Annotated in this window: 450 protein-coding genes, 6 tRNA genes and 5 pseudogenes (2 of these 461 only partly in view); 172 read left to right on the top strand and 289 right to left on the bottom strand. The window is 63.3% G+C overall.

Going from position 1 to position 444,262, the window contains the following annotated elements; genetic code table 11:
• Positions 1-401 carry the 3' portion of a hypothetical protein gene (locus BcanWU425_RS19065; RefSeq protein ID WP_018456779.1) on the top strand. It extends 28 nt beyond the left edge of the window, so the window shows 401 of its 429 coding nt (coding positions 29-429); its start codon lies beyond the left edge, outside the window; it ends in the stop codon at positions 399-401.
• A 61-nt stretch (positions 402-462) separates the two neighbouring features.
• Here the strand turns inward: BcanWU425_RS19065 and BcanWU425_RS19060 are convergent.
• The 7 genes from BcanWU425_RS19060 to BcanWU425_RS19030 all read right to left on the bottom strand — a co-directional run bounded on the left by BcanWU425_RS19060 (position 463) and on the right by BcanWU425_RS19030 (position 5,179).
• Positions 463-540 (bottom strand) — tRNA-Pro (locus BcanWU425_RS19060).
• A 110-nt stretch (positions 541-650) separates the two neighbouring features.
• Entirely contained in the window at positions 651-1,229 is a 579-nt protein-coding gene (locus BcanWU425_RS19055; RefSeq protein ID WP_007611070.1) for a MerR family transcriptional regulator, read from the bottom strand.
• A gap of 27 nt (positions 1,230-1,256) precedes the next feature.
• A complete protein-coding gene (locus BcanWU425_RS19050) occupies positions 1,257-1,598 on the bottom strand; it encodes an integration host factor subunit alpha (protein WP_018456841.1) in 342 nt (113 codons plus the stop codon).
• 133 nt (positions 1,599-1,731) lie between these two features.
• A complete protein-coding gene (locus BcanWU425_RS19045; RefSeq protein ID WP_204511373.1) occupies positions 1,732-2,712 on the bottom strand; it encodes a beta-ketoacyl-ACP synthase III in 981 nt (326 codons plus the stop codon).
• Positions 2,709-3,770, bottom strand: a complete 1,062-nt coding sequence (plsX, locus tag BcanWU425_RS19040) for a phosphate acyltransferase PlsX (protein WP_018456843.1) — start codon at positions 3,768-3,770, stop codon at positions 2,709-2,711. The genes BcanWU425_RS19045 and plsX overlap by 4 nt, the downstream gene beginning before the upstream one ends.
• 297 nt (positions 3,771-4,067) lie before the next feature.
• Positions 4,068-4,631 (bottom strand): YceD family protein, encoded by a 564-nt coding sequence (locus BcanWU425_RS19035; RefSeq protein WP_085353405.1) that lies wholly within the window; start codon positions 4,629-4,631, stop codon positions 4,068-4,070.
• Positions 4,628-5,179 (bottom strand): ubiquinol-cytochrome C chaperone family protein, encoded by a 552-nt coding sequence (locus tag BcanWU425_RS19030; protein WP_026233251.1) that lies wholly within the window; start codon positions 5,177-5,179, stop codon positions 4,628-4,630. The genes BcanWU425_RS19035 and BcanWU425_RS19030 overlap by 4 nt, the downstream gene beginning before the upstream one ends.
• 98 nt (positions 5,180-5,277) lie before the next feature.
• Here BcanWU425_RS19030 and BcanWU425_RS19025 point away from each other — a divergent pair, with 98 nt between their 5' ends.
• Both BcanWU425_RS19025 and BcanWU425_RS19020 read left to right on the top strand, forming a co-directional pair.
• Positions 5,278-5,763: an outer membrane protein assembly factor BamE gene (locus tag BcanWU425_RS19025; RefSeq protein WP_018456846.1), complete on the top strand. Its 486-nt coding sequence runs from the start codon at positions 5,278-5,280 to the stop codon at positions 5,761-5,763.
• Positions 5,764-5,848: 85 nt separating this feature from the next.
• On the top strand, positions 5,849-6,850 hold the full coding sequence (locus tag BcanWU425_RS19020) for a Bug family tripartite tricarboxylate transporter substrate binding protein (RefSeq protein WP_026233252.1): 1,002 nt from the start codon (positions 5,849-5,851) through the stop codon (positions 6,848-6,850).
• A gap of 72 nt (positions 6,851-6,922) precedes the next feature.
• On the opposite strand, the gene BcanWU425_RS19015 is transcribed toward BcanWU425_RS19020, so the two are convergent.
• The 16 genes from BcanWU425_RS19015 to BcanWU425_RS18940 form a co-directional block, all read right to left on the bottom strand.
• Positions 6,923-7,195, bottom strand: coding sequence for an acyl carrier protein (locus BcanWU425_RS19015; protein WP_007603436.1), 273 nt, complete (start codon positions 7,193-7,195; stop codon positions 6,923-6,925).
• A complete protein-coding gene (locus BcanWU425_RS19010) occupies positions 7,192-8,670 on the bottom strand; it encodes a hypothetical protein (protein WP_204511374.1) in 1,479 nt (492 codons plus the stop codon). The genes BcanWU425_RS19015 and BcanWU425_RS19010 overlap by 4 nt, the downstream gene beginning before the upstream one ends.
• A 35-nt stretch (positions 8,671-8,705) precedes the next feature.
• Positions 8,706-10,187 (bottom strand): amino acid adenylation domain-containing protein, encoded by a 1,482-nt coding sequence (locus BcanWU425_RS19005; protein ID WP_231190848.1) that lies wholly within the window; start codon positions 10,185-10,187, stop codon positions 8,706-8,708.
• A 65-nt stretch (positions 10,188-10,252) separates the two neighbouring features.
• Entirely contained in the window at positions 10,253-11,461 is a 1,209-nt protein-coding gene (locus BcanWU425_RS19000; protein ID WP_231190846.1) for a class I SAM-dependent methyltransferase, read from the bottom strand.
• 354 nt (positions 11,462-11,815) lie between these two features.
• The gene (locus BcanWU425_RS18995; RefSeq protein WP_026233254.1) at positions 11,816-13,936 is read right to left on the bottom strand and encodes a sodium-translocating pyrophosphatase; all 2,121 of its coding nucleotides are present in this window, start codon (positions 13,934-13,936) and stop codon (positions 11,816-11,818) included.
• A gap of 235 nt (positions 13,937-14,171) precedes the next feature.
• Positions 14,172-15,170 carry a thiamine-phosphate kinase gene (thiL, locus tag BcanWU425_RS18990; RefSeq protein WP_204511376.1) on the bottom strand — a complete coding sequence of 333 codons (999 nt, stop codon included), beginning with the start codon at positions 15,168-15,170 and terminating at the stop codon, positions 14,172-14,174.
• 176 nt (positions 15,171-15,346) lie between these two features.
• Positions 15,347-15,844 (bottom strand): transcription antitermination factor NusB, encoded by a 498-nt coding sequence (nusB, locus tag BcanWU425_RS18985; RefSeq protein WP_007611091.1) that lies wholly within the window; start codon positions 15,842-15,844, stop codon positions 15,347-15,349.
• 2 nt (positions 15,845-15,846) lie between these two features.
• Positions 15,847-16,338, bottom strand: a complete 492-nt coding sequence (gene ribH / locus BcanWU425_RS18980; RefSeq protein WP_018456854.1) for a 6,7-dimethyl-8-ribityllumazine synthase — start codon at positions 16,336-16,338, stop codon at positions 15,847-15,849.
• 72 nt (positions 16,339-16,410) lie between these two features.
• Positions 16,411-17,034: a riboflavin synthase gene (locus BcanWU425_RS18975; RefSeq protein WP_018456855.1), complete on the bottom strand. Its 624-nt coding sequence runs from the start codon at positions 17,032-17,034 to the stop codon at positions 16,411-16,413.
• The gene (gene ribD / locus BcanWU425_RS18970) at positions 17,034-18,182 is read right to left on the bottom strand and encodes a bifunctional diaminohydroxyphosphoribosylaminopyrimidine deaminase/5-amino-6-(5-phosphoribosylamino)uracil reductase RibD (RefSeq protein WP_085357405.1); all 1,149 of its coding nucleotides are present in this window, start codon (positions 18,180-18,182) and stop codon (positions 17,034-17,036) included. Before ribD ends, BcanWU425_RS18975 begins: the two co-directional genes overlap by 1 nt.
• Positions 18,179-18,661, bottom strand: coding sequence for a transcriptional regulator NrdR (gene nrdR / locus BcanWU425_RS18965; protein WP_007603426.1), 483 nt, complete (start codon positions 18,659-18,661; stop codon positions 18,179-18,181). Before nrdR ends, ribD begins: the two co-directional genes overlap by 4 nt.
• 29 nt (positions 18,662-18,690) lie before the next feature.
• Positions 18,691-19,989, bottom strand: coding sequence for a serine hydroxymethyltransferase (gene glyA, locus BcanWU425_RS18960; RefSeq protein ID WP_018456858.1), 1,299 nt, complete (start codon positions 19,987-19,989; stop codon positions 18,691-18,693).
• Positions 19,990-20,236: 247 nt separating this feature from the next.
• On the bottom strand, positions 20,237-20,458 hold the full coding sequence (locus BcanWU425_RS18955; protein ID WP_018456859.1) for a hypothetical protein: 222 nt from the start codon (positions 20,456-20,458) through the stop codon (positions 20,237-20,239).
• 37 nt (positions 20,459-20,495) lie between these two features.
• Entirely contained in the window at positions 20,496-20,732 is a 237-nt protein-coding gene (locus BcanWU425_RS18950) for a hypothetical protein (RefSeq protein WP_026233256.1), read from the bottom strand.
• Between the two features lie 203 nt (positions 20,733-20,935).
• Complete coding sequence (gene ldtR / locus BcanWU425_RS18945; RefSeq protein WP_018456861.1) at positions 20,936-21,454, bottom strand: transcriptional regulator LdtR; 519 nt, start codon at positions 21,452-21,454, stop codon at positions 20,936-20,938.
• A gap of 406 nt (positions 21,455-21,860) precedes the next feature.
• Entirely contained in the window at positions 21,861-22,358 is a 498-nt protein-coding gene (locus BcanWU425_RS18940; RefSeq protein WP_007611119.1) for a DUF6163 family protein, read from the bottom strand.
• Positions 22,359-22,480: 122 nt separating this feature from the next.
• Between BcanWU425_RS18940 and hemB the strand changes: the two genes are divergently transcribed.
• From hemB to BcanWU425_RS18920, 4 genes are all read left to right on the top strand, one after another.
• Positions 22,481-23,542, top strand: coding sequence for a porphobilinogen synthase (gene hemB, locus BcanWU425_RS18935; RefSeq protein ID WP_204511377.1), 1,062 nt, complete (start codon positions 22,481-22,483; stop codon positions 23,540-23,542).
• Positions 23,543-23,754: 212 nt separating this feature from the next.
• Positions 23,755-24,771, top strand: a complete 1,017-nt coding sequence (locus tag BcanWU425_RS18930) for an IS30 family transposase (RefSeq protein WP_204511378.1) — start codon at positions 23,755-23,757, stop codon at positions 24,769-24,771.
• Between the two features lie 156 nt (positions 24,772-24,927).
• Positions 24,928-25,467, top strand: a complete 540-nt coding sequence (locus BcanWU425_RS18925) for an RDD family protein (protein WP_039800407.1) — start codon at positions 24,928-24,930, stop codon at positions 25,465-25,467.
• 163 nt (positions 25,468-25,630) lie between these two features.
• Entirely contained in the window at positions 25,631-26,407 is a 777-nt protein-coding gene (locus BcanWU425_RS18920; RefSeq protein ID WP_018458387.1) for an arginyltransferase, read from the top strand.
• Positions 26,408-26,528: 121 nt separating this feature from the next.
• Here BcanWU425_RS18920 and BcanWU425_RS18915 read toward each other — a convergent pair whose 3' ends face one another.
• Complete coding sequence (locus tag BcanWU425_RS18915) at positions 26,529-27,881, bottom strand: Nramp family divalent metal transporter (protein WP_018458388.1); 1,353 nt, start codon at positions 27,879-27,881, stop codon at positions 26,529-26,531.
• Positions 27,882-28,048: 167 nt separating this feature from the next.
• Here BcanWU425_RS18915 and BcanWU425_RS18910 point away from each other — a divergent pair, with 167 nt between their 5' ends.
• Positions 28,049-29,395: an MFS transporter gene (locus tag BcanWU425_RS18910; protein ID WP_231190844.1), complete on the top strand. Its 1,347-nt coding sequence runs from the start codon at positions 28,049-28,051 to the stop codon at positions 29,393-29,395.
• A 10-nt stretch (positions 29,396-29,405) separates the two neighbouring features.
• Here the strand turns inward: BcanWU425_RS18910 and BcanWU425_RS18905 are convergent, their stop codons facing one another.
• Positions 29,406-30,665 carry an adenylate/guanylate cyclase domain-containing protein gene (locus tag BcanWU425_RS18905; RefSeq protein ID WP_026233569.1) on the bottom strand — a complete coding sequence of 420 codons (1,260 nt, stop codon included), beginning with the start codon at positions 30,663-30,665 and terminating at the stop codon, positions 29,406-29,408.
• A 184-nt stretch (positions 30,666-30,849) separates the two neighbouring features.
• Between BcanWU425_RS18905 and BcanWU425_RS18900 the strand changes: the two genes are divergently transcribed.
• Both BcanWU425_RS18900 and BcanWU425_RS18895 read left to right on the top strand, forming a co-directional pair.
• A complete protein-coding gene (locus tag BcanWU425_RS18900) occupies positions 30,850-32,007 on the top strand; it encodes an MFS transporter (protein ID WP_204511379.1) in 1,158 nt (385 codons plus the stop codon).
• Between the two features lie 31 nt (positions 32,008-32,038).
• Entirely contained in the window at positions 32,039-32,230 is a 192-nt protein-coding gene (locus tag BcanWU425_RS18895; protein WP_085353412.1) for a hypothetical protein, read from the top strand.
• On the opposite strand, the gene BcanWU425_RS18890 is transcribed toward BcanWU425_RS18895, so the two are convergent.
• The 3 genes from BcanWU425_RS18890 to dmeF all read right to left on the bottom strand — a co-directional run bounded on the left by BcanWU425_RS18890 (position 32,227) and on the right by dmeF (position 35,062).
• A complete protein-coding gene (locus BcanWU425_RS18890; RefSeq protein WP_085353414.1) occupies positions 32,227-33,105 on the bottom strand; it encodes a DMT family transporter in 879 nt (292 codons plus the stop codon). The two genes, BcanWU425_RS18895 and BcanWU425_RS18890, sit on opposite strands and share 4 nt — an antisense overlap.
• A gap of 83 nt (positions 33,106-33,188) precedes the next feature.
• Positions 33,189-34,028, bottom strand: coding sequence for an N-acyl homoserine lactonase family protein (locus BcanWU425_RS18885; protein ID WP_085353415.1), 840 nt, complete (start codon positions 34,026-34,028; stop codon positions 33,189-33,191).
• 89 nt (positions 34,029-34,117) lie between these two features.
• On the bottom strand, positions 34,118-35,062 hold the full coding sequence (gene dmeF / locus BcanWU425_RS18880) for a CDF family Co(II)/Ni(II) efflux transporter DmeF (RefSeq protein ID WP_085357530.1): 945 nt from the start codon (positions 35,060-35,062) through the stop codon (positions 34,118-34,120).
• Positions 35,063-35,256: 194 nt separating this feature from the next.
• Between dmeF and BcanWU425_RS18875 the strand changes: the two genes are divergently transcribed.
• The 3 genes from BcanWU425_RS18875 to BcanWU425_RS18865 all read left to right on the top strand — a co-directional run bounded on the left by BcanWU425_RS18875 (position 35,257) and on the right by BcanWU425_RS18865 (position 38,434).
• Complete coding sequence (locus tag BcanWU425_RS18875) at positions 35,257-36,075, top strand: chromate resistance protein ChrB domain-containing protein (RefSeq protein WP_026233570.1); 819 nt, start codon at positions 35,257-35,259, stop codon at positions 36,073-36,075.
• Positions 36,075-37,460 (top strand): chromate efflux transporter, encoded by a 1,386-nt coding sequence (gene chrA / locus BcanWU425_RS18870; RefSeq protein WP_204511380.1) that lies wholly within the window; start codon positions 36,075-36,077, stop codon positions 37,458-37,460. The genes BcanWU425_RS18875 and chrA overlap by 1 nt, the downstream gene beginning before the upstream one ends.
• A 278-nt stretch (positions 37,461-37,738) precedes the next feature.
• A complete protein-coding gene (locus BcanWU425_RS18865) occupies positions 37,739-38,434 on the top strand; it encodes a DUF899 family protein (RefSeq protein ID WP_018458398.1) in 696 nt (231 codons plus the stop codon).
• 196 nt (positions 38,435-38,630) lie between these two features.
• On the opposite strand, the gene BcanWU425_RS18860 is transcribed toward BcanWU425_RS18865, so the two are convergent.
• Complete coding sequence (locus tag BcanWU425_RS18860) at positions 38,631-39,020, bottom strand: nuclear transport factor 2 family protein (RefSeq protein WP_039800398.1); 390 nt, start codon at positions 39,018-39,020, stop codon at positions 38,631-38,633.
• 1,393 nt (positions 39,021-40,413) lie between these two features.
• On the opposite strand from BcanWU425_RS18860, the gene BcanWU425_RS18855 reads away from it, so the two are divergent.
• Complete coding sequence (locus tag BcanWU425_RS18855) at positions 40,414-41,484, top strand: YeeE/YedE family protein (RefSeq protein WP_409363670.1); 1,071 nt, start codon at positions 40,414-40,416, stop codon at positions 41,482-41,484.
• A gap of 53 nt (positions 41,485-41,537) precedes the next feature.
• Here BcanWU425_RS18855 and BcanWU425_RS18850 read toward each other — a convergent pair whose 3' ends face one another.
• The 12 genes from BcanWU425_RS18850 to rpoZ form a co-directional block, all read right to left on the bottom strand.
• Positions 41,538-43,082 (bottom strand): GMC family oxidoreductase, encoded by a 1,545-nt coding sequence (locus BcanWU425_RS18850; protein ID WP_204511382.1) that lies wholly within the window; start codon positions 43,080-43,082, stop codon positions 41,538-41,540.
• Positions 43,083-43,166: 84 nt separating this feature from the next.
• The gene (parC, locus tag BcanWU425_RS18845) at positions 43,167-45,425 is read right to left on the bottom strand and encodes a DNA topoisomerase IV subunit A (RefSeq protein WP_018458402.1); all 2,259 of its coding nucleotides are present in this window, start codon (positions 45,423-45,425) and stop codon (positions 43,167-43,169) included.
• A gap of 60 nt (positions 45,426-45,485) precedes the next feature.
• Complete coding sequence (locus BcanWU425_RS18840; RefSeq protein WP_018458403.1) at positions 45,486-45,770, bottom strand: hypothetical protein; 285 nt, start codon at positions 45,768-45,770, stop codon at positions 45,486-45,488.
• Positions 45,771-45,870: 100 nt separating this feature from the next.
• Positions 45,871-46,623: a DNA repair protein RecO gene (gene recO / locus BcanWU425_RS18835; protein ID WP_085353424.1), complete on the bottom strand. Its 753-nt coding sequence runs from the start codon at positions 46,621-46,623 to the stop codon at positions 45,871-45,873.
• A gap of 122 nt (positions 46,624-46,745) precedes the next feature.
• Positions 46,746-47,126, bottom strand: a complete 381-nt coding sequence (locus tag BcanWU425_RS18830; protein ID WP_018458405.1) for a hypothetical protein — start codon at positions 47,124-47,126, stop codon at positions 46,746-46,748.
• Positions 47,127-47,147: 21 nt separating this feature from the next.
• Positions 47,148-48,074, bottom strand: a complete 927-nt coding sequence (era, locus tag BcanWU425_RS18825) for a GTPase Era (RefSeq protein WP_018458406.1) — start codon at positions 48,072-48,074, stop codon at positions 47,148-47,150.
• Positions 48,064-48,930, bottom strand: coding sequence for a ribonuclease III (gene rnc, locus BcanWU425_RS18820; RefSeq protein ID WP_018458407.1), 867 nt, complete (start codon positions 48,928-48,930; stop codon positions 48,064-48,066). The genes era and rnc overlap by 11 nt, the downstream gene beginning before the upstream one ends.
• Positions 48,927-49,691, bottom strand: a complete 765-nt coding sequence (lepB, locus tag BcanWU425_RS18815; protein ID WP_018458408.1) for a signal peptidase I — start codon at positions 49,689-49,691, stop codon at positions 48,927-48,929. Before lepB ends, rnc begins: the two co-directional genes overlap by 4 nt.
• A gap of 248 nt (positions 49,692-49,939) precedes the next feature.
• Positions 49,940-50,359, bottom strand: a complete 420-nt coding sequence (gene acpS / locus BcanWU425_RS18810) for a holo-ACP synthase (protein WP_007611179.1) — start codon at positions 50,357-50,359, stop codon at positions 49,940-49,942.
• A complete protein-coding gene (locus tag BcanWU425_RS18805; protein ID WP_026233571.1) occupies positions 50,356-51,108 on the bottom strand; it encodes a pyridoxine 5'-phosphate synthase in 753 nt (250 codons plus the stop codon). The genes acpS and BcanWU425_RS18805 overlap by 4 nt, the downstream gene beginning before the upstream one ends.
• A gap of 45 nt (positions 51,109-51,153) precedes the next feature.
• The gene (locus BcanWU425_RS18800) at positions 51,154-53,439 is read right to left on the bottom strand and encodes a RelA/SpoT family protein (RefSeq protein WP_026233572.1); all 2,286 of its coding nucleotides are present in this window, start codon (positions 53,437-53,439) and stop codon (positions 51,154-51,156) included.
• Positions 53,440-53,647: 208 nt separating this feature from the next.
• The gene (gene rpoZ / locus BcanWU425_RS18795; protein ID WP_007603391.1) at positions 53,648-54,040 is read right to left on the bottom strand and encodes a DNA-directed RNA polymerase subunit omega; all 393 of its coding nucleotides are present in this window, start codon (positions 54,038-54,040) and stop codon (positions 53,648-53,650) included.
• Positions 54,041-54,369: 329 nt separating this feature from the next.
• Here rpoZ and BcanWU425_RS18790 point away from each other — a divergent pair, with 329 nt between their 5' ends.
• Both BcanWU425_RS18790 and BcanWU425_RS18785 read left to right on the top strand, forming a co-directional pair.
• The gene (locus BcanWU425_RS18790; RefSeq protein ID WP_007603390.1) at positions 54,370-55,017 is read left to right on the top strand and encodes a LabA-like NYN domain-containing protein; all 648 of its coding nucleotides are present in this window, start codon (positions 54,370-54,372) and stop codon (positions 55,015-55,017) included.
• Positions 54,998-55,672, top strand: a complete 675-nt coding sequence (locus BcanWU425_RS18785; RefSeq protein ID WP_026233573.1) for a uracil-DNA glycosylase — start codon at positions 54,998-55,000, stop codon at positions 55,670-55,672. Before BcanWU425_RS18790 ends, BcanWU425_RS18785 begins: the two co-directional genes overlap by 20 nt.
• On the opposite strand, the gene BcanWU425_RS18780 is transcribed toward BcanWU425_RS18785, so the two are convergent.
• The 4 genes from BcanWU425_RS18780 to dapA are packed head-to-tail and all read right to left on the bottom strand — an operon-like array spanning position 55,669 to position 58,159.
• Positions 55,669-56,262, bottom strand: a complete 594-nt coding sequence (locus BcanWU425_RS18780) for a peroxiredoxin (RefSeq protein WP_018458412.1) — start codon at positions 56,260-56,262, stop codon at positions 55,669-55,671. The two genes, BcanWU425_RS18785 and BcanWU425_RS18780, sit on opposite strands and share 4 nt — an antisense overlap.
• Before the next feature lie 4 nt (positions 56,263-56,266).
• Positions 56,267-56,740: an SsrA-binding protein SmpB gene (smpB, locus tag BcanWU425_RS18775; RefSeq protein ID WP_007603387.1), complete on the bottom strand. Its 474-nt coding sequence runs from the start codon at positions 56,738-56,740 to the stop codon at positions 56,267-56,269.
• A gap of 59 nt (positions 56,741-56,799) precedes the next feature.
• Positions 56,800-57,216 carry a large conductance mechanosensitive channel protein MscL gene (mscL, locus tag BcanWU425_RS18770; RefSeq protein WP_162496383.1) on the bottom strand — a complete coding sequence of 139 codons (417 nt, stop codon included), beginning with the start codon at positions 57,214-57,216 and terminating at the stop codon, positions 56,800-56,802.
• A 52-nt stretch (positions 57,217-57,268) separates the two neighbouring features.
• Positions 57,269-58,159, bottom strand: a complete 891-nt coding sequence (gene dapA / locus BcanWU425_RS18765; protein ID WP_007603384.1) for a 4-hydroxy-tetrahydrodipicolinate synthase — start codon at positions 58,157-58,159, stop codon at positions 57,269-57,271.
• A 294-nt stretch (positions 58,160-58,453) separates the two neighbouring features.
• On the opposite strand from dapA, the gene BcanWU425_RS18760 reads away from it, so the two are divergent.
• Both BcanWU425_RS18760 and BcanWU425_RS18755 read left to right on the top strand, forming a co-directional pair.
• Positions 58,454-60,847, top strand: a complete 2,394-nt coding sequence (locus BcanWU425_RS18760; RefSeq protein ID WP_204513943.1) for a lytic transglycosylase domain-containing protein — start codon at positions 58,454-58,456, stop codon at positions 60,845-60,847.
• 201 nt (positions 60,848-61,048) lie between these two features.
• Positions 61,049-61,867: a YkgJ family cysteine cluster protein gene (locus BcanWU425_RS18755; RefSeq protein ID WP_026233575.1), complete on the top strand. Its 819-nt coding sequence runs from the start codon at positions 61,049-61,051 to the stop codon at positions 61,865-61,867.
• A 317-nt stretch (positions 61,868-62,184) separates the two neighbouring features.
• On the opposite strand, the gene BcanWU425_RS18750 is transcribed toward BcanWU425_RS18755, so the two are convergent.
• Positions 62,185-63,756, bottom strand: coding sequence for a porin (locus tag BcanWU425_RS18750; RefSeq protein ID WP_085357377.1), 1,572 nt, complete (start codon positions 63,754-63,756; stop codon positions 62,185-62,187).
• Positions 63,757-65,083: 1,327 nt separating this feature from the next.
• Here BcanWU425_RS18750 and BcanWU425_RS18745 point away from each other — a divergent pair.
• Positions 65,084-65,176, top strand: a tRNA-Ser gene (locus tag BcanWU425_RS18745).
• A gap of 289 nt (positions 65,177-65,465) precedes the next feature.
• Here the strand turns inward: BcanWU425_RS18745 and BcanWU425_RS18740 are convergent.
• The 8 genes from BcanWU425_RS18740 to BcanWU425_RS18705 all read right to left on the bottom strand — a co-directional run bounded on the left by BcanWU425_RS18740 (position 65,466) and on the right by BcanWU425_RS18705 (position 73,509).
• Complete coding sequence (locus BcanWU425_RS18740; RefSeq protein WP_085351418.1) at positions 65,466-65,732, bottom strand: hypothetical protein; 267 nt, start codon at positions 65,730-65,732, stop codon at positions 65,466-65,468.
• Between the two features lie 1,704 nt (positions 65,733-67,436).
• Positions 67,437-68,921 (bottom strand): Asp-tRNA(Asn)/Glu-tRNA(Gln) amidotransferase subunit GatB, encoded by a 1,485-nt coding sequence (gene gatB, locus BcanWU425_RS18735; RefSeq protein ID WP_204511383.1) that lies wholly within the window; start codon positions 68,919-68,921, stop codon positions 67,437-67,439.
• Positions 68,918-69,220, bottom strand: coding sequence for a hypothetical protein (locus tag BcanWU425_RS18730; protein WP_085383246.1), 303 nt, complete (start codon positions 69,218-69,220; stop codon positions 68,918-68,920). Before BcanWU425_RS18730 ends, gatB begins: the two co-directional genes overlap by 4 nt.
• Positions 69,211-70,686 carry an Asp-tRNA(Asn)/Glu-tRNA(Gln) amidotransferase subunit GatA gene (gene gatA, locus BcanWU425_RS18725; RefSeq protein WP_231190842.1) on the bottom strand — a complete coding sequence of 492 codons (1,476 nt, stop codon included), beginning with the start codon at positions 70,684-70,686 and terminating at the stop codon, positions 69,211-69,213. The genes BcanWU425_RS18730 and gatA overlap by 10 nt, the downstream gene beginning before the upstream one ends.
• Complete coding sequence (locus BcanWU425_RS18720) at positions 70,683-70,895, bottom strand: hypothetical protein (RefSeq protein ID WP_085351414.1); 213 nt, start codon at positions 70,893-70,895, stop codon at positions 70,683-70,685. Before BcanWU425_RS18720 ends, gatA begins: the two co-directional genes overlap by 4 nt.
• Before the next feature lie 79 nt (positions 70,896-70,974).
• Positions 70,975-71,262: an Asp-tRNA(Asn)/Glu-tRNA(Gln) amidotransferase subunit GatC gene (gatC, locus tag BcanWU425_RS18715; protein ID WP_007611211.1), complete on the bottom strand. Its 288-nt coding sequence runs from the start codon at positions 71,260-71,262 to the stop codon at positions 70,975-70,977.
• A gap of 178 nt (positions 71,263-71,440) precedes the next feature.
• On the bottom strand, positions 71,441-72,517 hold the full coding sequence (locus BcanWU425_RS18710) for an NAD(P)H-dependent flavin oxidoreductase (RefSeq protein ID WP_085351413.1): 1,077 nt from the start codon (positions 72,515-72,517) through the stop codon (positions 71,441-71,443).
• A 17-nt stretch (positions 72,518-72,534) separates the two neighbouring features.
• Positions 72,535-73,509, bottom strand: a complete 975-nt coding sequence (locus tag BcanWU425_RS18705) for an NAD(P)H-dependent flavin oxidoreductase (protein ID WP_085351412.1) — start codon at positions 73,507-73,509, stop codon at positions 72,535-72,537.
• Positions 73,510-73,604: 95 nt separating this feature from the next.
• Here BcanWU425_RS18705 and BcanWU425_RS18700 point away from each other — a divergent pair, with 95 nt between their 5' ends.
• Positions 73,605-74,495, top strand: coding sequence for a LysR family transcriptional regulator (locus BcanWU425_RS18700; RefSeq protein ID WP_085351411.1), 891 nt, complete (start codon positions 73,605-73,607; stop codon positions 74,493-74,495).
• Here BcanWU425_RS18700 and BcanWU425_RS18695 read toward each other — a convergent pair.
• Positions 74,482-74,697, bottom strand: coding sequence for a hypothetical protein (locus tag BcanWU425_RS18695; RefSeq protein ID WP_085357370.1), 216 nt, complete (start codon positions 74,695-74,697; stop codon positions 74,482-74,484). The genes BcanWU425_RS18700 and BcanWU425_RS18695 overlap by 14 nt on opposite strands.
• A gap of 46 nt (positions 74,698-74,743) precedes the next feature.
• Between BcanWU425_RS18695 and ruvX the strand changes: the two genes are divergently transcribed.
• Positions 74,744-75,235: a Holliday junction resolvase RuvX gene (ruvX, locus tag BcanWU425_RS18690; protein WP_007603328.1), complete on the top strand. Its 492-nt coding sequence runs from the start codon at positions 74,744-74,746 to the stop codon at positions 75,233-75,235.
• A gap of 3 nt (positions 75,236-75,238) precedes the next feature.
• On the top strand, positions 75,239-76,162 hold the full coding sequence (locus BcanWU425_RS18685; RefSeq protein WP_204511384.1) for an AEC family transporter: 924 nt from the start codon (positions 75,239-75,241) through the stop codon (positions 76,160-76,162).
• Here BcanWU425_RS18685 and BcanWU425_RS18680 read toward each other — a convergent pair.
• From BcanWU425_RS18680 to BcanWU425_RS18670, 3 genes are read right to left on the bottom strand one after another with little or no spacing between them, the layout of a single operon-like run.
• Positions 76,159-76,923: a CPBP family intramembrane glutamic endopeptidase gene (locus tag BcanWU425_RS18680; protein ID WP_018458318.1), complete on the bottom strand. Its 765-nt coding sequence runs from the start codon at positions 76,921-76,923 to the stop codon at positions 76,159-76,161. The two genes, BcanWU425_RS18685 and BcanWU425_RS18680, sit on opposite strands and share 4 nt — an antisense overlap.
• Positions 76,924-76,946: 23 nt before the next feature.
• On the bottom strand, positions 76,947-78,590 hold the full coding sequence (locus BcanWU425_RS18675) for an acyl-CoA dehydrogenase family protein (protein WP_204511385.1): 1,644 nt from the start codon (positions 78,588-78,590) through the stop codon (positions 76,947-76,949).
• Between the two features lie 20 nt (positions 78,591-78,610).
• Positions 78,611-79,375, bottom strand: coding sequence for a M15 family metallopeptidase (locus tag BcanWU425_RS18670; protein ID WP_409363704.1), 765 nt, complete (start codon positions 79,373-79,375; stop codon positions 78,611-78,613).
• A gap of 177 nt (positions 79,376-79,552) precedes the next feature.
• On the opposite strand from BcanWU425_RS18670, the gene BcanWU425_RS18665 reads away from it, so the two are divergent.
• The 4 genes from BcanWU425_RS18665 to BcanWU425_RS18650 all read left to right on the top strand — a co-directional run bounded on the left by BcanWU425_RS18665 (position 79,553) and on the right by BcanWU425_RS18650 (position 83,793).
• Positions 79,553-80,500, top strand: coding sequence for an aspartate carbamoyltransferase catalytic subunit (locus tag BcanWU425_RS18665; RefSeq protein ID WP_007603315.1), 948 nt, complete (start codon positions 79,553-79,555; stop codon positions 80,498-80,500).
• Positions 80,500-81,807: a dihydroorotase gene (locus BcanWU425_RS18660; RefSeq protein ID WP_018458321.1), complete on the top strand. Its 1,308-nt coding sequence runs from the start codon at positions 80,500-80,502 to the stop codon at positions 81,805-81,807. Before BcanWU425_RS18665 ends, BcanWU425_RS18660 begins: the two co-directional genes overlap by 1 nt.
• Positions 81,808-81,839: 32 nt before the next feature.
• Positions 81,840-82,436 carry a glycerol-3-phosphate 1-O-acyltransferase PlsY gene (gene plsY, locus BcanWU425_RS18655; RefSeq protein ID WP_085383365.1) on the top strand — a complete coding sequence of 199 codons (597 nt, stop codon included), beginning with the start codon at positions 81,840-81,842 and terminating at the stop codon, positions 82,434-82,436.
• A gap of 145 nt (positions 82,437-82,581) precedes the next feature.
• The gene (locus tag BcanWU425_RS18650) at positions 82,582-83,793 is read left to right on the top strand and encodes a patatin-like phospholipase family protein (RefSeq protein WP_204511387.1); all 1,212 of its coding nucleotides are present in this window, start codon (positions 82,582-82,584) and stop codon (positions 83,791-83,793) included.
• Here the strand turns inward: BcanWU425_RS18650 and BcanWU425_RS18645 are convergent.
• Entirely contained in the window at positions 83,785-85,029 is a 1,245-nt protein-coding gene (locus tag BcanWU425_RS18645; RefSeq protein ID WP_204511388.1) for an amidase, read from the bottom strand. The genes BcanWU425_RS18650 and BcanWU425_RS18645 overlap by 9 nt on opposite strands.
• A gap of 91 nt (positions 85,030-85,120) precedes the next feature.
• Here BcanWU425_RS18645 and dprA point away from each other — a divergent pair, with 91 nt between their 5' ends.
• Positions 85,121-86,263 (top strand): DNA-processing protein DprA, encoded by a 1,143-nt coding sequence (gene dprA / locus BcanWU425_RS18640; protein WP_204511389.1) that lies wholly within the window; start codon positions 85,121-85,123, stop codon positions 86,261-86,263.
• Here dprA and BcanWU425_RS18635 read toward each other — a convergent pair.
• Positions 86,260-86,670 carry a winged helix-turn-helix transcriptional regulator gene (locus BcanWU425_RS18635; protein WP_018458326.1) on the bottom strand — a complete coding sequence of 137 codons (411 nt, stop codon included), beginning with the start codon at positions 86,668-86,670 and terminating at the stop codon, positions 86,260-86,262. The two genes, dprA and BcanWU425_RS18635, sit on opposite strands and share 4 nt — an antisense overlap.
• An 83-nt stretch (positions 86,671-86,753) precedes the next feature.
• On the opposite strand from BcanWU425_RS18635, the gene BcanWU425_RS18630 reads away from it, so the two are divergent.
• On the top strand, positions 86,754-87,362 hold the full coding sequence (locus BcanWU425_RS18630; protein ID WP_018458327.1) for an FMN-dependent NADH-azoreductase: 609 nt from the start codon (positions 86,754-86,756) through the stop codon (positions 87,360-87,362).
• 70 nt (positions 87,363-87,432) lie between these two features.
• Here BcanWU425_RS18630 and BcanWU425_RS18625 read toward each other — a convergent pair whose 3' ends face one another.
• On the bottom strand, positions 87,433-87,615 hold the full coding sequence (locus BcanWU425_RS18625) for a hypothetical protein (protein ID WP_018458328.1): 183 nt from the start codon (positions 87,613-87,615) through the stop codon (positions 87,433-87,435).
• Positions 87,616-87,792: 177 nt separating this feature from the next.
• Positions 87,793-88,566: an SDR family oxidoreductase gene (locus BcanWU425_RS18620; protein ID WP_166517487.1), complete on the bottom strand. Its 774-nt coding sequence runs from the start codon at positions 88,564-88,566 to the stop codon at positions 87,793-87,795.
• A gap of 121 nt (positions 88,567-88,687) precedes the next feature.
• Here BcanWU425_RS18620 and BcanWU425_RS18615 point away from each other — a divergent pair, with 121 nt between their 5' ends.
• Together BcanWU425_RS18615 and BcanWU425_RS18610 are read left to right on the top strand one after the other, a co-directional pair.
• Positions 88,688-89,158, top strand: a complete 471-nt coding sequence (locus tag BcanWU425_RS18615; protein WP_204511390.1) for a winged helix-turn-helix transcriptional regulator — start codon at positions 88,688-88,690, stop codon at positions 89,156-89,158.
• A 212-nt stretch (positions 89,159-89,370) separates the two neighbouring features.
• Positions 89,371-89,925: a flavodoxin family protein gene (locus BcanWU425_RS18610; RefSeq protein WP_085395633.1), complete on the top strand. Its 555-nt coding sequence runs from the start codon at positions 89,371-89,373 to the stop codon at positions 89,923-89,925.
• A 33-nt stretch (positions 89,926-89,958) separates the two neighbouring features.
• Here BcanWU425_RS18610 and BcanWU425_RS18605 read toward each other — a convergent pair whose 3' ends face one another.
• Positions 89,959-90,144 (bottom strand): hypothetical protein, encoded by a 186-nt coding sequence (locus tag BcanWU425_RS18605; RefSeq protein ID WP_018458332.1) that lies wholly within the window; start codon positions 90,142-90,144, stop codon positions 89,959-89,961.
• A gap of 280 nt (positions 90,145-90,424) precedes the next feature.
• On the opposite strand from BcanWU425_RS18605, the gene topA reads away from it, so the two are divergent.
• Genes topA through BcanWU425_RS18585 form a run of 4 tightly spaced genes read left to right on the top strand, consistent with a single transcriptional unit; the run spans position 90,425 to position 96,748 of the window.
• Entirely contained in the window at positions 90,425-93,169 is a 2,745-nt protein-coding gene (topA, locus tag BcanWU425_RS18600) for a type I DNA topoisomerase (RefSeq protein ID WP_085383371.1), read from the top strand.
• Between the two features lie 7 nt (positions 93,170-93,176).
• Complete coding sequence (rnr, locus tag BcanWU425_RS18595; RefSeq protein ID WP_018458335.1) at positions 93,177-95,531, top strand: ribonuclease R; 2,355 nt, start codon at positions 93,177-93,179, stop codon at positions 95,529-95,531.
• Positions 95,525-95,965 carry a DUF983 domain-containing protein gene (locus BcanWU425_RS18590; protein WP_085395631.1) on the top strand — a complete coding sequence of 147 codons (441 nt, stop codon included), beginning with the start codon at positions 95,525-95,527 and terminating at the stop codon, positions 95,963-95,965. Before rnr ends, BcanWU425_RS18590 begins: the two co-directional genes overlap by 7 nt.
• Before the next feature lie 33 nt (positions 95,966-95,998).
• Positions 95,999-96,748 carry an NUDIX hydrolase gene (locus tag BcanWU425_RS18585; protein ID WP_085395630.1) on the top strand — a complete coding sequence of 250 codons (750 nt, stop codon included), beginning with the start codon at positions 95,999-96,001 and terminating at the stop codon, positions 96,746-96,748.
• Here BcanWU425_RS18585 and BcanWU425_RS18580 read toward each other — a convergent pair whose 3' ends face one another.
• Positions 96,749-97,309 carry a hypothetical protein gene (locus BcanWU425_RS18580; protein ID WP_085395629.1) on the bottom strand — a complete coding sequence of 187 codons (561 nt, stop codon included), beginning with the start codon at positions 97,307-97,309 and terminating at the stop codon, positions 96,749-96,751.
• Between the two features lie 215 nt (positions 97,310-97,524).
• Here BcanWU425_RS18580 and BcanWU425_RS18575 point away from each other — a divergent pair, with 215 nt between their 5' ends.
• Together BcanWU425_RS18575 and rpmG are read left to right on the top strand one after the other, a co-directional pair.
• Positions 97,525-98,850, top strand: a complete 1,326-nt coding sequence (locus tag BcanWU425_RS18575; RefSeq protein ID WP_204511392.1) for an LLM class flavin-dependent oxidoreductase — start codon at positions 97,525-97,527, stop codon at positions 98,848-98,850.
• 124 nt (positions 98,851-98,974) lie between these two features.
• Positions 98,975-99,142 carry a 50S ribosomal protein L33 gene (rpmG, locus tag BcanWU425_RS18570; protein WP_007603295.1) on the top strand — a complete coding sequence of 56 codons (168 nt, stop codon included), beginning with the start codon at positions 98,975-98,977 and terminating at the stop codon, positions 99,140-99,142.
• A gap of 1,355 nt (positions 99,143-100,497) precedes the next feature.
• Here the strand turns inward: rpmG and plsY (BcanWU425_RS18565) are convergent.
• Positions 100,498-101,181 (bottom strand): annotated as a pseudogene (gene plsY / locus BcanWU425_RS18565) (glycerol-3-phosphate 1-O-acyltransferase PlsY).
• A 211-nt stretch (positions 101,182-101,392) separates the two neighbouring features.
• Here plsY (BcanWU425_RS18565) and BcanWU425_RS18560 point away from each other — a divergent pair.
• Both BcanWU425_RS18560 and BcanWU425_RS18555 read left to right on the top strand, forming a co-directional pair.
• Positions 101,393-102,205, top strand: coding sequence for an aminoglycoside phosphotransferase family protein (locus BcanWU425_RS18560; RefSeq protein ID WP_204511393.1), 813 nt, complete (start codon positions 101,393-101,395; stop codon positions 102,203-102,205).
• A gap of 369 nt (positions 102,206-102,574) precedes the next feature.
• Entirely contained in the window at positions 102,575-103,510 is a 936-nt protein-coding gene (locus BcanWU425_RS18555; RefSeq protein ID WP_204511394.1) for an NADP-dependent oxidoreductase, read from the top strand.
• 234 nt (positions 103,511-103,744) lie between these two features.
• On the opposite strand, the gene BcanWU425_RS18550 is transcribed toward BcanWU425_RS18555, so the two are convergent.
• The 3 genes from BcanWU425_RS18550 to BcanWU425_RS18540 all read right to left on the bottom strand — a co-directional run bounded on the left by BcanWU425_RS18550 (position 103,745) and on the right by BcanWU425_RS18540 (position 104,822).
• A complete protein-coding gene (locus tag BcanWU425_RS18550; RefSeq protein WP_204513944.1) occupies positions 103,745-104,125 on the bottom strand; it encodes a hypothetical protein in 381 nt (126 codons plus the stop codon).
• A 53-nt stretch (positions 104,126-104,178) separates the two neighbouring features.
• Complete coding sequence (locus BcanWU425_RS18545) at positions 104,179-104,400, bottom strand: hypothetical protein (RefSeq protein ID WP_204511395.1); 222 nt, start codon at positions 104,398-104,400, stop codon at positions 104,179-104,181.
• Between the two features lie 203 nt (positions 104,401-104,603).
• Positions 104,604-104,822, bottom strand: a complete 219-nt coding sequence (locus BcanWU425_RS18540; protein ID WP_204511396.1) for a hypothetical protein — start codon at positions 104,820-104,822, stop codon at positions 104,604-104,606.
• A gap of 1,040 nt (positions 104,823-105,862) precedes the next feature.
• Here BcanWU425_RS18540 and BcanWU425_RS18535 point away from each other — a divergent pair.
• Entirely contained in the window at positions 105,863-106,240 is a 378-nt protein-coding gene (locus BcanWU425_RS18535) for a PRC-barrel domain-containing protein (protein ID WP_204511397.1), read from the top strand.
• Positions 106,241-106,785: 545 nt separating this feature from the next.
• On the opposite strand, the gene BcanWU425_RS18530 is transcribed toward BcanWU425_RS18535, so the two are convergent.
• Positions 106,786-108,024: an MFS transporter gene (locus BcanWU425_RS18530; protein ID WP_204511398.1), complete on the bottom strand. Its 1,239-nt coding sequence runs from the start codon at positions 108,022-108,024 to the stop codon at positions 106,786-106,788.
• Between the two features lie 129 nt (positions 108,025-108,153).
• On the opposite strand from BcanWU425_RS18530, the gene BcanWU425_RS18525 reads away from it, so the two are divergent.
• The 3 genes from BcanWU425_RS18525 to BcanWU425_RS18515 all read left to right on the top strand — a co-directional run bounded on the left by BcanWU425_RS18525 (position 108,154) and on the right by BcanWU425_RS18515 (position 110,056).
• Positions 108,154-108,762, top strand: coding sequence for a TetR/AcrR family transcriptional regulator (locus BcanWU425_RS18525; RefSeq protein WP_085395622.1), 609 nt, complete (start codon positions 108,154-108,156; stop codon positions 108,760-108,762).
• A gap of 169 nt (positions 108,763-108,931) precedes the next feature.
• Complete coding sequence (locus BcanWU425_RS18520; protein WP_204511399.1) at positions 108,932-109,525, top strand: hypothetical protein; 594 nt, start codon at positions 108,932-108,934, stop codon at positions 109,523-109,525.
• A 159-nt stretch (positions 109,526-109,684) separates the two neighbouring features.
• Positions 109,685-110,056, top strand: coding sequence for a hypothetical protein (locus tag BcanWU425_RS18515; protein WP_085395621.1), 372 nt, complete (start codon positions 109,685-109,687; stop codon positions 110,054-110,056).
• 241 nt (positions 110,057-110,297) lie between these two features.
• Here the strand turns inward: BcanWU425_RS18515 and BcanWU425_RS18510 are convergent, their stop codons facing one another.
• Complete coding sequence (locus tag BcanWU425_RS18510; RefSeq protein WP_018455158.1) at positions 110,298-111,671, bottom strand: PleD family two-component system response regulator; 1,374 nt, start codon at positions 111,669-111,671, stop codon at positions 110,298-110,300.
• Positions 111,672-111,685: 14 nt separating this feature from the next.
• On the bottom strand, positions 111,686-112,051 hold the full coding sequence (locus BcanWU425_RS18505; protein ID WP_007603272.1) for a response regulator: 366 nt from the start codon (positions 112,049-112,051) through the stop codon (positions 111,686-111,688).
• Between the two features lie 266 nt (positions 112,052-112,317).
• Between BcanWU425_RS18505 and BcanWU425_RS18500 the strand changes: the two genes are divergently transcribed.
• Genes BcanWU425_RS18500 through BcanWU425_RS18490 form a run of 3 tightly spaced genes read left to right on the top strand, consistent with a single transcriptional unit; the run spans position 112,318 to position 114,322 of the window.
• Positions 112,318-112,629 carry a DUF3572 domain-containing protein gene (locus BcanWU425_RS18500; protein WP_027518410.1) on the top strand — a complete coding sequence of 104 codons (312 nt, stop codon included), beginning with the start codon at positions 112,318-112,320 and terminating at the stop codon, positions 112,627-112,629.
• Positions 112,626-113,915, top strand: a complete 1,290-nt coding sequence (locus tag BcanWU425_RS18495; RefSeq protein WP_204511400.1) for a DNA polymerase IV — start codon at positions 112,626-112,628, stop codon at positions 113,913-113,915. Before BcanWU425_RS18500 ends, BcanWU425_RS18495 begins: the two co-directional genes overlap by 4 nt.
• The gene (locus BcanWU425_RS18490) at positions 113,915-114,322 is read left to right on the top strand and encodes an ACT domain-containing protein (protein WP_085351383.1); all 408 of its coding nucleotides are present in this window, start codon (positions 113,915-113,917) and stop codon (positions 114,320-114,322) included. Before BcanWU425_RS18495 ends, BcanWU425_RS18490 begins: the two co-directional genes overlap by 1 nt.
• A 9-nt stretch (positions 114,323-114,331) precedes the next feature.
• Here the strand turns inward: BcanWU425_RS18490 and BcanWU425_RS18485 are convergent, their stop codons facing one another.
• A complete protein-coding gene (locus BcanWU425_RS18485; RefSeq protein WP_007603265.1) occupies positions 114,332-114,733 on the bottom strand; it encodes a RidA family protein in 402 nt (133 codons plus the stop codon).
• A 65-nt stretch (positions 114,734-114,798) separates the two neighbouring features.
• Complete coding sequence (locus tag BcanWU425_RS18480) at positions 114,799-115,644, bottom strand: cell envelope integrity EipB family protein (protein WP_204511401.1); 846 nt, start codon at positions 115,642-115,644, stop codon at positions 114,799-114,801.
• A 234-nt stretch (positions 115,645-115,878) separates the two neighbouring features.
• On the opposite strand from BcanWU425_RS18480, the gene BcanWU425_RS18475 reads away from it, so the two are divergent.
• From BcanWU425_RS18475 to BcanWU425_RS18460, 4 genes are read left to right on the top strand one after another with little or no spacing between them, the layout of a single operon-like run.
• Positions 115,879-116,346, top strand: a complete 468-nt coding sequence (locus BcanWU425_RS18475) for a RidA family protein (RefSeq protein ID WP_007611287.1) — start codon at positions 115,879-115,881, stop codon at positions 116,344-116,346.
• A 5-nt stretch (positions 116,347-116,351) separates the two neighbouring features.
• On the top strand, positions 116,352-117,098 hold the full coding sequence (locus BcanWU425_RS18470; protein ID WP_018455163.1) for a glycerophosphodiester phosphodiesterase: 747 nt from the start codon (positions 116,352-116,354) through the stop codon (positions 117,096-117,098).
• Between the two features lie 54 nt (positions 117,099-117,152).
• The gene (locus tag BcanWU425_RS18465) at positions 117,153-118,397 is read left to right on the top strand and encodes a GNAT family N-acetyltransferase (RefSeq protein ID WP_204511402.1); all 1,245 of its coding nucleotides are present in this window, start codon (positions 117,153-117,155) and stop codon (positions 118,395-118,397) included.
• 52 nt (positions 118,398-118,449) lie between these two features.
• A complete protein-coding gene (locus BcanWU425_RS18460; protein WP_018455165.1) occupies positions 118,450-118,878 on the top strand; it encodes an HIT family protein in 429 nt (142 codons plus the stop codon).
• A 109-nt stretch (positions 118,879-118,987) separates the two neighbouring features.
• On the opposite strand, the gene tsaA is transcribed toward BcanWU425_RS18460, so the two are convergent.
• The 4 genes from tsaA to BcanWU425_RS18440 all read right to left on the bottom strand — a co-directional run bounded on the left by tsaA (position 118,988) and on the right by BcanWU425_RS18440 (position 121,649).
• On the bottom strand, positions 118,988-119,479 hold the full coding sequence (gene tsaA, locus BcanWU425_RS18455; protein ID WP_018455166.1) for a tRNA (N6-threonylcarbamoyladenosine(37)-N6)-methyltransferase TrmO: 492 nt from the start codon (positions 119,477-119,479) through the stop codon (positions 118,988-118,990).
• Positions 119,480-119,510: 31 nt separating this feature from the next.
• Positions 119,511-119,861, bottom strand: a complete 351-nt coding sequence (locus BcanWU425_RS18450) for an AzlD domain-containing protein (RefSeq protein ID WP_018455167.1) — start codon at positions 119,859-119,861, stop codon at positions 119,511-119,513.
• Positions 119,858-120,598 (bottom strand): AzlC family ABC transporter permease, encoded by a 741-nt coding sequence (locus tag BcanWU425_RS18445; protein WP_018455168.1) that lies wholly within the window; start codon positions 120,596-120,598, stop codon positions 119,858-119,860. Before BcanWU425_RS18445 ends, BcanWU425_RS18450 begins: the two co-directional genes overlap by 4 nt.
• 106 nt (positions 120,599-120,704) lie before the next feature.
• Positions 120,705-121,649, bottom strand: coding sequence for a lytic transglycosylase domain-containing protein (locus BcanWU425_RS18440; RefSeq protein ID WP_162496378.1), 945 nt, complete (start codon positions 121,647-121,649; stop codon positions 120,705-120,707).
• 115 nt (positions 121,650-121,764) lie between these two features.
• Between BcanWU425_RS18440 and BcanWU425_RS18435 the strand changes: the two genes are divergently transcribed.
• On the top strand, positions 121,765-122,805 hold the full coding sequence (locus BcanWU425_RS18435; RefSeq protein WP_204513945.1) for a TRAP transporter substrate-binding protein: 1,041 nt from the start codon (positions 121,765-121,767) through the stop codon (positions 122,803-122,805).
• 42 nt (positions 122,806-122,847) lie between these two features.
• Here BcanWU425_RS18435 and BcanWU425_RS18430 read toward each other — a convergent pair whose 3' ends face one another.
• Both BcanWU425_RS18430 and BcanWU425_RS18425 read right to left on the bottom strand, forming a co-directional pair.
• Positions 122,848-123,048 carry a hypothetical protein gene (locus tag BcanWU425_RS18430; RefSeq protein ID WP_018455171.1) on the bottom strand — a complete coding sequence of 67 codons (201 nt, stop codon included), beginning with the start codon at positions 123,046-123,048 and terminating at the stop codon, positions 122,848-122,850.
• Between the two features lie 76 nt (positions 123,049-123,124).
• Positions 123,125-123,421 carry a hypothetical protein gene (locus BcanWU425_RS18425; protein WP_085351377.1) on the bottom strand — a complete coding sequence of 99 codons (297 nt, stop codon included), beginning with the start codon at positions 123,419-123,421 and terminating at the stop codon, positions 123,125-123,127.
• A gap of 233 nt (positions 123,422-123,654) precedes the next feature.
• On the opposite strand from BcanWU425_RS18425, the gene BcanWU425_RS18420 reads away from it, so the two are divergent.
• The gene (locus tag BcanWU425_RS18420; RefSeq protein WP_085351376.1) at positions 123,655-124,293 is read left to right on the top strand and encodes an HAD family hydrolase; all 639 of its coding nucleotides are present in this window, start codon (positions 123,655-123,657) and stop codon (positions 124,291-124,293) included.
• 5 nt (positions 124,294-124,298) lie between these two features.
• On the opposite strand, the gene BcanWU425_RS18415 is transcribed toward BcanWU425_RS18420, so the two are convergent.
• Both BcanWU425_RS18415 and BcanWU425_RS18410 read right to left on the bottom strand, forming a co-directional pair.
• Entirely contained in the window at positions 124,299-125,339 is a 1,041-nt protein-coding gene (locus tag BcanWU425_RS18415; RefSeq protein WP_085384438.1) for a phenylacetaldoxime dehydratase family protein, read from the bottom strand.
• Positions 125,340-125,365: 26 nt separating this feature from the next.
• Entirely contained in the window at positions 125,366-126,382 is a 1,017-nt protein-coding gene (locus BcanWU425_RS18410) for a carbon-nitrogen hydrolase family protein (RefSeq protein WP_018455175.1), read from the bottom strand.
• A 197-nt stretch (positions 126,383-126,579) separates the two neighbouring features.
• On the opposite strand from BcanWU425_RS18410, the gene BcanWU425_RS18405 reads away from it, so the two are divergent.
• The 5 genes from BcanWU425_RS18405 to BcanWU425_RS18385 all read left to right on the top strand — a co-directional run bounded on the left by BcanWU425_RS18405 (position 126,580) and on the right by BcanWU425_RS18385 (position 130,829).
• The gene (locus BcanWU425_RS18405; protein WP_018455176.1) at positions 126,580-127,536 is read left to right on the top strand and encodes an AraC-like ligand-binding domain-containing protein; all 957 of its coding nucleotides are present in this window, start codon (positions 126,580-126,582) and stop codon (positions 127,534-127,536) included.
• Between the two features lie 98 nt (positions 127,537-127,634).
• A complete protein-coding gene (locus BcanWU425_RS18400; RefSeq protein WP_085384439.1) occupies positions 127,635-127,871 on the top strand; it encodes a hypothetical protein in 237 nt (78 codons plus the stop codon).
• Positions 127,872-127,987: 116 nt separating this feature from the next.
• Positions 127,988-129,013 carry an aldo/keto reductase gene (locus tag BcanWU425_RS18395; protein ID WP_085351373.1) on the top strand — a complete coding sequence of 342 codons (1,026 nt, stop codon included), beginning with the start codon at positions 127,988-127,990 and terminating at the stop codon, positions 129,011-129,013.
• Positions 129,014-129,039: 26 nt separating this feature from the next.
• Positions 129,040-129,261 carry a hypothetical protein gene (locus tag BcanWU425_RS18390; protein ID WP_162496372.1) on the top strand — a complete coding sequence of 74 codons (222 nt, stop codon included), beginning with the start codon at positions 129,040-129,042 and terminating at the stop codon, positions 129,259-129,261.
• Positions 129,262-129,407: 146 nt separating this feature from the next.
• A complete protein-coding gene (locus BcanWU425_RS18385; protein WP_051112982.1) occupies positions 129,408-130,829 on the top strand; it encodes an MFS transporter in 1,422 nt (473 codons plus the stop codon).
• Positions 130,830-130,875: 46 nt separating this feature from the next.
• On the opposite strand, the gene BcanWU425_RS18380 is transcribed toward BcanWU425_RS18385, so the two are convergent.
• The 4 genes from BcanWU425_RS18380 to BcanWU425_RS18365 form a co-directional block, all read right to left on the bottom strand.
• Positions 130,876-131,421 (bottom strand): cupin domain-containing protein, encoded by a 546-nt coding sequence (locus tag BcanWU425_RS18380; RefSeq protein WP_204511403.1) that lies wholly within the window; start codon positions 131,419-131,421, stop codon positions 130,876-130,878.
• A gap of 81 nt (positions 131,422-131,502) precedes the next feature.
• Entirely contained in the window at positions 131,503-133,908 is a 2,406-nt protein-coding gene (clpA, locus tag BcanWU425_RS18375) for an ATP-dependent Clp protease ATP-binding subunit ClpA (protein ID WP_231190837.1), read from the bottom strand.
• 290 nt (positions 133,909-134,198) lie between these two features.
• The gene (gene clpS / locus BcanWU425_RS18370) at positions 134,199-134,531 is read right to left on the bottom strand and encodes an ATP-dependent Clp protease adapter ClpS (RefSeq protein WP_018455182.1); all 333 of its coding nucleotides are present in this window, start codon (positions 134,529-134,531) and stop codon (positions 134,199-134,201) included.
• An 800-nt stretch (positions 134,532-135,331) separates the two neighbouring features.
• A complete protein-coding gene (locus BcanWU425_RS18365; RefSeq protein ID WP_007603238.1) occupies positions 135,332-135,670 on the bottom strand; it encodes a phasin family protein in 339 nt (112 codons plus the stop codon).
• 384 nt (positions 135,671-136,054) lie between these two features.
• Here BcanWU425_RS18365 and BcanWU425_RS18360 point away from each other — a divergent pair, with 384 nt between their 5' ends.
• On the top strand, positions 136,055-137,902 hold the full coding sequence (locus BcanWU425_RS18360) for a D-alanyl-D-alanine carboxypeptidase (protein ID WP_085395611.1): 1,848 nt from the start codon (positions 136,055-136,057) through the stop codon (positions 137,900-137,902).
• A 224-nt stretch (positions 137,903-138,126) separates the two neighbouring features.
• Here the strand turns inward: BcanWU425_RS18360 and BcanWU425_RS18355 are convergent, their stop codons facing one another.
• From BcanWU425_RS18355 to BcanWU425_RS18340, 4 genes are all read right to left on the bottom strand, one after another.
• Positions 138,127-138,852 (bottom strand): DnaJ domain-containing protein, encoded by a 726-nt coding sequence (locus BcanWU425_RS18355; protein WP_018455184.1) that lies wholly within the window; start codon positions 138,850-138,852, stop codon positions 138,127-138,129.
• Positions 138,853-138,905: 53 nt separating this feature from the next.
• Positions 138,906-139,655, bottom strand: a complete 750-nt coding sequence (locus BcanWU425_RS18350; protein WP_018455185.1) for a hypothetical protein — start codon at positions 139,653-139,655, stop codon at positions 138,906-138,908.
• Positions 139,656-139,776: 121 nt separating this feature from the next.
• Positions 139,777-140,637 carry an alpha/beta fold hydrolase gene (locus BcanWU425_RS18345; RefSeq protein ID WP_007603233.1) on the bottom strand — a complete coding sequence of 287 codons (861 nt, stop codon included), beginning with the start codon at positions 140,635-140,637 and terminating at the stop codon, positions 139,777-139,779.
• A 345-nt stretch (positions 140,638-140,982) separates the two neighbouring features.
• Positions 140,983-141,906 (bottom strand): division plane positioning ATPase MipZ, encoded by a 924-nt coding sequence (locus BcanWU425_RS18340; RefSeq protein ID WP_018455186.1) that lies wholly within the window; start codon positions 141,904-141,906, stop codon positions 140,983-140,985.
• A 281-nt stretch (positions 141,907-142,187) separates the two neighbouring features.
• On the opposite strand from BcanWU425_RS18340, the gene panC reads away from it, so the two are divergent.
• Entirely contained in the window at positions 142,188-143,039 is an 852-nt protein-coding gene (panC, locus tag BcanWU425_RS18335) for a pantoate--beta-alanine ligase (protein WP_204511405.1), read from the top strand.
• On the opposite strand, the gene BcanWU425_RS18330 is transcribed toward panC, so the two are convergent.
• The 4 genes from BcanWU425_RS18330 to BcanWU425_RS18315 form a co-directional block, all read right to left on the bottom strand.
• A complete protein-coding gene (locus BcanWU425_RS18330) occupies positions 143,036-143,476 on the bottom strand; it encodes a DUF1489 family protein (protein WP_085395609.1) in 441 nt (146 codons plus the stop codon). The genes panC and BcanWU425_RS18330 overlap by 4 nt on opposite strands.
• 42 nt (positions 143,477-143,518) lie before the next feature.
• Positions 143,519-144,484 carry a hypothetical protein gene (locus tag BcanWU425_RS18325; protein WP_085395608.1) on the bottom strand — a complete coding sequence of 322 codons (966 nt, stop codon included), beginning with the start codon at positions 144,482-144,484 and terminating at the stop codon, positions 143,519-143,521.
• Between the two features lie 159 nt (positions 144,485-144,643).
• Positions 144,644-144,847, bottom strand: a complete 204-nt coding sequence (locus BcanWU425_RS18320; protein WP_007611353.1) for a hypothetical protein — start codon at positions 144,845-144,847, stop codon at positions 144,644-144,646.
• A 327-nt stretch (positions 144,848-145,174) separates the two neighbouring features.
• Positions 145,175-145,837: a glutathione S-transferase family protein gene (locus tag BcanWU425_RS18315; RefSeq protein ID WP_018455191.1), complete on the bottom strand. Its 663-nt coding sequence runs from the start codon at positions 145,835-145,837 to the stop codon at positions 145,175-145,177.
• A gap of 124 nt (positions 145,838-145,961) precedes the next feature.
• Here BcanWU425_RS18315 and BcanWU425_RS18310 point away from each other — a divergent pair, with 124 nt between their 5' ends.
• The 6 genes and pseudogenes from BcanWU425_RS18310 to BcanWU425_RS18290 all read left to right on the top strand — a co-directional run bounded on the left by BcanWU425_RS18310 (position 145,962) and on the right by BcanWU425_RS18290 (position 150,471).
• On the top strand, positions 145,962-146,675 hold the full coding sequence (locus tag BcanWU425_RS18310) for a DUF599 domain-containing protein (protein WP_018455192.1): 714 nt from the start codon (positions 145,962-145,964) through the stop codon (positions 146,673-146,675).
• Positions 146,676-147,786: 1,111 nt separating this feature from the next.
• Positions 147,787-149,052 (top strand): glycosyltransferase family 2 protein, encoded by a 1,266-nt coding sequence (locus BcanWU425_RS18305; RefSeq protein WP_204511406.1) that lies wholly within the window; start codon positions 147,787-147,789, stop codon positions 149,050-149,052.
• On the top strand, positions 149,049-149,411 hold the full coding sequence (locus BcanWU425_RS18300; protein ID WP_231190835.1) for a hypothetical protein: 363 nt from the start codon (positions 149,049-149,051) through the stop codon (positions 149,409-149,411). The genes BcanWU425_RS18305 and BcanWU425_RS18300 overlap by 4 nt, the downstream gene beginning before the upstream one ends.
• Positions 149,408-149,575 (top strand): annotated as a pseudogene (locus tag BcanWU425_RS37545) (hypothetical protein); the annotation flags it as partial. The gene BcanWU425_RS18300 and the pseudogene BcanWU425_RS37545, both read left to right, overlap by 4 nt.
• A 36-nt stretch (positions 149,576-149,611) precedes the next feature.
• A complete protein-coding gene (locus BcanWU425_RS18295) occupies positions 149,612-149,824 on the top strand; it encodes a hypothetical protein (RefSeq protein WP_085395607.1) in 213 nt (70 codons plus the stop codon).
• Positions 149,825-150,306: 482 nt separating this feature from the next.
• The gene (locus tag BcanWU425_RS18290; protein ID WP_204511407.1) at positions 150,307-150,471 is read left to right on the top strand and encodes a hypothetical protein; all 165 of its coding nucleotides are present in this window, start codon (positions 150,307-150,309) and stop codon (positions 150,469-150,471) included.
• A 541-nt stretch (positions 150,472-151,012) separates the two neighbouring features.
• Here the strand turns inward: BcanWU425_RS18290 and BcanWU425_RS18285 are convergent.
• The 4 genes from BcanWU425_RS18285 to mgtE all read right to left on the bottom strand — a co-directional run bounded on the left by BcanWU425_RS18285 (position 151,013) and on the right by mgtE (position 155,011).
• Positions 151,013-151,996: a hypothetical protein gene (locus BcanWU425_RS18285; protein ID WP_085384444.1), complete on the bottom strand. Its 984-nt coding sequence runs from the start codon at positions 151,994-151,996 to the stop codon at positions 151,013-151,015.
• Positions 151,997-152,045: 49 nt separating this feature from the next.
• Positions 152,046-152,864 (bottom strand): aldo/keto reductase, encoded by an 819-nt coding sequence (locus BcanWU425_RS18280; protein WP_018455196.1) that lies wholly within the window; start codon positions 152,862-152,864, stop codon positions 152,046-152,048.
• A 185-nt stretch (positions 152,865-153,049) separates the two neighbouring features.
• Complete coding sequence (locus BcanWU425_RS18275) at positions 153,050-153,367, bottom strand: helix-turn-helix domain-containing protein (RefSeq protein WP_085351361.1); 318 nt, start codon at positions 153,365-153,367, stop codon at positions 153,050-153,052.
• 222 nt (positions 153,368-153,589) lie between these two features.
• Positions 153,590-155,011: a magnesium transporter gene (mgtE, locus tag BcanWU425_RS18270; protein WP_018455198.1), complete on the bottom strand. Its 1,422-nt coding sequence runs from the start codon at positions 155,009-155,011 to the stop codon at positions 153,590-153,592.
• Positions 155,012-155,127: 116 nt separating this feature from the next.
• Here mgtE and BcanWU425_RS18265 point away from each other — a divergent pair, with 116 nt between their 5' ends.
• Both BcanWU425_RS18265 and BcanWU425_RS18260 read left to right on the top strand, forming a co-directional pair.
• On the top strand, positions 155,128-155,901 hold the full coding sequence (locus BcanWU425_RS18265; RefSeq protein ID WP_204511408.1) for a polysaccharide deacetylase family protein: 774 nt from the start codon (positions 155,128-155,130) through the stop codon (positions 155,899-155,901).
• 190 nt (positions 155,902-156,091) lie between these two features.
• Positions 156,092-157,423, top strand: a complete 1,332-nt coding sequence (locus BcanWU425_RS18260; protein WP_204511409.1) for a polysaccharide deacetylase family protein — start codon at positions 156,092-156,094, stop codon at positions 157,421-157,423.
• Positions 157,424-157,426: 3 nt separating this feature from the next.
• Here the strand turns inward: BcanWU425_RS18260 and BcanWU425_RS18255 are convergent, their stop codons facing one another.
• The gene (locus BcanWU425_RS18255; protein WP_018455201.1) at positions 157,427-157,801 is read right to left on the bottom strand and encodes a hypothetical protein; all 375 of its coding nucleotides are present in this window, start codon (positions 157,799-157,801) and stop codon (positions 157,427-157,429) included.
• A gap of 282 nt (positions 157,802-158,083) precedes the next feature.
• Here BcanWU425_RS18255 and BcanWU425_RS18250 point away from each other — a divergent pair, with 282 nt between their 5' ends.
• Positions 158,084-158,341 carry a hypothetical protein gene (locus tag BcanWU425_RS18250; protein WP_231190834.1) on the top strand — a complete coding sequence of 86 codons (258 nt, stop codon included), beginning with the start codon at positions 158,084-158,086 and terminating at the stop codon, positions 158,339-158,341.
• Positions 158,342-158,360: 19 nt separating this feature from the next.
• Here the strand turns inward: BcanWU425_RS18250 and BcanWU425_RS18245 are convergent, their stop codons facing one another.
• The 6 genes from BcanWU425_RS18245 to BcanWU425_RS18220 form a co-directional block, all read right to left on the bottom strand.
• Complete coding sequence (locus BcanWU425_RS18245) at positions 158,361-158,549, bottom strand: hypothetical protein (protein WP_204511411.1); 189 nt, start codon at positions 158,547-158,549, stop codon at positions 158,361-158,363.
• Positions 158,550-158,709: 160 nt separating this feature from the next.
• Positions 158,710-159,654, bottom strand: a complete 945-nt coding sequence (locus BcanWU425_RS18240) for a cation diffusion facilitator family transporter (RefSeq protein ID WP_204511412.1) — start codon at positions 159,652-159,654, stop codon at positions 158,710-158,712.
• 18 nt (positions 159,655-159,672) lie between these two features.
• Positions 159,673-160,578 carry an NAD(P)/FAD-dependent oxidoreductase gene (locus tag BcanWU425_RS18235; protein WP_204511413.1) on the bottom strand — a complete coding sequence of 302 codons (906 nt, stop codon included), beginning with the start codon at positions 160,576-160,578 and terminating at the stop codon, positions 159,673-159,675.
• On the bottom strand, positions 160,575-161,651 hold the full coding sequence (locus BcanWU425_RS18230; protein WP_204511414.1) for a flavodoxin family protein: 1,077 nt from the start codon (positions 161,649-161,651) through the stop codon (positions 160,575-160,577). Before BcanWU425_RS18230 ends, BcanWU425_RS18235 begins: the two co-directional genes overlap by 4 nt.
• A gap of 80 nt (positions 161,652-161,731) precedes the next feature.
• A complete protein-coding gene (locus BcanWU425_RS18225; RefSeq protein ID WP_204511415.1) occupies positions 161,732-161,932 on the bottom strand; it encodes a hypothetical protein in 201 nt (66 codons plus the stop codon).
• Positions 161,933-161,934: 2 nt separating this feature from the next.
• Complete coding sequence (locus BcanWU425_RS18220; protein WP_018455208.1) at positions 161,935-162,141, bottom strand: hypothetical protein; 207 nt, start codon at positions 162,139-162,141, stop codon at positions 161,935-161,937.
• A gap of 310 nt (positions 162,142-162,451) precedes the next feature.
• Here BcanWU425_RS18220 and BcanWU425_RS18215 point away from each other — a divergent pair, with 310 nt between their 5' ends.
• Positions 162,452-162,736, top strand: a complete 285-nt coding sequence (locus BcanWU425_RS18215; RefSeq protein ID WP_204511416.1) for a hypothetical protein — start codon at positions 162,452-162,454, stop codon at positions 162,734-162,736.
• 46 nt (positions 162,737-162,782) lie between these two features.
• On the opposite strand, the gene BcanWU425_RS18210 is transcribed toward BcanWU425_RS18215, so the two are convergent.
• The 5 genes from BcanWU425_RS18210 to BcanWU425_RS18190 form a co-directional block, all read right to left on the bottom strand.
• A complete protein-coding gene (locus BcanWU425_RS18210; RefSeq protein ID WP_204511417.1) occupies positions 162,783-162,995 on the bottom strand; it encodes a hypothetical protein in 213 nt (70 codons plus the stop codon).
• Positions 162,996-163,133: 138 nt separating this feature from the next.
• Positions 163,134-163,880 carry a Crp/Fnr family transcriptional regulator gene (locus BcanWU425_RS18205; RefSeq protein WP_085351355.1) on the bottom strand — a complete coding sequence of 249 codons (747 nt, stop codon included), beginning with the start codon at positions 163,878-163,880 and terminating at the stop codon, positions 163,134-163,136.
• A complete protein-coding gene (locus tag BcanWU425_RS18200) occupies positions 163,880-167,047 on the bottom strand; it encodes a CheR family methyltransferase (RefSeq protein ID WP_204511418.1) in 3,168 nt (1,055 codons plus the stop codon). The genes BcanWU425_RS18205 and BcanWU425_RS18200 overlap by 1 nt, the downstream gene beginning before the upstream one ends.
• Before the next feature lie 170 nt (positions 167,048-167,217).
• Positions 167,218-167,484 carry a hypothetical protein gene (locus BcanWU425_RS18195; protein WP_018455213.1) on the bottom strand — a complete coding sequence of 89 codons (267 nt, stop codon included), beginning with the start codon at positions 167,482-167,484 and terminating at the stop codon, positions 167,218-167,220.
• Between the two features lie 8 nt (positions 167,485-167,492).
• Entirely contained in the window at positions 167,493-168,500 is a 1,008-nt protein-coding gene (locus BcanWU425_RS18190) for a chemotaxis protein CheB (protein ID WP_018455214.1), read from the bottom strand.
• An 89-nt stretch (positions 168,501-168,589) separates the two neighbouring features.
• On the opposite strand from BcanWU425_RS18190, the gene BcanWU425_RS18185 reads away from it, so the two are divergent.
• The gene (locus BcanWU425_RS18185) at positions 168,590-169,000 is read left to right on the top strand and encodes a response regulator (RefSeq protein WP_083926391.1); all 411 of its coding nucleotides are present in this window, start codon (positions 168,590-168,592) and stop codon (positions 168,998-169,000) included.
• Between the two features lie 331 nt (positions 169,001-169,331).
• On the opposite strand, the gene BcanWU425_RS18180 is transcribed toward BcanWU425_RS18185, so the two are convergent.
• Positions 169,332-170,114, bottom strand: a complete 783-nt coding sequence (locus BcanWU425_RS18180) for an SDR family NAD(P)-dependent oxidoreductase (protein ID WP_085351353.1) — start codon at positions 170,112-170,114, stop codon at positions 169,332-169,334.
• A 184-nt stretch (positions 170,115-170,298) separates the two neighbouring features.
• Here BcanWU425_RS18180 and BcanWU425_RS18175 point away from each other — a divergent pair, with 184 nt between their 5' ends.
• The 5 genes from BcanWU425_RS18175 to BcanWU425_RS18155 all read left to right on the top strand — a co-directional run bounded on the left by BcanWU425_RS18175 (position 170,299) and on the right by BcanWU425_RS18155 (position 175,141).
• The gene (locus BcanWU425_RS18175) at positions 170,299-171,474 is read left to right on the top strand and encodes a zinc-dependent alcohol dehydrogenase (RefSeq protein ID WP_018455218.1); all 1,176 of its coding nucleotides are present in this window, start codon (positions 170,299-170,301) and stop codon (positions 171,472-171,474) included.
• Between the two features lie 12 nt (positions 171,475-171,486).
• Positions 171,487-172,029: a hypothetical protein gene (locus BcanWU425_RS18170; RefSeq protein ID WP_204511419.1), complete on the top strand. Its 543-nt coding sequence runs from the start codon at positions 171,487-171,489 to the stop codon at positions 172,027-172,029.
• Between the two features lie 27 nt (positions 172,030-172,056).
• A complete protein-coding gene (locus BcanWU425_RS18165; protein WP_018455220.1) occupies positions 172,057-173,661 on the top strand; it encodes an alpha-amylase family glycosyl hydrolase in 1,605 nt (534 codons plus the stop codon).
• Positions 173,662-173,804: 143 nt separating this feature from the next.
• Entirely contained in the window at positions 173,805-173,984 is a 180-nt protein-coding gene (locus BcanWU425_RS18160) for a CsbD family protein (RefSeq protein ID WP_085351350.1), read from the top strand.
• Positions 173,981-175,141 carry a DUF305 domain-containing protein gene (locus BcanWU425_RS18155; RefSeq protein ID WP_231190833.1) on the top strand — a complete coding sequence of 387 codons (1,161 nt, stop codon included), beginning with the start codon at positions 173,981-173,983 and terminating at the stop codon, positions 175,139-175,141. Before BcanWU425_RS18160 ends, BcanWU425_RS18155 begins: the two co-directional genes overlap by 4 nt.
• A gap of 12 nt (positions 175,142-175,153) precedes the next feature.
• Here the strand turns inward: BcanWU425_RS18155 and BcanWU425_RS18150 are convergent, their stop codons facing one another.
• A complete protein-coding gene (locus BcanWU425_RS18150) occupies positions 175,154-175,762 on the bottom strand; it encodes a cysteine hydrolase family protein (RefSeq protein WP_018455224.1) in 609 nt (202 codons plus the stop codon).
• Between the two features lie 34 nt (positions 175,763-175,796).
• On the bottom strand, positions 175,797-178,118 hold the full coding sequence (locus tag BcanWU425_RS18145; protein ID WP_204511421.1) for an FdhF/YdeP family oxidoreductase: 2,322 nt from the start codon (positions 178,116-178,118) through the stop codon (positions 175,797-175,799).
• 156 nt (positions 178,119-178,274) lie between these two features.
• On the opposite strand from BcanWU425_RS18145, the gene fdhD reads away from it, so the two are divergent.
• Positions 178,275-179,108, top strand: coding sequence for a formate dehydrogenase accessory sulfurtransferase FdhD (fdhD, locus tag BcanWU425_RS18140; RefSeq protein ID WP_204511422.1), 834 nt, complete (start codon positions 178,275-178,277; stop codon positions 179,106-179,108).
• Between the two features lie 186 nt (positions 179,109-179,294).
• Here fdhD and BcanWU425_RS18135 read toward each other — a convergent pair.
• A tRNA-Leu gene (locus tag BcanWU425_RS18135) sits at positions 179,295-179,379 on the bottom strand.
• 219 nt (positions 179,380-179,598) lie between these two features.
• Positions 179,599-179,841, bottom strand: coding sequence for a FliM/FliN family flagellar motor switch protein (locus BcanWU425_RS18130; protein WP_085351347.1), 243 nt, complete (start codon positions 179,839-179,841; stop codon positions 179,599-179,601).
• Between the two features lie 79 nt (positions 179,842-179,920).
• Here BcanWU425_RS18130 and lipB point away from each other — a divergent pair, with 79 nt between their 5' ends.
• Together lipB and BcanWU425_RS18120 are read left to right on the top strand one after the other, a co-directional pair.
• The gene (gene lipB / locus BcanWU425_RS18125) at positions 179,921-180,658 is read left to right on the top strand and encodes a lipoyl(octanoyl) transferase LipB (RefSeq protein WP_026232907.1); all 738 of its coding nucleotides are present in this window, start codon (positions 179,921-179,923) and stop codon (positions 180,656-180,658) included.
• A 184-nt stretch (positions 180,659-180,842) separates the two neighbouring features.
• Positions 180,843-181,556, top strand: a complete 714-nt coding sequence (locus BcanWU425_RS18120; RefSeq protein ID WP_018455229.1) for a DNA helicase — start codon at positions 180,843-180,845, stop codon at positions 181,554-181,556.
• Between the two features lie 56 nt (positions 181,557-181,612).
• Here the strand turns inward: BcanWU425_RS18120 and BcanWU425_RS18115 are convergent, their stop codons facing one another.
• Positions 181,613-182,035 (bottom strand): tautomerase family protein, encoded by a 423-nt coding sequence (locus BcanWU425_RS18115; RefSeq protein ID WP_018455230.1) that lies wholly within the window; start codon positions 182,033-182,035, stop codon positions 181,613-181,615.
• Between the two features lie 112 nt (positions 182,036-182,147).
• Between BcanWU425_RS18115 and BcanWU425_RS18110 the strand changes: the two genes are divergently transcribed.
• Both BcanWU425_RS18110 and BcanWU425_RS18105 read left to right on the top strand, forming a co-directional pair.
• Positions 182,148-183,002 carry a LysR family transcriptional regulator gene (locus BcanWU425_RS18110; protein WP_204511423.1) on the top strand — a complete coding sequence of 285 codons (855 nt, stop codon included), beginning with the start codon at positions 182,148-182,150 and terminating at the stop codon, positions 183,000-183,002.
• A 147-nt stretch (positions 183,003-183,149) separates the two neighbouring features.
• Entirely contained in the window at positions 183,150-184,670 is a 1,521-nt protein-coding gene (locus BcanWU425_RS18105; RefSeq protein ID WP_085351344.1) for a PAS domain-containing sensor histidine kinase, read from the top strand.
• Between the two features lie 8 nt (positions 184,671-184,678).
• Here the strand turns inward: BcanWU425_RS18105 and BcanWU425_RS18100 are convergent, their stop codons facing one another.
• The 4 genes and pseudogenes from BcanWU425_RS18100 to BcanWU425_RS18085 form a co-directional block, all read right to left on the bottom strand.
• On the bottom strand, positions 184,679-184,978 hold the full coding sequence (locus BcanWU425_RS18100) for an acylphosphatase (RefSeq protein ID WP_007603158.1): 300 nt from the start codon (positions 184,976-184,978) through the stop codon (positions 184,679-184,681).
• On the bottom strand, positions 184,975-185,841 hold the full coding sequence (locus BcanWU425_RS18095; RefSeq protein ID WP_018455234.1) for an isocitrate lyase/PEP mutase family protein: 867 nt from the start codon (positions 185,839-185,841) through the stop codon (positions 184,975-184,977). Before BcanWU425_RS18095 ends, BcanWU425_RS18100 begins: the two co-directional genes overlap by 4 nt.
• A 163-nt stretch (positions 185,842-186,004) precedes the next feature.
• The gene (locus tag BcanWU425_RS18090) at positions 186,005-188,020 is read right to left on the bottom strand and encodes an acetyl-CoA carboxylase biotin carboxylase subunit (RefSeq protein ID WP_018455235.1); all 2,016 of its coding nucleotides are present in this window, start codon (positions 188,018-188,020) and stop codon (positions 186,005-186,007) included.
• A gap of 183 nt (positions 188,021-188,203) precedes the next feature.
• A pseudogene (locus tag BcanWU425_RS18085) lies at positions 188,204-189,275 on the bottom strand (zinc-binding metallopeptidase family protein).
• 215 nt (positions 189,276-189,490) lie between these two features.
• On the opposite strand from BcanWU425_RS18085, the gene BcanWU425_RS18080 reads away from it, so the two are divergent.
• Together BcanWU425_RS18080 and BcanWU425_RS18075 are read left to right on the top strand one after the other, a co-directional pair.
• Entirely contained in the window at positions 189,491-191,968 is a 2,478-nt protein-coding gene (locus tag BcanWU425_RS18080) for a PAS domain S-box protein (RefSeq protein WP_018455237.1), read from the top strand.
• 286 nt (positions 191,969-192,254) lie between these two features.
• Entirely contained in the window at positions 192,255-193,505 is a 1,251-nt protein-coding gene (locus BcanWU425_RS18075; RefSeq protein WP_231190831.1) for an arsenic transporter, read from the top strand.
• 9 nt (positions 193,506-193,514) lie between these two features.
• Here the strand turns inward: BcanWU425_RS18075 and BcanWU425_RS18070 are convergent, their stop codons facing one another.
• Together BcanWU425_RS18070 and BcanWU425_RS18065 are read right to left on the bottom strand one after the other, a co-directional pair.
• On the bottom strand, positions 193,515-194,879 hold the full coding sequence (locus tag BcanWU425_RS18070; RefSeq protein ID WP_085351341.1) for an MFS transporter: 1,365 nt from the start codon (positions 194,877-194,879) through the stop codon (positions 193,515-193,517).
• Between the two features lie 25 nt (positions 194,880-194,904).
• Positions 194,905-195,669 (bottom strand): GntR family transcriptional regulator, encoded by a 765-nt coding sequence (locus tag BcanWU425_RS18065; RefSeq protein ID WP_018455240.1) that lies wholly within the window; start codon positions 195,667-195,669, stop codon positions 194,905-194,907.
• Between the two features lie 177 nt (positions 195,670-195,846).
• Here BcanWU425_RS18065 and BcanWU425_RS18060 point away from each other — a divergent pair, with 177 nt between their 5' ends.
• From BcanWU425_RS18060 to BcanWU425_RS18050, 3 genes are read left to right on the top strand one after another with little or no spacing between them, the layout of a single operon-like run.
• The gene (locus BcanWU425_RS18060; protein WP_231190827.1) at positions 195,847-197,046 is read left to right on the top strand and encodes a mandelate racemase/muconate lactonizing enzyme family protein; all 1,200 of its coding nucleotides are present in this window, start codon (positions 195,847-195,849) and stop codon (positions 197,044-197,046) included.
• Between the two features lie 11 nt (positions 197,047-197,057).
• The gene (locus BcanWU425_RS18055) at positions 197,058-197,825 is read left to right on the top strand and encodes an SDR family oxidoreductase (protein WP_204511425.1); all 768 of its coding nucleotides are present in this window, start codon (positions 197,058-197,060) and stop codon (positions 197,823-197,825) included.
• A gap of 26 nt (positions 197,826-197,851) precedes the next feature.
• Positions 197,852-198,883 carry an L-idonate 5-dehydrogenase gene (locus BcanWU425_RS18050; RefSeq protein WP_204511426.1) on the top strand — a complete coding sequence of 344 codons (1,032 nt, stop codon included), beginning with the start codon at positions 197,852-197,854 and terminating at the stop codon, positions 198,881-198,883.
• A 13-nt stretch (positions 198,884-198,896) separates the two neighbouring features.
• Here the strand turns inward: BcanWU425_RS18050 and BcanWU425_RS18045 are convergent, their stop codons facing one another.
• Complete coding sequence (locus BcanWU425_RS18045) at positions 198,897-199,766, bottom strand: DUF3280 domain-containing protein (protein WP_204511427.1); 870 nt, start codon at positions 199,764-199,766, stop codon at positions 198,897-198,899.
• Positions 199,767-199,956: 190 nt separating this feature from the next.
• Here BcanWU425_RS18045 and BcanWU425_RS18040 point away from each other — a divergent pair, with 190 nt between their 5' ends.
• A complete protein-coding gene (locus BcanWU425_RS18040) occupies positions 199,957-201,342 on the top strand; it encodes a HAMP domain-containing sensor histidine kinase (RefSeq protein ID WP_018455245.1) in 1,386 nt (461 codons plus the stop codon).
• The gene (locus BcanWU425_RS18035; protein WP_085384464.1) at positions 201,339-202,001 is read left to right on the top strand and encodes a response regulator; all 663 of its coding nucleotides are present in this window, start codon (positions 201,339-201,341) and stop codon (positions 201,999-202,001) included. Before BcanWU425_RS18040 ends, BcanWU425_RS18035 begins: the two co-directional genes overlap by 4 nt.
• Before the next feature lie 4 nt (positions 202,002-202,005).
• On the opposite strand, the gene BcanWU425_RS18030 is transcribed toward BcanWU425_RS18035, so the two are convergent.
• Positions 202,006-202,848 carry a hypothetical protein gene (locus tag BcanWU425_RS18030; RefSeq protein WP_204511428.1) on the bottom strand — a complete coding sequence of 281 codons (843 nt, stop codon included), beginning with the start codon at positions 202,846-202,848 and terminating at the stop codon, positions 202,006-202,008.
• A gap of 209 nt (positions 202,849-203,057) precedes the next feature.
• On the opposite strand from BcanWU425_RS18030, the gene BcanWU425_RS18025 reads away from it, so the two are divergent.
• The 3 genes from BcanWU425_RS18025 to BcanWU425_RS18015 are packed head-to-tail and all read left to right on the top strand — an operon-like array spanning position 203,058 to position 206,190.
• Positions 203,058-203,936: an IclR family transcriptional regulator gene (locus tag BcanWU425_RS18025; protein WP_204511429.1), complete on the top strand. Its 879-nt coding sequence runs from the start codon at positions 203,058-203,060 to the stop codon at positions 203,934-203,936.
• 36 nt (positions 203,937-203,972) lie between these two features.
• Positions 203,973-204,947 (top strand): Bug family tripartite tricarboxylate transporter substrate binding protein, encoded by a 975-nt coding sequence (locus BcanWU425_RS18020; protein ID WP_204511430.1) that lies wholly within the window; start codon positions 203,973-203,975, stop codon positions 204,945-204,947.
• A 22-nt stretch (positions 204,948-204,969) separates the two neighbouring features.
• Positions 204,970-206,190, top strand: a complete 1,221-nt coding sequence (locus BcanWU425_RS18015) for an ABC transporter substrate-binding protein (protein WP_204511431.1) — start codon at positions 204,970-204,972, stop codon at positions 206,188-206,190.
• Between the two features lie 120 nt (positions 206,191-206,310).
• On the opposite strand, the gene BcanWU425_RS18010 is transcribed toward BcanWU425_RS18015, so the two are convergent.
• Positions 206,311-206,802: an SRPBCC family protein gene (locus BcanWU425_RS18010; RefSeq protein ID WP_204511432.1), complete on the bottom strand. Its 492-nt coding sequence runs from the start codon at positions 206,800-206,802 to the stop codon at positions 206,311-206,313.
• A 2-nt stretch (positions 206,803-206,804) separates the two neighbouring features.
• A complete protein-coding gene (locus BcanWU425_RS18005; RefSeq protein WP_204511433.1) occupies positions 206,805-207,221 on the bottom strand; it encodes an ArsR/SmtB family transcription factor in 417 nt (138 codons plus the stop codon).
• A gap of 370 nt (positions 207,222-207,591) precedes the next feature.
• Between BcanWU425_RS18005 and BcanWU425_RS18000 the strand changes: the two genes are divergently transcribed.
• Positions 207,592-208,647, top strand: a complete 1,056-nt coding sequence (locus BcanWU425_RS18000; protein WP_204511434.1) for a serine hydrolase — start codon at positions 207,592-207,594, stop codon at positions 208,645-208,647.
• A gap of 70 nt (positions 208,648-208,717) precedes the next feature.
• Here the strand turns inward: BcanWU425_RS18000 and BcanWU425_RS17995 are convergent, their stop codons facing one another.
• Together BcanWU425_RS17995 and BcanWU425_RS17990 are read right to left on the bottom strand one after the other, a co-directional pair.
• On the bottom strand, positions 208,718-209,539 hold the full coding sequence (locus BcanWU425_RS17995; protein ID WP_204511435.1) for an outer membrane protein: 822 nt from the start codon (positions 209,537-209,539) through the stop codon (positions 208,718-208,720).
• Positions 209,540-209,805: 266 nt separating this feature from the next.
• The gene (locus BcanWU425_RS17990) at positions 209,806-210,510 is read right to left on the bottom strand and encodes an SDR family oxidoreductase (protein ID WP_204513946.1); all 705 of its coding nucleotides are present in this window, start codon (positions 210,508-210,510) and stop codon (positions 209,806-209,808) included.
• Between the two features lie 120 nt (positions 210,511-210,630).
• Between BcanWU425_RS17990 and BcanWU425_RS17985 the strand changes: the two genes are divergently transcribed.
• A complete protein-coding gene (locus BcanWU425_RS17985; RefSeq protein WP_204511436.1) occupies positions 210,631-211,473 on the top strand; it encodes a GNAT family N-acetyltransferase in 843 nt (280 codons plus the stop codon).
• 1 nt (position 211,474) lies between these two features.
• Here the strand turns inward: BcanWU425_RS17985 and BcanWU425_RS17980 are convergent, their stop codons facing one another.
• On the bottom strand, positions 211,475-211,915 hold the full coding sequence (locus tag BcanWU425_RS17980) for a hypothetical protein (protein WP_026232911.1): 441 nt from the start codon (positions 211,913-211,915) through the stop codon (positions 211,475-211,477).
• 282 nt (positions 211,916-212,197) lie between these two features.
• On the opposite strand from BcanWU425_RS17980, the gene BcanWU425_RS17975 reads away from it, so the two are divergent.
• Positions 212,198-212,482 carry a hypothetical protein gene (locus tag BcanWU425_RS17975; protein ID WP_018455258.1) on the top strand — a complete coding sequence of 95 codons (285 nt, stop codon included), beginning with the start codon at positions 212,198-212,200 and terminating at the stop codon, positions 212,480-212,482.
• Positions 212,483-212,535: 53 nt separating this feature from the next.
• Here BcanWU425_RS17975 and BcanWU425_RS17970 read toward each other — a convergent pair whose 3' ends face one another.
• The 6 genes from BcanWU425_RS17970 to BcanWU425_RS17945 all read right to left on the bottom strand — a co-directional run bounded on the left by BcanWU425_RS17970 (position 212,536) and on the right by BcanWU425_RS17945 (position 215,491).
• Positions 212,536-212,826, bottom strand: coding sequence for a hypothetical protein (locus tag BcanWU425_RS17970; protein WP_204511437.1), 291 nt, complete (start codon positions 212,824-212,826; stop codon positions 212,536-212,538).
• Between the two features lie 19 nt (positions 212,827-212,845).
• Positions 212,846-213,259, bottom strand: coding sequence for a curlin (locus BcanWU425_RS17965; RefSeq protein ID WP_268738949.1), 414 nt, complete (start codon positions 213,257-213,259; stop codon positions 212,846-212,848).
• 83 nt (positions 213,260-213,342) lie between these two features.
• Positions 213,343-213,720, bottom strand: a complete 378-nt coding sequence (locus BcanWU425_RS17960; RefSeq protein WP_204513947.1) for a curlin — start codon at positions 213,718-213,720, stop codon at positions 213,343-213,345.
• A 32-nt stretch (positions 213,721-213,752) separates the two neighbouring features.
• The gene (locus tag BcanWU425_RS17955; RefSeq protein WP_204511438.1) at positions 213,753-214,145 is read right to left on the bottom strand and encodes a curlin; all 393 of its coding nucleotides are present in this window, start codon (positions 214,143-214,145) and stop codon (positions 213,753-213,755) included.
• 119 nt (positions 214,146-214,264) lie between these two features.
• Complete coding sequence (locus BcanWU425_RS17950; protein WP_018455265.1) at positions 214,265-214,666, bottom strand: hypothetical protein; 402 nt, start codon at positions 214,664-214,666, stop codon at positions 214,265-214,267.
• A 165-nt stretch (positions 214,667-214,831) separates the two neighbouring features.
• Entirely contained in the window at positions 214,832-215,491 is a 660-nt protein-coding gene (locus BcanWU425_RS17945) for a response regulator transcription factor (protein ID WP_018455266.1), read from the bottom strand.
• A gap of 643 nt (positions 215,492-216,134) precedes the next feature.
• Between BcanWU425_RS17945 and BcanWU425_RS17940 the strand changes: the two genes are divergently transcribed.
• From BcanWU425_RS17940 to BcanWU425_RS17920, 5 genes are all read left to right on the top strand, one after another.
• Positions 216,135-217,562, top strand: a complete 1,428-nt coding sequence (locus BcanWU425_RS17940; protein ID WP_085351325.1) for an efflux RND transporter periplasmic adaptor subunit — start codon at positions 216,135-216,137, stop codon at positions 217,560-217,562.
• Positions 217,559-218,284, top strand: coding sequence for an ABC transporter ATP-binding protein (locus tag BcanWU425_RS17935; protein ID WP_204511439.1), 726 nt, complete (start codon positions 217,559-217,561; stop codon positions 218,282-218,284). The genes BcanWU425_RS17940 and BcanWU425_RS17935 overlap by 4 nt, the downstream gene beginning before the upstream one ends.
• Positions 218,281-219,504 carry an ABC transporter permease gene (locus BcanWU425_RS17930; RefSeq protein ID WP_106944263.1) on the top strand — a complete coding sequence of 408 codons (1,224 nt, stop codon included), beginning with the start codon at positions 218,281-218,283 and terminating at the stop codon, positions 219,502-219,504. Before BcanWU425_RS17935 ends, BcanWU425_RS17930 begins: the two co-directional genes overlap by 4 nt.
• A 48-nt stretch (positions 219,505-219,552) precedes the next feature.
• Entirely contained in the window at positions 219,553-219,870 is a 318-nt protein-coding gene (locus BcanWU425_RS17925) for a response regulator transcription factor (protein WP_204511440.1), read from the top strand.
• 914 nt (positions 219,871-220,784) lie between these two features.
• Positions 220,785-222,650: an alkaline phosphatase family protein gene (locus BcanWU425_RS17920; RefSeq protein WP_204511441.1), complete on the top strand. Its 1,866-nt coding sequence runs from the start codon at positions 220,785-220,787 to the stop codon at positions 222,648-222,650.
• A 57-nt stretch (positions 222,651-222,707) separates the two neighbouring features.
• Here the strand turns inward: BcanWU425_RS17920 and BcanWU425_RS17915 are convergent, their stop codons facing one another.
• A complete protein-coding gene (locus BcanWU425_RS17915; protein WP_085360898.1) occupies positions 222,708-223,280 on the bottom strand; it encodes a hypothetical protein in 573 nt (190 codons plus the stop codon).
• Between the two features lie 392 nt (positions 223,281-223,672).
• Between BcanWU425_RS17915 and BcanWU425_RS17910 the strand changes: the two genes are divergently transcribed.
• Positions 223,673-224,332, top strand: coding sequence for a peroxiredoxin (locus BcanWU425_RS17910; protein ID WP_018455274.1), 660 nt, complete (start codon positions 223,673-223,675; stop codon positions 224,330-224,332).
• Positions 224,333-224,388: 56 nt separating this feature from the next.
• Here the strand turns inward: BcanWU425_RS17910 and BcanWU425_RS17905 are convergent, their stop codons facing one another.
• The gene (locus BcanWU425_RS17905) at positions 224,389-226,119 is read right to left on the bottom strand and encodes a methyl-accepting chemotaxis protein (RefSeq protein ID WP_231190823.1); all 1,731 of its coding nucleotides are present in this window, start codon (positions 226,117-226,119) and stop codon (positions 224,389-224,391) included.
• A gap of 191 nt (positions 226,120-226,310) precedes the next feature.
• Here BcanWU425_RS17905 and BcanWU425_RS17900 point away from each other — a divergent pair, with 191 nt between their 5' ends.
• Together BcanWU425_RS17900 and BcanWU425_RS17895 are read left to right on the top strand one after the other, a co-directional pair.
• Positions 226,311-227,714 carry a cryptochrome/photolyase family protein gene (locus BcanWU425_RS17900; RefSeq protein ID WP_231190889.1) on the top strand — a complete coding sequence of 468 codons (1,404 nt, stop codon included), beginning with the start codon at positions 226,311-226,313 and terminating at the stop codon, positions 227,712-227,714.
• 66 nt (positions 227,715-227,780) lie between these two features.
• On the top strand, positions 227,781-228,107 hold the full coding sequence (locus tag BcanWU425_RS17895; protein ID WP_204511443.1) for a histone: 327 nt from the start codon (positions 227,781-227,783) through the stop codon (positions 228,105-228,107).
• 62 nt (positions 228,108-228,169) lie between these two features.
• Here BcanWU425_RS17895 and BcanWU425_RS17890 read toward each other — a convergent pair whose 3' ends face one another.
• The 3 genes from BcanWU425_RS17890 to BcanWU425_RS17880 form a co-directional block, all read right to left on the bottom strand.
• The gene (locus tag BcanWU425_RS17890; RefSeq protein ID WP_085351318.1) at positions 228,170-228,910 is read right to left on the bottom strand and encodes a hypothetical protein; all 741 of its coding nucleotides are present in this window, start codon (positions 228,908-228,910) and stop codon (positions 228,170-228,172) included.
• 98 nt (positions 228,911-229,008) lie between these two features.
• Entirely contained in the window at positions 229,009-229,881 is an 873-nt protein-coding gene (locus tag BcanWU425_RS17885) for a DMT family transporter (protein ID WP_204511444.1), read from the bottom strand.
• A 102-nt stretch (positions 229,882-229,983) separates the two neighbouring features.
• Positions 229,984-230,430 (bottom strand): hypothetical protein, encoded by a 447-nt coding sequence (locus BcanWU425_RS17880; protein ID WP_007603109.1) that lies wholly within the window; start codon positions 230,428-230,430, stop codon positions 229,984-229,986.
• A 289-nt stretch (positions 230,431-230,719) separates the two neighbouring features.
• On the opposite strand from BcanWU425_RS17880, the gene BcanWU425_RS17875 reads away from it, so the two are divergent.
• Positions 230,720-230,983 carry a hypothetical protein gene (locus BcanWU425_RS17875; RefSeq protein ID WP_018455280.1) on the top strand — a complete coding sequence of 88 codons (264 nt, stop codon included), beginning with the start codon at positions 230,720-230,722 and terminating at the stop codon, positions 230,981-230,983.
• A gap of 50 nt (positions 230,984-231,033) precedes the next feature.
• Here BcanWU425_RS17875 and BcanWU425_RS17870 read toward each other — a convergent pair.
• A pseudogene (locus tag BcanWU425_RS17870) lies at positions 231,034-231,474 on the bottom strand (host attachment protein); the annotation flags it as partial.
• A 312-nt stretch (positions 231,475-231,786) separates the two neighbouring features.
• On the opposite strand from BcanWU425_RS17870, the gene BcanWU425_RS17865 reads away from it, so the two are divergent.
• The 3 genes from BcanWU425_RS17865 (at position 231,787) to BcanWU425_RS17855 (ending at position 233,772) form a co-directional block, all read left to right on the top strand.
• Positions 231,787-232,059, top strand: a complete 273-nt coding sequence (locus tag BcanWU425_RS17865) for a hypothetical protein (protein ID WP_018455281.1) — start codon at positions 231,787-231,789, stop codon at positions 232,057-232,059.
• A gap of 438 nt (positions 232,060-232,497) precedes the next feature.
• On the top strand, positions 232,498-233,463 hold the full coding sequence (locus BcanWU425_RS17860; protein WP_204511445.1) for an AraC family transcriptional regulator: 966 nt from the start codon (positions 232,498-232,500) through the stop codon (positions 233,461-233,463).
• A gap of 156 nt (positions 233,464-233,619) precedes the next feature.
• Complete coding sequence (locus BcanWU425_RS17855; protein WP_018455284.1) at positions 233,620-233,772, top strand: hypothetical protein; 153 nt, start codon at positions 233,620-233,622, stop codon at positions 233,770-233,772.
• Between the two features lie 50 nt (positions 233,773-233,822).
• On the opposite strand, the gene BcanWU425_RS17850 is transcribed toward BcanWU425_RS17855, so the two are convergent.
• Positions 233,823-233,915, bottom strand: a tRNA-Arg gene (locus BcanWU425_RS17850).
• A gap of 60 nt (positions 233,916-233,975) precedes the next feature.
• Between BcanWU425_RS17850 and BcanWU425_RS17845 the strand changes: the two genes are divergently transcribed.
• Both BcanWU425_RS17845 and BcanWU425_RS17840 read left to right on the top strand, forming a co-directional pair.
• Complete coding sequence (locus BcanWU425_RS17845) at positions 233,976-234,986, top strand: hypothetical protein (RefSeq protein WP_231190821.1); 1,011 nt, start codon at positions 233,976-233,978, stop codon at positions 234,984-234,986.
• Between the two features lie 135 nt (positions 234,987-235,121).
• Complete coding sequence (locus BcanWU425_RS17840; protein WP_231190819.1) at positions 235,122-236,456, top strand: hypothetical protein; 1,335 nt, start codon at positions 235,122-235,124, stop codon at positions 236,454-236,456.
• 7 nt (positions 236,457-236,463) lie between these two features.
• Here BcanWU425_RS17840 and BcanWU425_RS17835 read toward each other — a convergent pair whose 3' ends face one another.
• Positions 236,464-237,447: a phage tail protein gene (locus BcanWU425_RS17835; protein WP_231190818.1), complete on the bottom strand. Its 984-nt coding sequence runs from the start codon at positions 237,445-237,447 to the stop codon at positions 236,464-236,466.
• A gap of 4 nt (positions 237,448-237,451) precedes the next feature.
• Positions 237,452-238,153 (bottom strand): phage tail tip lysozyme, encoded by a 702-nt coding sequence (locus tag BcanWU425_RS17830; protein WP_231190816.1) that lies wholly within the window; start codon positions 238,151-238,153, stop codon positions 237,452-237,454.
• Between BcanWU425_RS17830 and BcanWU425_RS17825 the strand changes: the two genes are divergently transcribed.
• Positions 238,152-238,418, top strand: a complete 267-nt coding sequence (locus tag BcanWU425_RS17825) for a hypothetical protein (RefSeq protein ID WP_231190814.1) — start codon at positions 238,152-238,154, stop codon at positions 238,416-238,418. The two genes, BcanWU425_RS17830 and BcanWU425_RS17825, sit on opposite strands and share 2 nt — an antisense overlap.
• Here the strand turns inward: BcanWU425_RS17825 and BcanWU425_RS17820 are convergent.
• The 36 genes from BcanWU425_RS17820 to BcanWU425_RS17645 form a co-directional block, all read right to left on the bottom strand.
• A complete protein-coding gene (locus BcanWU425_RS17820; RefSeq protein WP_231190812.1) occupies positions 238,415-240,541 on the bottom strand; it encodes a hypothetical protein in 2,127 nt (708 codons plus the stop codon). The two genes, BcanWU425_RS17825 and BcanWU425_RS17820, sit on opposite strands and share 4 nt — an antisense overlap.
• A complete protein-coding gene (locus BcanWU425_RS17815; RefSeq protein WP_231190810.1) occupies positions 240,538-242,163 on the bottom strand; it encodes a hypothetical protein in 1,626 nt (541 codons plus the stop codon). The genes BcanWU425_RS17820 and BcanWU425_RS17815 overlap by 4 nt, the downstream gene beginning before the upstream one ends.
• Positions 242,156-243,277 (bottom strand): tail fiber domain-containing protein, encoded by a 1,122-nt coding sequence (locus BcanWU425_RS17810; RefSeq protein WP_231190808.1) that lies wholly within the window; start codon positions 243,275-243,277, stop codon positions 242,156-242,158. The genes BcanWU425_RS17815 and BcanWU425_RS17810 overlap by 8 nt, the downstream gene beginning before the upstream one ends.
• A gap of 1 nt (position 243,278) precedes the next feature.
• On the bottom strand, positions 243,279-243,677 hold the full coding sequence (locus BcanWU425_RS17805; RefSeq protein WP_231190806.1) for a hypothetical protein: 399 nt from the start codon (positions 243,675-243,677) through the stop codon (positions 243,279-243,281).
• Positions 243,661-243,975 (bottom strand): hypothetical protein, encoded by a 315-nt coding sequence (locus BcanWU425_RS17800; RefSeq protein WP_204511461.1) that lies wholly within the window; start codon positions 243,973-243,975, stop codon positions 243,661-243,663. The genes BcanWU425_RS17805 and BcanWU425_RS17800 overlap by 17 nt, the downstream gene beginning before the upstream one ends.
• The gene (locus BcanWU425_RS17795; RefSeq protein ID WP_231190804.1) at positions 243,972-245,438 is read right to left on the bottom strand and encodes a hypothetical protein; all 1,467 of its coding nucleotides are present in this window, start codon (positions 245,436-245,438) and stop codon (positions 243,972-243,974) included. The genes BcanWU425_RS17800 and BcanWU425_RS17795 overlap by 4 nt, the downstream gene beginning before the upstream one ends.
• The gene (locus BcanWU425_RS17790) at positions 245,439-246,044 is read right to left on the bottom strand and encodes a hypothetical protein (RefSeq protein WP_231190798.1); all 606 of its coding nucleotides are present in this window, start codon (positions 246,042-246,044) and stop codon (positions 245,439-245,441) included.
• Entirely contained in the window at positions 246,044-246,529 is a 486-nt protein-coding gene (locus BcanWU425_RS17785) for an XkdW family protein (RefSeq protein WP_231190797.1), read from the bottom strand. Before BcanWU425_RS17785 ends, BcanWU425_RS17790 begins: the two co-directional genes overlap by 1 nt.
• The gene (locus BcanWU425_RS17780; RefSeq protein WP_231190796.1) at positions 246,529-247,356 is read right to left on the bottom strand and encodes a hypothetical protein; all 828 of its coding nucleotides are present in this window, start codon (positions 247,354-247,356) and stop codon (positions 246,529-246,531) included. Before BcanWU425_RS17780 ends, BcanWU425_RS17785 begins: the two co-directional genes overlap by 1 nt.
• Position 247,357: 1 nt before the next feature.
• The gene (locus BcanWU425_RS17775) at positions 247,358-247,789 is read right to left on the bottom strand and encodes a hypothetical protein (RefSeq protein ID WP_204511464.1); all 432 of its coding nucleotides are present in this window, start codon (positions 247,787-247,789) and stop codon (positions 247,358-247,360) included.
• The gene (locus tag BcanWU425_RS17770) at positions 247,789-248,442 is read right to left on the bottom strand and encodes a phage adaptor protein (RefSeq protein WP_231190795.1); all 654 of its coding nucleotides are present in this window, start codon (positions 248,440-248,442) and stop codon (positions 247,789-247,791) included. Before BcanWU425_RS17770 ends, BcanWU425_RS17775 begins: the two co-directional genes overlap by 1 nt.
• Positions 248,439-248,768 (bottom strand): hypothetical protein, encoded by a 330-nt coding sequence (locus BcanWU425_RS17765; RefSeq protein ID WP_231190794.1) that lies wholly within the window; start codon positions 248,766-248,768, stop codon positions 248,439-248,441. Before BcanWU425_RS17765 ends, BcanWU425_RS17770 begins: the two co-directional genes overlap by 4 nt.
• A complete protein-coding gene (locus tag BcanWU425_RS17760) occupies positions 248,768-249,061 on the bottom strand; it encodes a hypothetical protein (RefSeq protein ID WP_231190793.1) in 294 nt (97 codons plus the stop codon). Before BcanWU425_RS17760 ends, BcanWU425_RS17765 begins: the two co-directional genes overlap by 1 nt.
• A 12-nt stretch (positions 249,062-249,073) precedes the next feature.
• Positions 249,074-249,466 carry a hypothetical protein gene (locus tag BcanWU425_RS17755; RefSeq protein ID WP_231190791.1) on the bottom strand — a complete coding sequence of 131 codons (393 nt, stop codon included), beginning with the start codon at positions 249,464-249,466 and terminating at the stop codon, positions 249,074-249,076.
• A 69-nt stretch (positions 249,467-249,535) separates the two neighbouring features.
• Entirely contained in the window at positions 249,536-250,507 is a 972-nt protein-coding gene (locus BcanWU425_RS17750) for a DUF5309 domain-containing protein (RefSeq protein WP_204511469.1), read from the bottom strand.
• A 12-nt stretch (positions 250,508-250,519) separates the two neighbouring features.
• Positions 250,520-251,635, bottom strand: a complete 1,116-nt coding sequence (locus tag BcanWU425_RS17745) for a hypothetical protein (RefSeq protein ID WP_204511470.1) — start codon at positions 251,633-251,635, stop codon at positions 250,520-250,522.
• A 3-nt stretch (positions 251,636-251,638) separates the two neighbouring features.
• The gene (locus tag BcanWU425_RS17740) at positions 251,639-251,827 is read right to left on the bottom strand and encodes a hypothetical protein (protein WP_204511471.1); all 189 of its coding nucleotides are present in this window, start codon (positions 251,825-251,827) and stop codon (positions 251,639-251,641) included.
• Positions 251,827-252,123, bottom strand: coding sequence for a hypothetical protein (locus BcanWU425_RS17735; RefSeq protein ID WP_231190789.1), 297 nt, complete (start codon positions 252,121-252,123; stop codon positions 251,827-251,829). The genes BcanWU425_RS17740 and BcanWU425_RS17735 overlap by 1 nt, the downstream gene beginning before the upstream one ends.
• Entirely contained in the window at positions 252,101-253,435 is a 1,335-nt protein-coding gene (locus BcanWU425_RS17730) for a glycosyltransferase family 9 protein (RefSeq protein ID WP_231190787.1), read from the bottom strand. The genes BcanWU425_RS17735 and BcanWU425_RS17730 overlap by 23 nt, the downstream gene beginning before the upstream one ends.
• Positions 253,432-253,611 carry a hypothetical protein gene (locus BcanWU425_RS17725; RefSeq protein ID WP_231190785.1) on the bottom strand — a complete coding sequence of 60 codons (180 nt, stop codon included), beginning with the start codon at positions 253,609-253,611 and terminating at the stop codon, positions 253,432-253,434. Before BcanWU425_RS17725 ends, BcanWU425_RS17730 begins: the two co-directional genes overlap by 4 nt.
• Complete coding sequence (locus BcanWU425_RS17720) at positions 253,608-254,396, bottom strand: FkbM family methyltransferase (RefSeq protein WP_231190783.1); 789 nt, start codon at positions 254,394-254,396, stop codon at positions 253,608-253,610. Before BcanWU425_RS17720 ends, BcanWU425_RS17725 begins: the two co-directional genes overlap by 4 nt.
• Positions 254,393-256,117, bottom strand: coding sequence for a portal protein (locus tag BcanWU425_RS17715; protein WP_231190780.1), 1,725 nt, complete (start codon positions 256,115-256,117; stop codon positions 254,393-254,395). The genes BcanWU425_RS17720 and BcanWU425_RS17715 overlap by 4 nt, the downstream gene beginning before the upstream one ends.
• Complete coding sequence (locus tag BcanWU425_RS17710; protein ID WP_231190778.1) at positions 256,117-256,761, bottom strand: portal protein; 645 nt, start codon at positions 256,759-256,761, stop codon at positions 256,117-256,119. The genes BcanWU425_RS17715 and BcanWU425_RS17710 overlap by 1 nt, the downstream gene beginning before the upstream one ends.
• Positions 256,758-256,985 carry a hypothetical protein gene (locus BcanWU425_RS17705; RefSeq protein WP_231190776.1) on the bottom strand — a complete coding sequence of 76 codons (228 nt, stop codon included), beginning with the start codon at positions 256,983-256,985 and terminating at the stop codon, positions 256,758-256,760. Before BcanWU425_RS17705 ends, BcanWU425_RS17710 begins: the two co-directional genes overlap by 4 nt.
• Before the next feature lie 58 nt (positions 256,986-257,043).
• Positions 257,044-258,351, bottom strand: coding sequence for a PBSX family phage terminase large subunit (locus tag BcanWU425_RS17700; protein WP_231190774.1), 1,308 nt, complete (start codon positions 258,349-258,351; stop codon positions 257,044-257,046).
• Positions 258,352-258,681 carry a DUF5681 domain-containing protein gene (locus tag BcanWU425_RS17695; protein ID WP_231190772.1) on the bottom strand — a complete coding sequence of 110 codons (330 nt, stop codon included), beginning with the start codon at positions 258,679-258,681 and terminating at the stop codon, positions 258,352-258,354.
• Between the two features lie 65 nt (positions 258,682-258,746).
• On the bottom strand, positions 258,747-259,097 hold the full coding sequence (locus tag BcanWU425_RS17690; RefSeq protein ID WP_231190770.1) for an SLOG family protein: 351 nt from the start codon (positions 259,095-259,097) through the stop codon (positions 258,747-258,749).
• The gene (locus tag BcanWU425_RS17685) at positions 259,094-259,789 is read right to left on the bottom strand and encodes a phosphoribosyltransferase (RefSeq protein ID WP_231190768.1); all 696 of its coding nucleotides are present in this window, start codon (positions 259,787-259,789) and stop codon (positions 259,094-259,096) included. The genes BcanWU425_RS17690 and BcanWU425_RS17685 overlap by 4 nt, the downstream gene beginning before the upstream one ends.
• A gap of 35 nt (positions 259,790-259,824) precedes the next feature.
• Complete coding sequence (locus BcanWU425_RS17680) at positions 259,825-260,163, bottom strand: hypothetical protein (RefSeq protein ID WP_231190766.1); 339 nt, start codon at positions 260,161-260,163, stop codon at positions 259,825-259,827.
• An 898-nt stretch (positions 260,164-261,061) separates the two neighbouring features.
• On the bottom strand, positions 261,062-262,360 hold the full coding sequence (locus BcanWU425_RS17675; RefSeq protein ID WP_231190765.1) for a hypothetical protein: 1,299 nt from the start codon (positions 262,358-262,360) through the stop codon (positions 261,062-261,064).
• A gap of 623 nt (positions 262,361-262,983) precedes the next feature.
• On the bottom strand, positions 262,984-263,598 hold the full coding sequence (locus tag BcanWU425_RS17670; RefSeq protein WP_231190763.1) for a DUF6362 family protein: 615 nt from the start codon (positions 263,596-263,598) through the stop codon (positions 262,984-262,986).
• Complete coding sequence (locus BcanWU425_RS17665) at positions 263,595-263,939, bottom strand: hypothetical protein (protein WP_231190761.1); 345 nt, start codon at positions 263,937-263,939, stop codon at positions 263,595-263,597. The genes BcanWU425_RS17670 and BcanWU425_RS17665 overlap by 4 nt, the downstream gene beginning before the upstream one ends.
• Positions 263,940-264,467: 528 nt before the next feature.
• Positions 264,468-264,710 (bottom strand): hypothetical protein, encoded by a 243-nt coding sequence (locus tag BcanWU425_RS17660; protein ID WP_231190760.1) that lies wholly within the window; start codon positions 264,708-264,710, stop codon positions 264,468-264,470.
• Between the two features lie 609 nt (positions 264,711-265,319).
• Positions 265,320-267,494 (bottom strand): bifunctional DNA primase/polymerase, encoded by a 2,175-nt coding sequence (locus BcanWU425_RS17655; RefSeq protein ID WP_231190759.1) that lies wholly within the window; start codon positions 267,492-267,494, stop codon positions 265,320-265,322.
• Entirely contained in the window at positions 267,491-267,826 is a 336-nt protein-coding gene (locus tag BcanWU425_RS17650; RefSeq protein ID WP_231190758.1) for a hypothetical protein, read from the bottom strand. Before BcanWU425_RS17650 ends, BcanWU425_RS17655 begins: the two co-directional genes overlap by 4 nt.
• 118 nt (positions 267,827-267,944) lie before the next feature.
• Positions 267,945-268,370 (bottom strand): hypothetical protein, encoded by a 426-nt coding sequence (locus BcanWU425_RS17645; protein ID WP_231190757.1) that lies wholly within the window; start codon positions 268,368-268,370, stop codon positions 267,945-267,947.
• Positions 268,371-269,080: 710 nt separating this feature from the next.
• On the opposite strand from BcanWU425_RS17645, the gene BcanWU425_RS17640 reads away from it, so the two are divergent.
• From BcanWU425_RS17640 to BcanWU425_RS17610, 7 genes are all read left to right on the top strand, one after another.
• The gene (locus BcanWU425_RS17640; protein ID WP_231190756.1) at positions 269,081-269,887 is read left to right on the top strand and encodes a helix-turn-helix domain-containing protein; all 807 of its coding nucleotides are present in this window, start codon (positions 269,081-269,083) and stop codon (positions 269,885-269,887) included.
• 82 nt (positions 269,888-269,969) lie between these two features.
• Positions 269,970-270,620, top strand: a complete 651-nt coding sequence (locus BcanWU425_RS17635; RefSeq protein ID WP_231190755.1) for a hypothetical protein — start codon at positions 269,970-269,972, stop codon at positions 270,618-270,620.
• A gap of 11 nt (positions 270,621-270,631) precedes the next feature.
• Complete coding sequence (locus BcanWU425_RS17630; RefSeq protein WP_231190754.1) at positions 270,632-270,955, top strand: hypothetical protein; 324 nt, start codon at positions 270,632-270,634, stop codon at positions 270,953-270,955.
• A complete protein-coding gene (locus BcanWU425_RS17625; RefSeq protein ID WP_231190753.1) occupies positions 270,955-271,410 on the top strand; it encodes a hypothetical protein in 456 nt (151 codons plus the stop codon). The genes BcanWU425_RS17630 and BcanWU425_RS17625 overlap by 1 nt, the downstream gene beginning before the upstream one ends.
• 92 nt (positions 271,411-271,502) lie before the next feature.
• Positions 271,503-271,766, top strand: a complete 264-nt coding sequence (locus tag BcanWU425_RS17620; protein ID WP_231190751.1) for a hypothetical protein — start codon at positions 271,503-271,505, stop codon at positions 271,764-271,766.
• The gene (locus BcanWU425_RS17615; protein WP_231190749.1) at positions 271,763-272,320 is read left to right on the top strand and encodes a hypothetical protein; all 558 of its coding nucleotides are present in this window, start codon (positions 271,763-271,765) and stop codon (positions 272,318-272,320) included. The genes BcanWU425_RS17620 and BcanWU425_RS17615 overlap by 4 nt, the downstream gene beginning before the upstream one ends.
• A 226-nt stretch (positions 272,321-272,546) precedes the next feature.
• Positions 272,547-273,839: a hypothetical protein gene (locus BcanWU425_RS17610; RefSeq protein ID WP_231190747.1), complete on the top strand. Its 1,293-nt coding sequence runs from the start codon at positions 272,547-272,549 to the stop codon at positions 273,837-273,839.
• Between the two features lie 16 nt (positions 273,840-273,855).
• Here BcanWU425_RS17610 and BcanWU425_RS17605 read toward each other — a convergent pair.
• The 3 genes from BcanWU425_RS17605 to BcanWU425_RS17595 all read right to left on the bottom strand — a co-directional run bounded on the left by BcanWU425_RS17605 (position 273,856) and on the right by BcanWU425_RS17595 (position 275,344).
• Positions 273,856-273,932: transfer RNA gene (locus BcanWU425_RS17605), tRNA-Arg, on the bottom strand.
• A 152-nt stretch (positions 273,933-274,084) separates the two neighbouring features.
• On the bottom strand, positions 274,085-274,615 hold the full coding sequence (locus tag BcanWU425_RS17600; RefSeq protein ID WP_085384250.1) for a hypothetical protein: 531 nt from the start codon (positions 274,613-274,615) through the stop codon (positions 274,085-274,087).
• A 159-nt stretch (positions 274,616-274,774) separates the two neighbouring features.
• A complete protein-coding gene (locus tag BcanWU425_RS17595) occupies positions 274,775-275,344 on the bottom strand; it encodes a hypothetical protein (RefSeq protein WP_018455286.1) in 570 nt (189 codons plus the stop codon).
• A 179-nt stretch (positions 275,345-275,523) separates the two neighbouring features.
• Here BcanWU425_RS17595 and BcanWU425_RS17590 point away from each other — a divergent pair, with 179 nt between their 5' ends.
• Positions 275,524-275,907 (top strand): VOC family protein, encoded by a 384-nt coding sequence (locus BcanWU425_RS17590; protein WP_204511495.1) that lies wholly within the window; start codon positions 275,524-275,526, stop codon positions 275,905-275,907.
• 45 nt (positions 275,908-275,952) lie between these two features.
• On the opposite strand, the gene BcanWU425_RS17585 is transcribed toward BcanWU425_RS17590, so the two are convergent.
• Positions 275,953-276,459 carry a hypothetical protein gene (locus BcanWU425_RS17585; RefSeq protein WP_204511496.1) on the bottom strand — a complete coding sequence of 169 codons (507 nt, stop codon included), beginning with the start codon at positions 276,457-276,459 and terminating at the stop codon, positions 275,953-275,955.
• 256 nt (positions 276,460-276,715) lie between these two features.
• Between BcanWU425_RS17585 and BcanWU425_RS17580 the strand changes: the two genes are divergently transcribed.
• A complete protein-coding gene (locus BcanWU425_RS17580) occupies positions 276,716-277,066 on the top strand; it encodes a GrlR family regulatory protein (protein WP_018455289.1) in 351 nt (116 codons plus the stop codon).
• A gap of 96 nt (positions 277,067-277,162) precedes the next feature.
• Here the strand turns inward: BcanWU425_RS17580 and BcanWU425_RS17575 are convergent, their stop codons facing one another.
• The 9 genes from BcanWU425_RS17575 to BcanWU425_RS17535 form a co-directional block, all read right to left on the bottom strand.
• Positions 277,163-279,850 carry a PAS domain S-box protein gene (locus tag BcanWU425_RS17575; RefSeq protein ID WP_231190745.1) on the bottom strand — a complete coding sequence of 896 codons (2,688 nt, stop codon included), beginning with the start codon at positions 279,848-279,850 and terminating at the stop codon, positions 277,163-277,165.
• Between the two features lie 126 nt (positions 279,851-279,976).
• A complete protein-coding gene (locus tag BcanWU425_RS17570; RefSeq protein WP_085351312.1) occupies positions 279,977-280,903 on the bottom strand; it encodes a DMT family transporter in 927 nt (308 codons plus the stop codon).
• 80 nt (positions 280,904-280,983) lie between these two features.
• The gene (locus BcanWU425_RS17565; RefSeq protein WP_204511498.1) at positions 280,984-281,799 is read right to left on the bottom strand and encodes an NUDIX hydrolase; all 816 of its coding nucleotides are present in this window, start codon (positions 281,797-281,799) and stop codon (positions 280,984-280,986) included.
• A 4-nt stretch (positions 281,800-281,803) separates the two neighbouring features.
• Positions 281,804-282,757: a dihydrodipicolinate synthase family protein gene (locus tag BcanWU425_RS17560; protein ID WP_018455293.1), complete on the bottom strand. Its 954-nt coding sequence runs from the start codon at positions 282,755-282,757 to the stop codon at positions 281,804-281,806.
• Positions 282,758-282,785: 28 nt separating this feature from the next.
• Positions 282,786-283,664, bottom strand: coding sequence for an SDR family oxidoreductase (locus BcanWU425_RS17555; protein WP_018455294.1), 879 nt, complete (start codon positions 283,662-283,664; stop codon positions 282,786-282,788).
• Positions 283,665-283,814: 150 nt separating this feature from the next.
• The gene (locus BcanWU425_RS17550) at positions 283,815-284,675 is read right to left on the bottom strand and encodes a MaoC family dehydratase (RefSeq protein WP_018456496.1); all 861 of its coding nucleotides are present in this window, start codon (positions 284,673-284,675) and stop codon (positions 283,815-283,817) included.
• A 208-nt stretch (positions 284,676-284,883) separates the two neighbouring features.
• Positions 284,884-285,273, bottom strand: a complete 390-nt coding sequence (locus BcanWU425_RS17545; RefSeq protein ID WP_085351309.1) for a Zn-ribbon domain-containing OB-fold protein — start codon at positions 285,271-285,273, stop codon at positions 284,884-284,886.
• Positions 285,273-286,430: a thiolase domain-containing protein gene (locus BcanWU425_RS17540; protein WP_085360843.1), complete on the bottom strand. Its 1,158-nt coding sequence runs from the start codon at positions 286,428-286,430 to the stop codon at positions 285,273-285,275. Before BcanWU425_RS17540 ends, BcanWU425_RS17545 begins: the two co-directional genes overlap by 1 nt.
• A gap of 403 nt (positions 286,431-286,833) precedes the next feature.
• Complete coding sequence (locus BcanWU425_RS17535; protein ID WP_204511499.1) at positions 286,834-290,325, bottom strand: indolepyruvate ferredoxin oxidoreductase family protein; 3,492 nt, start codon at positions 290,323-290,325, stop codon at positions 286,834-286,836.
• Positions 290,326-290,605: 280 nt separating this feature from the next.
• Between BcanWU425_RS17535 and BcanWU425_RS17530 the strand changes: the two genes are divergently transcribed.
• A complete protein-coding gene (locus tag BcanWU425_RS17530; protein WP_204511500.1) occupies positions 290,606-291,832 on the top strand; it encodes a c-type cytochrome in 1,227 nt (408 codons plus the stop codon).
• Between the two features lies 1 nt (position 291,833).
• On the opposite strand, the gene BcanWU425_RS17525 is transcribed toward BcanWU425_RS17530, so the two are convergent.
• Positions 291,834-292,487 (bottom strand): trimeric intracellular cation channel family protein, encoded by a 654-nt coding sequence (locus tag BcanWU425_RS17525; RefSeq protein ID WP_204511501.1) that lies wholly within the window; start codon positions 292,485-292,487, stop codon positions 291,834-291,836.
• A gap of 164 nt (positions 292,488-292,651) precedes the next feature.
• Here BcanWU425_RS17525 and BcanWU425_RS17520 point away from each other — a divergent pair, with 164 nt between their 5' ends.
• Complete coding sequence (locus BcanWU425_RS17520) at positions 292,652-293,044, top strand: hypothetical protein (protein WP_018456491.1); 393 nt, start codon at positions 292,652-292,654, stop codon at positions 293,042-293,044.
• 57 nt (positions 293,045-293,101) lie between these two features.
• Here BcanWU425_RS17520 and BcanWU425_RS17515 read toward each other — a convergent pair whose 3' ends face one another.
• From BcanWU425_RS17515 to BcanWU425_RS17505, 3 genes are read right to left on the bottom strand one after another with little or no spacing between them, the layout of a single operon-like run.
• The gene (locus BcanWU425_RS17515) at positions 293,102-293,911 is read right to left on the bottom strand and encodes an isocitrate lyase/PEP mutase family protein (protein WP_085384241.1); all 810 of its coding nucleotides are present in this window, start codon (positions 293,909-293,911) and stop codon (positions 293,102-293,104) included.
• A 51-nt stretch (positions 293,912-293,962) separates the two neighbouring features.
• On the bottom strand, positions 293,963-294,313 hold the full coding sequence (locus tag BcanWU425_RS17510; RefSeq protein ID WP_018456489.1) for an antibiotic biosynthesis monooxygenase family protein: 351 nt from the start codon (positions 294,311-294,313) through the stop codon (positions 293,963-293,965).
• A 37-nt stretch (positions 294,314-294,350) separates the two neighbouring features.
• Positions 294,351-294,659 carry an NIPSNAP family protein gene (locus BcanWU425_RS17505; protein ID WP_007603076.1) on the bottom strand — a complete coding sequence of 103 codons (309 nt, stop codon included), beginning with the start codon at positions 294,657-294,659 and terminating at the stop codon, positions 294,351-294,353.
• A gap of 165 nt (positions 294,660-294,824) precedes the next feature.
• On the opposite strand from BcanWU425_RS17505, the gene BcanWU425_RS17500 reads away from it, so the two are divergent.
• From BcanWU425_RS17500 to BcanWU425_RS17490, 3 genes are all read left to right on the top strand, one after another.
• Positions 294,825-295,523, top strand: coding sequence for a winged helix-turn-helix domain-containing protein (locus BcanWU425_RS17500; RefSeq protein ID WP_018456488.1), 699 nt, complete (start codon positions 294,825-294,827; stop codon positions 295,521-295,523).
• A gap of 197 nt (positions 295,524-295,720) precedes the next feature.
• A complete protein-coding gene (locus BcanWU425_RS17495; RefSeq protein WP_085384240.1) occupies positions 295,721-296,728 on the top strand; it encodes an alpha/beta fold hydrolase in 1,008 nt (335 codons plus the stop codon).
• A gap of 203 nt (positions 296,729-296,931) precedes the next feature.
• A complete protein-coding gene (locus BcanWU425_RS17490; RefSeq protein WP_007603074.1) occupies positions 296,932-297,183 on the top strand; it encodes a GCG_CRPN prefix-to-repeats domain-containing protein in 252 nt (83 codons plus the stop codon).
• A 146-nt stretch (positions 297,184-297,329) separates the two neighbouring features.
• Here BcanWU425_RS17490 and BcanWU425_RS17485 read toward each other — a convergent pair whose 3' ends face one another.
• The gene (locus tag BcanWU425_RS17485; RefSeq protein WP_018456486.1) at positions 297,330-297,608 is read right to left on the bottom strand and encodes a twin-arginine translocation signal domain-containing protein; all 279 of its coding nucleotides are present in this window, start codon (positions 297,606-297,608) and stop codon (positions 297,330-297,332) included.
• 128 nt (positions 297,609-297,736) lie between these two features.
• The gene (locus BcanWU425_RS17480) at positions 297,737-298,051 is read right to left on the bottom strand and encodes a hypothetical protein (protein WP_085384239.1); all 315 of its coding nucleotides are present in this window, start codon (positions 298,049-298,051) and stop codon (positions 297,737-297,739) included.
• A gap of 129 nt (positions 298,052-298,180) precedes the next feature.
• Here BcanWU425_RS17480 and BcanWU425_RS17475 point away from each other — a divergent pair, with 129 nt between their 5' ends.
• Complete coding sequence (locus tag BcanWU425_RS17475; RefSeq protein ID WP_204511502.1) at positions 298,181-298,828, top strand: glutathione S-transferase family protein; 648 nt, start codon at positions 298,181-298,183, stop codon at positions 298,826-298,828.
• Positions 298,829-298,924: 96 nt separating this feature from the next.
• Positions 298,925-299,077, top strand: a complete 153-nt coding sequence (locus BcanWU425_RS17470; RefSeq protein ID WP_018456483.1) for a hypothetical protein — start codon at positions 298,925-298,927, stop codon at positions 299,075-299,077.
• A 21-nt stretch (positions 299,078-299,098) separates the two neighbouring features.
• Here the strand turns inward: BcanWU425_RS17470 and BcanWU425_RS17465 are convergent, their stop codons facing one another.
• Together BcanWU425_RS17465 and BcanWU425_RS17460 are read right to left on the bottom strand one after the other, a co-directional pair.
• A complete protein-coding gene (locus tag BcanWU425_RS17465) occupies positions 299,099-299,446 on the bottom strand; it encodes a hypothetical protein (protein WP_085351300.1) in 348 nt (115 codons plus the stop codon).
• 120 nt (positions 299,447-299,566) lie between these two features.
• Complete coding sequence (locus BcanWU425_RS17460; protein ID WP_007603066.1) at positions 299,567-301,099, bottom strand: acyl-CoA carboxylase subunit beta; 1,533 nt, start codon at positions 301,097-301,099, stop codon at positions 299,567-299,569.
• Between the two features lie 149 nt (positions 301,100-301,248).
• Between BcanWU425_RS17460 and BcanWU425_RS17455 the strand changes: the two genes are divergently transcribed.
• The 3 genes from BcanWU425_RS17455 (at position 301,249) to BcanWU425_RS17445 (ending at position 303,462) form a co-directional block, all read left to right on the top strand.
• The gene (locus BcanWU425_RS17455; protein ID WP_085360828.1) at positions 301,249-301,653 is read left to right on the top strand and encodes a DUF4260 domain-containing protein; all 405 of its coding nucleotides are present in this window, start codon (positions 301,249-301,251) and stop codon (positions 301,651-301,653) included.
• 140 nt (positions 301,654-301,793) lie between these two features.
• The gene (locus BcanWU425_RS17450; protein ID WP_085384257.1) at positions 301,794-302,387 is read left to right on the top strand and encodes a hypothetical protein; all 594 of its coding nucleotides are present in this window, start codon (positions 301,794-301,796) and stop codon (positions 302,385-302,387) included.
• 79 nt (positions 302,388-302,466) lie between these two features.
• The gene (locus tag BcanWU425_RS17445; protein WP_085384237.1) at positions 302,467-303,462 is read left to right on the top strand and encodes a dienelactone hydrolase family protein; all 996 of its coding nucleotides are present in this window, start codon (positions 302,467-302,469) and stop codon (positions 303,460-303,462) included.
• Positions 303,463-303,569: 107 nt separating this feature from the next.
• Here BcanWU425_RS17445 and BcanWU425_RS17440 read toward each other — a convergent pair whose 3' ends face one another.
• From BcanWU425_RS17440 to BcanWU425_RS17420, 5 genes are all read right to left on the bottom strand, one after another.
• Positions 303,570-304,226: a carboxymuconolactone decarboxylase family protein gene (locus tag BcanWU425_RS17440; protein WP_204511503.1), complete on the bottom strand. Its 657-nt coding sequence runs from the start codon at positions 304,224-304,226 to the stop codon at positions 303,570-303,572.
• Between the two features lie 62 nt (positions 304,227-304,288).
• A complete protein-coding gene (locus tag BcanWU425_RS17435) occupies positions 304,289-305,107 on the bottom strand; it encodes a penicillin-binding transpeptidase domain-containing protein (RefSeq protein ID WP_085364670.1) in 819 nt (272 codons plus the stop codon).
• 69 nt (positions 305,108-305,176) lie between these two features.
• Positions 305,177-305,437 (bottom strand): EscU/YscU/HrcU family type III secretion system export apparatus switch protein, encoded by a 261-nt coding sequence (locus BcanWU425_RS17430; RefSeq protein WP_085351295.1) that lies wholly within the window; start codon positions 305,435-305,437, stop codon positions 305,177-305,179.
• Positions 305,434-307,032 (bottom strand): flagellar hook-length control protein FliK, encoded by a 1,599-nt coding sequence (gene fliK / locus BcanWU425_RS17425; RefSeq protein WP_204511504.1) that lies wholly within the window; start codon positions 307,030-307,032, stop codon positions 305,434-305,436. Before fliK ends, BcanWU425_RS17430 begins: the two co-directional genes overlap by 4 nt.
• A 57-nt stretch (positions 307,033-307,089) precedes the next feature.
• On the bottom strand, positions 307,090-307,884 hold the full coding sequence (locus tag BcanWU425_RS17420; RefSeq protein ID WP_204513951.1) for an ATP12 family chaperone protein: 795 nt from the start codon (positions 307,882-307,884) through the stop codon (positions 307,090-307,092).
• A gap of 74 nt (positions 307,885-307,958) precedes the next feature.
• Here BcanWU425_RS17420 and BcanWU425_RS17415 point away from each other — a divergent pair.
• Positions 307,959-308,404: pseudogene (locus tag BcanWU425_RS17415) on the top strand (hypothetical protein).
• A 490-nt stretch (positions 308,405-308,894) separates the two neighbouring features.
• Entirely contained in the window at positions 308,895-310,217 is a 1,323-nt protein-coding gene (locus tag BcanWU425_RS17410) for a collagen-like protein (protein WP_204511505.1), read from the top strand.
• Positions 310,218-310,313: 96 nt separating this feature from the next.
• Here BcanWU425_RS17410 and BcanWU425_RS17405 read toward each other — a convergent pair whose 3' ends face one another.
• Genes BcanWU425_RS17405 through BcanWU425_RS17395 form a run of 3 tightly spaced genes read right to left on the bottom strand, consistent with a single transcriptional unit; the run spans position 310,314 to position 314,319 of the window.
• Positions 310,314-311,528 (bottom strand): RluA family pseudouridine synthase, encoded by a 1,215-nt coding sequence (locus BcanWU425_RS17405; RefSeq protein WP_204511506.1) that lies wholly within the window; start codon positions 311,526-311,528, stop codon positions 310,314-310,316.
• 56 nt (positions 311,529-311,584) lie between these two features.
• The gene (locus tag BcanWU425_RS17400) at positions 311,585-312,916 is read right to left on the bottom strand and encodes a replication-associated recombination protein A (protein WP_204511507.1); all 1,332 of its coding nucleotides are present in this window, start codon (positions 312,914-312,916) and stop codon (positions 311,585-311,587) included.
• Positions 312,913-314,319, bottom strand: a complete 1,407-nt coding sequence (locus tag BcanWU425_RS17395; protein ID WP_204511508.1) for a DegQ family serine endoprotease — start codon at positions 314,317-314,319, stop codon at positions 312,913-312,915. Before BcanWU425_RS17395 ends, BcanWU425_RS17400 begins: the two co-directional genes overlap by 4 nt.
• Before the next feature lie 309 nt (positions 314,320-314,628).
• On the opposite strand from BcanWU425_RS17395, the gene BcanWU425_RS17390 reads away from it, so the two are divergent.
• Both BcanWU425_RS17390 and BcanWU425_RS17385 read left to right on the top strand, forming a co-directional pair.
• Positions 314,629-316,242, top strand: coding sequence for an OprO/OprP family phosphate-selective porin (locus BcanWU425_RS17390; protein WP_204511509.1), 1,614 nt, complete (start codon positions 314,629-314,631; stop codon positions 316,240-316,242).
• Positions 316,243-316,323: 81 nt separating this feature from the next.
• A complete protein-coding gene (locus BcanWU425_RS17385) occupies positions 316,324-317,337 on the top strand; it encodes a zinc-binding alcohol dehydrogenase family protein (protein ID WP_204511510.1) in 1,014 nt (337 codons plus the stop codon).
• A 31-nt stretch (positions 317,338-317,368) separates the two neighbouring features.
• On the opposite strand, the gene BcanWU425_RS17380 is transcribed toward BcanWU425_RS17385, so the two are convergent.
• The 33 genes from BcanWU425_RS17380 to rpsL all read right to left on the bottom strand — a co-directional run bounded on the left by BcanWU425_RS17380 (position 317,369) and on the right by rpsL (position 337,907).
• The gene (locus BcanWU425_RS17380; RefSeq protein WP_204511511.1) at positions 317,369-317,662 is read right to left on the bottom strand and encodes a DUF1330 domain-containing protein; all 294 of its coding nucleotides are present in this window, start codon (positions 317,660-317,662) and stop codon (positions 317,369-317,371) included.
• 9 nt (positions 317,663-317,671) lie between these two features.
• Complete coding sequence (locus tag BcanWU425_RS17375; RefSeq protein ID WP_204511512.1) at positions 317,672-318,460, bottom strand: SDR family NAD(P)-dependent oxidoreductase; 789 nt, start codon at positions 318,458-318,460, stop codon at positions 317,672-317,674.
• A gap of 159 nt (positions 318,461-318,619) precedes the next feature.
• Positions 318,620-319,036 (bottom strand): 50S ribosomal protein L17, encoded by a 417-nt coding sequence (gene rplQ, locus BcanWU425_RS17370; RefSeq protein ID WP_018456461.1) that lies wholly within the window; start codon positions 319,034-319,036, stop codon positions 318,620-318,622.
• A gap of 120 nt (positions 319,037-319,156) precedes the next feature.
• Positions 319,157-320,188 (bottom strand): DNA-directed RNA polymerase subunit alpha, encoded by a 1,032-nt coding sequence (locus BcanWU425_RS17365; protein ID WP_007603046.1) that lies wholly within the window; start codon positions 320,186-320,188, stop codon positions 319,157-319,159.
• Between the two features lie 111 nt (positions 320,189-320,299).
• Positions 320,300-320,689, bottom strand: coding sequence for a 30S ribosomal protein S11 (gene rpsK, locus BcanWU425_RS17360; protein ID WP_007603045.1), 390 nt, complete (start codon positions 320,687-320,689; stop codon positions 320,300-320,302).
• Between the two features lie 122 nt (positions 320,690-320,811).
• Positions 320,812-321,180: a 30S ribosomal protein S13 gene (gene rpsM / locus BcanWU425_RS17355; protein WP_018456460.1), complete on the bottom strand. Its 369-nt coding sequence runs from the start codon at positions 321,178-321,180 to the stop codon at positions 320,812-320,814.
• 186 nt (positions 321,181-321,366) lie between these two features.
• Positions 321,367-322,260 carry an adenylate kinase gene (locus BcanWU425_RS17350; protein ID WP_204511513.1) on the bottom strand — a complete coding sequence of 298 codons (894 nt, stop codon included), beginning with the start codon at positions 322,258-322,260 and terminating at the stop codon, positions 321,367-321,369.
• A gap of 264 nt (positions 322,261-322,524) precedes the next feature.
• Positions 322,525-323,856, bottom strand: coding sequence for a preprotein translocase subunit SecY (gene secY / locus BcanWU425_RS17345; RefSeq protein WP_007611601.1), 1,332 nt, complete (start codon positions 323,854-323,856; stop codon positions 322,525-322,527).
• A gap of 152 nt (positions 323,857-324,008) precedes the next feature.
• Complete coding sequence (gene rplO, locus BcanWU425_RS17340) at positions 324,009-324,494, bottom strand: 50S ribosomal protein L15 (RefSeq protein ID WP_027518586.1); 486 nt, start codon at positions 324,492-324,494, stop codon at positions 324,009-324,011.
• Positions 324,495-324,566: 72 nt separating this feature from the next.
• Positions 324,567-324,773 carry a 50S ribosomal protein L30 gene (gene rpmD / locus BcanWU425_RS17335; RefSeq protein ID WP_018456457.1) on the bottom strand — a complete coding sequence of 69 codons (207 nt, stop codon included), beginning with the start codon at positions 324,771-324,773 and terminating at the stop codon, positions 324,567-324,569.
• A gap of 25 nt (positions 324,774-324,798) precedes the next feature.
• Complete coding sequence (gene rpsE / locus BcanWU425_RS17330) at positions 324,799-325,386, bottom strand: 30S ribosomal protein S5 (RefSeq protein WP_007603037.1); 588 nt, start codon at positions 325,384-325,386, stop codon at positions 324,799-324,801.
• Positions 325,387-325,433: 47 nt separating this feature from the next.
• Positions 325,434-325,796, bottom strand: coding sequence for a 50S ribosomal protein L18 (gene rplR, locus BcanWU425_RS17325; protein WP_007603036.1), 363 nt, complete (start codon positions 325,794-325,796; stop codon positions 325,434-325,436).
• 11 nt (positions 325,797-325,807) lie between these two features.
• On the bottom strand, positions 325,808-326,341 hold the full coding sequence (gene rplF, locus BcanWU425_RS17320; protein ID WP_007603035.1) for a 50S ribosomal protein L6: 534 nt from the start codon (positions 326,339-326,341) through the stop codon (positions 325,808-325,810).
• A gap of 16 nt (positions 326,342-326,357) precedes the next feature.
• Positions 326,358-326,756, bottom strand: coding sequence for a 30S ribosomal protein S8 (gene rpsH, locus BcanWU425_RS17315; RefSeq protein WP_007603034.1), 399 nt, complete (start codon positions 326,754-326,756; stop codon positions 326,358-326,360).
• Positions 326,757-326,770: 14 nt separating this feature from the next.
• On the bottom strand, positions 326,771-327,076 hold the full coding sequence (gene rpsN, locus BcanWU425_RS17310; RefSeq protein ID WP_007611604.1) for a 30S ribosomal protein S14: 306 nt from the start codon (positions 327,074-327,076) through the stop codon (positions 326,771-326,773).
• A 46-nt stretch (positions 327,077-327,122) separates the two neighbouring features.
• Positions 327,123-327,680: a 50S ribosomal protein L5 gene (gene rplE / locus BcanWU425_RS17305; RefSeq protein WP_007603032.1), complete on the bottom strand. Its 558-nt coding sequence runs from the start codon at positions 327,678-327,680 to the stop codon at positions 327,123-327,125.
• Positions 327,673-327,987, bottom strand: coding sequence for a 50S ribosomal protein L24 (gene rplX, locus BcanWU425_RS17300; RefSeq protein WP_007603031.1), 315 nt, complete (start codon positions 327,985-327,987; stop codon positions 327,673-327,675). Before rplX ends, rplE begins: the two co-directional genes overlap by 8 nt.
• Positions 327,987-328,355 carry a 50S ribosomal protein L14 gene (gene rplN / locus BcanWU425_RS17295; RefSeq protein WP_007603030.1) on the bottom strand — a complete coding sequence of 123 codons (369 nt, stop codon included), beginning with the start codon at positions 328,353-328,355 and terminating at the stop codon, positions 327,987-327,989. The genes rplX and rplN overlap by 1 nt, the downstream gene beginning before the upstream one ends.
• Positions 328,356-328,438: 83 nt before the next feature.
• A complete protein-coding gene (rpsQ, locus tag BcanWU425_RS17290; RefSeq protein ID WP_007603028.1) occupies positions 328,439-328,687 on the bottom strand; it encodes a 30S ribosomal protein S17 in 249 nt (82 codons plus the stop codon).
• A gap of 13 nt (positions 328,688-328,700) precedes the next feature.
• A complete protein-coding gene (rpmC, locus tag BcanWU425_RS17285; protein ID WP_007603026.1) occupies positions 328,701-328,907 on the bottom strand; it encodes a 50S ribosomal protein L29 in 207 nt (68 codons plus the stop codon).
• A gap of 5 nt (positions 328,908-328,912) precedes the next feature.
• Positions 328,913-329,326: a 50S ribosomal protein L16 gene (gene rplP / locus BcanWU425_RS17280; protein ID WP_007603024.1), complete on the bottom strand. Its 414-nt coding sequence runs from the start codon at positions 329,324-329,326 to the stop codon at positions 328,913-328,915.
• Positions 329,327-329,358: 32 nt separating this feature from the next.
• Positions 329,359-330,084, bottom strand: a complete 726-nt coding sequence (rpsC, locus tag BcanWU425_RS17275) for a 30S ribosomal protein S3 (RefSeq protein WP_007603023.1) — start codon at positions 330,082-330,084, stop codon at positions 329,359-329,361.
• A gap of 18 nt (positions 330,085-330,102) precedes the next feature.
• Positions 330,103-330,489, bottom strand: a complete 387-nt coding sequence (gene rplV / locus BcanWU425_RS17270) for a 50S ribosomal protein L22 (protein WP_007603022.1) — start codon at positions 330,487-330,489, stop codon at positions 330,103-330,105.
• 10 nt (positions 330,490-330,499) lie between these two features.
• Positions 330,500-330,778, bottom strand: a complete 279-nt coding sequence (rpsS, locus tag BcanWU425_RS17265; RefSeq protein WP_007603021.1) for a 30S ribosomal protein S19 — start codon at positions 330,776-330,778, stop codon at positions 330,500-330,502.
• 12 nt (positions 330,779-330,790) lie between these two features.
• Positions 330,791-331,624 (bottom strand): 50S ribosomal protein L2, encoded by an 834-nt coding sequence (rplB, locus tag BcanWU425_RS17260; RefSeq protein WP_007611609.1) that lies wholly within the window; start codon positions 331,622-331,624, stop codon positions 330,791-330,793.
• 12 nt (positions 331,625-331,636) lie between these two features.
• Positions 331,637-331,939 carry a 50S ribosomal protein L23 gene (locus tag BcanWU425_RS17255; RefSeq protein ID WP_007603019.1) on the bottom strand — a complete coding sequence of 101 codons (303 nt, stop codon included), beginning with the start codon at positions 331,937-331,939 and terminating at the stop codon, positions 331,637-331,639.
• The gene (gene rplD / locus BcanWU425_RS17250; RefSeq protein WP_007603018.1) at positions 331,936-332,556 is read right to left on the bottom strand and encodes a 50S ribosomal protein L4; all 621 of its coding nucleotides are present in this window, start codon (positions 332,554-332,556) and stop codon (positions 331,936-331,938) included. The genes BcanWU425_RS17255 and rplD overlap by 4 nt, the downstream gene beginning before the upstream one ends.
• Before the next feature lies 1 nt (position 332,557).
• Positions 332,558-333,271, bottom strand: a complete 714-nt coding sequence (gene rplC, locus BcanWU425_RS17245) for a 50S ribosomal protein L3 (protein ID WP_007603016.1) — start codon at positions 333,269-333,271, stop codon at positions 332,558-332,560.
• Positions 333,272-333,324: 53 nt separating this feature from the next.
• Positions 333,325-333,633, bottom strand: coding sequence for a 30S ribosomal protein S10 (rpsJ, locus tag BcanWU425_RS17240; protein WP_002712302.1), 309 nt, complete (start codon positions 333,631-333,633; stop codon positions 333,325-333,327).
• An 82-nt stretch (positions 333,634-333,715) separates the two neighbouring features.
• Positions 333,716-334,906 carry an elongation factor Tu gene (gene tuf, locus BcanWU425_RS17235; RefSeq protein ID WP_018456453.1) on the bottom strand — a complete coding sequence of 397 codons (1,191 nt, stop codon included), beginning with the start codon at positions 334,904-334,906 and terminating at the stop codon, positions 333,716-333,718.
• Positions 334,907-334,946: 40 nt separating this feature from the next.
• Positions 334,947-337,019, bottom strand: coding sequence for an elongation factor G (gene fusA, locus BcanWU425_RS17230; protein WP_026233180.1), 2,073 nt, complete (start codon positions 337,017-337,019; stop codon positions 334,947-334,949).
• 30 nt (positions 337,020-337,049) lie between these two features.
• Positions 337,050-337,520: a 30S ribosomal protein S7 gene (rpsG, locus tag BcanWU425_RS17225; protein WP_007603009.1), complete on the bottom strand. Its 471-nt coding sequence runs from the start codon at positions 337,518-337,520 to the stop codon at positions 337,050-337,052.
• 15 nt (positions 337,521-337,535) lie between these two features.
• Positions 337,536-337,907, bottom strand: coding sequence for a 30S ribosomal protein S12 (rpsL, locus tag BcanWU425_RS17220; RefSeq protein WP_007603006.1), 372 nt, complete (start codon positions 337,905-337,907; stop codon positions 337,536-337,538).
• 640 nt (positions 337,908-338,547) lie between these two features.
• Here rpsL and BcanWU425_RS17215 point away from each other — a divergent pair.
• A complete protein-coding gene (locus BcanWU425_RS17215; RefSeq protein ID WP_085351283.1) occupies positions 338,548-339,786 on the top strand; it encodes an FAD-dependent oxidoreductase in 1,239 nt (412 codons plus the stop codon).
• Here the strand turns inward: BcanWU425_RS17215 and BcanWU425_RS17210 are convergent.
• The 13 genes from BcanWU425_RS17210 to BcanWU425_RS17150 all read right to left on the bottom strand — a co-directional run bounded on the left by BcanWU425_RS17210 (position 339,714) and on the right by BcanWU425_RS17150 (position 359,916).
• Entirely contained in the window at positions 339,714-341,735 is a 2,022-nt protein-coding gene (locus BcanWU425_RS17210; protein WP_018456450.1) for an ABC transporter ATP-binding protein, read from the bottom strand. The two genes, BcanWU425_RS17215 and BcanWU425_RS17210, sit on opposite strands and share 73 nt — an antisense overlap.
• Positions 341,736-341,865: 130 nt before the next feature.
• Complete coding sequence (locus tag BcanWU425_RS17205) at positions 341,866-343,926, bottom strand: FAD-dependent oxidoreductase (protein WP_018456449.1); 2,061 nt, start codon at positions 343,924-343,926, stop codon at positions 341,866-341,868.
• Between the two features lie 191 nt (positions 343,927-344,117).
• The gene (gene rpoC / locus BcanWU425_RS17200; RefSeq protein ID WP_026233179.1) at positions 344,118-348,314 is read right to left on the bottom strand and encodes a DNA-directed RNA polymerase subunit beta'; all 4,197 of its coding nucleotides are present in this window, start codon (positions 348,312-348,314) and stop codon (positions 344,118-344,120) included.
• A 126-nt stretch (positions 348,315-348,440) separates the two neighbouring features.
• Positions 348,441-352,556, bottom strand: a complete 4,116-nt coding sequence (gene rpoB / locus BcanWU425_RS17195) for a DNA-directed RNA polymerase subunit beta (protein ID WP_018456447.1) — start codon at positions 352,554-352,556, stop codon at positions 348,441-348,443.
• 482 nt (positions 352,557-353,038) lie between these two features.
• Positions 353,039-353,416, bottom strand: coding sequence for a 50S ribosomal protein L7/L12 (gene rplL, locus BcanWU425_RS17190; RefSeq protein WP_007602994.1), 378 nt, complete (start codon positions 353,414-353,416; stop codon positions 353,039-353,041).
• A 54-nt stretch (positions 353,417-353,470) separates the two neighbouring features.
• Positions 353,471-353,989 (bottom strand): 50S ribosomal protein L10, encoded by a 519-nt coding sequence (rplJ, locus tag BcanWU425_RS17185; RefSeq protein WP_027567495.1) that lies wholly within the window; start codon positions 353,987-353,989, stop codon positions 353,471-353,473.
• A gap of 577 nt (positions 353,990-354,566) precedes the next feature.
• Positions 354,567-355,514, bottom strand: coding sequence for a 2-hydroxyacid dehydrogenase (locus tag BcanWU425_RS17180; protein ID WP_204511515.1), 948 nt, complete (start codon positions 355,512-355,514; stop codon positions 354,567-354,569).
• A 90-nt stretch (positions 355,515-355,604) separates the two neighbouring features.
• On the bottom strand, positions 355,605-356,297 hold the full coding sequence (gene rplA / locus BcanWU425_RS17175) for a 50S ribosomal protein L1 (RefSeq protein WP_007602988.1): 693 nt from the start codon (positions 356,295-356,297) through the stop codon (positions 355,605-355,607).
• 6 nt (positions 356,298-356,303) lie between these two features.
• Positions 356,304-356,732, bottom strand: coding sequence for a 50S ribosomal protein L11 (gene rplK / locus BcanWU425_RS17170; protein ID WP_018456444.1), 429 nt, complete (start codon positions 356,730-356,732; stop codon positions 356,304-356,306).
• Positions 356,733-356,862: 130 nt separating this feature from the next.
• Entirely contained in the window at positions 356,863-357,417 is a 555-nt protein-coding gene (gene nusG, locus BcanWU425_RS17165) for a transcription termination/antitermination protein NusG (protein ID WP_007602985.1), read from the bottom strand.
• A complete protein-coding gene (secE, locus tag BcanWU425_RS17160) occupies positions 357,417-357,608 on the bottom strand; it encodes a preprotein translocase subunit SecE (protein ID WP_007602984.1) in 192 nt (63 codons plus the stop codon). The genes nusG and secE overlap by 1 nt, the downstream gene beginning before the upstream one ends.
• Before the next feature lie 376 nt (positions 357,609-357,984).
• On the bottom strand, positions 357,985-359,181 hold the full coding sequence (locus tag BcanWU425_RS17155; protein ID WP_231190743.1) for a class I SAM-dependent methyltransferase: 1,197 nt from the start codon (positions 359,179-359,181) through the stop codon (positions 357,985-357,987).
• 147 nt (positions 359,182-359,328) lie between these two features.
• Positions 359,329-359,916, bottom strand: a complete 588-nt coding sequence (locus tag BcanWU425_RS17150) for an SIS domain-containing protein (protein ID WP_231190741.1) — start codon at positions 359,914-359,916, stop codon at positions 359,329-359,331.
• A 161-nt stretch (positions 359,917-360,077) separates the two neighbouring features.
• On the opposite strand from BcanWU425_RS17150, the gene BcanWU425_RS17145 reads away from it, so the two are divergent.
• The 16 genes from BcanWU425_RS17145 to BcanWU425_RS17070 all read left to right on the top strand — a co-directional run bounded on the left by BcanWU425_RS17145 (position 360,078) and on the right by BcanWU425_RS17070 (position 375,393).
• Entirely contained in the window at positions 360,078-361,106 is a 1,029-nt protein-coding gene (locus BcanWU425_RS17145; protein WP_204511518.1) for an SDR family oxidoreductase, read from the top strand.
• Positions 361,107-361,189: 83 nt separating this feature from the next.
• A complete protein-coding gene (locus tag BcanWU425_RS17140; protein ID WP_204511519.1) occupies positions 361,190-362,761 on the top strand; it encodes a PfkB family carbohydrate kinase in 1,572 nt (523 codons plus the stop codon).
• 27 nt (positions 362,762-362,788) lie between these two features.
• Positions 362,789-363,790 (top strand): NAD-dependent epimerase/dehydratase family protein, encoded by a 1,002-nt coding sequence (locus BcanWU425_RS17135; RefSeq protein ID WP_204511520.1) that lies wholly within the window; start codon positions 362,789-362,791, stop codon positions 363,788-363,790.
• A 5-nt stretch (positions 363,791-363,795) separates the two neighbouring features.
• Positions 363,796-364,407, top strand: a complete 612-nt coding sequence (locus BcanWU425_RS17130; RefSeq protein WP_231190734.1) for a hypothetical protein — start codon at positions 363,796-363,798, stop codon at positions 364,405-364,407.
• Positions 364,404-365,432 (top strand): phosphotransferase, encoded by a 1,029-nt coding sequence (locus tag BcanWU425_RS17125; protein ID WP_204511522.1) that lies wholly within the window; start codon positions 364,404-364,406, stop codon positions 365,430-365,432. The genes BcanWU425_RS17130 and BcanWU425_RS17125 overlap by 4 nt, the downstream gene beginning before the upstream one ends.
• Positions 365,429-366,277, top strand: a complete 849-nt coding sequence (locus tag BcanWU425_RS17120; RefSeq protein ID WP_204511523.1) for a transketolase — start codon at positions 365,429-365,431, stop codon at positions 366,275-366,277. The genes BcanWU425_RS17125 and BcanWU425_RS17120 overlap by 4 nt, the downstream gene beginning before the upstream one ends.
• A gap of 10 nt (positions 366,278-366,287) precedes the next feature.
• Positions 366,288-367,247 carry a transketolase family protein gene (locus BcanWU425_RS17115; protein WP_204511524.1) on the top strand — a complete coding sequence of 320 codons (960 nt, stop codon included), beginning with the start codon at positions 366,288-366,290 and terminating at the stop codon, positions 367,245-367,247.
• Positions 367,248-367,255: 8 nt separating this feature from the next.
• A complete protein-coding gene (locus tag BcanWU425_RS17110; protein ID WP_204511525.1) occupies positions 367,256-368,362 on the top strand; it encodes a DegT/DnrJ/EryC1/StrS family aminotransferase in 1,107 nt (368 codons plus the stop codon).
• Positions 368,352-369,470, top strand: a complete 1,119-nt coding sequence (locus BcanWU425_RS17105) for a DegT/DnrJ/EryC1/StrS family aminotransferase (protein WP_204511526.1) — start codon at positions 368,352-368,354, stop codon at positions 369,468-369,470. Before BcanWU425_RS17110 ends, BcanWU425_RS17105 begins: the two co-directional genes overlap by 11 nt.
• Positions 369,467-370,273 (top strand): sporadic carbohydrate cluster 2OG-Fe(II) oxygenase, encoded by an 807-nt coding sequence (locus tag BcanWU425_RS17100; RefSeq protein ID WP_204511527.1) that lies wholly within the window; start codon positions 369,467-369,469, stop codon positions 370,271-370,273. Before BcanWU425_RS17105 ends, BcanWU425_RS17100 begins: the two co-directional genes overlap by 4 nt.
• The gene (locus tag BcanWU425_RS17095; RefSeq protein WP_204511528.1) at positions 370,266-370,658 is read left to right on the top strand and encodes an LIC12192 family sporadic carbohydrate cluster protein; all 393 of its coding nucleotides are present in this window, start codon (positions 370,266-370,268) and stop codon (positions 370,656-370,658) included. Before BcanWU425_RS17100 ends, BcanWU425_RS17095 begins: the two co-directional genes overlap by 8 nt.
• 25 nt (positions 370,659-370,683) lie before the next feature.
• Complete coding sequence (locus BcanWU425_RS17090; RefSeq protein ID WP_204511529.1) at positions 370,684-371,349, top strand: class I SAM-dependent methyltransferase; 666 nt, start codon at positions 370,684-370,686, stop codon at positions 371,347-371,349.
• Positions 371,327-371,947, top strand: a complete 621-nt coding sequence (locus BcanWU425_RS17085) for a WbuC family cupin fold metalloprotein (protein WP_204511530.1) — start codon at positions 371,327-371,329, stop codon at positions 371,945-371,947. The genes BcanWU425_RS17090 and BcanWU425_RS17085 overlap by 23 nt, the downstream gene beginning before the upstream one ends.
• Positions 371,940-373,157, top strand: a complete 1,218-nt coding sequence (locus tag BcanWU425_RS17080) for a class I SAM-dependent methyltransferase (RefSeq protein WP_204511531.1) — start codon at positions 371,940-371,942, stop codon at positions 373,155-373,157. The genes BcanWU425_RS17085 and BcanWU425_RS17080 overlap by 8 nt, the downstream gene beginning before the upstream one ends.
• A complete protein-coding gene (locus BcanWU425_RS17075; RefSeq protein WP_204511532.1) occupies positions 373,150-374,355 on the top strand; it encodes a class I SAM-dependent methyltransferase in 1,206 nt (401 codons plus the stop codon). The genes BcanWU425_RS17080 and BcanWU425_RS17075 overlap by 8 nt, the downstream gene beginning before the upstream one ends.
• A 3-nt stretch (positions 374,356-374,358) precedes the next feature.
• The gene (locus BcanWU425_RS17070) at positions 374,359-375,393 is read left to right on the top strand and encodes a Gfo/Idh/MocA family protein (protein WP_204511533.1); all 1,035 of its coding nucleotides are present in this window, start codon (positions 374,359-374,361) and stop codon (positions 375,391-375,393) included.
• Positions 375,394-375,466: 73 nt separating this feature from the next.
• Here BcanWU425_RS17070 and BcanWU425_RS17065 read toward each other — a convergent pair.
• A tRNA-Trp gene (locus BcanWU425_RS17065) sits at positions 375,467-375,542 on the bottom strand.
• 163 nt (positions 375,543-375,705) lie between these two features.
• Between BcanWU425_RS17065 and BcanWU425_RS17060 the strand changes: the two genes are divergently transcribed.
• Positions 375,706-376,959: a serine hydrolase domain-containing protein gene (locus BcanWU425_RS17060; RefSeq protein WP_204511534.1), complete on the top strand. Its 1,254-nt coding sequence runs from the start codon at positions 375,706-375,708 to the stop codon at positions 376,957-376,959.
• Positions 376,960-377,124: 165 nt separating this feature from the next.
• Here the strand turns inward: BcanWU425_RS17060 and BcanWU425_RS17055 are convergent, their stop codons facing one another.
• Positions 377,125-377,892: an SDR family NAD(P)-dependent oxidoreductase gene (locus BcanWU425_RS17055; RefSeq protein WP_204511535.1), complete on the bottom strand. Its 768-nt coding sequence runs from the start codon at positions 377,890-377,892 to the stop codon at positions 377,125-377,127.
• Between the two features lie 67 nt (positions 377,893-377,959).
• Complete coding sequence (locus tag BcanWU425_RS17050) at positions 377,960-378,658, bottom strand: histidine phosphatase family protein (protein WP_018456439.1); 699 nt, start codon at positions 378,656-378,658, stop codon at positions 377,960-377,962.
• A 134-nt stretch (positions 378,659-378,792) separates the two neighbouring features.
• On the opposite strand from BcanWU425_RS17050, the gene BcanWU425_RS17045 reads away from it, so the two are divergent.
• Entirely contained in the window at positions 378,793-379,578 is a 786-nt protein-coding gene (locus tag BcanWU425_RS17045; RefSeq protein ID WP_018456438.1) for an SDR family NAD(P)-dependent oxidoreductase, read from the top strand.
• A 1,015-nt stretch (positions 379,579-380,593) separates the two neighbouring features.
• Positions 380,594-381,766 (top strand): acetylornithine deacetylase, encoded by a 1,173-nt coding sequence (argE, locus tag BcanWU425_RS17040; RefSeq protein ID WP_231190733.1) that lies wholly within the window; start codon positions 380,594-380,596, stop codon positions 381,764-381,766.
• Between the two features lie 206 nt (positions 381,767-381,972).
• On the opposite strand, the gene BcanWU425_RS17035 is transcribed toward argE, so the two are convergent.
• The 3 genes from BcanWU425_RS17035 to BcanWU425_RS17025 form a co-directional block, all read right to left on the bottom strand.
• The gene (locus BcanWU425_RS17035; RefSeq protein WP_085384222.1) at positions 381,973-382,599 is read right to left on the bottom strand and encodes a LysE family translocator; all 627 of its coding nucleotides are present in this window, start codon (positions 382,597-382,599) and stop codon (positions 381,973-381,975) included.
• 89 nt (positions 382,600-382,688) lie between these two features.
• Positions 382,689-383,747, bottom strand: a complete 1,059-nt coding sequence (locus BcanWU425_RS17030) for a phosphotransferase family protein (RefSeq protein WP_204511538.1) — start codon at positions 383,745-383,747, stop codon at positions 382,689-382,691.
• A gap of 132 nt (positions 383,748-383,879) precedes the next feature.
• Entirely contained in the window at positions 383,880-385,115 is a 1,236-nt protein-coding gene (locus BcanWU425_RS17025) for an acyl-CoA dehydrogenase family protein (RefSeq protein ID WP_007611657.1), read from the bottom strand.
• Between the two features lie 220 nt (positions 385,116-385,335).
• On the opposite strand from BcanWU425_RS17025, the gene BcanWU425_RS17020 reads away from it, so the two are divergent.
• Positions 385,336-385,998 carry a TetR/AcrR family transcriptional regulator gene (locus BcanWU425_RS17020; RefSeq protein ID WP_085351267.1) on the top strand — a complete coding sequence of 221 codons (663 nt, stop codon included), beginning with the start codon at positions 385,336-385,338 and terminating at the stop codon, positions 385,996-385,998.
• 3 nt (positions 385,999-386,001) lie between these two features.
• Here BcanWU425_RS17020 and BcanWU425_RS17015 read toward each other — a convergent pair whose 3' ends face one another.
• The 6 genes from BcanWU425_RS17015 to BcanWU425_RS16990 form a co-directional block, all read right to left on the bottom strand.
• Positions 386,002-386,394, bottom strand: coding sequence for a RidA family protein (locus BcanWU425_RS17015; protein ID WP_162847229.1), 393 nt, complete (start codon positions 386,392-386,394; stop codon positions 386,002-386,004).
• A gap of 108 nt (positions 386,395-386,502) precedes the next feature.
• On the bottom strand, positions 386,503-386,718 hold the full coding sequence (locus tag BcanWU425_RS17010) for a hypothetical protein (RefSeq protein ID WP_018457601.1): 216 nt from the start codon (positions 386,716-386,718) through the stop codon (positions 386,503-386,505).
• A gap of 189 nt (positions 386,719-386,907) precedes the next feature.
• Positions 386,908-388,137 carry a CaiB/BaiF CoA transferase family protein gene (locus BcanWU425_RS17005; protein WP_018457602.1) on the bottom strand — a complete coding sequence of 410 codons (1,230 nt, stop codon included), beginning with the start codon at positions 388,135-388,137 and terminating at the stop codon, positions 386,908-386,910.
• 169 nt (positions 388,138-388,306) lie between these two features.
• A complete protein-coding gene (locus tag BcanWU425_RS17000; protein WP_085351264.1) occupies positions 388,307-389,512 on the bottom strand; it encodes an MFS transporter in 1,206 nt (401 codons plus the stop codon).
• A 114-nt stretch (positions 389,513-389,626) separates the two neighbouring features.
• A complete protein-coding gene (locus tag BcanWU425_RS16995; protein ID WP_204511539.1) occupies positions 389,627-390,475 on the bottom strand; it encodes a BKACE family enzyme in 849 nt (282 codons plus the stop codon).
• A 123-nt stretch (positions 390,476-390,598) separates the two neighbouring features.
• The gene (locus BcanWU425_RS16990; protein WP_085351262.1) at positions 390,599-391,990 is read right to left on the bottom strand and encodes an MFS transporter; all 1,392 of its coding nucleotides are present in this window, start codon (positions 391,988-391,990) and stop codon (positions 390,599-390,601) included.
• A 348-nt stretch (positions 391,991-392,338) separates the two neighbouring features.
• On the opposite strand from BcanWU425_RS16990, the gene BcanWU425_RS16985 reads away from it, so the two are divergent.
• Both BcanWU425_RS16985 and BcanWU425_RS16980 read left to right on the top strand, forming a co-directional pair.
• Positions 392,339-392,596, top strand: a complete 258-nt coding sequence (locus BcanWU425_RS16985; RefSeq protein ID WP_018457607.1) for a type II toxin-antitoxin system Phd/YefM family antitoxin — start codon at positions 392,339-392,341, stop codon at positions 392,594-392,596.
• A complete protein-coding gene (locus BcanWU425_RS16980; RefSeq protein WP_018457608.1) occupies positions 392,593-392,976 on the top strand; it encodes a type II toxin-antitoxin system VapC family toxin in 384 nt (127 codons plus the stop codon). Before BcanWU425_RS16985 ends, BcanWU425_RS16980 begins: the two co-directional genes overlap by 4 nt.
• Before the next feature lie 54 nt (positions 392,977-393,030).
• Here BcanWU425_RS16980 and BcanWU425_RS16975 read toward each other — a convergent pair whose 3' ends face one another.
• From BcanWU425_RS16975 to BcanWU425_RS16960, 4 genes are read right to left on the bottom strand one after another with little or no spacing between them, the layout of a single operon-like run.
• Entirely contained in the window at positions 393,031-393,201 is a 171-nt protein-coding gene (locus BcanWU425_RS16975; protein ID WP_166520788.1) for a hypothetical protein, read from the bottom strand.
• Between the two features lie 38 nt (positions 393,202-393,239).
• On the bottom strand, positions 393,240-393,443 hold the full coding sequence (locus BcanWU425_RS16970; RefSeq protein WP_007611681.1) for a hypothetical protein: 204 nt from the start codon (positions 393,441-393,443) through the stop codon (positions 393,240-393,242).
• 22 nt (positions 393,444-393,465) lie between these two features.
• Positions 393,466-394,800: a PQQ-dependent sugar dehydrogenase gene (locus BcanWU425_RS16965; protein ID WP_085351260.1), complete on the bottom strand. Its 1,335-nt coding sequence runs from the start codon at positions 394,798-394,800 to the stop codon at positions 393,466-393,468.
• Positions 394,797-395,249 carry a DUF2231 domain-containing protein gene (locus BcanWU425_RS16960; RefSeq protein WP_018457611.1) on the bottom strand — a complete coding sequence of 151 codons (453 nt, stop codon included), beginning with the start codon at positions 395,247-395,249 and terminating at the stop codon, positions 394,797-394,799. Before BcanWU425_RS16960 ends, BcanWU425_RS16965 begins: the two co-directional genes overlap by 4 nt.
• Positions 395,250-395,442: 193 nt before the next feature.
• On the opposite strand from BcanWU425_RS16960, the gene BcanWU425_RS16955 reads away from it, so the two are divergent.
• Positions 395,443-396,306 (top strand): formate/nitrite transporter family protein, encoded by an 864-nt coding sequence (locus BcanWU425_RS16955; RefSeq protein WP_204511540.1) that lies wholly within the window; start codon positions 395,443-395,445, stop codon positions 396,304-396,306.
• Between the two features lie 95 nt (positions 396,307-396,401).
• The gene (locus tag BcanWU425_RS16950) at positions 396,402-396,608 is read left to right on the top strand and encodes a hypothetical protein (protein WP_204511541.1); all 207 of its coding nucleotides are present in this window, start codon (positions 396,402-396,404) and stop codon (positions 396,606-396,608) included.
• 301 nt (positions 396,609-396,909) lie between these two features.
• On the opposite strand, the gene BcanWU425_RS16945 is transcribed toward BcanWU425_RS16950, so the two are convergent.
• Together BcanWU425_RS16945 and BcanWU425_RS16940 are read right to left on the bottom strand one after the other, a co-directional pair.
• Positions 396,910-397,869 (bottom strand): OmpA family protein, encoded by a 960-nt coding sequence (locus BcanWU425_RS16945; protein ID WP_204511542.1) that lies wholly within the window; start codon positions 397,867-397,869, stop codon positions 396,910-396,912.
• Positions 397,870-398,518: 649 nt separating this feature from the next.
• Positions 398,519-399,079 (bottom strand): hypothetical protein, encoded by a 561-nt coding sequence (locus BcanWU425_RS16940; protein ID WP_204511543.1) that lies wholly within the window; start codon positions 399,077-399,079, stop codon positions 398,519-398,521.
• Between the two features lie 705 nt (positions 399,080-399,784).
• Here BcanWU425_RS16940 and BcanWU425_RS16935 point away from each other — a divergent pair.
• Complete coding sequence (locus BcanWU425_RS16935; protein WP_026233407.1) at positions 399,785-401,629, top strand: caspase family protein; 1,845 nt, start codon at positions 399,785-399,787, stop codon at positions 401,627-401,629.
• 157 nt (positions 401,630-401,786) lie between these two features.
• Positions 401,787-402,773 (top strand): hypothetical protein, encoded by a 987-nt coding sequence (locus tag BcanWU425_RS16930; protein WP_204511544.1) that lies wholly within the window; start codon positions 401,787-401,789, stop codon positions 402,771-402,773.
• 18 nt (positions 402,774-402,791) lie between these two features.
• Here the strand turns inward: BcanWU425_RS16930 and BcanWU425_RS16925 are convergent, their stop codons facing one another.
• The 3 genes from BcanWU425_RS16925 to BcanWU425_RS16915 are packed head-to-tail and all read right to left on the bottom strand — an operon-like array spanning position 402,792 to position 407,021.
• Entirely contained in the window at positions 402,792-403,439 is a 648-nt protein-coding gene (locus BcanWU425_RS16925; protein ID WP_026233409.1) for a DUF4384 domain-containing protein, read from the bottom strand.
• Positions 403,440-403,457: 18 nt separating this feature from the next.
• A complete protein-coding gene (locus tag BcanWU425_RS16920) occupies positions 403,458-405,236 on the bottom strand; it encodes a caspase family protein (RefSeq protein WP_231190732.1) in 1,779 nt (592 codons plus the stop codon).
• A gap of 57 nt (positions 405,237-405,293) precedes the next feature.
• Positions 405,294-407,021: a hypothetical protein gene (locus BcanWU425_RS16915; RefSeq protein ID WP_204511546.1), complete on the bottom strand. Its 1,728-nt coding sequence runs from the start codon at positions 407,019-407,021 to the stop codon at positions 405,294-405,296.
• On the opposite strand from BcanWU425_RS16915, the gene BcanWU425_RS16910 reads away from it, so the two are divergent.
• Together BcanWU425_RS16910 and BcanWU425_RS16905 are read left to right on the top strand one after the other, a co-directional pair.
• Positions 406,903-407,463 carry a hypothetical protein gene (locus tag BcanWU425_RS16910; RefSeq protein WP_231191009.1) on the top strand — a complete coding sequence of 187 codons (561 nt, stop codon included), beginning with the start codon at positions 406,903-406,905 and terminating at the stop codon, positions 407,461-407,463. The genes BcanWU425_RS16915 and BcanWU425_RS16910 overlap by 119 nt on opposite strands.
• A 98-nt stretch (positions 407,464-407,561) precedes the next feature.
• Positions 407,562-408,545: a DUF4424 domain-containing protein gene (locus BcanWU425_RS16905; RefSeq protein WP_018457622.1), complete on the top strand. Its 984-nt coding sequence runs from the start codon at positions 407,562-407,564 to the stop codon at positions 408,543-408,545.
• A gap of 9 nt (positions 408,546-408,554) precedes the next feature.
• On the opposite strand, the gene BcanWU425_RS16900 is transcribed toward BcanWU425_RS16905, so the two are convergent.
• Genes BcanWU425_RS16900 through BcanWU425_RS16860 form a run of 9 tightly spaced genes read right to left on the bottom strand, consistent with a single transcriptional unit; the run spans position 408,555 to position 422,151 of the window.
• Positions 408,555-410,363 (bottom strand): serine/threonine-protein kinase, encoded by a 1,809-nt coding sequence (locus BcanWU425_RS16900; protein ID WP_204511547.1) that lies wholly within the window; start codon positions 410,361-410,363, stop codon positions 408,555-408,557.
• Positions 410,360-411,136 carry a PP2C family protein-serine/threonine phosphatase gene (locus BcanWU425_RS16895; protein WP_085348552.1) on the bottom strand — a complete coding sequence of 259 codons (777 nt, stop codon included), beginning with the start codon at positions 411,134-411,136 and terminating at the stop codon, positions 410,360-410,362. Before BcanWU425_RS16895 ends, BcanWU425_RS16900 begins: the two co-directional genes overlap by 4 nt.
• A 6-nt stretch (positions 411,137-411,142) precedes the next feature.
• Positions 411,143-411,844, bottom strand: a complete 702-nt coding sequence (gene tagF / locus BcanWU425_RS16890; RefSeq protein ID WP_018457625.1) for a type VI secretion system-associated protein TagF — start codon at positions 411,842-411,844, stop codon at positions 411,143-411,145.
• Entirely contained in the window at positions 411,841-415,377 is a 3,537-nt protein-coding gene (gene tssM, locus BcanWU425_RS16885) for a type VI secretion system membrane subunit TssM (protein ID WP_204511549.1), read from the bottom strand. The genes tagF and tssM overlap by 4 nt, the downstream gene beginning before the upstream one ends.
• 44 nt (positions 415,378-415,421) lie before the next feature.
• Positions 415,422-416,948: a type VI secretion system protein TssL, long form gene (gene tssL, locus BcanWU425_RS16880; RefSeq protein ID WP_026233411.1), complete on the bottom strand. Its 1,527-nt coding sequence runs from the start codon at positions 416,946-416,948 to the stop codon at positions 415,422-415,424.
• Positions 416,945-418,282, bottom strand: coding sequence for a type VI secretion system baseplate subunit TssK (gene tssK, locus BcanWU425_RS16875; RefSeq protein WP_018457628.1), 1,338 nt, complete (start codon positions 418,280-418,282; stop codon positions 416,945-416,947). Before tssK ends, tssL begins: the two co-directional genes overlap by 4 nt.
• A gap of 48 nt (positions 418,283-418,330) precedes the next feature.
• Positions 418,331-419,701 (bottom strand): type VI secretion system-associated FHA domain protein TagH, encoded by a 1,371-nt coding sequence (gene tagH, locus BcanWU425_RS16870; RefSeq protein WP_162496519.1) that lies wholly within the window; start codon positions 419,699-419,701, stop codon positions 418,331-418,333.
• 12 nt (positions 419,702-419,713) lie between these two features.
• Positions 419,714-420,277, bottom strand: a complete 564-nt coding sequence (locus tag BcanWU425_RS16865) for a DUF6931 family protein (RefSeq protein WP_204511550.1) — start codon at positions 420,275-420,277, stop codon at positions 419,714-419,716.
• Positions 420,278-420,282: 5 nt separating this feature from the next.
• The gene (locus tag BcanWU425_RS16860; RefSeq protein ID WP_204511551.1) at positions 420,283-422,151 is read right to left on the bottom strand and encodes a type VI secretion system Vgr family protein; all 1,869 of its coding nucleotides are present in this window, start codon (positions 422,149-422,151) and stop codon (positions 420,283-420,285) included.
• Between the two features lie 348 nt (positions 422,152-422,499).
• Here BcanWU425_RS16860 and BcanWU425_RS16855 point away from each other — a divergent pair, with 348 nt between their 5' ends.
• The 9 genes from BcanWU425_RS16855 to BcanWU425_RS16815 all read left to right on the top strand — a co-directional run bounded on the left by BcanWU425_RS16855 (position 422,500) and on the right by BcanWU425_RS16815 (position 434,576).
• Positions 422,500-423,813 (top strand): type VI secretion system protein TssA, encoded by a 1,314-nt coding sequence (locus BcanWU425_RS16855; protein WP_204513952.1) that lies wholly within the window; start codon positions 422,500-422,502, stop codon positions 423,811-423,813.
• A gap of 124 nt (positions 423,814-423,937) precedes the next feature.
• A complete protein-coding gene (gene tssB, locus BcanWU425_RS16850) occupies positions 423,938-424,465 on the top strand; it encodes a type VI secretion system contractile sheath small subunit (protein ID WP_204511552.1) in 528 nt (175 codons plus the stop codon).
• 16 nt (positions 424,466-424,481) lie between these two features.
• Positions 424,482-425,984: a type VI secretion system contractile sheath large subunit gene (gene tssC / locus BcanWU425_RS16845; protein ID WP_204511553.1), complete on the top strand. Its 1,503-nt coding sequence runs from the start codon at positions 424,482-424,484 to the stop codon at positions 425,982-425,984.
• A 49-nt stretch (positions 425,985-426,033) separates the two neighbouring features.
• Positions 426,034-426,519, top strand: coding sequence for an Hcp family type VI secretion system effector (locus BcanWU425_RS16840; protein ID WP_018457635.1), 486 nt, complete (start codon positions 426,034-426,036; stop codon positions 426,517-426,519).
• 182 nt (positions 426,520-426,701) lie between these two features.
• A complete protein-coding gene (gene tssE, locus BcanWU425_RS16835; RefSeq protein ID WP_026233415.1) occupies positions 426,702-427,250 on the top strand; it encodes a type VI secretion system baseplate subunit TssE in 549 nt (182 codons plus the stop codon).
• Between the two features lies 1 nt (position 427,251).
• Positions 427,252-429,219 carry a type VI secretion system baseplate subunit TssF gene (gene tssF / locus BcanWU425_RS16830; protein WP_018457637.1) on the top strand — a complete coding sequence of 656 codons (1,968 nt, stop codon included), beginning with the start codon at positions 427,252-427,254 and terminating at the stop codon, positions 429,217-429,219.
• Entirely contained in the window at positions 429,183-430,247 is a 1,065-nt protein-coding gene (gene tssG, locus BcanWU425_RS16825) for a type VI secretion system baseplate subunit TssG (RefSeq protein ID WP_018457638.1), read from the top strand. The genes tssF and tssG overlap by 37 nt, the downstream gene beginning before the upstream one ends.
• A 97-nt stretch (positions 430,248-430,344) precedes the next feature.
• Positions 430,345-432,984: a type VI secretion system ATPase TssH gene (gene tssH, locus BcanWU425_RS16820; protein ID WP_085348542.1), complete on the top strand. Its 2,640-nt coding sequence runs from the start codon at positions 430,345-430,347 to the stop codon at positions 432,982-432,984.
• Between the two features lie 5 nt (positions 432,985-432,989).
• A complete protein-coding gene (locus tag BcanWU425_RS16815) occupies positions 432,990-434,576 on the top strand; it encodes a class I SAM-dependent methyltransferase (protein ID WP_085383663.1) in 1,587 nt (528 codons plus the stop codon).
• A gap of 89 nt (positions 434,577-434,665) precedes the next feature.
• On the opposite strand, the gene BcanWU425_RS16810 is transcribed toward BcanWU425_RS16815, so the two are convergent.
• On the bottom strand, positions 434,666-435,274 hold the full coding sequence (locus BcanWU425_RS16810; protein ID WP_231190730.1) for a hypothetical protein: 609 nt from the start codon (positions 435,272-435,274) through the stop codon (positions 434,666-434,668).
• A 233-nt stretch (positions 435,275-435,507) separates the two neighbouring features.
• Here BcanWU425_RS16810 and BcanWU425_RS16805 point away from each other — a divergent pair, with 233 nt between their 5' ends.
• From BcanWU425_RS16805 to BcanWU425_RS16790, 4 genes are all read left to right on the top strand, one after another.
• Positions 435,508-436,386: a hypothetical protein gene (locus tag BcanWU425_RS16805; protein WP_162496436.1), complete on the top strand. Its 879-nt coding sequence runs from the start codon at positions 435,508-435,510 to the stop codon at positions 436,384-436,386.
• Between the two features lie 197 nt (positions 436,387-436,583).
• Positions 436,584-437,582 (top strand): hypothetical protein, encoded by a 999-nt coding sequence (locus tag BcanWU425_RS16800; protein ID WP_198293380.1) that lies wholly within the window; start codon positions 436,584-436,586, stop codon positions 437,580-437,582.
• A gap of 645 nt (positions 437,583-438,227) precedes the next feature.
• Positions 438,228-439,490, top strand: a complete 1,263-nt coding sequence (locus BcanWU425_RS16795) for an MASE4 domain-containing protein (RefSeq protein ID WP_231190729.1) — start codon at positions 438,228-438,230, stop codon at positions 439,488-439,490.
• A gap of 137 nt (positions 439,491-439,627) precedes the next feature.
• Positions 439,628-439,921: an ATP-binding protein gene (locus tag BcanWU425_RS16790; protein WP_231190887.1), complete on the top strand. Its 294-nt coding sequence runs from the start codon at positions 439,628-439,630 to the stop codon at positions 439,919-439,921.
• 44 nt (positions 439,922-439,965) lie between these two features.
• On the opposite strand, the gene BcanWU425_RS16785 is transcribed toward BcanWU425_RS16790, so the two are convergent.
• The 4 genes from BcanWU425_RS16785 to BcanWU425_RS16770 all read right to left on the bottom strand — a co-directional run.
• Complete coding sequence (locus BcanWU425_RS16785; protein ID WP_204511555.1) at positions 439,966-440,430, bottom strand: hypothetical protein; 465 nt, start codon at positions 440,428-440,430, stop codon at positions 439,966-439,968.
• Positions 440,414-441,331 carry a DUF2950 domain-containing protein gene (locus BcanWU425_RS16780; RefSeq protein WP_204511556.1) on the bottom strand — a complete coding sequence of 306 codons (918 nt, stop codon included), beginning with the start codon at positions 441,329-441,331 and terminating at the stop codon, positions 440,414-440,416. Before BcanWU425_RS16780 ends, BcanWU425_RS16785 begins: the two co-directional genes overlap by 17 nt.
• The gene (locus tag BcanWU425_RS16775; protein ID WP_204511557.1) at positions 441,328-442,971 is read right to left on the bottom strand and encodes a DUF3300 domain-containing protein; all 1,644 of its coding nucleotides are present in this window, start codon (positions 442,969-442,971) and stop codon (positions 441,328-441,330) included. Before BcanWU425_RS16775 ends, BcanWU425_RS16780 begins: the two co-directional genes overlap by 4 nt.
• Positions 442,972-443,075: 104 nt before the next feature.
• Positions 443,076-444,262: the 3' portion of a TAXI family TRAP transporter solute-binding subunit gene (locus BcanWU425_RS16770; RefSeq protein WP_231190886.1), read on the bottom strand. It continues 181 nt past the right edge of the window; the window shows 1,187 of its 1,368 coding nt (coding positions 182-1,368); its start codon lies beyond the right edge, outside the window; it ends in the stop codon at positions 443,076-443,078.

Below are 444,262 nucleotides of genomic sequence, written 5' to 3'. Positions count from 1 at the left end.
TACACCTTGTGGCATTCGGCTTTTTCGAACAAGTCACCGATCTTGGTGACGATCCCGTTCGGATTGAATTTGTCGATGCGAACGTGGTGGTGGTCGACATGCAGATCCTTCAGAATTCTGGACCAGTTTCCACGATAATGGAGAATGTCGGTGTAGGCTCGATCAAGCCTTGCATGAATGCAGGCCCAAAGCTTCGCCCGAAGTTCTCGACTAAGTTCCTTGCGGTCGAGCTGCGCCGGGAGAGGTGCCAAACCCTCGCTTGTTCAAAGGTCAGCGATCTACGATCCGAGGTGCCCATGTGCCTGGCTCCGGGCGAATCAACGCGCGATGGTGGTACGCCCCACGTACACGCGGGCAAGCTGTCGTTGGTTATCCGGGCTATTCACATCCCGGCGACATAAGCCCGTTACCCTATCCGTTACCCTTGAGAAAATCCGGACGCCCTGAAATCCGGCTAAGTTTTGGTCGGAGCGAGAGGATTTGAACCTCCGACCCCTAGTCTCCCAGACTAGTGCGCTAACCGGGCTGCGCCACGCTCCGAACGTCGTTCCATTAGCTAGGATCGCCGCTTTGCGCAAGGCGAGGTGACACCATTTTGCTGTCTCCGCCGAAAGGCCTCGGAACTGGCCCAAAGCCGACGGAGTCCGGCGTCAGGCGTCCTTCAATGCCTGATCCAGCATTTCGCGGCAGGCGATGAGCTCGGCGAGCACCCGTCCGAGGCGCTCCCGGTCGATGGCGCTGGGGCCTGCGGGCGCGGCGGGGGTGCCGCCCTTGCGGAAGGTGGTGAGGATTTCCTCGTCGTCGGTCTCGGAGAAGCGGAAGTCGATGCCCTCCTCCTCCTCGCCCTGGTAGTCGTCATCGTCGCTGTCGCGGGCGCCGCGGACGCCGGTCTCCTCCTCGGGCTCCATCAGGCTGGCGCCTACGGCGTCCTCGATGGCGCCGAACGAGACCGCGGCCGCGCTGTCGGCGAGGCCCTGCACCGATTTGACGCCGTGCTCTTTCAGGATCCGCTGCACCCCGCGGATGGTGTAGCCCTCCCCGTAGAGCAGACGGCGGATGCCCTTGAGCAGGTCGACGTCGTCGGGGCGGTAATAGCGGCGGCCGCCGCTGCGCTTCATCGGCTTGATCTGGGAGAATCGGGTCTCCCAGAACCGCAGCACGTGCTGCGGAATGTCGAGTTCCTGCGCTACTTCGCTGATGGTTCGGAACGCATCCGGCGCCTTGTCCAAATGCCAAATCCTTATCCAGAGGGCGGATTACGCCTCGGGTTGCGCCTTGCTGGCGTCGCCATTGGTGCGGTGCTGGGCGTTGATCCGCTGCTTCAGGATCGCCGACGGCTTGAACACCATGACCCGGCGCGGCGAGATCGGCACCTCGGTGCCGGTCTTCGGGTTGCGACCGATGCGCTGACCCTTCTTGCGGACCATGAAGGAGCCGAACGAGGACAGCTTCACCGTCTCGCCCTTCTCAAGGCAATCGGTGATCTCCTTCAGCACGAGTTCCACGAAGGCAGACGATTCCGTGCGCGACAGCCCCACCTTCTGGTAGACGGCTTCGCACAGATCGACACGCGTTACGGTTTTACTTTGATCGGTCATCGCCCTGCCCCACATCACGGCGAACAATTGTTGTCTGAAATTATGAGCTTACGATACAGCGGTCAACAGCGCTCATCAATGCAGGCGCATCGATAATCCGCGCTGATTCGGGCAAAATTTTACCGAGTGTGGCTTACCAGCGCACCAGCGCGGAGCCCCAGGTGAAGCCGCCGCCCATGGCTTCGAGCAGAACCAGGTCGCCGCGCTTGATGCGGCCGTCCTTGCGCGCCACCGACAGCGCCAGCGGGATCGAGGCCGCCGAGGTGTTGCCGTGAAGGTCCACCGTCAGCACCACCTTCTCCGGCGCGATATGGAGCTTGTGCGCGGACGCATCGATGATTCGCTTGTTGGCCTGGTGCGGCACGAACCAGTCGATGCTGTCGGCATTGAGCCCGGTCGCCTTGAAGGCGTCGACGATCACGTCGGTGATCATGCCGACCGCGTGCTTGAAGACCTCGCGGCCGTCCATGCGCAGATGGCCGACAGTCTGGGTCGAGGACGGGCCGCCGTCGACGAACAGCTTCGCCTTGTGACGGCCGTCGGAGCGCAGATGCGTGGTCACGATCCCGCGGTCGGTCGCGGCATTGCCCGGCTGCTCCTGCGCCTCCAGCACCACCGCGCCGGCACCGTCGCCGAACAGCACGCAGGTGCCGCGATCGGTCCAGTCGAGGATGCGCGAGAAGGTTTCCGCGCCGATCACCAGCGCGCGCTTGAAGGCGCCGGTGCGCAGGAAATTATCGGCGGTGGCGAGCCCGAACACGAAGCCCGAGCACACCGCCTGAAGGTCGAAGGCCGCGCCATGGTTGATGCCGAGCCCGTGCTGCACGGCGACCGCGCTTGCGGGGAAGGTGTTGTCAGGCGTCGAGGTCGCGAGCACGATCAGGTCGATCGACTGCGCGTCCACGCCAGCGTCCGCGAGCGCAGCCTGCGCCGCCTTCAGCGCCAGATGCGAGGTGAACTCGCCCTCGGCCGCGATATGCCGCTCGCGAATGCCGGTGCGTTGCACGATCCACTCATCGGACGTGTCAATGCGCGCCGCCAATTGGGCGTTGGTCACCACCTGCTCCGGCAAATAAGAGCCGCAGCCCAGCACGACCGAACGAATTTGAGTCACGAAACAGCCTCCTGCGCGGCCTGCACGGAACTGAGTGCACCACCTTCGCGATTGAGCATCTGATTGATCTTGTTGAGGAGATCGAATTTGACCATCTCATAGCCAACATCGATCGCATAGGCAAAGCCTTCGGCAGCGATTCCGCCATGGCTCTTGACCACGATCCCGTTCAACCCCAGCAACACGCCGCCGTTGGATTTGTTCGGATCCATCTTGTTGCGCAGGGCCTGGAAGGCGTTGCGCGCAAAGAGATAGCCGAGCTTTGACAGCCAGCCCCGCTTCATCTCGTCCCGGAGCAATTCCGCCATCTGCCGCGCGGTTCCCTCCGCGGCCTTCAGCGCGATGTTGCCGCTGTAGCCCTCGGTGACGATGACATCCGCCACCCCCTTGCCGATGCCGTCGCCCTCCACGAACCCGAGATAGTCGAGCTCGGGCAGGTTCCTGGCGCGCAGGATTTCGCCGGCCTCGCGAATCTCCTCATGCCCCTTGATCTCCTCGACCCCGATATTGAGCAGGCCGACCGTGGGACGCTTTTTGTTGAACAACACGCTGGCCATCGCCGCGCCCATGATGGCGAGCGACACCAGATGATGCGTATCGCCGCCGATGCTGGCGCCGAGGTCGAGGACGACGGAATCGCCGCGCCTGGTCGGCCACATGCCGGCAATGGCCGGACGGTCGATGCCCGGCAGCGTGCGCAGGTGGAAGCGCGACATCGCCATCAGCGCCCCGGTATTCCCGGCGGAGACCGCAACATCCGCCTCGCCCTTTTTCACCGCATCGATGGCAAGCCACATGGACGAGGTCCTGCGGCCGCGCCGCAGCGCCTGGCTCGGCTTTTCCTCGCCGCTGACCGCGACATCGGTGTGGATGATCTTCGAGGCCGCCTTCAGCGCGGGGTGGCGGTCGAGCTCGGGTTCGATCTTGGCGCGGTCCCCGATCAGCAGGAATTCGATCTCGCGATGCCTTTGGAGCGAGATGGCGGCGCCTGGGATGACCACCGCGGCGCCGGCGTCGCCCCCCATGGCGTCAAGCGCGATGCGAACCTTGCTTGGCATAAAAGTCCTGGAAACCTGGGTCTGGTGCGGTCTTGAACGAGCGGGGCCGCAAATGGGTTCGCCACGAACATGGCGGTCGGTCAAGCGCCACGCCGCACCCGGACCGGGGCGCGACAATAGCGTTTTGTTATCCCGAAACAACCTCTTGCCCCCAGCCTTTTGCATTCGGGAGCATCGGGCTGCGGACGGACTAATTCACAAGAAGTACATCAAAATCAAACGGATAATCGAGCTTTTCAAACCACCGCCGCAAACATCTCGCCCCGTCCCGAAGCGGTCCTCTGGAGAAGGTGGCACCTATTTGTCTTTCTTCCCGTCCTGAAGTGCCTTCAGGACCGCAAAGGGGTGGTCCTCCGGATCGGGGGCGATAACCTCGGGCTCAAACACGACCCCCGGCTTGCGCGGATAGGGATCGACCGCCAGGAACAGGGCATCGGTGGCAAGCCTCCCAAGGTCGATGATGCCATTGACGATCGCCTCCGGCGGGTCGGCGACCTGCTCCTGATCGTCGTGCCCCTCCTCCATCAGGTCGGCCAGGCGGCGGACCTCGGCCTCGGGGGCGAATATCAGGTCCACCTCCTCGTCGATGTCGCTCTCCATCGGGTCAAGCGTGACCACACAGGTCTGGCCGATCCGGGCGCGAACGTGCCCCGTGACCTGGATCCGGTTGCCGCTTTTCGGCACGACATCGAAATCGGCCTGGACCGAGATAACCTCGCGCAAGCCTGCCGTCTCAGCCATGGCCTGCCGCTCGGCGGCCGAGGCCTCGAGCTTGCGATGCAGGCCGGTATCCGGGATCTGTGCAACGATGACGGGCACCCGCCAGGGATCGGGCCCGGATGCTGGTATCGGTCGGGTCATGGCGTCACATCCTCAGGAAGCGCTGGAGGAAACTTGAAGGACGCACCCAGCAGTGCGGCCTCGCCGGTCTGGGCGAGGTTGGCCTCGGCCGCCCTGGCATAGGCTGCGAGCTGCTGCGCCTGGTCCATGCCGGCCCCATTCAAGATATTCTTGCAGATCGCGGATGCCAGCGCCTCGCCGCCGCCTTCCATGGCCTGATCGTAGGCCTGGACCCGGCCGTAAAACGCCTCGCCGAAGGCCCGCATCCGCTTCGGCACGGTCTGGTCGCCTATCCCCATCTCGCGCAGATTGTCGTCCATGTCCTCGCAGAAACGGTCGAACAGCGCCTGCGACAGCTCGGTGGCGCTCTGGACCGTGCGCAGGCGGCGCAGCAGCAGCCAGAGGTGCAGCAGCAACAGATCGAAACGCCCGTTAACGGTATCCGGCACGCCCAAGTCGCGGTAAAACATGGGTTCTCGCGCCTGCGTCACGATCATGCCATAGATGGCTTCAATGGTGCCCGGCGAGGCTAGGCGGGGTTTCCTGAAGTGATTGAACGGCCAAAGCATTGTGGTTTCCGCAAGCGGGCGCGCGCGTGTTGCATTCAGAGCCTCCGCCCGGTACTTCAGCGCCTCGCGCGACGCAAGGGGACGGAATCAGTTCCGCTATGACGATAACGAACCAGACCAGCCTGCGTGCAGACAAGCCGCGCGGCCTTCATGCACGTTGGCGCGGCTTGCGCCTGTTCGCGGCCGCGGCCCTGGTTGGCGCCGCGCTTGCGGGCTGCACCGGCGAGCAGTTCCAGAAGGGTTACATCCTGCCGCCCGGCGCACTGGAGCAGATCCCGATCGGTGCGAGCCAGGACCAGGTGCTGATCGTGATGGGCACCCCCTCCACCGTCGCAACCCTCGACGGCGAGGTGTTCTATTACATCTCCCAGCGCTCCGAGCGCATTGTCGCCTTCATGAACCAGAGGGTGGTCGATCAGCGCGTCATCGCGGTCTATTTCGACAAGAACCGGCGTGTGCGCCGGCTTGCGAATTACGGTCTCCAGGACGGCAAGATCTTCGATTTCATCAGCCGGACGACGCCGACCTCGGGCCAGGAGATGAGCTACCTCACGCCGATCTTCAAGCTGCTCAGCTTTAACTGAGCCTTCAGCCTGCGGCTTCGTGCGGCTTGCCGTTGCGCATACGCTTCCATACGCTCCTGCAAAATAAGATGCAGGGAGTGGATTCGTGCCCAATCAATTGCTGTCCCGCCGTCGCGTGCTCACTGGCGCTGCCGCTATCTCGGCCGCAGCGATCCTGCCGCGATCGAGCTTGGCGGACTGGAAGCCGACCGAAAACGTCCGCCTCGTCGTGCCGGCTGCCGCCGGCGGTTCGACCGACGTGATGGGTCGGCTTCTGGCGGCGCATCTGCAGGCCGCCTGGGGCCAATCGGCCGTGGTGGAAAACCGGTCCGGCGGCGGCGGTACGATCGGCACGGCCGAGGTGGTCCGCGCCAAGCCGGACGGCCACACCATCCTGATCGGCAATCCCGGCCCGAACGCGATCGCCTACAGCATTTTCAAGAACCTCACCTACAAGCCGGACCAGCTCCAGCCGGTCTCCAACATGATCCGGATCCCGAACATCGTCTCGGCGCATCCCAAGACCGGCATCAAGTCGATCGCCGAGCTGGTCGCCTATCTCAAGGCCAATCCGGACAAGCTCAGCTACGCCTCCTCCGGCGTCGGCCAGAGCCCTCACCTCACCGGCGCCTGGTTCCTGCAGCTCACCGGGCTGAAGATGACACACATCCCGTTCCGCGGCGCCGGTCCCGCGCTCCAGGCGGCGCTCGCCGGCGACATCCAGATCCTGTTCGACAACCTCTATCCGAGCCTGCCGCAGGTACAGAACGGCACCCTCACCGGCCTCTGCGTCACCACGACCGAGCGCAGCGACCTCGCGCCGAACCTGCCGACCATGCGCGAGAGCGCGCCGGAGCTTGCGGCTTTCGACGTCTCGTCGTGGTTCTCCGTGTTCCTGCCGAAGGGTGTGCAGCCTGCCGTTCTCGAAGCGCTCAACCTTCAAGTGAAGGCGATGCTCGAGCGCGACGACATCAAGAAGAACATCCTGGCCATGGGCGCCCGCGCCGACTACGGCACGCCCGACCAGTTTGCCGCCTTCGTGGACGCCGAGACGAAGAAGTTCGCCGGCATCATCCAGAAGGAAGGGCTGCAGATGGACGTGCAGTAGCCTTCGCATCCGCGGACCAACATGCAGCGCCGGGCCGCGCTTTCGCGTTGAGTGCGTGGCGACCCTCGGTTGCTATGCAAGCTCGGCCGACGGCTGTCCCACCAAAGCGGCAATCGCCGAAATCGAGTCCAGGCGCGTCAAATCGAAGCCGATGTCGGAGAAGTTGATCCCGTGGTCGGTCTCAATGCTCATGATCAGCTCGACCGCGTCGAGCGAATCGAGGCGGCCGCTGGTGAACAGCAGATCATCGTCACCAAGCGGCGCGCTGTCGCCCTTCATCAGCAGCCGCTGCACGATGTAGCGTCGCATCTGCGATCTGACTTCAGGGCCGGCTTTCGTGGTCATGTCGAGACTCCCAGGAGATAGAACAGGAATTCGGCGCGTTGCCCGAGCGAATGCTCGCGGTCGAGCGGCGCATCGAAGACGTGAATGAGACAAAAGAAGCTCGACACCCACAGGCAAGGCAGCAAGCGGCCACGCAGCCATCCTCGCGGCGCCAGTTGCGGGACGCGGCGCATCTGCGAGAGCCCGACACTGATGGCCAAGACAAACGTGTAGAACGCGTGCGATTGCTGACCGACCACCGCCCGCCAAAGGCCCATTTCGCCGACGAAATGAATATCGCGGATGAAGTGAAACAGCAGGTTGCCGACACAGGCCGCGGCAAAGGTGGCGAAGAACATGCGAAGCCGGCGATGGCCGCGGAGGCAGCGAACAAAGGTGGGGTAGAAGAAATGGTCGACGAGCAGTTCTTTGTAATAGAAATAGTAGCGATTCCAGAATTCCGCGAGCGTCGTTGACTCCAGAGGCCGGTAGGTGTTGCGCAGCAGGCGAAAGCCGGCAAGTCGCGCCGTGGCGATGATGACGCCGCCGAACACGGTCATGCTCAGCAAGTCCTCGACGAAGAAGCTGACGAGGCTCGCCCATCCGACGAAACGCGGCCAGGGATGGCGCGCGAGATATTGCAGCAGGTTGTCGTCGAACATTGGAAGCTGCAAACGTCCGTGGACGATCTCGACGAGACAGACTCTGACGATGGCGAGCACAAGGATCCAGACCGCAAGCTTGACGCCCTTGAGCTGCGTCACTGCAAGCTCCTCGGGTGTCTTGGCCTCGAAGCGGTCGAGATAAGACAGCCCCTTCCCGAACGGCGTCAGCGACGATCCCCAGAAGGGGTGGAAAACGCTCAGGTGCCGCCACACCGGAGATCGCTTCCTGCCCGCATCGGCCAAACCATAGGCAAGAAACCACAAATAGGGCTGGAACGTCATCAGAAACGACCACAGCAGAACACGCGGCAGGCCGGCCATCATCGTGGCCTGCGTCAGCGCGACGAGTGCCAGGAACGCCAGCAACAGGCTGAGCGTCGGGCGGCGGAAGACCACCGTCCCTGGCCCCTGCATGATCAGCAGGCCCGCGAACAGCGCAAACACGACGACCAGCATGACCGCTTCCAGCAGCGGCTGATAGATCCGGTCGCCGACGCCTTCGTCGATCGTCAGCCGTTCGAGAAAACCACGGTCGATCAGGAAGCCGCTGCGATAGAGCAGCAACAAGGTTGCGAGCAAGATCAGGACGCGCCGGTACCGGCCGGCATAGGCGCACACCAGCGCGAGTCCCGCCGCTGAAAAATCGATACCTATCTGCCGAAACAAAACCGCGAGCAGTCCGACCGCGCAGCAGAGCAGCACGCGGCCACCGATGTCCTGGACCCCCGCCACGAGCCTCGGGTCCCGATCGATCTTGGGGATCAACCGCCACGACGGCTTCGCAAGAGGACCCGATGGCGCGTAGCCGTAGGGCTGGCTTTCAACACTCATCGGACAACGCGCGCGATCACTACGAGCTGTTGCATCTACGAGGCCCTTGCAACAGCTTCGCCGAGCAGTGACGCTACCGAGCGCCGGTCCGCCTTGCCATTGGCATTGACGGGAATGTCTTCCATCCAGATGAACCGGCCCGGCACCATGTAGGCGGGAAGGTGCGCAGTGCAGTGCTGGCGCAGATCGCTTTCCGCCATTCTTGCACCCGAATACGCGGCCAGCAGCCGACTGGCGCCACTGGCGTCGTGCTGCACCACGGCGAGCGCACGGGTTATTCCCCTGCACGCCATCAGCGCGTGGTCGATCTCCTCCAGCTCGACCCGATACCCCCGAAGCTTGACCTGATTATCCGCGCGACCGCGGAAACGCAGGACGCCGGTTTCAAGGTCGGCCTCCACGAGGTCGCCGCTCCGATAGAGGATCGACCGATAGCCGTCGATCAGAGGGTCCTGACAGAAACGGCGGGCGGTCTCTTGCGGGTTGTTGATGTAGCCGAGCCCTACCCCAGGGCCTCCCAGCCACAACTCGCCGGCAGTGCCCGCAAGCGCCGGCTTCATCTCTTCGTCCAGGATCCGGTAGCTGAAATTGGGATTGAGCCGCCCCAGTGGCGCCAACCCGTCCTTGGTCTCAAAAACGGATTCGACGATCTCGAAACCGCTGCAAATGCAGCTCGTCTCGGTCGGGCCGTAGCAATTGATCAGCTTCGCCTTGCCGGCAAACGCGTCGTGGAACCGACGAAGCCGGGCCAGCGGAAACCCTTCACCGCCGAACATGAACCGGCTGACGCTCGGCAGCCAATTCGGGCTCAGAAGGTGCATGGAGTCCAGGAACATGAAGAGGGTCGGCACGGCGAAGAAGAACGTGCACTGATGCTTGGTGATCTCTGACACCAGCTCTGCAGGGGGCCGCCCCTTCTGCGCGTCCAGCGCGACGACCGCCGCTCCGTTCAGGAAGCCGGCATAGATGTCGAAGACCGAATTGTCGAAATAGATCGGGTTGACATTCGTCAGCCGGTCACCGGGTCCAATTCCAAGATCGCTCTTCGCCCAGGCGATCAGGTGAAGCACCCCTTGATGGGGGATGACCACGCCCTTCGGTTCGCCCGTCGATCCCGAGGTGAACATGACATAGGCCGGATCGGCCCCGGTGATCAGGGATGTCAGCGGCAGATTGTCGTCTTCAAGCTGCGACAGGGCATGATGCAAGGCAGCCCGGGCAATTGCATCGCCGATCAATGTCCGCGGCCCAGCTCCCTCGCGCACGCTGACGATCAGCGCGGGCCGGCATCGCTCCAGCATCAGCCGGGCACGTTCCTCGGGGGCCGCAGGATCGAGGAAGACATAGGGTGCTCCGATCTTGATGCAGGCGATCGCGAGCGCATAGGCCTCGGCGATTTTCGGCAATTCAAGGCACACCACGGCGCCCTTGTTGACGCCCCGCGATGTCAACCAACGCGCCAACCGGTTTGCCAACCGGTTGAGCTCCGAAAAGGCAAAGCTGTCGCCTTCGCACAACAGGGCGACGGCGTCCGGCGAGGACGCAACGGTCTCTTCGAAACGCAGCGCCAGATTATGGGCGGTCATACCGACGCCTCGATCAATTCATTGTCGCCGGGATTGCCCGGCGCGTTCGACGAGGCCTGCACGATCTCGGCAAAATCTCGCTGGTTGAGCGCGATCACGGCCGCGGGCAATTTCGCGTCCGGAAACTGGGCCTGCAACACGTCCCCGAGCTCCATGCCGAGATGCTGAAGGAACGCGGCGGCCATCGGATCGGTCGCCAGCGGCCTGCCCTCACTTGCCCCTTGCTTCATGTCCGGCACGAGGCTGCTGTTCTCGCTGCCAGCTGAAGCAGCTTCGCCATCGACACGCAGCACCACGTCATAGCGATAGCGGGTCAGTTCGTAGCTTGATCCGCGCTTGAGCAGGATTTCCGCACCCGATATCCGCCGGATGGATCCGGAAATGCCCTGAAAGTAGCGGGGGGCGATCACCAACTCGCGCTCCTGGGCGATCGACAGGAAGATCTTTCGCGCGAGCGCGGCATCCGTGGCTCCCGAAACTTTCGCGGATTGAGCTTCGCGATGGAAGACCGGCAGGAGCTCGAGGTTACGAACGTCGCCGACGAAGATGTGCCCCCCAGGAGCCACTAGGCCTGCGGCTTGCTCCAAGACTACGTGCAGGTATTCGATGCCGGGAAAGTATTGCACGACCGAATTTAGCACCACTGCATCGAACGAATTCAGCGGCAAGCCGCTCAAATCGGCGGCTTCCCGCTCTAGAAACTCGACATGCCGAAGCTCGGGCTTCGACTGCGCGAACGCACGCAGCCGCTGAACGGCCACCGGCGAGAGGTCGGTCCCGCAATATACGTCACAGCCGGGCGCGAGCTTTTCGACGAGCAAGCCGACGCCGCACCCGATCTCCAACAACCGCCTTGCGCCAAGAGCACGAATTTGCAGGATCGTATGATCGAGCCAATCGACCATATCGGGTTCGGGAATGGGCCTGTTGGTGAAGTTGCTGGTCCAACCGACGAATGACGGCACAACACCGTCGGCGTCATGGCGATATGCTTGATCGAAAGCGCGACGCCATTGCGCAACTCTGCGATCCGACTCGGCCTGGAGATGCTTCGCCTTGCCGGCGCTCAGATGATCGGGGTCAATTGCGACGAAAGCGACCTCGGACTGACCGCCGTGGCCAGGCTCGGCGCTGAGGAAAGCATCCGCCACGCCCGGATGCGCCATCAATGCCCGCTCAATCTCGTTCACAGGCCGTGCAGGCAACGGAACCTCCCTCTCGCGGACGGCGGGCAGCGAACCCCTGAGCATGTCGAGAGCGCGCCGCGCGCGGAGCACCACACGCGTGCTGCGGAGCTCCCTAAGATGCCGCTGACAGTCTCTCGTATTTCTAGAACTCGGCCGGTTAAGCAACCCTAAATGTGCGCACGCGTAGGGTGCACATTTTCGGGCGGCTTACGCCCTCGGCATCGATGGATCGCTCTGATGACCGGATTGTTGCGTTCCGCGTCCCGCCGGGCGGGTTTCATGTTCAGATGATGCGCCGGCCTCCGGCAGCACACACGCAAAGAAAGACCCCGCAGGCCTGCGCCGCGGGGTCTTCGTTCAGCAACGTCTACCTCAGTGCGCGAGGACTGCCAGCAGCAGCAACGCCACGATGTTGGTGATCTTGATCATCGGGTTCACCGCCGGGCCGGCCGTGTCCTTGTAGGGATCGCCGACGGTGTCGCCGGTCACGGCCGCCTTGTGGGCGTCACTGCCCTTGCCGCCGAAATGACCGTCTTCGATGTACTTCTTGGCGTTGTCCCAGGCGCCCCCGCCCGAGGTCATCGAGATCGCGACGAACAGGCCCGTCACGATCACGCCGAGCAGCATCGCGCCCACCGCCGAGAACGCCGCCGACTTGCCGGCCGCCCCGCCCCCCGCGATCGCATAGATCACGAAGTAGACGAAGATCGGTGACAGCACCGGAAGCAGCGAGGGGATGATCATTTCCTTGATCGCCGCTTTGGTCAGAAGGTCGACCGCCTTGCCGTAATCCGGCTTGTCGGTGCCTTGCATAATGCCCGGCTTCTCGCGGAATTGTCGGCGGACCTCCTCGACGATCGCGCTCGCCGCGCGGCCCACGGCGGTCATGCCCATCGCGCCGAACAGATACGGCAAGAGACCGCCGAACAACAGGCCTACCACGACGTAGGGATTGTTGAGCGAGAAGTCCGGTTTGACGCCGGCGAAGTAGGCGTGGTGCGCGGAGTCCGCAATGAAGAACTTGAGATCCTCGTTGTAGGCCGCGAACAGCACCAGGGCGCCGAGACCGGCGGAGCCGATCGCGTAGCCCTTGGTCACCGCCTTGGTGGTGTTGCCGACTGCATCGAGCGCGTCGGTCGACTTGCGAACCTCCTTCGGCAGGCCCGCCATCTCGGCAATACCGCCGGCGTTGTCGGTCACCGGACCGAACGCGTCGAGCGCGACGACCATGCCGGCGAGCGCCAGCATCGTGGCGGTCGCGATCGCGATGCCGAACAGGCCGGCGAGGCTGTGGGTGACCAGGATGCCGGCGATGATGACGATCGCGGGCAGCGCGGTCGCTTCCATCGAGATGGCGAGGCCCTGGATCACGTTGGTGCCGTGGCCGGTCACCGAGGCCTGGGCGATCGACTTCACCGGACGATAGTCGGTGCCGGTGTAGTATTCGGTGATCCAGATGATCAGCGCGGTGACGGCAAGGCCGACCACGCCGCACTCGAACAGCGCCATGCCGGTATAGTCGACGCCGGCGAGCTTGCCGAAGCCGATCAGGTAATGGATCACACCGGCGATGCCGACCAGCGAGAGGACGCCGGTTGCGATCAGACCCTTGTAAAGCGCGCCCATGATCGACTGGCTCGGCCCGAGCTTCACGAAGAAGGTGCCGATAATCGAGGTGATGATGCAGATGCCGCCGATGGCGAGCGGCAACGTCATCATGTCGGCGAGGATCGGCGTCTTGGCGAAGAAGATCGCCGCCAGGACCATGGTGGCGACCGCGGTCACCGCATAGGTTTCGAACAGGTCGGCGGCCATGCCGGCGCAGTCGCCGACATTGTCGCCCACGTTGTCGGCGATGGTGGCCGGGTTGCGCGGATCGTCCTCGGGGATGCCGGCCTCGACCTTGCCGACGAGGTCGCCGCCGACGTCCGCACCCTTGGTGAAGATGCCGCCGCCGAGACGAGCGAAGATCGAGATCAGCGAGGCGCCGAAGCCGAGCGCCACCATGGCGTCGATGACGACGCGGCTGTCAGGCGCAAGCTTCAGCGAATGGACCAGGAAGCCGAAATAGAGGGTCACGCCAAGCAGCGCGAGACCCGCCACCAGCATGCCGGTGATGGCGCCCGCCTTGAAGGCGAGCTCGAGACCACCCGCGAGCGACGTGGTCGCCGCCTGGGCGGTGCGCACATTGGCGCGGACCGAGACGTTCATGCCGATGAAGCCGGCCGCCCCCGACAGGATCGCGCCGATGGCAAAACCGATCGCGACGTAGAGTCCCAGGAAATAGGCAAGCAGCACGAAGATGACGATGCCGACCATCCCGATCGTGGTGTATTGACGCCGCAGGTAGGCCTGGGCGCCTTCGCGCACCGCTGCCGCGATTTCCTGCATGCGCGGAGACCCCGCATCCGCGCTCAACACCGAAGACGTCGCCCAGATCGCGTAGACGACGGAAAGCACTCCGCAGAGCACAATCAACCATAATGCTGTCATGTGATTTTTTGCCTCAGATCCTTGATGAACGTACCCCCGGCGCCTTTTGTTTTCCGTCGTGCGGTGCGGCGCCTTGATTTTGAAGAAGGCCGCTCCTTGCCCGAAGGCGCGGCCTTAGTCGGTCACGACCTTGCCAAAATCAAATTGAGGGTGCAACGCCAGATAAGGCCGAAAAGCCGATCTCGGCAGGTATTTAGCCTGTCTTGGCAGCCGGGACGCCGGTTTGGAGCAATTCCTAGAAGTGGCTGTAGGAGAGCCGCTTCAAGACCAGCTCCTGGCCCTGCCCGTCCAGGAAGCGCGGCCGCTCATGGCCCGCGACGATCGTGCCGATGGCCGTGACGGCAAGGCCTGCCGCACGCCCCAAGGCAATCAGCGCGTTGGCTTGCGCTGGCGGAGCGGTGCACAGCACCTCGTAATCGTCCCCTCCGGCCAGCAGCGTCTCGACGGAAACGACCTTGCCTGCGATCAGGCCGGCGGCAGCGGCCGAGAGCGGCACGCTCGTCACGTCGATCGTGGCCGAGACGCCTGATGCCGCACAGAGCTTGGTCATATCTCCAGCAAGGCCGTCGGAGACATCCATCGCAGCCGTCGCATGGTCACGCACGGACTGCGCGAGAGCATTGCGCGGCTGCGGCACGCGATAGCGCGAGATCAGCGTCTCGCGCGCGTGCGGATCGGAGGCCAGCGCATTCGCGACCGCGCCGCCCTTGAGCACGTCAAGGCCAAGCGCGGCGTCGCCGATCGTCCCCGTCACCAGGATACGGTCGCCCGGTTGGGCGCCGGTGCGGCCGACCATCCGCCCCTGCGGCACGCGGCCAAAGGCGGTAATCGAGATCATTTGCGGCCCCGGCGTCGACACCGTGTCGCCGCCGAGCAGCGGACAGACGAAGGTTTTCGCATCCTCGCCGAGCGCGTCCGCGAACGGCCTGAGCCAAGCGTCTTCCTTGCTGCGCAGCGCCAATGTCAGCACGAAGCCGGCCGGCACGGCCCCCTTGGCGGCGAGATCGGACAGGTTCACCCGCAGCGCCTTGCGCGCGATGGTATCGGGCGGATCGGTGGCAAGATAATGCACGCCCTCGACCACCGCGTCGGTGGTGACGACGATGTCGCTGCCGAGCGCCTGCAGGATGGCGGCATCGTCCACCAGCCCCAAGGCGCCGGGATCAGTCGCCAGCGGCTTGAAGTAGCGCGCGATGAGGGAGTCTTCGGCGGAGGGATTGTGCGGGTTTGTCATCAGCGTCAGCCACACACTTCGCTGTCATCGCCGGGCTTGACCGGGCGATCCAGTATTCCAGAGACGATCGTGTGACATCGATAGGCCGCGGCGTACTGGATCACCCGCCTTCGCGGGTGATGACGGCGGAATATGGGGCAGCCACATCGCATCAATTCACCGCCCTGCGCCTCAATTCACCCCCGCCCGAACTCGTCACCGCGAAACTGGCGGCCGATCTGGTCGAGCACCGCGTTGACCATGCCGGTCTCCTCGCGGTCGACGAAGGCATTGGCGACGTCGACATATTCGGACACGACGACGCGGCCCGGCACGTCCTTGCGGTGTTCCAATTCGTAGGCCCCTGCCCGCAGCACCGCGCGCAGGATCGCTTCGATGCGCTTCAATGGCCAGCCCTTCGACAGCGCCTCGTCGATCAGCGGATCGAGTTTCTTCTGGTCGCGCACGACGCCGGAGACGACGTCGCGGAAGAACGCCGCTTCAGCCGGGAGATATGTGTCGCCCTCGACCTCGTTGCCGAGCCAGTGGCTCTCGAACTCCGCAAAAATGTCGTTGATGCCGGCACCGCCGATATCCATCTGGTACAGCGCCTGTACGGCTGCGAGCCGCGCCGCACCGCGCCGGTTCGCCTTCTTCTCCGTGCCGGCCGGCGGCTTCTTGTTGTTATCGGCCATGATCAAGCCCGCGCCAGCCGGCGCTTTATGCGCAGCATCGCAATCGCGGCCCGCGCGGCATCGCCGCCCTTGTTCAGCTCGCTGGCGCGCGCCCGCGCCCAGGCCTGCGCCTCGGTGTTGACGGTGAGGATGCCGTTGCCGAGCGGCAGCTTTCGCGCCACCGCCAGGTCCATCAGCGCGCGCGAGGATTCCTGCGAGACGATCTCGAAATGGATGGTGTCGCCACGGATCACGCAGCCGAGCGCGATCGCGGCATCATAGGGCTTGCCATTGGTCGCCGCGGCGTCAACCGCGATGGCGATCGCCGCAGGAATCTCCAGTGCACCGGGAACCGTGATGACGTCGTGGGTCAGACCGGCCGCCTTCAGCTCGGCCACCGCGCCTTCGAGCATCGCGTCCTGGAGATCGTCATAGAACCGCGCCTCGACGATCAGCGCGCGTGCGCCGGAAACGTCGGTCTGGTCCTTCAGGGGTGCGCGCCGCGCGTCTGCCATCGTCAAATCCGTTCCACAGGGGTTGGCGCTATGTAGTCGCCACCAGCGGGTAAGCCAAGTTTAAAGACGCCGTCACTTCATTTCCGTCAGCCGCGCCGCGTAGCGGGCCATCAGATCGACCTCGATATTGACCTCATCTCCCGCCTTCCAGCCGCCGATCGTCGTGACCGTCAGGGTGTGCGGGATGATCAGCACCGAAAAGGTCACGTCCTTCACCGTATTAACCGTCAGCGAGACGCCGTCGAGCGTGATCGAGCCCTTGGTCGCGATGAACCGCGCCAGCTCCCGCGTCGTGGAGAGCTCGAACCGCGCCATGTCGGGCAGGTCCTCGCGGCTGACGAGGGTCGCGATGCCATCGGCATGGCCGGCGACGATATGCCCGCCAAGCTCGTCGCCGATCTTGAGCGCACGCTCGAGATTGAGCCTGGTGCCGACCCTCCAATGCTTTGCGGTCGTCAGCGCCAACGTCTCGGCCGCGGCATCGACGTCGAACCAGGTCCTTTGAGCAGAGTCCTTGCCGCCTTCGACGCCGGAAGCAACCACCGTCAGGCAGACGCCGTTGCAGGCGATCGAGGCGCCGTCCGCAATGGTGGTCTGCTCGTAGCGGCAGGCGATGCGCAGCCGGTGCAACTGGCCCTGCGCCGTCGGCGTGAAGCCGACGATCTCGCCGATATCGGTGACAATGCCGGTGAACATCACGCGCGCTCGTAGATGGTGAGAGTATCCTGATCGAAGGTCTCGCTAGCATGAACCTTGTAGGCCTGCGACTGCGTGATTTTCGACAGGGGCAATGCAGCGAGCGCATCCACCCCGTCGGCGCCCACCGCTTCCGCGCCGTGGAACAGCCAGATCTCGTCAACGAGGTCCGCGGCGATGAAGGACGCCGCGACGCGGCTGCCGCCCTCGACCATCAGCCGCGTGATGCCCTTGCCGGCCAATGCATGCAGCACGGCCGCAAGATCGAGTCCCGAGGCATTGCCGGGCGGCACGCGGATCACCTGCGCACCGGCCGCACCGAGCCGCGTGGCGGCCGCGGCCTCCGCGAGTTCAGAACCCACCACCCACAGCGGAATCTCGCGCGCGGAGCCCACGAGCCTGCTTGCGCCGGGAATACGCAGATTCTGGTCGAGCACCACCCGCACCGGCGAGCGCACCGCCATGCCCGGCAGGCGGCAGTCGAGCTGCGGATCGTCCGCCAGCACGGTGCCGATGCCGACTAGGATGGCGTCGCTTTGCGCGCGGAGGAGATGCACCCGGTTGCGCGCCGCCTCGCCGGTGATCGCGACCGGCTTGCCGCCGGCCGCGCCGATCTTGCCGTCGGGCGAGACCGCGAGCTTCAGGATCACATGCGGGCGGCGATCCCTGATGCGACGGAAATGCCCGGCGTGATCGAAGGCGGCTTCGCGCGCGCACAGACCCACATCCACCATGATGCCGGCGGCGCGCAGGCGTGCGTGGCCCTGACCGGCGACTTCCGGATTGGGATCCTCGATCGCGGCCACCACGCGTTTGATGCCGGCGGCGATCACGGCGTCCGCGCACGGTGGCGACTTGCCGAAATGCGAGCACGGCTCCAGCGTGACGTAGAGCGTGGCGCCTCGCGCGGCCTCGCCTGCGCGCCGCAGCGCTTCAGGCTCGCCATGCGGCCGTCCGCCAGGTTGGGTCCAACCGCGGCCGACGATCACGCCGTCCTTGACGATGACGGCGCCGACGGCGGGATTGGGCCAGGTACTTCCCTGCCCGCGCCGGCCGAGCGCCAGCGCAAGCTCCATGAAGCGCCGGTCGGCATCTCTGGACTCGCGCGCCTTCTGCGCGAATTGATCCTCCAGGATGCGGAAGATCATTTGCGAATCGCGGCGAGCCGCGCTTCCTCCTCGCCGGAGAGCTCGCCGAGCACGTCGGCGAAATCCTTGGCCTCGCGGAAATTGCGGTAGACCGAGGCGAAGCGGACATAGGCGACGTCGTCGAGCGTGCGCAGATGCTCCATCACGGTCTCGCCGATCACCTCCGAGGAGATTTCAGCCTCGCCCCCGGTCTCGAGCTCGCGCACGATGGTGGAGACCATCTTCTCCACCCGTTCCGGCTCGACCTGCCGCTTGCGCAAGCTGATCGACACCGAGCGCATCAGCTTGTCGCGGTCGAACGGCACGCGGCGGCCGTTGCGCTTGATCACCGTGAGCTCGCGCAGCTGCACGCGCTCGAAGGTGGTGAAGCGGAAATTGCAGGCGACGCACACGCGCCGCCTGCGTATCACGGAAGAGTCCTCGGTCGGACGCGAGTCCTTCACCTGCGTATCGAGACTGTTGCAGTTCGGGCAGCGCATCCGTTGACCTTGACCGGTTTTCTTGAGCCTTACTGATAGATCGGGAAACGGTCGGTGAGCACCTTGACCCGTTCCTTGATCGCGGCTTCCACCAGCGGCGCCTTGCCGTCGTCGGACTGCGCGATCGCGTTGAGGACTTCGGCGATCATGCCGCCGACCTGCTGGAATTCAGCGACACCAAAGCCGCGGGTGGTCGCAGCCGGCGTGCCCAGACGAATACCGGAGGTGACGAACGGTGACTCGGGATCGAACGGAATGCCGTTCTTGTTGCAAGTGATGGCGGCGCGAACCAGCGCCTTCTCCGAGGCGTTGCCCTTCAGGCCCTTCGGCCGGAGGTCAACCAGCATCAGATGATTATCGGTGCCGCCCGAGACAATGTCGAACCCGTGGCCCTTCATCGCCTCCGCCAGAGCCTTGGCGTTCTCGACGACGTTCTTGGCATAGACCTTGAAGTCCGGCCGCAGCGCCTCGGCGAAGGCGACCGCCTTGGCCGCGATGACATGCATCAGTGGGCCGCCCTGCAGGCCCGGGAAGATCGCCGAGTTGAATTTCTTGGTCAGCGCCTCATCATTCCACAGCATCAGGCCGCCACGCGGACCGCGCAGCGACTTGTGGGTCGTGGTGGTGGTGATGTGCGCGTGAGGCACGGGCGAGGCATGCACGCCGCCGGCGACGAGACCGGCGAAGTGCGCCATGTCGACCAGGAGATACGCGCCGACGCTGTCCGCGATCTCGCGGAAGCGCTTGAAGTCCCAGGCGCGCGAATAAGCCGAGCCGCCGGCCACGATCAGCTTCGGCTTGACCTCCTCGGCCTGCTTGGCGACCGCGTCCATGTCGATGATCTGGTCCTCGCGGCGCACGGTGTAGTGCGCGGCCTTGAACCACTTGCCGCTCATGTTGACCGGGGAGCCGTGGGTGAGATGGCCGCCGGCCGCGAGATCGAGGCCCATGAAGGTGTCGCCGGGCTGAAGCAGCGCCAGAAACACCGCCTGGTTCATCTGGCTGCCGGAGTTCGGCTGCACGTTGGCGAAGTTGGCGCCGAACAGCTTCTTGGCACGATCGATCGCGAGGTTCTCGGCGACGTCGACCCACTCACAACCGCCGTAGTAGCGCGCGCCCGGATAGCCTTCCGCGTATTTGTTGGTCATCACCGAACCCTGCGCTTCCAGCACGGCACGGCTGACGATGTTCTCGGAGGCGATTAGCTCGACCTCGTGGCGCTGGCGGCCGAGCTCGCCCTTGATGGCGGCTGCGATTTCCGGGTCAGCCTGCTCGAGCGAGGCGGTGAAAAACGAATCGGGCGCGGAGGCGGTTTTGGCGAAGGTCATCTTGCGAATATCTCCACCGCCGCAGCCTTTTGGCGGGCTACGGGCGGGTCTGGTGTGGCGATCGGAAGCGGCGAGCGCGATCTACCACATCGCCCGCAACAGGCCAAGGGTTTGCGGGTCGGACCTGTGATTTATGCAAGATATGGTGGGATTGGAGGATTGGGACGACGGGGTGGTATCCGGCGTCCATGTCCAGGAAAGGTCCGCTTTGGACTCGAAAGGCCGCGCGGGTGCGAGCGGCCGGCCTCTACAGCCCGGTATACCCCGCCTTCACGGGATCCACGCTACCGTCGAGCTGCCGCAGATAGGTCAGGCCGCAAACCGTCAACCTGTGGGTGTCCTTCTCGCCGGCTTCCATCAAGGTGGTGATGTAGTTCGTGACCTTTTCCCGCGCCTCCGCGCTCGCCGCGGACGTGCGGTTGGCGAGCAAATCGTAGGTATGCATGATCCGGTCGATGGCAGCTTCCATGGCACCCTCTGGTTCTTGCCGCGTTTGGGAGTTGAGATCAGGCAACCGCTTTGGCCTCGGACTGCGCCTCGAACCTGACAATGGCCTTGTTGGCCAGCCTGATCTTGTTGAATTCGCCGTGCTGGAGCAACTTGATGACGATCTCGAGCAGGCGCTCGTCGGTGACGAGGGTGTCCCGGATCGCGCCGGAGCGGCGAAGATAGTTCGCGGCGATGGCGTAGGCCTCGCTCACGAGTTCCACGTTCATCACCCCCACGCCACGCTCGACCAGCATCGTCAACCTCCGATCCGGAGGAGATAAGCATCGAACCGGGAACTCGTTCCCTGGTGTCGGGGATTTTTTCGCAACCGCGAAATGGAAAAACGCACCGGTCCGGACACACAGCCGGGCCGGCGCGCTCGGGGAAGCTCAGGCACGTTCGGGAGGCTTGCCGGTCTTGTTGCGGGCCGGCTTGGCCTTGTCCCGTCGAAAAGAACTCAGAGACGATACAGGATTTGGTCGGTCCAGAACCGCTCGAGGCGGTGCAGCGATTTGTTCAGGGTCGAGAACTCCTCGCCCGAGATGCCGCCGACCTGTTCGACCGTCTTGACGTGCTTCTGGTAGAGCGAGTCGACGATGCGGCGGATTTCCTGGCCCTGCGGCGTCAGGCGGATGCGCACCGAGCGGCGATCGACGCGCGAGCGCTGATGGTCGAGGAAGCCGAGCTCGACGAGCTTCTTCAGATTGTAGGAAACGTTGGAGCCGAGGTAATAACCGCGCGTGCGCAGTTCGCCCGCGGTCAGCTCCTTGTCGCCGATGTTGTAGAGCAGCAGCGCCTGCACCGAGTTGATGTCCGCACGGCCGCGGCGATCGAACTCGTCCTTGATGACGTCGAGCAGCCGGCGATGCAGCCGCTCCACCAGAGTCAAAGCTTCCAGATAGAGCGTCTGCACCGAACCCTGCTGGCCGGAGACGCGCTCTGCGGTATCTGCCGCAGTTGCGACGGCTTTCATCATGACACTTCCCCTGTTGTCGTTTTTATCGACACTCATTCGACGAAACTTGTGTCCCGTCTGATAGGTGCAACTTAAGGGGCTCGTTTGAAGATCGGCTTAAATAAGAGAATAAAGAGATCATGAATTTAAGACAGTGAATTGCGGATTAAGCCTGTCCCACAAGCACTTTTCGCAACAGTCTGTTGACTCTCGCAAGGTCCTGTTCACCCTCCGTCCGCCCCGATTGTCGCATTCCAGAACAGCCCCGCCCCGTTTCGAAACGGCCGCGTAAGAGCTGTGGCGGAACACGCTGGTTAGCGAAAACTTACGTCGAATTTTACGCAACCAACCTTCAACCAAGCGCGACAATCTCGTGTCCCGGACCAGCACAGCGAAGCCGAGCGCAGAGTCGGGGCAAGAGAGTTTGCTATGGCGGTCGTTCGCGTGCGGCCATCCAGGCGAGCGCGAGATAGGCCGCCAGCATGAAGGCTTCGACGCCGACCACGACCAGGCTGCCGCCGTAGATGCCCGGGAACATCAGCTCGATCACCGCCATCGACACCACGGTCGTCAGCCACACCACGGCGCCCCAAGGCGTCGCCAGCCACAGCCCGACCGCGGCAACGAGTTCGATCACGGCGAAGTAAATGGTCGAGGCCTGCCAGGCCATCGACTGGTTCTCGAAGGCCTCGTCCTCGCCGCCCACGAAGCCCGTCACCTGCGCCCAATGATAGAGGCCCTTGAGGATCGAGAGCAGCGCCATCACCCGCAGGAACAGCACGAGCCGGCGCGTCCAGACATTGTCGTCGGATTCAGCCCGCTCCGACGAGATCGCCGCCACCGACATGGCGCTGTCTCTGGCATTGTCTCGGACGGCATCCCTGGTGCTGTCGCGGGCCGCATCGCGGGTGGAGATCTCGGACATGCCCCCTTCTGGCTGCTTTGCCCCGCAAAATCAATCGGCTGCCATCTTTTGCGACAGGTCAACCCGCGGTGACGGGAACCATGCGAGCTGGTATAAGAATAATTCCAGCCGGAGGAAAAGTAATGGCGATCAAATACGGACGTCCGATCGAGTTGCGCGAGGTCTCGCGCCGGGATGGCACTGGGGCCTTCCCTGCCCTCGATCTGACCGTCCGCCCGCGCCGCAACCGCAAGGCCGAATGGGCCCGGCGCATGGTGCGCGAGAACGTGCTCACGACGGACGATCTGATCTGGCCGCTGTTTCTGATCGACGGCAACAACAAGCGCGAGCAGATCGCCTCGATGCCGGGTGTCGAGCGTCTCAGTGTCGACCAGGCCGTGCGCGACGCCGAGCGGGCGATGAAGCTCACCATCCCGTGCCTCGCGTTGTTTCCCTACACCGATCCGTCCCTGCGCGACGAGGAGGGCTCGGAAGCCACCAACCCGAACAATCTGGTCTGCCAGGCGGTGCGCGCGATCAAGAAGGAATTCCCGGAGATCGGCATTCTCTGCGACGTCGCGCTCGATCCCTTCACCAGCCACGGCCATGACGGCCTGATCTCCGACGGCAAGATCCTGAACGACGAGACGGTCGCTGTGCTCGTGCGTCAGGCCCTGGTGCAGGCCGAAGCCGGCTGCGACATCATCGCGCCCTCCGACATGATGGACGGCCGCGTTGCCGCGATCCGCGAGGGCCTGGATCGCACCGGCCTGCTCGACGTGCAGATCATGGCCTATGCCGCAAAATACGCCTCCGCCTTTTACGGCCCGTTCCGCGACGCCATCGGCTCGGCCAAGACGCTCACCGGTGACAAGCGCACTTACCAGATGGACAGCGCCAACACCGACGAGGCGCTCCGCGAGGTCGAGCTCGACATCGCCGAGGGCGCCGACATGGTGATGGTCAAGCCCGGCATGCCCTATCTCGACGTCGTCCGTCGCGTGAAGGACACGTTCGCGATGCCGACCTTCGCCTATCAGGTGTCCGGCGAATACGCGATGATCGCGGCCGCCGCCAACAACGGCTGGCTCGACGGCGACCGCGCCATGATGGAGAGCCTGCTCGCCTTCAAGCGCGCCGGCGCCGACGGTGTGCTGAGTTATTTCGCACCGAAGGCGGCGGAGAAGCTGCGGACGCAGGGGTAGGCCCCAAGGTCGTCCCGGCGAAGGCCGAGCGCCCCTGTCTCTAATCGTCGTCCTGGCGAAAGCCAGGACCCATACCGGGTGATCTAGCGAGAGCACGCGGTATCGATACCGGCGAACGTACTAACTTCCAGTTTTCGCCAAGCTTGTCCCTGGGGTAATGGGTCCCCTGAGTTCACAAACGAAGTGCAACACTTCCATCTGGAGGTGTTGCCATGGGGCGGACTTACAAACAGCTCTCCCTTGACGATCGATGCGAGATTGCCCGCCTTTCGGCCAATGGCGGCTCGGTCGGGCAAATCGCGGCAGCTTTGGATCGGCCGCCATCAACGATCTCTCGGGAGCTGAGGCGGAACCGTGGCAGGCAAGTCGGCTACAAGCCAAGCTATGCTCAGCAGCAGACCCGGGCGCGGCGCTGGAAGGGCTCTCGCCTCGAGCGGGACGCCAGCTTGCGCCGCGAGGTCTTGGCAGGCTTGAGCCGCGGTTGGTCACCCGAACAGGTCGCAGGCAGGCTGGCCCGGGAACGTGGCCGTAGGGTGATCTCCTACGAGAGCATCTACCGCTTCATCTACGCCCAGATCACACGCACGACGGACTTCACCTGGCGGCGCTATCTGCCTCGGGGCAAGAGCAAGCGAGGCCACCGCGGCAAACGAGGCGGGAGCCCCGCAAGCTTCATCGAAGGCCGTGTTTCGCTGGCAGAACGGCCTGCCGAGGTCGCCGATCGCAAAGTCCCGGGCCACTGGGAAGCCGATCTGATGATGTTCTCCAAATACCGGCAGGCCATCCTGGCCGTCCACCAGCGAACCTCGCGCCTGCTGCTCGCCGTTCCCATCGAACGCAAGTTCGCCGCCGGTATCGCTAGCCATCTCGTACGCCTGTTCAAAGCCGTACCGGAGGCACTGCGCCGTACCGTCACCTTCGACAACGGCACCGAGTTCGCCGCCCACCTTTCCTTGCAGAGCCTCTTGATGAAGACCTTCTTCTGCGACCCGCACGCGCCGTGGCAAAAGGGCGGCATCGAGAACGCCATCGGCCGCTTGCGCCGCTTCATCCCCCGAAAGACCGACCTCGAAAAGCTCCCAACCAAGCGCTTCCGTCAGTCCATTGCCGCCTACAACAACACCCCGCGCAAATGCCTTGACTTCAGAACCCCGGCCGAGGCCTTCTCCTCTCAACTGTTGTACTTCGAGTGTGAATCCACCTCCTGGCTTTCGCCAGGACGACACTGAGGGTGTGGCGCCGCGTCCTTTCCTCCCGCCTCCGCCGCCCCCGAATCGCCGGAATATTTCGGCTTGTTAATCTCGGCGCCCTTGGCACGCGGACGGCCTGTTCCCATGTCCTTCCACGGGAGTCCTGCCACGGGAGTTTCCCTCGGGAGAATGGTCATGTCGTATTCGGACTCGGGCAATGCCTGGCGCAATGACGGTGGGGCGCAGCCACATGCCTACGATCCCTATCTGCACCCGGAACTGTTCCGCGGCGTTGCGACGCGGCGGGTCTTCGCCTTCCTGATCGACATGGTTGTGATCTCGGTGCCGGTGATCCTCGGCTACCTCTTCATCGCGGTGTTCGGCGTGGTCACGCTCGGCATCGGCTGGGCGCTGTTCTGGCTGGCCTGGCCGGCCTCCGTGATCTGGGCCATCGTCTATTACGGCGCCTGCATCGGCGGTCCGTCGTCCGCGACCATCGGCATGCGCGTGATGGATCTTGAGTTGCGCACCTGGTACGGCGCGCCCGGCTATTTCGTGCTCGGGGCCACTCACGCCGTGCTGTTCTGGGTGACCGTCTCGTTCCTGTCGCCTTTCGTCGTCCTGGTCGGCCTCTTCAACGGCCGCAGGCGCTTGCTGCAGGATTTCTTGTTGGGAACGGTCGTGATCAACAATTCCGTTCGTGCGCCGGTGCCCCAGGGCGCCAGGACCTACTGATCAGCGACCTTTCGATCAAGGACCTACTGATCAACCAACCTGGATCAAGAACCTATCAACCTGGACCCGCTATGCTGTCCGATCTGACCTGCCGAGTAGACCGATTGACCGGGGGCTTTCGTAGCGCGATGCTGATGCACATTTTGGAGGCCCACGACGTCCCTTGACCCAGCACTCGCGCGACACCCCACAATTTTACCTCACGGCGCCCTCCCCCTGCCCCTATCTGCCGGGCCGGCACGAGCGCAAGGTGTTTACGCACCTCGTAGGTGAGCGCGCCGGTGACCTCAACGACCTCCTGACCCATGGCGGCTTTCGTCGCAGCCAGTCGATCGCCTACCGTCCCGCCTGCGACCAGTGTCGCGCCTGCGTCTCGGTCCGGGTGATCGCCAACGAGTTCCGCCCCTCCCGCAACTTCCGCAAAGTCATCGCGCGCAACGCCGACATCATCGGCGAGCAGCGCAGCGCGGTGCCGACCTCCGAGCAATATTCGGTGTTCCGCGCCTATCTCGATTCCCGTCACCGCCATGGCGGCATGGCCGACATGACCGTGCTCGACTACGCCATGATGGTCGAGGACAGCCACGTCGAGACCCGTATCATCGAGTACCGCAAGCGCGGTCCCGACAGCGGCATCACCGGCCGCGGCGAGGAGTTGATCGCGGTGGCGCTGACCGACGTGCTCAGCGACGGCCTGTCGATGGTCTATTCGTTCTTCGAGCCGGGCGAAGTCAGCCGCTCGATGGGCACCTTCATGATCCTCGACCACATTGCCCGCGCCCGGCGGCAGGGATTGCCTTACGTCTATCTCGGCTACTGGATCGAGGGCTCCAAGAAGATGGACTACAAGGCCCGCTTCCTGCCGCAGCAGCGCCTCGCGCCGTCAGGTTGGCTGCGCATCGACGCGCAAGGCGATGCGACGTCCGAGCCGCAGGATTAGCTCTCCGTCATGCCCCGCGAAAGCGGGGCATCCAGTACGCCGCGGCGCCTCGGCTCAGTCACTACTGTCTCTGGAATACTGGGTCGTCCGGTCAAGCCGGACGACGACAGCCGTGGTGTGGTCACCCGAACAGCGTGTCCGCGAGCAGCTTCAAGTTCAAAACCACGATGATGCCGGCGACGATCCACGCGATCGCCGCGACCCATACCGGTATGACGAACTTGCCCATCTTGCGGCGGTCGGAGACGAAGCGGACCAGCGGGATGACGGCGAAGGGCAATTGCATCGACAACACGACCTGGCTGAATACCAGCAGATCAGCCGTGCCGCGCTCGCCATAGATCGCGGTGACGACGATCACGGGAATGATCGCGATGCCGCGGGTCAGCAACCGCCGCGCCCAGCTCGGCAGGCGCAGGTCGAGAAAGCCCTCCATCACGATCTGGCCGGCGAGCGTCGCCGTCACCGTTGAATTCAGGCCCGAGGCGAGCAGCGCCACTGCGAACAGCGTCGAGGCGATGCCGAGGCCGAGCAACGGAGACAGCAGCTCGAAGGCCTGGCCGATCTCGGCGACGTCGGAATGGCCGCTCTTGTGGAAGGTTGCAGCAGCCACCACGAGGATCGCGGCATTGATGAACAGCGCCAGCATCAGGGCGATGGTCGAATCCGTCGTCGCCCATTTGATCGCCTCGCGCCGGCCTTCGTCGTTGCGCTCATAGGCGCGCGTCTGCACGATCGAGGAGTGCAGATAGAGATTATGCGGCATCACGGTGGCGCCGATGATGCCGATCGCGATGTAGAGCATTTCGGGGTTGGTGAAGATCTCGGTCTTCGGCACAAATCCCCTCAGCATCTCGGCGACCGGCGGGGCTGCCGCGGCAAGCTGGACGGTGAAGCAGACTGCGATCACGACGAGCAGCGCGATGACGAAGGCTTCGAGGAAACGGAAGCCCCGATTCATCAGGATGAGCAGCAAAAAGGCATCCAGCGCGGCGATCAGCGCGCCGCCAATCAGGGGAATGCCGAACAGCAGCTTGAGCGCGATCGCGGTGCCGATGACCTCGGCGAGATCGCAGGCGATGATCGCCGCCTCGCAGGCAAGCCAGAGTAGAAAGTTCACGGCCGGCGAATAGGTCCCGCGGCAGGCCTGCGCGAGGTCGCGGTCGGTGACGATGCCGAGCCGTGCCGCCAGCGATTGCAGCAGGATCGCCATCAAATTCGAGAGCAGGATGACGGAGAGCAGCGTGTAGCCGAACTTGGACCCGCCGGCGAGATCCGTCGCCCAATTGCCGGGGTCCATGTAGCCGACCGAGACCAGATAGCCCGGGCCGACGAAGGCGAGCAGGCGCCGCCACCACACCCCCGCGATGGGGAGGGCGACCGAGGCATTCACCTCGGCCAGGCTCTTTGTCATCGGCGCGTCATTGCGCCAGCCGGCAGCATCTCGGGTCAGATCGGGAGAGCGAGCATCCATGCGGCGAGAATACCGAAGTCGAGCCTTATTGCAACTCATTTGCAACTGCATCTAGCCGCGTCGGTCCCTCGGCGGTCGCTATGTGTCGCCCCTGTCGGGAAGCGGGTGGGTTTGGGAGCCTCCCGAGGCGGATACTGGCGCCAACCCGACTTTGCAGGAAACGAGCCATGTCAATTCCCCCGCGCCTCCCCGAGACATTCAACCGCCTCGCCTGGTCCAATTTGGCGGCGCAGTCGGCCGAACAGATCGCGCTGGCCGCGGCCCCCATCGTCGCGGTGCTGACGCTCGGCGTGGCAGAAGGCCAGACCGGCCTGCTCCAGACCGCGCTGACCCTGCCCTTCGTCCTCTTCGCCATCCCCGCCGGCCTGCTGGCCGACCGCATCTCCCGCCGTTCGCTGATGGCGGGCGCCGAGGCGCTGCGGGCCGCGGCCCTTGCAGCGATCGTGCTGCTGCTCGCGCTCGGCGCGCTCAATCTGCCGCTGCTGGCGCTGCTCGGCTTTGCCGCCGTGTGCGGCACCGTCGTCTACAGCGTGGCCGCGCCGGCGCTGGTGCCCTCGCTGGTGAGTTCGGACCTGCTACCGGCGGCCAATGCGCGGATCGAGCTCGCACGCACCATCGCCTTCGCCAGCGGCCCTGCGCTCGGCGGCGCGCTGGTCGGGTGGTGGGGCGCGAGCCCGGCCTTCGGCTTTGCGGCCGCGCTGTCCGCGATCGCCGTCGTGCTGCTCTCCGGCATCTACGAGCCCGCCCGCACGCCGGCGCCACGGCGGCATCCGTTTCAGGACATCCGCGAAGGCGCGGCCTTCGTGTTTCATCATCCGCTGCTGCGGTCGGTGTTCATCACCCAGTTCATCTTCAACACCGGATGGTTCCTGCAGATCGCGGTGTTCGTGCCCTATGCCGTACGTCACCTCGGCCTAAACGCGGTCGGCGTCGGCACCGTGCTGACGATGTACGGTGTCGGCATGGTGATCGGCGCGCTGTTCGCGACGCGGGTGATGAAGCGCATCGCGTTCGGCACGGTCGTCGGCCTCGGCCCCGTTACCGGCTTCGTCGCGGCGGTGGTGATGGCGCTGACGGTGCTGGTCCCCTCGCCCTGGCTTGCGGCCTTGAGCTTCTTTCTGCTCGGCGTCGGGCCGATCCTGTGGGTGATCTCGACCACGACGCTGCGCCAGTCGGTGACGCCGCCTCGCCTGCTCGGCCGCGTCTCCGCCATCAACATCATGAGCTATGGCGCCCGTCCGGTCGGCTCGGCGCTGGGTGCGATCGTCGGCGGCCTGTGGAGCGCCGAAGCGTGCCTCTATCTCGCCGCCGCCGTGTTCGGCGTGCAGGCGCTGGTCATTTGGCTCTCGCCCGCGGTGGCGCTGGACCGGCAGCCGGACATGGTGGGCGATGAGGCTGGCGCGGTGTTAGCTGCACCGTCATTGCGAGCGAAGCGAAGCAATCCAGAATCCGTCCGCGGAGACAGTCTGGATTGCTTGGTCGCAAGAGCTCCTCGCAATGACGGAGTATGTTGAAGCAGCCAGCCTAATTCGCCAGATACCGCTCGTAGCTGCCTGTCACCGGCTCGCTCGCGTCCACCTCCGGATCAAGCGTGTAGAGATCCTGCGCACGGCCGATGCCACGCAGCGCGTAGCGGCCTGTGGAGACGAGATAGCGGCGGCCGGCGGCGTCGAGGCCCTTGTAGAATTCTGCCGACGCCAGCAGCTCGCGATCGACCGAACGGCTCATCGAGGCGATGCGGCTGACCTCGTTCACGGTCGGACCGACCACGGTGAAGTCGAGCCGGTCCTCGCTGCCGATATTGCCGTAGAAGACCTCGCCGACATGCAGGCCGATATAGGCGGACGTGGTGGGACGGCCCTCCGCGCCCCGCCTCAGGTTCAGCGCAGCGACGTTCTTGCGGAACAGATGCTCGGCGCGCAGCGCCGCGCGCCGGGCATGCGCCATGTCTTCACCGGTGAACATCGCAAGCACGCCGTCGCCGATCAGCTTCAGCACGTCGCCGCCGGCGTCGTGGATCGCGTCGATCACGGCCTGCGCATAGTCGTTGAGGAACGGGATGATCTCGTCGGGGCCGATGCTCTCGCTGATTCCGGTCGAGCCGCGCAGATCCGAATACCACAGCACGGCGTTGATGCGCTCGGTGACGCCGCGCGAGATACGTCCGCTCAAGACCTGCTCTGACGCATCGCGGCCGAGATAGACGCGGCCGAGCGTGCGCGCGATGTCGACCTGCTGCGCCGACTTGATCGCGAGCCCCAGCACCGGCACGAGATCGCGCAGCGCGGCGAGTTCGGCGTCGGCGAAGCCGCTGTCGCGTCGCGTTGTCCAGGAGGAGTAGAGGCAGTCCATCTGCCCCAGCGCTCCGGTCTCCCCGAAGCGGTGCACAAAGGCCAGGAAATGGCGATGACCGGTTTCGGCGAGCTCGCCGATTTGCGAAAAATCGAGCGAGGGCGCGTCGGCGAGGTCGATCACCATCTCGTCGTGACCGTGCTCGAGCAAATGATAGAAAACCGACCGGCGCCAATTGTTGGCCGCGTCGCCCTCGGCCGTCGAGCCGTATTCGACGACGTCGCTCTCGTTGGTCGGTGTATCGCTCCAGCGGAAGGCGCGACCCTCGTAGATCGGGTGCAGCGTATCGATGACGACAAGGCCACGCGAGAGTTCCAGCCCCTCGGCGCGGCAGCGCTCGCAGAAGCCGCGCAGCAGTTCGGGTTCGGGCAGGCCGGTGAGCCCCTGGCCGGCCAACCAGTTCATCAGCGCAAGGCGAGAGGTCAATTGCATGCGCCATTATGGCGTGCATTCGTGACGAGCGAAAGGCGGCGCGCGGAGCTTGCGTCGCCAAAGCTCCGCTCACGGCCAAGGCTCCCGCCCGCGGCAGGTCGCATATGTCGCGGACGCTGTTGACGCGCTCCCGCCTCGGGCGGCAAATGCGAATGATGACACCGCCGATCAGAAATACGGGGATATGAGCCAGCGCCAGCTTCCGATCATCCTGGCGCTCGGTACCACGCAGACCCTGGCCTGGGCCTCGAGCTACTATCTGCCGGCGCTGCTCGCCGATCCCATGGCGCGCGATCTCGGTATCTCCTCCAACTGGGTGTTTGGCGCGTTCTCGGCCTCGCTGGTGATTTCGGCGCTGCTCGGGCCGCGCATCGGGCGACAGATCGATCTGGTCGGCGGCCGGCAGGTCCTCTCGGTGTCGAACCTGACGATCGCCGCCGGCCTCGTTCTGCTCGGCCTCTCGCAATCGGTGGCGGTGATGGCAATGGCCTGGCTCGTGCTCGGCATCGGCATGGCGATGGGTCTCTACGACGCCGCCTTCGCCGCGCTCGGGCGCATCTACGGCACCGAGGCGCGCAGGCCGATCACCGGCATCACGCTGATGGCGGGCTTTGCATCGACCGTCGGCTGGCCGCTCACCGCCTGGGGCCTGTCGCATTTTGGCTGGCGCGACACCTGCTTCGCCTGGGCCGCTGCCAATATCCTGATCGGCCTGCCGCTCAATTTCTTCCTGCTGCCGACGATCAAGGGCGCCAAGCAAGCAGCGGCGACAGCGGCGAAGCCGCATCTGCCGCTCGACCGCACCATGGTGCTGCTCGCCTTCATCTTTGCCGCGGTCTGGACCGTCACCGGCGCGATGGCCGCGCATTTCCCGCGCATCCTGGAGGCAACCGGCGCGACGCCGGTCGAGGCGATCGCGGCCGGTGCGCTGATCGGCCCCGCGCAAGTGGCCGCACGGGTTCTGGAGGCAGGCTTCCTCAGCCGCTTTCATCCGCTGTGGTCGACGCGGCTCGCCTGCCTCACTCACCCGATCGGCGCGGTGGTCGTGGCGATCTTCGGCGGCGCCGCGGCCAGTGCGTTTGCGCTATTCCACGGCTCCGGCAACGGCATCCTGACCATCGCGCGCGGCACGCTGCCGCTGTCGATCTTCGGCCCCAAGGATTTCGGCTATCGCCTCGGCATCATCGGCGCGCCGGCACGGATGGCGCAGGCCGTGGCGCCGCTGGCCTTTGGCCTGCTCATCGACGTCATGGGCGCCAAGGCGCTGATCGTCTCCTCCGCGCTCAGCCTCTCGGCGCTGGCCGCGCTGTTCATGATCCGCGCGCAACCGCGGCCGGATTGACCGGGCCGGAGCTTTCGCGCACAAGCGCAGCATGACCGAAGACACGCGCCCACCCCGCACATTCAAAGGCCTCCTGCGCTGGGCGACTACGCCGCCGCAGGCCTGGGGTGTCTATCTCCTCGCCGTCATCCTGGTCTGGCTGATCTCCTTCTACGCCGGCTCGCTGAAACCGAAGAAGGCGCCGGAAGCGAGCCCGCCGCCGGTCACGGCACCGCGCACCTAGGCCGGCTTCGTTTCGCCGGTCGCGATCCAGATGCCGGCGAACACGGCGACCAGCCCGATCAGTAGATTTGGCGTGATCGGCTCGCCGATCAGCAGCGCGGCGAGCAAGGTGGCGGCGATCGGATTGACCGTCATCGTATTGGCGACCCGGGTCGGCGTCGCGCGCGCCAGCGCCATGACCCAGAGGATGAAGGCGAGCGCACCGCCGCCGATGCCGAGATAGATGCCGGCAATCCACTGCGCCGTCGTGAACTGCCCCAGCGCTGCAAAGCTGCCCTTCACGATACCCGCAAGCACCAGCACGGCGGCGCCTGCTCCCATGCCGACCGTGAGAAAGCCGAGCGGGCTGGAGCGCTGCATCAGCGGGCGCGACAGCACGTTGTAGAACGCCATGCAGAACACGGCACCGGTCATGATCAGCTCGCCGCGCCAGGCCTCGGGCGGGCTTTGCGCCAGGCCCGCGGCCAGTGCCGCCGCCACGCCGAGCACCGCGATGCCGACGCCGGTGATCTTGCGCGCCGTCAGCCGCTCGACGCCGAGGATGGCGCCGACCACCATGGTGTGGAGCGGCAGCGTGGCCAGCGCGAGACTGGCGCGCGCGGCGGTCGTGTAGGACACCGCGATGTTGTAGAGGATGAAGAACACGCCGAAAAAGCAGATGCCGAGCAGCGCCACGGCCGGCCAGTCGGACCGCTGCGGCCAGCGCACGCCGAGCAGAAGCGCGCACGGCAGCAGGCAGAGAAAGCCGATCCCCCAGCGCAGGATCGCGAGCAGGATCGGATCGGCGCCGCCGACCAGATAGCGGGTGATCGCCGCGGCAGTGCCGCCAAGGCTGCTCGACGCCAGCGCGATCGCAACCCCGGCCCACTCACCCACAATCGTCTCCCGTTGCGGAGCTTGCTGAGGGCGCTAGCACGCCCCTGCTGCCACCGTAGTGGCAACAGGGGCGTCGCGGGAAGCTAGTCGTAAAACTCGGGCGACATCTTCTGGCTGTCGCGCTGGATCTTGTCGTGGTTGATCCAGAGTTGCGCCTTCTCCTTGCCGAGCGTGTCGGCGATCTTCTGCATCGAGGCCGCGCTCTGGTCCTTGTTGGCGTTCATGCTCGGCACACGGCGGTTGTCCCAGTTGTCTTTGAAGTGCACCGCATCGCCCGACAGCACGACGGCGCCGGTCTTCGGCAGCTTCACCAGCAGCGATTGGTGTCCCGGCGTATGGCCGGGCGTCGACAGGATGGTCACGCTGCCGTCGCCGAACACGTCCTTGTCGCCCGCAAGCAGCTCGACCGGATGCGACGGCTTGAAGCGCGGCTCGTTGTTGGCGCCGGGCCAGTCATACTCGGCCTTCTGCACATAGAGCATGGCCTGCGGGAACAGCTCGACATTGCCGGTATGGTCGGGATGGGTGTGCGAGACGGCCATCATCTTGACGTCACCGGGCTTGAGGCCGAGCTGTTCGAGCTGCGCGGCAAGCGTCTTCGGCCGGCGCCAGGTCACGGCTTTGGGATCGGCGGGCGCAAGGCCATTCGGCATCGCGGCGACTGCGTCGGCGATGCCGGTATCCCACAGGAACCAGCCCTTGGCGTGCTTCACGAGATAGCAGCTGTCGACGAAGTCCATCGTCTTGCCCTCATTGAGACCGGGCGTCCAGCGCGAGATGTCGCCGGCGGTGCCCTCGCCGCAATTGAGCACGTAGAGTTTTTCGACACCGGTCTTTTCGGACTGCGCGAGCACCGCATGACCGGACAGAACGAGTGCAGCGACAACGACGGCGAGCTTGATCTTTTTGATCTTTGGCATCATTCGTTCCTCCCTTGCAGCCAGGTCGGCTGTCTTGTCGGCTGTGACCGAGGATCAACCCTGGTCCGTTCGCAGAATTCCCGCAGACCGCTTCAGTGCGGGCAGGTCTCGACCTCGACGGTGACGTGGCTGAGCCCCTTCAGTCCGGCGAGCCGCTTCTTGTAGACCGCCGGCTGCTTCGGCTGGTCCGACACCACCGACACCAGCACGGCGCAATGGCCGGGGCCGACCTGCCAGAGATGCAAATCCGTGACGCGGTCGTCGCCGATCTCCATGCGCGCCCGGATCACACGCTCGAGCTTCTCGTCGGCGCGCACGTCAAGCAGCACCGCGCCTGATGTCTTGATCAGGCCGAACGCCCAGCTCGCGATCACGGCGCTGCCGATCAGGCCGACCGCCGGATCGGCCCAGGCCCATCCCGAATACATGGCGACGACGAGCGCGGCGATCGCCAGCACCGAGGTCGCTGCGTCCGCCATGACGTGGACATAGGCAGCACGGAGATTGTTGTCGTGGTGGTGGTGATCATGGTCATGATCATCGTGATCATCATGCGCATGGCCATGATGGTGATGACCATGGTTGTCGCGGAGCAGCCAGGCACTGGCGAGGTTGACGCACAGGCCGAGGGCAGCGACCACGATCGCCTCGCCATAGACGATCGGCACCGGATTGATCAGCCGCAGCACGCTCTCATAGGCGATCTCGACCGCGATCAGGCCGAGGATGATCGCGCTGGCGAAGGCGGCAAGATCGCCGAATTTGCCGGTGCCGAAGCTGAAATGCGAGCTCCCCAGGTGCCGCCGTGCAAAGCGATACGCGAACGCGGCAATCCCTAGCGCTGCCGCATGCGTGCCCATGTGCCAGCCGTCGGCGAGCAGTGCCATCGAGCCGAACAGCGAGCCGGCGACGATCTCGCCGACCATCATGACCAGCGTCAGGATGACGACGAGCCAGGTGCGCCGCTCGTTCTCGTCGTGCTTCTCGCCCAGGAAGGCGTGGTCATGGGTCCATTGTTCGACGGAATGGGAATGCATCGCAAAGTCTCCGAAAGGCCCGGGCCGTTAACCCCTATATAGACCTGCGAGTCTTCTGGGCAAAATCGCCGGAATGAGCCGATTGACAGGTAGGTGCCGTTTCGGTGTAATGGACGCCATGGGGATTTGAGCGATCTCCCCACGAGGCGACATGCCCAAGTATCGCGTCCCGTTGTTTTTCACGAGGGCGCATCATGTCTTCCTACACGACGATATCATCTGACAAGCTGGCACGGTTGATCGGCACGGCAAACGCCCCTGCCCTGATCGACGTGCGCACCGACGAGGATTTTGCCGCCGACCGGCGGTTGATCCCAGGTTCGATCAAGCTCAGCCACGACAATGTTCCGGAATGGGGTGCCGAATTCGCCGGCCGCACCGCCATCGTCTCCTGCCTGCGCGGCGCAAAGCTGGCGCAGGGCACGGCGGCCTGGCTTAGGCAGCTTGGGGTCCAGGCCGAGACGCTGGAAGGCGGATTCGAGGGCTGGAAGGACGCAAAGCTGCCGCTGCTCGATACCCGCAAGCTGCCGCCGCGCGACGCCAAGGGACGCACCGTCTGGGTGACGCGGGCGCGGCCCAAGGTCGACCGCATTGCCTGCCCCTGGCTGATCCGACGCTTCGTCGATCCCAATGCGGTGTTCCTGTTCGTGGCACCGTCCGAAGTGGTCGCCGTCGGCGAACGCTTCAAGGCAGCCCCGTTCGACATCGAGAACGTGTTCTGGAGCCACCGTGGCGAGCTCTGCACCTTCGACGTGATGATCGAGGAGTTCGGGATTGCTGCGCCGGCGCTGCTCCGGCTCGCAACGCTGGTGCGCGGCGCCGACACCGGGCGGCCCGACCTTGCGCCGGAGGCTCCCGGTCTGCTCGCGGCTTCGCTCGGGCTGTCGCGGATGTATGATGACGACCTCGAACAGCTCGAGGCCGGTATGCTGCTCTACGACGCGTTCTATCGCTGGTGCCGCGACGCGACGTCTGAGACCCATAACTGGCCGACCAACAAGGCAAAGGCTTGATGGATACGCGTACGATCGAAACCGGAGCTGATGCCGGTCACGGCGTCAGCTTCAGTGAAGCCTTTCGCGTCTGGCTCCGTGTCGCCTGCCTGAGTTTTGGCGGGCCCGCGGGCCAGATCGCGGTGATGCACCGCATCCTGGTCGAGGAAAAGAAGTGGATCTCGGAAGGCCGCTTCCTTCATGCGCTGAACTACTGCATGCTCTTGCCGGGCCCGGAGGCGCAGCAGCTCGCAACCTATATCGGCTGGCTGATGCATCGCACTGCCGGCGGGCTGATGGCGGGCGGACTGTTCATCCTGCCCGGCATCATCGCCATCATGGGCCTCAGCTACGTCTACGCCGCCTACGGCAATGTCAGCTTCGTCGAGGCGCTGTTCTTCGGCTTGAAAGCCGCCGTGCTCGCCATCGTCGTCGAGGCCGTGGTGCGGGTCGGCAAGCGTGCGCTGAAGAACCGCATCATGATCGCGCTCGCCGCGACTGCCTTCGTCGCGATCTTCTTCTTTGCCGTCCCCTTCCCCATCATCATCATCGCCGCAGGCATCATCGGCTATGCCGGCGCGAGAAGCGGCCGTCCGGAGTTCGCGCCGGCCGGTCATGGTCACGGCGGCAGCAGCGCCTTGATCGACAGCATGCTGGGCGACGCCGTGCCCGATCATGTCCGACCCAACACCGCCCGCACCATTCGCGTCGGCGCGCTGTGGCTTGCGCTCTGGGTGGTGCCGGTGATCGCGCTCGTGCTTGTGCTCGGGCAGGCCAATGTCTTCAGTCACATCGCGCTGTTCTTCTCGAAAATGGCGATGGTCACCTTCGGCGGCGCCTACGCAGTGCTGGCCTATGTCGCCCAGCAGGCGGTCGAGCACTATCACTGGCTCAAGCCGCACGAGATGCTCGACGGCCTCGGCATGGCCGAGACCACGCCGGGTCCGCTGATCATGGTGCTCCAGTTCGTGGGCTTCATGGCCGCCTACCGCGACGCCAGCGGCCTGTCGCCGATGCTTGCGGCCACGCTCGGCGGATTGCTCGCGACCTGGGTCACCTTCACGCCCTGCTTCCTCTGGATCTTTGTCGGTGCTCCCTACATCGAACGGCTGCGCGGCAACACCGGGCTTGCGGGCGCGCTGAGCGCTATCACCGCCGCCGTCGTCGGCGTGATCCTCAACCTCTCGATCTGGTTCGCGCTGCACACGCTGTTCCGCGACACCGTGCCGGTGCATGCGTTTCCGCTGGACTTCGACATGCCGGTGCTGACCAGCATCGACATCCCCGCGCTGCTGCTGTCGATCGCGGCGGCAACTGCGATCTTCCGGTTCAAGCTGGGGATGTTGACGGTGCTGGCCGGCAGTTGCGCGGCGGGCGTGGCGTTGCGGCTGGCGGGGGTGATCTAGGACACCGACTGATTGGTTCGTCACGTCCGGTTTGCCAATGGAAGGCATCGCTAAGCGGTCAGGGTTGCATGGCGACTATGCTCAGGGGCAAGGACCCAAGGACCGACCTTGATGAGCAGGCGTTTGGCCTAGAGGCCACGCGCGCTCGAAACACCGCAGCGACCCGCAGCAGGATCTTTTGGACCAACCGAGCGCTTTCCAAATAGTTGAGCGAAGGTGTCGGAACGAGGTGCCGCCGGACGTCTTCCCAGATATCGGCCCCAACCAGAGGTCATGCAATGGATAGTTCCATCCTGAAGCCTGCTTCGGAGCTTGCTGGTACGAACAAGGCTCATTTTCCCAACGAAAGCGTCGATTATCGCCGCGCCCGGCAAGACCTCCTGACGAAGGAGATCGAGCTGCGTCGTCAGATCGAGCGTGTCGCTGAACTGCGCCGGGCGCTTCCGCCCGGCGGCGAGGTGAAGAAAAACTACGTGTTTGAAGGCGAGAATGGCAAAGTGAATTTCGCCGATTTGTTCGACGGCAAGCAGACGCTCGCGGTCTACAGCTACATGTTCGGGCCGCAGCGGCAGACGCCCTGCCCGATGTGCACCTCATTCATGAGCACATGGGAGCACAAATTACCCGACATCGAGCAGCGTATCGGGTTCGTCTTCATCGCGCGGTCACCGATCGCCAGGTTGATCGAGGCAAAGAAGGCGCGCGGCTGGACGCGGCACAAGGTCTTCTCTGACATCTCCGGCGATTACACGCGCGACTATGTCAGCGCCGAGGATGCCGACGTGCCCGGCTACAGCGTGTTCACACAGCGCGACGGCACGATCCGACATTTTTGGTCCGGCGAGATGAGCGGCACGATGGCCGACCCCCAACAGGATCCGCGCGGCGCGCCCGACTTCGATCCGCTCTGGACCATCCTCGATACCACGCCAGAAGGCCGCGGCACCGACTGGTACCCAAAGCTCGCTTACTGAGCCTCCTGCCGTCAGTGATAGTGATAATGCGCGCGCGGCTTCGCTAGCATGTTGCAATGCCATCCGCGCGAAAGCGATGCCTGTGATCCTGACGAACCCGGACGAGGTCGAGACGTGGATGACCGCGCATGGGATGAGACCAAGGGCCTACAAATGCCAAAGCTGCGTTGTTGATCGTAGCTCGACCGGCATCCCGCTAAGCGTGACCCTCGCCGTCATTTTCGACGGAGCCGCCTTTCGGCGCTTTGTGAGGCATATCCCATCCAAAGTAGACTTCCACCCGAACGATCTTGTCTCCGCGAGCAGTGGTTACCTCGCAATTACGAAACCTGTGCCCCCCTGCGGCAGCTGCCTCATAGACGATGACTGCTCGGCTTCCATCCTCGGTCGCGATGACTTCATCGAACGAATTGGTCTTCTCGCTGTTGGGCCAGCAACGGCGCAGATAAGTCGCACGATCCAACTCATTGTCGACTGGACTTGAGAAGTGATAGTCGTCCGCAAGAAGCGCTTCGATCGCTGTCCGATCCTTATCGACGTATGCCTTTAACCTGGCACGTGCCAGATCGAGCGTGCTTTTCGTCATGCCGTTTTTCCTTTTAGAGTTCGACCGAACGTAAGGCCGACCGCGACTCTTCAACAAAGAGCTCGGGGCCTCAAGCTGGGCGAAAGCGCCTTCCCTTGCTGGCGTCATGCCACGATAGAAGCGACATCAGATAATTTGAGCCTTAACAACCTTCGGTAAAAATCGTTCCGGGCTCGCGCTGCACGCGCTTGGCCAGAATTCCATGAGGAATTTCGAGGTTTCCGTTGAATGTCCGTCCAGGGGCACAAGCCGTCGATGATGACCGCGCCGGCGGACTTACTCTCTGTCCTCAAAAGCTGCCGTCTCAACTCTTTGGGCGAAGCCGTCGTCCTCGCCTGCCCGTGCCCGTCGGGCAAAACAGCGACGACCACTTCCGCCACATCGCCCGTCAAGCCCACCTCGTAAAATATTCCACTTTACCGAAATTCGGATTTGACGTACAAGCGACATACCCTGGCCCGAGACAAGGGGCGGATCGCGATCGTCACGAACCGCGGGCTGGGCAGCGATGGACGCGACGGCGTCGGGCATAATAGGCATTGCAGGGCGGCTTCGGCTGTGAGCAATGGCTTTCGTGCCTACGACACGATGCCGAAAGCGTCTTGGCATGGCTTCGGGTGTGAGCACACGCCAGCACCCGAAGTCCCAGCGAGGACGTGCGCGGACGAACAAGTCGTGTGGTCCTGACGCCCGGGGTCTGTGCGTCAAGTCCTGCGGTGATGTGGCGGCCCAACCGGGCCGCGCGCATCAGTCATCTGCATGGCGACGGGGGCAATAGTGCATCGCTCCCCGAGGAGAGCACGAAGGACACGTTAAAACCATCGTGCACGGAAGGCCGGGCGATCCGGCGAACCTGTGGTCCACCCCGTGTGCATTTCTATCGCGCACGGACCTGCGGGTGCCAGCCGGCGCCCGGCCTTCCCTGCGCCCTTGTCTCAATGAGGGCGATGCGACGACGCAAGACTCGGGCGGAACGCGCCGCGAGATCGCGAACTCTCGTCCGCCGTTTGAAACGTGCATCGGCGCGACGACTAATCTTGCCCACTCTCGCTGTCGTCGCCCGGCTTGACCGGGCGACCCGGTAGCCCGAGACAGTCGAGATTTGAGAAGAGAGGCCGCGGCGTACTGAATGCCCCGGTCGAGCCTGGGCATGACAGGCTAGCGCTATCGCATCAGTTCCAAGGTCGAAAGATTGGAACGGGGAGAATTCGCCCCGGTTAGCTCTCACTGCCGAAGAAATCCGCTTTTGGATGAGCCATGACCGATCTATCTATCGATGCGCGGCTGCTTGCCCCTGACAATGACCGGCACGGCGCCAATCTCACGGTCGTCGCTGTCGCGGCGGCTGGCGGGCGCAGCGGCCTTGTCAGGCACGATTTCGTGGCAACAGGGATTGTTGTTTCTTCTCGGAGGCGCACTTGGCCTGACGCTGTACCATGCGCTGTTCGGGTTCACCTCGGCTTGGCGCGTCTTCATTGTCGCACGACGAGGCGCCGGCCTTCGCGCCCAAATGGTCATGCTTGTGCTGGCAACCGCCCTCTTCTTCCCGGCCCTGGCGCAAGGCACTCTGTTCGGCGTCGCCGTGCGTGGCGAGCTCGGCGCGGTGGGCGTGGGCATGCTCACCGGGGCATTCCTGTTCGGCCTTGGAATGCAGCTTGGCGGCGGCTGCGCGTCGGGAACGCTTTATACCGCCGGCGGCGGCAACACCCGCATGCTGGTGACACTGGCGGCCTTCATCGCCGGATCGACGCTCGGTGCATTGCATCTGCCGTGGTGGAGCGCACTGCCGAACATCGGCGCCGTCTCGTTGATCGAACGGCTCGGATGGCTGCCGGCGCTCGTGCTCTGCTGGGCTGTTATGGCTGCAATTTATCTCATCACCCTCAGGGCCGAGATCGGCCGCCACGGCGAACTCGAGCCGGGAGCGCGGACGAAGCTCCGCGGCGCGCGCCGCTTCATGCAGGGGCCATGGCCGCTGCTGTGGGGCGCGATCCTGCTCGCGATCGGAAATTTCGCCACGCTGTATCTTGCGGGACGTCCCTGGGGCATCACCTCCGCTTTCGCGCTCTGGGGATCGAAGATCCTGATGAGCCTCGGCGTCGACGTCGCGTCATGGCCCTATTGGCAGGGCGCTCGCGCGACCTCGCTGCACCAAAGCGTCTTCGCCGACATCACCTCCGTCATGGATTTCGGCATCATCCTGGGAGCGTTGCTGGCCGCAGGCCTCGCCGGCAAATTCCATCCGACATGGCGCATCTCCGCATCCTCGCTCCTCGCCGCCATCATCGGCGGCCTGCTTCTCGGCTATGGCGCCCGGCTCGCCTATGGCTGCAATATCGGCGCTTATTTCAGCGGGATCGCATCGGGCAGCCTGCATGGCTGGTGCTGGCTGGTGGCGGCTTTCGTCGGCAACATTCTGGGGACACATCTCCGACCGCTGTTCGGCTTGGCCGTCGAGCGGTAGGTTTTCGTCTGCGCGCGGTTTCATCAGACCGCCATGGCGGACGACGATTGAACCTAACGCATCATCATCCGCGCGATCGCCTCGCCAATCACCACGGTCGTGAAATGCGTGTTGGCCCGGCAATCCGATGGCATGATCGAGGCGTCGGCGATGCGCAGGCCGGAGATGCCCTTCACGGTGCCGTCAGGGTTGACCACGCCGTCGGCGCTCTCAAAGCCGGTCATACGACAACTGCCGGCGGCGTGCTGGATATCGCCGGTCTCACGGCGCAGCAGCGCATCCAGTTCATGCTCCGGCAAGGCCGCGGCTTGCGGCAGCGTCAGATCGGTGTCCGCGAGCCGGATCCAGTCGACGATGCCTGATAGCGCCGGCTGGGAGGTGATCACGGCGAGCCGCTTCACCGCATCCTTCATGCGCAACATGTCGCGGGGATCGGCCAGCATGTTTTCCTCGACGACAGGATCAATCGCGGGGTCGGTCGAGGCCAGCTTGAGCGAACCACGCGAATACGCGTTGAACAGCCCGGCGCCGATCGCGCCCGGCACGCCGATGCCGCGGTGATTGAAGGCGATCAGGATCATGTCGCGCTTGCCGCCGTCGGCGAGGCCCGACGAATAGGTCACGCAGCAATTGGTATGGCGGGTGTCCGGATCGGTCGGCCGCAGATTTTCGTGGAGCTGGATCGTGGCGCGAAACAGCGGATGGTCAAAGAAGTGCCGGCCGACCGGCAAGTCCCGCTCGACCGCAATCCCCATCGCCTTCAGCTCATCCGCAGGTCCGATGCCCGAGCGCAGCAGGATCGCCGGACTGTGGATGGCGCCGGCGCACAGCACGATCTGGCGCGCGCTGATGTCGCTGGTCCCCTGCCCTTCGATGTGGACGCGGAGGCCGGTTGCCCGGCCGTCGCTGATCAGCACGCGGTCGACCAGCGCATGCCCGCGAATTTCCAGATTGGCGCGGCCCCGCGCGGGCTCCAGATAACCCTCGTTGGTGGTGATGCGGCGGCTGTCGCGGCTGTTGATGGGATAGCAGGCGACGCCCTCGCCGTCAGGCCCGTTGACGTCAGCGCACCAGGGATAGCCGCTGGCCAACGCCGCATCGCGCAAGCCGCGGTCGATCGGCCCCCATTTTTCCGCCGGCGCGCGATACACCGGCAGCGGTCCACCGCGGCCGTGGCCGGCGGCGTCGCCGAAGTCCAGATCATCCTCGATCACCGAGAACAACGGCATCACGTCCGTGGCCGACCAGCCGGTGCAGCCATTGGCGGCCCACTCGTCGAACGCAGCAGCGACGCCGCGGATGGCGATCTGGCCGTTCATCATCGACGAGCCGCCGAGCCCCTTGCCGCGCCAGTAGAAGCGCGGCTCCTGGCCGGCCACACGGCGCGTCAGAAGATCCGGCCATTGCCACTTCTCCTGGTACTCGCGCTTGTGGATGATCGGGATGGGATTTGGCGTCATCACCTCCCAGGGCGCCTCGTCGGCGCGCCAGTCCAGACCCGCCTCCAGCAGCAGGACGCGCCGTGCGGGATCTTCCGAGAGCCGCGCCGCAACAGCAGCGCCGGCCGAGCCGCCGCCGACAACAATGACATCGTACATCGCGCTACTTCTCAACGTTCCAGAACACCGGGATGGCGGACGGTATCAGACCGCGCGCACCGGCGGAACCAGACTGTCGCCCGACTACCCGATCCCCCTGCCGAACTTGTTCGACTTCGGGAATCCCTTCGGCGGCAGACGGCCGGCGTCCGCGCGAGAGCCTTTCCACTCGGCGAGCTCCTTCATGGTCGCGGAGAATTCGCGGCCGGCGGAGTCCTTCCAGGTCAGGCCCGTCTTGGCGTCGAACACTGCAATGTCGGAGAGGCCGCCGTCCTTGTACTTCTGCAGACGCACACCGCGGCCACGCGCCATCTCCGGCACCTGGTCGAGCGGGAACACCAGCATCTTGCGGTTCTCGCCGATGACCGCGACGGTGTCGCCGATCACCTCGGTGACTGTGCGCGCCTCGTTCGGCATGTCGACGTTGAGGACCTGCTTGCCCTTCTTGGTGGTGCCGACGCAATCGTCCTCGCTGACGACGAACCCTTGGCCCTCGTGGCTCGCGACCAGGAATCTGCGTCCGCCCTTGTTGACGAACAGCGTGACCGGCGCGGCCTCCGGCTCGAGATCGATGAACTGGCGGATCGGCTCGCCATGACCGCGGCCGCCCGGAAGTTTTGCGACATCGAGCGAGTAGAATTTTCCGTTGGTGGCGAACAGCAGCAGCTTCGAGGTCGTTTCCGCGAAGAACGCGAATCCGAGCTTGTCGTCCTGCTTGAAGGCCAGCCCCGAGAGATCCTCGACATGGCCCTTGAGAGTGCGGATCCAGCCCTTGTCGGAGACCACCACCGTCACCGGCTCGCGCTCGACCAGTGCCTCCTCGATCGCAGCGAGATCATGCTCTGGCGCGTCGGCAAAGGTGGTGCGGCGCTTGCCGAGCGGGGTCTTCGGTCCGAACATGTCGCGAACCTTGCCGACCTGCTCGCCGACTTTCTTCCACTGCTCGGGTTCGGACGCCAGCAGTCCCTCGATGCCCTTCAGCTCCTTGCGAAGATCCTTGTCCTCGCCGCGGATCTCCATCTCCTCGAGCTTGCGCAGGCTTCGGAGCCGCATGTTGAGGATGGCTTCGGCCTGCACCTCGGTGAGCTTGAACGCCTTGATCAGCGCCGGCTTCGGCTCGTCCTCATTGCGGATGATCCTGATCACCTCGTCGATGTTCAGATAGGCAATCAGCAAGCCGCCGAGGATCTCCAGCCGGCGCTCGATCTCGGCCTTGCGATGGTTGGTGCGACGGATCAGCACGTCGCGCAGATGGTCGAGCCATTCGCGCAAGCACTCCGCGAGCCCAACGACTTTGGGAATGCGGCCCTTGATCAGCACGTTGAGGTTCAGCGGAATCTTGTTTTCGAGCTCGGTCAGCCGGAACAGCGATTCCATCATCAGCGCGGGATCGACGTTCTTCGATTTCGGCTCGATCACGATGCGAACGTCTTCGGCCGACTCGTCCCTGATATCGCCGACCAGCGGCAGCTTCTTCTGGTCCAGCAGCTCGGCGATCTTCTCGATCAGCCGGGACTTCTGCACCAGAAAGGGTATCTCGGTGACGACGACGACCCAGGTGCCGCGCGCGCCCTCTTCCTGCTCCCATCGGGAGCGGACGCGAAACGAACCGCGACCGGTGGTGTAGGCTTCAGCGATCGCCTGCTTGGAATCGACGCAGATGCCGCCGGTTGGAAAGTCCGGACCCTTGACCCATTTCAGCAAGGCCTTCGACTTCGCGTCGGGCTTCTCGATCAGATGCAGCGCGGCGTCGCAGAGCTCGGCGGCGTTGTGCGGCGGGATCGAGGTCGCCATGCCGACTGCGATACCTTGCGCGCCATTGGCGAGCAGATTCGGGAAGCCGCCGGGCAGCACGATCGGCTCTTTCGACTGGCCGTCGTAATTGGGGCGGAATTCGACGCCGTCCTCATCGATTCCGTCGAGCAGAAGCCGCGCGACGTCGGTCATGCGCGCTTCGGTGTAGCGATAGGCGGCGGGATTATCGCCGTCGATATTGCCGAAATTGCCCTGGCCGTCGACCAGCGGGTAGCGCGAGGAGAAGTCCTGCGCCAGCCGCACCATGGCGTCGTAGATCGCCTGGTCGCCATGCGGATGGAACGAGCCCATCACGTCGCCGACGATTTTGGCGGACTTCTTGAATGCCGTGCCCGGGTCGAGCCGGAGCAGCCGCATGCCATACAGGATGCGCCGGTGTACCGGCTTCAGGCCGTCGCGCGCATCCGGCAGCGCGCGGTGCATGATGGTGGAGAGCGCGTAGGCGAGATAGCGCTCTTCCAACGCCTCACGCAGCGGCACCTCGTGAATTTCGGCCGGTTCCTCCGGCGGAATCAATCGTTTTCCCATGCCGCCCGGTTAAACCGTGGAAGCGAATCGGGCAAGGATCGATTGGTTCCCTGTGGCGGCCTACTGGCCGGCCCAGCCTGCGGTGAAGGTCTGGGTGGGTGGCGCGGCTTTAGCCTGCGTGGTGGCCGGGGCATTGGTCAGGCACCGCCGCGCGGTGTCGATCTCGGCCTCCGTCGCGCCTTTGGACCGTGCCCATGCCTCTGCGGCTGCAGCGGAATATTTAGCCACATAGAATCTGACGACGGTACAGGAAGCACGGCGAAAGACGCCCGGCTGCTCACCCGCGAGGGCGTCCGGCGCCAGCGCAATCAGCGCTGCCGATATCACAAGTCCCTTGATCAGCATGAGGCTATCCCCGGTTGGAACCCAAAATGGCAAGTCCGGGGAACCGAGTTTTGTTCCAGCAAGGGCTGGTCCACTGAGGCAACGCAGAGCCGCGCCAAGCTCATGGCGCGGGAATGGCGGCCTTTGCCTGCTGTCGCGTCAGCGCGTTGATGAAGCCTGCCCGCGCATCGGAATGGCCTTGCCCGCGTGGTTCCAGCACGTGGCGCAGCAGGAACAGGCCGGTCAGTCGAAAGCCGTCCTGGAGATCCTGATCGGTGAGGTCGCCCTGCACCTCGCTTTGGCGCAGGAACGGCGGCAGCCGCAACAGGCGGTCGCGCCACGGCTCGCCCGCCCCGCGGGACACCGCGCCGCCGGATTTGGGCGAGACGTAGATCAGGTCGGTGGTCTCTCCTGTCACCGCGCAGTTTTCCAGCGCCAGCCCGAAGCCGAGTTCGGTGAGCATTGCCAGTTCGAAATGGATCACGTGCACGGCCGCGCTGCCGATGTCGTCGAAATCGTCCAGCGAATGTTCGAGCAGCGCCAGGAGGTTTTCGTGCGGATCGCGCTCCGGCAGCAACCGCGCGATCGAGGCGAGATGGGTGATGCCGTAGACGCCGTGGGATGATCCCAGCAGCGTCGCCGCCCGCAGCTTGAGGCCCTCGATGGCATAGGTGCCGAGATGCTCGTCGAGCCGCGCCCGCCATACCACGCGGAGGCTGTTGCCGGGCTGCAGCAACGGACGCATCCGAGAGCCGGCGCCGCCGCGGACGAGACCGAGATGGCGGCCGTGGGCACGGGTTAGCAACTCGACGATGGCGCTGCTCTCGCCATGCCGCCGCACCCCCAGCACGATGCCTTCGTCGGTCCATTCCATCGGTGAAGTCTAGCGGATTCCGGTCTTCAATCGTAGGGCGGATTGGCCGAAGGCCTAATCGGCCAATCGCGGGGGCACGCCTGGAAGGTGAATTGCGCGCCGCCAATCCACCCGACACGGCCTCACGCGTTGAACCAGCCCTGCGCGTCGCCGCGGAACGAGAAATACAATCCCATCGCGGTCAGCACGCAGGAGACGATCTCGATGGCGCTGTCGAGTTCCATGCCTTTCTCGCCGATGATCTGGCCGAGCGAGATCACCGACAGCACGAGCGCTGCCGCCAGCACCCAGCGCGGCCAGTTCTTGCGCCCGTGCGCGGCCAGCCGGACGAAATACACCAGCAGCAGGATCATGCCGCCGGCGAGCAGCGACGACGTCATGATCATCTGTTCGGTCATCTCGGCAGTCGGCGTGCGGTCCTGCACCGCCACCGACAAGGCATCCAGCATCAACGATGCATAGAGCAACGCTTCGAAGCGCCGTACGTTGCTGGGTACGCTCATCGTCGACCGATCTTTTCTTGGTTATTCTTTGGGAAATTCCAGGCCCATCTCGCGGTAGCGATCGGGATCGTCGCTCCAGTTCTCGCGCACCTTGACGAACAGGAACAGGTGCACCGGCACGCCCAGGATCTCGCCGATCTCCTTGCGCGAGTCCGCGCCGATCGACTTGATGGTGGCGCCACCGGCGCCGAGCACGATCTTGCGCTGGCTTTCGCGCTCGACGAAAATCGTCTGCTCGATGCGCACCGACTTGTCCTTGCGTTCTTCCCACTTGTCGGTCTCGACGGTGGACTGGTAGGGCAGTTCCTGGTGCAGTTTGCGAAAGATCTTCTCGCGCGTGATCTCGGCCGCGAGCTGCCGCATCGGCGCGTCCGACATCTGGTCTTCGGGATAGAGGAACGGCCCCGGCGGTACGATCTCGGACAGTGTACGCCTGAGGTCATCGACGCCGTCGCCGGAGATCGCCGCGATCATGAACGTCTTTGCGAAGGCCATGCGCTCGTTGGCAGCCTGCGCCAGCGCCAGCAGCTTCTCGCGCTGGACCAGGTCGACTTTGTTGATGACCAAAATCTTCTCGTGCTTGACGCTGGCGACCTTGGTGAGGATTGCCTCCGCTTCCTCGTCGATGCCGGCCTTGGCATCCAGCAGCACGCAGACGAGGTCGGCGTCATGCGCGCCGCTCCAGGCGGTCGAGACCATGGCGCGGTCGAGCCGGCGCTTGGGCAGGAAGATTCCGGGCGTATCGACCAGGATGATCTGCGCGTTGTTCTCGATCACGATGCCGCGGATCAGCGCGCGCGTGGTCTGCACCTTACGCGAGACGATCGTGACCTTGGCCCCGACCAGCGCATTGACCAGCGTGGATTTGCCGACATTCGGCGCGCCGATCAGCGCGACGAAGCCGCAGCGCGTGGCAGTGGGCGCCTCGCCGCTTGCTTCAACCGTCATTGCCGCCGCCAACGCCTTCACGTTCGATCATCACTGAAGCTGCCACTTTCTCTGCCGCGCGCTTGCTGCCGCCGATGCCTTCCGCCGGCGCCAGCCCCGGCAGGTCGACCGCGACGCGGAATTGCGGATCGTGATGCGGGCCGGTGCGCTCGACCTCGCGATAAACCGGCGTCGGCAATCCCTTGCCCTGTGCCCATTCCTGGAGAACGGTCTTGGGATCGCGCAAGGGACGTCGCGGCTTGTGCATGCGCTCGGTCCAGTTGCGCTTGACGAAATCGGCCGCTGCCGCGTAGCCGCCGTCTAGGAAGACGGCGCCGATCACGGCCTCGCAGATGTCGCCGAGCACGCTCTTGCGCAGGCGCGCGTCGGCGCTGGAGCCGACCGAGCCGAGCTTGATGTCGTCGAGCAGACCGAGCGACTTGGCGACATCGGCGCAACTCTCCTTGCGCACCAGTTCGGCAAGTCGCTTGGACAGCTCGCCTTCGTCGGCGTTCGGGAAGGCGTGATAGAGCATGTCGGACACGACGAGCCCGAGCACATGGTCGCCGAGGAATTCCAGCCGCTGATAGCTGTCGCCGCGCTTGCGCCCGGACTTCAGCGCGGAGACATGCGTGATGCCCTGCATCAAGAGGTTCGGATCGACAAAGCTGTAGCCGATGCGTGCCTCGAGCCCCGCATTCGCATCCGAGCCCCTGACCTTGCTGCTCCGCACCCGCTTCTTCTTTGCGGGCGTCTTGATCTCAGGCGTCTTGACCTCAAGGGTCTTGGTATCAAGAGTCTTGGTCGCAGCTTCGCCGTCGGGGCCCGCTTGCGCCTCGGTCGGTAGGATCGCGATGTCCTTGGCTTCGTCTTTCATCGGACGATTTTGAAGAAGCGATTCCAGCGCACCGCCCAGGGCCAGCGCCAGAACATCCAGGCATGCTCGCCTTCGGCGATCGAGAAGAAGATCATCTGGGCGCGCCCGATCAAATTCTCCTGCGGCACGTAGCCGACCTGGCCGAGGAAGCGACTGTCGGTGGAGTTGTCGCGGTTGTCGCCCATCATGAAGAAGTGGCCGGTCGGCACGGTGTAGACGTTGGTGTTGTCGACGTAGCCGTTGTCGGCGCAGTCCAGCGTCTCGTAGGACACGCCATTCGGGAGCGTTTCCTTCCAGCGCTTCACCCGGGAGACGCCGCTGCCTTCGGCGCCGCAGGGGTCCTCGCCGACAAATTCGCTCATGCGCTGCCGCTCGACCGGCGTGTCGTTGATGTAGAGCAGCCCGTCCCGCATCTGGATGCGGTCGCCGGGCAGGCCGATCACGCGCTTGATGTAGTCGGTGGAATCGTCCTTCGGCAGGCGGAATACGACGATGTCGCCGCGGTTCGGGTCCGAGCCCCAGATCCGCCCCGAGAACAGCGGCGGCGAGAACGGGATCGAGTAGTGGCTGTAGCCGTAGGAATATTTCGAGACGAACAGATAGTCGCCGACCAGCAGTGTCGCCTTCATCGAGCCGGATGGGATGTTGAACGGCTGAAACAGGAAGGTGCGGATCACCAGAGCGATCAGGAGAGCGTGGATCACGACCCGGATCGTTTCGCCGATGCCGCTCTCAGTTTTCGTTCCTGAAGTCACACTCATTGCTCTCTCAATTCCGGCGGGCGGTCACAGCGCGCCCTCCTCCCGCGAACAGCCCATCGCTCGCGGCCCAAGGAGATTGTCCTGATTCTGATAATGAGGGCCAATTCCGGCGTAAAGCCGAATTCGCCCAGCCTGATTTGCGTCCGCGGACTTTTAGACGGTTGTCGGAGGCCACGCAATCAAGGATCGCGTCAAAACTGCATAAGCGCTTGATTTTGAATGCGAATTATAAAATTATCGGAGCACCGTCAGGGTTTGGCCAGCGGCACGGCCGAAATGATGACGAAGGCCTGTGCCAGCGGCCAGTCATCGGTGATCGACAGGTCGATCTGCGCCGCGAACCCTTCGGGCGTCAGGGCCTGGAGCCGGGCCAGCGCCCCGCCCGTCAATTGCATGGTTGGCCGCCCTCCCGGCAGGTTGACCACCCCCATGTCGCGCCACCACACGCCGCGCCTGATGCCGGTGCCGAGTGCCTTGGAGCAGGCCTCCTTGGCGGCGAAGCGCTTGGCGTAGGTTGCCACCACCATCTTCTCGTTCTTGGCGCGCCGCTCCGCCTTGGCCCGCTCGGCCGCGGTGAAGATGCGGTCGAGGAAGCGCTCGCCATGGCGGTCGATCACCTTGCCGACCCGGGTGATGTCGATCAGATCGGAGCCGATGCCGATGATCATGCCCGGCTCCGGCCGCGGTCCATCGCCGCGCGCATGCTGCGAACCGTCTCGGCGAGACCGACGAACAGGGCTTCGCCGATCATGTAGTAGCCGATGTTGAGTTCCATGATGTCCGGCAAGCCGGCGATCGTCTCCGCTGTCGCGTAGTCCAGCCCGTGTCCGGCGTGAACCTCCAGCCCTGCTTCTTTCGCCAGCTTCGCCCCTGCCACGATCCGCCGCCATTCGGCCTCGGCCTTGTCGGCGTGACCCTCGACGACGGCGTCGCACCAGGCGCCGGTGTGGATCTCGATCACGGGTGCGCGCAGCCGCGCCGCCGTCTCGATCTGGGCGGGATCGGCCGCGATGAACAGCGACACCCGGATGCCGGCATCGTTCAGCCGCGCGATATAAGGCGCCAGCGCATTGTGCTGGCCGACGACGTCGAGCCCGCCTTCGGTCGTCACCTCCTGGCGCCGCTCCGGCACGAGGCACACCGCATGCGGCCTGGTGGCGAGCGAAATACGCATCATGTCCTCGGTCGCCGCCATCTCGAAATTAAGCGGCTTGGAGATCTCGGCTTTCAGCCGCGCCATGTCCTCGTCGCGGATGTGCCGGCGATCCTCGCGCAAATGAGCGGTGATGCCGTCGGCGCCGGCCTCGATCGCCAGCAGCGCCGCGCGCACCGGATCGGGATTGCGGCCGCTGCGCGCGTTACGCAGGGTCGCGACATGGTCGACATTGACGCCGAGGCGGAGCGGAGGTGCAGGCATTTCAGGACTCACGGAATCATAGGAATGGACCATGACGGAAGCCGTCTATCCATTAACACGTTCGGCGCGGGCGACGACCGCCTTCGCGCGCAGCTGGGCCAGGATCGCGCTCAAATGCTTGAGATCGTAGACTTCGAGATCGATCGTCGTCTCCGTGAAGTCCGGTGAGCGGCGCTGCATGCTGATGTTGTCGATGTTGCCGTCGTGCTCGGCGATCACGGTCGCGATCTGCGCCAGCGCGCCGGGTTCGTTGACATTCTCGACCTTGATGCGGGCCGGGAAGCGCTGCGGCGCGGAGTCCTCGATGTCCCAGCGCACGTCGAGCCAGCGCTCCGGCTCTTCTTCGAAATCCTTCAGGGCCGGCGCCTGGATTGGGTAGATGGTGATGCCCTCGCCCGGCGTGACGATGCCGACGATGCGGTCGCCGGGCACTGCGCCGCCATTCGGCGCAAACTTCACCGGCAGGTCGGAATTGATGCCGCGGATCGGAATCGCGACCGGGGTGCGCGGCGGTTCGAACGACTTCTCCTTGAGCTTGCCGGCAAGCCCCTTCTTGACGCCGTAGCGCGCGATGCGCTCCTCCTTGTAGTCGGGATACATCGCACGCGCGACGTGGGAGGCCTTGATCTCGCCGCGTCCCACAGCCGCCATGACGTCCTCGATCGAGGTTCGTGCCAGCCGCGGCAGCGCGCCCTTGAGCTTGTCGTCGGCATATTCGATCTTGGCGCGCTCGAACAGGCGCTCGACGATGCGCCGGCCGAGACCGACATATTGATCGCGCACCGCAGTCCTGGTGGCGCGGCGGATTGCGGCGCGCGCCTTGCCGGTGACCGCGAGCGTTTCCCAGGCGGACGGCGGCGCCGCTTGCGCTTCGGAGGTCAGCACCTCGACCTCGTCGCCATTCTGGAGCTCCGAGGACAGCGGCGCAAACTGGCCGTTGATCTTGCAGCCCACCGCGCTGTTGCCGACGTCGGTATGCACGGCATAGGCGAAGTCGATCACGTTGGCATGGCGCGGCAGCGCAATCAGCTTGCCCTTTGGGGTGAAGCAGAACACCTGGTCGTGGAACAGCTCGAGCTTGGTGTGCTCGAGGAATTCCTCGGGGTTGGCGCTCTCCGAGAGGATGCCGATGGTGTGGCGCAACCAGGCGAACGCATTGGACTCGCGCTTGAGGAATTCGGTCGGCGAGCCCACGCCTTCCTTGTAGAACACGTGCGCGGCGATGCCGCGCTCGGCGATCTGGTCCATCGCCTCGGTGCGGATTTGCAACTCGACGCGCTGGTTGCCGGGGCCGATCACGGTGGTGTGGATCGAGCGATAGTCGTTCTGCTTCGGCGTCGAGATGTAGTCCTTGAACCGCCCGGGCACGACCGGCCAGTTCGTGTGGACGATGCCGAGCGCGCGGTAGCAGGCCTCGATGTCGTTGACGACGACGCGGAAGCCGAAGATGTCGGACAATTGCTCGAAGCCGACCGACTTCCGCTCCATCTTGGTCCAGATCGAGAATGGCTTCTTGCGGCGGCCATAGACCCGCGCGCCCAAGCCCCGGTGGCGCAGATTGTTGGAGAGCTGGTCCTCGATTTCGCCGATCAGATTGCGGTTGCGCTCCGCCAGCGCATCGAGCCGCTGCATCACCACCGAATAGGCTTCCGGGTCGAGGGTCCGGAACGACAGGTCCTCCAGCTCCTCGCGCATTTCCTGCATGCCCATGCGCCCGGCCAGCGGCGCATAGATATCGAGCGTCTCCTCGGCAATGCGCCGTCGCGATTCCGTCGGCACGAAGTCCAGCGTGCGCATGTTGTGCAGGCGATCGGCGAGCTTCACCAGGAGCACGCGGACGTCGTCGGCAATGGCCAGCAACAATTTGCGCAGATTCTCGGCCTGTTTGGCCTCCCGCGACACCAGCTCCAGCCGCTTCAGCTTGGTCAGCCCTTCGACCAGCGCGCCGATCTCGGGCCCGAAGATCTGGTCGATCTCGGCCCGCGTCGCTTCGGTGTCCTCGATCGTGTCGTGGAGCAGCGCAGCCACGATGGTGGCGTCGTCGAGTTTCAGGTCGGTGAGAATCGCCGCCACTTCGAGCGGATGGGAGAAGTACGGGTCGCCCGAGGCGCGGGTCTGCGAGCCGTGCGCCTTCATGGCGTAGACATAGGCGCGGTTCAGCAGATCTTCGTCGGTGTTGGGATTGTAGGACCTGACGCGCTCGACGAGGTCATATTGACGCATCATGCGTGCGCGAGGCTTCGCCGGGCGCGCCACCGGCGCAGTCGGGGCCACGGCAACCGATTCGGTTGCGGCCTGCATCTGCGTTGGTGTGCGGCGTCGATATACCATGCCGTCCTGCCTTCAAACGGACCACGACAGAGCCCGTGTATACATCTTAGCTCCGATCGCGCGCGTGTCCGATCAATTCAGTGACAGGGACAGGCGCGAACCGACGACGCTATGGTAACCACGAAAACGCCAACAAAAGCAAAGGCCCGAACAACGGTTCGGGCCTTTGATCAGATCACAAAGAAGTCGATGAGCGCGACGGGACGATTTACTCGTCTTCCTCGGGTTGCTCCTCGGGCGGCGCGAGGCCTTCGAGACCCTTCAGGAGCTCTTCTTCCGTCATGCGCTCAACGGCGACTTCGGTATCGTCTGCATCCACGCTTGCACCGGCGGAACCGATCAGCGGCACAGTGTCAGGCTCGGGCTCGTCGACCTCGACGAACTTCTGCAGCGAGTGCACCAGCTCCTCGCGGAGGTCCTCCGGCGAAATGGTGGTCTCAGCAATTTCGCGCAAAGACACAACAGGGTTCTTGTCGTTATCACGGTCAACCGTTAGTTGTGAACCAGACGAAATCATGCGGGCGCGGTGGGCGGCCAGCAGGACCAGGTCAAACCGGTTGTCGACCTTGTCGATACAATCTTCTACGGTGACGCGAGCCATCGACTGTCGCTCCGTTGTGGGTGGGACGAAATATGTGGATGAATGCCGGTAGTTATAGGGACCGGGAGGGTTTCGCAAGGCCAATTTGTGATTTGGCCTCGCCAAACGGCTCTGCTACCCCCACATTGGCGCTGGGATGGGTGGTTACCCGGGCCGCCGGCGAGGGCGGCGCCGGGTATGTGCAAGTTGGCCATAACTATACCTTGATTGCCCCGACTTCTCCGGATTTGCGGTTTCGACGGGTTTCGGCGGGACTTTAGAAGCGCGCGGCTTGCTGTCGCCGCGCCAACAATAAACGATCAATCACGAACTCTACGCGAGCAAACTGAATGTCACCTTCCTCTACCGACAAGATCGCGCTCTTCATCGATGGAGCCAATCTCTACGCGACGGCAAAAACTCTGGGCTTCGACATCGATTACAAGCGCCTGCTGAAGGAGTTTCAGAGCCGCGGGACGCTACTTAGGGCGTTCTACTACACCGCGATCATCGAGGATCAGGAGTACTCCTCGATCCGGCCGCTGATCGACTGGCTCGACTACAACGGCTACACCGTCGTCACCAAGGCGACCAAGGAGTTCATCGACGCCTCCGGCCGCCGCAAGGTCAAGGGCAACATGGACATCGAGCTCGCCGTGAACGCCATGGAGCTCGCCGAGCACATCGACCAGATGGTGCTGTTCTCGGGCGACGGCGACTTCCGCTCTCTGGTCGAGGCCGTTCAGCGCCGCGGCGTGCGGGTCACCGTGATTTCCACGATCGCCAGCCAGCCGCCGATGATCGCCGACGAGCTGCGCCGGCAGGCCGACGTCTTCACCGACCTCGTCGAGCTGCAGTCCAAGCTCGGTCGCGACCCGTCCGAACGCCCCGCCCCGCGTGACCGCGGCGACCGCGAGGCGCGCCACCACGCTCCGCAGTTCCTCCAGCGCGCAACCACGATGGCGCCGGCGAGGGGCGATGACGACTTCGAGGAGTGAGGCGGCCCGGTCAAGCCGCCAGCCTCTCAGCCTCGTCCCCGACCGTGACTGTCCGCTCTGTCCGCGCCTGGTCGCCTTTCGCGAGGCGAACCGCGCGCGCGAGCCATTGTGGCACAATGCACCGGTTGCGCCTTTCGGCGACATCAAGGCGCGCCTGCTGATCGTCGGCCTTGCGCCGGGGATGCAGGGCGCCAACCGCACCGGCCGTCCCTTCACCGGCGATTATGCCGGCGACCTGCTCTACACCACGCTGCTCGAATACGGATTCGCCAAGGGCCAATATCGGGCGCGTCCCGACGACGGCCTGAAGCTGGTCGACTGCCGGATCGCCAATGCGGTGCATTGCGTGCCGCCGCAGAACAAGCCGCTGCCGGTCGAGATCAACACCTGCCGGCAGTTTCTCGCCGCGAATCTCGCAACGATGCCGAACCTGCGCGCGATCGTCGCCCTCGGGCGCATTGCGCACGACACCGTGCTCAAGCCGCTGAACCTGAAGGGATCGCAAGCCCCCTTCGGCCACGGCGCCGTGCATCAGGCCGGCGCATTCAGGCTCTACGACAGCTATCACTGCTCCCGCTACAACACGAACACCCGCGTGCTGACGCCGGACATGTTCCGCTCCGTGTTCGCGAAGGTGAAGGCCGACCTCGACTAATCCCTAGACAAGCCTTTGGCCGGATTGGCCTTCAGCCAGTCCAGCACATCGCCGGCGTTCCGGTCGGGCGGAAACACCGGATAGAACACATGCGTGATCCTGGCGTCGTCGACGATCAGCGCAAGGCGCTTGATCAGCGTCAGGCCCGCAACCTCCATGGTCGGCAAATTCAGGGCGCGCGTGAGCGCCAGCTTCTCGTCCGATAGCACCGGGAACGGCAGATGCAGCCGCGAGGCCATCTCGGTCTGGTACGCGTTGCTCTGGGTCGAGAGGCCGAACACCTGCGCGGCGCCGGCGGCCTTCAGCTCGGCGAACAGATCGCGAAACGCGCAAGTCTGCGGCGTGCAGCCGCGCGCGCCCGGGATCATGTCCCAATCGTCGACCAGCGCGATCTTGCCGGGCTCGCCGGTGCGCGGATAGGCGAACACCACGGTCCGGCCACGCAGCCCCGACAGCGCGACTGACGTGTCGTCAGTGGCGAGCAGGCTGACCGGCGGCAGCGTCATGCCTTTCAGGTGCGCGGCGCCGCCGTCATCCGCGGGGGCGGGAATCCGGGTCCAATCAACCTCGAGCAGGTTTCTCTGAGTCATCCCGCTATCCCCTCGCCCGCATCAGGCGGCCCTTCTCCCGGCTCCAGTCGCGCTTCTTCTCGGACTCGCGCTTGTCGTGCAGCTTTTTGCCTTTTGCAACCGCGAGCTGCAATTTCGCGCGACCACGCTCGTTGAAGTAAAGCTTGAGCGGGATCAGCGTCATGCCTTCGCGGTCGACCGCTCCCATCAGCTTGTTGATCTGCTTGCGATGCAGCAGCAGTTTTCGCGGCCGCTTGGGCTCGTGATTGAAGCGGTTGCCCTGAAGATATTCCGGAATGGTGGCGTTGATCAGCCAGATCTCGCCGTCCTTGGAATCGGCGTAGGATTCCGCGATCGTGCTCTTGCCGTTGCGGATCGACTTGACCTCGGTGCCGGTCAGGGCAATGCCGACCTCGATCGTATCCTCGATCGCATAGTTGAAGCGGGCCTTGCGATTTTCCGCCATGACCTTGATCGGACGTTCATTCTTGTCGGCCATGGGGGACAAACCTGATCGAGATGCGCGAGGACGCTAACAGTTTGGATGAAGCGCGCGCGTCAAGACTTCTTGAGGAGATCGCGGATCTCGGTCAGCAGCTCGACCTCGGCCGACGGCTTCGGCGGAGCGGCAGGCTCCGCCTCGTCCTTGCGCTTCAACTTGTTCATGGCACGGATCACCAGGAACAGCACGAAGGCAATGATGATGAAGTTGATCGTCAGCGTGAGGAAGTTGCCCCAAGCCAAGACGGCACCCTGCTTTTTCGCGTCCGCGAGATTTGCGGCGGTGACCTTGCTCGAAAGCGGCGTGAAGTAGTTCGAGAAGTCGAGGCCGCCGGTAACTGCGCCGATGATGGGCATGATCACGTCGCCGACCAGCGACGTCACGATGGCGCCGAAGGCCGCACCGATGATGACGCCGACCGCCAGGTCAACGACGTTGCCCTTCATGGCGAATTCGCGGAACTCCGTGAGCATCCGCGTGCCTCTTTCCTCGATCGCCATGAAAGCTCCCCGATCGGCCAGCGCGTCAGTTGATGAGGCCGGCATGAACCATTGCGCTGCGCACGGCAACGCGGGTCGGCTCGGTGACCGGCACCATCGGCAGCCGCAGCGTCTCGTCCAGCTTGCCGAGCAGCGACAGCGCGTACTTGATCGGCGCCGGATTGCTCTCGATGAAGAGATTGTTGTGCAGCGGCATCAGCTTGTCGTGCAGCTTCAGCGCGGTGGCATGATCGCCCTTCGCCCAGGCGGCCTGGAACTCCGAGCACAGCCGCGGCGCGACGTTCGAGGTCACCGAGATGCAGCCATGGCCGCCATGGGCCATGTAACCCAGGATGGTCGCATCCTCGCCCGAGAGCTGGTTGAAGTCCTCGCCCATTGCCGCGCGCTGCTGCGAGACGCGAACCATGCTGGCGGTGGCGTCCTTGACGCCGGCGATGTTCTTCAGCTCCCACAGCCGCGCCATGGTGTCGACCGACATGTCGATCACGGAACGCGGCGGGATGTTGTAGATGATGATCGGAATCCCGATCGCGTCGTTGATCGCCTTGAAGTGCTGGTACATGCCTTCCTGGGTCGGCTTGTTGTAGTAGGGCGTCACGACCAGAACCGCGTTGGCGCCCGCCTTTTCAGCGTGCTGGGCGAGCTCGATCGCCTCCTTGGTCGAGTTGGAGCCAGCGCCGGCGACGACAGGCACGCGGCCTTTCGCTTCCTCGATGCACCATTCGACGACCTTCTTGTGCTCGTCATGGCTCAGCGTCGGGCTCTCGCCGGTGGTGCCGACCGGGACCAGGCCGTTGGTGCCCTCCGAAATCTGCCAGTTGACCAGGGAGCGGAACGCCGCCTCGTCCAGCGAGCCGTTCTTGAACGGCGTGACCAAGGCGGTGAACGATCCCCGGAATTTCGTCTTGGCTGCCATGGACTTCCTCCGTACGCGGCGATCTCGAGCAAGCCGCATTCATATCGGGTCTATCCCGCCGGTAAAAGACCCGCTTCCGTGTGACGCACGGGTTTAGGCCGCGATTTTGCCGCGGTGGTGGTGCAAACCCGGCAAAGGTAAGCGGCTGTTGGTATTTTGTCCGCATATTCAATCAAATATAGCCAGATCTTGTACAGCTAGGTCTTGAGCCAATTGACTGATTCGGGGCGACGAAACGCCGTGATCTCCTTTCCGCGCGCCGCATGGCGATCCACCGGTCTGGTCGTGTGCCTGATGGCAGGGCTGTCGGCCGGCTGCGCCGCCTGGGCCAAATCCAATGAAACAACCGCGGAGACCGTGAAGGAAACCGCGAAGGAAATCGCAAAGCCAGCCGCCAAGGACACCGCGAAGGGGGCGTCCAAGGGAACCGGCAAGGACATTTCGAAGGACGCCGCCAAGGGCGCAAGCAAGGGCGCGACCAGTCCACCCGCCAAGGATGCCGCGAAGAAGCCTGCCAAGGACGCTGGCAAGGATGCTGGCAAGAACGCAGGCAAGGAACCTGCGAAGGACAAGCTGAAGCCTGCGGCTGTCGCGCCGAAACCTCAGCCGGCCGCGGGCGGCTCGGTCCCGAAGACCGCACCCGCACCGGCAGCAACGGCCATCGTCAGACCGACCGCCCCGGCCTCCGCCAAGCCCGTCGCGGCTCCTGTCCTGGCTCCGGCGACCCGCCAGCATGCCGCCCCGCGCAAGCCGGTCACACCGGCTGCGGTTGCTGCGACCTCCTCGACGCCGCAAGCCGACAAGGACACGCTGGAGACCGTGATCGAGCTCGTGCGCAAGCGCAAGGCGGGCGACGCCACCAGTGCCGCGGCCACGATCTCGGATCCGGTCGCGCGAAAACTCGCGGAATGGATCATCCTTCGCAGCGAGGACAATGGCGCGACTGTGGAGCGCTACCGCGCCTTCCTGTCCGCCAATCCGAGCTGGCCCTCGCAGACCTTCCTGCGCCGGCGCCTGGAGGCCGCGATGTGGGACGACAGGCGCGACGACCAGGTCGCGTGGTCGTGGTTCGAGAACGAATCCCCCGTGTCCGCCAAGGGCCGCTTCACGCTCGCCAAGGCGATGCTGGCGCGCGGCGACCGTGCCAACGCCGAACGTCTGGTGCGCGATGCCTGGCGCAGCGACCCGATGTCGGAAGAGACCGAAAACAACGCACTCGACCAGTTCGGCGCGCTGCTGACGCCCGGCGATCAGAAGGCGCGGATGGATACGCTGCTCTACGGCAGCGAGAACGAGGCCGCATTGCGGGCTGCAAAGCGCCTCGGGGCCGGCTATGTCGCACTCGCCAAAGCCCGCATCGCCTCCCTCAAGAAAGCGCCGAACGCTCGTGCGCTGCTCGAAGCCGTGCCGCGCGAGCTGCACGGCGATCCGGGCTTCATCTTCAGCAAGATCCAGCTGCTGCGCCGCGAGGAGAAATTTGCGGAAGCCGCCCAGCTCATGCTGTCGGCACCGAAGGATCCGGGCCGGCTCTACAATCTCGACGAATGGTGGATCGAACGGCGCCTCCTGGCGCGCAAGATGATCGACACCGAGGAATTCCGCAGCGCCTATCTGATCGCGCGCGATGCGGCCCTGCCCTCGCGCGACATCTACAAGACCGAGCAAGAGTTCACCGCCGGCTGGATCGCGCTGCGCTTCCTCAACGATCCCGCGGCCGCCACCCAGCACTTTGCCCGCATCGGGATCGGCAGCGTCAATCCGACCACGCTGGCGCGCGCCGGCTATTGGCAGGGCCGCGCCGCCGAAGCTGCAGGCCGCCAGCAGGAGGCGCGCAACGCCTACGCGCGGGCCGCCGAGCAATCCACCAGCTATTACGGCCAGCTCGCACGCGCCAAGCTCGGCCTGCCGCAGATCGAGCTCAACGTTCAGCCGCGCAGCCGCGGTGCCGAACGGCTGGAGATCGTGCGCGCCGCGCAGCTGCTCTACGAGCTCGACGAGCGCGAGATGGTGATACCGTTGCTCGCCGACATGGGCGAGAACGGCGATCCCGAAGCGCTAGCCGGCCTCGGCGAGCTCACCCAGCGCCACAGCGACGCGCGCGGCATGCTGCTGCTCGGCAAGGCCGCGCTCAATCGCGGGCTGCCGTTCGATTTCTATGCCTATCCCGTCAACGGCATTCCGCAATTCACGCCGATCGGACCCGAGGTCGAGCGCAGCATCATCTACGCCATCGCGCGGCAGGAGAGCGCCTTCAATCCCTCGGTCGTCTCGCCGGCGCAGGCCTATGGGCTGATGCAGGTGACGCCGGACGCTGCGCGCTATGTCTGCAAGCGGCACGGCGGGACCTACGATCTGGGGCGTCTGAAGAACGATTCGGCCTACAACGCCACGCTCGGCTCGGCCGAGCTCGGTGGACTGCTCGAAGACTATCGCGGCTCCTACATCATGACCTTCGCCGCTTACAATGCCGGCCGCGGCAGTGTGAAGAAGTGGATCGACCGCTACGGCGATCCGCGTGACCCCAAGGTCGACGCGGTCGACTGGGTCGAGCTGATCCCGTTCTCCGAGACGCGCAACTATGTGCAGCGGATCATGGAGAACCTTCAGGTCTACCGCGCCCGCTTCGGCGGCGGCACCCGGTTGCAGATCGAGGCTGATTTGCGCCGTGGCGCCGGCAGCGTGGAATAGCGGCGTGCCTATGAGACTCGCTTGCGGCGATCCGATAACAAGGTATCCGCGCGAGGGGGTAACGCGGTCAGCTCCCGGCGTTTGAGGCGGGGCCATCAACATGGGCCGGAGTGCTCCAGACCGTACGGTGAGAAGCTGAACGAGAAGATCGTGCAGGGCGGATCGGGCGCGCCTCAATAAGAGAAGAAAAGAACTACAAACATGGATCAGGCAATGTTGAGCGTCGCCCGTGCAGTAGAGGCAGGCGCGACGACGATGAAGGGTGTGATCGACGCCACGGGACTATCTCGTCTCAAAATCGAACGTGCGTTGAATGCGCTGGAAAAGCAGAAGCTGCTGGTCCGCGACGGGCAGGGTTTTCGCGGAACCAGCCCGACGAGGACAGCCCAGCCAGCCCGGCAATGCGGCTCGTGCAATGCCTGCTGCGATATCCTCGAAGTGGCGGCCGTCGACAAGCCGGTGAACCAGCTGTGCAGGCATTGGCAGACGGGCACTGGATGCACCATCTACGAGCGCCGTCCGCAGATGTGCCGTTCCTTCGTCTGCGCCTGGCTGCAGGGCCATCTGGATGACGACTGGTTTCCGGCGAAATCGGGCATCATCGTGCATTTCAGCCAGGACGCGGTCAACGTTACCGTCGATGACCATTGCCCCGATCGCTGGCGGGAGGAGCCCTATTTCAGCAAGCTCGCCGAATGGTCGCTGAATGGCATCAAGAGGATCGGAAACCGCGGCTACGCGACCCTCGTCGTCTCCGGTGCCGGGCGGTTCCTGCTGCTCGGGCGAACCGTCGTTCCGGAGCCGACGCTGTTCGGCACCGCGTTCCTCCCGCTCACCGCCGACACATTTCGATTCTGGCGGGCGAAATCCCCGGAGCATCTGCAGCGGCTGCACGAGCGCATCGCCGAGATCGAGCGGATCAGACAGGAATTCGGCTCCTGCACAATTCCCTCGAATGAGGACGACGATCCGCAAGCCCCCTATCGGCCGGCGCTTCTACGGCTGTCGCACCACGCCTAAACTCCGACGTCGTCGACGCGGCCTAACCCGCTCTATGCCGCTCGACTCGCGCTGGTTGCGGTCTAGACGGGCAGACCACGTTGGACGCCGTGGTGGCCATGAATCTCAAGGACCTGCCGGCGCCTCCGCCTCTTGCCACGGCGGCTGAAGTGGTCTTGATCGCGCGATCCGAACCCAGCTCTTGATCACCCAAAGCTACTCATCATTCCACACTCCACTCGTTCTTCAGAACATGTCGGAGATCCGTGGTCCGCCTGGTGCAAAAAAAGCCCCGGCGGTTTCCCGCCGGGGCTCTCTGTCAGGTCGTTAGACCGAACTTACCAGTTGCGCTGAGCGCGGAGGAGCAGAACGAGCGTGTCCTGATCCTTCAGCTCGTACACGGCGGCCGGCTTGGCCGTCGTGCCGGCACCAGCGTAAGCAACCGTACCAGCGTACTTCTGGTCCAGATGGGTCCAGGAGAGGTCGGCCGAGAACGTCAGGTTCTTGACCGGGGTCCAGCGGGTGATGACACCGACTTGGCCGATGGCGAAGTCAGGATTACAACCCGTCACGCCCGCCAGGCCGCCGAACACGCCGCCAGCACCGCCAGCGCCGCAGAGGGTGGTCTTGGCAAGAGTGCCGTACTGCGCCTGAGCGTAAGCACCGTAGATCGCGGTGTTCCAGTATGGATCCCAGTTATGGGTGTAGGCACCGCGGAAGCCCCAGGTCTTGACGGTTTCCTGACCGCTGCCGGTCACGAACACGGTGTCCGGAGCGATGGCGAAGCCGACGCTCTGGTAGGCAACGCCGGAGCTGCCGAACATCGAGTAGCTGCCGCCCGCCAGGTTCTGGAAGTTGTAGCGGGATGCGCCGTCGGTGTAGACGCCCTGGATGTTGATCACGTCACCCGCGCCAGTCGGGATGTTCTTGATCGACAAAGCGAGCTGAGCAGCCCAACCCCACTTGTCGTCGGGATGGCCAGTCGGCTCGGTGGCGCCGTAGTAGGCAACGTGGTTGTCATGCGCAGCGACCGACGCCTGGAACAGACCCCAAGCCTGGTCGACACGGACCATACCGACGAGGTTCGGCGAACGCGAACCGCCGATGGCGTTGGAGCCATACGAACCGCCGATCATGCCGGCCGCAGTCGCGCCAGTCATGTTCAGGTTGCCAGCCTGGTAATAGGCCGTCGCATCTTCAGCCGAGAACGACGCCGTCACGCCCTGACCGAAGTCAGCGGTGTAGGTGAACTGGTTGACACCAGTGACCGTGCCGGAACCGCCGACGAGGCTGTCGAAGTTGTTGCCGGGATAGTTGGTCCAGGGCGCGTCGAACTGCGACACGGCCTTACCCATGGTGAAGCCAGCGAACTGGATGAAGGCGTAGTACACGCCGAGCGAACCGCCGGAGGTCGCGCCGTCGGTGCCGTTGACGGCCGAACCAACGAGCGCCGGGGCGGCGCCGGAGGTGTTGAGCGCCAGCGTGCTGCTGTAGGCAGTGGTACCGGTCGCGCTGCCGGTGCCGGCGTAGTTGCCGGTGGTCCAGGAGAACACGCCGTCGAAGAAGGTACGGACGACGCCGTACTCGGTCGCGGTGCGCGTGTCGATGTTGAGATCTTCACGAGCGCGCATGGTGTAGTAGTTCGTCAGACGGTTGCGCGCGCCGTTGTTCGACGTGAGCTGACCGCTGAAGTCCGAGTTGGTGTTCAGCGCGACTTCAGCGCGCAGATAACCACCCAGCTTGATGCAGGTGTCGGTGCCGGGGATGTAGTAGAAACCCGCACCGTACAGGGAGCAGATCTTCACGTATTCGACCGCTTTGGCCTTCACGGGGAGATCGGCTGCCTGCGCTCCGCCAACAGCGAGCAGACCCGCCGCGGAACCGAGCAAAAGGCTCTTAACCAACTTCATGTTAAACCTCCAAGTTTGCCATAGGGAAGGTTCCGGATCCGCTGGGTGAAGACACCCTAAGGTTGGTTCCCTTGTCCCTTAAATTCACCGCTTAGTCGCTTCGCGCCTTCGGACACACCCGCTGAACGCGAGGGACTTAAGCGAACCACCTAAGACGGGACGACCTCGGGATGCCCCCCTCCGTCGCTCAGTCACAATTACCGAACCCCCTTGCACACACAACAACAGAACGCTTCAGAACCGGCCGATCGAGCGTGTTTTCCAACGGGTGTTGCACAAATAACACGCAGATGTGACCATGGCGACTTTGTAACACTTTGACTCTGCTGATCTTTTTCGACGGGTTTAATCTGCCATCAAAAGTTCCGGCACCAGCCCCTCACATTCGTGGAGACGCCTCGCTGTGGGTCTGGGGCGGCCGAATCGTGGAATCAACCAGGGACTCGCCGTGCGCCAGTCCTTCGGGAACTGGCTGGCCTAACCATCAAGCGGCTGCAAGATCGACAAAATATCGATCTGCGCATCGTCGATCGCTTGCAGGACTTCACCGTCGAGCTTGTCTCGCAATCGACAAAGCGATGAAATGACTCTTCGAGCCGCTTGCGGAGATCGCTGTTGTCGCCAGGACCGATTGAAAACGCGTACGTCTCGAAGCGATCGGGATATTGCCTATCGATATCTCGCAGTGAGCTACCCAGCTGGATGCTCTACGTCCTGACTATTATAAGATGAGATCCGTAGCGGCGGAGTCCTGACAGTTGAAGAATGAAACAGCGTGCCAGATCGTCCCTGCTTTGATTTCCAAGGGCCGTTTCCACGGAAAGAGAAATCGCCAGACAAGGCCCTCCCTGATTGCGGCGACGCCTGGCGCGACGGGGCAGATCCTCGGCCGGCGAGCGAATGATCCCACTAATAGTGAGAGCGCCCTCCCCGCAGCCTATAACACGGGACCCCGTCAGCCGATCTGAGGGGCAATCACCGCTCATAGTTTGTGGCGAATCGCGGAAAGAGACAATCAAATCAATCGCTTGCAAATGAATCACTGATGAGGCGGTCGGCGACGAAGGCAGTCGTCCCACACGCGGGCCATTCGATCCAATTTGAAAGCAAAATCAATCGTTTATATGGATGAAGGGACCCTTTGTCCGCGCCAGAACCACTCTCAATACAAGCGCCAGAACCTCCAGCTTGGCGTCCGTTATCGCGGCGTTACGTTCTCGGCCCGAGAGCAAACCGCTTGGTTTCGGAATTCGCTGGGAATATTCGAGCAAAAACACACGCTTCCAAATTGACCAGCCCAAGTAATTAGATGCATAAGGCTCGCACCGGAGAGGTGGCCGAGTGGCTGAAGGCAACGCTTTGCTAAAGCGTCATACGGTCTCAAGCTGTATCGAGGGTTCGAATCCCTCCCTCTCCGCCACTCCGCAGCTGTCCGGCCCGAACACATGGGTAACGGAACGTACCTAAGACATGGGTGACAGCCTCGTGCCGAACGGGTTGTCGAGAGGTTGCAGGGTTTTCTGCTCCGGGTCGAAGTATCCCAGATCATAGTGCAAGGGCGCGATCTAAATCCGCCGCCTCTGATCTGCGCCCAGTCATCTCGTCGGGATCGCTCACGCCGCTCCGAATCCGGATGGCGGACCACGAGGGAACCGATTAGCGAAAATCAGGTTCGCCTGCGAAAACGACCGCCGGGACGTGATTCACGCTCAGTGGGCGGAGACCCAGGCCCTCGCCTCGCGCTGGGCGGCTGAGATATCGGCATCCGACATCTGCCCGGCGACTTCCTGGCGCAGCGTCACGGCGTCCTTGCGGCCCTTGAGCGCGGCGAGGTTGAACCATTTGTGCGCGGCGACGAGATCGACGAGGCCGGCGCGTCCGCTCGCCCAATAGAGGCCGCGCTCGAACAGCACGTCCGACAGCGCGCCTGCGTCGATCGGCGTCGCGGTCTCCAGATCGAAAGTACCCTGAAACATAACGCATCCCCTTTTTTCTTATGCCGTCTCGCCCCCCGAGCGCGGCTCCCGTCCGATCAACTGTTCAACTCATCCGAGGCTTTTTGCCCGTGCCGTTTGCCGGCTTGTTGGAGGTAATGATGGCGGGCAAATTTGAATGGCAGTTTAAGTATCGCGATGAAGCAGACGTAAACGCGCCCGCGCCAGGCGCGCACGACAAATGCAAGAAATCCCTATTTTGCAGGGACTTCTGCAATTCGTCAGATTCGGTTTACCTTGGGATTTTGGGAGAACGATAACCATTGCGCACGGTGACGCGCGTCCTGTGGTGTCCCCGCCTGCTGTCGTCACCGTATTCCAGAGACAGCAATGGTCCCACGAGAAGCTGCGGGGTACTGGATCGCCCGGTCGGAGCCGGGCGATGACACCGCGAATGGAGAAGAGGTGCGCGAACTGCCTGCAATTGCGCTGCAGCCTCCCTGCTCAAGCAGGGCGCGCATATGAAGAAGTATATGGCTGGAAGCTCGACTGCGGCCATCCTTCGAGACGCCCGCCTGCGGCGGGCCCTCAGGATGAGGGATGAGGATGCGGCAGCATCAACGTAGATGGATGCAGCCGAGCCTCATCCGGAGGGGACCGCTAAGCGGTCCTCTCGAAGGACGAGGTGCTCGCTCAGGCGCCGCTGACGTCATATGCGACAACCCTGACTGCTCAAGGGCAGAACGGCCACATCGCGGTCAGATCAACAATGTCGGGATATGGGAATGCCGGCAATACCCCGGCCTCATGAGAACGAGGGCGTCGGCGAACACGTCAGGACCAGATTCCACGTTGGCCGAAGGCCGCCTGTGAAATTGCGGAGCCCCTTACGGAGAGCCGCACCGAACGAAGAAAACTTGGTTTCTTCTGCCGGACCGGGCTTAGCGAGCGAACCCGCGAAGAGAACGATCCGACCGTTGACCTGATGTCTCGCCGACACCCTCTATCGTCGACCAGAACCTTTTGAGAGGCGCTGATGACGTGCCGGCTCTCTAGGAGCCGGCAACTTCAAAAAGCGAAGTTACTTCTTCTTGGCGACCTTGCGGGTCTTCTTCGCAGTCTTCTTCACTGCGCTCTTCGCCTTCTTCGCCTTCTTTGCCTTCTTAGCTTTCTTGGCCATGTTGCCCTCCGATGTGTGAGATGGCTTAATCGCTGCATGCAGTCGGGGATCGAGTGCACACTCATCCCGAATACACCAACACAACGAAAAAAACAGCGTCTCGCTTAAAGAAGTGTTGACGGCGAAACGCGCCTGCGCTGGCGAACGCGATGCAAACGGACTGCATGAGGTGTGCTTGCGATCGCAGAGAGTGCCTGCTGCATCGACGTTTGCAACAGATGCGATTGTAGAAAAACACTATGCAGCAAGTATTTTCTTGCACGCGTGCATCGCGCACGATCGTTGCAATGATGCATCCTGCCGATCGCCCGAGCGCCTCGCGAAGGCGCTTCGCGGACTCTGAGTCGCGACTTTTGGCAACGAAAATATTTTCATGATTAACGGCGCGAGCGCTCGTCAGAGCGCGTGCAAGTCGCCGTTTTGCGCGAATCGCGTGACGGCGATTCGGTCGGCGTGTCGCGTTCGATCGGGATGAAGTTCGTCGCAGAGGATGTGCGCGAGCGTCGCATCGCGAACCGAAAGCGAGGTGACGACGCCTGTCCGTCACCTCGTTCGAACGCGCGAGGTCAGATGCCGAGCTTGGACTTGAGCAGCTCGTTGACGCTCTGCGGGTTGGCCTTGCCGCCGGATGCCTTCATCACCTGGCCGACGAACCAGCCGAGTGACTGCGGCTTGTCCTTGACCTGCGCCGCCTTGTCGGGATTGGCCGCGATGATGTCGTCGACAACCTTTTCGATCGCCGAAAGATCCGTGACCTGCTTCATGCCGCGGCTTTCGACCAGTGCGCGGGGATCGCCGCCCTCCTGCCAGACGATCTCGAACAGATCCTTGGCGATCTTGCCGGAGATCGTACCCTCGCCGATCAGGTCGATGATCCCTGAGAGCTGTGCGGCATCGACCGGAGAGTCCGTAATATCCCGGCCTTCCTTGTTGAGACGACCGAACAGCTCGTTGATCACCCAGTTCGCGGCGACCTTGCCGTCGCGCGCGCGGTTGGCGAGTTTCTCCAACACGGTCTCGTAGAACACGGCACTCTCGCGCTCGGCGACCAGCACGCTGGCGTCGTAGGCCGACAGGCCGAGATCCGCGACGAAGCGCGTCTTCTTCTGGTCCGGCAGCTCGGGCAGCTCAGCCTTCAACTCGTCGACGAAGCTTTGCGAAAACTCCAGCGGCAGCAGGTCGGGATCGGGGAAGTAGCGATAGTCGTGCGCCTCTTCCTTGGACCGCATCGACCGCGTCTCGCCCTTGTTGGGGTCGTAGAGCCGGGTCTCCTGGTCGATCGCGCCGCCGTCCTCGAGGATTTCGATCTGGCGCCGGGCCTCGTACTCGATCGCCTGGCCGATGAAATTGATCGAGTTCATGTTCTTGATCTCGCAGCGGGTGCCCAGCGGCGCGCCGGGCTTGCGCACGGAGACGTTGACGTCGGCGCGCAAGGATCCCTTCTCCATGTCGCCGTCGCAGGTGCCGAGATAGCGCAGGATCGAGCGCAGCTTGGTCACATAGGCCTTGGCCTGCTCGGCATCGCGGATGTCGGGTTTCGACACGATCTCCATCAGCGCTACGCCGCAGCGGTTGAGATCGACATAGGACATGGTCGGCGACTGATCGTGCAGCAATTTCCCGGCGTCCTGTTCCAGATGCAGCCGCTCGATGCCGATGGTGGCGGTCTTGCCGCCGTCCAGTTCGACCACGACCTCGCCTTCGCCGACGATCGGCGACTTGTACTGGCTGATCTGGTAGCCCTGCGGCGAGTCTGGATAGAAATAGTTCTTGCGGTCGAACACCGAGCGCAGATTGATCTGCGCGTTCAGCCCGAGGCCGGTCCGGACAGCTTGTCTGACGCATTCCTCATTGATCACAGGCAGCATGCCCGGCATCGCCGCGTCAACCAGCGACACATGCGAGTTCGGCTCGCCGCCGAATGCGGTGGGGGCGCCGGAGAACAGCTTCGCGTTCGACGTCACCTGAGCGTGGACCTCCAGGCCGATGACCATCTCCCAGTCACCGGTTGAGCCCTTGAGAAGTTTGTGGGGTGCGGCAGGTGCGTTCATGGCTTGCTCCCGAGCAGCGTGGCAGCGATCCGCTCCCACTCTGCCTGTAATGAATCCGTTGCCACGGGCTGGCCGGCCTGGCGGTACCAATAGCCGGCGTTGCCGAGGTCGCCCTCGACCCGGTGCAGATAGGCGTGCACCCAAGCGGCCGCGCGGCCGCTCTCGTCCTGGACGATCTTGTGCGCCTCGTCCCAGTCGCCCTTGGCGGCCCACCATAGTGCGGCAAGTGGAGCGCTGAGGTCCGGCGGCGGCGCGGCGCCGTCGAGGCTGGCGATATACGCCGCCATCTTCACCACCATTTCGCCGGCGTGAAGCGGCCGGCGGCCTGCTCGATCACCTCGCCGAGCGAGAACAGCGTCTCCTCGTCGAAGGGACGGCCGATCAGCTGCAGGCCGAGCGGCAGGCCCTGCGCATCCTTGCCGGCGGGCACAGCGATGCCCGGCAGGCCCGCCATGTTCACGGTCACCGTGAAGATGTCGTTGAGGTACATCTCGACGGGGTCCGCGCCGCCTTTCTCGCCGATGCCGAAGGCCGCCGACGGCGTCGCCGGCGTCAGGATCGCGTCGACGCCCTTGGCGAAGCAATCCTCAAAGTCCTTCTTGATCAGCGTGCGCACCTTCTGGGCGCGCAAATAATAGGCGTCGTAATAGCCGGCCGAGAGCACGTAGGTGCCGATCATGACGCGGCGCTTCACCTCAGCGCCAAAACCTTCTGCACGGGTGTTCTCGTAGAGTTCGTTGACGTTCCGGCCCTGCTCGCGCACGCCGAAGCGCACGCCGTCATAGCGCGCGAGGTTGGAGGACGCCTCCGCCGGCGCCACGATGTAATAGGCCGGCAGCGCGTATTTGGTGTGCGGCAGTGACACTTCAACGAGCTCGGCCCCGGCCGCTTTCAGCCAGGCCGCGCCCGCTTCCCAAAGCTTTTCGATCTCGGCCGGCATGCCGTCGAGACGGTATTCCTTGGGAATGCCGATCTTCATGCCCTTCACGGACTTGCCGATCGCGGCCTCGTAGTCCGGCACGGCTATGTCGACCGAGGTCGTGTCCTTGGGATCGTGGCCAGCCATCGAGCGCAGCAGCATCGCGGCATCGCGCGTGCTGCGCGCGATCGGACCAGCCTGGTCCAGCGAGGAGGCAAAGGCGACGATGCCCCAGCGCGAGCAGCGGCCATAGGTTGGCTTGATGCCGACGGTCGCGGTGAACGCCGCCGGCTGGCGGATCGAGCCGCCGGTGTCGGTCGCGGTCGCGCCCATGCAGAGCAGAGCCGCCACGGCGGAGGCCGAGCCGCCAGACGAGCCGCCCGGCACCAGCGTCGTGTTGGAGCCATCACGCCGCCAGGGATTGCCGACCGGGCCGAAGCACGAGGTCTCGTTCGACGAGCCCATCGCGAACTCGTCATTGTTGAGCTTGCCCAGCATCACCGCACCATCGCGCCACAGCTGCGAGGTGATCGTGGACTCGTAAGTCGGCACGAAGTTGCCGAGGATTTTCGAGCACGCCGTGGTGCGCACGCCCTTGGTCGCGAACAGGTCCTTGATCCCGAGCGGAATGCCGGCAAGCGGCCCCGCGTCACCCTTGGCGATCTTCTCGTCGACGGCCTTCGCCATGTCGCGCGCGCGGTCGGGCGTCTCCATGACGAAAGCATTGAGCACGCGGGCGGCTTCGATCGCGTTCAGATGCGCGTCGGTCAGCTCGAGGGACGTGAAAGTCTTTGCCGCGAGGCCCTTGCGGGCCTCCGCGAGCGTCAGCGATGTCAAATCGGTCATTTATTGATCGGGCTGCAGAAGAACGGAGACAGGGATTTGTCGTTGGCCGGGTCGTCTTTCTTGGTGGCCGCTTTCGCAGCCGCCTCGATCTCGTCGAGCACGGCATTGACGGCGACGTTGGGGTCGGCAGCCTTGCCCTGCCGCTCCATCTTGTCGAGATAGTTCATGTAAGCCTGATAGGCCTTCTCGTCGTCGCAAAGCATGCACATCGGACTTCGTCCTGAGACTCTTTTGACGCGTTTTCTTTACGCGAACCGGCTTCCACTTCGCTCGAAAACGCTACGTAAATTACTCAACAACCTTCGGCACCAGGAAGAAGTGGCCTTCGGTCGCAGGTGCGTTGGCAACGATATCGTCGGCGATCTCGCCGTCATTGACCACATCCTGCCGCTTCTTCATCTGCATCGGGGTGACCGAGGTCATGGGCTCCACGCCCTCGACATTGACCTCCGAGAGCTGCTCGACAAAGGCGAGCATGGCGTTGAGCTCGCCCTGCAGATGCGGAACCTCGCCCTCGGAAACCGCAATGCGCGCCAGATGCGCGATGCGGCGGACGGTAGCGGCGTCGACGGACATTATATAAGGCCTCTCACGGCAAAACCTATGTGCCGTATAGCAGAGGCCGCTTTTGCGCCGCAACCGGCGCCAGCGCATGATCCGGAAAAGTGTGAAGCGGTTTTCCGAAAAGATCATGCGCAAACAAGAACCTAAAGCACGATGAGGCTTCGCCCGAAGCTCATCGCGCGTTAGGGACCTATCCGCCCAACGCCTTCATCCGGGCAAGCGCCGATTTGGCGAGATCCCGGGTCAGTTCAGCTGCCGGGACCTCGCGGCCCAGGGCGATCGCCTGCCCGGCCCAGAGATTGGTGAAATCCACCCTGCCCTGCTTCTCGGCCGCAGCCTTGAGCGGTCCCAGCGCCGTTGCGGCATGGGGAAATGGCGGCGCGTCCGGCGAAATCGGGCCGGCCTCGCGCATCAGGCGGTTCTGAACGCCGCGCGCCGGCCGCCCGGTCATGACATTGGTAATGACGGTGGAATCATCCTGTCCCTCGGCGAGCGCCGCACGGGCCGCCGCACTGACCTTGGATTCCGGGCAGCGCAGATAGGCACTTCCGATCTGCACGCCGGCCGCGCCGAGCGCGAAGGCGGCTGCAATGCCGCGGCCATCCGCAACGCCGCCGGCCGCAATCACTGGGACCTTCACCGCGTCGACCACCTGCGGCACCAGCGCAAAGGTGCCGGGCTGTTCCGAGATCTTGTCGGTCAGGAACATGCCGCGATGGCCGCCGGCCTCCGCGCCTTGGGCAATGACGGCATCAGCTCCGTGCTGCTCGAGCCAGACCGCTTCGCTCACAGTGGTCGCCGACGAGATGACGAGACATCCTGCCGCCTTGACCCGCTTGAGCAGCGCGGCCTCGGGCAGACCGAAATGGAAGCTGACGATCTCCGGCTTCAGCTCCTCCACAACCTCGCAGAAGCCGGCGTCGAACGGCGCGCGGTTCGCGGCATTGATGGGTGCGGCGGGATCGAGGCCATGCTCATTGTAGTAGCCCGCGAGGCGCTGCTTCCAGCGCGCCTCCGCCTCGGCCGTGAGCTCGACCGGTGTGTGGCAGAAGAAATTCATGTTCACCGGCGCGGAGACGCGCTGCCGGATGATGTTGACCTGCTCGCGCGCTTTCTCCGGCGACAGCATCGCGCTCGGCAGCGAGCCGAGGCCCCCGCCTTGCGCAACGGCGATCACCAGCTCCGCGTCCATCACGCCGGCCATCGGCGCCAGCACGATCGGGAATTCGGTCTTGAAGAGATCGATCAATCGACGGTTCGGCCACATGGTTGTTCTCTCGCAGTTTAGGCGGACGCGCTGGAATTACGCCGGCCGGTTAGCAGTTGCTCGGCCTCGGTCGCGATCCGTTCGACGATTTCGGCGGCGGACGGAATATCATTGATCAGGCCGACGGCCTCGCCGGCAAAGACCGCGGCGACCTCGAAATTGCCAGCGGCCCTTGCCGCGGCATATTCGACGGTCACCTCGGCGGCGCGCTGCATCAGCTCGACCTCGCGGCCGGTCCAGCGCCTGATATGATCGTTGACCAGCGTTCGCGCGGTGAACGGGGCCGGCCAGAACAGGCTGCGTGACCAGTCGACGATGACGCCGCGCACCGTGTCATTGGGATCAGCGTCGCGAATGCGCTGCTTGGCTTCCTCCGCGCCATTGGCCTCCACGCTCGCATAGAAGCGCGTGCCGATCAGCACGCCGGAGGCGCCCAGCATCATCATCGCGGCGAGCCCGCGACCATCGGCAATTCCGCCGGCGGCAACCACCGGCACGCGCCCGGCCGTGAGATCGACGATCGCAGGTACGATATCGACGGTTGTGCGCGATGCGCCGTGACCGCCGGCTTCGGTACCCTGCGCGATCAGGATGTCCGCACCGGCATCCAGTGCCTGCTTCGCCATGTCCTCGCTCTGCACCTGGCAGATCAAGCGCGCCCCGCACGCCCTGATGCGCGCTGCAAATTGTGCAGGATCGCCGAATGACAGCATGATCGCTTGCGGATTGGCGTCGAGTGCGATGTCGAGAAGTCTTGGCTGTCTTGCCAGGCTCCACGTGATGAAGCCGATACCGAACGAAGCAAAGCCGCTTAGTTGCCTGGTCTCGGCCTCGAGCCGTTCCTGATCGCCGTAGCCACCACCCAGGATCCCGAAGCCGCCGGCCTCGCTGACAGCCCGTGTCAGCCGGCTGCCGGCGATCGTGTCCATTGGAGCCAGCAGGATCGGATGCTTGATCCCCAGGAGCTGGGTCAGCGGCGTGGTGATCGGCATGGCTCCTCCGCTCTCGACACGAATATTAGTCTAGAATACCATTCTCCAAAATTGATTTCTTACGAACGCTGCCATCTCAAAAGAGAAACGATATTATGGAACTCAGCGACCTCCAGACCTTCGCTGCCGTCGCCCGGACCGGGGGGATCACCCGCGCGGCGGAAGAGCTCAACACGGTGCAGTCGAACGTCACCCAGCGCGTGAAGGCACTGGAAGCCGAGATCGGCACGCCGCTGTTCGAACGGCACAGCCGCGGCATGACCTTGACCGGTGCGGGCAAGCGCCTTTTGCCCTACGCGCAACGGATGTCCGCATTAGCGCGCGAGGCCGTGCTCGCCGCCTGCGACGACGGCGAGCCCAAGGGACCGCTCGCGATCGGCTCGATGGAAACGACCGCAGCGGTGCGGCTGCCGCCGCTGTTGGCCGATTTTCATCGCCGCTTTCCCGCCGTCCGGCTGAGCCTGCGCACCGCACCCACCGCCGACCTCGTCGCCTGCGTGCTCGAAGGCACCCTCGACGGCGCCTTCGTCGCAGGTCCGATCGTGCATGCCGATCTCACCGCGACAAGCGCGTTCCGCGAAGAGCTGGTGCTGGTCAGTGCGCGGCGCTGGGCCACGCTCGCCGAGCTGCGCGCCGGCACGCCGGAGTCGGGCCCGACCGCACTGACGTTCCGCACCGGCTGCACCTACCGGCAGCGGCTGGAACAGATCTTTGTCGAGCTCGGCTGGCCGTCAGCCGCACGCTTCGAACTCGGCACGCTCGACGGCATGATCGGCTGTGTCGCCGCCGACATGGGCGTGACACTGCTGCCGCGCGCCGTGGTCGAACGCAGTGCGATCAACGGCAGCGTCTCGATCCACGCGCTGAGCCATTCGCACGCGCAGGTCGAGACGCTCTTCATCCAGCGTCGTGCCGGACATCAAACCAGTGCACTGAACGGATTTGCCGCCTGCCTGAAGCAAGACGACGACGTCATCGCGGCCTGAGATGCCAGCGCCGCAGCGCCACGACGGCCCAGATCGCCTCGACCACGCCAAACGGCCAGGCCCCTTGCAGGAAGCCGTAAGCCGAACCGAGCACGCAGGCCATTGCGAACATCAGCACGAACCAGTGGCTGCGGTCTTCCAGGGCGTAAGCGACCAGCATCGCTGTCACGGCGAACAAGCCGAATAATGTCAGCGCATCCATGTTCCGGGTTCACTCCGTAGCGCGACGCGTGATATGCGCTAACACCATGCCGGCTCTTATCCTGCCTCTCGTCGATGCTGCAACCCACTGGCCCGAACGCGGCGGGTTGGTCGGCCTTGATCTCGGCACCAAGACAATTGGCGTTGCCGTCTCCAATCCAGACCGCCGGTTAGCTACCGGCGTCGAAACGATCCAGCGCAAGGCGTTCAAGCAGGATGCCGCCCGGCTGCTCGCGATCGCCAGTGAACGCAAGGCCGTCGGCTTCGTGCTGGGCCTGCCCATCAACATGGACGGCAGCGAAGGCCCGCGCGCGCAATCGACCCGGGCGTTTGCCCGCAACCTCGCCGGTCTGACCGCGCTGCCCATCGGCCTCTGGGACGAGCGCCTGTCGACCGCCGCGGTCGAGCGCGAGCTGATCGGCATGGATGTCAGCCGCGCCAAGCGCGCCGAAGTGATCGACGAGCACGCCGCGATCTTCATCCTGCAAGGCGCGCTCGACCGCCTCGCCAATCTGCGCGCAGCCCCGGGGCCTGACTGATCCATGGCCGTCGTGATTGCGGCGCTCCTCCCCGTCTTTATCCTGATCGTGCTCGGCGTGGTGCTGAAGCGCACCCTGATGCGGCTCGATACGCAATGGAACGGGCTTGAGCGGCTGACCTATTTCGTGCTGTTTCCGATGCTGCTGATCCAGACGCTGGTGAAGGCCGACCTGTCCAAGGTCCCGGTCGCAGGCGTCGGCGGCGCGCTGCTGCTGTCAGCGCTCGCGATGTCGCTGCTCTGCCTCGCGCTCCGCCCCGCCCTGTCGCGGCTCGATATCGACGGCCCCGCCTTCACCTCGATCTTCCAGGGCGCGATCCGCTGGCAGACCTATGTGGCGCTGTCCGTCTCCGCCAATATGTTCGGCGAGGTCGGGCTGGCGCTCGCCTCCGTCGCGATGGTGGCAATCATTCCGCTGGTCAACGTCCTCAGCGTCGCGGTGCTCGCGCACTACGCAGCGCCGAAGAAGCAATCCGCGCGCACCGTTGTCATGACGGTTGTCCGCAATCCCCTGATCTGGGCCTGCGTGATCGGGCTCGTCGTCAACGTCATCCACCTGCCGTTGCCGAAGATCTGGCATGAGGTGGCGGACGCACTCGGCCGCTCCTCGCTCGCCATCGGCCTGCTCGTCACCGGCGCCGGACTGCATCTTGAAGGCCTGCTCCGTCCCAGCGCGGGCGCGGCTATCGGCGTGGTGTTCAAGCTGGTGCTGATGCCCGCGGTCGCGCAGGTGCTCGCGGTCTGGTTCGGACTATCCGGCGACAGCCTCGCGATCGTCGCGATCTGCGCCGCGGTGCCGACCTCCACCAGCGCCTATGTGCTGGCCCGCCAGATGGGCGGCGATGCCCCGCTGCTGGCGCAGATCATCACGCTGCAGACGATTTTGGCGGCGATCACGATGCCGATCGCGATCGCGCTGGTGGCCTAACTCCCCAGCCACATCGTCAGCACCACCGCCGTCAGATTGTTCAGCGCGTGCAGCACGATCGTGAGCCAGAGCGAGCTGCTGCGGTAGCGCATGTAGCCGAACCACAGGCCGATGGAGAAGACCTCGGCGAGGAAGTACAGGTCGTATTGCAGATGCACGACCGTCCACACCAGCGACGACAGGATGATGGCGCCGGGCACGCGCAGGAAGCTCGCAGACCAGCCGCGAAACAGAAAGCCGCGGGCGAGGACCTCTTCGGACATCGGCGCTGCCACGCTGAAGGCGAACAGCAGCATCAGCGCCGCGCCCTTGTCGCGACCGGATTTCAACAGGTCGGTCATGAAGCCCGGCGTCGCCTCGCGGCCCAGACTCCGCGACATCGTCTCCCAGGCGACCACGATCAGGATCAGCCCGACGGCGCCGAACAGGAGTTGCTTCCAGGACGGCCAATAGAACGCGAGATAGTCGACGAAGGAGGCCTTCTTGATGCGGATGGCCAGCCACACGGCGGCCAGCGTCGCCGGCAGGCCCATCGTGACCGAAAACGCGAGCGACGCCGGCTCGCGACCGATGTGCTGCATCGATGCGAGGTCGATTGGGTCACGGGCGACCCAGACGAGATAGACGATGGCCCCGATCTGCCCGACGAACATGGCTGCGAAGATGGCGATGCCCCACAGCGCCGTGCCCCAGAACTTCCAGACTCGCGGCGGCGCCGGCGTCTCGGTGAGCGGCGGCAGATCGGGATTGAGGGAGTCCATCAGGAGGCTTTCGTTTGGCAGGCTCACGGCAGCGCCCGCTCCAGCAGCGTGCGCACGTCGCCGCTCTCGAGCTCGACCGCGCCGTACATGCTGGCGTGGTTCTTGGCGAGGCGCGTGGCGGCGAACAGTTCTGCTTGACGCGGTGACACGCCGTTGAGCGCGGCGGCGGCCGCAAGCAGCGCCAGCTTCTCGACCGCAAGGCGCGCTACGCGCTCGCCGTCCGGGCGGCCGAAGGTCTTGCCGATGAATCCCGCCGTCTCGCCTGCCCCTGGCAGACCTTTGGTCTCGGCAGCAAGCGCTTGCAGGACCGACATCGCTGCCTCCGGCTCGCGCGAGAGCGCGCGCAGCACGTCGAGACACATGACGTTGCCCGAGCCCTCCCAGATCGCGTTGACCGGCGACTCCCGGTAGTGCCGCGCCAGAATGCCGTCCTCGACATAGCCGTTGCCGCCGAGGCATTCCATGGCTTCGTAGAGAAACGGCGGCGCGCTCTTGCAGGTCCAGTATTTGATCGCAGGCGTCAGCAGCCGCATGTAGGCGGCCTCCGCCGGATCGCGCGGCGTCCGATCGAAGGCGCGGCAGAGCCGCATCACCACAGCCGTGCTCGCCTCCACATGCAGCGCCATGTCCGAGAGTACCGCCTGCATCAGCGGCTGATCGGCGAGATGTTTCTGGAACACGCTGCGGTACCGGGTGTGATGCAGCGCGTGGGCGAGCCCCGAGCGCATCAGGCCGACCGAGGCGATCGCGCAATCCTGCCGCGTCATTTGCACCATCTGGATGATGGTACGGATGCCCTTGCCCTCATCGCCGACGGCTTCCGCATAGGCACCGACGAACTCAACCTCGGATGACGCGTTGGAGCGGTTGCCGAGCTTGTCCTTCAGCCGCTGGAACTGGATCGCGTTCACCGAACCATCCGGCGCGAAGCGCGGCATGAAGAAACAGGTCAGTCCCTGGTCCGCCTGCGCCAGCACCAGGAAGGCGTCGCACATCGGCGCCGACATGAACCATTTGTGCCCGGTGATACGGTAGGCGCCTCCGTCGCGCACCGCGCGCGTCATGTTGGCGCGCACGTCGGTACCGCCCTGCTTCTCGGTCATGCCCATGCCGAGCGTCATACCGCGCTTCTCCCACCACGACGCGAAGCTGGGATCGTAGCTTTTCGTCGACAGCACCGGCATGACCTTGGCGAGCAGATCAGGCTGCGTCGCCACCGCCGCCACGGAGGCGCGCGTCATCGTGATCGGGCAGAGATGGCCGGTCTCGACCTGCGAGGCCATGTAGAATTTTGCCGCGCGCACGACCTCCGCGGCATCGCCCGCGGGTCTTCCATCCGCAGTCCAAGTCGAATTGTGCACGCCGGCACGGGCGCTGTGAGCCATCAGCTCGTGATAGGCCGGATGAAACTCGACCTGGTCGCGCCGATTGCCCTTGGCATCGAAGGTGCGCAGCTTCGGCGTGTTCTCGTTCGCGACGCGCCCCCGATCGGCCATCGCAGCCGAGCCCCAATGCTTGCCGAACTCCGAGAGCTCCGGTTCCGCCGCTCCACCGCCATTGGCCCTGACCGCCGCGACCAGCGGCTGGTCCACGGCGAACAGATCGACGTCCTCGAACGGCGGCGACTGGTTGAAGACCTCGTGGGTCGCGAAGCTGGGCTGGGTCATCTCGTGTCCTCGGCGCGGAATCAGTTCCGCCGCGGCTGGATCGGGAAATCATAGGCCGCCCCACCCGCCCCCGGCAGGGAAAAATGCCACCACTCCTTCGAATAGTTCACAAAGCCTTGCTTCGCCATCGCAGCCACCAGGCGCTTGCGCCAGGCGCGCTGATCCGGACTGATCGTCGGTGCGGCGGTGTGCCCTTTCACGTCGGTGCAGTCATAGCCCGTGCCCATGTCGACGCTGCCCTCCGGCAATCGCGCCTCGACCGGCGCCGTGCAATCAGCGTAGGACTTTGACGGGTCGTATTTGCCTGAATTGTCGGCGTTGAGATCGACCAGCGTGAGATCGAGCGCTGCGCCCGTCGAATGCTGCGAGCGGCTTGCGATGTAGCCGAGGCGGAACAGCTCGGTCTTGGGAATTTTGGGATTGTAGCGCCGCTCGGCGGCCGTCTCGTGGCCGTTCTGCGACCACCTGACCATGTCGAGCGAGGCCCGCGCCGGCCGGTAGCAGTCGAACATTTTCAGCGAGAGATTTTGCGCCGCCAGTTCCTGCTGGACCGCCTTCAGCCGCAGCCCAACCTCCCGCTTCACCACGCACTCGCCGGCCCCGTAGCCGGCGAGCGGACGGCCGACGAAATTGTTCGAGGTGGCGTAGCGGATGTCCTGGATGATGCTGGGCTCGATGTCGTGCAAATAGAGGAAACCGCCGGGAAGCGATTGGGCGTGGGCTGACGACACTATGGTTATGGCTATGGCCGCAATTACAAGTGATCTCACAATATCCCTCCGCATCGTCATGGCCGGGCTTGTCCCGGCCATCCACGCCCTTTTTGCGCCGAGCGTGCAAGAACGTGGATGCCCGGGACAAGCCCGGGCATGACGGAGGAAGGAGCACTACCGGGGGATAACTCCCCGCCCGGGCTTTGGCCCTTGCCCCCCCGGCCATCCCCGCCTATAGCTCTCGCTTTAATGACATCGAAATCGACCTTCGTCCTCGGCCACCGGCATTTGCTGGGCATCGAGGGCCTTTCCGCGGCCGACATCACCGGCCTCCTCGACCTGTCCGAAGAATATGTCGAGCTCAACCGCCAGGTTGACAAGAAGCGCACCGTCCTGCGTGGACGGACGCAGGTGAACCTCTTCTTCGAGGCTTCCACCCGGACCCAATCGTCGTTCGAGCTCGCCGGCAAACGGCTGGGCGCCGACGTCATGAACATGTCGGTGTCCTCCTCGTCCATCAAAAAGGGCGAGACGCTGGTCGACACCGCCATGACGCTCAACGCCATGCACCCGGATATCCTGGTGGTGCGCCATCACGCCTCCGGCGCGGTGGAACTGCTGGCCCGCAAGGTCGACGGTTCCGTGATCAATGCCGGCGACGGCGCGCATGAGCATCCGACACAAGCCCTGCTCGACGCGCTGACCATCCGCCGCAACAAGGGCCGGCTTGAGGGCCTAGTCGTCGCGATCTGCGGCGACGTGCTGCATTCGCGCGTGGCCCGCTCCAACATCATCCTGCTCAACGCGATGGGCGCCCGCGTCCGCGTCGTCGGCCCCTCCACGCTGCTGCCGCCCGGCATCGAGCGGATGGGCGTCGAGGTCGCGCGCGACATGCGCGAGGGACTCAACGGCGCCGACATCGTCATGATGTTGCGGCTCCAGCGCGAGCGCATGAACGGCTCCTTCGTGCCATCGACTTCCGAGTATTTCCACTATTTCGGGCTGGACCAGAAGAAGCTCGCCTACGCCAAGCCAGACGCCCTTGTCATGCATCCCGGCCCCATGAACCGCGGCGTCGAGATCGACACCGCGGTCGCGGACGGCGCGCAGTCCCTGATCCGCGAACAGGTGGAGATGGGGGTGGCCGTGCGCATGGCGGTGCTGGAAGCGCTCGCCCGCAACCTGCCGAACGCGTGATGCTCATGTTGACCGACCGCCGACCCATCCTGCTTGCCAATGCCCGCGTCGTCGACCCCAGCAGGGATTTCGATGGCCCCGGCGATGTCCTGATTGCCGACGGCATCATCCGGGAGACCCGCCGCGGCATTGGCGCTGCCGGCGTCCCCGAGGGCACCGACGTCGTCAACTGCGCCGGCAAGATCGTCGCACCCGGCCTGATCGACATGCGCGCCTTCGTCGGCGAGCCCGGCTTCAGCCATCGCGAGACCTTTGCGTCCGCGAGCCAGGCGGCTGCGACCGGCGGCATCACCACCATCATCTGCCAGCCCGATACCTTGCCGGTGATCGACAACTCGGCGACCGTCGACTTCGTGATGCGTCGCGCCCGTGACACCGCGATCGTCAACATCCAGCCGATGGCGGCGCTGACCAAGGGAATGCACGGCGAGGAGATGACCGAGTTCGGCCTCCTCAAGGCAGCAGGCGCGATCGCCTTCAGCGACTGCGACAAGAGCGTGAGCAATGCGCAGGTGATGCGCCGCGCGTTGACCTACGCGCGCGATTTCGACGCGTTGATCGTGCACTACACCGAGGATCGCGATCTCGTCGGCGAAGGCGTGATGAACGAGGGCGAGTTCGCCTCGCGGCTCGGCCTGATGGGCATCCCGAACGCGGCGGAAGCCGTGATGCTGGAGCGCGACATGCGCCTGGTCGCGCTCACCGGCGGCCGCTATCACGCGGCGTCGCTAACCTGCATCGAGTCGCTCGACGTGCTCAAGCGCGCCCGCGACGCCGGCCTTGCCGTGACGGCCTCAGCCTCGATCAACCACCTTGCGCTGAACGAGAACGACATCGGCCCTTACCGTTCGTTCCTGAAGCTGTCGCCGCCGCTGCGCACCGAGGACGACCGCCGCGCGCTGGTCGCCGCCGTCGCCTCCGGCCTCGTCGACGTCATCATGTCCGACCACAACCCGCAGGACGTCGAGGTCAAGCGCCTGCCTTTCGCAGAAGCAGCCCCCGGCGCCATCGGGCTGGAGACCATGCTCCCGGCGGGCCTGCGCCTCGTGCACAATGACGAATTGGACCTCAAGACGCTGATCCGGGCGATGTCGACCCGGCCGGCCGAGATTTTGGGATTGCCTGGCGGAACCCTGCGCACGGGCAGCCCCGCCGACGTCATCGTGATCGACCCCGATGTGCCCTGGGTGGTCGATCCCGCCGACCTCAAATCGCCCTGCAAGAACACGCCGTTCGACGAGGCCCGCTTTACAGGCCGCGTGGTGCGCACCATTGTCGGCGGACGGACAGTGTACGAGCATGTCTGACGTGCGGAGCTGCAGCCAGGGAATTTGCAGACATGGCGCTTGAACTGTTTCTGCCGGTCGCTTTCGTCATCGGCTACCTGCTCGGCTCGATTCCGTTCGGGCTGATCCTGACCAGGCTCGGCGGCACGCAGGATCTGCGGTCGATCGGCTCCGGCAGCATCGGCGCCACGAACGTGCTGCGCACGGGGCGCAAGGGCCTTGCCGCCGCGACCCTGCTGTTCGACGCGCTCAAGGGCACCGTGGCGGTGGTGATCGCCGGCTACATCGCCGGTCCCAACGCCGCGATGCTGGCCGGGCTCGGCGCCTTCCTCGGCCATCTTTTCCCGGTCTGGCTCAAGTTCCGCGGCGGCAAGGGTGTCGCCGTCTATATCGGCATTCTGCTCGGGCTGTTCTGGCCGGCCGCGCTGGTGTTCTGCCTGCTATGGCTCGCGACCGCCTTCACCACCCGCTATTCCTCGCTCTCTGCGCTGGTGGCGTCCTTTATCACGCCGCTGTTCCTGTGGTGGTTCGGCCATCTCGCACTAGCAGCGATGGCCGCGGTGCTGACGCTGCTGCTGTTCTACGCCCATCGCGAGAACATCAAGCGGCTGCAATCGGGCAAGGAAAGCCGGATCGGCGAGAAGGCATAAGCCGGGAATCCACGGATACCGCGGCACCCCTTCTGCATTATATCGCAAATGGTGTTCGCAACTTGCAGCCGAATCACGGCTGTATGGACGAACGGGTTCCTGGCTCGGCCCTGATCATGGGCATAGCTCTACGCGGTTGCTCAGAATGAGCGAGAAGATTGTCAGCGCGCAAGACGATGGCGATTTGCGAGGTGCTGCTTGCACCGCGGCAAGCCGGCTGCTCTCGACGACGGACATCTGGTCTAGTGCGCCCTCGCCGCTTGTCGCTCCAGCGCCTGCTTCCGTCCCGCCTCCACCGCGCGAGCCCGATCCGATCGTGGAAGCGCGGACACCAGTCGAAATTGTAGCTGTCGCAGCGCCCGTCACGCACGATCGGACGCCGCGGCAATGGCCGCCGCGAAAATTGTCGCTGGCCCTCCAGGGCGGCGGCACCTTCGCCGCGTTCACCTGGGGCGTGCTGGAGCGGCTGCTGGAAGAGCCATCCATCGCGATCGACACCATCAGCGGCGCCAGCGCCGGCGCCATCAACGCGCTGCTGCTCGCCTCCGGTTTCGCCGAGGGTGGCCGCGAAGGCGCGCGCGCGCGGCTGAACCGCTTCTGGATCCGGCTGATGCACGAAGCCTCGTTCCGATCGCTGATGCTGATCGGCGGCTTCTCGCCGGCGGGAAGCTCGGTCGCGTTCGGCCCGACGCTGCGCTCCGGCCAGTTCGATCCGTTCGATCTCGATCCGCTGCGGCAGGCGCTGTCGCGCGACATCAATTTTTCCGCCTTGCGCGACCCGCGGTGCCCGAAGCTTCTGATCGCGGCGACCCGGATCCGCGACGGGCAGCAGCAGATCTTCCGCAACGACGTGATCACCGCCGACGTCGCGCTGGCCTCGACCTGTCCACCGCTGGTTCATTGCGCGGTCGAGATCGACGGCGAGGCTTATTGGGACGGCGGCCTCGGCGGCAATCCCCCCCTGCTGCGGCTCGTGCAGGACACGACGAGCACCGAAATCCTGCTCGTCCAGGTCACGCCGGCGCGCGACAGCTACGTGCCGATCACGCTCGCCGCGATCGACCGCAGGCTGGATCAGATCGCGGCCAACGCCGCCCTCAATGCCGAGATCGCCGCGATCGAATGGGCGCAATCGCAGGCCGCATCGTCGTTGCGGCTCTCCAGGATCGCCGCGGAAGATTTCGTCGACGGCCTGGCGCAGCGCTCATCGACCGATCTCGGCCGCGGCTTCATTCGCGCGCTGCACCGGAACGGCCGCGAGGCTGCCGGGCGCTGGCTCAAGCAAGGTCCAGATCACAGCGCAGCGCCGGCCGCATCCGGCCAGCGCATCGTCGCTCTCGAACCTGCGCTAGCCTGATTTCGCCAGCGCCTGCTCCAGGAACCACGCCGTCGCCAGCGCATGGGCGTCGTTGCCGAAGCGCGCGATCACCTGCACGCCGATCGGGAGGCCATTGGCTTTCAGCACGGGCACGTTGACGCAAGGGTTGCCCATCAGCGTCCAGAGCCTGTTGTAGCGGGGGTCGCCGGTGCTCGCGAGCTCCTTGGCCGGCGGCGTGCCCGGCGCCGAATAGGTCAGCAGCACGTCGAACCGCTCGAACAATTCGCCGATCTCGCGGCGTCCGCGGCGGCTGATCCGGCGCGCGTCGTCATAGTCCTTGGGTGTGAGACCGACCGTCGCATCGAGACTGGCGCGCAGCATCGGCGCGATCTCATCGTGGCGTTCGGAAAATTCCCAGGCGAGCGCGCGATGCGCCTCGAAGTCCTGGATGATCGGGTGGATGCGCCAGGCCTCCTGCACCGCCTGCGGCAGATCGATGGTCTGCACGCTGGCGCCAGCCCGCGTCGCCGCCTTGATCGCGGCCTGCAGCCCCTCCTCGGCGGCCGGCTCCACGGCGCCGGCAAACTCCTGCCTGATAACGCCGATGCGCGGCGCCTTCGCCGGGACGATGCCGGCGAATTCGGTGCGGCCGGTTATTGCCAGCAGTCCGCGCGCGAGATCTTCCGCGCGGGCGCCGAACAGACCGGCGGTGTCGAGCGCCCACGAATAGCATTTGACGCCGACCGTCGGCAGCATGCGGAACGACGGCTTAATCGCGGCGGTGCCGCAATAGGCGGCGGGCCGGATCACCGAGCCGCCGGTCTGGGTACCCAGCGCCAGCGGGATCATGCCGGCACCGACGGCCGCGGCCGAGCCCGAGGACGAGCCGCCCGGCGTATGCCCGAGGTTATGCGGATTGAGCGTCGGGGTCGGATCGCGCGAGGCGAATGCCGTGGTCGTGGTCTTGCCGATGATGGTGGCGCCCGCCCGCTTCAGCATCATCACCACAGGCGCGTCCGCGCGCGGCTGCCAGCCGCGATAGATCGATGATCCCATCTCGGTCGGGAAATCGGCGGTGTCGATGATGTCCTTGATCCCGACCGCGATACCGCGCAACGGGCCAGAAGCTTGCGCCTTCGCGGAGCTGTCGTGACGGACGAAGGCATGGACGTCCTTCTCCCGCGCCTCGATGGCTGCATGCGATTGCGCGATGGCGGCCTCGGGCGAAAGCTCGCCCGCTTCGATGCGGCGCTGGAGGTCGGCGAGTGAGATCATGGGCAATACCCTTCTTATTGGGATCGCTTTTAGCATCGGGGCAAGGTCGCGCAAGCGTACGTCACTGTTGCCCACGCCCTCAGGTTGTTCCATGCTGTCCCTGCAAGGAGCCGCCGTGGACGCCATCAATCCAAGTGTAGAGCTGACCGAAGCCGACAGGATCGACCGCCTGCGGCTGATCCGGTCCGACAATGTCGGGCCGCGCACGTTCCGGTCGCTGGTCGAGCATTTCGGCTCGGCGCGCGCGGCGCTGGAGCGGCTGCCGGATCTCGCACGCCGCGGCGGCGCGCAACGATCGGCGCGCATCTGCAGCGCCGACGAGGCGAAAGCCGAGCTCGCCGCGAGCCGCAAGTTCGGAATTGCCTGGCTCGCGCCCGGTGAGGACGGTTATCCGGCGCGGCTGGCAACGCTCGACGATGCGCCGCCGCTGCTCGCCGTACGCGGCGACAATGCAACGCTGACGCGACCGATGATCGCGATCGTCGGCTCGCGCAACGCATCCGGCGCAGGCTTGAAATTCGCCGGTCAGCTCGCCCGCGAGCTTGGCGAAGCCGGCTTTGTCGTCATCTCCGGCCTTGCCCGCGGGGTCGACCAGGCCGCGCACCGCGCCAGCCTCGAGAGCGGCACCATAGCCGTGCTCGCCGGCGGACATGACTGCATCTATCCGCCGGAGCACGGCGATCTGCTGGCCTCGATCCTCGACCGCAAGGGTGCCGCGATCTCCGAGATGCCGCTCGGCCACGAGCCGCGCGCCCGCGACTTTCCCCGCCGCAACCGGCTGATCTCGGGCGCCGCGCTCGGCGTGGTCGTGGTGGAGGCGGCGCACCGCTCGGGCTCGCTGATCACCGCGCGCATGGCCGCCGAACAGGGTCGCGAAGTGTTCGCCGTGCCGGGCTCGCCGCTCGACCCGCGCGCCGCCGGCACCAACGATCTGATCAAGCAGGGCGCGACGCTCGTCACCGAAGCGGCCGACGTCGTCAACGCGGTCGCACCGATCATGGAGCGGCCGCTGATGCGTACCGCGCGCGAGCCCGACAGCGAGCCGTTCGAGAGCGATCCTCAAGGGCACGACCGCGACCAGATCACCGGCCTGCTCGGCCCTGCCCCTGTCACGATTGACGATCTCGTGCGGATGTCCGGCGCCTCGCCGGCCATCGTGCGTACCGTGCTCTTGGAACTCGAGCTCGCCGGCCGGCTCGAACGCCACGGCGGTGGCTTGGTCTCGCTGCTTTAAGGAGTGGTCCGCTCGTCGAAGCGCGTACGCGCCGCGGCGATCTGCTGCTGATGCGTGATCGCCCATTCGCCGAGTGCCTTTACCGGCTGCTGCAGTCCCCGGCCGAGATCGGTCAGCTCGTAATCCACCCGCGGCGGAATGGTCGGGAAGATCGTGCGTGTGACCAGGCCGTCACGCTCGAGCCCGCGCAGCGTCAAGGTCAGCATCCGCTGCGAAATGCCATTGATCATGCGCTTGAGCTCGTTAAAGCGCTTGGGCCCGTCACTTAGCATCATGATGACGAACACGCTCCATTTGTCGCCGACGCGCGCGAGGATCGAGGCGACGCCGCGGCAGTCCGCATGGTTGGGATCCGGCCTTGGTGAGGCGGGCAAATCGATGTGCGCAGGTTTCAGGGATGTGCCCATGGCTCAAAAAGGTGCGTTCTTGCGGGGATTTCGATAGTCACTCATGTAGCTCTGGTTACAAACTTATACCAGGGTGATCCCGAATGAAACTCCTCCACATCGACTCCAGCGTGCTCGGCCCCCACTCCGTTTCGCGGCAAGTCTCCGCCGCCATCGTCGACCGTCTCAGGCAGGCGACGCCATCGCTCGACATCGTCTATCGCGACCTGACGCAGAGCCCGCTCGCCCATCTCTCCGGCTCGCATCTGGCGGCCGCGCAAGGCGCGCCTGCGCCGGCGGAGCTCGGCCCCGATCTCGCCGCCAGCAAGGCCGCGCTGGACGAGTTTCTTGCCGCCGACATCGTCGTGATCGGCGCGCCCATGTACAATTTCACCATTCCGAGCCAGCTCAAGGCCTGGATCGACCGGGTCCTGGTGGCGGGGAAGACGTTCAGCTATGGGGCCAACGGCCCGCAGGGCCTTGCCGGCGGCAAGCGCGTAATCTTCGCGGTTTCGCGCGGGGGCTATTACGGCGCGGGCTCGCCCGCCGCGTCGCTGGAGCACCTCGAAAGCTATCTGCGTGGCGTGTTCGGTTTCATGGGGATTCATCATCCCGAATTCATCAGCGCCGACGGAATCCAGGTCGGCCCGGAGCATCGCGAGAAGTCGCTCGCAAGCGCGCTCGAGGCGGCGACCGCCCTCCGCGCGGCCTGATAACGCGCACATCATCAGCCGCCGCAACATCGCTTGCGGCGGCTGATCGACCGGTGCGCGATCGGCGAAGCTAAAACCAGGCGCCCTGAATGCCCAGGATGACGGCGACGAGGGAAACGAACAGGCCGATGCCGGAGAAAAGAGCGACCCCGACGAACTCGGAGGTGTCGGAACGCTTGGCAGGAACGGCGGAGTTTTCGGTGTAAATACGCGGTGCTGAAATCGGGGAAATAATACGAGCTGCCTTTGGCATATCGGGCTCCCTTGAAATGAGTCTTCGTGACCCCCTGCCCGTAAAAGTGTCTTGGCAGCGCAAGCGAAGGTTCAATGCCTCCCGCAACGTTCAGAAAATACAGCTCGCGAGACGTGGGAACCGGCCGGCGCAACCGCTCGCCGCTGCGCCGACCGATTCAATTTGCACCAAGATTGATCAGCCGCGATAGATCGGCGCGCCGCTCGGAGAGGCAACCGCGCCGCCATCGACGAAGATTTCCTGGCCCTGCACATGCGCGGAATCGTCGGAGGCGAGGAACAGCACAGTCTTGGCGACGTGATCTGTTTCACCAATGCGCCCCAGCGGCGTCGTCAGCGCGATCCGCTTCTCGAACGCCTTCTCGGCTTCGGGCGTCGCGGTCGCGGGTCCCCAGATCGGCGTGCGGATCGCACCGGGCGCGACCACGTTGACGCGAATGCCCCGCGGCGAGAGCTCCGAGGCCATGATTCGCGCCATCGCCCGCACGCCGGCCTTGGCGGCGCCATAGGCCGAATAGCCGGGAATGCCGAGCACGGAGATCACCGAGCCGTTGAGGACGATGGAAGCATTGTCGTTGAGATAAGGCAGCGCGGACTGAACGGTGAAGAACACGCCGGTCAGATTGGTGCTGATGACCTTCTCGAAGACCTCCAGCGTGGCCGACCCCAGCGGCGTACCGCCGGCGATGCCGGCATTGGCGAACAGGATGTCGAACTTGCCGAACTTTTCGGCGCCCTTCTTGATCGCAGATTCGGTCGCGGCAATGTCGGTGGCGTCGGCGGCGAGCGCGAGCGCGTTCGGCCCGAGCTCCTTCGCGGCCGCCTCGAGCGTCTCCTTGTTGCGCCCGGTGATCACCACCTTGGCGCCCTCGGCCACGAACAGCTTTGCCGTTGCCAGTCCAATGCCGCTATTGCCGCCGGTGATCAGGGCCGTCTTGTTCTTCAGTCTCACGTTCGCCTCCAGTGGTTTCATCATAAAACTACGATTGCCATCTAGGCCACCTGGTTTTAAGATGCAACCACAAGAGCGCGTGAACGGTGACAGGACCGTGCGATCGCGAAAGGACCAGATCATGGTGAAACGGACGAGCTTCGAGGGGGACGCCTGCCCGATCGCGCGATCGCTGGAGGCGATCGGCGACCGGTGGTCCCTGCTGATCATCCGCGAGGCGCTGTTTGGGCTGCGCCGCTTCGGTGAGTTTCAGAGCAAGCTCGGCATGGCCAAGAACATCTTGTCGACGCGGCTGCGCGCGCTGGTCGATCACGGCATCCTGACCACGGCCCCCGCCTCCGACGGCAGCCCTTACGAGGAATATGTGCTGACGCCGAAAGGCCGCGGCGTCTTCCCGGTGTTGGTAGCGCTGCGCCAATGGGGCGAGGATTTCGACGATCGCCCGTCGGAGATCGCGACCATCCTGGTCGATCGCGAGAAAGGCCGACCGGTGAAGAAGCTCGAACTGCGCGCGGAGGACGGGCGATTGCTCAGCCTCGCGGACACCTCGCTGAAGCCGCGGCCTGCGCCGCGGCGACGGTCAGCGGGATAGCGGTGCGCTGTCTCTTCAACGTCGTCCTGGCGACCGATTCCGCTCGGTCTTCGCGGCTACGACAGCCCGCGATTGCTCCGCAGGTTGACCCACTTTCATCGAAGGCGGGTCGGCATGTACCCGAGCGTCCCAACTCGCAATATGGCGTGGCGGACTTGTACAAGCCATCGACAGCGTCAAAGATGGCGAGGTCCCACCAAACTGGCACCACCATGCCCCTGCTCGCCATCACCTATTTTTCCATCTCGGGCACCACCGAGAAGCTGGCGCATGCGGTTGCGCGCGGAGCAGATGGCAAAGCGCAGGTCACGCTGTGTCGCATCACCGGCGGCGACATCGTGTCAGGCCGCTTTCAGAATGAGAGCTTACTGGAGACGATCGATGGCGCCGACGCAGTTGCGTTTGGCAGCCCGACCTATATGGGCGGGCCAGCCGCTCAATTCAAAGCGTTTGCCGATGCTTCAAGTGATCGATGGAGCCAGCAGCGCTGGGCCAACAAGATCGCAGCCGGGTTCACCACGGGCGCCTGCGCAAGCGGCGATCAACTCCACACACTGTCCTACTTTTCCATTCTGGCCGCGCAGCACGGCATGCTCTGGTGCGGACTGGATATTCCCGGTGGCGAGGATCCGAGCGGCCGCAATCGTTTGGGCAGCCAGCTTGGTCTGGCAACACACTTGATTGACGGCTCGTTGCCGGAGAGCGACCTCGGCACGGCCGCATATCTCGGCCTGCGATTGGCCAAAATGGCAAGCCGCAACGGCTAACCGCACCGTCGTTGGAGCAGTACATCGCCCCCTTCACGACAGCCTGCGCTTGCTCCTCAGCCGCAGATGCTCGTCCGCCTCGAGCTTGGTCATTCCCAGGAGATAATGCAGCACGTCGAGCCTGTGCCGTTCGGCAAGCTTGCGCAGGGCCCCGACCTGCTCGGCGATGAAGGCGACCGCCTCCTCGACGCCGCCCTCCCCCGGTTCCTCGTGACGCAAGCCTCCCCCGCGCGCGATGCGGCGCCCGCCCGTTTCTTTCCTGGCTTAGTCACCAGCCCCCACCCGAATCCATGCCCCGCGGCAACATTACGCCGACATCGACCGCAACTCAAAGGTGGTATTTTGCAACTTTCTCGATATGAAACTTTTCCCATCGGGAGGGCTCTCAACAGCCCTCGATTTGACAGCGACGGCCTCACCACCCATGTTCGGGACGAAAGGGCCGACCCGAATCTCATCGAATTCGGCCCCAAATTTCCCCATAAGTTACTGGAACTACATGAATATCGTCATTGTGGAGTCGCCGGCGAAAGCCAAGACGATCAACAAGTATTTGGGCTCGTCCTACGAGGTTCTGGCCTCGTTTGGCCATGTCCGCGACTTGCCGGCAAAGAACGGCTCCGTCGATCCCGACGCCAATTTCAAGATGATCTGGGAGGTCGACCCCAAGGCGGCCGGCCGGCTCAACGACATTGCCAAGTCCCTCAAGAACGCCGATCGCCTGATTCTCGCCACCGACCCTGATCGCGAGGGCGAGGCCATCTCCTGGCACGTGCTGGAGGTCCTGAAAGAGAAGCGCGCGATCAAGGACCACAAGATCGAGCGCGTGGTGTTCAACGCCATCACCAAGCAGGCGGTGACGGACGCGATGAAGAATCCGCGCCAGATCGACGGTGCGCTGGTCGACGCCTATATGGCGCGCCGCGCGCTGGACTATCTGGTCGGCTTCACCCTCTCCCCCGTGCTGTGGCGCAAGCTGCCGGGCGCCCGCTCGGCGGGCCGCGTGCAGTCGGTGGCGCTGCGTCTGGTCTGCGACCGCGAGCTCGAGATCGAAAAGTTCGTTGCGCGCGAATACTGGTCGCTGATCGCGACCCTGCTGACGCCGCGCGGCGACGCCTTCGAGGCCCGTCTCGTCGGCGCCGACGGCAAGAAGATCCAGCGCCTCGACATCGGCACCGGCGCGGAAGCCGAAGACTTCAAGAAGGCGCTGGAAGCAGCCGCCTACGCGGTGACCGCGGTCGATGCCAAGCCGGCCCGCCGCAATCCGCAGGCCCCCTTCACCACCTCGACGCTGCAGCAGGAAGCCAGCCGCAAATACGGCTTTGCGCCGGCGCACACCATGCGCATCGCGCAGCGGCTCTATGAAGGCATCGACATCGGCGGCGAGACCACCGGACTCATTACTTATATGCGTACCGACGGCGTGCAGATCGACCCGTCCGCGATCACCCAGGCCCGCAAGGTGATCGGCGAGGATTACGGCAACGCCTATGTGCCGGACGCGCCGCGTCAGTACCAGGCCAAGGCCAAGAACGCCCAGGAAGCCCACGAAGCGATCCGGCCGACCGACATGTCGCGCCGTCCCGACAGCATGAGCCGCAAGCTCGAGTCCGACCAGGCGAGACTCTATGAACTGATCTGGAAGCGCACCATCGCGAGCCAGATGGAATCGGCCGAGCTGGAACGCACCACGGTCGACATCACGGCGAAGGTCGGCGGCCGCACGCTGGACCTGCGCGCCACCGGCCAGGTCGTCAAGTTCGACGGCTTCCTCGCACTTTACCAGGAAGGCCGCGACGACGAGGAGGACGAGGACTCCCGCCGCCTGCCCGCGATGAGCCCCAACGATGCGCTGAAGCGGCAGTCGCTCGCCGTCACCCAGCACTTCACCGAGCCGCCGCCGCGCTTCTCCGAGGCCTCGCTGGTCAAGCGCATGGAAGAGCTCGGCATCGGCCGGCCCTCGACCTATGCCTCGATCCTCCAGGTGCTGAAGGACCGCGGCTACGTCAAGCTCGAGAAGAAGCGCCTGCACGGCGAGGACAAGGGCCGCGTCGTAGTCGCGTTCCTCGAAAGCTTCTTTGCCCGCTACGTTGAATACGACTTCACCGCCAATCTGGAAGAGCAGCTCGACCGCATCTCCAACAACGAGATCTCCTGGCAGCAGGTGCTGAAGGATTTCTGGACCGGCTTCATCGGCGCGGTCGACGAGATCAAGGATTTGCGCGTCGCGCAGGTGCTCGACGTGCTCGACGACATGCTGGGACAGCACATCTACCCGCCCCGCACCGATGGCGGCGACATCAGGCAATGCCCCAGCTGCGGCAACGGGCGGCTCAATCTCAAGGCCGGCAAGTTCGGCGCCTTCGTCGGCTGTTCGAACTATCCGGAATGTCGCTACACCCGTCAGCTCGCCGCCGACGGCGAGGCAACGGCCGATCGTTCGCTCGGCCAGGACCCGGATACGGGCCGCGATGTCTGGGTCAAGGCCGGGCGGTTCGGCCCCTACATCCAGCTCGGCGAGCAGAAGGATTATGCGGAGGGCGAGAAGCCGAAGCGCGCAGGCATTCCGAAGGGGATGTCCCCTGGAGATGTCGAGCTCGAGCTTGCGCTCAAGCTGCTGTCGCTGCCGCGCGAGATCGGCAAGCATCCGGAAACCGGTGAGCCGATCACCGCGGGTCTCGGCCGCTTCGGGCCGTTCGTGAAGCACGAGAAGACTTATGCCAGCCTCGAGGCCGGCGATGAGGTGTTCGACATCGGCATCAACCGCGCGGTGACGCTGATCGCGGAGAAGATCGCCAAGGGCCCGAGCCGCCGCTTCGGCGCTGATCCCGGCAGGGCGATCGGCGATCATCCCACCCTCGGCACCGTCACGGTAAAGGGCGGCCGCTACGGCGCCTATGTCACCGCGGGTGGCGTCAATGCCACGATCCCGAGCGACATCGAGAAAGACGCCATCACGCTGCCGCAGGCAATCGCGCTGATCGACGAGCGTGCGGCCAAGGGCGGCGGCAAGAAGCCGAAGAAAGCGGCGAAGCCGGCCAAGGCCAAGAAGGCTGCGGCGAAGGCCGCCGACGGCGACGACGCCGCACCAAAAACCAAAAAGCCGGCCGCGAAGAAGGCGGCCAAACCCAAATCCGAATCCACCAGCAAGGCGCGCGCAGCCGTGTCGTCGACGGCCAAAACGTCACCGACCAAGGCAGCTGGCGCCAAAGCTCCGGCCAAGAAAAGTGCCGGCACCAAATAGAGGCTAAGTGAAACGCAAGAATGACCGTGGCTTTCCCGACAGGGCAGCCATCGTCGCCTTCATCAAGGCAAATCCCGGAAAGGTCGGAACCCGCGAAATTGCACGCGAGTTCGGCCTGAAGAACGCCGACCGCATCGAGCTCAAGCGCATGCTGCGCGAGCTCGCCGACGACGGGCTCGTCAAGAAAAAGCGCCATACGATTTCAGAGCCGGACAGCCTCCCGCCGACGCTGGTCGCCGACATTACCGGCCGCGACGCCGACGGCGAGCTGGTCGCCTCCCCCACTGAATGGGACGAGGTCGAAAGCGGCGAGCCGCCAAAGATCCTCATCACGATGCCGCGCCGGCCGAAGCCCGGCACCGCGGCCGGCGTTGGCGATCGCGCGCTGCTGCGGGTCGAGCGATCCGACGAGACCGAAGGCCCGGCCTATCGCGGCCACATCATCAAGGTTTTCGACAAGACCAAGAGCCGCATCCTCGGCGTCTTCCGCAGCCTGCCCGAAGGCGGCGGACGGATCATCCCGGTCGACAAGAAGTCCGCCGACCGCGAGCTGAACATCGCCCCGACTGAGACGCACGGCGCGCAGGACGGCGATCTCGTCAGCGTCGACATCATCCGCTCGCGCGGCTTTGGGCTGGCGTCAGGCCGCGTCAAGGAGAAGCTCGGCTCGGTCAAGTCGGAGAAGGCGATCAGCCTGATCGCGATCTACGCGCACGACATCCCGCTGCAATTCCGTCCCGCGGCAGAGCGCGAAGCCGAAGCGGCGGAGCCGGCCAATCTGAAGGGGCGCGAGGACTGGCGCGATGTGCCGCTGGTCACCATCGATCCGCCGGATGCCAAGGATCACGACGACGCGGTACACGCGCAGCCGGATCCTGATCTCAACAACAAGGGCGGCTTCATCGTCGATGTCGCCATCGCCGATGTGAGCTTCTACGTGCGACCGGGCACCGCGCTCGACCGCGATGCGCTCGATCGCGGCAACTCGGTCTATTTCCCCGACCGCGTCGTGCCGATGCTGCCCGAGCGCATCTCCAACGATCTCTGCTCGCTGGTGCCGGGCGAGCCGCGCGGCGCGCTCGCGGTGCGGATGATCATCGCGCCGGACGGGCGGAAACGGTCGCACAGCTTCCACCGCATCCTGATGCGCTCCGCAGCCAAGCTGAACTATGCGCAGGCGCAGGCCGCGATCGACGGAAGGCCGGACGACACCACCGGCCCCCTGCTCGATCCAATCCTGAGGCCGCTTTATGCCGCCTATGCCTGCGTCAAGCGCGCGCGCGACGAGCGCGATCCGCTCAATCTCGATCTGCCCGAGCGCAAGATCCTGCTCAAGCCCGACGGCACGGTCGACCGCGTCGTCGTGCCCGACAGGCTCGACGCGCACAAGCTGATCGAGGAGTTCATGATCCTCGCCAATGTCGCGGCAGCCGAGATGCTCGAGAAGAAGTCGCTGCCGCTGATCTACCGGGTGCATGACGAGCCGACCCTGGAAAAGGTCCACGCGCTCGCGGAATTCCTGGCGACGCTGGACGTTCCGTTCGCGAAAGGCGGCGCGCTGCGCCCCGCTCTGTTCAACCGCGTGCTGGCGCAGCTCGAAGGCCACGACCACTTTCCGCTGGTCAGCGAGGTCGTGCTGCGCGCCCAGGCACAGGCCGAATACTCCTCGGAGAATTACGGTCATTTCGGCCTGAATTTGCGCCGCTATGCGCATTTCACCTCGCCGATCCGCCGCTACGCCGACCTTGTCGTGCACCGTGCGCTGGTTCGCGCGCTCGGCCTCGGCGAAGGCGCGCTGCCCGACACCGAGACGCCGGAAACGTTGAGCGAGGTCGCAGCTCATATCTCAGTGACCGAGCGGCGCGCGATGAAAGCGGAGCGCGAGACCGTCGACCGCCTGATCGCCCATCACCTCGCCGACCGCATCGGTTCGAGCTTCCAGGGCCGCGTCTCCGGCGTCACGCGCGCCGGCCTGTTCGTCAAGCTCGCTGAGACCGGCGCCGACGGCCTGATCCCGATCCGATCCCTCGGCACGGAATATTTCAACTATGACGAGGGCCGCCACGCCCTGGTCGGCACCCGCAGCGGCACCATGCATCAGCTCGGTGATGTCGTCGACGTCCGCCTGATCGAGGCGGCTCCGATCGCAGGCGCGTTGCGCTTCGAGCTGCTGTCCTCGTCCGGCGAGACCGCACCGCGGGGCCGCAGGTCCTCCGGTCCGCAACGCCGCCCCTCGTTCAAGGCGCACCCCGGGCGCAGTCCCGACAAGAAGCGCAAGCCGGACAAGCCGAAGAAGCCCGGCAAGGGGAAAACGGCCAAGGGAAAAAGCAAGGGCAAGGGCCAGAAGGGCAAGGCATGGTGACGACGAGCACGGCGCCGAAGATCTGGACCCGCGACACCGGCCTCGTCGAGAAGCGCGACGTCTTTGCTGCGATGAGGCGCGGCTTTCGCGGCCGCTGCCCGCGCTGCGGCGAGGGAAAGCTGTTCCGCGCCTTCCTGAAGACCTCGGATAACTGCTCCGTCTGCGGCCTCGATGTCACGCCGCATCGGGCAGACGATTTGCCAGCCTATCTCGTCATCGTCATTGTCGGGCACATCGTGGTGCCGACTATTCTGTGGATCGAGACCAACTATACGACGCCGGTCTGGATCAGCTTCGCGGCCTATCTGCCCTTCACCTTCGTCGCCTCGCTGGCACTGCTGCAGCCGGTGAAGGGAGCCGTGGTCGGATTGCAATGGGCTCTGCGCATGCACGGGTTTGACGAGAACCCGACGGATGGTATTCCGCCGGTGTAAGCAAAATAAACAAGAATTGGTTTGGGTGAGGACATGACGGATACGTCGCAGGCAGCCGACAAGGCAAAGATCCACGAGGGCAAGGAAGCCGATCATTATCCCTATTTCCGCCCTAGGGATGCCGCGACACTGATCCTGGTCGACCGCAGCGGAGCCATTCCAAAAGTTCTGGTCGGCAAGCGCCACGACAAGGTGGTGTTCATGCCCGGAAAGTTCGTTTTTCCCGGCGGCCGCGTCGACAAGGACGATTATCGCGTACCATGCGCGGCGCCGATCACCGCCGAGCTGGAAGCCAATCTCGCCAAGGGCAGCCCGAAGACGCCGGCCTCGCGCGCAAAATCGCTGGCCATCGCCGCGATCCGCGAAGCCTGCGAGGAGACCGGTCTCTGCTTGGGACGCAAGGCCGAGGGCAAGGCAAAACTCGAAGGCGCCTGGAAGCCGTTCGCGGATGCGGGCCTGTTGCCGGATCCCTCCAGCCTGTTCCTGATCGCGCGCGCGATCACCCCGCCCGGCCGCGTCAAGCGGTTCGACACGCGCTTCTTCACGGCGGACGCCTCCGCGATCACCCATCGCGTCGACGGCGTGATCCATGCCGATGCAGAGCTTGTCGAACTGGTCTGGGTCGAGCTCGGCTCGAAGCCGCTCGCCGATCTGCATCCGATGACACGCAATGTGCTCAACGAGCTCGACGCGCGCCTCGCCACCGGCCCGCTCCGCCACGATGCGCCGGTGCCGTTCTTCCATTTCTACGGCGGCAAGATGCAGAAGGATATTTTGAGCTGATCAGTTCGTGACGTCCGCATTGTCCGCGTCGGGCTCGGTGCCGACATAGTCGCGCGCGGGAAGGTTCAGCACTCGCCCGAGCTCGCTGGCGAAGCGACTGGCTTCCTCGCGCTTGGTGAAGCTCATCAGCGTGATCGGCTCGGTCCCTTTGTTGCCGCAGAGATTGACATCGTATGTCGTCAGCTCCGGATCGTCCTCGTCGGTCATGCTGATGAAATGATAATCGGCGAGATCGCGATGCTTGCGAAAATTCAGCGGGCCGAACTGCCTGGTGATGACGATCTGGCGCAGCGTCTCGTTCAGCACGACGAAGGTGCGAAAGGTGAGCAGGATGATTCCGGGGATGCCGACGAGCAGCCCGAGTCCCGTGAACACCAGCACCGGCATGAGATCATCGGCGAGCCGCCCAAAACCGGAGAAATCCTGCCGCAGGCCGAGCGCGACATTCCACAGCAGATAGAAGCTCGCCGCCAGCAGCGGCAATGACAGCAGCCGCCCGACCCAGGGCATGGGCCGGTCGATGCGGACGATGCGCCCGTCCACGGTCATTGCACCTGCCATCGAAGGTCTCCTCGGGAGCGAAAGTCATGGCTTGGTCGGAGTGAGCCGTGGATCGGTTCGATGGGACTCCTCCGTCATTCCGGGCGCGGCCCGGAATGACGCGAATGTGCTCAGGGCGTCGCGAAAAACAAAATAATCTTCCTACCTCCCCCGATGGCGGAGTTCCGCGGCGTGCCTATGTCTTCGGGAACGACACCAAGAACGGACACCGGGCGATGGCACAACGGCAACTCAAGCTTGGCGCGTTCATGCGCCCGATCAGCATCCACACCGGTGCCTGGCGCTATCCCGGGGCTTGGCCGGACGCCAATTTCAACTTCGGCCACATCAAGACGCTGATCCAGAAGCTCGAGGCCGGCAAGTTCGACGCCTTCTTCATGGCCGATCACCTCGCCGTGCTGAACATGCCGGTCAATGCGCTCAAGCGCAGCCACACGGTCACCTCGTTCGAACCCTTCACGCTGTTGTCGGCGCTCTCCGCGGTCACCGAGCGGGTCGGCCTGATCGCGACGGGCTCGACCACGTTCGACGAGCCCTATCACGTCGCACGGCGCTTCGCCTCGCTCGACCATCTCAGCGGCGGCCGTGCGGGCTGGAACATCGTCACCACCTCGAACCCGGATGCGGCGCTGAATTTCGGCCTCGACGACCACATGGAGCACGCCGAGCGCTACAAGCGCGCCCGCGAGTTCTACGACGTCGTCACGGGCCTGTGGGATTCCTTTGCCGACGACGCCTTCGTGCGCGACGTCGAAAGCGGCGTGTTCGTCGATCCCGCCAAGATGCATGTGCTCGACCATCACGGCAAATATCTGAAGGTGCGCGGTCCCCTCAACATCGCCCGCCCGGTCCAGGGCTGGCCGGTGATCGTGCAGGCCGGCGCCTCCGAGGACGGCAGGCAGCTCGCCGCCGAGACCGCGGAAGCCGTCTTCACCGGCGGCGGCAGCCTTGCCGACAGCCAGAAACTCTATGCCGACATCAAGGGCCGCATGGAGAAGGTCGGCCGCGATCCTGAACACCTCAAGATCCTGCCCGGCGCCTTCGTCGTGGTCGGCGACAGCGTCGACGAGGCCAGGGAGAAACGCGCGCTGCTCGACAGCCGCGTGCATTACGACAGCGCCATCGCCTCGCTCTCGGTCGTGCTCGGCACGGATGCCTCCGGCTTCGATCCGGATGGACCGCTCCCTGAAATCCCGGAGACCAACGCCAGCAAGAGCGGTCGCCAGCGCATGGTCGACCTCGCGGCCCGCGACAAGCTCACGGTGCGCCAGCTCGCCCAACGCGTCGGCGGCTATGGCGGGCTATCCTTCGTCGGCACGGCCAAAACCATCGCCGACCAGATGGAGGAATGGCTGGTCGGGCGCGGCTCCGACGGCTTCAACATCATGTTCCCGTTCCTGCCTGCCGGCCTCGACGATTTCGTCGACAAGGTGGTCCCGGAGCTGCAGCGCCGCGGGATTTTCCGGAAAGAGTACGAAGGGCCCACTTTGAGAGAGAATCTGGGCCTGCCTCGGCCCAAAAACCGGTTCTTCGAGGCGTAATCGGCCTGATCTGGGTGCTTTTCGAGCCCTAAAATCTTGACATCAGGCGGTTTCTGGCTAGGTTGCCGGCCAACGCGGGCCATTTGGCCGGCTCCAGATTCCCTTCATTCCTGAGGTTCTGAACATGGCCAAAGCGGTCACCATCAAGGTCAAGCTCGTGTCCTCGGCCGACACTGGCTTCTACTACGTCGCCAAGAAGAATTCGCGCACCATGACCGACAAGCTGGTCAAGAAGAAGTACGACCCCGTGGCGCGCAAGCACGTCGAATTCCGCGAAGCCAAGATCAAGTAAGATCGCGGAACGTAGAAGACTTTTGCGGGGCCCTTTCGGGTCCCGTTTTATTTTGGCCCCTCTCTCGTGTCCGGATGCCCCGTGGACGTGACGCTACGCTGCGAGCTGGGCACAGCGAGTCATGGCCAGATTTTTTTCAACCCTCGGTTGCTCGCTCCCGAATGTATGTTACCGTGCACTTGCCGGGCGGAAATTTCCGTCCGGATTTGGAAGGACATGGTCATGAGATTCGCATCAAGCCTTGTCGTGCCTTCAACCATCGCTGTCTTGTCGACCCTCTTGCTGTGCGCGCCGGCAGCGTCGCAAATCCCAACCGGCTCCGCCGCCACTATTCCTCCCGTCACGGTCGACGCGCCGAAACAGGTGGCAAGGCCGCACGTGTCGGAGCGAGGAGCAAACACAATTGCGCCGCGTCGGACTGCCTCAACAGCTCAAACGTCAGTCGCGCGAACGCCTTCGTATGCGCCGGGTTCTGTGATGGGGAGGATTGCCAGCCTGGAGAAAGTCGCCAGCAGCTGCAACGGTGGCTGTGCATCAAGCTTCCCAAGCGGCAAAGATCCCTGGGTTGGATGCAGCGTGTCGGGCGGCAACATAGACTACGGACCTTTCTCGCCGACCTGCCGAGACACCATCACCCACAAATCCTACCTGGACTGCGTCGAAACCAGGACGTTCCTGGGCGACAACCGAAACAAGGCTCACTGGTTGTGCAGCAGTCTGGCCGCCGGCAACAGGTTTAAGGTCGCCGATCTCAAGCGGTCAGGACGCACGCGTTAGTCCATCCCGTCCGCCGGCTTTCTGGCGCAGTTGAACTTAGCTCTCCTGTCGTAAGTTCGCGGACGTCACGGAGCTTGAATGGGCTTTTTCTGGCCCGTCTTGGGCGCTCGCGTGTCCCGGGCGCGCTGCAACGCGCAAGCGTTGCTGCGCAGAACCGGGACCCAGAAAGCCACACAATACAACCAGCGACTGGGCCCCGGCTCTGCAACGCACCGCTAAAGAAGCGCCGCGCTGCGCCGGGGCACGAGAGCGCGAGGAAGCGTGCTTCTGGAACTGTCGCCTCCGCTATGCGCTCCCGCTTCGGCTGATCACGCGAGACGATCAGGGCGCTGCGACTGCAACCGTTTCTTCGATAATCCTCAGTTGTCCATTTTCGCTGGTCAGTATGGATGAGTAATAACCGTGAAACGGACGGTCTCCTACCTTGGCCTCCCATGTTCCAGCGTTGAGGACAAAGCTCGCTGATCTGAAGGCCATGTTCCCTCCGTTGGGTTCGCTATTGTGAATTGATATCGCTCAGCTCCGTTCGACAACTGAGCGTTGCTGCACCTCAATAAGCGCGGCAAATAAGTCGTCTGCTAAACCTGCGCTTCCGCTTTCGTACCTTGGCCATTTCGAACCAGACGCGGCTCCGCTCCCGCCAAAAGCCTTTGGATGTTGGCACGATGGCGGATGATCACGTAGAGGCCGCCTCCGATCACCAGCAACCGATACGGCAATGGGTGCTCGACCGCGCAGAGAAGAACGATTGCCGTCAACGCCGCGAGCATCGAGCTCAAGGAAACGATCCTGGTCATAGCCAGCACGAGGCCAAAGACGGCTGCAGCCCCCAATCCGACGGGGCAAGACATCGCCAGCAACACACCGAGCCCCGCGGCAGCCGACTTGCCTCCCGTGAAGTTCAGCCAGATCGATCGGCTATGTCCCAACAGCACAGCAAGTCCAGCCAGACAAACAGCCCATGCCACCCAGACCTGCAGATCAGACGCTGTCGGCGGCGGGGATATTTCCGCGTACAGCCAAGGGCAGAACGAACGCGCGACGATGATGGCACCCACGCCCTTCAGCACATCGCCGACGAGCACGAACAAGGCAGGCCCTTTGCCGAGAGTGCGCAAGACATTCGTTGCCCCGGTGGACTTGGAGCCATGCCTTCGGATGTCGATGCCCCTGAGCAGCTTCCCCGCCAGATAGCCCGTGGGGACCTAGCCAAGGAGATAGGCGATCAACAACCCAACCGCGCCCGCTGTCCAAAAAGCCATGGGTTTTGGATCCAGTTTCCTGAACGCTGTTTTATCCCCGACTTCGTCTGACCGCTATACGTCACAAGTGGCCGATCACGGCCCCGAGGCTGCGACTGCGATCGAAGGTCTCTGCAGGTTGAAACGCGATGATAATGTCCGGCTGCCCCGCGACGCGAAGGGTTCCTTTTTTCTCGCCGCCGGTGTTTCATCTGCGCGGCGGAGAACGGACATGCAGGGATCGCTGGGGGAAAAGATCGGTGAAGGCGCCTTCTCCGAGGCCTACGCCTGGGCGCCCGGTCAGGTCGTGAAGCTGTTTAAGGCCGGCGTCTCTCATCTGCTCGGCCGACACGAGGTACGCATGATCCGCGCCGTGCACGCCGCCGGCGTCCCCGTGCCGGCGGTGTTGGGAGAGGTGACGCTGGACGGGCGCTTCGGCATCGTGCTGGAGCGCCTCGACGGACCGACCCTGCGGCATCTTTCGCGGACCGGCGCGGTGACGTTCGAACAGGCGGGCGCGATCATCGCGGCTCTGGCCATATCTCTTCACAAGACGTCGCCACCGCCGGAGCTCCCCTCCATGCGCGCGTATATGGAGAGCGAGTTGCGGCACGACGGCGGCAAGGTCCCGAAGCACGTCGCCACTGACATCCTCACCCTGATTGATCGCCTGTCGACCGGCGGCGGGCTTTGCCATTGCGACCTTAGCCCCGGCAACGTGATCATGACTGCGGAAGGCCCCAAGCTCGTCGACTGGACCTTCGCGATGCGCGGGCCCGCCGCCCTCGATCTTGGGTTCTTGCATGTCATCCTGTCCGAGCTCGGCCCGGAAATAGCCGACAATCCGGAGCGGCCGCGCGCGACCAATGCGGCGGCGCAATCCGAATATGCGCGGCTGGCCGGCATGTCTCTGGCGGAGTTGACGGCGGCAATGGAGCCGTATTTGCCTATCGTCCGCACCTTCGTCGTCCTCGGAAAAGTGGTGCCTGCGCTGCGGGAGCAACTGATCCAGCGCATCGAAGCGGGGCTGCGCGCGAAAGACTGAACCGTCCGCAACCTCGATTCCTGTTCGCCGTCTCAGGGCGCTCTCGATCACCGAGCAAATCTCGGCAGCCAGTGGAGCCGTTTGGCACAATCGGGTTGTATCGGGAGGCGGCCCTCGCGCTTGGTACAGCCAAAATCGGCATTCTTGGTCCTGTTTTATAGCCGGGCGCAACGCATCTATTCGCTGACGACCGGCGACCGGAGCGATCCCGATCCATCAGGATGAGTGGGAGCCCCGGTCAATGCGGAGAGCGGAGATTGCGGACACGAAGACACGAGTTCCACACAGCCTGACATTCTGTGGATGCCGGTGCGTCCACGCTCTTTGCATTATTCGACCAAGAGACAAATGACCGAGGAGATAATTCCCATGAAGGCGATCGTTGTAACGGACCAGGCCGCAGGAAGGGCCGGGATGAAGCTCATGGACCGGCCCGAGCCGCAGGCAGCGATAAACGACGTCGTCGTTCAGGTTCATGCGTCGGGATTTGTACCGACTGAGCTGGCGTGGCCCTCGACCTGGACCGATCGCCTCGAACGTGACCGAACACCGTCGATCCCTGGGCACGAGCTGGCCGGAGTGGTCTCCGCCCTCGGATATGGCACAACGGGACTATCAGTCGGACAGCGGGTGTTCGGCCTCGCGGACTGGTATCGCGACGGCACGCTGGCCGAGTATGTGGCGATCGAGGCACGCAACCTTGCACCGCTGCCGGGCGACGTCGACTTTACGGTAGGTGCGAGTCTGCCGATCTCGGGCCTGACGGCGTGGCAAGGGCTGTTCCAACACGGCCGCCTTCAGGCGGGGCAAAGCGTCCTCGCTCACGGAGCGGCCGGCGCAGTCGGGTCGATGGTGACGCAACTCGCACGAGAGGCCGGCGCCTACGTCATCGGCTCTGGACGCGCCGCCGACCGTCAGACAGTGCTCGACTTCGGCGCGAAGGAGTTCGTCGACCTCGACAACGACACCCTGAAGGACGTGGGCAAAGTCGATCTGGTGTTCGATGTCATCGGCGGTGATATCCAGAAGCGATCCGCAGCACTGATCCGAGCCGGAGGAACATTGGTGACGATCGTGGGGCCGGCCGAGACGCGGCCCTCCGATGGCCTGGCGGTCGACTTCGTCGTCGAGTCCGATCGAGCCCAACTGAGTGAGATCGTACGGCGGGTGCGGGACGGACGACTGCGAATGAACATCGGCAACGTCTCGACCCTCGATGATGCCGTCGCCGCGTTAAATCCGACCAAGCGACGCAAGGGGAATACGATTATCCACATTCGTCCCTGGGAGACGCACGCCCATTGATGCGCGCGACCGGCCGGCGATCACCAGCAGCTCGGATGCCCGCTGGATTATCCGCCGCGATGGAGACGAAGCATGCACTTCCGCCCTGCCTAGGGCGTGTACTCATTAAGCAGCCGCCCGCCAGATGTCCGGTTTACCGCCAACATCGGCCGCAGACCTGAAGGCCTTCGAGGTCGCAGATGGGCCAATGGGAGACGTCACCGACGCCCAAACTTGACTGACGCAACACCGCGGCTAGCGAAGCGGGCGGGACCGGCTGAACAAGAAACCGCTGGGAGTGAACTTTCGGGCTACTGCGAGCGCGCTGGCCTCGCACGTTTCGAGCGCGATCTTCTGGGCCAGCATGACGTCGCCAATCGGAAGATCGCCAACGGGCAGGAAGCACAAGCCGATCTTTGGGCGACCGTTTTCGCCGATCTCGCAGACATTCGCAGCCGCTCCCGCATAGATCCTATAGCGGTTGCCCGTATCGCCGCCGACCACATCGAAATAGCCCGTTTGCGTGAATTGCCGCCGCTGGAGGGGCGAGAGGCAATGCCGCAGCAGCAGCAGCGCGCGTCCTTCGGGAGTGTTCTCGGCGCCGTGTCTAATGAACAGCGCCTTTGCAGCCCTCATCCGTGAGCGTTCACCCGGCCGGGACGGCCTGAACAGCCACACGGCTCAGCGATTCAGCCGCCGACCAGCCTGGGGAAGAAGAGAGTTTCTTCCGCAGTGGGGTCGAACGATCGGATCTGCGACACCTGATTTGAACTGGTCCGGACCGCGGCGGTGAAGCCGACGTTCCTCAGCTCGCGGAATCGCTGCTCCGCCTTGGCTACTTCTCGTGCATCGTTGGCGTCGAAAAAGTGACGGCTGTCGCCGGTACTGTCCATCACGACTTGGATCGGCATGCGGATCCCTCCTTGTTGCTTCATGACTGAATGTTGTCGAAGCTCCGAAACCGGCGCCGGAAGGCGCAACAAAATGGGCCCCAGCTCCCGGGGGGCAATGGGGGAAGAGCTGGGGCCCGACTGAATCACCCACTTGGGGATGGGCATTGGGAAAACTTGGTAACTGACGAGTCGTTCCAAACTGCCGTTCCGCCTACAAATGTTCAGCGGCCTCTGTCGTCCTTGCCGTTGGGACTACCATCGCTGCCGCCGTTACCCCAGCCATTGTTGCCGTGGTGATGGACCGCGCTCGCACCCGATTTAGCAATTGCATGGGACGTGAGGGAGGTGGAGAGCAGCAGCGTTATGGCTGGAGGTGTCACCACCGCGAACTTTCCGCAGGTCTTCAGAAATTCGCGGCGGTCATCGTCTTCGTTAGGCATGGGGTCCCTCCGGTGCTGGCGGAGAGATTAAATACCTTAAATACAATTAAATCAATTAAACCATGTTATAAGTTCGGTCACGAACTGCGACAATAAGTTGGCAATGTTGAGCAGCCTGTGTCGGAGATTTAGTTCGCACCCAGGGACGAGTGCGCGACGTTCCGTGGCTAACTGACGACTTTGAGCGATGGTTTCGTTGGCTCGCTCGAGCAGGCACGTGTCTCGGCGCTGACTTCTTCGGCCATTTTGCGCTCCTAACATGCAGGCGGGAGCGCGGAATTGTCTCTCAGCCACCGACGCCTACGGTTAGACCCTCGGCCAGCGATGCGTATCAACGTGCGAAGTCGCTTATCATTGCTGGCGCTTCCCTGGCTCTCGTCCCCTCCTTCTCAGCAGGAGTGAAGGCGAGCGCTTGGAGAGGTTTTAGGAGGAAGCCCACCATCCGTCGGGGAATGGCTCCAGCAAAGTCCGATTGACTTGGTTGTCGTTGTCAGGGGCTGATAGCGCCTGCATTCCAGCTTGGTGGCGCGCGGCGACGGAAGCGGACAGACAGGGCGCCTGGTTCACGAGTTCGAAGACGGCGCGAAGCAGGATGTGTCAAGCGTAATGGAGGCACACTGCGGGCGCTTCGCTCTGCTTCTTCGACTAGACCTCGAATATATTCCAATTCTGAGAGCTGAGAGGTGAGTTCGCTAAGTCGTTGGGCATAAAGGATTGCGCGAGAGCTTCGCATGAATGTTCTCCCCTGCGCAAAAAACTATCGGGAAAAACCAGCAAATCAATTTAACTATGTTAACGGGCTCGGTCACGAAAGTGCGCCCATAAGTTGCTCCAAGGCTATTCGAGGCTTCGCTACTCCCTCAGGGGCAGCGCGATGCGCTGGAGTCCGCTTTGGGGCCACTAGCGGTCCTCGACTGGCCGCGCTCCGTAGGTCAGCTACGGACCAATCGCGTCGATTTGGCGCTGCGGCGCTCAACGCAGAAACGTCCTCGTAGCTGCCAAGTTAAGCCGCCAAAATCACCTGTGAGGGAGACAAAGTCATGGCCCGCGCAACAGCCCACCCGGATCATCACTGCATCTCGAGCGAAGACATTCAGGGAAGCGAGGTGTATGGAGCAGATGGAAAGAATATCGGTGAGATTGATCACCTCATCATCGACAAGGTGTCAGGCCGCGTAGCTTACGCAGTCATGAGCTTCGGCGGATTTGTTGGCTTGGGTCACAGCCACTACCCCATTCCATGGAGCGCTCTGACGTATGATACGTCGATCGAGGGCTTCCGAACCAATATCACAGAGCAACAGCTCAGGGATGCGCCGGAGTTCAGCGATGACTCCTGGCAGGATCGAGATTGGGAAAGGCGAACCCACCGGTATTATGGGACACCCACTTACTGGGAAGGGCGAGGTGGCCTATAACGCCAGACGACGCGCCGGAATTTTCCAATCGTGAGTGTCAGCTGAATTGATCGGCGACCCTCGTTGGATGCTGTCGGATCGATCTTCCGACCAATACTAGCATTGAGCTTCGCTGGAAACCGTCCAGCGAAGTTCAGGCAGTTTTGATTGATGAGCCTTGCAGCGAACAACGCCTGCCGCCCCGCATCGGAGGCGGAGGATGTCGCTCATTGGTTTTGCTCAGCTTCTCTCTAGAGTCAGCAATGGGTTCAAGCGGCGCCCAGCGGGCATTACCCTGAAGGTCCGCTGCGGACAGTTACGGAAGTCCCAAATTGGGCGCGGCGCTGGGCACTGATCGGGGCAGCGGTACCACTCCGTTTGATGATGCTCGCTCCACGAAGTTCGCTGCATCCTCAGCAGTCATGTTCTGACTATAGAGTCGGCGCACTGCGGGGCTTAGCCGCTCGGCGAAGCTAACAACCATCATGTTGTCCCCGGTGACCTCCCGTTGGCCCATTTGCTCCGCGTGCGACACAGCACGTTGCTCAACCCGCTGGACGCCTCGCCTACGCCGTCCGCAACACCGGCGCCGGCGGCTGCGACGGCCGGATCAGCGCAAACGCAACCTGGATGATGCCGCCGGCCAGCCCCAGCGCGACGCCGATGCGCCAGGCCATCGTGTACGAGCCGAGCGCGTCGTAGAGCACCCCTCCCCCATACGCGCCGAGAAAGCTGCCGATCTGGTGGCTCATGAAGGCGAGGCCCTGGATCATCGCCTGCCAGCGGAGGCCGAACATTTCGGCGACGGCGCCCGCGACCAGCGGTCCCACCCCCATCCACAGGAAGCCCATGATCGCGCCGAACAGCAGGGTCGAGGCCGGCGTCGCCGGCAGCATGAAGTACCAGGCCAGCGCGAGTGAGCGGAAGATGTAGATGCCGCCGAGCAGCGCCAGCTTGTTCCAGCGCTGGCCGGCCCAGCCGAAGAACAGCGAGCCGAGCACGTTGAAGCCGCCGATCATCCCGAGCGTCTGCGCGCTCAGCATCGGATCGAGGCCGCAGATCGCGAGATAGGACGGCAGGTGCGTGGTGAGGAACACGAGCTGCATGCCGCAAACGAGATAGGCGCAGGTCATCACTACGAAGGACGCGTTGCCGAAGGCGGTCTTCGCGGCAATCAACGCTGTGGCATCGACGATCTCGTCAGTCGCGGGCTTCGGCAGCGGGACCGCGTCGACGCGCCCGGCATACCAGGCCGCAGGGATCATCAGCACCGACATCACCACGAAGCCGGCGAGCCCGATGCGCCAGCCAAAGCCCTCGTTGAGCATCTGCCCGATCGGCGCCGACAGCAATGCGCCGAGCGAGCCCGCCCCGGAGACGATGCCGAGCACGGTGGAACGCACCGTCGCGGGCACCGCGCGCGCCGCCACCGACATCGCGATCGCCGCCGCGGTGCAGGCGAGCGAGGTGCCTATCAGCACGCCGGCGCCGATCATGATGGCGACGAGACCGTTCGCGGTTGCCATCAGCACCAGGCCCGCGATGTACATGAACGAGCCTGCGATCATGATCGGACGGAACCCGTAGCGCGTGGTCATCGCGCCGGCGAGCGGCTGGAGAAAGCCCCAGGCGAGGTTCTGCACGGCCAGCGCCAGCGTGAAATCGGAGATCGACAGATGGATGTCGTGGGTCAGCGGCTGCATGAAGATGCCGAGGCTCTGCCGCAGTCCCATGCTCAGCGTAAGCATGATCGAGGCGCCGATCAGGATGGGCAATGTTGGGCGCAGGATCTGCAACAGGGGCATTTTTGTCTCCCTCGTGGGCGCGGCGCGCGCGCCGTCGTCTGCAATATCGATTGATTTTGGTTACACAGACCTGTGTACTTAGGCTATGAATAGGGTGCACTGTCAAGCGAACAGGACATTCACCGCCGCATGGCTCCCCCGCCCGCCCCACAGACGATGAAAGAGCGGATTCTCGAGACCGCCGACAAACTGTTCTATCTTCAGGGCATTCGCGCCATCGGCGTCGACACCATCGCGGCCGAGATCGGCATCTCCAAGCGCACGCTCTACAACCACTTCCCCTCCAAGGACGCGCTGATCGCCGCCTACCTGGAGCGCCGCTTCGTGCAGCCCCGCCCCTCGGACAAGCCGGCGGCCGAGCAGATCCTCGCCACCTTCGATTCGCTGGAGCGCCGCTTCGCCGCAAAAGACTTTCGCGGCTGCCCGTTCGTGAATGCGGTCGCCGAGCTTGGCCCGGCCGACCGCGCCGTGAAGAAGATCGCAATCGCCTTCAAGGAAAGCCGCCGCATCTGGTTTCGCGACCGCCTCAACGAGCTCGGCGTTGCGAACGCGGAGGCGCTCGCAACGCAGCTCGTGCTGCTGGTCGACGGCTCGATCGCGCAGGACCTCGTCCGCGACGACCCCGCAATGGCCCGCGCCGCGAAGGAAGCGGCGACGGTGCTGCTGCGGAATGCGGGGGTGACGGTGGGAGATCAGACTACGGTGAAGCGAGGCAAGCGGCCGGCCCGGCATCCCTGAAGCAGCTGCAACATCAGAACCCGCCGCTCGCCGCAAGAAGTCCGGATCGGAAAGCACGCACCGCAAGGTCCGTTTGCCGTGCTTCACCCTTCGATCTCTTGAAGCGATTGGACTGAGAGGAACCATCGTCATTTCGGCGTAGTTGACCTTCTTTACACCGGAGAAGGTCATGAATCGAAAATCGCTTCTTCTTACAGCCGCACTGTCCTTCGCTGTTGCCGCTCCCGTCTTCGCACAAGGCGGCGGCGGAGGCGGTGGCGGCGGTGCCGGCGGAGGCGCGGGTGGCGCAGCTGCGAGCGGCGGCGCGTCCGGATCATCCGCCAGCTCAGGCGCAGGCACTGGCACGTCTGGCGCCGCCAATGGAGGCCCCTCGGCGCCATCCGGCATGGGCGCAAACGGAACCTCAACCGGCGCTCACACCAACAACTCTCCAACCAACCCGAACGTTCAGCCCCAGACGCCGAACGGGAATACTGCGAGCACACCGACCACCACCGGCGCGGGCAACACCGCGTCAGGATCGACACAGGCGGGCACGCCAAACGGGACCGACAGGTCCGGTATCACGGCCACCAATGGCGCCAACAGCGACAACAAGGGCCAGATGAGCCCCGCGGAGCAGGCAAGAACGGGGATCAAGACGCTTCCACAGGACCAAACTCCAGGAGCCGTCAGTGCGCCGGGCGTTGGCGTCGGTCATGCGGCGAACGGCTTGCCGATCGGTACGCCCGGTTCGGGGACCAGCAACGTCGATCAGAAGTGACCCGGACTTTCTCCATCCCCACAGGGCCCGCTACGGCGGGCCTTTTCTGTGACGTCCTGAAGGGAGTGGACGAGGCCTAGCGCTGCGAGGGCGAGACATGGAGTAAACTTGGCATCAGGCGGCCCTGCCGATACACTGGTTTCTTTTTGAGGCGTGCCCATGATTAGATTTTCGTCGTTGCTGCCAATTTCATTTCTGATCATCTGCACCCCGGCCACGGCCGACGAGATGAAGATCCAATTCACATTTGGACCTCCGCGGCCCTGCACCACCGTCTTTCCCAATCCCGAAATCAAGATGAAGAGTGTTCCGCCCGGCACGCGCACGATCGTCGTCAAGTTTCGCAGAGAGAAGAACTACGAGATGGGCGGCCAGGAGATCCCATTTCCTTCAGACAACATCGTGAAGCCGGAGAGCTTGCGAACCTGGGGCCCCTGCAATTCCGGCCTGTACACTTATGAGGTCATCGCGAAGTCCAGCACGGGCGCGGCCCTGGCCAAGGCAGAATGGTCGGAGCCCTATCCTCCCTGACCTGAAGGGTGGACGCCCGCTTGTTCGCCGTGGCGTGCCGGATTCCTCGCTAGCGGGATGACAGCAGAGTTTGTGGATGTTGGATGCTAGCAGGATGCTCCTGTTTTGCCCGACGAGTCAAACGGCAATGCTGTGCGCATCAGCCGTTTTGCAGCCGACGTAAGCCATTGATCCGACTAGTGTCGGCTACTGTGCATGGGGTTGTTTTCGCGTTTTTTTACGCGGGCGTGTGCCAGCGGCCTCACGCCGCGTGCGACACCACGCGATTGCGGCCGTCGTGCTTGGCGCGGTACAGGGCGGTATCGGCGCGCTTGAGCACGTCGCCAACCGCCTCGCCCTTCTGCTCCAGCGTGGTCAGGCCGATCGAGATCGTGACCTCGATGCGCTTGGTGCCCTTGTGGATCGCAAAGGGCTCGCCGGCGATCGAGCGGCGCAGGCGCTCGGCGACCATGCCCGCGACGTGGAGATCGGTCTCCGGCATCACGATGACGAATTCCTCGCCGCCGTAGCGACAGGCAAGGTCGATGCCGCGGATCGACTTGCGCACCCGCACGGCGAATTCGCGCAGCACGTCGTCGCCGGCGTCGTGGCCGTAATTGTCGTTGATCGACTTGAAGTAGTCGATGTCCAGGATCATCAGCGCCAGCGGCTTGCCGCGGGTCGCGGCCTGCTCGGCCAGCGTCGCGAGATGGCTCTCCATGTAGCGGCGATTGTGCAGCCCCGTGAGCGCGTCGGTGATCGCCATCTCGATCGAATTCTGCACGTTGTCGCGCAAATGGTCGGTGTAGCGGCGACGGCGGATCTGGGTGCGGGCACGCGCCAGCAGCTCGATCTTGTCGATGGGACGCAGCAGATAGTCGTTGACGCCGATCTCGAGCCCGCGCAGCAGCCGCGTCGCGTTCTCGGGGTCGGCGATCGCCAGGATCGGCACATGCCGCGTGCGCTCCAGCGAGCGCGCCTGGCTGCACAGCCGCAGGCCGTCGAAATTGTTGAGGTCGAGCGAGACGATCAGCAGATCGTAATTGCCCTCGGCGGCGTGGAACAGCGCCTCCGTCGGGTTCGGCTCGACGTCGATGGTGTGCTCGGCGGCAAGGATCGTCGCCAGCCGTTCATAGGAGGACTGTCGGTCGTCGACCAGCAGGATACGGCCGCCCTTGCCGGTGTCGGAGATCGCACTGCGCTCGGGCGCCTGCATGCCGATCTCGAGCGAGGTGATGGCGCGCATGCGCAGCTCGTCCGTCATCATCTTCAGCCGGGTCAGCGAGCGCACGCGCGCGATCAGCACGACATCGGAGACGGGTTTTGTCAGGAAATCGTCGGCGCCGGCTTCCAGCCCGCGGTTGCGGTCGGACGGGCTGTCGAGCGCGGTGACCATCACGACGGGAATGTGATGCGTGGCCGGATCGGTCTTGAGCCGGCGACAGACCTCGAAACCGTCCATGTCCGGCATCATGACGTCGAGCAGGATGATGTCGCATTCGGCGCGGGCGCAGATCGCCAGCGCCTCGGTGCCGTTCGCGGCGGTCATCACGTCGAAATATTCGGCGGACAGGCGGGCTTCGAGCAGCTTGACGTTGGCGGGGACGTCATCGACGACGAGAATACGCGCGGACACTGTGAACTCACTTCCTATCCGATGAAACGTCGGACCGTCTCAATGAATTTGCCGACCGAGATCGGCTTGGACAAATAGGCCTCGCAGCCGCCCTCGCGGATGCGCTCTTCGTCGCCCTTCATCGCGAACGCCGTGACGGCGACGACGGGAATGCTGCGCAGCTCCGGATCGTCCTTGATCCAGCGCGTCACCTCCAGGCCCGAGACCTGCGGCAATTGGATATCCATCAGCACGAGGTCGGGCCGCATCTTGCGAACGAGGTCGAGCGCCTCGTAGCCGTTGCTGGTGCCGGTGGTCTGGTAGCCGTGCGCCTCCAACAGGTCGCGGAAGAGCTTCATGTTGAGCTCGTTGTCTTCCACGATCAGGACGGTCTTAGCCATCCCGCCCTCCTGATTGGTCCGCAGACCGATGCATGTGACGCCTCAGGCGCCGGTCGCCGGCGCTTCGAAAACTGGATTCAAACTAGCCTCGAATTCGCTTGAGTTTCGTTAAACCCGAGGGCCGACTTTCTGCGATGTGGTTTCCAGTTGCTTGTCGGGGGTCGCAAGACTTGGGTAAGAGACTGGGCAAGAGACTTGGAAACGAGACTCGGGCATGGTGGCCCCAAAGTAGACACCGAAAGTTAACGGAAAGGCAAACCGGCCACGTGAAAAAGCCTGTTCACAACCCGCGCGAAGTCGCTGAAATCGTTGCGCTTCAGGCGCTGTCTTTCGTTGCGGGCGAACCCGAGCGGCTGGGCCTGTTCCTGGCCGAGACAGGGGTCGGCCCGGAGATGCTGCGCAATGCCGCCTCGGACCCCAATTTCCTGCTGAGCGTGCTCGATTTCGTGATGCGCGACGACGCCACCGTGAAGGCTTTTGCCAGCACGGCGGAACTGCATCCGACCAACGTTGCCGCAGCGCGGCAGGTTCTCGGCGACGCGCTCGGCGACCCCAATTGGGAGCGCGACGTGCCGTGACCTCCTTGGAGACGGCCGGGCCCCGCTGCTTCTGCCGGGATTGTTCGGCCGATCTGGATATGGGCGTGCGGCGCTGTTCCGCCTGCGGTTCCCCCCGCCTCGCCCGCCACCGCGCGCTCGCAAGCCTGACCATCGCCCATATCGACTGCGACGCCTTCTACGCGACCGTCGAGAAGCGCGACAATCCCGACATCGCCGACAAGCCCGTGATCATCGGCGGGGGCAAGCACGGCGTGGTGTCGGCCGCCTGCTACATCGCCCGCACCTACGGCGTGCGGTCGGCCATGCCGATGTACAAGGCGTTGGAAGCCTGCCCGCATGCAGCCGTGATCCCGCCGAACATGGCGAAATATGTCCGGGTCGGGCGCGAGGTGCGCCAGGCCATGCAAGCGCTGACGCCGCTGGTCGAGCCGCTTTCGATCGACGAGGCGTTCCTCGATCTCTCCGGCACCGAGCGGGTGCACGGCATGATCCCGGCCAAGGTGCTGGCGCGGTTCGCACGCAACATCGAGCGCGACATCGGCATCAGCGTCTCGGTCGGCCTCTCCTGCAACAAGTTCCTGGCGAAGATCGCCTCCGACCTGGACAAGCCGCGCGGGTTTGCTGCGCTCGACCAGGAGGAAGCGCGCCTGATGCTGGCGGAGAAGCCGGTCGGTTTCATTTTCGGCGTTGGACCCGCGACGCAGGAGCGTCTGGTGCAACGCGGCTTCCGCATCATCGCGGACCTGCAGAAGGCCGACGAGATCGAGGTGATGCGGCAGTTTCCGAGTGACGGCCGCAGGCTGTGGCGACTCGCGCGCGGCATCGACGACCGCCGCGTCGAGCCCGATCGGGGCGCCAAGACGATTTCGAGCGAGACGACGTTCGAGACCGACATCCGGGACTTCGCGACGCTGGAGAAGATTTTGTGGCGGCTGTGCGAAAAGACGTCGTCTCGCCTTAAGAGCAGCGAGCTCGCCGGCCTGACCGTCACGTTGAAGCTGAAGACCGCCGATTTCCGCCAGCGCACCCGCTCGCAGTCGATCACGGCCCCGACGCAGCTTGCCGCGAAGATCTTCTCGATCTGCCGCGAGATGCTGGCGAAAGAGATCGACGGCACCGCCTTCCGCCTGATGGGCGCCGGCGTCAGCGCCCTGCGCGAGGGTTCAGTCGCCGACGACACCGACATGCTCGACCGCCGCGCCGCCCATGCCGAGCGCGCGGTGGACAGCTTGCGCAAGAAATTCGGCAGCGCCGCAGTAATCCGCGGCATCGCGTATGAGGGGCCGGAAAAGGCGCAGGAGTGATGACAGGCGAACGCGACCTCCACGCACTGCTGAGACACATGAAGCCGGAGATGCGGCCGGGCATCTTCGTGTTCTGCACGATCCCGACGAACGAGCCAGTTCCCGCAGCGCTCAGTCCACTGCTGACGTTTTGCGAGCAGGAAGGAACGACGCTGGTGCTCCTGCGCGAAGAGGCCGAAGCGGCAGGACTACGCCACGCATTTGCATCGTGCCTGATCACCCTGACGGTTCACTCCGCACTCGATGCGGTCGGCTTCCTGGCGGCGATCACGGCACGTCTCGCCGCAGCCGGCATCAGCGTGAACGCCGTGTCGGCGTTTCACCACGATCATTTGTTTGTGCCGGCAGACAGGGCCGACGACGCGATGGTTCTTCTGCGAGAGATGTCCAACGCAACACACTTGTAGCGAAAGATCTCAATCCGCGACAGCCACCGCTTCGATCTCGATCATCCATTCCGGCGCGGCGAGCGCCGAGACGCCGACCAGCGTGCTCGCCGGCGGCTCCATACCTTCGAAGAAGGCCGAGCGGGCCTTGCCGATGATCGGGCGCAGCTCCGGCTTGTAGTTCACGACGAAGGTCGTGATCTTCACGATGTTGGCGTAGCTCGCGCCGGCCGCCTTCAGCGCATGCCCGAGATTCTGCATCACCTGCGTGGTCTGCGCCGCGAGATCGCCCTCGCCGACAATCCGCCCCTCCTCGTCCACCGACACCTGGCCGGAGATGTAGATCGTCCGCGCCCCCGTGGCGGTGACAACATGCGAATAGGCGGGATTGTGATGCAGGCCGCTGGGACGGAGATGATCGAGCTTGGGCATAACGAGCCTCCCGGATGTTTGTGGTTGGGAGGAGCGTAGCCAGAGACCGCGTTGCAGGCCAGCCCTCAATTGCAGGGCTTGCTGTCCTTCGCGTCGAACTTGCCCATCGCGCCCGAAATCACAAAATCGTTGTAATCGAGCACAAGCTGGCGCGAGACGCCGTTCTCGTAGAGCTCGAACGCCATCGCATAGACCGGCGTCTGCTCGCCTTCCTTCTGCTGGGCCTCACGATCGAAATAGCTGACGGTGACGGGCCAGCGCTTGAGGGACTTCATGTGCTCGTCGGACGTCGAGGGATCGGGCGAGCCTTCGCGTTCGGCGGGGATCGGCTGGCCGATCACGGTCAGCGTGTTGTAGACCTTTTGGCCATCGTCGGAGCCGTCATAGACGGAGAGTTCGAGCAGCGACTTGCCGTCGTTGGCGGCGGCAATGATGCGCTGGATCTGTTCGGTCGGGAATACGATCTTGCCGTCGAGCGTAAAGCTCTTCGGGGCCGGCAGCTTCAGCTTGACGTTGATGTGGTCGCCGTCGCGCTCAGCCGAGCCGTCGACCCGGCCGGCATCCGCCTCGTTCATCCGCGTCTCGATCTTGAAGCGGTAGCTTTTGCCGCCGGCGTCCTCCCAGGAATTGGAGCGGAGGTCGCTGAGCGTGACCTTGCCCTCGCCGCTGTCGAGCTCGGAAACCTGGCGGAATTCGGAGGTGTAGCCCTCGCACGAACTTCCGGTGAAATTGTAGAGGATGCGGCCGCGCGCGCTGTTGATCGAATTCGAGCGCGATTTCACCAGGCTCAGATCATAGAGCGCCTGATGCGCGAGAAACGGACCGTTCGCGGCCAACGCCCCGCCTCCGGGGCCGAGAGCGGCCGCCGCGAGCGCCGTCACACCGAGCGAAGTCCGGAAAAGGTGCAGCATGTCTGGTTCCTGAGGAAAGCGCAGATTCGACATTTTAATGACCGTTCCATTGCGTCGCAACTGAGGCCGTTTCACGTAAAGTTGCGGCCTTTGCGTTGAACCTCCTGCCCTGCCTCAACAAAATGCCACCCCCGACGGTTGCTTGCATGTGGCGGCACGATGGGCGAAACAGGGCCCGCCCGGCCTGCAAGGGATGCGCCGGGGCGGATGGATTTTTGGACAACGAGGTCGGACATGGCGGGCACGGTCGAGCAGAAGCTGGCGGAACAGGGCATCAAGCTGCACGAGGCCCCCACCCCCGTGGCAAACTACGTGCCGTTCGTGCGCACCGGTAATCTGCTGTTCGTCTCCGGCCAGGTTTGCTTCGATCCCGCCGGCAAGCTGATCGCCAAGGGCAAGCTCGGCGCCGGCGTGACCATCGAAGACGGCGCCGCGGCCGCCCGCGGCTGCGCCGTCAATCTGCTGGCCCAGGTCAAGGCGGCGCTGGGCGACCTCGACAAGGTCGTGCGCGTGGTGCGCCTCGGCGGCTTCATCAACTCGGCGCCGGACTTCCTGGACGGGCCGAAGGTCCTCAACGGCGCCTCCGACCTGATGGTCGCCGCCTTCGGTGACAAGGGCCGTCATGCCCGCACCACTGTCGGCGTCGCCTCCCTGCCCGCGGATGCGGCGGTCGAGGTCGAAGGCGTGTTTGAGGTCGCCTGAGGCGAATGCGCGCTCCTGATTGGCTGACAGCCCGCCCGGTCGCCCATCGCGGCCTGCACGACATTTCCCGCGGCATCGTCGAGAACATGCCGGGCGCGGTGCAGGCTGCAATTGCGGGCAATTTCTCCATCGAGGTCGACATCCAGCTCTCCGCCGACGGCGAGGCCATGGTGCATCACGACCATGCGCTCGGCCGCCTGACCGAGGCCACCGGCCCGCTGGTCGAGAAAACCGCCACTGAACTGAAGGCGCTCACGTTCAAGGACACGGCCGAGCGGATGATGTCGCTCAGCGACCTCTGCGCCCTTGTTGGCGGCCGCGTGCCGCTGGTGATCGAGGTTAAGAGCCGTTTTGACCGCGACCGCAAGCTGGTGAAGCGGATGGCCGAAGTGCTCGCGTCCTATGATGGCCCCGCGGTCGGCATGTCGTTCGACCCGGACCAGGTGCTGGCGCTGCGCGAGCTGCTGCCATCCCGCCCCCGCGGCATCGTCGCGCAACGGAGCTATCAGGACGACTACTGGGCTCATCTGACGCAGCAGCAGCGCGACAGCATGCTGTACCTGCGCCATGGTTTTCAGACCCAGCCGCAGTTCGTCGCCTTTAGGGTCGACGACCTGCCCGCCCCCGCCCTCTGGATCGCCCGCAATGTGTTCGGCTGCGCTCTACTGGGCTGGACCGTGCGTACGACCGAGCAGCGGACGCGGGTCGCGCAATATGCGGATCAGATGATCTTCGAGGGCTTCGTACCCTAGGCTTGATGTTTCCCACTCTTGAAGTCGCTGCTGCAATGCACGATCTTGGGCACGATGGCACCATCCGAAATCACCCTTGAGGCCGTACCTTCCATTGGCGAAGTATCGCCGGACGACTGGGACGCCTGCGCCAATCCCGGCGGCAAGTCTTGTAATGGGCATGGCAAGGGAACCTCATCCGGACTTCCAGGGGATTCCCTCGGCCTCTCAAAGCCCGGCTATAACCCCTTCGTCTCCCACGCGTTTTTATCGGCCGTTGAGAAATCGGGTTCGGCCACGATCCGCACCGGCTGGGGACCGCGGCATCTCGTGGCCAAGGTCGACGGTCGCGTCGCCGGCGTCGTGCCCTGCTATCTGAAATCGCACTCGCAAGGCGAATATGTCTTCGACCGCGGCTGGGCCGATGCCTATGAGCGCGCCGGCGGGCGGTACTATCCGAAGCTGCAGGTTTCGGTTCCGTTCACGCCGGCGACGGGACCGCGGCTGCTGGTCCGCGACGGCGTTGACCGCGAGCACATCATGGAAGCGCTGGCGAGCGGGTTGGTGGCGCTGTGCGGTGTCAGCAAGGCTTCCTCGGTGCACGTCACTTTCGCCCGCGAGGCGGAGTGGAAGCTGCTCGCCGAGCACGGCTTCCTCCAGCGCACCGACCAGCAGTTCCATTGGCACAACGAAGGCTTTGCGAGTTTCGACGATTTCCTGGCGACGCTGAACTCCCGCCACCGCAAATCGATCAAGCGCGAACGGCGCGATGCGCTGGCTGCCGGGGTCACCATCCACTGCCTCACGGGCAAGGAGATCACCGAGGATGCCTGGGATGCGTTTTTCATGTTCTACATGGAGACCGGCTCGCGCAAATGGGGCCGCCCTTATCTGACGCGGGAATTCTTCTCGCTGATCGGCGAAACCATGAGCCAGGACGTGCTGCTGGTCATGGCATGCCGCAACGATCGCTGGATCGCGGGCGCGATCAACTTCATCGGCTCGGACACGCTGTTCGGCCGCAACTGGGGTGCGGTCGAGCATCATCCCTTCCTGCATTTCGAGGTCTGCTATTACCAGGCGATCGACTTCGCCATCAAACGCGGTTTGGCGAATGTCGAAGCCGGCGCGCAGGGCGAGCACAAGATCGCACGCGGCTACCTGCCGCGGACCACCCACTCCGCTCACTTCATCGCTGATCCGGGCTTGCGCCGCGCCATCGACGATTACCTCAAGCGCGAGCGCGCCTATGTTGCGGAAGCCGGACGGGAGCTGGCCGAGCTCGGCCCGTTCCGCAAAGGCGCCGACGAGGCGCCTTGACGGTTCGTTGCGGCTGGTGACAGTAAGCGCAAAATTCCAGGGAGCCGCCACCATGACCGCCTACGACCCCGACAACATCTTCGCGAAGATCCTCCGCGGTGAATTCCCCTGCCACAAGGTTTACGAGGATGAGCACGTGCTCGCCTTTCTCGACATCATGCCGCGGGTACCGGGCCACACGCTGGTGATTCCAAAAGCTCCTGCCCGCAACATCCTCGACATCAAGCCGGACGACTACGCCCACGTCGCCCGCGGCGCACACAAAATCGCTGCCGCAGCGATGACGGCGTTCAAGGCCGACGGCATCACCGTGCAGCAGTTCAACGAGGCGGCCGGCGGACAGGTGGTGTTTCATCTCCACATGCACGTGATGCCGCGCCACGACGGCGTGGCGATGCTTCCGCCCGCCAGCCGCAAGGAAGACGTCAAGGTGCTGGAAGAGAACGCGACCAAGCTGATCGCGGCGTTGAAGGCGGGCTGACGCTCTCCACTCGTCATTGCGAGCGCAGCGAAGCAATCCAGACTGCCTCCGCGGCTACAGTCTGGATTGCTTCGTCGCAAGAGCTCCTCGAAATGACGGAGGAGACACTTCACTCCGTCTGAAAATCTCCCGGCTGCGGGGCGGCCAGCGGCGTGAACTCGCAACGATCTGGTTTGATGTCGATCAGCGGCGTGTTGTCGAGGCAATCGAGCCCGCGCACCAGAATCGCGTTGCCTTCGATGCCGACCAGCTTCACGATCGACGTGCCGATCGGATTAGGGCGCACCGGCGAGCGCAGCGAAAACGTGCCGCGGGTCTTCTCGTTGTTCTTAGGGCTTTGCAGGACGATGTCGCGGCGCGACTTGTCGAGCCAGTAAAGCACTTCGAGATTGCTGTAGAAATCGACGCCCTTGATCGCCGGCACGAACGGCTCGAAGATCTCGAGCCGACATATCGGGCCGTCTGTCCGGCCCTGCCGCGGGGTCTCCATCCGCGAGCTCCAGGGCGTGCGGATGCGGCCGATGAAGACGAGTCCGGCATCTTGCGTCGGCGGCAGCTCGATGGAGACTTCACCCTCGCGGAGCTGGTTTTCGCGAACCATATGTCCAATTCCCTGCTGTTCGCCGGCGGTTTTAGCCCAACCACCACTTGCCGGCCAGCATGAAGACTTCGCCCGCGACCACGCCCGCGAAGATCGAGCGGCGGGCCAGCAGGAAGACGACGAGGCCGGCGCCGACCGCACCGTAGCGCAGGGCGTCCGGCACGCTCGCAAGCGCCCCGGGGGGCTCGACCACGATCTGGGCGATGACGCCGGCCAGGGTCGCCGTGGCGACCGCCCGTACCCAGACCAGAAGCTCGGAGCCCTCGTCGATGCCGCCGCCGAACCACAGGCCCAGCATGCGCCATATCTGGTTGGGAACAACGCCGGCGACGAACAGCACCGCCAGCGCGTGCCAGTCGCCGATGAGCTGCGCAAAGCTCATGCGCGCACCTCCCGCCACCAATGCGCGCCATAGGCAATCGTGCCCGCCACGAGCCCGCTGACGAGGATGTCGAGGCCGGAATTGATCTTCGCGGCCAGTGGATACAGCAATATGCCCAGCGCGAGGGCGACGACATCGGCGAGCTCGCGGCTGTTGCGTGCGGTCGAGAACAGGAAGGACAGAGGCGTCAGCAAAAGGATCGCCGCGCCAAGCGTCTGAGTCAGATTGGCGGCAAGGAAATAGCCGACCGCATTGGCGGTGAGACACACCGAGACAAGACCGAAGCCAAGTCCGTTGACGAAGGCGATCCGGCGTTCACGCGGTACCTGCGGCAGGAAGCGATGGCATTCGACCCACAGTGTCACCGCGGTGAGATGCGCCGCGAAAAACAGCTCGCGCCGTTTCGTCGTCGGCGTGCGCATCAACGGCAGCACCGAGACCACCATCGGAAACAGCCGGATCGCACTGACGGTGACCGCGATCGCGGACTGGACGATCGTCGCGCCGGAGCCAAGCGTGGTGATCAGGATGATCTGCGCCGGACCTGCCCAGACGAACAGCGTCGAGCAGAGCGCCCAGAGCAGGCTGAAATGTGTGTCGTGGGCGAGCGCGCCGATGCCGAGATAGGTCACGAACAGCACGAGCGTGAGGATGGTCTGCGTGATCGAGCGCAGCCCCCACGCAAAGGCGCGCCAGGGACTTTGCCATTGAGGTGAATTGAGCGGAGGAAGCGCCACGGGGAGTCTTGGCCGGATGAGGAATCGTGCCCGCATAACGGGCAATGCGGCGCCTCGCGTCAAGAAAGCGCACGGCGGGGCTGGCATGCACGCTGGGACAGATGCCCTACCCGCTCACACCGCGATTCTTCAGCACGAAGCACGCCCCGCCGGCCTTGCGGATGCGACCGCAGAGTTCATCCGCCTCGCTCCGCGTATCGGCGCCGATGCGCACCTGGTAGAAGGCGCGCGTGCCGCGGCTGCGCATCACCGAGCTGAGCAGGCTCGGATCACGTTCGCCGATCACGGCGCTCAGCCGCGTGACCGCGCGGGAGTACATCGCCAGCGCGCGGTTGCGGTCAAAGCCCGCGGCGAGCTGCACGCCCCAGACCTTTGCAGCCGCAAGCTCCACATGCTGCTCGAGCTCGGCGACGAAGGCATTCGGCGCGCGCTTCAAAAGCGCCATCAGATCGCGGCAGCTCGTCGGCGGCACGCTGGGCGGCCCCTTGCCGGTCGCGCCTGCCTTGGCCCACGCATCGACGCTCGTGCCGGTGATCGCAAGAACGTAATTGCGGGTCTGCTCGGGCATGCCGCCGGTGCCGGCGAGCCATTCCTGCACCCGGCGCGGCCCGGCATTGTAGGCGGCCGCCGCCAGCCCCAGATTGCCGAACTGGTTGCGCAGCTCGTTCAGGAATTCCGCCGACTTCGGCAGCGCCTGCACCGGATTGAAGGGATTGAGCAGCCCGCGCTCGCTCGCGGTGCCCGGCATGAATTGCGCGATCCCCTGCGCCCGCTCGCCGCTGCGCGTCACCGGCCCGACCGCATCGGTCTGGAAGCGGCTTTCCTGCCAGATCACGCGGGCGAAGAACTCCAGCGGAAGATTGGCATCGCGCGCCGCGGCCTCGATGATCAGGCAGATCGACTCCCGCGTGTCGCTCTCCCGCGCACCGGGCTTCTCCGGCTGCACAGCGAGTTCTTCGACGCTTGGGATGGCAACGTCGGTCTTGGCGGGCGAACTGTCCCATGCCGCGGCCTGGGTCGACGAGACAAGCAGCGCGGAGATGATGCACATCGCAATCTGCACCCATCGCGCGCAGGCACGGCGGTAGCGCGCCTCGGCGCGGCATGCGACAGTGTGATCAACAATGTTGTGGCATCGTGCCATGGTTCGACGGGTCGCCAATATTATGCTGCCTGACCTGCTTCTCCCAATGCGTTACCCCGCCAACCGGATCCGCGCGATCCTTGTCCTCGCCGCGCTCATCCTGAGCGTCGCGCCAGCCGCCGCGCAGGTGACGTCTCAAGTCGCGTCTCAAGTCAATTGGCGGATGACCACGGAATACCCTGAGAATAACATCTCCGGGATTGGGCTGGCGACTTTCGCCAGCCGCGTCTCCGACCGTACCCACGGCTTCGTGACCGTGACTAACGCCTTCGACAACCAGCTCAAGATCAACTCGGGCGAGATGCCGCGCGCGGCGCTGGACGGCCGGATCGCGGGCGGCGATGCCTTCGCGGGCGCGCTCTCGGGCCTCGACCCTGTGCTCGGATTGTCCACCCTGCCTTTTCTCGTGCAATCGGTGGATCTCGCCCGGGCCACCAATCTGCGGGCGCGACCGCTCTATGAGAAGGCGCTGGCTGCGCGCGGCCTCAAGCTGCTCTATGTGACGATCTGGCCGGCCACGGGCCTCTGGTCGGAGCAGTCGCTCGACGGTGCTGACGACCTGCCGAAACTGAACCTGCGAACCTACGATGCCAATTCCACCGAGGTCATGCGCGCAGCCGGCGCGAACGCGCAATTCCTGCCGATGGATGCGGCGCTCGCCGGACTGAGGGAACACCGGCTGAATGCCTTCCTCACCTCCGGCGACGGCGGCGCGGGACGCAAATTGTGGGACTTCCTGCCGCATTTCACGGCCATCAACTACGCGATGCCAATCTCGATCGCCTTCGTCCGCAGCGACGCCTTTGCCGAACTGTCCGAACCGATGCAGCGCGAGGTGCTGGCGGCGGCGGCCGAGACTGAGCAGAGCCAGCTGGCGCTATTGAGCCACCGCACCATCGAGAACTATGCGCGCATGCGCGACAATGGCGTCCATATCGCCGAGCCGGCGCCTGCGTCCCTTGTCACGGAGCTGCGGAAGGCAGCAACGGGCGCGATCACCGCCTGGGAAACCCGGGCAGGCGCGGAGGCGACCGCCATCGTCGAATGGGCGAGACAGCAATGAGGGAGCGGTAGCGGCGCTCCGCTGGTCTCGCTGCCTACCGCCTTAGTTTTTGACCGCAACCGGGATTTCGCCCCGGATGGCGCGGTCGAGGGCATCAATCAGCGCCTGGATCTCGATAAACTTGTTGCGCGCTCGCTCGGCCGTGTCGCGCACAAAGGGGGCGGCCAGCACTTTCGCATGCGCGTCCCTGTCCTCGATCATGCGCTCACGGGCCTTCTTCAGGGTTTCAAGTCGCTCGCTCATCCGGCCTCTCCTGAAAAAATCGTCTCGATCCCTCGTCCGGACTCGTTGATCGACGAGCGCGGCGAACGAGCAACCCTCAACAGCCGCGGCAGATGTTCTTCAGCTTCGCCGCGGTTCTGGCCTCTTCCGCCACGAACGGGTCCTTGTAGGCAGCACGGGACCCATCGCCTTCCGCAGCAGCGGGCTTTTTTTCCTTCGGAGGAAACGCAGCATCGTAGCAGGCGAGACGTCCGCTCGTGCTTTCGATCGCCCGGCAGTCCGGTCCTGCCGCGACAGCGCCTTGCGACAGTGTGCCAAGTATCAATGTGCCAAGCATCAATGCGACGAGAAGCGCTCTCCGGCGGATCCAGTCGACCAGACGAAATCGAGTCATGCACGCTCCTGCTCAGTCGGCGGGAGCGCTGGTGACCCTCAGTCACCGGTCGATGCCAATGGAAAGGCGGTGATGGCGCGACTCTACGCTTCCCTCCCGCGAATAGCGAGCTTTAAGGGATACGCGGTATCGGGAAGGCGATTTTCGGCGTGACAATGGTTGCGCGTTTGCCTTGGCCCCCGGCCTCGTTTAGGTCTGGCAATAGGCGGCGGTATCAACACAGGCGCGACAATATGGTGACCATTTATTTCGATCTCGACGGCACGCTGACCGACCCGAAGCCCGGGATCACGCGCTCGATCCAGTACGCCCTGGAGCGGCTCAACGTTGCGGTTCCGAGCGAGGACGAGCTGACCTGGTGCATCGGGCCGCCGCTGCATGCCAGCCTGCAAAAGCTCACGGGCAGCGCGGAACTCGCCGACCGGGCGCTGCTGCTCTATCGCGAGCGCTTCAGCGACGTCGGCCTGTTCGAGAACGAAGCCTATGCCGGTATCGTGGACACGCTGACAACGCTTGCCGCGACAACACCGCGCATGTTCGTGGCGACCAGCAAGCCCGCGGTCTACGCCACCCGTATCGTCGAGCATTTTGGCCTCAAACCGTATTTCGAGCGGGTGTTCGGCTCCGAACTCGACGGCACGCGCGTCGACAAGCGCGACCTGCTGCGCTACGCGCTCGACGAAGCCAGGGTCGATCCCGCCAGCGCGATCATGATCGGCGACCGCAGCCATGACGTGGTCGGCGCCCGCACCAACGGCATGACCGCGATCGGCGTGCTCTATGGCTACGGCAGCGAGACCGAGCTGCGGGACGCCGGCGCGCATCACATCTGCGCCGCGCATCCCGAGCTGCTCGGCCATTGCGTGATCTAACTCTATCAAGCGGCGACGGTCTCCACCGCCGCCAGCATGCCGGTCTTGGCGTGACAGTTCAGGTACTCGAAGAACTGCTCGTCGGCAGCAGCCACGGTGACCTCGTGGTAGAGCCGCAGTTTTGCCGAGGGGCCGAGCGTCGACAGGTACTTCATCGCGGCGCCGAATATCCTGACGTGGGACGGATGCGATTCCGCCCACCGCTCCAGCGCCGCCAGGCTCTTCCACCAGCTTTGACCGTAGGACTTTTCACTCGCGTCCCCGCCGGCTGCAAGCACGCGCATGTAACGGTTGGCGTAACAGCCGATGCCAAGGCCGTCATCGCGCAAGAAATCCATGCCCTCGCGCAACACCGGTTCGACGTCGTCGAGATAGAGCTTTCGTTCCGAGGTCTCGGTATCGCTCCAATCCTGGCCTGATCGGATCAGACAGAGATTGTCGTGCGCCTTCACGCGCAGCCGCGCGCCGTCGCGGATCAGCTCGGGATTGCCGCCCGGCGACATCGGGCCGGTCTGTGACAGCGGGATGCGGTCGCGCATGCCGCCCCAATAGGCGTGCTCCTGCACCTCGCCGCTCATGCCGCCGGAGATTGCGGCGACGCCCTCGGGCCGGCCGAGCGAGGAAAACAGCGTCTCGTGCCGCGCCACCGTGGGGCGCAGCACCTCGATGAACGTGCCGATGCCCTCGGGCTGCGCTCCGGTCCAGGCCTCGCGCGCCGATGCAAACCATTTGTCGAACCGCGCAATGTCGTCCCAATAGGCCACCGAGACGACGTTCTCGTAGCCTGCCTGATCAACATATTGCGCCCGGTCCCAATGCGAAGGACCGCCTTCCGCGGCAAACCGCGCCGCGATTTCGGCGAGAGCGTCCGTTGCAGCAGCTGCCGCCGTGCCGCGATACTGAAGGCCGAAATAGGCCATCACGACCCGGTTCACGGAAGGCTTATAGCGCGCCACGAAGGACGGGTATGGCGGCTGGTAATCGTCCGGCACGCGCTTGTGGCGCGTGCGCGGCGTCTCGAGATGCAGAGGAATTGCGGATTCCATGATCGTGCCTCCCTCGATTGCGGCGATCAGCTCGCCGCCGCGGCAATGTCGGTGGGCTCGACGGTGTCGACCGGCAGCGCAAACTGCTCGACGCGCTGGTATCGCTTCTTGTTGAGCAGGAGCCGGGTCACGTCGGGGCGCGAATAGTGCCCGGCTGGATCAGCGGCGTTCTTGGCGACGCCGATGGCGCCAAGATCGATCTCGGCGATCAAGAGGCCCTCCTGGTCCGGCGCGAGCTTATCGCCGATCTGGCTGCCATCGGGGCCGTAGATCGCAGCGAAGCCGCCGCCGGCATGCAGCAGCGCGTGCTTGTCCGGCCGATCACAGAGCTCGTCGATCATGGCTTGCGAGACCGTCGCGCAAGGCGCGAGCACGAAACAGGAGCCCTCGACCGCATAGACGCGCGAGGCGGCGTTGTTCACCTCGGCGCCGAGCGCCGGCGCGAAAGGATCGTAGAGCGAAAAGCTCGGCCAGGCCGCGACATGGACCTGCTCATTCTGGGCATACATGGCGTATTTCGACAGCGGCTGGAGATGCTCCCAGCAGCACAGGGCGCCGATGCGGCCGATGTCGGACCGCGCGTGCACGGCGAGATCGCTGCCGTCGCCCTCGCCATAGACCGTGCGCTCGGCATGGGTCGGCCGCAACTTGCGGCGCTTTGCGATGGTCTCGCCATCGGGCCCGATCAGCCATTGCGCCAGATAGAGACTGCCGCCGTCGCGCTCGGACAGACCGAGCACGGCAGTGAGCTTGGCCTTGCGCACGGCGTCGCGCAGCCGCTCGGCCTGCAGACTGTCATAGGACAGCGAATTGTCGAAATAGCGTTGCACGAAGCCACGACCGATCGCCCAGGCCGGCGAATCCATCCAGATGTGCCAGGGGTAGCCGGGGATGAAGGCTTCCGGAAAAGCGATCAGCTTGGCGCCCTTCTCGGCGGCGTCCCTGATCAGGGCGATTGACTTGTCGATCGAGGCGTCGAGATCGAGCCAGGCGGGCGCCGCCTGCACCACCGCGACCTTGTATTTCGGATGTTCGATGCCCATTCCCGCCTCCCTTGCCGGTTGATCGGAAGCCAGGTCCGATGCAGTCTATTTGACCAAGCCGGGCGGCGGGCGCTCGACCGCGGCGGAACAAAAACTCGACCGGACGGGATTCACCGACCCGGTACGGGATTTGCCTTCGTCAGTCGGGACCAGCGCCGACACGCGATTTTGCGGGATGTGAAAGGGAGGCTCTGCAGATGCCAATCCAGTTCACCACGGACGACAGCCCAGGCCACCGCCGGCTTGCGCTCTGGCAGGAAATCGTTTGCGACGTCTTCGTCGGGCTCGACTGCAGGTCCGATCTTGGCAGCGCCTTTCGCGGCACGGTCACCCGGGCGCCACTGGGCAAGGCGGAATGCTCCGAGGTCTGCTCCGACCGTCAACACGTGTTGCGCACGCCGTCGCGCATCGCGCGCTCGGATCAGGACTTCATCCTGATCGCGCTCGGCAATCGCGGCGCCGGCGGCGTGGTGCAGGACGGCCGCGAGGCCGTGGTCAGTCCGGGAGAGTTTGCGCTCTATGACACCACCCGTCCCTACGAGCTGAAATTCGACGGCATCTTCACGCAGACCATCTTCAAGGTGCCGCGCGAGATGCTGCAGCGCCGGCTCGGCGCGACCGAAACTCTTACTGCCACCTCTTTCGGGCCGGACTCGCCACTGCAGAGGATCGCCTACGATTTCATCTACCGGCTCTGCCAGAGCGCGGATCAGATCGATCTGCACCACGCCGCCGCTCTGTCGGAACAGGCCGTCGATGTCCTGGCGATGGCGCTGGGCGAGCGGCTGGGCAAGACGCCGCTGCCGTCCTCGACGCATCGCTCCGCCCTGCTCTACCGATTGAAGGCGCATATCCGGGCTCATCTTGCCGATCCCGACCTCTCGCTGTCCGAGACCGCAGCGGCGCTCGGCATCTCGTCCCGCTATGTCAACGATCTCCTGGCTGACGAGGACACCTCGTTCCAGCGCTACGTCCTCGGTGAGCGCCTCGCTCAATGCAGGCGCGACCTCGCCTCCCCCGTGCTCGCTCACCGCCACATCAGCGAGATCGCCTTCGCCTGGGGCTTCAACGACCTCTCGCATTTCGGCCGCGTCTTCCGCGAGCATTTCGGGATGTCACCGCGCGACTTCCGGCAGAGCCAGTCGCGGCATTGACGTCCGGGCAGCCAATGGCCCGAGCCTTCGCTTCAGGCGAAGGCCGTGCTCGTGAATTCCAGATTGTCAGGTGCTGCAGCCGGGATCAGGCTCTGCACATGAGAACCAACGCCACGATAAGCGGATCGGAAGTCTTGCTCGGCGTGATCGCGATCCGGCTCGCGGTGCTTGTTGCGGTGGGCTGGAGCCTGACGCTCCTGCCGCGGCCGGCGCGCGAGAGCGAGGCCACCTGCCTTCAATCACCAGTAACGAGGGGCGCGGCTCCGCTTCCGGCGACGACGGCCAGCCCGCGCGTGACTGACGCGGCATTCGATGACATGCGTCTGCACGACTAGGCCGTTTCCAAGCAAGGCCGGTATGTGAGCGCGAGGTAGGACACGGCGCAGCCTTGCATTACGATCCGGCACAGAGGTCGCGGGGATCAATCAGCGGCCAGCCGAGGAGCAAATCGATGGAATACCGACGCTTGGGCCGCTCGGGCCTCATGGTGCCCGCCTTGAGTCTTGGGACCGGCACCTTCGGCGGCGTGGGCCGCCTCGCTGCGTGGGGCACCACCGACGCGACCGAAGCCCGGCGCCTTCTGGATATCTGCCTCGATGCCGGCGTGTCGATGTTCGACACCGCGAACGTCTATTCGCTCGGCGAGTCCGAGCGCGTTCTCGGCGAAGCCATCAAGGGCCGCCGCGACAAGGTTTTGGTTTCGACCAAGGCGACGTTCCGCTTCGGCGACGGCCCCAACGACATCGGGTCGTCGCGGCAGCATCTGCTTACAGCCATCGACGCTTCGCTGAGCCGGCTCGGCACCGATTACATCGACCTGTTCCAGCTTCACGGCTTCGACGCCTTCACCCCGCCTGAAGAGGTGCTCGCGACTCTCGATGTGCTCGTGCGCGCCGGCAAGATCCGCTACGTGGGCGTGTCGAACTTTTCGGGCTGGCACCTGATGAAATCGCTTGGCGTTGCCGACAAGCATGGCTTCCCGCGTTACGTCGCCAACCAGACCTATTATTCACTGATCGGGCGCGACTACGAATGGGAGCTGATGCCGCTCGGCCTCGACCAGGGCCTCGGCGCGGTGGTCTGGTCGCCGCTCGGATGGGGACGCCTCACCGGAAAGATCCGCCGCGGCCAGCCAAAGCCTGACGTAAGCCGCTTGCCCAAGACGGCCGAGTTCGGCCCGCCCGTGCCGGACGAGCACGTCTATCGCGTCGTCGATGCGATCGACGAGGTCGCCAGGGAAACGGGCAAGAGCGTCTCGCAGATCGCGCTGAACTGGCTGCTGCAGCGTCCGACCGTCTCGACGCTGATCATCGGCGCGCGCAACGAGACGCAGCTGCGCGAAAATCTCGGCGCGGTCGGCTGGTCATTGACCAAGGACCAGATCGCCAAGCTCGATGCGGCGAGCAAGGTGACGCTGCCCTATCCTTACTGGCACCAGCGCACAACTTTCACCGACCGCAATCCGCCGGCGGTGTAGAGACCGGCACGCCGGCGCAGTCCGGCTTGAGCTGCATCAAGCCGGCCCGCGCCGACAGTGGCATCGTGCGCTCACGCGAGGCAGCCGATGCGCCGATTTGCCATGAAGGCCCTGTTCACCGCTCTCAATCTCAACCGCGCCGAGCGGAGCGGATCGATTGGGAGCGCACCATCCTGATCGTCTCGACCGCGGTGACGGTTGGGCTCGGCGCGCTCTATGTGTTCGGGAAGTCGACCTCCCGCTGGTGAGCCGCGAGGCCGTGCCGACCCATGCCCGCGGTGCCGGGAGACCTGCTCCCGGCGCAGGAACCGCCCGTATCCTGCCGGGTTGCGATGCATCTCGCAATTTCCTAATCCGGAGACGAACCACGGCTCGAATCAAGCACGCCGCCATCATGTTGCCAGCCTCCATGGAGCACGCCGACGGCCTGCCGCAGCCGCAGCGTGGCCAGGCGGTCCTGACCATTGCGCTCGGCATTATCATGGCAGTGGTCGACAGCGCCATCGCCAACGTCGCGCTGCCGACGATCGCGGCCGACCTCGACGCCAGCCCGGCGTTCTCGATCTGGATCGTCAACGGCTACCAGCTCGCGATCACGATCTCGCTGCTGCCGCTGGCTTCGCTCGGCGAGATCGTCGGCTATCGCCGCGTCTATCTGGTCGGCCTGGTGCTGTTCACATTTGCCTCCGCACTCTGCGCGCTGGCGCACACGCTGCCGCTCCTCACGATTGCACGCATCGTGCAGGGGTTCGGCGCGGCCGGCATCATGAGCGTCAACGCAGCGCTGGTGCGTTTCACTTACCCACGCAGCCAGCTCGGCCGCGGCATCGGGCTCAACGCTCTCGTCGTCGCCTTCTCAGCCGCGGTCGGCCCGACGCTCGCCGCCGGTATCCTGGCGTTCGGCAGCTGGCCCTGGCTGTTCGCCATCAACGTTCCGCTCGGCGTGGTGACATTGGTGCTGGGCCTGCGCAGCCTGCCGCACACCAGGCCTGCGAGCCATTCCTTCGACTGGCAGAGCGCGGGGCTGTCCGCGATCACCTTCGGCGTCGGCATCGCGGCCGTCGATAGCGTCGGTCATGGCGAAGCCGCGATCACCTGCCTCGTGCAGTTCGCCATCGCGCTCGTCGCGGGCGCGCTGCTGATCTACCGCGAGACCCACATGGCCTCGCCGCTGCTGCCGATCGACCTGTTGCGCATCCCCGTGTTCGCATTGTCGATTGCGACTTCGATCGCCTCGTTCTGCGGGCAGATGCTGGCCTTCGTCGCGATCCCCTTCTATCTCCAGAGCCGCTTCGGCTATTCGGCGGTGCATATGGGCCTCTTGATCACGCCGTGGCCGATCGCGGTGGCGTTCGCAGCCCCCCTCGCCGGCCGCCTGGTGGAGCATTATCCGGCCGGCCTGCTCGGCGGCATCGGCCTTACGCTGTTCGCCTGCGGCCTCGCTGCGCTCGCCTTGCTGCCGGCTGCGCCCACGCCGCTCGACGTGGTCTGGCGGATGGCGCTGGCCGGCGCCGGCTTCGGCCTGTTCCAGACCCCCAATAACCGCACCATGATCGCGGCCGCCCCGCGCGAGCGTGCCGGCGGCGCCAGCGGCATGCTGGGGACGGCGCGGCTGCTTGGGCAGACCACCGGCGCAGCGCTGGTGGCACTCTTCCTCGGCCGCTATCCGATCGAGGGAACCAGGATCGCGTTGCTGACCGGCGTCGGCTTCGCGCTCTGCGGCGCAGCGCTGAGCATGTTGCGGCTGTCGTCCGCGGGTGCGCGCGGCGCCGAGCATGTTCGCGTGCAGGACGACCAGCGCCTGCGCGGCGAATAGCGCGCGACCATTTGGGAAGGCCGATTTCGGCTGCGTCCGCCGCGCCTCACATCTTCACCATCTCGGTGCGATATTTCGGCAGCAGTGCTGCGATCAGCTTGCCTTTCTCGGCCATCTCTTCCGGGGTCGGCTTCGGCGGTGGCGATGTGCGGCCTTCGACGGGAAAGCCAACCGCCAGGAAGAATTCGTCCTGTCCCGCTGGCGCGCACATGCAGAGCATACGGGCCGTCTTGCCGGACACGTTCTTGAACGCGTGCGGCGCGTTGGCCGGGACGTTGACGGTCGACCCCGCACTTACGGTATGGGACTTACCGCGAAAGGTGAATTCAAGTTCGCCTTCGAGCAGCGTGAACATCTCCTCGAAGTCGTGGCGGTGCGGCGGGGGCCCGCCGCCGGCGGGCACCAGCATGTCGACCAGGCAATAGCGTCCTGCGGTCTGCGCGCCCGACACCAGAACCGTGTAGGTGCCGCCGGCCACAGAGATATGCGGCACGTCAGCGCCGTCGGGATCGGCGACCGTCAGGGCGCGGCCGGGATCGTCGGCGGGGATCGAGGAAGCTGACGACGAGTTTGCAGAAGGCGTGTTGGTCATATCGGATCTTCTTGCTTATATTTGGCTGCCAACGAGAAAGGCCGGCTTCTCAGCCGGCCTTTTCAATTCATCGCGCGCAGATCAAGCCTTGACCAGCGGGCTCTTGGTCGGCCCCTTCGAGCCGCCGGGGCCACCGGGCTTGGACTTGCCCGGCGGGCGCTTGCGGGCACCCGGGAGCTTCTCCTGCTTCGGCGTGACCGGACCCTCGACGAACTCGAAGCCGATCTTGTCCTTGGTCTCGTCGGCCTCGTCCTTGACCAGAACGACGCGGACATGGCCGCCACCCTTGAGCTTGCCGAACAGCACCTCGTCGGCCAGCGGCTTCTTGATGTGCTCCTGGATCACCCGAGCCATCGGACGTGCGCCCATCTGCTCGTCGTAACCATGCTTCACCAGCCAGGTCTTGGCGGGGTCGGACAGTTCGATGGTGACATCGCGATCGCCGAGTTGCGCTTCGAGCTGAAGCACGAACTTCTCGACCACCGTACCGATCACCTCGACGCTGAGATGGCCGAACGACACGACGGCATCGAGACGGTTGCGGAATTCCGGCGCGAACTGCCGGTTGATCGCCTCGTGGTCGTCGCCTTCGCGCTTCGAGCGCGTAAAGCCGAACGCCTGCTTGGCGAGATCGGACGCGCCCGCGTTCGTGGTCATGATCAGGATCACGTTGCGGAAGTTGACCTGCTTGCCGTTGTGGTCGGTGAGCCGGCCGTGATCCATGATCTGGAGCAGGACGTTGTAGAGATCGGGATGCGCCTTCTCGATCTCGTCGAGCAGCACCACGCAATGCGGATGCTGGTCGACACCGTCGGTGAGCAGGCCGCCCTGATCGAAACCGACATAGCCGGGAGGCGCGCCGATCAGGCGCGACACGGTGTGCCGCTCCATGTATTCGGACATGTCGAAGCGCAACAGCTCGACGCCGAGCGACGCCGCCAGCTGTTTTGCGACCTCGGTCTTGCCGACGCCGGTCGGACCCGAAAACAGGTAGCAGCCGATCGGCTTCTCCGGCTCGCGCAGGCCGGCACGCGCCAGCTTGATCGAAGCGGCGAGCGATTCGATCGCCTTGTCCTGACCGAACACCGTGCGCTTCAGGGTCTGCTCGAGATGCTTGAGCACCTCGGCATCGTCCTTTGACACGCTCTTCGGCGGGATCCGCGCCATCGAGGCGATCGTGGTCTCGATCTCCTTGATGCCGATGGTCTTCTTGCGCTTGTTCTCGGCGACCAGCATCTGCGCCGCGCCGGATTCGTCGATCACGTCGATCGCCTTATCCGGCAGCTTGCGGTCGTGGATGTAGCGCGAAGAGAGCTGTACCGCAGCCTCGATCGCCTCGTTGGTGTATTTCAGCCGGTGGTAGTCTTCGAAGTACGGCTTGAGGCCCTTGAGGATTGCGATCGCGTCCTCGACCGTCGGCTCGTTGACGTCGATCTTCTGGAAGCGCCGCACCAGCGCGCGGTCCTTCTCGAAGTGCTGCCGGTATTCCTTGTAGGTGGTCGAGCCCATGCAGCGAATGGTGCCGGAAGCGAGCGCGGGCTTGAGCAGGTTCGAGGCATCCATCGCCCCGCCCGACGTCGCGCCCGCACCGATCACGGTGTGGATCTCGTCGATGAACAGGATGGCGTTGGGATGCGCCTCGAGCTCCTTCAGCACCTGCTTCAGGCGTTCCTCGAAGTCGCCGCGATAGCGCGTACCGGCGAGCAGCGTGCCCATGTCGAGCGAGAACACGGTCGCAGCCGCCAGCACCTCCGGCACCTCGCTGTCGACGATGCGCTTGGCCAGGCCCTCCGCGATCGCGGTCTTGCCGACGCCGGCCTCGCCCACGAACAGCGGATTGTTCTTCTGCCGGCGACGCAGCACCTGAATCGCGCGGTTGATCTCGGAATTGCGTCCGATCACCGGATCGATCTTGCCGTCGCGCGCCTTCTTGTTGAGGTTGACGCAATAGGTCTCGAGCGCCTCGCCCTTCTTCTTGGCGTCCTCGCTGCCCTTGGTCTCGGTCTCCTCGTCGACACCGCGCACCGGCCGCGCCTCGGAGACGCCTGGCCGCTTGGCAATACCGTGGCTGATATAATTGACGGCGTCGTAGCGCGTCATGTCCTGCTCCTGCAGGAAATACGCGGCATGACTCTCGCGCTCGGCAAAGATCGCGATCAGCACGTTGGCGCCGGTCACCTCTTCGCGACCGGACGACTGCACGTGGATCACCGCGCGCTGGATCACGCGCTGGAAGCCTGCGGTCGGCTTGGCGTCATCGGCGCCGTCCGTCACCAGGTTCTCGAATTCGGTCTCAAGATAATTGACGAGGCTCGTACGGAGCTTGTCGAGGTCGACGCTACAGGCGCGCATGACGGCGGCTGCATCGGAGTCGTCGATCAGGGAGAGCAAAAGATGCTCGAGCGTCGCGTATTGGTGATGACGCTCGTTTGCGATCGCCAGTGCACGATGCAGGGATTGTTCAAGGCTTTGGGAAAAAGTCGGCATTCGCGTCCTCTATGGCCCCCACCATCATGATCGCCATCGCCCGGTCAGGCAACAACAACCTTTGTCACATATAGTTATACAAGATCGCGGCGAAAGACCGGTTCCGCGACTCAGGCGGCTGCACAGCTACGGTATTTTTTGATGCAAAACCCGTTCCGGTTTGGGCACGATCAGCACCGGTCCGAAATTCCGTAGTTTTGCCCTCTGCAACGAACATCGCGCGCAGACATCACGCGGCAATCACACTGCGACATGCACAAGAACCGGCTTCGAATGCGCCGTGACGTGTCTTACTTCTTTTCCATCACGCATTGCAGCGGATGCTGGTGCTTGCGAGCGAAATCCATCACCTGCGTTACCTTGGTCTCGGCGATCTCGTAGGTGAACACGCCGCACTCCCCGATCCCGTGATGATGAACGTGCAGCATGATCTTGGTTGCGGCCTCGGCGTCCTTCTGGAAGAATTTCTCCAGCACATGAACGACGAATTCCATCGGCGTGTAATCGTCGTTCAGGATCAGCACACGGTACAGGTTCGGCCGTTTGGTCTTCGGCTTGACCTTGGTGATGACGGACGTGTTTGGCGCGGAAGGACCGCCGGAACGGTTCTCGTCGTTGCTCATCAGGGCAGCGTGGGCGGCGGCGGCCGCGGAGGGATCTGGTCTGGAAGACAGTTGCGGCATGGCTCAGGCGTTCAAATTCCCCACGGAAGCGTATGACGGTTCGCCGCGCAGCCCCGGCCTTCGGAGCTTCGCACAGGCGCACCGCCTTTTTGGATCGCCGCTTCCAGCCGGTCCGGTCCAAACCGGATCGGCCTCACCGAATATGGGCCTGCCCCCGGCTCGCCGCAAGCGTGCGGCAGCTCGGCCGATGCGGCCATGGCGGTCCCGATTCCCGGTCCGGGCGATCCTCACCAAGGTTAATCAATCCGGACTGATTTGACAAAAGCTTCCGCCCCGCCGGTTTAGAAGATGTTCACCAGGAACCCGGCCAGCAACGCGGCTGCGGCGGTTTCGCGCGGGCTATCTCCGGTTATCTACGGACCAATTTACCCTCAATGGCGTGACGCGAAAACAATGGCGTGACGCGAAAACGGGCAAAGGCACAGATTTCCGGGGATCGTCACGCCTCGCAGATCGACGCGCGGCAGAAGAAGCTGTGCGATAACGCCAAGGCGGCGAACATCAGGATCCATACGGTGCAGGTGAACACCGGAGCGACCCGACCTCCCGCGTGCTGCAGTATTGCGCGAGCCGCACCGACAAGTTCTATCTGATGACGAAGGCAGATCAGACGTCTCGATGTTCAAGGAAACCGGCACGGTGTGGAAGCTGCGATGGCGCGCTGAGACCTACACTTCGAGACAAACAAAAAAAGCCCGGCTACTGCAGCCGGGCCTTTGATTCCAGGACGTCAGGAAACGTTAGCTGGCGGCCGGGGTGAACTTCGACACGATGGTCTCGACCGGCTTGAACGCCTGCTTGGCGAGGTCGCTGTAAAGGCCGGCGATCTTCTGCGATTCCGCGACGAAGGACTCGTAGGCGGAACGGGCGAATTCGGTCTGCGCTTCGACGGCCTTGTCCAGCGACTTCACGCCGGAAAGCTTCTCGACGAAGGACTTGGTGTCTTCGAACGACTTCTTGGTGTAGTCGCCATAAGCGCTGGCGATCGCCTGAAGGCCGTGCTGCATCGACGTCGCGGAGGCGACGTACTGCTCGAAGTGCTCTTTCCCGTAGCCCTGAAAGTCTTCAACCTTGAACATTCGGAATCCTTTTCCCTAGCCTGTCGGAAGCCCCGGCTCCCTGACTCTGCTCACGATTAGTGCAACGCACAAAAAAGTCAAGAATTTTGTGCGTCGCACAAAATTGCGGGCAAATTTGCCAAGATTCCCGGGGTTTCCCGCAATGGTTCCTTAAGCTTTTGGAAACCGCGGCCCCCTACCTTGATTCCCTGGACGTGTTCAACTTCCACAAGCGGCCAAAAGCCGTTGGAGAACATCACCTTAGCCAGAACAGCGGCTCAGGTCCAACGTCCCCCGCGGCGAACATCTGCGGAGGACAGCCTGAGCAGGTAATGATCCCGGGTCCCTTGGGCACAATTTCGCCTCACGAGCCGGTGATCAAGTCAGAAACGGGGACGGGGTTTCATGCTTCGTAAAAACTTGTCTTCCTCGCGCTTGGCGCGGGTTGGCGTTTTTGGGCTTCTTGCGGTCACGAGTGCAGTCATCTTCACCACCGATGCTGCCGAGGCGCGGCGCCACCGGCGTCACTACGCGCAACACCGCGTGCAGCGCGATGTGTCCGAGAGTTCCAGCCCGAAATTCGCGTCGATCATCGTCGACGGCAACTCCGGCTCCGTGCTTCAGGCCACGAGTCCCGACGGGATCCGCCATCCGGCCTCGCTGACCAAGATCATGACGCTCTATCTCCTGTTCGAGCGCCTCGAGTCCGGGAAGATGAAGCTCGACACCGAGATGCCGGTGTCGCAGCACGCCGCCGATCAGGATCCCACCAAGCTGAACCTGCGTGCCGGCCAGACGATCCGCGTCGAGGACGCGATCAAAGGTCTCGTCACCCGCTCCGCCAACGACGCAGCCGTTGTGATCGCGGAAGCGATTGGCGGCGACGAGGACGACTTCGCCCAGATGATGACGCGCAAGGCGCGTTCGCTCGGCATGTCCAGGACGGTTTACCGCAACGCCAACGGTCTTCCCAACGACGAGCAGGTCACGACCGCGCGCGACCAGGCCACGCTCGGCCGCGCCATCCAGGAGCGCTTCCCGCGCTACTATCGCTATTTCGCGACCTCGACGTTCAACTGGCGCGGACAGTCGATCCGGAACCACAATCATCTGCTCGGGAATGTCGAGGGCGTGGACGGCATCAAGACCGGCTATACTCGCGCCTCCGGCTTCAATCTCGTGACCTCGATGCGCCGTGGCAACCGCCACCTGATCGGCGTGGTGCTGGGCGGCCGCAGCGGCGGCTCGCGCGACGCCATCATGCGCAACCTGCTCGCGGAGAACCTCGATAAGGCCGCGACCACCCACACCGTCGCCGCGGTCACCGAACGCAACGGTTCCGACGCCGCTGCCGAGGTTGCGGATGCGTCGGATATCCCGGCCCGCTCCGCTCCGCAGGTTCAGGCTGCGGCTGCCCCTGCTCCCGAAGCAGCCCCGTCGCGTCTCGCCGCGCGCCTCTCGACGCTTGCGGCTGCGACTGCCGCGGTGCCGCCGGCTCAGCCCAGATCTGAAGCCAATAGGCCTGAAGTTCGGCCGACAGAATCCAAGATCGAGCCTGCGCCGCTCACCAATGGCGTGATCTCGAGCCAGCCGCTCTCGATCATCCCCGGTTCGTCCGAACCGATGAAGCCGGTCCGGGTCAAGACCGTCCAGGTCAAGGCCGGCGCGGTGAAGGTCGCCTCCGCCGCCCCGGCTCAGATCGCACCGCAGGTCACGAGCACGATCGCATCCCGCTCCGACGTCGCCGAAACCTCCGGTGCCGTCGTCGCCCGCGCAGACCTCATCAACAAGCCCGAGGCCAGCCAACCGGAAGCTCCGAGGGCCGAGATCACCCGTGCCGAGCTGCCGCGGCAGCCGGCGGGCTTCGGCACCGGCAACGGCATCCTCGGCGTCTTGCCGGCCGCCACCGCCGCCGCACCCGCCCCGGCTGCTGCGAAGCTCGCATCAGCCGACCCGGCGCTGCAGCCGATCCAGATGAGCGCCACCACGAAGCCGGTCGCTACCCACAGCGGCTGGATCGTTCAGGTCGGCGCGCTCGAGAGCGAGAACGAAGCCCAGCAGCGCATCGACGCGGCGCGCAGCTCGGCTCGCGGCCTGCTCAGCAAGGCCGACCCGTTCACCGAGCCGGTCGTCGCGAAAGATAATCGCAAGCTCTACCGCGCCCGCTTCGCCGGGCTCGACCGCGACCAGGCCGAAGCCGTCTGCCGCACCCTGAAGCGCGCCGATATCTCCTGCATGACCGTCCGCAACTGAACTTTCGCACCGCTCCAATGAAAATGCCCGCGCCTTGCGCGGGCATTTTCATTTTCGGGATGCGGTGACCGACGAGGCTGTTCCACGACAACCTCTCGTCAAGGATTTACGGTTAAAACTTTACGCAAGGGATCGACCACGCCGACAATGGCGGGCATCGGGGCGACGGCAAACAGAGCAAGCAGAGCTCACACGGGACGAGCGTTTGTAGCGTGGTGCCGGAGTTAGCCGTTATGCGTGCGAAGCAGAGTATCCTTGGCCTCGTTTACACGGGCAGCGAGATACGTCGAGCCCCCCTGGTCGGGATGCAGTTTCTTCATCAGGGACTTGTGAGCCCGGCTGATGTCGTCACGCCCCGCCCCCGGCTGCAGGCCAAGGATCTGATAGGCCTCCTCCGTCGTCATTTTACCGCTCGCCACCGTGCGGCGCTGCCCCCCTGCCGCGTCGCCCTGCGCGTTCTGACGCCAAGCGGGAAACCGGCGGTCCAGATAGCTTTCAAGTAGGGCCACGCTCTCGGCGTCGAACGCCGGGACCATTGCCAGCAGGGCCGCGAGATCAAACTCATCGAGATCGCGCCCGGCGTGAGGCCCGGCGACGATCTGGCCTCCAAGCTGGCCGGAATCGTGATCGAGCCGCATATCCAGGAATTGCGAGCGCACGCGCGAGGCCTGACCGGCCGGGCGCGTCGCGCCCCCGCCGAACAGCCCGCCGATATTGCCGAAGCCGGCGTTTGCCATCGGTGTCCAGCCCAAGAGCCCGGCGCCGAATATCCCGAGCGGGATCGCCACCACCAGTTCGCCCTTCAAGCCCGTGAACGCTGCGACAGCCAGCGCCACCACGCCGCCACCGAACCTGATCGCGCGTGCCAGCACGGCCGGATTGGCCGAACGGAACATCTGGAGCAGCAAATAAAGGGTGATAATTGCGATAGCGCCGGCGATCAGGGTCATGGCCCGAATATAGTCGGCCTACCGCCAAAAAGCATCGTGTCCTTGCGCCAGCGCTACTTCATCTGGCCGATCAGCCTGGCCGCGCCACTGGCGGTCTTCGCCAATTGCAACAGCGCCTCGCGTCCGCCGGCCGCGTAGGCGGCGGCTGCGCGCAACAGCTCGCGCAACTGCGCCGCCGCGCCCGGATCGAACCGGCACCAAGCGCCGCCGGTCAGGCGCGCGATCTCGCGAAAGGCCTTCTCGGCCACCGCGTCATGGCCTTCCTGAAAGACGAACACAGGCACTTTGAGCATGCCGAGCTCGCCTGCCTTGGCGCAGAGCTGGTCGACGTTCTCCTCCATGGCGTCGCCGACGAAGACGACGGCGCGCACGCCGGATGCGACGGCCTCGCGCCGCGCCTCGCTCAGCACCTTGCCGATCTGGGTGTCGCCGCCACGGCAATCGATCTTGCTCATCAGCGCCGCCAGCCTGGCGCTGTCGGAGATCCATCCCGTGGCGCGGCACTCGTCGAAGCCGCGATAGTAGACGAGCCGGATGTCGAGACTGCCGAGCGCGGCGGTCTCACGGAACATGTCGGCCTGAAGCGCGCAAGCCATGTCCCAGGTCGGCTGCCGGCTCATCGTCGCATCCAGCGCGAAGATCAGCCGCCCTTTTGCACCGGGCGCATGCGGTGACAGCGCGCGCGCGTTGGCGACGAAGGCGGCGATGTCCTCCGAGGTCGAGGTCCCCGCCTGCGGCACAGCGTCGCCTGGTTGCGCCGAGACGGCATCGCGGCCGCGCGGTTTGATGGGTTCGCCGGACATTTCCTTGACCCTTGCGTGAGCGGCTAATGTGGTCAGCACATGCAGCCCGGTCAATGCGCAAAGCCCCCGCAGGCGGCAGCCGGCGGAGGCTTTGAAATCGGTATCGACGACGAGGAAGGCGTCAGCTCTTGGCGGGCGCCATCAAAGCGACCGGCCCGGGCTCGAGAATCTTGGGTGGGGACGATTGCGTGTCGACCGGCGCCACTTCACTGTCGGTCGCGCTCAGGAACTTGTCGAGCATGCCCTGGATCGAGTTCTTGGCAGCATCCGGACCGGTGTCGCGCATGTCGTTGTGCTGGAATTCGGTCTTCACGACCTGGATGCCGGCCTTCTCGCATTCTTCGTCGGTCGGGATCACACCCGCATCGGCCTTGAACTGCGGATCGGTGGAGCGGAACGACAGGATCTTGAACTTCCCGGCGGTGACGAAGGGCACGCGAAGATTGTCGAGTGTGACGACCTTCTTGACCTCATCCGGATACTGCTTGGCGAAATACATCGTGATGTCGCCGCCCATGGAGTGGCCGACCATCGTCACCTTTTCGTAGTCGGCGTTGGGCTGAACCTTCTTCATCTCCTGCATGGCGAGATGGATGTTGGCGACGCCGCGCAGGATCTGCGGCAGCCGGCCGACATAGATCTCGCCCGGCTTGGTCACCATCGGTGGATCGGTCGGCAAATCATGCTGCGGGCTGACGACGAGGTAGCCGCGCGCGGCGAAAATGTTGGCGAGGAAGCCGTACTCGGTGTTCTTGACGGTGTTGCCGTGGTTGATCACGGCGACCGGCATCGTGATCATGCCGGCATTGGCCTGCATTTCCTTGTCACGACGGATCGCGATATCGACGGGCACCGCACGGTTGTCGCGCGAGGCATCGTAGAAGGTGATGGTCTCGTGCCTGATTGCCCACTTGCTCGCCGTGAAATAGGCGACGCCACAGAGGGCACTGACCGAAACCAGAACGGCAATTCCACGCTTCATTTTCGTCCTCAGCCTCAGGCTCTTGCGGCCTGAATCCCTGTTGAAAATCGTGTTCTTCCGGAGCTCTTCGGCCCCTGGTCGCCTATTCCCTAATATATGTCACAGCCGCGTGACAGGAAGGCCAAATATTGTGAACCGGCAGCCCTTTCATTGTGCGGCGCACACGTTTCTTGAGCATCTCGCTCTCACACGGCTACGTCAGGGTGCACGTCACCATCCGACGCAACCTGTCTCGATCGGGTTCCGTTTTGCAGTAAACACGGGGTGAAAACGGTTGAGCGCGGGCTCGGTTCCCCGGGGGAGACCGGCCTCTTGATCGACTGGAAGTAGCGATGTACCGCCGCCTCAAGCGCCGAGGATGTCGTGGACCTCGAGCGGCTTGTCGACCTGGTTGAACCACTCGGCGCGATTGGCCGCGCGGCGACGTCCGCGCTCGTCGAGCGGAAGCTTGAGCTGGCGGAGCAGGCTCGTCACCTCCTCCCGTGCGGTGAGATGGCCGAGATTTGGCCGCATGCCGAGCGTGGCCTCGTCGATCTCGTCCAGCGCGGTCAGACCGCGCGGGAAGAACTCGCGATAGACGACCCGTTCGGCGAAGCCGTCGACGTAGCGGAAGCCGAGCCGCAGCGACAAATCCTTCAACCCATCGGCAACGAGCTGCTTGTTGCGGGAGCCGAGCATCGACAGGCGGTTGCGCACCACGATCCAGTCGGTGGTCGCACCGTCGAGCTGGCGGCGCTTGCGCCTGACATCCCGCACCATCTCGGCGTAGTGGCTCTCGCCTGTCACCGCGTAATTGGCGGGATCGACAGTGCCGAGCACATCGAAATCGAGGAAGCTGTCATTGATCGGGGTCACCAGCGTGTCGGCCATCGAGTGCGCAAGCCGCATCAGGTAGCTGTCGGTGCCGGGCGTATCGATGACGATGAAGTCGAAGCTGCTCTCGACCGCCGAGACCGCCTCCATGAACTGAAGGAACTCCGAATTCTCGTTCTCGGCAACCTGCATCGTTTCGCCAAGCTTGATGCAGCGATGCAACGGCAGTTCGAGGTCGAGCTTGGTTCGGCGCGCCCAGGCGGAACGGTTGTTGATGTAGTGAGTAAAGCTCTGCTGACGGCAGTCGAGGTCGATGGTGGCGACGCGCTGGCCGGCTTTGAGAAGCGCGACTGCGATGTGCAGGGCGGTGGTCGACTTGCCGGAGCCGCCTTTCTCGTTGCCGAGCACGACCACATGCGCCGAGCCGGACTGGCCTTGGCTAGCTTGCACAAGCATCGCGATCCTCAACACCCCTAACGAATATCTTCGAGTTGGCCGCGTCTGCGGTCAAGTGAAATGCGTGACAGGCAAGACAAATCGCGGCGCGCTGACCTTCATCATGAATCGCGGCGCCGCTTCGCGTCTGTGATCCAGCCCACAATGCCGCGACGCTTGCGCGGCTTTGCCCGGGATGCTGTGCCGCATCCGGATGCATGGCGTCCATGGTCGCCGCTTGTTAAGGTTAGCCTGCCGGGCGCCGGAACGCGCCCGTCGATTCCCAATCCCGTCGAGTTCTGATGTCACGCAGCCCCTTGATCGCCCGCACGGTCCCCACCTTGCGACGCGCCGTCGACAATCTTCGCAAGCGAAAGGCGACGATCGCGCTGGTCCCGACCATGGGAGCGCTCCATGACGGCCATGTGTCGCTGGTGCGCCTGGCCAAGCGGCGCGCGAGCCGCGTCGTGGTGTCGATCTTCGTCAACCCGACCCAGTTCGCTCCGACCGAGGATTTTGGCGCCTATCCGCGAACCTGGAAGGCCGATCTCGCCAAGCTCGCCGCCGAGGACGTCGATATCGTCTGGCATCCCGGCGCCGAGGCCATGTACCCGGAGGGCTTTGCCACCCGCATCATGCCGGAGGGACCGGCGCTGGCTGGCCTCGAGGACCGCTTCCGCCCGCATTTCTTCGGCGGCGTCGCCACCGTCGTCGGCAAGCTGTTCACCCAGTGCCGGCCGGATGTCGCGATCTTCGGCGAGAAGGATTTTCAGCAGTTGCGGGTGGTGGCGCAGATGGCCCGCGACCTCGAGCTCGGCGTCAAGGTGATCGGCTCCCGCACCGTGCGCGAGCGCGACGGGCTCGCGATGTCCTCGCGCAACGTCTATTTGTCGCCACAGGAGCGGCAGACCGCGACCACGCTATACTGCGCCATGAAGGAGAGCGCCGGGCGCATTCGCGCCGGCGAAGCGGTCGCGCCCGCAATGGCGCGCGGTGCCGCGATGATCACGGCAGCCGGCTTTGAGCTCGACTATTTCGAAGTGCGCCATGCAGCGACCTTGGCACAGGTCAGCTCGCGCAACGACGGACCGCTGCGCATCCTGGTCGCGGCCAAGCTCGGCACCACCCGGTTGATCGACAATATCGCGGTTTAGAGCAGCCCGAGATCGCGCAGTTCGCGCCGCATCGGCTCCGGCATCGCCGCGATCGAGCCGGCGGCGGACTTGCCGAGATCGGGCGGCACCGAATCGTCGGCGAGATAGCGCCAGCCCTGGAACGGGCGCATCGGCCGCGGCGACACCGGAATCACCTTCGGCTGCATCACGATCCGGCAGCGCCCGATGCCGTCCTTGTCGCGGAACGGCTCGATGCCGATGATCTTTTCGCGCGCGGCGACCTCGCCCTTGATCACCCAATAGAGCGACCCGCCCGACAGGATCTCGGCGTCGCGCTTGGGCACCATGCGGGTGATGTGGATGTGATGTTGCGGCAGACCCTTCTTCTTGGCGGTCTGGATCCGTTCGGCGGTCCACTCCTTCAATTCCTTGACGGATTCGCAGCCGACGGCGAGCTTGATCAGATGTAGTGGCATGCCCCAGCATTAGCCGGACAGCCACGCATTTGGAATGCCGATCTACTCGTTATCCGCAGCCGGGGCAGCCGCGGCCGGCGGCGTGAGCGGAACCGGTGCTGCCGCCGGCGCCCGCGCAGCCTTCGGCGCAGGCGGCTTCTTCGCGGCGGGAGCTGCGGCCTGCGCCGAGGCCGCTGCGGGGGCGCGCGGAGCCGCCGCGTTTGCGGTGGGCGCCGCCTGACGCGTCGGCGGCTCGGGATTCATGATGCTGACCGGCGGCGTCGACGAGGCACTCGGGAACTCGGCATTGGTCGGCTTGCCCGTCGGCATCGACGGCGGCAGTCCCGCAAGTGCGGCAGTGGCCGGCAACGATTGCGCTGCTGCAGGCGCATTCCAGGTCGGGGCGTAGCGCGCGACCAGCGTGTCGTAGAGATGGGAATCCATGTTGGCGGCGACCTGCTGCTGGTCGGTCAGCGAGCGGAAGGCCGCACAGTCGAACTGCGTGCAGCCGTCGCGCACGACCAGTACCTGCGCGACCAAGCCATAGCGATCACGCTCCAGCGATTTGCGCAGCACCTTGATGTCGGGCGTCAGGCTCTTCTCGGCGGTCGCGGCATCGCCGAGCGCCGTCAGACGGTCGATCCTGGCCGCGGTCGTGGAGACGGCCGCAGCGGCCACGTCCGGCGCGCCGAACAGCGCCTTCTCGCAGCCCATGGCCACGGCATCGCCGGCGAGATCGTCGAGACAGGACAACGCCGGCAGGCTCGCGGTCATCGCCGCCTGTGCGCGCGCCTCGGTCGGCGTGGTCTGCCCCGCCGGTCCATCGACGCGCACAACAGCAGCCAGCGCGATGGCAATGGCGAGCAGCGCAAGGACGGTCAGCGCGCCGTTGGCGACCGATCGTTCGGCGCGCAGCAGCGTGACCAGGAGGATCAGCCCGAAGAAGCCGGCAGCCACCAGCATCATCCACATTGGAAAGGCCGGCGAGCGCCAAATTTGGTCGAGCGACGAGGCCCATGCCCAGTTCATGCGCGACGTCCCCTCACGCGAGCAGAGAGCGAATGGTCAAAGCGAGTACCGAGAGTCGGCAACTGCCCCCGGCCCACCTTTTGAAGGTGAAGCGGGCCTTTTGACGGCAGCAGAATACAAATTCCCGGGGACGCGCCAATGCGCGGATAGCGTCGGCCTTCAGGACAGCGCGAGCTGGCTTTCCTTGGCGACACGTTCGAAGGCTTCGGTCGAGCTCTTGATCCGGTACTGACAGTCGTCACCATCGGTCGGCAGGAGGCGGATGACCTCATACGAACCGCTGGCAGCGGGGCGTGCGACATTGCTGGCGGTGAACAATACGCGCGCGCCAATAGGGAATTTGTGCTTCAACACCCTCTCCATCACTCAAACAACGCCTGCCACGCCCATGGTCCCACTGCGTCGGCCGGCCGGAAACCCGGCCGCTGTATAGCATGCGACGAGCGTTTTTGGCCAGCAGTATGCGACATGGCAAACGTGCGAATTTTGCAGTTATTTCAGAGTGATGCCGTCAGCCGACGATACCGCTGGAACCGGTTCTTCCGGGGGTATGGGGCAAACGGCCGTCGGGGCTGGCGTGATCCACCATCTTGGGCGGTTCCTGGGCCGTGAGGTCCCTCTCCCTGCCGACCATCCTGGCATGGAGCGCCGCCGGCTTGCTCGACGTCGAGCGAGGCCGATCACCGCAGATTACACGTTCTCGAACTTTTCGATGACAAGCGTTTCGGCGAGCGCGTCCCGGGTCCATTCCTGGAACGCCGGAAGCGCCAGCATCGTGTCCATGTAGGCCTTGGTCTCCGGCGTGACCTCAATCGCGTAGGTGCGAAAGCGGTGCACGACCGGGGCATACATCGCATCCGCTGCGCCGAAGCGCCCGAACAGGAACGGTCCATTGGCGCCATACCGGGCCCGACATTCGCGCCAGATCTCCTGCACGCGCGCGATATTGGCCTCGGCGTCCGCCGACAGCGTCACGGGGCGCACCGGACGGTGCAGGTTCATGCCGCATTCGTTGCGAAGGGCCATGAAGCCGGAATGCATCTCGGCGCACACCGAACGGGCATGGGCGCGCGCGGCGGCCTCGTCCGGCCACAGCTTCACTTCCGGATAGCGCTCGGCGATGTATTCGATGATGCTGAGCGAATCCCACACCGTGATGTCGCCATCGACCAGCACCGGCACCTTGCCGGCGCGGCTGAACGAGATGATCTGCTCCTTGTCCGCGGGATTGTCGGTGTAGAGCGGGATGAGGGTCTCCACGAACGGAATGTCGTTGGCGCGGAGCGCGAGCCAGGGCCGCATCGACCATGACGAGTAATTCTTGTTGCCGATTGCGAGTTTCAGCGCAGCCATGTCATCAGTCCTTCTCGATACGCCTTGAAGCGAGCCGCTTTTAACGCCATCGCCTGCCGCCAATCAATCGTTGCTGCACCTCGCCATGCGTGGCAAGCGTTGCGATCCTCTCCGGGAGACTGACATGAGCAGGCATTGGGTCGACATCACAGCCGTCGGCTTCTTCATCATCGAATGGCTGGTCTACGCCCTGACGCTGGAGCAATCGGCCTATGGCCGCGACAGCCTGTCGGCGCGCATGAACCGCTACCGCGAGGTGTGGGTGCGCCGGCTACTCGACCGCGACGCGCGCATGGTCGACATGCAGATCATGGCCTCGTTGCAGAACGGCACCGCCTTCTTCGCCTCCACCAGCCTGATCGCGCTCGGCGGCGCGCTGGCGCTGCTGCACGCGACCAACGACGCGATCACGATCTTGAGCAAGCTGCCGATCGATCTCAGTACCTCGCCGGCGATGTGGGAGCTGAAATGCGTCGGCCTCGTCCTGATCTGCGTCTATGCCTTCTTCAAATTCGCCTGGTCGTACCGCCTGTTCAACTATGTCGCGATCCTGTTCGGCGGCATGCCGGCAGCCGCGCAGCGTGACACGCCGGAGGCCGAAGCTCATGTGATCCGCACCTCGCGCCTGTTCGAATCCGCCGGCCGCCATTTCAACCGCGGCCAGCGCGCCTTCTTCTTCGCACTCGGCTATCTCGGCTGGTTCGTCAGCCCCTGGGTGTTGTTCGTGACCACGGCAACCGTGGTGATCGTGACTTGGCGGCGGCAGTTCGCCTCGAGCGCGTGGGAAGCGATGGCGCCGGAGGTGGTGAATGGCGAGGAGACGCGGCGCGGTCCCTGACGCGCTCGTGTTGCGGCTCTGCAGTGCACCGCTGAGTAGCGGTGCGTCCACAAGAGCGAATGTGGCGCACCCTCTCTCCACATCGTCATTGCGAGCGCAGCGAAGCAATCCAGAATCCCCCCGCGGCGGCAGACTGGATTGCTTCGCTGCGCTCGCAATGACGGAGCATGAGGCGGCAGCGCCACTTTTCCAGCTCGCATCTTGAATTGCGACTATAGCTTCGCACCTTCGCGGCGCATTTTGCCCGAGTCTGGCCACTTCACCCTCTTGTCCCAAGAGGCACAGGGAAGTCTGCGGTCATAGTCCTAAGCCGGCGTCTCGATCTGCTATGTGCAGCGATTGCCGCATGGAACTCCCTAAAGTCGCTTTGATCTATCTCAATTCTCTTACAGACGCGGGCATCAACTTGAGAGAGTCGCGTCATCGCTCCGCCGCGCCGGCCGGGCGGTTGGGCGCTTCCAGGGAGCTCGATATGATCAAGTCGCTCGGAATTGCCACATTCGCCTTCTGCTTCGCAGTATCGGCTCAGGCGATGACACCTGCCCCGATTGCACAGCCCGAAAGCCTCGTTACGGAAGTTGCTGCTGCCTGCGGCGTCGGTAGGACACGTATCAACGGCGTGTGCGTAGCACGGACGACGGTCCGTCATACCCGTCGGGCGGTCCGCAGATGTGTGAGAGGAACAACGTGCTGATTGCTTGTCCTTCAGGACAATACCGCAAAGTGGTCTCGCCATGATTAAAATAGAAGAGTACCGACCCCAACGGTACATCAACGGCCCCCGGCCTCAGCCCTCCAGACTGAGGCCGTCTTGCGCCTGAAAGGTTGGCCGGACCGGTCACCTTGTCGGATTTATCGACCCGGCAACAGCATGAAACCGCAATGCTGATGCCAGCAGGCCAACAAAATCAAAACTCGAGAGCACGCTTCCATCGTCAATTGGCCAAGCCGATGCTGGAGGTGAATAGCGCAGACACACAAAGCAAATGTTTACGCAATTTACCACTCGACCATCAACGCGATGGTCTTCATTTTCCCATCTGATAATTGCCTTGCGCGCCTTGTTTGGTCGGATGCTCGGAATGGTCCTTTCGCAGCGGAGGTGGCCGGCATGTCCGAAATGGGAGAAGTGCTCGCCGGAACGAGTTTGTTTCTGCTCGCCTTCTCGCTGCTGATATTCGACATACCCCGCTACACCTTATCGCTGGTGTCTCTTGCTCTGTTCAGCTCGAAGCGGCGAAGCGCCAGTGGGACGGTTTGCGAGGCGACGGTAAGCGTGATTATCCCGACCTTCAACGGCGGCTCCGGGCTTGCTCCTTCGATCAGCTCGCTGCGCCGGCAAACCCTGCGACCTGTCGAAATCATCGTCGTCGACGACGGCTCCACCGACCAAACACGCGCGGTCGCGGAGCGGGCGAGAGCGCAGGGGCTAGTTGATATGGTCATCTGCCATGGGACCCGCTGCGGCCGCAGCGCTGCCATCAACGCTGCAGCACGGTTTGCCCGCGGCGATCTTCTTCTGACCGTAGATGCCGACACTGTCTTCGAACCGAACGCGGTTGAGCGCCTCGCGGCTGCGTTCGGCGATCCGCTCGTCGCCGGCGCAAGTTGCAACATCGCGATCAGCAATGAGCGCGATTCGATATGGACAGGACTTCAAAGCGTCGAATACCTGATGTCGATCACTGCGGGGCGGTCGATCCTCGACGTGGTGGATGCGATCGCGTGTCTGTCCGGCGCCTGTTCCATGTATCGGCGGGATATCTTCACGCAGCAGGGCGGGCTCGACGTCGGCCCTGGCGAAGATATGGAGTACACCTTACGGCTCCGCAGGCTCGGCTATGTCATTCGGTTCGTGTCCGACGCCTGGGCGGAAACAGCCGGCCCCGCAAGCGGCATCAGTCTGTTGCGCCAGCGCGCGCGCTGGGATCGCGATGCTCTGCGCATCCGTTTCATGATGTATGGCGAGCTGAGTTTTCGCCATCCGCTAGAGCGTTTACCGGACACGATCCAAAGGCTGGACTTCATCGTCTTCGATCTCGTTCCGACGCTCAGCCTGCCGTTCTACTTGGCCTACATTGTGCTGTTGTTCGGCCCGGATGCCGTGTTGTTTCTCTCGGCGATCTACCTGCTGCTGCTCTGGATCTCGGTATTCAATATGGCACTTGTGTTCGCCCTATTCCAACGATCCGTCGGAAACTTTGGCTGGAAGATGGCGCTGATCTTTCCCTTGTACCAGGGCGTCTATCTGAAGTGCGCGCGGTTTTTTTCCTACTCTTCGGAAATCATCTTTGCCTCGTCGCGGAACGATGATTTCGTGCCACCGCGCGTTCGCCGTGCACTATTCGGAGATCGGACAAAAGAGGTGGCCAAATGACGGTGGCCCTGACGCGACTCGATCCGCATATTCCCGATCCTATCGAGAGCCGTCGGCGCGCGGCCGGACGGACCGTCCGCGCCGCCTATGCGACAATCGTATTCGGCATACTCGCATTCTTTGTCGTCTATTTCGGGAGGCCAATTCTCTATCTCGGCGGCCCGGGCAGCGTGTCCTCGCCAAGATATTTGGTTTCACTGCCCTACATCGTGCAGATCAACAGCATCACCGTGGTGAGAGGTGGATCGGTCAAGGCCGGCGAAGAAATCGGAAGGGTGCGGTCTCCGCAGCACGATGAAATCGTCGCTACTTATTGTCAATGCGGTAATTCAGGCTCGCGGCCGATGAGGTTGCGATAAGTTGGACAGCTTCCTCAGCAAGCTGCAGATGTGAGCGCGCCGCGTCGAGAGATTCGCGGGCGGGCACTCCGATCGCACAAATTCTCGACCCCACCGATGTCTTCGTCGACTGGTACGTTCCCAACGAACGCCTGTCCGACCCGAAAGTCGGCAACGAAGTCTTTGTCCTGTTCGGCAACCGGCGAATTCTGGGCGAGATCGTGGAAATTCTGCCGGTGTCAGACGTGTACCCCGGAGCGGGCTCATCGGCGGCGCGCGAGCGTACCGCCTCGCAAATCGCGCGAATTCAGTTCAGCCCAGGCGCGCATCCCCCGGCGCTGAACTCGGCCGTCGACGTTCACATGCACTACACACAACTCAGCGCGCGGATCGCTTCCATGCTGGTGAAACTATTCGGGCTCGACGAGCTGTGAGAGGAAGCGAGGTGCAGCATGCAGATCGAAGGGACTCAAACGAATTGCCCGGCTTGCGGCTCATCCGCTCTGATCTTGTTTCCGGTATTCCACCACATGATCTGCGCCTATGTTGGTCCGGAGTATGACTTCGCACCAAAACACCGCGGGATATACGTGCCCGAAGTGCTGCCGCGACATTGTGTCGGCCGACCCAGCTTGCGAGATCGTGGGCACTAGCGCGCGGTGCACAAGGTGTTGGGTCGAGATGGTGGTGTCCCCAGCGTGTGCTCCGGCTGGCTTGTAAGGATTAGCGGCGATCTCGGCTTATCCGTCGCTCAAGTGCGACTGCGGCGAGCAGAGTTGGACAGAGAACAAGCAGAGGGCAGCTTCAGCGGCCAGGTAGAGCTGCCTTGGTCGGTAGCACGATGCCCGACGGTAACTACGATAGTTTCGACGGTCTCGCCTGTCTCCACAGGGCGAGTGAGGTTTGAGATAAATGGTTGCAACTCAACAGCGCATCGGTCAACAATGCCGCGCGAGTTGACGAAGGCGGAATTTTCACCACTTTTCCCAAGCGCGCCCGCGCTCCCACACACGGCGTTCTGGACCTAACGCGGGTGGCCGACATTGTGGCGATGGTCGCCGAGCAGGCACAAACTGCATAGACGCCCGGTCGTAGCGGAGGCATCATAGCACCCGGTTGGCGTGTATCGGAGGACACCATGATCAGCTTGATCCGCGTTTTCGATATCGCCGTACTCACGTTGGGCATGTTCAACGTCTTGCTGGTTGCATTGATTATCTTTGCATTTTGATGCTCCCGCCGACGCGGCAATCGCCGTGCACGCGCGGCGGCTGCGCTTCAATTTCGCCGCCCGACTCAGGCTGAGGTTGTATTCGCTGCCGGCGTCTCGTCTGTGGCGGTTTGACAGGCGGCGCCGTGACGAAGCTTTGCAGCGCCGCTCGTCGGCACGAAGCCTTGGGCTCACAGAGAGCAATCCGCCCTGCCCTTGGCCTCTCGCACCCGAACGCTGCCGCGTCCACCGCAAGCCGGCTCGCGAACATGACGACCACAAGATCGCCCCTCAAGGATGAGCCGGGATGGCCAACACATACGCCGTGTCCGAATTTCGGTAAAGTGGAATATATTTGCGAAGATGGATTGACAGCAGGGCGACAAAGCAAGGCCGTTGCCCAAGCGAGAGTTTAGCCGCCGAAATCCCGCGGGCTGAACGGCAGGTCCATCACCTTCCATTCCCCGTATTTGTCGGCCGGCAACATCTTGTAGGGCTGGCAGGCCTGAAGCGCGCTCATGGCGGACTTCACGAGCGCGACACCCTTTGCGGACGGCGGGGCTTCGATCAGGATCGGCTCGCGCGCCAGCGTGCCGTCGGTCGCGAGCACGGTGCGCAGCTTGATGTTGACGTTGTCGGTCGGCGCGACCCCAGCCGGCAGCTTGGCGCAGCTTCGCAAATGACGACGCAGCTCGGCGATGATTTCGACCGGCAGCTTCGCCGCGATTGAATCCTTGGCATCGCCGCCATCGTCTTTGGGGGCGTCTTTCGGCAGCTCCGTCGGCAATTCCGGCGGCAGGCCCAGCATGACGCCGTATTTGACAGTGACGTCGGGCTCCGGCGCCTGATAGGACGGCGGCGGCGCGGCCTCCGGGTGCTGCATCGCTTGTGGCAGTAGCTGTGGCGCCGGGGGCTGCGGCGTCGCCTGAGGCGGCGGCGACTGCGATGGCTGAGGCTGTGGCTGTGGAGGCTGCGGTTGCGGCTGCGCATTTGCCTCGCGCTGCTGCGGCGTCTGTGAAGGCTGTGGCTGCGGCTGTTTCTGCTGCGGCGGTTCAGGCGAGGCCTGCTGCTTCGAGGACTGTGCCGCAGCCTGCTGCTTCGCCTCGGGCTTCGGCGCGGCCGCCGCCTTGTCCTTATCGTTCAAATCGAACTTCGGCAGTTTCAGGTCAGGGGTCGGCTCCGGCGGCTTCGCCTTGAGTTTTTCCCCGGTCTTCTCCTCGGCTTTGGCCTCCTCCTGCTTCACCTGCTCCGGCGTCACGATGCTGACGGAAACCGATTCGGGCGGGCTGGCGTGAAACGGATGGACTTCGCTGATCACGATGATCAGCGCGACCAGCGTCAGATGGGCGATCGCCGACGCTGCAATGTCCGTCCGTATGATCTTCCGCAGTTCCATCGCCTGACTTCAGGTTGCCAAGCTGGTCCTAGCATACGGCAGGCCCCTCTCAATCCCATTTTGGCGCGAAGGCGAAATCGGTCAGGCGGCCCCTGGGACTGGCCAGCGCGGCGATCTGGGCCATCTCGTCGTCCGAAAGCTCGAAATCGAAGATCTCGATGTTTTCCGACAGGCGTTCGACGCGCGAGGTGCGCGGGATCGCAGCGACATTCTGTTGCACCAGCCAGCGCAGGCAGACCTGCGCCGGCGTCTTGTGATGCAGACGCCCGATCTCGGCGAGCGTCCGGTCGGTCTTGATCCGCCCCTTGGCGATCGGGCTGTAGGCGACCAGCGCGAGCCCGTGCTGATCGCAGGCCGCCCTCACCTTCGCCTGGTCGAGATAAGGGTGGTATTCGACCTGGTTGCAGGCCAGCGGCTCCGGCGACAACGCCACCGCCTGCTCGATCAGGGCCACGGTGAAATTGGAAACGCCGATGTGGCGGGTCAGGCCCATGCGCTTGGCATGCGACAGCGCGCCCAGCGTCTCCTCCAGCGGCACGTGCGAATTGGGCCAGTGCAGCAGCAGGAGATCGACGGAGGGAAGTCGCATGCGCGCCAGGCTCTCCTTGACCGAGCGCTCGAGATCGTGGGGCGCGAAATGATTGGTCCAGACCTTTGTCGTCAGGAAGATGTCGTCGCGGCGCACGCCGGAGGCGCGCAAGCCGTCGCCGACCTCGCGCTCATTCTCGTAGACCTGTGCGGTATCGATGTGGCGATAGCCGAGCCGCAGCGCCTGCTCGACCACACGGGTGCACATGCGCCCGCTCAGCTCCCAGGTCCCCAGCCCGATCGCCGGTATCCTTGCTCCATTGGTCTCGACGAACAGCATGAGGAATCCTCTCTGTCGCGGTCGCCCCAAATCATGATCCAGGCGTCATTATGAACCCGGCTGGCAACACTGCCAACGGGCGACACCGGCCGCCGGGTCGGATCTTGCGCGCAATGCTAACGGGAGGTTCGTGCCAGGCCTTGACGTCAGGCCTTGACGTCAGGCCTTGAGGTCAGGCCTCGAGCTCAGGCTTTGGCAAGCGCCTGGAATACGGTGTCAGGCGCATGCGCGATCACAGCGAGCAGCGCGCGGGCGGGTCCCCGCGGGGCCCGCTTGCCCTGCTCCCAATTGCGGATGGTCTCGACGGGAACGCCGAGCTTGGCCGCGAACTCCATCTGGGTCAGGCAGGCACGGCGGCGCAAATCGCGCACGGCGAGCGAGCTGGTGTCGGGCGGCGCTGCGTTAGGTACGGGCTGGATTGGAAACGGCTGGACCGGAAACTCCCGCCCATCCCGCAACTCGACAATCCGTCCGTCCGCCTTCAACCGCACACGCATGCTCATTCCCCCAAGCAAGGCGATGATGCGGCAGCTCGCTTAAGTTCGGATTAAAGATGATGGCTGCGTATACGGTCTCGTGCCCCGGACGCAGCGCAGCGCTTCTTCAGCGGTGCGCTGCAGAGCCGGGGCCCATGTCGCTGCAATACTGTGCCGCTTCTGGGTCCCGGTTGCGCAGCAACGCCAAGGGCGTTGCAGCGCGCCGGGGAGACGAGAGTGCGTGTAGCCCTACCTCAACCCGAACCACAACGTCGCGATGCCGAGGAAGGAGAAGAAGCCGACGACGTCAGTGACCGTTGTCACGAACGTGCCGGAGGCCACGGCCGGATCGGCCCTGACACGTTCGAGCGCCATCGGGATCAGGATGCCTCCGAGTGCGCCGGCGAAGAGGTTCACGATGATGGCGAGCCCGATGACCAGGCCGAGGCCCGGGATCCTGAACCAGGCCACCGCAGCGACGCCCGTGATCACGGCAAAGGCGAGACCGTTGACGAGGCCGACCAGGCCCTCGCGCACCACCACGCGCCAGGCATTGGAGGAGCCGAGCTCGCGCGTCGCCAGCGCCCGCACCGCGACCGTCATGGTCTGGGTCGCGGCATTGCCGCCCTGGCTTGCGACGATCGGCGCCAGCACGGCGAGCGCCACCATCTTCTCGAGCTGCCCCTCGAACAGGCCGAGCACGGACGACGCCAGAAAGGCGGTGGCGAGATTGACCAGCAGCCAGTTGAACCGCGCGCGTGCAATGGTGAACACGGTGTCGGACAGCTCTTCGTCGCTGTTGACGCCGCCGAGCGCCTTGAGGTCCTCGTCCGCCTCTTCCTCGATGACGTCGACGACGTCGTCGACGGTGATGACGCCGACGAGGCGGTCCTGGGTGTCGAGCACCGGGGCTGCGACGAGATTGTACTTGCCGAACATGCGCGCCACCTCCTCCTGGTCCTCCAGGACGGAGACGCGGCGGCGATCCTCGTCGGTCAGCTCGGCGAGCGCCACCGGGCGGCGGGCGCGCAGCAGCACGTCGAGCGAGACCGCGCCCTGCCAGTGCTGCTCCTTGTCGACGACGTAGATCTCGTAGAAGCGGTCTGGCAGATCCGGCGTCTCGCGCATGTAGTCGATCGCCTGCCCCACGGTGAAATCCTGCGGCACGGCGATGAACTCGGTCTGCATCCGGCGGCCGGCGGAGTTCTCCGGATAAAGCAGGCTGCGCTCGAGCACGACGCGCTCCTTGAGCGGCAGCTTCTCGAGGATCTCCTCCTGATCGGCCTGATCGAGCGTTTCCAGCAGCTCGACCGCGTCGTCGGATTCGAGCTCGCGCACACCTTCCGCGACCGTCTGCGGCGGCAGTTCCTCGAGGATCTCCTCGCGCACGCCCTCGTCGAGCTCGTTCAGCGCGGAGAAGTCGAAATCGCGCCCCGTCAGCTCAACCAGGCGGACCCGATCGTCGGGCTCGAGAGCCCCAATGAGATCGCCGAGATCGGCCTCGTGCAGCTCGGCAACGCAGGCGCGCAGCGCGGCGCTGTCGCCGGCCTCGATCGCATGGGTAATTTCCGCGACGAATTCGTGACGAATTTCGCCGTCTTCATTGCGCATCGGCACGTGGTCGAGTACCGATTCCGCGGCAGATGCGGCACCGTCCAGATGTTCATCCATGGCGCGCCTCGCCGTTCGACAGGTTGGAACGAGTGGTCTGAGCTGACGGTTCAGGCAATACCCACAAGGCAACTCTGAGCGCAATGACAAAGATGCTTCGACTGAGGTGGACCTCGATGTCGGCAGGCGCAGCCCTCGCCGCCCTCACCGGCATCGCCTCGAGTGAAGCCGCCGAGTGCCCGCGCAAGGACGCGCTCGGCACCTCCCGCATTCTGAGCGTCGACGCCAAGACCACGCCGCGCGTGGGCCTGAAGAGCTTTCCGCAGACGCTGGAGCTTGCCGATCACGAGGTCGTGCTGACCTTCGACGACGGCCCGCATCCGCCGACGACGTCGAAGGTATTGGCGGCACTGGCGCAGGAATGCGTGCGCGCGACCTTCTTCCTGATCGGCCTGCACGCCTCCGAACACCCTGACATGGTCAAGCGCATCGCGCGCGAGGGCCACAGCATCGGTCACCACACCTTCTCGCACCCGTTCATGGCGCGCATTCCGTTCGACAAAGCGAAGAGCGAAATCGACCGCGGCATCGCGGCCGTCGAGCTGGCTCTGCACGGCACCTCGACAACGACGCCCGCGACCCCGTTCTTCCGCTTCCCCTATTTCGAGGCGACGCCAGCCGAGCTCGACCTGCTCCAGTCCCGCGGCATCGTAGTGTTCGGGGCCGACCTGTGGGCCAGCGACTGGAACGAGATGACGCCGGAGCAGGAATTGAAGCTCGTCACGGAGCGGCTCGCCGCCGCCGGCAAGGGTATCATCCTGCTCCACGATCCCAAGGCGCGTACGGCTGCGATCATGCCGGCCTTCCTGCGGTATCTGAGGGAGAACCGCTATCGGGTGGTTCACGTCGTGCCGGCGGGCGCATCACAGAAGAGTGCCGACGCGCATTGATGCCGGAATGTCACGCCGGTGCAAAATGGGGTGATTTGGGCCCTATTAACAGTCTGTTCATGCTACGCCATGCAAGTATCAAGGGGACTTGTCGCGGCAGGGTTCTGGGTAACGGTTCTTGCGCCTGAACCGTTTGCTGATGTCTCCGACCTACTATGGCGGCAATCGCGTAAGAGGGCAGACGGGGTTCATGATCGGAAGTAGCGTTGTTGCTCGGACGCGATCGTGGATCGTCCTTTGCCTTGGCAGCTTCCTTGGCAGCTTCCTTGGCGGATTCCTTGGTGTCCTGGCCATCGGCTCGCCGTCCATTGCGGCCGACTGCCCCGGCCATCCGGACGCGCTCGGGACGTCCCGCACGCTCGTGGTCGATCCGCACGAGCATCCCCGCATCGGCACCATGCAGTACCGCGAGACGCTGCCGCTGAAGGACCATGAAGTCGTCCTGACCTTCGACGACGGTCCGTTGCCGAAATACTCCAATCAGGTGCTGCAGATCCTCGCCGACGAGTGCATCAAGGCGACCTTCTTCATCATCGGCGAACAGGCCAAGGCGAACCCGGAAGGCGTGCGCAAGCTGGTCGCGGCTGGCCATACCGTCGGCACCCACAGCATGACGCATCCGCTCACAATGGACCGGATGCCGCTCGACAAGGCCGAGGCGCAGATCAATGGCGGCATCGAGTGGACATCGGCCGCAATGACCGATCCGTCCAAGCTCGCGCCGTTCTTCCGCATTCCCGGCCTGATGCGCGCCGACGGCGTCGAGAACGTTCTGATCTCGCGCGGGATCCAGGTCTGGAGCGCCGATTTCCCGGCGGACGACTGGCGCCATGTGTCGCCCGATCGCGTCTATCAGCTCGCAATCCAGCGGCTTGAGGCCAAGGGCAAGGGCATCCTGCTGCTGCACGACATCCAGGCCCGCACGGTGGCGGCGCTGCCGAAGATCATCCGCGACCTCAAGGCGCGCGGCTATCGCATAGTGCACGTGGTGCCCGCGACCGCCGAGCAGCCGGCGACGCCGACAACGCCGGTGGAATGGCTGCTGCATCCGCCGACCGAGACCACACCGATCGCGCGCTGGCCGGCCGTGCCGAACTTCGTGTTCGCGCAGACCAAGACGCTTCCGGCACCCTCGCTGGCCGACCTCAACGCACAGGCCGCGCACCAACCGCTGCTGCCGCGCAAGACCATGGCGCTCGCCAATGTCGCGGCCACCCTGCCCGTGCCTAGCCGCGATCTCTTTGCGATCCCGGAAGGCTCGGTCGAGGTGCTGCTGTCGACGACCTTGTCGCGGCGCGCCGCGACGCGCCTGGCAATGGCGGCCGAGACGCCTCCTGCGGCCAAGGTCAAAGCCGGCAAGTGGCACGCTCGCCGCACCGCGCGCGCTGCTCATGGCACACCGAACCACGCAGCAGAGACCGAGGGCACTGCAGCCAAGAGCACTGCCCCCAAGAGCGCCGCGCCCAAGAGCACAGCGCCGCGCCCGACCCGTGTGGCAAGCCTGAAGAAGCGCGCGCAGTAGAGCTTACTGTCGCATGATGTTGGCGACGCAGAGCAATACGATCAGCGCCAGGAAGAACAGGTCCATATAGGACTTGACCTCGCCGTCGCGCCGCAGCCGGGCGACGTCAACCACGACCTGCTTGCGCACACTCGTTCCGCCAGTGCCGTCATTGAGCGGAGCCTGAAGGCGCTTGGTCTCGGCTTCCAGCTTCTCGATCTTCTGGTAAAAGTAGAACGCCCGCAGCGTCGAAGCTGCGCGCATGCCGGTATAGACCAGCACCAGGATCGCGATAATCGCCCGGTTCTGGTACTTCTCCATGAAATTCAGGCTGAAATAGACCATCGCCATGAATGCGAAGTTGGTCACGAAGCGATAGACGAAGCTTAAAAAGACCATGCGGGCTTAAGCCTTGAAGGGTGGCGCAACCGACCGTGTTGCAAATGCGGGGATCAGGAGCCCAGACCGGAACAGCCGGCCTGAATGCCATGCAGCCCCGTCTACGCCAACTTTGTTTCAACAAAGATACTATTGCCCCGGCAATGCCGCCTTTTAGCCACGCCCGGCCATAATGCAAGCCGGAGCACGGCCGCCGGTCCGCGGGCCTGCTGGCTGCAACGGCTCCTTGGAGATTTGGCCGAAGTCCCGATAGACTGGGACCGCCACATGTGGGGTCTGCCGATGCCGAAGAAGGGAATCACCGGCCACGACGACTGGGTACTGACCGAGGCGCTGGCGACTGCGCTGGTCGCACTGGAGCAGCTCGATACCAAGCACCAGCCGAGCGCGCATATGGACGACATCCGCAAGATCCTCTCGAACGGCAAGGAGCCGGCGGCGGTGAGCCTCCATCTCGCCCAGGCCAAATGCCGGCTGTTTCCCGACCTCGATCCGCTGGAAATCTACCGGGAATACGGCATCGGCGAGGAATATGGCTGAGGGCCGTTGACGGCCGGACTTAAGGCCCGCCGGCGACCGATCCGGCGATCACCATAACCAGCGCGGCCAAGTCGATCTTGCCGTTGACGATCAGCTCCTCCGAGGCTTTCGCGTCGTCCGCCCGTTCGAGCTTTAGCAATTGCGGCCGGTTGGCCGCCTGCCGCTTCAGCTCCTCGACGATGGCTTCCGTGAGTTTCTCTTCCAGCATGGGCTTGTCCTCAGGCCGCCATCGCGCGGCAGGATTGCGCGCAGGAGCGGCCCATGGCGACGCATTCGTCCATGCCACCGACCTGCACCGGTCAACCAGTGGGATGTTGTGATCGTTCCTGCCGTCGTGCCGATTGCGACCTCGGGGGAACTTCGCGAAGCTAGCCGTACCGCCTCGCGCGCACCGCCCGGTAGCGAGCATCGGTCTGCGGTTTGATGAACAGCGCCGCCACGCTCGGATGACGTTTGCGTATCTCGGTCTCGATCGAAACGACGCATCGCTCGATGTCGTCGGCGCGCTTGTCATCCGCAAATTCGATGCTGAGGGCCGCAACGACCTCGACCGGCGACAGCTGCACCGTCAGCAGGCCGTTGGCCCTGAGCACGCCGGGCGACCGCCTTGCGATATCGAGGACGGATCGCGCAAGCTCCGGATCGGCGGGCTCGCCGATCAGCAGGCTCTTGCTCTCGCGCGCGAGACCGATCGACACGATCGCCAGCAATATCCCGATCAGGATCGAACCGATCCCGTCCCAGACCGGCTGGCGCAGCCATACGGCCGCCGCAGTGGCCGCCGTGGCAATGGCTATGCCGACCAGCGCCGCGCTGTCCTCGAGCAGCACCATGAATGCCGGAGGATCCTTGCTGCGAACGAAAGCCTGATAATATCCAAACCGCTGGCCGTCCGGGCTGAAGCGCCGCAGGGCAACCAGCCAGGAGCCGCCTTCAAACAGGAACGACAGCCCGAGCACCACGAAGCTGACGATCGGACTTTCGATCGGCTCGGGTGCGGCGACATGCAGAATGCCCTGATACAGCGAGACACCGGCGCCCAGCGCGAAGATCAGCAGCGCAACGATGAAGCTCCAGAAATACAGTTCGCGCCCATAGCCGAGCGGATGGGATTCGTCGGGCGAACGGCTCGCGCGCCGGTAGCCATAGAGCAGCAGGATCTCATTGGTCGTATCGACGAGCGAATGCACCGCTTCGCTCGTCATGGCCGAACTTCCCGTCCACGCGGCGGCGCCGATCTTCGTGACCGCGACCAGGACATTGCCGAAGAGCGCCGCATAGACCGCGGTCTTCGAGGATGATTCTGTTGCCAATGTCCGATACCCCGTTCCTCATGCCAGCCGCCGCGGCAGGCTGTTGTGGATCGTGCAGGCGGCGAGCGCGGCGTGGCCGAACGCGACCGATATCTGGTGCAGGTCGGTGACGACGTCGCCGATGCCGTAGAGCCCGTCGACCGAGCTGCGCTGATGGTCGTCGACTTTCAGATGGCCGTCTGCGGTGTGTTCGGCCCCAAGCGTCATCGCGAGATGCGAGCGCACTTCCGCACCCATCACCGGGTAGACCATCTCGAATTGCGCCGTCCGGCCATCGGCGAAGACGGCTTCAACGCCGTCGTCTCGCCGCCTCAGGCGCAGGCCGGGCGCGACGACGATCTCGACACCGGCTTCATTGAGCTCCGCTGCCGCGGGCTTCCCGTCATCCTCGCCCGTTGCCAGCAGCGTCACGTCGCGCGAATAGCCGCGCATGAAGAGCGCCTTGCCGGCGGCGCGGTGAAGCGGACCGACGATGCCGATGCGACGGTCGATCGCCTCGAAGGCGTCGCAAACGGGACAGTAGCGCAACAGCCCGTCCGCGACGGCCGCGCGCCATTCGTCGAACGGCGGGTGGGTGTCGACGATCCCACAGGCGAGAACGACGGTGGCGGCCTCATGCGTATGGCCATTCCAGATCGCCTGAAAACCTCGCTCGTGTCGCCGCAAGGCGGTGACCTCGGCGGCCACCCGCGTGACAGCGAGCTCGCCCAGCTGCGCGGACATGCGCGCGAGCAGGTCGGTACCGGAGAGGCCGTGGACGAAGCCCGGCACATTGTGACTGCGCGGGATCAGCGCCGCCCGGCTCGCGCCTGCGTCCACGACACAGACGCGGCGCCGAAATCGCGCGAGGTAGATCGCAGCCATCAGCCCGGCCGGGCCGCCGCCGACGATCAGGCAATCATACGGCTGATCATTCGCCGTCATTTGGGGTTTGGATCCGACAGGCCCGCACCGGGCTCGCGAAGCTGTCCGCTCCGCGCCAGGCGGACCGCGTTGCCGAGTGCGCGCGCGACGTTCTGCACCTCCGTCTGGAATGCCCTGTCGTCATCGAGGTCGCGGTGCGAGGTGGCGTATGGCTCCATGTAGCCGACATAGCCATCGAGCTCGGCGAAGCGGCCCGCCGAGATCAGCTGCATGTCGGTCAGCCAATCCGACAAGGCCCGGCGCGCCCCCTCGGCACCGACCGCATCGCCGTGAACGACGAGGCCGAAATGGCGGCCGGCGAGATGGCGCGGATAGGACCAGCCCTTCAGCTCCAGCGCCTTGGCTTCGGCAGCCTTCTTGCCGTGGGTCGAGGTCGGATCGGGATTGCCGCCATCGGCGCAGACCATGCGATCCATCATCGCCTTCAATCCGGCGGGCACGTGATACCAGTTCACCGGCGTCACGATCAGGATGCCGTGGGCGGCGACCCACAGCGGATAGATATCGTTCATCCAGTCGTCGGTCTGTCCCAGCGAGTAGTTTGGATAGCAGCTGCACGGCCAGTGGCAGAGCGGCATCGCGGTTCCGACGCAGGATTTGCAGGGATGGATCGTCTTGCCGAACTCCGAGGCCAGGCGCGACAGGTCCAGGATGTCGACGGCAAACCCAAGCTCGGCAAAGACCGGCTCGGCGAGTTCGACCAGACGCCAGGTCTTGGACATCTCGCCGGGACAGGTGTGCTCGCTGCGGGCCGAGCCGTTGATGATGAGGATGCGCGGCGTCTCGTCCGCATCGTCATGGCGTCGCTGCGCCGCCAGGATCTTCGCGCGCGCATCGAGCCAGTCGATGGCGATGTCGTAATCGGGATCGGAGAATCCCGCGCCCGCCTTTCGCGTCAGCGGGGCCTTGCGTGAATTGCTGTAGGCATCCCAGGCTGCGCCGACGATGGCGTCGAGCTCGCGCTGGAGCGGTGCAAAGGCGGGATCGACGAACCGGCTCCTGTAGCGGTGCTCGAAGGCCTCGCGCGAGAGCTTGACGGGCGGCATCCCCTTGCGAATGTCGGCTTCCGTCATGCTGGCTCCTCGCGAGGTCGGTACAGTTCGACCAACCCGGGGCGCAGCGCGCGGTTCCTTCTCGCTCTCGTGTCGCTGCTCTACTGGCGGACAACTTGCGGCGGCACATCGAACTGCGCGATGCGCTGGTCCAGCCGCCACAGTTCGATGCGGTGCACCAGCACGAGCGAGGCGGCCTCGCGCTTGGCCTGCTCATCATCGTCGCAGACCAGGTTGATGCATCCAAACACATGCCCGTCCGGATCGATCTGGAACGCGCGGTAGTGCTTGATGCTCCGCATCGTCACCCTCCCCGTCTCGGGTACACGGGTTCGCTCAGCCAGTCCGTCAGGTTCGAGGTCACCTCGTTCTGCTTGGCGCGCTGAAGCAGCATGTCGCGCTCCTTGCCGGGCGGCAGGCTGCGCGCGCGCTCGCGAGCGGTTTGGGCGAATGCCGCCAACCGCTCCTGGAGCGATTGGGTCTGTTTCCTGCGGTTGCGTTTCGCGGTCATTGTACTTTCACAAAGCCCTTCAGATGGAAGGAATTGGGATGGGAGGAATTGGCCCCGGCGGGAGGTCGGCGCCGGGGCCAGAGTTTCGTGCCGGTTGGGGCGGCCCAGCCCGGCAGTGTTGGCAGCTTCGGCCGCAACCGCAGGTTCCGGCATTTCAATAAGTTAACGGTCCGTGATTTTGCTGGTGCGAAACGAGGCGGCCGAGCAGCGACGGATGCGCGCATTCCCTTCGCGCGCTGGCGCCATCTCGTCTGCGCCGGAACCGAAATGCTGATTCGCTGATTGATGAAGGACTTGAAGGAGGATCATCATGGCGAAAGCAGCATGGAAACGGCCGGGCTCACCGATCGGCCGCAAAGGCCCACGCAAGGCAAATCCCGCGTACAAGCGCCGGACGCGCGAACGGTGGACACCCGCGGACGTGAGCAAGCTGAAACAGCTCGCAAAAGGAAACACCCCCACAGGCGTCATGAGCATCAAGCTGCAGCGTCCGGTCGCGGCCATTCGCAGCAAGGCACAACGCGAAGGCATTTCGCTGAAGCCCGTCAACCGCTCGCCTTACAACAGGCGATCCAAAGCAGCGAAGCGGCGTTGATTGGGGCCCTATCCCGGCGCATGCTGCACGTTGGTGTCGTCGGCTCCTATGCCGGCGGCACGCGGTATCTGAGATCCTGCTCTTCCCGGTTGTCGCGAAGGGCCTTCAGCTCCGAGCGCAGCATCGCGCTTTCCATCACCACCCGGCGCACCTCGCGCGTGGCGTCATCAAGCTGGTCCGCGACCGCTCTGCGCTGCGCCCGGAGGGCGCGGCTTGCTTCGATCGCGCGCTCAGCGCGGGCAAGCAGGACGTCGTTCATGGAACGACAATACAGGATTCGGGACGAAACTGCCTTTACGTAAGTTACGTCAATTACTCAAAACCAGCCATCCGCTCAAAAAACATCCGCGAACACTAACCTGGATCAAGTACGACCGTTCCCGAAGCGAGCAAACGCTTAGCTCCGTCGATAGAGTTGCAGATAGCTCGGGGAGAACAGCGCCGCATCCTTGAGCGCATCGAGATCGGTGATGGTCAGCGTGCGATCGCGCAGCACGATCAGGCCGGAAGCACGCAACTCCTGAACCGTGCGATTAAGATGGACCACCGACAGGCCGGTGGCGTCCGCAAGATCCATTTGCGTCACCGGCATCACGCAGGAATTGCCCTCGACCATGCCGACAGGACGCAGCCGCTCGATGATCTCGCAGAACAGATGGGCCACGCGTTCAAAGGCCACCCGGCGGCCGAGGTTGATGGCCCATTCGCGCTGGATCGCGTTGTTGACGAGCGTCTCGCACCAGAACGCTTCCGCGAGCCCACGGTCGCCCGCCACCAGACTCTCGAACCGCGCGCGCTTGATTTCGGTGTAGACGACCGGCGTCATCGCCGCGATGGAATGATCCATCACCGAGAGCAGGAACGCGTGCGCGTCGCAACTTTCGCCGGGAAAGAGAAAATTGACGATCTGTCTCCGGCCGTCCTCCAGCGTCTTGTAGCGGCAGAGCCAGCCGGACAGCACGAGGCGCACGCTGTCGACCGGATCGCCCTCCGAGATCAGATCCTCGCCCGCTCCTGCGCGCTGGATTCCCTCGAGCATCGCGTATTCGAGCGAGGTGCGGGCCTCCGTCGACAAGGGCCTCAGCACGTTCAGCCGGCGAATGACCGGGTCCACCTGGCTGCGATCTAGCGTCGACAAGGGCATCAGCTGGCCACCGCCGGTGTATGAAACGCCCGCTTGCTGAGGGGAATGGTGATCGTGCATTCCAATCCCTTGGGACTGAATGCCAACCTGGTCTGCCCCTTGAACTCGAACGCGAGTGTGCGCTCCAGAAGCTCGGTCCCAAATCCTTTGTGCGGCGGCGGCGCAACCGGCGGCCCACCGCGCTCCCGCCACTCGAACACCAGCTCCGCCGGGTCGGTGCCCTGCTCGAGGCGCCAGGAAATCTCGATGCGACCGGTCGGCCGGCTCAGGGCGCCGTATTTGAGTGCGTTGGTCGCGAGCTCGTGAATGGCAAGGGCAAAGGTTTCCGCTGCCTTCGACTGAAAACGCACCGGGGGACCGCTGACACGTACCTGCTCGCCCTCCCTGGCATTATAGGCCAGCATCTCCTCGACGGCGAGGTATTCGAGATCGACGCCGCCCTCGGGATCGCGGGTCACCAGTGCCTGGGTACGGGCGAAAGCGTTGAGCCGGCCATCAAGATGGGAGGCAAACTCCTCGACCGTCGAGCTCGTATCGGCCGTGCGACGAGCAATCGAGCGCACCACGCCGAGCGTGTTACGGACCCGATGCTGGAGCTCGGCCAGGAGCAGGCGCTGCCGCTCCTCGGCGCGGGTCATGGCGGTGATGTCGACGAAGGTGATGACGACGCCGGCGATGAAGTTGTCGATGCTGCGATAGGGCAGGATGCGCACGATGTAGCGCGTGCCGCTGTCCGGCGCCCTCAGCTCGCGCTCGGCGATAACGAGCGTCCGCAGCACGCCGCGAATGTCGTCATAGAGGTCCTCGATCGGGATGCGCGCCTTGATGTGCGCGATGGGGCGGCCTCTGTCGGTTTCGACGAGATGCAGGACCTGCGTGATCGCCGGCGTGAAGTTCATCACGCGCAGATCGTTGTCGAGGAACACGGTCGCGATCTGCGTGCTCTCCAGGAAATTCTCGAGATCGCTGGTGGCGCGCGTCAATTCCTGGACGCGGTGAGCCAGCTCGCCGTTCACGGTGGTCAATTCCTCGTTGACCGACTGCAATTCCTCGCGCGAGGTTTCGAGCTCCTCGTTCGCGGACTGAAGCTCTTCATTGAGTGACTGGTATTCCTCGTTGGAGGATTTCAGCTCCTCGTTGGTGCTTTCGAGCTCTTCGATGGTCGCCTGAAGGCGCTCCCGCGTCGCCCGCAGCTCGCCTTCGATACGCTCGACATGCTCGGTCTGCACCAACGCATTGGGCTTGCCTGCGCCGGCATCGATGGCGCGCACCGGGCCGTCCTTGAACAGGACGACAAAATTGCGATCGCCGCTGCCGCTCTCCTGGATCGGCTCCACCGTGATGTCGACGGGAATGTGCTGGCCGTTGGCGCCGAGCTGCACCTGTTCGGCATGGGCGGGCTCGTTGGTCTCCGCCGCGCGGCTGAGCACCGCCCGCAGGTCCAGGCGGAGATCGCGGTGGACGAGTTGGAGCAGATCGAGCGTGGCGGCGCCTGCCGTCGGCTCGATGTAGCGTCCGGTGCGCCCGGAAAAGTGCAGGACCTGAAAGTTGCTGTCGGCGATGACATAGGCGGGCGCATAGCGCTCCGCGATCCGCTGCGCGCGACGCTCCAGCCCGATATCAGGGCGGAAGGAGCGCGCCGGCGCTATCTCGAGGTTTGCCCTCCCCGCGGCGGTCGTGATCGGAAATTCCGGCGGCAGCCGGGTTCCGGTCTCGAGCTTCTTGAAGATGCGGGCGCGGCGGTCGACCGGTACGAACAGTTTTGGATGCCGCGTGACGTTCTCGGAATTGCCGAGGAACAGGAACCGATCCGGCAGAAGGGCGAAGTGGAATAACGGGATCACCCGGTTCTGCAGTTCGGCATTAAGATAGATCAGCAGGTTGCGGCAGGAGACGAGATCGAGCTTGGAGAACGGTGCGTCCTTGATCACATTGTGCTGCGAGAAGATGCACATTTCGCGCAGCTCCTTGACCACGCAATAGGTATCGCCTTCGCGCACGAACCAGCGCGCCAGGCGCTCGCTGGTCATGTCCGCCTCGATCTTGGTGCGATAGCGGCCGACGCGCGCGGCCGCCAACGCCCGTCCGTCGATGTCGGTCGCGAAGATCTGAACCTGCGGCACGGAGTCCATTTTGGCCATGTGCTCGCGCAGGAGGATACCGATCGAATAGGCCTCCTCGCCGGTGGCGCAGCCGAGCACCCAGACGCGAACCTGCTGGCTCGCGTCCTTGCCTTCGAAGAGCTTCGGGACGATCTGGTTCTCCAGCACCTCGAATTCACGCTTGTCGCGGAAGAATTCGGTGACGCCGATCAAGAGGTCGTTGAAGAGGTGCTGCGCCTCGTCCTGGTCGTTGCGCAGGAAATCGACGTAAGCGGAAATGTCGCCGATCTGGACCACCTGCATCCGCCGCTGCACGCGACGCAGGAAGGTGTTCTGCTTGTAGCCGTGGAAATCATTGCCGGTCTTGCTGCGCAGGATGTCGGCGATGCGCGACAGCGAGGTCGCTGCAGCGGCCAGCACCTCATCGAACCCCTGCTTCTCCTCCAGCCGCCGCAGATGACGGGCATAGACCTGGATGTGCTCGGCGATGTCTTCGGCGGTCAGCACGTAGTCGGCGATCGCCGCCGGCGTATCGGCGTCCTTCAGATGATCCGCGTCGTCGCTCGCGCCTTTTTCGGCGATGGCAAGGCCGCCGTGGTCCTTCAGTGTCGCGGTACCCAACGTGCCATCGCCGCCGATGCCGGACAGGATCACGCCGATCGATTGCTCGGCGCGTTCTTCCGCCAGCGACACCAGGAAGCTGTCGATCGTCGCCCGCTCGCCGGGCGCCTGCTCGGCCGGGCGGACGCCGAAGCGACCGTCCTGGATCGTCGTGATCATCGCCGGCGGGCACAGATAAATCGTGCCACCCTCGATGGTCTGGCCGTTGCCGACGTCGGAAATCTTGCCACCGTGGGAATTTCGCACGATCTGGCGCAGCCGCGGCTCGTCGAGGGCCTCATGATGCTGGAATGCGAGCACGACGGCCTGGTCGGCGCTTACGGTCAGCCTGGAAAAGAACCGCTCGACGCTATCCAGAGCTGTCGGCGCGGCGCCCACCCCGATGATCAGCGGAGACCTGGTCTGGCGCTCTCTTTCGACCGACTGGTCGCCGATTTCATGCATGGTCTCGGTAGCTCTCATTCATTGACGGGAACCAGAGGACGCCCGCTCGCCGCAAATAGCAGAATTGATATTATCCCAACAGGTGCAAGGCGGAAACGTCACGCTGCGTTCCGTACAGCGAGCATTGGGCATTAGGCATTGAGCTTGGGTGGCCTGCCAACGCCCCCAGATCACTCCGGACCGACTTGCTGCCGAAGATAGGCGATCCGCTGCTCGATCAGGACGCGATGGCGCAGCCATTCCGTGAGGGTCTGCTTCAGCGCCTCGACCAACCGTTCCGCCTGGCCCGCGTCGTGGCCGCCGGCACTGAGCTCGCGGATGCGCGCCTCCTGATCGAGGATGCGCCGCGAACCCTCCTCGATATCCCGATCGGCCTTGATCAGATGGCGGCGCTCGGTATCGAGTTGCTCGGTCCATTCGGCGAGGGAAATGGCCATCGCGACCCTTAAGCCTCCCGCTTGCGAATGGGAGGATCGAGCGACTTTAGCACAACGCGCCGGATCATGTCGGCATATTCGCGATATTCGGCAGCGCGCGCCTGGTACATCTCGGCCACCGCCGGCCGGCCGTTGCGCCGTCCGTCGGCGGCCATGCGCTGCACCAGCTCGGCCCGCTCCTCGATGATGCGCAGTGCGACCCGCAGGGCTTCATCCACTTGCCCCTCCTGCTCTTTTGCGAGGACGTCGGCGGCGAAGGCGTGACCGACCTGGCAACGGAAGCGCATCGGGTGCGATTCCTTCATCTCGGACAGGACGCCCCCGCAGGCCGGACAGGTCAGCGCAACCGGATCGGCCATCGAGACGAGACGGTCACTGCCGATCCGTTCGCCGGCCGCGATCTCGACCTCGAGCCGGATCTCCGGCGGGATCGGCAGTGCGGCGCCGGCAGCCTCCCTGGCGAGATCAGACAGCACGTCGCCCATTCCGGCGCCGGGAACGCAAAGATCGATGATGGTCGCCTCGAGGGCGCTCCTTGGCATTTCATCGGCGATGGCATCCGAGGGGTCCTGAACCACCGAAATCCCGCCGCAACGCTTGATGGCGTTGAGACCGGCCGAACCGTCGGACAACAGGCCGCTGAGCAGCACACCGATCACACGCGGGCCGTAGTTGATGGCGGCCGAGCGAAACAAGGCATCGATGGCCGGCCGGACCATGTTCTCGCGCGGGCCGCGCCCGAGGAATACGCGATCCTCGGACAGCAGCAGATGGTGGTCCGGTGCGGCCAGATAAACCCGGCCTGGCTCGATCTTCATGCCGTTTTCGGCCTGCCGGACCGGGAGCGGACCGGCGCTGCTGGCCACCGTCGAGAGAATGCCGATGCCCTGCGCCGGGATGTGCAGCACGATGAACACCGCCGCGGGCAGATCCGGCGGCAGCCGGCCCAGGATCTGCTTCAGCGGCGCGGTCGCGCCGGCCGAGCCACCTATGACGATGATGTCGCGGTTGCTCATGGAACCCACTATCGGTTGTATTCGTTTGTACCAAGGCGGGTCACCGCCCTATGTTCCTATGAACTGGCAACGAAGGGGTGGAAGGCACCATGGCGATGTCGCCTCGATCGTCAGGTCCAGAGTCGGCGCTCAGCGGGCGACGCATCTTCATTGTCGAGGACGAATATTTTCTCGCCGACGACATTGGCAGAGCATGTCGCGCGCTCGGCGCAGACATCGCGGGCCCGGTGGGCGATCTCAACGACGCACTCCGTATCCTGCACGACGGCAGTGTTCTGGATGCCGCCGTGCTCGACGTGAACATCCGCAGCGAGATGATCTTTCCGGTCGCGCGCGAACTGAAGGCACGGAACGTCCCCTTCCTCTTCACGACCGGATACGACAAGGTCACGATCAGTCCGGAATTCCACGACGTGCCGATCCTGGAGAAACCGATCGATATGCCTGCGATGGCACAGAGGCTGGCGGCGCTGATCGCCGATCCGCACGGCCGAGCCTGACGGCGATCAGAACAGATGCGCGAAAGCGAGCCAGGCGGTCACCGCCAGACACAGAAGCACCGCAGCATAGGGCAACGCGATCCGCAAATCAGCAGCCCTCCCGGTCATCAACCCATCATCATCCAGACGATCGCCGCCATCATGACGAGAAAACCCGTGATTGCCGTTGCGACAAAGGCCTGTTCGACGCGATCCATCGGCATCACAGCCCCCTTTTTCCAGCCGAACCAGTCTTACGGCGCGGGGAGCTTTGCGCATTAGGCTATGTGAATCGGCGTCCTCCTTATCGGTCCGCGCCGCACCGGTTAGCTTAGATTGCGACGGTATCGTTCTACGACTTCGCCGTGCCCGGCTCCGCCATCTTGCGATGCTGCTTGGCCAGCATCTCGTTCGGCGTGACGTTGGCGATCGTGGTCTGGATCTTGTTCTTCATTCCGGTCACGATGTCGGACTCCCCGCGCAACATGGCGTCGAAGCCGGCCTTCGCGACGTCGTAGGCACTGTCCTTCGGCTCGGTGCCGACCTTGGTATCCATCATGTCGGCGCGGCGGAAGAACTCCGTTTCCGTGGCGCCAGGCATCAGGCAGGTGACGGTGACGCCGCTGTCGCGCAACTCCTCGCGGAGCGCGAATGAGAATGAATCAAGAAACGCCTTGCTGGCGTTGTAGACCGCCTGAAAACTGCCCGGCGTGAATCCCGCGATCGAGCCCGTGATCAGGATGCGCCCCGAATTGCGGCGAAGCATCGCGTTGCCGGCGCGATGGATCAGATACAGCGTGCCGGTGATGTTGGTGTCGACGAGGTGCTTGATCCTGGCAAAATCCTGGTCGAGAAAGGCCTTGCCAAGACCAACGCCGGCATTGGCCAGCAGCGCGTCGATCGGCCGGTCGCCGACCGCGGCGCAGAGCTTGTCGACGCCTTCGGTGGTGGCGAGATCGGCCTGGACCGGTTCGACGCTGCTGCCGAGCCTGCGCAGATCGACGGCCACCCTCTCGATCTCGGGCTCGTCCGCCGCAATGACAAGGTTGAAACCTGCTTGGGCACAGCATCTGGCGAGTTCCAGCCCGATGCCGGTGGAGGCGCCGGTGACGACGGCGAGTTGATTGGCGGGCATGAGCGTATCCTTCTCGTATCCTCGCGATGGCGTTGATGACGCTCCAATGGCTGCAACCGCCTCTCGTTCCTATCCAAGCCAAACCTCACGCCGGAGAATGTGCGGTGCGAAGATTTTCCACGTGCAATAGCAACCATCGTTCGTTGTTCGACTTGGATGCCTCGTAACTCGCGGGAGGACAGAGATGAAGGCGCTGGTTTGGCACGGCAAGGAAGACATACGCTGCGACACCGTCACCGATCCTGAGATTCAGGACGCGCGGGATGCCATCATCAAAGTCACGAGCTGCGCCATCTGCGGCTCGGACCTCCACCTCTTTCACAATTACATTCCGGGCATGCTGCCCGGGGACATCATGGGCCACGAGACCATGGGCGAAGTGGTCGAGGTCGGCTCGGGCGTCGACGGCAAGCTGAAGAAGGGCGACCGCATCGTCGTGCCCTTCACAATCATTTGCGGCGAATGCGACCAGTGCAAGCGTGGCAATTTCTCGGTTTGCGAAACCACCAATCGCAAGAGTCATCTCGCTGAAAAAGCGTTTGGTCATTCGGGCGCCGGCCTGTTCGGCTATACGCACCTGACCGGCGGCTATCCCGGCGGCCAGGCCGAATATTTGCGCGTGCCGTTCGCTGACGCCACGCACATCAAGGTGCCCGCGGGCATTCCCGACGAGCAGTTGCTGTTTCTCAGCGACATCTTCCCGACCGGCTGGCAGGCCGCCGTGCAATGCGACATCGAGCCGACCGACACGGTCGCGATCTGGGGCTGCGGTCCCGTGGGGCAGATGGCGATCCGCAGCGCCATCCTCCTCGGCGCCAACCAGGTGATCGCGATCGATTGCCTGCCCGAGCGGCTCAGCATGGCCGAAGCGGGCGGCGCCACCACCATCAACTTCGAAACCGAAAGCGTCCTCGAGCGACTCGAGGAGCTCACCGACGGCAGAGGCCCTGAGAAGTGTATTGATTGCGTCGGGATGGAGTCGCATGTGATGGCGTCCCTGCCCGACACGCTGCTCGACCGCGCCAAGCAGATGGTCATGGTGGAAAGCGACCGGCCGCATGTGCTGCGCGAGATGATCTATGTCTGCCGGCCCGGCGGCATCATTTCGGTGGCAGGCGTGTACAGCGGATTCTCCGACATGCTGCCGATGGGCGCCTTCATGAACAAGGGCCTGACGATGCGCACCGGCCAGACCCACGTCAACCGCTGGACCGACGACCTGCTCCATCGCATCGAGGAAGGTCAGATCGATCCGTCCTTCGTCATCACCCACACCGTCCCGCTTAGCCAAGGCCCCGAGATGTACCAGGTGTTTCGCGACAAGCGCGACTCCTGCGTCAAGGTCGTGCTGAAGCCCTGAGGAGCAAGACCCATGTTTCATTTCTCCAACATCGTTCGCACCAAGGGCGACCCGAAAATCGTCGAGGGCGGCCCGAGCCTGAAGCGGCCCGAAGACCAGCTCGCCCGTGCGCTCGGCTGGTTCAGCATCGGTCTCGGCGTCGTGGAATTCTTCGCGCCGCGGCGCGTCACGGAAACGCTGGGCATGGAGGGCCATGAGACGCTGGTCCGCACCTTCGGCCTGCGCGAGATCCTGGCCGGGGTCATGACGCTCTCGGTCGAGAAGAACGCCGGCCTGTGGGCCCGCGTCGGCGGCGACGGCCTCGATGCCGCCGCGCTGCTCTCGGGGCTGACCGCGGACAATCCCAAAAAGGGCAATATCGCGCTGGCGCTGCTGATGGTCGGCGGCATCGCGATGCTCGATTACCGCGCCGCGCAGGACACCAAGCCGCAGCGGCCGCCGCGCGACGCACGGCGCAAGCTGTATCCGAACCGCAGCGGCTTTCCCAAGGGCATCGAGAGCGCCCGAACCGCGGCCAAGCAGATCGCAGCGCACGCCGCGACGGAACGGACCTGAGAACGCGCGACGAGGTGATGCAAGACAATGAGCGAAGCGTCCCGTAACGAAGGTGCGTGGTGGGAATCCGCCGTCATCTACGAAATCGCACTGATCTCGTTCCAGGACTCGGACGGCGACGGCAAGGGTGATCTCGCCGGCCTGACATCCCGCATCGACTATCTGAAATGGCTCGGCGTCGACGCGGTGTGGCTGACGCCGGTCTACAAGAGCCCGTTTCGCGACCTCGGCTACGACATCTCCGACTACTGCTCGATCGATCCTGCGTTCGGCAGCCTCGAGGCGTTCGACCGCCTGCTCAAGGCCCTGCACGCGGCGGATATCCGCGTGATCCTCGATCTCGTGCCCAATCATACCGCGAACGATCACGCATGGTTCGTCGAGAGCAGCAGCTCACGGAACAGCGCGAAGGCCGATTGGTACATCTGGGCCGACGCAGCCGAGAACGGCGGCCCGCCCAACAACTGGCTGAGCCGCTTCGGCGGCAGCGGCTGGGAATGGTGCGAGGCGCGGCGGCAATATTACTATCACTCCTTCCTGGTCGAGCAGCCTGATCTGAACTGGCGCAACCCGCAACTGCGCGCCGCGATCGCCGACGTCATGCGCTTCTGGCTCGATCGCGGCGTCGACGGCTTTCGCGTCGATGCCAGCGCGGTCCTGATCAAGGACGCGCTGCTGCGCGACAATCCGCATAACCCGCAAGCGAAAGGCAAGCCGCCGCCGCAGCGCCAGACGCCCGTCTTTACGGACGACCGGCCGGAGACGATGGATTGCATCGAATTCATTCGCGAGGTGATCGACGGCTATCCAGGGCGGATGTTGTGCGGTGAAGTCCAAGGCAAGACCGACCGCATCGGCCACTTCTACGGCAACGACCGACCGCGCCTGCATCTGCCCCTCAATTTCGCACTGCTGGACTCGCAATGGGACGCGCTGTCCCTGCAAGCAACGATCGACGCGTATTTCAACGCCATCCCGGATCATGCATGGCCGGTCTGGGTGATCGGTGGTCACGACAAGCAACGGATCGCGAGCCAAATCGGCGAGCCGCAAATGCGCGTGCTGGCGATGCTGCTGATGACGCTGCGGGGAACGCCCTTCTTCTTCATGGGCGACGAGATCGGCCGCAAGCGCGTTCCCATTCCGCCCGACCGCGTCCACGATCCCTTCGAGAAGCTCGTGCCGGGGTATGGCCTTTGCCGCGATCCCGAACGCGCGCCGATGCGATGGGATGACAGCAGCAACGGCGGCTTTACAACCGGCGATCCATGGCTGCCGCTCGAGCCGCGCGACGGCGCGGCCAACGTGGCCGCGCAGCAGCGCGACCCACGTTCGATCCTGGCGCTGTTTCGCGCGCTGATGCGACTGCGGCGCGAGCGCGCGTGCCTGCGCCACGGCGGCTACGAGCCCCTACGCGCGCAGAACGACGTTCTTGCCTACAGGCGGACGGATGGCGGCAAGGAAATTCTGGTCGCGCTCAACATTGCCGCCGAGCCGCGGAAATTGCATTGGCAAGGTCGCGGCCGCCTGCTGATGTCGACGCATCTCGACCTGCCGTCCGAGCCGCTGCCGGACGCCTCCATCCTGCTCCGCGGCAATGAAGGCGTGATCATCGAACTCGAGCCACGGTGACGGCCGAGGAACCATCCGCGCGTCAGAGAGTCTCATCCACGCCTCCGACGTCCCCCCTGCCGGAGGCTGAATAGACGAAACCGCAGCCCCGGCGCTCACCCCCTTCAAGCGCCGGGGTGGCGGCGTGAGCCAGGAGGCGGATCATGAGCAAGACCAAGGGCCTCGGTCAGCGGATCGCCGGCAAGGCGAAACAGGCCGTCGGCGAGATCGTCGGCGATCAGAATCTCCATGAGGAAGGCAAGGAGCAAGCGGAGCGCGGCCGGGACGAACAGAGCAAGCCGAGCGAGCTCAATCCGTTGAAGAAACTCAATCAGCTGACGTGAACGCTGCCGCGCCGTCAGCCATTTCCAAGTCAATTCGCACCGGTGATGAAGGCGCCTCACGGCGACGCTCGCGCTGGGTCGCCGCTGCCGAACTCGGCCTGATCAGCAGCACCTTCTCGACCATCGTCAGCCAGCTCTTCGCCGCGCGCATCGGACGCGATGCCGCGGTCGACTGGATGACGGTCGCCGCCATTCCCGCGCGCGATTGGGCGATCAGCGCAGAGCCGTCGTGGAGCGCGATCCTTGCCGGGATCGCCTTCCACCAATGGGCGGACTTCTCCTGGGCGCTGGTGTTCTTCGGTGTGCTCGGGCGCTGGACCGCCGACCTGCGGCCGCTGACGATCCTGCTGCTCGCGCTGCCCTGGGCCGTGTTCTCGTCAAGCATGGAATGGTTCGTGCTGGTGCCCCTGTTTCCGTTTTGGCAACCGCTGTTCACGCTGCAGCAGCCCTACTGGATCGGCCTGCTCGTCCACGGCTCCTCGGCCGTGATGTACCCCCTGTTTGCCCGGCTGCGCTGGACCGGGGGAGCAGCACCCGCGCGCGATGTTCGCTTCACCAATGCCTGGATCACCGGCGCGCTGGCTTTGATCGCACTGCTCGGCGCGGCTGCCTTGTTCGGCAGCCATGGTTACGAGCCGCAGTGGGCGGGCCGCGACAGGGACGCGGACCAGACTTACATCCGTCACATGACTGCGCATCACGCCCAGGGCATCGCGCTGGCCCGGATCGCCACCGAGCGCGCGCAGGACCCGCATCTGCGAAAGCTGGCGATGCTGATGGTCGCAAGCCAGATCGGCGAGAACCGGATTTTCGAGACGTGGTGGCTGAGCTGGTTCGACACCGAGATGCCCGATTGCAGCTCGGACGAACGTGCCGCCATGCCGGGCTTCCTGACACAGGCCGAGATGCGACAGGTCAAGGCCGCGCCGGCGGACCAATTCGACACGGTGTTCGTCGAGACGATGAGCAAGCATCACGCAGGCGCGGTCAGGATGGCCGACCAGATGTGGCATAGCCGCGGCGATCTGCGCCTGCGTGTGATGGCCCACGCCATCCGCCATGAGCAACAGGGCGAGATCGCGCTGATGAACGGCGCCAGCGGCATTGCCGCCGTCGCCGCCGCCTTCCGCAACATGCTCGGCGACAATGTCAATTGAGCGGGTCGTGCCCTACTCGCGCCAGAACTCCGCCAATTCCTCGGCGGTCATCAGATCGACCTGGCCGTGAAAGCGGGTGCGATACATCGTCATCAGCGCATCATGGCCGACGTCGGACGAGCTGCACAGCGCATCCTCGACGATGACGACCCTGAAGCCGAGATCAACGGCGCTCAGGACCGTCGAGAGCACGCAGACGTCCGTCTCCGCCCCGGTGATGACGACCGTGCCGACGTTCTTGTCGATCAGCAGGCTCGCGAGGCCAGGATTGCTGAACGCGGAATAGGCCGGCTTGTCGATGACGGCAGCCGGCGGAACGAAGCGGCTCAGAGCCGGCACGAGTTCGAGGCCGGATGGCGGCAGATGTTTGCGGGTCGCTTCGCGCCAGCGACGAAAATAGCGCTGCCACTGTCCGGGACGATCTTCCGGATCTTCCGGCGTGATGAATCGCGTGAAGATCGTTCTGGCCTGATGGCGCGAAACGATCGAGGCGATCGTCGGCAACACTCGCGCCATCCATGGCGTCTCCCAAAGGCCACCCGGAGCGAAGATGTTCTGCATGTCGATGCACAAGTGAACGGCGTCGCTGATGTCGGTCACGTCCGACGCGCTGTCTCTCATCGTCCTTCACTCCTGTGGGCGTGATCCACGGCGTTCACGACGCCGAGATCGGAGCCTCTCCGGCCTCGACGATCTCTGGAAGGATGTCCTTGAACAGACGCACCGGAATGGATTTTGCCGCAGGGACCTTGCTGCCCTCCGCGTAATGCCAGAGCGGAATGAGCACGTTGCACTCCGGATAATAAGCCGCAATGCTCCTGCGCGGGATGCCATAGGGGACGATTTGGAGTTCGCTCAGGCTGCGTTCGACACCGTCGCCCGCCTCCGTCACCAGCGTGACGGTATCTCCTGCTTTCAACCCGTCTCCCTCCATGTCGGCGGGATTCATGAACACGACGTAGCGGCCGCCCTCGATGCCGCGAAAGCGATCGCCTTCGGCGTAGATCGTCGTATTGAACTGCCCGTCCGCGCGCAGTGTCATCAGCTCATAGACGCCGTCGGTCTCGCGCGGCGGCGCGAAGGCCGACTTCGGAACGGTGAAGTTGGCCTTGCCGTTCGGGGTCTTCCACTTCCGCTCGCGCGCCGCGAGCGGCCGCGCAAAACCGCCGGGTTCGAACATGCGCGCATTGAAGTCCTTGAACTGGTCGGGATAGGTGCGCTCGATGGCGTCCCGAACCCGCGAATAGTCGGCGACCCAGGCGTCCCAATCGATCTTGGGGTTGGGCTTCAACGTTGCCTTTGCCAGGGCGGCGACGATCGCCGGCTCCGACAGGAGATGGTCGGCCACCGGCTTGCGCTGGCCGCGCGATCCGTGAATGCAGGTGGTGGAATCCTCCATCGACACCGCTTGTGCGCCGCTGGCCTGCCGGTCGATCTCGATCCGGCCGAGGCACGGCAGCAGATAAGTGACCTCGCCCGGCACGAGGTGGGTCCGGTTGAGCTTGGTCGCGATCTGCACCGACAGGCGCAGGCAGGACCAGGCGGGCTCCATCAGGGACCGCTCCGGAACGGCGCGCAGGAAATTGCCGCCGAGGCCGACGAAGCCGCGAACGTCGCCTTTCAGAATACCCTGGCAGGCGTCGACGGTGGACAGTCCCTCCCATCGCGGCGGCTCGAAACCGTAAAGCTCCGCAAGCTTGTCGAGCGGCACCAGCTTGGTCTTCTCGGAGATGCCGACGGTGCGCTGGCCCTGCACGTTGGAGTGGCCCCGGATCGGCAAAATGCCCGCGCCCGGCTTGCCGATATTGCCGCGAAGCAGCAGCAGGTTGACGATCATCTTGTTCGTCTCGACGCCGTGCTTGTGCTGGGTGATGCCCATGCCGTAATTGGCGATCACAGCCTTGGCTTCCATATAGGTGTTCGCGGCTTCGCGCAGCGCACCGCGCGAAAGCCCCGAGGCCCGTTCGATCTCGTCCCAATCCTGTGTACGGCAGAATGCGGCGAACTCCTCGAAGCCGGCCGTGTGCTGCTGGATGAATTCGACATCCACCACGCGCGCAGCTTCATTCTTGCGCGCGAGGTCGTCCGCCTCGATCACCCATTTGCAAATCCCGACGATCGCCGCAGCATCACCGCCGACCCGCACCTGATAATATTGCGAGCTGATGCGCGTGCCGCCGGCGATCATCTGGACCGGATTTTGCGGATTGACGAAACGCTCCAGGCCGCGCTCGCGCAGCGGATTGAAAGATATGATCGGCACGCCGCGCTGCGCCGCCTCCTGGAGCGGATGCAGCATGCGCGGCGCATTGGTGGTCGTGTTGTGGCCGAAGAAGAAGATGCAACCGGTAGTCTCGAAATCCTCCAGCAGAACGGTCCCGACCGGAACTCCGATCACCTCCGGCAGCGCCACCGACGTGGTTTCGTGGCACATGTTCGAGCTGTCGGGGAAATTGTTGGTGCCGTACATGCGGCCGAATAATTGGTACATGTAGCTGGTTTCGAGCGAGGCACGTCCAGACGTGTACATCACGACCGAACGGGGATCGAGCCGGTTCAGCTCGGCGCCGATAGCCGCAAAGGCCTCCTCCCAGTCGACCGGCAGATATTTGTCGCTTGCCCTGTCGTAACGCATCGGCGTCGTCAGGCGCCCCTGCTCCTCCAACTGATGATCGGACCAGGTTCGTAGTTCAGCCAGCGTATGTTGCGCAAAGAACTCCGGTGTCACGGTCTTGCGCGTAATCTCCCAGGCGGTCGCCTTGGCGCCGTTTTCGCAGAACTCGAACGGACGCGGCTTGGCCGGCTTGGCCCAGGAGCAGCTCACGCACATGAATCCGTCCGGCTTGTTCTGCTTGAGCAGGATCTCGCTGCCGAGAATGGCGACCTCTTCCTGTGTCAGGATACTGGCAACGGCTTTGAGCGAGCCCCAGCCGCCTGCCGGCGCATCATAGTTCTCGACCTTTGCCTTTTGCCGCATGGCGTTTCCTTCAATCGCAAGCCCTGCACGCAAAACCCGAGATGGGATGGCAAGTTCCAAGCGTTCGGAACCTTGCTCCGGTTCGTGCGTCGATGAATCGACGTAGGACGAACACCCATGCACGGCTCTCGATCCGGCGCACACGATCGCGCATCCATGCCCACGGCATCCGTGAGAATGCCCCGGCTGACGTCGAGCGGAACGCGGGATGAGCGGATGCTGGCGGAGGAATGTCCCGTGGCACTCGTCTACGACGGAACGACCGTCGCCGTTGTGATGGCAACTCCCGCCGATCTGACCGATCTTGCTGTGGGATTCAGCCTGACCGAAGGGATCATCGGGGACATCGGCGAGATCGAGGAGCTCACGGTCGTTCCCGGTCGCGACGGCATCGAACTGCGGCTATGGCTGCGAACGAACGCCGGGCGCCGCCTGAAGGAGCGCCGGCGACATCTGGTCGGGCCGACGGGTTGCGGCCTGTGCGGCATCGACAGCTTGCGGGAAGCCGGGCGGATCGTTCAGTGCGTCGAGCAGCCAGCGAACCTCACGGCGGAGCAGATCAGCACGGCCGTCGCAACCCTCAGCGAGTCACAGATCCTCAACCACAAGACACGCGCCGCTCACGCCGCGGGTTTTTTCGAGCCAGTCGGCAAGACCATGACGGTGCGCGAGGACGTGGGGCGCCACAACGCCCTCGACAAGCTTGCCGGCGCTCTCGCGACGGAAGGAGCATCCGGCCGCGCTGGCGCCGTCATTCTCACCAGCCGGATTTCGGTCGAGATGGTGCAAAAAACCGCCGCGATCGGCGCCGGCGTCGTCGTTGCCATGTCTGCACCGACCGCGCTCGCAGTCCGAACGGCCGAAGCCAGCGGGATCACGCTTGTCGGCATAGCGCGGGGCGACGAATTCGAGATCTTCAGCCATCCGGCGAGGGTGTTTAAGCCCGCCGCCACGCAGATCGAGCCGGAGTCTCGACCGCAGGCAAACTAAGGGAACCCGGACGTGAGGGCATAGCGAACTTCGCCAGGCAACTTCATGCCCGATCGCGCCGAGGGAGCGAACCCTCGGCCGCGAGATCGAACATCGAAGACTTGGGGAGGCCCCGTTCCAGGGTCCGCAGCGCGAACAGGGCGGGCACCGAAAATCGCGAAACAATCTTTCGCGTGTCTGTTTGCTTGGTGCGCTCGGAGGGACTCGAACCCCCACGATTTTACTCACTGCCACCTCAAGGCAGCGCGTCTACCAATTCCGCCACGAGCGCTTTGGGGATGCCGGCTTGAGGCTTGAAGGCCAACCGGATCAACGGCGCCGATCTAACAAATCCGTCAGAGGGGTACAAGCCTCCAAAGGCCCTGAATTCCACAAGCTTGGCAGGAAAGTTCCGGCTCCTTGCGCCGGGATCGGCCTTTTCCGCCTGCCCGGCCGCAACTGCGTGCCCAGGCCGCGACGCGTGCCCGGGCCGCGACGCCTGCCCGCGCCTTTACCGTGTGCCCGGGACACGTGGCAGCATCTGCTTGACCTCGACCGCGATGCGGTTGCGGTCGACCAGCACGACCCCGGAGGCGACCGGCAAATTATTGGCCAGAACCTTGACCTCGTCGGCCTCGGTTGCGTCCAGCTCGATGATGGCGCCGCGGGAAAGACGTAATACCTGATGGATCGGCATGGTCGTCGTCCCGAGGACGACCATGAGGTCCACGGTGACTTTGTCGAGAGTAGGCACTTCAGCACCACCGCAACTTGGGACTAGGACTAGGGACTGGTATTTGCTCCTGGGATCATCACCCGGTTATGGTTAGCCAATGGTTAATTCGCCCCAACACCCCCGCCAAGAGCTCGATTTGACGCCGTTTTCCGCTTCCACCGGCGAGCCGGTGGAATGGCGGATTTCGGACGCGCCGGTGCCCTATCCGGAGGCGGTCGCCGAAATGGAGGCGCGCGTCGCGGCGATCGCGGCCGGTGCAGCCCCGGAGCTGGTCTGGCTGCTGGAGCACCCCCCGCTCTACACGTCCGGCACCTCGGGCAAGACCACCGACCTGCTCGATGCCCGATTCCCGACCTTTGCCACCGGGCGCGGCGGCCAGCTCACCTATCACGGGCCCGGCCAGCGCGTGGCCTATGTCATGCTTGACCTGAAGCGCCGCCGGCCGGATGTCCGAGCCTATGTCGCGAGCCTGGAGGAGCTGATTCTGCGGACGCTCGCCGCCTTCAACATCCGTGGCGAGCGGCGCGAGGACCGGGTCGGCGTCTGGGTCAAGCGGCCCGACAAGGGACCCGAGCACGAGGACAAAATCGCCGCGATCGGCGTCCGGCTGAAGCGCTGGGTCTCGTTTCACGGCATTGCCATCAATGTCGAGCCGGAGCTGTCACATTTCGCCGGCATCGTGCCCTGCGGCGTCGCCGATCCCCGCTACGGCGTCACCTCGCTGGTCGATCTCGGCCAGCTCCTGACGATGAGCGATGTCGACGTGGCGCTTCGGCAAGCCTTCGAGGAGCTGTTCGGGCCGACCCAGGCGCTGATGCCGGAAGCAGCGGCCTAACTTCGGTCTCCCTCATTCTCGGCAAACCCGGAATCAGCTACCCTCGATTCCGGTGTCGCCCACGCCTCCCCCCTCCGCCGGGAAAGCAGATGTCATGCCGGGCGAATTGATCATCGGACCGACTGTTCGAGCGCCAAGGCATAAGGAGGGGTTGCGCTTCAGCTTGCAATGGGAGGTTTTTGCGATGAGACTGTCTGCACCCATTTATCATCTGAAACGAAAAGCGAAGCGCTTGTCCCACGAGGTAGGCATCCCGCTGCACGATGCGCTCGACCGCGTCGCTGCGACGCAAGGCTTTTCCGCATGGAGCCTGCTCGCGGCGAAAGCGGCCACAGCGACGCCGGCCAACCGGCTTTTCCCGCAATTCCAACCGGGTGACCTGGTGCTGGTGGGCGCGCGTCCCGGCCAGGGCAAGACCCTGATGAGCCTCGGGCTTGCCGTAGAGGCGATGCGGTCGGGCCACCGCGCCGCGTTCTTCTCGCTCGAATACACCGAGAAAGACGTTCTGGATCGCTTTCGGGCGATCGGCGTGGATCTGGCGGAGTTCGAAAAACTCTTCGAGGTCGATTGCTCCGACGCCATCAGTGCCGACTACGTCGTCAAGCAGATGGCCGCAGCACCGCGCGGCACGGTCGTGGTGATCGACTATCTGCAGCTGCTGGACCAGCGGCGGGAAAATCCCGACCTCACCGTTCAGGTGCGCGCGTTGAAATCATTCGCGCACGACAAGGGATTGATCGTCGTCTTCATCTCGCAGATCGACCGTTCCTATGATTCCTCGCTCAAACCCTGCCCTGACCTGGACGATGTCAGGCTGCCGAACCCGCTCGACCTGAAGCTGTTCGACAAGACCTGTTTCCTGAACAAGGACGAAGTTCAGTTTCGCATAGCGAGCTGACGATCCCTGGCAACGGTTCAGGCCGCGGGTGCGGTTATTCACCCGCGGCCTCCTCCTCACGCCTTCTCCGGCGAAACCTCGAGCTTGCCGGCGATGTAGCGCCGCTCCTGGGTCAGGCCGCCAAAGCCATAGGCGTCGCCCTTGACCTCGTCGACATGCAGATAGGTCTCGTGATGCAGCGGGCCCAGGATCCCGGCCATGCGCTGGAACATCGCGGCGAGATAGGCGGCCTTCTCGTCCTTTGTGTTGGTGCCTTCGCTGACGTGAATGTCGATCCAGTAGCTCGCGAGCTTTTGCTCTGCGAGCGACTTGCCGCCAGCGAACCAGTCGCTCGCCTCCACCGACTTCACGATAATGGCCGTGACCTCAGGGTCCTTGTGCAGGATTTTTGCGGTGAGCTCGGATACGGCGCTCGCGATGTCGGCCTTCAGCGGCGGCGACTGGCGCGGGGTGGTGTAGGACACGGTGATCAGCGGCATGGTCGTTCTCCTCGGATGTCGCGCAGGTGTTGCGCGGCGTTGGTGAGAAGCTAGACCCGCCCTCGACATTTTGGTATCTTATCTCTGTTGATACCAGTGATAAGAAATCGTAATGATAGCAACGCTCGACATCGCCACCGTCCAGGCCTTCCTGCTGGTCGCCGACCTCCAGAGTTTCACGCGGACCGCCGAAGCGCTCGGCACGACCCAGGCGGCTGTCAGCCTCAAGCTGCAACGGCTGGAGACGCTGCTGGGAAAACGTCTCGTCGAGCGCTCGCCGCGCGCGGTCCGGCTCACGGCAGACGGCGCGACGTTCCTGGAGCGCGCCCGCGCGCTGATCGCGGCGCATGACCGCGCGCTATTGGGCGAGGCCTCGGTCGCGCAGTCGCTCTCGCTCGGCATCTCCGACCATGCTGCGGGGCCGGAGCTGGTACCCCTGCTCGAACGCCTGCATGCGATGTCGTCGAACCTCACGCTTGCCGTCATCATCGGCTTCTCGCGCGAGATGCAGGAGGCCTATGATGCGGGCCGACTGGATGCGGTGATCGTCCGCCAGGAAGGCAGCCGGCGCGGCGGAGAGACGCTGGCCGAGGACGAATTCGGCTGGTTCGCGTCACGACGCTTCACCGTGCTAAAGGGGCAGCCTTTGCCGCTCGCGACGCTCGCCCCGGCCTGCGGCGTCCGCGCCATCGCTGTGCGCGCGCTCGACAAGGCCGGCCTGAAATGGCGTGAGCGCTTCGTCGGCGGCGGCGTCACCGCCGTGGTTGCAGCCGCGCTCGCCGGACTTGCAATCGCGCCGCTGGCGCGACGGATCGCGCCGGTAGGCCTGGTCGACGTCGGCCCCGCCCACAAGCTGCCGAAACTCGGCAGCTCAAAGGTGATGCTCCATTCGAAGGTCAGCGATCCCGCAAAGCTGGCGGCGCTGCGTGCGGTGGCGGCGACGTTCCGTAGCGTGGCGGCGGTCTGACGCGCACGGCTTTCCGGCTCGAATGCGGGCGAGCGTCTGCTGGCTCGCGTCCTGCATACGGACGCGCAATGTTGCCTAAAAATGTTCCAACCTCCGGGAACAATCCGCCACCTACTGCGTTTGCCCCCGTTGAGGCAGGGTCCGGGAATGGTCGAGAAGTCTAGTCAGCAGAGGGATTTGTTCGAAAGCGAACGCAGTTTCCGCCTGTTAGTTGAAGGAGTTGCGGACTACGCACTCTACATGCTGGATCCCACCGGGAGAATCACCAGCTGGAACATTGGCGGCGAGCGCATCAAGGGCTATTCACCCGGGGAGATCCTCGGCCAACACTTTTCCCGGTTCTACACCGAGACCGACCGCGCCAACGGCAAGCCCGCCCGTGCGCTCGGCATCGCGCGGGAAAAGGGCCGCTACGAGGAGGAAGGCTGGCGCGTCCGCAAGGACGGCACCTTCTTCTGGGCCAGCGTCGTCATCGATCCGATCTACGAGGCCGGCGAGCTGGTCGGCTTCGCCAAGATCACGCGCGACATCACCGAGCGGCGCAATACCCAGCTCAAGCTCGAGGCGATGCAGAAGCAGCTCGCCGAATCCCAGAAATTCGACGCGCTCGGTCAGCTCACCGGCGGGGTCGCCCACGATTTCAACAACCTCCTGATGATCATCAGCGGCAGCCTCCACATGCTGAAACGAGGGGCCGACGACGAAGCCAAGCTTCAGCGCGCGATCTCGGCCATCGAAACCGCTACCAGGCGCGGCGCCGCGCTAACCAACCAGCTCCTCACCTTCGCGCGGCGGCAGAGCGTCAATCCGCAGGCGATCGACTTCGCCGACCGCATCGCGGCGATCCGCGAGGTACTCGATGCCGGCGTCGGCAGCTCCGTGCGCCTGGCTTTCGACGTCAGCGACGACGTCTGGCCGATCAGGACCGACGTTTCCGAGCTCGAGACCGCGCTGCTCAACCTTGTCATCAATGCCCGCGACGCGATGCCCGACGGAGGCACGGTGACGATCGCAGCGCGCAATCTCGTGCTCGACGAGGACCCCCTCGTGGGCGAATTCATCGCGATCGACGTCACCGATACCGGCCTCGGCATTCCCTCCGACGTTCTCGACAAGATCTTCGAGCCGTTCTTCACGACCAAGGCGATCGGAAAAGGCACTGGCCTCGGTCTCTCCCAGGTGCACGGCTTCGCCCATCAGGCCGGCGGCACGGTCCGGGTCGCGAGCGCGCTCGGCAAGGGCACGACCTTCACCATCCTGCTGCCGCGCGGAGAAGACGAGCCATCGCGTGAGGCGGCGGGAGAACCGGCGTTCCAAGGCAGCGGCACGGTGCTGCTGGTCGAGGACAATCCGGACGTCGCCGCCGTCAGCATCGGCCTTCTAGAGCAGCTCGGCTATCAGGTGCGCCGGGTCGCGGACGCCGAAGCCGCCTTGAGCGAGATCGAGAAGAACGGCGTCGACTTCGTGTTCTCGGATATCGTCATGCCCGGCAAGATGGACGGGCTCAGCCTCGCCCATCACCTCCGCCAGATCCGCCCCGGCCTGCCGATTCTGCTCGCCACCGGCTACAGCGAAGTCGCCGCAGGCGTGCGCGGCGATTTCCCGATCCTGCGCAAGCCCTACGAGATCCACGAATTGAGCGAAGCGATCGCCAAGCTGCCGCGGTGATTCTTTAGCTACACCGTCGGCAACACCGAAAACGCCTCGCCTGCTCGGCGCAAGTTCAGTTCATCGACGTCGGCCGTCTCGCTGGTGACGCTGTCGACGCGCGAGGACGGCGGGCCGTGGCGGCACAGCGCAACCATGTCCGCGACGTGCTTCGGCGGCCCCGCGAACAGCGCTTCGACGCTGCCGTCACGGCGGTTGCGGACCCAGCCTTCGAGACCGCACGTCGTCGCCTGATACTCGAGCCAGGCCCGGTAGCCTACCCCCTGCACGCGGCCGCGGATCATGACCTGGAGGATCGCCCGGCTCATTGTTTCAGTCCGAGGACATCGGCGCTCCGCGCCTTGACGTCGGCCTCCCGCGTGACGCGGCTGGTCAAGTCCGACGATGGGAGACCTTTGAGATTCTTCGGCGCAGTGCCGTCGCGTAGCGCCTTCTGCGTCTCGTAGACGGCCTGCGTTGCGGCCGCGATCGGCGCGTGGCCCTGAAGCGCGATGCGCACGCGCTGGCCAGCGAGGTATTCGAGCACGTTCAACTCCTCCGGCGCGCCGCCGAGCACGATCGGCAGGCGCGTCGCAGACACGATGGCCTCGAGCTCGGCGCGCGACTTGATGCCGGTGAAGAACAGCGCGTCGACGCCGGTAGCCTCATAAGCTCTGGCGCGGCGGATCGCATCCTCGATCGAGGTGATCGAGGCCGCACCGGTGCGGCCCATGATGACGAGCGAGGGGTCGCCGCGGCCGTCGAGTGCCGCCTTCATCTTGCCGACGCCCTCCTCGAGCGAGATCAGCTGCGTCTTCGCTTCGCCGAAGCCAGCCGGCAGCAGCGTGTCCTCGATGGTGAGGCCGGCGGCGCCCGCCGTTTCCAGCTCCTGCACCGTGCGACGCACGTTGAGCGCGTTGCCATAGCCGTGATCGGCATCGACCAACACCGGAAGCGCTGCAGCACGCGACATCCGCCGCATCTGCTCGGCAAGTTCCGTGAGCGTGATCAGCGTGATGTCGGGGTCGCCGAGCACCGCGAGCGAAGCTACCGAGCCGCCGAACATGCCGAGCGGGAAACCGAGATCCTCGGCGATGCGGATCGAGATAGCGTCGTAGACCGAGCCGGGATGGACGCACGTCCCGCCCGACAGGATTGATCGCAGTTTTTCGCGGCGGGAACGAAAGGCCATGGTGATGTCTCGGTTAGGTCACGGACGCCGCAGCATACTCCGTCATTGCGAGCGAAGCGAAGCAATCCAGAAATGCATCCGCAGAGACAGACTGGATTGCTTCGTCGCGGAGCCTGTCATCGGGCCGCGCTTCGCGCGGACCCGGTGGCTCCTCGCAATGACGTTACGCAAACTCCAAAATCAGCGCATCCACCGCGAGCGTCGCGCCGGCGCTGGCGTGGATCTTCTTCACCGTGCCGTCCTGCTCGGCGCGCAGAACGTTCTGCATCTTCATGGCTTCGACCACCGCGAGCGTCTCGCCGGCCTTGACCTCCTGCCCTTCGGTCACCGCGATCGAGACCACGAGACCGGGCATCGGACAAAGCAGCTTCTTGCCGGTGTCGGCAGCCGTGGTCACCGGCATCAGCCGCGCCGAGGCAGCTTCCGCTTCGGTCCAGACATAGACCGGCACCTCGACGCCCTGATGCGCGAGGCGGATACCGTTCGCGATCGGGCGCACCTGCACCGCGACGACATGCCCGTCGATGGTGCCCTGCCAGACAGGATCGCCCGGCTTCCACGGCGACTGCAACAGATGCGCATTGCCGGTCTTGCCGTCAGCATTGACGAAACGCACCGCGACCGCCTCGCCCTCGCGCGCGATCTCCAGCAGGATCTCCTGGCGGTCGAGCCAGACCGCACGGCGACGCTCGCGCTGCACGATGCGGCCGCCCATCTGCCCCGAGATCTGCCGCTTGCGCTCGCCGAGCACGTGATCGATGGCGGCGCCGACCGCAGCGAGCCGCCGTGCGACCTCGCCTTCAGGCACCCGCACGGCAAAGCCCTTGGGGAATTCCTCGGCGATGAAGCCGGTGGAGAGCCGGCCTTCGCGCCAGCGCGGATGATGCATCAGCGCCGACAGGAACGGGATGTTGTGGCGGATACCGTCCACATAGAACGAGTCCAGCGCAGTGGCCTGCGCCTCGATCGCGGCGGCGCGCGACGGCGCGTGGGTGACGAGCTTGGCGATCATCGGATCGTAATGGATCGAGATCTCGCCGCCCTCCTGCACGCCGGTGTCGTTGCGCACGGTGATGCCGTCCTGGCTCGCTTCCGCCGGCGGACGGTATTTCACCAGGCGCCCGATCGAGGGCAGGAAGTTGCGGAACGGGTCCTCCGCGTAGAGGCGCGACTCCACTGCCCAGCCGGTCAGCGTGACGTCCTTCTGCGCAATGGCGAGCTTCTCGCCGGCGGCGACGCGGAGCATCTGCTCGACGAGGTCGACGCCGGTGACCAGCTCGGTGACAGGATGCTCGACCTGGAGGCGCGTGTTCATCTCCAGGAAGTAGAAGCTCTTGTCCTGCCCCGCGACGAATTCGACGGTGCCGGCGGAGTCGTAATTCACCGCCTTGGCGAGTGCGACCGCCTGCTCGCCCATCTTACGGCGGGTGGCTTCGTCGAGCAGCGGCGACGGCGCTTCCTCGATGACCTTCTGGTTGCGGCGCTGGATCGAGCATTCGCGCTCGCCGAGATAGATCACGTTGCCGTGCTTGTCGCCGAGCAGCTGGATCTCGATATGGCGGGGATCGACGATGAACTTCTCGATGAAGACCCGGTCGTCACCGAACGAGGCCTTGGCCTCCGCCTTGGCGAGGTTGAACCCTTCGGCGACCTCGGAGGTCGAATGCGCGATGCGCATGCCCTTGCCGCCGCCGCCGGCGGAGGCCTTGATCATCACGGGATAGCCGATCTCGTCAGCGATCTTGACCGCGTGCGTAGCGTCCTCGATGACGCCGAGATAGCCGGGCACGGTCGAGACTTTTGCCTTCGCGGCAGCCCTTTTGGATTCGATCTTGTCGCCCATCGCCGCGATCGCGCCCGGGTTGGGGCCGATGAAGACGATGCCGGCCGCCTCCAGCGCGCGCGGAAACGCCTCGCGCTCGGACAGGAAGCCGTAACCGGGATGCACGGCCTCGGCGCCGGTCTTGCGGCAGGCCTCCACGATCTTCTCGATCACCAGATAACTCTCGGCCGCAGCCGGCGGGCCGATCAGCACGGCCTCGTCGGCCATCTCGACATGGAGAGCGTCGCGGTCGGCCTCGGAATAGACCGCGACCGTCTGAACTCCCATGCGGCGAGCGGTCTTGATGACCCGGCAGGCGATTTCGCCGCGATTGGCGATCAGAATGCGTTTGAACATGCTTTTCTTGAGTCTCGACCTTGGGCGGGACCCTTCCCTGGCCGTTGGAGCCTATGGGAGGGGCCGTGTGGCTCCCGTGGTACATCAAAATAGGCTGGAGGCAACGGTCAAAATCCGGCCCCTCTGGCGTACCAGCGCAAGACCGAAGCAAGACCGAAACGGGCCTGACAGGCCCCGGACGGCCTACGGCTTCCCGGCCTTGCCCACGTTCCGGACCAGGCCGTGAATGAAGCCGAGCTTGTCGACAACGACCGGCGAGAGGATGAACGGATAGAGATCGCGCATGCCCATGGCGCGGTTGACGCTGTTCATGGCGAAGGTGAAGGGCAGCCATGCGTTGACGATGGCCTCGACGTCCCTCGCTTCGTACGGGTTGAAGCGGATGCGCGCCGTCAACTCCCCGTCGCGGTCCACCTTGGGCCGCACCTCCATGCCGAACTCGCTAGCCATCTCCAGAGTGTCGACGATGTGAAGATAGTGCGCCCAGGTCCTCGGCGAAATCTTCCCAGGGATGCGTGGTCGCGTAGGCAGAAACGTAGTTCTGCTGCCAGTCCGGCGGGGCGCCTTCGGCATAGTGGCGCTGCAAGGCCTGACCGTAATCGGCGGAATCGTCGCCGAACACGGCGCGGCATTCGTCCAGCATGCCGCCGTCGCGCACCAGCACGTCCCAGAAATAGTGCCCGACCTCGTGGCGGAAATGCCCGAGCAGCGTCCGGTAGGGCTCGCCCATCTCCAGCCTGCGCCGCTCGCGCTCGATGTCGTCGGCCTCGGTCAGCGCGATCGTGATCAGGCCGTTGTCGTGGCCGGTCAGGACCTTCTGCCCGCTCTGCGGATCGTCGGCGAGGAAATTGAAGATCAGGCCATGTTCGGGATTGTCCTGCCGGGTCTGGAGCGGCAGCTTCCAGCGGATCAGGGAATAGAACAGCCGGTGCTTCGCCATCTCCAGCTCGCGCCAGCCGGCGAGTTGCGCCTGATCCGACAGATCCGGCACGACGCCGTTATGCCGGCAGGCGCGGCAATAGCCGGTGGTATCACCTGCATCCGTCAGCCAGTTGCAGGAATCATATTCGGCATTACGGCACGGCATGCGTCCGCTGCCCTTGTCGGCGAGCGTGGCCCAGACCTCTCCGTCGGGCTCGATCGCCGACATCGTCTCCTTCTCCGGCAGGAACGCGACCCGATGGCCGCAGCGTTCACAGGTGCGGTTCTCGAAATAGAGGACGTTGCCGCAGGCCTGGCAGACAAAAAGCTTCAAGATTTAGCCTCTTCGGAAAGGGAGCTTTTGGGAATGACAGTTGTGGCGCCTCGCGGATACGCGCGCGGCGGGCTCATCGTTCCAATGTTCGGAACAAATAGCCAGACTTGGCGTTCGCTCATGCCCACCATACTGCATCCGGCGACGCCTTTCTTTCCATATTCCCTCTGAGCAATGGCCATCGCGCTACGTCTGTGTGAATATCGGTCCGCCACGTGCGCTCTCGCATCACAACGGCCAACGCCTTGAACGATCCTTTGCCCGAGACCATCGCCGCCGAAAAGCTGCGCCAGCACCTGGAAGATGTTGCGCGCGAGCGCGACAACGCCTATCGCGCGCTCCAGGAGCGCGAAGCCGAACTTGCGCGCATCCAGCGCATCGGCAAGGTCGGCGGTCTCGAAGTCGATTTCCGCGAAGGCTTCAAGAACCGCCGTTCGCCGGAATATCTGATGCTTCACGGCCTGCCGCCGGAAGCTGCCGACGAGTCGCACGAGGACTGGATCAATCGCATTCATCCCGGCGACCGGGACGCTACGGTGAAGCACTTCATCGAAGCGCTGTCCGGCACCAGTGAGGACTATACCGCAGAATACCGCATCATCCGCCCCAGCGACGGCGAGACCCGCTGGATCCGCGTCGTCGCCAAGATCGAGCGGGACGGTGGCGGCCGCGCCCTTCGCCTCGTCGGCGCCCATATCGACGTCACCGACCAGATGCTGGTGCGTGAGACCCTGCGCGAGAGCGAAGAGCGCTTCCGGCTGATCGCCGACAGCGCCCCGGTGCCGATCTGGGTCACCAAACTCGACCGCACACGGTCCTTCGCCAACCAGGCCTATGTCGATTTCGTCGGCCTGCCCTACGACCAGGCCATTGCCTTCGACTGGCGCAAGGTGCTGCATCCGGACGACCTGCCCCACGTGCTACAGCAATCCGTTCAGGGCGAAGCATCACTCAAACCGTTCGTGCTGGAAGCCCGCTACAAGAACGCCGCCGGCGAATGGCGCTGGCTGCGTTCGGAATCGCAGCCGCGCTGGGACCCGACCGGCAGGCATATCGGCTTCATCGGCGTTGCCCATGACATCACGGTGGCCAAACAGGCCGAGATCGAGCTCCGGCAGCTCAACGAGACGCTGGAAGAACGCATCGTCCAGCGCACCGCCGAACTCGAATCCAACGAGGCGCGGCTGCGCGCCATCCTGGAGACCAGCAACCAGTATCAGGGCCTCGTCAATCTCAGTGGCGAGCTGCTTTACGCCAACACGACCGTGCTCGACGCCATCAAGGCGAGCCCTGCGGATGTGATCGGAAAGCCGTTGTGGCAGACGCCCTGGTTCAGCACGACGGAGGGCATGGGCGCACGAGTGCGCGAGGCCTTCGACACCGTGCTCAAGGGCGAAGCCGTGCGGATGGAGATGCGCCTGCGCCTTCCCATCGGGGAGCGCGATTTCGAGTTCGGCATGCGCCCGGTGCTCGACCGCCACGGCAACATCACCGGCGCGGTGCCTGAGGCTGTGGACATCACCGAGCGTCGCCGCGGCGAGGAAGCGTTGCGGCAATCGCAGAAGATGGAGGCGATCGGCCAGCTCACTGGCGGCGTCGCGCACGACTTCAACAATCTGCTCACCATCATCCGCTCGGCCACCGATTTCCTGCGCCGCCGCGAGCTGCCGGAGGAGCGCCGTCGCCGCTATGTCGATGCTATCTCGGACACCGTCGAGCGCGCCTCCAAGCTGACCGCCCAGCTGCTGGCGTTTGCGCGCCGGCAGCCGCTGAAACCGCAGATCTTCAACGTCGGCAGCCAGGTTGAAGGGGTCGCGCAGCTGGTCCGGCCGCTGGTCGGTGGCCGCATCGAAATTGCGGTGGAGGTTCACGATGGCGACTGCTTCACGGTCGCCGATATCGCGCAATTCGAGACCGCGCTGATCAACCTCGCCATCAACGCCCGCGACGCCATGGACGGCGAAGGCCGTCTCACCATTGCGGTCCGGAAAGTTCAGGGAATCCCCGACCTCCGCACGCAACCGGCGCGCGGCGGCGACTATGTCGCGATCTCCGTTGCCGACACTGGCAGCGGCATCGCGCCCGAAAACATCGAAGCCATCTTCGAGCCGTTCTTCACCACCAAGGAGGTCGGCAAGGGCACCGGCCTCGGCTTGAGCCAGGCCTTCGGCTTCGCAAAGCAGTCCGAGGGCGACATCGCCGTGACGAGCACCCATGGTGAAGGCGCGACCTTCACCATCTATCTGCCGCGGGCGCACAGCCCCGCGACAGATCAGGAAGCCGCGGCGCTGACCTATGAGGCCGCGGCCACCGGGCGCGGCTATCGCGTGCTCGTGGTGGAAGACGACGACGAGGTCGGCCGGTTCTCCACCGAGCTGCTGGAAGACCTCGGCTATGTCGTCCGCCGCGCCGCCAACGCCAATGCGGCGCTCGCCATTCTCGGCGAGAACGAGTTCGCCGTCGATCTCGTTTTCTCCGACGTCATCATGCCCGGCATGAACGGCGTCGAGCTCGCCGGCATCATCCGCGAACGCTATCCGGGCCTGCCCGTCGTGCTCACCTCTGGTTACAGCAACGTTCTCGCCGAGAACGCCGATCGCGGTTTCGAGCTGATCCAGAAGCCGTATTCGGTCGAAGCCCTGTCGCGCATCTTGCGCAAGGCAATCACGGCAAAGCCGTCGATGGCGCGATGAGTGTTATGGTCGCACGAAGCTGCCACAAACTCCGTAGTTGCGAGCGCAGCGAAACAATCCAAAATCTTTCCGCGGAAACAGTCTGGATTGCTTCGTCGCTGTGCTCCTCGCAATGACGGCGCTATCGCGCCGCTCCAACCCAACGGGCTTTTGAACAACATTGTGGACTGAAACTCGGGCCGAGACGCGGCAATCGCAGATAGCCGTCCGCGCTCGCGGGGGGAAGACATCGACATCGGCTTCCGCTATCGCTGCCGAATGAACCGACACATCTCAAGGATCGAACGTGCCGTCTAACGCCATCTGGGCCTGGAGCATCATCGTCGTCGCGACCGCAGGCGTCATCATCCGGCCCTTTCGCCTGCCGGAGGCGATCTGGGCCATCATCGGCGCCAGTGCGCTCGTGCTGTTCGGTCTGCTGCCCTGGCGGGATGCGCTCACCGGCATCGAGAAAGGCGTGGATGTCTATCTTTTCCTGATCGGCATGATGCTGATCGCCGAGCTGGCGCGGCTCGAAGGCCTGTTCGACTATCTCGCAGCGCTCGCCGTGGAACATGCCGGCGGCTCGCCGCAGCGGCTGTTCCTGCTGATCTACATTGTCGGCACGCTCGTCACCGTCCTGCTCTCGAACGACGCCACCGCGATCGTGCTGACCCCCGCCGTCTATGCCGCGACGCGTGCGGCCGGCGCCAAGCCGCTGCCTTATCTCTTCGTCTGCGCCTTCATCGCCAATGCCGCGAGCTTCGTGCTGCCGATCTCCAACCCCTCCAATCTCGTCGTGTTCGGCGCCCACATGCCTGCGCTCACCGAATGGCTGCGGCTGTTCGCCCTGCCCTCGGCGGCCTCGATCCTGCTGACTTATGTCGTGCTGCGCCTGACCCAGCACCGCGCCCTGAAGGAAGAGACGATCGCGCGCAGAGTGCCGCATCCCAAGCTCGGCCGCGGCGGCAAGCTGACGGCCATCGGCATCGTGGCGATCGGCGTCGTGCTGGTCACGGCCTCCGCGTTGGACAAGCAATTGGGCCTGCCGACCTTCGTTTGCGGCGTGGTGACAGCCGCAATCGTGCTGCTGCTCAACCGGCAATCGCCGCTCCCCGTGCTGCGCGGCGTCTCCTGGAGCGTGCTGCCGCTGGTCGGCGGATTGTTCGTGATGGTGGAAGCGCTGATCAAGACCGGCGTGATCGGGCAGCTCAGCGCGCTGCTGCATGAAGCTGTCGGACAATCCGTGACGAAGGCGGCCTGGAGCGTCGGCATCGCCACCGCGGTCGCCGACAACATCGCCAATAATCTTCCCGTCGGTCTCGTTGCCGGCTCGGTCGCCGCCAGCGATCACTTGCCCGCGCCGGTCGTGAGCGCCATCCTGATCGGCGTCGATCTCGGTCCCAATCTGTCGGTGACCGGTTCGCTCGCCACCATCCTGTGGCTGGTGGCGCTGCGGCGGGAGAAGATCGAAGTCGGCGCCTGGCCGTTCCTCAAGCTCGGACTGCTCGTGACGCCGCCGGCCCTGATCGCGGCCTTGGCGGCCGCGATCAGGTAACTTGCGAGATCAGTCGTTCTCGTAGCCGTAGACTTCCGGCAGGATGAAGATTGCGGCAAGCAATCCGATCAGCGGGAAGATCGCGACGAACAGCGTGGCATTCGCCTGCCCAATCGCCGCGAACAACGACGGGAACAGGAAGATCGCGAGGAACGACGGCAGCTTCACGAACATGTAGGCGAAGCCGCTGGCGGTGCCGCGATATTTCGGCTTGGCGACCATGGTCGGGATCGTCATGCAGTTGGAGGCATCCCAATAATGGCCCCACAGCATCGCGGCAGCCGCGAACGGCAGCAGGATCTTGTTGTCGGTGTAGAGCGCGAAGGCCGCGACCAGCAGCGAGACCAGCACGATCGAGAAGCCCGCGATCGAGATGCCGCGGTGGCCGATTTTCGGGGTCAGCAGCGGACCGACCCAGCCCGACACGGCAGCGAAGGAGAACAGCGCCATCGTCACCAGATTGATGCCGAGCACGCTCGACACGCCGACCATCACGAAGAGCACCGGCAGGTAGAACGCGAAGGTCGAGAACTCGCTGGCCTGCGCGAAGCAGGCGATCCAGCCGTAGATCGTGGCGCGCCAGCGGATCGGATCCTTCTTGAGGTCGGCGAGGAAGTCGCGGGTGGACACCTTGGGCACCTCCACGTCATGGTCCGGCAGCATGGCGAGGTCGTCGTTGAACATCTCGCGCGCGACCTGCTTGGCCTCGCGGTAGCGTCCCTTCTGCACCAGCCAGACCGCCGTCTCCGGCACGTCGTGCCGCATGATCAGGATGATCAGCGCCGGCAGCGCGCCGAGGCCGAGCGTCACCCGCCATAGCGTTTCGTGGTTGATGTCGAGCAGCAGGAAGATCACGATGACGCCGATCGTCAGGACCTCACCGACCGCGAACATGAATTGCCAGCGGTTGCCCATGACTTCGCGCTCACCCTTGGCCATGGATTCCATGATGTAGGTGTAGCCGGTCGAGATGTCCGAACCGAGCGGAACGCCGAGCAAGAAGCGGATCACGACGAGCCAGAACACATTGGGCACGAAGGCCTGCGCCAGCGCCAGCACGATGAACAGCACCATCGTCACCAGGAACATGACGCGGCGGCCGATCTTGTCGGAGAGCCAGCCGCCGAGCAGCGCACCGATCAGGGCGCCGCCTTGCGTACCGGCCGCGGCCAGGCCCAGCATCAGCGGATCGGGATTGAACTGCTCCTTGATGAAGATCAGCACGAAGGCGATCGAATAGAGATCCCAGGCTTCGACCAGGATCGAGGCCATCATCAGCCAGCCGACCTTGTTGCCCTTGGGACTGTAGTTCGTGATGAGGTAGCGGACCGCGGCTTCGCTCGCGGTCGGTTGTGGCATCGCCATCGTCGACATCTTTGGTCCTCTCTTCAAAACTTTCTTACGTGCCAAGCAGCGGCTCGATGCTGCAATCGAGCAGGCGCGGGTCGATCCCGACCTCCATGCCGGTGAACATCTCGCCCATGTAGTCGATCAGTGCATCGCTCGCCTTCACCGCGTCCTCGACGCGGCGGCCGGCGACCGCGGCGAGAATGGCGAGGTGACGATCGATCGTGCCTGACAGTTCGGCCTGTCCCGGCATGAACCGGTGGTGGATGTAGCCGATGCGCCGGTACAGCGTGTGTAACGGCCGTAGCGTGTGCACCAGAAACGGCTCGCCTGCCGCCTCCAGCACCAGCGCGTCGATGCGGCGGTCAATACTGTTGAACTCGTCGAGGGTCAGAGTGGCGCGGCGCTCGCGCAAAAGGCGCTCGATATGCAGCGCCTGATTGCGGTGCGAGAGGCTGGCGCGATCGGCCGCAAGCCGGATCACGAAGCGCTCCATGTCGCGGCGCAAGGCCAGCAGCATGCGCTCGCGTGCCAGATCGATCGGCGCAATGCGCAGACCGTGGCGCGGTCGGATGATGATCAACGTATCGGCGGAGAGACGATTGACGGCGTGATGAACCGGCGTACGGCCGAAGCCGGTGATGTGCTGCAATTCCAGCATCGTCATGAACTGGCCCGGCTTGAGCTCGCAATGGACGAGCAGCTCTTCGATCCTCTGGTAGGCGAGCTCGAAGAAGTTGAGACGGTTGCGTCGGAAGGGCTTGCCCTCGCCGTCGTCGTTCCTCACCACCTCGAGCGCGCGCTTGCGCGTTGCCATGCCGTCTCTCCCTCAGCCCGCGCCGTCGTTGCTGGATGGCGCCTTGTTGGTGATATCCCTAAAACATGTTGTGATATATTACAAGCGGGCGTAAGACTTGACGCCTGCCCGCACCATGTTGCGGTGCGCAATGACAACAAGACGGCGCTGCGCGCGCCTGCGATGGGAGGAGTTGCCGTGAAAATCACGTCGATAGAGACGCTGCGCACCGAAGAATTCTCCAACGTCATCTGGGTGCGCGTCCACACCGACACGGGCATGATCGGTCTCGGCGAAACCTTTTACGGCGCCGGCGCAGTCGAGGCGCAGATCCACGACACCTTTGCCGGCCGCCTGCTCGGCCGCAATCCGCTGCACATCGAGGCGATCCATCGCGACATGCTGAACCTGCCGATGGCGCAGTCGTCCACCGGCGTCGAATATCGCGCGGCTTCGGCAATCGACATTGCGCTGTGGGACCTGTTCGGCAAAGTCTGCAATCAGCCGGTCCACCAGATGCTCGGCGGCCTCTGCCGCGACAAGCAGCGCATCTACAACACCTGCGCCGGCACCCAATATGTCCGCTCCACCAATATCAGCCCGGTCGCGAACTGGAATCTTGGCGCTGCCAAAAGTCCCTACGAAGACCTCGACGGCTTCATGCACCGCGCCGACGCGCTTGCCGAAAACCTGCTGGAGAGCGGCATCTCCGCGATGAAGATCTGGCCGTTCGATCCGGCGGCGCAGGGGAACAAGGGTCTCTACATCTCCGCCGCGCAGATGAAGCAGGCGATCGAGCCGTTCGAGAAGATCCGAAGGGCGGTCGGCGACAAGATGGAGATCATGGTCGAGCTTCACTCGCTGTGGAACCTGCCAACCGCAAAACAGATCGCGCGCGCGCTCGAGCCCTACAAGCCGACCTGGTACGAAGACCCGATCCGTATGAACTCGCCGCAGGCGCTGGCCGAATATGCCCGCTGCACCGACGTCTGGGTCTGCGCCAGCGAGACGCTGGGGTCGCGCTTCCCCTACAAGGACATGCTCGACCGCGACGCTATGCATGTGGTGATGGCGGATCTGTGCTGGACCGGCGGCCTCACCGAGGGCCGCAAGATCGCGGCGATGGCCGAGACCTATCACCGGCCCTTCGCACCGCACGACTGCATCGGCCCGATCGGCTTCATCGCCGCCATCCACATGTCGTTCAGCCAGCCCAATACGCTGATCCAGGAATCGGTGCGCGCCTTCTACAAGGGCTGGTACAATGAGCTCGTGACCACCATGCCCACGATCAAGGATGGTTTTGTCTATCCAATGGAAGGCCCCGGCCTCGGCGTCGACCTTCTGCCTGCCGTCTTCGACCGCTCCGATCTGACCGTGCGCCGTTCCAACGTCTGAGGATTCTTGAGATGAGCACCGCCCTCTTCGACCTTTCCGGCCGCACCGCGCTCGTGACCGGCTCCTCCCGCGGTCTCGGCCGCGCCATTGCCGAGGGCATGGCCAAGGCCTGCGCCAGGATCATCGTCAACGGCGTCGATCCCAAGCGTGTCGAGCAGGCCGTCGCCGAGTTTCGCGCCGCCGGCCACCAGGCCGAAGGCGCCGCTTTCAACGTCACCGACGAGCCTGCGATCGTCGCCGCCTTCAACGACTTCGACAAGAGGGGCATCGCGGTCGACATCCTCGTCAACAATGCCGGCATCCAGCACCGCAAGCCGCTGGTGGAGTTCACCACCGACGAGTGGCGCAAGGTGATCGAGACCAACCTCACCAGCGCCTTCGTGATCGGCCGCGAGGCGGCCAAGCGCATGATCCCGCGCAAGTACGGCAAAATCATCAATATCGGCTCGCTCGGCAGCGAGCTCGCGCGTCCCACGATTGCGCCCTACACCGCTGCCAAGGGCGGCATCAAGAACCTGACTCGCTCGATGGCGGTGGAATGGGCCCAGCACGGCATCCAGGCCAACGCGATCGGCCCCGGCTATATGCTGACCGACATGAACGAGGCGCTGGTCAACAACACCGACTTCAACAACTGGCTGATGGGCCGCGTTCCCTCCAAGCGCTGGGGCCGACCGGACGAGCTGGTGGGCGCTGCGATCTTCCTGGCCTCGGATGCCTCGACCTATGTCAACGGCCAGATCATCTATGTCGATGGCGGCATGATCGCTGCGATGTGAGCCGCGAAACGCTGAGGGAGCTAACCATGCGCGCCGTCGTCATTCACGCACCGAAAGATCTGCGGATCGATAGCTACCCCGATGCAGCGCCCGGTCCGGGCGAAGTCCGCGTCAAGATCGCGAACGGCGGCATCTGCGGCTCCGATCTGCACTACTATCATCACGGCGGCTTCGGTGTCGTGCGCATCCAGCAACCGATGGCGCTGGGGCACGAGATCGCCGGCGTGGTCGCAGCCATCGGTGACGGCGTCACGACCGTGAAGCCGGGCACTCGGGTCGCGGTCAATCCGAGCAAGCCGTGCGGCCGGTGCCTGCATTGCCAGGAAGGCATGCGCAACCAGTGCCTCGACATGCGCTTCCTCGGCAGCGCGATGCGCTTTCCCCATGTGCAGGGCGGCTTTCGCGAATTCATCACGGTCGATGCGGCGCAGGCCGTTCCGATCGCCGACAAGCTATCGCTGGCGGAAGCCGCGGTCGCCGAGCCGCTCGCGGTGTGCCTGCATGCCGGCAAGCAGGCCGGGCCCCTGCTCGGCAAGCGCGTGCTGATCACCGGCTGCGGCCCGATCGGCGCGCTGATGATTTTGGTCTCGCGCTTCGGCGGCGCGGCCGAGATCGTGGTCACCGATGTCGCGGAGGCGCCGCTTGCGGTCGCCAAAAAGCTCGGCGCCACTTACGCCATCAATGTCGCGGCCGGCGCGACGGCGCTCGATCCGTGGCGCACCGGCAAGGGTGTGTTCGACACGCTGTTCGAAGCCTCGGGCAACCAGGCCGCACTCCGCACCGCGCTCGACGTGCTCAGGCCCAGGGCCACGTTGGTGCAGCTCGGCCTGGGCGGCGAAATGACGCTGCCGATCAACTCCATCGTCGCCAAGGAATTGCAGCTCCGCGGCACCTTCCGCTTCGATCCCGAATTCGAGCTGGCGGTGCGGCTGATGGGCGAAGGCCTAATCGACGTCAAGCCGCTGATCACGGCGACCATGCCGTTCGAGAACGCGGTCGCAGCGTTCGAGCTCGCCAGCGACCGCTCGCAGTCGATGAAGGTGCAATTGACGTTCTGATCGATGAGCGCTGCTATTGGTTCTCGATCAGCCGGTCGCTGACCAGCCGCACGGCGCCCCGTTTCCAGGAATAGTCCGCGCCCAGGCGCAGGCCGCTGTCGCCGCGTGCCAGCACCGCGCCGGTCCTGGCATCGCGCACCTGGAAGCCGAGCGTGTATTCGGTGCGGCTGACCCGCCGCACCACCCCGATCAGAGACTGATCCGCACCGAGCCCTTGCGCCATCGCCGCTTCGCAGCCGCCGCAGTCGCGTAAAGCGCGTGCCTTTACCGCCTCCTCGTTCGCGCTGCCGACATCGACGAGGCGGTAGCGGCCGGATTGGCCAAGGGCATCGCGCACACTGCCGGTCACTTCGGCCAGATAGAATGCATCTGCGGCCGCGAGACCGGCGGCCGGCGCCGCGGTGTTGTCCTCGAGCTCGAATTCGAACACCGCCAGCGCGATCGGCGCGGGTGCGCCGAGCGCGGCCATGATCTCGCGGGACACGAAGATCTCGGCACGCTCCCATGATTCATCATTGTCGCCGCGGAAGGTGTAGAGCTTGTCCATCACGACCTTCCTGGCGCCAACGTCGATCACGGCGACCTTGGCCCATTGCACCAGTGTGCTCGTCTTCTGGATGCCGCCGATCACCTTGAACGCCGCGCCGTCCTGGGCCGAGGGCACCAGCCGGTAGCGCCGGTCTCCGCCGATATCTTGCCGGAGCGCAGCCATGAAGGCCGCCAGCCGTCGCTCGTGGGCGGCGGTCTGGTTGGCAGGCTCCGCTGACGTATCGGTATAACTGAAATCGTCCATGGCGACGCCGACGGCAGTCTCGGCACCGAGCGCATAAGCCGGAAGGACGACAAGGAGACAGACTGAGAGGATCAACCGGCGCAGGTGCATAAATGTGCCTCGTATGACGGAGCGGCGCACAATCTGGACGGCGTAATCAGGGCTCGCAGCAGCGCCGGTCCCGGCGATGACCGGGAAAATTTCACGACGGTGCACCGCACTCACGCCTGACGGCTTTGCGCTAGGTGCGTTCTGCCGTTTAATGCGGGCGCGACAACCCGTTCGCACCAGGTGCCCGCCGATGTGGAACCGCCCGAGGTTCGATCTCAAAGTCCGTCTGACGTTGCGCGTGGCCGCGATATCGGCCGCCTGCTTCGCCGTTATCTCCGCCTATTTCCTGATTACGGCCGACCGCGCGGCGCATGCGCGCCTCGACGACATCGCCGCCATCGTCGCCAAGACGCTGGAGCTACAGCAGGGCAAGATCCAGTGGGTCGCCAGCCCGCGCTCGGACTTTCCCAACCTCGACCCCGTTTCGGCCTATGTGATGACGCCCGGCCTGTGCCTGGCATTCCGCGGCACGAGCGGCGACATCCTCCAGCGCTTCTGCAGCGGCGCGCCCGCCCCGGCAAACCCACCGCCGCAAGCCTTCACGGCCTTCTATCGCAGCCTGTTCGACCCCGGCCGCGAAGCGGCACGGCCTGTGATCGTGCGCGGAGCGAAGCTTGGCGACGCCGTGGTCTCGGTCGAGCCGGCCGTGCAGACGGCGGAGGCCTGGCACGAGGCCGGCCGCCTGATGCTGGCGCTGGCGATCGCGCTGCCGCTGCTCTGCGCCCTGGTCTACGCCGCGCTGGCACGCGCGCTGCGCCCCACCCGCATGATCCGCACCGGCCTGGAGCGGATTGCCGCCAACGACCTCACCACGCGGCTGCCGCCGTTCGACCTTGCCGAGCTCTCCGCGATCCGCGACGGCTTCAACCATCTCGCCGAAAGCCTCGAGACCGCACTTGCCGAACGCAGCGAGCTGACGCGGAAGCTGATCGCGCTCCAGGACGAGGAGCGCCGCCATCTCGCGCGCGAGCTGCATGACGAGTTCGGCCAGTCGCTCGCCGCCATCCGGGCGCTCGCCTCCTCCGCCCGCCAGACCGCCGCGCAGGACTGCCCTTCCTTGCTTGGCGAATGCGACGGCATCGCGCGGACCGCAACCGGCATGATGGAGACGTTGCGCGGCACACTGTTCCGGCTGCGGCCGCCGGATGTCGAGGAGCTCGGGCTCGTCGCCAGCCTCGAAGGCCTGGTCGCGGGCTGGAACGGGCGCAGCCGCGGCGAGACGCGCTTCTCGATCCGGTTCGACGGCGCATTCGAGACCCTGCCGGCCACGATCAGCGCCAGCCTCTACCGGATCGTGCAGGAGGCGCTCACCAATGCCGCCAAGCATGCCGTCGCCACGCGGGTCAGCCTGGAATTGACGATGGGGGCGAGCGAGATCGCGCTTGCGATCGACGATGACGGACGCGCGACCGATCCCGTCGCGAAATCCGGAATGGGCCTGCTCGGCATGCGCGAGCGCGTCGCGGCCTTGCGCGGCCAATTGAGCTTCGAGGCCAAGCCGAACGGCGGCTCCGCACTGCGCGTCGTCATTCCGCTCGCAGCCGCCGATCGGCCGCCGCTGGAGCACGCCGCATGAGCGCGGCCGGCGCGACCATTCTGCTGGTCGACGACCATTCCGTCGTCCGCGAGGGCTATCGCTCCGTGCTCCAGAAGCAGCCGGGACTTCGCGTCATCGCCGAAGCCGCCGACGGCGCCGAGGCCTATCGTCTCTACAAATCGGAGGCGCCCGACCTCGTCATCATGGATCTGAGCATGCCCGGCATCGGCGGCATCGAGGCGGTCAGGCGCATCAGGCAGTGGGACAAGGGCGCGAGGATCCTCGTGTTCACCATGCACGAGAATGCCGGCTTTGCCGTGCAGGCGATCCGCGCCGGCGCCAGGGGCTACGTCACCAAGACCAGTCCGCCGGAGACGCTGGTGCGCGCCGTGATGGACGTGCTCGCCGGCAGGATCGCAATCAGCCCCGACATCGACCATGAGCTCGCGCTGAGCCGGCTGGCCGGGGAAAGCTCTGCCGCCGACGTCCTCACGCCGCGCGAATTCGAAGTGCTGCGGCTGCTGCTCGCCGAGAATACGACAGAGGAGATCGCCGAGACGCTCCATGTCAGCCCGAAGACGGTGGCGAACCTGCATTCCCTGATCAAGGACAAGCTCGGCGTCGGATCCGACATCGAGCTGGTCCGGCTGGCGCTGCGCCAGGGCATCTTGACGGAGGTCGATCTCGGCGAGGCCTGATTGCTCAAGCCAGATAGCGCGTGAGATAGCCTTCCATCGCGTAGAGCGCACAAAGCGCAAGGCTCGACCACACGGCGGCGGTGAAATACAGGAACATCCAGGTCAGCTCGCCCTTCCAGTGCGCGATGTCGTGGGTCACGACCCAGCGCGTCGAGACGTCATGCAGGCCTTCGAGGAAGCCGAGCAACCGGTTGCCCTCTTCATACCCTGCCCGCCAGCGGCTGAGATACATCGGCACGTCGACGGTGACGAGGAAGGCCAGAAAGCAGGCGATGCCGACGATGCCGGCAATCAGCGCCCAGCGCACCGGCCCCTGGAATTCCGGCATCAGCCGGCACAGCGCGATGCCCGCGAGGAAGAATGTCACCGCCCACAGCGAGTTCTCGATCGCGTTGAAAAGGAAGTTTGTCGTCACCACCGCATACCAGGAGAAGCACTCCGCGATGATGATGATGGGCACGATCACCCACGCGATGTTCACAACCGTCTCGGCGCCCGTCATGGTCCCGAGTTGATGCAGGATGACCGCCCATTGCGCCGCGAAGCACAGTTCGGCCACGGTCGCGACCGTGCGGCCGACGAAGACGCTGGAGAGCCAGGTGTCGAACAGACAGATTCGCTGCACGTCGGCGCGCGGCAGGAACGAGCGGAAGGCGCAGCCGAAGACATAGCCGGCGCAGAGCAGGAACATCACTCCGATGTCGGAGCCGCCACTGATGCGGCCGGCGGACGTGGGATCGAACGCGCGGTACAGCATGAACCAGGCGAGAATGTTGGCAGCACTGACCAGCGTCAGGGACCCCCACCACCACGCGAGGGGATTTGTCCGCGCCTGCCACTGCAACATGAATCGCTCCGCTGTAATCGATATGACATTCAGTCGTAATAATCCTGTCACACCAACCCACGGAATCACGACTAGAATCTGTGTGCGGCGGAGCTCGTCGCGCACATTTTATCCGCACGGGCAACGCCGGCGTGTCCGGATAGTGGACACAAAATACTATTTTATGAATCTATTGGACAACCGCCCCGACCGGGTTCATTTAATCCTCGATGGCCAAAACCGCGTCCAAACCGATCCGCGCCTCCTCGTCCGCTGCCGCCGTGCTGGCGGACAGCATCGACGACGCCGCGTTCGCGACGACGCTGGCAAAGGGTCTCGTGGTGCTCGAAGCGTTCAAGGCGGGAGCGACGCAGCTCGGCAACATGGAGCTGTCGACGCTGACCGGGATTCCGCGTCCAACGGTGGCGCGGCTGACGCATACGCTCGCCGAGCTCGGCTACCTCCGCTACGATTCCGAACGCGCCAAATATCGCGTCGGCGCGCGCGCCCTTCGCATGGCGCATCCGCTGCTCGCCGACATGCAGTTCCGCCAGGTCGCGCGGCCCATGATGCAGGAGCTCGCGCAAAGCGTGCGCGGCACGGTCTCGATCGGCCTGCTCGATGCGACCTCCATGATCTATGTCGAGACCGCGCGCTCCGGCGACGTCGGCCCGCACGTCCCCGACATCGGCATGCCCATTTCCGTGGTGATGACGGCGATGGGCCGTGCCGCGGCGGCGACCTTGCCGCAGGCCGATGCCGCGCTGCTCGAAGAGCGCATTGCAAGCGAGGACACCGAGCTGTGGTCGGCCTTCCGCGAGACATACCGCGCCGGCCTCGCACAATGCATCAGCCGTGGCTTCTGCACCTGCTTCGGCGAGTACATCGCCTCGATCCATGCCGTCGCCGCGCCGCTGTTTCATGCGCGTGAGGCGAAGCAGGCCTTTTCGATCAATTGCGGCATCCCCGCATTCCGGCTCCAGCCCGGCCAGCTGGAGGGCGAGATCGGCCCGCGCATTGCCGCTCTTGCCGACAGCATCCGCACCATGATTGGGGCGGCACCGGCGACCGAAACACAAAAGCAGAACAAGAAGAGCGCCAGGCGATGAACAAGACAATCGGCGCTCCGCCATCGGGAGGCCACCATGACCATCACACGGCGAACATTTTTGGGCACCCTCGCTCTTTCGATATCCGGACTTCCATTCGCCGCACGCGCTGAGGACGCCTGGCCGTCGCGTATGGTGCGGCTGATCTCGCCTTACGGGCCCGGCGGCTCCAACGACATCTCGCTGCGGCTGCTGGCCGAAGAGTTCGGCCGCAACCTGCACCAGCAGTTCATCGTAGAGAACAAGCCGGGCGCCGGCACCCGCATCGCCAACGACACGGTCGCGCATGCGCCGGGCGACGGCTATACCCTCCTCTATGTCGCGGCGCCCTACGCGACCGCCGAAGCGCTGTTCGGCAAGCTGACCTATGAGCGCAAGGATCTGCAGCCCGTCGCGATGGCTGTGATCGCGCCGCTGTTCCTGATCATCAGCGCGGATGCGCCGTTCAAGACGCTTCCCGAATTGATCGCCTACGGCAAATCGAAGCCGGATGGCCTGACCTTCGCCTCGCCCGGCGCCGGCTCGCAGCCGCATCTTGCCGGCGAACTCCTGTTCAAGGATGCCGGCGTCAAGGGTCTCAACATTCCCTTCCGTGGCGATGCCGCGTCCTACACCGAACTGCTCGCCGGCCGCGTCGATGCCACGCTGACGGCGCTGCCGACCGCACTGCCCTACATCCAGAGCGGCAAGTTCATCGTGCTCGGCGTCGCCTCGGCCGAACGCAGCGCGCTCTATCCGCAAGCGCCGACCCTGCGCGAGCAGGGTTTTCCCAACGTGGCCGCGGCCGGCTGGTACGGTTTCATGGCGCCTTCGACGACGCCGCGGGCCATCGTCGACAAGCTGCAGGCCGAAGTCTTGCGCGCGCTGGCCGAGCCGGTGGTCATGGACAAGCTGACCGCCCAGGGCCTCGAAGTGCGCGCCGGCACCGCGGCCGAGTTCGGTCAGTTCATCGACAACGAAACAAAAAAGTGGACCGGGCTGATCCGCGAGGCCGGTCTCAAGGGCGAGTGACGGTCACGAACAGGGAATGGAAATGAAAAACGTACTTCTCAACCGTGTCCCGGCAGTCGCGATCGTTCTCGCGCTATCGATCCCGGCGGCACAGGCCCAGAAGAAATACGATCCCGGCGCATCCGACACCGAGATCAAGGTCGGCCAGACCGTCCCGCTCAGCGGGCCGGCCTCGGCCTATGCCGTCATCGGCAAGACCCAGGCCGCCTACATGAAGATGATCAACGACCAGGGCGGCGTCAACGGCCGCAAGGTCAATCTGATCCAGTATGACGATGCCTATTCGCCTCCGAAGACGGTTGAGCAGACCCGCAAGCTTGTCGAAAGCGACGAGGTGCTGCTGACCTTCCAGATCATTGGCACGGCGCCCAATGTCGCCGTGCAAAAATATCTCAACGCCAAGAAGGTCCCGCAGCTCTTCGCGGCAACGGGCGCGGCGCGTTTCACCGATCCGAAGAACTTCCCCTGGACCATGGGCTTCAATCCGTCCTACCTCGTCGAGGGCCGGATCTACGCGCAATATCTTCTGAAGAACCATCCGAACGCCAGGATCGGCGTGCTCTATCAGAACGACGATCTCGGCAAGGATTACCTCGCCGGCTTCAAGGCAGGTCTCGGTGACAAAGCGAAGATGATCGTCGCCGAGACGTCCTACGAGATCACCGAGCCGACCATCGACTCGCAGATCCTGCGGTTGAAGGATGCCGGTGCCGACGTGCTGTTCAGCGCCACCACGCCGAAACAGGCCGCGCAGGCGATCAAGAAGGTGGCCGAGATCGGCTGGAAGCCGCTGCACATCATCGACATCAACGCCTCCTCGGTCAGCGCGGTGCTGAAACCTGCCGGACTCGACAACGCCAAGGGCGTCGTCAGCGTCGGTTATGTCAAGGATTCAGCCGATCCCGAATGGAAGGACGATCCCGGCATGAAGCGATATCTCGCCTTCATGGCCAAGTACTACCCGGAGGGCGACAAGGATTCGAACCTGAACGTCTACGGCTATATCACCGCGCAGCTGCTGGTGCAGGTGCTGAAGCAATGCGGCGACGATCTCACGCGCGAGAACGTGATGCGCCAGGCCGCCAGCCTGAACAACATCGCACTCGACCTGACGCTGCCGGGGATCTCGGTGACGACGACGCCGACGGACTATCGCGTCAACAAGCAGTTCCAGATGGTGCAGTTCGACGGCCAGCGCTGGCAGAAACTCGGCGACATCGTCACGGACGACGCGAAGGAATGAAGCGCCCCTCATCCCGAGGGGCGCGCGCCTTGAAGAATGAAGGCTTCACCAATGGTCCTCGTGCTTCGAGGCGGCCGCTCCGCGGCCTCCTCCGCATGAGAGAGGAAGTGGCTGCTCGCCCTACCTCTTCATCCCACTCACATAGGCCGCGAGCTTGTCGAGTGTCTGGTAGCCGTATTCGACGGCACCGAAGTTGATCATGCCGTCGCGCTGCGCCGCGCTCGACGCCAGCTGCCGCATCATCAGAACCGTCTTGCCGTTGCTCTGCTCGGCGAAGGTGACGGTGAAACGGAACATTCCGGGATCCTCGTCCTGGTCGGTACCGTGATCCATCTCCATCAGCGACGGCCGTTCGATGCGGCGAAAGCGCATGCGGTTCGGGTAGACCGTGCCGTCCGGGCCGATCATGTTGAAGCGCCAGACGCCGCCGACCCGCACGTCGATCTCGAAGGTCTCAACCTTGAAGCCCTTCGGGCCGAACCATTGCGGCAGATGCTTCGGGTCGGACCACGCTTCGAACACCAGATCGCGCGGCGCGTCGATCACGCGCGACATCACGATCTCACGGTCGAGCGACCATTGCGACAGCGCGGGATTGGCAGAATTCGTCATCGTCAGGAACCTTTCCGTCTGGTTGTCTTGCCGGTTGTCTTGTCGATCGGCTTGTTACTTGACTTGGTCGCCCGTTTGGCAGCCGCCCGCTCTTTCTTCAGCTTCATCACATAGGTTTCGAAGCGATCGAGCCGCGCCTCCCAGATCGCACGCTGGTGCTGGAACCAGTCCTCCGCAGTGAGGAGCGCGTCAGGACTGAGGCGGCAGGTGCGCACGCGGCCGGATTTCTCCGACAGGACGAGACCGCTCGTCTCCAGCACATGGATGTGCTTCATGAAGCTCGGCAGCGCCATCGCGAAGGGATCGGCGAGTTCGCCGACCGACGCCTCGCCGGCGCAGAGCCGCATCACGATCGCCCGCCGGGTGGGATCGGCAAGGGCCGCGAAAACCTGATCGAGCCGGGATAGTTGGTTAGCCATGGGGCTAACTATAGGGCTGCCATGATCTCGCGTCAACAATTGTAAGCCAATTAGCTAAGTTAATTTTGCCGACTGGTAGCCTGGATGAAGGGAAGCGTAATCGGGGCCGCTCGCTCGGCTGCGGCACTTTCCGGGTTGCGCTTCGCTCCATCCGGGCTAACGGACCATTCGCGCGGAACCCACCACGCGCAATCGTGAATAGGGAGGATCGGCCCTTCCCACTACAAGAGACTGGGGGCGCATCGAATCTTGCGCCAGAGCCGTGTCGTCTGTTGTCACCTCATCGTATCTCACCCGACGGGCGCTCGCCCGGGCCGCGCTCGTTCCCGTTGCGCTTGCATGGCCGCGCGGGGCCGCCGCGGATTCCGACATGATCGCGCAGATGCGCGACATCGTTGCGAACGAACTGACGCCGACCGCGACGCCGGACCAGCCGGGCGGTCTCGCCGCTGCACTTTATGCCGGCAGCCATGTCGAGTACTTCAATTACGGCTTTGCCGACAGCGCCACGCGAAGGCCGGTCACGCCGGACACGCTGTTCAACCTCGGTTCCCTACGCAAGCCGTTTGAGGCGACGCTGGTTGCGCTCGGCACCCTCCGCGGCGAACTGCGGCTCGACGATCGTCTGGCGAAATATCTCCCGGAGCTCACCGGCGACTATGTTCGCCGCATCACTGTCGGCGAACTCGTCACGCACACCTCAGGCATGCTGCTGCCGACCGATCATCCGCCGTGGCCGAGCGACGCGTTTTCCCGCGCGCAGCTCATCGACATGTTCAACAGCTGGAGACCGCAAGCCGGCGAAGTGCCCGGCAAGCAGCGCGTCTACAGCCACGCCGGCTACGTGCTGCTTCAACTCGTGCTCGAGCGCTGTTACGGCGCTCCGATCGCAACCCTGTTTGAACAACACATCCTCAAGCCGATCGGCATGAATGCGACCTCCGTGCCCGAACGCGGCGAGGACAGCCGTGCCGTCATGCACGACGCCTGGATGCAGCTCGCGGTCCAGGGCTACTCGGATCAGGGCATGGCAATCGGCCCCATCGGCAACCAGCAGAGTTATTTTGATTTCCCCGGCACCGGCCAGATGTTTTCTTCGCCGCGGGATCTCGCCGCATTCGTTGCGGCCTGCGTCGATGGGCAGTCGACCGAGCCTCACTTGCGCGAGGCCCTGCGGATGACTCAGCACGAGATCTTCCGCGTCGACGACAAGTTTGGGCAGGGAATGGCCTGGGAGACGGTGCGTCTGCCGGGCGTCACCGTCGTCGACAAGCCGGGTGGGCTCAACAACGCCTCTGGCTATATCGGCCTGGTGCCGGCGCAGCGGATCGGGATCGTCCTGCTCGCCAATCGGGGCGAATATCCGCACGAGATCGCGCGCTACAGGATCCTGCCAGCATTGGCGCATCTGGCGGCATCGCACTGAATCCGCCTAGCGAAAAACAGAAAGCGCCGGCTAAGCCGGGGCTTTCCACGCCAGGTCGGAACGGGAATGCTCAGTACCTGGCAACGACGGGTCCGCCGAACTTATAGTTCACGCCGACGCGCACGATGTTCGATTTGAGATCGACCGAGTGGGTGAAGACGTTGGTCGGAAACGCGCCGCCCAACAGATTGGTGCTGGTCACGGTGCTGCGTCCGAGGTCGACGTAGAGATATTCCGCCTTGAGCGACCAGCCGCCGCCGAAGGCATATTCGGTGCCGACACCTGCGGTCCAGCCGAGGCGTGTGTCGCGGAACGCGGCCGACTCCGTCGCCGCAGCGAACGTGTCCACGAAGTTGAAATTGCCCGTCACCTCGGCGATCGCCGCACCGCCGGTGGCGTAGAGCAGCCAGGTCGGAGCAGCGAGGAAACCGATGCGGCCGCGGATGGTGGCGAGCCAGTCGGCCGAGACCGACGACGACACGGTGAAGCCGGTCGGTGCGCAGCACGGATAGAGCGCCGAACCCGTCGCACTGCCCTTGAAGCCGAAATAGTTGATATCGCCTTCCAGGCCGAGCACGGCGTTGTTGAGTTGCCAGTTATAGCCGGCGGTAAGACCGCCGGTGACGCTGGAGCTGTTGACACGCTGGGCGCCGACTGCAGCAATCGCGGTAACACTGGTGTCCGCGAAATAGCCGGCGGGATCGAACGCGGTCGAGGTGGCCGGATCGGCGCTGCCCCATTGCCCGCCGACATTGCCGCCGACGTAAAAGCCGGTCCAGTTGTAGGCCGTCGCCATCATTGGCGCCTTGGTGTAGTGCGCCGCGAGGTCGGCCGCCTGCACGGATGCGGAGCCCAAAACAACCGCGGCAACCGCCAGCAAAAACTTCTTCATTCCAGTCTCCTTGCCCCGCGCGATTGATCTCGCGTTTCGAATGCGCGGGCGGAAGTTGTCCGGCGCAGATTGGGCATAGGCTGCCGGTCCCTGGCCGTCTTGGGCTGCGGCGAAGTTCATAGGGACTGTGACGTAGTGTGAGCCGTGCGGCACGCGAACGCGTGACGGGTGTGACTGGAGGGCCACGCGTCATCCCTCCTCCGTGACGCGCGACGCACACCACTGTCGCATCGCGACAACCCGCGCGCGATCCGACGCTCCGCGTCTCAGACCGAACGCGTCAGTCCGCCGTCGACGCGGATGTTCTGTCCCGTGATATAGGCCGCGCCGTCGGACGCCAGGAACGAGATCGTCGCGGCGATCTCCTCGACCTTGCCGTAGCGCCGCATCGGCACGCTGTCGCGGCGTGCATCCAGCTGCGGCAGGCTGTCGATCCAGCCCGGCAGCACATTGTTCATCCGGATGTTGTCGGCGGCATGGGTGTCGGTGAAGATCTTCGTGAAGGCGGCGAGGCCACCGCGGAACACCGCAGAGGTCGGAAACATCGCGCTCGGCTCGAACGCCCAGGCGGTCGAGATGTTGATGATGGCTCCGCCGTTTTGCGTTTGCATGATTGGCATCACCAGCCGGGTAGGACGGATCACGTTGAGCAGATAGGTATCGAGGCCGGTGTGCCACTGCTCGTCGGTGATCTCCGTGATCGCCGCCCGGGGCCCATGGCCCGCGCTGTTGACGAGCACGTCGATGCGTCCCCATTTGGCCATCGCGCCATCGACAAGCCGCTTCAGATCGTCGTTCGATTTGTTGGAACCGGTGACCCCCAACCCGCCGAGCTCGGCTGCCAGCGCCTCGCCCTTGCCGGAGGAGGACAGGATGGCGACGCGAAAGCCGTCGGCTGCGAGCCGGCGCGCAGCCCCAGCCCCCATGCCGCTGCCGCCGGCGGTCACGAGTGCGACCTTCTCTGCTGCCATCTCTGCTGCCATGAGCGATCATCCTTTGATATCGTGGAGGCGAGCCGTGGGCCCGGCCTATCATGAGGCCTTCTACCGCCGGACCGGCCGGAAGGTCCACCGTCGAAGGCGACTTGAAAGATGAGCGATTTGGAGATCCGCAATTTGCGCCCCGAGGAGATCGCCATCGCCGTCGACTGGGCCGCGGCCGAGGGCTGGAATCCGGGCCTCTCCGACGCCGCCTGTTTCGCGATCCCGGACGCGAAGGGCTTCTTCGTCGGCGAGATCGACGGCGAGCCGGTCGCGACCGTCTCCTGCGTCAACTACGACGATCGCTTCGCGTTTCTCGGCTTCTACATCGTGCGATCGGGTTTTCGCGACAGAGGCCACGGCCTGCGCATGTGGAACGCGGCGATCGCGCATGCGGGCGCTCGCGTGATCGGCCTCGACGGCGTCGTAGCACAGCAGGACAATTACAGAAAGTCCGGCTTCCAGCTTGCTCACGCCAATGTCCGCTATGGCGGCTTCGTCGCCGCGCCATCGAGGCCGCCCGCCGATGTCGTTGCGCTCGACACGATCCCGCTCGCGCTCGTTGAAGCCGACGATGCAACGGTTTTTCCGGCTCCGCGCAGTGCCTTCCTGCGTGCCTGGATCGGCACATCAGGACATGTCGGGCGCGCGCTGCTGCGCGACGGCAAGCTCGCTGCATGGGGCGTGATCCGGCCGTGCCGGATCGGCCGCAAGATCGGCCCGCTCGTCGCCGACGACCGCGCGGCGGCGGAAGCGATCGTGCAGGCCTTGCTGGAAAGCGCAAACGGCGGCGAGATCTTCCTCGACGTCCCCGCCGTCAATCGCGAGGCGATTGCGCCTGTGGAATCACTCGGGCTGAAGCCGGTGTTCGAGACGGCGCGGATGTACACGGGGCCGATCGCGCCGCTGCGGACCGACCGCGTCTTCGGCGTGACCAGTTTCGAGCTGGGCTAGCTCAGTAGCAGCGCATGATGTTGACGGTGTGCTCGCCGCCGCCGCGGCCGGGCACAGTCACCTGCTCCGTCGGACAGCTCGGCACGTAGGGCCGGTCGGACGGCACCACGTTGGGCGGGAAGCGATGCGTCCAATCCCAGGGAACGTCGTACGTATAGGTGTAGCGCACGTCGCTGGAGACGGGTTGGGCGGTCTCGGCGAAAGGCTGGCCGTAGCCAGCATTGTCATAGTAGAACCCGCCGCCGCCCGGCCAGTAGACCCAGGGCGTGTTGCGGCCACGGAACCTGGCGCCCGGCGCAATCGGCGGACGCGCCGCCGGACCGGAAGGCGTGGCGGCATGCGCGACGGTGCCACCGGGCCTGGCAAAACCGACGCTGGGGGCAAGGAGCAGCGCGGCTGCGCTGAGCGAGGCGAGCAACGCCCCAAATGATCTCGACATCATGATACGCACCAACTCGTTTGGCTTCGCGAATAGCGGCTCCCCACCGCACGCTAGGCCGGGCTGTCGCCCACCCGCAAACGTATAATTAATTATTGGTTAAGGCACGGGATGAACAGGGAACAAGCTGCGGCAAGACGCCCGGGATTCCGGCTGATGTCGCTCGTGTTCCCGGGAAACGGACTTCATAACCAGTTGATCGGAGTTGATCGCTTCGGCCGACAACACCCGGAACGCTCCCGCACTGCGGTCGTTGGCTCCCGACACCAGCAAGGAGCATCTCCAATGCAGAACAAATCGAAACTCCTCTGCCTGATCACGGCTTCCCTCGTCGCGGGCACGACGGCCGCCTCGGCCCAGGGCTATGATTGGAACGGATCCCGCGCGGGTTGGGATCGCACCGCCCCCGCTTACCAACCGGTTCAGCCACGCGCGTACTATCCTGATGTGGCCGGACCTTACAGTGCGCTCAACGGCACCAACCATCCCGCGCCGAGCTCGACGCAGGGCGATGTCGGCCCGGAGGGCAACAACAACGGCACCCTGACCGGCGTCTATCGCAGCTGGTAACGCCCGCTCACGATGAGGCCCATCGTCCATCACGGACGATGGGCCTTCGTGCGTCAGCGGCCCTGCTGCTTGCGTAGCCAGTCCAGCATGTCCTGTGGATTTCCGGTGCCCTGCGTCACAATGGCGGTGTTGCCGCCGCTGCGACGATAGACCGTCGTGCGCCCAGGCTCCTTCTCGATCTTGACCTCAGCCTGCGCCGGATCGCCGCTCTGGGTGATGACGGACGTGCCGTTCTCGTCCTGAACCATCGTGGTGTGGCCGTCACCTGACTCGCCGGCTCCGGCCGGCCTCGCTGCCATTGCCATCATGATGCTCATTCCTGCTGCAAGTACGATGAACCTCATATTGCACCTCACCTTCTGATCACCGGCTGAACTGAAATATCGACAGCCAGTTGAAGCGCCCGAATTGTCGCACCGTTCCCGTGTTCATATCGCCGATCTGGAGCAGGAGGGCATTGGTGGAATTGCCGACCTGAGTGATATCGGCGATGTTGCTCACACCCGACTGACCGATCGCCAAATTGGTGGTGCCACCCACCTGGATCACATCGACATAATTTCGCGTGCCGTTCTGGATGATCGTCGCATCGACCGTTCCCGTGCCACCGATCTGGATGACACGCGCAATATTGATGCTGCTGTTCTCCTCGATCGTGACCGGCTGGACGTCGTTGCCGAATTGCACGATCGTTTCGATGCTCACGTTCCGGTTCGTCACGCCGCGCTGGACAGATCCGGCGGATGCCTCGAACGCGACGCTGACGGCGGCGAGCAATGCCGCCAATGCCAGGAGCAGTCTACCGCATATCATTGCCTTGCCCCCATTGCATTTCTGACGACGCTGAGGTCGCGCCCAACTCAATGGCTATTCTGGACAACAGTCGCCGAGTTGAACGCACCGAACTGGGACAGGAAACTGCTGGTCGACTGGCCGGCCTGGCCGACAAACGCGACATTGTTCACGCCCGCCTGCCCGACCGATGCCGACGTCGTCCCGCCGAATTGCAGGATTCCGGTCGCGTTGTTCGTGCCGTTTTGAGTGACGGTCGCGCTGGTGCTGCTGCCTATCATGAACACGCCGGCCATGTTGAGTTGACTGTTCTGGTTCAGCACGACCGGCGGGCCGCCGAGCGACACGTGGGTCTTGATGTCGGCGGTCTGGGCACCGGCCGATCCGGCGCCTATGCAACACAAGGTGAGAAACGCGCCGCAGGCGGCGCCGGAAAAATGTCTCATGACATGCCTCGCGACTGAAAATGGATTTGCGATCAAGGAGTCTGCTGCAAAATCGTCGAGCCGTTCAGGATTCCGAGCTGTCCGACGGCCGCCGCGTTGTTCGCGCCGATCTGGCCGATCAGGCTCGAATTGGAGCCACCGGCCTGGCCGAGTAACGCGGTGTTGGACGCCGTCGCGGTGGTGCCGCCCTGCCCGATCACTGAGGTGTTGACGGTCAGGAGCGAGCCCGTCTGCAGGGTGGTCGCAGTATTGGTGGCGCCGAATTGCATCGTGGTGGCGCTGTTGTTGGTGCCGCCACTCTGCGAGATGAAGGAGTTGTTGGTGGTGCCGAATTGCAGCACGCTGGCCGAGTTGCCGGCCTGGGCATCGACAGCGGTCAGCAAGCCGAACGCGACGATCGTGGCAACGAGATATTTTTGATGCATGACATTTCCTCCGCGAAAGTCGGCGGACAAGCTCTCACCGAGTCGTCCCGCCCGAGGCGGTGCTTTCAAGGATGGCGCGGACGCGCCGCAGATGACGCGTCCGGCCAAACGGGGCTGGCTTAGTGCGCCGTCTGCGAGACGGTGCTGCTGTTGACGCCGAACACGCTGAGCTGTCCGACGGCGGCGGCGTTGTTCTGAAGCGCGGCAGGCCCGAACGAGTTCTGGGTAATCGCGCTGCCGTTGTTGCCGAACGCCACTTGGCCGGTCGTCGCCGAGTTCTGCACGCCAACCTGGTTGACCGTGCTGCCGTTGTTGAGCGAGGCCGCGCTGGTGCCCTGCATCGTGGTCGCGCTGTTGATGATGCCGAGCTGGCTGGTCGACGAGCTGTCGTTGGTGAGGCCCTGCTGCGAGACGCTGGAACCGTTCACGACGCCCACTTGCACCGTGGTCGCAGTGTTGGCGGCCTGCGCGGCGGAGGAGAGGGCGAGCACGGCAACGGAAGCAAAAAACAATTTGCGCATGGAATATCCTTTCTGGCTAAGATCTCTGACTGGGTTCGGATGCCGTCTTGGAGGAGGCCGACATCGCAGGACCGACTTTGAACCGATCGTGCTGCGTGCGACAGACTGCAGTTCATGCTAATCGGTACGGACTAGACGTTGCGCGGCGCCTTGGTGCCTGCGGCACTAGCTGTACGGTTGTCCCGTGCCGGTTCGTGTCGTCTCTTCTTCGCGTCCCATGCTGTCGACCAACCGCACCACCTCGATCGGCGAGCGAAGCTCCAGTTTTCGCATCATCCTGGTGCGATGGACCTTGGCCGTCACTTCGCTCACCCCGAGCCTCGCCGCGATCTGCTTGGCGACGAGACCTTCGGCCATCAACAGCATGATCTCCCGCTCCCTCGCCGTCAGCGTCTCGACGCGCTGGCGCGCTTCGCGCACGCTATCTTCGCGTTCGAGCCGCCTGCGGTCGCGCTCGATGCCGTGCCTGATCGCGTCGAGGATCTCCTGTTCGCGAAAGGGTTTTGGAAGAAACTCGACTGCGCCGCGCTTCATGGCCTCGACCGAGACGCGGACGTCGGAATGGCCGCTGATGAAGACGATCGGGATAAGCACGCCCGTCTCGGCGAGCCGGCGCTGAAGCTCGAGGCCGGTCGGCGCCGTGCCGGGAAAGCGGACGTCGAGCACAAGGCATGAAGGCCCGCCGGAAATAGTCTCCCCGAGAAACTCGTCGGTCGACGCAAACAATTTCACCTGATGCCCGGTCTCCTCGCAGAGACTTCCTATCGCGGTTCGAATCTGGATCTCGTCGTCAATGACATAAACTGTGGCTTGACCTGAACTCATGGAAACGGGCTCCCCGGATTGGGGCTCGATGAACAAGCAACGAGCCATCCATTCTTCTTGCAAGCGAGATCAAGGTGCTCGGATGAATTCGCGGGGATCGAGCGAGTCGCTCCGATCCGCCGCTTCGACGTCTTAGGCCCAACACCCGTTCAAGACGAGTGAAGGTGTTCACACATCGGGTTTCGTGATTGCGGGGATGCGCCCTCGCGACCTGCGGCATCATGGCGAGGCGCGATATCGGCAATGCTGCGATTGGGAATGCGACGACCGGAAACGCGACGATCTGGCGTGGGAACTTCGGTATCGCCGAGTGCGTCATGGCGTCGCCACCCACGTGCCGACTTGAACGCCGGGCGCTGGCCGCTTCGGCCAGAGCAGACGAGACGTTCAGTCAGCTTGTCGAGTTCGATACCGCGCGCGTCATATCGATACGCTCCGTATGCATTTCGGGCAAGTCGTGAAAAATAGCACCCGCGGACTTTACTTCTGGATCATCAAGCGCACCCGACCGTCGCCCCGGCAGCGGCGACACACTGACGATCGCCCGCGTTTTTCAAGATTTACAACCATAGCGGGTTTACAACCATAGCGCGATCTCTGCCTTTGCCGCCAACGATGCCATTTCAAGAGGCGGGTTTTTGATATGCGATTTGTGCCAGTTATTGCCTTGCTCGGAACTGCATGTGGCCTCGCCGCGGTCTACGCCGCGGGGCCGGCCGTCATCACCGACGCGGCCGGGGCCGCGGCGCAGAAGGCGGCCCTTGCCTACGCATCGAGCCAACGGCTGCTCAGACCCGTGGGGCTGGAAGCACGGAGCTTCGGATCGGACGCCCCCGTATTCCGCTTTGCCTCAATCCAGCGCGGCAGCATCGAGCAGACCATCACCGTCACCGGAGCCCTGCAGCCGGTCAAGACGATCGAGGTGGGTTCCCAGCTGTCCGGGCAGCTCGCCCGGGTCTATGTCGATTTCAACGACACGGTCAGCAAGGATCAGCCGCTCGCCCTGATCGATCCGCGCAGCTTTGCGGCCAAGGTCGACGAAGCCCGGGCCTCTCTGGCCGTTGCCAATTCTCTGGTCGACGTCGCACGGGCCAAGCTCGATCGCACCAGGATCGATCTGCAAAACGCAAGGGGTAGCCGGGACGTGCTCGCCGCCAAGCTCGAGAGTGCCCAGGCAGTCAAGAGCTCGGCGCAAAAGACCTTGCAGCGGAAGCAGGCACTCCAGTCGCAAAACGTGGTGGCCACGACGACGGTCGACGACGCGCAGACGGAGTTCACCGCGCGTCTGGCCCAGGAACGCGAGGCCGAGGTTCTGATGTCCCTCAACTCCTATGCAGTGGATGGGGCGCAGGCCGACGTCCGCCGGATCGAGGCGGAATTGCAGCAGGCACGCATGGCCGTGCCGGAAAAGGCGGCCGTTCTCGCTGCGGCCCAGGCCGATCTCGACCGCACCGTGATCCGCTCGCCGATCGATGGCGTCGTCGTCGGCAGGTTCGTCAACGAGGGCCAGACGCTCGCGGTCGGACTGGAATCGCGCACCACGTTCGTGGTCGCGCATCGACTGGAGGACATGGAAATCCACGCGCAGGTCGACGAAGCCGATATCGGACGCATCGCCCCCGACCAGCGCGCGCATTTCACGGTGGATGCCTACCCGGACCGTCGCTTCGAGGCGGTGGTGCGGCAGGTGCGCAAGGCACCGCAGAACCAGCAGCACGTCGTGACCTACACCGTCGTCCTGGCCACCTCCAATCTCGACGGCGCGTTGCTGCCCGGCATGACCGCCCTGGTAAAGATCGTGATCGAGCGGCAGGACGACGTGCTGAAAGTGCCGCTTGCTGCATTGCGCTTCCAGCCCTCGGGCACGCGGCCGGACGCCGCGGCGCGCAGCGCCGTGTGGGCGCGCACCGCCAGCGGCTCACTCCGGCGTATTCCGGTGACCGTCGGCGCGGCCGGCACCGAACAGGTCGCACTCAGGAGCGGAGACCTCGTCGAGGGCAGCCAGGTCGCCGTGGGTCAGGCCATCCGGCCGGCCGGCATGGAATTTCTCGGCATAAGGTTCGGATCATGACGGCCCTCCCGCCCCTCATCAGCCTGCAGTCGGTCTCCAGGACCTATCGCGCCGACGGAGTAGCGGTGACTGCGGTGCGCAATGTCAGCTTCGACATCGAACGAGGCGAGATCGTCGCGGTGATGGGACCCTCGGGCTCCGGAAAATCGACGCTGATGAACATGATCGGGCTGCTCGACCTGCCGAGCGAGGGCGCGCTCTATCTCGAGGGAGCCGACGTCGCCGATCTCTCGGAAGACCACCGGTCGTCCCTGCGCGCCCGCAGCATCGGCTTCGTATTCCAGTCCTACAATCTGCTCGCTCGCCACAATGCGATTGAGAACGTCGCGCTGCCGCTGGTCTATTGCGGCATCAGCCGCAAGGAACGCCTGGCCCGCGCCGAGCAGAGCCTGGAGGCCGTCGGCATGGTGCACCGGGCCCACCACTTCCCGCGACAGCTCTCGGGCGGTGAGCAGCAGCGCGTCGCGATCGCGCGCGCCCTGATCGCCTCCCCGCTGATCGTGCTCGCCGACGAGCCGACCGGCGCGCTCGACAGCCGTACCGGCGCCGAGATACTGGCCCTGTTCGCCGCGCTGAACCGGTCCGGCCAGACCATCGTGATGATCACGCATGACCCCGGCATCGCGACCCAGTGCCGGCGCACGATCCGCCTGCACGACGGCGAGCTCGTCGCTGACGAAACGCTGGTCCCGATCCTGCCGAAACGGAACGCTGCGCCATGACCATGCTCCAGGGCTTTCAAATCGCTTTGCACGCGTTGCGCCTCAATCCGTTGCGCAGCATCCTCACCATGCTCGGCATCGTGATCGGCGTCGCCTCGATCGTGACGGTGTTTGCGATCGGGTCCGGCGCGCAGCTTCGCCTGCAGGAGCAGATCCGCTCGATCGGCGCCAACGTGCTGATGATCAACCCCGGTGCGGTCTACCAGGGCGGCGTGCGCCTCAAGGATGGCAGCAAGCTGACCATGACCGAGAGCGACGTGCAGGCGATCCTCGAGCAGATCCCCGAGATCCAGGCAGCGGCCGGCTCGATTGCAGGAACGGCCCAGGTCATTCACGAGAGCAAGAACTGGAACACGACGATCAACGGGACGACGACCGGGCACTTCATGGTGCGCGACTGGCAGCTTGCGACCGGGCGCTATTTTTCCGGCAGCGAGGAGGCAGGCGCCGGCAAGGTCGTGATCCTCGGCAGCACGGTGGCGCATGAGCTGTTCGCGCCCGGCGAAGACCCGATCGGCGCACAGATCAGGATCATGAAGGTGCCGCTCGAAGTGGTCGGCGTTCTCGATCGCAAGGGACCGGCGCAGGACGACGTCGCCTTCGTGCCGCTCACCACGGCCAAGCTGCGCTTCCTCGGCAGCGCAAGCAACATCAACCGGGATTCGGTCGCCTATATCATCGCCAAGGTGGCCGCGGACGGACAGATGGCGGGGGCGCGAACGGAGATCGAAAACCTGCTGCGGCAGCGCCACCGCATTCCCGCTGGCCAGGAGGACGACTTCAAGGTCCAGGATCCGGCCGCCGCCATGGAAGCGCAGCAGGGAGCGATCCGCACCGTCGCGCTCCTGCTCGTCGCCATCGCCTCGGTCTCGCTGCTCGTTGGCGGCATCAGCATCATGAACGTCATGATCGTTTCGGTCACCGAGCGCACGCGCGAGATCGGAATCCGCCGCGCGCTTGGCGGGCGGATGCGGGACATCCGTCTTCAGTTTCTCTGCGAGGCCCTCGTGCTCTGCCTGCTCGGCGGCGCGATCGGCGTCGGTGCCGGCGTCACGCTCTCGATGACGGTCGCTCGCATGGCAGGATGGATCACCTCGATCGACGGTCAGGCGATCGGCCTTGCCCTCGCCTTCTCGATCGCGACCGGCCTGATCTTCGGCTTTTATCCCGCCCACAAGGCATCCAAGCTCAGCCCGATCGAGGCACTCAAGACGGAGTGAGAATATGCTGGAGTGTTCGCATCGACCAATGGCCACGGAGGAGCAGTTATGAGTCCGGATCCGAAATATTCGATCACACCAACGCCACGCGAGCGGGACCTGATGACGCTGATCGCCCGCGGAATGCAGAACAAGAACATCGCGTACGAGCTCAAGATCTCGGAGAACACGGTGCGGGCGCATATCGGCAACATCATGCGCAAATACCGCCTTCAGAACCGGACCCAGATCGCGATCATCTTTGCCCTGCAGGCGGCGCCGCCATCGCTTCGCCGCAACCTGGCCAATGGCGGCCGCAATTCCACGACGGCCGCGCCGGCCAAGGCGGTCGCTCAGAATACGCCGGTGCCGACGGCACCGGATTGACCGCTCGGCCACAATCCCTTGCGTCATTTCTGGCGAAACACCCAAGTCCGGGGTCAACGCAACGGCGACAAAATATTTCTCTTTATTAGAATTCGGATTTTTGTTAGGAATTTCTCAACCCGGCCCAAGGAAGAGGGGCGTATCGCGATCGTCACGAACGCGGGCCGGACGGCGGTGGACGTTAGTCACATCGGCGCGAATGGCTTCGCAGGGCGGCTAACCGTGAGCGAAGGCGTCGCGCACACGACCGGTGCGATCGGCGTACGGCAAAATCGTGTGGTCCTGACGCCCGGGGTCTGTGCGTCAAGCGTTGCGGTGATGTGGGTTGCCCAACCGGGCACACGCATCAGCCATCCGCAAGGCGACGGGGGCAATAGTGCATCGCTCCCCGGGGAGAGCACGACATAAGCCGTAAAGCCACTGCGCAGGGAAGGCCGGATGTTGGGCTTCACCTGTATGCCGCTGTGCATTGTTCTTACGACAATCTCGCACAGTGGACCGCGGGTGCCAGCCGGCACCCGGTCTTCCCTGCGCCCTCTTTCATTTTGAGGGTGAGGCGACCAAGCAAAGCTCGGGCGAAATGCGCCGCGAGAGGGCGAAGGTGTGTCTGCCGCTCGGAATGCGAATCGAAGCGCGACGCTGCCAGCCACTCACTCCGTCATTGCGAGCGCAGCGAAGCAATCCAGTCTGCCGCCGGGGAAAGATTCTGGATTGCTTCGCTGCGCTCGCAATAACGATGCTGAAGCAGCGCGTGCCGACACCGCGATCTCGTGCCGCCGGACGCCGCGCAGAGCGGGGCCCCTGTCCTTCTTTACATGGCGCTCCGCTCTTGTAACAAAACCGTCATGCAGCGAAACTAAACGAAGCCGGGGGCCGCGGTTGGCGGCCAAGCCGCCTCGCAGGGAGAGATTTTGATGCGCCGTTCGCTGGTTTTGCTGTCAGCCGGACTGACAGTGTTGTCCGCAGGATTTTCGACCGGACCTGCCTCCGCAGAGAACAACACGCCCCGTAACCTGATCCTGTTCATTCCGGACGGTCTGCGGGCGCTGAAGGTCACGCCTGAGACCGCCCCCGCAATGGCCGAAATCCGCGACAAGGGCGTCAACTTCAAGAATTCGCATTCGCTGTTCCCGACCTTCACCATGGCCAACGGGTCGGCGATGTCGACCGGCCATTATCTCGGCGATACCGGCGTGTTCTCCAATACGATCTGGACCAACTACACCTCGGTACCCGCCGGCGACACCGTGGTCCCCTTCATCGAGAACGACGCCGTGCTTGGCGACATCGACGAGCATTTCAAGGGCGACTACCTCAACGAGGACACGATCCTGAAATTGGCCCGCGACAAGGGCTACAGCACCGCCGCGCTCGGCAAGCATGGTCCGACCTATCAGTTCGACCACACCGACAAGCCCGAAAAGGCCGGCCTGCATTCGGTCGTGTTCGACGATGCGACCGGCGGCAAGAACGGCGTGGCGCTGTCGGACGAGGTCAAGGCCGCTCTCACCAAGGCCGGCCTGCCCCTCGCCACGCCGCCGCGCGGCGACAACTCCAAGGCGGGCGATGCCAAGACGCCCGGCACCACGGCGGCCAACGTCGCGCAGCAGGCCTATTTCGCCGATGTCGCGGCCAAGGTCGTGCTGCCGATGTTCAAGGCGCGCAACAAGCCGTTCGTGCTGGTGTTCTGGTCGCGCGACCCCGATGGCAGTCAGCACAACACCGGCGACAGCCTCAACCAGATCATGCCCGGCATCAACGGGCCGACCTCGATGGCCGGCATCAAGAATGCCGACAACAACCTCGCCCAGCTCCGCAAGGCGCTGGACGAGCTCGGCCTTGCCGCCACCACCAACATCATGGTCCAGGCCGACCACGGCTTCTCGACCATCTCCAAGGAAAGCAAGACCAGCCCCTCGGCCAAGGTCAGTTATGACGACACGCCGAAGGACTTTTTGCCGATGGGTTTTCTGGCGCTCGATCTGGCGAAGGCGCTCGACCTGCCGCTGTTCGATCCCAACGACAAGAACGCCAAGGTCGAGGGCAACAAGCATCCCAAGGCCGGCAACGGCGTGCTCGGCAAGGATCCGGAAAAGCCCGATCTCGTCGTCGCCACCAATGGCGGCTCTGACCTGATCTATTTGCCGACCAAAGACAAGAAGCTGGCGGCCAAGACCGTCAAGCTGCTGCTTGAGCAGGATTACGTCTCCGGCCTGTTCGTCGATGACTCGCTCGGCCGCTTCCCCGGCACGCTGCCGCTGTCGAGCATCAATCTGCGCGGCAAGGCGGCGACGCCGACGCCGGCGATCGTGGTCAACTTCCGCTCCTATGCCAGCGATTGCGGCGAGGCGCCGACCAACTGCTCGGTGCAGGTCGCCGACACCGTGCTGCGCCAGGGCCAGGGCATGCATGGCAGCTTCAGCCGCGGCGACACCATGAACTTCATGGCCGCGGTCGGTCCGGACTTCAAAGCCGGCTATGTCAGCGAGATCCCGGTCAGCAATGCCGACGTCGGCATGACGGCCGCCCAGCTCCTCGGTCTGCGCGCTTCTCAGAACGGCGGTCTCGTCGGCCGCGTGATGTCGGAGGCGTTGCCCAACGGCATCGTGCCGAAGGCCTACAAGGGGGTCGAGAAGTCGAAGAAGTCCGAGAACGGCCTGCAGACCGTGCTGAACTTCCAGCGCGTCGGCAGCCAGCGCTATTTCGACACGGCCGGCTTCCCCGGCCGCACGCTCGGGCTGGAGCCGGACGCCGGCAAACAAAAAACGGCGGGGAAATAACCCCGCCGTTCAAATGCGTCCTTCGTGAAAGGCGCAGAATTTTACATGCCCAAAATCTTACATGCCGATGTCGAACACGTTCGGCAATTGGCCCGCCAGAGGCAGCGCGGTGGCGCCCAGGAAGGTCGCCACCATCGCCATCAGGCGACGGTTGTTCTGGCGCTTGCCGCGCATCTGGCCGGCGATCCACTCGAGCATTTCGCTGTTGACCTTGGAGGCATAGGACGGCGCCCAGCTCTCGATGTCGGACTCGGCCGACAGCGCCACGCTGCGCGGCGGCACCTTCAGGCCGGAGGCGCTCGCGGCATAATGAGCTACCGCCTTGGCGAGCAGGTCGTCGAACCGGCCGCCATCGGTGCGCTCGGTGGCGGCTTCGTTGATCTCGAACAGCACTTCGGCCTCAGTGCGGCTGACCGGCTGGTCGTTGACGGCCGTGGCGGTGAGGATGCGGGCGCACCAGGCGGTGTCATCGGCATCGAGCGAGCGGGAGAAGTGCACCCTTCCCTTGGTGGTCGGGCCTTCGCCCGTGATCACGCCGTCGCGCACGATGGTCAGTGCATGGGTCGAGGTATCGCGGCAGGATGGTTCGAGGGACGGTGACTCAACAGACTTATGCGCAGCGGCAGACATAGTTCACTTCCAGATTTCTTCTGATCGGCCAGCATTTTCATGCCGGCGTAAAGGGGTGGTTAATGATTCGGCACCGGGATCGCGACTCTTTGAGATAGTTGCCAATTGGTCGCTGTCAGGACCATTTTGGTTCTGGCGAGCGCCGGGCGAGCGTGATGGAAGTCATAAAAGGCTTTCTCGGGGCAATCACGCCCGTATAGCCCCGGTGGAGATGTTTCGCCGCGGGCGCGGCTGTAACAAAAAGGTGCTAGGAAATCAGGCCTTCAAAGAAGGAATTCACATTTTACTTGAAGCGGTTCAGTTAGCGTTCACTTGGGATCGCGGAGACCCTATAATGGCCGCGACGGTCAAAGATGAATTCGCAAGTAAATTCAATAACATGAGGTAGAACCATGACACTTCCGATTGGCACCACCGCCCCCGACTTCGAAGCCGAGACCACCGAAGGGAAGATCAAGTTCCACGACTGGATCGGCAATAGCTGGGCGCTGCTGTTCTCGCACCCGAAGGACTTCACACCGGTTTGCACGACCGAGCTCGGCGCGCTGGCCAAGCTGAAGCCGGAATTCGACAAGCGCGGCGTCAAGCTGATGGGCCTCTCGGTTGATCCGGTCGACCGCCATTCCAAATGGTCGGAGGACATCAAGGAGACGCAAGGCGCGGCCCCGAACTATCCGATGATCGGCGACACCGATTACAACGTCTCCAAGCTCTACGGCATGCTGCCGGCCGCGATTTCGGGCGATCCCCTCACCCGCACGGCCGCCGACAACCAGACGGTCCGCAACGTCTTCATCATCGGGCCGGACAAGAAGATCAAGCTGGTGCTGGTCTATCCGATGACGACGGGTCGGAACTTCCAGGAGATCCTCCGCGTGATCGACTCGCTCCAGCTCACCGCCAAGCACCGCGTCGCGACCCCGGCCGACTGGTCGCAGGGTGACGACGTCATCATCGCGGGCTCGGTCTCCAACGACGAGGCCAAGACGATCTACCCGCAAGGCTGGAAGGAGCCGAAGCCCTACATCCGGATCGTGCCGCAGCCGAAATAACGGAACTGTCATTCCGGGCGATGCGTCAGCGCCGCCCGGGACGACGATGTTAGCTCTTACGCCGCGCGCACGCGTTCGAGGAAGCCCTCGACCTCGGCCTTCAGATGCAGGCTCTCGCCCGACAACGCCTGAGCGGAAGCAAACATCCGGCTGGACGTCTCACCGGTCTCGTTCGCACCCTCGGCGGCCTGACGGACGTTGACGGCGACATCGGCCGTGCCCGATACCGCCGCGCGAACGCTGGCGACGATGTTTTGGGTCGCGCTCTTCTGCTGCTCGACCGCCGCCGAGATCGAGCCCGCGATGCCGCTGATGCGCTCGATGGTCTGGCTGATCGCCTTGATGGCGACAACCGATTCCTCGGTCGCAAGCTGCATGCTGGCGATCTGGTTCGAGATCTCGTCGGTTGCCTTGGCAGTCTGGCCGGCGAGCGTCTTGACCTCCTGGGCCACCACCGCAAAACCGCGGCCGGCATCGCCCGCGCGCGCGGCTTCGATGGTCGCGTTCAGCGCCAGCAGGTTGGTCTGCTCGGCGATCGAGGTGATCAGCTTGACGACATCGCCGATGCGCGCGCCCGCCTCGGAGAGCTGCGCGATGCGCTGATCGGTCGCCTCGGCCTGCCGCACGGCCTCAGCGGAAATGACGTTCGATTCCTGCACCCGCCGGGTGATTTCGGAGATCGATTGAGACAGCTCGTCCGAGGCGGACGCCGCCGAACGCACGTGCTCGGAGGCGCTTTCGGAAGCTCCGGCCGACCGCGCCGACAGATCGGCGGTGGAGCGCGCAGTGTCGGTGAGCTGCCGCGCCGTCCGCTCGAATTCGCCTGACGATGTCAGCACCTTGTCGAGAATGCCGCCGACACCGCCCCGGAACTCCTCGACGAAATTGCGCAGCTCGGATTTGCGCTGCTCGGCGGCCGCAGCCGAAGCGGCCGCCTGCTCGCTGCGCATCCGCGCCCGCTCCTGCGAATTGCTCCTGAACACCCCGACCGTGCGGGCGATCTCGCCGATCTCGTCGGCGCGATTCTCGCAATCGATCTCGACGTCGCTCTGGCCTTCGGCGAGCGCGGTCAGCGAGCGCGTCACTGAGGTGAGCGGCTTGGTGACGCGGCGGACGACCAGCAAGGTCAGAACCAGCACCAGCAGCGCCGCGAGCCCGGCGGCGATCGCCATGCTTTCGATGGTGTGGGCCAGCATGCTCTCGAATTGGGCCATCGGGATGCCGACATAGAGGATGCCGGCGACCTTGCCGCTGGCGTCGGCGATCGGGAAATAGGCGGTCATGAAGGACTTGCCGAACAGGGTGGCCGGGCCCTTGTAGGCCTCCCCACGACGCAGCAGCGCCTGCGCCGGATGATCGGCGGCAAGCTGGGTCCCGACGGCGCGGTCGCCATTTTCCTTCTTCACGTTGGTCGACCGCCGCACGAACTGCCCGCTCGCATCGTCGAACACGAACAGGGTCGCGTTGCCGCCGACATAGGACACCGCGCGATCGACGATGGCGTGATCCCTGAAGTCCGGCATCTTGGGAATCTCGGCGCGCGCCACCGCGCCATCCCGCATCGTGATCTTCGCATCGGGAACGATTTCGGCAAAGGCCAGGGCCAGCGTCCGCAGGTTAACCTCGATGTCGCGGAGCGCACGATCGTTGAAAGCGGAGCTGAGCGACCAATAGCCGGCGCCAACCACGAGCGCCGTGTTCATGGCGATCAGCAACACCGCGCACAGGAGCGCCTTGGTGCCAAGTTTGAATTGCGGCAGAAACTTCGCCGTTGCTCGTCCGTACATGAATGAAATCACCTCCGTAATTCCTGCATACTCGTGCAATCGGCTTACGGTCGCATTAATGACGGTTCCATCGCAGCACGCGACATGCTTTCCAAATCGTTAATGAGGCCACCCTGACCACGCCCAGAACTACGCTAAGCACTACGCCAAGCGCTCCGCCTATCATCGTCTGGCTTCGCGACGACCTCCGCCTGTCCGACCACCCCGCCCTCCACGCTGCCGCCAAGGCGGCTGCGAAGACCGGCGCGCCGGTGATCTGCCTCTATGTGCTGGACGATTCGGCCGGGCGAGCGCCGGGCGCCGCGGCGCGCTGGTGGCTGGCGCAGTCGCTGCGGGCGCTCGGCGCGGACATTGCCACGCGCGGCGGATCGCTGATCCTGCGCAAGGGGCCGGCAGCCAGGGTGATCGCGGAGGTGGCGCGTGAGAGCGGAGCCCGCACGGTCCACTGGAACGGGATCGCACAGGCGCCGCATCAGGCGATTGAGCGGCAGCTCGAATCCGCGCTGGCAAAGATCGGCGTGGACTCGCAATGTTTCCCCGGCGACCTGCTCGTTCCGCCCGCGGTAATCCGCAACAAGGAAGGCCGCGGCTTGCGCGTGTTCACGCCATTCTGGCGGCGCGTGCTGGCGCTCGGCGATCCGCCAAAGCCCCTGCCGGCGCCGAAGGAGCTGGGTCCTGCGCCGACGGTCGCCAGTGACACGCTGGAGACCTGGAAGCTCGAGCCTGGCAAGCCAGATTGGGCCGGCGGCCTGCGCGAGACATGGACCCCGGGCGAAGCTTCCGCCCGCGCTCGCCTGCGCGACTTCCTCAAGCACACCGCACAAGGCTATGTCGGCGATCGCGACCGCCCGGACCGCGAGGGCACCTCACATCTGTCACCGCATTTGAGATTCGGCGAGCTCAGCCCGCGCCAGGTCTGGCACGCCGCGCGGTTCGCCGCGGCGGAAAATCCCGCGATCGGACCCGGCGTCGACAAGTTCCTGAGCGAGCTCGGCTGGCGTGAGTTCTGCCGGCACCTGCTGCACGACCATCCCAACCTTGCCTCCGAAAACCTGCAAGCGAATTTCGACGGCTTCCCATGGAAGCCCGACGCCAAGGCGCTCGCCGCCTGGCAGCGCGGCCGCACCGGCTATCCCATCGTCGACGCCGGCCTGCGCGAACTCTGGCACACTGGCGTGATGCACAACCGGGTCCGAATGGTGGTCGCCTCGTTCCTGGTCAAGCACCTCCTGATCGACTGGCGCGCCGGCGAAAGCTGGTTCTGGGACACGCTGGTCGATGCGGATGCCGGCAGCAATCCCGCCAACTGGCAGTGGGTCGCGGGCTGCGGCGCCGACGCGGCGCCCTATTTCCGCGTGTTCAATCCGGTGCTCCAGGGCGAGAAGTTCGACCCGGATGGAGCCTATGTGCGACGCTGGGTGCCCGAGTTGAAGGATGTGCCACCCGAGCTGATCCATCAGCCCTGGCAGGCGACACCGATCGAGCTTGCGAGCGCCGGCGTCACGCTCGGCAAGAGCTATCCGCATCCGATCGTCGATCATGCCAAGGGACGAGAGCGCGCGCTCACCGCCTACGCAAAGATCCGCAAAGGTTGAGCGTTGCTTTGACACAATTATGAAACGCGCTATCGTCACCGCTCCATGCAAACCGTGGGGGACGATATGGACGACGACAAGCCGATCACCGAACAGGCGATGGACACGATCACCACCGCCGTGGAAGCGACCAAGGACGCCGCTGTCACTGCGGTGAAGCAGGTCAGGAAAGCCGCCAAGAAGGCTGCGAAGAAGGTAGCGCCGAAGAAGGCGTCCAAGAAGAAAGCCAAGAAGGCTCCGAAGAAAACTTCGAAGGCCACCAAGAAGACTTCGAAGAAAGCTGCAAAGAAGTCGTCGAAGAAGGCGGCCAAGAAAGCAGCAAAGAAAACAGCAAAGAAGGCCACCAAGAAAGCTGCCAAGTCGAAAAAGAAGGCCACGAAGGCCAAGCGCTGATCGCAACGCTCAAGTCTCCGGGGGCGGACGCGCCCGGAGACGGCTCCAGCGATACCCTACCCTCACCGCTTGGCTGCGCGCCGGCCCGGGTGATGCTCGCCTTGCGGATCGCGAAATTCGCTGCGATGGCCGCGCCGGTCCTCGGCGTTGAAGCGCCGGCGCTTCTCGGGCGAGCCGAACTGCTTGATCAATCTCCTGCCGTTCACCTTTTTGATGACGTAGCCGCCCTCGGTCATCGAGAACGGCTCCTTGAGCAATCCCATGTGGTCGAACTTCGTGCCGCGGGGATGCTTGAAGGGTTCGAACCAGGACGGATAAACGAAGTTCGACATCGGGAGATCGTTGACGACGAAGGCGTCCTCTTCCACTGCGTCGCAGACCTCGTAGGCGTATTGGGTGTGCCGGGTCTTGTCGGCCCACAGATTGGCCATAGGGTCGAGCACCATCTCGAACAGCTCATGCGAGGCTGCCAGACTGACCGGATCGTCCTTGGACAGCGCCTTGAGGAAGATCTTCGAGATCGGCTGTCCCCGATGCGTCAATTCATGCCGCCCGAGGAAATTCTTGTGGGTCGCATCGTCGAAATAGACCAACTGCCAGTCAGTGGGCTTCGGCTTGCGGGTAACGTCGAGATCGACGGGGTAGCCCCAGACCGGCAGGAAGTGCTCGTCATAGCATTTCTGCAGCGCGGCCGTGAGCCGCGCCATCACCTGCTCGCTCATCATCTCCTCTGCATAATTAATGCAGGCAATCCGTACTGGCTTCAGGGACCTGCCAAGCAATGCGCGTCTCGCCTTCTTCATGGAAAATCACCTGTGAAAGGGGCACTGAAATGCGCCGACCCTAGCACGGACGCGCCGCGCACGTCAGGGATGTATTCGAGCGGCTTGGCCCGCCGGCCCTAGAAGCGTCGGTTGACCACGAACACCGCGGCCGCGCACATCACCATGCCCGCGACCGCCAGCGCATCGAGCTTTTCTCCGAACAGCAGATAAGCCATCAGCGCCGTCACGGCGGGCACCAGATAGAACAGGCTTGCAACAGACGTGGCCGCGGCGTGGCGGATCAGCCAGTACAGCAGCCCGATCGACCCGATCGAGAGCGCCACGGCGAGCCAGGCCAGCGCGAGCATGAACTCGCGCGTCCAGTGCACCACGCGGTCCTCGAACAGGAACGCGCCGATCGCGAAGAAGATCGTGACGGACACGTACTGCACGAGATTGCCGGCGCGCCAGTCGATGTGGTTGCAGTAGCGGCGCTGATAGAGCGTGCCGAGCGTGATGCTGATCAGCGAGACCACCGAGGCGAGCCAGCCGAGCCCGGCTTCGCCGGTCATGGGACGGCCGTGCAGGATCAGCACCACGCCGCCGAGGCCAAGCACGAGCCCCGCCCATTGCACCGGCGTCACCTTCTCCCCGAGCCAGCGGTTGGCGATGGTCGAGGTCAGGATCGGCTGAAGGCCCGGAATGAGCGCGGAGAGCCCGGCCGGAATCGAGTGAGCGATCGCGATTGCGGTGCCGCCGAGATAGAAGCCATGGACGAGAATGCCCGCGACTGCGCTGTGCGCGATGCCGATACGATCCGGCCATTTCGGTCGCGCGATCGCGACGATGATCGCCATCAGACCGACCACGAACGCCATGCGGATCGCGAGGTAGGTCAAGGGATCGGCATTGTTGACGACGTATTTGGTGCCGATGAAGCCCGTGCTCCAGAGCAGGACGAACAGGATCGGCGCGGCGCGGGCGGCCAGGGCTTCTTGATTGTGGTTCATTGGCGCCCTCATTGCCTCACAGGGGGCCGATGCGGCAATGCGAATTTCGGCCAATTTCGTCCGGGCGATGCTGCGCTGCGACGGACCGGACGGCTCAGCGGCTCACCATTCGTCCGGACAGGGATCGATGATCTTCCAGAGCTCGACGCCGTTCTTGATCTTTTTCATGTCGGTGGTGAGCCCGCCATTGCGGCGAATCCAGTCCTTCACCGTGTCGGGGTAGTAGGCCATCAGGTCGGACGTCCCCTCCGCGCTGGTGACCTTGATGCCGAAAGTGAAGGCCTTGTCGTAGTAAGCCTGGTGGAAGCCGAGGCTGGCGCGCGGCGTCACGCAGATCTTGTTCATCGGCACTATGCCGAGCACCAGGGTGCAGGCCGAGTTGCAGATGCCGTCGATGATGACGCGTTCGCCCTTCTCGCGGACGCGCTTGTACTTGGCCTTGTACTCCTCGACATAGCCGCCGTGGTCGCGGGTAATATGCAGCTCGGCCCGCGCCGGCGTGGCGGCGACGACCGAGAGCAACAGCAGGCTCAGAAGCGTGATGCGCATGGCGAGGTGACGGCGAAAGCCTTCAGGAATGGACCGGTCTATGAACCCCGAGAAGCCGGCAACAGGAGTCTTGAGCTAATTCTCTTTGGTCATACTTGTGTGGGGAATTCGTTAAGCATCTCGAAAAGGCCAAAAATGGGCAAGTCCGGACCACAGAACCGGCAATTCTATCACACCCACCCCGGAATCTGCGGGATTGGCGTCGATTTCCGGGCTGCAGACGGGTGTTCCGGCCGCCCGAACTGGCTATAAACGGCTGACCTATTCGTGCGGGTTCCGGAGATTCGAGATGAGCAAGTTGAAGCTTGTAGCCGCGGTTGCTGTCCTGTCGGCCGCAATCCTTGCCCCTGGCCTCGCAGAGGCGCGGGGATACCACCGGTACCATCGCCACTACACGAACCCGCTGCCCTACCCGATCAGCTATCTGCACAATTACGGGCCCGGCATTACGCCCGGGACGTTCGCCTTTTACGACGGCCCGTCGACCAACCATTGCTACCAGAGCGCAGCCGCCTATGTCGGCCAGGACCGCCGTCGGCACCCCTGCTTCTGAGGGGTGCAGGCGGGTCCTCTGCGGGGGCCGCTATTTGGCGGCGCGGACAGCAGTAATTGCTTCTCGATCTCGTAGACCGGCAGTTTGACGAGGTCCTTGCCGACCTCGCCCTGGAGTGCCTTGCGCACCACATCCGAACAATCGGCGCGAATCATCCCAAGCGCACGCGGCGAGGCCACCATGGTCAAGGCCGAGGTTCTCGCCTGAGCTGACGGTGGCATCGAGCCGTCCGGCCAGGCCGCGCAGGAAGGCGCGCTCGGCCTCGTCGTGCCAATCAGTCTGCTCCACCGAGCTGCGCGTGCTACCGGCCGCGCCGTGGAGCCTGCCCGGCGCGTCGGTCCCTTGCGCACCGGTCGAGGGATTGGGCTGTTCGTGCACCTCCCTGGTGTGGAGGTTCGGAAACATCTCGTCGCCGAGGTTTTCCGAATAAGCGCCTTGCGCCCGTCGCACACGACCAGCCAGTCACCCTTGTCGATTCTCATTTGGTCCATTGCACAGCTCCAAAGCCACCTCGCTAGCCAGCTCATCGAAATGCTCGAAAGCTGGCCACGACGCCAAGCTTAGGGACGAAGCTGCACCGACGAATTGCGCGGGATCAAGGATGGCGGCGATGTCCTGCGGAGCGCAACGCAAGCGCAGCATTGGTCAAGAGCGCGAACCTGGGATAGTCTGGCGGAGCTAAAGGTCAGGCCTGCGGCGGGCTGGGCTGAAGACCTGTTCATCAGCATTACATTTCGGTCCCGCCACAATTTGATCAGAACAAACTTCGATATCCCTGTATTGCGTAAGCGGAGAAAGACATCATGAAGCTTAGAATTGGCCTCGTCGCCGCGTCCCTGTTCGGTGCGTTGGTCGCATCATCGGCGGCGTCTGCCATGCCCATCGCGCCTGCTCCTGCGACGCCGCAGGTCTCCGACGTCGAGCAGGTCCGCATGGTCTGTGACGCCTGGGGACGCTGCTTCTGGCGCCCGAACTACTATGGATACTACGCCCCGCGGCCCTATTACGGTCCCCGATATGCACCGCGCTTTTACGGTGGCCCTCGCTATTACGGACCACGCTATCGCCGCTGGTGATTCTAAAGGGGCCCTTCGGGGCCCCTTCGCTTTTGCGAGATCAAGGATGTTGGTCTGGAGTCATTCCAAAACTGATCTAGATCAAAGACGCAATCCGCCACGCCGTCATTCTCCGACGATGGTCGATTTGATCGTTTTTCGATGTCCCCAGACGGGTATGAATGTGCAGACACGTCTGGAGAAGCAACTGAGACAGGAGGCGCAGAGCTTTGCCTCCTTCGCCTGTCCCGCCTGCACGCGGCTGCATTTCATCGACCTCGCATGCGGCCAGCCGATGACTCGGGACCGTTGACGGCGACATCGATCCGCCAAGCTTCATGCCATGATGTCCGCAATACTACGGCCCGGAATCCGGTTTACTGAAGCGCGATGTTTCGCCATTGATGGCGATGTTCCGACGTTCATTTGATTGTCATATTGCAGCAGACGGTCGCACGCATGTTGTTCGACGCCCTCGCCCCATCCTCGGCGCTTCAATTGATCGGCTTTGCCGACGTCGATGCGTTTCGGCCGATCGAGTCGATGGAGGATGCGAGAAGCATTCCGCTCGACGTCCGGAATTTCGCGGCGGCTCGTGCTGTCGTCTCCCTGCCCGGCTGCCGCATCGTCATGATGCGCTCGTTCGCGCGCATCCTCGACGCCGCCTATCGGATGCCCGGGGGGATGGTGATCCTGCCCATGACGGACGACCTTCAGGCCAATTCCAAGGGCATGGATCTGGACACGCGTTTCTTCATCGCGCTCCGCGGCAGCGATGAATGCCATTTCGTCGAGCGCCGGACCAATCATCATGCGATGATCATCTTCTCACCCGGCATGAGCGACCGGGGCTGGTTCGATCAGGCGGACGACTTGCGGGCCTATGTCGCGAACCGCCCCGCTTTGCTCCACATTCGGCAGCTCCTGCTCGACATTCTGCGAACCGCGTCGGTGCAGCCGGCCCTGTTCGAAACGACCGAGGTCGCCGCCCATCTCCAGGAAGGCCTGCTGCTCGCGCTCGACGATCTGTTTCGCATTGATTCGCTCTCGGACCGGAGTGCCTCCGTCCAGGGCGAGCGGTCGATCAAACTCGTGCAGCGGATCGACGATTACGTCGCAGCACATCCGACTGCTCCGATCTATACCGCCGATCTCGCCGGCGAGTTTGGCGTCTCGATCCGGACGCTCGGCGGCGCCGTCAGCAAGGTGCGTGGCATGAGCCTGCATCAATACATTCGCCTGAAAAAATTGTGGGCGACGCGGTCTCGCCTTCTCAAAGGCGGGGGTGCCAACGTCGCCACATGCGCGCGCGCCCAAGGCTTTCACCATTTGGGGGAGTTTGCCGCAGCTTACCGCGCGACCTTCCACGAAGCGCCGTCCGACACGCTGGCACGGGGCCGGCAAGCCGGTCCGACGGCACGCTGACCAGATAGGCTCCGGCCTTCCGACGCGGCGCGCGCCTCAAGGGAACCAGTTCCTTCGAACCGCATTATCCAAGCAGTGCGCCGGCGGCGCACTGAAGCACCCCGCGCCCCACACGCGGGTTTTTTCTCGCCGTCAACCAAGTGGTTCAGGAAAAAAATGTCTATCAGCCGCAACGTATTGTTTCTGATCATCGGTGCTCTGGTCGTCACGGCGGCCGTGCTCGGCTACAATCTCTACCAGACGAAGAAGCAGCCCGATGGCCTGCAAATCAATGTCGGTCCCAACGGGCTGAAGATCCAAGGCAAATAGAGGCGGCTCACGGCCTCGCGCCAGATCCGAGAAAACTCTGGCCCTGCAAGTGGCGCGCTCGGAGAGATTCGAACTCCCGACCCTCGGAATCGAAATCCGATCAGGCAGCAAGCAATTTCAACGGGTATTCTGAACTTTCTCGCTCTGTTCTCACATTGAAAACATTGTAGAATATCGAGCGTTCAGAATGAACCGGAGAATAAATGGCTGAGCCGATCGACGTGCCGTCCGAGGCTTTCGAGCCCAAGCCGCTATTCGCAACGATGGAGGCGGCGGCTGCCGTTGTGGATGAAGTCCGGGAGTGGATCAAGGACCAACCCACCTGGACGTGGCGCGGCCATACCCACGCGAAACCGGACACCGACGAAGCCGAGGAAATCCGCTATGTGGCGGACTTCAAGCTGCCTGCCGGCATTGAATGCCCCTGCCCTTGCTGCACGCCACGACACGCCAAGTTTGGGCAAGGCTTTATCGCCTGGTTTCCCAAGACGCGCTGCATTCGCCTGATGGGGCAACACTGTTTCAAGCGGCTCAATCCAGACAGCCACGCCGCGGCTCAGGACGAATACAAGGCCCGCATGAAGCACAACGGCCTTGTGGCGTTCCTCGCCAATAACCTGGGCAACCGGGACGCCTATCGGCGCGCGATCGAGACCGCAACGCCGCTGGCCCAACACCTGGACGAGCTGCAAGAAATTCTAGGAGAGAAGCTGCACCGCACCTGGAAGGTCAACCTTTGGGATCACGTCCAGACAGGAGCGCTAGGGCTGCCGACGTTCGATAGCGACGGGAAGCCGGACAACGGGTTTCGCGTCTACGCCACCATTGCCGGCTCCAGCCTGATCGACCCGGACCGGAAAAGCTTCGCTCCCCGGCTTAAGACCGCGCTCGATCTGCTGGACTTCAAAATTCCGGAGGACATCAACGCCGCGAGCGTTGAGGAGCTGGGCAGGTGCGTGGCGCCGTTCAGCCGAAGCGAAAGGATCTGCCGCGAGACCTTCGCGGCGATGGAAGCTGCCCGGCAATTCGTCTCGCTGTTGACCACGGCCACAATCCGCGAATGGGCAAAGCAACCCGGCTCGCCGGTCCGCCTGGATATCCGCCGAACGGGCGATGAACTGTTTGTCGGCCGCTCTGAGGACAATCGGTCCCGTGTCCCGCTCCGCCCCTGCATTAACCGAGAACCCCCCGTACTTCCCCGGTTGATCCTATAACCATTGATTGTATCAACGCCCCCGCTAAACTCTGTTTTTGGGTTGGGGATTTTTTCTTTGGTTGGTTATGTTGCAACTGCTCAGCCGCTTCGGCGGCTAGGCTCCCGTGAGCTTGCTTGCGTTGCCTCCCTGGCAATGGTCGCGGGCTATTTCCTGCTTTTCCCGATCTGGCGGGCTCAGTTTCTCATTGAGCTTTGGCCCACCGAGTCTTGGAACGCCTATTGGCAGGACGCCGCGGCGGCGGGGTTGCCTATCTATCCCGACCCTCAAGGACTAACGGGCAATAATTATCCACCGCTTTCTTTTTATGCGATTGGACTGCTCGCCAAGACGCTGCACGTTGACCCGCTCTATCTCGGGCGCTGGCTGTCACTGGCCGGGCTTGCTGCGCTAGCATTCGAGATATCCGCCGCCGTGTGGCTGCTTACTGGAGCCCGCGTCTGGGGCGCTGCCGGCGCCCTTTGGTATCTCGCCATCATGGCGCGCAATTCGACAACCTATGTCGGGGCGAACGATCCGCAGATAGCAGGCCTAGCCATTATGGGCGCTGCGCTAGTGTGGTTGTTGAAGCGAACAGCGGCGGACCGCTCCCCGCTGGCGCCTCTTCTCCTGATGGTCGCTGGCGGCTTCTGGAAGCACAATAATATCGGGATTCCGATCGCATCGATTGCCTGGCTGTTTGGCTCGGGGAACAGGTTCGCGCTGAAATCGACGCTCGCGAGTGCTGCCGCCGCAGTTGCCGGGCTTGGGGCTTGCGTTGTCTCGTTCGGGCCGAACTTCTTTCCGAACATGCTGGCCGTGCGCAGCTATGGCATGGGGACGCTCTTAGCGAACGTCGGCCATCTGCAATGGTGCGCTCTGGCCTTGCTGATTTGGGCTGTGTGGGCATGGAGCGAGCGCCGAACCACGCAAGCCAAGTTTACAGCTCTGCTGATCGGCGCGGGCCTCTTCTCTTGCCTTCTGCAATGGCTCGGGCACGGCGTAGCGGGCAATGCCGAATTTGATTTGCTGTTCGCCTTGGGGATTGGAGTTGGCGTCGTCCTGGCGGGATCTGATGCGTCCCCGCTGGCCCTTCGCATCGGAGTCGATCGCTGCCGGCTGCTGATAGTCGCGGCCCTGCTTTTCCGCCTCTTGGCGTCGGACCGTCAGGAAACGGCGCTTGTGGTCGCCAGCGATGCGTTCCGCGGCACTTTCGCGGAGACCGAGCGCAATCTGATCCTCCAGGCCCGGCAAGCCTCAAGCGTACCCGGCAACGTCGCCTGCCACACGAAACTCATTTGCCGGTCGGCCGGGAAGCCGTTCCTAATCGATGAATTTAAGGTGGAGGAGCTGCTTCTAACTGGCAACGCAACTCGGCAAGAAATCGCGGCGAAGATGGAGGCAAACAATATTCAGGTGTTTGCCGAGACGCTGCCGGCGACCCCATCCCCCAGCACTTCGCTGGGGCGCTGGTTGTGGCCGACGCGTTAGCTGTCGATCAAAGAACGCGCATGATCTTGTTAAGCGCGATCGTGGGCTGCATGTTCGTGAACACCGTGCTAGTGCCGCCTTGCGCCGTACCCGTGAAGGTCGATGCCGCTTGTGATGCACTGATGCTGGCGCCGCCAGCGGCGACGCAGGGGAAGCCGCCGCCGCCCGTCGTCGTGCTGTTGGAGGCTACCTGAGCATTGTGCGAAATCGAAATCGCGCCGTTCGCGATCGAGCCGGCGGGCGTGTAAGGCGGAAGGTTGGCAGTCACAAGGCTACTAGCCTGGCCGCCGCCTGTGGCTCCCAACGTAGAACCGTCCGGGGTCATGGTTGCCGAATTGATTATGGTTGCCGTGCTGTCGATCATGGCGACGACGCGACCGCGGAGGTTCGGAAGAGTGAACGTGGTTGAGCCGTCGCCGCTGCCGTAGGTGGTTCCGATCAACGAAAACAGGTTGGCATAGGTCGTCCGCGAAATCGCCTGCCCGATCGGGATCACGAAAGACGAGCTAGGCGCCGTCGATCCGGTATAGTCGAGAAGCGTTCCAAGCGGGACGAGCGCCGGGCTGTTATAGAAGCCATGAAGATAGAACGCGCCGTCCGAATTGCTGTAGAGCGCAACATAGGGCGTCCCGGCCACAAGCACGCCGCTGGGTATTTCGACGTTCGGAGCCGAGCGCAGCGCCTTCGCGCCAAGTCCGTCAACATTGAGTGTGACGGTCGCGCCGTTGGTCGTGTGCGGCGTGAATGCGATTGTCTGGCCGCTCATGTGGGCCAGCGTATCGAACGCCTGGAAAGAACTGACCGTGTAGGCGGTTGACGTTCCAGCGGTCGCGATAGCTCCGGCCACGTCGTCGCGATATTTGGCGAGGGCTGCCATGGCGGCGCGTGCGCTGTCATTCAGGGAGCTAGGCGCCTGGCCCTCCTGATAGTTCACGGTGCTGTCCGCAGTCGCGTTCGTCGCCGAAGTCTGCGACCACTTATAGAATGTCATTCCGTCACCCTCTGTTAAAGAAAAAGCCCCGGTTTCCCGGGGCCAAAGCCGCTTGAAGTTTTGAAAGGTCTGGCGCCCGCCGCGGCGCAAAGAAGATCGGCGGAGGCTGCCCCACCTGTTGCGCCGACAACGCGCCAACGTCAGCCGAGCCCTGCGGTCGCTGAGCGAAGATCGGGGGCGTTGCCTGAGCGTTGAGCGGGGGTTGCGCTGGCGCCGGCTGAGGCGCCTCTAAGGACAACGGGGCGCCTGGTTGCGCCGGAGCGCCGCCAGCGCCATATTTGGCATAGGCTGCCGCGGCGTATCTCGCCCGTTCAGGATGGGCTCCGGGCTTATTCCAGTCCTTCGGACGCTCAAAGGCCAACATGGCTTGGCCGGCTTCCTCGGGCGTCGTCGCTGACAATAGCTGCCGATAGGCGGAGTTTTCCGACCCTTTTAGCTCCCGATGGAGGAAATCAAGTTGTATATTGAGATCGGTCCAGGGGACGCCTTGCGAAGCGGCATAGTCCCTTAGGGCCTGCGCCCTTGGCCCATTCCATTGGGCGATGCCGATGCTATCACTTCCGTCTCGGCCGTCGCCTTTGTTCGTTGCGTAAGGATTGAGATCCTGCCCGGACTCGCCTTGCAGGTTTCCGACAATGCCGGCCGCTTGGTGCGGTTCGAGCCCTTGACTGACGTAGTAGTCATAAGCGGACTGACTGTTATTCATGGATGATCCGAAGCTGATTGATCTGGAGCCGCACAAGTGGCGATCGGATAGGCCGAAGGCCCGAGAGCCCGTTTTCGGCTCCGGGTTTGCAAATCTTGCTGCGATCGGAATTGCGATCGCGGTTTTGCTGGGCTTGTCCTATTTCGTTCGCGGTCAACTCAACGCGTGGTGGCCGTCCCGCTCCGAACAGGTCGAAACAGGCAAGCCGCTGCCTCCCGGCAACTACACCTGGAGCCCTGACAAGGGATTGCAGAAATCAGATTAGCGCTGTGGCGAAACGTAGAGGCGCGGTCGAGACGCCACGACATCGGGGACCGTTGCCGCCATCCCGCCGGCTGCCGCTCTGCCGGCGTTCTGCGCAAGGGCCTGGACGAACTCGATCCGCTGAATGGTATCCGTCACCATTTTTGAAAGCTTGTCCGGCCTGACGTTCTGGCCGGTCTGCAAGAGAATGTCCGCGATCTGCCGGCGCACCTCGGGTGTGTTGCCCGAGAGGACGTTCTGGCCCGCGGCGAGCACGCTCTTAACGGCGCCGTGCCAGTTGCCGGAAAGCACCTGCCCCACGATATGCGGGTCAACCTCCATCGCAGCGTGATCGTTGAGATTGTCCACCGTGCGGGAGCCGCCCAAAGCCTGATTACGAGTCTCAAACATGGTCTGTTCGCGGCCGATTTGTCGCTGCAATTGATCGCTGCGGCCTGGGACCGTGAAGGCGTCAAACTCCTGCCGCGTCGCTTCGGACGTGAAGGGCCTGGCCTTGTTCGTGCCAAACGGCGCGTTCTGCACATAGCTGATTTGGGGGTCAGCGTAGCCGCGGCGGAAGGCGGTTTGCGCTTCCGCGTCCGGCAGCTCATTGAACGCGCGGATTGCATCCTCAGGCCGGCCGGGCTTGGCTCCAATTTCCTTGCCGCGGTCCAGAGCCTCAATCCGTCGCTGAGAAGTCCGGTAAGCGTCCCGAGCGCTAGAATAGTTGCTGGACGATCGCGCCAGAGCATCGTCCAGGGCATCGCGGACGGGGACCAGCTCTGCAACTAGCGCCCCTTGCTTGTTCTCCGTCGCCTTCGCAATCATCATATCCATATTGGTTTTTGCGCGGAACGCATGGTTGACGTTGGAGAGCGTGAGATTCGGCGCCGCGAGATAGGAGCGCGCCTCTTTGATCGCATTCCCGATCGGGTCACGAAGAGCCGACTCGGCCGTTTCGATGCCGGCGCGGGCGCGGAGGTCGGTCGGCACAGCGCCTTGAGCCCGGGCCAGATTGTCGGCCGCTGGCGAAATCGAACGGTTCGCAATCGCAACTGGCCCGCTCACGTCAATGGGCGTCGTTTCGCGTTTCACGGGCGCGTAATTATGGCCCGCCTCAAAGTTGGCGTTCTCCACCATACGGGTTCGCGTCTGATCCGCCGTCTGCGGCGCGTCAAAGGCCTCTCGGAAGGCGCCGGAGAGTCGCCGGCCCTGATCGCCCTGTCGGCTTTCCAAAGCCTGGACCACGGCTGTACGGCCTTCCCCGGGCGCCCTAGCGACCGTCGAAAGCATACGCTGGCCGGCGTTGCCCATTGCGTCCGCGAGCGTGTAGGCGCCCTGCCCCTCGTTCGCGGCCTGGACGGCATCGAGGCTGAGCTGATCGGGCGCGATCTTGCTTTCGTGAATCGCGCGGGCAACCTGGCCCTCGGCAAAACCCTTCGGATTGTATCGCGCCATGATGTTGGACACGATCGGGGAAAGAAGCCCCTTCACCGTACCGAGCACGGCAGGAGCGGCGCCGCCGACGACAAGGCCGGCTAGACCGCTCTTTATCGCGTTCTCCGCTCGCTCCCCAACGCCGTTGCCTTCCATGGCGCCAGAAAAGCCGCCAAGAATACCGGCGTCCGCCGCCGAAGCCGCCGAGCGGGCCAGCAAGCCGGACTCGGGAGATAGGAATCGAGCGGCTGTCACGCCGTTCTTAGCCAGCCCGCCGCCTGCTACGGCGCCGCCCAAGGCCTCCGCAGCGCTGCCCAATACGCCCGTGTTCTTCTGCGCCTCGCCCGTAATCAGGTCTTCCCGCGCCTTGGCGTAGTTGTAGCCTTCGCGCGGGTCGAATGTGCCGCGCTTGACCATCTCCAGCGGCGTAGTCAGCGCGGCCAAAACGGTATTGTCCGCCCCGAGCGTCGCGCCGTGCGCAAGCCGACGCGTAAAGCCGGCGTCAGAGGTCAGGCCGTTCCCATAGGAGCCCTTTGCATCCTGATCGGGGAAGAGGGCCTTGCGCTCGTCCAGCGCGGCTTGCTGGTATTTATCCGGAGCGCCCTTGCTGCCGAAATTCTGCGACATGACTTTGTTAATCGTGTCGCCGTCTGTCCCATCGGGGAAATCGACGGTTGAGCCGTTCGGAGCCGTGACGGTAATCGTCATTTAGGGGCGTATCCCTTTTCAGGAGTCCAGACATAGGCACCAGGCGCCGGGGCTGCCGGCGTTGCAGCGGCCGAATGTGAGCCGCTATCCTTTTCCTTGTAGGCTTCCGATCGCTGCCGCTGGATAGCGCGATGCATAACGCCTGCCTCCATGCGCAACTGATCGAGCGCCGCGGAGTAGGCCTCCGGCCCGTCCGCAGTGGACAGGATCTTGCGCGCATACTCGATATCGCTTTCACGCAAGGCGCCTTGCGGGTTGATCGTGCGGGCGTAGTCCTTCGCTGCCGTATCGGTCGCAATCAGGAAGCGCTTGAAAACCGGGTTTGAATGCTCCCGCTGGCCCGCCTGCACAAGTTTGTTGACGGTCATCCAGTCAGAGCGCGGCAAGGCATCAGAGGCAGCCTGAGCAAGCGGCAGGGATTCCTCCATTGCTTTTTCAGCAACTCCAAAGTGCGTGCTCTTCGTGCCGAGCGCCCGAGCGCCCGAGACAAGCTCCGCCTGCTTGGCGATGTTTCGCAAAATGCCGTCAGCGTCCATTCCCTTGGATTCGGCAATCTCAGCCGCGCGCTGTTGGATTTTGAGAATGTTCGCCGCACCCTGAGCGCCGCGGCCAAGGCCGGTAAGCGCCTTCGTGTCCCCGGCCAGCACGCGGTTAGCGAGGAGATCGGTCGTCTTGTCATCGATCGACGCGGCGTCGCTGCCCTCCTGGTTCTTGTGAACGACAACGGGCTGCCCGTCCGGACCGACCTTGTAGAGCTCGCCGCCCTTGCCGAGAACGTTGACCTTGTTCGGGTCCGTGTCCTTGGTGGCAATCCACCGCTGATAGGTGATCGGCGCTTCGCCCTCGGGCAGGTTCTTTTTGTAATATTCGTATTCTGCCGCGCTGGTTGGCGTCTTGTCGGCCGGCTCATAGGCGCGCGTAACCTTGCCGTCCTTGTAAATGTAGCCTTCGCCAAGGCTCAAGGGCTGCTTCTCCGGCTGGTAGGCGCGAACAACCCGCTGCGACTGCGGATCATAAACGTAGCCCTCGCCAAGCACCTGGAGCGACTTGTTTCCGAACGTCTGAGTAACAAGCGTCTTCATCAGCTCGGGATTGAGCGCCGCGGCCTGAGCCACTTGCGGGTCAACACCGCGCGCGACAAGCGCCCGCTGCGTCATGTTGAGCGCCTGGTTGCCCTTCGTCACCGGGTCCGTGTAGTTGCCGGTCAAGGCGCCGATGATGCTGCCGCCGTTGCCGAGGCTTTGCAGGCCGCCATTGAGCTTGTCAAAGAAGCCGGGGCCACCCTGCGGAGACTCGGGGGCGCTAGCGGTAATCACGGGCGGAGGATTGGCAGGGACAGGCGCTTGCGCCATTGCCGAACGCGTCGGAGCCCCGATAGGCCCCTGAGGCCATTGCGCGTTGTCGATCGCGTTGGGCTGGTTGGCCGGGACGATCTGCGGCTGAGCCTGAGGCGCGGCGCCGTAAGCGTTGGCCGGCGGAGATCCATACTGCGCAACGTCGCTGGGGAGCAACGGGCTACCCATGTTCTGCTGCATCGCGTTGTTGCGGAGGAAATCGAGCAACCCGCCAATGTTGCCGCCGCCAAGATTGAGGCCGTCCAGCAATCCCACCATTTCAGGCAACCCTTTTCACGGAGCGGTCAGTTGCGAGCTTGTAGTCAACCGCCTTGAATTGGCCGATCATGCCCACCGCCTCCGGCGCATACTGCTCAACTTCCTGAGCCATGAGACCAATCTGGAAGCCGGGCTGGCCCTTGTAGCGATAGCGATAGACCGCCGTGCCATCGTGCAGCCGGCCTACTTCCTCGATATCTTCCTTGGCGTCGCGATCGGAGATGAACTTAATCATGTTCGCCGCCGTTGACGCACCGCCCCCGCCGCCTCCGCCGCTGCCGAACAGGCTGCCAAGTCCGCTAGCGATGCCCTGGAACTGCTGAACGCCGCTCATTTGGTTTGTGGTGTTGCTCGTGCCGCTGCTCTGCGAGCCAAGGCCGGCAATCGGAATGCCGATCTGCGCCAGCAAGCCGAGAGCTTGGACAGGAATCCCCCGGCGCTGAGCCTCGGCTGCGAGCGTCGCATTGGCGCCAGTGTTCGCCGCATCCACGGCAGCGCCGGCCGCCGTGACACCCTGCCCCCGGTTGGCAAGATCCTGCTGCGTCATGCCCGCCTGAATGCCCGCGGTCGTGTTGCCGGCGTTGTAGAGGTTGCCTGCCGCGCCCTGCTGGTTCTGGACGTTCTGATTATATTGCGCCGTCAGAATCGGCGCCAAGCCCGCGGCGATGCCGCTGCCGAGTGCCTTCTGATTGTAACCGGAGAAGTCGCGGCCAGCCGCGGCAAACGTTCCATTGACGCTCTGACTGATGTTGTCCTTGACGGCCTGCAACTGATCGCCAATCCCCGGCGTCTGCATCGGGTCATAGTTCGTGTTGGACGCAAGCGGATTCGTCGCGTTGTAATACTGCTTATAGTAGTCGTTGACGTTGCCGGCCTGGTTGGTCGCGCCGCCGCCATTGAGGAGCGTCGTGGCATAGTTGCTCACGGCCGGCGAGTATTTGGCCGCAGCATCGTTGGCATTGGCCTGGATCGTGTTGAGCGCAGTGTTTTCGCCCGACGTGACGCCCGTGTTGCCGAGACCGCCTTGCAACTGCGTCAGAACGTTATTGAGAAACGGCTGCGCTTGCTGCCAAGGCTGTGTCTGACTCTGCTGTGAGGTCTCGCTCTTGCTCTCGCCACCCATGCTAAACGTCTTTCTCCAGTATGACGAACTGAGCGCGATATGCGTTCAGAACTCGTTCCCACCCGCGGCGCCCAATGATGCGGGTTTTAAGAGCGCCCTCGGCCTTCGCGTAGTTCTCGATATGCTCAATGAGCGGGAGCCAGCGCTTCCGGTCCTGACCTGAGCAAGCCGTGATTGTGCAAACGTCGCGGCTTAGGTGGGTTGTCGCCGCCGCCAAGATCGCGGAGCCATCCCAAGCCAGCCACAAGAGTTGTTCTCCAGAGAGAACTTGATTTTCGATGCTGGCGAACTCGCTGAGCCCCGTCCGCTCGATCGCTGCCAGAATGAGAGGACGAGCATAGCGCCAGAAATCAAAGATGCGGTCCGGGTCAACGCAAATCAGCTTAACCGTGCAAGGCATATTTGAAGGTTCTGCCCGTCGTCGCGCTGTTCGCGTGCGTGATCGTAAAGGAGCCGTTCGCCACGGCCGAAACGTAGATAGTGCCGTTGCCGACTTCCGCCGCGGCATTCGCAGTCGTCGCGGTCAAGATGGGAACGCTCCCGCTGGAGCAATTCGAGTCCGTTACCGTCGTGGTCGCTACGCTGACAGTGAGCGTCACGCTGCCGACCGAGTTGGAGCGCCCGGCTGCAAGCTGCTGAATGGCGAGATTGATCTTCTTTAGGTCAGTCTCCGAAATGCCCGGAACGGAAACCGTCATAGCGTGCTGGCCGTGCCAACGTCGGGCACGACGCCCGCAAGAAACGTCCATGTTGTCGCAGCCGGAACGCGAACCTTGAAACGCGAATATCTAGCGTCCTTCATCATGTCACAGCGCCCCGTCCGCGAGTTGACTAGAACCTCTGTTCCCGCGATCGAAGTAGCCGAAGGCGTGTCACGATAGGAAAGCGAGCCGTAAAGCGTCGTCGCATCAGTGATCGGGCGAAAGCCGCGGATTGAAAGCCGGTTCTCGTCTGTACCCTGCTCCGCGGTCTCTACGGTTGCTTCCAGATTATCCCCCCGGAAGAACCCTAGAATATGCGAGCTTGAAAATTGAGCTAGCTCGGGCTGCACCGCGGTAGCGTAGGCGTCCAGAGAGAGCGACATTGCGTCAACCGAGGACGAGATGCTGTCCAGCGCTTCCAACGTGATGCCGGACTGCGACATTCCCAAAAGGTATTCTCCCGCCATGGAGACAGGAAAAAACCGCTCTAGCAGGAAGTCGTAACCTATAACCTTGTCATAGGCCGTACCGATCGCGCCGGCTGCTGACTTATAGGCCCAATAGATCCTGGTTGACCGCGGGTCTGCTGCGCCGATGAAAAGCTGCAAGTTGCCCTTGTCCAGGTCGGCACTAAAGGTTCGGTCCACCTTCTCCCGTCCAATCGGCTCAGGAACGCCGCCCGGCTCGATCTTGTGAAATCCCTGGCCGGCGTAGAAGAAAATCTTTTCGCCTGCACGGATGATCGAATAAGGGGCATAGAGGCCCTTATCCTGCGTGATGCGATCGATCTGGAAGATATAGGGAGCGCCGGCAACGTAGGACATACGGCGAATGGCTTGGTCCTGGAAAACCACGCCGTATTCACCGCCGGCTCCACCTCGCACAACGCCGCCGTCCGGGAAATCCTGAAAGTCCGAGCTGTTCGTGCCGCTCGTCCATGTCGTCGTGGCATTCAGGCCCGACCACTGGATGCGGTAGGGATTGGACAGGAGCCCGAACAGAACAAGGAAGCGGCCAATAACCGCGATATAGGCGGCTTGCGGCGGAGATCCTGCGCAATCGGCAAAGGCCGTTGAGGACGAGAGGTCGAACACTTGCAGAACCGTGTTTGCCTGTGTCGCAAAGACGAGATTGCCGAACTGCGCAAACTGCCATTGGGCCGTGGAGCTGAGAGCCGAATAGGTCCCGGCTGCCTTGGAAACGTCCGTCCACGAATAGTTCGTGTTGTTGAGCTGGTATAGCTTTGTTGAGGTTCCCGCGAACGTGACAACGGAGCCGTCAGACTTCAGCGCGTAGAATCCACCACGACACGCGGCAGGAAGTGCCGAGGTGTAAGCGGAGAAGCTCGAAAATGGGCCGTAGCCATCGCCACGCGGGACGACGTTCAAGACATTCCGGCTTGCTGTGCCGAGATAATCAGAAACGTCCGGGCGATAGTCGCCGGCAGCGATCACGGGCATTTATTCAGTTGTCCATGTGCTAGAGGGCACCGTTGCGGGCGTCCATGTCTCGGTTTGCTTCGCGGCATTCATCCAGTTGGACGAGGCCTCTCCGGTTAGGGTCCAGGTTTCGGCTTGCACCGTCGCGCCGGTCCAATCGTCGCTATCGAATGGGCGCTGTACCCAATTTACAAAATCCCGGGAAAGCTCAGCATCTATTCCGAGGACCGCGTAAGAGCCGAACGCGGCCCCGAGCGTCGTATTCAGCGCTACGGCGAAGCCTGAGACGGCAAAGGAAGATGCCGAAGCCGCAAGGCGGCTGTTTAGGCTCGCAGCGTTGCCAGTGACAACGTAAGTCCGCACACTGCCCGGCAGCCGGACTGAGAACAGAGCGGCCACGCCAGTTTCTGAGAACGTACCAACCGCGGCTGAAAGCTTCGGCGCGAAAGCGGCGGAACTGCCGGCTACGCTAAAGCTTGCTGTTGCGGACGGTTGGAGAACAGCAAACGTTGCCGCAACCCCGTTCAGCGAGAAAGCACCGGACACCGCACCAAGAACATAGGCATTCGAGCCCGGAAGCTGCCCTAGAGCGAGCCTGCCGATTGCATCAAAGCCGAGGAGCGACATTAGAGTGCGGAGGCCGCCCGAAAGAACGCGTCAATTTGGCTGTCTGTCCAGCCATAGGCAGCGCCAATCTGAGCCGTGAGCGGGTGGTTGCGATCGTAAACCGTCGCGCCAGAAACAATCATCGTTGCTGCAAACTGCTGCTCCGCGGGCATCCCGTCGATTAGCATTTGCAACGCGGGCGGAATTTCGCCAACGCGAACGGCTGAAAGTGCTTCCTCCTTGGACACTATGCTCTCCGCAGCCAATTGCTGAAAGAATTGCCTGTCCGAAATCGTCTGAGGAACGGGACCAAGAGAAACAAGCGCGTCAGTATCGACGGCCTCAATCTCTTCCTTTGTTGGCTGCATCAGGTCCAGCCGATTCCATACCGAAATGATCGGCCCTCGCCCGTCTTGATGGTCCGCTAGCTCAAAATCGACATTGGCTTGCAGGCCCGGGTGGATGGAAAGCACCGCCAACAAAATATCTGCCGGATTGTATGCCATCAGCTAACCCGTGTGGCTAGAATGTTGCCGCTTACGCTGTAACCGCCGCCGCCAACGTAAGTGGCCTGCGCATTCAGGTAATAGGTTGTGGCAACTGAAATAGCGACGCGCGATCGTGGCGCGGAGTGAACCATTGAAATATCTGCCCCACTCGGTTGGCGGGAGTGACAAGTGAAGGCGACAACTCCACTGGATACCGTGGCGGAGGTGGTCGAAATTGCACTAACCCAATCCGACGAAGTGGTGCCACCGGGGCCTCCAAAAGTCGCAAACTGCTCAAGGTCCCAAACCCCGGGCTGCACAAGTTGCGAACAAATGTTGCCGCTAACTGCTGACCCCGCGAATGTGAGCGAGCCGCTGTTAGTTACGCGCTCGCCAATGAAGCCCGTCGCCGGCTGCGTTGAGCCCGTTGTTCCCGGAATCTGTCCTAGCGCCGCCTGTCCGATGGTGGTGACGCCAATATTGGTGCAAGCCTGTTGCTTCTGAGTGGTCGTGAAGCTGTTGGCTTCCTCCACCGAAATTAGATCTTCCTTGAGCGCCACGACTGCGACCGATGGCGCAGCGCTAAAGCTGATTTTTGAGGTCGTGCCGCTCGAATTGAAAAGAACCGTTGTTCGGGCGAGAACGCCCGTTCCCGTGTTATAGGCGCCCTCGCCAATTTCCCACTGCGTAAGATCGGCGCTTTCGGCGCGGTACTTATAGAGCCGGCCATTGACTACGCCCGCAGCGCTGGGGGATTGGTAGCCGCCAACGGCTGACGAATAGGTCCAATCTGTCGTTCCGCCCGCAGTTGGCAGGAACCGGCAAGCGTCAAGGAATGCTGCCATATCAGGTAATCGTCAAAATGCCGCCGGTCTGATCGATATCGACCGTAAAGGTATTGCCGTTCGTCAGTGTGATAGCCGTGCCGTAGTCCCACCAGCCAATTAGCGGCTTCGTTGCGGACGTGAAATTGTAGAGCACGGAATATTGGAATGGCCCGATTGAGCCGCCCGATGCGGTCCAGGCGGGATCAGTGCCGCCGATAAACTTGAACGTGCCGGAGGTCTGCGAGCCCGTGATGGTGCCAACGGTCGTTCCGCCCGCCGTGTAGCCGTTCGCGGTCGAGAGATCGGCCGGCGTGTTGTAAACCGTGTTCGTTGCGACCGGCAGCGTGTTGGTCAGGTAAACCTTGTAGACCTGAGCCGTGCCCGTCTTCATGTCATGAAGCGCGTTCGCGACATCGAGCACGAAGCAGTTGAATTTATTGAATGCGGCCATTAGACAACCTGTCCCGAAACCCGAACCGTGAGCGGCCCGGCGTTGAACTCAGAGGTTAGAGAAAGTCCGTTGAGGCTATCGATCGCGCTGGAGAACCCGGCGCCCCACACCTGAATGCGATCGTCGGCCTTGATCGCTGGAGAGGCCTCCAAGAGCGCGCCGTAAAGGTAGGCATCCGGCGCCATCGTAAGCAGCCAATTGGTGCTGTTGGTCGCTAGATCGGGAACGGTCTTGCGATAGACCATTTCCACCGTGTAGGCAGCGTCCGGCGTCGGCGCTAACTCAATCTCGTCCCCCAGGATCGTGAAGTAAGCCGGCTGTCCGGACGCGTTCGCGATGCTGGCGCGGTATTCGTCCATCTGCGTTCCTGAGCGATACTCCAGGCACGGCTTGCCCAGCACGCTAGAAAGGCGAATGCGCCGCATAGTCTGGAAGTCGCTCGGCAGTGAGATAAACTCGGGCTCCGTGCTTGCGGTATCAACCAGCGCCGTGGCGCGGTTCTCCATCTGCCGGCAAAACAGAAGCCGGTTGAACTTCGCCTCCGCCATTTGGATGAAGCTCGGGACACGGGCAACTAGCGTCGTGTCCTGTTCGCGGGCCAGATACTCGATAACGGCAGCCTGCAAGGTCGTGTAGTCGGTTATCGTGGTCATGCGCTGTCACCGATCCAGCCGCGACGCGTGGCCGGGGCGTCCGTTCGCAAGTAAGCCCAATCAGGATCTTGGAGCTTGCGTTCAATGATGCGGTCAAACTCGTCCGAATAGAGCCGGAGACCGACGTTGCCGCGGTCCAGCTCCTCATGAAGCCAGCGCTCCATGATAACGTTGGGGATGCGCGCAACGTGCTTGCCAAAATCGCTTGTGTAGGGATTAGCGCGCTGCCGCTTGTTAAGCTCCAGGATGGGTTCAACGTCCTGGACGCGAACGAACGTGAAGCTCTTCGCGCTCGCGTCCAGGTAAAGCTTGGTTTCGACGGTCACTAGTCGGCCTCGGTCACGTTGAGGACGCCGGTAGCCGAGACCTGGACCGCAGAGACGTTCTCGCCGGGATTGACGATCACATATTCCGCAGTGAGGGCCGGCAGGTAAGTGCTGGCCGAAGTGGTCGCGGTCGGATTCTTGCCAACCGTGATCCAAGCGTCGGTCGTGACGAGCACGCGAACCCGCGAGACACCCGCACCGACTGCCGCAGCGGGACTGGCCGCGGTCGTCGTATAGGTCGCGTTCTGAGCGGTCCCGAGCCGTGCGACATTGCCGTGAGTATTCTTCGTCATGAACACACCCCCTTAGCCGAGGCGGACCACGGCGTAGCAATGAACGTTGCCGCCGCCAGTGCCGGAGCCGGTAAACGCGAACTTGATAACGTCGTTCTCGTTCACCAGGTTGGCGCCGGTAATCGCCGCGTTGGCGTTGGGATCGTAAACCGAAGCGTAGTCATGGTCTCCGATCACGGTGCCGGAAAGCGCGACGACGAACGAGCCGCCCGTTACTGCGGTGCCGGCAATCGAGACCGTGCAGGTTGCGTCAGCGGTTGCGATCACGGAACCGATCATGGTGCCAACAGCAATCAGCTTGCCCTTGAAGGGCGCGCGGATCACGCCCGCAACGCCCGTGGCGACGCTGACCGCCGTGGTGCTGAGCGCTTCGTCAGTGAGAGGATGAGCAAAAGGAAGGGCCATTCAAGTCTCCAAAAAGAAAAAGGCGGCCCCGAAGAGCCGCCCGAGTTAGGTTGACGACGATGAATGACCTTACGAGCTGGTCAGATCGAAGATGCCGCCCGAGGACTTCTCGTTGCGGGCCTCAATCGTGTACTCGCAGAGGATCGTGTTCGCGTCCGAGTCGCCAGTTTTCGCCAGCGGGTAGGACAGGAAGTTACGGCCGGGGAGCGGCGCGTAAGCCCACATATCGTTCTGGAGAACGAGCACGTCACGGGTCCGCATGAAGAGGTCCGGAACGGCCTTGAGCTTGCCGAAATCGGACTCGTACACGTCCACCGCCGCCGTGATCTTCTTGTCGGCCTGGTCCTGCATCGGCGTACCGCGGCCGGTAAACAGGGAGAATGCCTGCTTCTGGAAGCTGCCCATGTAGAGATTGGTGGGCTTGCCGCCGTTGTCATAGCACTTCTTGAGGACGTTCTTCAGAAGGTTCTCGGAGAACGCGCGCTGGTTCGCGGTAGCGGCATCGACGCGGAGCGACGTACCGTCCGCGGCAGTCGGATCAGCGCCCGTGCCGCCGCCCTTGTCCGTGTTGGTCTTGATCCAGGAGAGCATGTCCGCGAGTTTACGCGCGGTCGTGGTTGCACCCGAGACCTTGGCCTGGTTCGCGCCGGTAATGGTGGCCTCGATATCGCGGCGAAGCTCCATGCCCTTGAGCATCTTCTGATAGTCCATCTCGTCGTCACGGCCGGCGTGTTTCACCGCCTGCTGAGTGCCGGTCACGCGCGGAGTCTTGCGCGAAATCTGGCAGATATTGCCGAGGCGGACGCTGGGAGTAGCAACGTCGGCGGCGTAGCCGTCGTCACCTTCGAGCTGGGCGTTCGACGTGGAGGCCGCGGCGAGCGCCTGGGTCTGCCATTCGTGGTTGACCGCGGCTGCCTTGGTCTTTTCGATACCGGAGAATACCGGGGTTTCGGTCGGATCAATGCGATAGATGCGGTTGGAAAGGTCTTCGCGATTGCCGATCGCGGCATAGGTCGTGAAAGCAGAGGTAGCGAGAGTCATGGTTCTGTCCTTTTAGCGACGGACGGCCTTGCGCTCCAACGCGTGGATTTGCGCACTCAGTTTGATGGCCTGACTTCCGGTCGCAGTTGCGAGTTGACGTTCAAGGGCTTGGATTTGCTGCACCGAACCCGCGGTTGCGGGGCGTGCAGCGCCGGGGCGCTGGACTTGCGGGACAGGCTTGCGCACGGCAGCGGTTTTCGCTCGCTCGATATCGGCTAGCTTCAAGTCGCTATGGATGAGGCGTTGCAGCCGATGGTCGTAGATGGAGATTGAAGCTCGCCCATCCGCCAACTGCTGTAGTTCATCCGGCTTGAAACCGATCTCTTGGAGACGATCTGCTGCCCGCTTAATCAGAGCGGGGCCTTTTTCAGGGTGGCGAAGATCGGGAATGTCGTTCGCGGCAAGTTCATTTTCCTTCTGGACGTGCTCCGTCCATTTGGTCGTGAACTCCCTTTCCTGACTTTCCTTGACCTCTGCCGCCTGCTTAGAAACCAACGCCAATTCTTTTTGGTGAAGGTCCCAAGCCTGGTAGCGGAGAGGATCTGTCGCCTGCATCACCTTCACGTCGTCCCAGGTTTTGATATCCGGGAACTCTCGACGCTGCTCCCTTTCGAGAGCTTGCATGTGATCCTTAACGCTGGCCTCGAACTGTTGCTTAGCCTGGTCCGCTGCCTGGAGACGGTCCGCTAGGGCCTTCTCTTTGGTAGCGACCTCGTTTTGACTCCGGCGAAATTCTGCTTCCCGCGTGGAGGCGACGCGCGCGATAGACTCTTGCGCTTCACGGGGCCACGTTTTGAAAAGCTCTTTTTCGTCCTTCGTCCAAGACCTGGGCGCCTCGATTGTGGGAAGAGCTTCCTCCTCCGGTTCGATCGCTTCGGGCTCCACTTCCTCGCTGGGTTCCTCTTCGGGAGGGGCAGCGCTATCGGCCTCTTCGGCCAATTCCGTTTCTGCGGTCGCAGGCTCTTCGCTCGCGGCGGGCCTTGCGCTCTCGGCAGGGGCAGACAATTTCTCGCGGTCCGTTCGCAGGGAACGAACGGCATCTTCAAAACTCATGGACTCGGGAGCGTCGGCAGCGAGGGGAATAGACACGGGTTCGCTGCCAGCGGGCGAGCTGGTTTCGTCAGACATAAACTATCCTTTGTTGGGGCGGCTTTCAGCCGGCTTTGAGAGCCTGTAAAGTTTTGAAACCCCATCCGACGCCAAGCGCTCAAACGTCGAATGCGTGAATCCTTCGCGCTCCATAAACCTCTTGAGCGCCAACACGTCACCGCCCGCGACCTCCAGAAAAAGCATGGAGAACACGGAGCTGATTTTTTTCATCAGATAATGCCGAACCGCTTCTTTCGCTCAGCGGCGCGAACCAACTCTTCAACCTCAGCCTTAGCCAGCTCGCCATTAGCGGCTACTTTCCCGAGGTGTTCCTTCACCTTGCCGAGTACGTTGATGGCGAGGAAAAGCTTTTCCCGCGCTGCGACGTCTTCAATGTTGGTCGATCGCCAAGCGGCAATGTAGGCCTCCTCCAGCTTGGAGAAGCTTTCGCTCAGCAATTCGTCCTTGAGCAAGCCGTCTGCATGGGAACCGCGAGACGCGGCGCTATGCAACTCGTCTTCGTTCATTCTCAACCATCCATTTGAGGCCTGCCCGCACCAAGTTTATGCAAGGCCACCATTCATCCTGCCGTTTCTGTCGAATGACGCTAGCCGAGTCGTACCAATCCGTTTTTCGGCTGCGTCGATCCCACCGCCAATCGCTTGCGTTGGTCGTCAGAATGAAAACGGGCTTGCCGAGAGCGCCGGCAAGATGCGCAACAGCCGTGTCCACCGAAACAACGGCGTCTAGGGCCTGGATCAGCCGAGCGGTATCCCGCCAGCTCTGCGCAAGCGGCTCCAGGTTCGCCACGAAACCGTCAAGCCCGAGCTGAGTAACCTCAAGGCTAGGCGCGCCGGCCTGGAGCGAGTAAAACGCCACGTCCGGCATATCGAACAGCGGGCAGAACTCAGTGAAGGCCATCGAGCGGTGAACGTCCTGCCCATAGTCAGGATTGCCGCGCCACACTAAGCCGACGTTGAGCTTACCCCTCAGCGGGATTTGCGCCGGCTCCGCCTTGAAATACGGCCTGCCGTGAACCTCGGAATAATCAACACCGCAACGCCAAGGCAGAGACATGCTGCCAATAACATAATCACAATCAAACGGGCCGGAGAGAGGAACGATTCCATCCACGGCGATATTGTCCGCGACAAGATCAAGCAGGTTAGGAACAGGCCCACAAATGTAAATGGATGCCGCACCTAGCGCCCTCAGCTTCGGAATGAACCTGCAAAACTGGATAAAATCGCCGCTACCTTCCTCATGATAAACAACGATCGTCTTGCCGTTCAAGTCTTGGCCCTGCCAATGCTGGACGCCATCGGGCAACTTCTGCTGAGAAACCAGCTTGCCGCCGTTTTTCTCGAGCTTTCGGGCCGCACACTCCCGCCGAACCTCGTAAGCCTTGAGGCCGTCATAGAGCTTGCCGGCCGCCAGCAACGCCAGCGCCCTATCCTTCAAATATTCCGGGTTCGGGTCCAGGTCATAGGCCCGCTGATAATAGTCCGCGGCCTTTTCGTTCTCGTCCAGCGCGCGATAAGCGACGCCGCAGTGATGCAGAACCTTTGGCATCCAATCCAGGTCCGCCACTTTCAGGCAGCGCAGATATAGATCCTTGGCCTTGCCGAACTCTCCGGCACGATGGAGCGCCGAAGCGTAGTTGAAAACCGGGCTCAGATCGTTAGGAGCGATCTCGTAAGCACGCCGCGCGATCGGCAGATAGTGCCGGCCATTCACCCGCGCCTCCGAAATGTTGGCGAACTGCTCAACCAGGGCCACGGGATCGCTTGGGTTGCGAACAAGCTTCGCGGCAAAGGCCCGGTAACGTTCGACGTTCACGCGTCCACGTCCTTTTCGTCCTGTTGGCGGAATGCAGTGATAATCTCGGCATCAGTTGCCACCGGGCCGACGCGGACAACGCGACCGTTCATCCGGTAAACCTGAACCTTGCCGCCTTCCTCGTAATCCATGGTTAGGCCGGGCAAGCCGGCTTCGCGCAATGTGTGAATGCTCACGCGGCCTCTTTCACGGTCTCGATATGTTGCAGCGTCTTGTCGGCCTCATGGAGGGCAAGCACGTTCATCCCGTTCGGGAACACGCGATAGCCCTCATTGCGCAGCGCGGCGCCGATCGCGTCCCCGTCAGACTTGACGGTTTCGATAAAGAGGATGGGCCGACAACGCGCGATCGTCTCGCGTGCGCCGTCTAGCGCCTCCGCCTCCATGCCTTCCACATCAAGTTTGAGAAGGTCCAGGCGATCCAGCCCGAGGCCGTCAATCATGATCTGCCGAACGGTTGTCGTCGGCTTCCCGTAATCGATCGGCTGCCCAATGTACTCAGTGCCGGCGCGGGCTTTCAGCTCAAAGCTGCCAAAGCTGCCTTGCTGCGTATAGTCCGGCTCGGGAAAGGACAATTCGCCCGGTACGTCCGCGAGCGCCGCCCACAAGGCCCGTGCGTTATGGCAATTCTGTAGGGTGATGTTTCCCGCCAGCGCGTAGAACACCCGCTCTTGGGCCTCCACAGCGAGCACAGAGCCCCAACCACGCATGAACCTGGCCCATTCGACGGAATGCACGCCAATGTTGGCGCCACCGTCCAGGGCCACTACACCGTCACCGAAATACCGCCTCCGATGGCGGAGAAGATTCTTCAAATTCGCCACGTCCAACGGATCGTAACACCCGTTTTCCATGATCTGCGCACCGACGCCGTAGAAGTCGCCGGTATGAGCATGGTTGTAGTCCATGCGATTGACGAGCATTGGCCCGTGATCGGAGGAGACCAAGCAAAAGGCGATCATTCGGCCGCTCCGTCCTGCGGCTGATCCCGTTCAACCTGCCGGGCTTCGTGATCCATGGCCCTGCCGACAAGATCTAGCTCGGCTCGGGCCGTGTCGTGTTCGTGCTTGCGTTCCTGATGCATCGCCTTTTGATGCTGCAAGAGCGCCTTCCCTTCGTTGGACTTTTCGTCAAGGCCGTACTGGAGGAGCGCAAGCCGCGCCTCAAGGTCCGCCTTCTGCTGAGCTAGCGCGATCTCGCTATCAATCTTCCGGTTCTGCACCGCGATATCGGCTTCGGCCTGCAAACGCTCAATCGCAGCGCGGGCCTGAACCTTCGCCATTTCGGCTTTGGCCTTCTCCTGGACTGCAACCAGCTTGGGATCAGGCGGCGGCTGTGCCGGCGGGTTCGCCAGTTGGCCGTCCGGCCCCTTCTCGTCCGGGTCCTTAAAGAAGCGGTCCGGATTCTTGTGGCCCATGATTTTGCTCAGCTCGGCCGCCGTGTTGTACAGCTCGCGATCACTGACCAGGTTTGTCTTGCCGCCAGCAACCAACTTCTCCTGGACGTTGGCTAGCGCCATCGTCTGAGCGAATTGCTGCGCCTTGCTGCCGGTCCCGAGACCAACATTGATCGTCATGTCATCGCGCGTTTTCCAGTTGCGCGGGTTGACCTGAATCCACTTATTGCGGAGCCTGACCGTCTGCTCTTGCTGGCCGTGCTTGCGGATCGTGCCATGCATCAGCGCGAAGATATCCCGCACACCTTCCGCCATCAGGCGGGCAATGAGCTTCACGCGCATTTGCGAGGCGCTAAAGACCTGAGCAACAGCCGTTGCCGACTGGTTTTGCAGCGCGTTGGCATCAATCCCTTGGGATTGCTTGGCAAGGCCTGTCCGGGTCTCCAGCTCAGCGTCAAGATACTGGAGCATGGGGAAGATGGAGCCGGAAACGTCCGGCGTCGTCTGCCAATTCAGGGCGCCGATCGACTTGGTACGGACCACGCCGCCCGGCCTGGAAACCAAAAGGTCGTTGATCGTGCTCGGGCCAGCCTTGTCCTCGCCAACCTCCACACGGGGGTTGTTGTGCAGATAAAGGTTATCGAGCGCCCCCCGCTTCATGGCGGTTTTTTCGCGCTGGAGCGGCATCACCAGGTCCGCGATCGAGCGGCCAATAAAGCGATGTGTGATCGGAACCGGAGTGGTTGCAGCAAACGGGATCGTGTCAAACGGCTCAATGCATTCTTTGCCGTCCTTGCGCAGGATCTCGCCTTGATCGCCTCCGGTCATGACCTGGTAGAGGCACGGACGGCCCGTCCCCTCATAGTCAACGCGGATATAGTGCTCAGTGAGCTTAACCAGGCGTGAGGCGCTGTTTAGACCGTCCCCCGCCCCGCTGTGCTCCTGGACGGTATCGCGCTCCGTCGTCTCGATATCGGTCCGGCCAGTGTACGGCTCCAGGGCCTTGATTTGATCCTCGTCATAGCCCTCCCCGATCAACTGCGCTTCGGTTTTGGTGACGATCTCATGGAAGCAGTAATTGCACGTCTTAACGTCGCGGGCGTCGCGCTCAATCCCGAACTCTTCCGGTGGCACCCCTAGCGCCTTCGCTTGGGCAAGCTTGCGCGTGGTGACGATCGTTACGTCATGAACCATCGGCGGAGCCGCCGGCACTGGCATGGTTGCGGGCGGCTGCTGAGCGGGCATAGGCGCGGGAGCCGCCATCGTCGGGGGCATCATGGCGTCCATCAGTAAGCCGCCCCTTGGTCCGCAGGGGCTCCCTGCGGCGCCTCCATGTTTGCCCTGTTCTCAATCATAGCGGCGCTGTCCAAGGGGCGGGCCGTATGCGCAACGATCTCCATTGCGCCGTTTGAGTCCGCTACGTCCTGGGCAAGCAACCCAAACTGCTCTTCGGTCATGTCGTAGTAGGTTTCCCGGGTCTCTTCCTCCCGCTCGTCCCACCACACCTTGACCACGCCGACCTTTTGCAGGAGCGCGTCCTTGACGAACGAATAGAGGATCATGAAGCCGGGGTTTTGCTGCATAAAAACGTGATTGACGTAATCCGTCTCTTGCTGCGCTCCCTCTTCGTCTTCCTTGCTGACAGGCTCAAACCGAACAACCTCGTCCGAGCCTGCGAAAATATCCATAAGCTGGGGCATTAGGCCCTCGATCGTGTCGGCAACGTCGGTCGATACCGTCTTGGACCTGCCGGGCTGTGACGGCATGTCCTTTTCCATGTCACCGAGATAGTAGGCCATGGCGTCGGCTCGTTCGGACGCGAGAGAGGACGCATTCAGGCCGGCAAGCGCGTTTGACTTCTCCGCGCTCAACATGGCCTGGAGTGTGTCCAGCTCCATGCGCTTCGGCTCGTCCTTGTCCTTGTCGGTCATATGAAGTCTGAAACTCCGTAATCGAGCGGGGCGTAAAACCGTTCCTGCTCTTCCGTGGTCTTCAGCGCTTCGCGCCGAACCTGTTTGCCGAGCACGCCGGCAATTGCTGCCGGATCGTCTCCGGGCATAAGCTTGTGGCGGAATCGCTCAGGATCGACCGGCGTTCCGTTCGCGCGGGTCAAAACAAGCGTGTCGCCTTCAATGACGTAATAGGCCGTCGTCACCTGGCCCGGATCGTCTCCGCTCGGGCGCCGCAGATGAACCGCAACCTGCTTGACTGGCTCAGACATAGCCAAAGTCCGGATAGTCGATTTTCTTATTGAAGCTCGCGGCGCGCTCCGGATCTTCATAGGCAATCGCCATCAGGCCCAGGCTGTCCGCCGCGTGCGAGGACCAATCATGGTCCGGGCCTAAGCCGATGTTGCGCGCCTCGTCCTTGCGTTCGTGATAGAAGCCCAGCGCTTCCCGGCCTGGCTCCGTCGTGCTCTCGTTGAACCACAACTGAGGCCCGAGACGCCGCAGTGCCTCAACACGCATCATTGCAGCGCCGCGGCCCTGGTTCTTAATCGGCGGCTCAACCTTGAAACCGGCTTCGCGCAAGTGATCTTCATACCGCTTGCCGGTAATATTGTTCGTGGCGACGCCATCATGAGGCAGGTAAAGGATTGCGTCCTGATACCCGTTCTTGCGCAGCCAATTCACATGAAACGCGAGAACCTGTCCGCGGCTCTCGTAATAATCCAACACCCTAATCTGCTGTCCAACCCATTGGACTATCCAGATCGTGAAGGCGTCCGCCGAAGCGCCAGCGCCGCCGATATCGATAAACGCGCGGAGCGGCAGCAAGGGATCAGCGGCGACAACGCCAATCCGGCCCTTCTCTTTCGCTTCCGCCAACAAGGTGGCGAAATAAGCTCCCTCGTAAATGGTCGCGTACTCCCCGCCCCAAATGTGCCCGTAGCGTTCCGGATAGTTCGCCAGATCGTGAAGGCGTTCCTTCTCCAGAACCTCCGGAAACCACGGGTTATCCTGCCAGTTGGCAGTGACCACCTCCGAGTCTTCCGGTTTGTGTGCAACTAAAAAATCATCGATCGCGTCTTGCCGGCGCCGTGGATTCCAGCTCGCCCAAATCTCTGAACGCTCGCGGCGGATCGTCGGTCGCAGGAGCGATAGGCTCCGGACCTTCAACGTTTGCGCTTCCTCGATCCAGGCGCGGCCGAAACCCTCAAGGCTCTTGATCGACTCTGCGGAGTAGTCCTGCATTCCCTTGAAGATGATAAGGCCATCTTTCGGGGTCTGGATAACGTCGCGATAGACCTTGAAGCCATCAGCGGCGCCAAGGCGATACTGCGCCAGTTTGTCCTCAATCAGGAGTTTGGCGCTGTCCTTAAGGTCTTTCAGCACTTCGCGGATACAAACGCTCCGCAGCCCTTCGCCAAAGTCTCCAGGCTCTCTTACGCTGTCCTCAACCAGGAGGCCGGCAAAGAAATGCGACTTGCCCGAGCCGCGCCCGCCCTTCGCTCCCTTGTAGCGGGCAGGCTTAAGCAACGGCTCGAAAACTTCGGCCGTTGGAATATGAAGCGCCGGCATTTAGCCTTGCGGTTCGCCCGTGGTTTCGCGCGATGGAGCGCGGACGATCTCGCGAACGATCTTCTCAATCTTGATCGGCGCGTCGTCCTCGTCACCGCCAACAATCGCTTGCGGCGGCTTTCCGTCGATCCGGTCCATGACCTGTTGGATAGCCCAGCTCTCGCCAGACATGGCCTCGGTTACAAGCCGGTCAGCAATGACGCGAAGTTTCGTTGTCTTGGTGCCGTCCTTGTCGATCTCTTCGGCCAAGGCGAGGTTTAGCGCGTTCGTGAACTTTTTCTCTTTCTTTCGGCCACCTGGATTGCCGCTAGTGCCGGGTTCAAAAGGCATGGTTCTTCATAGCTATCGGTTGTCACTTTTTGCGGGGTCACTCCGAAGGATTCGGAGCAAGGGCATTAGTGCAGATCAACCGGCTTGCCGGCCTTCTCCGCCCGTCTAATCGTGTCTTCTGTCCCGCCCTTGCGGTCTGGCGCAACGAATGCGGCCACCCTGTCGCAGGCGTCCACTACGCGCTGGTTTCGTTCGTAATAACGCTTGGTGTACTCAAAGCGCTGTTTGCATCCGGATAGGTCCGGTTCAAATTCCCACACTTCAAGACCGCGAGCCCGAGCGGCTTCCGCTGCCCATTCGTCGGGGCCTTCACACTTGCCCGAGACCACGATGGAGCCGGCCGGCAATGCGTCAACCAGGGCAACGATTGCGCCCTTGTCTTTCCGCTTACGGCTGCCGACTACCGCGACCTTCACTTGACCGCCCCGCTGATCCAGACGGAGCCAAACACGGGATAGCCGAAGGGCCGCAATACGTTTGCAGCTTCCTCCATGTGCCATCCGCTGGTCGCTACGTCGTCAACTAGCAATATCGGCGTTCCGATTCCGGACTGCAACTGCAACGGAGGCAGGTTGCGAAATTCTTTCGGATGCGAGACGCCAGAAACGAAACGATCGGCAAAGACCTTCACGAATGGAAGGCTGAGCCTGGCCGCTACGCCCTCAGCTAAACGCACCGCGAAACTGTCAGGGCGCCGTGAGTGGCCTACTGCCGTGCTCGATACTGTCCAGCCGCTCAGCGCCCCGAATAGGTCGCCAGCGAGCCTTGAAACGTCATCTGCGCCGCCGTCGATCGCGCGGGGATCTAGCGACGCCTTGGCGGCCTTCAACCACTCGATATCCGCTTTCTTGCTATCGCTGCGCCAAGCCCGAGCCGCGGCCCAGGTTATGCCTTTGCGCGAATACAGCGCGCGACGCGAAGTCAGAGGAAAGAATGGTTCTTCCGCGGTACTATTCTTTTCGGTCCCATCCCCGTGCTCATTGCAGAGCGCTATCCAGTTGAGCCGGTCCCAATGCAAGGACTCGTCCGGCCTGATTCGCCCGACGATGCTAGAAGCCGTCCTGGAGCCGCGCTCTGCACACCTGAGGCAGAAGCGGCGCGCTTTCAAATAGCGCTTCTCCGCGGTCCGCAGGTCCGCCAGATCTATGGCTGTCTCCCGTAGTACAGACTGCGCAGCAAAGCGTCCCGAGCTGGCGCCGGCTCACAAGCCAGTTTCGCCAGAACGTCCTTGAAGTCATCGCCCCAAAGCTTGCGGGCAATGGCATGGTCAAAAATCAACGTGTCGGCGCTAGCCACTTCGCCCGGGACCGGATGGCCCTCACGGGTAAACATGACGTGGTGGCCGGCCGCAACGAACGTCACGCCCTCATAGACTTCGCGAATGATCGCCTCGAATAGATCGGCGTTGTCCGTGTTGCGCTTGCCCTCGTAGTCGAGAGAACCGGCCTGCTCCGCGCGATATTCACCGAACAGCCGCAACATTTCCGTTTGCCGCGAATGCTCCACAGCTAGGCTGCTGCGCTTGTCTCACGCGCCTTAAGTGGCATTGTCGCCGGGATCACTGAGGCGTACCGCCTGCCAGCAAGAACCAGGCTGCCGCGCGTCACGATCTCAGCAAGATCAACCTCGCTGATCTCGAAAACCTCTTGCGCCCGGCGCCCGCTCTTCACGCTAAGAGCCAGCTTGCCCGCCGCATTAACCGTCAAGGATGCCCGTGCAATCATGTGTCCCGCACAAATCTCTAGCCGGCAAATCACTTGCCGCCATGTCGTCCAAGCCTAGCTTTCCCGGTTCTTTCCATGCCATCACGAAGTGGCGACTTCCACCTCTTCAGCATCCGGGCCTTTCCGGGTAGCGACGCTGCAAATCACCTACATTATCCACCCGGGCGCCACTCCGGCGCAACGCACAACGTAGGCGCTACAAACAGGTTTAATTCCGAAAACTAAAATTCGCATAAACCCGCCGAAGCACTCGGAACATAGGCACTATGGCGGAAAGACTCGCAACGGAAACAACCGCTATCCCCGATAAAAGGAAAAGGTTGATAGTAACAAAATATTTCTTGCGCTCTTTCGGCTCAGCCGAATCAGGCCCGCTTGATCTTCAGGCTAGGCCTCGGCTTTCGGTGTTTTTCCCGCCGCCTCTGCTTTGCCCGAGCTTCCAGTTCCGCAACCAGCGTATCTGGCATTTCGTTGATCTCCGGCCACATTGATTTGGGCGTTACCCAGATTGAGGCGAGCGAAGCAACGTCAACGCTTGCCGTATGTATCCGGCCACGAGAATCAAACCAAACGCATTCCGCGCTATAACTGTCGATCGAGCACACCTTGACCACGCGCCCGCTCACCCGCGCCATCTCGCCAGCCCTAAACATGGCCTAGCCGATATGGCTGTAGTCGTCGGAACTCAGGCGATCGACAAACGCAACATCACTGTCCTCAAAAACAGGCGCGTCTAGCGATGCGAACTTGCCCGAGGAGAACACACCCCCGCGGAAGTGCTCTGAGATGAACCACTTGGCGTTCTCGCCAATTTCGTCAATCTCGATCTCGTGAGTCAAAACCGCTGCAACAATATCCTGCTTGATATCGTCGCGGTCCGACCGATCATAATGCCGAGGAACAAAGCCGTCCGCGATGCGGTAGGCCTCTTGCTGTAGAAGCAGGAAGCCTAGTTGGCCGTCCGGTCGTGTTGCCGGCGCATTCTTGCGGCGCTTGGCAGTTAGCCCCTTAAGCTGGCGCTTGAGACGATAGCGCTCCCGCGTCTTACCGTTCAGCCGCGCCTTAAATCCCTTGTCGGAACGCGTCCGCTTGTAAATCGCATTAAGGCTGGGCCAAACACCCGGCTCACGCTCGGCAAGATACGCATTCCATCCGGCCTCCCCGATCTTGGAGATAGCCGCCTCATATGTTTCGTCACTGTATCGGAAAGTCGCCCGCTCGCTGCATTCCGCCTTGGGGCGGACGCTGTAGAGCTGCGCAGCGAACTCCGGATTCCGATCGGCCCGCTTGAAAATCGCTTGGGCGCTAGGCAGCCTCTCGGCTGTGTTCGCTTCCCGATGCCTGGAATACTTAAATAGGCTCATGGTCGAAATGAGCCTTACAGCCGTCGCGTAAGTCTCTTCCGAATATACCGGCTGACGATTGCCGCCCGGCGACTTCAGTAGCCCTCTTGCGCGCAGGATCTGCCGCAACGCGTCCTTGTGGCGCCGCATGACTGAGTGGAACGCCGGCAGCCCCGGCCAGAAAAGCTTGGTAGCGTCTTGGAGGCTCTTTGCTGTTTCGTCAGCTTTGAGCCTGGCGAGATATTCTGAATAGGCCGCGTCACTGTATCGGAGCCCGCGACCGTATTTCACCCCAGAGGCGAACGTTACCGCAGTGTCCTTGGCGCCCCTCCACCGGAGGCCGGCAGCGGCGAACGCTTCCCTCCGGCGCCGCCTGGCGTCGTCCAGCAACGCCTTTAAGCGGGCGTCCGTCGCGGTACGCTTGCAAACCGAGTGATAGCTGGGCAGGTTGCCCGGCTTCATCGTCGTGAGAGAGATATCGAGCTTGGTTGCAATAAGTTCTACCGCAGCATCCCAATCCGCATCTGTCCACTTGCGTTTGGCTGCGCTGATCTTCTCTCGCGTCGCGCTGTCGATTGCATGGCCGCGGCGGGAGCGCTTCCTTTCGGCCATGCGCTCCTCCGTCAGGTCAAAACGAAAAAGCCCCGGGCGAGAGGCCCAGGGCGTAATTCGGCATTGAATATGATGCACAGGGTTATATTCGGGTAGCGACTGCATCGCAAGACCTTTTTGTACCGATTTGCATTTAATCCTGCGACAAGTTGACTCAGGGGGCAGCGGCAGCCATGCGAGCGCGCTTCCCCGGTCGCGAACGGGTCCGGCGCCGACTGCCACGCTCTTGCGCCGGCTGACTACTCGCGTGCGTCCACCGCTCCATGAGCTGAGCATGGGCGAACGTAATCACGCCGGGATGCTGCCTTTCCGTCGCGTTGCGCACGGCCTCGGCAACTTGCGACGCCGGCAGGCTTAGCCACCCTCCCGCCGCTTGATGGCGCTCAAGGTCGTCCCGGACGTGCTCCGCTACCAGCATCGCCATGCTGCGATCTGGCAGCCAAACAACGTCCTGGACAATGAGCTGAGCCGGAGACGTGCGCCGTAGCCGCTTCACGGCGCCTAGAAGGTCCGTCGCGTAGTTGAGACGGCAGGGGTTGCCGTCAGTTGTGGTAACAACGAAAATGCACGCATACCCTTGGCTCTTAAGCGCCGCGCCCATCACCGAGCGATAGGCTTCAATATCAACGCCCATTTGCCACCATCCTTTCGCTGATCTTCTCCTGGCCGTTGCGCAGGCGCTTGCCGTTCTTCATGAAGCCGACGCCGCCAATCCACACTTTCGCGAGCGAGATTTCGCCAGCGTCGGAGGGCATGGGGCGCTCAGTCATAAAGTTGGGTGGATGCGCCCTGCCGGGGCGCTCTTGGGTCTGGTCCGGAATCTCAGAAGAGACGCCGCCGAACTCGCTCAGGATTGCCGCCACCAGCCGGTCAATGCGGTTGTGAACCGATCGCTCCGAACACCGCTCCAGGTCGGCTATCTTCCAGATCGGCATTTCCCGAGCCCAAGAGGTCAGGAGGCGAATGCACTCCCTTCCCTTCTCGCGGGCCAACCAGCTCAGCCAGTCGGCCACGGTCTCGGCTTGGGCAATCTCGCGCGCGGTCGGAATGAAGCGAACGCGCGTCTCGGTATATCCGTAAGCGTCTTCCGCCTGGTCGATCGCCTGAGCCCAGACTGGCCCCATCGAGCACGCGACGCGTAGAAAGCGCCGGTCCGGGTCCAACATCGCGTCCATGACGACAATCGAGCGTTTCACCACGGCTTTCAGTGATGCATGAAGCCTTTTGGTGCTGCTCAATTCAGCGCCTCCCCATTCCGCGCCGTGGCCTCGAACCCGGTTACTGCCGGCCTGAGCGCGCGCCTGGTTCGCTCCACCCGAGCCATATCGTTCACCGCTCCGACCAACCGGCGAATCTCACTGCGCACGAATTGAGCCACCTCGAATGCAACCACGCGGTCCTGGGTGAATTGCTCAAAGATCTTCGCGGCGAAGCCGGCCGCGCTGGCTTCAAGGTCGCAGACAAACCCCTCCGGCCATGGCAGCGGATTCTCATCCTCCGCAACTGCCATCAGCGCGGCTGCGCACATTCCGGTAACGTCCTCACGCCAATTCGGGCACTGTTGCTCAAATTCGGTCATCTGGTCCTCTATTGCTGTCAATGCGCAAAGCTCTGTCAGGCTTAGGATTTTCGAGGCCCTACGCAGGACTCTCGGGCTGTAGAGTGGCCTCCGTCGCCATGATCCGCGGAGGCTCCTCCATGTCCCGAGCCGGCTCCACGTCTGCGATATCGCGAAGGGCTTGGATTACGTCCGGCAAATGGGCGTGATCGACAATCACGAAGGTATCCGCCTCGTCATCCCACGCGCGCTCCTGTCGAATGACAGCCTGGCCCCAACGATTGACATAGACTGCGGTAGCTCTCTGCTCAGGCACGATTACGTCCTTGTTTGTTGCAACCCATTCAAACGGTTCGTTCTGCTCGCTAATCACGCTTTGGCTTCTCCAATGCGGCAAGGTCCATGCTGCCGGGCCATGTACTGGCGCACTAACTCACGCGTATCCCATGGGACCGACTCGTCATCGATCCGGATCACGGCCAAGCCGTAGTTCTGCCAATAGAAGCGCTTCACGTCCTCGGCAGGCTCCGGGCTCTTCCCTCCACTGTCTCATTGCAGCGACCATTTTCCGGAAGGGCGCTCTCGGCCGCTGAGTGCAAATCGCTTCGTCTCCCGTCCAATGTGGGACACCAAATCCGCCAGATCCTCGGCATCCATCGCGGGCGTGCAGCGAAAGAACATCGCCAGCGCGGCCTTCATCGTCTCGCCTTCGATCATGTCCATAACATCGTTGGGCCACGGGAGCGGGATAGTCGTGGTCTGGAGAAATTCCCGAACCGTCAGCTCGATCATTGCCGACGCCTGCTCACGCAAAGATTGCTGATCTCCCATCGCCCCTACTCTCGGCCGGAAGGTTGAAGCGGCGGCGACATCACCCACACGGTCGCGCTCAGCCCGGACGAATTTTTAACCCGGCCCTCGCTCCGTCGAATGTCCCCCGATCGATGCAACTCCGACACGCGGGGCCGAACCGAGAGGACCGATTTACCAAGCCTGTCCGCCACTGCATCAGCCGAGAGGCCCCTGGGGGCCTCCGCGATCTCGCGCAAAACTCTCGCGCGCAAGTTCTTCGCTGTCTCCGCAATCGACCTGGCCGCCTCTTGAGAGGGGCCGTCCGCCTTGAAGCCTGGGCTCTCGGGATATTCGCTGTTCGGTTGGCTCATTCAGATCCTTTCTTTTCCCCACCGCGATTTATGCAGTGAGGGCTCGCCAGCCCTCTCCTCACCACCACCCCACCCCCTAACAAGTTAGGTGGTGGTGGTGGTCGGTTCCGGGTTTCTTCCCCCACCGTGATTTTCAGTGAGGAAACGGTGGTGGGGAGCGCTGGCAGAGTGCAGGGAGTTGGCTTCCTCACCACCAATTCCCCACCTAATCCGGTGGTGGGGAAAGCCTTGTAAGGGCTCATTGCTGGGCCTCGGACACCTCAACGAACGGGCGGAGATTGCCCTTCTCGTCCTTGCCCTCAACGATCACGATGGAGCCGCTGGCTTTCCATGTCTTAAGGAGCGCGCCGATCTTGGCCTTGTGTCCCCTGTTGTCGAGGTCAAGGTTCATGACCTGGGCGACCGCAACGCCAACCCAATCCTTCGCTTGATGATTGTCGCGCCAGCGCCCGCTCTTGATCCGCTCAAAGACTTGATCGACCAGCGAAGCGGTTACGCCGTCCATCAGATCGGGCCACGTCCAGGCAGCGACGACGCCGACGCTATCGCCAAATTGCAGATTGCTCGGGGCGTTGCCGAGGTCCACGCTTTCGAGCTTGAACCAATCCGACTTCTCAGCCGGCGGCGCCATGCTCTCCTTATCCAGGAAGGTCCGGAAGTAGAGGCGCCGGTTCTCGACTCCGGCCCGGCCTGCCTCGTCCTCACTCATACGGTTGACGACGCGGACAACCCGGCAGCCGTCAGTCTTTGCCTTGGCGCCGCGGGCGCTCTCTACGGTGACTTCGGACTCCAGGCTGCCCATTTTGCGGGTATGGTCCACCAAGTGAGTGGCGATATTGGCCCGATCGGCAACGCGCCCCCATTCCTTGATGATCTTGTCCTGAAACGTGTTGTCGTTTTCCGGGACTTCATGCGAGGAAACGAAGGGGTCGATAACCAGAACGTCGATTTCGTTCTTGATGCACTGTTCAACCAAGGCATTGACCACTGGCTCCACAATCACGGCGCCGTTGCGGTCCATGCGGGCGGTAACTAGCGGCGTGTCTCGTCCGCTATTCATGAATAGAAAACCGTCCGTGTCCTCAGGCTTCAAGCCGTAATGCAGCGCTGCCGCCTCCACCTTGCGCTGGGTCTCCTCCTGCGGATCTTCCAGATTCCAGAGCCAGACCTTAAGCCGCCGCTTCGGAGTGACGCCGAGCAGATCGCGGCCCGATGCCATCGCCAGCGCCTCCACCGTGACCAACGACGACTTGCCGACGCCGCCCGGCGATACGGTCGCGGTTACGAACTTACGGATAAGAAGGTGCCCATAGAGCCAATCGCGGAGCGGGATCGTCTTCGGGTCTACGCGGCGGTAAGGCGTGGCGATGATCTCAGGAAGTTTCGCCGGTTCCGGCTGATCGCTCCTCAACCTCCCATTCTGAGAGTTTGAAAATGGAGTGTGCTCGCCATATCCGGGGCGGTCCTTGATCTCCCGCGGATGCTGGAGGCCGGCACGGAAGCCGCTCTTGATCGTTTCCATGCAACCCCGAGTCCCATCCTCTTGCAGCAAGCCGTTTTGAGCGCACGCCTGCATCAACTGTTCGGTGACGGTCCGCTCGTCCAGGTCGCCCGAAGCGACGAGCTGGGCCAGACTGAAAGCTGATGCGTTGAGCTGGTTGTTGCGGTTGCGCGGCGTTTCGCTGGCGAGCTTGCCGATTTCCTGATCCAGCGCGGCATCCGCGTATGCTGAACGCCTGGAGCTGTCGCCCACGCGATCAGGACGGCGCACCGTCGAAAGCGCCATGTCCGATATCTTGGGTTCGGGTCTCGCCAAGATCAGGTCATAGAGCCATTCGGGCGCGTCCGCGAAACTGAAGCAATCAAGCGGCTCTTCTATCTCGTAAGACTTCCCCGTAAAGAACTGCGACGGCGGGAAGATCAGATAGCCGCCTTCACCGCGGACATTAATTCCCTTCCGCTTCAACCCGCCTTCGCGATTTGTGATCGGTTTGTCGTTGCGCCAGCGGAACAACATATGCTTGCCGCCGTTGGGCGTTAGATGCGTATGCGTCGGCGGGAGATTCCCATTTTGCAATTGCAGGCGCGCAAGCTCTTGCCGACCGTCCGGGTCTCCTGGACCTTTCGGCGCATCGGGATCGATCGCCCAAAAGCCGGCGCGTTCGCCGGTAGCAACGCCAATCATTGCGTTAGGCCAGATCGTCCACCACTCCGTGATTTGCAGGCGATCAGTTGTGGCTTTGCGCAATCCTCCGCTGTTGGGGATCTCTTCGCCCGTCTCAGGGTCCGTATCCTTTGGAGGAAGGGGCGCCTTCGTGCGGTTGCTGCATGGGAAAACGGGATAGCCGCGCTCCGCATAGTCGAGAGCGTGACGAAGCATAAGGCCTGCATTGGCAGCTACGGGAGCGTTCATCGATCGCCCCCGATCTTCGCGAGCATTTCAACGAACTGCTCTTCAATCAGTGAGGCCTCAGGGTTGATCGACTTCGCCGCTTCAAAGATCGCGGCTGCTCTTGTTTCGCTCAAATCTGTTTCGGCGCCTTCCATTCCGATGAATCCGAGTCTGATGCGGCATTCCGGCGAAAGCGATTTCACCGCTACAAAATGCTTGAACTCACGCGGCAGCCATGTATTGTTCTTGCCATTGACGACGGCGCCGGCCTCAACCTCTGCTTTGTGTGCGAGGCGAATGCGATGGCGCCGATCAGAAAATCTCTCGAAAAATTTTTTATCGGCTTGCGACATTCGATCGTTCGCAGCCGATAGTTCTTGGAGACGTGCGGAAGCCTTGCGAGGATTCGGCATCTAGCCATCACCTCGCTTGCTCTCGCGCTCTAACGCGTCTTTCAGGTCGGGATCGTAGTCAAACGCGGCCCTTTCCCAGAAGGCTGCGCGCTTGCCCAAGCTGATCGCGCGTCGCAGAAATTTCCGGGCCAAAAAACTCTGCGTTGATGTGCTCAAGCAAGCTTTCATACTTTGCAAGGCGCGCCACAGTAGATCGAAGCTCTTCAAGCTCATTCAGGTTTGCCCCATCGTTGCGGGGCTCAACTAAGCCCCGCAACTGTTCCAGTTCCTCCCCTCGAATTGCTACGCGGGGATCGGCATACCAAATCGACTTGACCCGGGCCGGCGTCCAATTTTTTAAGCGACGCTCAAGGCGCCGAAGTATGGACTTCACCGACTCCCCTGGGCAGCCATCCCCTGCTAGCTGCCGGATCAGGTTCGACGCTTCACGCAACGCAACTTCACTAGTCATGGCTTCCGACCGCTTTTCGGAGTTTTCCGACATGGCATCTGCTTTCCTGTTGTTCAGGAGAGCGAGCGCTTAACGGCGACGCATTCGAGGACGAGCGACCCGGCAAAGTTTGGCGACCACGGCGGGTTGTGCTGTCCGACACTGAGATTTCGATTAACGATCGCGGCAGATTGAATTTGCCCCCGCGTACTGCCGCGGTCGTTGTCCAACCGAGTAACGCCCCGTCGCTCGGTTGAACTTGGCGGACGGACGCAATCCCCCGCGCGTCCGTCCGCCCGGCAGGGGCAGAAATGGAATTGGAAATGCGCCCGAAGCCGCTCACTCTTCGCCCCTCCCAACCAACGCCGGAGCGCGTCCGGGCCGTTGAGTTGTTCCGGGAGTGGGACGCCGTGATGGTGAAGCACCACGGAGAGCAGTATTACCGGAAACTAAATTACACTCTTCACTGAGGAGGCTATCGGCAGCGCGGGAAACCTCGTCCCATGTCTTGAAGGACGGGCTTGTCTTGCCGCTCTTCCAGCGAGCCCAATTGGACGTGGCTAGGCCTGCCTTTTGCAGGATCGAGCGAATAGAGACACGCCTAGCTTGGGCGCGTTGCTCGATCCGGACGATTTCAGCTCCGACGTTCATTGTTCCAATATAGGCGTATTTGCGCCTGACACAAGCCCAGATGCGAAAACTATCGCCTGTTCCCCCACCAAATTTCTGACATAGTGCCGCGAGCAAGGGGGAATTTGCTCACGATGCCGTTACCTGACTTGGAAGTCCATCCGTTGACGGAACTAAAGCCGCCAACCGATTTCAGCCCGGATGCGCTGCGCCTATGGATAAGCGAGGCCTGCGACTTCCTGAAAATCACGCCCACCGAACTGGCCCGCGCCGCGAACGTCTCGCCGTCCACGATCAACAAATTTCTGTTGGGCGCCGGCAGCGATAAGAGCCTGACAGGCCGGACCGTGGACAAGGTGCTCAAGGCCGCATTCCAGATCCAGATCGGCCGGATTGGTCAACGCCAAGTGGAGGCCTTGGCCGCACCACGGCCGGACGGATTCGCGCTCGACATCGTGCGAGTGGCGGCGTCGATAAAGAAGGACAGCTATAAGGAGAGCCACAGATGGGCCTCTGAGGAGCTGTTTTTCGTCACGATCCCTCTACCGACTGCCCTCAGGGGCAAGGGGCTGCTGGGCTTCTTGATGGAGGACACAAGCGATAATCACCCAGGGATGGAGCTGCCGTTTGGTACGATCCTGGTCGGCTCGAAATTCGACCCAGAAAACGACAAGCTAGAGCCCGGCAACTGGTTTGTGGTCACAAAGGACGACGGCACCGGCAAAACTGAGCTTAGCGTTCGCCAACTGGCAGTTAGCCCCAAAGGCGATATGTGGCTGATCGCGGAGACGGTAGGCCCAGACGCTTATCTGGGGAAAACCCGCCCGGACGGCACCGTGGCGCTTAGCAAGGACACGTCGCAATATGTCATCGAATACAAGGTGATAGTTGCAATCCGCCCCATGACGCGAGATTTTGAAGGGGTGAATTTTCGCATTTAATCGGCGCGTGCGATAATTTTCCTTGCTAGATGCGCAAAAAAGCGCATGATGGTTCCTGCCAACAACGGCGGGGACCCAAGTCATGCGAGCATCTTCACAGCAATCCCGGAAGCAAGCACCGGTCATCAACTTTGCCTGCCCTACCGCACAAAGCGGCCTGACTGCTCTGATCGCCCGCCTCAACGCCGCGGTTGCCGAAGTCGAGAAGTGGGGTTCGATCGAGGACCGGCTTTCGATTGATTACAATCGGACCAAGCCCGACCGGCCGAAGGTTTACGGAGGCCGGACCGGCCCGAGCCGGATTATCCGCGAAGGCCACGACGACGTTGTTATGGAGGCCTACGATTGGTTTTACTCCACGCGCGAAGCGATCGAGAGGGACCGCGCTACGCGTCTGGCGGAGGCCAGCACCGACGACACGCGAGCGGAAGTGGAACAGTGCTTCGCTGGCCGGCTTGCCGATTGGGATCGTCAGGAGCGCGCATGTAAGCGGGCCGTGCCGAAAGCGCTCCGCGAGGCCAAGCGCCACATGGGCCGGGCTCACAAGGCCTGGAGTGTGGCCGAGCTAGCAATTGTCAACTATCAGCCTCAGACCATGACAGAAGTCGCGGAGTGGCTGGCCTACGCCGGTCGCGGCGAAATGCGCGGCGTGTTCTTTAGCCCGGACGAGGGCGATCTAAAGCACATCATGCGAACCGCTGCCGCCGTCCTAGCTGAGCATGGCGTGAATTGAGGGCGGGCAACATGACAATCAGCAACCCCTCTCCTCTTGCCTCCCCGGACGATCGGCTGCCGACGTTCGCGGAAATCAAGTCCTTCAACCCTGCCGCTGCTTGGGACCGGCTCACGCCAGAGCAACAACGCCAGATCGGTATCCTAGCCGTTGAATTGGGCGTTATCGGCGGCGTTCTCAGTTATGACCACTCGCACCTGACCAAAGCGCAGGCTGGCGAAGTCAGCGCCATGGAGTCCGACCTGCTGACCAACTTTACGCAAGAGGTTGAGCCCCTTTGGGCTCAGCTCTACGGCTGGACGATCGATCTGCCGGAAGTGCGGAGGGCTGCGTAATGACAAACCCTCCCGTCCTTCACCTTGTCGCGCGGCGCCAAAGTCCGGCGCCGGCTGCGCCGAAAGTCGCCGCGACCGATCGAGAGGGCAAGATTATCGCCTTGTGCGTTCAGTATTGCCAACTGCTTGGTGCGATGGATGCCGGCTTTGCGGCTGATCCCACTGGCAACTGCGAATTTGCTTCGGCTACCAATCATGTACGCCGGGCCGTGCGCATTCTTCCCAAACTTGTGGCGTTGAGCCCGCATATGGTCACGGGCGCCGAGCCTTTGAGTGCGAACGAACTGAGGGCGAAGGCCGCCGTTGCCCAAGCGCTCTACGGCTTCCGCAGTGGCGAGGAACTGGAGCGGGACGAGCGGCTATTCATGACTTTCTTTGCCGGCGAAGTCGCGGGCCATCTTGAGGCGCGAGCCGTTGAAGCCGCAGAGGCCTACCATGCTGCGTTCACTGGTTGAAGAACTCGCGGCGCTGGCCGCCCTCTCCGCTTTTCTGTTCGTCGTTTTTGTTTGGTCCGCCATCGCGTGCGGGGCTTAAGGGAGCCGTCAACATGCTGCAATTGCCAACCGATACCGTTGCGACCGCCGCGCCACCAACCCTCGCCCGTCACAGCGAACGTGCCGCGGCATTCCAGGATTTGGAGGGAGCAATTTGCGATTGCGCCATGATGGCGCGGATTGCGGCGCAATACCTGATGGACACCGACGAGCGGCAATATCCGCCCGAGCTGTTTTTTGCAGTCACGCACGCCTCGGAAATGATCGACGCCCTCAAAGCCAAATACTACGCGCATTATCAGAGCGACCCTGAATGACGCACGTTTACCACTTCACCGACACAGCCCGGCTCCCCTGGATCATTGGTTCAGGGGAGCTGCGTCCGTCCAGCAACAGCCGGCGCGGATTCCCGGCTGATCTGCTTTGGGCCACGACCAACCCGGCCGGCGACAAGACGGCCTCAGCGGCCTACGCGAAGCAACTGCACAAGGACGGAGTTATTCAGGTTGTCCGCATGACGTTGGACGCGGACGCCTTCGGGCCTTGGCGCGAAGTGATTACGGGGCTGCCGGGTTGGACGGAGGCGCACCTTGCCGACCTGGAGCGCGCCGCGAAGTCGGCGGGACAGGACACCGCCGCGTGGCGATGCCGGGTTGCACCTATCCGGGATTACGATTGGCGAGACGTTGACGCCAAGCGACACAATGAAAACTGGCGCCGCATTGATGCCGCGCAAGCCTACTGCATCGGCCATGGGCTTAGGCGCGGGTTTGTCATCGCCGGTTACGCCTACCTCGCCACGCAAGAGCGGGACGGCGCCGGGAACGTCAGCTATTCCAATTTCGCCCGGGCGGGAGTGACAGAAGCTTGAGCAAGCCGTCAGCAATTCCCGCAGGATCTTGGCCCAGGCGCATGGCAGCCGAACTGGCAGCCGGCTATTGCGGCGAGCGGACGGCGGAGGACTTCCTAAAGCGGGTTGGCAAAGAGTATCCTCAGCCCCGAGTGGCGGAAGGGCGTAGACGGCTATGGTTGAGGGACGATCTGGACAGGGCGATAGCCCCAAGCCTGGCGCAAGGCGACCTCGCAGAGGAACTGTGATGGTCGATCTGCCGCGCCACGTCATCCCCAAGAAGCTCGCGAGCGGCGCGACTGCGTATTATTACAACGTCCCGACCAAATATCGGGCGATCAAATGCCCGCTCTCGAATGAGCCGCTGGGGACTGACTACGCGCGGATGCAGGCGCGGGCCAAGACTCTCAATGAGCAGTTTGACGAGTGGGACCAGGCACGCAAGGGCTTGCCGATCAGCGGCGTCATGGCTCCGAAATACGGAACGGTTGATTGGCTGTTTCGCGAATACAAGATCAGCAAGGCTTACCTGGAGAAGGTCGCGGAGCGGTCTCGCTCAGATTACGAATGGGCGATGGACGAGATTTGCAACGTCCTCACCAAGTCAGGCGATCGTGTCGGAGGCCGACTCGTCAAGACGATCAGCCCGCGAGCCGCAGACAAGCTCTATGACAAATTCATCACCGCGAAGGGGACGAAGCTCGCAGCCGGCAAGCAACGGCTGCGCACGGGCGAAAAGCTAATCGGGCTCTGTCGGAAGGCGTGGCGCGTTGTCCATCGGCTCTATCCGGAAGAGTTTCCGGCCGACGTTCCGAATCCATGGGAAGGCGTGACGGTAAAGAAGCGGGCGAAAGCCAAGAAATCCGCCGTCACTCGGGACGAGGCCTACGCCTTCGCCTGGGGGGCGATCGACGCGGGCTATCCGGAGGCAGCCGCTACCGCGGTCATCTGCTTTGAATGGCTCCAGCGCCCGGAGAACGTGGTTGCGGGCTACATCACATGGGCCGACTACCGGGCACCTTCGGCGCCGTCAATCATTCGGGTAGCCCACCATAAGACGGGCACGATTGCGCCCCACCCGTTGGAAGAGGCGGACGAAAAAGGCAACGTCACGCTGTTCTATCCTGATGCCGAGGAAGTCCTGGCGAAGCTCCCCAAGGTCGGGCTGCCCATGATCTTGCGCGACTTAGGCGACGGCGCAGCCAAGCCTTGGATTTACAGCTCTCTTAACCATGTTGTCGCGCGGCTGCGAAAGAAGATCGAGGGGGTTCCGCCCTACTTCACCTTGGACGCTTGCCGGCACGGCGGGTTGACGGAGCTGGAGGAGGCAGAGCTTACGGACGGGCAAGGCCGCGCGCTGTCCACCCACAAGACGCAACAGAGTTACGAGGGCTATGCGAAGCGGTCCGCCAAGCGGATGCTGTCGGCCACTAAAAAGCGTCATGCCCACGTCCTCGCGAACAAAATAGCGACAAGCATTCAGAATGAAGGGGCTGATAGCGTTCAGAATGAAAAACAGGAGGTTGAGAAAAGTGCTTAACCTTCAACCGTTTAAGTGGCGCGCTCGGAAGGATTCGAACCTCCGGCCCTCGGAATCGAAATCCGATGCTCTATCCAGCTGAGCTACGAGCGCCCTGGCCCAGATCTTGGACCGTAACCGAGACGCCCCAGATAGCTGCTGGCGAGCCAGCAGGCCGGGCGACGTTCGGATGGGTTCGAATTAGCAGAGAGGCCGGCCAATAAAAAGCCCTTCCGGCCTCGATTCGAGACGGGTCAGACCCGCCCTCACCAGGTGCTGTTGAAGAAGCCGAAATGCGGCTGCTGCGCCATCACCATCATCGGCCGCCCTTGCTGCGGCACCGGATGCGTTCTGGCGACCTTGCGCTTGGGCTGCTGCGCCGGGGTCTGAGGAGGCTGGGCCTGCGCCTGAACTTGCGGCTGAATTTGCGTCTTGGCCTCGGTCTTCTTGACCGCAGCGGTATCGGCCTTCGCGGCCGGCGTGAATTGGGCGAACGTCTCGCGGACCCGCGCCTTGGCTGATATCTCGGCCAAAGCGGGTGACATGCTCTCCACGGGCGGCTGGGGAGCCGCGACGGCGGCGATCTTCGCCGCAGGGGCGGCAAGCGTCGGCTGACTGGTGTCGAGTACGACACGCTCCGGCAGGTGGCGATCGGACCGGATCCGAATCAACGGCTGTTCGTTGCTTGCGGTTGCGATAGCCTGCGTCACAGGCGAAGTCGGCAGAACGTAGTTCGCCGCGAACAGCAGTGCGAGCAAGGCTCCACCGACGAAGAAGAAATACCGAAAGATGGGCATTGGCCAAGCTCCGCCCGCCGCATCCCCGCGTGGGCTCTCCGCCTTAACAGGCGATCATTTAATTAGTTCCTGGCCCAGCCGTTCGGTTCAAATGGCGACGCCAAGTTTTTCGGCCAACCCCCAGGACAGTAACTTTTCCGCTACCCCGCACTGCCGGCCTTAGGTCCGGCGTGCTGCCACAAGCGAACACTTCGCCTGATCGGCATTCACGTTGACGAAGCCGACAGGAATGCGCGCAAAAGTCTTGCGGCTCTTCATGCTGACCGGATCCGCCAGAACGCGGGTGCGGTCGGTGAGATGACTGCCATCACGCCGCGCAAAAGCGCAGACGATCTCGACATCCTTTACGGCATAGTCGTTGTCGTTGCGCAGCGTGAGCGTCACCAGCGCCTTCGATCCAAGGCCGCCGCGGCGCCAGGTCTGAGATGAAATCCTGATCCGGCCGAGTTCTGCCATTGTCGGAATCTGAGCTTCGGAGGCCGGCGACACGGCGACCGCATCGCGCGAAGGCGCCGTCTCGACGGCTGCCACGTCAGACCTCACCGGTTCGGCACTGTTGCCTCTGGAGACGGGGAGCAGCATCCAGATGCCGCAACCGACGATGATGGCCGCCAACAGCCACAGCAGGCCTCGCCCAAATGAAACGCTCGCGATCGTCACCGCCCGCGCCAGTCGTTCGCCGGTCCCGGCGAAACGCCCTAACCCGATGCGGTCAAACCCAGCGCTCATGGTTGCCTCACCGATCGCAGCGGAAGCACGTTTCGACAACGGATTCGGCCACTGCTTACTTAATCCGGAAGGCGAACTAAGGTTCCCGCGCAGCTGCCGAGTCGGCAAGAGCGGTGGCGGTCACGGGCCGAGCCCGCTAACATGCGCTGCAACATCAAGATCCGTCGGGAGAACACGAAATGCTAGTCGTCACTTGGGATCACGTCCATCTGCGCAGCCCCGATCCGGAGGCCACGGCGGCCTGGTTGCGGGACATCCTCGGTGGCGAGATCGTGCAAGCGCCCGGACGGATCGACGTGAATCTCGGCGGCGCAAGGATCTTCATTGCGCCCCTCGAGGGCGACAATGCGGTCAACCCGCCGCCGCCGCACCCGCATCAAGGCCTCGACCATTTCGGTCTCACGGTGAAGGACATCGACGCCGTCGCCGCCGAGCTCAAGGCCAAGGGCGTCACTTTCACGCGCGAACCGACCACGATCCGCCCCGGCGTGCGCATCTGCTTCATCCGCGGCCCCGAAGGCATCTCCATCGAGCTGCTCGAGCGCGACAAGAAATATACCTGACACGGCGCGCGCCGCTCACCGGGCGACGTTGCCTCCCGGCGTGCCTCAAGTCATGCTGCCGGGCATGAAGCAGCGGACGGCGACGCCGGCGACGCCCATGTAGCCATAGATCGGCCAGACCATGGTGCGCCCCACCCGGCTCGGCTCCGAGATCACGGCCTCCTCGGGCACCTCGACCCAGACGAGCTCCTGCGGTCGGCCGTCGATCACGTAGCCATAACGCGGGACGCGGACCCGATAGTGCCCGTCCTTGCTGTCCCAGTCGGTGTCCGAGAGCGCCGAGCCGTCGGCATCGGAGCAACAGGGCCCCTTGCCGCTTCGCAGTCCGTCGAACCAGGCCTTCAATTCGGCATTGGCGTTGACGAACTGGCCGCGGTCGCGCGCGTGGCCGAAGGGGGCCGCGAGTGCGATCAGGGCCAGGACGCATGCTAGGCTCGCCACGGTTCGCCAGCATGCCGCGCCGCCGATCCGCCGTTGTCGTGTTTCGCAAATCGTGGGACGCACACTGTACAGATGCGGCTTCTCGCCGCCGGAATCGATCCAGTTGCTCACGTTTGTCTTGCTCCAGCCCCCCGCGGCCAGTGCAACAATGGTTATGCATTTCGCGGGCCAACTTGATTCGCAACGACTGGCCTCGCTTCATGATCAGACCGTCATGGCGGTGTCATAGACAAGCCGGGACAATTACGGCTCACGGGCAAGCTCGCAAGGTCGCGGCCAAACTGCCGCGTTGCGTGGCCGCATGCCCTTTGGCATAAATGCCCTACCGGTTACGCCATTGGGCGATGGCGGCCAGCCTCGGGACGTTATGAAGAACGGCCTCTATTCGATTCACGTGAACCTGCTCGATGGTCGGGTCGGCAAGGGCAGCGGCGTGATTCTTTTTCGCGACGGCAAGATTCTTGGCGGCGATGCGTACCTCTACTACACCGGCAGCTACACGGTGAAGGACAACACCTTCAAGGGTGAGGTGCTGGTCCAGCGTCACACCTCGCCGCGGGGCGACGACAATCCGCTGTTCGGCGGGCCTGCCGCGGTCGGCATCGGCGTCAGCGGCACGTTCACGGAGACGCGCGGGGACATGACGGGCACCGCGCTGGTCGGCAAGGCCAGCCAGATTTTCGGCGCGACGCTGCACAAGCTTGCGGAGGTCGACTAGGACTTCGGTTCTGATTGAATCAACCAAAGCTCTCAATTGTTGATTCGACGCGTTTTCATCACGCGAACGGCATCCACTTCGCTCGAAAACCGCTAGCTATTCGGCGGCCTGCTCGAGCGGCGCCACGCGCGGCAGGATGATCTGGATACGTGTGCCGCTGCCCGGTTCGGAATCCAGATCGAGCCGTCCGCCGAGCCTGTTCGTGACGATGCTGTAGACGATGTGCAGCCCGAGGCCGGTGCCGCCCTGATCGCGCCGCGTCGTGAAGAACGGATCGAAGGCACGGCGGCGGACGTCGAGCGACATGCCGCAGCCATTGTCGGAGAAGATGATCTCGACATTGTCCTTGCCGGACTCGCGCACCTGGATGTCGATGGTGCCCGGCCGGCCGTCCGGGAAGGCGTGCGCCACCGCGTTGAGAAACAGATTGGTCAGCACCTGGCCGTAGGGTCCGGGATAGCTGTTCATGGTCAGATCAGGCTGGCACTCGACGTTGAGCGTCAGATTGTGCTTGCGAAGGCCGGGCCGCAGACTCATCACCACCTGCTCGGTGAGGTCACCGAGATCGAAGCTGCGCTGGTCCGAATAGTTGCGGTCGGCGGCGACCTGCTTGAACGACTGGATCAGCTCGGCGGCGCGATTGAGATTGGCGACGAGCTGCGAGGACGCGTCGCGGCTGGTATGGAGAAAGTCGTTGAGCGTGGAGCGGCGCAGCTCGCCGCGTTCGACTTCGGCGGTGAACATCGCGGTCTTGCGCTCCAGCGCGGAGGCGACCGTGAGGCTGATGCCGACGGGATTGTTGACCTCGTGCGCGACGCCGGCGACGAGGCGCCCGAGCGCCGCCAGCTTCTCCGCCTCGATCAGCGAGGCCTGGGTCTCGCGCAGATTGCGCAGCGCGGTCTCGGCGGATTCCTTGGCTTTCCGCATCTCCTGCTCGCCGCGCTTGCGCTCGCCGATGTCGAGCGCCACGGTGACGATCCGCTCGATCTCGCCTTCGGCATCGAGCAACGGCAGCTTGTTGACGAGCCATTGCCGCATGTGGCCGGAAGAATCAATGTACTCCTCTTCGTAGAAGCCGAGGCCCTTTCGCAGCGTCAGCACGCGCTTGTCGCTCTCGTCGGACTTGGCCGCGCCGTAGCGCGACATCAGGTCGGCCGTGGTGCGGCCGAGCGCATCGCCGGGCTCGATTCCGAAGATGCCGGCCATGTAACGGTTCATCAGCACGTAGCGCAGGTCGCGGTCCTTGACGTTGATGACCGCTGGCACGGTGTCGATGACCTGCTGGAGCAGGCGCCGTCCTTCGGCAATGGCGTCTTCCGCGCGCTTCTGGTCGGTAATGTCGCGCAGCGTGCCCTCATAGCGGACGATGTTGCCCGCCTCGTCGCGGACGCCGGTGGCACTGTCGGACAGCCACAGGATGTCGCCGCCGCGCTGGCGCACCTGGTATTCGAACTCGCGCACCATGCCGTCGCGTGCCATCAGCCGCTGATATTCGCCGCGAGCCTCGGGATTGACGTAGATGGTGTGGGCGATGTCGTTGATGCTGTCGATGAGGTCTTTGGGGCTGTCATAGCCCATCATCCGCGCCAGCGCCGGATTGGCGTTGAGGAGGTCGCCGGCCGGCGTCGTGACATAGATGCCGTCGACCGAGCCCTCGAACAGTTTCCGGTAGCTCTCTTCGGCAAGGCGTTGCTCGGTCAGTGCGCGCACCGCCGCCTCGCGTGCCGTGTCGGCTTCCTCCAGCGCACGGCGGAACACTTCGGCCGCCCGCGCGATGTCGCCGATCTCGTTGTCGAGGTCGGCGGACGGGATCGAGGTGTTCTTCTCGCCGGCTGCGAGCGCGCGGATCGACCGCGCGATCTGGGCGAGCGGACGGACCGTCCGCCGCACCACGAAGCCGGCCGCGAGAATGCCGATCAGCACACCGATGGTACCGAGCACGATGCTCTGCCAGCGCGCCTCCGTCAGCGTGCGGGCAAAGTCGCGCGACAGCACGTGACCGCGCCGGGCGCTGACCTCGCGCAGCAATTCGGTGACGCGGCCGATCAGCCGACCCTCGGTTCCCAGCACCTCGCGGTCGATGTCGGCGATCTGCCGTTCACGGACCGCGACCGCGATGATCGCCTCGGCGTACTCGTTGACCGCCGATCTGAGCTTGGGATCAGTGACGCCCATCGCCCGCATGCTCTGCGCCGCCTGCTCGGCCGCGGACGGGTTGCGCGCAAGCAACCCAAGCGCGATCCGGCTCTGCGCTTCCGACAGGTGGGACGCCAGCTCTCGGTCCGCAGTGCCGGAGACAGCTGCGTCGAACTGGTCGCGGAGCGGCGGCAGCCCGGCAAGCAGCTGGGCGCGGCGGTCGATCAAGGTCGAGATCCGCTCCAGGCCGCTGCGATAGGTCGCAAGCCGCTCGCTGACGCCGTCGATCATATCCTGCTGCTCGGGCACGAGCTCGATGCGGGTCTTCTTCAGGATGTCACTGAGCGTCGAAGCCGCCTCGCCCACCTGCTTGAACTGGATGCCGGCGCCAGGGTCGGTGACGAAGTCGCGCGCGGCGAGCCGCAGCTCGTTCATGCGGCGGTCGATGTCCTCGGCGAGGTCGCCGACGCTCTGCAGCCGCTGCAGCTCGGCGAAGGTCGTGTCGATGTGCCGGATCGCAATCACGCTCGCGGTCGAGGTGACGATGATCACCGCCAGCACCAGAAGGAAGCTGCCGAACGTGAGCTGGCCGATGGAGAGCGAGAAAGTTCGCTTTTTCTCAGGGGTCGGCGTCAATTCGGCGGACATTGGTGATGTGTGGACCGGGCCATTGGAGCTCCAATATACGACGTATTGCAGTCCCGGGGGAACATGCGTCTGGCCGTCGAATATCCTTAATGTTGAAGCCCTGCGCCGGCCTCCTTGGCCCCGGTTTTATGACGTTTTGACGTCGGCCGGCCGCCGCGCCGGGATAGTCATGGCGGCGACGCCGAGGACGACGCAGGCAAGACCGATCCAGGCGGTCCGGCTCAGGCTCTCGCCGAGGAAGGCGACGCTGATGGCAACCCCGATCGGCACGCGGAGATAGGCCTGCGCGGTGGTGCCGACCGAGCCTAGGGTCTGGATCAGGCGGAAATAGATCACGAAGGCCGCGGCCGTCGAGAAGGTCGCCAGCGCGAGCAGCGCCAGCACGGAACTCAGCGAGGGCGACAGCGTCCAGGGCTGCTCGACGATGAGCGAGGCCGGGAGCAGCGCCGCCGCCCCCGCCAGCAACGAGCCGGCCGCGGGCGCCATGGGATCGAGGCCCTTGAAGCCGCGACCGAAGATCGCGGCGCAGGCGTAGCAGATGGTGGCGGCAACGATCGCGGCCTCCGCGACGAGGCCGCTTCCAACATTATGGAAGGCATCGACGCCGACGATCAGCAGGATGCCGGCCATGCCGGCGACCACCCCGACCAGCTTTCGCGGTGTCGTCGCCTCGTGACGCGTCACGACCGCCGTGAGCAGGAAGGTGAAGATCGGGCCGGCCGAGTTGAGGATGGTCGCAAGCGCGGCATCGACGTGGCGCTCGCCCCAGGCGATCAATGTCCAGGGGATCACGCTATTGAGCACGGCCTGAAAGGCGAAGCGTTGCCAGGTCGCGGCATCCGTCGGCAGCCTGATGCCCCGCGCCCACATGATCGCGAGCAGCAGCAGGCCCGCAATCGTGGTGCGCGCCGCGATCAGCGTGATCGGAGGAATGGTGGCGACGCCGAGCTTGATGAAGGTGTAGGAGCCGCCCCAGAGCGTTGCGAGCGCCAGCAGCAGCGCCAGCTCGACGGCGATGTTGTTGTCCTGCCGATTGCCCTGTCGGTTGTCCATGTCGCGCGCTCGATCCCGTTGTCAGGGACGGAACCTAGCGCGTCTGCCCTCGCCGATACTTCGCTTTGTATCGAAGTGTCCTAGCCGATGGCCCCGACCTCGAACACCTCACCGTCATAGCCGGCCTCGCGGGGAATGCGGAGCTGACGGCCGGTTTCGGTCTTGGTCATGACAGGCATCACCGTCACGACGGACATGCCGCGGGCGTGCTCGAGCGCGGCGCTCACGCTGCCCTGCTTGGCGAGCCGGATCAGATTGCGCGTGGTCGGGAACGGCAGCTTGAAGCGTCCGCTCTCGCCGCCCTCCACCGCCTCGCGTGGCGAGACCCAGATCGAGTCGGTCGATTCCCGGCCATCATGCGCGCCGAGCTGGTCGGGCGGCGCGGCCGCAAGGAAGAACCAAGTGTCGAAACGTTTTGGCATCCCCTCGGGCGTGATCCAGTGTGCGTAAGGCACCAGCGTATCGAGCGCGAGCTGGAGGCCGTTGTCGGCCAGAATGCTCAGGAAGCTGATCTTGTGCTCGTTGAGCGCGACGCGATGCGCATCGGCGATTTCGCCGGCGCGCTTGGCATCAACAGGCGTGCCCGAGTCCTTCGAGCGCGCCAGCAGGATGCCGCTTTCCTCAAAGGTCTCGCGGATCGCGGCGATCCGAAAGCCGCGGTCCGCTTCACTCAGCCCCTCGCCGCCCGAATACAGGTCGGAGCGCTTGACGATCTCCTGATCGCCGGCATCGACGCTGCCACCAGGAAACACCAGCGCGCCCGAATTGAACTCGATCTGATGATGGCGAACCATCATGAAGACTTCGATTTCGTCGCGGCTCTTGCCGTCGACCGTCACGCCGTCGCGCAGCAGGAGGATCGTCGACGCAGGGCGTGATGCTGATGCCTCGGCCATTCGACTAACCTGCGGCGCTGGATTGCGGGCCGAGATTGGCGCGCTTGTCGACGCGGGCGACGCGCGACAGCAGGTAATCGACCTCCGCCTTCGCCATCGGGGTGATGGTGGCGCCGGGCTTGCGCTGGGCGCTGGAGGCAATGATGCCGCGCTTCTGCAGCACGTATTTGCGCACGGCAAGGCCCGCGCCGGGCTGCTGCTCGTAGCGGATCAGCGGCAGATGCGCGTCGAACAGATCATGGGCGGCGTCGCGCTTGCCTTCCTTCGAAAGCCGCACGACGTCGATCAGGAGTTCGGGGAAGGCATAGCCGGTCATGGCGCCGTCGGCGCCGCGCTCCATCTCGAAGTCCAGAAAGAGCCCGCCATTGCCGCAGAGGATCGAAAGCGGCCGCAACGAGCCGTCCTTCTGGAAATTGCGCAGCGTCGAGATCTTTTCCAGCCCCGGCCAGTCCTCGTGCTTGAGCATCACGCAGTTCGGATTGTCGGTGACGATCTTGCGGATCACGGCCGGGGTGAACACCACCGACAAGGTCAGCGGATAGTCCTGGAGCACCCAGGGCACGTCGGGGCCGATGGCCTCGGCCGCCTGCTTGTAATAGCCGACGATCTGGTCGTCGGTCCGCAACGACGGCGGCGGCGCGATCATGACGCCGGCCGCGCCCGCATCCATCGAGGCCTTCGCCAGCGAGCGCATGGTGGCAAAGCCCGGCGCGGAGACGCCGACGATCACCTGCATCTTCTTGGCGCGCTTGACGAAGCGTACCGCCACCTGTTCGGCCTCGGCGGCATCGAGCTTCGGGGCCTCACCGAGGATGCCCAGCACAGTGACGCCGTCGCAGCCGACCTCCTCGTAGAAATCGGTCAGGCGGTCGATCGAGCGCTCGTCGATCCGGCCGTCATCGTGGAACGGCGTCGGCGCGATTGCGAAGGTGCCCTTGGCGTCGGCGGTAAGTTTCATCGTTGTCCTTGTTTCTCTCTGTCGATGGCTAAAACCGCCGCGCGCCCATCTTGATCTGCTCTTCGGAGAAGAAGATCTCCTTAGCATGATCGGCGATGTCCTGGGCCTTCCAGCCCGTGTGCGGCGGCTTCCAGCCGTCCATTTCCATCATCCGCATCTCGCGCACGCCGCGGGGCCCGGACACGCCCAGCACCTTGCCGGTCTGGTCACCGGACAAGTCGCTGACCATGTATAGCACGGCCGGCGCGATGCCGTCCGGACCCAGCGCCGCGCCGGGGTTCTCCTTATAGCGGGGCAGGTCTGCGGTCATGCGGGTCAGCGCGCCCGGCGCAAGCGTCCAGATCCGGATGTTGTATTTGCGGCCCTCGATCGCCAGCACGTTGGACAGGCCCCAGATGCCGCCCTTGGCCGCGCCGTAATTGCTCTGACCGAAATTGCCGATCAGGCCCGAGGTCGAGGAGGTGTTGACGATGACGCCGCCGCCATTTTCCCGCATCCAGCGAAATACCGGCATGGTGCAACAAAAGGTGCCCTTCAGATGCACCTTGATGACCTTGTCCCAGTCGGACTCAGACGCCTTGGCGAAGGTCTGGTCGCGCAGAATGCCGGCATTGTTGACGAGGATGTCGGCGCGGCCGAAATGCTTGATGGCGTCGTCGAACACCGACTGGCCGCCTTCCATGGTGGAGATGTCGGCGCCGTTGGCGACCGCCTTGCCGCCTTCGGCCTTGATCGCATCCACCACGAGCTGCGCCATCGATGTGTCGGCGCCGGAGCCGTCACGGGGCCCACCGAGGTCGTTGACGACGACGGAGGCCCCTTCCCGCGCGAACAGCTTTGCGTAGGCCTCACCGAGCCCCCCGCCCGCGCCGGTGATCAGCGCAACCTTGCCGTCGAGTAGTCCCATGGTGGCTCTCCCTGTTTTGTTCTTTTGCTCCGTCATGGCCGGGCCTGTCCCGGCCATCCACGAACTTGATCGCCAACCGCGCGAAGAACGTGGATGCCCGGGACAAGCCCGGGCATGACGAAATAACTCAGAGCGCGTCGAGCTGCATCATCACCCCAGCACCGTCTTGCCGTTCTTGATCACAGTGACGCCGCGCGACTTTACCTTGGCTTCGAACGATATCACGCTGCCGTCCTTCCAGAGGTCCATGGTCACGGTCTCGCCGGGATAGACCGGCGAGGAGAACCGCGCGACGTGCTGGCGGAAGGCGGAAGCGTCGTAATCGGCATAGGTCTGGAGCACGCCGCGGCAGGTGATGCCGTACGTGCACATGCCGTGCAGGATCGGACGTGGGAAGCCGGCCTTCTTCGCGAACTCAGGGTCGGAGTGCAGCGGGTTGCGATCGCCGCAGAGACGATAGACCAGCGCCTGGTCGGGACGCGTCACGATGTCGATGGTCGTGTCGGGTGCGCGGGACGGGCTCTTGTGCGGATCCGGCTGGGTCAGGTTCGGCCCGCCAAAGCCGCCGTCGCCGCGGGCGAAGCGGGAGGCGACCAGAGTTGCCAGCTTCTCGCCCTTCTCGTTCTTGAGCACGGTCTGATGGCTGATGACCACGCCCTTGTCCTTGCCCTTGTCGTAGACTTCGACCACGGAGGAATCGGCGGTGATGTGCGCGGCGACCGGCAGTGGCTGGTGGAAGGTGATGTCGCGCTCGCCGTCCACCACCATCACGCGGTTGAGGTTCATCTCGCCAGGCCCCGCGCCCCACGCGGCGACGGATGCAAAAGTCGGCACCACCTTGAGCGGTCGCGGCGTCAGCGTGCCCTCGTTGACGAAGGCGAGCTCGTTCTCGTCCATCGGATCGGCGCCAAGCCCAATGCCGTAGGCATAGAGCATCACTTCGCGGTCGGTGTAGGCATATTTCTGGCCGAGGTTTTTGAGGCCTTTGAGTTCGTCGTATCTGGCGGACATTTTTGTTGTTTCCTCCCGGCAGTTTCAGCGAATGGCGGCGCCCATTGATGCGCCCTCTCCCCTTGCGGGAGAGGGCTCCAAGGTGCTCGCAACAAACTCGTTTGGGTGAGGGGTTCGCTCCGCATCGAACAATCTCTCGGTGGAGAGAGACCCCTCATCCGGCGCTTCGCGTCACCTTCTCCCGCAAGGGGAGAAGGGAAGAAAGCGACTACGCCGGCGTAAAGAACGGCAATGGCGCGCCGTCGGTCGGCTTGAACACCACCTTCACCTTCTGGCCGATCTTCAACGTCGTCAAATCGCAATCGACGAAATTGGTCTGGAGCGATGGGCCTTCCTTCAGCGTGACGTAGCCGATCGCGTAAGGGCCGGTCGGCGACTTCCGCATCAAGCTGTAGGTGTAGATCGTACCCTCGCCCGAAGACTCCTCCCACACCGTCTTGTCGGAGTAGCAGAACGGGCAGATCGCACGCGGGAAATAGTGCGCCTCGCCGCACGCGGTGCAGCGCTTGATCATGAACCTGCCCTCTTTGGTCGCATCCCAGAACGCGGCTGTCTCAGGGTTCGTCACCGGGGCCGGATATTTCTTGGCTTCGCTCATCACACGCGCTCCAGAATGGCCGTCGAGGCGGCGTGGCGAACACCCAAAAGCCCGCCGGTGCCGTGGGCGATGGCGAGATCGCAATTCTTGACCTGCACCTTCGGATGCGCCTCGCCGCGCAGTTGCCGCACGGCCTCGAGGATCTTGGTCATGCCGCCGCGATTGACGGGATGGTTGCTGCAGAGGCCACCGCCATCGGTGTTGAACGGCAGCTTGCCGACGCCCGAGATCAGATTGCCGTCGGCGACGAACTTGCCGCCCTCACCTTTCTTGCAGAAGCCGAGGTCTTCGAGCTGCATCAGGACGGTGATGGTGAAGCTGTCGTAGATCGAGGCGTATTTGATGTCCTTCGGCGTGATGCCGGCTTCCTCGAAGGCACGCGGGCCGGACCAGATGCCGGCGGAGTATGTGAGGTCGAGATCCTTGCCGCCGCGCGGGCCCTTCATCGCCTCGCCATGTCCGATCAGCTTGACCAAAGGCTTCTTCAGGCTCTTGGCGATTTCAGGCGTGGTCACGATCAGCGCGCCGCCGCCGTCGGAGACCACGCAGCAATCCATGCGATGCAAGGGATCAGAGATCATCGGCGAGTTCAGGACGTCCTCGACGGTCACGACGTCCTTGAGCATCGCATGCGGATTGTATTGCGCATGGTGCGAGGCCGCGACCTTGATCCAGGCGAGCTGCTCGCTGGTGGTGCCATAGTCGTGCATGTGGCGCATGGCACACATGCCATAGGCATTGTGCGTGGTCGCGCCGTAAGCCGTCTCGAAATCGGCCTCGGCGCCCGCCGCGCGCGGCGGCATCGCCCCGGTGCGCGGCTTGCCGGCCAGCGTGATCAGCGCGATCGAGCACTTGCCCGCGGCGATCGCTTCAGCGGCATGGCCGAGATGGATGATGTAGGAACAGCCGCCGGTCTCGGTGGAATCGACATGGCGGAGTTTTTTGGTGTTCAGCCCGAGATAATCAACCATCGGCCAGGCGCCGCCCGGGGCGTCGCCCGCGCAGAAATAGCCGTCGACATCGTCCTTGCTGAGCCCGGCATCCTCGATCGCGCCCTTGGCGACCTCGGCATGGAGTTGCGCGGTGGATTTGTCCGGCGCGTGCCGGGTCGGGTGTTCGTAGATCCCGGCAATGTAGGCCTTGCCCTTGATGGTCAAATAAGGTCTCCGCTGGCGTTTCTCACTTCCGGTTTTTTCTGAACCGCTGCCGCCCTGTTGGCAAGCGCGGAAATATTCCGTCGGGCGAGAGGGCAGCGGGCTGGCGCAAATGGCCGCCGCATCATCCGAGGTGCGGTGGAAGGCCCTGCTGCCGCAGTCGTCGTTGCGAGCGCAGCGAAGCAATCCAGGAATCTTTCCGCGGACGCACTCTGGAATTGCTTCGCTGCGCTCGCAATGATGGGAACGACGGGCAGAACCCTAAAGCTGTTTTGCCCGACGGCACAAGTGATTTCGTTTTATCGAAAAATGTTTTTTCGGGAAAACAACCCCATGCACAGTAGAACGGTGGTTGATTTCAAACAGGAATTTGCAGGGTGGATTACGAGTCCACCCCACGAAAATTCTACTCCGCCGCGATCTGCCTCGGCGCCGGCGGCGGGTTCGCGAGGTCGGCGGCGAGCTGGGCGTAGCGGGCCTTGGCGTCTGCTACGGCCTTCTCCTTCACCGGGCCGTAGCCGCGGATGCGGTCGGGCAGCGAGAGCAGCTCCACCGCGGTATCGATCGTCAGCGGCGACAGCAGGCCGAGCACGGTGGCGACGTCCTTCTCGTAGCCGGCGATCAGATCGCGCTCGAGCTTGCGGTCCGCACTGCGACCGAAGATGTCGAGCGGCGTGCCGCGCAGGAACTTGAACTTTGCCAGCACGCGGAACACCGGAAGCATCCACGGGCCGAAGGCGCGCTTCTTCGGGCGGCCGAGCGCATCGACGCCCCTGCTCAGAATGGGCGGGGCCAGGTTGAAGTTGAACTTGAAGTCGCCTTCGAACTGGTCGCGGAGCTGCTTTTCGAAGGCGCCATCGGTGTAGAGGCGCGCGACCTCGTATTCGTCCTTGTAGGCCAGCAGCTTGGCGTAGTTGACCGCAACGGCGCGGGTCAGCGCCTCGTCATAGCCGCCCTGCCTGGCGACGTCGCTGACCTGATCGACCAGCTTGCGGTAGCGTTTCGCGAGGCGGCCGTTCTGGTACGCCGTGAGATGCCTGGTGCGATGCTCGATGACCTCGTCGAGCGTCATTGCGTCCAGGGACTTGGGCGCAACGACCTCATCCGTTCCCTTCAGCATGCCTGCAAGCCGTGCGGGATCGGCGACCGCGAGGCGGCCGAGGCGGAAGGCTTCCTTGTTCATCTTGATCGAGACGCCGTTGACCTCGATCGCCTGCTCGATCGACTCCGCTGACAACGGCAAGAGGCCCTTCTGATAGGCGTAGCCCATCATCATCATGTTGGTGGCGATGCTGTCGCCGAGCAGCTGTTCGGCCGGCTTGGTGAAGTCGAAGAATACCGAGTCCTTGTGCAGCCCGGTTTCCAGCAGCCCGTTCAGCTTGCGGGTCTGGAAGTTGAAATCGCGGTTGAGGACGAAGTCGGCGGTGGGAATGACGTGGCTGTTGATGATGCCGCGGGTGCGGCTGGTGTCGCAGAGTGAGATGGTGTCCTTGGCCACCGCGACCACCTCATCGGCGGCGAGCACGACATCGGCCGTGCCCGTGACGATGCGCGAGCAGGTCACCTCTGCCGGATGATCGGACAGGCGGACGTGGCTCAGCACCGCCCCACCCTTTTGCGCCAGGCCCGACATATCGAGGATCATCGAGGCCTTGCCCTCGATATGGGCGGCCATGCCGAGCAGCGCGCCGATGGTCAGCACGCCGGTCCCGCCGACGCCGCCGACAGCGATGTTGTAGGGCTTGTCCAGGTTGGGGCGCGATGCCGGCTCGGGCAGATCGCCGATATCGCCGACGCCCGCCGGCGCGCGCTTGCGCATCTTGCCGCCATCGACGGTGACGAAGGACGGACAAAAGCCTTTGACGCAGGAATAATCCTTGTTGCAGGTCGACTGGTTGATGGCGCGCTTGCGGCCGAACTCGGTCTCGAGCGGCTCGACCGAAATGCAGTTCGATTGCACCGAGCAATCGCCGCAGCCTTCACACACCGCGGGATTGATCAGCACACGGCGCGCCGGATCCTCCATCGTGCCGCGCTTGCGGCGGCGCCGCTTCTCGGCGGCGCAAGTCTGCACGAACACGATCGCGGACGCGCCCTTGACTTTCCGCAGGGTCTTCTGGACCGCGTCGAGTTCGTCACGATGCGCGGTCTTGACGCCGGGCGCGATCTCGTTCGCCGGATAGGCGTCGGGATCTTCTGAGACCAGATAGATCTCGCGGATGCCTTCGCTGTGTAGCTGGAAGGTGATCTGCTGCGGCGACAATTCCCCGTCGACATGCTGGCCGCCGGTCATCGCGGTCGCGTCGTTGTAGAGGATCTTATAGGTGATGTTGGCGCCGGAGGCGATCGCCTGGCGGATCGCGAGGCTGCCGGAGTGGAAATACGTGCCGTCGCCGAGATTGGCGAAGACGTGCTCTTCCTTTGTGAAGGGGGCAACGCCGACCCACGGCACACCCTCGCCGCCCATGTGGGTGAAGGTCTCGGTGGAGCGATCCATCCACAGTGCCATGAAGTGGCACCCGATGCCGGCAAAGGCGCGACTGCCTTCGGGCACCTTGGTCGAGGTGTTGTGCGGGCAGCCGGAGCAGAAATACGGGGTGCGGGCGACAGGCGCGGTCGCCTGCATTTGCGACGCCTGGCGGCCGTTGAACCAATCGGCCTTGGCGCGCAGCATCGTTGCAATTTCGGGATTGAGATCAAGTCGAAGCAGCCGCTCGGTCAGCGAGCTCGCCAGCGAGGCGACGCTGAGTTCTTCGGCAAAGGGAAGGAAGCGCTTGTCGTGATCGTCCATCTTGCCGATAATGCGGGGACGGACATCGTCGCGCCAGTTGAACAGCTCCTGCTTCACTTGGTTCTCGACGATCTCGCGGCGCTCTTCGATGATGAAGATTTCCTCGAGTCCTACAGCGAATTGCCTGACGCCTTCCGGCTCCAGAGGCCACGGCATGCCGATCTTGTACAATCGAAGTCCGATCTTGGCGGCGACCTCGGGCGTGATCCCGAGCTCGCGCAGCGCCTGACGGATATCCTCGTAGCTCTTGCCGGACGCCATGATGCCGTAGCGGGCGTTGGGCGAGTCCATGGTGACGCGATTGACCTTGTTGGCGCGTGCAAAGGCGATCGCGGCAAAGCCCTTGTAGTCCTGCAGGCGGCGGTCCTGGGCGAAGCGGTCGTCGGGCCAGCGCAGATTGAGGCCGCCTTCGGGCATCTCGAAATCGGTCGGGATCACGAACGGCGTCATCTCGTCGGTGAGGTCGATCTCGGCGGTGGTCTCCACCGTCTCCGTGATCACCTTCATGCCGACCCAGCAGCCCGAGTAGCGCGACATCGCGATACCCAGAAGACCCATCTCGATCATCTCGTGTACGCTCGACGGGTAGAGATAGGGCATCAGCGCCGACATGAAGGCGTGGTCGGATTGATGCGGGACCGTCGAGGATTTTGCGCCGTGGTCGTCGCCGGCGAGACACAAGACGCCGCCGTTCTTGGCGGAGCCCGCGGCATTGCCGTGGCGGAAGACGTCGCCGCAGCGATCGACGCCGGGGCCCTTGCCGTACCAGATGCCGACCACGCCGTCATACTTGGCGCCCGGCGAGAGGTTGAGCTGCTGCGAGCCCCAGACCGCGGTCGCGGCCAGATCCTCGTTCACGCCGGGCTGGAACTTGATGTTGTACTGCTCGAGATGCTTGCGCGCGGCGAAGAGCTGCTGGTCATAGCCGCCGAGCGGCGAGCCGCGATAGCCGGAGATGAAGCCGGCGGTGTTCAATCCCGCGGCACGGTCGCGCCGGATCTGGGCCATCGGCAGCCGGACCAGGGCCTGAATGCCCGTCGTGAAAATATGTCCGGTGTCCTGGGTGTATTTCTGATCGAGACTGATCGGACCCTGGTTGATGCCCATTATGTCCTCTTCCGCCCTTTTGAGCGCTTGGCTGCTTAAGCCGTTGCCTGCCCGTTGTTTTTAGCTAGGGCGCGCCGACCATTTCCGCCACTCTATGTCGGATATTTCACGCTCCGCATCACAATTCTGGACCAAAGGGAGCGCCGGGTAAAAATCGCAATTTCGTGGCTGCATTGGCATCCGCGATTTTCATTTTGTGTCACCATACCCCCGCCGTCGCGCAACGAATTGACGCCCCGTCATCCGGGACGGCGTCGATGGGTCGCAGGAGAGGCTTTCGATGCGGACGATTCTCACTGGCCTGGCTCTCGTGGGCCTGGCGTTGTGCAGTGCGGTTGCGAGCGCGGCCGGCGCCGCCGAGCCGTCACCGGAGCTGATCGCCTACGGCAAGTCGCTGGTGGAGGCCGGCGACTGTGCCGGCTGCCACACCGCCGATCCCGCCAAACCGTTCGCGGGCGGAAAGCGCATCGACACACCATTCGGCGCGATCTATGCCCCGAACCTGACGCCGGACCGCGACACCGGCATCGGCGCCTGGACCGACACCGATTTCACTCGCGCCGTGCGCACCGGTGTCGCCCCAGACGGCTCCAACTATTACCCGGCGTTCCCCTACCCCTATTTCACGCGGATGACGAAGGACGACACGCTGGCGATCCGGGCCTATCTCGGAACGCTCGCGGCCGTCACCAGCCGCAACAAGCCGCCGGAACTACGCTGGCCGTTTGGCTATCGCGGCCTGATGCGGATCTGGAACATGGTCTATTTCAAACCCGGCCTGTTCGAACCGGACCAGAGCCAGAGCGCGGCGTGGAATCGGGGCGGCTATCTCGTCACCGGGCTCGGTCATTGCGGCGCCTGCCATACGCCGAAGAACTATTTTGGCGCGGACAAGCAGGCGCAGGCCCTCGCGGGCAACGAGGTGGGCGGCTGGTACGCGCCACGGCTCGATGGCGCCGCCCGCACCGGGCTGAAATCGTGGAGTGTCGAAGACATCACGGAATATCTTCAGAGCGGGCGCAACGCCAGGAGCCATGCCAGCGGGCTGATGGCGGAGGTGGTCGTCAATTCGACTTCGAAGATGAGCGATGCCGACGTGCGCGCGATCGCGGTTTACCTGAAGAACCTGCCGCCGGCACGGCGTGAGACGATCGTGACGCCGCCTGACGATGCCAAGATGAAGGCCGGCCAGGCCATCTACGCCAAGTTCTGCATCGCCTGCCACGAGGCCGACGGATCCGGCGCACCGCGCATCTATCCGCCGCTGCCCGCCAACGCGCTGCTGCAATCGGTCAATCCGTCCTCGACCTTGCGCATCATCCTCGACGGCGCCCACACCGTGACGACCCCGCGCGCGCCCAACACCGGGGAGATGCCGGCCTATTCCAACCAGCTGTCCGACGCAGAGATCGCGGCGGTGACGAACTACATCCGCAATTCCTGGGGCAACGCCGCGCCGCTGGTGACGCCGGCGCAGGTGGCGAGGGCGCGGAAGCAGGAGCCGTAGCTCAAGGCTCCCGCTCCTCCTCTTCCGTGAAGACGAATTTCGGCATCTCCCATTTGTAGCGCACCGCCAGCAGGCGGAAGCTGATGCCGAGGACGAATGTCAAAATGGTCCAGAGCTCGGCGTTCAGCTTAAGACCGAACGCGGTGGCATAGAACAATCCCGTCACCACCGAGACGCTGGCGTAGAGCTCGGAGCGGAACAGCAGCGGCACGTCGTTGCAGAGCACGTCGCGCAACACGCCGCCGGCGCAACCGGTCACCATGCCGGAGACGATGACGATCGGCAGCGTGGCATCCATCTGCCAGGCGATGTCGCAGCCGGTCATGGTGAAGACGACGAGGCCGATGGCATCGAGCACGACGAAGGCCAGTTTCAGCCGGTGCACCAGGCGCGCCATCAGGATGGTGAGGAAGGCGGCGCCTCCGGCCAGTGCGAGGTAGATGGGGTTCTGCACCCAGGCCAACGGATAATGCCCCAGGAAGAGATCGCGCAAGGTGCCGCCGCCGAGCGCCGTGATGCAGCCGAGGAAGCAGACGCCGAGCCAATCCATGCTGCGGCGGCCGGCAGCGAGCGCGGCGGTCATGCCTTGCGCCGCGACCGCAACCAGCGACAACAGATGCAGCACGCTATAATCGCTCGGCGGCAAGCTCCACATCGCTTTGTTCCCTTCCGTCAGCGGAGCTTACGCGTCAGGTTCCCTAGCGAACAGGTTCCCGATTCCCGCCGCGGGCGCAACATGCGACGAAAGCATTAAGGAGGGCGGAACAGAATCTCGCATCCACGGGTTGTCCCGCCGCAATGATCGAGGAGAACCAATCGATGGCTGACGACCGTTTTATCAACGATCCGTACCGCCCGAATCTCGCCGATGATGAGTATCGCAATGCGGCGCGACGGGATGCCCAGCTTCAGGTCGACCCGGAGCTTGGCGAAGGCCCCGCCTCCAGCGGCAAAGTAGCCCTGTTCGCAGTGGCAATCGCCTTGGTGCTGGGTGCCGTATTCTACGGCCTGAACAACACCGGCACCAGCAACCAGGCCAGCACCACGCCGGCGACGCAGACAGCGCAGCAGGCACCGGCCACCAATCCGGCCGCACCTCCCGGCATGCGCGACGTGACGCCGCGCACCAATACCGGGCCGGGCGTGACCACGGGCGCCGCGCCGAGCAAGGCGGCCCCGGATACGCCGGCACCCGCTGACGGCGCGAAGTAACGAATTGCAACAATATGCAACAGCGGCGGGATTCAGATCCCGCCGCTTTCGTTTGTCTTAGCTGAACATCTTGTTGAGCTCGCCGCCGGGATAGCCGCTCGCCAGCTCCGCGAAGGTCCCCTTCTCCGCCATTTCCTTCGCGGCCCGCATGAAGCCGCCCCAGGCGGCGCGAGCGAGTGAACCGCCGACGCTGATCCGGCGCACGCCAAGATCGGCAGCTTCCTGCAATGACAGCCCGGAGCCGCCGATCAACAGGTTGAACGGTTTGGGTGCAACAGCCTTCACCACCGCGGCGATGTCCTCGCGGCTCTTCAGGCCCGGCGCGTAAAGGCAATCGGCGCCAGCATCTGCGTAGGCCGTCAGCCGGTCGATGACCAACTTGAGGTCGGTCACGCCCCACAGATAGGCCTCGCAGCGGCCGACCAGCAGCACGCCGCTATCGCCGATCGCCTTGCGCGATGCCTTGATGCGCTCGACTGCGAGCGCGCGCTCGTAGATCGGCTTGTCCTTGTCGCCGGTGGAATCCTCGATCGACAGGCCGGCAACGCCGGTGCGCACACAGCGCTCGACATTCTCCGCGACCTTGTCCGGCTCGACCGCAAAGCCGCCCTCGAAATCAGCGTTCACGGGGATGTCGACCGACGTGCTCAATGCCGCCAGATGCTGACAGACGTCCTCGACGGTGACGTGGTTGTCGGCTTTGCCGATGGTCCAGGCAAAGCCCGCACTCGACGACGCGAGTGCCTTGAAACCGAGATGCTGCAACGCTTTCGCGCTGCCGACGTCGACCGGATTGGGCAGGATGAAGCAGCCGCTCTCGTGCAGCTTCCTGAAGGCCGCGCGCTTGTCAGCAGTTGTCACGTGCATGTTTCTCTCCCTTGTTGGCCGCGCAGAGATGGGGACGTGCCGCCACGAGCGCTAGTGCGCGTCGTGCACCGCGCGGCTGTCCTTCGGCGCCTGCTCGCGATCATTCATGCTGTAGTCACGGATGACGCTGGCGATACGCAAGTGATAATCGGCGAAGATTTTCGCGCGGCCCTTGGCCTGGGTGCGGCGATGCTCCATCGTGTTGCGCCAGGCTTGCACGGCCGCCTCGTCCCGCCAGAACGACACCGATAAGATCTTGCCCTTCTCGGTCAGGCTTTCGAAACGCTCGACCGAGATGAAGCCGTCGATGGTTTGCAGGATCGGCTTGAGGTCGGCCGCGAGGTCGAAATAATCCTGGCGGTGTTCCGGCTTCGGCCAGACCTCGAAGATCACGGCGATCATGGGCGTCTCTCCTGTCGTTGATGGCCTACGATAGCACTTACAAAACCACTTGGCGCAGAAACGTGCGCTCTTCCGCGAGGATGAATTTGTGCTCCTCGGCGAAGTGGAAGTTGGCCATGCCTTCCGTATCCTGACGCAGCCGGGCGCGATAGGCCTCATACGCAGCCAGACTCTCGAAGGTAATCAGCGCAAACGCGATGTTGTTGGTGCCCTCGTGCGGCATGAAATAGCCGATCAGATCGCCGCCGCATTTCGGGATGATGGTGAGCCAGCGCTTCGAATACTCCTCGAACTGCGCGCGCTTGAAGGGATCGAGCTGGTAGCGGATGAAGACGGTGACGGACATGATGGGCTCCTCTGGTTCCACACCGCCATTGCGAGCGCAGCGAAGCAATCCAGGAATCCCTCTGCGGAGGCAGCCTGGATTGCGTCGTCGCTTCGCGCCTCGCAATGACGAACAACCCCACCCTACGCGCTTGCCCGACCGCAATGCTTCGGCTACCATCGAAGCATGAAATCAGGTCCCGACATCGCCATGATCGCCTCGCTCGTCGGCGATCCCGCACGCGCCAACATGCTCACGGCGCTGATGAACGGCCGCGCGCTCACCGCGAGCGAGCTGGCGCAGGAGGCCGGCATCACGCCGCAGACCGCGAGCTCGCATCTTTCCAAGCTCGAGGCCGGTGGCCTGATCGAGCCGGAGAAGCAGGGCCGCCACCGCTACTACCGCCTCACCGACGACGATGTCGCCGGGGTGCTGGAGGGGCTTGCGGGCCTCGCCGCGCGGACCGGCCATATGCGCGTGCGCACCGGGCCGAAGGATCCGGCGCTGCGGCGTGCCCGGATCTGCTACGACCATCTCGCCGGCGATCTCGGCGTGCAGATGCTCGACACCCTCCGCGCGCAAAACCTGGTCAGGCAGAAGAAGCAAGAGATCGAGCTGACGGCCGAGGGCGAGCGCTTCCTGGCGAAGCATTTGCAGATCTCGCCCGACATGCTCGCCCATCCCCGCCGGCCGGTCTGCAAGGCCTGCCTCGACTGGAGCGAGCGGCGTCACCATCTCGCGGGCACGCTGGGCGCCGCCATGATGCAGCGTTTCGCCGAGCTGAAATGGGCTGCCCGCGACGCCACGCCCGGCAGCCGCGTGGTGAATTTTACGCGCACCGGCGAGAAGCAGTTTGCCGCGTTGTTCGGGACTGCGAAGGACTGAACACAAGCGCGTGTAAGCGTCTCTCGTCGTCATGGCCGGGCTTGACCCGGCCATCCACGTCTTTAGTGCAGTTTGCGTGGCACCACGTGGATGCCCGGGCCTTCGCCTCGCCGAAGCGGCTTCGGCCGCGCAGGCGGGCCAAGCCCGGGCATGACGGAGAATGTGTCTCCTAGCGCCAACATGACTCAGAGCCTTCAATGATCCGCCTCCTCCCGGCCGTGCTTTGCACGGCTCTTCTCGCCGCTCCTCTTACATCCCACGCCGCCGACACCGCCCCGCGCGAACCCTACGGCATCGCGCTCGAAGGCTTTGCCTATCCCTATCCCGTGCACCTGCTGCCTCTGATCAATGACAGCGAGCAGCTCAGCATGGCCTATATGGACGTGCCGCCTGCGCAGCCGAACGGCCGCACCGTCGTGCTGCTGCACGGGCGCAATTTCCCGTCGAGCTACTGGGCGCCTGTTATCAAGATGCTGAGCGAGGCCGGCTTCCGCGTTGTGGTGCCGGACCAGATCGGCTTCGGCAAATCTTCCAAGCCGATCGGCGAATTGCATTTCGACAATCTGGCGCGCAACACCATCGCGCTGCTCGATCACCTCAACATCGACAAGGCCGAGATCGTCGCCCATTCGCTCGGCGGCATGCTGGGCGTCCGCATCGCCCGCGCCTTTCCCGACCGCGTCGCCCACCTTGTTCTGACGGCCCCGATCGGGCTGGAAGATTACCGCCTCTATGTACCGCCGACGCCGACCGAGAAGATCATCGAGACCGAGGACAAGCTCACGGCCGATGGCTATCGCAAGCAGCTTCAGACCAATTATGCGATCAAGCTGCCGCCGGACGCGATCACGCCGTTCATCGACGCCCGCTTCAACATCAAGGGCAGCCCGGATTATCCGCGCTGGCTGCGTGCCTTCGTCAGTTCCGGCCAGATGATCTATCGTGAGCCGGTGGCGCACGAGATCGCACTGATCACCGAGCCGACGCTATTCATCATGGGCGCCGACGACCACAACGCTCCGGGCCGGCCGAACGCGCCGGAGGCGCTGCGCGCGAAAATGGGAGAGAACGCCGAGCTGGCGAAGGCACTCGCGGCGAAGATGCCGAATGCGCGGGCCGAGGTGATCCCGGATACCGGCCATCTCGTCTTCCTCGAGGCGCCTGAGAAGTACAGGGAGCTAGTCCTGGGCTTTCTCGGCCGCTAGCGTCATTGCTGTCGTCCGGAGCCGCGTGCGGGGAATGTTCATGCCGCATTCAGGTCATGATTGGCAGATTTGGCTGGCGTCGTGTCGGCATGTTGCGATTTTAACGTGTCGAATCGTGTCTTTTGATTCATGGTGCGCCGAAAAGCGCCAAGCCCTCCTACCTGCCCCCAAAACCTACACCCAAGGACGAGAAGGAAGATCAAATGAAATACCTGTTTGCCGCCGTGATGCTCGCCAGCGCGGTCGTTGGTTTCAGCGAGGCGGCGAGCGCCGCCGGCGGTTGCGGCCCCGGCTGGTACCGCGGCGCCTATGGCGGCTGCCGCCCGATGCGCGGTCCGGTCGTTGTCCGCCCGGGTCCGATCGTGGTTGCGCCGGCCCCTGTCGTGGTCGTGCCGCGCGCCCGCGTGTGCCCCTACGGCTTCCGCTGGTACGCCGGCCGCTGCCGCCCGTTCTGATCTCGTTTTTTTCGCATTGCGAAATGGCCGCGCGGCGAAAGCCTGCGCGGCCATTTTCTTTTTGAGCGCCTGACGTCGCACCGGGATGTTTCGAATCAGAACGGGGACCGCGATCGCGGTCCCCGTTCAAGCCTGGTGCGCGAAGCTTACCAATGGCGGCGGTGCCATCGCCGGCGATGCCAGCCCCAGTGACGGCGGCGCCAACCCCAATGGCGATGGCGGCCGTGCCAGTGCACCTGCTCCGGCTTCAACTGCGCGGCTTCTTCGCTGCTGGTGACTGCGGGATGAGCGTCGGGATTGCCTTGCGGCATGCGGGGGTCACCGAGCGGCTGCGGCGCCAGCGGCGCAGCCTTTGCGGCGGTCGTGAACGCGGCAGCTCCGGCCGCGACACCGATTGCAAATTTTAAAAAGTTCCGGCGCTCCATGACTTCTTTCCTCTTGGATGGTCGTGCCAGTGATGCAGAGGCGAGTGTCGTGGTGACGACATGAACCGAAGCTGAATCGCGCGTTCAGCTTCGCTGCGACTCCGACGGTGACAGCCCGCCGCCGGGCGCTACTTGCCAAACTCCTGCGCCAGCACCAGCAACTCGCGCGTGCGCGTCACGTCGGGCCAATCGCGGTTGAAATCGGCCACCAGTTGCGTCAGCGCTTCGCCCTTCAGCATGGCGTGCAGCGCAGCCTCGCTCGCGAACTGATACATCGCCTGATGCAGTGAGGGATCGTCGAGGCTCCAGAACCGCCAGGCCTTGCTCACGCCGAAGGCCTTCATCGCGTCGGGCAGATGTTCGGTCTCGTACCACCTGTCGAAGGCGGCGCGCTTGCCGGCATCGGCGACGACGGCGCGGACGACGAAGAAGGCTGACGGCATCGGATTTTCCTCCTGTTGTTTGGGGTGAGACTAGCCGATGACGTCGGCGACGACAAAAAAGGACGGCACCGGTGTCGGAACGCGCATCTCTCACCCGTCCTATGCCTGAACAGCAGACGGAGACACCACATGCCCGACCTCACGCTCACCACCTTCGACTGGGTTCCCCCGCCCCCGCGCGGTTTCGTGCGCGACCTTCGGGTGCGCTGGGCGCTCGAAGAGGCCGCATTGCCCTATCGCGTCGCGAGCGCGCCGTTCGACGGGCGCGGCGCCGAGCATCTTGCGCACCAGCCGTTCGGGCAGGTGCCGTGGCTGACCGACGGCGATCTCTCGATCTTCGAGAGCGGCGCGATCCTGCTGCATCTCGGCGGCCTCAGCGCGAAGCTGATTCCATCAGATCCGCGCGGCCGCAACCAAGCCACGGAATGGCTGTTCGCCGCGCTCAATTCGGTGGAGATGGCGAGCCTGCCCTGGACGATGTCGAAGTTCATGGGTCATCCGAGCGATACGGCCGCGTGGAAATTTGTCGACGACTTCCTAAAACTCCGCCTCAAGCACATGGAGGCGGTGCTGGCCAACCGCGAATGGCTGGCAGGCACGTTCTCCGTCGCCGACATCCTGATGTCAGACGTGCTGCGCATCGTCGATCAGTTCGATGGGCTCGCGGACAGTCCCGCCTGCCGCGCCTACGTCGCGCGCGCCACCGCCCGCCCGGCCTTCGCCAAGGCCCATGCCGACCAGATGGCGCATTTCGCTGCGGCGGACGCGACCCGCTGACGCGGCGCCCGCGTCAGATGTGACGTGCCTCACATAATGAATCCGGCGATGGCCGTAGGGTCACGGCCATCAAATCATCCCTGCGGAAGGTGACACATGGCCCGCATCGCATATCTCAGAGACCAGCTTGCCCGCGCTGAAAGACTGGCTAAGGCGATCCTCGACCGGCAAACCGCGGAGCAGCTTCAGGCGTTCGCAGCCGAATGCCGCGAGGAGCTGCAGGTGCTGTCGCGCAGGGCTGCGGCGTGACATTGGCCTGCGAGCGCCGCGTCACACCAGCTTCATCGGCGCATCGGCGACCACGCGAAGGTCAATGCGGCTGATCAGTTGAGACCGAAGCGCCTCCGCATCCCCGATCGCGCTCTCCGTCTGCCGCAGCGTGCTGACGTTCGAACCGAGCGAGACGATCCCGCCGAGCACCAGAGCGATCGATCCGAGCGCGGCGGTCTGGCCCATTCCGAGCAAGCCGAGGATCGTGATCAGCAACAGCGCAGCACCGCCACCGATCGCGAGCTTGGATGCCAGGATGTACTTCCGACATCGTTCGGCGATCTCGGCCAAAGCCTCGATCCGCGCTTCGATGTCTGAAATCTCGTCGGTCGGATCGTCTTCGGTCATTGGATTTGGATCGAGGATGCCAACTCAGAAACAGAATCGGTAGCCCGCATGAGCAAAGCGACATGCGGGAAGCTTGACGAAGAACCCGGATGTCGCTTCACTCATCCGGGCTACGAGGCGTCACAACGGCAAATTGTCGTGCTTCTTCGCCGGCGTTTCCACTTTCTTGTCCTTCAGCATCGACAGCGCCCGCGCGATCCGCTTGCGGGTCGAGTGCGGCATGATGACGTCGTCGATGTAGCCGCGCTCGGCGGCGATGAAGGGGGAGAGGAAACGGTCTTCGTATTCCTTGGTACGCGCGGCGATCTTGTCGGGGTCGCCGATGTCGGCGCGGAAGATGATCTCGACCGCGCCCTTGGCGCCCATCACCGCGATCTGGGCGGTCGGCCAGGCATAGTTCATGTCGGCGCCGATCTCCTTGGAAGCCATGACGTCGAAGGCGCCGCCATAGGCCTTGCGGGTGATGATGGTGACCAGCGGCACGGTGCACTGCGAATAGGCGAACAGCAGTTTCGCGCCGTGCTTGATCAGGCCGCCATATTCCTGCGCGGTGCCCGGCAGGAAGCCCGGCACGTCGACGAAGGTGACGATCGGGATGTTGAAGGCATCGCAAAAACGAACGAAGCGTGCCGCCTTGCGCGAAGCGTCGGAGTCGAGCACGCCGGCGAGCACCATCGGCTGGTTGGCGACGAAGCCGACGGTGCGGCCGGCGATGCGGCCGAAGCCGGTGACGATGTTCTTGGCAAAAGCGTCCGCGATCTCGAAGAAGTCGCCCTCGTCCACGACCTTCAGGATCAGCTCCTTCATGTCGTAGGGCTTGTTCGGATTGTCGGGGATCAGCGTATCGAGCGACATGTCGACGCGGCCGATGTCGTCGAAGCTCGGCCATTCCGGCACGCCGTCGGTGTTGTTGGACGGCAGGAAGTCGATCAGGCGCCGCATCTGCAAGAGCGTCTCGACGTCGTTCTCGAAGGCGCCGTCGGCGATCGAGGAGCGCGTGGCGTGCACCGAGGCACCGCCGAGCTCTTCCGCCGTGACGACCTCGTTGGTGACGGTCTTCACCACGTCGGGGCCGGTGACGAACATGTAGCTGGTGTTCTTCACCATGAAGATGAAGTCGGTCATCGCGGGCGAATAGACGTCGCCGCCAGCGCAGGGACCCATGATGACGGAGATCTGCGGGATCACGCCGGAGGCGAGCACGTTGCGGCGGAACACGTAGGAATAGCCGGCCAGGGCTGCGACGCCCTCCTGGATGCGGGCGCCGCCAGCGTCATACAGGCCGATGATGGGCGCACGCGCCTTCATCGCCATGTCCTGGAGCTTTGTGATTTTCAGCGCGTGCGTTTCCGACAGCGAGCCGCCGAACACCGTGAAATCCTTGGCGAAGACAAACGTCTTGCGGCCATTGACGGTGCCCCAGCCGGTGACGACGCCGTCGCCGGGCACCTTGTTCTTCTCCATGCCGAATTCGGTGGAGCGGTGCTCGACGAACATGTCGAATTCCTCGAACGATCCCTTGTCGAGCAAGAGCTCGATGCGCTCACGCGCGGTCAGCTTGCCGCGGGCGTGCTGCGCCTCGATGCGCTTCTCCCCACCGCCGAGCTTTGCGCCGGCGCGACGGTCTTCAAGGGCGTCCAGGATGTTCTTCATTTGCTCCCGCCAGTTCTTAGCCTAAATGCGATTGCCGGGGGTTCTAACACGGCATTTTGCGGGCCGGGAAGCGGCTTTCGGCCCCGCAGGGCTGCCTTGCCGCAGCGGGAAAGCGCAAGGAATTACAAAGTTTTGCCTGGGAGACGAGCATGACCGAAGGAACGGCTGAGACCGGCGCGGCGACGGGCGGCGTCAACATCCTGCTGCGGCTGGAAGGCCTGACGCTGTTTGTGGGGATGGTGATGCTCTACTGGACCTGGGACGGCTCTTGGGCAGTCTTTGCCCTGCTCTTCCTTGTCCCCGATCTGAGCTTCCTCGCCTATCTTGCCGACGCCAAACTCGGCGCGATGGTCTACAACGCCGCCCACAGCTACATGGCGCCGGTCGCGCTGCTGACGCTCGGCTTCGGCCTCGCCTCGCCACTCACCCTGTCCATCGCCTTGATCTGGCTCGCCCATATCGGCATCGATCGGGCACTGGGCTACGGCCTGAAATATTCGGCCGGGTTCGGCTTCACCCATCTCGGCCGGATCGGCTGGCAGAAGGATACGTGACGCAGTTGCAAATCTGGTCCCGCCCGGTTGACCGGGCGCGGCGATTCAGGCTTGCTCCAGGCTTGCGATCAGGCGCCGAATGTTGCGTGAGCTCAGTCGGTACGGCGGCGGTCATCATTTCCGGCTGCAAGCATCATCTCATGTCCGCGACGGTCGTTCCACTGCCGCCGAACCCATCGTCCGAAACCACCGACTTCCTGCGGCGCATGGCCAGCATGGTGTCGGGGCGGAACGGCGAGATGTTGCTGCGCGCGGCCGCGCTGATCGAGTCGCTGACGCAACGGGCGATGTCGGCGGAACGGCTCTATCACCGGGAGCACGAAGAGAACACGCGCAACAGCGACCTGCGCGAGGCCGGTGAGATGGCGTCCGACGCCATGGTCAAGCAAATCGACGCGCTGCGCAGCCAGCTTGCCGAGGTCACCGCGGCCGCGGCGGCCGAGCGCGCGGCATTCGATGCCAAGCGCGGCAGCCTGCTCGGCCTGATGCAGCACGCCGAGAGCCATATCGGCAAGCTCACAAGCGAGCTGGAGACGCTGCACGCCTCGGTCGACAGCTTCAACGAGACCGCCATCTCCGTGCCAATCGAGGTGCTGCGGCTGGCGCGCACCCAGTTCGATGTCCTCTCTGCCGGCTTTGCCCGCAAGGGCGACGTGATCTCGCAGGCGATGAGCGAGATTGGCGGTTTTGCGATCGACCAGGCGCTGACGGTGAAGAAGCCTGACACCGCCTGAGGCGAACCGCCGGCTTGCGTCAATTTGACAGCGCGCGGGCCTGTTGTTCTACTCACTGAAAATCACGGGGGAGGATCCGATGCCGACGGCATTCCGCGTCGCCATGGCGCTCTGCATTTCAACGCTGTTCGTCGGCATGGGCGCCAACGCACAATCGCTTCCCCGGGAAGTCGCCACCCGCGCCGAGATCTACCCGATCCCCTCGCTCACCCTCTCCGACCAGCAATTCCTCAGCGGCGACGCCGCGGCCGGCAAGCCGGTGACGGTCGCCGGCGAGCTGCGCGTGGCGCAAGGCAGCGGAAAACTCCCCGTCGTGGTGCTGATGCACGGCTCGAGCGGCGTCGGCGCAACGACCGAAGCCTGGGTGCACGCGTTCAACGCCATGGGCATCTCGACTTTCGTGATCGACGGCTTTACCGGCCGCGGGCTGACGGTGGTGGGGCCGAACCAGGCCCTGCTCGGTCGGCTCAACCTCGTCATCGACATCTACCGCTCGTTGGAGATCCTTGCAAAGCATCCCCGCGTCGATCCGGATCGCATCGTGCTGATGGGCTTTTCACGCGGCGGACAGGCGACGCTTTATGCGAGCCTCGAGCGCTTCCACAAGCTCTGGAACAAGTCCGGCATCCAGTTCGCCGCCTACATTCCCTTCTACCCCGACTGTTCGACGACCTATCAGAACGACACGGACATCGCCGCGCGCCCGATCCGCATCTTCCACGGCACGCCCGACGACTACAATCCCGTCAAGAGCTGCAAGGCTTTCATCGAGCGGCTCAAGACGGCCGGCCGCGACGTGGTGCTGACCGAATACCCCGACAGCGCGCATGGTTTTGACAGTGGGCTGCTCGGCGTCAATACGGTTGCCGTGTCCACGGGTGCGCAGACCGTGCGCAACTGCCAGATCCGCGAAGGCGACGGCGGCGTGCTGATGAACGCCGATACGAAAGCGCCGTTCACCTACCAGGACGCTTGCGTCGAGCTCAATCCGCATGTCGGCGGCAATCCAACGACTGCCGCCGAGTCGCGCAAGGCCGTTGAGGAGTTTTTGCAGGCGCTGTTCAAGCTGGGTTAGGCCAGCGCGACATGTTCCGTCATTGCGAGCGCAGCGAAGCAATCCAGAATCTTTCCGCCGAGGCAGTCTGGATTGCTTCGTCGCTTCGCTCCTCGCAATGACGAAGGCTACGGCTCGCCCGGCTTGAACGGCTCCTGCTTGTCCGGCGGCACGGTCTCTTCGGCCATTGCGAGCAACATCGCGACCATCACGTAATTGCCGGCGACCGCGGTGAGGTCGACGATCTGCTGGTCGTTGAAGACCTTCTTCGCGCGCGCGAAGGTTTCGTTGCCGACCTTCTTCGTCGCGGTGAGCTCGGTGACGAAGTCGTAGACGACGGCCTCGTCCTCGGCCATGTTCGCAGGCCGCTTATTGGCCTTCAGCTCCGCGACGATGTCGGGCGACAGGCCCGCTTTCGCCGCGAGCGGCGCATGGGCGTACCACTCCACCTGCGAGCGCCATTGCCGCCCGATGATCAGGATCGCGAACTCGTTGAGTTTTGTCGGGACCGAGGTCTCCCAGCGCAGATAGTGGAATAGGTCGAACAGGCGCTGGCCGAGCACCGGGCTGCGGATCATCGGATTGTAGGGACCGCCGATGCCGACGCTCGAGACCTTCATGATCTGCTCGCCGAGGGGCTTCTGCTTGGCGTCGAGCTGGTCCATGGTGAGCTGAGGAAAGCGCGGCTCCCTGCTGGTGGCGGGACCGGCAAACATCGTGGCGGCGAGCCAGCCGCCTGCGGCGGCAAGCGTGAGCGACGGCAGCCAGAGTGGCGTTGAGTTCATGTTCTCCTCCCGGTTTTTCTTGACCCGGGGGATGCTAGTCGAGCGGCGCCAGCGCGGTATCGCTAGATAGCGCCGATCTCGGCAAGGCAGGCTTGCGTCAGCGGCATGCGCTCTCCGACCAGGCGCGGCTCCTTGCAGTCCATGTTGAGCGCGAACACGGTGTGCGCTTCGCCCTTCTCGGCCCAGCCCACCATCCAGCCAAGCGATGGCTCGCCGCGCTCGGCGCCAAGCAGCCCGGACTTGGCGCGAATGACGCTATCGCCGACCTTGGTCACCGGCAGGATGTCAGCGACGAGATCCTGGCTGCGTTTCGAGATCGGCAGTGCGCGGCGGCGCAGCCGGTCGATGAAATCGACCTGCTCGACCGGATCGATGCGCAAGGCGCCGGTGAGCCAGAACTGATCGATGCCGCCGCCGATGTCGCGATTGCCATAGTCGAACAGATCGACGTACTTTTGCATGCGTTCTTGCCCGATCCGGCGCGCGATCTCCTGATAGACCGGCACCGCGCTGACGAGAATCGCGCTGCGCAGCGTGTGGTCCTTGTTCCAGGCCTCGATCGGACGCTTCACGCCGTCCCAGGGAAATACGTCCTTGTCGGGGTCAGTGACCACGCCGGTTTCGAGCGCAATCAACGAGTTCGGAATCTTGAAGGTCGAAGCCGGCAGCTTCGCCTCGCCCGAACGTTCCTTGTCGCTGGCGACGACCAGATAGTCCTCGACCTTGTAGCCGACGAACGTCCCCGCCGTGCCGAGGTCAGTGAAGCGCTTTGCGAGGCTGTCACGGATTTCATTTCGCGGTGGCGCGACGTGAGCGAATGCACGCGATGGCAGGATCGCGGTTGCGGCGAGAAGGCCGAGAGTGGAACGGCGGGTAAGCACTGGCGATGTCCGTTACGCGATGAAGATGGCCGCGACCATGCAGCCGCTAACGTGGTGAAACGATGACAGCTACCGCCTGCCCGACAGCCGCAGCACGAACACCAGCACCTCGGCGACGGCCTTGTAGAGGTCCGGCGGGATCTCCTCGCCGAGTTCGACCTTGGAGAGCGCACCGGCCAGGATCTCGTTCTCCTCGATCGGGATGTCGTTGGCCTTGGCGATCTCGACGATTTTTTCGCCGATCGTGCCCTTGCCCTTGGCGACGACGACCGGCGCGTTGCTGCCCCTCTCGTAATGCAGCGCAATCGCAAGCTTCGACGGGTCGCTCATGTAGCGCGATCCAGAAAGTGGCCGGCGCGGGCCGGTGCGGGCTGTGGCGGCGTGCCATCGCGGACCAGGATGTCGCCGGGCTTGAGCTCGGCCCTGGTCAGTGCCTGGTTGAGCTCGCCGATTCCGGCGCGAAGCTGCTGTGCGGTCGTCGGCCGCTCCGCCCACATCCGCACGAAGGTCTTGTCACCGTTGAGCGTAATCAAAGCGTGCACGGGGCCAGCCGGCTCGACATTCAGCGTGAAGCGCGCGCGCCAGGCGCGCCTGGCGGGATCGGCGGATTCATTGCCGCCGTCGCGTGAGATCTCGAACTGCGCCATTGCCGTGCCCTGCGGCGTTGCGAATGGAATCTCGAAATTCCACTGCGGCACGCTCGGATCAATCTTGTGACCGCTGGCGTCGGTGCGATCGGGGAGCGAAGCAACCTGGAGCAACGTCTGGCGCGCGAGAGCGGCATCGGTGTCATCGAGCAGGCGATGCACGGTCGCAGCGAGCGGCGTATCCGGTACGAGTGACGGCGAGGCAATGAATTGCGGCGACGGCAGCGCGCCGCGAACCGGTGGTGGCGTCGCGCGCGCGGCGGCTTCGAAAATATGTCCCTCGGGTACGGCCTTGTTCGAGCCCGGCACGTTTCCCGTCATTCGCGGCAGGCTTTGCGTGATCTCTTGCAGGAGGCTCGCGGCAAGGCCTGCGGTCATGGCCCGCGGCACCGCGGCCTGCGGAGCACCGCCAGCGATGTCCGCCAACACAGAGGCTGCGATATTGACGCTGCGCGGCATTTGCGGTGATTGGGCGATCTCGGGTTCGGTTGCGGGCAATGCGGCCTGCGTCTCCGCGGCAGTGAGCTGCGGTGTCGCCACGGTACCAGCCGGAAGCGCGGCACCTTGCGCCTGTGGCGCAATCGCCTCGAGCGTCGTCAGCGTTTGGCGCAGCACCAGCAATGCCGCCTTCAGGTCTGGCATCGTGCCGGAGGACGACGTCGCGCCCTCGGCGAGCGAGGCTTCGAGGAATAGGCCGGATTTTTGGAATGCGGATTCAATGTCGCCGCCATCGAGCCCGGTGTTGAGCGGCGTCTGCTGCGCCAGCACGCCCAGCATCGCCTGCTTCAGCCCCGCCGGAAGATCGCTGCCGGTGACGACCGCGGCCAGATTGGCGAACAGCGGCGCCTGGCTGCCCTGCTTTGTGACCGCCTCGGCCGAAGCTGCGGTAACGGCGACCTGCTCCGATGGCGTCAGCACGTTGCGTCCCGCGCTCGCCGACGGAGCAATCGGCGGGCTGTCAACCAGCGAGGCCGCAGCCGGCGTCAGCGTGACCTGATCGGCGCTCGCCTCGCCTGCCCCGCCCATGACGGCGAGCCGGATGGTGCCGCCGTTCTGCGACACCGCAAGCTGGAGATTTTGGCCTGGTGCCAGCGCCACCTCGGACATCACATCCATCGACAGGTTGGCGATCGCGATCCGCACCAGATTGCCGGCGAGCACGCTGACGACTCTTGCGTCGACGACGCTGCCGGCCTGCAGCACAAGATCGGGCGTCACCGCGTCAGCAACAGGGCTGGCGGCACTGACGGGAACGATCGAGCTTATCGGCGTCGGCATGGCGAGGGGCCTGGGGAGCGTAGGCCCTACCCTAAGGCCGCCCTCGTAAACCTCTCGTTAAGGACCTTTGGCCGCGGGCGCGTTCACAGCGGCCAAAACGGTCACGGCGGCATGAAAGTCCTTGAGGCGGGCGGCGCGGCGGCCGGCGGCTTCCTCGTCGACTCCCCATTTCTCGGCATTCCAGTCCTCATCGACATAAGCCGCCGCCCAGACCTGGCCGGCATCGCGCACGCCATGGGCCAGCGCCAGCGCCAGCAGGGCCGAGCCGGTCAGGGTGGTGATCACGTGGAGGGCGGCGACCGACCAGGCATCCCCCGGCAGCGCCGCACGCGCGGCCTGGACGGCCGCCTCCGGCTGCGTTACAGGCATGACGCCTTCGGACAGGATGAAATGCGCTCCCAGCGTCTCAGCGGCCCAGAACAACACTGGGTCCCAATGCGCGGCCTCGCGGGCGACGAGCCCCTCGGGATGGCCGGCGCGATAGAACAGCAGATCGGACTGGAGATACTTTGCGAGGTCGTCGCTGACGAGATCGACGCAGTCGACGACGCCCTCGACCACGCTATTGGCGATCCGCGTCAGCGGCATCGTCATGGGATTGATCGTCTCTTTCTGATCCGCCCACTCGGCAGCCACTGCGTCGGCTAGCACGCGCGCAGGGATGATCACCTGGCGGCCGGACGGCGTGCGGATCGCCTTGCCGTCAAGCGTGATGGCAAAGCCGCCCTCAGCCTCAGCGACCCCCACCTCCTTGTAGAAGCGCTTGCGCAGCGGCACGCGCGAGGCCTGGCGGACCAACTCCTGCGGATCAAGCGGGGATCGCCCCGCAGCTTCATCGAACAATTCGCGCATCTGGTTTTCGGCCCTGATCACTCAATGCTAGCCTTGTAAGGTAAGAGCGACGACCGATAAAGCGAGCGGCAGGTATGAGGGAACTTGCGGGCATTGCGGCTCTCCTTGCCGGGTTTTGGCCGGCCGCGGCGCAGGCCGGCTTTCGGACTCCGGAATCGGTGGTCCGCAACGTCTACGCTCATTACGGCCAGGGCGCGCCGGAGCTCTCAAAAGGCCTGCCGCAGGATGGCGCGACCGCCCGGCAATTCTTCGACCCCTCGTTGCGCAAGGTGTGGTGCCGCGGGTCGAGCCCTACGATTTCCTGGTGCAGAGCCCGAGCTGGAAGCTCGGCCCCGTCGCGATCGCGGTCGTTCGCAGGCAATACGACAAGACCTATGTCGCGGCGAGTTTCGACAATCGCGGCCGGCCGCTCCGGCTGAACTTCATCCTGGTGAACGGCCCGGAGGGCTGGCTGATCACGGATGTCGAGAGCACGCACGACAGCTTGCGGATGTTTCTCGAGCAGTTTCGACTGACGTAACCTAGCCGATCTGGCGTTCGTCGCCAGCCATGTCTTGCAGAAGGAAGCAATGACTACATGCGACTATTGCAGTGGGACTTATAGAGCCTGAGCGATAGAGGACGGACTTATCGTAAGGTGCTTTGTCACTCAAGGCGGAGAGCATTGCTCAGTTGCTTCGATGGAGCGTCTTTGAGGTGCGGCAGGTTGCGTCAGCATGTCCCGGCAGGTTACACACAGGACAGAGATTTCCTCCGCCGAAAGCCCGGGCCCAGCGCCTTCCGTTCCGTCTGCAGGAATGGCGAAAGTCACGGGACCAAGGCCGTCGATCTGGCCAAGGCAATAGACGTTGCGCGCGAGAGCCACTAAAGGTTTGGAAAAGAGCTGGTGGACAATCAATACCGGTGAGCTTCGCCGATGGCCGCCACAGCCGACGTCAGATCAGGCTAGTTTTGGTAGCTCCCACCTATCATGGGCAAGAACGAGTCAGCTTTGGATGATTTGCTAGAGGATGGACCAGGAGACATCGAGCAAATGGCTATTGCAGCCGGTAGAGGAATGGTCGGGAAATAAACAGCCCGTCACGTCCGTTCTGTTGGGCATTTTGGTGTGTTCCGGCGCCATCATGATCCTCTTGCATGGGATCGGGCTCGGATCGTGGTCAAGCGCCGCAGTGCTAATTTGCCCGCTGGTCGGTCTTGTCGCCGTGGGCCACTTCCGGAATACGATCTGGGATTCCGTCTTCCTCCTGTTCGTGCTTTGGCTTGGCATTTCTACCGTCGTCAACGGCCCAGGGCCTCTGAAGGAGGAAATCCTATTTATCCTCACCTTGGCGGCTTATCCCGCAGCTCGGTTGTCTGGAACGACCGGGCGACCATTTTTCGCGGTGCTCGGTCTGGTCGGGTTCCTTGGCCTGGTATGCATCGTCGTGGCGCTCCGAGATCAATGGAGCGATCTTCACGGGAAACCATTGGTCTTCGGCACTTTTGATGCCGCTCCGGCCCAGATTTCCGTTTGCTTTGCTCTTCTGCTGGCTGGTCTCGTCGCCTCACACCTCAATCGCTTATGGTTGGTTGTCGGCTACATATCTGCCGGCGTGGTATTTGCCATCTTGGCGGCGTCACTCCTGCGCTTTTCGTTTGTGGCGCTGCTGTGCACGTTAGCCTGCGAAGCTGCTATCTCTCGTCGCACCCGAACTAAGGCACTCGTCGCCATCTTGGTGGTTTCGACCTCCTGGGCCGCCGGGTATTACACTCGCGTCGCTACCGCCGAACGTCTCGCCGTCGCCATATCGGCTTCTCCTCCTGCTAAGGTGGGCTCTCCCGCTCAGGTGGGCCCTCCTGCTCAGGTGGGCGCTCCGGGCGAGCTCGGTCCTCGGGGCGACGTCGGTCCTCGGGGCGAGGTCAGTCCTCAGGCTGAGGTCGTTCCTCAGGCTGAGGCGGGCCCAGCGCCGTGCGGCGACCTAAAACAATATAATTCTGTCCTGACACGAAAGAAGCTCATCAGCGACGTGGCCAGCGCCATACCTCGTGCGGGGATCTTTGGTCACGGCCTTTCGAGCTTCACCCAGATGACATGCCTGGGCATGGAAACCCACCTCAGCCTAGCCCAGGTTGTCATTGAGTTCGGATGGGTGGCTGGCGTGCTGCTTGGATTTATAGCGCTTGGAGCGCTTGCCATGACCGCCCGCTTGGAACGAGCCGAGGCCAGATTTGCCTTTATGGGCTTCCTTTTCGTGGCAATGCTAAGCTTTGCTCATGGCGATTTGGCGCGAGACGGGCTGCTTTTCCTGTTCTTGGGCTACCTGGTACGAATTTCGGAGCCGCAACCGTAGCGCCGGTATTTCGTCGTCGGGATCCCGCAATGGCGTTTGACCGGTTTCGCAAGCGGTAGGAATGACGTAGCCAGCCAACCTGCGCGCCGCACTTAATTACTCTTCCGGCGCGTTCTCGATCGGATCAAACCGGCTCGCATCGAGCCCGAGCAGGTTCCATGACTGCTGCATGTGCTGCGGCAGCGGCGCGGTGGCATCAATGAAGCCGCCGCGGGGATGCGGGATGACGATGCGGCGCGCCAATAGGTGCAGCCGGTTTTGCAGGCCGCCCGGCAGTTGCCAGTTCTCGATGTTGAAATATTTGGGATCGCCGACGATGGGGTGGCCGATATGCTCCATGTGGGCGCGCAACTGGTGGGTGCGCCCCGTCACCGGCTTCAGCGACACCCAAGTCAGCTTGTTACCGGCGGTTTCGACCACCGCATAGTATGTCACCGCGTGGCTTGCGCCCTCGTCGCCATGCTGGGCGATGCGCATGATGGTGTCGTCCTCGCTCTCCTCCTTGGCAAGGAAGGTCGAGATGCGGCCCTGCTTCGGCTTCGGCAGCCCCGGCACGAGCGCCCAATAGGTTTTTCGCGCCGACCGCGAACGGAAGGCGCCGGTCAGATGCGAGGCGGCAAAGCGGGTCTTGGCGACCAGGAGGCAGCCCGACGTCTCCCTGTCGATGCGGTGCACGAGGCGCGGCTTCTGGCCCTTGGAATCGCGCATCACCTCCAGCATCTGGTCGATGTGTCGCGTCATGCCCGAGCCGCCCTGCACGGCAAGTCCGGCCGGCTTGTTCAGCACGAGAACGTCGTCGTCCTCGTAGATCGTCATCTCCTTCAGCGCGGCAAGCGTCTTTTGCGCCGCCTCCGACTGCGGGTTGGGTGCCTTCGGCGTGTCGAGCTTCAGCGGCGGAATGCGGACGCTCTGGCCCTCCTCCAGGCGGTCCTTGCTGTCGACGCGCTTGCCGTCGACGCGCAGCTCGCCTTTGCGAACGACGCGCTGGATGTGGGAGAACGACAGGCCGGGAAAGTGCGCTTCAAGGAAGCGATCGACGCGCATGTTGTTCTCGTCGGCCGTCACCTTGACGGTCTGCACCTTGGTCGGCAGCAATACCTCGACGGGCTTTGCCGGTGCAGCCTTTTCCGGTTCGGCTTTGGGCGCGCGCCGCTCGACGCGCTCGCTCGCAAAGCGCGGCGGCTTCGCACCGGGCTTGCCGCCCGGCCGCAGCCCAGCAGGCTTCGCGCTGCGCGCCTTGAACGGGCGCGCCTCCTTGCGCTCATCGCGCGAACGGGGCTTTGGATCGGTTCTTTTGATGCGGCGGCTCATGGTGCCTGCGTAGCTCAAAAGCAGCCTCGCGTCACGGCGAAATGGCGATTTTGGCTTCAGCCACCCCGCTCCTTCCGCAACTTCGCCCAATAATCCAGCCGCTTGCGGATCTCCCGCTCGAACCCCCGCTCGGGCGGGTCGTAGAAGATCTGGCGGCCCAGGGCTTCCGGGAAATAATCCTGGCCGGAGAAGGCGTCGGGCGTGTCGTGGTCGTATTCGTAAGATGCGCCGTAGCCTTCCGACTTCATCAGCTTGGTCGGCGAGTTGAGGATGTGCTTCGGCGGCAGCAGCGAGCCGGCCTGCTTTGCGACCTGCATCGCCTTGCCGAAGGCGGTGTAGACAGCGTTCGATTTTGGCGCGGTGGCGAGATAGACCACCGCCTGCGCGATCGCGAGCTCGCCCTCGGGATGACCGAGGAAGTCGAAGGCGTCCTTGGCCGCGTTGGCGATGACCAGCGCCTGCGGATCGGCAAGCCCGATATCCTCGACCGCCATGCGCACGACGCGGCGGGCCAGAAACAGCGGGTCCTCGCCGGCATCGAGCATGCGCGCGAGATAATACAGCGCGGCATCGGGATCGGAGCCGCGCACCGACTTATGCAGCGCCGAGATCAAATTGTAATGGCCGTCGGCCGACTTGTCGTAGATGGGCGCGCGACGCTGCAATATCTCCTGCAACTGAGCGGCGTCGAAAATCTCGTCCTTGCGCGCGGCGCGCCAGACTTCCTCGACGAGCGTCAGCGATGCGCGGCCGTCGCCATCGGCCATGCGCACCAGCACGGCGCGCGCTTCCTCGTCGAGCGGCAGCTTGCGGCCCTCGACCTCCTCGGCATGCGCAAACAGCTTTTCGATCGCGGCCGCGTCGAGCGAGCGAAACACCAGCACGCGCGCCCGTGACAAAAGCGCCGCGTTGAGTTCGAAGGAGGGGTTTTCGGTGGTGGCGCCGACCATCACCACCGTGCCGTCTTCCATGACCGGCAGAAACGAATCCTGCTGGGCGCGGTTGAAGCGATGCACCTCGTCGACGAACAGCAGCGTGCCCTTGCCCATCTCGCGGCGTGCACGCGCGGCCTCAAAGGCCTTCTTCAAATCGGCAACGCCGGAGAACACCGCGGAGATCTGCTCGAAATGCAGATCGGTGGCGTCCGCGAGCAGCCGCGCCACCGTGGTCTTGCCGGTGCCGGGCGGGCCCCAGAACACCAGCGAGCCCAGCGTGCGCGTCTCCAGCATGCGCGTGAGCGCGCCGTCGGGACCCAGGATGTGATCCTGGCCGACGACCTCCGAGAGCGCGCGCGGCCGCAGCCGATCCGGCAGCGGATGCGGAGCCTCGTGATCGAGCCCCGCCGCGGCGAAGAGAGTTGGCGTCTCCTGTGGTCGCTTCGGACTCATCCGCCCAGCGTGACGTTGATCTGCTGGCCGCCGCGCACCAGCGTGATGCGCCAGATGCGCTGGCGCTCGGCCGCCGCCTTTTCGAGATCGCTGGTCTTGCTGATCTTTTGGTTGTTGACCGCCAGGATGACGTCGCCCTTCTGGAAGCCGACATTCGCGGCCGCACTGTCGCCGCCGAGATCGGTGACCACCACGCCTTCGGTATCGGCGTCCAGATGCAGCTCGTCGGCGAGCGCCGGGGTGATGGTCGAGACCTTCGCGCCCTGGAGCGGCGAGCGCGCGGTGATGACGAGCTCGTTGCGGCCGGCATCGGGCGCGGCGTCCAGCGCCACCGTCAGCTTGACCGGCTTGCCGCCGCGCTGCACGTCGATCTGCGCGGTGCCGCCGAGCGGCCGTGTGGCGAAGCGATAGTCGAAAGCGTTGGGATCATCCACGGTCTGGCCGTCGATCGAGACGATCAGGTCGGAGGATTTCAGCCCGGCCTTGGCCGCCGGCCCGTTCGGGACAACGCTTGCGACCAGCGCACCGGTGGGCGAACGCAGGCCGAGACTCTCGGCGATCTCCGGCGTCACCGCCTGCAGCTTCGCCCCGAGCCACGGCCGCTTCACCGCCTTGCCGCCACCCTTGGCGGAGGCCACGACGACGCGCACCATGTTGGCGGGGATCGCGAAGCCGATGCCCTGCGAGCCGCCGGAGCGCGAATAGATCGCGGTGTTGATGCCCGCGAGCCTGCCGTTCATGTCGACCAACGCGCCGCCGGAATTGCCAGGATTGATCGCCGCGTCGGTCTGGATGAAGAACTGGTAGTCGGTGATACCGACCTGCGTGCGCGCCAAGGCCGAGATGATGCCGTGAGTCACGGTCTGGCCGACGCCGAAGGGATTGCCGATCGCCATCACGACGTCGCCTACCATCAGCTCGTCCGAATTGGTAAATTCGAGAGCCGGAAACTTCTCCTTGGTGTCCTTCAGACGCAGCACCGCGAGATCGCTGCGAGAGTCCTTCAACACGATCTCGGCCTCGAACTCACGCTTGTCCGACAGCGACACCTTGACCTGGTCGGCGCCTTCGATGACGTGGACGTTGGTGACAACGAGCCCCGACGCATCGACGATCACGCCCGAACCGAGCGAGCGCTGCACCTGCTCCTGCTGCTGGCCGGGCACGCCGAAGAAGCGGCGGAAGATGGGGTCGTCGAGCAGCGGGTTGCGGTTCTGCACCACCTTGGCGGCGTAGACGTTGACAACCGCCGGCTGCACCCGCTGCACGATCGGCGCATAGGACAGCCGCAGTTCGGCGGGCGAGGACGGCACACGGCGGTCCTGCGCGGCGGCCGGATTGAAGTTGGCCGAAAAAGCTATGCACAGTGCCGTGACGACGGCGGTCCAGGTCGATCGAAACATTCCTACCTCTTGGAAAAGACGCCGGAATATAGGCGCGTTCGCCCCCCATTAGAAGGGCGCCCGGCGGCATATTCGACCCCTTTGGCGTGTCCGGCCTGCAAGCTGTGCGTGCGAAATAGCAATTTGCCGGGGCTGTGGATTGGCATGATGTGCGTCATCTTGCATGGTGGTGCAAGGCGGATTCGGTTGCGGCGAATTTACACCGGTGGGAACCGTGCAACCGGGCGCAGCGTCGCGGGGCAGTCATCGATCACACCTAGGCTCTCCGCCAACGACTTGGGGAAGTTCGTCAAACGATGGAGTCATGACGTGAGCAGGACAAGAATTGCAGCCACGGCGATTGGTCTCGCCGCCGCACTGGCAGCCTCGCAGGCCCAGGCCCAATCGGCGAGCAGCAGCGACCAGGAGATCGCGCTCCTGAAGCAGCAGTTGAAGATGCTGGAGCAGAAGCTCGACAAGCTCCAGAGCCAGACCGCCGCGAATACCGCGGCCACGGCGAAGGCCAGGCTTGAGGCGAAGGCGGAGGCGAAGGCCGAAGCGCGTTCCGAAGCGAAGGCCGCCGTCGCCAACGCCAACGCGGCGATCCCGCTCAAGGGACCGGCGCCCGCATCCGGCGTCGTCGTGACAATGCCGAACAACCGACCGACCATCTGCACTGCCGACGGGGCAAACTGCGTCGGGATCACAGGCCGCGTGCATTGGGATGTCGGCGGCTACGACTATCGGCCCAACACGGCGGCGACCGTGCCGCAAAAGCTCGACAGCGGCGAGAACGTCCGCCGCGCCCGCATCGGTGTCGCCGGCAAGTTCTTCCACGACTGGAATTTCGCGCTGGTCTACGACTTCGGCGGCTCCTCCGACGGGTTTGGCGGCGCAGCTCCGGGTTCGCTGCCCGGCGGCGGCGTCTCCGGCATCGAGAACGCCTATCTCAGCTATACCGGCCTGAAACCGTTCGGCGGCAAGATGGCCATCGAAGGCGGCATCATGGACCTGCCCTACACCCTCGATGAGGCCACGAGCTCCAACGACATCATGTTCATGGAACGCGCCTCGGCGGGGATCGTCGCCACGAGCATCGCTGCGGGCGACTTCCGTTCGGCGGTCGGCACGCGCTGGTACAACGACGTGTTCTGGGCTGGCGCCTATGTCACCGGTCCCGCCACCGGTGCGATCCACTCAGCGTCGAGCGTTGCGCCGAACGGCACCACGGAACAATACGGCGCGGTCGCGCGTGTCGCCGGCCAAGTCGTCAGCGGCAAAGACTACTCGGTCCATCTCGGCGGCAATGCCGAATGGCTGATCCAGCCGACGCGCAATCTGGTGACGGGTGCACAGACGGTGACGCTGAACGATCGTCCGGAACTGCGCATCGATCCCACGGCGCTGGCTACGACCGGCGCAATCGCCAATGCCTCCGGCGCGCAGGTCTACAGCGTCGAAGCGGCCGCCACCTATGGACCGCTGATCCTTCAAGGCGAGTATTTCTGGTACAACATCGATCGCAGCGCCAATACCGGCCTGCCGCCGCTGGGTGCGCCAAGCCTCAAATTCCAGGGCGGCTATGCGCAAGCCGGCTACGTGCTGACGGGCGAGGGTCGCAGCTATAATGCGGCCAATGCGGCCTATGGCGGCGTCAAGCCGGCACACCCGTTCTCCCTCGAGGGCGGCGGCTGGGGCGCGTGGGAGGTCGCGGGACGCTTCTCCACGATCGACCTCAACGATCAACTCGGGACCGCAACCGGCATCGCAGGCGGCCGGCAGACCGTCTACACGGCAGCGCTGAACTGGTATGTCAACGGCAACGTCCGTTTCATGCTGGACTATCTGCATGGCACGGTATCGAGGCAGGCCACGCCGATCTCGACCGCTGATGTCGGTTCGAAGTTCGATGCGGTCGCGATGCGGACGCAGTTCGCGTTCTAGGTCTCGCTTGTCATCCCGGGGGCGCGCGAAAACGCGAACCCGGGACCCGGCATCTGCAACACTATCTGAAGGAGACAAGCCATGAAGGCCGTCGGCTACAGGAAGTCGCTTCCGATCGAGGATCAGGACGCGCTGTTCGATTTCGAGACCGCCAAGCCCGAACCCAAGGGCCGTGATATCCGCGTGGCTGTGAAGGCGATCTCGGCCAATCCGGTCGATTACAAGGTGCGCAAGCGCGCAGCCCCGCCCGAGGGCGAGACCAAGATTCTGGGCTATGACGCGGCCGGCGTTGTCGACACCGTCGGTCCCGACGTCACGCTGTTCAAGCCAGGCGACGAGGTATTTTACGCCGGCTCGATCCTGCGCCAGGGTACCAATTCTGAATTCCACCTCGTCGACGAGCGCATCGTTGGCAACAAGCCGAAGAGCCTGTCGTTCGCGCAGGCCGCCGCCCTCCCGCTCACCTCCATCACCGCCTGGGAATTGCTGTTCGATCGGCTCGGTGCGGTGCCCGGCAAGAGTGTCGATCCGCGCACGCTCTTGATCACGGGCGGCGCTGGCGGCGTTGGCTCGATCCTGATCCAGCTCGCCCGCCGCCTCACCGGGCTGACGGTGCTCGCGACCGCGACGCGGCCGGAGTCGCAAAAATGGTGCCTCGGTCTCGGCGCGCATGCGGTGATCGACCACGGCCAACCGATGAAAGAGCAGGTCGAGAAGCTCAAGCTGCCGCCCGTCGCGCTGGTGGCGAGCCTCACATTCACCGACCAGCACTACAAGAGCATCGCCGAGTTCATGGCGCCGCAGGGCAGATTCGGCCTGATCGACGATCCCCCGGAATTCACTGTGAGCGCGTTCAAGGGCAAGGCCATCTCGGTGCATTGGGAATCGATGTTCACGCGCTCCTCCTTTCAAACCGCCGACATGATCGCGCAGCATCATCTGCTCAACGACGTCGCCGACCTCATCGACAAGGGCGTCTTGCGCACGACGCTCGACCAGACCTTCGGCACCATCAACGCGGCCAACCTCAAGCGCGCGCATGCACTGCTCGAGAGTGGCAAGTCGCGCGGCAAGATCGTGCTGGAGGGGTGGTAGCGGCCACTCACTCCGTCATGCCCGGGCTTGTCTACGGTGCCACGCCCTCGACAAACAGCAGCCGACGCTCCAGCGCCGTGTGCCGCAGCTTCAGCGCCTCGGCGTACTCGGCCGAGGCATACCATTCCTGCGCCCGCGCCATCGATGGGAACTCCACGATGATGATGGTCTTGGGCGGCGGGCCGCCCTCCACCAATTCGGCGGCGCCGCCGCGCACGAGATAGCGGCCGCCATATTGCGCGATGGTTGCTGCGGCCAGCTCGCGATAGGCTTCCATCGCGGCTCTGTCGCGTACCTCAACCTCGGAGATCACATAGGCCGGCATCCGCAGGCCTCAGGCAATCGTATTGATGATGCCGCCCTCCGCACGCAACGCCGCGCCGTTGGTCGCCGAGGCTTCCTTCGAAGCCGCATACACCACCATGTTGGCGATCTCATCGACGCTGGCGAAGCGCTGGAGCAGCGAGCTTGGGCGATGTTGTTTGACGAAATTGGCCGCGGCCTCATCGACCGACTGGCCGTTCTGCTTGGCAAGATCCTTCACGAACGTCTCGACGCCCTCCGACATTGTGGGGCCCGGCAGCACGGAATTGACGGTGACGCCGGTGCCCCGTGTGAGCTGCGCCAGGCCCCGCGCGACCGAGAGCTGCGCCGTCTTGCTCATGCCGTAGTGGATCATCTCGACGGGAATGTTGAGCCCGGACTCCGAGGAGATGAAGACGATTCGGCCCCAGTTGCGCTTGAGCATGCCTTTCATATACGCACGCGAGAGACGCACGCCGCTCATCACGTTGACCTCGAAAAAGCGGCTCCAGTCCTCGTCCGGAATGTCGAAAAAGTCCCTCGGCTCGAAGATGCCGGCATTGTTGATGAGGATGTCGACGTCTGGCAGCGCCGCGGCCAGCGCCTTGCAGCCCGCCGCGGTCGAGACGTCGGCGGCGATGCCGCGGACCTTTCCGCCCGCCCCTTCCAGCTTGCGCACGGCCGCATCGACCTTGTCCTGGCCGCGTCCGTTGATCACGACGCTCGCACCCGAGCCGGCAAGGCCCTTGGCGATGGCGTGGCCGATGCCGGCAGTCGAGCCGGTGACGAGGGCGTTCTTTCCGGATAGGTCGATGTTCATGCGTGATCTCCGTTGATGCTTGCGGAGATATTGGGCGCTGCCGGCACGATAGCAATCGGCACTCACCGACGCGTGAGGAGCGGGACGTAACCAACAGGACGGCCAATAAAAAAGCGGCGCCCGAAGGCGCCGCTTTCTGAAAACTCTCTGCCGGTCGGCTTATGCCGCCTCGGCTTCCTTTTCCTGCACCGGACCGGAATCCAGGCCCTTGGCATCGACATCACGATCGACAAACTCGATCACGGCCATCGGGGCGTTGTCGCCGTAGCGGAAGCCGGCCTTGATGATGCGGGTGTAGCCACCCTGGCGATCCTTGTAGCGGGGCGCGAGCGTGTCGAACAGCTTCCTGACCTGATCCTTGTCACGCATCTCCGAGATGGCCTGACGGCGCATGGCCAGCCCGCCCTTCTTGCCGAGGGTAATCAGCTTCTCGACGATCGGACGCAATTCCTTCGCCTTCGGCAGCGTGGTGACGATCTGCTCGTGCTTGATCAGCGCGGCGCACATGTTGGCGAACATCGCGCGGCGATGCTCAGCGGTGCGGTTGAGCTTGCGATGAACCTTGCCGTGACGCATTTATCTATTCCTTGAATTTCATTCGTCGCGACGGTTCGTCGGACCAGTTGCTCAGGTGGGCTGCCTGCGTTCGCCCGCTAAGGCGCGATGAATTCGCGCCTTAGCCTGTTGTCGTTCGGATCAGTAGTGATCCTCGAAGCGCTTGGCGAGCTCGTCGATGTTCTCCGGCGGCCAGCCCGGCACTTCCATGCCGAGGTGCAGACCCATCTGGGCCAGCACTTCCTTGATCTCGTTCAGAGACTTGCGGCCGAAGTTCGGAGTGCGGAGCATTTCCGCTTCGCTCTTCTGCACGAGGTCGCCGATGTAGACGATGTTGTCGTTCTTCAAGCAATTGGCCGAGCGCACCGACAGCTCGAGCTCGTCCACCTTCTTGAGGAAGGCCGGGTTGAAGGCGAGGTCCGGGATGATCTCCTGGGCGACTTCCTTGCGCGGCTCTTCGAAGTTGACGAACACGTTGAGCTGATCCTGCAGGATGCGCGCCGCGTAGGCCACGGAATCATCCGGCGTCAGTGCGCCGTTGGTCTCGATCGTCATGGTCAGCTTGTCGTAGTCGAGGATCTGGCCCTCGCGGGTGTTCTCGACCTTGTAGGAGACCTTGCGGACCGGCGAGTACAGGCTGTCGACCGGGATCAGGCCGATCGGTGCGTCCTCGGGGCGGTTGCGCTCGGCGGGAACGTAGCCCTTGCCGGTTGCGACCGTGAACTCCATACGGATCTCGGCGCCCTCATCGAGCGTGCAGATCTGCAGGTCGGGATTGAGCACGACGACGTCGCCCACGGTCTGGATGTCGCCGGCGGTGACGACGCCCGGTCCGGACTTCTTGACGACCATGCGCTTGGGGCCTTCGCCCTGCATCTTGATCGAGATGTCCTTGATGTTGAGCACGATGTCGGTGACGTCCTCACGGACGCCCGCGATCGAGGAGAACTCGTGCAGCACGCCGTCGATGTGCACCGACTGCACTGCCGCGCCCTGGAGCGAGGACAGCAGGATGCGGCGTAGCGCGTTGCCGAGCGTCTGGCCGAAGCCGCGCTCGAGCGGTTCGGCGACGATGGTCGCGAAACGGGTCGGATCGCTGCCGGGCTGTACCTGCAGCTTGTTCGGCCGAATCAGTTCTTGCCAATTTTTCTGGATCGTCACTGTTTCACCCATACAGGCCAGTCAGACTGCTGTTGCAGGCACTGGCGTTGGAGAAAGGCCGCAGATCATTTCCACGGCTTTGCAAAAAATCATCGCGGGCGCCAATGCGCCCGCAATCTGGTATCAAACGCGCCGACGCTTACGGGGACGGCAACCGTTGTGCGGGATCGTGGTCACGTCGCGGATCGAGGTGACGGTGAAGCCCGCGGCCTGCAGCGCCCGGAGCGCCGATTCGCGGCCCGAACCGGGACCGGCGACTTCGACTTCCAGCGTGCGCATGCCGTGCTCCTGCGCCTTCTTCGACACGTCCTCGGCGGCAACCTGTGCGGCATACGGGGTCGACTTGCGCGAGCCCTTGAAGCCCATCGTGCCGGCGGAGGACCAGGCAATCGTGTTGCCCTGCGCGTCGGTGATGGTGATGGTCGTGTTGTTGAACGACGAGTTCACGTGCGCGACGCCGGAGGCGATGTTCTTGCGCTCACGACGACGAACGCGGGTGGCTTCCTTGCCCATAGACTACCTTTCCTGAAGATCTCAACGCCGCCGTAATGCCAGCGGCTACACCTGTGGAACGAAAGGCGCGTGGCGAACGGGTCATCCCCGGGTCGCCACACGCCGTGATTGGATGCGAAAACTTACTTCTTCTTGCCGGCGATGGCCTTGGCCGGACCCTTGCGCGTACGCGCGTTGGTGTGGGTACGCTGGCCACGCACCGGCAGACCGCGACGATGGCGCAGGCCGCGATAGCAGCCGAGGTCCATCAGACGCTTGATGTTGATGCCGACCTCACGACGCAAATCGCCCTCGACCATATAGTCGCGGTCGATCACTTCGCGGATCTGGAGCACTTCGGCGTCGCTGAGCTGATTGACGCGACGATCCACCGGGATCTTCACCTTCTCCAGAATCTCACCGGCGATCTTCTGACCGATGCCATGGATGTACTGGAGCGCGATCAGCACGCGCTTGTTGGTCGGGATGTTCACGCCGGCAATACGGGCCACGGCCTTCTCTCCTGTCGCCAATCCCTCGTCAGGAATCGGGCTTTAAGTGCTTGGTTTCTCGGGCAGGTGTTCACAAACGCGAACACGACGCCCACCCCTGGTCTTCCTGGGGCCCGGCATCGTTTGAAACTATCCGACTTGGATGCGGGCTTATTAGGGGATTCAGGAGGCTTTCGTCAACCGCTGCTAGCGCTTAGCTCGCCTTTTCGTGACCTTTTTTGCGGCCTTTTTGGCACCTTTCTTGACAGCCTTCCTGGCGGTCTTCTTGGCTGCCATCTTCTTTCCTGCCTTCTTGGCGGCTTTCTTGACGATTCTCTTGCCCGCCTTCGTAGCCTTCTTGGCCGCCTTCTCGGATTTGGCAGCCTTTTTGGCCGCTTTCGCAGATTTTTTGGCCGATTTCTTCGCCGCCTTGGCCTTTCTGGCCGGGGCCGCCTTTGTCGCACTCCGGGCGCGCGTCTTGCCATGTGCCTTGCCATGCGTCTTGGGCTCGACCGCCCCGAGCGCCAGGAGCTGGCGATGGATGGCGCGGGTGACCTCATCGATGGCCATCATGCCGTCGATGGTCGAGAGCTTGCGCCGCTCGGAATAGTAGTGAATCAGCGGTTCCGTCTGGCTGCGGTAGCTGGCGAGTCGCTTGGTCAGGACCTCCGGGGTGTCATCGAGCCGGACCTCTTCCCCGCGCTCGCGCATCTGGGCGACGCGAGTCTCGACGCGATTCAGGAGCGCGCTTTCGTTGACGCGGAGCTCGATCACGGCATCGAGCTTGAGGTGCTTGTGCTTGAGCAGCTCATCCAGCGCCTCGGCCTGCGGCACGGTCCGCGGGAAACCGTCAAGGATGAAACCGTTTTTGGCATCCGGCTGATCGATCCGATCGGAGATGATCCCCACCACGACATCGTCTGGCACGAGACCGCCGCTGGCCATGATCTCCTTAGCCTTGAGCCCGACCGGCGTTCCGGCCGCCACCGCTGCACGCAACATCTCGCCGGTCGAGAGCTGGACGATGCCATAGCGCTGCACCAGCAGCTGCGCCTGGGTGCCCTTGCCCGATCCCGGTGGCCCCAGAAGTATAATTCTCATCGGCGTACGCCCCCCGATTGGTGCGCGATACGTCGCGCGCCCGTGTTTTGAAGTCCAGTTACAGTGCAAATCATAATCAGCGCCGCACCGCTACCCATATCATAGGGGAGCAAATGGCCGGACGCCAAGAAGCCTTTGAGATCAATGCTTGCACGACAGGAAGAGCGACTCTGCCGAGGCGACCGAATGGCCGGCTCGCCGTCCGCGCGCATTGCACGCGCGGCGAATCGGCGGCGCAATCGCGCCGCCCGAGGGACGCCGCGCTTAACGGCGGCGGCCGCGCAGCTTCGACTTCCGGATCAGGCCTTCGTACTGATGCGCCAGGAGATAGCCCTGCACCTGCGCCACCGTGTCCATGGTGACGCTGACGACGATCAACAGCGAAGTGCCGCCAAAGTAGAACGGCACCGACGCGTAGGAGATCAGGATTTCCGGAATCAAGCAGACGATCGCCAGATACACCGCGCCGAGCACGGTAATCCGCGACAGCACGTAGTCGATATATTCCGCGGTACGCTCGCCCGGGCGGATACCCGGAATGAAGCCGCCGTGCTTCTTCAGATTGTCCGCGGTCTCGGTCGGATTGAACACGATCGCGGTGTAGAAGAAGGCGAAGAACACGATCAGCGCCAGATACATGATCAGGAACAGCGGACGGCCGTGGCCGAGCTGGGTGTTGATCCACTGGAACCATTCCGGCCCACTGCCCGCGTTGAAGTTCGCGACCGTGGTCGGCAGCAGCAGCAGCGAGGACGCGAAGATCGGCGGGATCACGCCCGAGGTGTTGAGCTTGAGCGGCAGATGCGAGGACTGCCCCTCGAACATCTTGTTGCCGACCTGGCGCTTCGGATACTGGATCAAGAGCCGGCGCTGGGCGCGCTCCACGAACACGATGAAGGCGATCACGGCCACCGCCATGATGATGACGACCAGAATCAGGCCGGTCGACATCGCACCCTGACGGCCGAGCTCGAGCATGTTGGCGAGCGCCGCGGGCAGCTCGGCGACGATGCCGGAGAGAATGATCAGGGAAATGCCGTTGCCGATGCCGCGCGACGTGATCTGCTCGCCCAGCCACATCAGGAACATGGTGCCGCCGGTCAGCGTGATCGCCGTCGACAGGCGGAAGAACATGCCGGGGTCGCTGACGACGTTGCCAGCGCCTTCGAGGCCCACCGCAATGCCGTAGGACTGGAACGCGGCCAGGATCACCGTGAGATAACGGGTGTACTGGTTCAGCAGCTTGCGGCCGGACTCGCCTTCCTTCTTCAGCGCCTCGAGCTGCGGCGAGACGGTGGTCAGGAGCTGGATGATGATGGACGCCGAGATGTACGGCATGATGTTCAGCGCAAAGATCGCCATGCGGTGAATGCCGCCGCCAGCGAACATATTGAACATGCCGAGGATGCCGCCCGCCTGGGAGCGGAACACCTGCTCCCAGATGTTGGGATCGATGCCGGGCAACGGGATGTAGGTCCCGAGCCGATAAACGAGCAGCGCGCCCAGGGTGAACCAGATGCGCTTCTTCAGTTCGTCGGCCTTGGCAAACGCACCGAAATTGAGATTGGCTGCCAGTTGTTCCGCTGCAGAGGCCATCTTGGACTTTCTCCCGCCGCTTATTGCGCCGTTATGCCCGCGGCCGGGCTACATTATACCGGACACCGGACATTATCTGGGGCTACGGCTTCGATAAGTCCATCGTCCCGCGTGCGTAAAGGCCCGCGAGCCGCGGGCCGATGACGCAGTTGTTACGCCGCCTCGCCTTCTTCCTTGGCAGGCGCGAGGATCTTCACCGAGCCGCCGGCCTTCTCGACTGCCGCGATCGCGGTCTTCGAGGCGCCGTGCACTTCGATGTTGAGCTTGGCCTTGAACTCGCCGCGGCCGAGCAGCCGCAGGCCACCCTTGGCGCGGCGCAGCACGCCGGCCTTGACCAGGGATTCGACGTTCACGACGCTGCCGGCGTCGATCTTCTTGGCATCGACCGCATCCTGGAGCCGGTCGAGATTGATCTCGGCGAACTCCACGCGGAAGATGTTGTTGAAGCCGCGCTTGGGCAGACGGCGATGCAAGGGCATCTGGCCGCCTTCGAAACCCTTGATGCGCACGCCCGAACGCGCGGTCTGGCCCTTGCCACCGCGGCCGGCCTGCTTGCCCTTGCCCGAACCAATGCCGCGGCCGACGCGCATACGCTTCTTGCGCGAGCCGGCATTGTCGGCGATATCGCTGAGCTTCATCGCCCTGCTCCTTGTTTCTTGCGCATGACCTTCACCGAAAACGGGTCCCGCTTCGGGATCGTGCGCCTTTGCTTACTTCTCGTCGACAATGCGAACGAGATGGTGAACTTTCAAGATCATGCCGCGGACCGCCGGGGTGTCCGGCAGTTCGCTGATGCGGCCGATCTTGTTGAGCTTGAGCCCGATCAGCGTCGAACGCTGCGAGTGATGGCGGCGGATCGCGCTGCCGGTCTGCTCGAGCTTGATCGTCTTTGCGGTCGTAACGGCACTCTTGGCCATAGGCGTCTACTCCGAAAAGCTTCCGTTATTCGGCAACCGCCTCGGCGTCACCACCGATACGGCGGGACTGGAGGGTGGACACCTTGATGTTGCGGCGGGCAGCGACCGAGCGCGGCGAATCCTGATGCTTCAGCGCATCGAAGGTCGCGCGAACCATGTTGTACGGGTTCGACGAGCCGATCGACTTCGCAACCACGTCCTGGACGCCGAGCGTCTCGAACACGGCGCGCATCGGACCGCCGGCGATGATGCCGGTACCGGCCGGAGCTGCGCGCAGGTAAACACGGCCCGCGCCATGACGGCCGGCGATGTCGTGATGCAGCGTGCGGCCCTCGCGCAACGACACGCGGGTCAGGTTGCGCTTGGCGGATTCGGTTGCCTTGCGGATCGCCTCGGGCACTTCGCGCGCCTTGCCGTGACCGAAGCCGGCGCGGCCCTTCTGGTCGCCGATCACGACCAGCGCTGCGAAACCGAAGCGCTTGCCGCCCTTGACGACCTTGGCGACGCGATTGATGTGGACGAGCTTGTCAACGAACTCGCTGTCGCGCTCTTCCCTGCGTTCACGTCCGCCGCCGCGTTGATCGCGTCCACCACGTTGTTCGCGTTCTGCCATGGTTTTTCCAGTCCTTCAGAGGCTTACGCCTCAATCCTCAAATTCTGTTAGAAGCTCAGCCCGCTTTCACGCGCCGCGTCGGCAAGAGCCTTGACGCGCCCGTGATAGAGATAGCTGCCGCGATCGAACACGACTTCCTTGACACCCTTCTCGGCGGCGCGCTCGGCCAGCAGCTTGCCGACCGCCTTCGCCGCATCGATGTCGGCGCCGGTCTTGCCGCCATCGCGCATCGACTTCTCGAGCGACGAGGCAGAGGCCAGCGTCTCGCCCTTCAGGTCGTCGATGACCTGGGCGTAGATGTGCTTGGACGAGCGGAACACCGACAGGCGCGGACGGCCGCCACCCGAGCGGCGCAGCTTCAGTCGTACACTGCGCTTGCGCCGGGCATTCGTAACCTTGGCTTTCGACATGACCGGCTCCGTTACTTCTTCTTGCCTTCCTTGCGGAAGATGAATTCGCCAACATACTTCACGCCCTTGCCCTTGTAGGGCTCCGGCGGACGATAGGAGCGAATCTCGGCGGCGACCTGGCCGACGCGCTGAATGTCGCTGCCGGTCACCGTGATCTCGGTCGGCTTCGGCACGGTGATCGTGATCCCCTCCGGGATCGCGTAGACCACATCGTGGCTGTAGCCGAGCGCGAGCTGCAGGTTCTTGCCCTGCAGCGCGGCGCGGTAACCGACGCCGGTGATTTCGAGCTTCTTCTCGAAACCCTTGGTGACACCCTCGACCAGATTCGCGACCTGGGCGCGAGCGGTCCCGTACAGGGCCCGCGCGCGGTTGGTCTCGACCCGCGGGTTCACCTTGACCTGGCCGTTGTCGAGCTTCACCTCGACGTCGTTATGGACGACGAACTGAAGCTGGCCCTTCGGCCCCTTCATCTTGACGGTCTGCCCGTCGACGGTCGCGGTCACACCCGACGGCACCGCTACCGGTCTTTTGCCAACACGTGACATGGATCAAAAATCCTTCTCAGAACACCGTGAAGAGAACTTCGCCGCCCACGTTCGCTTCACGCGCACTGTGGTCAGCCATGATTCCCTTCGGCGTCGACAACACCGAAATGCCGAGTCCGTTATTGACCCGCGGCAGGTTCTTCACCGAGGCGTACACGCGACGTCCGGGCTTGGAGACACGCTCGATCTCACGGATAACGGGCTCGCCGTCGAAATACTTCAGCTCGATCTCGATCTCGCTGCGGCCCGAGGAATGCTCGAGCGTCGCGTAACCGCGGATGTAGCCTTCGCTCTTCAGCACCTCGAGCACGTTCTCGCGCATCTTCGAGCCAGGCGTGGAGACCTTGTTCTTGGAACGCATCTGCGCGTTACGGATGCGGGTGATCAGATCGCTGATTGGATCGTGCGTAGACATCTAAACGACCCTCCTTACCAGCTGGACTTCACGAGGCCCGGGACCATGCCCTTGGAGCCAAGGTCCCGCATTGCGATGCGGGACAGTTTGGTCAAGCGATAGTTCGAGCGCGAACGGCCCGACAGCTCGCAACGCAGACGGATGCGGGTCGCCGACGAGTTGCGCGGCATTTCCGCCAGCTTCAGGGTCGCAGCAAACCGCTCCTCCATCGGCAACGTCTTGTCGGCGATGATCGCCTTCAACCGCTCGCGCTTCGGGGCGGCGTTCTTCGTCATCCGCTTGCGCCGGTTGTTCTTCTCGATTGAACTCTTCTTTGCCATGCTTGGCTCCTGGGTATCCGCGTTTGAGAGGCTTTAGGTCAGCGTCTCACTGCCGGAACGGGAAATTGAATGCGGTCAACAAGGCCCTCGCCTCGTCGTCGGTCTTGGCCGTGGTGCAGACGGTGATGTCCATACCGCGGGATTCCGTGACCTTGTCGAAGTCGATCTCGGGGAAGATGATGTGTTCCTTGAGGCCGAGCGAGTAGTTGCCGCGGCCATCGAAGCTCTTCGGGTTCAAGCCGCGGAAGTCGCGGACGCGGGGCAGCGCGACCGTCACCAGACGATCGATGAACTCGTACATACGGGCCTTGCGCAGCGTGACCTTGCAGCCGATCGGCTGGTTCTCACGCAACTTGAAGGTCGCGATCGCGATCCGCGAATAGGTCACGATCGCCTTCTGGCCGGCGATCTGGGTCAATTCCGCAGCGGCGTTCTCGGCCTTCTTGCGGTCGTTGACGGAATCGCCAACGCCCATGTTCAGCACGACCTTGTCCAGGCGCGGAACCTGCATGACGTTCTCATAACCGAACTTCTCGGTCATTTCCGTCCGGATCTTCGCGTCGTATTCCGCGCGCAGGCGCGGTGTGTAAGCGGCCTCAGCCATCGATCTCAGCTCCCGAGCTCTTGGCGATGCGGACCTTCTTGCCGTCCGCCAGAATCTTGAATCCGACGCGGGTCGGCTTCCCGTCCTTGCCGACATACGCGATGTTGGACAGTTGGATCGGCGACTCTTTCGAGATGATGCCGCCCTCCTGGGCCTGCGTCTGCTTCTGGTGACGCTTGACCATGTTGATGCCGCGCACCAGCGCCGTACCGGCGTCGGGACGCACTTCGAACACCTCGCCGGTGCGGCCCTTGTCGCGGCCGGTCAGCACGACGACCTTGTCGCCCTTGCGGATCTTCGCAGCCATCACAGCACCTCCGGCGCGAGCGAGATGATCTTCATGTGGTTCTTGGCGCGCAGCTCGCGCGGCACGGGCCCGAAGATACGGGTACCGACCGGCTCGGACTGATTGTTGATCAGAACGGCGGCGTTGCGGTCGAAGCGGATGACCGAACCGTCGGCGCGGCGAATGTCCTTGCGGACGCGCACCACGACGGCCTTCATCACGTCGCCCTTCTTCACCTTGCCGCGCGGAATAGCTTCCTTGATCGAGACAACGATGATGTCGCCGATCGTGGCGTAGCGGCGCTTGGAGCCCCCGAGCACCTTGATACACATGACACGGCGTGCGCCAGAATTATCGGCCACGTCGAGGTTGGTCTGCATCTGAATCATTGATGCACCTCGTCCTCTTCTCTTTGCGCCAGCCCAGCCGGCGCTCAACATTAACCTGAAGTCAGTCGGCTAAAGCCAACAGATCAGGCGCTTTTCTTGTGTTCGCCCCGGATCACGACCCAGCGCTTCAACTTCGAAATCGGCTTCGATTCCTCGATCCACACCATGTCGCCCGGCTTGAACTCGTTGCTCTCGTCGTGCGCGTGGTAGTTCTTCGAACGGCGGATCGTCTTCTTGTAGATCGGGTGCGTAAAGCGGCGATCGACGCGCACCACGATGGTCTTGGCTTGCTTGTCGCTGACGACCACGCCCTGCAAAGTACGTTTCGGCATCTTCGTAAGCCTCTTACTTCTTCTTCGCGCGCGTCTGCGCGGCGACGGTCTTGATCCGGGCGATGTCACGGCGGGCTTCGCGCAGGCGCGAGGTGTTCTCGAGCTGCCCGGTGGCGCGCTGGAAGCGCAGGTTGAAGCGCTCCTTCTTCAGGTTCAGGATGGCGTCGTCCTGCTGATCGGGGCTCAACGCGCGGATGTCTTCGATTTTCATCTGGGCCATGGCCATTACTCCGCAATGCGCTCGACGAAGCGCGTCTTGATCGGCAGCTTGGCTGCCGCCAGGGTCAGCGCTTCACGCGCCGTCTGGGTGTTGACGCCGTCGATCTCGAACAGCACCCGGCCCGGCTTGACGCGCGCGACCCACAATTCCGGCGCGCCCTTGCCGGAACCCATGCGGACTTCGGCAGGCTTCTTCGACACGGGAACGTCGGGGAATATGCGGATCCAGACGCGGCCGGCGCGCTTCATGTGGCGGGTCAGCGCGCGGCGAGCGGCTTCGATCTGGCGCGCGGTGACGCGCTCAGGCTCGGTCGCCTTCAGACCGAACTGGCCGAACGCCAACGTCGCGCCCGAAGACGCAACGCCGTGGATACGGCCCTTATGCGCCTTCCGGAACTTCGTTTTCTTAGGTTGCATCATGGCTTCAAGCCCTCAAATTCTCTGTGCTGGCGTCAGGCTGCAGCGTTGTCCCGGCGCTGCCGGCCGCCGCGATCGCCGCCGCCACCAGTCTCACCTTCGGCCATTCTCTTGTCCTGGGCCATCGGATCGTGCTCGAGGATCTCGCCCTTGAAGATCCAGACCTTGACACCGCAGGTGCCGAAGGTCGTGAACGCGGTCGCAACCCCGTAGTCGATGTCTGCGCGCAGCGTGTGCAGCGGCACGCGACCTTCGCGGTACCACTCCATGCGCGCGATTTCCGCGCCGCCCAGACGTCCCGAGCAGTTGATGCGGATGCCTTCCGCACCGAGACGCATCGCTGACTGCACGGCGCGCTTCATGGCGCGGCGGAACGCCACGCGGCGCTCCAGCTGCTGCGCGATCGACTCGGCCACCAGCGTCGCATCGAGCTCCGGCTTGCGGATTTCGACGATGTTGATGACCACGTCGGACGCCGTGATGTCCGCGACCTTCTTGCGCAGCTTGTCGATGTCGGCGCCCTTCTTGCCGATCACCACGCCCGGACGAGCCGAGTGGATGGTGACGCGGCACTTCTTGTGCGGACGCTCGATCACGATGCGGGCAACGGCTGCCTGCTTGAGCTCCTTGTGCAGGATCTCACGAATCTTGACGTCCTCGTGCAGCAGCTTGCCGTATTCCTGCTTGCCGGCGTACCAGCGGGAATCCCAGGTCCGGTTGATGCCGAGACGCAGACCGATCGGATTGATCTTTTGACCCATCGTGTTCTCCTGCGTCCCTTAAGCCGCTGCTGCGGCTTCGACCTGACGAACGATGATCGTCAGCTGTGAAAATGGTTTGTAGACACGGCCCGAACGGCCACGGCCGCGGGCGGCAAAGCGCTTCATCACGAGGCCGTTGCCGACGAAGGCCTGCGCCACGACGAGATCGTCGACGTCGAGGTCGTGGTTGTTCTCGGCGTTGGCAATAGCCGATTCCAGGCACTTCTTCACGTCAACCGCGATCCGCTTGCGCGAAAACTGCAGGTCGGCGAGCGCAGCAGCCGCCTTCCGGCCGCGAATGAGCTGGGCGACCAGGTTGAGCTTCTGCGGGCTCACCCGCAGCATCCGGGCGACCGCCTTGGCCTCGTTCTCGGCGAGGCTCCGTTCGCGCTTAGGTTTGCTCATCGTTTAATCCTCAAGCCTTCTTGGCTTTCTTGTCCCCGGAGTGGCCATGGAAGGTGCGGGTCGGCGAGAACTCGCCGAACTTGTGACCGACCATTTCCTCGTTGACGGCCACCGGCACGTGCTTCTGACCGTTGTAGACGCCGAAGGTCAGGCCGACGAATTGCGGCAGGATCGTCGAGCGACGGCTCCAGATCTTGATGACGTCGTGACGGCCGGACGAGCGCGCGGCATCTGCCTTCTTGAGCAGAGAACCCTCGACGAACGGGCCTTTCCAGACTGAACGAACCATGTCCGGCGTTCCTTACTTCTTCCGCTTGTGGCGGCTTAGGAGAATGAATTTGTTGGTCGACTTGTTGGAGCGGGTCTTCTTGCCCTTGGTCGGCTTGCCCCACGGAGTAACCGGGTGGCGGCCGCCCGAGGTACGACCTTCACCACCGCCGTGCGGATGGTCGATCGGGTTCATCGAAACGCCGCGGTTGTGCGGCTTGCGGCCCAGCCAACGGTTGCGGCCGGCCTTGCCGATCGACGTGTTCATGTGATCCGGGTTCGACACCGCGCCGATCGTGCCGCGGCAACGGCCGTGCACCAGGCGCTGTTCGCCCGAGTTCAGGCGGATGATCACGTAGTCCTGGTCGCGACCGACGAGCTGGGCATAGGTGCCCGCGGAACGGGCGAGCTGGCCGCCCTTCCCGATCTTGACCTCGATGTTGTGGATGATCGTGCCGACCGGCATGTTGCCGAGCGGCATGACATTGCCCGGCTTCACGTCGACATAGTTGCCGGCGACGACGGAATCACCGACGGCCAAACGCTGCGGCGCCAGGATATAGGCCTGGGTGCCGTCTTCGTACTTGACCAACGCGATGAATGCGGTGCGGTTCGGATCGTACTCCAGCCGCTCGACCGTCGCGGGCGCATCGACCTTGTCGCGCTTGAAATCGACGGTACGCAACGTTCGCTTATGACCACCGCCGCGGAAGCGCACCGTGATGCGACCGGTGTTGTTACGGCCGCCGGAGGAGTGCTTGCCTTCGGTGAGCGCCTTGACCGGCTTGCCCTTGTAGAGGGCCGAACGATCGACCATGACCAGCTGGCGCTGGCCCGGCGTCGTGGGATTGAATGTCTTCAGTGCCATCGTCGTACGACCTTACAGACCGGTGGTCACGTCGATCCGGTGACCCTCTTCGAGAGTCACGATCGCGCGCTTGGAGTTCGACTGCGAGCCGAGATTGCCGCGGAAGATCTTGGTCTTGCCCTTGCGGACCAGCGTGTTGACACTCTTGACCTTGACGTCGAACAGCTTCTCGATCGCTTCCTTGATCTGCGGCTTGGTCGCCTTCGCGGCCACCTTGAACAGCACCTTGTTGTGCTCCGAGGCGATCGTGGCCTTTTCGGTCACGACCGGCGACAGGATCACGTCGTAGTGGCGAGGCTCGATGTTCTTCGTCATTTGAAGCGCGCCTCCAGCGCATCGATGGCGGCCTTGGTCAGAACAAGCTTCCGACGGCGCAGGATGTCATAGACGTTGATGCCCTGGATCGGCAGCACGTCCATGTTCGGGATGTTGCGGGCCGCAGCGGCGAAGCCGTTGTTGAGCTCGGCGCCGTCGATGATCAGCGCGTTGGTCAAACCCAGACCGGAGAAATGACCGAGCAGCGCCTTGGTCTTGGCAGCTTCCAGCGCGGCCTTGTCGATCACGATGAGATCGCCGTCCTTGGCCTTGGCCGAGAGCGCATGCTTGAGGGCGAGCGCACGGACCTTCTTCGGCAGGTCGGTGGCGTGCGAACGCACCACCGGACCGAAGGCACGGCCACCTCCGCGGAACTGCGGCACCCGGGCCGAGCCGTGACGAGCACCACCGGTACCCTTCTGCTTGTACATCTTCTTGCCGGTGCGCCAGATCTCGGCGCGGCCCTTGGCCTTGTGCGTACCGGCCTGGCGCTTGTTGAGCTGCCACTGCACGCAACGTGCAATGATGTCCTGGCGCGGCTCGAGGCCGAAAATGGTGTCGGAAAGCTGGACCGAGCCGGCTTCCTTACCTTCGAGGGTCGTGACCTTCAATTCCATCTCACGCCTCCTGCGCAGCCGGAGCAGCGTCCGCTTCGCCAGCAACCTTGAACTTGCCGGGCTTCGGAGCTTCCTTAGGCAGCGGCTTCTTGACGGCGTCGCGCACGCGGATCCAGCCGCCCTTGGAACCGGGAACGGCGCCTTCGACGAGGATCAGACCGCGCTCGACATCGAGCTGAACGACCCGAAGGTTGAGCGTGGTGATGCGGTCAACGCCCATGTGACCGGGCATCTTCTTGTTCTTCCAGGTCTTGCCCGGGTCCTGACGGCCACCGGTCGAACCGATCGAACGGTGAGAGACCGACACGCCGTGGGTGGCGCGCAGACCGCCGAAGTTCCAGCGCTTCATACCGCCGGCAAAACCCTTACCGACCGAAGTACCGGTGACGTCGACGAACTGACCGACGACAAAGTGGTCGGCCAGGATCTCTGCACCGACGGGGATCATCTGATCCGCGGAGACGCGGAATTCCTCGACCTGCCGCTTCGGCTCGACCTTGGCGACCGCGAACTGGCCGCGCTCCGCCTTGGGCATGTACACGGTCTTGCGGCTGCCAGAACCAAGCTGGAGCGCGACATAACCGTTTTTCTCTTCGGTGCGGTGGCCTACGACCTGGCAATTGCCGAGCTTCAGCACGGTCACGGGGATATGTTCGCCGGCCTCTGTAAAGACCCGCGTCATCCCGACCTTTTGTGCGATCACTCCGGAGCGCATCGGCGTGCTTCCTGTTCTTTCTGTCCGCTAGTGGCGAACGTGATCCAAAAATCTTAGAGCTTGATCTCGACGTCGACACCGGCGGCCAAGTCGAGCTTCATCAAAGCATCGACGGTCTGCGGGGTCGGATCGACGATGTCGAGCAGGCGCTTGTGAGTGCGCATCTCGAACTGCTCGCGGCTCTTCTTGTCGACGTGCGGCGAACGGTTGACGGTGAACTTCTCGATGCGGGTGGGCAGCGGAATGGGTCCGCGGACCTGCGCGCCGGTGCGCTTCGCCGTGTTCACGATCTCGCGGGTCGACGTATCGAGGATACGATGGTCGAACGCCTTGAGACGGATGCGAATGTTTTGGCCGTTCATTGCCGTGGTCTTTCTTCAATGGGGTGGCGAATAGCGAATAGCGAATGTCACATTCGCTATTCGCCGATCCCTATTCTCGTAATTACTCGATGATCGAGGCGACGACGCCGGCGCCGACGGTGCGGCCACCTTCGCGGATCGCGAAGCGGAGCTTCTCTTCCATCGCGATCGGCACGATCAGGTGCACTTCCATCGCAATGTTGTCGCCCGGCATCACCATCTCGGTGCCTTCCGGCAGATGCACGACACCGGTCACGTCGGTGGTGCGGAAGTAGAACTGCGGACGGTAGTTGGTGAAGAAGGGAGTGTGGCGGCCGCCCTCTTCCTTGGTGAGGATGTAGGCCTCAGCCTTGAACTTGGTGTGCGGCTTGACCGAACCCGGCTTGCACAGCACCTGGCCGCGCTCGACGTCCTCGCGCTTGGTACCGCGAAGCAGCGCACCGATGTTGTCGCCGGCCTGGCCTTGATCGAGCAGCTTGCGGAACATTTCGACACCGGTGACCGTGGTCTTCTGCGTGGCGCGCAGACCGACGATCTCGATTTCCTCGCCGACCTTGACGATACCGCGCTCGACACGGCCGGTCACGACGGTGCCGCGGCCCGAGATCGAGAACACGTCTTCAACCGGCATCAGGAACGGCAGATCGACCGGACGCTCCGGCTGCGGAATGTAAGCGTCGACCTGCTTCATCAGCTCGAGGATGGCGTCATGGCCGAGCGTCTTATCGGAATCTTCGAGGGCGGCAAGCGCCGAGCCCTTGATGATCGGGATGGTGTCGCCCGGGAATTCGTACTTCGAGAGCAGCTCGCGGACCTCGAGCTCGACGAGCTCGAGCAGTTCCGGATCGTCGACCATGTCGCACTTGTTGAGGAACACGACGAGCGCGGGAACGCCGACCTGGCGGGCGAGCAGGATGTGCTCGCGGGTCTGCGGCATCGGACCGTCGGCGGCCGACACGACCAGGATCGCACCGTCCATCTGGGCGGCGCCGGTGATCATGTTCTTCACGTAGTCGGCGTGGCCGGGGCAGTCGACGTGCGCGTAGTGGCGGTTCTTGGTCTCGTATTCGACGTGCGCCGTCGAGATCGTGATGCCGCGCGCCTTCTCTTCCGGCGCCTTGTCGATCTGGTCGTACGCGGTGAACGTCGCGCCGCCGGCTTCGGCGAGGACCTTGGTGATCGCCGCGGTCAGCGACGTCTTGCCATGGTCGACGTGACCGATGGTGCCGATGTTGCAGTGCGGCTTGTTACGTTCAAACTTTGCTTTGGCCATTTGACTCTCCGTTCAATCGTCAGTTCGAGACCGACGACAATCAGGCAAACTTCTTCTGGACTTCTGCCGACACGTTGGCCGGCGCTTCTGCGTAGTGGTCGAACTGCATGGTGAAGGTTGCGCGACCCTGGCTCATCGAGCGCAGGTTATTCACGTAACCGAACATGTTCATGAGCGGCACCATCGCGTTGATGACGTTGGCGTTGCCGCGCATGTCCTGACCCTGGATCTGACCGCGCCGCGAATTCAGGTCGCCGATGACGGAGCCGGTGTAATCTTCCGGGGTCACCACTTCGACCTTCATGATCGGCTCGAGCAGGACGGACTTGCCCTTCTGCAAGGCTTCGCGGAATGCAGCACGCGATGCGATTTCGAAGGCGAGCGCCGACGAATCGACGTCGTGATACTTGCCGTCGACGAGCTGAACCTTGACGTCGACCACGGGGAAGCCCGCGACCACGCCGGAACTCAGCACGCTGTTGATGCCCTTCTCGACGCCGGGGATGTATTCCTTCGGCACCGCACCGCCGACGACCTTGGACTCGAACTCGTAACCCTTGCCGGGCTCGTTCGGCTCCACGATGATCGACACTTCCGCGAACTGTCCGGTACCGCCGGTCTGCTTCTTGTGGGTGTACTTGACTTCGGACCTCTTGGTGACGCGCTCACGGAACGCCACCTGCGGCGCGCCGATGTTGGCATCGACCTTGTAGGTGCGGCGGAGAATGTCGACCTTGATGTCGAGATGGAGCTCGCCCATGCCCTTGAGGATGGTCTGGCCGGACTCCTGATCGGTCGACACGCGGAAGGACGGATCCTCCGCGGCGAGCTTCGCCAGCGCCACGCCCAGCTTTTCCTGGTCGGCCTTGGACTTGGGCTCGATCGCGATCTCGATGACGGGCTCGGGGAATTCCATCTTTTCGAGGATCACCGCCTTGTCGGGATCGCACAGCGTGTCACCGGTGCGCGCTTCCTTCAGGCCAGCCAGTGCGACGATGTCGCCGGCATAGGCTTCCTTGATGTCTTCGCGGTTGTTCGCATGCATCAGCAACATGCGGCCGATGCGCTCCTTGCGGTCGCGCGTCGAATTGATCACGCCGGTGCCCGACAGCAGCGTGCCGGAATAGATGCGGCAGAAGGTGATGGTGCCGACGAACGGGTCGTCCATGATCTTGAAGGCCAACAGAGCCAGCGGCTCCTTGTCGTCCGGCAGGCGAACGACCTCGTTGCCGTCTTCATCGACGCCCTTGATGGCGGGCACGTCAACCGGCGACGGCAGATAATCCACGACGGCGTCGAGCAGAGGCTGCACGCCCTTGTTCTTGAACGCCGAGCCGCACAATACCGGGAAGAACGCGCCAGTCAGCACGGCCTTGCGGATCAAGCGCTTCAACGTCGGCTCATCGGGCTCCTTGCCGTCGAGGTAAGCGGCGAGAACTTCGTCGTCGAGCTCGACGGCGGCTTCCAACAACTTCTCGCGATATTCCTTGGCCTTCTCGACCATGTCCTCGGGAATATCGATGTCCACGAACTTGGCGTCGAGCTTCTCTTCTTCCCAGACCACGCCCTTCATGCGAACGAGGTCGACCAGGCCCTTGAAGTTGTTCTCGGAGCCGATCGGAAGCTGGATCGCGATCGGCTTTGCGCCGAGGCGGTCGACGATGTCCTGCATGCACTTGTAGAAGTCAGCGCCGGTCTTATCCATCTTGTTGGCGAAGACGATGCGCGGAACTTTGTACTTGTCGCCCTGGCGCCAGACCGTCTCGGTCTGGGGCTCGACGCCCTGGTTCGAGTCGAGCACGCACACGGCGCCGTCGAGCACGCGCAGGCTGCGCTCGACTTCGATGGTGAAGTCGACGTGGCCGGGAGTGTCGATGATGTTGAGACGCTTGCCTTCCCAGAACGCGGTGGTCGCGGCCGACGTAATCGTAATGCCGCGCTCCTGCTCCTGCTCCATCCAGTCCATCGTCGCGGCACCTTCGTGCACTTCGCCGATTTTGTGGCTCTTGCCGGTGTAATAGAGGATGCGCTCGGTGGTCGTGGTCTTGCCGGCATCGATATGCGCCATGATACCGAAGTTGCGGTAATTCTCTATGGCATGAACGCGGGGCATGGAGTGTTCCTTAGATTCCGTGTGTCGCCGTTACCAGCGATAGTGCGAGAAGGCGCGGTTGGCTTCCGCCATCCGGTGCACGTCTTCGCGCTTCTTGACGGCGTTACCCCGGTTGTTCGACGCATCCAGGAGCTCCGCAGAGAGCCGCTCGGTCATCGTCTTCTCGTTGCGATCGCGCGCAGCCGAGATCAGCCAGCGAATGCCCAGCGCCTGACGGCGCACCGAGCGAACTTCGACCGGAACCTGATAGGTCGCGCCGCCGACGCGGCGGGAGCGCACTTCAATCGTCGGCATGACGTTCTCGAGCGCCTGCTCGAACACGCCGAGCGGGTTCTGCTTTGTCTTGCTTTCGATGAGGCCGAACGCGCCGTAGACGATGCCTTCGGCGACCGACTTCTTTCCGGCGTACATTACCGAATTCATGAACTTCGTGACGATGATATTCCCGAACTTCGGATCGGGAAGGACTTCGCGCTTTTCGGCAGAATGGCGACGAGACATGGACCTGGTTCCCGCTTACTTCGGACGCTTGGCGCCGTACTTCGAACGGCGCTGCTTACGGTTCTTGACGCCCTGGGTATCCAGAACGCCGCGGAGGATGTGGTAGCGCACGCCGGGCAAGTCCTTGACGCGACCGCCGCGGATCATGACCACCGAGTGCTCCTGGAGGTTATGGCCCTCACCGGGGATGTAGCCGATCACCTCGAAGCCGTTGGTCAGGCGCACCTTGGCAACCTTACGAAGCGCCGAGTTCGGCTTCTTCGGGGTCGTGGTGTAAACGCGTGTGCAAACACCGCGCTTCTGCGGCGACTGCTGCAGCGCCGGCACCTTCTTGCGCGACTTCTGCACTTCCCGCGGTTGAGCGATCAGTTGGTTGATCGTCGGCATCCTGGCATTACCCTTTGTGTTCTGCCGCGGCCCGTCACCGGGTCCGCAAATTCTTTCGAGCTACCCGCCCGACGAGGCCGCCTTCCGCGGAACAATCCGCACAAAGCGAAATCGCGCCAACCACCCATCAACGGGCGGAAAGCGCTTCGACGCCACAGAGGACCGCAGTAGTTGAACCGGTCAGCTTGAAGCTGCGGCCCGCGCACCGAGGTCATGCATCCGAATTCGATCTCGAGAGAACATGCTCAAGAGAACTAAAATCGCACTGGCATTGCCTAGCTATGATCGACAGCGTTTGAGCGGCATTCGTCGAGGTTGGTGCCTGTCTTGGTGATCCCAGGGGATCAAACAGGTGGCCCGTTCCGACGTTGGCGATGCTCACCGCCTGTCGTTAAGTGAGGGGGTTCTATAAGTGGGAGTCGGTCAAGTCAAGGCGAAACGTCAGTCAGAAGCGCTTCCCGCACCTGCCGAAATCGCTTCTTGGGCCGCTCGCTGCGCCTTCGTGAGATGGAAACGAAGAGCGCGTCGCGCCACCTCGAAACCTATTTATACCCGGACTAAATATACTTTTATAACCATTGGCTAAGGCTTTCTTTCCTGTTGGAGCGCCAATGTGCCGCCTTGGGCAGAGATTAGCGCCATGCGGTACACCGACATTGCCATTATCGGCGGGGGATTGTCCGGCTCGACCGCCGCCGCGATGCTCGGCCGTAGCGGCATTTCGACCATCCTGATCGATCCGCATGAGAGCTATTCGGCGGACTTTCGGGTCGAAAAACTCAGCGGTCACGTGCAGGTTGGGCGATTCCTGCAGACGGGAATCGCCGAATCGGTGTTGCACCGCGCGACCTTTGTGGGTGAGAACTGGATCGCGCGCTTCGGCCGCCTTCTCGACAAGGCGCCGAGCCGGCAGTTCAACATCCTCTACGATTCCCTCGTCAACGCTGTCCGCGACGAAATTCCTGCCGGCGTCGAGCGCATCTGCGCCAAGGCTGTCTCGGTCGAGACGAGTGCGGAGCGGCAGAAGGTCACTCTCTCCAACGACGCGATGGTCTCCGCCCGGCTGGTCGTGCTCGCCAACGGACTCAATGTCGGCCTGCGCCACCAGCTGGGAATCGCCCGAAAAGTCGTCAGTGCCTGCCATTCGATTTCGATCGGGTTCGACGTGGTGCCCGCGGGACGGGACTCGTTCGACTTCCCTGCGCTGACCTATTTCTCGGAACGGCCGAGCGACCGCATCCCCTACCTCACGCTTTTTCCGATCGGGACGCGGATGCGCGCCAATCTGTTCGTCTATCGCAGCTTCGACGATCCCTGGCTGCGTGAGCTGCGCCGCGCGCCGGCCGAGACGTTGAACGCTGCGCTGCCACGGCTCAAGCACATCACCGGACCATTCGACATTCCCAGTGAGCTGAAAATCCGTCCGGTCGATCTCTATGTGAACGATGCCAGCGGCCAGCCGGGTCTCGTGCTGGTGGGCGATGCCTTCTCGACCTCCTGCCCGGCCGCCGGCACCGGGTGCGACAAGGTCTTCACCGACGTCGAGCGGCTCTGCAACGTCTATATCCCGCAGTGGCTGGCCTCCGACGGGATGGATACAAGCAAGATCGCCGCCTTCTACGCAGACCCGGTCAAGCGGGAGTGCGACGATTGGTCGGCCGCGAAGGCCTTCGATTTCCGCTCAGTCTCCATTGCGACAAGCCCTTATTGGACGGCGCAGCGCTGGGCACGCTTCATTGCCTGGTCGGTTCAGGGACTATTGCGGCCGCTTGGAGCAGCCTTCGATCTGGAGCCGAACTTCCTCGGTCACTCCTCCTCATCGTCCTCGTCGAGGTCGTCTTCATCCTCGTCGTCTTCGTCGCTGTCCTCGTCGACGTGAGCCGGCGCGCCATGCGGTTGGTGGATCTGGTCGTTCCACAGCTTGCGATAGGTGCCGTTCTTGGCGAGCAGCTCGGCATGTGAGCCGCGCTCGATCGCCCTGCCCCCTGAAATCACGATGATCTCGTCCATCTCGACCACCGAGGTCAGGCGGTGGGTTGACCAGATCATGGTGCGGCCCTTGGCGACCTTCAGCAGCGTGCGGTTGATCGCAGCTTCCGTGGTCTGGTCGAGCGCCGAAGTGGCTTCGTCGAGCAGCAGCACGGAAGGATTACGGATGACCGCGCGCGCGATCGCGATGCGCTGGCGCTGGCCGCCCGACAAGGTATCGCCGCGCTCGCCCACCGGCGTGTCGTATCGTTGCGGCAGGCTCATGATGTAACGGTGGATCTCGGCTTTCTTGGCCGCCTCCTCCACCTCCTCATCGGTCGCGCCCTCCTTGCCGAGCCGAATGTTCTCCCGGATCGACATGTTGAACAGCATATTCTCCTGGAACACCACAGCCATGCTCCGGCGCAGGGAGTCCAGCGTCACCTTGCGGACGTCGACGCCGTCGATGGTGACGCGCCCCTCGTCCGGCACATAGAGCCGCAGGATCAGATTCAGCAGCGTGCTCTTGCCGGAGCCGGACGGACCGACGATGGCAATGCGCTTGCCGACATTGAGCTTGAGGCTGAGATTGTCCAGCACTGGCGTCTGGCTGCCTTCGTACTGGAACGTCACGTGGTCGAAGGTGATGTCGTTGGTGATGCGGGGCAGATCGGGCGCGCCGGCACGATCGGCGCTGCGCGTGGGCTCGTCGAGCAACTCCTGCATATGACGGATCGCGGCTGCCGCGGAGATCGACACGGGGATGAAATGCATCACATGGGCGATGTTGTAGGACACCTCCCAGAACGCACTCTCGAAGGTGACGAAGGTGCCGATGGTAATCTGCCCCTTCGTCGCCAGATATGCGCCGATCGCGAGCACGACGAGATGCAAGAGCAGCACCGAGATGGTGACCGTCCGCTCCACCATGGTCGACAGGAACGCCGCCGAGGCCATCCTGTTTCGCGTCTCGTCGTTGCGGAATTTGAAGAAGCCGAACATCCGGCGTTGCAGGCTGAACGCCTTGATCACGGCCTGCGCCGCCACGTTCTCCTGCACCATGCCGAGCAGCGCAGATTCATTGAGCTTCTGCTCGTAATTCGCCTGGACAGCCTTCGGCGTCAGCATGCGGGGACCGATCAGCGTGATCGGGAACACCAGCAGCGCAACCGCCGCGAGCTGCCAGTTCAGGAACACCATCAGGATGATGCCCGCGATCAGCTCCAGGAACGGCAATGCCGCGCTGTTGGCGAAGGTCTTGACCGAACCCTCGAAGGCCGCGAGGTCGACTGAGAAGCGCGACAGGATCTCGCCGCGCTTGGTGCGGCCGAAATAGGCCGCCGGCAGGTCCTGGACGTGCTCGAACAGCCGTTTGCGGACGTCGGAAATGATGCACGCCGCGAGCCGCGCATCCCAGCGCTCGTACCAGACCGCGACGATCGAGGTGAATATGCCCGCGACCGCGAGCACGCCGAGGATCTTGTACAGCGCCTGAAAATCCTCCTCGCCGAGCGCGTCGTCGATCAGGTACTTCAGGCTGAGCGGCATGATGACGTTGAAGAGCGTCTCGACGAAGACGCCGAACGCCACGAAGGACAGCATCTGCTTGTAGTTGAACAGGAAGGGTTTGACGAAACCCAGGATGGTCGCGAGCGCGCCGGCGGCCTCGCGCGCGGTAAAGACGACGAGGTCCTCGTCCTCATCGTCGTCATCGAGCTCCAGCCCGCCATCCTCCTCGTCTTCATCGTCCTCGTCGTCTTCAAGGTCCGGCTTGGCGGTAGGGACAAGCTTGTCGTCGAGCTCGGCCGCCTCTTCCGCGGCGAGCTTCTGTTTGTCGGGCGGGAGGGGCTTGGACGCCATGAAACCAACCGATGCTGACGGCCGGCATGACCGCAGAGAAAGCAGGAAATAGCGCCAACCGCTACTGCATCGATTCTATGCGATCAAGATGAATTCGGCAAAACAATTGGCGAAGGCCCGCTTCAGGCGGCTAGTCGTCTTCCTCATCCTCGACCTTGTCGAAAAAGGAATAGCGCAAGGAATCGGCGTCGGCGTACCACTGGCCCGGTCCCTTGTTGGCGGCGAGCGTCGTCTCCCAGAGCGCGTCCGTGCAGTCCTTGCGGTGCATCGACAGCTCGAAGCCGTTGCCGAAGAACAGTTCGGACCATTCCCACCAGGTGCCGAGCTTCTTGACGCCGCGCAGAAGGTCGTAGCGGTCGATCAGTGCCGGCGCCATGTCCGAGGTGATCGAGCCGAACACGAGCCCGGTCTTGACCACACGGTTCAGCTCCCTGATCGCACGGACCACCTGCTTCGGGGAAACATGGCAGAGGCTGGTCTCGAACACGAAGTCGAACGCACCATCCTTGAACGGCATGTCGGTGATCGAACCGAGCTTGTTGTACTTCCTCAGCGCCTTCGGCGTTCTGGCGTGAATGGTGCGGTTGTTCTCGATACCGAAGGCATCGATGCCGCGATCACGTAGCGCGCCGACAAGCTCGCCGCTGGCCGAGCCCGCGATCAAGAGCTTCGTGCCTTTGGCCTTGCCCCAGACGATGCCGATCAGTTTTGTGAGATAGTCGGGATCCGTGAAGTGTTGCCACACCTCGCTGTAGGGGCCCTGGCCGCGATAATTGTCAAAATAGGCACGATCGATCTTGTCCGAGAGCGGCTTGTCGTCCTGCGAACGCTCGCGGCGCAAGCGCATCATCTCGGTCAAGATGATGTCGGTCGCCGCGTCCGAGGAATCGAGCAGGCCGTTCAGCGTCGAGTCGAACAGATAGTCGCCGACCACCACGATTCCGGGATGTTCCTTCGGCTCGGGCCGGTGGTTGGTCATGACGTCGCGCACGGGCAAGCCGCCCGGAATCGCGTTCACCGAGGACAGCCAGCGGTGGATCTTGCCTTCCATGAAATGCGCGCGTGCATCGCCGAGCGATGCCGGAAGCGATTTCAGCGCGGCATCGATCAGCTCCCGGTCGGAGAGATTCGCAAAGGCCAGCGCATCGGAGCCCGGAATCAGCCAGTTCAGCACGCCGTGCTTGCCCACATCATGGCGGGCGCCCTCGTTATAGACGCAGCAACCGCCAAAGGCTTCCGACATGAACCAGGCGCCGGCGATCTTGTCGCCCCAGAACGGCGTGTCGAACAGGATCGAGACACGCAAATAGTGCGCAGGACGGTCGAAGTACGCGACGTGCTTGACCATCGACTTGCGGAGCTGTTCGCCTTCCCAGCCGACGGTCCCAAGCCAGGAATGCGGCAGACAGACCAGCACAAGGTCGAAGTCGCGCGTCTCCGGCCCCTTGCCGTTCATCATCTTGAGTTGATAGCGGCCGGTCGGCGCCTTGCCGACCGTGAGGATTCGGTGATTGAGCTGGATGTCGGCATTGACCTCCGACTGGAGGCACTCGATGAGCTGCTCGTTGCCGTTCTGGATGGAATAGAGGCCGATATAGCCGTCGACATCCATCAGGTAGTTCTTGAGCGCGTTGAGCCCGTTGGTGTTGTGGCTCTCGGTCGCGAGGTCCGAGCGCGCCATCACCTTGAAGAATCGCTTTGCGGTCTCGTCCTCGACCTCCTCGTCGAGCACCTGTTCGGCGGTCTTGTAGGCCCAGGGATTCTCGTTGTCGTGCGCGCCGACACCCTCGTAGTACTCGATCGGCGTCATCGCCTCGGCGCAGCGCTTACGGAACGCCTCGATTGCGGCTGCGGTCTTGGCACCGTATTTGCGGCGCATGCCCGCGACGTCGTTGAGGAGCTCACCGCCGAACTGCACCTGCTCGGCATCCATCGGAATGGTCTGCAGGCCGAAATGCTGGATCAACTCGCGCAACGGATCCGGCCCGGTCATCGAGTAGTCGTAGATCTCGGCAACGCCGGCCTCGTACATCGCGGGCGCGGAATCGAATTTGCGCGTGACGATCTTGCCGCCGAGCCGGTCGGATGCCTCGTAGATGGTGACGCGGCAGAGGTCGCCAAGCTTGCGCTTCAGATACCAAGCGCTCATCAGCCCGCCGGGGCCGCCGCCTACGATTGCGAGATCAAGCATGAGAATTCCGTGGTCTCCGGCCCGCCCCCTTCACGGGACCACCGGTCTAAGCTCTCCTAGCAGAAGCGCTTTTGCGCCTGAAGGAAAGATGAACAAAGGTTGATCCCGCACCGCAACAGGGAAACAAAGCAGCAAAAAGGCCGGCTTTCGCCGGCCTTTTCAGTGTCCTCGGTATTCCTACGGATGAACGATCATTCCGCAGGTGGCAGCGCCATCGGCTCCACTTCCGGCGCCGGCGGCACGACGGCCGCCTGCTTCTCGCGCTCGTCGAGGATCATCTTGTCGCGCTTCACCGCGACTTCGCGGATCTTCGCCATGGAGGCGCCGGTGCCTGCCGGAATCAGCCGGCCGACGATGACGTTCTCCTTGAGGCCTTCGAGCGGATCGACCTTGCCGTTGACCGCCGCTTCCGTGAGGACGCGGGTGGTCTCCTGGAACGAGGCCGCCGAGAAGAAGGAGCGGGTCTGAAGGCTCGCCTTGGTGATGCCGAGCAGAACCGGCGTCCCCGTGGCGATCTTCTTGCCCTCTTCCTTGGCCTTCGCGTTGATCTGGTCGAACTCGATCTTGTCGATCTGCTCGCCCGAGATCATGTCCGTGTCGCCCTGGTCGGTGACTTCCACCTTCTGGAGCATCTGACGGACGATCACCTCGATGTGCTTATCGTTGATGAGCACGCCCTGGAGCCGATAGACCTCCTGGATCTCGTTGACCAGATAGGCCGCGAGTTCCTCGATGCCCTTGACCGCCAAAATGTCGTGCGGCGCCGGATTGCCTTCCACGATGAAGTCGCCCTTTTCGACGACGTCGCCATCCTGAAGGTGGATGTGCTTGCCCTTCGGGATCAGGTACTCGCGCGCCTCTTCGGTCTTGTCCATCGGCTCGATCGAGATGCGACGCTTGTTCTTATAGTCGCGCCCAAACCGGATGGTGCCCGCGATTTCGGCGATGATCGCCGCATCCTTCGGACGCCGAGCCTCGAACAGTTCCGCCACCCGCGGCAGACCGCCGGTGATGTCGCGCGTCTTGGCGCTTTCGGTCGAGACACGGGCGAGAATGTCGCCCGCCTGGACCTTGGCGCCGACATCGACCGACAGAATGGCATCGACCGACAGCATGTAGCGGGCATCGCCGCCACGGGCGAGCTTGAGCACCTTGCCGTCCTTGCCCTTGATCACGATGGCGGGACGCAGGTCCCCGCCGCCGCGCATCGAGCGCCAGTCGATGACCACGCGCTTGGCAATACCGGTGGCCTCGTCGAGCGTTTCCGAGATCGACTGTCCCTCGACCAGATCCTCGAAGCCGATAGTACCTTCGACCTCGGTGAGGAGCGGACGGGTGTAGGGATCCCATTCCACGATACGCTGGCCACGCTTGACCATGTCGCCCTCGTCGACGTGCAGGCGCGAACCGTACTGAATACGGTGCGTCGCACGCTCGGTGCCGTCGGCATCGACGATCGCGATCACCATGTTGCGAACCATCGCGACCAGGTGGCCTTCGCTATTGCGGGCGATGGCCTTGTTCCTGATCACGATCTTGCCGTCGAAGTTGGATTCAACGAAAGATTGCTCGTTCAGCTGCGCCGCACCGCCGATGTGGAAGGTGCGCATGGTGAGCTGGGTGCCCGGCTCGCCGATCGACTGGGCCGCGATGACCCCGACCGCTTCGCCGTGGTTGACCGGCGTGCCGCGAGCGAGATCGCGGCCGTAGCACTTGCCGCAGATGCCGTTGACGAGCTCGCAGGTCAGCGCCGAGCGGATCTTTACCTCTTGGACGCCGCCCTGATGGATGGCATCCAGATGGCTCTCTTCCATCAGCGTACCGCGCTTGAAGATCACCTTGCCCGTGCTGTCACGCACGTCTTCGCAGGCCGTGCGTCCGAGGATGCGCGAGCCGAGCGAAGCGACCACGGTGCCGGCATCGACGATGGCGCGCATCTTGATGCCGAGCTTGGTGCCGCAATCGTCCTGCGTGATGATGCAATCCTGCGCGACGTCGACGAGACGACGGGTCAGATAGCCGGAGTTCGCGGTCTTCAACGCGGTGTCCGCGAGGCCCTTGCGGGCGCCGTGGGTCGAGTTGAAGTACTCGAGCACCGAGAGGCCTTCCTTGAAGTTCGAGATGATCGGCGTCTCGATGATCTCGCCCGACGGCTTGGCCATCAGGCCGCGCATGCCGGCGAGCTGGCGCATCTGGGCCGGCGAACCGCGGGCACCGGAGTGAGCCATCATGTAGATCGAGTTGATGTCGGCATCCGCCCCACTCGCCGTCTTCTTGGTCGAGGAGATCTCCTTCATCATCGCCTTGGCGATTTCTTCCGTGGCCTTCGACCAGGCGTCGACGACCTTGTTGTACTTCTCGCCATGGGTAATCAGACCGTCGTTGTACTGCTGCTCGAAATCCTTCGCCAGCGTACGGGTAGCGTCGACGATCTTCCACTTGGAGTGCGGCACGACCATGTCGTCCTTGCCGAACGAGATGCCGGCCTTGAAGGCGTTGTAGAAGCCGAGCGCCATGATGCGGTCGCAGAAGATCACCGTCTCCTTCTGGCCGCAGTGGCGGTAGACCTGGTCGATGACGCCGGAGATCTCGCGCTTGGTCATCAGCTTGTTGATGATCTCGTACGGAACGCGCGGGTTCTTCGGCAGCAAATTGCCCAGCATGACGCGGCCGGCGGTGGTCTCGATCCAGCGCCTGGAGATCTTGCCGGTCTCGTCGATGCCTTCCCACCGGTACTTGATCTTGGTGTGGAGGTGGATGACCTTCGCGTGCAACGCGTGCTCGAGCTCCGCCATCTCGCCGAAGATCTTGCCCTCGCCGGGCAGGCCTTCGCGCATGATGGAGACGTAGTAGAGACCGAGCACGATGTCCTGCGACGGCACGATGATCGGCTGGCCGTTCGCCGGATGCAGGATGTTGTTGGTCGACATCATCAGGACGCGCGCTTCCAGCTGCGCTTCCAGCGACAGCGGAACGTGCACGGCCATCTGGTCGCCGTCGAAGTCGGCGTTGAACGCGGCGCAGACCAGCGGGTGGAGCTGGATCGCCTTGCCCTCGATCAGCACGGGCTCGAACGCCTGGATGCCGAGGCGATGCAGCGTCGGTGCGCGGTTGAGCAGCACGGGATGCTCGCGGATGACCTCGTCCAGGATGTCCCAGACCTCGGGCCGCTCCTTCTCGACCAGCTTCTTGGCCTGCTTCACGGTGGTTGACAGGCCCTTGGCGTCAAGCCGCGAGTAGATGAACGGCTTGAACAGTTCGAGGGCCATCTTCTTCGGCAGACCGCACTGATGCAGGCGCAGCTCGGGACCGACCACGATCACCGAACGGCCCGAATAGTCGACGCGCTTGCCGAGCAGGTTCTGACGGAACCGGCCCTGCTTGCCCTTGAGCATGTCGGCGAGCGACTTCAGCGGACGCTTGTTGGCACCGGTGATGACGCGGCCGCGGCGGCCGTTGTCGAACAGCGCGTCGACGGCCTCCTGAAGCATGCGCTTCTCGTTGCGGATGATGATGTCCGGCGCGCGCAGCTCCATCAGCCGCTTCAGGCGGTTGTTGCGGTTGATGACGCGGCGGTAGAGGTCGTTGAGGTCCGAGGTCGCGAAGCGGCCGCCGTCCAGCGGCACCAGCGGACGCAGGTCCGGCGGAATCACCGGGACCACGGTCATGATCATCCATTCCGGCTTGTTGCCGGAGTGGCGGAACGCTTCCACGATCTTCAGGCGCTTGGCGAGCTTCTTGTGCTTGATGTCGGAGTCGGTCTCCTGCATCTCCGCGCGCAAGGTCAGCTCGAGCTTCTCGAGATCCATGCCCTTGAGCAGCTCGCGGATCGCTTCCGCGCCGATCATGGCGGTGAAGGAATCCTGGCCGTATTCGTCCTGCGCCTTCAGATACTCGTCTTCCGACAAGAGCTGACGGTCCTTCAGCGCGGTGAGGCCCGGCTCGAGCACAACGTAATATTCGAAGTAGAGGATCCGCTCGAGATCCTTCAGCGTCATGTCGAGCAGGAGGCCGATGCGCGAAGGCAGCGACTTCAGGAACCAGATGTGGGCGACGGGGGCTGCGAGCTCGATATGGCCCATGCGCTCGCGCCGGACGCGCGACAGCGTGACCTCGACCGAGCACTTCTCGCAGATGATGCCCTTGTACTTCATGCGCTTGTACTTGCCGCACAAGCACTCGTAGTCCTTGATCGGCCCGAAGATGCGGGCGCAGAACAGGCCATCGCGCTCGGGCTTGAAGGTACGGTAGTTGATGGTTTCCGGCTTCTTGATCTCGCCGTACGACCAGGACAGAATCTTCTCGGGGCTCGCGATCGAGATCCGGATCTGGTCGAAGACCTGAGCCGGCGTCGTCGGATTAAAGAGATTCATAATTTCTTGGTTCATCGTCTTCTCCTCGCGTGCCGGTCGCCTCCGGCAGCAAATTCGAAAATCACTATGCGGGGCGCCCTGCCCTCGATTCGAGGACTGGGCGCCGATGCCCGGCCATTCAGGCCGGGCATGAGGGTCGTATTACTCGGCCGCTTCCGCCGTCCCCGGTCCGACCTTGGAATTGTGCAAGTCGACGTTGAGGCCGAGCGAGCGCATTTCCTTGACCAGCACGTTGAACGATTCCGGAATACCGGCCTCGAAGGTGTCGTCGCCACGCACGATCGCCTCGTACACCTTGGTACGGCCGGCGACGTCGTCCGACTTCACGGTCAGCATCTCCTGGAGCGTGTACGCCGCGCCGTAAGCCTCGAGCGCCCACACTTCCATTTCGCCGAAGCGCTGACCGCCGAACTGCGCCTTGCCGCCCAGCGGCTGCTGGGTAACGAGCGAGTACGGACCGATCGAACGCGCGTGGATCTTGTCGTCGACGAGATGGTGCAGCTTGAGCATGTAGATGTAGCCCACCGTCACCTTGCGGTCGAAGGCGTCGCCGGTGCGGCCGTCATAGACGGTCGACTGGCCCGAAGCGTCCAGACCGGCAAGCTTCAGCATCTCCTCGATGTCGGCTTCCTTGGCGCCGTCGAACACCGGCGTCGCGATCGGAACGCCGCGGCTCAGATTGTGGCCGAGCTCGATCAACTCGTTGTCGTTGAGCGACTTGATCGTCTCGTCCTCGCCGTAGACCTTCTTCAAGGTTTCCTTCAGCGGCCGGATGTCCTGCTTCGACAAATAGGCATCGACCGTCTGGCCGATACGCTTGCCGAGGCCGGCACAGGCCCAGCCGAGATGGGTCTCGAGGATCTGTCCGACGTTCATGCGCGATGGCACGCCGAGCGGATTGAGCACGATGTCGGCATGCGTACCGTCTTCGAGGAACGGCATGTCCTCGATCGGCACGATCTTCGACACCACGCCCTTGTTGCCGTGGCGGCCGGCCATCTTGTCGCCGGGCTGGATCTTGCGCTTCACCGCGACGAAGACCTTGACCATCTTCATCACGCCGGGCGGCAATTCGTCACCGCGCTGAAGCTTTTCGACCTTGTCGAGGAAGCGCTGTTCCAGCCCCTTCTTCGACTCGTCGTACTGCTTCCGCATGGCCTCGATCTCGGCCATCAGCTTGTCGTTCGGCGAAGCGAACAGCCACCACTGCGACTTCGGGTACTCCTCGAGCACCGCACGGGTGATCTTGGTGTCCTTCTTGAAGCCCTTCGGACCGGCGATGCCCTGCCGTCCTTCGAGCAGCTCGGCAAGACGGTTGTAGACGTTGCGGTCCAGGATCGCCTGCTCGTCGTCGCGGTCCTTGGCCAGACGCTCGATCTCTTCCCGCTCGATCGCCAGCGCACGCTCGTCCTTGTCGACGCCGTGCCGGTTGAACACGCGCACTTCGACGATGGTGCCCTGCACGCCCGGAGGAACGCGCAGCGAGGTGTCGCGGACGTCGGAAGCCTTCTCGCCGAAGATGGCGCGCAGGAGCTTTTCTTCCGGCGTCATCGGGCTTTCGCCCTTCGGCGTGATCTTGCCGACCAGGATGTCACCGGCGCGTACTTCCGCGCCGATGTACACGATGCCGGCTTCGTCGAGGTTCTTCAGCGCTTCTTCCGAGACGTTCGGAATGTCGCGGGTGATTTCCTCGGGTCCGAGCTTGGTGTCGCGGGCCATTACCTCGAATTCTTCGATATGAATTGAGGTAAACACGTCTTCCTTCACGATCCGCTCGGAGAGCAGGATCGAGTCTTCGAAGTTGTAGCCGTTCCACGGCATGAACGCGACGAGCACGTTCCGGCCGAGCGCGAGCTCGCCGAGATCGGTCGACGGACCGTCGGCGATGATGTCGCCCTTCTTGACAATGTCGCCGACCTTCACCAGCGGACGCTGGTTGATGCAGGTCGACTGGTTGGAGCGCTGGTACTTCATCAGCCGGTAGATATCGACGCCCGACTTGGTCGGATCGAGATCTTCCGTGGCGCGGATCACGACGCGGGTGGCGTCGATCTGGTCGATCACGCCCGAACGGCGCGCCGCGATCGCAGCACCCGAGTCACGCGCAACCACGCCTTCCATGCCGGTGCCGACGAACGGCGCTTCGGCGCGAACCAGCGGCACCGCCTGGCGCTGCATGTTCGAGCCCATCAGCGCGCGGTTGGCGTCGTCGTTCTCGAGGAACGGGATCAGCGCGGCCGCGACCGAAACGAGCTGCTTCGGCGACACGTCCATGTAGTCGACCTTGTCCGGGGTGACCGGCAAGACTTCGCCGGCGTGACGGCAGACCACGAGATCTTCGGTGAAGCGGCCCTTCGGATCGAGCGGCACGTTGGCCTGCGCGACCGTGTAGCGGCCCTCTTCCATCGCCGAGAGGTACACGACCTCGTCGGTGACGCGGCCGTCCTTGACCTTGCGGTAAGGCGTCTCGACGAAGCCGTACTTGTTCACGCGCGCGAAGGTCGCGAGCGAGTTGATCAGGCCGATGTTCGGACCTTCCGGCGTCTCGATCGGGCAGATGCGGCCGTAATGCGTCGGATGCACGTCGCGGACCTCGAAGCCGGCGCGCTCGCGGGTCAGACCGCCCGGTCCAAGTGCCGACAGGCGGCGCTTGTGGGTGATCTCCGACAGCGGGTTGGTCTGGTCCATGAACTGCGAGAGCTGCGAGGAGCCGAAGAACTCGCGCACGGCGGCGGCCGCCGGCTTGGCGTTGATCAGGTCCTGCGGCATGACCGTGTCGATGTCGACCGAAGACATGCGCTCCTTGATCGCGCGCTCCATGCGGAGCAAGCCGATGCGGTACTGGTTCTCCATGAGCTCGCCGACCGAACGCACACGGCGGTTGCCGAGATGGTCGATGTCGTCGATCTCGCCCTTGCCGTCGCGCAAATCCACCAGCGTCTTGATGACGGAGAGGATGTCTTCCTTGCGGAGCGTGCGTTGGGTGTCGGGCGCATCGAGGTCGAGGCGCATGTTCATCTTGACGCGACCGACCGCCGAGAGGTCGTAGCGCTCGGCGTCGAAGAACAGTGACTGGAACATTGCCTGCGCCGAATCTAGCGTCGGCGGCTCGCCGGGACGCATCACGCGGTAGATGTCGAACAGCGCGTCCTCGCGCGTCATGTTCTTGTCGGCCGCGAGGGTGTTGCGGATGTAGGCGCCGACATTGACGTGGTCGATGTCGAGCAGCGGCAGCTCCTTGTAGCCGTGCTCGTTGAGAACCTTGATCGACTTGTCGGTGATCTCTTCACCGGCTTCCGCGTGGATCTCGCCGGTCTTGGGATTGACGAGGTCCTCGGCGATGTAGTTGCCGACGAGCTCAGCATCCGAGAGGCGCAGCGCCTTCAGCCCCTTCTCCTGCATCTGACGCGCACCGCGCACGGTGAGCTTCTTGCCGGCTTCGAGCACGACCTTGCCGGTATCGGCGTCGATCAGGTCGTTGATGGTCGAGTAGCCGCGGAAACGATTGGCGTCGAACGGAACGCGCCAGCCTTCCTTGATCCGCTTGTACTGGATCTTCTTGTAGAAGGTGCTGAGGATCGCCTCGCCGTCGAGACCAAGCGCGAACATCAGCGACGTCACCGGAAGCTTGCGGCGACGGTCGATACGCGCATAGACGATGTCCTTGGCGTCGAACTCGATGTCGAGCCAGGAGCCGCGATATGGGATCACGCGAGCGGCGAACAGCAGCTTGCCCGACGAATGGGTCTTGCCCTTGTCGTGGTCGAAGAACACGCCCGGCGAACGGTGCATCTGCGAGACGATGACGCGCTCGGTGCCGTTGACGATGAAGGTGCCGTTCATCGTCATGAGCGGGATGTCGCCCATGTAGACGTCCTGCTCCTTGATGTCCTTGACCGACTTCGCGCCGGTTTCCTCGTCGATATCGAACACGATGAGGCGTAGCGTCACCTTGAGGGGGGCCGCGAAGGTCATGCCGCGCTGGCGGCACTCGTCGACGTCGTATTTCGGCGGCTCGAACTCGTAGCGGACGAATTCCAGCATCGAGGTGCCCGAGAAGTCGGAGATCGGGAACACCGAGCGGAACACCGCCTGCAAGCCCTCGTCCGATCGACCGCCCTGGGGCTCGTCGACCATCAGGAACTGGTCATAGGACGCCTTCTGAACCTCGATGAGGTTCGGCATCTCGGCGACTTCCTTGATGTGTCCGAAGAACTTGCGAACGCGTTTGCGACCGGTGAATGTCTGCTGCGCCATCGTGGCCTCTCATTTTCGTCGCCCGATTTGGGCGCGCCCTCCGGAACGCGGCGACCGCCGCTCCCCGGGTTGAATTTTTCGAACCCGTCTTGGGGGCCGGAGACTCAGTTTCAGGCAGGAATGTCCTGAATCTGTTCTTCAGACCTTCAAAACGCAAAACGACGCGCGGGGCGCAGGAGCGCGCCCGCCCGTCACAACCAACCTCTTCACGGACTGCAAAAGCCCGAAATAGCTTGCTCTCCCAACGGCTTACAGGGAATGCGGCATCCCTGCCCACCGCGCTTTCGTGCTGCCGACCCGATATGGGGCGACATTAGTGCAGATTCGAGGGACAAACCCTCAAATCCCCACACTTTTTCGTGTTCGGCCTGCGTCGGGTCGTTCCGTCGCACGCCTTTTGCATCTGGCCCGCCGTTTCGGAGAGCGGACCGAGATCCCGGTTGCGATGATGCTGACCGGGATCTCGTGCCAGTAAGCGCTGCTTACTTGAGCTCGACCTTCGCGCCAGCCTTCTCGAGCTGGGCCTTGAGCTTCTCGGCTTCGTCCTTGTTCACGCCTTCCTTGACAGGCTTCGGCGCGCCCTCGACGAGGTCCTTTGCTTCCTTCAGGCCCAGGCCGGTGATGGCGCGGACTTCCTTGATGACCTCGATCTTCTTGTCGCCGGCGGCGGCAAGAACGACCGTGAACTCGGTCTTCTCTTCGGCCGGAGCGGCGGCGGCGCCACCACCAGCCGGGCCAGCCACGGCGACAGCCGCGGCAGCCGAAACGCCCCACTTCTCTTCGAGGAGCTTCGCGAGTTCGGCAGCTTCGAGCACGGTGAGGCTCGAGAGGTCGTCGACGATCTTCTGCAGGTCAGCCATTGTTCAGTTTCCTTGAATGTAAGTCTGGTTCGGGTTTGAGTTTTGCGAAGGGCGTCAGGCCGCTTCGCCCTTTGAGGCATAAGCCTGGATGACGCGCGCGAGCTTGCCCGCGGGCGCGTTGGCGAGCTGAGCGATCTTGGTCGCCGGGGCCACAAGCAGGCCGACGATCTTGGCGCGCAGTTCGTCAAGCGACGGCAGCGAGGCAAGAGCCTTCACGCCGTCGACATTCAGGACGGTCGTTCCCATCGAGCCACCAATGATGACGAACTTTTCGTTCGCCTTGGCGAATTCGACGGCGACCTTTGGCGCCGCTACCGGATCGTCCGAAGTGGCGATCACGGTCGGTCCCTTCAGCATGGGGCCGATGGCAACGACGTCAGTGCCTTCAAGAGCAATTTTGGCGAGACGGTTCTTCGAGACCTTCACCGAGGCGCCAGCCTGCTTCATCTGCGAGCGCAGCTTCTGCATCTGGGCAACGGTCAGGCCGGAATATTGGGCAACGACCGCGACGCTCGTGGTCTTGAAGACCCCATTGAGCTGTTCGACCGCTTCCTTTTTTGCCGCTCGTTCCACAGCAAGCTCTTTCCGGTTGGCGGTCATCGCGAAAGCGGGACCGCCGGGTTGCACCCATCGTCCCGCCCAAACCTGAACCTCAGGGCCAAACCCATCGGACACGCCGGGCAAGACGACAATTCAAAGCCTGCCCTCCGAGAGCCCATTAGAGCCCACGGCGTGTCGAGGTCCGAACCAAACCCATTCCGCAACCGACCCTAAGGTGGCCACGAAGTGAAATCCGGTCTTCACCCGTCTATGCAGGCCATGCGATTAAGCCGTTGAGAAATCGGAATTCCCCGCGGGCGCCTGCAGTCTTGGACAGGACAAGGTCAGCCGGCGAACCGCCCGACCTCTGCCCGCACCCCACACCCGACGGTTTTCCCTCCCTTTCCAGCAAATCCTCACGGACGCCCTGAAAAGGAATGATCTCCATCGCTTGTTTTCGGAATGCGTGCACGGACGCGCCAGCCGAGGCCGGCACGTCCGGAAGCGGTTCTTTAACCGCTCGGGGCCTGCTTGCCAAGAGCAAAATTCACACCAGTTCCAATCCGTTGCCGCTCGCGCTTAACCATGGCCGAAAAGGGCCGGTTTCCGCTCATTTGACCGCGTAAGGCAACTTCTTGCCCTCGAAAAACGCGGTCAGGTTCGCCAGCACGCAGTTCTGCATGGCGACGTGCGATTCCAGGGTGTGGCCGCCAATATGGGGGGAGAACACGACGTTGGGCAGTGCCGTCAGCGCGTCAGGAGCGTGCGGTTCCTTGTCATAGACATCGAGACCGGCTCCGGCGATGGTCTTCTCGGTAAGCGCCAGCACCAGGGCTTTCTCATCGATCACCGAGCCGCGGGAGATGTTGACGACATAGCCGTCCGCCCCGAGGCGCCTGAGGATATCGGCGCTGACGGCATGCTGGGTCTCGGCTCCTGCCCGGACCGCGATCATCAGCACGCTGCACCAGTCGGTCAGCGCCTCCAAGGTCGGGAAATATTGATAGGGCAGATCGTACCTGCTGCGGCTGAAATAGCCGATCTCGCTCTCGAAGGACGCGCAGCGCGCTGCGATCTTGCGGCCGATCTCGCCCATGCCGTAGACGCCGATGCGGCGGCCCGGCATCCCGGCCTGCGGGCGCATCATCGGCGAGGGCTTTGACGCGGCCCAATCGCCGCTTCGGACGTACTGGTCGGCCACCAGGATTCGCCGCGTCGCCGCGAGCATCAGGGTCATCGCGATGTCGGCGACGGAGGCCGCATTGGCACCCGGGCTATGTCCGACCGCAATATTGCGGGCAGCAGCGGCCTTCAGGTCAACACCGTCATAGCCGGTGCCGTAGCAGACGATGGTACCGAGCTTGGGAAACAGGTCCATCGCCTCCGCGCCCAGCGGCGTGCCGCCGGCGGTGAGCACTGCACGGATATCGCCGAGCGCGTCGGCCGAAAACATCTCCCGCGCCGGCTTGCCGCCGGTGTCGAGCAGCTCGAACCGCTCGGCGAAGCGCGCCATCATCGTCTTGGGAAAGCGCGAGTAGATCAGGACCTTGTCAGTCATTGTTCTTGTTTCCGGTGAACGCCGTCACAAACGACGAGGGGCGGAATCGGTTGCCCAATTCCGCCCCTCGCCTCATGTCATTTGCAAACCTTAGCCGAGAATGGTGCCCGGCTCGACCTTCACGCCGGGGCCCATCGACGAGGACACCGCAACGCGCTGGATGTAGGTGCCCTTGGAACCGGCCGGCTTGGCCTTGGAGACAGCGTCAGCCAAGGCCTTGATGTTTTCGACCAGTTTTTCCTCGGTGAACGAGGCCTTGCCGACGCCCGCCTGCAAGATGCCGGCCTTCTCGACGCGGAACTCGACCGAGCCGCCCTTGGCGCCCTTCACGGCGCCGGTGACGTCCATGGTCACGGTGCCGATCTTCGGGTTCGGCATCAGGCCGCGCGGGCCGAGCACCTTACCAAGGCGGCCGACCAGCGGCATCATGTCGGGGGTTGCAATACAACGATCGAAATCGATCGTGCCGTTCTGCACCTTCTCGACCAGGTCCTCGGCGCCGACGACGTCGGCTCCGGCAGCCTTGGCCTCGTCGGCCTTGGCGCCGCGGGCGAACACGCCGACGCGGAGCGTACGGCCGGTGCCGTTCGGCAGGGTCACAACGCCGCGGACCATCTGGTCGGCGTGACGCGGATCGACGCCGAGATTGATCGCGACCTCGATGGTCTCGTCGAACTTCGCTTTCGCGCGTTCCTTGACCATCTTGATGGCGTCTGCGAGCGGGTAAAGCTTTTCGCGATCAATACCTTCGCGGGCTTTGTTCAAACGTTTTCCGATTGCCATGACCGCTTACCCTGCCACTTCCAGACCCATCGAGCGGGCAGAGCCCTCGACCATCTTCATGGCCGCTTCGATGGAATCGCAATTGAGATCCTTCATCTTCTTCTCGGCGATCTCGCGCACCTGCGCTTTGGTCACCGCACCCGCCTTGTCACGGCCCGGCGCCTTGGAGCCGGACTGGATCTTGGCAGCCTGCTTGAGGAAGAAGGACATCGGCGGCGTCTTCATCTCGAACGTGAAGGAACGATCGGCGTAGATCGTAATCACGACGGGAATCGGGGTGTTTTTCTCTTCCTTCTGGGTCTGGGCGTTGAACGCCTTGCAGAACTCCATGATGTTGAGACCGCGCTGACCGAGCGCGGGACCGATCGGGGGCGAAGGATTCGCCGCACCGGCCGGGACCTGAAGCTTCAGGTATCCGGTCACTTTCTTTGCCATGTATCACTCCTGTTGGGCCGGCCTGGGCCGGCGGTTTCAGGTTCGTGGTCTGGGTCGGATACGGCTGGCAACCGCCCTCTCCCTCCCACGGCCTCTTGCTGCGCGAGACCGAAGCCTCACGCCTACCCGATCAGACCTTCTCGACCTGACCGAATTCCAGTTCGACCGGCGTGGCGCGGCCGAAGATCGACACCGCGACCTTCACGCGCGAGCGCGCCTCGTCGATTTCCTCGACCACACCCGAGAACGAGGCAAACGGGCCGTCGGCCACGCGCACGTTCTCGCCGATTTCGAACGACACCGACGCCTTCGGCCGCTCCACGCCCTCTTGCACCTGGTGCAGGATGCGCATGGCCTCGGCTTCCGAGATCGGCATCGGCTTGTTTTCCGCGCCGAGGAAGCCGGTCACCTTCGGCGTGTTCTTGATCAGATGAAACGCCTCGTCGGTCAGCTTCATCTTCACCAGCACGTAGCCCGGGAAGAACTTGCGCTCGGCGTCGATCTTGCGGCCGCGGCGCACTTCCGTGACCTTCTCGGTCGGAACCAGCACCAGTTCGAACAACTCCTCAAGCCCGCGCTGCTTGGCCTGCTCGCGGATCGATTCGGCGACCTTCTTCTCGAAGTTCGAATAGGCGTGGACGATGTACCAGCGCTTGTCAGACAATTGAGCCGTTGCTGTTGCCATCAGTGAATGCCCAGAAGGAAGGTGATGAGGACGCGGATGATCTGGTCGGCGGCGAAGAAGAAGATCGAGGCCACGGCGACCATCACGAACACCATGATGGTGGTGATCGTGGTCTCGCGGCGGGTCGGCCAAGTGACCTTGGCGGTCTCCGAGCGGACTTCCTGCAAGAACTTGAACGGGCTGACTGCCATCGTTTGATGTCCAACGTCCGTCGACAGACGCGAATGAATTTCAGGGATCCGAACAGCCGCCGTTGGCCCAGCCCTCTGTCGAAGGATGAGCCGGAAATCGGGCTCGATTGTTCGGGGATTTCAAAGCCGCGCCGGAGATCCGCGTCTAACGGGCCGGCTGCGAGTGCGCGGTATCTACTGCGGATGGGACCAAAGGTCAAGATAGAGAGGGCCCGCGCGAGTAAACCGACCTCCGCGGGCGACCGATTAGAGATCAGGCCGATCAAGGGCTTATCTGCCGCCTGCAAAGCGCCGCCCCAGCACCTCAGCCGGTTCCACGGAGAACGACACCGCCGGGGGCCCCCTCACCTGCAGCCCCTTTGGCGCCCCCTCAAGGTCAGTCGGCCCGATCGATCGTCGAAATACCCGGCAGCGGCACAACGAACTTTCCGCCCTCGGCGAAATAGCCGGCATGCTTGGCCCGGATCGGATCCACATAGCGCCAGGCGAAGACGACGACGAACGCCGGCTTGCGCTCGTAAAGGGCGGCGGGCGGCAGGATCGGGATGTCGTACCCGGGGCCGGCCATCACGTTCCCCTTGTTGGGGTCGTCGTCCACCAGGAAGTCGATCTTGTTCTCCAGGCCGAACTGCGGCAGCAGCGTCGTGGTCCCGACCGAGACGCCGTAGCCGGCCACGAGCTGGCCGCGCGCATGGGCGGCGTCGGCCATCGCGACCAACTCGTCGCGAATGGCGGCGATTCTCTTCGCATAGGGCACATAGTAGGCCGGCTGATCGACGCCGAGCCGGTCTTCCTCGGCAATGAAGCGTGCCACCTCCGCGGACGGCTTCTTCGCGCCGCCGGCACGCTGCACCGTCACCCGGATCGAGCCGCCCTTGGTCTCGATGTGCTGGACGTCGATCACTTCCATGCCAAGCCGCGCGAAGAAGCGCGTCAGCGGCTTGATGTTAAAATACGACAGATGCTCGTGGTAGACGGTGTCGAGAAGGTTCTTCTCGGTGACGTCGACGCCATACTGCGTTTCGAAAACGAACAGCCCGTCCGGCGCAAGCACGTCGCGAACCCCGATCACCAGCGGATCGAGATTGTCGACATTGGCGATCATGTTGTTGGCGATCACGACGCTGGCCGCGCCGTGGCTTTGCAGGATGCGGCGACCGATGGCATCGGTGAAGAAATCGCCGATGGTTTCGATTCCCGCTTCCGTCGCACGCCGTGCGATGTCGACGGCGGGATCGACACCCAGCACCCGCATGCCGCGCTCTTTGAAGAAACCGAGCAGCGATCCGTCGTTGCTGCCGAGCTCGACGACCAGCGAGCCCGGCGCGATGGCGAATCGGCTGACGACGTCGTTGGCATAGCCCGCGAAGTGCTCCCGCAGGCCAAGCGAGAGCGAGGTGGTATAAACGTAGTTGCGGTACTGGATCTCTGGATTGCCGACGTGGAGAATCTGCAGGTGGCCGCAGTCCGCGCACAGGTGCAGCGCCATCGGCACCGCGGCCCGAAAGACGGGATCCTCGACGCTTGCATCCGGCACCTGGAAGTTCGGCGTGCCGATGGGCATGCCTGCCATCGGGACGACAAGCTCTTGCTTGTCCGAATGACAGAGGCGGCAGGTATGGCGGACGTAAAACAAGTTTTTCATCGTAGGACCGTAAAACGGAGACATGCGAGCGGGTGAGGTATCTCACCACGTGGTGATCAGATCGACGGCACCGCCTCAGGACGCCGGATATTCCGCGCGACCGATGATGAGGTCGATCGCGGCCATCATCCAGAACTGATGCGTGGTCTCGACAATATTGTAGCTGCGGCTGTCGACGTAATAATTGACGTCGCCGAGATTGCGCAGCGGATTCTCCGCGTTCATGCCCGACAGCGTGATCACATCGAGCTTCATCGTCCGCGCCTGCGCGACCGCCTTGAGAATGTTCTTCGAGCGTCCCGACGAGCTGATCGCGACTAGGCAATCGCCGGAGCGGGCGCTCAGCCTCACAGCATGCGCAAGCCAGTCCTCGAAGCCGTAATCATTGGCAAGGCACGACATCATGCTGGCATCGCTGAAGCAGAGTGCCGGCACCGATGCGTTCTTCGCCAGATCGATTGCGAGATGGGAAGCAATGCCGGCCGAACCTCCATTGCCGATGAAGATGACGCGGCCGCCCTGCTCGCGCGCACGCAACCAGGCCGTGCGGGTGTCGGAAATCCTGGCGAAAACCCCGTCGTCAATTGCCGTCGCGTGATGGAGGCGCCTCACATAGTCGTCGAGGAAAGCCTTGTGATCGGGATCGATGTGCTCCACAGGCATAGGTTGGCAGCTCGACGGCGACATGACGCCCTGATACCGGCTATCACCAGCATTTGCAAAGGTATATTACCTTCGAAGTTGACCGCAGCCGATTCGGTTTCCACCTTACACTCAACATTGGCGGGCCTGTTTCGCTGGGCATTCGCATCACGGATGTTCCTATGAAGTGCATCGTTACTGGCGGCGCCGGCTTCATCGGCAGTCACCTCGTCGACCGCCTCCTCGACGATGGCCACGAGGTCGTCGCGCTCGATAATTTTGTGATCGGACGCCCCGAAAATCTGGCCTCGCGCGTCGATTCTGATCGACTGAAGATCGTGCGGGCCGACGTCACCGAACTCGAATCGATCAAGCCGCATTTCGACGGCATCGACTGGGTATTCCATCTCGCAGCGCTGGCCGACATCGTTCGCTCAATCGAGTCCCCGATCCCGTATCACCGCGCCAATGTCGATGGCACGGTCCACGTTCTCGAGGCTGCACGGCAGGCGGGCGTCAGCCGCTTCGTTTATGCCGCGTCGTCGTCCTGCTACGGAATTCCCGACGTCTATCCGACGCCGGAGAGCGCCGAGATCCGGCCGATGTATCCCTATGCCCTCACCAAGAAGCTCGGCGAGCAGTGCGTCATGCACTGGTGCCAGGTCTACAAGCTGCCCGCGGTCGCGCTGCGCCTGTTCAACGTGTACGGGCCCCGCCACCGCACCACGGGCACCTACGGCGCCGTGTTCGGCGTGTTCATGGCGCAGAAGCTCGCCGGCAAGCCCTTCACGGTGGTCGGCGACGGCGAGCAGACCCGCGACTTCACCTTCGTCAGCGATGTCGCCGACGCTTTCGTGACCGCCGCGCGCTCCGACGTCTCGAACGAGATTTTCAACGTCGGCTCAGACAACACCTACAGCGTCAACCGGCTGGTCGAGCTTCTCGGCGGCGACAAGGTCCACATTCCCAAGCGCCCCGGCGAGCCCGATTGCACCTATGCCGACATCACCAAGATCAAGCGGATCCTGAAATGGACGCCGAAGGTAAAATTTGAGGATGGGGTCGCGACGATGCTGAAGTCGATGGATCAGTACAAGGACGCTCCCCTGTGGACGGTGGACAAGATCGCGGACGCCACGAAGGACTGGTTCAAATATCTCGGGGACAACAACGACGCGGCGTCCGGCGCGCCGCAGAAGGCAAGCCAGTGAACAGGCTCGCCGGGTATTGTTGCCGCGAATCGATCAATTCCGGGCCGCCCGGCTGAGGCCGGCTGGCGCTTTGGGTTATTCACATGGGCAATATTCCGACCGGCAATCCCGCGTTGAACGACCAACTGGCGACGCACGAAAAGATCAAGACAATCGAGGAACTGGGCGAGATCGCGCGGTCCGCGCAAGCGCGGGGCCGGAAGGTTGCACTCTGCCACGGAGTCTTCGACCTCGTGCATCTCGGCCATATCAGGCACATCCAGGCGGCGCGCAACGAGGGCGACGTCGTCATGGTGACGATCACCGCCGACCGTTACGTCAACAAGGGACCGGGTCGGCCGATCTTCCCCGAAAACATGCGGGCCGAGATGCTGGCCTCGCTCGCGAACGTCGATTGGGTCGGCATCAATCACACCTCCAGCGCCGAGCCGATCCTGGATACGGTGCGGCCGGACATCTATGTGAAGGGGTCCGACTACGAAAACCCCGAAGACGACGTAACCGGCAAGATCCGGACCGAGCGCGACGCCGTCGAGCGTCACGGCGGACGCATCGTGTTCACGCGCGACGTGACCTTCAGCTCCTCGTCGCTGGTGAACCGGTATTTCGACATCTACGATCCGCCACTCCGCGACTACCTGCAAAAGGTCCGTGAAGGTGGCGGCGCCGATCGCCTGCTGAAGCTCATCGACAAGGTGCAGGACATGCACGTCGTGCTGGTCGGCGACACCATCATCGACGAATACCAGTACGTCACGGCGCTCGGAAAGGCATCGAAGGAAAACATCGTCGCCACGCTGTTCAAGAGCGGCGAGCAATTTGCCGGCGGCGTCATCGCCGCGGCCAACCATGTCGCGAGCTTCTGTAAATCGGTGGAAGTCGTCACGACGCTGGGCGGCAACGACGACCCCGAAGAGTTCATTCGGGCGCATGTCCGCCCGAATGTCACGTTTACGCCGATCCGCCTTCCGGGCCGTCCGACGACCCGCAAATCGCGGTACGTCGAGCTGGGATATCTGCACAAGCTGTTCGAAGTCTACACCATGGACGATACGCCGCTCGACGAGGCCGATCGGAAGGAGATCGACCGTATCACGACGGAGCGCGTGCGTGGCGCGGACGTAGTCATCGCCACCGATTTCGGTCACGGCATGATCGCGTCGAGCACGATCGACACCCTGATCGCCAACTCCAAGTTCCTTGCGGTCAATGCCCAGAGCAACAGTGGCAATCACGGCTACAACCTGATCACGAGGTATCCGCGGGCGGACTACATCTGCATCGATGCGCCGGAGGCGCGTCTGGCTGCAACCGACAAGTTCAGCGACATCGCGTCCGTGATCGAGGCCGGCCTGCACGGCAAGATCGACTGCGACAACATGATCATCACGCACGGCTCCTTCGGCTGTTACCCCTTCTCGTCGAAAACCGGCGTCACGCGCGTCCCCGCGTTCACCAAGACCGTCGTGGACACTGTCGGCGCGGGCGACGCCTTCCTGACGATCACCGCGCCGCTGGTTGCCGCCGGCGGCAATATCGAGGACGTCGCCTTCATCGGCAACGCAGCCGGCGCGATCAAGGTCGGGATCGTCGGCCACCGCAGCTCGGTCGAAAAGGTGCCGCTGGTCAAGTTCGTCACTGCGCTATTGAAGTAGCGCGACGGCAGATACTGGAGAACGACAGTGATTGGTCAAAAATGGAATGTGATGGTCACCGGGGGTGCCGGCTATGTCGGTAGCGTGCTGGTTCCCCAATTGCTCGCTGCGGGCCATAAGGTCACCGTGCTCGACCTGTTCATGTACGGCGAGGACGTGTTCGATGCCGTCCGCAACAATCCCGATTTGCGCCTGATCAAGGGCGACATCCGTGACGAAGCCGCGATCAACGAGGCCCTGCGCGGCAACAACGCCGTGATCCACCTTGCCTGCATCTCCAACGATCCGTCGTTCGAGCTGGACCCGGGGCTCGGCAAATCCATCAACTACGACTGCTTCCGGCCGATGGTGCGCGCCGCCAAGAAGGCGGGCATCAAGCGCTTCATCTACGCCTCCTCGTCCAGCGTCTACGGCATCAAGGACGAGGCCGAGGTGACCGAGGACTTGTCCTGCGAGCCGCTCACGGACTACTCGAAGTTCAAGGCGATGTGCGAGACCGACCTTGCCGACGAGGCCGCGTCCGGTTTCGTCACCTGCACGGTTCGTCCCGCCACCGTCTGCGGCTACGCACCGCGGCAGCGGCTCGACGTCGTCGTCAACATCCTGACAAATCTCGCGGTCAACACCGGCCGCATTCGCGTGTTCGGTGGAACGCAGCGCCGGCCTAATTTGCACATCGAGGACATGTCAGCCGCCTATCTGTTCCTGCTCCAGCAGGATGACGCGAAGATCGACGGCAAGACCTACAATATCGGCTACGAGAACCACTCGCTGATGAAGATCGCCGACATCGTTAAGTCAGTGGTCGGCAGCAATGTCGACGTCGTCGTCGAGCCGACCGACGATCTCCGCTCCTACCACGTCTCTTCGGAGAAGATCCGCCGCGAGCTCGGCTTTGCGCCGACCCACACGATCGAGCAGGCCGTGTCCGGCCTCGTCAACGCCTTCAAGGGCGGTCGCCTGCCGAACTCGCTCAACGACCCCCGGTACTTCAACATCAAGATGATGCAGAACATCAGCCTGAAGTGAGCGGCGTGCGGATCGGCATCGATTTCGACAACACGATCATCTGCTACGACAAGGTCTTTGCCACCGTCGCACGTCAGCATGGGCTGGTGCCGGAAGGCTGGGAGGGGCTGAAGACCGACCTACGGGATCATCTCCGGTCCCGCGCGGGCGGCGAGCTCGCCTGGCAAGGACTGCAAGGCTTCGTCTACGGCAAGGGAATTGGCGGCGCCGAAATCTATCCAGGAGTGCGGGAATTCCTGGCGACGTGCAAGCAGGCCGGCTCGAAGGTCTGCATCGTCAGCCACAAGACCCGATTCGGTCATCAGGACCCCGACCGCACCGATCTGCGTGACGCCGCGCGCAGTTGGCTGCGGAGAGCCAACCTGGTCGACGCTGCGGATGCGGCGCTGGCTATCGACGATGTCTATTTCGAGGACACACTGCCCGCCAAGGTCGAGAGGCTCGTGAGCCTGAAGCTCGACGTCTTCATCGATGACCTCATCGACGTCTTCGAGCAACCGCATTTTCCGAAGGCCACGCGATCGATCCTGTTCACGCAGTCGCAGCCGCCCCACCCCGAACACTGCAAGCCAATCGCGACATGGGCCGATATCCGCCGCGAGGTGTTTGCGGCATGAGCGAGACCGACATCACCGCGCCGGATGCGATGGCGATCGGCAGCCGCCTGGCCGGTGCGCGTGTTGCGTCCGCCCAGCCGGCACGATCCGGCGGCAACAACAGGGTGTTTCGGCTGGAGATGGCGAACGGACCGCCCCTCGCCCTCAAGCATTACCCGTCCGACGGACGCGATCGCCTGGGACAGGAGTATGATGCGCTCTCGTTCCTGGCGCGCCATGGCATCACGTCGACACCGCAGCCAGTCGCGAAGGATGCACATGCGTTCTGCGCGCTGTACCAATGGTTCGACGGCGAGGCGGCGGTGCTGCGCCCTCAAGACGACGATGCCGATCAGCTCGCCGATTTCCTCATCGAGCTCCAGAAGTTGCGCGACGCCGAAGGCGCGCAGAATCTGCGCAACGCCTCAGCCAGCATCTTCTCGCCCGAGGCGGCCATCACCCAGTACGAGCAGCGCCTGGACGCACTGAGGCGGGCCTCGGATGATCATCCCGACCTGCGTGCGTTTATCGAAGGCAGCCTAGTTCCCAGCACGGCCGTCGCGATTCGGCAGCTCCGCCGGCGCTACGCGGAACTGGGCAGGGATCCAGCGGCGGACCTCGCGCCCACCCATCGCGCGCTGAGTCCGTCCGACTTCGGACTGCACAACGCACTGCGCGCCGATGACGGGCGCTTGCGATTCATCGACTTCGAATATTTCGGCTGGGACGATCCGGTGAAACTCGTGTCCGACTCCGCCATTCACCCCGGCAGCGACCTGCCGGAAGCGAGCGCGAATCGCTTGATCGAACGGCTGTCGCGCGCCTTCGAGGCGAACGAGGACGCGTTTGCGATCCGCCGTGACGTACTGTATCCTCTGTTCAAGGGAATCTGGTGCCTGATTGTCCTGAACGCCTATTTGCCGGACAGCCGCTCCCGGCGCGCAATGGCTGCGCAAGGTGGCGATGTTAGGATCCGCCTCGCCGGTCAGCTCGACAAAGCCCGCCGGCTTCATCAGACGATTCGCCCAACCGATTTACCGAAGTGACCCAGATCTCACCCCACGCTGAAGCCGCCCTCACCTGCACGCTGGATGAGCGCAGCCTTTATCTGCGCCGTCTGGTCTTGGGTTCTGTCCGCTCAGCGGGACGCGGACATGTCGGTCCGGCATTGTCGCTGATCGAGATGGTCCGCGTGCTCTACGACGACGTGCTGCGGATCGATCCGAACAACCCGCGCGATCCGGCCCGCGACCGCGCGATCCTCAGCAAGGGGCACGGGTGTCTGGCACTCTATGCGCTGTTGGGCGATCGCGGCTTCTTCCCGCTGTCGGAGCTGGACGGTTTCTGCGGCCCCGACAGCATTTTGGGCGGACATCCCGAGTACGGAATGGTACCAGGCGTCGAAGCCTCGACTGGTGCGCTCGGACACGGCCTGTCGATCGGTGTCGGCCTGGCGCTCGCCGCGCGCATGCGCGAACGCACCTACCGCACCTTTGTCCTGCTTGGCGACGGCGAGATCAACGAGGGATCGGTTTGGGAAGCTGCCATGGGCGCGGCCAAACACGGGCTCGACAATCTGGTCGCGCTGATCGACTACAACAAACTGCAGAGCTACGGGCCCACCGACTACGTCCTGCCGCTGGAGCCGCTCGCGGACAAATGGCGCAGCTTCGGCTTTGCCGTCCAGGAGCTCAACGGCCACGACGTCGGCGCCCTGCGCACCGTCCTGAAGCAGGTCCCGCCCGTCCCGGGAAAACCCACCGCGATCATCTGCCATACCGTCAAGGGCAAGGGTCTGCCGGCCGCTGAATCGAACGCCGACTGGCATCACAAGAACAAGTTGACCGACAGCGAGCTTGACGCCATCCGCGTCGCCGTTGGCGATTTTTGATCGGCTCCTCATGCGCAACACCGCGATGAACATGATCCACAAGCTCGCCACGCGCGACGAGCGTGTGCTCTACATCGGCTCCGATCCCGGCGCGGGCACCTTGCGCGCGATGAGCAAGGAGTTTCCCAAGCGGCACCTGATCGAAGGCATTTCGGAAGCGCACATCATCGGCATGTCGGCCGGTCTCGCGATGGAAGGCTTCGTGCCCTACGTCAACACCATCGCCACGTTCCTGACCCGCCGCTGCTACGAGCAAGTCGCCGTCGATCTGTGCCTGCACAATCTGCCGGTGCGGCTGATCGCCAATGGCGGCGGGCTCGTCTACGCCCCGCTCGGCCCCACCCACCAGGCGATCGAGGACATCGCTATCATGCGGGCGCTGCCGAACATGACGGTGGTCTGCCCGTGCGACGCCGACGAGGCTGCGCGCATGATGGAACAGACGTTGGACTGGAAGGGGCCGATCTACATCCGGCTCGGCAAAGGCGGCGACGCCGTGGTCTCAAAGGCCGAGCACGGCTTCGAGATCGGCAAGGCCATCCTGATGCGGCCGCCCGGCGACGTCGTCATGGTCACGACTGGCATCATGCTCCAGCGCGCACTTGCTGCGGCCGACCTGCTGGCAGCGCAAGGCATTCGCGCCGGCATCCTGCATATGCACACGGTCAAGCCGCTCGACACCGAGGCGCTGCTGCAAGCGATCCGGGGCACCAGGCTCGTGGTGACGCTGGAGGAGCACGTGCCCTCCGGCGGCCTCGGCAGCGCGGTCGCGGAGACGCTGATCGACACGCTCGGCTCTGGCCTGCCCGCGATCCTGCGGTTGTCGCTGCCGGACCGGTTCATGCACAATTACGGATCGCAGGACTCGCTGCTGAAGAAGCACGGACTTTCCGCCGACGCCATTGCGACCTCGATCGAGCGCGCGCTCACCGCCTCGCTCATCTCCTCTCCGCAACTTCATTCCACCTGACGGGCCCCATGCACGACGTTCGATATTCCTATCTGCTCGAGCAATTCTCCGACCCGGCACCGATCCTGGCCGAGATCGGCCGACTGGTGGCGACCGGTGACTTCACCCTGGGCAAGCCTGTCGCGGAATTCGAACGGCGCTTTGCCGAGTTGATCGGCGTGCGTCACGCCATCGGCGTCGGATCGGGCACCGATGCGCTCAAGTTGCCGCTCAAGGCGCTCGGCATCGGCCATGGCGACGAGGTCATCACGGCCGCCAACACCTTCATCGCCACCGTCGGCGCCATCGCGGAGACCGGCGCGAGCCCGGTGCTGGTCGATTGCGACGACTCCTTCTGCATGAACGTCGACTACGTCGAAGCCGCGATCACCGAGAAGACCAAGGCAATCATGCCGGTTCAGTTGACCGGCGAGGTCACCGACATGGGCAAGCTGATGGCGATCGCCCAGCGTCACAACATCCCCGTCGTCGAGGATTCCTGCCAGGGCATCCTGTCGGAGTTCGCGGGAAAACGGTCGGGCACCCACGGTATCGCGGCCGGCTTCTCGCTGCATCCGCTCAAGAACCTCAACGTCTGGGGCGATGCCGGCGTCGTCGTCACCAACGACGACGGGATGAACGAGCGACTTCGCCTGATCCGCAACCACGGCATGAAGAATCGCGACGAGATCGCGATTCTCGGCTGCAATTCGCGGCTCGATTCCCTCCAGGCGGTCGTCGGCAACTGGCTGATTGGCCAGACCAGCGAGATTACGCGACGTCGGATCGAGAACGCGGCTTATTATGATTCGGGCCTTGCCGGCCTGCCCGGCCTGCGCATTCCGCCGCGCCGGCCCAACGTGAAGCACGTCTACCATCTCTACATGGTGTTCGCCGAGCGTCGCGACGAGCTCTACAAATACTGTCTGGACAACGGCATTGAAGCGAAGATCCACTATCCCATCCCGTTGTACCAGCAGGAAGGTCTCAAGCATCTCGGCTACGCGCCGGGCACCTTCCCGGTCACCGACCGCCATGCCCGGGAAGTCATCAGCTTCCCCGTCGACCAGCATCTGACACGGGCGCAGCAGGACCGCGTCATCGAGATCGTTCGGAAGTTCTGCAATGGACGCTGACACCGGCCGCCGACGCATCGGTTACGTCAATCTTCCCGCGCAATTTGAGGAAGAGCGCGTTGAGATCATGCAGGCAGTCGAGGCCGTGTTCCGGCGCGGCGACTTCATCGGCGGCGCGGCCGTTGCGAAGCTCGAAGAGGAGCTCGCCACCTATCTCGGCGCGCCGCATGTGGTGACGCTGAATTCCGGCACCGATGCGCTGATCCTGTCCTTGAGGGCGCTCAACATCGGTCCCGGGGACGAGGTGATCACTCCGCCGAATTCGTTCGTGGCATCGACCGCGGCCATCATCGCCGTCGGCGCCACACCTGTGTTTGCGGACGTGCTGCCGGATCAGAATATCGATCCCGCCGCAGTCGAGGCCGCCGTCACTTCGCGCACCAGGGCGATCATGCCGGTGCACCTGACCGGGCGCATGGCGGACATGAACCCGCTGATGGCGATCGCGGCCAAGCACGCTCTCGCCTTGATCGAGGACAGCGCGCAGGCCGTCGGCTCGACCTATGACGGGCGGATGAGCGGAACCATCGGAACGTTCGGCTGCTTCTCCGCCCACCCGCTGAAGAACCTCAATGCCGCGGGCGACGCCGGCTTCGTCGTCACCGCCGACGCCGAGCTTGCCGCGAGAATTCGCCGCCTGCGCAATCACGGTCTGATCAATCGCAGCGACGTTCAGGAATGGGGCATCGTGTCACGCCTCGACACGGTCCAGGCCGAGGTGCTTCGCATTCGCTTGCGTCACCTGCCCTCTGTCATCGAACGCCGGCGCCGCAACGCCGCGCAATACCGCGCCGAGCTCGCCGGCCTTCCCCTGTTCATCCCGGTTTGCCGCAACATCGAGTTCAACACGTTCCACACCTTCGTCGTGCAGACCGACCGTCGCGACGTCTTGCAGAAATATCTTGCCGACAAGGGCATCGAGACCGCGATCCACTATCCGGTACCAATCCACCTCCAGGAGGCGGCGGCGCATCTGGGTCACGGTCGCGGCGCGTTCCCGGTGACCGAGCGGCAGGCGGATGAGATCCTCACGCTCCCCATCAACCAATTCCTCTCGGCCTCGGATATCAGCTATGTTTGCGCGATTGCCCGGGAGTATTTTGCATGACGGACACGGCTTTCCTCGAGGCCGATGAGCAGGCGCTGGCGCAACGCTTCATCGACGACGGCTTCGTCACCACGCCGGCCGACGATCGCACCGGGCTCGACCGGATCCAGCGGCGCGCCGCCGAGCTCGCGGCGGATTATCTGAAGCTGCCACACGGCAACGACCCCTATGCGATGCTCGACACCATCCACACGCGGGTGAGCGTCGATGATCTCAACGGTCTGCGGCTGCACGTCTTCAACGGCCTCAACGCCGAGCCCTGGTTCCGGCCGACCTATTTCCGTCTGGCGCGCTCGACGATCGAGACCATCGTCGGCAATGAGCTCTGCATGCAGCGCCGCGTCAATCTCAGCATCCAGCTGCCCGGAGACGATTCGTCGCTCCTCGCCACCCATTCCGACGTCTGGTCGGGCGACTCGCCCTTCGAGGTCGTGGTGTGGGTGCCGCTGGTCGACGTCCACCGCACCAAATCGATGTATCTGCTGCCGCCATCCCTGAACGGCGACATGCAGGACCGGATGGCCAGCCTGCGCAGCGCCGAGGAACTCTACCAGACCATCAAGCCGCACGCGACCTTCATCGAGATTCCCTACGGTCACGTGATGCTGTTCAACCAGACCCTGATGCACGGCAATCGCATCAACGAGGAAGCCGGCTCGCGCTGGAGCATGAACTGCCGCTTCAAGAGCATCATGTCGCCCTATGCGGACAAGCGATTCGGCGAATTCTTTGAACCGATCCTGCTGCGTCCGGCGACACGCGTCGGCATGCAGTACAAGCTGCCTGGAGGCTTCCATGGCTGAGCGAGCCGGCCACCGCGGCTATATCGGCGCCCGGCCGCTCAACGGCAGCCGCACCCCCCAGCACGTCCAGAACATCGTGATCCGCGACTATGCGCGGCGGAAGAACCTGCATTATCTGCTCAGCGCCGCCGAGCACACGATGCCGGGCAGCTACATGGTGCTCGAGGACATCCTCGACGAGCTGCCGCGATTGCGCGGTCTGATTCTCTACAGCATCTTCATGCTGCCGCCCGACGAGGCTAGGCGGCGGCAGATCTATGACCGCGTGCTGAGCGAGGGCTGCGATCTGCACGCGGCCGTCGAGGAGATCACGCTGTCCTCGCGCGACAACATCCAGGCCGTCGAGGACATCCTGCTCGTCAACAAATTCGCGACCATCCTGTGACGATGCCGCGGACCGGTTGAGGACCATGACCGAGATCAACCTGCTCCAGCCAATGCATGCATCGACCAAGCGGAACTACGTTCAGCGGGTCGTCGAGCACGACAAGGCGGAATCCGCCACTGTGGCGCGGCAATGGGGACGCGACTACTGGGACGGCGACCGCCGCTATGGCTATGGCGGTTACCGCTACGACGGACGATGGCGGCCGCTCGCCCAGACTCTGATCGACCGCTACGGCATCAAGCCCGGGATGAGCGTGCTCGATGTCGGCTGCGGCAAGGGCTATTTGCTCTACGAATTCACGCAGCTCGTCCCCGACCTCACCATCGCCGGCATCGACATCTCCGACTATGGCATCACCAACGCCAAGGAGGAGGTGCGACCGCAATTGAAGGTCGGCAGCGCCGTCGAGCTCCCCTACCCCGATCACAGCTTCGATCTCGTGGTGTCGCTTGGCGTGCTCCACAACCTTCCGCTCGAGGACGTCTTCCGGGCCGTGTCGGAGATCGAGCGCGTTGGACGCGGCGCCTCGAAATATCTGATGGTGGAATCGTTCCGCGACGAGCGCGAGAAGGCGAACCTGCTCTACTGGCAGCTCACCTGCCTGAGTTTCCACGGTCCGGAAACCTGGGCCTGGATCTACGACAAATGCGGCTATCGGGGCGACCATGGGTTCATCTTCTTCGAATGAAGCAACGGGCCTGCGCCGCTCGACCTCGTTGCGGGCGCAAAATCCCGAAGTGTATTATTCGGACGACGCCATCGTCACGGCCGACGATGCCACGATCGCGGAGCTGAAGCGCATCGCCGCAGGCAATCCGCGTCTGCGCAGCCGGCTATGCACGCATCCCGATCCCTCGTCCGGCCTGCACGAGATGCTGATCGTACATCATTGCGAGGCCTATGTGCGGCCTCATAAGCATTTTGGCAAACCTGAATCGTTTCACCTGATCGAGGGCACTGCGCAGGTCGTGATCTTCGAGGACGACGGCCGCATTCGCGACGTGCTCGAGATGGCGCCGTACGGTCGGGGCGCGCTCTGCTACTACCGGATGCCCGAGCAGGTGTTTCACTCGATCCTGATCACCTCGGAGTGGCTGGTATTTCACGAAACTACCGCCGGTCCGTTCGATCCCTCCCGCACGGCATTTCCCGACTGGGCGCCGGATGGCGGCGATGCCGCGGAAGCGCAGGACTATGTCACTAGGACCGGTGCGCTCGCCACGGAGCATCTGGCCCATCGCCCTACTTCACGAGCCATTCCAGCAGAGATTCCTACCGATGACTGACCATTGCCGCCTCTGTCATTCGACCAATTTGCGCCCGGTCATCGATCTCGGACAGATGCCGATTGCGCATCGGCTTCGGCACAGCCGCGACGAACAGGAGGAACGGTATCCGTTCGAGGTGTTCGCCTGCGGCGAGTGCGGCCTGCCCCAGATCGTCAAGCCGATCGATCCCGACATTCTGTATCGGCAGTTCAACTACAATTTCAGCAGCTGGAAGCCGGAGCCGCACCAGGTCGACGAGCTCGATACCATCGCCAGATTCTCGCCCCACCAATCCGTGTTCGAGATCGGATGCAATGACGGCCTGTTCATGGACAAGTTGCGCGAACGCGGTGCGAAGATTTTGGTGGGCGTCGAGCCCAACCCGGTGTCGGGCAAGATCGCCCGCGAGCGTGGCATCAAGGTCTATGCCGACATGATCAGCCCGGCGCTGTGTCACGACGCGGTCGCAGAGGCCGGCAAGTTCGACCTCGTCGTCTCGCGCCAGGTGCTGGAGCACATCGTCGATTTCGAGAACTTTTTCGACTGCGTGAAAATCGCGCTGCGCGACGACGGGCTGCTGTTCATCGACGTGCCTGATTTCGCACCCGGCTCGACGGCGGGTGATCTCTCGGTCCTGTGGGAGGAGCATGTCAGCTACTTCACCGAGCCGACGCTGCTGGCGCTGCTGGCGCGCCACGGCTTCGAGGCGGTCTCGGTGAAGAAATACAATTTCAGCGGCGGCAGTCTCGCGATCGCAGCGCGACATACGACGCGCGACGTGACGGCCCCGCCGGCGCCGTCCGGCGTTGGCGAGAAATTCGGTCGGCGCGCCAGGGAGTACGGCGCGCGTCTTCGCCCGACCCTCGCCAAGGCCCGCGCCAACGGCGCCGAGATCGCCATCTACGGCGCCGGCTGCCGCGCCTGCACCTTCACCAATGCCCATGGGCTCGCGGATCTCATCGACCTCTCGGTCGACGACCAGAAGGAGCGCCAGGGTCTGTTCCTGCCCGGCACCGGGATTCCGATCCGTCCGCCGGAGGACCTCGCCGGCAAGTCGGGTCCGCTCGTCTGTCTTCTGGCCGTGAACCATGAGAACGAAGACAAGGTCGGCAGCCGGCTGCGCGAAAACGTGAAGCGTCCGCTCCACATCGTTTCGATCTTCGCGCCCTCCGACATCTGGAGCGAGCTCGATCGCCTCGATGCGGCCGCAGGGTCGCGGCATGGCTGAGGACAAGCTCTTCAACTATTACGAACGTCAGGACGTCCTGCCGACGTTCGGGAATTTCAAATCCGCCGCCGAACTCGAAGCCTATGCCGGCCTGCGGCGCGAGTTGTTTTCGGACAAGCTGGTGCTGCCGCCGCGGTTGTTCCGCGACGCCGACGTGCTCGAATTCGGCCCTGATTCCGGCGAGAACGCGCTGGTGTTTGCGGGCTGGGGCGCAAACATGGCGCTCGCCGAGCCGAACCGGCATGCGCACGCGAAGATCCAGGCTTACTTCGCCCATTTCAACCAGGCCCAACGTCTCCGCGAACTCGTATCGTTCGATGTCGAAGGATTTCGCAGCGATCGTCGTTTCGACATTATCGATGCCGAAGGATTCATCTACACGGTCCAGCCGGCTGAAAATTGGCTCGGCATCTTTCACCGGCTGCTCAATCCAGACGGTTACGTTGTCGTTTCCTACTACGAGCGCTACGGCGGCTTCTTCGAGCTCGCGCTCAAGGCGATTCATGCGGCGGGCAAGGCACTGACGGGCCGTCCCGGCCTCGAAACGGCGAAGCTGCTGTTCGACGCAAAATGGAGCAGCATTCCGCACACGCGCAGCTTTGAATCCTGGCTGATGGACGTGCTCGAAAATCCTTTCGTCCGGCACCGCTACTTCCTCGAGGCGGGAGCCTTGTGCACGGCGGCGCATGAGCAGGGATTCGATATCCATTCGGCGTGGCCCGCCTATCGCGACGGCCTGGACGTCTACTGGCACAAGAAGGTCCTCTCCGACGACGAGAAGCTGCGGCGCGCGACGCGCCACCTCGGCCGCAGCCGTCTGAGCTTTCTCGGCGGACGGAAGCTCTATCTGGCCGGGAAGACCGAAGCGGTCGAGGCGATCTCGGCTTCGATCGAGACATTGGTTGTCGATGTCGATGCGATGATCGACGATCCCTTCGGCGACGGCCTGCCCCGTGCGATCGCGAGCCTCGCGTCACTGCGCGAGACGATACCGGACACAGACATCCTTGCCGACGATGCGTCCGACATCGACGCCATCGTCGCGACCCTCGACAGCTTCCATCGCATCTTTGTCGCGATCGGGCGACGGGACGTGTCCACAGTCACGGCCCTCACCCAGTCCGACCAGGCGTTCATCAACACCTGGGGACAGCCGGCGCATTTTCTCGTCATCCGGAAACGCTTCGAGGGGTCCTAGCAAGTGAGGCCAGGCATTGGCATCATCGGAACGGGCATGGTCGGCCAGATGTGCCACCTCGCCAATTTCGCCGCCAACCCCGCCTGCCGCGTTGTCGCGATCGCAGATCTGCGGCCTGATCTCGCCGCCGCAGCGGCGCAAAAATTCGACATCGCGCGGGTCTACCGCACGCACCGGGAAATGCTGGCGGATAGCGAGGTGTCGGCCGTCGTCGTGGTGACGAAGCGCCGCGCCACCGGCCCGATCGTGCTGGATGCGTTGAACAGCGGCCGCCATGTGCTGTCGGAAAAGCCGATGGCCTACACCGCGGCTCAGGCCGTTTCGCTGACCGAGGCGGCGCGGCGGCACAACCTCGTCTACAGCATCGGCTACATGAAGCGTCACGATGCCGGCGTGGCGCGCGCGATGGCCGAGTTGGCGCGCCTACGAGCGGATCAGTCGCTTGGACGCATTGTCGGCGCGCGAGGCTGGTGCTTCGGCGGCAGCACTGGCCGGTCGCAGGACAATTTCGTCATGACCGGCGAAGTGCGGCCGGATGGGCTCGAGCTCTGGCAGGACGGCCCCGATTGGATGCCGGGCGCGATGCGACCCGGCTACGACAATTTTCTGAACGTGTTCAGCCATATCATCAACCTCGCGCGTTACATGCTCGGATCGTCGCCGGCAGTCGCGGAAAGCACCATCGATAGCTCGGGCGCGGCGACCGTGACACTCGACTTCGACGGCGTCGCCTGCGCGCTGCAACTCGCCAATGGATCCGAAGGCGTCTGGCGCGAGGGGCTGAGCATCGCGTTCGAGCGGGGCGCGCTGACCATCGAATTGCCTCCGCCTTTTGCCGAGCAGGAGGCGGAGGTCATCCTCGATCAGCAAGGACAACGCACGCGATTGTCGCGCGGAAGGAGTTGGGCGTTTCGGCATCAGGCCGATGCATTCGTCGCCGATATCGTGGAACAGAGGACGCCGCTGGCGTCCGGCGCAGATTCCGTGGCCGACATCGCCCTTGCTGAGGCGATCTGGCAACGGCAGGTCAGCGGCTAGGCTTCACGCCCTCCGGCAGCAATATCCGGACTATGGCTGATCGCCCGCGTCCCAGTTAAGTGTTTGATTTCGCTGGCAGGAGTGGCAGGGCTCGAACCTGCGACCCCCGGTTTTGGAGACCGGTGCTCTACCAATTGAGCTACACTCCTACGGACCCTGCGTTGCCGCCCGGATCAGGCCGCTTTGAAGCACAGGGGGCGGCCGGATTGCAAGACCGGATTGCAAGGGTGAAGCGCGCTGGCTTCGCTTGTTTGTGCCGCGCCTTCTGGGCCACAGTCCGCTCCGAACAATAATAAGCAACCGGGAGTGCCCATGACTGCCCAAGCGTCTGCGACTGCCCATGCGTCCGCGAGAGCCGCCCCTCGCCCCTCGACCGCACCGAAGACCCCGCCTCTGCCGGAATCCCGCCCCGAGACGCTCGGGCTGTCGCGCCCTCGCCTCCAAGCCATGTCGGACGCCTTCAAGCGCGAGATCGACAAGGGAACCATTCCGGGCGTCACCGTGCTGGCGGCACGGCACGGCCAGGTCGGCTGGTTCGAGGCGCTCGGCAGGCAGAGCCCGACGGGTGCGGCGCCGATGGCGCAAGATTCGATCTTTCGCATCTTCTCGATGACCAAGCCGATCGTGTCGGTCGGCATCATGACGCTGGTCGAAGATGGGCACCTGATTCTTGCCGACCCCGTCGCGAAATTCATCCCGGAGTTCGCCGACCAGAAGGTCTGCGTGGTCAGCGGCGGCAAGCTGGAACTGGTTCCGCCGAAGCGCCCGATGACGGTGCAGGACCTGCTCCGCCACACCTCCGGCCTGACCTACGAGCACCAGGGCGACGGCCCCGTGCACAAGATCTATCAGGACTCGCGGGTGCGTAGCCGCAAGATCACCAATGCCGAGCACGCCGCCCTGGTGGCGAGCTTCCCGCTGGTCTGCCATCCCGGCGACGAGTTCAACTACAGTCGCTCGACCGACATCCTCGGGCGCATCATCGAGGTCGTCAGCGGCAAGTCGCTCGGCACGTACCTCACCGAGCGCATTCTCGCGCCGTTGCAGATGGCCGAGACCGGTTTCTCGACAGCGGAGGCCAATGCCAACAGGCTCGCCGAACCGTTCGCGGCCGATCCCTGGACCGGCGACAAGGTCGCGCTGTTCAACATGCTCGAGCAGCCAATCATGGAGTCCGGCGGCGGCGGCCTCGTCTCCACCACCATGGACTATGCTCGCTTCGCGCTGATGCTGCGCAATGGCGGCACGCTCGACGGCAACAGGATCATCGGCCGCAAGACGCTGGAGCTGATGGCCTCCGATCATCTCGGCCCGAATGTGCAGACCAATGGCACGCTGCTGTCGCCTGGCCATGGTTTCGGCCTCGGCTTCGCGGTGCGCCGCGAAGCCGGCATCGCGCCCTTCCCCGGCAGCGTTGGCCAGTTTTTCTGGAGCGGCATTGCGGGGACGTTCTTCTGGATCGATCCGAAGGAGGATCTGTTCGTCGTATTCATGAGCCAGGGCCCGGGACAGCGCGATTTTACGCGGACGCTGGTGCGGGATCTGGTGTACGCGGCGGTGGATTGAAGCGGCGCCGCTATGCGCGGCGCTGCATCACATTTTCGCTGTCATGCCCCGGCTTGACCGGGGCATCCAGTACTCCGGGGCGGATGTGGTGAGAGCGAGCTCTCCAACGAAGGCCGCGGAGTACTGGATCGCCCGCCTTCGCGGGCGATGACACCTATTGGGGCCTCAACTGATCGTCGCGCCGCCGTCGATCACCATGGTCTGGCCTGTCATGAAGTCGCCGGCCTTCGAGCCCAGGAACACCGCGGCGCCCGCGATCTCGTCGGGGACGCCGATGCGCAGCAGCGGCGAACGCGCGGTCGAGGCTTTCAAATTCTCTGGATTGTCCCACAATGCTTTCGCGAAATCGGTCTTGATCAGGCCGGGCGCGATGCAGTTCACGCGGATGTTGTGTGGGCCGTATTCGCAGGCCAAATTGCGCGCGAGCTGCATGTCTGCGGCTTTCGAGATCGCGTAGGCACCGAGGATGGTCGAGCCTTTCAGGCCGCCGATCGAGGAGACGATGATGATCGAGCCGTCCTTGCGCTCGATCATCTGCGGCACCACCATCGAGATCAGCCAGTTGTTGGCGACGATGTTGTTGTCCAGAATCTTCCTGAACTGATCGTCGGAGATGCCGGCGAGCGGGCCGTAATACGGGTTCGACGCGGCGTTGCAGACCAGCACGTCGATCTTGCCGAAGGCGCGGTTGCTCTCGTCGATGAGGTTTTGCAGGTTTTCCTTCGACGAGATATTGGCGGCGATCGCCACCGCCGTGCCCTTGCCGAACTTGTCGTTGATGCTCTTGGCGACCTGGTCGCAAACGTCGGCCTTGCGCGAGGAGATCACCACCTTGGCGCCGTGCTCGGCCATGCGCTCGGCGATCGCAAGCCCAATGCCGCGCGTCGAACCAGTGATGACGGCGACTTTCCCCTTCATGTCGAACAAGGTCATGTTTCTCTCCCAGAGTACGTTTTGATTGCTTGAAGCTTACGCCGCGTCCGCGCCACCCGGCAATTGCTCAGGCGAGCTTCTTGACTTCCGGTCCCGCGGGTTGATGCATCGCCGCATGCGCATCGTCCGCGATCCACGGCTGCTGGTTCACCATCGGCAGCCGCCAGACATTGCGTTCGGGGCTTGCGAAATAGTCGAGCCGCGTCACCGAGCAATTGTCGATATCGAACGCGAGCCCTCGCTCCGGCTGATTGTCGAGCGCCAGCCCCAGCGCCGCCTTGATGGTGCCGCCATGTGCGACCGCGATCACGTCCTGCCCGGCGGCCTCATTGTTGATCCGCTCGATGGTGCGGCGGGTGCGGTTGTAGAGGTCCATGAAGCTTTCGCCGCCGGGTGCAGGCTCGTTGATGTCGGCAAACCAGCTCGAGCCGACGGGACGGCTGGCGATGAACTCGGCGCGGTTCATGCCCTGCCAGCGACCGAGATTCTGTTCGGCGAGGTCCGCCTCCCATTTCATCGATGCAGGCCTCGGGAATCCGGCGGCCCAGATCGCTTCGGCGGTCTGATGGGTGCGCATCAGATTGCTCGAATACCAGACCGCCTTGCGTGGCAGCACCTTGGCAACAGCATTGAAGACGTAGGTATCGCTGGTGTCGCAGGCGAGATCGGACTGACCGTAGATGTTGCCACCGTCATTGCGCACGGGCGCGTGACGGACCCACCACCAGCGTGTCGTGACCACTTTGGGCTTGTCTGCACCTGCCATCGAAACCCTTCCATCCCGTCTGATGTCGCTGTACGTCAGTAGCGAACGTGTCTCAAGACACTTTACCGTTTGAAATCTTGTTTGAAATTCCGTCGCGCGGCAAGCGTCGCGCGCGAACCAAAGGGAGAAACCGCATGGGCCGTCTGCAAGGCAAATCCGTCATCATCACCGGTGCCGGCAGCGGCATCGGCCGCGCGGCCGCGCTGCTGTTCACCAGGGAAGGCGCCAAGCTGATCGCGGTCGATCGCAGCGAGGCGGTGAAGGAGACGGTCGACGAGGTGAAGAAGGCCGGCGGTGTCGCGGAAGCCATGATGGCGGATGCGGGCTCCGAAAAGGACGTCATGGCCGTGATCGACAAGGCGGTGAAGACGCACGGCCGGCTCGACGTGATCTGGGCCAATGCCGGCGTCTCCGGCGGACTCGTTCCGCTCGGCGAGCAGACCGTCGAGCAATGGCAGGAAGTCTTGCGCATCAACCTGATCGGGCCGTTTCTCGCGGTGAAGCATGCGATGCCGCACATGGTGAAGCAGCAGTCCGGCGCGATCGTGCTCACCGCGTCCGTCGCGGGCCTCAAGGCCGGCGCCAGCGGACATCCCTATGCCGCGAGCAAGGCCGGCGTCATCTCCCTGGTGCAGACCACCGCCTATTCGCTCACCGGCACCGGTGTGCGCATCAACGCGGTGTGCCCGGGCCTGATCGAGACCGGCATGACCAAGCCGATCTTCGACCGCGCCAAGGAGCGCGGCACCGCCGACAAGATCGGCCAGCTCAATCCGCTCAAGCGCCCCGGCCAGCCGCACGAGCTCGCCGCGATGGGACTGTTCTTGGCCAGCGACGAGGCGTCGTACGTCAATGGCCAGGCCTTCCCGGTGGACGGCGGACTGACGGCGTCGATGCCGTATACGGGGAAGCCGGTTTAGTTCACGCACTCTCGCGTCCCGGACGCGCTGCAGCTTTCTCACGCTGCTGCGTTGCGTCCGGGGCACGAGACAGAAGTTTTGGCGCGCAACTGCTTCAGCATCGTCATTGCGAGCACAGCGAAGCAATCCAGAGTCTTTCCGCGGCGTCAGCCTGGATTGCTTCGCTGTGCTCGCAATGACGGAGTCTGTGCTCGCAATGACGGAGTCTGTGGGTGGCAGGGTCGCGCTTCCATTCGCATTCCCGTTCGCAGACACACCTTCGCCCTCTCGCGGCTTGTTCGCCCGAGCTTTGCTTGGTCGCCTCACCCTCGAATGAAAGAGGGCGCAGGGAAGACCGGGCGCCGGCTGGCACCCGCGGTCCACTGTGCGAAGTTGCAGTAAAAAATCTGCACAGCGGCATACAGGTGAAGCCAAAACGTCCGGCCTTCCCTGCGCAGCGGTTTTACGGCTTATGCCGTGCTCTCCCCGGGGAGCGATGCACTATTGCCCCCGTCGCCTCATGGATGGCTGATGCGCGAACCCGGTCGGGCCGCCACATCACCACAAGACTTGACGCACAGACCCCGGGCGTCAGGACGACACGGTTTTGCCGTACGCTGTCAGCACCGGTCGTGTGCGCGACGCCTTCGCTCACGGTTGCCCGCCCTGCGAAACCATTCGCGCCGGTGTGGCCCAGCGTCCGCCGCTGTCCGGCCCGCGTTCGTGACGATCGCGATACGCCCCTCTTCCTTGGGCCGGGTTGCGGCGACACATACGTGATTTCCGAATTTCGGTAAAGTGGAATATTTTCGACGGCGCGGGTTGACCGGCAATTGGGGTGTTTTGCCCGACAGGCAACACAAGGTCTTGTAGCCCGGATGAGCGAAGCGACATCCGGGATTCCGACCACGAGCTGTCCCGGGTATCGCTTCGCTCACCCGGGCTACCGGTCTGTGTTGATTTGCTCTACCAGAGGCGACGTTGGTATGGTTCGTGCAAGCACTTCAGCTTCCATCCCCCTGACAAGAACGTGACAATGCCAAGCTCAAGACCCGACCGTATTCGCAAGCTGCTCGCCGACCTCGTCGGCTTCGACACGATCAGCGATCGCTCCAACCTGCCCCTGATCGCGCATATCGAGAGCTATCTCGCCGCACACGGCGTCAAGAGTGAGCGCATCGTCGACGAGACCGGACAGAAAGCCGCGCTATGGGTCACCATTGGACCCGAGGACCGCCCCGGCCTGGTGCTGTCGGGCCATACCGACGTGGTGCCTGTGGTCGGCCAGGACTGGAGCCACGATCCCTTCAAGCTGATCGAGCGCGACGGCAAGCTTTACGGCCGCGGCACCACCGACATGAAGGGATTCGTCGCGGTGTGCCTTGCCATGGTGCCGGAGATGCTGGAGGCGAAGCTGACAACGCCGATTCATCTCGCCATCTCCTATGACGAGGAGATCGGTTGCGTCGGCGTGCGGCCGATGCTGCGCGAGGTCGCGAAGAAACGGATCAAGCCGCTCGGCGCCTTCATCGGCGAGCCGACCGAGATGAAGGTCATCATCGGTCACAAGGGCAAGCACGGCGTGCGCGCCACGTTCCAGGGCCTCGCCCGCCACTCCTCGATCGCGCCCGAGGGCGTCAACGCGATCGAATACGCCGCCGAGCTGATCGTCGAAATCCGCCGCCGCGCGTTGCAACTCGCAAGCAGGAAAGCTACGAACAGCCTCTACGATGTCCCGCACTCGACGCTGCTCACCAGCATCGTGCATGGCGGCGCCGCGCTCAACATCGTGCCCGATACCTGCACGGTGGATTTCGAATGCCGCGGCATCGGCATCACCGAGTCCAGGGAGGTGACGGATGCGATCGTCGCCTGGGCCAAGACCGAGATCGAGCCGGCGATGAAGGCGCGACACCCGGAGTGCGGCATCGACTTCGAAGAGATCCTCGACTATCCCGCGCTCGACACCGCCGCCGACGCAGCCATTGTCACGCTGGCCAAGAGCCTCGCGGGGCGCAACGACCACGCCAAGGTCGCCTTCGGTACCGAGGCGAGCTTGTTTGCCAGCATGGCCGATATCCCGTCCGTCGTAATCGGCCCCGGCTCGATCGCGCAGGCCCATACACCGGACGAGTTCGTGGAGATGGCGGAGCTGGAGAAATGCGCAGGCTTCGTGGAGAAGCTGATCGCGCATTGCGTGAAGGGGTGAGGTGTTTCCGCGTCATTGCGAGGAGCTCTTGCGACGAAGCAATCCAGACTGCCACCGTGCGAAGATTCTGGATTGCTTCGCTTCGCTGCTTCGCTCGCAATGACGAGCGTCTGGAGACCCCCGTAGCCCGCATGAGCGTAGCGACATGCGGGGTCGCTGTCCCTGATATCGCTGCGCTCATCCGGGCTACGAATGAGCGGTGCGCCTCATCGCTCCTGCAAAGCCAGCCGCACGCCGACGGCGCAGTAGATGGTCCCGACCACCTTGCCCTGCCATTTCACGACGGCTGGATGGCGGCGTAGCAAATCGCCGAGACGGCCGGCGCCGACGGCGAACACCACCGTGCTAAGGAGGCCGAGCAACACGAACACAGCACCGAGCAGCGCGAGCTGCAGCGTCGTCGAACCATGCTCGGGCCGGACGAACTGCGGCAGGAACGCGAGGAAGAACAGCGCGGTCTTCGGATTCAGCACCTCGGTCAGCACGGCCTGCCGGAATGCCCGTACTGCGCTGATCGCGGGCGCGCCGCCATTCACCTCGAGCGGCGTCTTGTCGAGCATGGCGCGAATGCCGAGATAGATCAGAAAGCCCGCGCCCGCGTATTTGACGACGCTGAACAGGAGCGCCGACGTTGCGATGATCGCAGAGAGGCCGACGATCGCCATGGTGGTGTGGACCACGTCACCGGCCGCAATTCCCGCGCCCGTCGCGATGCCGACCCTGGTCCCCGAGCTCGCGGCGCGCGCCATGGTGAGGAGTGTCGCCGGTCCGGGAATGAAGACGAAGCCGAGGACGATGAGGATGTAGGTGATGAGGGTGGTGTGATCGATCATGCGGGCATCTCTCTCGTCATTCTGTCCCGTGTCCAGACACGAGAGGAACGCAAGCAAAGGCGCGGCCGTCAGCCGCGCCTTCGGATTCCTTAAACCGCGCCCGCCTTCTGCGCGTACTCCCAAGACGCCTTCGACAGCGGAACGGTGCGCTTGGCTGACTCCAGCGCCTTGGCATTCGCCGCGGTGCCGTCGCGGACCCGGCCGGCGATGCCTTGCGTGATGCCGGCGAGACGGAACAGGTTGTAGGCGAAATACCAGTTGAGGTCAGGCACCGTCATCTTGGTGACGTTGCAATAGATCTGCGCGGCCTCCTCCACGCTCGGGATGTTGAGCGCCTTGAGGTCGGCGCCGTCCAGGCCGGGCATGACCCACTGCATCAGCAGATAGGTGAAGTCGGCCATGGGATCGCCGAGCGTCGACAATTCCCAATCGAGCACGGCCTGCACGCGTGGTTCCGTCGCGTGGAAAATCATGTTGTCGAGGCGATAGTCGCCGTGGACGATCGAGACGCGCGCCTGCTCCGGCACGGTCTTCGGCAACCATTCGGCGACCTTCTCGAACTCCGGAATGGTCTGGGTCTCGGACGCGCGGTACTGCTTGGTCCAGCGGTCGATCTGCCGGGCAAAGTAGTTGCCGGGTTTGCCGAAGTCGCCAAGACCGATCGCGACGGGATCGAACATGTGGAGTTTTGCCAGCGTCTCGATCTTGCCGGTGAAGATCTTTCGACGATCATCCCGCGTCTGGCTCGGCAGCGTCGGATCCCAGAACACCCGGCCGTCTTCCATCGACATGATGTAGAAGGCCGAACCGATGATGCTGTCGTCCTGGCACAGCGCATAGGCCTTCGCGACCGGAAAGCCCTGCTTTCCCAGCGCCGCGATCACGCGATATTCGCGATCGACCGCGTGCGCCGACGGCAACAATTTGCCGAACGGTTTTCGGCGCATCACATAGGAGCGGTTCGGCGTGTCGAGCCGATAGGTCGGGTTGGACTGGCCGCCCTTGAACTGGAGCACGACCAGCGGTCCCTCATAACCCTCGACGTTCTCGCGCAGCCAGGCTTCGAGCCGCATCTCGTCGATGCGATGACGCTCCTCGACCGGTTTGGTGCCCGAGAACTCTTCGTCTTTCCTGACGCCGTCAGCCACGATGACGCTCCCTCTTCAGTCCGAACATGATCCTAATCGGTAACCCCCAGCGCACTTGCGTCAAGCGGTCATCCGATCACGGATCATGCCCTGTCATTTCTTCAAATCGGGAGCGCCAGCGTGCTCTCCCGCTTAATGACTGGAAGAGTTTGCATACTTCCGAACCTCGAGCCTGGCAATGGCGCGATTGTGCACCTCGTCCGGGCCGTCGGCGAGACGGAGCGTGCGGATGTGGGCGTAGTCCTTGGCGAGGCCGGCTTCGTCCGAGACGCCTGCACCGCCGAAGGCCTGGATCGCCTCGTCGATGATCTTCAGCGCCATGTTGGGGGCTGCGACCTTGATCATGGCGATCTCGGCCTGCGCGGTCTTGTTGCCGACCTTGTCCATCATGTCGGCGGCCTTGAGGCACAACAGCCGCGTCATCTCGATGTTGGTGCGGGCCTCGCCGATGCGCTGCTCCCACACCGAATGCTCGACGATCCGCTTGCCGAAGGCAGTGCGCGAGGTAAGCCGCTTCACCATTTTCTCCAGCGCCTCCTCGGCCTTGCCGATGGTGCGCATGCAGTGATGGATACGGCCGGGACCGAGGCGGCCCTGCGCGATCTCGAAGCCGCGGCCTTCGCCGAGCAGGATGTTCTCCTTCGGCACCCGCACGTTCTCGAGCAGCACCTGGGCGTGGCCGTGCGGCGCGTCGTCAAAGCCGAACACGGGCAGCATCTTCTCGACCTTGATGCCGGGAGTGTCGAGCGGAACCAGGATCTGCGACTGCTGCTGGTGCTTGGCCGCCTTGAAGTCGGTCTTGCCCATCAGGATCGCGATCTTGCAGCGGGGATCGCCGACGCCGGACGACCACCATTTGCGGCCGTTGATGACGTAGTGGTCGCCGTCGCGCACAATGCTGGTCTCGATGTTGGTGGCGTCAGACGAGGCCACGGCCGGCTCCGTCATCAGGAAGGCGGAGCGGATTTCGCCGTCCATCAGCGGACGCAGCCATTTGCGCTTCTGCTCCTTGGAGCCGTAGCGCATGAATACTTCCATGTTGCCGGTGTCGGGCGCGGAACAATTGAAGACTTCCGAAGCCCAGGAGATGTGGCCCATCTGCTCGGAGAGCAGCGCGTATTCGAGATTGGTCAGTCCCGCGCCGCGGAATTCGTCGTCCTCATGCTCGTTGGGCGGCATGAACATGTTCCAGAGGCCTTCGGCTTTCGCCTTCTTCTTGAGATCCTCGAGCACCGGGATCACCTTCCAGCGTTCGCCGCTGCGATCCTGCTCATCATAGACCGGCACCGCCGGGCGCACGTGCTTGGCCATGAAGGACTGCACGCGGTCGAGCCATTCCTTCTGCTTCGGCGACAGATCGAAATCCATGGGACGCTCCTCGTCTTTGCCAACTCGTTTGGCGAACTTGTTTTGCGCCGGACTGTCCACCCGCATTGTGCGACCCGCAAGTGCGAATGCGCGGCTTGCGGATGCTCCGGAACCCATTCGCGTTTGCGAACGAGTCCCGATTGCGGATTGACTTTCCCGGCTTTCAAACGATAGTTTCATACAACTGTTTGAATTGCAACTCCCTCCCCGAGGGGCTCCCATGGCCAGCGATCATACCCGGACTGCCATTCTCGCCGCTGCCGAACGGCTCTATGCCGATCGCGGGTTCGGCGACGTGACGTTGCGCGACATCGTCGCTGAGGCCAATGTCAACCTCGCGGCGGTGAACTATCATTTCGGCTCGAAGGACGAGTTGATCGCGGAGCTGTTCGTGACACGCTCGATCGCCACCAATCGCGAGCGTCTGCGCGAATTGAAGGCGGCGGAAGAACAAGGCGGCGGCCGCGCGCCGATCGAGGTAATCCTGCATGCCTTGGTCGGCCCGACGCTGCGCGGCTGCCTCGGTCCCGAGAACCAGCGCTCGAGCGCGGCGCGCTTCATGATCCGCGCTTCGATCGAATCCGTGCCGCCGATCCGCCGCATCAAGAATCGCGAGATCGACCATTTGCGCAAATTCGCCGGCGCGATGCGAAGGTCCCTGCCCGACCGCAGCGACGTCGATATTTACTGGGGCCTGAACTTCGCGCTCGCCATGGCGCACCACACCATCCGCGAGAGCGAGCGGCTGACGAAACTGTCGGAAGGCAAATGCGACCTCGACGATGTCGAGGACGTGGTCGCGCGCGTCGTCAGCGTGGCGACGATGGCGCTGACGGCGGGACGGACGGAGGCGAAGGCGCCGTCAAAAGTGGCGGCGCGCTAACCTTCACATCATCGCGATGCAGTCGATCTCGACGTCGAAGGGGCCGAACCATTCCGGCGTACAGACGAAGATCCGCGCCGGCGGATCGTGCGGGAAATAGCGCGCATAGACGTTGTTGAACGCGGCGAAGTGCTTGGTCGAGGTGCAGTAGACGTTGCACTTCATGACGTTGTCGAGGCTCGCGCCCGCCGTCTCAAGGCACAGCTTCATCTGCTCCATGATCAGCTCGCTCTGCCGTTCGATCGGCACGTCCGCGATCTCGCCCGTCTCGGGGTCGAATGGCGGCAGGCCGGCGACGAAGATCATGTTGCCGGCGCGCGTGACCGGCGAGACCGGCGCCTGCCGACGATCGAGGAAAGTCGAGATCGGTTCGACGCGGAGCGCTTCGCGTTTCATTTCGAGATTCATGGGCGGCCACCTTCGGTCCAAGCGAGATGACGGCTTGCTACAGCATGTTGCAGCCGTCATGCTTCGCTTCTGATCGAAGTTTGGTCGCCGAGCCGCCTAGGCGTGCTGCGGCATCTCCTCGGCCTCTTCCTTGGCGAGCAGCAGCAGCATCTCGATGCCCATGTCGCCTTCCTGCGGCGAGCGGATGAACTTTATTTCGTCGGCGCTTTGCCGCAACGCGGCAATGATCGCGACGGCCTGGTTGGCCGTTGCCGCCTCGGTCGCCAGAATTGCCTTCTGGTTCTTGGCCTGAAACCCGATCGTGTAGGACATGCGTTCCCTCCCGGACTGAGTGGACCGATCGAATCTGAGTCGCGCGCGGAGCGGAAGCCTGTGTGAGTACGGACCGGAATTATCTGGGGATTGCCCGCAAGGTTCGCGCAAGGCCGCAGGAGCGTCATGCTGACGTCCCTTTTTATCCAGTGGCGATCAGGCCAAACCGCGCGCGCCGCTCCGCCGAAGCTAGATAATCCCCTGCTGCTTCAGCGTCTCGATCTTGCCGGCATCGTAGCCGAGCTTGCCGGCGAGCACCTCCTGGGTGTGCTCACCGAGCAGCGGCGGGGCGCGGTAATCCTTGATCGGGGTTTCCGAGAGCGTCAGCGCGTTGCGGATCAGCGAGAGATCGGGCTGGAAGGGATGATCGACCTTCACCCGCATGCCGCGCGACTGGACGTGCGGATCGGAAAACACCTGCTCGAAATTGTTGATCGGGCCGGAGGGCACGCCGGCCTCCTCCAATCTGTCCAGCCAATAGGCCACCGGCTGCTTCAGGAACAGGCCGGCGAAGATCGCCATGATCTCCTTGCCGTGCACGACGCGGTCGTTGTTCCTGACGAAACGCTTGTCGCTCGCGAGTTCGGGCGCGCCGAGCACGGCGCAGGTGCGCTGGAACTGGCCGTCATTGCCGACCACCAGCATCAGCTCGCCGTCGGTGCAGCGGAACACGCCGGCCGGCATGCCGCCATTGCCCCAGGTGCCGCGGCGCGGCGGCGTCTTGCCGTTGACGAGGTAGATCTGCAGCCAGTGCGACAACGACGCGATGACGGTGTCGAACAGGCAGACGTCGATATGCTGCCCCACGCCATCATTGGCGTCGCGATGATAGAGCGCCGAGAGAATCCCGATCGAGGTGTTCATGCCGGTCATGTAGTCGACGATCGACGGGCCGACCTTCATCGGGCCCTCGCCGGGCTCGCCGTCGATATGGCCGGTGACGCTCATCAGGCCGCCCATCGCCTGCAGGATGGCGTCGTAGCCGGCGCGCGGCGCATAGGGGCCGGTCTGGCCGAAGCCGGTCACCGAGCAGTAGATAATGCCGGGATTGATCGCCTTGATGGTCTCGTAGTCGAGGCCGTAGCGCTTGAGATCGCCGACCTTGTAGTTCTCCATGAAGACGTCGACATCCTTGGCGAGCTCGCGGATAATCGCCTGCCCCTCGGGCTTGGCGATGTTGACCGTGACCGACTTCTTGTTGCGGTTGGCGCAGAGGTAGAATGAATTGTTGTTGTTGGCTTTGCCGTCGGGGTCGGTCAGATAAGGCGGGCCGAAGGCGCGCGCGTCGTCACCGGTGCCCGGCCGCTCGATCTTGATCACCTCCGCGCCCAAATCGCCCAGCATCTGGGCCGACAGGGGCCCGGCAAGCACGCGGGTGAGGTCAAGGATCTTGATGCCTGAGAGCGGCAGGGCCGACATGTCGAATTCCTCCGGGAACTGGATCTTGGCGCGGCGGCGAGATCGCGGGACGCGCTCCCTGCGGATACACTATTTTGGCGGTCCGAGCACTGCACTGTGGGCATACGGCCATCCCCCAGCCCGCCCGGCGCAGGTCACCGCGCGGTGAATTTCCGCATGGCGAATATTCTCAGGTTGCAGCCGCTGCAGCCACCTGCGGCCGGCGGCGGCCGAGCAGGACCAGGATCAGCACCGTGGCGCAGGAGCAGACGAAGGTGAGACCGAGCGCGCCGCGGCTGCCGAACTGGGTGAGCAGGCCGACAAGGAGCGGCGGCGAGACCGCGGAGGCGAGATTGAGCGGCAACGCGATCATCGACATCGCCTTGGCGAACTCGGTCTGATCGTAGAACACGAGCGGGATCGTTGCCCGCGCCACCGCCATCGCGCCGCTGCCGGCGCCGTAGAGCAGGATGAAGGCCGCAACCGCCCAGGTCGCGCCCTCGCTCGTCATCAGCAGCAGCATGGCGATCGGCAGCGCCGTGCCGGCGACGAGCCCGGTCGTGATTCCATCCCACCGCCCTCCGCCGAGAAAATCGAGTCCGCGGGCGCTGACCTGGATCACGCCCAGCATCGAGCCAAACGCAAGCGCCTGCGCCGGGGGAAGCCCCTCCGCCCGGAGCAACTCGATCATGATGGCGCCGATGCCAAAATTGACGAAGGCATTCAGCGTGATCGCGGCAACGACGAGGCTGAAGGTGCTCCTGGGAATCGTAGGCGGCGGCGAAGATTTCACCGGCTCGCCGCCACGATCACCGACGATTTTCCGGCGCGGTGCAAAGAATGCATAGAGCGGAAGGTTGATGACGACCATCATGGCTGCATAGACGAGGCACGTCCCGCGCCAGCCGAGCAAACCGCTGAGGAACGACGTCGTCGGCCAGAAGATGCTGCTCGACAGGCCCGTCACCAGCATCAGCGCGCCGATGGCATTCTTGGCCTGCCGCCCGGCGACCTCGTTCAGCATGATATAGGCGCCGGTCGAAAGCGTGGCGCTGCCGGCGATGCCAAGGACGATCCAGGCCGCGAAATACAGCATCGGCTCGCGCGCGAGGGACAGCAGGATGAAGCCCGGCACGGTGAGGACCGTGCCTGAGATCATGACCTTTCGTGCGCCGTGCCGCGCAAACGACCTGGCGAGCCAGGGCGCGCACAGCCCCATCGACACATAGAGAACGGACGTCCCCGCGAACACCGCCGGCAGGCTCATGCCGAGATCAGCCGCGAGATCGCGTCCGACGATGGCGGGAAGACCTATCGTACCCCACCCGACAAGCTGGGAGACCGCAAGCACCAGCAGGACCCCGATGAGCCTGCTGTCAGATTTCAAGAACCGCATTCCAATCGTCGCCTGCCCGGCAGGCGCCGATCACGCCTGTGATATCTGTCTTACCCCCGGACTCAGCGCAGGGAAACGCCGGCGGTCGAATGGCAGCAGGCGGCCAGGAGCATGTCAGGTGGCGGCAGGAGCTCCCAGCCCCGGGAGCCCGAGCAGGGATCGCGCCTCGGCCGCAGTCGCCACGCGGCGGCCGTGACGCGCGACAGCCTCACCGGCGATGGCCACGAGTTCCGCGTTGCTGGCGGCAAGGCGCGCCTTGTCGATCCTGATATTGTCCTCGAGTCCGGTGCGGACCGCATCGGCGCCCCGCGCGAGCGCCCAGCCCATGACCTCGGCCTGGTGGCGTCCGATCCCCGCTGCCGTCCATGTCGCCTTCGGGATCAGCCGCCTGAGCTCTCCCAGCAAGATGTCGAGGACATGCTCGTCCGCGGGCATGGCGTTCTTGACGCCCATGACGAACTGCACGTGCGGACGCTGGTCGATCAGCCCCGCCTCGATCAGGCGGCGGGCGCCATGCAGATGCGACAAATCGAAGATCTCGATTTCCGGCCGGATGCCATTCGCCTTCATCCCGGTGGCGAGGGTCTCGACCAGCGCGGCGCTGTTCTCGTAGACGATGGTCGGAAAGTTCACAGAACCGGTGGAGAGCGAGGCCATGTCCGGCTTCAGGTAGAGCGACGATCCGCGCGCCGAGGGATCGCGGCCCCGCCCTCCGGTCGAGAACTGAACGATCATGTCAGGACAGTGCTTCTTGATCCCCGCCTGCACCAGGGCGAAACGCTCGGGATCGGAGGACGGCGTCTCGTCATCGTTGCGAACATGGATATGGGCGAGCGTGGCACCGGCTTCGAAGGCCTGGTGCGTCGACTCGATCTGCTCGGACGGCAGAATCGGGACCGCGGGATTGTCCTTCTTGCGCGGAACGGAGCCGGTGATTGCGACGGCAATGACGACGGGGTTCATCTTGCAACCTCATATTGATTGCGCTCGCGCGCACCAAATTCGAATCGGCGGCCTGACTATGCAGTGAGGCCCTGCCGCCGCGAACATCATCGATCGCGGCGGCAGTTGCCTCTACCATACCCGTCAGGTCCGAACCGTGGCAGCCCCGCTCACCGCATCGCCGGCGCGCTGACGGTCATAATCTGCCCGCAGCATTGGAACCGCATTGGGATTGCCGAGATCGTCGATCCTGATCCGATAGGTTTCCCGCGCGGTCAGGGCGGCCAGCGCGGCGATGACCGTGATAGCGAAGGCAATCGCCCCCACCGTCAACGGAATGTTGGTCGAGCCGGGAGGCGCGACGGTCGCAAACAGGGCGGGCAGCAATGCGGTGATGGTGGTTCCGATGTTCTGCGATATCGCCATCGCCGAGACGCGGGTGCGGGTCGGAAACAGCTCCGGGTAAAAGCTCGGGAAGATCGCGTTGTAGCCCTGATAGACGACGCCCCACATCAGCAGCGACACCAATATTGCCAGCGGCACATTCCTGATGCTGATGGCATAGAGGTAGCCAAAGGCGAGCAAGCCAGAGAGAAGCGCGCCGACGATGATCGGGGGCTTGCGGCCGACCTTGTCGGAGAGATTGCCGACGAAGGGAATGACGAACACGGCCAGCATGTTTCCGAGCACGGGAATCCAGAGATAGACGTCCTTGGCAAAACCGATGCCGTAGGCCGGCTGCACCGCATAGGCCGCGCCGAAGATGGTCGCAACGACAGGAATGACATTCATCAGCGCCATGCAGATGACCCTGAGCATGTCGCGCCAACTCAGCTTGATCGCCTGGACGATGGGCGCGCGCGGCGTTTCTCCCCGCTCGCCCTCGCGGGCAAAAGCAGGGGTCTCGTCGACTTCGCGACGAATGATGTAGCCCGCGACGATGACGAAGAAGCTGAGCAGGAAGGGAATCCGCCAGCCCCAGCTGTTGAAGGCCTCGGTCGGCATATAGGCCGCCAACGGCAGGAAGATTGCTGCGGCGAGGATCTGTCCGGCCTGCACCCCCTGAAGGGCGAAGCTGGCATAGAAGCCCCGCCGGCCGAACGGCGCGTGCTCCAGGATCATCGAGCTTGCGCCTGAGATTTCGCCGGCAACGGCAAATCCCTGCACGAGGCGCAGAATGACGAGCAGAATTGGCGCCAGGATGCCAACCTGCTGGTAGGTCGGCAGGATACCCACGGCCATCGTCGAGATGCCCATCAGGAACATGCAGATGATGAGAACCGTCTTGCGGCCATGGGTGTCGCCCCAGTGCCCGAGGACGAACGCGCCAATCGGCCGGGCCACATACCCGACGCCATAGGTCGCCAACGAGGCGACGATCGCGACGGTGGGATTCTCCGACGGGAAGAAGATTTGCGGGAAAATCAGTGACGCGGCGGTCGCGTAGATGAAGAAGTCATAATATTCGAGAGCCGACCCGATCCAGCCGCTGGCAGCGGCTTTCCTGGACTGACTCATCTGATGGATCGCGGTCATCTCAAGATTCCTCCCTTGGGTTTTGCTGACGTCCCGTTGACGGGCTTCGCTCAAAATTGGGCAGCACTCTCCGGCCGCTCTGCGGAGTTTCGCGAGCGCTTGTCATTGCCGATGGGTGTCTGCTTGGTGGCGACGATAAGCTTTCGCCGGGCTAACACAATTACCCAGTTATTCGACAAACCTAACATGATGTTATTTTGTACGGAGAGCCCACGTTCCGGCGAACACCGCCGGCAGGCTCATGCCGAGATCAATCGCGAGATCGCGTCCGGCGATGGTGGGGTGGGAGGTGGTTGACATTGGACCATTGCATGGTCCATTTTATGAAAACTGAGGAAGGACAATGAGATGCGGGTCTCCGTTACCGACGCAAAAGGACAATTGACCGATCTTGTCCGCCGCGCAGAGGCCGGCGACGAGGTGATCCTGACGCGACATGGGCATCCCGCGGTACGGCTCGTCCCGGTCAAGCTTTCGCCGGACCGCGCCACCCGCCGGACCGCGCTTGAGGCAGCGCGAAGGACCGGCGGGGCCAAAGCTATTCCCGGACCGAGCGCCGCGCGCAGTCAGGACTTTCTTTTCGGCGATGACGGACTGCCGGAATGATCGCAGTCGATACCTCCGCACTGATGGCGATCGTGCTCGACGAACCGCAAGCCGATGCTTGCATCACCGCGCTGGACACCGCCGACGACATCCTGATCTCGGCGGCCTCCGTTGCAGAAAGCCTGATCGTCGCGGCACGGCGGGGCGTCGACGAAGAGATGAACAAGCTGATTAACGATCTCGGTTTGAACGTGATCTCGGTGACCCAAGCTTCGGCCGAACGCGTGGCGCAAATCTACTCGCGTTGGGGCAAAGGCATTCGTCCTGCCGGTCTCAACTTTGGTGACTGCTTCGCCTACGATGTCGCCAAGGAGCATGGCTGCGCACTTCTTTATGTCGGCGACGACTTTGCCAAGACGGATATCGTTGCGGCGGCGTAAGTCGACGGCCGGGCGCCGACTTACCGGCCGAACAGAAAAGCCGCGGGGCAGCCGTCAGGCCGTGTGACCGGGATCGACGTGCTTCGGCGTTTTCTTGTCGCGTTGGGGTGTCATCTTGGCCGGATCCGGCGCACCCGGCACGCCGCGCGGCCCGAGCTGGTCTCGCTGAATGTCGTCTTCAGAGCGGGAGGGTTCAATGCCGTTCGGTTCACGGGGCTTGGTCATCGCAGCCTCCTGAAGTGTGTTCTGCTCGGAGTGTCCCATCAAATTCCCAGCGCGTTCTCGCCGGCTTCGCGGCCGGGCACGCTGACATGGACTTCGTGTCCCTCGCGAAGCGCCAGCGAGGCGGCAGCCACCGCCGATTCGAAGGCCGCTTCCTTGGTGGAGTATCTGTTCTTGACGTCGCCGTCGTGCAGCACGCCCCATTCGTCCTGCACCGGCACGATCGTGTATTGAGCAAGGCCCATGGTGTAACTCCTCGAGATCTATCTATCGCTGCGTGAGCTGCGGGTGCGCCGCCGTCACCCGCCACACCGTGTTGCCGCTGTCATCGGCGACCAGCAGCGCGCCGGTCTTGTCGATGGCGACGCCGACGGGCCGCCCGCGCGCCTGGTTGTCGCTGTTGAGGAAGCCGGTGACGACGTCCTGCGGCGGGCCGCTCGGCCTGCCATCCGTGAACGGCACGAACACCACCCTGTAGCCGTTCAAGACCTGCCTGTTCCAACTGCCGTGCTCGCCGACGAAGGCGCCGCCGCGATAGGCCGCCGGCAAACTCGCGCTCGTGTTGAAGGCCATGCCGAGCGGCGCGACATGCGAGCTCAGCGCATAGTCAGGCACGATCGCCTTGGCGACGAGATCAGGACGCTCCGGCTTGACGCGAGGATCGACGTGCTGGCCGTAATAGCTGTAGGGCCAGCCATAGAAGCCGCCGTCCCTCACCGACGTCATGTAGTCCGGCACGAGATCGGGACCGAGTTCGTCGCGCTCGTTCACCACCGTCCACAGCGTCCCGGTCTGCGGCTCGAAGCTGAGGCCGTTCGGATTGCGCAAGCCGCTCGCGAAGATGCGCCAGCGGCCGCTGGCACGGTCGATCTCGAGGATCGCGGCGCGATTGTGCTCGGCCTCCATGCCGTTCTCGGTGATGTTGCTGTTGGAGCCGACGCCGGCATAAAGCTTTGAACCGTCGGGGCTCGCGACCAGGCTCTTGGTCCAGTGATGATCGATCGGTCCGCCCGGCAGCGGCGTCAGCACCGTGCCCGGCGCGGTGATCTTCGTATCACCCTCCGTGTAGGGATATCTGACGATCGCATCGGTGTTGGCGACATAGAGATCGTTGCCGACCAGCGCGACGCCGAACGGCGAGTTGAGATGGTCGAGGAAGACGCTCTGCACGTCCGGCACGCCGTCGCCGTTGCTGTCGCGCAGCAGCGTGATGCGGTTGCTCGCGCCGGTGTCGCCGCCTGATGTCGCCCAGGACTCGATGTATCCCATCACGATTTCCTTGGGCCGCTTGATCGGAGCGCCCTTCGGCGCCTTGGATTCCACCACCAGCACGTCGCCGTTGGGCAGCACGTAGAGGAATCGGGGGTGCTGCAAGCCGGTCGCGAAGGCCTTGGCCTGCAAGCCCTGCGCGACGGCCGGGGTCTCGTCCTTTTTCCAGCCGACGATACGGGCGATGTGCATCGGCGGCAGCAGGTATTGCTGGATGTCGGGCAGCGTCGGGTTGGCGCCGGTTTGCGCCTTCGGATCGCCACTGCCGTCATTGCAGCCGGCGAGACACAGCAGCGAGGCACACAACAGCACCCGAACGATTGCGGAGTTCATCGCGCAACTCCTACACCGTGGCGATACACCATCGCCCAGCCGAGCCAGCCGGTGACCGGCAGGATCAATACGGTGATGGCTGAAAGAATGAGCCCGGTCGGCCACACCGAGGTCCAGGCATCGCGCGTATGGATCAACGCATTGACGATCGCCAGGACCAACGCCACCGCGTTGCCGATCAGATGCGGCCAGGCCGGCGGTTGCGCCCGCACCAGACGGTTGCCGAGAAAATCGGTCAGGCCCGCGATCGCCGCCAGTACGCCGAAGATGACGCCGACGACCAGAAGCCAGGCGGAAAAATCCGCCCACATGATCTCGGCACTGACGACATAGGTAATATCGGTCAACAGCGCTCCGATGAAACAAGCGATCGGTATCGGCACCAGCATCGGATGAATCGGATGGCCCGCGATCTGCGCGGTCGAGCGCACACGCAAATTGTCTTGCACGGTTGGCCTCTCGTCAGATCGCCACCCCGCCCCGGTAGAAAACACCCGCTTTCCACGAAGGTTCCTGATGGTCGACCACGGCGCCGCTGTGCCTCAACAATGCTGCGGCGTGCGAGCACTTACCAGGAACCCCTTGCCGCTCCGAGCCTTGATCCCGGCATTGAGATGAACCTGCCCTTCAGGAGACCGCGGAGTGGACCAGCCTGGCGACGGCGCCTCCTTCAATCCAGCCTCAAAGCTCGACGGCGTCTCGCGGCGCCAGACGAAACAGATCGAATCCCAGAGCCGGCCTAGCGCAGCGCTGATCCATGAGACAATCCGCGCCGAGGGTGAGCAGGAACTGGAACGGCGATGGTGGGCCATCGTGCTGTCCGGCCTCGCCGCCGGCCTTTCGATGGGATTGTCCCTGATTGTCCAGGGCGAGTTTCACGCGCTGATTTCCGATGAGGCCACCCGACGGCTGGTGGCTCCGCTCGGCTACACGGTCGGTTTCCTGGTCGTGGTGCTGGGACGGCAGCAGCTCTTCACCGAGAACACCCTGACGCCGATGCTGCCGCTGTTGCACAACAGGGATCTCGGCACGCTTGGGAGCGTGATCAAGCTTTGGGGCCTGGTCCTCGCCTCCAACATCGCAGGAACCTGGGCCGTTGGATCCGTGCTCGCGCACACCAGCATCTTCGAACCCCGCATCGTGGGCGCCTTCGTCGATCTCAGCCGCCACACCATCGAGGGTACGTTCGCGACGACCCTTGTCCGGGCGATCTTTGCCGGCTGGCTGATCGCCTTGATGGCGTGGCTACTGCCTGCCGTGAAGGGATCGCGCCCGCACCTCGTCGTCGTGATGACCTATGTGGTCGCGCTCGGCCAGTTCGCGCACATCATCGCGGGCTCGGTCGAGTGCGCCTTCCTGGTGCAGAGCGGCCTGGCGTCGCTCTCGCAATATGCCTCGGACTTCTTCGTACCGACACTCCTCGGCAATATTCTGGGCGGAACGACCCTCGTGGCCCTGCTGAACTACGGACAGGTCGCCCCCGAAATCCGCGACCACAGGGAGTAAAGAGCCTGCACAAAAGCTGCCGCCTCGACAGGAACGATGGGCCCGAGCCGAGCTTGCCTCGGCAAATCAACGCGCGCCGACGAGCAGGATCAATCATGAGCACCGATACCAAGAGCCCATTCGACAAGGACCCGGCCGAAGGATCACGCGACATCATCGATCGTGAATTGCAGCGTGCCGAAGATACCGCCAACAACAAGGTCGATCATCTCCCCGGCGTGAAGGTCAGCGGGCAGCCCCAGGGCGGCGCAGTCGATCGTGCCCGGAAGCAGCGCGAGGAGAAGGACAGCAAACGGGAATAGAGCCGCTCTGCCGACCCGAAACGCACCCGGTTATCGCAAGGCCGCCCGCTCCAAGCTCCAGCCGTCACCGGGACCGACTTGACGGTCAAAGTCGGTCAATCAAGATGCATCAATTGTTGGGATGGAGCGGGTGAAGGGAATCGAACCCTCGTATTCAGCTTGGAAGTCTCGAAATACTGTAGTGTCTTCAAAGGCTATTCTGACATTTTCGGCGTTTTTTGACCCATTGAGATCACTACGGCGGGTCAACCCGGAGCTCCCCTCGCCGACGCCGGCTAAAGGTTATGATGAGCCGATTCACTCAAGGCCCGCCAAACGGCTTCGGTCGCTCCAGCGGGACGAAAGCGCTCAAATGGGCTGGGTAGGTCGACGCGCCGCCGCCGATGGTCGTGCCCGTGCTGATGCTCAAGTAGACGTCCTTCACTCCTCTGGGCGTTTCCAGCAAGATCCAGTTCTTGCTTAAGTCCCCTATCCCGATAGTCGTAAAGCGCATTGACTTGCCGAACTGCGAACAGGAGATGGGCTTTTCGGTCGTAAACGAATTCCAGGGGCCATGCAGAGTCCCCGATCTGCCGCCGGTCTTCGGAAGGGTCAAGCCGAAGCCTAGGCCGACCGCGGCATAGACGTAGGTGCACTTCAAATTGTTTTCCGTGTCCCATATGGAGAACAACGCGCTGGCAAACGCAATCCCGGCTCCGGCCCTGCCCTTCACGATGCGCTTGATGGCCGCTCTCGCTGCAAACGAGATCGAACCGTCGACCTCAAGCAGCATGGCTATCTTGGAATTTCGACTGACCTTTGGCTTCGGCGGAACGGGTCGGGGCAAGTCTGGCTTTATGATCGGTTCGAAATAGACCTTAGGCAGAACCCAAAGGACCACTGATCTATCGTTGTCTTCGTCCAGCCTGTGATTTGCCGTCTGCGTATTGCCGATGGCGTGCGTCTGCATTTGCTCCGGGCGGATGCCCATCTCTGACAGAGACCGCGCGACCGTAATGACGCGGTTGGCTGATGTCGTCATATTCCAATCAGCCGTACCGATCCGGCTCGCGGATCCCGTCATCCAGATCTGACCAGCGTCGTGCTCCACCAGGGGAACCACCTTGTTCTTCAGAAATTCGAAGTGCTCTGTCTTCAAGCCCCGAAACTGGTAGCCGGCAAAGTCATCGAAATCGAAATTCCAAAGCCGCGCGTGCAAAACCCCCACTCCCGAAAAATCCAGATCGACGTCAACCTTGCCCGGACCGGTTTTGTGGAACATTCTCTTCGACCTGCAATCGACAAATAGGAACTCGTCGGTGATCGTCCGGACGGCCGCAGGACCACCTTGTTTTAGTGCAGGCAGGAAAAGAGAAGTTCAAATCGACAGCTGCAACGAAGGTTGTGACCTTGCTCCCATTTCGATCTGGCACCGAAGGAGTATGCGCTTGTGCAATACGCGACATCACTGTCGCGATCGGAGCAGCTACGATATAAGAGAGTCGCGATAGGACGGGCCCTGGAATTCGTACAGCACGACGACTTCGCGCGATCGCCCTAGACTTGGAGGGCCGCTACCCAACCACGTTAAATCGGCAGCGCATCTGGATAGTACGGTTACCGGCTTGTTCTGCGTCTGCCTGATCGCCCATCAAAAATAGAGCGAAACGGTAAGCGTCGTCTAGCGCAGCTGCAATATCCCGGAAGCACTTGATATGGTCGTTGGTGATCTCATCGTTGGGGTCATTTGCATATTAATCGCGGATGGCGTTTCCCAAAGCGGGAGAAGTGGCTACCAGCGTGATCGCAATCATGGACTCTTGCGCCCAACGCCTGGATTGGAGCGACGAGGATCTCGCGAATAGGAACCTGGCGAAGGCGCGCAATGTGCAGAACGACGAAGCTGACAAATTCTGCGGCCGGCCACGGACTTATCCACCAAATCGCTTGACCAGCTTTGAACCCTTGGCTGCATCAATCTGCTGGCCCGTCAGGTCAGAACCGACGCTCAATCCTATCGTCATGAGGTTCTTGACACGCCGCGCCGCCTGCTTCTCATTGGAATAGTCGATCTCGACGTGATCGAGGCTCATTAGATGGCCGAGCTCGTGAGCCCAGGCGCGTCCATTGGCGTGGTCATTGCCATACCATTGGACGAAGCTTGCCGGCTCCGGTTGGCTATTGGGGTATGAGCTTCCACCGGCGGCCAGATTTTCAATCGAATTGACGAGGTAGATGTGGACGGCATTGTCCGGATCGTGCCGAGAGGCAAGAACACCCAGCAATCGCTGGTCATTGCTGCGCGCGCTCTTTGCCATGTCGAGCGGCTTCTGCATCAAGCAATCGCTGATCACGAACGCGATCTTGGCCTTTGACCAGATCGTATTGACCACGTCGAGCGCCTTCTTGGCTGTCTCGCTGCTCCATTGCCCGGGCTCAACGCTCCCCCTATCGGCAAATGGCGTGATGTAAATCCTCAACGGAATGGGCATCAACTTCTCCAAAGTTCGGAATTGCGATTGTATCTCCGTACGCTATCGTTCGAAATAGAGCGGCTTATATTCAGGGCTTTCTGATTAAGTCGGCTGGCGACTTGCGCACTGACGACTTCCGGCAGCGGCCACCGACGCGATCGACTGGTCGACCAAGGCCCGCCTTCGCGACTCGGAGACTGGTTCCCTCATTGCGAAGGAGCAGTTGCCGGGGCGAGCGTCCGGCAGGAACCTGAAGATCGAGCACCGGGGACCATGGAAAGCCGAACTGACGGGCTCCTGACCTCCGCGCAAGCTGTAACCGAGAGATTGACCCGCAAGCCGGCGTTCTGGACTTCACGTCCCCTCGATCTGCCGACCGCGGAATCTTCGTTTGAACTAAGCCAGAGGCTCTGCTGCACTGCCGCGAACACGGTTAAGTGCAATAATCCTATAATTTCAAAAGCTTAATTCGCCAGCGCGAGACATCGATACTGGCGGGTGCCCATCATCCTCATGAAACGGCACACAGCGCCGGCCCGCGATTTCTTCCGTGCCGTTTGAACGCGAGCGCAGTGCCAGACAACACATAGGAATGGATCGGGCTCGAAACTGGTACTGTACGGAGATAGGCCAGCGGCCAGTGGCGTGTGAATTCAGTAATCATGCCTTACGCGGCCATCTTCGCGACGTTATCATTCGATGAGCATAGGTTGGGTGTTCGCCATGAGGTTATACAGGCACCTTCGAGTTTTGCTTCTTCTTGCCGCTTCGCTGTTACTGGCAGCCCAGCCAGCCTGGGCGACAAAGCGCGTGGCTTTGGTGGTTGGCAATGCCAACTATCAGAATGCCCCTCTGCTCCCAAACCCGGCCAACGACGCTGCCGCCATCACTGAAACCTTGAAGGGCGCAGGTTTCGATGTGGTTGACTCAAGGCTCAACCTCGCCGCGACCGATATGCGGCGGGCCCTGAGAGAATTCGCCGATCAGGCGCGCAATGCGGACATAGCCCTGGTGTACTATGCTGGCCACGGCATCGAGATCGACGGGACAAACTATCTGATCCCGACCGACGCCAGACTCGAACGTGACACTGATATTTATGACGAAGCATTCTCACTCGACCGCGTCCTGCTGGCAATCGAGCCTGCGAGACAGTTGCGCGTGGTGATCGTCGACGCGTGCCGCAACAATCCGTTTGCCGATTCGATGAAGCGTACAGTTGCCTCTCGATCAATCAGCCGCGGGCTGGCCAGGGTCGAACCCGCCGTCTCCAACACGCTGATCGCGTTTGCCGCGAAAGCCGGACTAACCGCACTCGATGGCAACAGCAAGAATAGTCCGTATGCGACGGCTCTCGTAAAGTACATCGCAAAGCCGGGGCTCGACTTGCGTAGGGCCTTCGGCTTCGTCCGCGATGATGTCTTGCAAGCCACCGGCAACCGACAGGAGCCCTATGTCTACGGCTCGCTGGGCGGCGAAGACGTTGCACTTGTTCCCGCTGCCAAGGCTGATGAGCCGGTGCAAGCAGCCAACCCCCAGGCAGAAATTCGTCGTGATTACGAATTGGCCTTGCAACTACGCAACAAGCCCGCTCTGGACGCGTTCCTGAACCAGCATCCGGACGGATACTACGCAAATCTTGCCAAGCTGCAGCTTAATCAGCTCGATGCTGAGGACGCACGCGTCGCGGCAACAGCGAAGGCGCAGCAGGCGGAACAGCAGAAAACTCGGCTGATGTCGCAGGGCGCCCAGCGTGCCGACCAAGAGAAGGCGGCCGCGGATCTGAAGGCTGCGGAAGACGCCCGAATTGCCGCCGAGAAGGCGAAGCAGGCCGCGCAGGAGCAGGCCACCGAGGCAGAACGGAAACGAATTGCGTCCGAATCTACAATCGTTGCGGCTCTCTCCGGGAATAAGCCGGCTGTTGGGAGTGCCTTCGCGGACAATCCTACAGTCGCTGCGCTGGCTGACGACAATACGCCGCCAAAGCTTGCCGCACTCAGCGCCGAGCCGCGCCAGACCGATATCGCAAAAGCCGATATCACCAAATCCGTACAAAGCGAATTGAACCGCGTCGGCTGCTTCACCGGTAGCGTAGATGGCCGATGGAATGCGGCCTCCCAGCGCTCCTTGGCTCTCTTCAACCAGCACGCCGGAACCAAATTTGACGCCAAGCTCGCAAGTCTCGACGCACTTGACGCAATCAAGCTCAAGCCGTCCCGGGTCTGTCCCCTGATCTGTGATCATGGCTACAAGGCTGACGGCGACCACTGCAGCAGAATCTCCTGTGCAAGGGGCTCGTTCCTCAACGACGACAATGAATGCGAGAAACAGCGCGCCAGGCCCGTCAATGCCGCCAAGAGCAATGACAGTCAGCGGCAGGATCGGCCATTGCGTCAGCGGGCGCAGGCGAGCGCAGGCGGCTATGGCGCTGCGGTGGGCCATGCGACGGCCAGTCCTCAGATCATATGCAACGCCAGCAGCTGCCGTCCGGTCCAGCGCGGCTGCCATCTCGAATATCGCGGCGGTGGCGGGCCAGGCAACGAGGCCAATGTCGAGGTATGCCATTAGCCTCACCGCTCCTACACAACTGCGCGCTGGCAGGGCGCCGAGTTGTCACGGCGCGTCGGAGCCATCAGGCCCGGTGGATTTAGGATCGCAAGCATGGCAAGTGGCCGAGCTAACGTCAGAGTCCCAAGCCTGATGTGGCCGAATCGGAGCGACCTGCGTGGTTGCGTGTGAGCTTGAGCAAAAGGACGCCAACGCCTTTCCTGGGGTGACGCTCTTCACGAAGCGGCAGGCGCCCGGCATGAAACCAACGGCGGTTTATCTTCCGCCAAAGCACCCAACAGCCGCCACCAAGTTCGATGTCGTGATCTGGCTTCACGGCTTTTACGTCAAAAACCATGAATTCCTTTTCCACAACGATCCAGCGCGGCTGCGCGAACAGGTCCGGGATTCCGGCAAGGACGTGGTGCTCATCGCGCCCTTCCTGGGCTACGAATATGCTGTGGGCAACACCTTTGCCGGAAACTACAGCGTGTCCGACCTGGCCACCGCGAACTGGGGTGAACGCTATCTCGAGGAGATCCTTGGAGCTCTGGCCAGGTTCCTGGGTATCTCCTCGACGTCCATTCCTCAGCTCCAGATCGGCAAGCTCATCATCGCATGCCACTCCGGCGGTGGTGACGGCATGCGCAATCTCGTCGGTAGCCTCGGAAAGTATCAGGGGAAGCTGACGGCTTGTTGGGGATTTGATTGCCTTTACGGTGCCAATGCGCGGCCCGACGATGCGACCTTTTGGTACCAGTGGCTATCTGGGCAGAGCGGCCACGCCCTCGAGATCGTGTATGGTCCGTCAACTCTCCCGCAATCGGTGAAGCTGGACCTGATCGGGCGCGGGCTGGCGACGGCCGATGGCAATCAAACCCAGCCTCAGCGCCCTGCCCTCAAGAATCTCAACGTAAGCTTGGGTCATTACGACCTGTTCCCGGCATTTGGACAGATGGTCAGGGTCAACGATCTTGACGCGGCTTTCGTGGATCGCTTCATGATACCGCAGGTCGCGGACCAACCGCGGCATAAGCCTGCGCCGCTGGACGGGGAATTCCTCCAGCACGCGATTTCCAACATTCGCAGTGCTTTTCCCTTTCCAAAGGACATTCATTACATGATCGCCCGCGGTGGCTTCTTCAGCCGACTGAGCAAGCTATAGCCCCAAGCCTCACAGGACTCACTTGATGGAATAGGATTTGACGTCGAACGACCAATTGTTCGTCACGAGCTTTCCGCTGCTGTTGTCCGGCACGCGCAGCTCACTGGTCCAGGCCGATAGATAGCTCAACGCGTCCGCCTGACCTTCCAGCTTGCGAGGCATGTCCGGCAAATCGAGCAATTGCACGCGCAGCTCGCTCAGGATGGCGATCATCACTGCGGACCCCGTCGGCGGTGCGACGACATATTCAAAACCACGCTGCCGCGCCGCCGGAGCAGGGACGACAAATTCGACACCCGGCTTGACGAGATTAATGTCGCGTTCGTTCGACTGCGCCAATAGCTCGGGGGTCGGAAAGATCTGGGACATCCGCCCTTCCGAGTCGACGTCAACCAGAATGAGATATCCAGGCCTCCTGGCGGTGACGCCGAACGAGACCTTGGCGCCGACGTTGACGGTCTGACTCGGCAGGATCTGAAGGGACACACTCGCGGTATTGGTCTGCCTGCGCACCGCTTGTGCGGGCCAAAGCCAAGGTACGTACGTCGTGCCGATATGCAACGCCCCCGTCGGCAACGGTGCTGCGGACGCAGGTCCGCTGCCCGCCTGTAGCAGCAGGAATGCGAACCATGCTCGCTTGCGGCGGATCGACTGCGATGACGGCATGGCGTGCTCCCCTAAGAGTCAGGGAGCACTGAAGAAGCCGATCGAGGCGATTCGCGCGTCCGCGGGCAAGTAACGCTCGAGACTCTTGATCACCTGCCCCGAGGCGCGACGCCGGTTGAACTGCACTAGGGCTGTCTCAAGCTCGACCATGCGTTGCTGCGAAGTCACCGCAACGATCTGTTCCGCACCGAACGGCTCGCCGACCCTGAGCGGTAGGCGCAAACTCGCCGATCTGGCCAACGCCGCATCAGCACCCACCGGATACAACAATTGGATGGTGCCATCGCCGGACACATTGAACAGCAGCACCGCCCTTGATGCCACATCAGACAAGTCAACTTCGATGGTCTGGCCAGCACGTTGTTGGCGATCGTCTGGCCAAATACGCATCACCTGCGGCGACCGTGTCGCAATGCGCTTGAGTTCACGAATTGCCGCAGTCCTATCAATCACCGTCGGCAGGCTGGCAACGTCCATCCCGTAGGCGACCACATCACCCCAAGCGATCACGTCGTGCGACACAGGATCCCAGATCAGGTCGGGATTGTCCGTCGGTTGAACAGCCTGCACGGAAACATCTTTTGGCTTCACGCTTACAAAATAGCTAGTCTTGCCGTCCAGCGCCGCCAGCCGGATTGGTGCAACGAGGCGTAGAGGCCCCGGCGCGCCGGCGATCGGAAGTTCCTTGGCCGCCCCCGCAAGGGTCGGAATGGTTGGAGCCTTGGCCGTGACAGCCGACGGTGCGGGCGCCTGTCCATCGACGGGCACCCCGGCTCCGGCCTGACCCGAGGCCGCTCTCGCGGCCGGCCCCTGAATCAGCACGACACCGCGCGTCAATCCGAAGGCGACGTCGGTATCCGGCGTCTGAGCTGGCGATGATACAGTCACGATATTCTGCCGCTGGTCCGAGAGCTGATAGACCACCTGCCGAACGTTGCTGAAAAGCTCCTTAAGCGTCACCTTCCCATCGTGATTGATGTCCGCGCTACCTTCCACCGCACGCGCGACCGCATAGCTGAGAGCCCCGCGTAGGCCATCGATGCCAGGGATGCGGACTTCCGGCGCTTTGGTGTAGCGGTCCACCGCGGCCAGAAACGCCGTGTGGTCAAGGTCAAGTTCAGACTTCGGATCGTTGCTGTCCGACATCGGCTTCAGTTCGTCGACCAGCAACGTGTAGCGCGGGACCTGCCGGAAGCTCATCTCAGCGGCACGCGGATCGATGTCGCGCACCATACCGCCACCGTGGCAGGTGTCAGCCACGAAGATCACCCTCGCTCCGCGCAGCTCGAACTGCCGTATGAAATGGTTGAACTCGCTGCCCAGAACCCGCTCAACGGACCCGGTTGGCGTGGTTTCAAAGCCTGGCAGCAGGAACACGTTCTCCATCCCGTCCGGCTCCGCGCCCTTGACGCGCTCCGGCTCCTGGGTGCCATGGCCGGCGATCGACAGAAAGATGAGGTCGTTGTTCTTGGTCCGCTCCACCAGTGCACTGATCTCGCGCAGGACGCCTGCCCTATCGGCCTGCGCGTTAGTCAGTTCGACGACGTCGCCAACCCCCATGGATTTAAGGCTGGTCACGATGTCCGTAGCGTCAGCGACCGCACCCTTCAATTTGCGCACGTGCTGGTAGTCGTCGATCCCGATCACGAGCGCACGCACCGCCGCCCCATCTGGATTGCTGAGCGACAAATCTCCTGCCGCATGCGCCCGCGGGATTGTCAGTCCGATCAACGCGGCGAGCCCGATGGTGGCGCACAGCCGCCCGATCCCGCAGTCAAGTCCTCTGGGCATCCGCATCGTGATCCACCTCGACATCATGCCTACCCATTTTGTAGCTCTGGCGACACACTGGGTTCAGCGCCTTTTGCCTGCCGTTTTGCGGCCCGCCGGCGGTTGTTCAGTCTGCTCCTGATAGGCGCCCGCTGAAACCGTCGTCTGATCATCCGCGAACGCTCGAAAGCGGACCGGAACATAGCCGCGCGCGAGCAAGCTCGCCAATGGATAGACGTTGCGACAGACGCGGCCGTTGCAGCCACCGGTCGAGGATTCCATCACCTCGGCCTTGCGATCAGGCGTGAACCGCAGGAACAGCATCACATGCGAGCCTGGCTTGTTCAGCGCATCGCCGGGCCTCAGGTCCCAAGGATTTGCCACGGGCGCAGCGATCGCGGGGATAGCTGCAGTCGTATAGTGGACGGAGAGCCCCCACGCGGCGCTGACGAATGCCGAACAGTCGACGCCCGCCACATCGGGCCGTGGCGCATTGCGGGTGCACACATTGCCAGCCAGCGTTCCGCTCTCGATCCGCTGCCGGAAGTTCGCGAGCGAACCGTGGCAGCCCCAGCAATACGGTACGCCGCGCACCTCCTGGTTCACTTTTCCCTGCAGATACCACGGCCGACGAACACGGCTGAAGCCGCTGCATTGGCTGTCGGGATCGTTGCCGTAGTTCGCCTGCGTCAGCTTCCACTGGATACCCTCGAACGCAAACGCGGTCTCGATCGCCTGCTGGCGATTGGACGGCCTCACGGCGGCCGAAGCGTCAAATTTGACGCCGGATTGTGGTGCCGGCGCCTTCGTCGTTCGCGACGGCCGCACGTCGATAATCGAGGCATTGGTCAGAGGTCGGAACCCGACGCCAATCACTTCGATACCGTCCGGCTTGGTTCGCAGGAAATAGACATCGCCACTGCCCGACACCGTGACGAACCGTCTGGTCAGCGGCGTATTTTCCAGAGGAAGCTCATAGATTCCCTCGAGACGCCCGTTCGCGGCATAGCGTGCGACGAACGTGGAGGCGTTCTTTCCTGATGGCGGAACGTCCTCGGCCAGCACGTAGAAGCGGTCGCTGTTGTCGATCTCGAGAAACTCCACCGTGCCGAGCTGGTTGCGCACGCGCAGGCCGAGTTGGCCGATGGTTTCGTTGGTGACCATGGTCTGGATCTCGACCCGGACGCTGGCATTGCCCTTGTCCGGAATGATGTCGGCGATCACCGAGCCCTTGCTTCGAGAAGCCACGTATTGCCGGTCAGGCTGCCGGGTCGTCCTGATGATGGCCGCGCGGGTGTTCTGATCGAGCAGGTCCGCCGCGCTGCCGGGTGCCTGCGATCCCATCTGGGCGAAAGCGGAGACGGCAACCTGGTCGTCTGCTCCACGGCTCGAGACCTCCTCAAGCTGGATCACGTCACCGCCGAGTCCGCGCGTGGATTGCCCCGGCGCCGCCTTCAGCGTCCGTACGCCACCGTCCCAAACCATTATGTCGTCGTCATGGACGACGAGATCGGTCGGCTGGACGTCTTTCGGCATCTTGAGGACGTCGGGATCGGAGTTTGGCTGTTTCGGGTCAAACTGGATGATGCGACCGTTGATCTGATCGAGCAAAAACAGGTTGCCCTGCCCGTCGGCGCTGAGTGCTTGCGGTCCCGCGAGTTCCACGTCCTCGCTGGCCGGGACTATGCCGACCATGGAAGCAGCCGAACCGCCGGTAAAGCTGCGTACGACAGTATCGTCGGCGTGCGCCTTGGTTCCGAAAATGCCCGCGCTAACGATGAAGACCCAGATCCAATGTTTTGGACGAAGCATATTCGCCTCAATGTACCCCGAACCGATCGCCGCGTCGGATCGACTAATCCGAGATGCCGTTGATGCCGCGCGTCAATTAGTGGTGAGCAATCTCAATCGCGTTCAATTCTATCACTGGACGGTGATAGTCCGAAATTTCTTCAGCTTGCCGAGGAAAACCATGGCCCGGAATAGATTTGAGCAAGTGAACGAAGTCCAGCCCGACGCGGTCACGCTGCTCCTGAAACGCGACAGTGACGGTGCCTCCGGAGCGATCGTGCTGCCTGCCGCCGCGAGCCAAGGGCGGCTGACCACCGACCAGGTCAGCGCGCAATTGCCGGCTCAGGATGCTTTTCGCGGCGCGATCCGGCTGGCTAACGACGTCAAGCTCGCGCTCGTGGTGTGCGATCCAGACGGGGTCTGGAAGCCCGAGTGGGGCGATCTTTATCAACCGATCGATTGACCCGCATCGGATGGAGCCGGCAAATGCTGCGACGCCGCATACAGACTAGCTTGCCGAACGGACCCTCCGCCCGACTGTCGTTCCTTATACGGGCCCTGATGGTCGCGCTGCTCGTTGCGACAGGCTGGCCGGCACGCGCCAACGACTCGGCTGCGGAATTGTCGATCGGTGGGCTCCAGTTCGTACGCACCAATGACGTGGCCATGGAGAGCGAGAACCTTCGTATCACGCTCGACAGAATCAGCGTTCGCTACCAATTCGCGAACCTCACCGCCAAGCCGGTCACGCTTAATGTTGCCTTTCCGCTGCCCGACATCGACCTGTCGGAGGCTGAGAATGTTGCATTGCCGTCAAGTGATCCGATCAACTTCGTCGAATTCGAGACCAAGGTCGATGGCAACCCGGCGCCGCTGACCGTCGATCAGCGCGCCATGGTTGGCAACAGGGATGTCAGTGCCCTGCTCCGCGAACTCAAGTTGCCGCTGCTGCCGATTGGTGGCCGCGAGATCCGGGTGACCGACCTGCCCGCGGCGACCCGGACCCGGCTTGTGGACGACGGACTTCTGATGCCTGCCGGAATGAGCGACAACGGTCGCCAGCAATATGCGCCGGGGTGGACCGTCAAGACCTCGGCTGTGCGCCAGCAGTTGTTTCCGCCCGTGCGCAGCGTCACGGTCGAACACCAGTACCGGCCGAGCGTCGGCTCCAGTCCTGACACCATTCTGCGCTCGAGCCTGCGCCGCAGCAGCGCACTCGGTCAGGAAGTTGCGCGTTACCGGAAAGAATACTGCATCCAGGATACGTTCCTTGCCGAGCTCGACAAGCGCACGGGCAATAACCAGACCAACGGCGCAAATCTCCAGGAGCGGCGCATATCGTACGTGCTCAAGACCGGCGCGAATTGGGCTGGGCCGATCCGGTCATTCAAGCTGACTATCGACCCAGGCGGCAGCGACCGCTTGGTGAGCTTCTGTCCTGGGCGGCTAAAGGCATCGTCCGCTACTGGAAACACGCTTGAATATACGGCAAGCGACTTCAAGCCGGATGCCGACCTGAAAATCCTGGTGATCGGAACATTCTGAGCGTGCCGGTCAATTGGTGAGCAGCACGTAGCGCACGGCCGCGATGACAGTCATCTTATTGCGCTGAGCCTCGCTTAGCGCCTGCAGGAAGAACGTGTCGGCGGCGATCGGTCGCGGCTGGCGCAACGAGTCGAGAACCTGCGGGACCGCCACGACCAATAGCAGTTGCGGACCGCTCGCGCGCGCTGTCGGGAGCGTAAACGAAAGTGAGTCGATGCCCGGCTTCAGAAGATAAGACAGGCTCTGAACTTCGCCGCGATCAGATACCATCAGGAGCTCCACCACGCGGTTGGCAAAGTTCTCGATGGTCCCATTGAGGGTTTCACCGCCCTTCAGCTCTGTCGCTGACAAGGTGATGCGTGGCATTCGCGCCTGATCGCTCCCGACCTGACTCAAGAACTTGACGGCTGGGCATTGCGCCTGGGTCACTTGCCTGACGCCGATCGAAGCCTCGAAACCCTGCTCACGCCGGAACGCTTTGTCGAACGTGTCGAATGGGACGGTCGAGGCACCGAACCCTTCGATGACAGCGGCATTTCGGCTCACGGCAATCGGCAACACGAAGAAGCAGTCACCGCCGGAATATTGGGCCACGTATTTGCGGATGCGCTCGGCGCGCCCTGGCCCATCGAGTGCCGGAGACTGCGTCGCCGTCGGCTGCGCGGGCAACTTCTCCGGCTCTTGGCGTCCGGGCTGTGGTCCAGCGGGCTCGACCTTCGGCGGCGCCATTGCTCCGGCGAGTTTCGGGGGTGGCGACAAGACCGCGGTGCCTGGCGCTGACCAAACCAGCTTGTAGAAGGCATATCCACCACCGCCGACCAGCAGCAACAATGCCGCGGCGCCCGCCCCCAGCCAGAGGCGGCGCGGACTCCGCGCGATCTCCGGCATCCTGTCCTGCGGCGCCGGCGACGCGCTTTCCGGCCGCCGCAGCGGATCGAAGCCATATAACGGCGCGGCCGGCGTCTGGGCGGAACCGGTTGGCGTCCAGCTGGCGACCTCCCCCATAGTGGGGCGCAATGCCGGATCAGGCTGCAGCATCCGCTCCAGCAAAGGTCGGATGCGCATATCCACACCACCGAGATCGGGCACACGCCGGCGCTTCTCCACCAGTTGAAATTGGCTGCCGCCCATGTCGAGTTTCTGTCCGGTCAGCGCATGGAACAGCACAAGACCGAGGCTGTAGACATCGGATTTCGCAGTCACGTCATTGCCGTACAACCCTACTTGCTCCGGCGATGCGTAGTTGTCCTTGCCGGCGAAGCCCGAGCCGATGATGGTTTTGTCGCCCATTTGGGTCGACCGAGCGATGCCGAAGTCGATGATCTTGGCCCGACTGACGTCGTCGAGCGGAATGATGATGTTGTCCGGAGACACGTCGCGATGGATGATGCCGTGCTCATGTGCGGCCTCCAGTCCCAATGCGACACGCTGCCTCAGCCTGATCAGCGCCTCGAAGGTCAACGGCCCATCATCGAGCATGTTCGAGAGCGAGCGGCCATTCACGAACTCCATCGCGAGATAAGGTCGCTGCAGCACCGGCTCGACGGTAAACAGGAAGTAGCGAACGATCGCGTCGTGCGGAAGATTGTGGAGTGCCGCGGCCTCTCGACGGAACAGCGCGAGCGCGGCCTCGTTATCAACCACGTCGGGCAGTAGCATTTTCACCGCAATAGGCGATCCAGTCTGGATCTCACGGCATTTGTAGACCTCACCCATGCCGCCCGCGCCGATCACCGCTTCGACCTCGTAAATGCCATTGAGACGGGTGCCGGGCGGCACGCCGTGATAGGACGATCGGAACGGATCGCTCGGACTCATGGTTGCGGCTCCCGATTGAGCGGAGATCTTGTCGTCCCCTGAGATCGTGGCGTCAGTAGTCGCACGATCACAATCGTCAAATTGTCAAGCCCGCCACGATCAAGAGCCAGCGCGAGCATGTCATCGCAAGCCGCCTGGGCGCGTCGCGTAGCCGCGTGCTGCAGGATCTCGTCGTCCTGCACGTGCCTGGTCAGGCCATCGCTGCAGATCACGAAGATATCTTCTGGCTCGGCCGGGCCTGTCACCACCTCGAATTCCGGATCATCGGCGACACCGACGGCACGCGTAATGGCATTGCTCGGCCAATCATTCACGTCTTCGCGCGACAGCGCACCTTTTGCGATCAGCTCCTCCAGTTCGCTGTGATCATGCGAGACCTGGCGAATTGCGCCGCGACTAATAAGGTAGACCCGGCTGTCACCCGCCCATATGCAGGCATAGTAGTTATCGCGAACGAGCAGAACCGCCGCTGTGGTCCCGACGGTGGCACCCTGTCGTTCATGACTAAGCGCCAGTATCTGCTGGTTTGCGCTGAAAAGCCGCTCCTCGCATTCCGCCAGCAGGTCTGCGGCTGATTCTGGTGTAGCGATAGCGTCGAGCGACTGCACTACGATGCGACTGGCGAGATCACCGGCCTCGTGCCCCCCCATGCCGTCGGCGACCGCCCACAGACCAACGTCGGTTCGTACCAAACATGAATCCTCGTTCCGCTCCCGCACGCGTCCGGCATGGGTGACGCTGCCAACATCGAACAAGGACGGAATATGCACCATCGCGCGTCATCCATTCCCGGATGCCGCGGGTCCGAGATCACCGGTCAGCAGCGTGACGTAGTGAAACGGATCTGGCAATCCGCGACAACTCAGCGCCATTGGCGGGAAGCCTTCCCCTCCGGCGGTCCACCAGAAGCTAGCCGCGGCGTAGACCTGTGGGTTGGCAGCGCAAAGTGCTGCAAACGACGCCGCGAAGGCTTCGACCGCCGAAGCCCTCCCCATTGCCGCAGTACCAAGCGACGTGACCGGCGGATCGCCGGTGATGGTCTCCTGCAGTCGTGGCACCGAAAGCCGATCCAATGCATCGGAGATCTGCTCGAAGGTTGCGGCCCGATCCAGGGTCGAAAGCAGGAACGCCTCCACTTGCCCGAACCATTCGTCCTGCGGATCAATGCTCGGCGGCGGCAGCGAGACGGCCTCGCCGGTCACCGCATGCAGGGTCAAGGGATAGTATCGCCCCACCCCATCGAGCGAGGGCATGATCGCACCCGCCACTGTCGTGCCGCAGATCGCGGCGCCGAGCCAAAACCGCCAGACCGGCGCGGTCAGAAAGGCCTGTTGCCATCCTGGGCCAAGCTGGTGGCGACTTGCTGACAGCGCAGCCTGTACCCACGGCTCCCAGGCTTCCAGGAAGCTGCGCGGGGTCGCGATCGCGATGAAATCGCGCTTCGCACCGATTTTGCCGAATATCCCGCAACGCATGGTCATATCCCGGTCGGGCAACGAAACTCGCGCAGCACTGACAGGTTCAGCGGGTTGCGCAACGATCCGGTCGAAATTTGATAGTTGAGTTCGCGCCCGGCGACGATGAAACTCGCGCTGGCGGTTTCCGCTTTCACCACTAACGAGCCCGCCTCCAACATCCGAAACAACGACCAGGGACCAATGCGCTCAAGCACGGATGGCGGGCCGGTATCGTTACTGACTGAAATTGCCGTTCGCGGCGCTGGGCCCGGCCATAGGATAGTAGTCGGCGAGTTGGTCTGCGGCTGTGGCGGTGGCGGTGGCGTAGGTTGCGGCCCGCCGAACAAGGACGGAGGGGCCGATCCGGGAATGGTTGGGCTCGCAATTGTGGTGCCACCGATCTCGGTCTTAACTGTCACGCCTGGTCCCGGTGCCCCAGGGGGTCGGATCGCGAATGAAACGGCGGGCACACCGCCGCCCGTCTGGAAGAACGCATCCCGGATATAAGCCGCGTTCTGGAATTGTTTGAGCGTCTCCGGCGAGAACGACCGACCAACGGGGCTCTCCTTTCGCCAAGCCCAGTCCGACCGCGACGTGTCGGCATAAGGTGCCAGGTACTGGGTGAAGAACCTGTCCATAACGCCATTCGGACTGAACAATTTGGCAAAATCCGCGAGCGGAACTTCCTGGCCGCTGCCGCGGATAAACGGGTAGCGGTTAGTCACGGTCTGTTGGCAGACCGGCGTGACCTGATCGCGCAACGTTTGCAGGATTTGTCCGGCGGTTGAAGCCGCGATGCTACCTTCGAACTCCGCGGCTGCTGCTCGCAACATATCGGAGAATGGCGGCGGCATGCGCGAGGCGTTGTTGCGGAGCGCTGCGACCTGGTTCTGGAGCGCAGCTGTGGCTTGTGCGGTCAGTTGGGGATTCTCGATGATCAGCGTCAGGTTCTGCGCGATGTCGTTCAGGTTCGCGACGGTCGAGTCGATTGGCCGGCGGGTGCTCTCGCCTTCGAGCGCTGCGTGGTAAGGCTTGAACTGTGCTTCGATCATCGTGCCAGGCGGTCCATCCTGAGCATTCGTGAAGAGTGCTGGCGCCGATGCGGCAGCTGGCGCCGAAGCGCTCTTCGCCCGTTCCTTGGTCAGCACCGTCTCGTCGCGCACCGACTCCAGAATTTGCCGCATCGGCGAGGTCGGCGCCGAAAGCGCCCGAAGCACCTCATATTTCGGTTTGTCGGCGAGCAGCTTCTTCAGGCGCAGGCTCCCGAGCGCCGTTCGCCAGGTCGTCACGAAATCGTTTGAATAGATGCTGAGCAGATCGCCGGCCAGATTGTCGTACTGCTGGTTGATGGCCGACTGCTGGCCGGCATCCCCCAAAACCCATCGCTCCCGCTTCATCCGCTCAGACAATCCGGACAGCCGGGCGACGAACTTCTGATGGAAGCCGTTATACGTGAAGAACTCAGGTACCCGCACGGCGTCCCAAGGCTGCCCGGTCGTGGTTTCGAACACGACACCCATGTCGGGTCCGCCATGGCGGCTGGCGATCCAGTCGCCGGCGATCGACGCGCGAGCCTCCGATTTCAGAAACTCGTACGCTCGTTGCGACACGCTCAGGCGCGCCAAGGAGTTCTGGGCCTGCTTGATCAACCGGCCGTCGAGTTCGACCAAGGGCGGCTGTTCGGTCTCGAGGTCGAACATTGCCACGAGGTTCTCGTCGAGCAGACGCCGCCCTTCTGCGTTGGTGGCGCCAGGATAGAGATTATCCGCCCAGTCACGTTGCATCCAGGAGCGGATCAACTCGCGATCCGGCGACTGCAGGCCACCGATCATCAGATAGACCTTGAGCGCCTCATAGACGAAGGCAGGCTCGTTTATGCGCGCATTGAGCTGCTCTTCCAGGCGATACAGCAGGCGCGGTCGGAACATGCGTTCAAGCGCGGTGTGATAGGCCGCTTTCGAGGGCGACAGCAGCCGGGCGCGCTGACTGAGCCCGTAGCGAGCCGACAGAGGCACCGGTTCGCCGCGCGATCCGTAGCCCGCCGGGGCGTTGCGAAGCCGGTAGAGTAGCGGCAGCACCTTGTCGAGATCATGATCGGCAATCAATTCCTGCTTGATAAGTGCCGCGCCGGCGGTTGCATACTCGCTATCCGCCTGCAGGCTTTGCTCGATCAAATCGGCGTTCCGCTTGTAGCTCACCAGCCAAGCTGCGATCAGCCCGATCGAGACCAGACCGATCAATGACAGGGCTGCGGTCTTCAGGACCAGCGCGCGGCGCACCGCGGCACGGTCAGTCGAGACCCAGTCGGCCTCGCCGATGATGACCTTGGAAATCAGATCGGCAAGGAAGAAGCTCTTGCCCGTGCCCGAATAGGATCCGGAACCGACTTCCTCAGCGCCGAACGTGCGCGCCAGCGACCCGATCAATTGATCGATCGGCGTGCCCTGCTGCGTACCCGAGGTAAAGTAGAATCCGCGCAGGTTCGCGTTCACGTGATAGCGCGTCGGCTCGAAGATCAGGTTGAGGAAATCGTGGATCTGAGGCTTGAGCCGCGCCATCTGTGCCGGAAAACCGAACAATTGCACGCGGTGCTGGGGCGTCGGCTCGTCCTGCAGACGGTCGAGCGTCTCTTCGCTCAGGCGCTCCAGCAGACGGTCGAACTCGAACGGGATCTGCCCAACCAGATTCTGGGTCTTGTCGGCGGTCTGGAACGTGGCACCCCAGACTTGACGGCGGCCGGCCTCCCCGAGATAGGCGAAATACTCGGTGAAGCCGGCAACGAGATCCGCTTTGGTAAATAGCGCGTAGACTGGGAAGCTGACCTTGAGTCTCTGATGCAGCTCGAGCAGGCGCATCCTGATGGCATCGGCATGAAGTGCGAGCTCCTGCTTCGGCAGCGTCAGGATGTCTTCGATACTGATGGCGACAAGAACGCCGTTGATCGGTTGGCGCGACCGGCTTTTCTTCAGGATGTCCAGGAACGCCAGCCAGCTGTCCTTGTCGGCCTTGCTGTTGGAGTCCTGGGTGGTGTAGCGGCCGGCGGTATCGATCAGCACCGCCTCCTCTGTAAACCACCAATCGCAGTAGCGGGTACCGCCGACCCCTGCGATCGCCGCGGGCGTTGCCCCGCGCGCGAGCGGAAATTTGAGCCCGGAATTGACAAGCGCCGTGGTCTTGCCGGCGCCGGGCGGACCGATGATGACGTACCAGGGGAGATCGTAGAGATAGCCCGACTTGTTGCCGCTGGCGGTCTTCAGCGTCGCGAGCGCATCCTTCATGCGCTCCTTGAGCACTGGTTCATCGCTGACGGGCTGGTCTGCACCAGCGATACCATCGGCAATCTCCTTGGCACCCTTGCGCCGCTTGAACAGATTGAGGCCAACGATGCCTGCCACGGCCGTGGTGAGCAGCAGAATAGCGATCTGCCGGACGATATGGTTCTCCAGCGGCCGCCAATCGCCGAATGCGATGAAGGGACCGGCGAAATAGATCACCGCTCCGAGCGAGCTGAGCCCGACCCCGTAGAGAACGATGCGAAGAATGTCCTTGGCAAGCATCTAACCGTACCCGTCGCAAAACCACCTGATCCGGCGGTGTGTGCCTATTCGCTGCGTTCGATAAAGATCTCGACGCGCCGGTTCTTGGCACGTCCCTCGGGCGTTGTGTTGCTGGCAATCGGCGCATCTGCTCCTTTGCCCTCGACGTCGACGCGCGAACCATCGTTCAAGCCAGGTTTCAGTGCCGCGGCAACCGCCTTGGCGCGCTCGACCGACAACTCGAAATTGGTCGGGAAGCGGACTGTGCGGATCGGCGAACTGTCAGTATGGCCGACGACCCGGATCCGTCCCGGCTCCTTGTCGAGGGTTGCTGCGACGCGGAGAGCGATCGGCTTAAAGCCGTCGAGGATGGTCGCTTGGCCCGACGCAAACAAGGCCAGGTCGCAGACCCTGATCACGATGAAGCTGGGGGTCTGGTCCGCCGTCATGGCGCAGGCGGTGTTCTCCTTCGCGAGCGCATTGCGGATGCGTTGCAACTGGGTAATGCGATCCGGCGGCGGCGGAGGCGGCGGCGGTGGGGGTGGTGCAACGACCTGACGCTTGAGTTCGATCGGACCGGCCGGATGGAGCGCGAGCGCCACCTCAGCAGCATTCTCTGCCCGTCCAGCGAGGAGCGTCCGCAGAACGAAATAGGACCCGGTCAGCAGCGCGGCGACCACGGCTGCCACGAGCCAAACCGGAACACGCAGACGCTGCCGGCGCCCCGCCAGCGCCTGCCCGCGCCAGTTGGGCGACAGGTCGCTCATCGTTTTCGGTCTAACCCGGCGCAGCAATTCATAGAGGTTGCGCTGGATCAGTTGCAGGTTCGCAAGTCCGCCCCCTGACGTCCGGTGGATGCCCTGAAAACCAAGCGCAAGGCAGGCGTGCTGAAGTTCGAGGACCGGATAGTTGACCAGTGGATCAACCTTCAAATGGTCGAGGATCTCAAAGAAACGGACGCCGCCGACACGCTCGCCGAAGAACCGGCTCAGCATCGAATATTGCGTCCAGACGTGACGCTCTTCGGTTGGGATGTGCTGCACGATATCGTCAGCAGTGGCACACAGGATGTATTTTGCTGTGTTGGCCTGGTGCTCGGAAATGCCCGCTGAACGGATGTCCTTCTCAAAGAATTTGATCGCGTCTGCGACCTGCTCCATCAGGCTGGCGAATGACGCTCGCATGAGCGCCACACGCAACCGACCGAGCAGTTGCAGCAACGGGCCCGCAGCGCGCATCACCGGATTGGCATTTGGCGCGACCAGATCGTCAACGCGCAACGGCGGCCCTGGCGGCATCAAGGGTTGCGGCACCTGGCCTTGCGCGGGTGTCGAGATCCATTCCTCGGCTGGATGGCTGGCCGGCGCGGAGGCGTAGTTCGAGCCCTGTGGAACGGGCGAAAAGGATGGTGGTGGGGCCGGCGTGCCGGGAGAGGGTACGGGTGATGGCGAATAGGCTGGGCGTGCTGCGGGCCCCCCACCCGGCGGAGGTTGAGAGATCGGCGCCGGCGGCAACTTCCCGCCGGGGTTGGGACGGATGATCGTCCGTTCGCCCCGCCCGAAAGGATTGACCGGCTTGTCCTTGTCGCTCATGGCCTGTCTTCCAGGATAGCCCAAAGATACAGCTCAAGCTCGGGCCAGTCGCCGGAAAAATGCATTCCGATCGACGCAGCCGTACTGAACTCGGGCCACAGCGGTGACTTGCGGTCGAGATAGAAATAGACGTGATCCGTGATGGCCCGGATATGCGGCGGCGGCGTCGGCAAATGCGCCAACGTGAGGCCCGGCAGGTTTGCGTGCACGATCTCGTTCATCTTTGTGTTCGGCCCGACCTTGAACAGGTGCGGGAAATCGTTCTGGATCTCCACAAGCGGCCGCCGTGCGGCAACTTCCAGCACCAGGGTCGCATTTCGGAATAGCGCTCGATCGCGGATCGGCGATACGAACGCATTCTGTGCGCGCTCGATGATCTCCAGGCGGATCGCCCGCCGACCCAGCCGCGCGCTCAAGAAGTCCTGGATGTCGCTCACCAAGGGTGTGAAGACGTTCTCGAGATCGTCGTGATTGTACGCCGGATAGTTGCGCGCCCGCCGTTCCGCCGTGGAAAACGTCGCAAGTTCACCCGCGAACCTCAGCAATTCCTCGTACAGGCGCTCCGGGTGAACGCTGCCGGAGCGCTGGAAATGAGTCAGCACGGGAATGGTACGGTTCAGCACTTGCAGGACCAGATAGTCGACGCTCTGCAACCCACCACCGGATGACGGATCGACGGCGTAACGCGCCAACTCGTCGAGTTTAGTCTCAACCCAGCCGATGATGCGGTTGAGCCAGCCATCGATGATCGGATGCGCGGCGCAGACCAGCATCGGCGGCACGAACTTGTCGTCGAACAGGATGTTCTTGTCGCGCACCTCCAGAATGCGCGCGATGCCCAGGCCCATGTATCCGGGCTTGCTCGTCTTGCGCAGTTCGAAAGACAGGCGCGGATAAGCGATGTCGATCTCTTCCTCGATGCGGAGCGCCGAGGTCGAGTCGATGAAGGTTTCCGAAGTGCGAACATAACGACTGGCGCTGTCGGTGCGGTCCTCGTCGACCTCGCGGGTGTTTGGCGCCGCGACCGGCATCATCAGCCAGACGATCTGGCCTGCAGCCGTCTCCGGCACCTCGATCGATTCGGGTATTGGGCTGTCCGCAGGGATATCGAACGGCGTACCGTCCGGCATGAGGCCGGACGCACTGCGCACCGCGAATTTGCTCTGTTCGGTAAGATCCCTATCGATCTCTAGCTCGGCAAAGCCCCAAGGGTATGGTGTCGTGTAGCGAACGCGCTTTTCCAGCAAGTGTTCGATGTAGCGGTCGTTCTGCTGCAGATGATGCGGCCGCAGAAACAAACCTTCCGACCAGAAGACCTTGCTGTACCAAGACATTCCTATATCCACTTAGAAATTGTAGGCAACCTCGTGGTCGCCGAGAGTTTACTTTGAGCCGGGCTTATCACCGCGGTCGTAATAGTTCGAGAAAAGCAACATAAAGGTTTCGATCGGCGCGTTGTTGTCGCGGCCAAGATGCGCTTTCCAGCGCGTCAAGAACTCGTCCCAGAGTTTGCCCTTGTTCGTGCCGAGCCAGGAGCTTGCGCCACGCTGAAGCTCGAGCTCGCGCGCCATCAGCGTCGGATCTATGCCCGCAATCAGCTCATGGACAGCGTGCTGCATAGCCATATAGGTTCTCAACTGATGTGACTTGAGATCACTGAAGCCCTGTGCAAAGGCGCGCTGTGCATCGAGATAGCTGCGTGTCGGCGGCCCAAAGAGAATGCGCATCGCTTCCTCCGAGGTCGGCGAGAATTTCAGCGGATTGTTTTCGAGAGCTTGGACGGTGGTCTGGCTGGTGCTACGGGTCAGCTGCTTGGCTTGGGTTCGCGCTTGCAGCAGCGCCATCAGATTGTCCACGGTCATACGCAAGATGATGCCAAGCTGTTCGGCGAGTTCGGCATCGGACTTGCTGGCGAAGAAAAATTCCGGCAATCCTGCAGCGCGCGCCACCAGTCGCGCGAACTCGGTACCACCGACTGGCTTGGCCGCGACAGGTCGCTCGTCTGCTGCTTGCGCCGTCTCGACCTGCGGGTGCGATGGCGACGTTGGCGGCTGGGCAGCGGCTGGTTCATCATCGATCCAAACCGACGGCCGGCGTGGAGTCGGCATGGCTTGCGGGCGCTCGACTTGCGGTTTCGGCGCGGTGACCGGACCGGCTGCCCAGTTCATGTCATCGTCCTGCACGGACGGTTGGGACGGAGACGTCGGCGATGACCATCGAAATGGGTCTACACCCGGCGCCGGCACGCTCGCTGCCCAATCAAGGAACCCCGGATTGACGGGCCGCGCCGCCTCGCGTGGCTTCTTCAACAGTTGCGGATCGATCGGCGGCGGAACGTCACGATCGGCCGTCCAAAGCTCTCCGTAATCCGCATGCTGCTGGACCGAGGGTTCGTGCAGTTGCGCCGCTTGATTTGGGATACGCCCGCCAGCCTCATCCTCCAGCGAAACTCCGATGATGTAGTGGCCGATCGTGAGCCGATCGCCGTCGCGCAAGCGGTGCGGCCCCCGCATGCGCTGGTCGGCACCATTGAGAAAGGTGCCGTTGGTCGAGACGTCGTGCAGCCAATAGCCACCGTCGCGAAAGTGCACCTCGCAATGCTTTCCGGAAATAGTCCGCGCCGGATCCGGCAGCGTCCAGTCGAGGTGACGGTCCCGGCCAATATCGACCGAACGCCTGCCGGTGACCGTAAACGTCACAGGTCCGCCGTCCGGAAGATTCGGTTCGTTCTCGATATTAAAGCGAAGCACCATCACATCGTCTCGTTAGCGCGGAGGGCGCGGTTCGCCGCGTGCCAATTGAATACCATCCTCCAGGCACGACGTCATTATCTGGTCCCGGAAGTCACCAGGGAGCTGGCAGAGGCCAATCAGCAGTGCTGTACGCACCGCCCGTGCGGCCTGATCTGGCTTGGCTTCCACGGGCGCAAATTCCGGGGGAACCACGCTTCCGCCGGACCAGCCGGCCGCCAGCGCCAGCCACGTTGCCGGCTGCTCAGGATCGTTGGCATTGCCGACAGCCAGCGCCTTGTTCCGGGACTGCTCGTCCGGTTGCCGGACCCAGGTCTCCACAATATTGAGCGACCTGCTATCGCTGGCATCGAAATGATCGAACATCCGTCGCAGAGAGCGACATCCCCAGCCAATTGCCACACGCCTTGGAAGTAGGTATGCACAATAAGACACGGCCGCGTGCCAATTGCACGCGTCGGCGGCCTCCTGAAGGAAATCCAGCGAAGGCTTGTCAGCGTCGGCTCTGCCGACATCATAGCGCGCCAACGGATAGGCCTGAAACAGATCCTGTACCGTTCCGAATCGAACCTGCCCCATGATCGTCAGCCGACAAGAGTTGGAGTGCCGTGAGCGACCAGCGGACCGCCGGCAGCAAGCGCCATGCCGGCCTGCGCTGTCATGGCGATCGTCGGCGCGTTGATGACGATGCCCGCCGGGGTCAGGATAATCTGGCTGGGACCAACCTGCAGGGTGATATTGGCGTTGGCCGTGAGCGTGATGCTGATGCCCGCATTGACAGACTGGTCCATGGCCAGCGTGATGTGTTGACCGCCCAATTCGATGTCGAGTTTGTCATTGCCTTTCTTGAGCGTGGTCTTGCGGGTATCGCCGCCGAATGCAGCTTCGCCGATGGTCCGTGTCTCGGTGTCCCGGACCGTCACGTCATGGTCCTTCTCGGCATGCACCGTGATCTTCTCGGACCCCTTCTTGTCCTCGAAGCTCCACTCGTTGAAGCCGCCGCCACCTTTGGTGGAGTCCGACTTCAAGCCGCCAATCGTCTTTTTCGACGGCAGATCGTAAGGCAGCTTGTATTCGTCGTTGTACACGGTGCCGATCACCAGGGGCCGGTCCGGATCCCCTTCCAGGAATTCGACAACGACTTCCTGCCCGACGCGTGGGATAATCTGACCGCCCCAGCGCTTGCCAGACCAAACCTGGGCGACGCGCAACCGGCACGACCGCTTCTTCTTGCGATCCCAGAAAAAGCGGACATAGATTTCGCCGAGCGACTCGACGTCGATTTCCTCGCTCGAATTGTCGTCTTTGGTCACTACCTTGGCAGTCTGGATGCCATTGATCCTTGGCTTCGGCGTCGTCATTGGCGCTCGAAACGGCCGATCGCTCGGCAGAAACTCGTAGCTGCCGAAATAGACGTGTTGCCCGGCGTCGCTCCGACCTCCGGTGCGATAAGATTCGATCGAGAACGAGTGCGTGGCTCGCACCACGAGATATTCCACGTTCTGCGAATCCTTGGAGTGCTTTTCAAGCTTCGTTAACCCACCGGGGAACAGGTTGACGGCGTCGCCGTTGCCGCGGCGCCTTCGGTCCATTGCCTGCTCGGCCTGGAGCTGGATCTTCGCGTAGCGCTCGCCGTCGGATTTTTCCTTGAACTTCCCTGGATAGTCGTAAAACTCCATCTCCGACCGGGTGTAGTGCTCGGAGCCCTTGGCGTCGCTGATCATCTGCGCGTTGGGCTTTTGATAGTTGTAGTCGTTAAGCTCGATCTTGCCGGTTCGAAACCGGCGCTCCGAGACCCATTCGTAGATATGCTGCTCGCCTCGACGATCTGCCCCCGTTAACGGGATATAGGGAATCGTAGCAAGACCGTTGATCGGGCTATGCGACGATTTGGAATCCGCCAACACCAGCGTATGTTTGCCGCCCTCGTGCTTGAAGAAGTAGTAGATGCCGTGCTGTTCCATCAGCCGGCACACGAAATTCATGTCAGTCTCGCGGTACTGAACGCAATATTCGAGCTTCGGACAGGACCCCTCTTCGGTCAGTTTGGATTCATAATCGGTGAAGCCGCGTTCGTTGAATACCTCCTTGATAATGTCGGGCGCTTTCTTGTCCTGAAAGATCCGGCAATCGGTGGTCCGCGACAACAGCCAAAACCAGGGCCTCAGCACGATCCGGTAGCTAAAATAGTCGTTCCTTACCCCGAGCCACTGGGCCTCCGTCAGAATGCCACTGAACTCGCGCTCCTTTTCATGCAGCTTTATGGTCAGCGTGCATTGCTGACCGATGGCTCGGTCGAAGTCGAGGTCGGCATCCTCACTGAGACACTCTATGCGATACTCGAACAGTTCGCTGAGACCTTCCGAGCCCTCGAATCCGGCAAAAACCAGAACGTCTTTGCCAAGAGGCGTCTTGAGTTCGCAGAGGCGGGTATCCTGAGTAAGCTGGCCCATGTGGGCTTAAACTCCCTCCTTCGATCGAATGACCCGCTGCAAAGAGCTGATCAGACGTATGCAAGATCCGCGGAAATCCTGCCCCGCCAATTGGCAGTACCGGCAAGTCCGCCCCGGGGCTGGCCTCCTGACGTTTCACGACAGCCGTCCAAAGAACCACCCTGGCCATCAAGTAGTCGGCTCCAAGAGCTTGCCGGTTCACGAGAAAATGGCATGATCTTCGGGAATGAACCAAGATCAGCAGGCATCTGACCCATAGGTATAGAATCGGATCATGCGCCCCGCGCGATCCCTTAGTCGTCACGGCTCGGCAGCGGGGCCGTGACCGAGCAGATGGACGATCCTCGCATGCTTGATGTCGCCTCCCTGACGCTGCCCATTACCGCTGACGATCCCTGCGGACCGGATCTCGACGCCATCGGAGACGTCCAATATCTGAACTTCTTCGCAGGTGCGGAATCCCTGCTGCCAATGTCGTTCTTCGAGGTCGTCAATGCCAATGGGGAGCGTGGACGCTTCGATCCAAAGGCAGTCGATTTTGCCGGCCAATTTGCCGCTGCACAGCCCCTCCTGGCGCGTACCCGCGATCTGCGCCTAAACCTGCTGCTCGCGAAGTTTTCAATCCTCAACCGCGATCTCGACGGCTTTCTTAACTGCCTGAGGGCGACCAACTTGCTGCTGCGCGAGCAGTGGGAAGCAGTACATCCGAGGGGCGAGAACGGCGACTACGCGCTTCGGGCCGTCACGGTCGAAGCAATCGACGTGTTTCCGACCGTGATCAACCCGCTCCAGTTCCTCCCCCTGATCGAGAACCGCAGACACGGCAACCTCAACTACCGTGCCTATCAAATCGCGCAAGGCGAAATTCCCGCCGGCGATGCCGACGCCGACGGGCTCGATCTCGCGACCATCGAGCGCATCGTCAGCGAGACGGATCTCGATACTCTCAAGGCAATCAGCGCGCGGTGCTCCGCGGTCGCTGCTGAAATCGCAGGTATCAAGGCGACCTGGCGTGAGAAGATGAATTCGGGGCAACCTATCAGCCTCGACAGGCTCTCCGGCTTGGTTGACGGCATGGCTGCCTGGCTTGCGGGTCTTGTCGCATTGCGTGATCCGGTGGCGATTGCCGCAACTGCGGAAGATGCCGGTCCCGTCGATACGCAGGTGCCGTTGGACGCAACCACGATGTTTGCTTCATCTGCACAGGCGTCCGCAGCGCTCGGCGCAGCGGCCGCCTATTTTGCCCGAATGGAACCATCCAACCCGGCGCTCTTGCTGGTACGTCAAGCGCAGGAGATGGTCGGCAAATCATTTATTGAAGTGATGCGGATGCTGGTGCCGTCCCACGTGGAGAGCGCTGCCATCAACATCGGGCGGGACAAAGTCTTCGACCTGCCGATCGAACGGATGGCGGAGCTCGCGACCCCGCTCTCATCAACGACCGATGAGAGCGCCCAAGATATTGTTTTTTCGGTGGAAAATAGAGCGCAGGCGTTGGGTCTGCTGACGAAGGTGGCGTCGTTTTTCCGAACCGCGGAGCCGTCCAGCCCGATCCCCTTTTTGGTCGATCGCGCGCGCGACCTCGCACAGCGGGATTTCCTCAGCCTTCTGAATGATGTCCTTCCTGAGGGCGCTCTCAAGACAATCGACAAATCGTATTGAACCACCTTTCTCTCGAAGGCACTAACTGGACATAAGAATGTTTTGCCGACCGCAAGTTGAGACGCCTTAGTCAATCTGCGTCGTGCAATTTGGCTTCTGATGCGATTTCGCAGGGAGGGGAACCATGGCTACTGACAGCGGTCAAAAATTCATTCGACGAAACCGCGCACCACGCGTGCACATAACATACGAGGATCCTTACGATGCCGAGCGGCTGATCGAGCTGCCGTTCGTCATGGGCGTCCTCTCCGACCTCTCCGGCAACAACCCCGGCATCGAGAAGTCGAAGGTCGAGGAGCGTAAGTTCCTCGAGTTCGATATGGACAATTTCGACAACCGCATGGCCGCAATCCAGCCCGGCGTGACGGCGCGCGTCGCCAATCGCCTCAGCGATGGTTCCGACGAAAAGATCTCGGTCAACTTGCGCTTCAACAAGATGGCAGACTTCACTCCGGTGGCAGTCGCCCGCCAGGTGCCGGCCACCGCCAAGCTGCTCGAGGCACGCGAACAACTCGCCAACCTGCTGCGCTACATGGACGGCAAGGTGGCCGCCGAGGACCAGCTGAAAAAACTTCTCGCCGATCCTCAACTGATGGCAGCGCTGCGGGAACGCGCGACAAGCCGGTCGAGCGAACCTGGCACCGAGAGCTAAGGAAGGAATGGGGACCATGGCAAAAGAAGCTGTTCACACAGAGAGCCCTACCCAAGTCAAAACCGTCGAAGCTGATGAGTTTACCAGCCTGCTAAAGCAAAGCTTCAAACCGCGCACTGAACGTGCAGCGACCGAAGTCGAAAACGCCGTATCCACGCTCGTTCAAGAGGCGTTGAAGGACACAAGCGTCATAAAGTCGGACGTCCTCGACACCATCGAGGAGATGATCGCGCGGATCGACCAGAAGCTGACCGCGCAAATGAACGAGATTCTTCATACACCTGAGTTCCAGGCAATCGAAAGTGCGTGGCGCGGTCTCCACTACCTCGTCTTCAATTCCGAGACCGACGCCAACCTGAAAATCCGGGTGATGAACGTCTCAAAGAACGAGCTGTATCGAAATCTGCGGCTTTATCCCGATGCACGCTGGGACCAGAGCCCCCTTTTCAAGCAGATCTATGAGTATGAATTCGGCCAGCTGGGTGGCGAGCCTTTCGGCTGCCTGATCGGCGACTATTATTTCAGTCACCTCCCCACCGATGTGCAACTGCTCCGCGATCTCAGCAAGATCGCAGGCGCCGCACACGCCCCCTTCTTCAGCGGCGCCGAGCCGACGCTGATGGGAATGGACTCTTGGACCGAGCTGTCCAACCCTCGGGACATCGGCAAGGTGTTCGACACGCCGGAATATGCCGCATGGAAGGGACTGCGCGATCAGGACGACTCGCGCTATCTCGGCCTGTGCATGCCGCGCGCGCTCGGCCGCCTCCCCTACGGCGCGAAATCGGAGCCCGTGGAAGAGTTCGCCTTCGAAGAGGAGACGGACGGACACACCGGCGACAAATACGGCTGGATCAACGCCGCCTACGCAATGGCCGTCAACATCAACCGCGCCTTCAAGGAGTTTGGCTGGTGCACGCGCATCCGCGGTGTGCAGTCCGGCGGTGAAGTTATCAACCTGCCGACGCACACGTTCCCGACCGATGACGGCGGCGTCGACCTGAAATGCCCGACCGAGATCGCCATCAGCGATCGCCGTGAGCACGAACTTGCGAAGGCGGGCCTCATCCCGCTGATCCATCGCAAGAACACCGACAAGGCGGCGTTCATCGGCGCTCAGTCGCTCTACAAGCCGAAGAAGTATTTCGGCGAGAAAGGCGTGGATGCCACCGCCTCTGATAACCTGTCGTCACGACTGCCCTACATGTTCGCTGTGTCTCGCTTTGCGCACTATCTGAAGTGCATGGTTCGCGACAAGATCGGATCCATGAAGGAGAAGGATGAGCTGACGGTCTGGCTGCAGACCTGGATCAACGAGTACGTTGATGCCAATCCAGCCCTGTCGTCAGAAGCTCAGAAGGCGCGCAAGCCGCTGGCCGCTGCGAAGGTAGAGGTCATAGCAAACGAGGAGAACCCGGGATATTACAACGCGCGCTTCTTTCTTCGTCCACACTTTCAGTTGGAGGCGATGGACGTCGGCCTCAGTCTGGTTTCGCGCCTTCCCGGCCCCGGCTCCTGACGCCGCAGCATCGCAACCGTAACATGCAGAAATTTGAAAGGACTATGCTATGGCTGTCGACATTTTCCTGAAACTCGATCCGATTAAGGGCGAGTCGCTGGACGACAAGCACAAGGACGAAATCGATATTTTGAGCTGGTCTTTCGGCGAGAGCCAGTCAGGCACTTTCCACAGCGGTTCGGGCGGCGGTGCCGGTAAGGTCAGCATCCAGGACCTGCACTTCACGCACTTCGTCGACAAGGCCACGCCGGAGCTTTTCAAAGTCTGTGCGAACGGCAAGCACATCGATACGGCGATCCTCACGGTGCGCAAGGCGGGTGAAAATCCGCTGGAGTATCTCAAGATCGAGATGAAGCACATTCTGGTCACGAGTGTATCGACGGGCGGATCGCACGGCGAAGATCGCCTCACTGAAAACGTGAGTCTGAATTTCGCCAAGGTCAAGATGACGTACAAGACCCAGACGGAAAAAGGCGGCGCTGGAGCGGCGCCGGTGTTTGGCTGGGACGTTCCCGCCAACAAGGAATGGGCCTGATCGTCGGCTTCTGCTTGGCGTTGGTTGCGATTAGCTGAGCCGGCGCCGCACGGTGCGATTGCGTTGACGTCTCGGCGGGAGCGGTTACGAGCACGACCGCCTGCCGAGGCGACAACCACCCTGGAGACCAGCTGATGCTCCGCGAAAGCGGCATAGCGGGCCCGGCATCTTGGGGAAGGTAAATGACCATTACTCCAAAGAGGGATCGTCTCTCTCCCCCGCTAATGCTGGCCTTTCGCTTGGCTCATGAAGCTCGCGATGCGCGCAAGAAGCTCAATTTGCGCGATGAATTCGGTGAACGGGTCATTGCCGGACGGCGTAGCGCCGGCCGCTTTCCCATCTCGGAAACGCTGTTGCGGCGGGAAATCTCTCATGACCTTGAAGCCCTTCTCAATACCATTGCTCTGGAATCGACTTTGGATCTGAGCGACCGGGATTGCGTCCGGAGATCGATCTTGAACTACGGCTTCCCCGATATCGCCCACCGCTCGATCGACGAGGTTACGGACGACGAACTCACCGACGCGTTGCGCGAGACGCTAGCGACCTACGAACCCAGACTCGACCGCAAGACGATTCGGGTTCGTCGCGACGGCTCGGTCGGCCCTGAGCAGCTGAAGCTGCGCTTCATCGTTCACGCCGACCTCAAAGCTGAGCCGCTCAACGTCCCCGTGGAATTTGTCGCCGACGTCGATCTCGACAGCGGCGACATCCAGATCAATCGACTTTAGCATGAATCGCGAATTCCTCGATTTCTACAATCGTGAACTGTCATTGCTGTACGAGCAGGCGGGAGATTTCGCCGAAGAATATCCAGGTATCGCAGAGCGCCTCGGCGGCCTGATCCGAGACCGCTCGGACCCGATGATCACGGGACTGCTGGAAGGCGCTGCCTTTCTTGCCGCCCGCGTTCAACTCAAGCTCAAGCACGAGTTCCCGGAATTCACTGCAAACCTGCTCGAGCAACTGGTACCGAACTATCTTGCGCCGACACCTTCGGCCATGCTGGTGACCGCACGGCCACCCTATGCCGACCCGGCGCTGCGTGACGGCAGGAAGATCGCGCGCGGCGCCTATTTCGACGCGACCTATCGCGAGAGAGAGCGAAGTCTTTCCTGCCGGTTTCGACTTTGCCGCGACATCGTGCTCTGGCCATTTGACGTCACAAGCGCCGAGTATTTCTCGACGGCGGGCGCTCTGCAGGCGCTTGGTATCCCAATCGACAGTGACGTCATCGCGGGGCTGAGGCTATCGTTGACCCATCGTAGTGCGGCCCGGCTCGAGGACGAGCCGCCGGACGCGGAGGCTCGGACCAAGCCGGAAACGTGGTTCGCAGGCTGCCGCGTGAGCGAGCTTCCGATCTACCTGTCCGGTGCGGAATCCGACGCCATCGCGCTTTACGAGCAGTTGATCTCGAATTGCAGGGGGGTCTACTTCCGGCATCTCGACGACTTTGGCGATCCGGTGGTGACTCGTGCCCCCCATGACAGCGTGCAACAAATTGGTTTCGACGAGAATGAGTCTCTATTTCCTAACGATAACCGGATCTTTCGTGGCTCGGAATTGCTGCGTGAATACTTCATGTTTCCACGCAAGTTCCTCGGCATTACCCTCACCGGACTTCGCGGCGTGATGTCACGGCTGCGCAGCAAATCGATCGATATTGTCTTCGCATTCGATGAACACAGTTCACGATTGGCCGCCTCGGTGCGCCCCGAGACGTTCAGGCTCTATACCGCGCCGGCGATCAATCTGTTCGAGAAGACGAGTGACCGTATTCCGGTCAAGTCGAATACGCACGAGTACCATGTGGTGCCAGATCGCAGCCGCTATCTGGAATACGAACCGCACCAGGTGCTCGAAGTCTACGCACACCTTCCGGCAGAGAAGGATAAGCGCCCCGTGCGCCCGCTATATTCGGCCGCCGTCGACCGGAGCGGCGGGTCGGCCGACAGGCTTTATTTCACTGTGCGCCGCTTGCCGCGGCGCCGCACAGTGGAAGAAAAGACATACGGCGCCTCCTCAGACTACACCGGGACGGACATGTTCCTGTCACTGCTCGAGCCCGGTGAATTGAGCGGCAAAGGCTCTGTCGCCGAACTGAGCGTTCGGGCTCTCTGCTCCAATCGCCATCTCACGGAGCACTTGCCGGTCGGCCAGGGCGGCGCCGATTTTCGTTTGCTGGACGACACATCTCTTGATCTGATGTGCGTCGCTGGTCCGACGCCGCCGCGCGAGCCGGTGGTGGCCCAATTGCGCAGCCGCAGCGAAATCGTCAACAGCGGCGTTGTCAGCTGGCGGCTCATCAACATGCTCAGCCTCAACTATCTTGGGCTCGTCGAGCGCGGTGGCGGCAAGAACGCCGGAGCGCTGCGCGAGATGCTGTCCTTGTTCGCCGACCAATTCGACGACGCCACGGAACGCAAGATCCGCGGCGTGCGCAGCATAGAAAGCCGCCCCATCGTGCGACGCGTGCGTGAGCGCACCGGCAGCGGCGCAGCACGTGGCTTGGAGATTATCGTCACACTCGACGAGAAGGCATTTGAGGGCAGCGGCGTGTTCTTGCTCGGGGCGATCCTGGAACGCTTCTTTGCCGACTATTCCGGCTTCAACACCTTCACCCAGACGGTCATCTCGACGCCGGAGCGCGGCGAGATCATGCGATGGCCGCCGCGCATGGGCACGCGGAGACCGCTATGACCCTGATCGACCAGATGAAGGCCGAGCCCTGGCGTTTCGATTTCTTCCATACGTTACGCCAGTTCGAGCGCGCCAACCCGGATCGACCGCGGATCGGTGACAGTGCCGCGCGCCGCGACGAATATGTCGACCTCGGCCAAGTGCCTTATCTGGAGTTTCCCGCCTCGAATCTCGCGGCCGTGGACGACCAGAGTGGCCGGCTCAGGATACTCGTCAAATTTCTCGGCCTCCTGGGCCCGCAGGGCGCCCTGCCCATTGCCACCACCGACGAAAGCCTCAGCTGGTGGCTGATGCGGGATGACGCTTTCCCGCGCTTTCTCGATCTGTTTAACGGGCGCTTCCTGCAACTCTTCTTTCGTGCCTGGGCCGACGCGCGCCCGATCGCGCAGCACGACCGCCCGGCGGACGATCGCTTCATTGCCTATGTCGGCTCCTTCGCCGGCTTGGGCACCGATGTTTTCGCCGATCGCGATACCGTTCCGGACATGGCGAAGCTCAGCTTCGCTGGACTGGTCGCGCCAAGGGCGAAGTGTGCATCACGGTTGACGCGATTCCTGCAAGGACTGTTCGAGGTCAAAGTCGAGATCGACGAATTCGTCGGCACTTGGCTCTCGTTCGACCCAAGTCACTGCAGCCGGCTCGGCGGAACGCATGCGAGGCTCGGTCAGGACGCCCTTCTGGGCTCGCGCGTGTTCAGCGTCGAGGACAAGATCAGAGTTCGGGTCTTTGTCAGAACATTTGCTCAGTACGAACAATTCCTGCCGACCGAAACACCCAACCTGTCGGAGCCACTGGCCGACGCCGTTTTCTTCTATGTCGGCGACGAATTGGAATGGGAGGTAGAGCTCGCCATTCCTGCCGGAGAGGTTGTACCGGTCAGGCTCGGACAAAGTGGTCGACTTGGATGGACTTCTTGGGTCTCGCCGAACTGGGCCTCCACAGAAGAATATCGCCGCGATGCCCGCTTTCAGCTCGGGGAGCGATTGAGATCCCGCCGGAGCGCCGCAGCCAATGCCACGGCGATTTGAACCTATCCATAGTGCTGATCGCCTAATGCTATGGAATTTGAAGCCAATTCCGCATGATGACAAGCATCCGCGGAGGAGTTGAGCAGGAGGAGCCGCCGTGACCGACATCAGCATTGAAGCTGTAACGGGCAAGCTGAACCGGGCCGGCTATGATGCCTTCATACAGGCCCTGCGCCACGCAAAGAGCGCCGGCAATCGCAACGTCGAGCTTGCGCACTGGCTGTTTCATATTCTGCAGCAGGAGGGCAACGATCTCAGCCTCTCGGTCGATCACTACAAGCTCGACCGGGCGCGCTTATTGTCGGACCTGGCCGGCGTGATCAGCGGCTTTTCTAAGAACGAGACCGACATGCCGGGCGTCGCGAATTCGGTCATCGATCTGCTCGATCGCGGCTGGCACTATGCCACGCTCTTCTTTGGCGAGACCCAGATCCGCACCGGTCATCTGCTCGTTGCCGGCCTGAAATCGAACGATATTCGTCGCGCGCTGAACAACCTCTCGCGAGAATTTGCCAAGGTCAACGTCGACGCACTGGCGGCGGAACGCCGCGCTGTCTGGACCGGCTCCGACGAGGAGGACATGCGGCCGATGGACGGATCGGGCCTGGTTGGCGCCGGCACGGAAGGCGCGGCCCAAGCTGGTCCGAAGGGCACGACGCCGCTCGACCGGTTCTCCCAGGACCTCACTGCCAAGGCTAAATCGGGCGAAATGGATCCGATCCTTGGCCGGGACGAAGAAATCCGCCAACTGATCGACGTGTTGATGCGTCGGCGGCAGAACAATCCAATTCTCACGGGCGAGGCTGGCGTCGGCAAGACCGCAGTTGTCGAAGGCTTTGCGCAGCGCATTGCCGCCGGCGACGTGCCGCCACCGCTGCGCAATGTAAGGCTCTGCGCACTCGACATCGGCCTGATGCAAGCCGGCGCCTCCATGAAGGGCGAGTTCGAGCAGCGCTTGCGGTCGGTGATCGACGAGGTCCAGAGCTCACCTACTCCCATCATCTTGTTCATCGATGAGGCCCACACACTCATCGGCGCCGGCGGCGCCGCCGGTACCGGCGATGCGGCCAATCTCCTGAAACCTCCCCTCGCCCGTGGCACGCTTCGTACGATCGCCGCCACCACATGGGCGGAATATCGCCAGTACATCGAGAAGGATCCCGCGCTCACCCGGCGCTTCCAGCCAATCCAGATCGATGAACCTGATGTGGAGACCTGCTGCATCATGCTTCGCGGACTTCTCGGTCCGATGGAAAAGCACCATGGCGTTCGCATTTCGGATGCTGCGATCGTCGCAGCAGTCAACCTGTCCCACCGATACATTCCTTCACGGCAGTTGCCGGACAAGGCGGTTAGCCTGCTTGATACAGCCTCGGCACGCGTAGCCATCAGCCAGAGCGCGACGCCGGCCTTGATCGAGGATGCACGCGTGGCGATTGCCGCTCGTGAAGCTGAGAGATCTGCGCTCGTCAGCGACGGCGACCTTGGGATAGAGGACAACGAGCGCATTGTCGCGATCGACAACGACATCGCCGCACTGAAAGACAAGCTGACGAACCTCGATGGCGATTGGGCGGTCGAGCAGGAGCTCATCAAGGACATCCGCAGCATTCGTGAAATCCTGTCCAGGCCCAAGGAAGGCGAAGATCCGGCTGCCAGGCGCGCGGAGCTGCGCGGCAAGTTCGACACACTTGAGACCATCAATCCGGAAAAGCGAATGGTCTATGCCCATGTAGACCAGCAGTCGGTGGCGTCCGTTGTCTCTGATTGGACCGGCATCCCGGTCGGCCGGATGATGCGCGACGAGATCGAAACCGTGCTGAAGCTACCGGAGATCCTCAACCGCCGCGTCGTCGGCCAGTCCCATGGGCTGACAATGATCGCCAAGCGAATTGAGACCAGCCGCGCTAAGCTGGACAACCCGTCGAAACCGATCGGCGTATTCATGTTGGCTGGCCCATCCGGTGTGGGCAAGACCGAAACCGCCCTGGCGCTTGCCGAGACTCTTTATGGCGGCGAGCAAAACATGATTACGATCAACATGTCAGAGTTCCAGGAAGCGCACACCGTCTCGACCTTGAAAGGCGCACCTCCCGGGTATGTCGGCTATGGCGAAGGTGGGCGCCTCACCGAGGCCGTCCGGCGCAAGCCCTATAGCGTCATTCTGCTCGACGAGGTGGAGAAAGCTCATCCCGACGTCCATGAGATTTTCTTTCAGGTATTCGACAAAGGAACCATGGAGGACGGCAACGGGCGACGGATCGACTTCAAGAACACTTTGATCATCCTTACCACCAACGTCGGCACCGATATGATCATGGGCCTATCACGCGATCCAAAGTATCGCGACGAGCCGGAAGAGCTCGCCAGGATGCTAAGGCCGGAGTTGCTCAAGGTGTTCCCAGCGGCGCTGCTCGGACGCATCGTCTCGATACCGTACTTCCCGCTATCGGACGAGATGCTGTCCGGGATCGTGCGTTTGCAACTCGACCGCATCGGAAGGCGCCTTCGCGACAATCATAACGCGACCTTCGGTTATGACGACGCGGTCGTCGAGCACATTGTGTCGCGCTGCAACGACCCCGACTCCGGTGGGCGAATGATTGACAACATCATCACCAACACCCTGCTCCCCGAGCTGTCGCGCGAATTCCTCAGCAAGTCGCTCGCCAAGGAAGAGGTGAAGGAAGCACGTGTCTCGATTGACAACAACAAGTTCGCATATTCGTGGAATTGAGCACGATGAACATTCAAACCGAGCATCGTCACCCAAACATCGGTCCAACGCCATACGACGAGGTCTACTACCCGGGCCATGTTTATGGGCTTACTCATCCCAACCATCTTGCTACCATGGCCGCCGTTTACGGCATGCAGCCGGCGCCGGTCGAGCGTTGCCGGGTGCTGGAGCTTGGCTGCGGCGTCGGCGGCAACCTGTTGCCGATGGCCTTTCAATACCCGAACAGCGAATTCGTCGGTGTCGACCTGAGCGGCGTGACGATCGAGCGCGGTCAGAACAATGTCGCTACATTGGGCCTGGAGAACATCAAGCTTCTCCACTGCGACATCATGAATGTCGATGCAAGCTTCGGACGGTTCGACTACATCATCGCGCACGGCGTGTATTCCTGGGTGCCACCGGCGGTGCGCGAGAAGATGATGATGATCTTCAAACAGAACCTCGCGCCGCAGGGGGTCTGCTACGTCAGTTACAATGCGCACCCGTTCTCACATATGCGCGACATGGTCCGCGACATGATGCGGTATCACACCCGCCGCCTCACCGGCATGAAAGAAAAAGTAGGACAGGCCCGCGCAATCTTGAAGTTCTTGAGCGAGGGATCGAAAGCCAACTCGGTTCACGGCGCGATCATGCGCGATCAGTACAACCGCGTCCTCAAGGCGCCCGACGAGCTGTTGTTTCATGACGATCTCGACGAAGGCGCCGAGGCCTTCCTGCTGCACGAGGTTGTCGAGCTTGCAGGCTCTCATGGCTTGCAATATCTAAGCGACGCCGATTTCTCGCGACGCAATCTGGCGGGCTATTCCGAGGAGGTACGCGCGACGTTGCAACGCTTCCCGGAAACCGAGTTCATGGCACGCGATCAGTATCAGGACTTCATCGACGGTAACGGCTTTCGCCGTACCTTGCTCTGCCACGACAACGTCTCGCTCTCCCGCCAGACCGACCTCGATTTCGTCACCCGATTCTATTTGCTGAGCACGACGAGCCCGGTTGATCCGGACGCCTGCGTAACGGACGATTCAGCGATGGAATTCGAAAATGAGGACGGTAGCAGGATCACGGTGACCAATTCGCTCTTGAAGGCGGCGCACCTATGCCTCGGCCGCGCTTGGCCTCGCGCGCTGTCATTTGACGAATTGCTCGATGGGGCGCGAGTGCTGCTTGGCGGCGGGCAGGCAGATGATGACCAAAAGGCGTTGACCGAGGCGATGTTTATCCTGGCTTGCAGCGGCGAGGTCTCGTTCCTGCTGTCGCGTCCCTTCTTATTGACGGAAGCGACCGAGCATCCGCAGGCGAGCCTGCTCGCGCGAAAACAAGCGCAAACAGGTCCGCTCGTCACCAATCTCCTCCACCAAACCGTGCAGTTGGAGGACGACCGAACCAGGGATTTCCTGCAATTGCTCGATGGTACGCGGACTATCGACCAGATCACGGCCGAAATGACCGAGAAATTCGGCCCGACCATCCAGGTAGGTCAGAAGGATCGTGCCAGGAAGCCCGCCGAGCCGCTGCTGCTATCAACGCGAGAAAGCGTTCAACGCTCGCTTGCGATGGTCGGCAAGCTGGGCTTGCTAATCGCCTGACGCGCTCATGTGCGCCGGGCACCGTGGAAGGAGTGGCGGAAGGAACCAGAAGATCTGCTACCTCCCGAAACAGGCGAGGTGCCCATCACTCAGCCATCGTGGGTGTACTGCTGGCCGAGCAGCCATCCGGTGAGAATACCACCGGGTCCGCTGGTATAGACCGGATGAAGGCCCACGCCGGCGCGCAGCATCCGCCATTCACTCTCGCCGACCCAGGGAATGCCAGGATCGCCCTTTTGGTATTGCGACAGTAACGTTTTGGCGACCTCAGCGGCATTGGCGTAAATCGGGCCGTTGGCCCAGCGCGGCCGCGGGAGGCCGGTCATGCGGCAATAGAGCGCCGTGCAGACGTACGCGGACGCCTCTTCGGCATTGGCGTCGAGGCCGGTACGCAACAGATCGTAGGCTGCATGCAGGCTCTCATGGACGATATAGGCTCCGTCCATCCGCCCCGCCGCCGACACGACCTCCAGCGTGTTCGCAGCGACCGCTGTGCCGTCCGCCCTGGTTCTTGCCACATCGTTATATTGTGCAGCAACGCCTGCCGCGAGATCCGTCGGAGCCCTGACGGTGACCCGCCCCAACCGGATCGCGCGGGCGACGTGATGGAACGTTTGCGGCGCAATCGTCACGTGGCTGCCGCGGATCGGAAATCGGAAACGAATGCGTGCTACCGCCGGCCCATTGAGTATATCCAATACCCTGCCTCGCAGTGACATCTGATCGTCCTCGCCGCTTAAAGTACCCCCTGCATAGTGGTCGCCGATTCCAGTTGGCGGGTTCAAACTGCATCGGTGCTGGGGCAATAGGGGTTTGACTCTTGCCGTAATTGGCATGGGGCGTTCGGTAACTTCATAGAACGAGCAGACATTGAACCCGAACCCGTTCGGGCGAGACCAATCTGAGGTGAGGATTGCCACGGAGGCGCGCCATGACGACGACCGATCCGACGACGACCGACACTTACCGGAAGATCGCGGCGCGATTGACCATGCTGCGACCGCAGATCGATTTGAAGAATTACTTTGCCGGCGCCAACCCGAATGTGCGCCTTTATGACGAGAAGCCCTACATCCGACACCAACTCGAGAAGTATGGTGTCGCTGCCGCGACGACCACGCTCGACGGCGTCACCTTCCTGCCCAAGGACTGGGAAGAGCTGATCAAGAAGCTGCGCATTGCCAAGACGACGGACGGATTCGACGCATTCGCCGAAGGGCAAAGCCCGGAAAAGGCGTCGCATTGGGCTCTCGATCTGTCGATGGCGGCAACGATCGGCAAGGGGTTTCGGGAGATCTGGCGCCCAAAGCTGTCCGACAAGCCACTCTCAACGCGGGATCTCCCGGGCCGGCACGGCTTCGGGCTCGGACGCGACCGCGGACAATGGAGCGATGCCTACAGCTCGCAATTCGGCAAAGACCCGCAGCCCCAGGACATCACCTCGCTGCATTTCGCAGTAGCACCCGACCGGGTGAACGTGCACATCGACGAAACAGGCTTCGTGTTCGAGGGCGTGGACGGTGCCCTTACGGTCGGGCCGAACTTCATGCACCACGCCGGCAATGAGCTGTTCTGGAAGAGCAACTCACATGTGCCGCGTTGGGCGGCCGAACACATCGACTTGATATTGCCGAACAGCGCGAACGACTTTTCGCGCGTGGGCGTTTCGGTCGACATGTACCAGCGCAAAGATCTGCGCGTCACGGTCACCGGCTCCTGCGGAATTTTCGGCGGTTTCGAGTGCTCCGGAACCGTGAGCGTCAGCGGCACGCATGACCTGCTAGGCTCGAGGTCAAAAGGCCGACGCTAAAGCGGGGATTGCTGGTTCGATTGTCCACGCCTCCAAGCTACGAATGAGGCTCCTCCCTAGCCTACCTGTTCGCGGTCCGAATGAATGGAACCATCGAACCGCCTCAAGGTAACGGCGACCAATGAATATTGGTGGCAAGAGTAGTTCTGCAGGACTCAGCAAGGGAGGTCCTTACATTGCCGAACCAGGAAAGACCCTTGAAGCCTGTCGTCGCAAGCTACGTACCGCCAGCGGGAACGCGACATGCGGTGGCGGCAGGCGAGACCTGGATATCCCTCGCCAAGCGGATCGGCATCGATCCATGGGACCTCATCGAGTTCAATTTTCCGGGCATCAAGCTCGTCAAACAGCGCGATTTCCAACAAGCCACAAGGCAGGTGAACTGGTACCTAGCCGAGTATGTAGGCTGCCGCGCGATATCGCCCGACCGCCAGAATTTTGCGTTTTCTTCCGGTACGACCGGCGGGAAAGGTGGATGGAAAGGCGGCTTCATCTATCTACCGCCAGGTACGCCGCCTCCCCCGCCGATTGCGCCCATTCCACCGGTTGCGCCCACACCAGTGGCCCCGATCCCACCGGCATGTGAAGGAAGCCGACCCGACTTCGCCCGCGTGCTGGACGTCAGCGAACGGGATTTCGCGCGCAACGTCTTTGGCCCGACCCTGCCGCCGTGGGAGACGATCGCGATTACCAACGGCCTGGGAGCAGGCGGAAGACCGTGGACGAACGACGGACCGTTCTTTAGAGGAAGCAATCCCATGGTGCCGAGCATGCGGTATGCCATCAATCTTGGCAATGTCGCGTTCAGTAACCTGGCATCTCCTAGCCCCACCTTCGGCCTCCTGTGCGACAACTTCGGTCGAATTTGCGACCTCTTCGTGCACGAAATGACCCATGTGTGGCAGGCGTTCAACGATTCGAACTGGACGATGGCGCGCTCCTTCTGGGCGCAGACAATCGGTGCCGGCTACGAGTACACGCCCGGCGACTCCTGGGACTCATACAACGTCGAGCAACAGGCACACATCGTTGAAGATTGGCACAAATACAAAATCAGTCTTCCGATGCTTGCCGAGGAACGCTATCCGTACGTCCGGCTCGTGATCCGATCTGGACGCCTCACTTTTCCTCGCGGGCTGGATCTGGCGGCATTGAAAAAGGACCTTCAAGATCTGCGCGCAAGGCACCTGGAGTAGGTCCGCCGCAAGGGAGTGGTCGGGAGCTTACTCAAGTGATGCAACAACACGCCGATAATTCGACGCGGTGCGGTAGCGCATTCTTCCTCTCTCCGAGAGTAGTTTTACGACTTGTCCAGCGTGCTGGTCAGCTTCATAGCGCAAGCACACGGAGAAGAATTGCGCGGCCGCCATGCGACAGGCAATCGACGTCCTGGCAGACTGTTTTCTGCGTCGCTAGCGCGCGGCGCATAGCTCGCGACAACCGCGGTCAGAATAGCCTGGGCTCGACGTACAATTTGCTGGCCCTCGCAGCCGCCAACGAAATCCAGACCGCAAAATCATCGATCGAGGTTCAAATCTACACTAAGCAAACTCGACACCAGCACATTGCCCCGCATGGCGAATTTCCGGTGTGTTGCCGGGCTCAACCGGCGAGCAACGATCCGGATGATTATCCCGGCGCGGTGAACCGGCGCGACACTATTGTGGATTAAGGTTGGGGAAAGCTTTAGCAAGCTTCGCACAGTCCTTGCAGGATTCCGGTGTATACGCGGCGCAAAGCTTCATGATCGTTCCTCGGAGGGGCTTCAACCTGGTCTGCCCTTACGGGCTTTCAACGGGCGTGGGGACGAGTAAGATGCTGTCTCGTGGCACGGAGGCGGCATGAGCCAGCGCAAGTTCATGGGACTTGTCGGCGGTGCGACAGCATCAGGGCCGGGCATTGCGCTAGCGAGCCAGCGATCAGCCAACGCAGCCGCCGAGCCCGCTTACGATGATGAGCAAGAATTCCCACTGATCATCGCGAACATCCCCGCAACCCCTCGTCAAAAGGCCTGGGCGGTGGGTGTCGCCGTCTTGCTCATCGTCCTTGCAGCGGTCATCGCGCCGTTCGCCCGGATCCAATTGGGCCAGATTAATGGTTTCGTTCCAGTGTTGCAGACCGCGTTGGCCTTGGCCGAGTTCATCACGGCAGCCCTGCTATTTGCTCAATTTTCGATCCAGCCTCAACGGGCACTTCTCGCACTGGCAAGCGGATACGTTTTCAGCGGATCATTCGCATTCTTGCAAACGCTCGCCTTTCCGAACGGATACGCTTCCGCGGGTGTCATTGGGGATGGACTGAACAGCCCCGCTTGGCTTTACGTGCTATGGCACGCAACGTTCCCCGCGGCGATTTTCGGCTACGGGTTCATGAAGGATCATTCCGTCGGCGGCAGACCAGGCAGACCTGCAACAGCCGCGATCATAATAGTTGTCGGGTGCATCGGCGCCGCCGTGGCAGGACTGACGTGGATCGTGAACGCGAAAGCCGAATGGCTTCCTAATTTCTACGTGAACGACGTCAGGCATCAGACCCCTCTCGGCAATCAGGTCAACCTGATGCTTTTGCTATGGAATCTGACTGCTCTCACCGTTTTGTTTGCACGCATGCGCACCATTCTTGACCTCTGGCTGATGGTGACTTTGCTCGCCTACTTGCCGAACTTTCTGGTAGCAATCATCGGCAGCTCGGTTCGGTTCACCATCGGTTGGTACGCAGCACGCGGTTTCGTTCTCGTCGGCAGTTGCATGTTGCTGACCGTATTGCTCATCGAAACGATGTTTATCTATTCGCGCCTTGCCAGCGTCATTGCCCTGCAACGACGCGAACGAGCGAACCGGCTTCTCAGCATCGACGCGGTCACTGGCGCGATCGCCCACGAGCTAAGATCGCCATTGGGGGCCATCTCGCTCAATGCTGCGACAGGCCTAAGTCACCTGCGAGCTGCCCCCCTTGAACTGGAGGACCTCGAGAACATCCTGTCTGACATCGAAGCGGACAGCAGCCGCGCCGCTGACATCATATCGAACATTCGCGAGATGACAATCAAACGGCGCAGGGCGGCGCTTCAGCAAACGTCGAGGATGTCGCCGAGCTTGCGCTGAGACTGTTGAGGCACGATCTTCTTGCCAATGGCGTAACAGTAATTACGGAGTTTCAGGGCAACATTCCCCCAGTCGCTCTGGGCGGCACTGAGCTTCAGCAGATTGTCCTGAACCTCTGCAAAAACGCGCTTGACGCAATGAGTTCTGTCCCCGCCGATCAACGACAGCTCCGTATGAAAACCAGCCTTGATGGTGGCGCAACGGTCCATTTGTCCGTAGAAGACTCCGGCACCGGCATCACACCCCGTCACCAAGAGCGCATCTTCGATCCGTTCTTCACGACGAAACAAGGCGGTATGGGGTTGGGGCTGGCCATCTCCTCCAACCTGGTCGGAAGGTGCGGTGGAAAGCTGAGGCTGGTCAAATCGGACGTCAGGGGCTCCGTTTTCGAGCTGGAAATGCCCGTCTCCGCCCCCGCTTCGGTGCAATGACGGTACGGGACCGTCACGACCATTCCGTCTTTCGCGCGCGCTCACTACAGAGAGATCATGATTGTGCTGAGATTAGCGGCGAATTCCACCCCGGCTTTTGGTCCCTGCAGCACCATCGTGACCCCTTTGTCGTTGCGCAGCTGAGCGCCATTGATGCCGCCGATCAGGGCGGCCCCGCCACCGACCGAGCTGTATGCGCCGGCAAAATCGCTGACCTCTCGAATGCCTGAAGCCCAGCCCTCGAGCCACCCAACGGTAGCGCCGACGGTAAAACCCAAGCTTACCCCGCTGATGCGGAACGGATGATGGCGGCCGCGATAGGTCAGCACGCCGCTCCCAGCGCCACCGCCCACGAGCAGTCCCGCCTTTACGATCTTGATCCGGACCTGCGCGGATGCCTGTGCAAACGACGGGGTCGTCGGGATAAGGAGTGCGAGCAGCACGAGGCGTGCCAAACGCCAAAGAAGCACACGCAAGATCTGCGTGCGTCGCTCAGGGTTTTGCACCATCCAGCTTCTTCCAGGTCTGGTCCGGATCGAACGCGCTGATGCGGGAAACGAGGACCTTGGTCCGAGGCCCGAGATCCTTCTGGTAGACAACGCCCGCATGGTTGACCAGGAAGGTCATGACGCCGGAATTGCCGTACTCGGCCGGCCAGGCGACCAGTGCGAAACCTCCGATCATCTTGCCGTTGACGACATAGTTCAGCGCGCCGCCTGGCGTGTTCGATCCCTGCCCCTTCAGGATGCGGAAATAGTAGCCATGATAGGGCGCCGGCCCCTCCTCGGCCTTGTAGCCTTCGGCGGAAGCCTGCGCCGCCAATGCACCGAGCGGGCTCGGGTCGCTGTCGTCGCGCCAGAACAACCCGTCCTTCTTGCCGGCACTGCTGACGATGCGCTGCGCGTACACGCCAGTACCCTCACCGCGATCCTTGTCGGCGTATTCGTTCTCGGCATCGACAAAGGCGAGACTGGTCTGGATCGCGTCGAGTTCATTGCGGCCGATGCGGCGATACAGCACCTCAATGCGGCCTTCGGCGGTATCGAATTCCCAGCCGGTCCTGGTGTTGACGAGCGGAATCGGGAACGGAAAGTCGTCCGGACCCAACATCAGCACTGCCTTCCTGTTACCTTCCGCCTTGATCGCATGCTTCGCATCATACATCGAGGTGAAGCGTTTCCGGATGTCGACGTCGGCGACCTCGTCGCCGGAGGAAACGATGTCCTCGGCAGCGCTGCCGAGGACTTTCAGGATGGCCCGGTCCGGCCCGCTTTTCACGGCGGCAGCGAGCGCCGTTGCCGCATCCTCCGGTGTCGGATAGGACTGCTGCGCAAGGGATAGCGAGCTCAGGAGCCCCACCGCAATAATGGCCGGCAAGATGGCGAGACGAAGCGACTTCAAACCCATCATGGCGTCACCTCGCCAGGAATCCGCGCGCCGCTCTCGAGCCAGTCGCGATAGGTACGGAATTTCAGACCGAGCTTTTCGTAATAGACCCGGAGATAGCCGTCGGCTCCGCGGGTGACGGCTACCGGCTTCACGTCCTCGACTTCTTGCGCAATGACGCCGACATAGGCCTTGTCGCTGCCGATATAGCTGAAGCGGTAATAACCAAGACCGCTTGCGAGATGGCCGAGCAGAACGACGTCATGCTTCAGCGCGATATCGGAACGCCGTCCGCCGCCACCACCACCACGGCCTCCGCCACCCTGGAAGCCTCCGCCGCCGCCTCGGCCGGCGAAGCTCGCACCTCCGCCACCGCCACCGCGCGGTCCCATGCTCGCCATGCTCGCATGACCACGCGCCGATGCTGCGGCCGCCGAGCGGCCCGACGACACGTTCAGCACGCTTCCGCTACCACCGCGGTTCACGGCTTTGGCGCCCCCACCCTTGGCGCCGCCCGCTTTAGGGCCAGCACTCTTTGCGCCGGCATTCTTGGCACCACCGCCCTTGGCCGCGCGATCGCCACCGCCTTTGGCGCGATCGCCTCCCGCCTTGGCGCGATCCCCGGCGCCTTGACGGTCGCCACCTCGCTCGCCAGCGCGATCTGCCGCACGATCCCCAGCGCGATCTGCGCCACCAGGTCGATCCTGTCCCGGCTTCAAGACTTGCTGTCCGTCGCGGCCGCGGAAATCCATGCGGTCGGCGGCGCCGGCCTTCAGATTGCTATTGCCGAAGCGCTGCTGAACGTTGGCGTTGTTGTAGCGTACCCCTTGGCGATGCGACGGATTGTGCTGCCAGCCAGTTCCGATGTTGGTGGTGCGGTGATTGATATAGACGTTGCGGTTACCCCAGTTGCAGCCGCCGCCCCAATAATTGCCCCAGCGACCGATGGCCCAGGCTGTGCCGAACGCGAGACCCGCCGCGACGACGCCTGCGCCGATGTAGGACGGGTAGCCGAAGTAATATGGTGGATACTCGGTGTAGGGCCACGCGCCGTAGACCGTCGCAGGCTCGTAGTACGGCACGTACATCGTATCGGGAACCGCCGGCTCGATCACGACCACCTGCCTGCTTTCCTCGGTCTTCACGGTCACCTTCTGCTGCGTGGTGGTCACCAGCTTCTTGTTGTCATAAGCCTTGGTCCGCAGCCGCTGGACCGCATCCATCACATCCGATTGCTGCGCGAGCACGGCGTCGCCCAGCGCCTTGGTCCAGTCGAGCTTGTCGCTCATCATGGCCAACGCTTCGGCGGTTGAGGCCAGCGCCTTGACGCTGTCATCCCAAGGCTGCTTCTCGACTTCAGTCTTCAGGGCATCACCCTTCAGAGTCTTGCGCTCTTTCAGCCAGCGATCGGCCTGAACGACTTCCAAGGGATAGGTGGACGCGGCCAGCACGTTTGCAAGCAGTTCGTCCGGATAGAGCGCAATCGGTGCGACCAGAGCATCGAGCTGCTCGGGCTTGAGCAACTCAGCAGCCGATGGAGGCTTGCCGGCGGTTTGGACTTGGCTACTTGGGGCCGCCGGAGCGTCTGCGGTTTGGGCTACTGCGGCGACAGGCATCGCCAAGAGCAACGCCATCGCGATCAGAGTGTTCCCGCAACGAAGCATCACGTCCTCCCTTGAGCTCCCGTTGGACCAAGCATCTTGGACGATCAGTGTCTTCTATTGATCAAGATCAAAGAAGATGGAGCTCTCCCGGAGGTCGGACCTATTCACTCCGCGGCCGGACGTTCGATCCGATCGATGTCCGGCCGCACCGCTTGGCCGCTGCTGCCCAGCCGCGCAGAAAGTAAGATCCGGCGATCGTGGATCAGGCTTTGAAGGCGGTGCGCGGCTACATTCAGTGTGGAGACATCGAGCGCATTCTCGTCTCCTGCAGCGGCCTTGGCGAGCTGGCCCTGGAGCACCCGGTCGATCTCGACCTCGATATCGGACAGTTCGGCCTCCGCCTCCGTCCTGCGTATCCGCGCGCCCAGTGCATACAGTAAGTCCAGGCCCCGTTCGTCCTTAGAAGGATCACGCACCTGAAGGAATTTCCAAGCCGCCGCCAATATAGAGATGAGGCCGCCGAAAATCATGGGCGCGAGGAAGATCGCGTTTCCCCATTCGTCCAGAAAGCTCTGCTGCGTTCCGTTGTAGAATGCCGCGGCGCCAGGATGAACCGGGAGGAAGGCGTCCGAATCCGTGCTCGGTGCGGTCATTTGCGAGAGGATCGGCAATTCGCCGAGCAGGTCCCTGCGCGCCTTAATCAGCGCGTCGGCCAGGCTGCCCGCCACCTCTGCGCTGAGCTGCTTTTGCGCGACCACATAGAACGAAACCCGCAGCGTGGTAAGATCCTCGCTCGGGACAGGCGGCGAACCGCGCAGCGTGCCCTTCGGGACATCGAAGCTTTCATAGGCGCGCTGCTTTTCAGCGATGGCACCAGCCGCCTCGACGGGAAGGAGGACCGGCGCGGTCTTCGGCGTCTGCAGAAAGAGGCCGCGCAAGAGGGCGAGATACTTTTCCGCAAGGGGAACGACGATCAGAATAGCCCGTACCTCCTTGGCATCGAGTGCCCGCCGCGCGTCTGCCGGTTGGAGATTGCGGAATGTCACGTTGGCGCGTCCAAGGCCGTATTCGTCGCTGAGGACGTCGACGACCTTGCGATTCATCTCGCCGCCGATCACGCCGACGCTGGTGCGCTTCAGACCAGCGATTTCGGTAATGGAGGAGCCCGGCGGCGCAACCAGCAGGACAACGGCATGGGCGAGAACCACGATGGCCTGCGCCTGCGATAGGTCGCCCACGTCGCCGCGGACGACAGCAAGCTCGACCTTTTCCGCCGCAAACTGCTCGGCAGCATCAAGCGCGTTGGTGGTTTCCACAAGCTTGAGCCGGACCGGGGCGTTCACCACGGCAA

Origin of the sequence: Bradyrhizobium sp. WU425, assembly GCF_021052305.1 — a bacterium.
In the GTDB taxonomy this organism is placed as follows: Bacteria; Pseudomonadota; Alphaproteobacteria; order Rhizobiales; family Xanthobacteraceae; genus Bradyrhizobium; species Bradyrhizobium canariense_D.
This window is presented reverse-complemented; position numbering and strand designations above follow the sequence as displayed.

Bases quoted from the DNA above. Each gene is read 5' to 3' on its own strand.
- rplR (WP_007603036.1), bottom strand. From the start codon at position 325,796: ATGTCGAAAGCCAAGGTTACGAATGCCCGGCGCAAGCGCAGTGTACGA.
- rpsK (WP_007603045.1), bottom strand. From the start codon at position 320,689: ATGGGCAAGGAAGCCACCCGCGTTCGTCGTCGTGAGCGCAAGAACATC.
- BcanWU425_RS18225 (WP_204511415.1), bottom strand. From the start codon at position 161,932: ATGCGGAGCATCAAGCACTACCGCGCGTTCCAGATCGATCCGGACGGG.
- BcanWU425_RS17445 (WP_085384237.1), top strand. From the start codon at position 302,467: ATGCCGACGGCATTCCGCGTCGCCATGGCGCTCTGCATTTCAACGCTG.
- BcanWU425_RS17085 (WP_204511530.1), top strand. From the start codon at position 371,327: ATGGGTTCATCTTCTTCGAATGAAGCAACGGGCCTGCGCCGCTCGACC.
- BcanWU425_RS17640 (WP_231190756.1), top strand. From the start codon at position 269,081: ATGCCGTTACCTGACTTGGAAGTCCATCCGTTGACGGAACTAAAGCCG.
- BcanWU425_RS18090 (WP_018455235.1), bottom strand. From the start codon at position 188,020: ATGTTCAAACGCATTCTGATCGCCAATCGCGGCGAAATCGCCTGCCGG.
- BcanWU425_RS18300 (WP_231190835.1), top strand. From the start codon at position 149,049: ATGACGGTGGCCCTGACGCGACTCGATCCGCATATTCCCGATCCTATC.
- rpsS (WP_007603021.1), bottom strand. From the start codon at position 330,778: ATGGTTCGTTCAGTCTGGAAAGGCCCGTTCGTCGAGGGTTCTCTGCTC.
- BcanWU425_RS17675 (WP_231190765.1), bottom strand. From the start codon at position 262,360: ATGGCCGAAAGGAAGCGCTCCCGCCGCGGCCATGCAATCGACAGCGCG.
- BcanWU425_RS18070 (WP_085351341.1), bottom strand. From the start codon at position 194,879: ATGTCGACGATGGCGATGCCACAACCGACCGCGAGCGAAGCCGCGGTC.
- BcanWU425_RS18065 (WP_018455240.1), bottom strand. From the start codon at position 195,669: ATGGCAACGCGCAAGCGCGCGCTCGAGGTGGTGAGGAACGACGACGGC.
- BcanWU425_RS17625 (WP_231190753.1), top strand. From the start codon at position 270,955: ATGACAAACCCTCCCGTCCTTCACCTTGTCGCGCGGCGCCAAAGTCCG.
- BcanWU425_RS18030 (WP_204511428.1), bottom strand. From the start codon at position 202,848: ATGTTGCAGTGGCAGGCGCGGACAAATCCCCTCGCGTGGTGGTGGGGG.
- BcanWU425_RS17495 (WP_085384240.1), top strand. From the start codon at position 295,721: ATGATCCGCCTCCTCCCGGCCGTGCTTTGCACGGCTCTTCTCGCCGCT.
- BcanWU425_RS17145 (WP_204511518.1), top strand. From the start codon at position 360,078: ATGAAGTGCATCGTTACTGGCGGCGCCGGCTTCATCGGCAGTCACCTC.
- BcanWU425_RS17795 (WP_231190804.1), bottom strand. From the start codon at position 245,438: ATGCCCGTGATCGCTGCCGGCGACTATCGCCCGGACGTTTCTGATTAT.
- BcanWU425_RS18590 (WP_085395631.1), top strand. From the start codon at position 95,525: ATGGTGACGACGAGCACGGCGCCGAAGATCTGGACCCGCGACACCGGC.
- BcanWU425_RS17385 (WP_204511510.1), top strand. From the start codon at position 316,324: ATGAAGGCCGTCGGCTACAGGAAGTCGCTTCCGATCGAGGATCAGGAC.
- BcanWU425_RS17565 (WP_204511498.1), bottom strand. From the start codon at position 281,799: ATGGCCGAGGCATCAGCATCACGCCCTGCGTCGACGATCCTCCTGCTG.
- BcanWU425_RS17545 (WP_085351309.1), bottom strand. From the start codon at position 285,273: ATGAGCGAAGCCAAGAAATATCCGGCCCCGGTGACGAACCCTGAGACA.
- BcanWU425_RS17800 (WP_204511461.1), bottom strand. From the start codon at position 243,975: ATGACGGTTTCCGTTCCGGGCATTTCGGAGACTGACCTAAAGAAGATC.
- BcanWU425_RS16855 (WP_204513952.1), top strand. From the start codon at position 422,500: ATGCTTGATGTCGCCTCCCTGACGCTGCCCATTACCGCTGACGATCCC.
- BcanWU425_RS18260 (WP_204511409.1), top strand. From the start codon at position 156,092: ATGATCGGAAGTAGCGTTGTTGCTCGGACGCGATCGTGGATCGTCCTT.
- BcanWU425_RS17755 (WP_231190791.1), bottom strand. From the start codon at position 249,466: ATGGCCCTTCCTTTTGCTCATCCTCTCACTGACGAAGCGCTCAGCACC.
- rpmC (WP_007603026.1), bottom strand. From the start codon at position 328,907: ATGGCCCAGATGAAAATCGAAGACATCCGCGCGTTGAGCCCCGATCAG.
- BcanWU425_RS17880 (WP_007603109.1), bottom strand. From the start codon at position 230,430: ATGCGCATCACGCTTCTGAGCCTGCTGTTGCTCTCGGTCGTCGCCGCC.
- BcanWU425_RS18235 (WP_204511413.1), bottom strand. From the start codon at position 160,578: ATGACGGCGAATGATCAGCCGTATGATTGCCTGATCGTCGGCGGCGGC.
- BcanWU425_RS18530 (WP_204511398.1), bottom strand. From the start codon at position 108,024: ATGCCCCTGTTGCAGATCCTGCGCCCAACATTGCCCATCCTGATCGGC.
- tssE (WP_026233415.1), top strand. From the start codon at position 426,702: ATGACCATTACTCCAAAGAGGGATCGTCTCTCTCCCCCGCTAATGCTG.
- BcanWU425_RS17350 (WP_204511513.1), bottom strand. From the start codon at position 322,260: ATGAGAATTATACTTCTGGGGCCACCGGGATCGGGCAAGGGCACCCAG.
- BcanWU425_RS18160 (WP_085351350.1), top strand. From the start codon at position 173,805: ATGAGCAAGACCAAGGGCCTCGGTCAGCGGATCGCCGGCAAGGCGAAA.
- BcanWU425_RS18185 (WP_083926391.1), top strand. From the start codon at position 168,590: ATGGCGATGTCGCCTCGATCGTCAGGTCCAGAGTCGGCGCTCAGCGGG.
- mscL (WP_162496383.1), bottom strand. From the start codon at position 57,216: ATGCTCACGGAGTTCCGCGAATTCGCCATGAAGGGCAACGTCGTTGAC.
- BcanWU425_RS17575 (WP_231190745.1), bottom strand. From the start codon at position 279,850: ATGTCCGCCGAATTGACGCCGACCCCTGAGAAAAAGCGAACTTTCTCG.
- BcanWU425_RS17925 (WP_204511440.1), top strand. From the start codon at position 219,553: ATGAGTCCGGATCCGAAATATTCGATCACACCAACGCCACGCGAGCGG.
- gatA (WP_231190842.1), bottom strand. From the start codon at position 70,686: ATGACCGATTTGACATCGCTGACGCTCGCGGAGGCCCGCAAGGGCCTC.
- BcanWU425_RS17020 (WP_085351267.1), top strand. From the start codon at position 385,336: ATGGCCAGCGATCATACCCGGACTGCCATTCTCGCCGCTGCCGAACGG.
- BcanWU425_RS18550 (WP_204513944.1), bottom strand. From the start codon at position 104,125: ATGAGGGCTGCAAAGGCGCTGTTCATTAGACACGGCGCCGAGAACACT.
- mgtE (WP_018455198.1), bottom strand. From the start codon at position 155,011: ATGGATGAACATCTGGACGGTGCCGCATCTGCCGCGGAATCGGTACTC.
- rpsQ (WP_007603028.1), bottom strand. From the start codon at position 328,687: ATGCCGAAACGTACTTTGCAGGGCGTGGTCGTCAGCGACAAGCAAGCC.
- BcanWU425_RS17960 (WP_204513947.1), bottom strand. From the start codon at position 213,720: ATGAGACATTTTTCCGGCGCCGCCTGCGGCGCGTTTCTCACCTTGTGT.
- BcanWU425_RS17480 (WP_085384239.1), bottom strand. From the start codon at position 298,051: ATGCCGTCAGCCTTCTTCGTCGTCCGCGCCGTCGTCGCCGATGCCGGC.
- topA (WP_085383371.1), top strand. From the start codon at position 90,425: ATGAATATCGTCATTGTGGAGTCGCCGGCGAAAGCCAAGACGATCAAC.
- BcanWU425_RS18665 (WP_007603315.1), top strand. From the start codon at position 79,553: ATGACATCGAAATCGACCTTCGTCCTCGGCCACCGGCATTTGCTGGGC.
- BcanWU425_RS17440 (WP_204511503.1), bottom strand. From the start codon at position 304,226: ATGAACTCAACGCCACTCTGGCTGCCGTCGCTCACGCTTGCCGCCGCA.
- BcanWU425_RS18405 (WP_018455176.1), top strand. From the start codon at position 126,580: ATGCCAATCCAGTTCACCACGGACGACAGCCCAGGCCACCGCCGGCTT.
- BcanWU425_RS18610 (WP_085395633.1), top strand. From the start codon at position 89,371: ATGCCCCTGCTCGCCATCACCTATTTTTCCATCTCGGGCACCACCGAG.
- ribH (WP_018456854.1), bottom strand. From the start codon at position 16,338: ATGGCAGACGCGCGGCGCGCACCCCTGAAGGACCAGACCGACGTTTCC.
- BcanWU425_RS17845 (WP_231190821.1), top strand. From the start codon at position 233,976: ATGGCTGAGCCGATCGACGTGCCGTCCGAGGCTTTCGAGCCCAAGCCG.
- BcanWU425_RS18700 (WP_085351411.1), top strand. From the start codon at position 73,605: ATGGAACTCAGCGACCTCCAGACCTTCGCTGCCGTCGCCCGGACCGGG.
- BcanWU425_RS17600 (WP_085384250.1), bottom strand. From the start codon at position 274,615: ATGCCCATCTTTCGGTATTTCTTCTTCGTCGGTGGAGCCTTGCTCGCA.
- BcanWU425_RS17620 (WP_231190751.1), top strand. From the start codon at position 271,503: ATGCTGCAATTGCCAACCGATACCGTTGCGACCGCCGCGCCACCAACC.
- BcanWU425_RS17420 (WP_204513951.1), bottom strand. From the start codon at position 307,884: ATGCGCGAATTGTTCGATGAAGCTGCGGGGCGATCCCCGCTTGATCCG.
- BcanWU425_RS18790 (WP_007603390.1), top strand. From the start codon at position 54,370: ATGTCACCTTCCTCTACCGACAAGATCGCGCTCTTCATCGATGGAGCC.
- BcanWU425_RS17080 (WP_204511531.1), top strand. From the start codon at position 371,940: ATGACTGACCATTGCCGCCTCTGTCATTCGACCAATTTGCGCCCGGTC.
- BcanWU425_RS18430 (WP_018455171.1), bottom strand. From the start codon at position 123,048: ATGAGCGAGCGACTTGAAACCCTGAAGAAGGCCCGTGAGCGCATGATC.
- BcanWU425_RS17470 (WP_018456483.1), top strand. From the start codon at position 298,925: ATGGCCCGCATCGCATATCTCAGAGACCAGCTTGCCCGCGCTGAAAGA.
- BcanWU425_RS18350 (WP_018455185.1), bottom strand. From the start codon at position 139,655: ATGTCCGGCGAACCCATCAAACCGCGCGGCCGCGATGCCGTCTCGGCG.
- BcanWU425_RS17465 (WP_085351300.1), bottom strand. From the start codon at position 299,446: ATGACCGAAGACGATCCGACCGACGAGATTTCAGACATCGAAGCGCGG.
- lepB (WP_018458408.1), bottom strand. From the start codon at position 49,691: ATGAGTGTGACTTCAGGAACGAAAACTGAGAGCGGCATCGGCGAAACG.
- BcanWU425_RS18305 (WP_204511406.1), top strand. From the start codon at position 147,787: ATGTCCGAAATGGGAGAAGTGCTCGCCGGAACGAGTTTGTTTCTGCTC.
- BcanWU425_RS17395 (WP_204511508.1), bottom strand. From the start codon at position 314,319: ATGTTTCGATCGACCTGGACCGCCGTCGTCACGGCACTGTGCATAGCT.
- BcanWU425_RS17650 (WP_231190758.1), bottom strand. From the start codon at position 267,826: ATGTCGCAAGCCGATAAAAAATTTTTCGAGAGATTTTCTGATCGGCGC.
- BcanWU425_RS18400 (WP_085384439.1), top strand. From the start codon at position 127,635: ATGAGAACCAACGCCACGATAAGCGGATCGGAAGTCTTGCTCGGCGTG.
- BcanWU425_RS17150 (WP_231190741.1), bottom strand. From the start codon at position 359,916: ATGCCTGTGGAGCACATCGATCCCGATCACAAGGCTTTCCTCGACGAC.
- BcanWU425_RS17745 (WP_204511470.1), bottom strand. From the start codon at position 251,635: ATGTCTGACGAAACCAGCTCGCCCGCTGGCAGCGAACCCGTGTCTATT.
- gatC (WP_007611211.1), bottom strand. From the start codon at position 71,262: ATGTCCGTCGACGCCGCTACCGTCCGCCGCATCGCGCATCTGGCGCGC.
- BcanWU425_RS18580 (WP_085395629.1), bottom strand. From the start codon at position 97,309: ATGGCAGGTGCAATGACCGTGGACGGGCGCATCGTCCGCATCGACCGG.
- BcanWU425_RS16905 (WP_018457622.1), top strand. From the start codon at position 407,562: ATGGTCGCGCTGCTCGTTGCGACAGGCTGGCCGGCACGCGCCAACGAC.
- rplF (WP_007603035.1), bottom strand. From the start codon at position 326,341: ATGTCACGTGTTGGCAAAAGACCGGTAGCGGTGCCGTCGGGTGTGACC.
- BcanWU425_RS18885 (WP_085353415.1), bottom strand. From the start codon at position 34,028: ATGATGCCAAAGATCAAAAAGATCAAGCTCGCCGTCGTTGTCGCTGCA.
- BcanWU425_RS18585 (WP_085395630.1), top strand. From the start codon at position 95,999: ATGACGGATACGTCGCAGGCAGCCGACAAGGCAAAGATCCACGAGGGC.
- BcanWU425_RS17570 (WP_085351312.1), bottom strand. From the start codon at position 280,903: ATGGACAACCGACAGGGCAATCGGCAGGACAACAACATCGCCGTCGAG.
- BcanWU425_RS19010 (WP_204511374.1), bottom strand. From the start codon at position 8,670: ATGAGTGTTGAAAGCCAGCCCTACGGCTACGCGCCATCGGGTCCTCTT.
- BcanWU425_RS17985 (WP_204511436.1), top strand. From the start codon at position 210,631: ATGAGCGATTTGGAGATCCGCAATTTGCGCCCCGAGGAGATCGCCATC.
- BcanWU425_RS18395 (WP_085351373.1), top strand. From the start codon at position 127,988: ATGGAATACCGACGCTTGGGCCGCTCGGGCCTCATGGTGCCCGCCTTG.
- rpsL (WP_007603006.1), bottom strand. From the start codon at position 337,907: ATGCCGACGATCAACCAACTGATCGCTCAACCGCGGGAAGTGCAGAAG.
- BcanWU425_RS18900 (WP_204511379.1), top strand. From the start codon at position 30,850: ATGAGCCAGCGCCAGCTTCCGATCATCCTGGCGCTCGGTACCACGCAG.
- BcanWU425_RS17365 (WP_007603046.1), bottom strand. From the start codon at position 320,188: ATGGGTGAAACAGTGACGATCCAGAAAAATTGGCAAGAACTGATTCGG.
- BcanWU425_RS17180 (WP_204511515.1), bottom strand. From the start codon at position 355,514: ATGACTGACAAGGTCCTGATCTACTCGCGCTTTCCCAAGACGATGATG.
- BcanWU425_RS18625 (WP_018458328.1), bottom strand. From the start codon at position 87,615: ATGCCAAAGGCAGCTCGTATTATTTCCCCGATTTCAGCACCGCGTATT.
- BcanWU425_RS17525 (WP_204511501.1), bottom strand. From the start codon at position 292,487: ATGTGGAGCTTGCCGCCGAGCGATTATAGCGTGCTGCATCTGTTGTCG.
- tssB (WP_204511552.1), top strand. From the start codon at position 423,938: ATGGCTACTGACAGCGGTCAAAAATTCATTCGACGAAACCGCGCACCA.
- BcanWU425_RS16775 (WP_204511557.1), bottom strand. From the start codon at position 442,971: ATGCTTCGTTGCGGGAACACTCTGATCGCGATGGCGTTGCTCTTGGCG.
- dapA (WP_007603384.1), bottom strand. From the start codon at position 58,159: ATGGCAGCCAAGACGAAATTCCGGGGATCGTTCACCGCCTTGGTCACG.
- BcanWU425_RS18115 (WP_018455230.1), bottom strand. From the start codon at position 182,035: ATGCCGCTGATCACCGTGTCCTACACCACCCCGCGCCAGTCGCCGCCG.
- BcanWU425_RS19015 (WP_007603436.1), bottom strand. From the start codon at position 7,195: ATGACCACGAAAGCCGGCCCTGAAGTCAGATCGCAGATGCGACGCTAC.
- BcanWU425_RS18805 (WP_026233571.1), bottom strand. From the start codon at position 51,108: ATGCCTGCACCTCCGCTCCGCCTCGGCGTCAATGTCGACCATGTCGCG.
- BcanWU425_RS18245 (WP_204511411.1), bottom strand. From the start codon at position 158,549: ATGCTGGAAGAGAAACTCACGGAAGCCATCGTCGAGGAGCTGAAGCGG.
- BcanWU425_RS17840 (WP_231190819.1), top strand. From the start codon at position 235,122: ATGGTCGCGGGCTATTTCCTGCTTTTCCCGATCTGGCGGGCTCAGTTT.
- BcanWU425_RS18365 (WP_007603238.1), bottom strand. From the start codon at position 135,670: ATGTTCAAGGTTGAAGACTTTCAGGGCTACGGGAAAGAGCACTTCGAG.
- BcanWU425_RS18925 (WP_039800407.1), top strand. From the start codon at position 24,928: ATGTCGTATTCGGACTCGGGCAATGCCTGGCGCAATGACGGTGGGGCG.
- BcanWU425_RS18120 (WP_018455229.1), top strand. From the start codon at position 180,843: ATGAGACTGTCTGCACCCATTTATCATCTGAAACGAAAAGCGAAGCGC.
- BcanWU425_RS18750 (WP_085357377.1), bottom strand. From the start codon at position 63,756: ATGAAGTTGGTTAAGAGCCTTTTGCTCGGTTCCGCGGCGGGTCTGCTC.
- BcanWU425_RS17895 (WP_204511443.1), top strand. From the start codon at position 227,781: ATGGACGACGACAAGCCGATCACCGAACAGGCGATGGACACGATCACC.
- BcanWU425_RS18040 (WP_018455245.1), top strand. From the start codon at position 199,957: ATGTGGAACCGCCCGAGGTTCGATCTCAAAGTCCGTCTGACGTTGCGC.
- BcanWU425_RS17580 (WP_018455289.1), top strand. From the start codon at position 276,716: ATGAAGAACGGCCTCTATTCGATTCACGTGAACCTGCTCGATGGTCGG.
- BcanWU425_RS19035 (WP_085353405.1), bottom strand. From the start codon at position 4,631: ATGACCCGACCGATACCAGCATCCGGGCCCGATCCCTGGCGGGTGCCC.
- BcanWU425_RS17560 (WP_018455293.1), bottom strand. From the start codon at position 282,757: ATGAAACTTACCGCCGACGCCAAGGGCACCTTCGCAATCGCGCCGACG.
- tssC (WP_204511553.1), top strand. From the start codon at position 424,482: ATGGCAAAAGAAGCTGTTCACACAGAGAGCCCTACCCAAGTCAAAACC.
- BcanWU425_RS18200 (WP_204511418.1), bottom strand. From the start codon at position 167,047: ATGCATGAAATCGGCGACCAGTCGGTCGAAAGAGAGCGCCAGACCAGG.
- BcanWU425_RS18440 (WP_162496378.1), bottom strand. From the start codon at position 121,649: ATGTGCATCATCTCCGCGCTGCTTGTCTCGTCGACCCAGGCCGCGGCA.
- BcanWU425_RS17210 (WP_018456450.1), bottom strand. From the start codon at position 341,735: ATGGCGTCCAAGCCCCTCCCGCCCGACAAACAGAAGCTCGCCGCGGAA.
- BcanWU425_RS17760 (WP_231190793.1), bottom strand. From the start codon at position 249,061: ATGACGAAGAATACTCACGGCAATGTCGCACGGCTCGGGACCGCTCAG.
- BcanWU425_RS17035 (WP_085384222.1), bottom strand. From the start codon at position 382,599: ATGATCGATCACACCACCCTCATCACCTACATCCTCATCGTCCTCGGC.
- BcanWU425_RS18105 (WP_085351344.1), top strand. From the start codon at position 183,150: ATGGTCGAGAAGTCTAGTCAGCAGAGGGATTTGTTCGAAAGCGAACGC.
- BcanWU425_RS17945 (WP_018455266.1), bottom strand. From the start codon at position 215,491: ATGAGTTCAGGTCAAGCCACAGTTTATGTCATTGACGACGAGATCCAG.
- rpoZ (WP_007603391.1), bottom strand. From the start codon at position 54,040: ATGGCTCGCGTCACCGTAGAAGATTGTATCGACAAGGTCGACAACCGG.
- BcanWU425_RS17025 (WP_007611657.1), bottom strand. From the start codon at position 385,115: ATGGATTTCGATCTGTCGCCGAAGCAGAAGGAATGGCTCGACCGCGTG.
- BcanWU425_RS18100 (WP_007603158.1), bottom strand. From the start codon at position 184,978: ATGAGCCGGGCGATCCTCCAGGTCATGATCCGCGGCCGCGTGCAGGGG.
- rpsN (WP_007611604.1), bottom strand. From the start codon at position 327,076: ATGGCAAAGAAGAGTTCAATCGAGAAGAACAACCGGCGCAAGCGGATG.
- fdhD (WP_204511422.1), top strand. From the start codon at position 178,275: ATGCCCACGGCATCCGTGAGAATGCCCCGGCTGACGTCGAGCGGAACG.
- BcanWU425_RS17050 (WP_018456439.1), bottom strand. From the start codon at position 378,658: ATGGCAGGTGCAGACAAGCCCAAAGTGGTCACGACACGCTGGTGGTGG.
- BcanWU425_RS18205 (WP_085351355.1), bottom strand. From the start codon at position 163,880: ATGCCCTTGTCGACGCTAGATCGCAGCCAGGTGGACCCGGTCATTCGC.
- BcanWU425_RS18470 (WP_018455163.1), top strand. From the start codon at position 116,352: ATGCGCGCTCCTGATTGGCTGACAGCCCGCCCGGTCGCCCATCGCGGC.
- rpoB (WP_018456447.1), bottom strand. From the start codon at position 352,556: ATGGCGCAGCAGACATTCACCGGTCGCAAACGCGTTCGCAAGTTCTTC.
- BcanWU425_RS17090 (WP_204511529.1), top strand. From the start codon at position 370,684: ATGACCGAGATCAACCTGCTCCAGCCAATGCATGCATCGACCAAGCGG.
- BcanWU425_RS17060 (WP_204511534.1), top strand. From the start codon at position 375,706: ATGACTGCCCAAGCGTCTGCGACTGCCCATGCGTCCGCGAGAGCCGCC.
- BcanWU425_RS16785 (WP_204511555.1), bottom strand. From the start codon at position 440,430: ATGGTGCAAAACCCTGAGCGACGCACGCAGATCTTGCGTGTGCTTCTT.
- BcanWU425_RS18145 (WP_204511421.1), bottom strand. From the start codon at position 178,118: ATGCGGCAAAAGGCAAAGGTCGAGAACTATGATGCGCCGGCAGGCGGC.
- BcanWU425_RS17645 (WP_231190757.1), bottom strand. From the start codon at position 268,370: ATGTCGGAAAACTCCGAAAAGCGGTCGGAAGCCATGACTAGTGAAGTT.
- panC (WP_204511405.1), top strand. From the start codon at position 142,188: ATGTCACGCAGCCCCTTGATCGCCCGCACGGTCCCCACCTTGCGACGC.
- BcanWU425_RS17490 (WP_007603074.1), top strand. From the start codon at position 296,932: ATGAAATACCTGTTTGCCGCCGTGATGCTCGCCAGCGCGGTCGTTGGT.
- BcanWU425_RS18025 (WP_204511429.1), top strand. From the start codon at position 203,058: ATGGCCAAAACCGCGTCCAAACCGATCCGCGCCTCCTCGTCCGCTGCC.
- rnc (WP_018458407.1), bottom strand. From the start codon at position 48,930: ATGAAAGACGAAGCCAAGGACATCGCGATCCTACCGACCGAGGCGCAA.
- rplC (WP_007603016.1), bottom strand. From the start codon at position 333,271: ATGCGCTCCGGAGTGATCGCACAAAAGGTCGGGATGACGCGGGTCTTT.
- BcanWU425_RS18410 (WP_018455175.1), bottom strand. From the start codon at position 126,382: ATGGGCATCGAACATCCGAAATACAAGGTCGCGGTGGTGCAGGCGGCG.
- BcanWU425_RS17430 (WP_085351295.1), bottom strand. From the start codon at position 305,437: ATGAGCGACCCGTCGAAGCTTGCGATTGCGCTGCATTACGAGAGGGGC.
- BcanWU425_RS17970 (WP_204511437.1), bottom strand. From the start codon at position 212,826: ATGAGGTTCATCGTACTTGCAGCAGGAATGAGCATCATGATGGCAATG.
- BcanWU425_RS17015 (WP_162847229.1), bottom strand. From the start codon at position 386,394: ATGAAACGCGAAGCGCTCCGCGTCGAACCGATCTCGACTTTCCTCGAT.
- BcanWU425_RS17865 (WP_018455281.1), top strand. From the start codon at position 231,787: ATGAAGCTTAGAATTGGCCTCGTCGCCGCGTCCCTGTTCGGTGCGTTG.
- BcanWU425_RS18035 (WP_085384464.1), top strand. From the start codon at position 201,339: ATGAGCGCGGCCGGCGCGACCATTCTGCTGGTCGACGACCATTCCGTC.
- BcanWU425_RS18050 (WP_204511426.1), top strand. From the start codon at position 197,852: ATGCGCGCCGTCGTCATTCACGCACCGAAAGATCTGCGGATCGATAGC.
- BcanWU425_RS17125 (WP_204511522.1), top strand. From the start codon at position 364,404: ATGAGCGAGACCGACATCACCGCGCCGGATGCGATGGCGATCGGCAGC.
- BcanWU425_RS18875 (WP_026233570.1), top strand. From the start codon at position 35,257: ATGTCTTCCTACACGACGATATCATCTGACAAGCTGGCACGGTTGATC.
- BcanWU425_RS17810 (WP_231190808.1), bottom strand. From the start codon at position 243,277: ATGGGTGGCGAGAGCAAGAGCGAGACCTCACAGCAGAGTCAGACACAG.
- BcanWU425_RS18045 (WP_204511427.1), bottom strand. From the start codon at position 199,766: ATGCACCTGCGCCGGTTGATCCTCTCAGTCTGTCTCCTTGTCGTCCTT.
- BcanWU425_RS18275 (WP_085351361.1), bottom strand. From the start codon at position 153,367: ATGAGCATGCGTGTGCGGTTGAAGGCGGACGGACGGATTGTCGAGTTG.
- BcanWU425_RS19030 (WP_026233251.1), bottom strand. From the start codon at position 5,179: ATGCTTTGGCCGTTCAATCACTTCAGGAAACCCCGCCTAGCCTCGCCG.
- BcanWU425_RS18310 (WP_018455192.1), top strand. From the start codon at position 145,962: ATGAGCAGGCATTGGGTCGACATCACAGCCGTCGGCTTCTTCATCATC.
- BcanWU425_RS17515 (WP_085384241.1), bottom strand. From the start codon at position 293,911: ATGCACGTGACAACTGCTGACAAGCGCGCGGCCTTCAGGAAGCTGCAC.
- BcanWU425_RS17680 (WP_231190766.1), bottom strand. From the start codon at position 260,163: ATGTTGCGGCTGTTCGGTGAATATCGCGCGGAGCAGGCCGGTTCTCTC.
- BcanWU425_RS17785 (WP_231190797.1), bottom strand. From the start codon at position 246,529: ATGGCATACAATCCGGCAGATATTTTGTTGGCGGTGCTTTCCATCCAC.
- BcanWU425_RS17715 (WP_231190780.1), bottom strand. From the start codon at position 256,117: ATGGACGCCATGATGCCCCCGACGATGGCGGCTCCCGCGCCTATGCCC.
- BcanWU425_RS16900 (WP_204511547.1), bottom strand. From the start codon at position 410,363: ATGAGTCCGAGCGATCCGTTCCGATCGTCCTATCACGGCGTGCCGCCC.
- BcanWU425_RS18475 (WP_007611287.1), top strand. From the start codon at position 115,879: ATGGCGGGCACGGTCGAGCAGAAGCTGGCGGAACAGGGCATCAAGCTG.
- BcanWU425_RS17000 (WP_085351264.1), bottom strand. From the start codon at position 389,512: ATGCGGTTCTTGAAATCTGACAGCAGGCTCATCGGGGTCCTGCTGGTG.
- BcanWU425_RS17805 (WP_231190806.1), bottom strand. From the start codon at position 243,677: ATGCCTTGCACGGTTAAGCTGATTTGCGTTGACCCGGACCGCATCTTT.
- BcanWU425_RS18480 (WP_204511401.1), bottom strand. From the start codon at position 115,644: ATGCTGCACCTTTTCCGGACTTCGCTCGGTGTGACGGCGCTCGCGGCG.
- BcanWU425_RS17485 (WP_018456486.1), bottom strand. From the start codon at position 297,608: ATGGAGCGCCGGAACTTTTTAAAATTTGCAATCGGTGTCGCGGCCGGA.
- BcanWU425_RS17775 (WP_204511464.1), bottom strand. From the start codon at position 247,789: ATGGCCGCATTCAATAAATTCAACTGCTTCGTGCTCGATGTCGCGAAC.
- BcanWU425_RS18575 (WP_204511392.1), top strand. From the start codon at position 97,525: ATGGCACAACGGCAACTCAAGCTTGGCGCGTTCATGCGCCCGATCAGC.
- ruvX (WP_007603328.1), top strand. From the start codon at position 74,744: ATGCCGGCTCTTATCCTGCCTCTCGTCGATGCTGCAACCCACTGGCCC.
- plsY (WP_085383365.1), top strand. From the start codon at position 81,840: ATGGCGCTTGAACTGTTTCTGCCGGTCGCTTTCGTCATCGGCTACCTG.
- nusG (WP_007602985.1), bottom strand. From the start codon at position 357,417: ATGGCAACAGCAACGGCTCAATTGTCTGACAAGCGCTGGTACATCGTC.
- BcanWU425_RS17630 (WP_231190754.1), top strand. From the start codon at position 270,632: ATGACAATCAGCAACCCCTCTCCTCTTGCCTCCCCGGACGATCGGCTG.
- BcanWU425_RS18150 (WP_018455224.1), bottom strand. From the start codon at position 175,762: ATGAGAGACAGCGCGTCGGACGTGACCGACATCAGCGACGCCGTTCAC.
- BcanWU425_RS16780 (WP_204511556.1), bottom strand. From the start codon at position 441,331: ATGATGGGTTTGAAGTCGCTTCGTCTCGCCATCTTGCCGGCCATTATT.
- BcanWU425_RS18910 (WP_231190844.1), top strand. From the start codon at position 28,049: ATGTCAATTCCCCCGCGCCTCCCCGAGACATTCAACCGCCTCGCCTGG.
- BcanWU425_RS17655 (WP_231190759.1), bottom strand. From the start codon at position 267,494: ATGAACGCTCCCGTAGCTGCCAATGCAGGCCTTATGCTTCGTCACGCT.
- BcanWU425_RS18950 (WP_026233256.1), bottom strand. From the start codon at position 20,732: ATGCTGGTCGAGCGTGGCGTGGGGGTGATGAACGTGGAACTCGTGAGC.
- BcanWU425_RS17455 (WP_085360828.1), top strand. From the start codon at position 301,249: ATGACCGAAGGAACGGCTGAGACCGGCGCGGCGACGGGCGGCGTCAAC.
- tssL (WP_026233411.1), bottom strand. From the start codon at position 416,948: ATGAGCGACAAGGACAAGCCGGTCAATCCTTTCGGGCGGGGCGAACGG.
- BcanWU425_RS17735 (WP_231190789.1), bottom strand. From the start codon at position 252,123: ATGAACGAAGACGAGTTGCATAGCGCCGCGTCTCGCGGTTCCCATGCA.
- BcanWU425_RS18175 (WP_018455218.1), top strand. From the start codon at position 170,299: ATGAAGGCGCTGGTTTGGCACGGCAAGGAAGACATACGCTGCGACACC.
- BcanWU425_RS18660 (WP_018458321.1), top strand. From the start codon at position 80,500: ATGCTCATGTTGACCGACCGCCGACCCATCCTGCTTGCCAATGCCCGC.
- BcanWU425_RS17995 (WP_204511435.1), bottom strand. From the start codon at position 209,539: ATGAAGAAGTTTTTGCTGGCGGTTGCCGCGGTTGTTTTGGGCTCCGCA.
- BcanWU425_RS17940 (WP_085351325.1), top strand. From the start codon at position 216,135: ATGCGATTTGTGCCAGTTATTGCCTTGCTCGGAACTGCATGTGGCCTC.
- BcanWU425_RS18675 (WP_204511385.1), bottom strand. From the start codon at position 78,590: ATGACCCAGCCCAGCTTCGCGACCCACGAGGTCTTCAACCAGTCGCCG.
- BcanWU425_RS17215 (WP_085351283.1), top strand. From the start codon at position 338,548: ATGCGGTACACCGACATTGCCATTATCGGCGGGGGATTGTCCGGCTCG.
- BcanWU425_RS17380 (WP_204511511.1), bottom strand. From the start codon at position 317,662: ATGCCGGCCTATGTGATCTCCGAGGTTGAGGTACGCGACAGAGCCGCG.
- rplV (WP_007603022.1), bottom strand. From the start codon at position 330,489: ATGAGCAAACCTAAGCGCGAACGGAGCCTCGCCGAGAACGAGGCCAAG.
- BcanWU425_RS17095 (WP_204511528.1), top strand. From the start codon at position 370,266: ATGGCTGAGCGAGCCGGCCACCGCGGCTATATCGGCGCCCGGCCGCTC.
- BcanWU425_RS17375 (WP_204511512.1), bottom strand. From the start codon at position 318,460: ATGAACATCGACCTATCCGGAAAGAACGCCCTCGTCACCGGCTCGACT.
- rpmG (WP_007603295.1), top strand. From the start codon at position 98,975: ATGGCCAAAGCGGTCACCATCAAGGTCAAGCTCGTGTCCTCGGCCGAC.
- glyA (WP_018456858.1), bottom strand. From the start codon at position 19,989: ATGACCTTCGCCAAAACCGCCTCCGCGCCCGATTCGTTTTTCACCGCC.
- BcanWU425_RS17890 (WP_085351318.1), bottom strand. From the start codon at position 228,910: ATGAAGAAGGCGAGACGCGCATTGCTTGGCAGGTCCCTGAAGCCAGTA.
- BcanWU425_RS16965 (WP_085351260.1), bottom strand. From the start codon at position 394,800: ATGAACTCCGCAATCGTTCGGGTGCTGTTGTGTGCCTCGCTGCTGTGT.
- rpsG (WP_007603009.1), bottom strand. From the start codon at position 337,520: ATGTCTCGTCGCCATTCTGCCGAAAAGCGCGAAGTCCTTCCCGATCCG.
- BcanWU425_RS17405 (WP_204511506.1), bottom strand. From the start codon at position 311,528: ATGAGCCGCCGCATCAAAAGAACCGATCCAAAGCCCCGTTCGCGCGAT.
- BcanWU425_RS17885 (WP_204511444.1), bottom strand. From the start codon at position 229,881: ATGAACCACAATCAAGAAGCCCTGGCCGCCCGCGCCGCGCCGATCCTG.
- BcanWU425_RS18645 (WP_204511388.1), bottom strand. From the start codon at position 85,029: ATGATCTCACTCGCCGACCTCCAGCGCCGCATCGAAGCGGGCGAGCTT.
- BcanWU425_RS17450 (WP_085384257.1), top strand. From the start codon at position 301,794: ATGTCCGCGACGGTCGTTCCACTGCCGCCGAACCCATCGTCCGAAACC.
- BcanWU425_RS18915 (WP_018458388.1), bottom strand. From the start codon at position 27,881: ATGGATGCTCGCTCTCCCGATCTGACCCGAGATGCTGCCGGCTGGCGC.
- BcanWU425_RS17700 (WP_231190774.1), bottom strand. From the start codon at position 258,351: ATGCCGGCGCTTCATATTCCAACGGCCGAAGTTTTCGAGCCGTTGCTT.
- BcanWU425_RS17740 (WP_204511471.1), bottom strand. From the start codon at position 251,827: ATGAAAAAAATCAGCTCCGTGTTCTCCATGCTTTTTCTGGAGGTCGCG.
- BcanWU425_RS17790 (WP_231190798.1), bottom strand. From the start codon at position 246,044: ATGTCGCTCCTCGGCTTTGATGCAATCGGCAGGCTCGCTCTAGGGCAG.
- tuf (WP_018456453.1), bottom strand. From the start codon at position 334,906: ATGGCCAAAGCAAAGTTTGAACGTAACAAGCCGCACTGCAACATCGGC.
- BcanWU425_RS18850 (WP_204511382.1), bottom strand. From the start codon at position 43,082: ATGTACGATGTCATTGTTGTCGGCGGCGGCTCGGCCGGCGCTGCTGTT.
- BcanWU425_RS18520 (WP_204511399.1), top strand. From the start codon at position 108,932: ATGAATCGAAAATCGCTTCTTCTTACAGCCGCACTGTCCTTCGCTGTT.
- tssF (WP_018457637.1), top strand. From the start codon at position 427,252: ATGAATCGCGAATTCCTCGATTTCTACAATCGTGAACTGTCATTGCTG.
- BcanWU425_RS18450 (WP_018455167.1), bottom strand. From the start codon at position 119,861: ATGAGCTTTGCGCAGCTCATCGGCGACTGGCACGCGCTGGCGGTGCTG.
- BcanWU425_RS18760 (WP_204513943.1), top strand. From the start codon at position 58,454: ATGGCAGGGCTGTCGGCCGGCTGCGCCGCCTGGGCCAAATCCAATGAA.
- BcanWU425_RS17860 (WP_204511445.1), top strand. From the start codon at position 232,498: ATGTTGTTCGACGCCCTCGCCCCATCCTCGGCGCTTCAATTGATCGGC.
- BcanWU425_RS17530 (WP_204511500.1), top strand. From the start codon at position 290,606: ATGCGGACGATTCTCACTGGCCTGGCTCTCGTGGGCCTGGCGTTGTGC.
- BcanWU425_RS17010 (WP_018457601.1), bottom strand. From the start codon at position 386,718: ATGTCCTACACGATCGGGTTTCAGGCCAAGAACCAGAAGGCAATTCTG.
- BcanWU425_RS18975 (WP_018456855.1), bottom strand. From the start codon at position 17,034: ATGTTCACCGGCATTGTCACCGATATCGGCGAGATCGTCGGCTTCACG.
- plsX (WP_018456843.1), bottom strand. From the start codon at position 3,770: ATGCCAAGCAAGGTTCGCATCGCGCTTGACGCCATGGGGGGCGACGCC.
- BcanWU425_RS18535 (WP_204511397.1), top strand. From the start codon at position 105,863: ATGGCCCGCGCAACAGCCCACCCGGATCATCACTGCATCTCGAGCGAA.
- BcanWU425_RS18830 (WP_018458405.1), bottom strand. From the start codon at position 47,126: ATGAGCGTACCCAGCAACGTACGGCGCTTCGAAGCGTTGCTCTATGCA.
- BcanWU425_RS18460 (WP_018455165.1), top strand. From the start codon at position 118,450: ATGACCGCCTACGACCCCGACAACATCTTCGCGAAGATCCTCCGCGGT.
- BcanWU425_RS18210 (WP_204511417.1), bottom strand. From the start codon at position 162,995: ATGAACGACGTCCTGCTTGCCCGCGCTGAGCGCGCGATCGAAGCAAGC.
- BcanWU425_RS18780 (WP_018458412.1), bottom strand. From the start codon at position 56,262: ATGACTCAGAGAAACCTGCTCGAGGTTGATTGGACCCGGATTCCCGCC.
- BcanWU425_RS18560 (WP_204511393.1), top strand. From the start codon at position 101,393: ATGCAGGGATCGCTGGGGGAAAAGATCGGTGAAGGCGCCTTCTCCGAG.
- BcanWU425_RS16985 (WP_018457607.1), top strand. From the start codon at position 392,339: ATGCGGGTCTCCGTTACCGACGCAAAAGGACAATTGACCGATCTTGTC.
- clpA (WP_231190837.1), bottom strand. From the start codon at position 133,908: ATGCCGACTTTTTCCCAAAGCCTTGAACAATCCCTGCATCGTGCACTG.
- BcanWU425_RS18190 (WP_018455214.1), bottom strand. From the start codon at position 168,500: ATGAGCAACCGCGACATCATCGTCATAGGTGGCTCGGCCGGCGCGACC.
- BcanWU425_RS18485 (WP_007603265.1), bottom strand. From the start codon at position 114,733: ATGCCCAAGCTCGATCATCTCCGTCCCAGCGGCCTGCATCACAATCCC.
- BcanWU425_RS18895 (WP_085353412.1), top strand. From the start codon at position 32,039: ATGACCGAAGACACGCGCCCACCCCGCACATTCAAAGGCCTCCTGCGC.
- dprA (WP_204511389.1), top strand. From the start codon at position 85,121: ATGCTGTCCCTGCAAGGAGCCGCCGTGGACGCCATCAATCCAAGTGTA.
- BcanWU425_RS17710 (WP_231190778.1), bottom strand. From the start codon at position 256,761: ATGACCGACAAGGACAAGGACGAGCCGAAGCGCATGGAGCTGGACACA.
- BcanWU425_RS17615 (WP_231190749.1), top strand. From the start codon at position 271,763: ATGACGCACGTTTACCACTTCACCGACACAGCCCGGCTCCCCTGGATC.
- BcanWU425_RS18525 (WP_085395622.1), top strand. From the start codon at position 108,154: ATGGCTCCCCCGCCCGCCCCACAGACGATGAAAGAGCGGATTCTCGAG.
- BcanWU425_RS17555 (WP_018455294.1), bottom strand. From the start codon at position 283,664: ATGGGACTACTCGACGGCAAGGTTGCGCTGATCACCGGCGCGGGCGGG.
- BcanWU425_RS17155 (WP_231190743.1), bottom strand. From the start codon at position 359,181: ATGGCAGGCATGCCCATCGGCACGCCGAACTTCCAGGTGCCGGATGCA.
- BcanWU425_RS18860 (WP_039800398.1), bottom strand. From the start codon at position 39,020: ATGACGAAAAGCACGCTCGATCTGGCACGTGCCAGGTTAAAGGCATAC.
- BcanWU425_RS18840 (WP_018458403.1), bottom strand. From the start codon at position 45,770: ATGCTGATCAAGGGACTTGTGATATCGGCAGCGCTGATTGCGCTGGCG.
- tagF (WP_018457625.1), bottom strand. From the start codon at position 411,844: ATGACCATGCGTTGCGGGATATTCGGCAAAATCGGTGCGAAGCGCGAT.
- BcanWU425_RS17410 (WP_204511505.1), top strand. From the start codon at position 308,895: ATGGACCAGGAGACATCGAGCAAATGGCTATTGCAGCCGGTAGAGGAA.
- argE (WP_231190733.1), top strand. From the start codon at position 380,594: ATGCCAAGCTCAAGACCCGACCGTATTCGCAAGCTGCTCGCCGACCTC.
- BcanWU425_RS17115 (WP_204511524.1), top strand. From the start codon at position 366,288: ATGCGCAACACCGCGATGAACATGATCCACAAGCTCGCCACGCGCGAC.
- BcanWU425_RS17915 (WP_085360898.1), bottom strand. From the start codon at position 223,280: ATGTCTGCCGCTGCGCATAAGTCTGTTGAGTCACCGTCCCTCGAACCA.
- BcanWU425_RS16795 (WP_231190729.1), top strand. From the start codon at position 438,228: ATGAGCCAGCGCAAGTTCATGGGACTTGTCGGCGGTGCGACAGCATCA.
- BcanWU425_RS17950 (WP_018455265.1), bottom strand. From the start codon at position 214,666: ATGCGCAAATTGTTTTTTGCTTCCGTTGCCGTGCTCGCCCTCTCCTCC.
- BcanWU425_RS18635 (WP_018458326.1), bottom strand. From the start codon at position 86,670: ATGGGCACATCCCTGAAACCTGCGCACATCGATTTGCCCGCCTCACCA.
- recO (WP_085353424.1), bottom strand. From the start codon at position 46,623: ATGGAATGGACCGACGAAGGCATCGTGCTGGGGGTGCGGCGGCATGGC.
- BcanWU425_RS18785 (WP_026233573.1), top strand. From the start codon at position 54,998: ATGACGACTTCGAGGAGTGAGGCGGCCCGGTCAAGCCGCCAGCCTCTC.
- BcanWU425_RS17400 (WP_204511507.1), bottom strand. From the start codon at position 312,916: ATGAGTCCGAAGCGACCACAGGAGACGCCAACTCTCTTCGCCGCGGCG.
- BcanWU425_RS18165 (WP_018455220.1), top strand. From the start codon at position 172,057: ATGAGCGAAGCGTCCCGTAACGAAGGTGCGTGGTGGGAATCCGCCGTC.
- BcanWU425_RS18285 (WP_085384444.1), bottom strand. From the start codon at position 151,996: ATGGAACTGCGGAAGATCATACGGACGGACATTGCAGCGTCGGCGATC.
- BcanWU425_RS17780 (WP_231190796.1), bottom strand. From the start codon at position 247,356: ATGGCAGCATTCCTTGACGCTTGCCGGTTCCTGCCAACTGCGGGCGGA.
- BcanWU425_RS18325 (WP_085395608.1), bottom strand. From the start codon at position 144,484: ATGAACTGGGCATGGGCCTCGTCGCTCGACCAAATTTGGCGCTCGCCG.
- BcanWU425_RS18630 (WP_018458327.1), top strand. From the start codon at position 86,754: ATGAAACTCCTCCACATCGACTCCAGCGTGCTCGGCCCCCACTCCGTT.
- BcanWU425_RS17520 (WP_018456491.1), top strand. From the start codon at position 292,652: ATGGCTGACGACCGTTTTATCAACGATCCGTACCGCCCGAATCTCGCC.
- BcanWU425_RS16860 (WP_204511551.1), bottom strand. From the start codon at position 422,151: ATGGGCCAGCTTACTCAGGATACCCGCCTCTGCGAACTCAAGACGCCT.
- BcanWU425_RS16925 (WP_026233409.1), bottom strand. From the start codon at position 403,439: ATGCCGTCATCGCAGTCGATCCGCCGCAAGCGAGCATGGTTCGCATTC.
- BcanWU425_RS17990 (WP_204513946.1), bottom strand. From the start codon at position 210,510: ATGGCAGCAGAGAAGGTCGCACTCGTGACCGCCGGCGGCAGCGGCATG.
- BcanWU425_RS17720 (WP_231190783.1), bottom strand. From the start codon at position 254,396: ATGATCGCCTTTTGCTTGGTCTCCTCCGATCACGGGCCAATGCTCGTC.
- BcanWU425_RS17875 (WP_018455280.1), top strand. From the start codon at position 230,720: ATGAGCAAGTTGAAGCTTGTAGCCGCGGTTGCTGTCCTGTCGGCCGCA.
- BcanWU425_RS16805 (WP_162496436.1), top strand. From the start codon at position 435,508: ATGACGACGACCGATCCGACGACGACCGACACTTACCGGAAGATCGCG.
- BcanWU425_RS17955 (WP_204511438.1), bottom strand. From the start codon at position 214,145: ATGCATCAAAAATATCTCGTTGCCACGATCGTCGCGTTCGGCTTGCTG.
- BcanWU425_RS17460 (WP_007603066.1), bottom strand. From the start codon at position 301,099: ATGAAGAACATCCTGGACGCCCTTGAAGACCGTCGCGCCGGCGCAAAG.
- parC (WP_018458402.1), bottom strand. From the start codon at position 45,425: ATGGGAAAACGATTGATTCCGCCGGAGGAACCGGCCGAAATTCACGAG.
- BcanWU425_RS18540 (WP_204511396.1), bottom strand. From the start codon at position 104,822: ATGCCTAACGAAGACGATGACCGCCGCGAATTTCTGAAGACCTGCGGA.
- ldtR (WP_018456861.1), bottom strand. From the start codon at position 21,454: ATGATGAAAGCCGTCGCAACTGCGGCAGATACCGCAGAGCGCGTCTCC.
- BcanWU425_RS17510 (WP_018456489.1), bottom strand. From the start codon at position 294,313: ATGATCGCCGTGATCTTCGAGGTCTGGCCGAAGCCGGAACACCGCCAG.
- BcanWU425_RS18740 (WP_085351418.1), bottom strand. From the start codon at position 65,732: ATGTTTCAGGGTACTTTCGATCTGGAGACCGCGACGCCGATCGACGCA.
- BcanWU425_RS18345 (WP_007603233.1), bottom strand. From the start codon at position 140,637: ATGAAGCGTGGAATTGCCGTTCTGGTTTCGGTCAGTGCCCTCTGTGGC.
- BcanWU425_RS17055 (WP_204511535.1), bottom strand. From the start codon at position 377,892: ATGACCTTGTTCGACATGAAGGGGAAAGTCGCCGTCATCACTGGTTCG.
- rplX (WP_007603031.1), bottom strand. From the start codon at position 327,987: ATGGCTGCGAAGATCCGCAAGGGCGACAAGGTCGTCGTGCTGACCGGC.
- BcanWU425_RS18545 (WP_204511395.1), bottom strand. From the start codon at position 104,400: ATGCCGATCCAAGTCGTGATGGACAGTACCGGCGACAGCCGTCACTTT.
- BcanWU425_RS18505 (WP_007603272.1), bottom strand. From the start codon at position 112,051: ATGGCTAAGACCGTCCTGATCGTGGAAGACAACGAGCTCAACATGAAG.
- tssM (WP_204511549.1), bottom strand. From the start codon at position 415,377: ATGCTTGCCAAGGACATTCTTCGCATCGTTCTCTACGGGGTCGGGCTC.
- BcanWU425_RS16940 (WP_204511543.1), bottom strand. From the start codon at position 399,079: ATGCCCATTCCGTTGAGGATTTACATCACGCCATTTGCCGATAGGGGG.
- BcanWU425_RS17825 (WP_231190814.1), top strand. From the start codon at position 238,152: ATGGATGATCCGAAGCTGATTGATCTGGAGCCGCACAAGTGGCGATCG.
- rpsC (WP_007603023.1), bottom strand. From the start codon at position 330,084: ATGGGTCAAAAGATCAATCCGATCGGTCTGCGTCTCGGCATCAACCGG.
- BcanWU425_RS18800 (WP_026233572.1), bottom strand. From the start codon at position 53,439: ATGGTATATCGACGCCGCACACCAACGCAGATGCAGGCCGCAACCGAA.
- BcanWU425_RS18385 (WP_051112982.1), top strand. From the start codon at position 129,408: ATGTTGCCAGCCTCCATGGAGCACGCCGACGGCCTGCCGCAGCCGCAG.
- BcanWU425_RS18195 (WP_018455213.1), bottom strand. From the start codon at position 167,484: ATGGCCATTTCCCTCGCCGAATGGACCGAGCAACTCGATACCGAGCGC.
- rplA (WP_007602988.1), bottom strand. From the start codon at position 356,297: ATGGCAATCGGAAAACGTTTGAACAAAGCCCGCGAAGGTATTGATCGC.
- clpS (WP_018455182.1), bottom strand. From the start codon at position 134,531: ATGAGCAACGACGAGAACCGTTCCGGCGGTCCTTCCGCGCCAAACACG.
- BcanWU425_RS18340 (WP_018455186.1), bottom strand. From the start codon at position 141,906: ATGCTTGTGCAAGCTAGCCAAGGCCAGTCCGGCTCGGCGCATGTGGTC.
- BcanWU425_RS17770 (WP_231190795.1), bottom strand. From the start codon at position 248,442: ATGACCACGATAACCGACTACACGACCTTGCAGGCTGCCGTTATCGAG.
- BcanWU425_RS18720 (WP_085351414.1), bottom strand. From the start codon at position 70,895: ATGTGCATGCTTTGCGACGACGAGAAGGCCTATCAGGCTTACATGAAC.
- BcanWU425_RS18730 (WP_085383246.1), bottom strand. From the start codon at position 69,220: ATGGTGGTGAAGATGGCGGCGTATATCGCCAGCCTCGACGGCGCCGCG.
- BcanWU425_RS17005 (WP_018457602.1), bottom strand. From the start codon at position 388,137: ATGTCGGCCCTGCCGCTCTCAGGCATCAAGATCCTTGACCTCACCCGC.
- BcanWU425_RS17105 (WP_204511526.1), top strand. From the start codon at position 368,352: ATGGACGCTGACACCGGCCGCCGACGCATCGGTTACGTCAATCTTCCC.
- BcanWU425_RS18940 (WP_007611119.1), bottom strand. From the start codon at position 22,358: ATGTCCGAGATCTCCACCCGCGATGCGGCCCGCGACAGCACCAGGGAT.
- rplB (WP_007611609.1), bottom strand. From the start codon at position 331,624: ATGGCACTGAAGACATTCAATCCCACGACGCCGGGCCAGCGCCAGCTG.
- BcanWU425_RS16790 (WP_231190887.1), top strand. From the start codon at position 439,628: ATGAGTTCTGTCCCCGCCGATCAACGACAGCTCCGTATGAAAACCAGC.
- era (WP_018458406.1), bottom strand. From the start codon at position 48,074: ATGACGGTTGAAGCAAGCGGCGAGGCGCCCACTGCCACGCGCTGCGGC.
- BcanWU425_RS16995 (WP_204511539.1), bottom strand. From the start codon at position 390,475: ATGAACCCCGTCGTCATTGCCGTCGCAATCACCGGCTCCGTTCCGCGC.
- BcanWU425_RS18710 (WP_085351413.1), bottom strand. From the start codon at position 72,517: ATGTGGCCGAACCGTCGATTGATCGATCTCTTCAAGACCGAATTCCCG.
- BcanWU425_RS16895 (WP_085348552.1), bottom strand. From the start codon at position 411,136: ATGGTGCATATTCCGTCCTTGTTCGATGTTGGCAGCGTCACCCATGCC.
- BcanWU425_RS18280 (WP_018455196.1), bottom strand. From the start codon at position 152,864: ATGCTGTTCGTCGAGACCAATGGAGCAAGGATACCGGCGATCGGGCTG.
- BcanWU425_RS18420 (WP_085351376.1), top strand. From the start codon at position 123,655: ATGGTGACCATTTATTTCGATCTCGACGGCACGCTGACCGACCCGAAG.
- BcanWU425_RS18755 (WP_026233575.1), top strand. From the start codon at position 61,049: ATGGATCAGGCAATGTTGAGCGTCGCCCGTGCAGTAGAGGCAGGCGCG.
- BcanWU425_RS18360 (WP_085395611.1), top strand. From the start codon at position 136,055: ATGCTTCGTAAAAACTTGTCTTCCTCGCGCTTGGCGCGGGTTGGCGTT.
- BcanWU425_RS16840 (WP_018457635.1), top strand. From the start codon at position 426,034: ATGGCTGTCGACATTTTCCTGAAACTCGATCCGATTAAGGGCGAGTCG.
- BcanWU425_RS18435 (WP_204513945.1), top strand. From the start codon at position 121,765: ATGCTGCCTGACCTGCTTCTCCCAATGCGTTACCCCGCCAACCGGATC.
- BcanWU425_RS17835 (WP_231190818.1), bottom strand. From the start codon at position 237,447: ATGACATTCTATAAGTGGTCGCAGACTTCGGCGACGAACGCGACTGCG.
- BcanWU425_RS17830 (WP_231190816.1), bottom strand. From the start codon at position 238,153: ATGAATAACAGTCAGTCCGCTTATGACTACTACGTCAGTCAAGGGCTC.
- BcanWU425_RS18465 (WP_204511402.1), top strand. From the start codon at position 117,153: ATGGCACCATCCGAAATCACCCTTGAGGCCGTACCTTCCATTGGCGAA.
- BcanWU425_RS17610 (WP_231190747.1), top strand. From the start codon at position 272,547: ATGGTCGATCTGCCGCGCCACGTCATCCCCAAGAAGCTCGCGAGCGGC.
- BcanWU425_RS18220 (WP_018455208.1), bottom strand. From the start codon at position 162,141: ATGACCGCGAAACGCAACCGCAGGAAACAGACCCAATCGCTCCAGGAG.
- BcanWU425_RS18230 (WP_204511414.1), bottom strand. From the start codon at position 161,651: ATGACGGAAGCCGACATTCGCAAGGGGATGCCGCCCGTCAAGCTCTCG.
- tsaA (WP_018455166.1), bottom strand. From the start codon at position 119,479: ATGGTTCGCGAAAACCAGCTCCGCGAGGGTGAAGTCTCCATCGAGCTG.
- BcanWU425_RS18930 (WP_204511378.1), top strand. From the start codon at position 23,755: ATGGGGCGGACTTACAAACAGCTCTCCCTTGACGATCGATGCGAGATT.
- BcanWU425_RS17110 (WP_204511525.1), top strand. From the start codon at position 367,256: ATGCACGACGTTCGATATTCCTATCTGCTCGAGCAATTCTCCGACCCG.
- BcanWU425_RS17550 (WP_018456496.1), bottom strand. From the start codon at position 284,675: ATGTCCGCCAGATACGACGAACTCAAAGGCCTCAAAAACCTCGGCCAG.
- chrA (WP_204511380.1), top strand. From the start codon at position 36,075: ATGGATACGCGTACGATCGAAACCGGAGCTGATGCCGGTCACGGCGTC.
- BcanWU425_RS17820 (WP_231190812.1), bottom strand. From the start codon at position 240,541: ATGACGATTACCGTCACGGCTCCGAACGGCTCAACCGTCGATTTCCCC.
- BcanWU425_RS18515 (WP_085395621.1), top strand. From the start codon at position 109,685: ATGATTAGATTTTCGTCGTTGCTGCCAATTTCATTTCTGATCATCTGC.
- BcanWU425_RS19050 (WP_018456841.1), bottom strand. From the start codon at position 1,598: ATGACCGATCAAAGTAAAACCGTAACGCGTGTCGATCTGTGCGAAGCC.
- BcanWU425_RS18255 (WP_018455201.1), bottom strand. From the start codon at position 157,801: ATGGTCTTTTTAAGCTTCGTCTATCGCTTCGTGACCAACTTCGCATTC.
- BcanWU425_RS16975 (WP_166520788.1), bottom strand. From the start codon at position 393,201: ATGACCAAGCCCCGTGAACCGAACGGCATTGAACCCTCCCGCTCTGAA.
- BcanWU425_RS18685 (WP_204511384.1), top strand. From the start codon at position 75,239: ATGGCCGTCGTGATTGCGGCGCTCCTCCCCGTCTTTATCCTGATCGTG.
- BcanWU425_RS18055 (WP_204511425.1), top strand. From the start codon at position 197,058: ATGAGCACCGCCCTCTTCGACCTTTCCGGCCGCACCGCGCTCGTGACC.
- rplQ (WP_018456461.1), bottom strand. From the start codon at position 319,036: ATGCGTCACGGCAAGGTTCATCGCAAGCTCAACCGCACCGCTGAGCAT.
- BcanWU425_RS18380 (WP_204511403.1), bottom strand. From the start codon at position 131,421: ATGACCAACACGCCTTCTGCAAACTCGTCGTCAGCTTCCTCGATCCCC.
- BcanWU425_RS16920 (WP_231190732.1), bottom strand. From the start codon at position 405,236: ATGCGGATGCCCAGAGGACTTGACTGCGGGATCGGGCGGCTGTGCGCC.
- BcanWU425_RS18000 (WP_204511434.1), top strand. From the start codon at position 207,592: ATGATCGCGCAGATGCGCGACATCGTTGCGAACGAACTGACGCCGACC.
- BcanWU425_RS17935 (WP_204511439.1), top strand. From the start codon at position 217,559: ATGACGGCCCTCCCGCCCCTCATCAGCCTGCAGTCGGTCTCCAGGACC.
- tssG (WP_018457638.1), top strand. From the start codon at position 429,183: ATGGCCGCCGCGCATGGGCACGCGGAGACCGCTATGACCCTGATCGAC.
- rplO (WP_027518586.1), bottom strand. From the start codon at position 324,494: ATGAAGCTCAGCGATATCGCCGACAATGCCGGCTCGCGCAAGAAGCGT.
- rplL (WP_007602994.1), bottom strand. From the start codon at position 353,416: ATGGCTGACCTGCAGAAGATCGTCGACGACCTCTCGAGCCTCACCGTG.
- BcanWU425_RS16950 (WP_204511541.1), top strand. From the start codon at position 396,402: ATGAGCACCGATACCAAGAGCCCATTCGACAAGGACCCGGCCGAAGGA.
- rpsE (WP_007603037.1), bottom strand. From the start codon at position 325,386: ATGGCAGAACGCGAACAACGTGGTGGACGCGATCAACGCGGCGGCGGA.
- BcanWU425_RS18265 (WP_204511408.1), top strand. From the start codon at position 155,128: ATGTCGGCAGGCGCAGCCCTCGCCGCCCTCACCGGCATCGCCTCGAGT.
- BcanWU425_RS18320 (WP_007611353.1), bottom strand. From the start codon at position 144,847: ATGGAGAGGGTGTTGAAGCACAAATTCCCTATTGGCGCGCGCGTATTG.
- BcanWU425_RS17635 (WP_231190755.1), top strand. From the start codon at position 269,970: ATGCGAGCATCTTCACAGCAATCCCGGAAGCAAGCACCGGTCATCAAC.
- BcanWU425_RS18330 (WP_085395609.1), bottom strand. From the start codon at position 143,476: ATGCCACTACATCTGATCAAGCTCGCCGTCGGCTGCGAATCCGTCAAG.
- BcanWU425_RS17590 (WP_204511495.1), top strand. From the start codon at position 275,524: ATGCTAGTCGTCACTTGGGATCACGTCCATCTGCGCAGCCCCGATCCG.
- fliK (WP_204511504.1), bottom strand. From the start codon at position 307,032: ATGCCGACGCCGATAAGCTCGATCGTTCCCGTCAGTGCCGCCAGCCCT.
- BcanWU425_RS16815 (WP_085383663.1), top strand. From the start codon at position 432,990: ATGAACATTCAAACCGAGCATCGTCACCCAAACATCGGTCCAACGCCA.
- BcanWU425_RS19025 (WP_018456846.1), top strand. From the start codon at position 5,278: ATGACGATAACGAACCAGACCAGCCTGCGTGCAGACAAGCCGCGCGGC.
- BcanWU425_RS18315 (WP_018455191.1), bottom strand. From the start codon at position 145,837: ATGGCTGCGCTGAAACTCGCAATCGGCAACAAGAATTACTCGTCATGG.
- BcanWU425_RS18415 (WP_085384438.1), bottom strand. From the start codon at position 125,339: ATGGAATCCGCAATTCCTCTGCATCTCGAGACGCCGCGCACGCGCCAC.
- BcanWU425_RS18005 (WP_204511433.1), bottom strand. From the start codon at position 207,221: ATGGCTAACCAACTATCCCGGCTCGATCAGGTTTTCGCGGCCCTTGCC.
- rplN (WP_007603030.1), bottom strand. From the start codon at position 328,355: ATGATTCAGATGCAGACCAACCTCGACGTGGCCGATAATTCTGGCGCA.
- rpsJ (WP_002712302.1), bottom strand. From the start codon at position 333,633: ATGAACGGCCAAAACATTCGCATCCGTCTCAAGGCGTTCGACCATCGT.
- rpmD (WP_018456457.1), bottom strand. From the start codon at position 324,773: ATGGCCAAGAGTGCCGTTACGACCGCAAAGACGATCAAGCTCGAGCAG.
- rpoC (WP_026233179.1), bottom strand. From the start codon at position 348,314: ATGAACCAAGAAATTATGAATCTCTTTAATCCGACGACGCCGGCTCAG.
- secE (WP_007602984.1), bottom strand. From the start codon at position 357,608: ATGGCAGTCAGCCCGTTCAAGTTCTTGCAGGAAGTCCGCTCGGAGACC.
- BcanWU425_RS16915 (WP_204511546.1), bottom strand. From the start codon at position 407,021: ATGCTTCGTCCAAAACATTGGATCTGGGTCTTCATCGTTAGCGCGGGC.
- acpS (WP_007611179.1), bottom strand. From the start codon at position 50,359: ATGATCATCGGCATCGGCTCCGATCTGATCGACATCACCCGGGTCGGC.
- BcanWU425_RS17930 (WP_106944263.1), top strand. From the start codon at position 218,281: ATGACCATGCTCCAGGGCTTTCAAATCGCTTTGCACGCGTTGCGCCTC.
- dmeF (WP_085357530.1), bottom strand. From the start codon at position 35,062: ATGCATTCCCATTCCGTCGAACAATGGACCCATGACCACGCCTTCCTG.
- BcanWU425_RS17665 (WP_231190761.1), bottom strand. From the start codon at position 263,939: ATGACCGAATTTGAGCAACAGTGCCCGAATTGGCGTGAGGACGTTACC.
- BcanWU425_RS17075 (WP_204511532.1), top strand. From the start codon at position 373,150: ATGGCTGAGGACAAGCTCTTCAACTATTACGAACGTCAGGACGTCCTG.
- BcanWU425_RS18615 (WP_204511390.1), top strand. From the start codon at position 88,688: ATGGTGAAACGGACGAGCTTCGAGGGGGACGCCTGCCCGATCGCGCGA.
- BcanWU425_RS17695 (WP_231190772.1), bottom strand. From the start codon at position 258,681: ATGCCTTTTGAACCCGGCACTAGCGGCAATCCAGGTGGCCGAAAGAAA.
- smpB (WP_007603387.1), bottom strand. From the start codon at position 56,740: ATGGCCGACAAGAATGAACGTCCGATCAAGGTCATGGCGGAAAATCGC.
- nusB (WP_007611091.1), bottom strand. From the start codon at position 15,844: ATGGCCGATAACAACAAGAAGCCGCCGGCCGGCACGGAGAAGAAGGCG.
- BcanWU425_RS18705 (WP_085351412.1), bottom strand. From the start codon at position 73,509: ATGCCGATCACCACGCCGCTGACCCAGCTCCTGGGGATCAAGCATCCG.
- BcanWU425_RS17535 (WP_204511499.1), bottom strand. From the start codon at position 290,325: ATGGGCATCAACCAGGGTCCGATCAGTCTCGATCAGAAATACACCCAG.
- BcanWU425_RS18110 (WP_204511423.1), top strand. From the start codon at position 182,148: ATGATAGCAACGCTCGACATCGCCACCGTCCAGGCCTTCCTGCTGGTC.
- BcanWU425_RS18095 (WP_018455234.1), bottom strand. From the start codon at position 185,841: ATGGCCTTTCGTTCCCGCCGCGAAAAACTGCGATCAATCCTGTCGGGC.
- BcanWU425_RS18215 (WP_204511416.1), top strand. From the start codon at position 162,452: ATGGCGAAAGCAGCATGGAAACGGCCGGGCTCACCGATCGGCCGCAAA.
- BcanWU425_RS16945 (WP_204511542.1), bottom strand. From the start codon at position 397,869: ATGTTCCACAAAACCGGTCCGGGCAAGGTTGACGTCGATCTGGATTTT.
- BcanWU425_RS18170 (WP_204511419.1), top strand. From the start codon at position 171,487: ATGTTTCATTTCTCCAACATCGTTCGCACCAAGGGCGACCCGAAAATC.
- rplK (WP_018456444.1), bottom strand. From the start codon at position 356,732: ATGGCAAAGAAAGTGACCGGATACCTGAAGCTTCAGGTCCCGGCCGGT.
- BcanWU425_RS17475 (WP_204511502.1), top strand. From the start codon at position 298,181: ATGCCCGACCTCACGCTCACCACCTTCGACTGGGTTCCCCCGCCCCCG.
- BcanWU425_RS17905 (WP_231190823.1), bottom strand. From the start codon at position 226,119: ATGTACGGACGAGCAACGGCGAAGTTTCTGCCGCAATTCAAACTTGGC.
- BcanWU425_RS17920 (WP_204511441.1), top strand. From the start codon at position 220,785: ATGCGCCGTTCGCTGGTTTTGCTGTCAGCCGGACTGACAGTGTTGTCC.
- BcanWU425_RS18995 (WP_026233254.1), bottom strand. From the start codon at position 13,936: ATGACAGCATTATGGTTGATTGTGCTCTGCGGAGTGCTTTCCGTCGTC.
- rplE (WP_007603032.1), bottom strand. From the start codon at position 327,680: ATGGCTGAGGCCGCTTACACACCGCGCCTGCGCGCGGAATACGACGCG.
- BcanWU425_RS18490 (WP_085351383.1), top strand. From the start codon at position 113,915: ATGACAGGCGAACGCGACCTCCACGCACTGCTGAGACACATGAAGCCG.
- fusA (WP_026233180.1), bottom strand. From the start codon at position 337,019: ATGCCCCGCGTTCATGCCATAGAGAATTACCGCAACTTCGGTATCATG.
- ribD (WP_085357405.1), bottom strand. From the start codon at position 18,182: ATGATCTTCCGCATCCTGGAGGATCAATTCGCGCAGAAGGCGCGCGAG.
- BcanWU425_RS16865 (WP_204511550.1), bottom strand. From the start codon at position 420,277: ATGGGGCAGGTTCGATTCGGAACGGTACAGGATCTGTTTCAGGCCTAT.
- BcanWU425_RS17045 (WP_018456438.1), top strand. From the start codon at position 378,793: ATGGGCCGTCTGCAAGGCAAATCCGTCATCATCACCGGTGCCGGCAGC.
- BcanWU425_RS18010 (WP_204511432.1), bottom strand. From the start codon at position 206,802: ATGACGAATTCTGCCAATCCCGCGCTGTCGCAATGGTCGCTCGACCGT.
- tssK (WP_018457628.1), bottom strand. From the start codon at position 418,282: ATGTCTTGGTACAGCAAGGTCTTCTGGTCGGAAGGTTTGTTTCTGCGG.
- BcanWU425_RS18955 (WP_018456859.1), bottom strand. From the start codon at position 20,458: ATGGAAGCTGCCATCGACCGGATCATGCATACCTACGATTTGCTCGCC.
- BcanWU425_RS18865 (WP_018458398.1), top strand. From the start codon at position 37,739: ATGGATAGTTCCATCCTGAAGCCTGCTTCGGAGCTTGCTGGTACGAAC.
- thiL (WP_204511376.1), bottom strand. From the start codon at position 15,170: ATGACAAACCCGCACAATCCCTCCGCCGAAGACTCCCTCATCGCGCGC.
- BcanWU425_RS17100 (WP_204511527.1), top strand. From the start codon at position 369,467: ATGACGGACACGGCTTTCCTCGAGGCCGATGAGCAGGCGCTGGCGCAA.
- BcanWU425_RS18250 (WP_231190834.1), top strand. From the start codon at position 158,084: ATGCCGAAGAAGGGAATCACCGGCCACGACGACTGGGTACTGACCGAG.
- BcanWU425_RS16980 (WP_018457608.1), top strand. From the start codon at position 392,593: ATGATCGCAGTCGATACCTCCGCACTGATGGCGATCGTGCTCGACGAA.
- BcanWU425_RS18905 (WP_026233569.1), bottom strand. From the start codon at position 30,665: ATGCAATTGACCTCTCGCCTTGCGCTGATGAACTGGTTGGCCGGCCAG.
- BcanWU425_RS18695 (WP_085357370.1), bottom strand. From the start codon at position 74,697: ATGGATGCGCTGACATTATTCGGCTTGTTCGCCGTGACAGCGATGCTG.
- BcanWU425_RS18670 (WP_409363704.1), bottom strand. From the start codon at position 79,375: ATGCGGAGGGATATTGTGAGATCACTTGTAATTGCGGCCATAGCCATA.
- hemB (WP_204511377.1), top strand. From the start codon at position 22,481: ATGGCGATCAAATACGGACGTCCGATCGAGTTGCGCGAGGTCTCGCGC.
- BcanWU425_RS18015 (WP_204511431.1), top strand. From the start codon at position 204,970: ATGAAAAACGTACTTCTCAACCGTGTCCCGGCAGTCGCGATCGTTCTC.
- BcanWU425_RS17975 (WP_018455258.1), top strand. From the start codon at position 212,198: ATGCAGAACAAATCGAAACTCCTCTGCCTGATCACGGCTTCCCTCGTC.
- BcanWU425_RS18680 (WP_018458318.1), bottom strand. From the start codon at position 76,923: ATGGACTCCCTCAATCCCGATCTGCCGCCGCTCACCGAGACGCCGGCG.
- secY (WP_007611601.1), bottom strand. From the start codon at position 323,856: ATGGCCTCTGCAGCGGAACAACTGGCAGCCAATCTCAATTTCGGTGCG.
- lipB (WP_026232907.1), top strand. From the start codon at position 179,921: ATGGTTAATTCGCCCCAACACCCCCGCCAAGAGCTCGATTTGACGCCG.
- BcanWU425_RS18180 (WP_085351353.1), bottom strand. From the start codon at position 170,114: ATGCCCGCCAATCAACTCGCCGTCGTCACCGGCGCCTCCACCGGCATC.
- BcanWU425_RS17140 (WP_204511519.1), top strand. From the start codon at position 361,190: ATGGGCAATATTCCGACCGGCAATCCCGCGTTGAACGACCAACTGGCG.
- BcanWU425_RS17660 (WP_231190760.1), bottom strand. From the start codon at position 264,710: ATGATCGAGCTGACGGTTCGGGAATTTCTCCAGACCACGACTATCCCG.
- BcanWU425_RS17750 (WP_204511469.1), bottom strand. From the start codon at position 250,507: ATGACTCTCGCTACCTCTGCTTTCACGACCTATGCCGCGATCGGCAAT.
- tagH (WP_162496519.1), bottom strand. From the start codon at position 419,701: ATGGTGCTTCGCTTTAATATCGAGAACGAACCGAATCTTCCGGACGGC.
- BcanWU425_RS17980 (WP_026232911.1), bottom strand. From the start codon at position 211,915: ATGATGTCGAGATCATTTGGGGCGTTGCTCGCCTCGCTCAGCGCAGCC.
- BcanWU425_RS18425 (WP_085351377.1), bottom strand. From the start codon at position 123,421: ATGACTCGATTTCGTCTGGTCGACTGGATCCGCCGGAGAGCGCTTCTC.
- BcanWU425_RS17505 (WP_007603076.1), bottom strand. From the start codon at position 294,659: ATGTCCGTCACCGTCTTCATCCGCTACCAGCTCGATCCCTTCAAGCGC.
- BcanWU425_RS17205 (WP_018456449.1), bottom strand. From the start codon at position 343,926: ATGCTTGATCTCGCAATCGTAGGCGGCGGCCCCGGCGGGCTGATGAGC.
- BcanWU425_RS16935 (WP_026233407.1), top strand. From the start codon at position 399,785: ATGAGGTTATACAGGCACCTTCGAGTTTTGCTTCTTCTTGCCGCTTCG.
- BcanWU425_RS18650 (WP_204511387.1), top strand. From the start codon at position 82,582: ATGAGCGAGAAGATTGTCAGCGCGCAAGACGATGGCGATTTGCGAGGT.
- BcanWU425_RS17855 (WP_018455284.1), top strand. From the start codon at position 233,620: ATGTCTATCAGCCGCAACGTATTGTTTCTGATCATCGGTGCTCTGGTC.
- BcanWU425_RS17255 (WP_007603019.1), bottom strand. From the start codon at position 331,939: ATGACGAAGAACATCGAGCCTCGCCACTACGACGTGATCCTGTCGCCG.
- BcanWU425_RS16910 (WP_231191009.1), top strand. From the start codon at position 406,903: ATGGAAGCAGCCGAACCGCCGGTAAAGCTGCGTACGACAGTATCGTCG.
- rpsH (WP_007603034.1), bottom strand. From the start codon at position 326,756: ATGTCTACGCACGATCCAATCAGCGATCTGATCACCCGCATCCGTAAC.
- BcanWU425_RS16970 (WP_007611681.1), bottom strand. From the start codon at position 393,443: ATGGGCCTTGCTCAATACACGATCGTGCCGGTGCAGGACGAATGGGGC.
- BcanWU425_RS18555 (WP_204511394.1), top strand. From the start codon at position 102,575: ATGAAGGCGATCGTTGTAACGGACCAGGCCGCAGGAAGGGCCGGGATG.
- BcanWU425_RS17500 (WP_018456488.1), top strand. From the start codon at position 294,825: ATGAAATCAGGTCCCGACATCGCCATGATCGCCTCGCTCGTCGGCGAT.
- BcanWU425_RS18355 (WP_018455184.1), bottom strand. From the start codon at position 138,852: ATGACCCTGATCGCCGGCGCTATCGCAATTATCACCCTTTATTTGCTG.
- BcanWU425_RS18020 (WP_204511430.1), top strand. From the start codon at position 203,973: ATGACCATCACACGGCGAACATTTTTGGGCACCCTCGCTCTTTCGATA.
- rplP (WP_007603024.1), bottom strand. From the start codon at position 329,326: ATGATGCAACCTAAGAAAACGAAGTTCCGGAAGGCGCATAAGGGCCGT.
- BcanWU425_RS17595 (WP_018455286.1), bottom strand. From the start codon at position 275,344: ATGAGCGCTGGGTTTGACCGCATCGGGTTAGGGCGTTTCGCCGGGACC.
- rplD (WP_007603018.1), bottom strand. From the start codon at position 332,556: ATGGAATTGAAGGTCACGACCCTCGAAGGTAAGGAAGCCGGCTCGGTC.
- BcanWU425_RS16990 (WP_085351262.1), bottom strand. From the start codon at position 391,990: ATGACCGCGATCCATCAGATGAGTCAGTCCAGGAAAGCCGCTGCCAGC.
- nrdR (WP_007603426.1), bottom strand. From the start codon at position 18,661: ATGCGCTGCCCGAACTGCAACAGTCTCGATACGCAGGTGAAGGACTCG.
- BcanWU425_RS17910 (WP_018455274.1), top strand. From the start codon at position 223,673: ATGACACTTCCGATTGGCACCACCGCCCCCGACTTCGAAGCCGAGACC.
- gatB (WP_204511383.1), bottom strand. From the start codon at position 68,921: ATGAACGCACCTGCCGCACCCCACAAACTTCTCAAGGGCTCAACCGGT.